The following is a 449,717-nucleotide window of genomic DNA, read 5'->3' as shown; positions in this document are numbered from 1 at the left end:
GCGCCACCGAGGGCGTGCGGGGCATGAAGTTCAAGGACGACGACGACTGCCTGCTCTCGGCATCCATCGTCTCCGACGCATCGTTCGTGTTCACCGTCACCGACGGCGGCTACGCGAAGCGCACCACCGTCGACGAGTACAAGGTGCAGAAGCGCGGCGGAACGGGCATCAAGGTCGCCAAGCTGAGCGACGAGAGAGGCGTTCTCGCGGGTGGTCTCATCGTCTCGGAGGACGACGAGGTCTTGGTGGTTCTGTCCAGCGGCAAGGTGGTACGCTCTGCCGTGGCCGAGGTGCCGGCGAAGGGCCGAGACACGATGGGAGTCGTGTTCGCCCGCATGTCCGGAGATGACCGCATCCTCGCCGTCGCACGCAACAGCGAGCGCGGCATCGACGAAGAGGACGACGCGGAGACCGAGACCCCGGCATCCGAGACCCCCACCCCCGCGCAGACCCCCGCGGCGGATTCCCCCGAAGCCTGAGAACGAGAGAGCACTGACACATGAGCACAGTGGCTGACAAGCTGGCGAAGAAGTCCACGCGCAAGACCGGCGGCAAGCAGGTGCGCCTGCGCCTGGTCTACGTCGACTTCTGGTCGGCTGTGAAGCTGTCGTTCCTCGGAGCGGTGGCACTGGCGATCGTGACCATGGTGTCGTTCTTCCTCGTGTTCATGGTTCTGCAGGCGACGAACGTCATCGGCCAGACCGGTGACTTCCTCGACACGCTCACCGACGGAGCCGTCGACCTCGAGAGCCTCATCGGCCTTCCGCAGGTCATGGCGTTCGGTGCGGTCGTCTCGATCCTGAACCTCATCGTGTTCACGGTGCTCGGCGCCGTCATCGCGGGCATCTACAACCTGGCGGTGAAGGTGACCGGCGGACTGCTCGTCGGGTTCATGTCGAACTGATCTCGTCAGCGAGAAGCCCCTTCCGTCTCACGGGAGGGGCTTCTCTTCTGCTCCTGGCGGAGTCGACCGATCAGACGACTCCCGTCGTGCCCAGCAGAGTGCCGATCAGCCAGGTGACGAGCAGGGCCGCCGCACCGCCGACCACGAGCCGAGCTGATGCGCGGAGCGCAGGTGCGCCCCCGACTCTCGCCGAGATGGCGCCCGTCGCCGCGAGAGCCACCAGTACCGCCGCGAACGTCACGGGCACACGCCAATCCGGCGGCGGAAGCAGGATGGCCAGCAGCGGCAGCAGCGCACCGATGGTGAACGACACGGCCGACGAGATGGCGGCATGCCACGGGTTCACGAGGTCGTGCTGGTCGATGCCGAGTTCGACTTCGAGGTGCGCTGCGAGCGCGTCGTGCTCGGTGAGCTCGCGGGCGACCTGCTGGGCGGTCTGCTCGCTCAGGCCCCGTGCACGATAGAGCTGGGTGAGCTCGGCGAGCTCGTCTTCGGGCATCGTCCGCAGCTCGTGCCGCTCTTTGTCTATCAGCGCGCGCTCACTGTCTCGCTGGCTGCTCACTGACACGTACTCGCCGAGCGCCATCGAGATCGCGCCGCCGACCAGGCCGGCGAGGCCCGCGACGAGCAGTGCCGCGTTGTCGGTCGTCGCTCCGGCGACACCGACGACGAGCGAGGCGACCGACACGATCCCGTCGTTCGCGCCGAGCACGCCCGCGCGCAGCCAGTTCAATCGCTGGCCGAGACCGGCTCCATGAGGTTCGCCTGCGTGAGCGGCTTCAGGGGCTGTCATGCAGCCAGTGAACCATGTTGAGGCACAGGACGGGGAGGTCCCCAGTAGGGAAAACCCGAATGCGGCTGTCGGGCTGGCTCCGTGTCGTGATGCTCTGCTGAACCGTAGCTTTGAGTCATGACCACGAATCCGACCCCGCCGGCGCCGGTTCCGACCCCGCCGGCCCCGCCCGCGCCGGTTCCGCCCGCGCCGGTTCCACCCGCGCCGGTTCCGCCCGCGCCTGCACCGCTTCGCACGAAGACGGATGCCGAGCAGCCGCCGCTGCGCATCGCCCTGACCGTTCTCGAGCTCGCGGCCCTCGGTGCCGTCGGATCGGGCGCCCTCGCCGTGCTGAGCACGGTTCTCGGCGTGGGCGTCGCTCTGCTCTTCGTCTTCGGCATCGGGCTGCTGTTCCTCGTCGGCGTCGTCTACGCGCTCTTCGGCGTCGCATGGTTCGAGGTGCGCCGCATCGGCGCCCTCTACTGCGCTGATGTTCCCGACCTGCAGTGGCGGGAGCGCACGCGCCCCGGATTCGGCGGGTGGCTGCGCAACCTCGGCAGGCAGTCGATCGACGGCCGCATGTGGCGCGTCATGCTGAACTTCGTGCTGGCGTGCATCGCCGGAACCCTGGTGCTGCGGCTGTTCTGGGGCGTCGTCTGGTCTGCGATCTTCTCGTTCGCTCCGCTGTCGTCCGACGACAGCATCGAGGGCCCGTTCGGCAGCTACCTCGCCGTCGAGTGGGCGCCGCTGGTCGGCATCCTGGGCGTGATCGCCGGCATCGCGGCGATCATCGGACTCGCGCTGCTGCACCGCGTGCTCAGCCGCGCCCTCGTCATCCCCAGCCGCGAGGCGGAGCTCACCGCCCAGGTGCGCACCTCGACGGCGCAGCGTGCCGGCGCCGTGCGCGCCGCCGAGCTCGAGCGCACCCGCATCGAGCGAGACCTGCACGACGGCGTCCAGCCGAGGCTCGTCTCGGTCGGCATGACGCTCGGACTCGCCAAGCAGAAGATCGACGCCGACCCGACTGCGGCCAAGGCGCTCATCGACGAGGCGCACACCTCGACCAAGGCGGCGATCACGGAGCTGCGACAGCTCGCCCGCGGCATCCACACCTCCGTGCTCGACGACCGTGGCCTCGATGCGGCGCTCTCGGCGCTCGCGGGACGCTCGCACATCCCCGTGCAGCTCGACGTGCGCATCGACCCGTCGATGACCGGCGCCGGCGCATCGTGCCGCGACGCCGAGGCCGCCGTCTACTTCGCGATCGCGGAGTCGCTCACGAACGCGGCGAAGCACTCCCGCGCCAGCGAATGCCGCGTCGTGGTGCGCAGCCGCGACGGCGGGCTGTGGGCCCGGGTCGAAGACAACGGAATGGGCGGCGCACAGGTGCAGCCCGGCGGTGGCCTCGACGGCATCACCAACCGCGTGCTCGCCGCCGGCGGCACCTTCCGCCTCGACAGCCCCGCAGGCGGGCCGACCAGCCTGGAGGTGACGGTGCCATGCGCATCCTGATCTGCGAGGACTCGGTGCTGCTGCGCGAGGGTCTCGTCCGTCTGCTGCACGACGCCGGCCATGAGGTCGTCGCCGCGCTGCCCGACACGACGGGCCTGATGGATGCCGTCACCGTATCCGCCCCCGACCTGGCGATCCTCGACGTGAGGCTGCCGCCGACGTTCACCGACGAGGGCATCCGCGCGGCACTCGCGATACGTGCCAGCCGGCCCACGCTGCCGATCCTCGTGCTCTCGCAGTACGTCGAGGAGCGCTACGCCAGCGATCTGATCGCCGCTCAGGGCGGACCGCTCGGCTACCTGCTGAAGGATCGCGTGGCCGACGTCACCGAGTTCGTCGAGTCGGTCGAGCGGATCGCCTCCGGCGCCACCGTGCTCGACCCCGAGGTGGTCGCCCAGCTGCTCACCCGCCGCAATCGCGACGAGCGGATGCTGCGTCTCACCGAGCGAGAGAGGACTGTGCTGGCTCTGATCGCCGAGGGCAAGTCGAACAACGCGATCGCCGGGATGCTGTTCCTCAGCGAGGCCAGCGTCGAGAAGCACATCACCGCGATCTTCCAGAAGCTCGGGCTCGAGCCCGAAGACGGCAACAGGCGAGTGCTGGCCGCACTCGCCCACATCGAGAACTCCGGTTCGGCAGACGCCGGCCGCAACGAACAGGGAGGGCTGCGATGAGCGGCACGAAGAAGAGCATCGGCGCGATCACCGTGGTGATCGCCGCGTTCGGCGGAGTGGTGATGCTGGGATCTGCGGCCTCCGCCGCGGTCACCGGGCTGCAGCAGATCGGCCCCCAGTCGGGTCAGCTGAAGGCGGATGCCCGAGGCGTGACCGCCGTCGACCTCGAGGTGGGCGGAGCCGACATGCGGGTCATGTTCGATGACGTCGACGAGGCCGAGCTGCGCATCGACGGCGCCTCGACGAGCGGATGGACGCTGCGTGCCGACGGCGGGCAGCTCGAGGTGCGGGGCCCCGACCGCGGGTTCGACTGGTGGAGCCCGGACTGGCTGCGCGGTGACGAGCGGGCGACGCTCGTGCTTCCGCTCGAGCTGGAGGGCCTGGATGCCCGCCTCACCCTGCATGCCGGTTCGCTCGACGTCGTCGGCGAGTTCGACGAGCTCGGCGTCGACGTGAACGCCGGAGCGCTGTCGCTGAACGGCGATGCGCGCGACCTCGATCTCGACGTGAACGCGGGGCGGGCCGACATCGAGCTGGCGGGCGTCGAGCAGTCGCAGTTCTCGATCAGCGCCGGGCGAGTCGTGTCGACCCTCACCACGGTTCCCGACAGCGTCGCGTTCACGGTCTCGGCCGGTTCGCTCGACCTCACGCTGCCCGATCGCGAGTACGACCTCCGGCGCGACGTGAGTGCCGGATCACTCGACAGCAGCCTGGATCAGAGCAGCAGCAGCTCGCACCGGATCACCGGCAACGTCTCGGCAGGATCGGCGACCCTGCGCCCGGGCGGCGCCGGGGAGTGATCCGAAACGCCCGGCCCGCAGCGCGGGCCGCGCTCGATTCGCTTTTCCCCTCGATCATCCGGTAAAGTCTTGGAGGTTGACGGGGCTATAGCTCAGGCGGTTAGAGCGCTTCACTGATAATGAAGAGGTCCCAGGTTCAAGTCCTGGTAGCCCCACTCCGACAACGAAGAAGGCCCCGCTCCGGCGGGGCCTTCTTCGCGTCTCAGGAGCGGGCTACAGCTCGGGTCCGCGCACGATGCGCACGGGCCCGCGGGCATCCCGCAGCTGCACCGGCTCACCCTTCTGGGTGACGATCACCTGACCCTGATCGGCGAGGTGAGCCGTGACGCGTCGCACATCGTCCATGATCGCCCGCCATGACTCCCCGCCCACCGTGCGGGCGACGTCGCTCGGACAGATCGACGACTCCCCTCGCTTGCGCACCAGGGCCCGCACCGCGGAGGCGATCCGCTCATCGAACCCCGTACCCGAACGCTCCTCCCACCACGGCGCACCGCGCTCACCCAGGGCGGTCTTCGCGTCGCCGACCCGCCGTCTGGCATCGCCCTCCCCCGCCTTCACCGCACGGCGCGCCGACATCAGCTCGTCGACCAGCTCATGCCGGAACGTCTCGGGAATGGCCGGGTCGGTGGCACGCCACCGTCGTCCGTCGACGATGATGTGGTGACCGTCGCCCGTCTTCTCCGGTTCTGCCTTCTCCGCACCCATGTCATCAGCATCCGATCCTCGGTCGCGGCTCGAAAGGGACTTGACCACGGCCGGCGGGGCCGGCCGGCGCGTCGCGACACGCGCGGGTACGAGGTGCCCGGCGCCCGATTGCAGTCCGCAACCTGACGGCATGTATCATTGAAGCCGCGGTGTTCGCGCCGCTCGGGGGCCTTAGCTCAGTTGGTAGAGCGCCTGCTTTGCAAGCAGGATGTCAGGAGTTCGAATCTCCTAGGCTCCACAGATGAAAGCCCCGACTCGGTCGGGGCTTTTCTGTTCCCCTTCGCACGGCGAAAGGTCTGTCGCTCGCACAGGTGCGGATGCCAGGGTGGAGACATGACTCTGCCGCACGCTGACATCGATCCCGACGGACTGCTCGAGTACTCGGTCGTGTTCACCGACCGATCGCTGAACCACATGTCGAAGAGGTTCATCGGCATCATGCAGCAGACCATCGACATCCTCTGCGAGGCGTACAACGCCGACAGCGCCGCACTCGTCAACGGCGGCGGCAGCTTCGCGATGGAATCCGTCGCCCGCCATCTCGCCACAGGCAAGCGCACGCTGATCGTGCGCAACGGGCTGTTCTCGTACCGCTGGTCGCAGATCCTCGAGATGGGCGACGTCGCGTCCGACGTGACCGTCTGCCTCGCCCGTCCCGACAGCGACGACGTGCAGGCGGCGTGGAGCCCTGCACCCATCGACGAGGTCGTCGCCGCGATCCGTGCGAAGCGCCCCGAGGTCGTGTTCGCGCCGCACGTCGAGACCGCGGCGGGCATCATCCTCACCGACGACTACGTCCGCGCGCTCGCCGACGCCGTGCACGAGGTCGGCGGCGTGCTCGTGCTCGACTGCATCGCCTCCGGTGCGATGTGGGTCGACATGGGTGCCCTCGGCGTCGACGTGCTGCTCTCGGCCCCGCAGAAGGGCTGGAGCGGATCGCCCGGTGTCGGCTACGTGATGCTCAGCGGAAAGGGACGGGATGCCGTGGCATCCGGCACTGCGACGAGCTTCGCGCTCGACCTGAACCGCTGGCTCACGATCTCGGACGGCTACCGCGACGGCTCGGCCGGCTACCACTCGACGATGCCCACCGACACCATCGCCCGCAACCTGCAGCAGATGATCGAGACCCGCGAGCGCGGGTTCGATGCGCTGCGCACAGCACAGATCGAGCTCGGCACCCGTGTGCGCGCCCTGCTCGCCGAGCACGGGCTCCCCTCTGTCGCGGCATCCGGTTTCGCCTCGCCCACGGTCGTCGTCGTGCACACCACCGATCCCGATCTGCGCAGCGGCGCGGCCCTCAAAGCCCACGGCCTGCAGGTCGCCGCCGGCGTGCCCCTGCACTGCGACGAGCCCGACGACTTCTCGAGCTTCCGCGTCGGACTGTTCGGCCTCGACAAGCTGGGAGACGTGGATGCTGCCGTCGGGCGCCTCGAGAAGGCGCTCGCCGAGCTGAAGGGCTGATCCCCGCGTCAGGATGCCGCGAGCCGCACCCGCTCGGCGAGGAAGGCGATCTCGTCGTCGCCGAGAGCGGTCACCGCATACGCGGTGGGCCAGACGGCGCCGTCGTCGAGGTTGGCGGCCTGGTCGAACTCGAACGTCGAGTAGCGCACCTTGAACTTCGAGCGGGGCTTGTAGAAGCACACGACCTTGCCCGCTTCGTTCGCGTACGCCGGCATGCCGTAGTAGGTCTTGGGCACGAGGTGCGGGGCGACCTCCGCCACCATGGCGTGCAGGCGCTCGCCGAGCTCGCGGTCGTCATCGGGCATGTCAGCGAGCTTCGCCCGCACCTCGGCCTCGCCCTCGGCCCGCGCCTGCGCGGGGTCCTTCTTCGCCCGTGAGCGCGCCGCTCTGCCCTCGTTCGCGCGCGCCTTCATCGCTTCGCGTTCGGCATCGGTGAAGTTGGCCGTCTCGGTCTTCGACATGGTGTCCTCCTCGTGGTGTGCCTCAACGATAGATCCGGCGTGCAACCGGGTGCTTCTCGATTCCTGACCACTGGTCGCAGTGGCCCGAATGCCCCCTCGACGGATATTCTGGTGGGTGCGTCATACCTGATTACCCGTGTGCACAGGAGGCTCTGTGGCGGATATTGTGCGGATGGACTCCGACGATGTCTCGGATGTCGAGGAGATCTGGAAGACGTTCGTGCCCTCGGCGTCGCTGCTGCGCATCGACCCTGACGACTTCGCGTTCCGCTGGCGGTCGGCCACCCTGTGCGACATGTCGATCGTGCGGTACTCGCTGACCGCAGAGGTGCACTCGCGCGTGCAGCCCGAGGATCAGCTGTTCGCGTGCCGGCTGGTCACCGCCGACGGCGTGCTGCGCAGCCGGCGATCGGTCATCGAACCCGGCATGCCCTGGGCCACCGACAGTACGCAGGTCGAGGCCGAGTGGAACGGCACCGCTGAGGTCTCAGCGCTCATCTTCGACCGCGGGCGGGCTCAGGAGCTGGCGCGCCGGATCACCGGTGACGATCTGCTCTCGCTGCGACTGACCTCGGTGCACCCCCGCTCCGATGCCGCCGCGCGCCAATGGGCGCGGGCATTCGACTACCTGCTCAACTCGGCGATGTCGGTCGACGGCGATGAGCTGATCGAGGCGGGTCTCGCCCGGCACGCGCTGACCGTCGTGCTCAGCTGCTTCCCGTCGACCTTCGGATCGGCGATCGTCCGTGACGGCGCAGGCGAGGGCGGAGCCACCGTGAGCAGGGCGCTGGCCTACATCGACGACAACGCGCATCTGCCGATCACGGTCGACGACGTGGCCGAGGCGGTGCACATCTCGACCCGAGGTCTTCAGTACGCCTTCCGGCGGAGCATCGACACCACCCCCACCGAGTACCTGCGTCGCGTGCGCCTCGACGGCGCGCACCGCGATCTGCGCAACGCCGCCAACGACGAGTCGGTGGCCCAGATCGCCCGGCGCTGGGGATTCGGCAACTCCTCGCGCTTCAACAACCTGTACCGGCAGACCTACGGTCGCAGCGCGAAGGAGACGCTCGAAGGCGGCTGAGCCTCAGCTTCCATCCCGGGAGCGAACACGCCTTGCGCCCCTCGTCCATTCGCCGCAACAAAGATGCGGCGGGCACTGCTCCCTCGTACGGTGAAGACAAATGGGATTCATCTACTACGGCAATTCCCCCGACCCGATCGAGGTCGACGATCGCACGCTCGCGCACCTGAAAGTCGTGATCGCCCTCAAGCTGCGTCGGAACGAGAGCTTCACCCTGTCGTGGCGGCATCCCGATGACTCGGGCCGATCGACCCTCTGGCTGCACCCCTCCATCCCCCTGCGCTTCATCTTCGACGAGCCGATCGCTCCCGAGCTGAGTCAGCAGTGGCTGAACGAGCTGTCGAACTCCGCCAACACGAGCGGCGGGATCCTGCTGACGGGCGAGCACATCGAGCCGCTCGAATCGGCCTGACGCTCGCCGCCGCGCGAGTGCCGCGGCTACTGTGAACCCATGGACCTGCGCGTCGCCGCCTACGGCATCGTCACCGACGACGACGGACGACTGCTGCTGGCCCGGTGGGTCGAGGGGCGACGAGTGGCCTGGACACTGCCGGGGGGCGGGCTCGAACAGGGCGAGGATCCTGAGCTCGCTGTGCGCCGGGAGCTTCGAGAGGAGACCGGGTTCCAGATCGAGACGACGGCGCTGCTGGGCATCCACTCCCGGGTGATCCCCGCGTCGCGGCGGGTGCGACGCGACGAGAACAGCACGCCGCTGCACACTCTGCGGATCGTCTACCGCGCCGAGATCACCGGCGGAGAGCTGCGTTTCGAGAAGAACGGCTCGACCGACATGGCGGCGTGGTTCACGCTCGACGAGGTGGCCGCGCTGCAGCGGGTGAAGCTCGTCGACATCGGCCTGCGGATGGCCGGGCTGCTGTCGCGCTGAGGAATCCGGATGCCGGGAACCGCGCGCTCGTCAGTCGCGGGGCTCCTCGGGCTGCGAGATGTCGGCGACCGTGGCGCCGTACGCGCGGATGAGGTCATCGGCGTGGGTGAACAGGCTGAAGCCGTGCGCGCCTGCACCCATGGCGATGCGCCGCCCCACGATCGTCTCGTCGGCGTAGACCGGCCAGTCGGTCGTGCTGCCGACGGGCACGATGGTTCCTCGTTCGTAGCCCGTCGCGGCGAGGGCGAGCTCGGGCTCAGGGAGGCGCAGCTTGTTCACGCCGACGACGGCGCGCAGCTTCGGCCACGAGATCGACCTGCCGCCGGGCACGAGGGCGAAGAGGTAGGTGTCGTCGGACCGCTTCACGACGAGCGTCTTCACGATGTCGGACGGCTGGAGGCCGAGCAGGGCCGCCGCCTCGGGGAGACTGCGTGCCTGCGGCCGCTCGCGGATCTCGATCTCGAGTCCTCGGGCGGCCGCAGCGGCGCGAACCCGCTGATGCGGGTCGGCCTCGGTCATGCGTTGGGGGGAGACAGCGGGTCGTCTGCGACCCAGAGCTCGTCGTCGGCGCGCAGCGCCTGCCACGCGGCAGCGACCACGCCGATCGCCGCGGCGGCGCCGAGGACGATCGCGACGATCGAGCCGATGCCCATGCTCTTCTTGGGGGGTGCGACGTGACGCGGTCCGAAGCCGAGGTCGTGACGCTTCTTGTTCGCGACATCCCACGCCGTCAGCGCGGTGCCGACGACTCCGCCGACGATCGGCACGACGCGCTCGTCGACCACGTGCTTGCCGAACTTCACGCCGCGGTCGACAGTCGGGGCCACGTGGCGCTCGTACGAGTCGTGCACGGTGGGCAGTACCTGCTCGCGGTTGAAGTTGCCGAGCTGCCGGCCGGCCTCACGGGCGATGTCGGCAGCGTTCCCGACGAGCACCTGCTGCGACTCCCAGAGTCGTCCGGCGTCCTGCTGAAGCTGACGCAGTTCCTTCTTGCGCTTGCGGCTGAGATTCACGTTGCTCTCCCGTCGGTCGGTTCACTGTCCGTTCCGCCACTCATCCAACCACAACAGACTGAATACGAGCAGAGTCTGGCGGCGCGACGGTGGAAAGGAGACAATACGCCGCGTCCGCACAGGACCCCTCTGCGAGAATGGTGACATGCCTCACGCATCTCACGTCGCAACCCTGCACACCAACCACGGTGACATCGTCATCAACCTGTTCGGCGACCACGCCCCGAACACGGTCGCCAACTTCGTCGGCCTCGCCGACGGCTCGAAGGAGTGGACGCACCCCGCCACCGGCAAGCCGGGCGAGGGTCCCCTGTACAAGGACGTCATCTTCCACCGCATCATCCCGAACTTCATGATCCAGGGCGGAGACCCGCTCGGTCAGGGCATCGGCGGCCCCGGGTACAACTTCAACGACGAGATCCACCCCGAGCTGAACTTCAACGACCCCTACGTGCTCGCCATGGCGAACGCGGGTCTGCGTCGCAACGCCATCACCGGCCAGGCCGAGGGCACCAACGGCTCGCAGTTCTTCATCACCACCGACCCGACTCCGTGGCTGATGGGCAAGCACACCATCTTCGGCGTGGTCGCCGATGACGCTTCGAAGGCCGTCGTCGACGAGATCGCCGCGGTGCGCACCGGTGCCCAGGACCGTCCCATCGAGGACGTCGTGCTGCACTCGGTCGACGTCGTCCCCGCCTGATCGCGACAGCTCGAGCCGATCCGGATGACCTCTCCTGATTTCACGCGCAACCGCGAGAACTTCTGCTACCGGCATCCGGATCGGCAGAGCTTCGTGCTCTGCCAGCGCTGCACGCGCACCATCTGCGCCGACTGCCAGACGCAGGCGCCCGTCGGCGTCATCTGCCCCGAGTGCATGAAGGCCGACCGCAAGGCTCAGACGCCGGCGCAGCGCCGCGCGAACCGCGTCTGGCGTGCGTCCTCCGGGTCGTCGCAGCCGATCGCCACCTACGCGATCATCGGCATCACGGCCGTGGTGGGCGTGCTGCAGGTGCTGCTCGGCCCGATCGTCGATCGCACCCTGCTGTTCGCGACGCCCTACCTCTTCCCCGACATGTTCGCGGGCGGGTTCACCTTCCAGCCGTGGCGGCTGCTCACTGCCATGCTCGTGCACTCGGGCATCATGCACTTCGCGCTGAACATGCTCGCCCTCTGGATGATCGGCCGCAGCCTCGAACCGCTTCTGGGCCGCTGGCGCTTCGTCGCCCTCTATCTGATCGGCGGACTCGGCGGCTCGGTGGCCATGGCGGTGCTCGACCCGGGCGCGGCCACGGTCGGCGCATCCGGCGGGGTGTTCGCCCTTATGGGCGCTCTGCTCGTGATCGGCCGGCACATCGGGGCCAACATCCGTGGCATCCTCGTGATCCTCGCGATCAACCTCGCGATCGGCTTCATCCAGACGCTCAACATCGCTTGGCAGGCGCACATCGGCGGTGCTGCGGTGGGCGCGCTGATCGAGCTGATCTTCGCCCGCACCCGCAAGCACTCGCAGCGCGTGGTGCAGATCCTGCTTCTCGTGGCCCTCGTGGTCGCGCTCCTGGCGCTGGCCTTCCTGGTCTCTCCCATGGTCATCCGCGGCACTCTCTGACCCGCGGACGCGAGTTGTGCACAACTCGTGCACAGGTCATGCACAGGGATCTGCACAGCATTTCCCCAAAGTTATCCACAGGCCTCTCCACATGTGGGGAGAATTACACGAGTGTTATTCACAGGTGGAGGGGGTTGTTAACAACCTCCTGGGGAAAGACGAACGCCCTCCCACCGAAGTGGAAGGGCGCGTATCCCGCGGTGCGTGTCAGCGCCAGCGAGTGGTCATGAGGAAGCCGATCAGCGCGATGCCCAGACCGATGCCGAGGTTCCACGAGTCGAGGCCGGGGATCGGCAGGCGCGATCCGGAGATGTAGTACACGAGGATCCACGCGAGACCCAGCAGCATGAAGCCCACCATGACGGGCTTGAACCACACGGCGTTCGGGGCGGATTCGCCCTCGGGACGCTCGACGGTGGGCTCTTCGGGATTGCGGTCACGTGCCATGCGCATCATTCTAGCCGGGCGAATAGACTTCCCCACATGCATGCGGTCGCGACTCCCCCGGCGTCGCGACCGCGGCCCGACGGGCCCCGCCGCGCGCGCGCGACCATCGGCAGCGTGCTCGGCGAGCTGCTGCTCACGGCGGGCGTGCTCGTGCTGCTGTTCGTCGCCTGGCAGATGTGGATAGGCGACCTCATCATCGGCGCAGAGAACAACGCCAAGGGCGCCTCGCTGTCGCAGCAGTGGGCCGAGCAACCAGCGCCGCAGCCGCCGCCGGCCGTGCAGCAGGGCGACGAGACCGTGTACGAGCCGCCGCTGCTGCCGCGCCCCGCGGATGCCGAGATCTTCGCGAACATGCGCATCCCCCGATTCGGCGACGACTACAACGTGCACATCGCGGGCGGCACCACCCGAGAGCGCACCCTCGACCGCATCGGCATCGGCATGTACACCCAGTCGAAGATGCCCGGTCAGGTCGGCAACTTCTCGCTCGCCGGTCACCGCACCACCTGGGGCAAGCCGTTCAACCGCATCGACAAGCTGCGCCTGAACGACGCGATCGTCGTCGAGACCGAGCTCGGCTGGTACACCTATCGCTTCCGCAATCTGCAGTACGTGAAGCCGTCGGCCGGCGATGTGCTGCTCGACGTGCCCCAGATGCCCGACGCGCCCGCTCGCGATCGCTTCATCACGCTCACCGCGTGCTCGCCGCTCTACTCGCTCGCCGAGCGGATCGTCGCCTACGGCGTCTTCGAGAGCTTCCAGCCCCGCGCCGAAGGACCGCCGGACTCGCTGGCGCCGGTCGACGAGGCGTCACCCTCAGCCGAAGGAGCCCGCTGATGTACGCCGCTCTCTGGCGCCTGCTGCCCGGACCCTGGTGGGTGCGACTGCTGATCGTGCTCGCCCTGGTGAGCGCTGTGCTGTACGCGCTGTTCTTCTACGTCTTCCCGTGGATCAGCCCGCTGATCACCCCCGGAGAGGTGGATCTGCAGTGAGCGTGCGCGTTCTGGTGGTCGACAACCACGACAGCTTCGTGCACACGCTGATCGGCTACCTGCGCGAACTCGGCGCCGAGGTGGTGATGGTCGAGGCGGACGCCGCAGGAGATGCTCCGGATGCTGCCGTGCGCCGTCACTGGCTCGCGCTGCTGCACGAGTTCGACGCCGTGATGATCTCGCCGGGACCCGGTGCGCCGGCCGACGCGGGCGCATCGATCGCCGTCGTGCACCTGGCGGCCGAGACCGGCAGGCCCCTTCTCGGCGTGTGCCTCGGTCACCAGGCGATCGGCGAGGCCTTCGGCGGCGTGGTCAGCGGAGCGCCCGAGCTGATGCACGGCATGGTCTCGCAGGTGACGCACGACTCGTCGACGCTGTTCGAGGGCATCCCGTCGCCGTTCGCCGCCGGGCGCTACCACTCGCTCGCGCTCGACGACGCCGCCCTGCCCGCGGGCCTGCGGGTGACCGCGCGTGCCGAGCACGGCACGATCATGGCGGTCGAGCACGAGAGCCTGCCGATCGCCGGAGTGCAGTTCCACCCCGAGAGCGTGCTCACCGAGAGCGGCCACCGGATGCTCGCCAACTGGCTCGCGTCAGTGCCGAGACGTCACTCGGCAGGCTTCACGCAATAGCGCAGCTCGACGGTCGAGTGGATCGCCACCTCGCCGGGCGACAGCGACATCGAGGCCACGACGTCGGGGATCTGCCCCTCGGCGCACGGACCGAGCTCGACTGGCTTGGCCTCGAGCCCGAGCTTCTCGAGCTGACCGGTGGCTGCCTGCATCGAGAAGCCGGTCATGTCTTCGAGGGTGACCAGGCCGTTCGCGACCACGAGATCGACCACCGTGCCCGGAGCCACCTGGGTGCCGGCCGGCTCGCTGGCGCTGAGCACCGTTCCGGCCTGGGCGTCCTTGTCGTTCTGCGGCCTGACCGTGCCGAGCTTGAGGTTCGCGTCGGCGAGCACCTGCTTGGCGGCGTCCTGCGAGAGGCCCTCGACCACGGGCATCTCGATGGTGTCGGCGCCGGTCGAGACGTACACGATCACCGAGGTGCCCTCGGTGAGCTTCGCGCCCGTCGTCGGCGAGGAGCGGATCACATGGTCCTCTTCGAACTCCATGCTCGCCTCTTCGCGCATGTCGGGGACGAGTCCCTTCGCCTCCAGCACCTCCTCGGCCTCGTCGGAGGTGAGGTTCACGAGGTTCGGCACCGCGACCGAGGTCGTCGGCACATCGTTCGGCCGCATCGTGAGCGTGATGACCCAGATGAGCACCGAGATCAGCAGCACCGCGAGCAGCGCCACCCCGGCCCAGATCCAGGCCACGGGCGGGCCCGACTGGGTGCGGGTCATGGTGGTGTCGGTGCTCAGCTGCCGCAGCGACCGAGCGGTCTCCTGCGCCTGCCGCGGGTTGGGGCCGTACAGCTCGCTCGTGAGCGCACCGATGTCCTTCTTGCTGGGGGTCTGGCCCTGCGAGACGCCCTTCAGTGCGAGGCGGAACGAACCGGCGTCGGGGAAGCGCTGATAGGGGTCCTTCGCCATGGCACGCAGCACGATGGCATCCAGCGACCGGGGCAGCTGATCGTCGACCTCGGTCAACGGCATCGGCGTCTCGCTGACGTGCTGATACGCGACCGCAACGGGGGAGTCGCCGCGGAACGGCTGGCGACCCGAGAGCATCTCGTACAGCACGACACCCGCCGAGTACAGGTCGGTGCGGGCGTCGACCGCCTCGCCCTTGGCCTGCTCGGGTGAGAAGTAGGCGGCGGTGCCGATGATCTGCGTGGTCTCGGCGACCGTCGACGACGAGTCCGACACCGCGCGGGCGATGCCGAAGTCCATGACCTTCACGGCGCCCTTGTCGGTGATCATCACGTTGCCCGGCTTGATGTCGCGATGCACGACGCCGGCGCGATGCGAGTACTCGAGGGCCTCGAGAATGCCGTCCGCATAGCGGATCGCGTCGGCGACGGGCAGCGGGCCCTTCGCGATGATGTCTTTCAGCAGGGTGCCCTGCACGAGCTCCATCACGATGTACGGCTCCGAGTGCTCCGACCCCTCGGGGCCCGTCGAGCCGGGCCGGCCCGCGCCCGTCGAGGGGTCGCCGGCGTCGAAGACGCGCACGATCGACGGATGGGCCATGCGCGATGCCGCCTGCGCCTCGAGACGGAAGCGCGTGCGGAACGCGGTGTCGCGAGCGAGCTCGGGATCGAGGATCTTGATGGCGACCTCGCGCCCCAGCGTCAGGTCGTAGCCTCGGTGGACCTTGGCCATGCCGCCCTGCCCGATGACCTCATCGACGCGGTAGCGCCCGGCGATGATGCGCGGTTCCGGCGACACAGACGACCCCCCTCGGATCTCTTCGACAACGCCTTCCAGATTACTCGGTGGGGGCTGAGCCCTCGGTGCCCGTGCCATCGCCCTCGGGCACGGCGGGCGTCTCGAGGGCCTGGATCTGCTCCTCCATCTGCGGCGACCGCGGCGAACCGAGGTCGTTGCCGCAGAAGGCGACGTAGCTGGCCGTGACCGTGGCGCCGGGGGCGCCGGTGATCGTGATCGGGGCGCTCAGCGTGCCGCGCTCGAAGGAGCGCTCGGTGCTGCCGTCATCGAACGTGGCGTTCGTGATCTTCACGTCGTACGAGCTCAGCGCGGGGACCCCGGACGGGCACTCGAAGTTCGTCCAGTTCAGGGTGACCGTCGCACCGGTGGTCGGCGTGCCGCTGATCGTCGGCGCCGACTTCGGCTGCGCGATGCTCACCGGGGCCTTGTAGGTCGTCAGCGTGATGGTCGTGCCCTCTTCGACGTTGCCCGACGGGCTGACGCTCTGCACCCAGCCCTCGCGGTCGGCGGACGAGGCCTCGGTGTTGCCCTGCTCGCACACGCCCGTGAGGTTGTTGTCTTCGAGGATCTTCTGAGCGTCGGCGCACGGGCGCTCGGTCAGCTGCAGCGCGTCGACGTCGACCATGACCACCTCGGGCTCGGTCGGCTGCGCGCTGGTCTTCTCGGGCTTGGGCGTCTGCGGGGTCGAGCTCGACGCTGCGGGCTTCGGCTCGTCCTGGTTGAGCATGGCGATCAGCGTGCCGCCGAGAACGAGCACGAGCAGCGCGATGAGCGCGATCAGAGGCCACGTCCACGGGCTGCGCTTGCGCTTCGGCTGCTCTTCGGGCTCGGTCGTCGTCGCCGCGGCGACGGCAGCACCCGCGGGCAGCTGCGCAGTGGTCGGCAGGATGCGAGTGGCATCCTCACCGCCCATCCCGGTCAGGATGCGCGTCGCGTCATCAGCATCCGCCACACCCGCGCCGGCGATCGCCGGAACAGCGATCGCGGCCGAGTTCAGGTCTCCGCGACGCAGCGCCTGCGCCGCCCGTGAGACGGTCGCGGCCGACGACGGCCGATCGGCCGGCTTCTTCGCGATCATGGCCATGACCAGGTTGCGCACGGGCACGGGCACCGAGTCGGGCAGCGGCGGCGGCTGCTCGTTGATCTGCGCCATCGCGATCGCGACCTGCGACTCGCCGGTGAACGGGCGCTTGCCCGCCAGGCACTCGTACGCGACGATGCCGAGCGAGTACACGTCGGTCGCGGGCGACGCCGCGTGACCCGACGCCTGCTCCGGCGACAGGTACTGCACGGTGCCCATGACCTGGCCGGTCGCGGTGAGCGGCACCTGGTCGGCGATGCGCGCGATGCCGAAGTCGGTGATCTTCACGCGGCCGTCTGGCGTGATGAGCAGGTTGCCCGGCTTGATGTCGCGGTGCACGAGTCCGGCGGCGTGCGCGGCCTGCAGCGCCGACGCGGTCTGCGCGACGATGTCGAGCGTCTTGTCGGCGCTCAGCGCGCCGTCGCGCTCGAGGATCGTCGACAGCGCCTCGCCGGGCACGAGCTCCATGACGAGGAAGGCCGAGCCGTTCTCCTCGCCGTAGTCGAACACGCTGGCGATGCCCTCGTGGTTGACGAGTGCGGCGTGACGGGCCTCGGCGCGGAAGCGCTCGAGGAACCCGGGGTCGCCCATGTACTCGTCCTTGAGGATCTTGATGGCGACGGTGCGGCCGATGACGTGATCGGTCGCCTCCCACACCTCGCCCATGCCGCCGATCGCAATCCGCGACAACAGCTCGTAGCGTCCTCCGAACGACACACCCTGCGTCGGCCTCATCTGCCCAGCACCGCCTCTATGACCTTCTTGGCAATCGGAGCGGCGATCGTGTTGCCGCTGCCCGATGTGCCTCTTCCACCGCCGTCTTCGACGACGACTGCCACCGCGATCTGCGGATCCTCCGCAGGCGCGAAACCTGTGAACCACAGCGAGTAGGGCTTTCCGCCGTTCTCGGCCGTGCCTGTCTTTCCGGCGACATCGACGCCGTCTATTCTTGCACCCGTCGCCGCTCCGGACGCTACGCCCTCGACCAGCACCTTGGTCAGCGCCTGAGCGGCCTCGGGGTCGAGAGCCTGCTGGAACACCTCGTCGTCGAACTGCGTGTGCACGGCGAAGTCGTCGCCGATCACGCGGTCGACCATCCGCGGCTTCATCACGGTTCCCTCGTTGGCGACGCCGGCCGCGACCATCGCGATGGTGAGCGGCGTGGAGGTGACCTTGCCCTGTCCGAAACCGGACAGCGCGGTCTCGTCGTCGCTGAGGCCCGCGTCATCGTCGCCCTTCGGGTACACCGAGGGGGTGACGGCGAGCGGGATCTCGAGGTCGGTGTTGAAGCCGAACTTCTCAGCCATCTCGCGGATGCTCTTGTCGCCGAGCTGCACCGCGAGCTCGGCCATGGGGATGTTGCAGCTGAGCTTGAGCGCCTGGGCGAGCGTCGCCGTCTCGCCGTCGCCGCACGTGCCGCCCCAGGCGTTCGACACCTGCTGACTCGTTCCCGGCAGCGTGTAGCGGGCGGGGTTGGGGAAGGTGGAATCGAGGGTGAACTTGCCGGATGCCAGCGCCGCGGCCGCCACGACGACCTTGAACGTCGACCCCGGCGGGTTGAGGTTGCCGCCGATGGCGCGGTTGTACAGCGGCTTGCTCGGGTCGGCCGCGAGCCGGTCGTGCTCGGCGTTGACCGCCGCGGGGTCGTGGGCGGCGAGCGTGTTCGTGTCGAAACCGGGCGTCGACACCATCGCCAGCACGCGGCCTGTCGCCGGTTCGATCGCGACGACGGCGCCCTGCAGGCCCTGCAGCGCGTCGTACGCCGCGCGCTGCGCCTTCGGGTCCATCGTGAGCTCGACGCTGAGGCCCTGCTGGGGCTGGCCGGAGAGGATCCGCTCGACCTCGCCAAAGAACGCGTTCGATCCCGTGCCGGAGAGGTCGGAGTTGAGGGCCTTCTCGATGCCCGTGCGGGAGTCGAGCGCCGGGTTGTAGTAGCCGGTGATCGGCGCCCACAGTCCGGGGTCGGTGTAGACACGCTGGTACTGGTACCGGTCGGAGGCCGGCTCCGACGTCGCGATCGCCGTGTTGTCGACGATGATCGATCCGCGCTGGATCTGGTAGCTGTCGAGGCGCGTCCGCGTGTTGGCCGGGTTCTGGGCCAGATTGTCGGCGTCGACCACCTGGATCCAGCTGGTCGCGGCGAAGAGCGAGATGAACATCGCGAGGATCACGAAGCTCAGTCGGCGCAGTTCCTTGGTCATGGTCTGATCACCATCCTCATCCGATGACCACCCTCGGCTGACGGCGAACCGCGTCGCTGATGCGCAGCAGCAGCGCCACGATGAGCCAGTTGGCGACCAGCGACGATCCGCCGGCTGCCAGGAAGGGGGTCGTGAGTCCGGTGAGCGGGATCACGCGCGTGACGCCGCCGACCATGATGAACACCTGCAGCGCGATGGTGAACGACAGTCCGGTGGCCAGCAGCTTGCCGAAGTCGTCCTGCCCCGCCATGCCGATGCGCAGACCTCGGCTGACGAACACCATGTACAGGCAGAGGATGGCGAAGAGCCCGACGATGCCGAGCTCTTCGCCCAGGCTCGGGATGATGTAGTCGCTGTGCGCCAGAGGGGTGATCTGCGGGCGTCCCTGACCCCATCCGGTGCCGATCAGGCCGCCGTGCGCGAGGCCGAAGATGCCCTCGACGAGCTGATAGCTGCCGCCGTCGCGCGAGATGATGTCGGGGTTGAACGCGTCGATCCAGTTCGTGAAGCGGCGCTGCACGTAGGCGAGGATGCGGGTCGCGAGGAAGGCGCCCGTGGCGACGCCGGCGAGTCCGATGAGCACCCAGCTGGTCTTTCCCGTCGCGACGTAGAGCATCGCGATGAACATGCCGAAGATCAGCACGCCGGTGCCGAGGTCGCGCTGCGTCACGATGATCAGCAGCGAGATCAGCCAGACCACGAGCACCGGGCCGAGCTCGCGCATGCGGGGCCAGGTGATGCCGAGGAACTTCTTGCCGACCGAGCTGAGGCTCTCGCGGGTGCGCACCAGGTAGCCGGCGAAGAAGATCGCCAGGCAGATCTTCGCCAGCTCACCGGGCTGGAACGAGAAGATGCCGCCGAGCGACACCCAGACGTCGGCGTTCGCGCCGCGGGCGCGCAACCCGGGGATGAAGGGCAGGATCAGCAGCACGATGCCCGTGAGGCCGAAGATGTAGGTGAACCGGTAGAGCACGCGGTAGTTGCGCAGGGCGATGACGATCGCGATCGCGCCTGCCAGCGAGATGGCCGTCCAGGCCAGCTGCTTGTTCGAGTACGCGGCCCACCCGCTGTTCTCCTGGGCGATGTCGATGCGGTAGATCATCGCGATGCCGAGCCCCGAGAGCACGGTCGCGATCGGCAGCACGAAGGGGTCGGAGTCGGATGCCACGACTCTCAGCACCACGTGCAGCGCGAAGACCAGCACCGCGAGCCCGCCGCCGATCACGAGGATCATCGGGTCGATGCGGCCGAGCGCGCCCAGCTGCACGAGGGTCAGCGATGCGCCCGAGATGAGCAGCGCGAACAGCAGCAGCCAGAACTCCCGGTTGCGCTGCTTCTGCGGCATCCGGATCTTCTTCAGCGCCTTGATCACGCTGGTGTCGGCAGAGACGGCGGTCATGGCGTCGGCACCTCCGTCGTCGCGGATGCGGTGGGTGTGGGCAGCGGCAGCAGGGGCTCGATGGGCAGCACCGTCTTCGCGAGGCGATCGGTGATCGCCTCGGCGTCGGCGAGCGAGCGGGCGTTGATCGTGCGCTCGACGGATGAGCGCTGATACGACTGCAGGTCGGCGAGCAGGATGCCCGTGTCCTTCACCTCTGTCGAGAGCGAGAACGGCCCGATGCTCTGCTGCACGCCACGGTAGATGACGACGCTGTCGTCGTCGGCGCCCACGAAGTACCGCGTCTGCGTCCAGTTGTAGGCGAAGAGGCCGGCTCCGACGAGGGCGAGCACCGCGACGAACAGGGCGAAGAGCCAGGCGAACCGGCGGCGCCGTGCCCGACGGCGGTCTTCTTCGATGATCTCCTCGAAGAAGTCGTCGGAGTCGGGCTCGAAGTGGCTCGGTTCGTTGGCTGCCTGCAGCACGGGGTGCAGCCAGCCGGTGAGAGACGGTCGCGGCGCGGGCACGGGCAGGTCGGCCGGGTTCGACGCGGCGCCGACGATGGTCGGCGTGCCGGAGGAGAGCGGATGCGCGCCGCCGACGTCGACGAGCACGATCGTGACGTTGTCGGGCGCGCCGCCGTCGAGGGCCTGTTTGAGCAGGTTGTCGGCCGTGCGGCCGGGCGCGAGACCCAGACGCATCGCCTTCGCGATGTGCTCGTCGTCGACCACGCCCGAGAGACCGTCGGAGCACAGCAGCCAGCGATCGCCCGGCTGCGTCGGCATGACGAACATGTCGAGGTCGGGGGCGATGTCCATGTCGCTCAGCACGCGCATGAGCACAGAGCGACGCGGGTGGTACCTGGCCTCTTCGACCGTGATGCGGCCCGAGTCGACGAGACGCTGCACGAACGTGTGGTCGGTCGTGATCTGCGTGAGCACGTCGTCGCGGTAGAGATAGATGCGCGAGTCGCCGATGTGGCCGATGACCGCATGGTCGTCGACCATGACGATGGCGCACAGGGTGGTGCCGAGGCCGGCGAGCTCGGGGCGCTCTTTCGAGGCGCGCACCAGGTCGGATGCCGCGGTGGTGGCCGCAGCCTGCAGCTCGGCCTGCGCGTCGTCGGTCGACGAGTAGATGTGGTCGAGCGCCTCCATGCGCGAGACGGCCATCGTCGAGGCGACGTCTCCGCCCGCGTGCCCGCCCATGCCGTCGGCGACGACGAAGAGGTTGGCGCCGGAGTAGCCGGAGTCCTGGTTGTTGGAGCGGACCTTCCCGGTGTGGGAGATCGCGGCGCTCGAGCCCTCGAAGACCATCTCGGTGCGGGGCCTCAGGAACGCAGCTCGAAGGTCGTGGCGCCCACCTTGATGGGGGTGCCGATCTCGACCTGCGTGGGCTTGTCGCCCAGGCGCCGGCCTGCCAGGTACGTGCCGTTGGTGGAGTCGAGGTCCTGAATGGTCCAGGTGTCGCCGCGCTTCGACAGGCGCGCGTGGTGGCTCGAGGTGTAGTCGTCGCGGATCACGAGGCCGGACTCGCTCGAGCGGCCGATCGAGAGCGAGTCGGCCGTGCCGAGGGGAACCTCGAGGCCCGTCTTCGGCCCGGAGGTGATGATGAGGTGCGTGGGGATGCGGCTGCTCGATCCGCTTTTCGCCGGCTGCGGAGCGGGGGATGCCGTCGGCACGGCAGCGGCCTCGCTCGCGGGCATCTTGCGCACGCGGACGCCGAACAGGTCTGCGCGCAGGGAGTAGACGACGCCGAACACGAAGAACCACAGCAGCACCAGGAAGCCGATGCGCAGCAGCAGGAGGACCAGTTCGCTCATCGGGTGGCTCCTTGTGGCTCGAGGGCTGCGACCATGGCCGGTTCCTGAGCGAGCGAAGCGAGGCGAAGGACGCTCATCGGGTGGCTCTCCTGTGGTCGGGGCTCACGGGCACGACGCGGAAGGTCAGCTCGGTGCGGCCGATCGTGAATGACGTGTCGGGGGCGAGGGCGATCTCTCGGATCTTCTGCCCGTCGACCTTGGTGCCGTTCGTCGAGCCGAGGTCGCGCAGCATCCCGCGCTCGCCGTCCCAGAGGATCTCGGCATGACGACGGCTGGAGCCGGCGTCGGAGATGGTGATGTCGGCGTCGCTGCCGCGTCCGATCACGGTGCGTGCGCTCGTGAGCGGGTGACGGCGGCCGTCGATCTCGACGACCCCCTGCCAGTCGACGCTGCTCTCGACCGACGACGAGGTGACCCGCACGACGCCGGTCGCGACGCGCTCGTCGGCCTCGATCGAGATGTGCAGCGGTCCCGCGAAGCTGTAGCCCTGCGTGCGGGCGTGGGCGGTCATCAGGGCGAAGAGCTCATCGTTCAATGCGCGGCCGAGCGCACGCATCCGCTCATTGTCGTCGGGGCTGAGCCGCACGAGGTAGTCGCTGGGCGTGATGATGCGGTCGCGACTGACCACAGCCGCGTTGGTGTCGGCCTCGCGCCGAAGCGCCGAGGCGATCTCGACGGGCTGGATGCCGCTGCGGAAGGTCTTGGCGAACGCGCTGTTCACAGCGCGCTCGAGACCTTTCTCAAAGCTGTCAAGTAGTCCCACGAGGTTCCTCTGGCATGCCGACCGGTAGGCCCATCGTAGTCAGGCGCGCTGGATAACCGCTTGTTGAGGTCCCGCCGGTTCGAAGCACCCCCTGCATCGTGATAGCCTTTCCGGGTTGAGTTCTTCGGAACGAGACGATGCGCGAGTGGCGGAATAGGTAGACGCGCTGGCTTCAGGTGCCAGTGCTCGCAAGGGCGTGGGGGTTCAAGTCCCCCCTCGCGCACAGATGGTCCCGGATCACAGATCCGGGACCTTTTTGTTTCCTCGGCGGCGTCAGATGGCCTTGGCGGGAACGGCCAGGTACTCGTCGAGCACGAGCTCGCCGCTCGCGTTGAGCGCGGTCATGATCGCCGAGATGCGCTCCGGCTCGATCGGCGGCAGCACAGCCACGTCGAAGCCGAACTGCAGCGGGATCGCCGGATGCACCCAGATGGTGGTGCGCGCGTCGACCGCGTCGTCGGTGCGCAGCCAGGTCATGAGGAAGCTCTCGTTGCGGCGGAGCTTCGTCCCGATGATGATCTTCAGGTGCGCCAGCGTCGCATCATCGATCGCGATCGGCTCCGCAGTGCCGTCGTACCTCAGTCGTCCCATACTGGATGATAAGCCGCCAGGGCCCCCGCCGGGAGACCAGCGTCACCAGTCGCGGTACAGATCGCCCAGCGCCTGCGCTCCGCCGGACTCGTACGCCCGCAGCTGACGCTCCGATCCGGTGCCCTCACTGCGGATGCGACCGAGATGCTCGTCGACGAATGCGGCGTCTCCGAGCTGGTCCAGAGCGTCCCGGATGCCCTCGAGCATCCTCTCCGTCGCAGTCCAGGCGTCTTCGATCTCCCCGTCCGGGGTGAACAGCCGTGCATCCATGCCGTGGCGGGCGGCCAGCCAGAGCGCCGCATCGAGTTCGGCAGCAGGCGGGGCGGCATCCGGAAGGTCGACCGAGACGACGATCGCCCGCATGAGCGAGGTGAGCAGCAGCGCGTCGTCGACCCTCAGCTGCGCATCGGCCACCCGCACCTCGACGGTGTCGAACCTCTCAGACAGACGCACCGCCCACGACGTCGATCCGCGAGAGGGCAGCAGTCCGACCGTCACCAGCTGCTCGACCGTGCGGTGATACTCGTCGGCGTCGCAGAACGCCGGCGGAGCCCACGAGACGGGCAGCCGGCGGATCAGCACGCTGCGCCAGCTGGCCAGCCCCGAGGCCACCCCGTAGGTGAAGGGGGAGTTGGCGCTCAGTGCGAGCAGCACGGGCAGCCAGGCGCGCACGCGCCGCAGCGCCCGCACGCGCTCCTCATCGCCGAAGACCTCGACGTGCACGTGCAGGCCGTTCACGGCGTGCTGCCTGGTGAGCTGCCCGAGCAGCGACTGCACGTCGTCGTAGTGCTTCGACGCAGAGATGAGGGGCGCGCCCCACTGCGCGAGCGGGGCGCCCGTCGCCGCGACGATCGCGTTCTCGGGAGCGAGGCTCGCCAGCATCCGGCGCATGCCGCCGAGCTGCTCCCCCGCCTCGGCGAGCGTGCGGACCGGGTCGGTGGCGCACTCGAACTGGCAGGTGAGGTACTCCGATGTGATCATGCCCCCACCGGGAGCCGGCCCCTTCACCCTCTCGACGATGCCGCTGCCGGACAGCGGCACCAGCGCCGACGCGTCGAGCAGCAGGAACTCCTCTTCGATACCGAACCGCGTGGCATCCACCGGCGCCTCCTCTCGTCTCCAGGCCGCGTCGGGCCGCTGATACGACAAGCGCCGCCGACCCGTGGGTCGACGGCGCGCTGTCGGGCACGATGGCCGCGAAGATTACTTGTCGAAGGCGTCCTTGACGTCGTCGCCGATCTTCTTGGCGTCGGCCTTCACCTGGTCGCGCTTGCCTTCGGCTTCGAGGCGCTCGTTGTCGGTGGCATCTCCGATGCCCTCCTTGGCCTTGCCGACAGCCTTCTCGGTGTTGTGCTTGGCGTCGTCCATGATTCCCATGTCGTTTCCCTCCGTTAGGGGCGGCAGCACCGCCCTGTCTGACGTGGAGATGCCAGCGTGTCATCCGTGCGCCGGTTCGTGCCAAGGGATTGACAGGCGCCCCGGCTCGCGTTAGCCGCCGATTCCCCGGGATGGACGAGCGGTCCCGGATGCTATTGCCGAGCCATCCAGTCCTTCCAGGCCTGCTCGCTGAAGCGCGGGTCGTCGACGATCTGCACGAGGTTCTCATCGACGGCCCGTGCGCCGGCAAGCGCCAGCTGCCACGGATCGCCGCCGTTCTCGGCCAGGAACAGGTAGTACGACCCGGCCGCGACATACGAGAGCCAGGCGTCTTCCTCAGAGAAGGTCTCGTCGTCGAGGGCGGCCGCGCCCTGCTCGGCGACGAGGTCCTGGACCTCCCCGTACCCCAGCCAATCGCGCTCGGTGAGCCCTGTGCGCAGTTCGATGTAGGTGGCGAAGCCCTCGTACACGGCGATGGGCGGCTCATCCGACGACGTGAGCGGGGCGGCCGCGTAGTGCAGCCCGTGCGCGAACTCATGGGTGAACGTCGCCAGCCGGGTGTCGGCGCTGAGCGGGCCCATCACGACCTGCACGCCCGACGACGATCCGCCGACGGCGATGTCGGGCTCGAACAGATCCGACCTGACGGCGGGCCGCTCGGTGGCCTGCGCGTAGGCGGCGACCTCGAGATCGTCGGCGTTCTCCTCTCCCCCGTACCAGCGGTTCATCCGGTCGGCCGACGCCGTTATCGCCGACACGAAGCCCGTCATCGGCACCGCGCCGCCCAGGTCGGCGACGGCGTCGATCGCCTTGACCGCCGCCTTCTCGGCCGTGTCGGCCGAGGCGTCGACGAGAGCCTTCTCGTCCTGCATCCCGTACAGCACGACATGGTCGCGCCTGACGACGTGGATCGGACCCTCGTCCCACGGCATCGGCGTCCACGGCTCGAACGACGATATGCGCAGCTTCTCGCCCGAGCCGGTCGTGGTGATGTCGTAGCCGAAGCCCTGGGTGAGCCGGTAGCCGGCGTCGGCATCGCCGCTGCCGCGCAGCGGCCTCGCTGAGAACGCGAGCTCGGCGCCGACGAACGCGCCCTCTCCCCCGCTGCTGCCGAGCGCGGGCACGATGTACGCGGTCGTCCAGCCGATCGTGGTCGTGTTGTCCCACCACAGCGCGAGATCGTCTCGCGCGTCGTCGGTCGCATACGAGAGGAAGCGCTCGCGGTCGTTCTCGCGCAGCGCCTCGTTCATCGACACCCAGGCGTGCGGCAGGCGAACCGAGTCGGGTACGTGGTCGGGCAGCCACGGCGACTGCGGATCGGGCTCGGCGAAATCGGCTGCGGGTCCGGATGCCGGTGCCTCGGGCCACCGGGTGGCGGCCCACCCCGCGCTCGCCGCCACCACGATCGCCGTGGCGACGGCGATCGTCAGCCGCGCGCGACGACGGGCGCGCGCCGGGTCGGGGGCGGGTACCGCGAGCCCTTCGGTTGCCGTCGCAGGTTCGGGCGTCGGCGGTGGTTCGGACGCGTGCACGGGTTCGGGCGAGTGCTGATCGGTCATCGCTCACCCCGATCCTCGATGCGCACCAGGCGCGTCGCCGTCTCGTCGTCATCGGTGGCCACCGCCGCGAAGGTCACGACGTAGCGGTCGGCGACCAGATACTGCGCGAACGGAGGGCGCATGCCCCGCATCGCGTCTCCCTCGACCCTCGTGAGCTCCGCCGGCATGGACGAGGGGTCTGCGGCGTCGACGGCAGGGAACTGGGCGACCAGGGCATCCGGATCCACGCCGTCGGCCAGCACCTCGGCCCCGTCGTCGGGGCCGAAGAAGCAGCTCGACGTCAGGGTCGCGTCGATGCGGGCCGCGTCGGCGAGCTGGGCGAGAGCGCTCGCCGGCGTCTCGCACGCGAAGTCGTCGGCGGAGCCGCGCGGGTCGGAGGCCAGGGACGACGCGGCGCGCGCGGTGCGGTCGCCGGCGGCCGGAAGGGTGATCCCCGTGACCCGCCACGGCCCCACAGCCGTGGGTGTTTTCTCGTCGTCGGCCCGCTGCGGCACCGTCGAGCCGTAATAGAAGGGCCTGGTGAGCCATACCCGCTGCGCGATCGAGGCCGTGCCGCGCTCGCCGCCGATCCGGTGGCGATAGCGGACGGTCACGATTGCGCTCGCCGTGTCGCTGCGCTCCAGAGTGGCGCCGTCGAACGTCAGGTCGCCTGCGGTGTACGAGGCGGTCAGGTGCAGGGCATCCGCCGTCTGCTCATCGCCGATGACCGGCGCACCGACCGGCACCGCCTCCGCCAGCATCGGGCTCGCAGCGTCGCGCCAATCGGAATCGCCCTGCGTCGCGGCGTCGAGGAAGGTGTGCAGCGTCGCCTCGGCCTCGCGCCTCGCGCCGTCGCGCAGATAGCCCGGCAGCAGAGCGGCCGCGGTGACCGCGAGGCCGGCCACGACGAGGCAGACGACCAGCAGCGCCGTCGTTCCCCGCGCGCGGACGCGTGGGCGCGGGTGATCGGTGGGCATCGCACTCCTCGGCCGAACGGGTGAAGTCAGCGTACTTCGCCCGCGTGACTGAAGAGGACACACGCCGACATGATGCGGCTCGGAGAGGGTGTCGGCCTCGCTGTGCTGACGAACCTCTCCGAGCCTGCTATCCCCATGAGGTCCTTCAGGACGTATCCTGAAGGAGCGTGCGGTGGGATCTGATCGCTTCTCCGAAATCCCCCTTCGGTGACGGCTACTCCCCAGTTTCCGACGATCTCCGCATGCAGCTGGCCTCTTGCCTGTACCTCCCCAGAGGGTAAGGCGAGGGTGCCGGTATCATCATGACACTGTTTTGAGGATTTGTCCCCCATATGGGGGACAAATTTTTAAAAAAGTGTGTATGCTGATCCTGACGCACCCTCCGGTCGTCTTCGGCCCTCACCGCTCCCCCCGCGGTGGGGGCCTTCCACATTTCATGCAACATTTGCATCACCTTCCGTCATGACCTGTTGACGGATGGGTCGCCTGGGATAGCGTTAGCGCAGTCGGGGCGTCCTGCGTCGGCATAGCAATCAGCAGAACGGCAGTAAATGAGCACCCAGGGCACGGTCAAGTGGTTCAACTCGGAGAAGGGCTTCGGCTTCATCTCCCCCGATGACGGAGGCGCCGACGTGTTCGCGCACTACTCCGCGATCCAGTCCAACGGTTACCGCTCGCTCGAGGAGAACCAGCGCGTCGAGTTCGATGTGGCGCAGGGTCCCAAGGGCCTGCAGGCCGAGAACATCCGCCCTCTCTGAGGCGGGTTCCGAACTCCCCGGTGCTGAACGGCACCGGGGAGTTCTGCGTTTCAGGTGGATTCAGCCCAGCAGCAGAGCGTGCAGCTCGGCCGCATCGGCCGCGCGGGCCTTCGCGCCCTCGGCCTCGGCGGGCCGGCCGAAACCCCACTCCGAGAAGATCACCGGGATGCCGTGCTCGGCTGCGCCGTCGACGTCGTGATGCCGGTCGCCGATGAGCACCGGGTTCGAGACATCGACGCCCGCCGTCTTCAGGCGATCGAGAGCCTGGCCGACGACGAAGGCCTTGCCGTCATGGTTGCCGATCGTGCCGACGCGAGCACCCGAGACCGCGGTGAACAGCGGCGTGAGCTCGTAATGGTCGAGGATCGCCCGCACCTGGTTCTCGGGCTTGGTGCTGGCGGTCGCCTGCGGGATGCCGGCGGCGTGCACGGCGCGAAGCACGTCGGCCACGCCGGGGTAGAGGTCGACCGATGCCGCATATCCGTCTGCGGCGGCCAGTGCGCGATACCGCTGCACGGCCTCTTCGGCCTGCACGGCATCCATCCCCGCACGCAGCTGGAACGACTCGAGCATGGGCGGCCCGATCCAGAGCGACAGGGCGTCGGCATCCGGCTCGGGCAGGCCGTACGAGGCGAACACCTGCTGCAGCCGGGGGAGGATACCGGCGGACGCGTCGGCAATGGTGCCGTCGACGTCCCAGAGGATGCAGGTGTAGGTCGAGTCGGGCATGCATCCAGCCTATGGGCGGGCTGCCGGTGCTCGTAACTCAGGAGACATGCCATGGACCGGCTGCTGGGCCGGGGCGCGGGCGTGCTGCTCGGCTGTTCTTCCTGAGTTGTGAACCGCGCGGCGGCTCAGCTGCGAGGGGACTCGGCGGCCTCATCGGGGGAGTTCGGCGTCCAGCCGAGCCAGCCGTCATCGGTGCGAGCGACTGTCCACGACCCGCAGGCGAAGACGGTGTCGATCTTGTACACGTCCGGTGCACCCGAGACCACGTAGTTCGGCGCCGATCGGCGCGACGTCTCGGCGCACACGGCCGGATCGAGCTCCTGCGCGCTGCGCAGCAGAAGCACGGTGTCGGATGCCGTGGTCGAGGCGGTGCCCTCGATCTTCTCGGCGTCCGCGGGGATCCAGTTCTGCTCGCCGTCCCAGCCCTCTTCGAGGGCGGCGCGATCCGCGAAGGAGAGGGACTTCTGGTGATGCGCCACGGCGTCGAAGGCCGAGCATCCGGTGGCGAGCAGAGCGACGGGCAGCAGGAGGGCACCGGCAGCAGCGGCGCGCAGAGCGGGACGGTTGGTCATGCTTCCAGCCTCGCGGCGCCCGCGACCCGGGTCATCGGCCCGCAGAGTGACCTGCGTACACCGCGGGGATGATCCCGGCTCGGCCGGTGCGGGTCAGAACAGGCGGGGGATGCCCGATTCGATGCCCTTCATGCCCTCGTAGTCGAGCACGACGCAGCGGATGCCCCGATCTTCTGCGAGCACGCGGGCCTGCGGCTTGATCTCCTGCGCCGCGAACACTCCCGTGACGGGAGCGAGATGCGGGTCGCGCCCGAGCAGCTCGAGGTAGCGGGTGAGCTGCTCGACGCCGTCGATGTCTCCCCGGCGCTTCACCTCGACCGCGATCGCGGCGCCACGGGCATCCCTGACCATCAGGTCGACGGGACCGATCGCCGTCGGATACTCGCGGCGCACGAGGGTCGCGCCCTCGCTGATGAGATCGACCTGCTCGGCGAGCAGGCGCTGCAGGTCGGCCTCGACGCCGTCTTTCTGCAGTCCTGGGTCGACGCCCAGCTCGTGGTTCGAGTCGTGGATGATCTCGTAGATCTGCACGCGCAGGGCGTCGCCGGTCTTCTTGTGGGTGACGCGCCAGACCTCGATCACGCCGGCACTGGCCTCTTCCTCGCCCGGGATCTCAGGGGCGAGCGAGCACGGCGGGCTCATCCAGTTCAGCGGCTTGTAGCTGCCGCCGTCGGAGTGCACGAGCAGACTGCCGTCGCCCTTGTGCACCAGCAGGCGCGTGGCGAGGGGCAGATGGGCGTTGAGCCGACCGGTGTAGTCGACCGAGCAGCGGGCGATGACGAGACGCACCCGAAGAGCCTACTTCGTCGTGGCCGGCTCGACGGTCTTCAGCGGCTTCGCGGCCGACGAGAACAGGCCCGACATGATCACCAGCGCGACGAGGATGAAGAGGGTGTTCAGCAGGCCGAAGTGCTCGCTGATCAGCCCCAGAACCGGGGGACCACCGAGGAATGCGACATAGCCGATGGTGGCCGCGGCGCTCACGCGCGCGGCGGCCTTCGCGGGGTCGTCGGCGGCGGCCGACATGCCGAGCGGGAAGCCGAGCGACGCGCCGATGCCCCAGAGCGCGGCCCCCAGCAGCACCAGCGGAAGGCTCGGAGCGAGGATGAAGAGCAGGATGCCGGATGCCGCGGTCACCGCCAGCACGCGCAGCACGGCGACCCGGCCGAAGCGGTCGACGAGCGGTCCGCCGAACAGCCGCACGACCGTCATGCCGACGGAGAAGACGGTGAGCGCGAGGGCGCCCATGCCGACCTCCTGCTCGTGACCCTCGACGACTCCGAGCGCGATCCAGTCGTTGGCGCCGCCCTCGGCGAAAGACATGCCGAGCATGACGACGCCCAGCGCGTAGGTCCGTGGTTCGCGCCACGCCTCGAGCGCGATGTGCATGCGCTGACGGAAGGGCGGATTCTCTTCTGGCGCCGGGTCGAGCGCGGCCTCGCGCACGGGCACCTGGAAGAAGCAGGCGACGGCGGCGGTGATGATCACCGCGCCGACGATGCCGGCGTGAGTCGCGACGTTCATCGACAGCAGGGCCGCGCCCGCGCCGACTCCCGCGCCGATGACGGTGCCGAAGCTGAAGAAGGCATGGAACACCGGCAGGATCGTCTTGCCCATCTGCTGCTCGATGGCCGTGGCCTCGACGTTCATCATCACGTCGACCGAGCCGTTGCCGAGGCCGAAGAGCACGAGCCCGGCGATGACGACGGGCACCGATCCGAAGACGTCGGTTCCGAGGCCGATCAGGATCACTCCGGAGCCGAACAGCGTCATGCCGATCAGCATCCCGAGTCGAGCGCCGGTTCGTGCCATGACGATCGGTCCGGTCGAGATGCCGATGATCGACGAGATGCCCATGCCCAGCAGCAGCAGGCCGATCTGCGCCTTGTCGATCTGCAGTGCGGCGGCGATGCTCGGCACCCGAGACGCCCAGGTCGCGATCGACAGCCCGCTGGCGAGGAAGACCGCGAAGATCGCGATGCGCCAGCGGACGAACTGCGAGCGGGTGAGGGCTGTGTCCATCCGCCCATCGTAATCGAAACGATTCGATTCGCGAGAATCCGGCCGTGTCTGCGGGGGTTATCCTCGGATCATGAGCACCGGAACGCGGCGAGCGACCATCGCCGATGTCGCCCGAGAAGCCGGAGTGTCGACCTCTACGGCCTCGGTCGTGTTCAGCGGCAAGGTGAACGTCGCGGATGCGACCCGCGAGAAGGTGCTCGCCGCGGCAGCGGCCCTGGGGTACGCCGGGCCCGACCCCCGCGCCGCATCGCTTCGCACCGGACGCAGCGGGATCGTCGGCGTCGTGCTGGGGGGAGAGCTGCGCCACGCGTTCCTCGACCCGGTGACGACCGTGATGATGGACGGCCTGACCGATGCGCTGGCCTCGATCAGCGCCGGCATCCTGCTGCTGCGCGACGACCCTCGCGACGACGAGCCGCCGCCCATCGCCGACGCTCCCGTCGACGCCGTCGTGCTGATCGGCTGCTCGACGCGCACGCGGGACGCGCTCGACGTCGTTCGGCAGCGCGGCCTGCCCGTCGTGGTGATCGAGGGCGATGCCGGAGACGACGTGCCTCAGGTCTCGCTCGACAACCGAGAGGCGAGTGCACGCATCGCGCAGCATGTATTCCAGTTGGGGCATAGGCGGGTGGCGACGATCACGCTGCCGCTGGATCCGTCCCGCGAACGCGCGCCGATCACTCCGCGACGGGTGATCGAGGCGACCGTTCCGGTGACGCTCGACAGACTGAGCGGGTTCCGTGAGGCGTACCCCGACGCCCCGGGAGTCTCGGCCGGCGGAAGCCTGGTCGATGAGGGCTACATCGCCGCGCGCATGCTGCTCGCCGATGACGAGGGCGTGCTTCTCGATGAGCGGCCGACGGCGATCGTCGCGCAGAGCGACCTGCTCGCGGTCGGCGCCATCCGCGCCGCCGAGGAGCTGGGCCTGCGAGTGCCGGACGACCTCAGCGTGGTCGGATTCGACGGCATCGCCGCCGATGGTCTCGGCTCTCTCGTGCTCACGACCATGTCGCAGCCCGCGCTCGCGAAGGGCCGCGCTGCCGGCGAGCAGATCGCCCGGATGCTCGAGGGCGAGCGGGGCGAGTCGGTGCACTTCACGTGCGAGTTCCGCGAGGGCGGCACGGCCGCGCCTCCCGCAGCCTGACCGTCACCGCGCCCGCCGCAGGGCTCAGAGCATCTCGAGCGGAACCGGGTGCTGCGGTGCGGGGAAGAGCCGGTCGATCTCGGCCCGCACGTCGGCGGGCAGGGTGACGCCGAGCACGGCGGCGTTCTCTCGAGCGTGAGCCGCCGATCCGGCCTTCGGAATCGCAAGGACGTCGCCGTCACGGACGACCCACGCCAGAACCAGCTGGGCGGGGGAGAGGCCGACGGATGCGGCGAGCTCTGCAAGCCGGGGGTCGTCGAGCATGCGTGCCTGCTCGAGCGGGGAGTATGCCATCACCGGCATGCTCTGCGCCCGCAGCAGAGGGAAGAGGTCGACCTCGGGTCCGCGCCGCAGCGGGTTGTAGAGCACTTGATCGGTGGCGCAGCCGGGCGGCAGCTCGGACAGGTCGTCAGGATCGAGGTTGCTCACACCCCACGCCACGATGTCGCCGTCGTCGATCAGGCGCTCGAAGGCGGTCACCGTCTCTTCCAGCGGCACCGCGCCCCGCCAGTGCAGCAGATACAGGTCGAGACGGTCGGTGCCGAGACGCCCAAGGCTGGCGTGGACGGCCCGGCGCACCCCGTCGGCCGACGCGTTGTACGGCAGCACCTTGCTGACCAGGAACACGTCGTCGCGTCGTCCGCGGATCGCCTCGCCCACGAGATCCTCCGAGCGCCCGTCGCCGTACATCTCAGCGGTGTCGATGACGCGGAGGCCGGCATCCAGCCCTGCCCGGATCGCGGCGATCTCGTCGCCTCGGCGAGACGGCTCGTCGCCGACGAACCACGTGCCGATGCCGATCTCGGGCACGGTCGGACCATGGGGGAAACGGATGCTCATGGGCTCACATTACGAGCCGGCGACGCCGCGGGTGCAGATCCACCCGTAGAATAGAGTCACATCGCCCGCCTGTGCCGGAAGGCCTCGACGAGCTTGAGGAGCCGCTTATGCTGTTGCTCCTCGCCGTGTTCCTGGCAGGGTCTCTCGTTCTCCCCCTCCTGGTGCGCTGGCTCGGAGCACAGGCATTCGTGCTCGGTGCGCTCGTGCCCGCTGCGGCGTTCGTGCACGCGCTCACCCAGACGCCGCGGGTGCTGGATGCCGCAGATGCGCCCTTCGAGAACTACGCATGGATCCCGCAGCTCGGGCTCAACCTCTCGATGCGCATGGACGTGCTCGGCTGGGTGCTGACGCTCATCGTCACGGGTGTCGGCGCGCTCGTGCTGCTGTACTGCCGCTGGTACTTCCACGACGACGGGCGCGAGGTCGCGCAGTTCGCCGGTGTGCTGCTGGGCTTCGCTGGCGCGATGTACGGGCTTGTGCTCACCGACGACCTCGTCATGCTGGTCATGTTCTGGGAGCTCACCAGCATCCTGTCGTACCTGCTCATCGGCCACTACCGCCGCCGTGCAGCCAGTCGTCGTGCCGCCCTTCAGGCGCTGCTGGTGACGACCCTCGGTGGACTGGTGATGTTCGTCGGCGTGGTCTTGCTCGTCGTCGACGCCGGCACCTCCAGCATCCGGGAGCTGCTGGCCCTCGCCCCGACCGGACCCCTGGTCGACGCCGCGATCGTCATGCTGCTCATCGGCGCCATCTCGAAGTCGGCGCTCTTCCCCTTCCACTTCTGGCTGCCCGGCGCGATGGCCGCGCCGACGCCGGTCAGCGCCTACCTGCACGCCGCTGCGATGGTGAAGGCCGGCATCTACCTCATCGCGCGCTTCGCGCCGATCTTCGCGCTGTCGGCGCCCTGGCGCCCCATCGTCATCACGCTGGGCGTCTTCACCCTGCTGCTCGGCGGCATCCAGGCGCTGCGCGAGACCGACCTCAAGCGCATCCTCGCCTTCGGCACCGTCAGCCAGCTCGGCTTCTTCGCTGTCGTGGTCGGGTACGGAACGCCGGCAGCGGCGCTGGCCGGCCTCGCCCTCGTGATCGGGCACGCCCTGTTCAAGTCGGCCCTGTTCCTCATCGTGGGCGTGATCGACCGTCAGCTCTCCACGCGCGACATCGACGAGCTCTCAGGCGTCGGGCGTCAGGCCCCCGTGATGGCGACCGCGGCGTTCATCTCGGTCGCCTCGATGATGGGCGTCGCACCGACGATCGGCTACGTCGCCAAGGAGTCGACACTCACCGCGCTGCTCGAAGACGCCCAGCACGGTTCGGTCTGGGGATGGGTAGCGCTGGCCGGCGTGACACTGGGCGCGATCCTCACCGCGGCCTACGGATGCCGGTTCCTCTGGGGTGCGTTCTGGCGCAAGAAGGATGCCGCGGGTGCCCCCATGCCCGAGACGGCATGGCCCGATCCGCCCGTCGGCTTCCTCTCGGCCCCGATCGTCCTGGCCGGGCTGACCCTCGCCGCCGGCATCGGCGCACCGGCTGTCGACGTCGCCCTGCAGGGGTACGCGACCACCCTCGGCGACGAGGAGCCGGGTCACCTCGCCCTGTGGCACGGACTCGAACCAGCCCTTCTGCTGTCGATCGGCGCGATCATCGCGGGTATCGGGGTGTTCGTGCTCAGCATCCGCACCCGCTGGGACCGCCGGGCCCGCATGCTGCGGTTCACCGCGGCCGACGCGTACTACCTCGTCATGCGCGGCGTCGACCGCCTCTCGGTGCTGACCACCAGCCTCACCCAGCGCGGTTCGCTGCCGCTGTACGTCGGCACGATCTTCGTCGTGCTGCTCGCCGCCGAGGCCACCGCGCTCGTCGCCGCTATGCCCGACCGGGTGGCGCTCTCGGCCTGGCACACGCCCGTGCAGATCGTCGTGGCGCCGGTGATGGCCGTCGCCGGCATCATCGCGGTGCGTGCACGCAAACGATACACGGGTGTCGTGCTCGTCTCGGTCACGGGCCTCGGAATGGTCGTGCTGTTCGCGACGAGCGGTGCTCCCGACCTCGCCCTCACGCAGATCCTCGTCGAGACGGTCACGATGGTGACCTTCGCCCTCGTGCTGCGCCGTCTGCCGTCGCGCATGGGAGAGCACAACGCCTCGGTCGGCCGCATCCCTCGCGCCGTGCTCGCCGTCGGAGTCGGCGTCGTCATGGCGTTCGTCGCGATCGTCGCCACCCAGGCGCGCATGTTCGACCCGATCTCACTCGACTTCCCGCAGCTCGCCTACGATCTCGGCCACGGCAAGAACGTCGTCAACGTCGCCCTCGTCGACCTGCGCGGATGGGACACGATGGGCGAGCTGAGTGTGCTCGTGCTGGCGGCCACCGGTGTGGCATCCCTGGTCTTCGTCACGCATCGCGCCGACCTGCTCTCGGCCACCCGCGACCTGCCCGAGACCAAGCGCCGCTCCACGGCGCGGCGGCCGATGGTCGAGACCGACGAGGGCTTGCGCTTCCAGACCGCCGAGAACAGCGATGCCCCCCGTGCCTGGCTGGTGGGCGGACAGCAGGTGAAGGCCGAGAACCGCTCGATCCTGCTCGAGGTCATCGTGCGCGTGCTCTTCCACACGATCATCCTCGTGTCGATCTACCTGCTGTTCGCGGGCCACAACGGACCGGGCGGCGGCTTCGCCGGCGGTCTCGTCGCCGGCATGGCTCTCGTGATGCGCTACATCGCCGGCGGGCGCTGGGAGCTCGGAGCCGCGGCCCCGACCGACGCCGGCCGCCTGCTGGGCGCCGGTCTCACCCTGGCCGTCGGCGCTGCCCTGCTGCCCCTCTTCTTCGGGATGGCTCCACTGCAGAGCACCGTGTGGGAGGCCGATGTGCCGCTGCTCGGCCACCTCGAGTTCGTGAGCTCGACCGTCTTCGACATCGGCGTCTACCTCGTCGTGATCGGTCTTGTGCTCGACGTGCTGCGCAGCCTCGGCGCCGAGGTCGACCGGCAGACCCTCGAGATGCGCAGCAGGGGGGTGGTGATCTGATGGACGTCTCGCTCACCCTCATCGTGATCATGGCCGTGCTGTTCGCCTCAGGCGTCTACGCCATGATGGAGCGCAGCCTCACCCGGGTGCTCATCGGCTTCCTGCTGCTCGGCAATGCGACCAACCTGCTGCTGCTCATCGTGATGGGCGTGCCGGGTGCGGCCCCGTTCTACGGCGAGAAGGGCGCGGTCAGCGACCCGCTGCCCCAGGCGCTCACGCTCACGGCGATCGTGATCACCTTCGCCGTCTCGGCCTTCCTGCTCGCCCTCATCTATCGCTCGTGGCAGCTCGGCCAGGCCGACACCGTCGAGGACGACCTCGGCGACATCGCGGTGCGCGAGCGCACCGACGCCGAGGAAGACCTCATCGACGACGAGTCCTCGCTCGAAGACGAGGAGGCGACCACCGACTTCGTCGGCGTCAGCACCGCCCCGATCACCGTGCTCAACATGCGCGATCATCCGTCGATCGTCGACGACGCGCCGGTGGATGTTCCGGATGCCCGTGACGCGGCTCCCCGGCATCCGGATGCCCGTGCCGCAGAGCCTGACGGCGCATCCGGCGAAGACGAGTCCGACGAGAAGGGGGAGCAGCCATGAACGCACTCGTTCCCCTGATCGTGATGCTGCCGCTGCTGGGGGCCGCGGTCACCCTGATCTTCGGCCGCAACCCGCGCCTGCAGGTCGTGGTCACGACGGGCACCCTCGTCGCCGTGTCGGTCATCGCGGCCGTGCTGCTCGCGGCGGTGGATGCCGCGAACGAGCCCTTCGCGGTGTCGGTGGGCGGCTGGCCTGTTCCCTTCGGGATCATCCTCTACGTCGACCGCCTCGCGGCGCTGCTCGTGCTCATCTCGAGCATCGTGCTGCTCGCGGTGCTGCTGTTCTCGATCGGTCAGGGCGCCGCCGACGGCGCCGAAGAGACTCCGATCTCGATCTTCAACCCGACGTACCTCATCCTCGCGGCCGGCATCTTCGACGCGTTCATCGCGGGCGACCTGTTCAACCTCTATGTCGGGTTCGAGATCCTGCTGGTCGCGTCGTACGTGCTCATCACCCTCGGCAGCACCGAGTCGCGCATCCGCACAGGCGCGGTGTACATCGTCGTGTCGCTGGTCTCGTCGATCCTGTTCCTCGCGGCGATCGCGATGATCTACGGCGCGGTCGGCACGGTGAACATGGCCCAGGTCGCCGAGCGCGTGGCGCAGCTGCCCCAAGAGACGCAGCTCGTGCTGCACCTCATGCTGCTGATCGCGTTCGGCATCAAGGCAGCCATCTTCCCCGTGTCGTTCTGGCTGCCCGACTCGTACCCGACCGCCCCCGCGCCCGTCACGGCGGTGTTCGCGGGCCTGCTGACCAAGGTCGGCGTGTATGCGCTGATCCGCACCGAGACGCAGCTGTTCGCGAGCAACGACATCAACACGCTGCTGCAGATCGTGGCGCTGGCGACCATGGTGATCGGGGTGCTCGGTGCGGTGGCGCAGGCCGAGCTGAAGAGGATCCTGTCGTTCACCCTGGTCAGTCACGTGGGCTACATGATCTTCGGTCTGGCGATCGCGACCGAGGATGCCATCGGCGCCACTGTGTACTACATCGTGCACCACATCGTCGTGCAGACCACCCTGTTCCTCGCCGTCGGACTCATCGAGCGCAAGGCGGGCAGCACGTCGATCCTGCGGGTGAGCGGACTGATGAAGGCCGCACCGGTGCTGGCCGTGCTGTACTTCGTGCCCGCCATCAACCTCGGCGGGCTGCCGCCCTTCTCGGGGTTCATCGGCAAGGTGGCGCTGTTCGAGGCCGCCGCGGGCGTGGGCACGCCCATGATGATCGTGCTGATCTTCGGCGGCATCCTGACCTCGTTGCTCACGCTGTACGCGCTGATGCGCGCCTGGAACCTCGCCTTCTGGCGTGAAGACGACGGCGCCGCCGAGAACGACGGCCGCATCGAGTACCTCGGCAACGCGCCCGCCGCGGACGAGCAGGGTGAGACGCGTGAGATCCCCGCGATCATGACGTATGCCACAGCGGGCATGGTCGCGGTGACGGTCGCGCTGACCGTCTTCGCGGGCCCGCTCTACGCGCTCTGCGACCGCATCGGCGCCGGGCTGCTGACACCGGTGACCCTCGAGCAGATCGACGAGGGGGCCGGCTGATGCGCGAGACCCGGCGTCGCATCGTCCGCGACATCCTGCTGCAGCTGCCGTTCATGATCTGGCTGGTTCTGCTGTGGCTGCTGCTGTGGCACCAGTTCACTCCGCTCGCGGTGGTCACGGGCATCCTGGTGGCGATCTTCGTCACCCGCGTCTTCCGCCTGCCGACGGTCGAGCTCGTCGGGCGTGTGAACCTCTGGCATTCGCTGGTCTTCATCGTGCGCTTCCTCGCCGCGGTGGTGATGGGTGCCGTCAGCGTGACGATCCAGGTGTTCGACCTCCGCCGCCAGCCGGGTGCCGCGATCGTCGAGGTGCCGCTGCGCTACGCCGACGACATCGTCACCACTCACGTCGCGGTCACGGCATCCCTCATCCCGGGCTCGCTGGTGGTCGAGAGCGACCGCGACCGGCGCATCCTGTACCTGCACGTCATCGGCGTGCACAACCGCGACGAGGTCGACGCGTTCCGTGCCGAGGTGCTGTGCTGGGAGCGACGCATCGTGCGCGCGGTCGGCACGCCCGAGCAGTACGCGGCGCTGAAGCGCGACCTCGCCTCCGAGCGGTCGACGTCGAACCCGTCGACGTCGAACTCGTCGAAGGGGGGCGTGCGATGAATCCGCTGCTCGTCGCGATCCTGGTCGTCTTCGGCATCGCCGCGATCCTCTGCGTGATCCGCATCGTGCGAGGGCCGTCGATCCTCGACCGCACCGTCGCGTCCGACGTGCTGCTCACCGAGGTGATGTGCGTGCTGGGGGCCGACATGGCGATCAACGGGCACACCAGGAACATCCCCGTGATGCTGATCATCGCGGCGGTCGGCGTCTTCGCGTCGATCTCGGTCGCCCGCTACGTCGCACGAAGGGACAACACGACACCATGAGCGTGACATCCTTCCTCGAGATCGCCGTTCCCGCGCCCGTCGCCGAGACCATCGCGCTCGTGCTCGTGCTGCTCGGCGCGATCCTGTGCCTGTCGGCGGCCGTCGGACTGCTGCACTTCCGCGACGTGCCCAGCCGGCTGCACGCGGGAACCAAGCCGCAGGTGCTCGGCCTCGTGCTGATCTGCCTGGCGGTCGCCGTCGCGCAGCGCACCATCGGCGGCATGCTGCTCGGACTCGTGATCGTCATCCCCGTGATCCTGCTGCAGTTCGCGACCGCGCCGCTGTCGGCGCACATGGTCGGGCGCCAGGCGTACCGCAACGGCACGATCCAGGCCCACAGCCTCGTGGTCGACGAGTACGCCGATTCGAAGCAGACCCCGCCGGCCGCCGGCTGACGGTCTGGGTCGGGGCGGTCTGTGTCGGGGCGGTCTGGGTCGGTCCGCCGCTCGTCGGCCGTCAGAGGTCTCGGACGAAGTCCCTGATCGTGGCGGCAGCGCCGCTGGAGTCGCTGATCAGTGTGCCGTGGCCGTGGTCGGGGATCTCGGCGAAACGGGCGTCGGGAACCATGTCGAGGATCTCGCGGCACCACTTCATCGGCGCCAGCGGGTCGCGCTGCCCTCGTACCACCAGAACAGGAACCCTCACGCGCGGGTAGGCGTTCTCAGGCCGGTGCACGATCGTCGCCTTCATCTTGCGCACCAGGTTCGGTCCGCCGCGCAGGTACTCGCGCGCCCCTCGCCACAGCACGACGGGCCGCTCGTGCAGCAGATCCCAGAGCAGGTAGCCGGCCTGGGCCCGGATGCTGCGCGACGCGCTGTTCACCGTCGGGCCGGCGAGCACGAGCGCTGAGACGACATCCGGATGCCGCACCGCCAGCTCCGCGGCGATCTGACTGCCCATGGAGTGCCCGAGGATCACGGCGTCGTCGATGCCGCGACTGCGCAGGAACGCCGCGACGAGGTCGGCGAGCCGCTCCATCGTGGGCGTCTTCGGAGGCTCGGGCGCTTCGCCGAACCCTGGCAGATCGAGCCCGATGATCCGGCCGTCGAGGTGGGTCGTGAGGTCGAGGTAGACGCTGCGGCCCATCCCGATCCCGTGCAGCAGCACGATCGGGCGAGGCCCGGCGCCGAAGTCCTCGTAGACGAGCGTGGCCCCGGCGTGCGGGAATTCGCCTATGTCGGCGGGCGTGCCCTCGGGTGCGAGCAGTCGTTCCGGCATCCCTCTACGCTACCTGGCCGGATGCGCCGCGCAGTTCTCAGGAGAACCAGCCGCAACAGGGCCCGAATCCGAGGTATGTGCGGATCCGGCGGCCAGCTCTCCTGAGTCATGCGCGCCGCAGAGTTGTGCACAGCTCCTGGCGTTGTGCCGACAATCCACATCTGCTGTGATTGCGCACGCCGACGACAGGGCGGTGCGAGCAGGGTGCTGGCATGGCCGATCACTCCACCATCCACGACCGGGTCCGCGAGGTGTACGCCGCCGTGGTCCTCCAACGGGATGACCTTCTGCACGACGGCTGGCGACCACGACAGATCGCGCGGGCGGTGCTCGATGGAAGACTGCTCCGTCTGCGTCGCGACCGCTACGCCCGGGCCGACCTCGACCCGCAGATCGCCAAGGCGGTGCGAGCCGGGGGACGTCTGTGCTGCGTGTCGCTGCTCCGGATCATCGGCGTGTTCGTGCTCGACGAAGACGCCTTTCACGTGCATGTCGCACCCAATGCGGGGCGCCTACCGAAGCGGATAGAGGGCCTTCGCCTGCACTGGGGCGCTCTTACGTCGAGTGCGGGTCGTCTGCACGCGGTGTCGATTCCGGATGCCGTGCTGCAGGCCGTGCGCTGCCAGGGCGAACGTGCGGCGCTCGCGACCCTCGACAGCGTGGTGCATCACCGCTTGATGACCGTGCGCGAGCTCGAGCGGCTGTTCGACCAGCTTCCTGCGCGGTTCGCCGTGCTCGTGAAGCTCGTGGACGGGTCGGCCGAGTCGGGCCCGGAGACGTTCCTGCGGCTGATCCTGCGGGCGCTCGGCCTCGACTTCGAGACACAGGTCGAGATCCCCGGTGTCGGCCGGGTCGACTTCGTCGTGGAGGGGTGGCTCATCATCGAGTGCGATAGCAGGGCGCATCACGGGGGCTGGGAGCAGCAGAAGCGCGATCGCGAGCGCGACATGGTCGCGGCCATGTCGGGGTACGTCACTGTTCGCCCCGTCGCGGCCGACATCTTCAGCTCACCCGACCGGGTACGCTAGCAGATCGCCGCGGTCGTCGCCGCTCTGCGGCCCTCACGCGTTCGCAACTCAGGAAGCATGCGGTCGATCGGGGCCGGGACCCGCGCGTACACCGCCCGTTCCGGTGGTTCTCCTGAGTTGTGAACGCGCGCGCCGGGCGGAACGTCGCGGGCGGGCGTTCGCAACTCAGGACAGAAGCGCCGCAGACCCGGCTTCCGTCGCCGAAGCGGGCCCAAGCCGGCAGACTCTCCTGAGCACTGTCCGCCTCACTCCCCGCCGGACTACCCGGCGGGGGCGAGCACCAGCCGGTCGACCGTGGCCTTCGCGACGGCCTTCTTCGAGAACGCCCACGGCTTCTGCGCGCCCTTCGCCCAGTCGTCGGTCTGGTCGGTGTAGTGGGCGTTGAACGCGTGCCCGCTCGCCCCTGTGAGGTGGTTCCAGGTCGAGGCATCGAAGTCGTCGAGGTCGATCACCATGCGCATCGACGGCACCGTGACGGTCGCATACGACTCGCCGAGGCGCCATCCGGTCGCGTTGACCACCGATGCGCCGCCGCCCACGGGGTAGGGCCCGCGGTTGAACAGCATCTCGATCGGCGCGATGCCCGAGGTGCCGAGCGTGCCGTGGGTCAGGGTGAGCGCGTGCAGGTCGCCCCAGCGCCAGGCGGTGACGTCCTCGCCCTGCAGCTCGGCCAGCTCGTCGTAGGCCTGCTCGGCCGACAGGGCCAGCATCGACCTCATGTCATCGACGCCGAGCTTCTCGTTCGTCCACAGGGGGTCGTTCTCGTCTTCGAGCATCGCGCCGACGACGGTGAAGAGACGGCCCTGGTCGCTCACGGGCATCGGAACCTCGCGGTCGACGAACACGTTGTGCGCGAGGTTCGACCAGAGCACGTTCGCGTACGCGGCGGCTGCGGAGCCCGGCGAGTTCTGCGCATCCCAGGTGCGCAGCAGATCGACGGCCGCCCGGGGGCCCTTGCGGTCGACGGGCACGTCGGACATCGCCGCGGCCAGCTGCTTGCCGATCCACATCTCGTCGTCCATCTGGATCTCGCGCATGTCCTGCGCGGTCAGCGGCGCGGCAGCGGCGCGGCGCTCGATGAGGTGGGCGATGCGCGCGGCGCGGTAGCCGTAGTCCCAGTCCTTCGAGAGGAAGTACTTGTAGTCGTCGCTCACGATCGCGTTGTTCGCGGTGACGATGTAGCCCTCGGGCGGGTTGTACGACACGGGCAGCTCGTCGAAGGGGATGTAGCCCTTCCAGTCGTAGGTGCTGTCCCAGCCTGGCTGGGGCAGGGTGCCGTCGCCTGCTCCGCGGATCGGCAGGCGACCGGGCGCCTGGTAGCCGATGTTGCCTTCGAGGTCGGCGTAGATCAGGTTCTGCGCCGGCACATCGAAGAGGGATGCTGCGCGGCGGAAGCCGTCGAAGTCCTCCGCGAGGTTCATGGCGAACAGGGCGCTCGAGGTCGTGCCGGCATCGAGCGCCGTCCACCGCAGGCTCAGGGCGGTGTCTCCCGCGGGGATCTCGGGGGCTCCCTCGAGCACGAGCGGCTGGTCGCCTGCGCTGACGACCGGGTCGTCGGCGATGGCGGTGAAGTCGTCGGTGAGACCGGAGATGATCGGACCGTGCGCCGTGCGGCGGATCGTCAGCGGCACGTCCTTGCCGCCGGCGACCTTGATGACGTCCTCCTCGATCTCGAGCGGCTGCTTCTTGCCGTCGCGCCAGTACGAGTCGCCGTCGATCTTCTCGACGTAGAGATCGGCCACGTCGGTGGTCAGGTTCGTGAAGCCCCAGGCCATCTTCGCGTTGTGCCCGATCACGACACCGGGCATTCCCGAGAAGGTGAAGCCGCCGACATCGAACGGGCAGGCCTCGGTCACCTCGCGGCATGTCAGCTGCATCTGGTACCAGACCGAGGGCAGTGCTGCTCCGAGGTGGGGGTCGTTGGCGAGCAGGGGCTTCCCGCTCTCGGTGAGGTCACCCGAGACGACCCACGAGTTCGATCCGATGCCCTCGCCGGCGCCCCCGAGAAGCAGGCTCGCGGCTTCGATGACGCTGTCGGCCTCCTGCCATTCGACGGTGCGCAGCGCATCGGTCACCTCGGCGTCGCCCCCGGTGAAGGATGCGGGCGTCGTGTCGGTCGTGACGGGCTCGACCGCCGTGATCTTCGGCACGATCACGGGATTCTCGTCGAACGGGTAGTCGGGGTAGATCTTCTTCACGAGCGCGCCGGTCTGCTCGCTCGTCTCTCCGGCGGCGGCGAGGCGCCCGGCGAGCAAGGCTCGATCGGTCTCATCTTCGATGTTGGTGCGGAGGTCCCAGGCCATCGCCTTCAGCCAGGCCACCGAGTCGGCCGGCTGCCATGGTTCCGGCTCGTAGCCGGGATTCTGCATGCCGAGAACGGCATACTCGAGCGAGAGCTCGGCCCCCGACCGCGACGACAGATAGGCGTTCACCCCGTCGGCGTACGCCTGGTAGTAGCCGAGGGTGGTCTCGTCGAGCGCCTCGACCTCCTTCTCGGCGGTCTTGCGCCAGCCGAGGGTGCGCAGGAACTTGTCGGTGTCGACCTGCGAGGCGCCGAACATCTCCGAGACCCGGCCCGAGGTGACGTGGCGGCGGAAGTCCATCTCGAAGAACCGGTCCTGGGCGTGCACGAAGCCCTGTGCGAAGAGCAGGTCCGACGCCGTGGAGGCGGTGATGGTCGGGATGCCGCGATCGTCGCGCTGCACGGTCACCGACTTCTCGAGGCCCTTCAGCGTCACCTCGCCCGAGGTCTGCGGGAAGGAGCGCTGGATGGTCCACGTCACGAAGAACGCGGCGGCGACGGCGACGACGACGAGGGCGGCCACGACGAGGAATGCGATCCTGCCGATCCGGGCTGAGAGGCTGCGAGCGGGTACGGCGGTCGGAATATCGGTCGTCATCGGCGGAAAGTCCTCAAGGGTAGGTGGGACTGCGTGTCACGGAGTCCGGGTGCGCGTCTCGGGAAGGCGCGTGCCCTGGCATCCTACCCACTCGCCGAGCGACTTCACATGAGCTTCGTTGACTTCAGTGCGGCCAGCATCTTCTGGTTGCTGTGTATGAACGGCCGGCGCAGCACCAGTCCGAGCAGGAGTGCAGGGATCGCGAACGATGCCAGCCAGCCGAGCGACACCCAGTAGTCGTTCTGATAGATGCCGGCGATGGCCGACCTCATCGCCGCCACAGCGTGGGTCGCGGGCAGGAACGGGCTGATGTTCTGGAACCACTGCGGCAGCACCTGAAGGGGGTAGGCGCCGCCCGACCCCGAGATCTGGATCACCAGCAGCAGCACCGCGAGCGCCTTGCCGGCGTTGCCGAAGGTGACCACGAGCGTGTAGATGATCAGGGTGAACACCAGGCCCGCGACCCATCCGGCGAGGATGAGCAGGAACGGATGCTGCGGCTGCACCTGCGTGAAGAAGACGCTGCCGAGGCAGACGAGAGAGCTCTGCAGGAACGAGACGAGCGCGAAGATGCCGAACCGTCCCAGATACGTCTCGGTGGGGGAGAGGTCGGGAAGGCCGGTGGAGCCGTCGCGCGGGGGATCGACGCGGATCGCGACCGAGGTGAGCAGCGCGCCGACCCAGAGCGCGAGCACGGTGTAGAGCGGCGTCATGGCGGCGCCGAAGCTGACGACCGAGTACACCGGCACGCGGGTCAGCTCGACCGGCTCGGCGAGATGCATCGCGAGGGCTCGCGGGTCGGCGCCGATCACTTTCGTCAGCTCGCTGAGGTCGCCGGTGTCGATCGCGGTCGACAGCGCTGCGCTCAGCTGGCTGAAGCGGGCTGCGGTGTCGGTGAGCGAATCGGAGATGCCGGTCGTCAGCCTCTGGGCATCCGCCAGTGCCGAACCGGTCGACGACGAGCCGGTGAGCGATCCGGCGGCCGACGACAGGTCGCCCGCGATCGAGTCGACGCCGGCGCTGATGCTCGACAGGGTCGAGGCGAGCGAGTCGAGCTTGGGCTGCAGGCTGTCGGTGTACGAGCGCCGGGCGTCGTCGACGGCGGCCTTCGCCTGGGCGGTGAGCTTCTTGATCTCATCGCGGGTCGCCTGACTCGACGCGTTCGAGTCGGTCACCTGCGACGCTGCCTCGTCCAGGCGGTCCTGCAGCGCCTGCTGGCGCGCGATGGCGGCGTCGATGCGCGAGAGCGTGGCGTCGAACGCGTCGACGAGGTTCTCGGGCAGCACGGGGCGCACGTCGTTCACGAGTCCGTCGCGCAGGTTCTGCTGCTGGTCGATCTGCACCTGCACCCGGTCGGCGAGGGCGCTGATCGTGCCGGCGGCGCTCGCCGACTGCGAGCCCATCGCGGCATACACGTCGTCGATGCTGTCGGAGACGCTCTGGTAGCTCGCGGAGGTCTGCGTCAGGGCGTCGCCGAGCGCGGCCGTCGACGACGACAGCACCTTCTTCAGCGACGCCGCGGCGTCCTTTCCGCCGCCGAACGCTCCTCGGGCGTCGCGCAGTGCGTCGCCTGATCCGGCGATGAGCCCCGAGGCGCTGTCGACCAGCGGCCGGCTCGACGCGATCAGCGAGGTGAACATGTCGGCGGTCGATGCACCCGCGCGCAGCTGCGCGCCGACCGAGTCGACGCGGGCCTGCAGCTTCGAGAGCGCGGCCTGGGTGTCGGCATCGTCGAGGTAGTCCGAGAGCGAGGTGATGATGTTCATCCCCGCTTCGCCGAGCGTCTTGGTGAAGACCTCGTTGATGCTCGTCGACACCTCGCTCGCGCCCTGGCCGGTGATCTTCGGCGCAAGCGCGTTCTTCTTCTCGTTGAGGTAGTAGTCGATGCGGGTGCGGTCGGCTCCGCTCGTGTAGAAGGTCATCATGTCGGCGCTGAAGGTGGGCGGCAGCACGATCGCGGCGTAGTACTCGCCCGAGCGTGTGCCGTCGACGGCGTCGTCTTCAGAGGTGATGACCCAGTTGAGGTCGTCGTTGGCGCGCAGCGCCGATACGACCTGCTCACCGACGTTGAGGCGGATGGGCACGAGGTCGCTCTGATAGCCGTCGTCCGTGTTCGCGACGGCGACAGTGAGGTTGCGGGTGTTGTCGAACGGGTTCCAGCTGGCGATGACGTTGAACCAGGTGAACAGCGAGGGGATGACGACGAGCCCGAACAGCACGATGACGGCCATGACGCTGCTGGTCGCGCGGCGGATGTCGTGCCGCATGACGGCGAGGATGCTGCTCACTTGTCGCCCTCCTTCTCGTGCGTCGTGGCGGTGTCGGTATCGGTATCGGTCCCTGGGGCTGGATCGGGTGCAGGGCCGGGTTCCGGATGCCCGGATTCGGCGTCGATGCCGTCGGCGGCGGTCTCGACGGGGGCATCCGCGTCCGGCGCCTGCGGGCCGTCGGCGGCGAACAGCTCGTCGAAGACCGCGGTGTCGTCATCGGGCTCGGCCTTCGTCCCGGCGACGTGGGTCGCATCCGCAGACCTGCCGTCCACGGCATCCGGATGATCCAGCACTGCGGTGCGGGCCGTGACCGGACCCGACGGGTCGGCCGCCGAGACGCCGGCCGCGGCGGCGGAGGCGGAGGTCGCGGCGCCGACCGGCGCGGCCTCACCGCGGTCGGCGAGCAGCTCGCCCCTCCCGGAGTTCTCGACAGACAGCGCGCGGCGCAGCTCGGCATCCGGCATCTCGCCGACCTCGGCGGCCTGCTCGATGCTCTGCTTGATGTACTCCAGCGTGACGACGAAGCCGATGAGCAGCAGGCACCACAGCGCAGCCAGGCCCAGCACGACCGCCTTCGCGTCGGGGATCAGCCACCCGCACAGCGCCAGCACCACGAGACCCGCGGCGCCGACGAGCAGAGTGAGCCGAAGGCGCGTCGTGTAGCGCTCGCCGAAGCGCTGGGCACGCTGAGCGACATCGGCGCGGAACCCGTCTCCGTCGGTGAGCGCGCGGATGATCTCGGGGGTGCGCCTGCGACCGGTGATCTGCACCTCCTCGCTGACCATGAGCTGCGTGTCGGCGAGACGGCGGTTGAACAGCAGGGCGAAGTTGCCGAGCCGGCCGCGCAGGAAGAGCCCGAGCAGCCAGGCGAGGGCGACGAAGATCGCCAGCGTGCCCATGAAGCGCCACCAGTGCAGGCCGTAGAAGCCGCTGATGGTCTCGCGCATCGCATCGATGCCGTACGTGAACGGCAGGAACGGATACAGCCCGCGGAAGAAGTCGGGCATCATCTCGATCGGGTACAGCCCAGAGGCGCCGGGGATCTGGAAGATCACCAGCAGGATGCACAGGCCCTTGCCCACGATGCCGAAGCACACCGACAGGGCGTAGATGATGCTGAGATAGGCGAGGCCGATGAGTATGCCGGTGCCGACATACGCGAACGCATTCGCCGTCTGCACGCCGATCACGAGGTTGCCGATGGTCACGAGCGCCGCCTGGAACACCACGATCGTCGCGAACAGCATCCAGCGGCCGACGTACGCCTGGCGCACGGTGATGCCCTCGACGCCTTCCGTGTCGACCTCGACGCGCATGATCACCATGAGCACGAACGCGCCGATCCACAGTGAGAGGTTGGTGAAGAGGGCAGCCATCGCCGAGCCGTAGGCGGCCGTCGAGAACATCGCGTTCGTGCTCACCTCGACGGGCGACGCCATGAACCGGGCGATCTCATCCGGCTCGAGGCCCGTGATGGTGCTGAGCTTGTTCCAGATCTCGGCCGAGCCGAGGGCGAGCACGTCGGTGCGCACCGTGCCGAGTCCGGTCTCTGCCGAGGCGAGGTTGCCGTCGAGCGCGGTGAGCGCGTCGGAGGTGCCGGCGAGCTGAGTCTTGAGGCCGGCGAGCAGGCTCTGTGCCTGGGCGACCTGGGTGCGCTGCGCGCCGAGGGCCGACGAGAAGGCATCGGCGCTCGACGAGAGCTGCGACATCGCCCGGTTCAGCTGCGGCACGCTCTGGGTGAGCGCATCGCGGATGGCCGTCGCCGAGGTGGCCGCCTGACCGACGGCGCCGTTCACGCTGTCTGCCGCCTTCGTGACCGAGGTGATGGTGCTCGACACGTCTTTGTTCAGCTGCTCGAGCTGGCTGAGCACCTGCCGGTCGGCCGCATTGCGCTCTTTGAGTGCGTCGATCGCGGCGCTCAGCCGCTCTGCTGCCGGCGAGCCCGGCTCGGTGCCGTCGAGCACGGCCTGCAGCTCGTCGAGAGCCGTGGCGTTGCTGTCGATCACGGCGGTCAGGTCGTCGACCGTCGTGCCGACGGCGACGTTCGCCTGCTGCAGACCCGCAGCGAGAGTGGCGATCGACCCGTTCATCTTCGCGGCCGCGTCGGCGATCAGAGTCGAGCCCGAGACATAGGCCGAGGTGACGCTGTCGGTGACCGCCAGCAGCTCCTGCTGCGCCTCGGCGGCGATCGCCTTCGCCTGACCGACGGCGGTCTGCACCTCGCCGAGAGTGCGATCGACCCTGCCGAGGGTTCCGGATGCCCGGTCTATGCCGCGCGCGGCATCATCGAGACCGCTCTGCAGCGTGGCGAGCCGATCACGCGCCGACGACACCTTGCCGGTCGCATCGTCGAGAGCGCTGACCGTCGAGTCGCGGGCGTCGCTGAGGCGGTCTTCTGCACTGAGGCCGGCGTCTTTGAGCTGCTCGCTGATGGCCTCGGCGACCGTCGAGACGAACGTGCTGTTGATCTGGCTGTCGAGCGTCGAGGCCCCGACGTCGGTGATCTTCGGCGCGATCGCGTTCGCCTTCTCATTGACGAAGTACTTCAGCTCGGGGCGCGTGAACTCGCCTGTGGTGACGCTGAGGAAATCGTGGCTGAAGTCGGGCGGGATGATGATCGCCGCGTAGCTGCGTCCGCTCCGCACGGCATCCATCGCGTCGTCTTCATCGACGAACTCCCAGCCGAGCTTGTCGTTCTTCTTCAGCTGGTCGACGAGCTCGCCGCCGACGTCGATGTGACCCGTGAGATCTGACGACGCCCCGGCGTCCTGGTTGACGATCGCGACGCTGACCTGCTGGGTGTTCGAGTACGGATCCCAGAAGGCGACGATGTTGAACCACGCGTACAGCGAGGGCGTGACGATGACGCCGATGATGATGATCCACGCCTTGCTGACGCGGGCCAGCCGGCCGAGGTCACGACGGTAGACGTTCCAGGCGTTGGGGCGGCCGGTGGTCTGGGTGTCGCTCACGCGGGGATCTCCGTGATGTCGGGGTGGGCGGCCAGCAGCTCGTCGGTCTCGCGCCACGAGAGTCCGGCGATGCTGAGCACGGTGCGCACGGCGAGATCGGCGGCGCCGCTGCTCGACGCGTCGGTTCTGGAGACGACGGTGCGTGCGACCTCTTCGATCAGGCGGGCGAGGGTGGGAGCGGCGACGTCGGTGCGGAAGCCGCCGTCTTCCTGACCTCGCTGCACGAGGCTCGCAACGGCACGGCGCAGGGGCGCGAGGGCTGCGGCTGTGTGCTCGACATGCGCCTCGTCGAGTGCGAGCGCGGCGGCGAACTGCACGTGCGCGGCCTCCTGCCACAGCCGCGCGGCGAGCCGGGCGAGAGCGATGCGCGAGTCGGCGTCGGTGATCGACTCGGCGATCGCGTTGAAGCGCTGGGCCCCTGTGACGATGATCTCGCGGATCAGAGCGTCGCGGTCGTCGAAGTGACCGTACAGCGTGCGGCGGCTGAGACCCGCGCTGCGCGCGATGACGTCGACACTCGCATGCGGATCGTGCGCGAGCGTGCTGCGCGCGGCGTCGAGGATGCCGGCGCGGTTGGCGCGCGCGTCGGAGCGGGCAGGACGGGTGGGCATGCCTCAAGGATAACTATGTTGCACATGCGTGTGCAACATAGTTCGGTGAACTCTCAGGTCGCTCGGCCGGGGCGTTCACAATTCAGGAACTTTGCCCCGCATGGGGCCCGATCCTGCCGTTCTCGGGGCGGCACAGCGGGCTGCTCCTGAGTTGTGAACGCTGAAGCGGGCTGACGGCACACAGAAAGAGGGCGGATGCCGAAGCACCCGCCCTCCTCGAGACGTGGGTATCAGTCGGTGCCGGAGTCGAACGCCGCGCCCTCGGACGCGAGGTCGACGGCCTCGGCGAGCTGCTCGTCTGCCGTCTCGGATGCCGAGATCTCGGCCGCACCACCCGCGGTGACCTTGCCGACGAGCTCGCCCGTGGCGCCGCCGACGAGGCCGAGGCCCGCGTACTGCTCGAGGCGCGAGCGCGAATCGGCGATGTCGAGGTTGCGCATCGTGAGCTGGCCGATGCGGTCGACCGGGCCGAAGGCCGCATCTCCCACGCGCTCCATCGAGAGCTTCTCGGGGCCGTAGGAGAGGTTGGGCGACACGGTGTCGAGGATCGTCCAGTCGTCGCCGCGACGCAGACGCAGGGTGACGGTGCCCGAGATCGTCATGCCCACCCAGCGCTGGATCGACTCGCGCAGCATGAGCGACTGCGGCTCGAGCCAGCGGCCCTCGTACATCAGCCGGCCGAGGCGACGGCCCTGCTCGTGGTACGTCGCGAGGGTGTCTTCGTTCAGGATGCCGTTGACCAGGCGCTCGTACGCGATGAACAGCAGCGCCATGCCCGGGGCCTCGTAGATGCCGCGCGACTTCGCTTCGATGATGCGGTTCTCGATCTGGTCGCTCATGCCCAGCCCGTGGCGACCGCCGATGGTGTTCGCCTCCATGACCAGGGCCACGGGGTCGCTGTACTCGGTGCCGTTGATCGCGACCGGGCGGCCGCCCTCGAAGGTGATCGTGACGTCTTCGGTCTCGATCTCGACCGACGGGTCCCAGAACTTCACGCCCATGATCGGGTCGACGGTCTCGAGCGAGACGTTCAGGTGCTCGAGCGTCTTGGCCTCGTGCGTGGCGCCCCAGATGTTGGCGTCTGTCGAGTAGGCCTTCTCAGCCGAATCGCGGTACGGGAATCCGCGCTCGACCAGCCACTCGCTCATCTCCTGGCGTCCGCCGAGCTCGGTGACGAAGTCGGCGTCGAGCCACGGCTTGTAGATGCGCAGGCGCGGGTTGGCGAGCAGGCCGTAGCGGTAGAACCGCTCGATGTCGTTGCCCTTGTAGGTCGAGCCGTCACCCCAGATGTCGACGCCGTCGTCGCGCATCGCGCGCACGAGCAGCGTGCCGGTCACGGCACGGCCGAGGGGAGTGGTGTTGAAGTACGTCTTGCCGCCGGAGCGGATGTGGAAGGCGCCGCACGACAGGGCCACGAAGCCCTCTTCGACGAGTGCGGTCTTGGCATCCACCAGTCGCGACGCCTCGGCGCCGTACTCGAGTGCGCGGCCGGGGATCGAGGCGATGTCGCTCTCGTCGTACTGGCCGAGGTCGCCGGTGTAGGTGAAGGGCACGGCGCCCTTCTCGCGCATCCACGCGACGGCGACGGAGGTGTCGAGACCACCGGAGAAAGCGATGCCGACCTTTTCGCCGACGGGGAGGGACTGGAGCACCTTGGACATGCCGCCAAGTCTATCGGCGCTCGGCGTGTCGCCCCGGCTCGCGTTTCGCCGCTCGAATCGCCTGAATGGCGGGAATCCGGGCCGCCGGACCGCCATTCACGCGATTCGAACGCGGGGAGGAGGCGGCGTAGCCTGGGCCGCATGGCTGAAGCGGTGCTGTGGGGTGCGGTGGCGGCGTCGCCGCTGCTGGTCGGGGCGCTGCTGGCGCTCGTGCGCAGGTGGCCCGCTCGGCTGCTCGGCATCATCCTCGGCTTCGGCGCGGGTGCACTGATGGCATCGATCGCGTTCGAGCTGTGGGAGCAGGGCGTCGAGCTCGCCGGTCACGGGCCTCTCATCGCGGGCGTCGCCGCGGGCGCGCTCTGCTACTACATCGCCGCGCGCATCCTCGATGCGCGTCAGGCGAAGAGGAAGCAGGATGCCGGTGGGGGATCGCTCGCGGTAGGGGCGCTGCTCGACGGCATCCCGGAGCAGCTCGTGCTCGGCATCGGACTCGCCTCGGGCGAGGGCGTGGGAGTCGCTCTGGTCGTCGCGATCATCGTGTCGAACCTGCCCGAGTCGATCGGGTCGGCCTCCGACCTGCTCGAAGGGGGCATGCGCAAGGGACGCGTCGTGCTGCTGTGGGCGGGGGTCGCGGTGCTCTGCGCCCTCGCGACGGTGGCGGGGTTCGCCCTGGCATCCGTGGTCGGCGACGGCTTCCGCGCCGTGGCGAATGGCTTCGCGGCAGGAGCACTGCTGGTGATGCTCGTCGACTCGATGATTCCCGAGGCTCAGCAGAAGGCGAAGGAGTCGACGGGACTCGCGACGGTCATCGGCTTCGCGTTCGCCGCCTGGCTCGCGCTCGCCGCCTGAGGCGGGTCGCCCTCCCCGTTTCGAATCGCCTGAATGGCGCCTTGCCGGCCCGGAAAGCCGCCAGTTGAGCGATTCGAAGGCAGGAGGAGGGGCCCTCAGCCGAGGCGGGCCGCCATCCAGGCCGCCTGGCGCTGCCAGTGGATGCCCAGACCGCCCTCGTGCTGGTTGAACGGGTACTCCACGACCTCCGCGCCGCCGCGGTGGTGGTTGGCCGCGGCGTAGACGGTCGACGGCGGGCAGACCGGGTCCATGAGGGCGACCGAGTAGAACGCGGGCGCCTCGGCGCGGGCTGCGAAGTTCGCCCCGTCGAAGTACGACAGGGTCGTGAAGGTCTGCTCGACGGCATCCCGGTGCACCGAGAGGTACCGCACGATCTCCTGATACGGATCGGAGTCGGTCAGTCCGACAGCCCGCTCGAAATGGCACAGGAAGGGCACGTCGGGCATCACGCCGACCAGCCCGGGGGTGAGGCCGGCCGCGGCGATCGCGAGTCCGCCGCCCTGGCTGGTGCCGGTCACGGCGATGCGATCGGAGTCGACCTCGGGAAACGAGCGCACGGCATCGATCAGCAGCGCCGCGTCGGTGAAGACGCGCCGGTAGTAGTACTGCTCGGGGTCGTGGATGCCGCGGGTCATGAACCCGGCGACCGACGGGCCGGTGCCGTGCGGGTCGGGTGTCGCCCCGCCGGTGCCCCAGCCGCTGCCCTGCGCGCGGGTGTCCATGAACGCCCAGGCGTAGCCGGATGCCGCCCACGCGAGCCTCTCGTGCGGCAGGCCGCGCCCGCCGTTGTAGCCGTTGTACTCGACGATCGTGGGCAGCGGCCCGGTGGCTCCGGCCGGCACGACGAACCACGCGCGCACCCGGTCGCCGCCGAATCCGCTGAAGGAGAGGTCGTAGACGTCGACCAGGCTCAGCGGCGTCTCGATGCGCGTGCGCTCGGCGGGCTGCGCGACGGCGCGCGACTCGGCGAGCGTGCGCTGCCAGAACTCGTCGAAGTCGGCCGGTTCGGCGATCGTGGGGCGGTAGTCGTGCAGCTCGGCGGGGGAGAGGTCGAAGCGGGGCATGAGGTTCCAGTTCTGTGGGTCAGCGGGTGCGCTCGGCGAAGCGCTCGTGCAGCGGATGCCCTGAGCCGAGCCCCGCGAGGGCCACAGCTCCGTCGAGCCCTGATCCTGCGGGCGGCACGAAACGGGCATCCGGTCGCTCTGCCCGCACGGCGCTCTCGAAGGCCGAGCGGATGACGTCCGACCCGAACACCCCGCCGATGGCGCCGACGGCGGCGTCGGCAGGCGCGTCGGTGACCCGCAGCGCGGCGAGGATCGCGGTCGCGAGCTCTGCCGCGGCGCCGTGGCAGATGCGGATCGCGACGGCGTCTCCGGATGCCGCGTGCGCGGCCGTCGGCGCGGCGAAGGATGCCACGGTGCGCACGCGATCCTCGGATGACTGCAATGCGACGTACGCGGTCTCGAGATCGGCCCAGCGGCCCTGCACGTCGGCGGTCAGGGCGGTGGCGGGGCCGCGGCCGTCGTGCGCGCGCATCACGGCATCCAGCGCCGCACGGCCGATCCAGTAGCCGCTTCCGGCGTCGCCCATGATGTAGCCCCAGCCGTCGACGCGGGTCGAGTGCTCGGGGCCGACGCCGAGCGTCACGACGCCGGTGCCGGCGGCGACGACGGCACCCTGCTGATCGCCGAGCACTCCGAGGAACGACGTCACCGAGTCGTGCGTCACCACGATGCGGTGCACGTCGGCGAGGTCGGGGTGCTGCATCAGGGCATCCGCCTCATCGTCGGCAGACGTGAGACCGGAGACGCCGAACGTGACCGTGTGCGGCGCCTGCCCCGTCACCCGGGTGACCTCGGCGACGACTGCCGCGAGCTGCGGCAGCAGCGGGCGATCGGTGAGCACTCCGGGGAACAGCCACTCCTGGGCCGATCCGTCGGCCTCGACGAGGCGGGTCTTGATGCCCGTCTGGCCGGCATCGATGGCGATAAGCGTGTGCTCGGGCAAGTCGGGAGTCCCCTCGATATCGCGGGCCGCCGCGCGCGGCCAGATGCCAGCGTAGGACACCAGCGCCCGCCCGGGTGGCGAAGATGTCAAGCCCCCTTCGCCGCCCGCACGATCACGATGTACTGGTGAGCCACTCCGCCCCCGCGGCACCCGCCTCCAGCGAAGGAGAACATCGTGACCTCCCTGTGGCTCGACGACCAGCGTGAGCGCATCACGTCAGACACCTTCGATTCCGGCGCGCATTACGACGTGGTCATCGCCGGAGCCGGCATCACCGGCCTCACGACCGCTGTGCTGCTGGCCCGCGCCGGGCTCTCGGTCGCGGTGCTCGAGGCCAGGTTCGTCGGTGCCGTGTCGACGGGGCACACGACCGCGAAGCTGAGCCTGCTGCAGGGCAGCGTGCTCTCGGGCATCCTGTCGCGCGGATCGAGCCACGTTCTCAAGGCCTACGTCGAGGGCAATCGCGAGGGCCAGGCATGGCTGCTGCGGTACCTCGAAGAGCACGGCGTCGCGGTTCAGCACCGCGACGCCTTCACCTACGCCTCTACGCCGGACGGCGTGAAGAAGCTGGATGCCGAGTACGAGGCGTGCCGCAAGGCCGGCCTCGAGGTCGAGCGACTGCACGCCCTCGACCTGCCGTTCGAGACGCACGGAGGCCTTCGCCTGCGCGACCAGGCGCAGTTCGACCCGATGGACGTGCTGCGTGCGCTCGCCGCGGATCTGCGCGAGCGCGGCGGCGTGATCATCGAGGGTGCCAGGGTGAAAGACGTCGAGACGGGCGAGCCGAGCAAGGTCACGACCTCGCTCGGCGAGGTGTGGGCGGGCACGGTGGTGCTGGCCACGGGCATCCCCATCCTCGATCGCGGTCTGTACTTCGCCAAGGTGAAGCCGATGCGCTCGTACGCACAGGCGTACCGGGTGCCGGGCGAGCTGCCGCAGGGCATGTACCTCTCGATCGACTCGCCAGGGCGGTCGCTGCGCACGGCACCGGTGGGCGGAGAGAACCGCCTGCTGGTGGGCGGCAACGGCCACGTCGTCGGACGGGAAGACGACACGCAGCGGCTCGTTGACGACCTCGAGCAGTGGACTCAGCAGCACTTCCCCGGCGCGGTGCGCACCCACGCCTGGTCGGCGCAGGACTACCAGTCGATGAACCTGGTTCCCTTCGTCGGCTGGATGCCGCGCACCGGCAAGCACGTCGCGCTCGCCACCGGCTACAACAAGTGGGGCATGACCAACGGGGTCGCCGCGGCGCTGAGCATGACCGCCGACATCCTCGACGGCAACATCTCGTGGGCGCAGACCCTGCACCACCGGATCACCCTGCCGAAGGACGTCGCGAACAGCGTCGTCGCGAATGTGCAGGTGGCGGGTGAGCTGGCATCCGGATGGGCGGGAAGCCTTCACCCGCTGCCCGACGAGCCGCCCGCCGAGGGCGAGGGCGTCGTCGGCGCGGAGGACAAGGAGCCGGCCGCCGTCTCGACCGTCGACGGCGTGACGTGCAGGATGTCGGCCGTCTGCACGCACCTGGGTGGCATCGTCTCGTGGAACAGTGCCGAGCGTTCGTGGGACTGCCCGCTGCACGGCTCTCGCTTCGCCGCCGACGGCACGCTTCTCGAAGGCCCGGCGGTCGAAGACCTCAAGCCGATCGACGAGCCGGAGCTGCCCGGTGACGAGCACGTTCCGGTGGAGGACCTGCCGTAGGAGCCGGGTCAGGCAGTCAGAAGTCTGGCGCGCGACAGCCGCACCTCATGACCCCCAGCGGATGTCCGCAGAGGCGCATATGGATTGACGCCTCACGTACTTCACACTAATTTGACGGCCAGTTGTCAGCCGCGCCACGGTGGGTGGGACCTGGGGGGAGTCGTTATGGGCATGCATCAACGTCGACGACGGAAGCTGGGGATGGCGGCCGCGGTTCTCGCGATCGGCATGGGCGTCCTGAGTGCCGCCCCGGCACATGCTGTGGGGTCGTTCAAGGTGAAGGTGACGCCGTACCAGTGCACGCAGACCGACTACTCGGGGTACACCGCCGGTGTTCTGGGTGAAACCAGAAACGGTCCATCGACGTGCCTTGGGTCGAACAAGCTCACGGTGAAGATCAAGCTGGTCCGAGGAACCTCGTCCACCATCACGAAGACGTCCACCTACGGCGTCGTCTCGACGTCCCTGGGCGGCTCTGGTTCTCTCCTCGGCACGCACAACCTGTGCTGGCCGTATGTGCTCGCGACGACCTGCATGACCAAGTACACATGAGCCGCAGACCGATCGCGCTCGCTGCCCTGCTTCTCGTGGTCGTTCCGCTGTCGAGCGCGTGCGCTGGTGGCAACGGGGCGGACGCTGAAGAGGCGGGCGCCACGTCTGCGCAGGTGAAGGCGGTGGCTGAGGAAGCCGGATCCAACGGGTATTCCGAGCTCGAGGCCATGCTGGAGGACGGGAAAGTAACGAAGGGCGAGTACTGGCAAGGCATCCAGAATCTGAAGGGGTGCGTTGAGGGCCGCGGGCTGGGGTTCAGTGAACCTCAGCTCAGTCCTGTCACCGGGATCACCTACGAATTCACCATCAACGGCAACGGTCGAAGCGAAGAGCAGGTTTCTGCTGAGCTGACCGAATGCGAAGACCGATACTTCGGGTCCGGATTCTTGGAGCAGGCATACCGCGAGACTCACGCTCAGGTCATGGACCCGGCTTTGCGGTCGGCTGTCGTCGCTTGCATGGCGAAGGCTGGGGAAGCCGGCAATGCAGATGCTGCGAACCTCGCGGAGATCGCCCCTCTGGATGACGGTGATCGCACGCGGCGTGATGTCGCTGTCAAATGCGCAATGGAAGAGGGCCTCCGTCTCTTTCCGGAGTTGCAGACGATCTCCATCGCGGGCTGAGAGCGTCAGTAGCGAAGGATGCGTCCTATGAAGCAGGACCGACGCGGATCACGAAGTAGGCGTCTTGGACTGGCGCTGGGGCTCGCGCTGTGGGTCCTCACACCCCTCGCGCTGGCCGCCCACCTGTACATGAGATCGAACGATGTGCAGATTGTGGATCGGGAGTAAGTATGGACAGTGCCGGAGCCCTCTCAACAGGAGATCAAGGCAAGAGTCGGATTGGCACTCACCTGGGCGACTCCACCCGTAGCAGTGGCACCGGCGTGGGATGGCATCGTCCAGGGTGTGCGGGCATCGGCCGGAACGCGATTGGTCTCGGGCGACGTCTTCGTCAAGGTCCAGGGCGTCGATCGGATCCTCGCGACGACACCCGAGCCGTTCATCAGATCGCTGAGCCTTGGCATGCGGGGAGCCGATGTGGAGTCCCTCAATCAGCTTCTGAGAACCCGGAATCTGAGTCATGGCACGGGGGATGTCTTCTCACGCTCGACGCAGAACGGCGTGCGGGGGCTCGCGGAGTCGCTGGGGGCAGGCAGCGATGTCAGGATCTTCGACCCCAGCTGGGTGATCTTTCTTCCGCGCGACCAGACGGTCAAGGAGCTGTCTATCAACGTGGGGGCGCCTGCGCCCGGTGCAGGGACTCCGCTGCTCGTGCCGGCCGAGGAGCTCGCGTCGGCCAAGATCATCGACGCTGGAATCGCAGAGTCGTTAGCGCAGGGAGACGACCTCCCTCTGCCACCCGCAGACTCTCTTCCGGAAGGCACTGACGTCCTCGTGTCAGGCGAACCCCTGCGCCTGAATGATGAGCGCAATGCTGTGGATGCCGGATCCTTGGCGGCTTTGAACAGCGTTCTAGCCCCTGGCGGGAAGGCGGCGGTCATCGAGAGCAGATCCTCGCACGGGGCCACAGGATGGTCTGTGCCATCGGTCGCTCTGTACATCGACCGGGCTGGGCTCTCGTGCATCCTGGTGAAGCGCGACGGAGAGATCGTCGGGCTGGGTGCGGCCGTTGCATCAGTTCAGGGGTCACGCAGCGTCGTTCAGGCACCGTTGCGCAGCACAGACAAGATCGGAATGGACCCCACGATAGATCCGATGCCATGTTCGTGAGGCTCTCGGCAGTGGGGAAGTCCTTCGGTGACCGTGAGATCCTTCAGTCCGCATCACACGAGTTTCGCGGTCCGGGAAGCACGGCGATCATGGGACCGTCAGGTGCGGGTAAGAGCACTCTGCTGAGTCTCATCGCCGGTCTCGACGTCCCCGACAGCGGAAGCATCGAGCACAGCACGGAGAACGACGTCGCCTGGATCGTGCAGTCGTCGCCGCTTCTCACGCGTCGCACGGTATGGGAGAACGTCGCGCTCGGCGCGGAGTGCCGCGGGGTGGAAGTGCACCGCGAAAGCCCTACGGTGCGTGATGTGCTTGAGCGCCTGGCTATCGGGCCGCTGGCAGACGAACCAGTGGGAAGGCTGTCGGGCGGAGAGAGGCAGCGCGTCGCCGTAGCAAGAGGAATCGTCTCCGGAGCAGAGATTCTCCTCGCGGATGAACCGACAGCATCGCTCGATGCGCGCTCACGCAGCCTCGTGTGCGATGCGTTGCAAGCGGTCGTCGACGCGGGTCGGCTCATTCTGGTCGCCACTCATGACGAGTATGTCGCGCGGCGATGCGATGAGATCCTGAGCGTGGAGGGCGGGCGGATTCGTGTCCGTGCGTGAGACTCGGCATCGGCTGAGCATCCGTCGTTCTCTGCGAGAGACGACTGCGAATCTGCGCGCTCGTCGGCTACTTTCAGGTTTCGTCATGCTCGGGGCAGCGGCGTCGGGCGCTCTCGCGCTCGGTCTCACCAGCGCTGAGGTCACCCGGATTCTCGACCTCCGGGATGATCTCGTTTCGGCGGGCTCCACGAGCCTGATGGTGTCTGCTTCCCGTCCAGGAGGAGTCGATGCCGTGCGCTGCGAGCAGCTCAACACGGTGGAAGGCGTCCGAGCGGCGGGCGCCCGAGGATCCCTGCTGAGCTCTGAGGCGGATGGAGCGAAGGTACGAGCGGTCACGCGGGGCTATGCTCAAGCAGTTCTTCCGGGCATGGATCCTGCCTCCGAAGTGATCGCGGGCGCAACGGCGGCGGAGTCGCGGCATCTGATCTCGGGCTCGGGCATCACCTCTCCGGAGCAATCCATCGCACTCGAGGTGGACGCCGTCGCGTCACCATCATTGCGTGATCCCCGGGTCAACGCAGAGGTCCTCGTCATCCATCCGCCGACCTTCTCTGCGAACAGCTGTCTCGTCGTCGCGGAGCCGGACCGACATGCGGGCGTGGATGCTCTGCTGACAACGTGGTTCGGTGCTGACGATGTGCTCATCGCCCCGCTGATTGCGCGAGGGGATGTCACAGACTCCCCGCAATCGCTCCTCGAGTCGCGCCCAGGGCGCATGATCTCGGTCGTCGCAGGAGCAGGGTCCCTGATGATGCTTCTTGCCGCGTGGATGGTGCGCAGATCCGACTTCGCCCTCTATCGACTCTTGGGTGCAGAGGTCGGGGCGCTGACCGCCGGGCTCTGCCTCGAGGCGACTGTGCTCGTGGTTGCGCCTCAGCTGGCGACGTCAGCGTTCACCTTCTGCGCTTTTCCTCAGATGCACAGCGGTGCAGGGTTGGAGTCGGCGCTCCTCGCCGTCGGGCAACTGCTTGCATCGGATCTGGTGGCGGTGCCGCTCGGGATCGCCTTGCTCTTCATCAAGAACCCCTTCTCCCTGGTTCGCGAAGGGACGTAGGGTGCCAGCCGCGCTCGCTCCACGACCGGGCTGCGCGTCAGAACCCCGGATACTCCTGCAGTCGCTTCTCGAACTCGGCACGGTCGGCCTCGGGCAGCACGCGACGGGCGAAGACGACGAGCTGGATGCCTTCGAGCGGCTCGCCGGTCTGCTTCGCGATCGCCTCGCGCTGAGTGCGGAAGTCGCCGGTCGGATCGTTCGACAGATCGTACGCGTACGCGTAGAAGTACAGCGGGTCGGGGAAGGTGTCGCTGTAGTACTCCCAGGTGTGCTGCCGTGCGGGTTCGGTCGAGCCGTACAGCTTCGCCACCATGTCGGGTGAGATGCCGGTGTCGATCTCGTTCAGGGGGTACAGGTCGCTCATGCCTCGCTCGACCAGCACTTCGCCGATCGTGCGCATGATCTCCCGCTTGCGAGTGTCGTCTTGCACGGGCTGCTCGGTCGTCCACACCGTCGACGTGTACCTGCGCAGCATCGACTCGCCGCCGTAGCCGTTGCGTTCGGGGCTGACGTCGTCTTTGCCGTTCTGCACCCACGTGTAGCCGAAGCGATCCGAGACCCGTTCGCGGATCGCGGCCATCAGGGCATCGCCCTCGGCCTGCACCTCTTCCAGCGACGGGCCGCTCAGGGCATCCTGCGGCGAATGGTCCTTGACGCCGGGGTACGCCTCTTCATGCCGCTGCCGCTCGGACTTGGTGCCGTCGTACGCCTGATTCGCCGCCGACTGCAGGGCACCCATCGCGCCCACCGTCGCCACGTTGAAGACGAGCGAGACGGCGAGGGCGATCGCGCCCAGCATCCGGCCCCTCACGGTCAGCATGGCCGCCACGATCACCCCGACGATCGCCAGCTGCAGCACGAGCAGCGTCACTCCGTAGAGGGCGTCGGTGCCTCCGGCGAGCATGAGCAGCAGCAGGATCACCACGAAGATGGCTGTCGCCGAGATGGCGACGAGTCCGAGCGCGTTGACCCCCGCCTTGCGGCCGGCGGTCGCGGGGTCGGTGTAGCTGATTCCGGATGCCTGGGGCAGGCCGGCCGCGGCATCCAGCCCTCCCCGTGCACGGGCGGCACCCGCGTACCCTCCGGGCGGGGGAAGGGGCGGCGCCCCCTCGGCCCCGCCGACGTATTTGCTGCGCTGACGATCTACCACGGCTTGTCCGTTCCGCCGCCGCCTTCGCCGTCGCCGCCCTGGCCGCCGCCGAGCTGATCCTCGCGCTCCTGCGCGCCCTGGTTGAGACGGTCTTCGATGTCGTCGAGCTTGTCCTGCGGGGTCTCGGACTGCTCGCCCTCACCCTGCTCGGGCTGGTCCGGCTGCTCGGGAGGGGGCTGCTGGCTCTGCCGCTGCTTCTCCTGCTGACGCTGCTGGTTCTCGTCGAGCGTTTCGCTCATGTCGCGATCGGGCTGCGGCGACTGCCGCTGCGCCTCGTCACTGCTGCACTCCTCGGGCGTCTCGACGGTGATCTCGAGCGCCTCGCCGTACAGCTCGGCTGCCTTCGCAGCGTCACCGTCGGCCTGCGCGGCGTCGCCCTGCCGCTCGACGACGAGCGAGAGGTTGATCAGCACGGGGCAGACCTCGAGGCCCTGCGCGAGCGGAAGCGCCCGCTCGAGCTCAGAACGCGCGGCGTCGAGCTTCTCGGCCCCGGCGAGAGCGGTGCCGATGTTGTACGGCGCCCTGACCGGCTCGAACCAGTTGAGCACGTCCTGTCCGCGTGCGGCCGACTCCGACTCGGCGTACGCCCCCGAGACGAACGAGCTGATCGATGTATGCGCGAACGCGTACATGCTGAGCAGCTTGATCACGAGCAGCAGCGCGGCGAGCGTGAGGGGCAGCGTCGCGATCGCGACCCCGCGCCGGATGCTGCGGCGCCGGCGATTCACGGCGAGCAGAGCCGCAGCGGCGTCGGCGTACGTGGGGGAGGTCACGTCGGTCATGAGGTCGCCCCCTTCTCGCGTCGCGCGGAGGTCGAGAGCCCGCGCAGCCTCACGATCGACATCGTCGCGATGGCCACCTCGACGGCCAGCAGGGCGATCAGAGCGAGAGCGGCGATCCAGTACAGCTCGATGACGTTGCCGACCTCTCCCGAGGCCGCGTAATCGGTGGTGCTCGTCGGCGCCTGCGGCAGCTCGATCTCGGCATCCGCAGCCCGCAGCTGATACTCGACGCCGAGCTGCTCCGACACCTGGCGCAGAGCGTCTTCATCGATCACCGACATCGCCGGCGCGCCCTGGTACTCGATGTACTCGCCGGCCGCGGCACCGGCACCGGTCGTCTTCTTCATCGGGCCGCCGTCGGTCGTGCCGTAGCCGAGCACGGCACCGCCGTCGACGTACTTCGCACTCGACGCGAACGACTCCGGCTCGCGTGAGGCGGTCTGCTCGCCGTCGCCGAGGTAGAACACCATGCGCGCCCGCTCGGGTGATGCCTTGGCCGCCGCCGAGAGGGTGTCGGCCAGCATCCGGTTCGCGATGCCGATCGACGATCCGCGCGACTGGTCGGTGACCTCGGGGCGCATCACGTCGAGCGACGACATGAGCGCCGTGGCATCGGTCGTCAGCGGCAGGCGCAGCTGCGCCGCCGCGTCGAAGCTGATCAGCGCGAAACGAGCGCCGGGGTACTCGTCGACGATCGCCTGCACGTCGGCGCGCACGCCGTCGATGCGCGGCCGGTCGCCGGCCCAGTCCTCGGCGACGATGCTCGCGGTCGTGTCGACGACGATCACGACATCGGTGTCGGTCGCGAGCGTCTGAGAGGTGCCTCCGGGAATTCCAGGGCGCAGCAGCATCGCGAAGACGACGACGATCATGCCGAGGCGAAGCGCCCAGAGACCGCGCGATGAACCCTTCACGAGAGCGCGGATCACGAAGAACGCCGGCACTGCGCAGAGCAGCGCGAGCAGGATCGGATGCAGAACGGGCTGGAAGATCATGCGCGCCCCCTTCCGGCATCCGGGACGCTTCGGGTGTCGCGCACCCGTCCGGCGTCTCGCACGAAGACCAGCACGACGATGAACCCGAGCACGGTGACGAGCATCAGAGCGATCCACAGGTTAGGGCTGTCGACGAGCACCACCTGCGCCTGCCCCTTGAGAGCAGTCGCCTCCTGCTTCTGGATCTCGGAGATGATGTCGCCGACGGTCGTCGTATCGCGCAGCGCGTACGACTGCCCGCCGGTGATCGCGGCCGCATCCGAGAGCTGAGCGCTGACCTGCGCATCCTTGCCCTGCACGGGGTTGAGCGCGAAGACGCGCACGCTCTTCGACTTCGCGTACTGGGCGGCCTCTTCGATCGTGAGGATCGAGGCGCCGGCGAGCTCGTTGTCGGTCGCGAGGATCACCGACCGGCTGCGCTCGTCGTCCTGATGGTCGAAGCGCATGGTGCACGCGGCGAGGCCGTCGCCGATCAGCGAGGCACCAGGTCCGTTGAGCGTGCCGACCCAGTGCTCCGGCGTCTCGTCGCCGTAGTCGAAGCTGCCGCGCACGTTCTGCAGCTGCTCGCGCACGAAGGTGTAGTCGTCGGTGAGTGGGAAGACCTGCACGGGCGAGCTGTTGAAGATCGTGAGCCCGATCCGCTCGCCCTCGAAGCCCTTCAGCAGCTCTTCGAAGACGCTCAGCACCTCGACGTCGACCTCCGACATCGATCCGGACACGTCGAGGCAGAGCATGATGTCGCGGCTGGTGTTGACGGGCTGCACGGTCTTCGGCGCCATCGGGCGCGCGGCCACCACGCCGCCGAGCAGCACTGCGACGGCGCCGAGGGCGACGATGGCCGACAGCAGCGTCATCCGTCGCCGCACCGCAGTGCGGAACGACGGCAGCGCCCGCAGCCGCTCGGCCCGTGAGACGAGGGCTGCCGGGCGGTCGTCTCGCCGGTCGCGGGAGCGGATGCCGAGCAGCACCCCGACCACGATCGCCGCGACGAGCGCGCCGAGGGCGACCAGCAGCATCCACCACATGCTCAGTGCCATGTCGTGACCACCTTTCGGGCGGCCTCGGCACCGTAGATCGGATCGATCGCGGGGCCGCGCTGGAAGATGCTCGGGTAGTAGTGCCGGCGGATCGCGTCGATGAGTGCCGGGTCGACACCGCGGGCGACGAGATCGTCGAGGGAGAGCACCGGCGCCTCGAGCCCGGAGTACTCGTTGACGAACGCGCGCACCACGCGGCTGAGGTCGAGGTTGGCCTGTCGAGGAGGAATATTCCCAGAACGGTATGCATCTTCGATGCGCTGCACATCGGCGAGATACTCGCCACGCAGCTGTTCGAGCACCGCCGCGGTCGGCGGGGTGAAGGTCGTCTCACCCGCGAGATGGATGCTGCGTTTCGGCCGCGTGAGGAAGATCAGCAGCCAGGCCGCGGCGGCGAGCAGCAGCAGGATGCCAATGGCCAGCACCAGCCATCCCCAGCCGTACTGCGCGGGCGGATAGAGCTCGTCAGGAGCGGGCATGCGACCTCCTGTTGAGCATCGCGAGCAGCGCCGGAACCGCCGACGCCTGACCGCCGAACTCGGCGTGCGTGATCTCGAGCCGGCGCAGCGCGGCGTCGCGCCGGGCGGTGTGCGCCGCTTCGTCGGCGGCGAGCTCGGCCATCACGTCGACGTCGCCGTGCACGAAGTCGGGGATCAGCCAGTCGCTGTCGACGTCGCGGCGGTGCGTTCCACCCGAGCCGCGGCGGATCACGGGGTCGGCGTCGCGGACGGTCAGCCACAGCACGTCGTGCTGCACCTTGAGCCGTCGCAGCAGCCCCTCGGTCTCGCCGGTCATCGGAGCCTCGTCGGTGATGAGCACCACGATCATGCGGCGCGAGATGTTGCGCGCGGCGTAGCGCAGCAGGGCATCACGGTTGCCCATCGCGGTGGCCTCGTCGATCGCCGAGCTGATCGTGCGCAGCGCGTGCTCGAGCGCGCCCTCGCTGCTGCCGGTCGCCAGCCGGCGCACGCGGGCCGTGTCGCCGTAGACGACAGAGAAGTCGTCGCCGTGCCGCACGGTGAGGAAGCCGAGGGCGCCGGTCAGCAGCACCACGAGATCGCGCTTGCTCTGCTCGTCTTCGGCAAGGGCCTTCATGCCGCGACCGGAATCGACGAGGAAGAGCACCGTGTGCTTGCGTGTCGCCTTGGTCCGCTTGATGAGCGGTTCGCCCTGCCGGGCGGTCGCCCGCCAGTCGATGTCGCGCACCTGATCGCCGAACTCGTAGGGGCGCAGATCCTCGAAGTCGAGGCTGCGCCCGCGCAGCAGCGATGCGTACGCGCCGTCCAGCGCGTGCATCGACTTCTGCGACGAGCGGATGAAGAGCTTGCTCTTCACCTGGGTGATCAGGCTGGCCATGGCGCAGGTTACGGCGTGGGGACCGACGCGAAGATCTCGTCGATGATGTCTTCGCTGCGCACGCCCTCGGCATCGGCCTCGAACGTCAGCAGCACACGGTGACGCAGCACGAGGTGGCGGAGCGACCGCACGTCTTCCGGCAGCACGTGCGTGCGCCCGTTGAGCAGAGCAAGTGCCCGCGACGCCTGCAGGAAGGCGATGCTCGCGCGCGGGCTCGCTCCGTACTTGATGAACCGGGCGCGCTCCTCGCCGATGTACGGCGCAGGGTTGCGGGTCACATAGGCCAGCTGAACGATGTAGTTGCGGATCGCCGGGTCGATGTACACACGCGACGCGATGTCCTGCAGGTCGTGCACGTCATCGAGGCTGATCGCGCCGGGCACGTGCCGGTCGGGGTCGAGCGCGCCGGAGTCGATGCGATTGAGGATCTCGAACTCCTCGGCGGGGCTCGGATACTCGACGATCGCCTTCAGAAGGAAGCGGTCCATCTGCGCCTCGGGCAGCTCGTAGGTGCCCTCCTGCTCGATCGGGTTCTGCGTCGCGATGACGAGGAACGGCCGGGGAAGCGGATGCACCTCGCCGCCGATCGTCGTCTGGCGCTCCTGCATCGCCTCGAGCATCGCCGACTGGGTCTTCGCGCTCGAGCGGTTGATCTCGTCGAGCAGCACGAAGTTCGCATGCACAGGCCCGAGCACGGTGCGGAAGCTGCCCGTCGCGGCGTCGTAGATCTGGCTGCCGGTGATGTCGCTCGGCAGCAGATCGGGAGTGCACTGGATGCGCTTGAAGCTCGCCTTCACCGTGTCGGCGAGCGTGCTCGCGGCCGTCGTCTTCGCGAGCCCGGGCACCGATTCGAGCAGGATGTGCCCGCCCGCGATCAGCGCGACCAGCAGGCTCATCCGCAGGCGATCCTGCCCGACCATCTTCGTCGCGTACGAGTCGGAGATGACGGTGAGGATGCGCTGTGCGCGGGCGAGGTCGTCGTTCGAAAGCGGCGCTGCTCCGGCGGGCGCAGCGGGCAGGGGCGGCGGGGGCGGCGCCGATGAGGTCGACTCGGAAATCGGGAACTCAGACATCTCTCACTCCTCGTGCGCCTCAGGGATGCGTCGACGACCGAAGACCCCCGGTCAAGGGTAACCGCCCAGCTCATCCGCGAGAGGATGGAGGGATGCCCCGCCTCATCCCTGCTCTCGCCCTCACCGCCCTTCTGACTCTCGGACTCGTCGGCTGCGCGGCACCGGCCGCCGACGAGACGGCGCCGGACGCTTCGCTTTCGACATCCGCTCCCGCCACTCCGGATGCCGCAGACGAGCCCTCCGCGGCGGACGCCGCCGATGAGCTGTGCGAGACGGCATCCGGATCGGAGGGTGACGTGTGCATGCTCGAGAACGCGACGGCCGCCGGCGATCTGTCGTTCTCGTCGTTCCGGATCGTCAAGATCATCGGCGGCGACTTCGACGGAGCGATCGAGGTGACCGGAGCCGAGCAGCTGACCATCGTCGAGGCGAACGTCGGCGGCGACCTCACGGTCGATGCGCACGGCGGCGCTGTCGTCAAGCTCTCCACGATCGGCGGCACCCTGAACATCGTGGGCGTCCGCAGCGCGACGCTGGTGAAGAACTCCGTGGGCGGCGACCTGCTCTGCGCCGACGGCGTGCAGGCGAACGGCGACGGCAACTCGGTCGCCGGTGACGTGACGGGCACCTGCTCCCGGGTGGCCTAGCGTCTCGCAGGCCTGCTCCGCCGGGGTCGCGCGACCGAGAGGTCGAAAAGGCACCGCTACGGCGCGCTTCCGGTGCTTTTGTGACCTCTCGGGCGGGCGGGCGGGCGGGCGGGCCGGCGTCAGCGGGAGGCGCGGGCCTCGGCCCGGCGGCGAGACCACCAGATCGCGCCGGCGCCGACCGCGATGATCGCCACGGCGATGCCGACGATGTAGCCGGCGACCCCGAGATAGCCCCCGGGAGTGAGGTGTGGGTCGAGGAACGGGTACGGATACCAGTACGGGTCGCCCGTGCCCGGCGAGGTCACGAGGTTCGCGCGCACCAGGGTGTAGATCGCCCAGGCGATGGGGAACGCCGCGATGACCCCGAGGGCGGGCCAGCTCAGCATCCGGCGCTTCGGCGCGAGCAGCACATCAGCCAGCAGGAACAGCGGGATGACGACGTGCAGCACCTCGTTCGACCACGGCACCGTCGAACCCTGCGGCAGCTCGATGCCCCGCAGCAGCACGTTGTACACGATGCCGGTCGTGATCATGTAGGTCGCGACGCAGGCGAGCACGACGGCGAGCCAGCGGGGCTCGCGAGTGACCTCTCGGCCCGAGGTCCACGCCCAGACGGCGGCGACGAGCAGCGTGATCGCGGCCGCGAGATTCGAGAGCACCGTGAAGAAGCTGAAGAAGTTCACCGCGACGGTGGGCAGGTGCGACCCCCATTCCGTCGTCGACTGCGCGGCGTTGGTCAGGGTGCGAGTCAGCTGGGCGATGATCGCGGCGAATCCGAGGAGGGATGCTGTGAGCCGAGCCCACGGCCACCAGGTCGTCATGCACGAACTCTAGCGACCGGCAGTCGCGAGCGGTCAGGTGCGCCGGCGCCAGCGGGTGCGCGTCACGAGAACTCCCAGCAGGCACAGCGCACCGCCGAGCAGCATCAGCGGGGTAGGCACCTCGCCGAGGATCATCCACGACAGCAGGATCGCGATCGCCGGCACGACGTAGGTCGTCGCCGAGGTCTGGCCGGCAGAGCTGCGCTGCAGCACATACGCCCACGTGGTGAAGGCGATGGCGGTGGGGAAGATGCCGAGGTAGACCACCCACAGCGTCGCGTCGACCGGTGCGGTGTGCAGCGCCACGACGAGGCGCCCCGTCCACGGCAGCAGTGCGACCGTTCCGGCGGCGGCGCCGAGCCAGGTGAGCGTGGTCGAGTCGGCGCCCGAGGTCAGCAGGTGCTTCTGCAGCAGCGTGCACCCCGCGTACATGACGGCCGCGAGCAGCGCCAGCAGCAGCCCGGTGACGTCGACCCCGGCATCCGTCCGCGAGTTCATCCCGATCAGCACGACGCCGAGGAAGGCGATCGGCGCACCGATGATCAGCGGCCGGGGGAAGCCCTCGCGAAGGAACAGGCCGCTGAACACGACCACCATGAGAGGCGCGAGGTTGACGACCATCGCCGCTGTTCCGGCATCGAGCGTGAGCTCGGCGGCGTTGAGCGCGAGGTTGTAGACGCAGAACCAGCCGACCCCCCAGACCGCCACCAGCCACCAGTGCCGCCGCTCGGGAAGCCGGATGCCGTGGCGCAGCGCGATGAGAGTGAGCACCGCCGTTCCGACCGCCATTCTCAGCAGTGCCAGCGCACCCGGCTCGTAGTGCGGACCGGCGCCGCGGATGCCGATGAACGCGGATGCCCAGAGCACGACCGTCACGAGCGCGGCGAGCAGCACGAGCGGTCCGCTCGACCGCGGCGCCTCGGAGGGCGCGACGCGGGTGACGGGGTCGGTGGATGCGGGCATCTTCTGATCGTCGCAGGTGCCGCCGACATCGGGCGAGCAGGCTCAGCGACAGCATCCGTCGCATTCCTGCCACCCGGCCGCGGCCGGCGCGGAGGCGCGTCACGCGAAGACCCCTCAGAATGCCCTGAAAGGGCTCTCCGATAGGATGGTGTCGCCCGATCAGGGCCAGCTCATCTGCCGGTGCAAACCCGGCGAACGCGTGCAGCACCAGGGGGTACACGCATGCCAGGAATCGTGATCGTCGGCGTCCAGTGGGGCGACGAGGGCAAGGGCAAGGCCACCGACCTTCTCGGTGAGCGCACCGACTGGGTGGTCAAATTCAACGGCGGCAACAACGCCGGCCACACCGTCGTCATCGGCGACGAGAAGTACGCCCTGCACCTGCTGCCGTCCGGCATCCTGAGCCCCGGCGTCAACGCCGTGATCGGCAACGGCGTCGTCGTCGACCTGGCCGTGCTCTTCCAGGAGCTCGACGCGCTCGACGCCCGCGGCGTCGACACGTCGCGTCTGAAGATCAGCGCCAACGCGCACATCATCACCGCGTACCACCGCACGCTCGACAAGGTCACCGAGCGCTTCCTCGGCAACCGCCGCATCGGCACCACCGGCCGCGGCATCGGCCCGGCCTACGCCGACAAGATCAACCGCGTCGGCATCCGGGTGCAGGACCTGTTCGACGAGAACATCCTGCGCCAGAAGGTCGAAGGTGCCCTCGACCAGAAGAACCACCTGCTGGTGAAGGTCTTCAACCGTCGCTCGATCACCGTCGACGAGATCGTCGACGACCTGCTCGGGTACACCGAGCGGCTGCGCCCGATGGTCGCCGACACCGGTCACCTGGTCGACGAGGCGCTCAACCGCGGCGAGGTCGTCGTGTTCGAGGCCGGTCAGGCGACCATGCTCGACGTCGACCACGGCACCTACCCCTTCGTGACCTCGTCGACCGCGACGGCCGCGGGCGCGGCATCCGGATCCGGCGTCGGACCCAACCGCCTCGACCGCATCGTCGGCATCGTGAAGGCCTACACGACCCGCGTCGGATCGGGCCCCTTCCCGACCGAGCTCGACGACGAGGTCGGCGAGTGGCTGCGCAAGACCGGCGGCGAGTACGGCACCACCACCGGGCGCGAGCGTCGCACGGGCTGGTACGACGCCCCCATCACCCGCTACGCGACCCGCGTCAACGGCATCACCGACATCGTGCTCACCAAGCTCGACGTGCTGACGGGCCTCGAGCAGATCCCGGTGTGCGTGGCGTACGACGTCGACGGCACCCGCTTCGACGAGGTGCCCGTCAACCAGACCGACTTCCACCACGCCAAGCCGATCTACGAATCGTTCCCCGGCTGGAGCGAAGACATCTCGAAGGCGCGCACGTTCGACGAGCTGCCGCAGAACGCGCGCGACTACGTGCTGACGCTGGAGAAGATGAGCAACACCCGCATCTCGGTGATCGGCGTGGGTCCGGCCCGCGACCAGGTCATCGTGCGCCACGACCTGATCGACTGAGCGGGCTCGGCTCGCGGAATGCACCACTTGCCCTCGAGCGCACCACCTGCCGACGTCGGGAAGTGGTGCGTCCGACGCGAAGTGGTGAGCTCGGCGAGCGGAGAGGACCATGCATGACGCGCTTCTGGGTCGGCGGCTACGGCGCCGACATGGACGGGGATGCCGAGGGCATCGGCCTCCTGTCGGTCGATGACGGCCGCGGACCGTCGACGCTCAGGTACCGCGGGGTCGCCGCAGGCGTGGCATCCGCCTCGTGGCTCGCGGCGCACCCCACGCTCGACGTCGTCTACGCCGCGCTCGAGGGCGAGGGCACCGTGCAGGCGTTCGCGCGCTCGGGCGAAGGGGAGCTGCGCCCACTCGGCCGGCCCCTGCGTGCCGGCGACGGGGTCTGTCACCTCGCGGTCTCGCCCGGCGGACGGATGCTCGTCGCCAGCTGCTACGGAGACGGACAGGTCGTGCGCTTCGGCATCGCCGACGTCGGCGCGCTGGTGCCCGCCGGCGTCGACAAGGCGGCGGCTCTGCGCGCCGCGCTCTTCGGAGAGACGGATGCAGCGGACGGTGCGGATGCCGATCCGCAGCGTGCCCGTGACCCGCACCCCACGCCTGCCGGCGAAGAACCGCGGCAGTCGCACGCGCACGCCGCGGTGTTCCTGCCCGGCGGGCGCATCGCGACCACCGACCTCGGGTTCGACCTGGTGCGCATCTGGCGCGCGTCGGGGCAGGCGCTCGCACTCGACCACGAGGTCGTGCTGCCACGGGGAACCGGCCCGAGGCACATGGTGCTGCACCCCAGCGGCCACCTGCACGTGGTGACCGAGTACTCGTGCGAGGTGTTCACCCTGGCATCCGCCCGAGACGGCAGCTGGGGCCTCGTCTCGGCGACCTCCGCCTCGCCGATCGCGCAGGTCGGCGTCGACTTCCCGGCCGAGCTCGCGGTCTCGCGCGACGGCGACACGCTGTACACCGCGCTGCGCGGCAGCAACACGCTCGCAGCTCTGCGCGTGCGCGGCGGAGGCGAGGTGCTCGAGCCGCTCGCGCTCGCCGATGCGGGCGTCGACTGGCCGCGCCATCACCTCGTCTATGACGGCACCCTGCTGGTGTCGGGGCAGCGCTCGGGCACGGTCAGCGTGGTCGATCTCGATGAGCGCACCGGCGCTCCGCGCGATGTGCGCCATGTCACCCAGGCGCCCACGCCGACCGTGGTCATCCCGGCGCGCTGAGCCGGGCACGCTGCCTGGCCGGCGCGGCCCGCTTGAGTCGCGGTGGGCTGTCCGTCACAACTCCGGAGACTTGCGGCCCGAGGGCCCGATTCCGGCCCGAAACGGCGCCGACCGGTGCGTTTCTCCGGAGTTGTGAATGCGGGAACGGCGGTCAAGCGCCCGGGGCCGGGCCGGCCGAGGTGAGGCCGGCCCGGCTGCGGTGCGCGCGGCCTGCCGGTCACAACTCAGGAGAACTGGGGCCCGAAGGGCTGATTCCGCCCGAAACCGGCCCCGTCGGCCCCACATCTCCTGAGATGTGAACCCGCGAACCGCGTGTCAAGCCCCGGCGAAGATCCGCTCGGTCGGCGAGACTGGCGGAATGAGCGACGAATACGACCTCATCGTCCTGGGCGCGGGCCCCGTCGGCGAGAACGTGGCAGATCGAGCGGTGCAGGGCGGGCTGACCGTCGTGATCGTCGAGAGCGAGCTCGTCGGCGGCGAATGCTCGTACTGGGCGTGCACCCCGTCGAAGGCGCTGCTGCGGCCGATGCAGGCGCTGCGCGCCGCGCAGCACGTGCGCGGCGTCGACGGCGGCTCCATCACGCCCGCCGAGGTGCTGGCACGGCGCGATGGCTTCGTCTCGAACTGGTCGGACGACGGCCAGGTGACGTGGCTGCGAGACGCGGGCATCGACCTCGTGCGGGGCCACGGGCGGCTCACCGCAGAACGCGAGGTCACCGTGACGACGGCCGACGGCGAGCGGGTGCTGCGCGCCAGGCACGCGGTGGCGGTCGCGACGGGGTCGGATGCCGTGATCCCGGGCATCCCTGGTCTGGCCGAGGCGCAGCCGTGGACGAGCCGCGAGGCGACAGGGGCGGATCACGTGCCCGAATCGGTCGCGGTCATCGGCGGCGGGGTGGTCGGCGTGGAGATGGCGACGGTGTACGCGGGACTCGGTTCGACGGTCACGCTGATCGCCAGGCACGGACTGCTCGAGCGCATGGAGCCGTTCGCCGGAGAGCGGGTCGTCGAGGGGCTGCGCGGCCTGGGCGTCGACGTGCGGCTGAACAGCAGCACCTCCGCCGTGCGGCGCGAAGGCGACCGGGTCACCCTGACCCTCGACGGCGGCGACGAGATCACGGCGGCCGAGGTGCTGGTGGCGACGGGGCGCCGTCCGCGCAGCGCCGACATCGGGCTCGAGGTCGTGGGGCTCGAGCCTGGCCGGTCGATCGAGGTCGACGACACGATGCGCGTGCCGGGCAGCGACTGGCTGTACGCGGTCGGCGACGTCAACGGCCGCGCGCTGCTCACGCATCAGGGCAAGTACCAGGCGCGTGCCGCCGGCGACGTGATCGCGGCCCGCTCGCGCGGCGAGGTCGTCGCCGACGACGCATGGGGCCGTCACGTCGCGACGGCCGATCACGCCGCGGTGCCGCAGGTCGTGTTCAGCGAGCCCGAGGTCGCCTCGGTCGGGCTGACGGCGGATGCCGCGCGCGAGTCCGGCCGTGAGGTCGAGGTGGTCGACTACGACCTCGGCTGGGTCTCGGGCGCCGGCCTGCACGCCGACGGCTACCAGGGGCAGGCGCGGATGGTGGTCGATACCGAGCGCGAGGTGATCGTCGGCGCGACCTTCGTCGGTGCCGACGTCGCCGAGATGCTGCAGGCGGCGACGATCGCCGTGGCCGGCGAGGTGCCGATCAGCCGGCTCTGGCACGCCGTGCCGGCGTATCCGACGATGAGCGAGATCTGGCTGCGGCTGCTCGAGGAGTACGGCAGGCAGTCCGCGTGATCCCCAGCCGGGCTGTGCGTCGCGCGGCCAATCCGCTGCGCGGGCGGCTCCGAACGGGAGTCGTGGACCGGGAATCTCTGTGCGATCCGGCCGGAATGTCCGACCCGTCGCCTACGCTCGAATGGATGCCAGGAGGTACGTGCATGAGAGCTGTCCCCGTAGGAGTCGCGAGCTGATGATCGAGTTCCGATCGGTCACCAAGACGTTCCCCGATGGCACGCGCGCCGTCGACGACTTCAGTCTTGTCATCCCGGCGCACAAGACCACCGTGTTCGTCGGGTCGTCCGGATGCGGCAAGACGACGCTGCTGCGCATGATCAACCGCATGGTCGAGCCGACCTCGGGCGAGGTCGAGATCGACGGCGAGAGCGTGCTCGGCGGCGATCCGGTCGCGCTGCGCCGGCGCATCGGCTACGTCATGCAGAACTCCGGCCTCATGCCGCACTTCACCGTGCTCGACAACGTCGCCACGGTGCTGCGGCTCACGGGCGTCTCGCGGCGCGACGCCCACGCGCGTGCGCGCGAGATGCTCGACACGGTCGGACTCGACCGGTCGCTCGCCGATCGCTATCCGAGCCAGCTCTCGGGCGGTCAGCAGCAGCGCGTCGGAGTCGCGCGAGGACTCGCCGCCGATCCGAACATCCTGCTGATGGACGAGCCGTTCGGCGCGGTCGACCCCATCGTGCGGGCCGATCTGCAGCAGGAGCTGATCCGCCTGCAGGTCGAGCTCGACAAGACCGTCGTCTTCGTCACCCACGACATCGACGAGGCCTTCCTGCTCGGCGATCAGGTCGTGATCCTCGATCGCGGGGCGCGGATCGTGCAGGTGGGCAGCCCCAGCGAGATCATCGAGAACCCGGCGGATGCCTTCGTCGAGGCGTTCATCGGCGCTGAGCGAGGCCGCCGTGCGCTGACGGTCAAGCAGACGCCGAACGGCGCGGTCGTCGTCGACTCCGAGGGGCGCACGCAGGGGCGCCTGGTGGAGGACCCGGAATGAACTGGGTGGTGGACAACCTGGGGCTCATCGTCGAGCTCACGGTGATCCACTTGCGCCAGAGCCTGATCCCCATCCTGCTCGGCCTGCTGCTGTCGGTGCCGCTCGGCTGGGTCGCATGGCGCTACCGTCTGGTGCGTGGTCCGGTCATCGTGCTCACCGGACTGCTGTACACGATCCCCTCGCTCGCCCTGCTGATCCTCATGCCCGCGGCGCTCGGGTACTCGGTGATCAGCGAGAAGAACCTCATCGCCGCACTGACCATCTACGCCGTGGCGATCCTCGTGCGCGCGGTCGCCGACGGCCTCGACTCGGTCGATGCCGACGTGCTGCAGGCGTCGACGGCGATGGGCTACGCCGCGCCCCGGCGCTTCTTCGCGGTCGAGCTTCCGCTCGCGGGCCCCGTGATCCTCGCCGGGCTGCGGGTGACGGCCGTGTCGACCATCTCGCTCGCGACCGTCGGCATCCTCATCGGCGTCACGAACCTCGGCTACCTGTTCACCAACGGGCAGCAGCGAAGGCTCATCCCCGAGGTGCTCGCCGGTGTCGTCGCCGTGGTCGTCATCGCCCTGGCCGTCGATCTCGTCCTCGTGCTCGCCGGGCGCATGCTCATGCCGTGGACGCGCGCGGCGACCATCCGTGCCCGCGGCACCCGCCTGAAGGCGGTGGGCGCATGAACCTCTTCGCCGACGCGTTCGCCTGGCTGTTCTCGCCCGACCGGCTCGAGGGCACATACGCGCTGCCGATCCTGCTCGGCCAGCACCTGCTGTACACGATCGTCTCGGTGGCCGTCGCCGCTGCGATCGCCCTGCCCGCCGGATGGCTCATCGGGCACACGGGCCGTGGCCGCGAGATCGCCGTCGCCATCTCGGGTGCCGCGCGTGCGATCCCGTCGTTCGGGCTGCTGGTGCTGCTGGTGCTCGTGCTCGGCATCCTGCAGACGCCTCTCGCCGCCGTCATCACCTTCGTGCTGCTCGCCATCCCGTCTCTGCTCGCCGGCGCGTACACCGGACTCGAGGCGATCGACCGCCGCGTGATCGATGCCGCGCGTGCCATGGGCATGACCGAGTGGCAGATCTTCACCAAGGTCGAGCTGCGCCTCGGCCTCCCGCTGCTGATCGGAGGCCTGCGCTCTGCGCTGCTGCAGGTGATCGCCACCGTCACCATCGCCGCGTACGTCAACCTCGGCGGACTCGGATGGCCCATCATCCAGGGCATCCCCCTCAGCCGATTCGACCAGGTGCTCGGCGGGGCGATCCTCGTCGCCGCTCTCGCCCTCATCGTCGACCTCCTCATGGCGCTCGCGCAGCGAGCCGCCGTGCCCAGGGGCCTGCGCGCCCCGGTATCCCGAACCCCTTCCTCCACGTCGCGCGCTCACCGCGTGGCATCCGCACCAGCCTGATCCCACCGAAAGGCACGTCATGTCCACCCACAGCAAGACCCGCACCGCTCTCACCGCCGGTGTCGCCGTCATCGCCGCTCTCGCGCTCGCCGGGTGCGGATCGAACGCCAACCCGCTCGACAAGCCGACCGGCGACACGGGCGGCGACAAGGGCGGCGACACGATCGTCGTCGGCTCGCAGGCGTACTACTCGAACGAGATCATCGCCGAGATCTACGCCCAGGGGCTCGAAGACGCCGGCTTCACGGTCGAGCGCAAGTTCAACATCGGTCAGCGCGACGCGTACATGCCCGAGGTCGAGTCGGGCAACATCGACGTCTTCCCCGAGTACACCGGAAACCTGCTCGAGTTCCTCGACAAGGAGGCGACGGCCACCAGCCCCGACGACGTCTTCGACGCCCTCAAGGACGCACTGCCCGACGAGCTCACGGCGCTGCAGTTCGCCGACGCCAGCGATCAGGACACCTACACGGTGCTGAAGTCGTTCGCCGACGAGAACGAGCTCACCACGATCGCCGACCTGTCGAAGCTCAAGGAGCCGGCCACGATCGGCGCCGCGCCCGAGTTCGAGCAGCGGCCCTACGGCCCGGCGGGCGCGAAGGAGGCCTACGGCATCGACCTGAAGTTCTCGGCGACCGGTCAGGGCACGCTCGACGCACTGCTCGCCGGCACGGTGCAGGTGGCCGACATTTACACCGCCGACCCGGCCTTCAAGACCCAGGACATCGTCGCCCTCGAAGACCCCGAGAACATGATCCTCGCGTCGAACGTCGTGCCGATCGTCTCGAGCGACATCGCCGACAAGGTGGGCGATGTGCTCGACGGCATCAGCGCCGAGCTGAGCGCCGAAGACCTCGTCGACATGAACGTGCAGAGCACGGTCGACGAGAAGTCGGCGCCGGAGATCGCCAAGGCGTGGCTGAAGGACAAGGGCCTGATCTGATCCTCGACTGAGACCGCAAGAGGCCGGGTGGGTTCGCCCACCCGGCCTCTTGCGTGCTCTCAGACCCGCTCGTCCTGCCGGGGGATGAAGATCTGGTTCAGGACGATGAGGATGGATGCCGTGGCCGGCACCGCGACGAGGGCTCCGAGCAGGCCCAGCAGGGTGCCGCCGACCAGCGCGCCGATCACGACGAGCAGACCCGGCACCGAGACCGTGCGGTTCATGACCTTCGGGGTCAGCACGTACGCCTCGATCTGGATGTAGATCAGATACACGACGCCGAAGATCAGCGCGTTGACGGGGTTGGCGAGCACTGCGACGACCGTGCCGATGGCGAGGAACAGCAGCGGGCCGACCAGGGGGATGAGCGTCACGAGGAACGCGACGACCGCCATCAGCGGCGGGAAGGGAAGCCCCAGGATCAGGTACAGCGCCAGGGCCATCATCGAGTTCGCGAACGCCAGGATCACCATGCCCTGCACGTACCCGCCCACCGATTCGGTGATCTGATCGACGATGTCGCGAGCCTGCTGGCGCTTGCGCGCCGGAGCCAGGCGCAGCGTCGCGGTGATGATGCCGGGCAGGCCGACGACGAAGTACAGCGTCAGCACGAAGACGATCACGAAGGCCGAGACGCCTTCCGCGATCGACGTGCCGACCTTCAGGGCGCCGCCACCCAGAGCCGTCAGCGTCTTGCCATCGGTGAGCAGCTTCTCGCCGTCGGAGAGCAGCTTGCCGATCTGGTCGCCGAACTGCTTCTCGAGCAGCAGGTACAGGTCGGTGTGCATGAACTGGTCGACGACCTCTGGCACCGACTTCACGAACGACGCGACCTGTTCGACGACGATCGGCACGATCATGACGAGCACGAGGCCCACGGCCACGACCAGCGCGACGATCACGGTCGCGACGCTGAGGCCGCGTGAGAGGCCGCGCCGCTCGAGCAGGCGCACGGCCGGATTCAGGCCGAGAGCGGCGAACAGGGCGAACGCGACGTACACGAGCACCGTCGAGAGGTTGGTGAGCGCGATCGCCAGCAGGAACGCCGACAGCCCGCCGAGCGTCAGCAGGAAGCCGAGGCGGAACGGCCGGTCCATGCGGGTCCAGGTCGAACGGCGAGGGGTGGGCGCATCGGCAGGGGAAGGATGCGCAGCGGCTTCCGCCGCCTCCGCCGCCTTGATGGCGCCGGTCGTCGCCCCGGTCTCGGCCGCCGCCGCCGCGTCGGCCGAGGTCGCCGCGGCGTCGGCCTCGGCGGCCGCCCCGACCTCGGCGGCCTGAGCGGCGTCGGCCGCCCGAGCTGCCCGGGAGGAGGCGCGCGACTCGGGGCTGTCGCCGCGGTTCGTGGGCGACGACGGATCTTCGATGCTCATGGCGAATACTCTAGGGCGGCCGCCCATCGCGCCCTGTCATACCCACGCGGGGTTGACTATCGTGAGAAGTGCGACCGAGTATCTGGAGGATCTCATGTCCGACGAACACGCACACGACGCATCCGAACCCGCTGAGGGCTCGTACACCGACGCCGATCACGCTGACGGAGCGGCGGTCGCGCATCACGCCGACGCGCATCCCGGTCAGGTCGACGGCGAGTACACCGACGGCGTCTACTCGGCCGATGGCCGCGAGGTGCACCACCCCCATCACGGTGAGGGGCAGTACACCGACGCCGACCTGACCGACAGCGGTCGCCCGGATGCCGCGGCGGAGCGCCGCGCCGGTGGCCTGGTCGAAGAGGACGAAGGCGAGTACACCGACGGCACGTATCCCGGTGATGACACTCACACCGGTCGCACCGACGCCGGACACAGCTGACACTGTGGGAACGGACGACGCGCAGGCGGCGCGCGCAGAACTGCTGCGCCTGCGAGCCAGCATCGACAACATCGACGCCGCACTGATCTTCATGCTCGCCGAGCGGTTCCGCTGCACGCAGCAGGTCGGCAGGCTCAAGGCCGAGCACGAGATGCCCGCCTCGGATCCCGGCCGCGAAGAGCAGCAGACCGCTCGACTGCGCGCGCTCGCGGAAGAGGCGCACCTCGACCCGGAGTTCGCCGAGAAGTGGTTCAACTTCGTGGTGGCCGAGGTCATCCGTCACCACACCGAGGCGGCCGAGAACCGCTGACGGGCGACGCAACTCCGGAGATCCGGGCCGTACGGACCTGAAGCCGGCTGTCGCGCGCGATTCCGGCGGGATTTTCCGGAGTTGTGACGCACGCGAAGGGGCGGTCGGCCGCGATGCGCAGCCGACCGCCCCTCCTGTTCGACGCGATCAGCCGTCGGTGGCGTCCACCACCGTCAGGGTCGGCAGTGTGACGATCTCGTCACCGACCGCAGCAGTGATCGTGACCTCCCCGGCGCTCTGTGACGACACCGCCGGTGCCATGACGATTCCCGCCCCGTTGGTCCTGGCGACTACCGTGGTGCGGCCGCCGAGGAACTCACCGCCGGTGACCGTGAAGGTCACCTCCGCCCCTCGCACCGAGTGGCCGTAGCCATCGCGTACCTGAGCTCCGAACCCGGCGGTGCGCTCACCGACCAGAACCGTCTTGGCGGACCCGCGCGGTGTGATCACCCGGATGTCGGCCGGATCGGTTGCCGGCACGGTCACCGACCCCGTGGGGCCGGTGACCCCGCGGGTGTCGACTGCGCGGTACGAGACGACGACGGCGTCGTGGCCCTCGAGCGTGATCGGGGCGGTGTACGTCTGCCATGCGCCGTCACCGATCGCGTACTCGATGCGAGCGATGTCGGAGCTGTCGGCCTCGGCCGTCAGCGTGACGGTGCGACCCTCGACCGCTGCCGATGCCGCCGGCGCGGCGACCTCGCGAACACTCCACTGCGAGAAGCCGGCGAGGACGCGGTCGGAGGCCCCGGTATTGACGGCGGAGGAGAAGATTCCGGCATCCACGGCATCCGCGCCGATGCCGGCCGGGACGGCCGTGCCGATCGTCGTCCAGGTCTTACCGTCGTCGCTGCAGGAGCCGACGAAGCTGCTGCCCGTGCGGACCATCCTCAGCCACGCCGATCCGGCGAACGCGCTGTTGTTCCGATGGGTGTCGAGCGATCCGCCGGATCCGCTGTTCCAGGTCAGGGCGCAGCCGTTGCCCGGTGTCAGCGCGAGCACGGCCATCGGCGAATTCGCGGTGGCCACGCCGCTGCTCAGGATCAGTCCGGTCCGCGCCCAGGGACGTGAGCCCTCGGTCTCCTGCAGATCGACGTGCACCGTGACCACGTCGCCGTCGGCGACGACGTCCTCGCGGTAGGCCGAGCTGAAGTAGCGGTTGGTTCGCGAGAAGTCGCGACCTGTGGTGCGCAGGCCGATCTGCGCGCCGGCGAAGGCGAACTCCGCACCCGGCTCCGTCGAATGCAGCTTCCACTCCGCTGACGAGGCTGCGCCGACGAGGATCGATGCCTGACTGGTCGACTCCGTCACCTCGTCGTCGACCGCGACTCTCGCATCGACACTGACCTCCGCGATCGCGCCGCTGAAGCCTTCCGGTGCGATCGACGCGGCCCATGTCATGGTGCGCTTCTCACCCGGCGAGAGGCCATTCAGGCGAACGGTCGGGTTCTCCACAGTCAGCCCCTCAGGCACCTTCAGCGTGAGTTCCGCGGAGTCGACGACACCCAGCGGCGAGGTGTTCTGCACGGTCGCCGTGATCGTGGTCGACATCCCCGGGCGGACGGCGGGCGCGTCCAGGGTGATCGACGTCGCGCCCTCACCGAGGAAGTCGACGACCTCCTCCGCCTCAGCGATCACGTCGCCGGACCCGGTGCTCGGGTAGCTGTGATCGGCCTTGGCCCACTTCTCGTCGAAGGCGAACCAGTCGACCGAGGGTGCGGCCGTGCCCGTCGTCAGCGCGGTGCGCAGGTTGCTGAAGTACAGCTTCCAGCGCGAGGCGTAGAAGTCGCCCATCAGTCCCTGCCACTCCCGGTTGGCGTAGTCGTGCAGCCCGAAGCTCCCCTCGGTGCCCCATGCGGCGAGCAGGTTCTGCAGATCGTAGGTGCCGATCGCCCCGTTCTGCGCCTTGGCTCGCTCGACGTACGCGCCCAGGAGGAAGTCGTCCTCGGTGGCCAGCACTTCGTCAAGCTGCTGGATGAGGTCCATCCAGGTGGCGGTGAGCTCGTCGAACTTCGCAACGTCGCGAGCGTCGTGTGCGGCCTTGATCTGCGGCAGCAGGTCGCGCGCCACGTTCACGGCGACCTGACGCGTCACATCGGTCACGTCGTACTCGTACGCGTCGCGCTGCACCACAGACGCGTCGGCTTCGAGCAGCTGCGGCAGCGCGGCGGCGAAGGCCGCCATGTCGTAGCGCACGACGCCGCGGGCGCAGCATGCGCGCGCCTTTGTAGTGGTGAGGCTGGGCTGCGCCGAGAACAGGCCGTCGTGCGACTCGCTGTGCGTGCCGATGGGCTCCATCGAGTACGCCGTCTCGGCGATGGTCTCCCACGCCTCAGCGGCCGCATCGGTGCCATATCGCCCCTTCGCGTAGTCGCGGAACCACTGCGTGTGATCGGGCGCGCTGTCCATCCAGGGCAGCTCCGACATCAGCTCGTATGCGGCGGGGTTGTTGTAGAAGCCCTCGGGCAGGATGGCGACGCCGTTCATCGACGAACCCGACTTGGCGCGGGCCGCGAAGTAACGGTCGAGCCAGACGGTGCTGATGGCTCCGATCGAGGTGTTGCCGCCGAAATTGTAGATCGAGCCGAATGCCCACGGGATGCCCGGCCAGCGCGATTCGCGGTCGAGGGTCGTCACCGTGTCGGAGAGACCGTCGACGATCAGCAGGCGGGACTTGTCCTTCACCCCGGAGAGCAGGGTCGTCGTCGGGTTGCTCTGCCAGCCGAGCAGTGACCACAGGGCCGTGGGGTGCGCCGCCCGCAGCGCCGCCTCGATGCCGGTGGCGGCGTCAGGGACCGACACGTCACCGGCTCGCCCGCCTTCGTGCAGCGGATCCATCTTGTACACGCCGGCCGCGCCGATCAGCTCGCTCGAGATGCGGTAGAAGTCGGCCGCGACCTCGGCGAACAGCGGGGTCGTCGGGTCGAGCCAGCCGGGGCGCTGGTAGTTGCTCCAGGTGCCCTGGGGCACGACGTTGGCGCCGGGGTTGCGCTCGGCGAAGTCGGTGGGAACGGTGCCGAAGTACCCGGGGAGCACGGGCAGGATGCCGAGCTCGTCAGCGCGATCGACGATCTTCGACGCCAGTTCGGCCCGCGCGGCCAGAAGCTCGGAGGTCATCGGCTCCTGACCCTCGTTGCTGATGTTCTGCAGCACCCACCACGGCTGGTGCGCGGGCTGCGGGATCCAGGCGCGTGCCTCGGCGTCGGTGTAGCCGTACTCGGTGAGCAGCTGGGCGAACACCGAGTCGGTCCCCACGCTGAGGAAGACCTGGTTGATGCCGTGCAGCGCGAGGTTGTCGAGGAGCCGCTCCCAGCCCTCCCAGTCGAGGTAGGGATCGGTGTATCCCTCGTTCGTGTCGTTGAGCGCGAAGCGATACGCCTCGTGTCCGGTCTTGGTGATCGGGGCATCGGGAGCGGGGAGCACGTCGGGTAGGGTCGGCGCGGCGGCGCCGAGGTTCACGGCGGCGTTGGCCACGTACTTGAGATACCAGCCGGCGCCCGCGGTGAGTGCTGAGGGAGTGCTCGCGACGATGGAGATGTTCCCGGGGGTCCCGTCGATCGTGAACTTCTCGTCGTGCGTCTCGGAGCGCACCATGTCGAAGCTGACCTGATCGGCGACGTCGCCCGCGGTGCGCGCGAACACCGCGGCTGCGGCTGCCTCGTATTGCTCGTCGGTCAGCGGATAGTCGGGGTCCGGGATGGTGACAGGAGGCTCCGGCTCGACCGGAGGCTCGCCCTCGGACTCGGCGACGGTGAGAGTCGCGCCGGCGATGCTGCCTGCGTAGAAGAACTCTCCTCCCGCGTTTCCGCCGTTTCCGAAGCGCAGCGGCGTGCCGTCGGCGACGGGGCTGTAGGTGCCGCCGAGTGTGCCGGTGCCCGAGCCGGTGGCAGCGCCCTTCACAGCGATGCTGATCTTCGCCCCGGTGCGCTCGAGGACGATGTCGTAGGACTTGCCTGCTTCGGCCACGACGTTCGACGACGCGATCGCGTACTTCGTCGTCCCCGTGGTCTGCGCCATCCAGAACTCGAACCTGCGAGTGGGGGTGATGTAGAGGGCCCAGCCGTTGTCGGCGTTGCGCGAGCCCATCACCGTCCGGTGGATGCTGCCGACGGTCGAGGGCACGATGCCGCTGACGGCGATCCGCCAGGTGCCGTCGGTCCCCGCGGCGGTCGGCTGCAGCGCGGCGGTGTGCTGCACGGTGATCTCGCTGGCGTTGGAGCCGTTGAACACGGCTCCCGCGCCTTCCGCCTGGAAGGTGACTGCATCGGTGGCGGTGCCGTCGTGGCCGTGCCACGAGACGTCGGATGCCGTGCCGGTCGTGAAGTCCCAGCGGGCGACGTCGGTGGTCTCATCGGCCATCGACGCGCTCGGCGCCATCAGGGATCCGATGAGCGCGAGGGTGGTGACCATGACGACGGCGAGACTCGAGCGTGGTCGGGAAGGTGACTGCTGTCTGATGCGCATGCGCGTACTCCGTTCGATCGCATCCTTGCGAGGTGCCCTCGGCGGTGAGAGCGGGGAGATCGGGATTAGTTTAAAGAGTGAACTAAGGCGATGGTGACGACCATAAGTGGCCGTCGGCGGTGTGTCAACAGGTAGCTGGGAGCCGCGGATCGGGGATATTGACAGAGCCCGATGGCGACGCCTACCTTGAGGGATCGGTTTAGTTCATCTCGAGAACTAAACCGCGTCGCCGCGCTCGGCGAGCGTGGACGGCAAGTAGAGACGGTGGAACCCGAATGACCCTTGAGGAGACGCGGTCGGATGCGCTCCGGCTGCAGCGGCAACTGCCAGGCAGCAGCCACGGCCGTGTGCTGCAGCTGCTCGTCGCCGAGCCGGATCAGTCGCGCGCTGACCTGGCGCGCGCCGCCGGTTTCACGAAGGCGACCGTGTCGGCTCTCGTGATGGACATGATCGAAGACGGCCTCGTCGTCGAGACGCGTCGTCGAGCCGTCGACCGTCCGGGGCGACCCGCGGTCGAGCTCAACTTCGATTGGAGCGCGTGGCGGATCCTCGCGATGGACCTGTCTCCGGCGGAGGGCTTCACAGGCGCGGTGCTCGACCTGGCAGGCGGTGTTCATCACCGCGTTGCCGGGTTCGGCGGGCCGGTCAAGGGAGACGATGCGGTGCAGGCCGCGATCGACCTTGCGCACGAGCTGAGCGACACGGTCGATGTCGGGATCCTCGGCGTCGGCGTGAGCGCCCCCGGCACCGTCGATGCAGACGGTGTGATCCTCGAATCCCATAATCTGCGCTGGTCGCAGGTGCCGTTGCGAGACATCATGCTCCGCGAGCTGCAGCTCCCGGTGTGCGTCGAGAACGACGCCAACCTCGTCGCCCTCGCCGAGTACGCCCTCTCGCCGGAGCCGACCGATCTGATGGCGGTGAAGCTCGGGTACGGCGTCGGCGGCGGCATCGTCGCGAACGGGCAGCTCATCCACGGCTCCCGATTCACTGCCGGGGAGATCGGTCATATCGCCAGCGGTGATGACGCTGATGCTCCGTGCGTCTGCGGCCGCGTCGGATGCCTCGAGGCGACGCTGTCGCTTCCGCGGCTGCACCTGCGGCTCTCCGGAGCGCGTGATGCCGAGGAGCGAGCCGGGATTCTGGACGCCGCGGGTCGGATGCTGGGCAACGCCCTCGCTCCGGTTGTCGGCGCGCTGGGCATCGAAGCCCTCATCCTCACCGGGGTGAACGACGCGATCGCCGGACCGCTCCTGGCCGCGGCGCGCGAGGCCATGCGGCCCCGTCTGACCGATGACGCGTGGTCGTCGCTCGACATGCGGGTCGATGCGATGGGGGGCGACATCGTGTTGCGCGGGGCGCTGAGCCTGGTCACTGCGGGTGTGCTGGGCTTGCGAGTGCCCAATGATCGCATTTGATTGGTGTTGCGACAAAAAATCCATAAACTGTCACTAACCCGCTTGGCAGAAGGAGCACAGAAGTATGGTCGTAGACAGCAACCGCGGCGCGCACATGCGCGCGGAGCTCACCTCGCAGCCTGAGACCTGGGCGCGCGCCGCCGCGATGCGCGACGAGCAGGCTCTGCTTCCGGCATCCGGTGCCCGCATCGCCGTGGTCGGCTGCGGCACCTCGTGGTTCATGGCCCAGTCGTACGCCGCGCTGCGCGAGGCCGCCGGTCACGGCGAGACCGACGCGTTCACGGCATCCGAGTTCCCGTTCGGGCGCAGCTACGACGCGATCGTCGCGCTCACCCGCTCTGGAACGACCACCGAGGTGCTCGAGCTGACCGAGCGCGTCACGGGCGCGACTCCCGTCGTCGCCGTGGTCGGCGACACGACCTCGCCCCTGGTCGACCTGGCCGACACCGTGATCGGGCTGCCCTTCGCCGACGAGCAGTCGGTCGTGCAGACCCGCTTCGCCACCACCGCGCTCGCGCTCTTCCGCGCCTCGCTGGGTGAGAACCTCGACGGCGCGATCGCCGATGCGCAGGCCGTGCTCGACGGCAGCGACGATGCGGCGCTCGCCGAGGCCGACCAGTACAGCTTCCTCGGCATGGGCTGGGCCATGGGGCTCGCACACGAGGCCGCCCTCAAGATGCGCGAGTCGTCGCAGTCGTGGACCGAGTCGTACAGCTCGATGGAGTACCGCCACGGCCCGATCGCGATCGCCGCCCCCGGCCGCATCACCTGGCAGCTGGGTGCCGCGCCCGACGGCCTGCAGGCGCAGGTCGAGGCGACCGGCGCACGCTTCGTGCAGCACGCGATCGACCCGATGGCCGACCTCGTCCGGCTGCACCGCGTGGCCCTCGACCGTGCCGTCGCGAAGGGCCTCGACCCCGATCAGCCGCGCAACCTCACCCGCTCGGTGATCCTCGACGACTGACCCCTGCCCGAACCGACCACGGAGCACGCGCATGTCAGATGAGAGCGGCATCCCCGAGGTGATCAGCGACGAATCGGGCGAGCGACTCGCCCGCGCCGTGACGATCGGCGCCGGCGTGCCCGTGCTCGCCTTCGACGTCGGCGGAACCGACATCAAGTCGGCGCTGTTCGACGCCGACGGCACGGCGCTCGGACTGCGCCGCACGCCCACTCCGGCCGGCGGCGACGACAGCCCCGCGCGCCTGATCGACAGGCTCGCCGAGCTGTCGGATGAGCTGCGTGCACAGCATCCGGACGTCGTGCCGGAGGCCATCGGCCTCGTCGTGCCTGGCATCGTCGACCCCGAGCGCGGGATCGGCGTGTTCAGCAGCAACCTCGGCTGGCGCGACGCGCCGATGCGCGAGCTGATGTCCGCCCGATTCGGCATGCCCGTGGCCTTCGACCACGATGTGCGGATGGCCAGCTGGGCCGAGCACGTGCTGGGCGGCGCTCGCGACTACGCGAACGCGGTCGTGCTGATCATCGGCACCGGCATCGCGGGAGCCCTGCTCGTCGACGGACGCCCGTACACCGCCGGCGGCTACGCGGGCGAGATCGGTCACTCGCCGATCGGGGAATGGCCCTGCCCGTGCGGGGCACGCGGATGCCTCGAAGCCGTCGCCTCGGCCGGGGCGATCTCGCGCCGCTACACGGATGCCACCGGCGAGGTCGTCGACGGGGCGCGCGAGGTCATCGCCCGTGCCGCCGCCGGCGACGAGACGGCGGCGCGCATCTGGAACGACGCACTCGACGCGCTCACCATGTCGATCGCGCAGCTGACCGCGGTGATCGCGCCGCAGGCGGTGGTGATCGGCGGCGGGCTGTCGCGCGCCGGCGGCGCGCTCTTCGACGAGCTGCGCACCCGCCTCGCCGATCGCCTGAGCTTCCACCGCATCCCCGAACTCGTTCCCGCCGAGCTGTCGGGCAACGCGGGGATCCTCGGATCGGCGCTGCGCGCCAGGCAGGCGGCGAGCGCATGATCGTCACCGTCACGCCGAACCCGGCGCTCGACCTCACCTGGCACGTCGCGTCGCTCGCCGTCGGCGGCACGCACCGGGCGGATGCCGGGCAGGTGCGCGCCGGAGGCAAGGGCCTCAACGTCGCTCGTGTCGCGCACGCGCAGGGTGCGCCGGTGGTCGCGGTGACGACCACGGGCGGCGCGACCGGCGCGGAGTTCGCGTCTGAGCTCGCGTCGTCGGGCGTGCCTCACGTGCTGGTTCCGGTCGCCGGGGCGACGCGCCGCAGCGTCGCGCTGGTCGATGAGTCTCTCGGTGACACGACGGTGGTCAACGAGCGCGGCATCGCGCCGTCGGACCCGGAGTGGCAGGCGCTTCGGGATGCCGTCGCCGCTGCGCTCGCCGGACCGCATCCCGCCGGCCCCGCGCGGGTGCTGGTGATCTCGGGGAGCCTGCCTCCCGGCATCCCGGACGACGCGCTGCCCGGCCTGATCCGTCTGGGCCGCGACGCCGGCGTGACGGTGATCGCCGACACCTCGGGCCCGGCGCTGCTCGCGGCGGCGGATGCCGGGGCATCCGTTCTCAAGCCCAACGAGCACGAGCTGCGCGACGCGACCGGTCTCGACGACCCGATCGACGGCGCGCGCGAGCTGATCCGCCGCGGCGCCCGACTCGTGCTGCTCTCGCTCGGAGCCGACGGGATGCTGGCCGTCTCGGCCACGGCATCCGGCGGTCTCTCGGTGCTGCATGCCCGCCTCGGCGAGCCGCTGGCCGGAAACCCGACGGGGGCGGGGGATGCCGGTGTCGCGGCGTGCGCCGTGCTGATGGACGCCGGCGTTCACGACCCCGCGCAGATCCTGCGCCGCGCCACGGCCTGGTCGGCCGCAGCGGTGCTCATGCCGCTCGCCGGTTCGATCCATCCGTCCTGGACCGACCTCGAGGCCGCCCTCACGCTCACCGACCGCAACAACCCGAAGGAGATCCGATGACCCTCGCATCCGCACGCGAACTGATGCGCTCGGCCGCATCGGCCGGCACCGGCATCGGCGCGTTCAACGTGATCCACCTCGAGACGGCAGAGGCGCTCGTCTCGGCATCCGAGCGCGCCGGCCTGCCGGTCATCCTGCAGATCTCGCAGAACTGCGCCGACTACCACGGCGGCCTCGAGCCGATCGGCTGGGCCACGCTCGCCATCGCCCGTCGCGCCAAGACACCCGTCGCCGTGCACCTCGATCACGCCGAGCGCCCCGAGCTCGTCGACGAGGCCATCGAGCTCGGCTTCGGGTCTGTCATGTTCGACGGCGGCAAGCTCGAGTACGAGCAGAACGTCGAGATCACCGCAGACGTGGCATCGCGCGCCCGCGCCGCCGGCGTCTACATCGAGGCAGAGCTGGGCGAGGTCGGCGGCAAGGACGGCGCTCACGCCCCTGGGGTGCGCACCGACCCCGACGAGGCCCGCGCGTTCGTCGAGGCCACCGGCGTCGACTCGCTCGCAGTCGCTGTGGGGTCGTCGCACGCCATGCTCGACCGCTCGGCATCGCTCGACATCGACCTCATCGCCCGCCTCAAGAACGCCCTGCACGGCATCGGGCGCACCGGGGGTGACATCCCGCTCGTGCTGCACGGCTCGTCGGGCGTCTCAGACGACGTGATCGTGCAGGCCGTGCGCGCCGGCATGACGAAGATCAACGTCTCCACCCACCTGAACGGCTTCTTCACCCGGGCGATTCGCGAGACGCTGGCCGCCGACGAGAAGCTGGTCGACTCGCGCAAGTACCTGACGCCGGCGCGTGAGGCGGTCGCCGCGGAGGCGGCCCGCATGCTGCGCCTGTTCGCCCTCGTGGCGGACTGAGTGTCAGACTGAGCCCGACATGAAGCGCGCCGCCCGACTCACCGCCATCCTCGATCTGCTCGCCGCCCAGGGCGAGGTGAGCGTCGACGAGCTCGTCGAGCGCTTCGGAGCGTCGGCGGCCACCACCCGCCGCGACCTCGACAGCCTCGCCGAGCGCCGGCTGCTGACGCGAACGCACGGCGGAGCCGTCGCCCAGTCGGTCGCCTACGAGCTGCCCATCCGGTACCGCAGCCACCACGGCACGGGGGCGAAGGAGCAGATCGCGGCGGTCGCCGCTGCGCTCGTCGAGCCCGGGCAGGTCGTGGGGCTCTCGGGCGGCACCACCACCAACGCCATCGCCACCGCGCTCGCCGCTCGCGACGACCTCGCAGACCGCGGCCTCACGGTCGTCACCAACGCGGTCAACATCGCCGCGCAGCTGGCGATGCGCCCCGAGTTCAAGGTCGTCGTCACCGGCGGCGTGATCCACCGCCGGAGCTTCGAGCTCGTCGGCCCCTTCGTCGAGCAGCTGCTCGGCGGCATCCGGCTCGACATCGCCTTCATCGGCGTCAACGGCCTGTCTGGTGAGGCCGGCGGCAGCACGCACGACGAGGCCGAGGCCGCCGTCAACCGCATGATGGCCGAGCGCGCCGCGCGCGCTGTGATCGTCGCGGATGCTTCGAAGATCGGGCGCACGGCCTTCGCGCACGTCGGCGGCGCCGATCTCTTCCCGCTCGTGATCACCGACCCCGCCGCCACCGGCGACCAGCGCGCGTCGCTCGAGGGGGCAGGCTTCGAGGTGCGTACAGGCTGACCCGGTTGGTCGCGCCTCGCCTGTCAGGGCCGGCGCCCGGTTCGCGCGTTCACAACTCAGGAGAACCTGGCCGGATCCTGCCCTGCAGCGGCCGATGACGGGCAGATCCGGGTGTGCTTCCTGAATTGTGAACGGGCCGAGGCGCGTCGTCCGGCGCCTCAGGCAGCCCAGGTGGAACGGGCAGCGCGTGCAGGTCGCGCCGAAGCACCCGCACGCTGCCGACCGCGCCCTGCAGCACTCGGTGAGTCGACACGGGCCCGCCTTCACGGTGAGAAGATCGACGCCCTCCGGCGGTCGTCGCGCGGTAATCCTGCCTGACCAGCCCAGAGAAGAAGTCCAGCGGGCGCCATTCCGCTAATGATGCACGTCTGTGAGCCGCCTGGCAAGGGCCGTCCTGAAAGCTCGGCGCGACAGTAGCGTTCGGGCATGCACGCGTGCCAGTGGTCTCCCGTCGCGCTCTGTCGTGCGCGCGCCGGTGCAGCGGATGCCCTCGTCGTGGCGCGTCGGTGCGAACACGGCGGGAGCGGCAGATGAGCATCACGACGACGCCGGAGGCCCTCGCTCCGGCAGAGCAGCAGGCCCAGAAGAAGCGGCGCTGGTTCCGTCGCGGTCCGAAACCGGCGCGCGACCGCTACAACAAACGCGAGGCGATCGCCGGGTACCTCTTCATCACGCCGTGGATCATCGGGTTCCTGGTGTTCACCGCAGGCGCGATGATCTACAGCCTGTATATCTCGTTCAGCAACTACAACCTCGCCACGAACACCGCCCGACCGGTCGGCATCGACAACTACGCCGAGCTGTTCGACGACCCGCGCGTGATGGTGTCGCTCGGCAACACCCTGTTCTACGTCGTGATGGCCGTGCCGCTCGAGATCATCTTCGCGCTCGTGCTCGCGATGCTGCTCAACCGGGTGGGCCGCGGCGCCGGTGTCTTCCGCACCCTGTACTACCTGCCCAAGATGACCCCCGCGGTCGCGACGGCCGCCGTCTTCTTCCTGCTGCTGAACGGCAACACCGGCGTGATCAACGAGTTCCTGCGCCTCTTCGGCGTCGAGGGGCCGCAGTGGCTCGTCGACCCGGCGTGGGTCAAGCCCAGCATCGTGATCATGACACTGTGGACGGTCGCCGGAACCATGGTGATCTTCCTCGCGGCGCTGAAGAACGTGCCGACCGAGCTGTACGAGGTGGCATCGCTCGACGGCGCCGGCAGCGTGCGCAAGTTCTTCTCGATCACCCTGCCGATGATCTCGGGCGCCATGTTCTTCAACGTCATCGTGCTGTCGATCGCGGCGTTCCAGATCTTCGACCAGGCGTACCTGCTGTTCTGGCGGGATCAGAGCAACTCGTCACCAGAGGCGTCGCTGTTCTACGCGATCTACCTGTTCCAGCAGGCCTTCCGGCAGTTCAACTTCGGGTTCGCCGCGGCCATGGCCTGGCTGCTGTTCGTGATCATCATGGTCATCACCGTCATCCAGGTGAAGTTCGGCAACCGCTTCGTCTACTACGAGGGAGACCGCTGATGGCGACGTCGCTGCAGAATCTGCCCCGCCGAAGCGACGGCGAGCGGCCAGACCCGTCGACGGTCGTCAACACCGTGCCGAAGCGCTCGAAGTGGCGCCGCAGCATGAGCCAGCCGCGCAGCTTCGCCGCCCGGATCGTGCTGACGATCATCCTCGTCGGGTTCGGGCTGCTCTTCCTGTACCCGTTCGCGTGGCTGCTCGCGGCGAGCTTCAAGCCGCGCGGCGAGGTCTTCGACAACTCGCTCATCCCCAAGACGTTCGTCCCCGAGAACTACATCGAGGTGTGGAACCAGCTGCCGCTGATGAGCTGGCTCTGGAACAGCGTCGCGATCGCCCTGCTCGCGGCCACCGCGGTGGCCGTGTCGAGCTCGATCGTCGCCTTCGGCTTCGCGTACTTCAAGTTCCCCGGACGGGGGCTGCTGTTCGGCCTGGTGCTCGCGACCATGATGCTGCCCGGTGCCGTGACCATGATCCCGATCTACCTGATCTGGAAGGAGACCGGGCTGCTGGGCACCTGGGTGCCGCTGTGGGGCATGAACCTGTTCGGCTCGGCCTTCTACATCTTCCTGCAGCGCCAGTTCTATCTCGGACTGCCGCGCGAGCTGTTCGAGGCTGCGCGCCTCGACGGCGCGAGCTACTGGGGCCTGTTCTGGCGCATCGCGATGCCGCTGTCGGTGCCGTCGTTCGTGATCGTGTTCCTGTTCGAGTTCCAGGCCAGCTGGAACAACCTGTACTCCGCGCTCATCTACCTGAACGCCGGATCGGTCGACGAGTTCACCGCGCCGCTCGGCATCGCGTACGCCATGACCAAGTACAGCCCGACGGCCGGCGGCCACGGCGACTACCAGTACGTCATGGTCGCCTCGCTCATCGTCACGGTGCCGATGCTCATCCTGTTCGCGTTCGGGCAGCGGTACTTCATCGAAGGCGTCGCCACGCAGGGCCGGAAGGGCTGAACAGGGCCGGCGGATCACAGCATCCGGATGGGGAATCCGGGACGGGGAGAGAACCGCGGCGGAGCACAGCGACCGCCGCCAGACCGAGAGGGAAGAAGATGCACAAGCGCATTCTGGGAATCGCGGCGATCGTCGCGGCATCCGCTGTCGTGCTCACCGGCTGCGGAGGGGGTGGGGATGCCTCTGACATGGCCGACGAGGTCGACTGGGGCGCCAAGGCCACCGGCGACCTGAAGGCCTGGGGATTCGAGAACGCCGACGACGTCGGACAGTCGCGCATCGACTACGCCGCAGAGCAGCTGAAGGACGTCAAGGTCGACCTCGACGCGACGGCCTTCGACGCGCAGAAGTTCACCACCCGCCTCGCCGGCGGCAACGTGCCCGACGTCGTGCAGATGGACCGGCGGTACGTCACCACCTACGCGGCGCAGGGACTCATCATGCCCCTCGACGAATGCCTCGACGAGCAGGACGTGAAGCCGCGCGAGCACTGGTACCCGTTCGTCGTCGACGACGTCACCTACGACGACGAGATCTGGGCGGTGCCGCAGTTCTACCAGCCGCCGGCGATCATGCTGAACAAGAAGGTGCTCGACGAGGCGGGCGTGAAGGCCGAGGACTTCGACACCTCCAAGCCCGACGTGCTGCTCGAGGCGATCGGCAAGATCTATCAGGAAGAGGGCGGGGTGCCCAAGCGCCTCGGCTTCGACCCGCAGGCCACCGGCCAGAGCGGACTGTGGATCCTCGGGATGGGCGGGCAGCTCAACGACGAGAAGGGCGCACCGACCCTCGACGACGAGAGCAACATCGCCGGCATCGAGATGCTGAAGAAGATCACGGATGCCCAGGGCGGCTTCGCCGCGGTGAAGAGCTTCACCGACTCCTTCGACACGTTCGGCGACAACAACCAGTTCGTGGCCGAGCAGGTCGGCGGCCAGGTGAACGCGCAGTGGTACCCGAACGTGCTCTCGCCGTACATGGACAAGCTGCAGCTCGAGGCGGTGCCGTTCCGCGGAGCGGACGGTGAGCCGTTCTCGGTGGCATCCGGAACCGCGTTCGTCGTGCCGGCCGGGGCGAAGAACCCCGCCGCCGCGTGCGCATGGATGGTGAACCTCACGTCGGACGACGCGTGGGCGGCAGCGGGCGAGGCGCGTGGCGAGACCCGCAAGAAGGACGGCGGAGTGAACACCGGCCTCTTCACCGGCTCTCCCGCGGCCGACAAGGCGATCCGCGACAAGTGGGTGGTCGAGAGCGGCAACGCCGGATTCGACCAGGTGATCTCGACGTACTACGACGTGGTCGACTACGGCCAGTCGTTCGGGTCGTCGCCCGCTGGTCAGGAGATCCAGAACGAGCTCAACAACGCCATCACGGCGGCGCTGCTCGGCGACAAGTCGCCGGAGGACGCCCTGAAGGATGCCCAGAAGGCGGCGATGCGGGCGTACGAGAACATCGAGAAGTGACGTCGCGGTCCGCGACCTGAGGTCGCGGCGGACGCACCGGGATCCGGATGCCTGTGCTTCAGGCATCCGGATCCTGCGTCGTTCCAGGGGTGTCTGCGGCAGCGCGGGCCGAAGGACGAAGATTCAGCGGTCGCACGGGGCTTTCAGCAGCCCGTACCGAGGATCTCGGGCATCGACGGCTCTGCTCATGCAGAATCTGCGTGATTGCATCCGGGACGGCTCGGAATCTGCATAATCACAAGTGTGGGCGCTTTCTCGCGCCCACGAACAGCTGTCTCAGGAGGACGCAATGTCGCGGACGATCGTCGTCGGTGCCGGAATGGTCGGGCTCGCCACCGCCTGGCACCTGCAGGAGCGCGGGGTCGAGGTCACGGTCATCGATCGGGTCGGCGTGGGCGCCGGCTCATCGTGGGGCAACGCCGGGTGGCTGACGCCCGGCAAGACCATCCCGCTCGCCGACACGGGGCTGTGGACCTACGGGCCGAAGGCTCTGCTCGACCCGGATGCGGCTCTGCACGTGCCCTTCCGGGTGGATCCAGGTCTCTGGATGTTCCTCGGCCAGTTCGCGGCGCACGGCACGAACCGTGCGTGGGACAGGACGATGGCCGACCTCACGCCGATCGACAAGATCGCGCTGGAGTGCTTCGACGAGCTCCTCGACGGCGGCGTGAAGTCGTGGACCCGCGAGGGCCCGTTCGTGATCGGCTTCAAGCAGGAGGCCGATTCGAAGGGCTTCCTGCACGAGATCGAAGGCGTCGTGCGCCACGGTCAGGACGTGCCCTTCGAGCGGCTCGAGAACCCGCGCGAGCTCGCGCCGGTGCTGTCGGATGCCGTGACGCACGCCTACCGCCTCGACGGCCAGCGCTTCTTCGAGCCGGCGCCGTTCCTCGAGGCGCTCGGCGCCGCTGTGGTCGAGCGCGGTGCCGAGCTCATCACCGGCTACGAGGCCACCGATGTCTCATCGACCCGTCGCCCCGTGGTGACCATGTCGAACGGTCAGCGGCTCGAGGCTGACTCGGTCGTCATCGCCACCGGCGCCTGGATGCCCGCACTGGCGCGCAAGCTCGGTGTGCGCACGCGCGTGCAGGCCGGGCGCGGGTACTCGTTCACCGTCTCGACCGAGGTTCCGCAGGAGCATCCGGTGTACTTCCCGTCTCAGCGCATCGCGTGCACCCCGTACCAGGGCCGCTTCCGCATCGCCGGCACCATGGAGTTCCGCCGGCCGGACGAGCCGTTCCAGCCGAGACGCGTGCAGGCGATCATCGCGCAGGCGCGCGAGATGTTCACCGGGCTCGACCTCGACGACCGCCAGGACGAGTGGGTCGGCTCGCGCCCCGTCACGCCCGACGGACTGCCGCTGGTCGGCGCGACCCAGGCACCGAACGTGTACGTCGCCGGCGGCCACGGCATGTGGGGCATCGTGCTCGGGCCCGCGACGGGCAAGCTGCTCGCCGAGCAGATCACGACGGGCCGCATCGCCGAGGAGATCCGCCCCTTCAACCCGCTGCGCTAGCCCCGTCGGGTGCGGGGGCCGAGAGGTCGAAAAGGCACCGGTACGGGGGCTTGCGGTGCTTTTGTGACCTCTCGACCCGCGGCTCGACGGCGGCGCGGCGAGCGACTAGCCGAGCACGATCCGGTTCGAGTGGCCGTGCCCGTCGAGGTCGAACTCCAGCGTGAGCGGCGAGGTCGAGACGACGCGCGCCCCGGAGTCCGCCTCGATCACCGAGGTTCCGGCCGACGAGGGCAGCGTCACCCGTGCGACGGTCTGCGTGCGGCTCGGGTCCGAGAGCGCCACCGTCGTGCGACCGTCGGCCGTGCGCACGGCCAGCGAGCACGGCCCGGTCACCGAGAACCCGCCTGCCGAACCCGCCGCGAAGAAGTTCGCGAGGGTCAGCCCTGCACCTGCGACCGCGATCATCTGAGCGGTCGCGTTGTTCGCGACCACCGACACCGTCGGCGTCTCGGACTCGTCGAACGTCGCCGAGTGGTGCACGTTCGGCAGCACGACGTACGCGTATCCGCCACCAGAGGGGTCGGTGCCGTGGTGGTGCGTGATCGTGACGTAGTCGCGGGTCTTGACCTCGTCGGATCCCCCGGTGTCGGAGCCCGAGTTGATCGTCATCCAGTCGCCGCTGCGCCGCACGACCTGCACATCGATGTCGCCGCTGACGCCCTCGCCCTTCAGGAAGACGTATCCGCCGTGGCCGTCGATGTGCACGTTGCGGCGCACCTTCACCGCGGCGGCATCCGCGGCCAGCGACCGGTAGCGGTTGTCGGGCCGCAGCATCGGCACAGATCCTGCGGGGAACGACCGGTTCTCGATCGTGGTGAAGACGTCGAATCCGGATGCCGAGGTCACCCCGGCCCCGAGGCAGACCATCTTGTCGTCGAGGAAGAACCACGACTTGCGAGCGCTGAGCGTCTTGTTGTGGTTGAGGTGATCCATGCCCTGGATGCCCCAGCGGTCATCGAGCGCGAGTCCGCCGGCGAAGCGCTGGAATGCGCGGGGGATGCCGGTGCCGTCGGCTGCTCCGTTCTTGCGCGGCTCGGCGGTGACGGTCGTCCCCGGCAGGCGGTACGGGTCGACCGTCGGCCAGAAGTCAGCGCTGAACTGGGCCTGGTCTGCCGTGCTGTAGACGTAGGTGAGGCCGTCGCCCTGGTACCAGCCGAGGTTGTTCTCGCGGTTGCCCCATTCGTAGCGCCCGATGCGGTTCGACGAGATGTTGACGACGGCGCTGAAGTTCGGGCGGTGGTGCACCAGGCGGTCCTGGTCGCCGAAGGCCTTGGTGTACACCGGTGCCGGCGCCGCCTGCACGGCGTCGTCGCCCAGGATCGAGGTGACCGGCAGCGACTTCGCGACGGTCTGCGAGGGCAGGCCGTACTGCTTCTCGCTGCTGCGCTGCAGCCAGCCCTTCACGAGCGACAGGTAGCGCCCGCGGTAGGGATCGCCCGCACTCTGCGCGAGCAGCAGGATCGCCGTCATCGCGCCGGCTCCGTCGATGTAGTCCGGCGCCTTCTGGCGCGACACGGCGCGTCCGCGCACGGCATCCATCATCCGGCCGTTCCAGATGAACGGCGCGAAGGCGCCCTCGACGGCATCCAGGATCACCGACTTGTTCGGGTCGACGACGTCCCACTCGCTGCCGCCGAGCAGGCCGAGGATCTCGGCCAGGCCGCCCAGCGTCACGACGCCGTAGGTTCCGACGTAGGGCAGGTAGCTGTGCTGCACGAACGAGCCGTCGCGGTAGAAGCCGTCGCCGCTCGTGACGTAGCCGAACACGCTGTTGCGTCCGCCGCGCACGGTGTCGCTGAGGGCGTCGCGCGCGAGCGCGATCTCGTCGGGGCGGTTGTCGAGGATGCCGCGCAGCGCGCACGACAGCGACTTGTCGGTGCGGTTCGCGCCGGTCTCGGCGAAGCTCGTGCCGCGCCCGCGCCAGTTGGGGTTCGGGGTGAAGTAGCGGGCGGCCGCCATCAGCGCGGTGCGCACCTCGGCGGGGACGACGGCGTGCAGCAGGATGAGCGTGTCGGCGGCCTTGCGGGGAACGCCGATCTCCCAGAACCACCAGTTGCCGACGGCCGCGCGGCCGGCGATGTAGACGTCGGTGCTGAGGTAGGTGAGGGCAGCGACGAGGTCGGATGCCAGAGCCGGATCCTGATGCTGGCGGGTGCCGGCCGTGGAGTAGGCGAGGGCCAGGCTGAACAGGCGGTCGAAGGTGACGCCCATGTTGCCCGACAGCGTGGTTCCGGTGACCCCGGCGACGGGCAGGTCGGCCCAGACGCCCGGTGCGCCGATCGGGCGGACCATGGCGTTCCAGCTCGCGTCGGCGGCGTCGCTCATGCCGCTGAGCACGCTCGCGAGCTCTGGCACGGATGCGGCGCTGCCGTCGCCCGCGAGCATGACGCGGCGCTTCTCGATGAGAGCGGCGAGGGGATCTGAGGTCGCCCCGAACGCGCCGGTCGCGGAGCCTGCGGTCATCGTGACGAGGGCTCCGGCACCGAGCAACGCGAGGAAGGAACGGCGGTCTACTTCGAGGGGGGACATCATCGGCCTCCTGAGGGGTGGGAAGTGCTCCCAAGGTAAACGCTTGCCCGCACTATGTAAAGAGGGTGAACGAATTAACGTCAGCCTTCGGGGGTCACGCCGCTGCGGTTCAGAAGCCGGTCATCAGGTCATCGAGAAGTCGTAGCGTGCGGGCACGGGGCGATCGGGGAACGCCTGTCGCCACAGCTCCGACATGCTCAGCTCGCCCTCGCGGATGTCGGGCACGTCGATCTCGTCTTCCAGCATCCGTCCCGCCTCGGCCCTGTCTCCGGATGCCAGCGCCGCGCGCACCGCGAGCACCCGGAACCGGCCTCGTTCGCGCAGCTCGTCGGGCAGCGAGACGACGAGACGCGATGCCTCATCGGCCCGCCCCGCGGCCAGCAGCGCGTCACCGAGTTCGAGCGCGAGAGGGGCGAGGCCCTCAGCCAGCGCGAGGGCGTCGGAGAGGTGGGCGACACCGGCATCCGGATCCCCGCTCGCCATCTCGACCAGACCCAGCCCGCGCAGCGCCCATGCCGAGCGATGCGACCGCAGCGATGCCTCGTAGTGGGCCGTCGCTCCCGCCAGGTCGCCGCGAGCGTGCGCCATCACCGCGCGGTGATAGTGCGTCAGCCAGCTCGCCGGCGCCTCGGCGAGCAGCCGCTCCCACAGTGCCCCGGCGACGTAGCTCGCGGGCGGGACGGTCACGTCGGCATCCGCGTCGGCATCCGGTGCCTCACCGTGCAGCAGAGCTCGCCAGTACCCGGCGTCCTCGCCCGCTGACGGATCGAAGCGCACCCCCGGCAGGCTCTCGAACGCCGCGTCGTACCGCTCGGCGAGCATCGCCTCGAGCGCGCCCCACGGCGACCCGACGTTCAGCAGCTCGCCGGGTTCGAAGTCGGCAACGGCCTCCAGGCGCGAGGCATCCGCGGCATCCGCCGCCCGCCCGATCTCGGCGCCGACCGCCTCGACGGCCGACGGCCAGTCGGCAGACGAGACGCCGTCGACCTGCACCGGCAGGAACGTCTCGGTCCACTCCCACGTCGCACCTGCGGGCATCCGCAGATGCTCGTACTGCGTCGTCGCGAGGCCGCCCTGGACCTCGAAGTACGAGCCGGTCTCGCCGCCCAGCCAGTGCTGCCAGTGCCTGCCGCCCGTCGTGTCGCCCCACACGAACAGCTTGCGGCCGGCCAGACGCGGCGACGAGACGTGACCGAGCCCCGAGCCGTCGGGCTCGAGCGCCGCGATCCACGGCGTCTGCGAGCCGTCGAGCGCGTAGAACCAGTCGGCAGCCGCCTGCGCCTCGGCCGGGCGACTCACGTCGGGCGACGCGACGTCGACCTGCGCGAGCGTGCCGTCGTACTGCGTCTGATACGCGTGCGTCGCCGGAGCGAAGACGCGCGAGCCCTCGGTCTGCGCGACTGCGATGTTGGTCCACCAGTACATGCCCGTCTCGGCGGCGTGAGGATTGCGCACCGTCACGCGCACGTGCAGCGCCGCCACGGTCGAGTCGAGCGTCGCGTCGATCTGCACGATCAGTCCTCGTACGCGCTCGTACTCCCACATGCGCAGCACCGGCTCGCCGTCGGGCGCGGTGATCGATGCGGCGTACAGCGGCGCGCAGGTCAGCGGCCAGTGCCCTCGCATGCCGATGTTCCACTCGACTCCGCCCGAGAACCACGCGTTGCGCAGCCCGAGGTTGGCCGGCTGGAAGATCTCGTTGCGGTAGACGAGGTCCCGGCCGCTCGCCTTGTCGAGCAGACGAACGAGCCGGCCGCCGAGGTCGAGCGCGAACTCGGCCCTCATCAGGTCGTTCTCGAGCACGGCGAGACGCATCGGTGCGGCCGTCCGCTCGCGGGTGTACTGATCCTGCAGCAGATAGGGATGGATGCTGGCGACCTGGCCGTACCGGATGTTCTCGGCGATGGCATCCGGAAGCCCGACGGTCGACGCCTCGTACGGCGCCTGCGGCATCGCCGCGACGGCCGGCAGCGGGTTCGGGGCGCCGACCGGCGCCGAAGGGAGGGTGACCGAGGTGAGCGTCAGCGTGGCAGTCATGATGTCGCTCACGCTAGGGCATGCGGGGTCGGTCGTGCACGGTCTCGCGGCCCGACCGACCCCGCGTGCTCACCGCGGCGCTGCGTCAGAGCGTGTGCGTGTCGATGACGAAGCGGTAGCGGACGTCGGCCGAGAGCACACGCTCCCACGCCTCGTTGATGCCCTCGGCCGCGACCGTCTCGGTCTCGGGCATGATGCCGTGCTCGGCGCAGAACGCGAGCATCTCCTCGATCTCCGAGATGCTGCCCGTGGTCGACCCGGCCAGCGATCGGCGACGCGGGATCAGCGAGAACGCCGGCACGCGGAACGGCTCGGTCGGCGCGCCGACGTTCACCAGGGTTCCGTCTACGTCGAGAAGCCGCAGATAGGCGGCGATGTCGAGCTCGGCCGAGACCGTGTTGAGGATCAGATCGAAGCTGTCGCGCAGTTCGCGCATCGCCGCCGAGTCGGTCGTGTCGACGTACCGTGCCGCACCGAAGCCGAGCGCGTCATCGCGCTTCTTGGTTCCGCGCGAGAGCACGGTGACCTCGGCGCCCAGAGCCACCGCGATCTTCACGCCCATGTGCCCGAGGCCGCCCATGCCGACGACCGCGACACGTGTGCCGGGGCCCGCCTTCCAGTGCTGCAGCGGCGAGTAGAGCGTGATGCCCGCGCACAGCAGCGGCGCAGTGCGCTCGGGGTCGAGCCCCTCGGGGATCGCGACGACGTAGTTCTCATCGGTGACGACAGCCTGCGAGTAGCCGCCCTGGGTGATGGTGCCATCGGCCGGATCGACCGAGGCGTACGTCTGGGTGTTGCCGTTCAGGCAGTACTGGTCGTTGCCCTGCTCGCACTGCGCGCACGTGCGGCACGAGTTCGACTGGCATCCGACGCCGACGAGGTCTCCGACCCTGTGGCGCGTGACGGATGCGCCCACCTCGGCGACGCGCCCGACGATCTCGTGGCCGACCACCTGCGGGTACTGGATCGGACCCCAGTCGCCGCGGATGGTGTGGATGTCGGAGTGGCAGATGCCGGCGTAGTCGATGTCGATGCGCACGTCGTGCGGGCCGACGTCGCGACGCTCGATGGTCAGTGGCTCCAGGGGTGCGGTGGCGCTGGTGGCGCCGTACGCCTTCACGGTGGTGGTCATTCGCTCTCCTCGTTCATGTCGCCGAGACCGGCGCTTCTCGCCGAGACCTGCAGTAGCAACTGTAGGTCTCGGCGAGAGGTGCGGGCCTCGTCGCGGGAGACGAGATGCCGGGCGGGTCAGCCGCGCAGGTCGCGGCGCGACAGGGCGAGGGCGGATGCCAGTGCCAGCACGATCGCGATGCCCCACACCAGCAGCAGGCCGCCCGCGTCGACGCCGTCCTTCAACGGCGGCTGGTGGTAGACCCACGCATACGGCGAGAGGGCGTTCAGCCACTCGAGGTCGGCGGACTGCTTCGCCACCGCCTGGAACGCGTAGCCGAGCACGGCGACCGCCGCCGCGACGCCGGTGGCCCAGGCCCTGCGGCCGGTCAGGGCGCCCGCGAGGAGTCCTGCCGTCGCGCTGAGGAAAGCGAGTCCGGTGAGGGCCAGCGAGGTTCCGACGATGTGCGGAGGATGGATGCCCAGCTCCGCAGGGCCGTTCAACGCGAGCACGATCGCTCCCGAGAAGGCGCCGAGCCACAGCATCCGCACGAGCACCGCGAGCGCCGATTCGATCGCGTACTGCGCGCGGCCGATGCCGTGGGCCAGGTCGAGCTCGAGGCGGCCCGACTCCTCGGCCCCCGCGATCGCGGCCGAGCCCCACAGCACCGCGGCGATGGTCAGCAGCAGAAAGCCCATCAGGCCGAAGAACGTGCTCTGCGCGTAGCCGGCCCCGGTCGCGATCTGGTCGTAGCCGATCGTGTCGACGAGCTGTTTCGGCAGCGCCTCGATGACGCTGTCGAGCTGCCCGTTCGCCCCGAAGCTCGGGTACAGCGGCAGATACAGGAACAGCACGGCGGCGATGCCGAGGCTCCAGCCGACCAGGCTGCGCCACGACTCGCGGATGCTGCGCCGGAACACCGGCAGCACGGCGCTCATCGCGCACCTCCCTCGGTGCGAGCGGCCGGGCCGTAGAGGCGCAGCACGCTCTCCTCCAGGTCGGGCTCCTCGATCGTCAGGTCGCGCACCGTCTCCTGCGCGAGCGCCTTCACGAACGGGTCGATACCGCCCTCGACGGTGGCGGTCAGGTGCAGCGCCTCACCGTGCGCGGCCACCTCGAGCTCTGTCACGCCCGGGATGCCCGTGAAGCGGCGGTGCAGGGCATCCGGATCCTGCGCATCGAGCGCGACCCGCACCCGCCGCACCGACCCGAGGCGCAGCGACGCGACGTCGCCCTGGGCGACGATGCGCCCGGCGGCCAGAACGGCCACCTCGTCGGCGGTCTGCTGGATCTCGCTGAGCACGTGCGAGCTGAGCAGCACCGTCTGCCCCGCCTCGCGCGCCTCTCGCACCATGGTGAGGAACTCGCGCTGCACGAGCGGGTCGAGTCCGCTGGTCGGCTCGTCGAGGATCAGCAGCTCGGGGCGGTGCATGAACGCCTGGATCAGCCCGATCTTCTGCTTGTTGCCCTTCGACAGGCTGCGCACGGGGCGCGAGAGGTCGACGCCGAGGCGCTCGGCCAGCTCGGCCGTGTACGCCCTGGAGACCGGGCCGGAGGTCTCGGAGTAGAACGACAGCATCCGGTGCCCCGTCACCCGTCCTTCCAGACGCAGCTCGCCAGGGACGAAGCCGATGCGCCGGCGCAGGCGGGCGCCGCCGTGCCGCGGGTCCTCCCCGAGCACGCGCACCTGGCCCGAGGTGGGCCGGATGATGTCGACGAGGGTGCGGAGCGTGGTGGTCTTTCCGGCGCCGTTCGGCCCGATCAGGCCGTAGATCGTGCCCGGACGCACGTGCAGGTCGAGGTCGTGCACGGCGGTGCGATGGCCGTAGCGCTTGTGCAGCCCGGTGATGTCGATGGCGGAACTCATGATGCCCCTCCTTCGGTGGGGTGGTCGGTTCGCGGCGCGGCCTCCGGCGCCGTCTCGGATGCCACGGCCTGGCGCGCCCCGTCGAGGAATGCGGTGCTCGAGTAGATGCCGTGGGTGAGCAGCTCGAGGGTGGGGAGGGTGGTGCGCAGCATGCCTGCGGGGCTGAGCTGGTCGTGCCCGAGCACGCGTCCGACCTGTGCGCGCATCATCAGGGGCGCGAGGCCCATCATCGCGACCAGCAGGGTGGTCATCTCGGGATCGCTCATCTCGACGAGCAGCCCCGCCGCGCGCTGCTCGTCGAGCACGTCGCGGGTGACGCGGATGATCTCGTCGAACAGCCGGTCGGCGGCGGGTGTGCTGTCGCCGAGCATGCGGCCGAGGTAGTCGACGTAGGGCCCGTAGCGTTCGACGTCGTTCAGCGCCGCGCGGATGCGGTCGGCTGTCGGCGCCTCGATAAGCTCGTGCTTGTCGTCGATGAACGCCGCCACGACGTAGTCGTCGCATGCTGTGCGCAGCGCGTTCTTGTCGCCGAAGTGGTGCACGATCAGGGCGGCGCTGACGCCCGCGTCCTTCGCGATCGCGCGCATGCTTACGGCGTCGAATCCGTCGCGGGCGAAGGCGCGGATAGCGGCCTCGCGGATGCGGGCTCGGGCCGTGAGGTCATCAGAGGCTGAACGCATGTACAGCAGACTAAACAGATGTTCAGTCGCGGTCAAGCGGTGGCGGTGCGGGCCGAAGCTCAGGGCGCGAGGGGGCCCCTCGCCGCGACGGATAGTGTGAGCAGATGGCCTTCGATTTCAGCGCTCTGCGGCGGTTTCCCGATGTCGAAGCGCCGAACCTGCAGGCCTGGGATGCCACCGACGAGCTGCTCGTGCAGCGGGCGCTCGACATGGGCATCGCCGGCGACGCGATCGCCGTCATCGGCGACGAGTACGGTGCGATCTCGCTCGCGCTGACGGATGCCGGACTGCAGGGCATCCGCGTGCATCAGGACCTCGTCACCGGCCGGCGCGCGCTCGCCGCCAACGCCCGCGCGCTCGGTCTCGCCCTGCCCGCGGCCCACGAGCTCGACAGCTCGCTGCTCACGGGTGCGCGCCTCGTGCTTCTGCAGCTTCCGAAGGGCCTCGCCGAGCTCGAAGAGGTCGCCGATGTCGTCGCCCGCTGGGCGGCACCTGACGTCACGCTCGTCGCCGGCGGGCGGGTGAAGCACATGGCCCTCACGCAGAACGAGGTGCTCGCGCGGTACTTCGCCCACGTGCAGCCGCAGCGCGCGGAGCGCAAGTCGCGGCTGATCGTGGCATCCGGTGCCCTGCCCGTGCCCGACCGGCCGCCGTTCCCCGTCACCCGGCAGCACGACGGACTGACCCTGAGCGCCTATGGCGGGGCCTTCGCGGGCGCCCGTCTCGACATCGGCACGCGGGTTCTGATCGATGTCATGTCGACTCTCGCGCCGCCGGCACCGGCCGAACTCCGGAGATCCGAGCCGTTTCAGCCGACGGATGCCCCGATCGGCGGCATTCCCGCAGAATTCTCCGGAGTTGTGACGCCGCCCCCGCTGAGAGTCGTCGACCTCGGCTGCGGAACGGGCGCGCTCGCGGTGGCTTTCGCGCAGCGGCATCCGGATGCCGTGATCACCGCCACCGATCGATCGGCGTCTGCGGCGCGCTCGGCGCAGGCGACCGTCGTCGCGAACGGACTGGCGGGGCGCATCACGGTCACCCTCGACGACGCCGGGTCGGAGCTGCCGGACGGCTCGGCCGACCTCGTGCTGCTGAACCCGCCGTTCCACCTCGGTGCGACCGTGCACGAGGGGGCGGGCCAGCGGCTGATCCAGGCCGCGGCGCGGCTGCTGCGACCCGGCGGCGAGGTGTGGACGGTGTTCAACTCGCACCTCGATCATCGGGGTGTGCTGACCCGCGACGTCGGGCCGACCGAGCAGGTCGCTCGCACTCCGAAGTTCACCGTCACGCGCAGCGTCAGGCGGGGCTGACCGGCCGCGTTCGAATCGCTCGATCTGCAGGTTCTCGTACCTGAGAACCGCAAGTTGAGCGATTCGAACTGAGGGGAAGAACCCCCGGTGGGGCGGCGAATCCACGACCCAGATTTGCCACCGGATCAGCCATTCGTTAGCGTGGACAGGTGGCCGAGAGGTCACCATGACCAGTCCGCGGTCGCGTCCTTCTTTCGACTTGAGCTGTACACGAAGAGGCGTGAGCGTACGGTCGATGTTCTATCGCGGGGATCCGAAATCCCCGTCTGTGCCGCCAGTGCAGCAGTGTCGAAACGGCCTTGAGAACGTCACCCGGGCGTAACCGAAGCGGCCCGCCGAGACCCGAAGAAATCGGTGGGCAACGGGGGAAACGTGTCCGAAACCGCTCTTGAAGCGCGCAATATCTATAAGGTCTTCGGTCGGAATCCGCAGCAGGCCGTGAAGCGTCTGAAGGCCGGTGAGACCCGCACCGAGGTGCAGGATGTCGGCACCGCCGCCGTGATCGACGCGAGCTTCACCGTGAACCGCGGTGAGATCTTCGTCATCATGGGCCTGTCGGGTTCCGGCAAGTCGACCATCATCCGCATGCTCAACGGCCTGCACGACGCGACGGCGGGCAGCATCACGATCGGCGGTGACGCGATCACCGGCATCCCGGCCTCGCGTCTGCGCGACATCCGTCGTGACCGCGTCTCGATGGTGTTCCAGCACTTCGCGCTGCTGCCGCACCGCACGGTCGCCGCGAACGTCGCCTACCCGCTCGAGCTGAAGGGCGTGAGCAAGACGGAGCGCCTGCGCAAGGCCGACGAGATCCTCGCCCTGGTGGGCCTCGAAGGCTGGGGCGACAAGCTGCCCAGCGAGCTGTCGGGCGGAATGCAGCAGCGCGTCGGCATCGCCCGCGCGCTCGCCGCCGACACCGACATCCTGCTGATGGACGAGGCGTTCAGTGCTCTCGACCCGCTGATCCGCCGCGAGATGCAGGAGCAGCTGGTCGAGCTGCAGGCGAAGCTGCAGAAGACCATCGTGTTCATCACGCACGACCTCAACGAGGCGATGTTCCTCGGCGACCGCATCGCGGTGATGCGCGACGGCCGCATCGTGCAGATCGGCACGCCGGAAGACATCCTGACCGACCCGGCGAACGACTACGTCGAGCAGTTCGTGCAGGACGTCGACCGCGCCCGCGTGCTCACCGCGTCGAACGTCATGGAGCGTCCGCGCCCGGTCGTGGCCGAGTCGGCTGGTCCCCGCACGGCGCTGCGCCAGATGCGGGATGCCTACATGTCGGCGACCTATGTGGTCGGCCGCGACCGCAAGCTGGTCGGCATCGTCACCGACCGCGACGCCGTGAAGCTCGTGCGCAGGGGCGAGTCGTCTCTGGCATCCATCCTCAAGCCGGCGCCGCAGGTCGTCGACGAGAACGAGGTGCTGATGAACCTGTTCATCCCGTCGGTCGAGTCGCCGCTTCCGCTCGCGGTGACGGATGCCGAGGGCCGCCTCACCGGTGTGATCCCGCGCGTGACGCTGCTCGCCGCGCTCGGACCGGGGCCGGGCGCGACCGGCGAGCTGACCCTGCCGCTCAACCCGATGCCGCAGGCCGTGATCGACGAGGTGCTCGCCGAGGCGAGCTCGTTCACCGAGGCGGCCGCCGATGACGCGGCCGGTGCCGCCGACGCCGAGGAGGTGCGCTGATGGATTTCCGCATTCCTATCGGAAGCTGGGTCGCCGCCTTCGTCGACTGGGTCAAGGACAATCTCGACGGTCTGCTCGACGGCATCGCCTTCGTCTTCGGCTGGCTGGTCAACGGGCTCACGATGGGCCTGCTGTCGGTGCACTTCGTCGCGATCATCGCGATCGCGGCGCTCATCGCGTGGCTGGTGCGCTCGTGGCAGCTCGCGATCGGCACGGCCGTGTCGCTGCTGCTGATCGTCGGCATGGACCTGTGGGTTCCCGCGATGCAGACCATGTCGCTCGTGCTCGTCGCGACCGTCGTCGCCGTGCTGATCGCGGTGCCGCTGGGCATCTGGTCGGCGCGCAACAGCACCGTGCGCGCGCTGCTGAAGCCCGTGCTCGACTTCATGCAGACGATGCCCGCGTTCGTCTACCTGATCCCCGCGATCGTGTTCTTCGGCATCGGCGTTGTGCCGGGCATGGTCGCGACGATCATCTTCGCGCTGCCTCCTGGGGTGCGGCTCACCGAGCTGGGCATCCGCGGCGTCGACAGCGAGACCGTCGAGGCCGGCCAGGCGTTCGGCGCGAAGCCGGGGCAGATCCTGCGCGGCATCCAGCTGCCGCTCGCGATGCCGACCATCATGGCCGGCATCAACCAGGTCATCATGCTCGCCCTGTCGATGGCGGTCATCGCCGGCATGGCAGGCGCCGACGGCCTCGGCAAGATGGTGGTCGAGGCGATCTCGACGATCAACATCGCCAAGGGCGTCGAGGCCGGACTCGGCGTGGTGCTGATCGCGGTCTTCCTCGACCGCGTCACCGCAGCCCTCGGCACGCCGGCCGAGAACCACGCCTCACTGCTCGGCATCATGGCGCGTCGTCGCGACGCGCAGCGCCGCGCCGCGGCATCCGCCTCGGCTCCGGATGCTGCACTGCAGCCCGCGTGACCCGCACCCTGCACGACCCGCAATCACACATACGCAACAGGAAGAGAACATCGTGAAGAAGAAGATCACAGCACTCCTGGCCATCGGGGCCATCGGCTCGCTCGCACTCACCGGCTGCGCCCCCGGCGGCAACGGCGGAACGGGCGGAACCGGCGGCGACGCCGGCAGCGGCTCCACGGGCGACAAGGGCACCATCACGCTCGGCTTCCTGCCGTCGTGGACCGACGGTCTCAGCACCGCGTACCTGCTCGAGAACAAGCTCGAAGAGCTCGGCTACGAGGTCGAGATGAAGACCCTCACCGACGCAGGCCCGCTCTACACCGGCCTCGCGCAGGGCGACGTCGACATCTACCCGTCGGCCTGGCCCGAGCTCACCCACAAGAAGTACATGGATGAGTACGGCGACGACATCGAAGACCTCGGCACCTATTACGACAACGCGAAGCTGACCATCGCGGTGCCCGAGTACTCCGAGCTGACGTCGATCGACGACCTCAAGGGCAAGGGCGCGGACTACGACGGCAAGATCATCGGCATCGAGCCGGGCGCCGGCCTGACCGAGCAGACCACCAAGATGCTCGACGAGACCGGCCTGAACAGCGAGTACGAGCTCGTCACCTCGTCGACCGCCGCCATGCTCACCGAGTTGAAGAAGGCGACGGATGCCAAGGAGGACGTCGTCGTGACGCTGTGGCGTCCGTTCTGGGCCAACGACGCCTTCCCCGTGAAGGATCTCGAAGACCCGAAGGGCCTGATGGGCGAGGCAGAGGGTCTGCACTTCCTCGGCACGAAGGGCTTCGCCGACGAGTTCCCCGAGGCCGCAGAGCTCATCGAGAGCATCAAGCTCGACGACGAGCAGTACGGCGCGCTCGAGGACCTGGTCGTCAACGAGTACGGCGAGGGCAAGGAGCGCGAGGCCGTCGAGGCGTGGCTGAAGGAGCACCCCGACGTGATCAAGTGATCTGATCGCCTGGCTGAGGCCCCTGCTTCCGGATGCCCGGGCAGGGGCCTCGGCGCATCCGCGGTCAGTGGATCTCGGCGGTGACCAGCGGGTCGGGGGCCTGACGCGAGGTCACGCCGTCCTTCTCGACCGGGAAGCCCTTGCGCACCCAGTACTCGTAGCCGCCGAACAGCTCGCGGGTGTCGAGCCCGGCGGCGAGCAGCTCGCGGGCGGTGGCGGCGGCCCCGTTGCAGCCGGGCCCCCATCCGTAGACGATGAGCGTGCGGTCGCGCGGCAGCTCGGCGATCCGGGCATCCATCGTCGCCTTCGGCAGGTGCAGGGCGCCGGCGATGTGGCCGTGGTCCCACGATTCCTGCCGGCGGGTGTCTACCAGCACCGCCTCGCCGGCGTCGACGGCCGCGGCTGCCGCCAAGATGTCGATCTCGAACGCCAGGCGCGCGTCGACGTGCGCCAGGCGGGCGGCGATGGACGCAGAGCCGGCGCTCTCAGCCACGGCTGCGGGTCTCGTCGAGGTACGAGTAGGCCGTGACGCGCGAGATGTTCAGCCGCTTCGCGATCGTCTGGATCGACTTGCGCATCTGGGTGACCCCGCGCTGGTCGAGCTTCTCGAGCACGGCGATCTTGTCGTCTCGCGTCATCTGCGCGACGGGGCGGCCGATCTCGCCGATCGCCTCGGCGATCATCTGATCCATGACCGAGCCCATGTCGGTGCCGAAGTGCTCCTGGGGTGCGTCGGGAGCGGTGTTCGCCACCGGCAGCAGCGCCTCGAGCATGTTGCGCGCCTGCTGCAGCGGGCTGAGGTCGACGTTGATGCAGAACGAGGCGATGATGTCGCCGGCCGCGTTGTGGAAGTACACCGACGAGCAGCGCAGCTCGCGCCCGTCGCTGGTGACCGCGCGGTAGCCGAACGCGTCGTGGTTCTTCTGGCGGTCCTTCATGACGTCGATGCCCAGCGAGGTCGACGGCCCGCCCACGGCGCGACCCGTGACGTGGCCGTTCTCGATCGCCATGATGGTGTGCCCGAGGTCGACGTCGGCACCGTCGAGGTTGTGCAGCACGACCTCGACCGAGGGGCCGGCGGCGGTCGCGAGGGCCCGCATCACGGGGCGGTACAGCCGCAGCACCTCTTCGGCGCTCTCGTACGTCTGGCGCGCGGCGTCTTCTGCCAGAGCCGTCGCTGCTTCACTCATCGCCGTCTGTGTCGTCATCGTCCACCTACAAACTGTTCAGCTTTACAAAAAATATTCAATCTAGACATTCTGTCTCTACTTCGGTTATCTTAGCGTCCAGAGCACTTCCCGTCGAGGGTGACGAACCCGGGCGGATCTCCAACCCCCCACTGAGCAAGGAGGCTCCCATGGCCACAGTCGCATCGAGCGGCTTGACGCCGAGACAGCGAAAGACCGTCGCCGGTGGCGCGATCGGCACGCTGATCGAGTACTACGACTACTACCTGTACGGTCTGGCCTCGGCCGCCGTCTTCCCGGCCGTCTTCTTCTCGACCGAAGACCCCGTGATCGCGCAGCTGTCGTCGTTCGCGACGTTCGCCGTCGGGTTCTTCCTGCGCCCGGTCGGAGGCATCGTCTGGGGCGTCATCGGCGACCGCGTCGGCCGCAAGGTCGTGCTGATGAGCACGGTGGTCGGCATGGGGCTCGCCACGACGGGCATCGGCCTCATCCCCTCCGATCAGGCCATCGGCGTCGCCGCCCCGCTGCTGCTGCTCTTCTTCCGTCTCTGCCAGGGCTTCTTCGTCGGCGGCGAGATGGGCGGTGCCGCGACGATGGTCGTCGAGGCCGCCCCGATCGGCAAGAAGGGCCTGTACGGCGCCTTCCTGATCAGCGGTGCCGGTGTCGCCAACGTGGTCTCGGGCGGTCTGATGGCAGGCCTCGGTCTGACGCCGGGCTCGTGGTTCATCGAGTGGGGATGGCGCATCCCGTTCGTGTTCTCGATGGTGCTCGCGATCGCCGCGGTGATCCTACGTCGCCACCTCGAGGAGTCCGAGGAGTTCACCACGACGACCACGCTGCTCGTCTCGGCGACCGGCAAGAAGCACAACCCCCTCGTCGAGGCTTTCCGCCACCCGAAGAACACGATCCTCGGCATCCTGATCGGCCTCCCCCAGTCGATCGCCGGCTATGTGATCCTCACCTACGGCCTCAGCTTCATGGTCTCGAACAAGAACCTGCCGGCCTGGATGGGCTTCGCAGGAACGATGATCGTCGGCCTGCTGCAGATCGTCGTCGCCCCGCTGTGGGGCCACATCTCCGACCGGATCGGCCGCCGTACCGTCTACATCATCGGATGCCTCGGCTTCGCCGCCATGGTCTACCCGGCCTTCGCCCTGTTCACCACCGGGAACATGTGGCTGATCTGGCTCGGTCAGATCATCGGCTTCGTGGTCTTCGGCGTCGCGATGCAGGCGACCCTGGCGACCATGCTCGCCGAGATGTTCGACCCCGAGGCGCGCACCACGGGCGTCAACATCGGGTACCAGATCTCGAACACCCTCGGCGGCGGCCTCGCGCCGATCATCTGCGTCGCCCTCGTGGCGGCAGCGGGCGGAGCGTTCTGGCCCGTCGTGGTCTACGCCGCGGTGATCGCGATCGTCGGCGTGATCGCCACGATGATGGCCTCCATCCGCCCCGACGTCGAGGGCGCCGGCCGTCTGCACGAGCTCGTCGTGACGCCCCGGGTGTCGGCCGACGTCTGACCTGCTGGTGCGTCGAGAGCACATGAGAACGCCGAGTGCACCGCCTGTTCACGCGAACAGGCGGTGCACTCGGCGACGTGTGGTGCTCTCGGCGCCGCGTCCGTCTGACGCGGCGCCTCGCGGGCGTCAGGCGAGCAGCTGGGCGAGCGCGGGCAGCTGGCTCTCGTCTTCGAGTGCCGAGCCGACGGCCACCACGCGCACGCCGGCGTCGAGGTACGACCGGGCGTTGCCCGAGTCCATGCCACCCGTGGCGACGAAGCGCGCCTGCGGGAACGGCCCGCGCATGGCGGGGAACCATCCGGTGCCCAGCAGCGACGCGGGGAACGCCTTCAGCCAGGTCAGCCCCTCGCCGAGCGCGTGCTGCACCTCGGTCGCGGTCGAGACGCCGGGCAGCGGGGGAAGCCCGGCGTCGTGCGAGGCCCGCACCACGTCGATGTCGAACCCGGGGCTGACGGTGAACGCCGCGCCCGCGTCAGCGGCCTGTCGCACGTGCTCGAGCGAGACGACGGTGCCCGCACCCACGGTCAGCCCTCGTTCGCGCGCGGCCTCGGCGAGCACGCGCAGCGCCTCGACATCGGTCGGCGTCTGCACGGGCACCTCGACGGCGGTGATGCCGAGATCCCAGGCGCGGGTCGCGGTGGCGAGCGTGCGCTCGACCCCCATTCCACGCAGGATCGCCATCAGGGGCACGTCGCGGAAGATGTCTTCGAAGACGGAGTTATCGGTCATGTTCGATCGCCTTTCAGGCTCGGTCGGGGGTGTCGTCACGGGGAGGGTCGGGCAGCAGGTCGCCGGTGGACTGCAGCACGAGGTGCGCGCGCCGGTGGCCGGCCTGAAGGCGGTCGTCGGCCTCGGCGCCGTTCAGGTGCGCCGCGAGGTAGCCGGCCGCGAAGGCGTCGCCGGCTCCGACCGCCTCGACGACCTCGGTCTTGATCGCGGCGACGAAGGTGCGCACGTCGGTGTCGCCTCGTCGCTCGTACTCGGTGGCTCCCACGTCGCCGTCCTTGACGATGAGCAGCGCGGGCTCGGGCAGCAGCGCACGCACCGCGTCGGCGTCTGGGGTGCCCCACAGTCCGTCGGCCTCGTCGAGGCCCACGAAGACCAGATCGGCCCGGCGGGCGAGGTCGAGCAGAGCGGGCGCGGCGGCACCCGGCTGCCACAGCGCCGCGCGGTGGTTGACGTCGAAGCTCAGGATGCCGTCGCCGGCGGCCACGCGGTCGATGACCGAGTCGATGAGCGCGGCGCAGCTGCGCGAGAGCGCCGGCGTGATGCCCGAGATGTGCACGAGCTCGGCGCCCTCGAGCGGAACGTCGGCGATCGACTCCGGGGTCATCGCCGAGGCCGCGGAGCCGCGGCGGTAGTACAGCACGCCCTTGCCGGGGTCTTTGAAGTAAACGCCGGTGGGGGCCTGCGCATCGGTCGTCACCCAGCCGACGTCGACGCCGTGCGAGGCGACTTCGTCGCGCACGCGCACGCCCAGCGCATCGTCGCCGACGGCGCTGACCCACGCGGTCGGGATGCCCAGCTGCGCCGCGTGGATCGCGACGTTCGACTCCGCGCCGCCGATGAGCAGTCGCACCTCCTGCGTGGTGGCGAGGGGCTCGGGGCGAGCGGGCGCGATGAGGGCCATCGTCTCGCCTATCGCGATCAGGCGTGGTGCGGAGGTGTCGGGCATGGTTACCATGATGAGGCGGCGTGTGCACACACTGCAATGCACGTTGCAACATACGCACAGCGAGGAGAAGACGCATATGAGCGATGAGCTGCTGACGGCGCGCGACAAGGGCATCCCGGATCGGGCGATCGGCATGACGGCATCCGCCTTCCTCGCCACCGAACCCCGGCTCGACGAGTTCTGGACCCCGCTGATCGTGCTCGACGACGCCGCGATGCGCGCCAACGTCGCCACGATGGCCGACTGGTGCGCCGCGAACGGACTCGAGATCATGCCGCACGGCAAGACCACCATGGCGCCCGAGCTGTGGCAGCGTCAGCTCGACGCCGGCGCACTCGGCATCACCCTCGCGACCATGGGCCAGGTGCGCACCGGCCGCGACCTCGGACTCGACTCGATCATGCTCGCGAACGCGGCCGTCGACGCCCGCTCGCTCGCGTGGCTCGCCGGCGAGCTCGCCGACCCCGGCTTCCGCTTCGTGTGCTGGGCCGACTCGATCGACACCGTCGACGCGATGGAGCGGGGCCTGCGAGCGGTGGGCGTACCCAGGCCCGTCGACGTGTGCGTCGAGCTCGGCGCCGCGGGCGGACGCACCGGCGCCCGCTCGATCGCCGAGGCCGTGCAGATCGCCGAACGCCTCGCCGCGTCCGACGTGCTGCGGCTGGCCGGCGTCTCGGGATACGAGGGCAGCCTCGCGCACGACCGCTCCGCCGCCGGACTCGACGCAGTCCGCGCCTACCTCGAGGCGCAGCTCGAGCTGCACCGAGCGATCGCCCCGCTGTACGACGACGGCGAGCTCTATGTGACCGCAGGCGGCAGCGCCTACTTCGAGATCGTCGCCGACGTGTGGTCGGGCGCCGAGCGCGACGGCCGCACCCGCTTCACCCTGCGCTCGGGCGCGTACATCGTGCACGACGACGGCTTCTACCGCAGCATCTCGCCGTTCGACGAGGGCGGCACCGGAGCCGGCCCGCACTTCGTCAACGCGATGCACGGCATCGCCAGGGTCGTCTCCCGGCCCGAGGCCGGTCTGGCGCTGGTGGATGCCGGAAAGCGCGACCTGCCGTATGACGAGGGGCTGCCGATCCCGCGCGCCGCGGCCCCCGAGCTGGCCGGCCCCTGGCATCCGATCGACGCGACCGTGTCGGCGATGAACGACCAGCACAGCTACGTTCGGCCGGCCGAGCCGCTCGCGGTGGGCGAGGTCGTGCGCTTCGGTCTGTCGCACCCGTGCACCGCCTTCGACAAGTGGCGCGTCATGCCCGTGGTCGACTCGATCGAGTCGGGCGTGGTCATCGACCTGATCCGCACCTGGTTCTGAGGGGGAGCAGCATGTCCGGTCGCACAGTTCTGCGGGGTGGCTCCGTCGTGGCATCCGGCGGCGTCGTCGCAGCTGATGTCGCCATCGACGGCGACCTCATCGTCGCCGTCGGCGAGGTCGGCAGCCGGCCCGGCGACCGCGTGATCGACGCGACCGGCCGCCTCGTTCTGCCGGGGTTCATCGACGCGCACTCGCACGCCGACGGCATGCTGCGCGACCCCGACGTCACCAGGGCGCTGCTGCGGCAGGGCGTCACGACGATCATCGGCGGGCAGGACGGCGTCTCGTACGCACCCGGCGACGGGGCCTATGCGAGCGGGTACTTCGCGGCGATCAACGGGCCCCACCCGACCTACGCGGGCGGCGGCATCGCCGAGCTGCTGGATGCCGTCGACGGCGCCTCGGCGCTGAACGCGGGCTACCTGGTGCCCGCAGGTACCGTGCGCTTCGAGGTGTGCGGGCGCAGCAGCGCCGTCGCGACCGACGCAGAACGGCAGCGCATGGTGGCCCTCGTCGAGCAGGGCATGGCCGAGGGCGCGCTGGGCCTGTCGACCGGGCTCGACTACGTGCCCGGCATCTTCCAGGACGCCGAGGAGATCGCCGCGCTCTGCACCCCGGTCGCGCGCGCCGGCGGCGTGTACGTCAGCCACATGCGCGGCGGATACGAGGCGAACACCGCGGCCGGCATCTCGGAGATGGTCGACATCTCGCGGCGCGCGGCGGCGGATGCCGGTGCCGCCCTGCCCGTGCACGTCTCGCACCTGCACGCCGACGCCGACATCGTGCTCGAGCAGCTCGACGCCTTCGCGGCAGCAGGGGTCGAGGCCACCTTCGACGCGTACCCGTACATCCGTGGCTGCACGCTGCTGGGCATGCCGCTGCTGCCGCCCGAGATCTCGGCGCTGCCGGTCGACGACGTCGTCGCCCTGCTCGGCGATCCGCTCGGGCGCGAGGCCCTGCGCGACACGTGCGTGCAGCGCGCCTCGAACAGCCCGAGTCTCGGCCCCGACTGGCCCGACATGATCACGCTCGCCCACATCGCGGCACCCGACTTCGCCTGGGCGCACGGCCTCACCCTGCGCGAGGCCGCCGCGCGCGCGGGTGCCGACCCGATGCACCTCGCGCTCGATCTGCTCGCGGCCTCGCGCATGGAGAGCAGTGCCGTCATGGCCGTGCGGAGCCCGCGCCCCGCCACCGAGCTCGCCCGCATCTTCGCGCACCCGGGTCACATCGGCGGCTCCGACGGCATCTGGGTCGGCGCGCACCCGCATCCGCGGGCGGCCGGCTCGTTCGCGCGGTACCTGCGCGAGTTCGTGCGCGAGCTGGGCGCGTGGACGTGGGCGGATGCCGTGCATCACCTCTCCGCACAGCCGGCGCGTCGCTTCGGCCTGGGTCGCAGAGGAGTGATCGAGGAGGGCGCGATCGCCGACCTGCTGCTCGTCGACCCCGAGACCGTCGCCGACGGCGCCACCTACGAGCAGCCCCGCACCCTCGCCACCGGTATCGACGACGTCTTCGTCGCCGGAGTGCAGGTGCTCGCCGACGGAGAGCTGACCGGGGCCCTTCCCGGTCGCGGCCTGCGTCACGAGCCAAATCGCGACGTGAGTGGAGGGGGTGCCTGATGTCGCAGAGCGTCACCCGGGCCGCCGGCATCCTCAGTGCGCTCGCCGCAGAGACCGCGACCGTGAACGAGCTGGCCGAGAAGTTCGGCATCCACCGCTCGACCATGTTCCGCGAGCTGCAGAGCCTCGAGCAGGTCGGGTTCGTGCGCCGGCAGGGCGACGGGCGCTACGCGGTCGGCATGCAGCTCGCCGTGCTGGGCGGAGCGGCCCTCGAGCAGCTCGACCTGCGCGGTGCCGCGTTCGCGCACGTGCGCCGGCTGCACCGGATCGTCGGCAACACCCTGCACGTCGGCGCGCTGATCGGCGATGAGATCGTCTACGTCGACAAGGTCGAAGACGCCGCAGGCGTGCGCATGTACTCCCGCGTCGGCGCCTCGGTGCTGCCCTATTGCAGCGGTATCGGCAAGGCGATCCTGGCCGAGCTGCCCGCCGACCGCCGCGATGCCGTGCTGGCCGGCAGCGACTGGCATCCGCACACCGCGCACACGCTGACCACCCGCGCCGCCCTCGACGCCGATCTCGCTCTCACCGCCCGCCGCGGATGGGCGTTCGACGACGCCGAGTTCGAGGACTTCGTCGGCTGCGTCGCCGTGCCGATCGTCACGTCGGCCGGCGTCGTGGGCGCCCTGTCGCTCACGGCGCTGCGCGTCGCCCAGAACCGCGCGCAGCTCGAGCAGCGCGTGCCCATGCTGCGCGAGACCGCAGCCGAGATCTCCCACCAGCTGGGATGAACAGAACCGAGAAAGAAGGAGAAGAGAAGATGCCCAAGATCGGTTTCTACGCCGAAGGCGCCCCCACCCCCGCAGGCCCGTACAGCCACGGGGTCGTCGCGAACGGCTTCCTGTACACCGCCGGCTTCGGCCCGCAGGACGCGGCGAACGACCACGCGATCGCCGACAACGTGGGCGATCAGACCCGCCAGGTGCTGCGCAACATCCAGATGGTGCTCGCCGAGCACGGCCTGACCATGGACGACGTGGTCAAGTCGACCGTGCACCTGCAGGACCTCGCCGACTTCGCCGAGTTCAACACCGCGTACGAGGAGTTCTTCACGGCTCCGTTCCCCGTGCGCACCACGGTGGGCTCGCAGCTCGCGAACATCCTCGTCGAGATCGACGTGGTCGCCGCTCTGCCGCAGGGCTGACCCCCCCGGCGTTCGAATCGCTCATCTGGCAGCTCTGCGCGCAGGAATGCGGCCAGATGAGCGATTCGAACGCTGTCAATACCCCTCCGGCGCGTGCACGCACCGTCGTAGCCTGTCGGCATGGACGGATTCGCCGCCGTCGAGTTCGGATTCGCCCGCGAGGTCCTGCAGAGGGGCATCGCGGCGCTCTACCTGGTCGCGTTCCTGTCGACGCTGAACCAGTTCCGTCCGCTGCTGGGCGAACGAGGGCTGCTGCCCGCGCCCGAGCTGCTCAACTGGGTCGCCGGATCGACGAGCAGGCGACGGATGCTGCGCCCCACCCTCTTCGCGAGGATCCGCTACACGGATCGCCGACTCGTCGCCCTCTGCGGGGCGGGCATGGTCATCGCGGGGCTGCTGGTGATCGGCATCCCGCAGCTGGCGCCGCCCTGGGTGCCGATGATCTGCTTCCTGCTGCTGTGGGGCGGCTACATGTCGATCACGAGCATCGGGCAGACGTTCTACTCGTTCGGCTGGGAGATGCTGCTGCTCGAGGCGGGGTTTCTCGCGGCGTTCCTCGGCTCGGCCGATCAGCCCCCGCCCACCGTCGTCATCGTGCTGTTCTGGTGGCTGGTGTTCCGGCTCGAGTTCGGTGCGGGCATGATCAAGATCCGCGGCGGGCGTGAATGGCGCGACCTCACCGCGCTCATGTACCACCACGAGACGCAGCCGATGCCGGGGCCGCTCAGCCGGCAGGCGCATCTGCTGCCGAAGTGGTTCCATCGCGGCGAGGTGATCGGCAGCCACTTCGCGCAGCTGGTCGTGCCGTTCTTCCTGTTCGCGCCGCTCGGTGCGCTCTGGCTGCCCGACGGGCCGTGGCTGCTGATCGGTGCGATCGCTGCCGCGATCATCATCCTCACCCAGCTGTGGCTGGTCGTCACCGGCAACTTCGCATGGCTGAACTGGGCGACGATCGTCATCGCGTTCTCGGCGATCGGGTTCCCCGCGGGCGCCGAGGGCACGCGCGAGCCCGGCATCCCGCTCTACTGGATCGTCGTCACCTCGGCCATCGGCATCCTGTATCTCGTGCTCAGCTGGCCCGCTCTGCGCAACCTCTTCGCGAGCCGGCAGCTGATGAACGCCAGCTTCAACCGCTGGCAGCTCGCGAACGCGTACGGCGCGTTCGGCACCGTGACGAAGCAGCGCATCGAGTACGTCGTCGAGGGCACGACCGACGCCGATCCGGATGCCGCGGACTGGCGCGAGTACGAGTTCAAGGGCAAGCCCACAGATGTGCGGCGGATCCCGCGGCAGTTCGCGCCGTACCACCTGCGCCTCGACTGGCTCATGTGGTTCCTGCCGCTGGGACGTTCGCTCGACGACTGGTTCACGATGCTCCTCGTGCGTCTTCTCGAGGCAGACGCCCCGACGCTCCGGATGCTGCACCGCGACCCCTTCGAGGGCGAGCGGCCCGCGTGGGTGCGCGTCATTTCGTACCGCTATCGATTCGCGACCCGCGCCGAGCACCGCGAGTCGGGCGCCGTCTGGGTGCGTGACCGCCGGCATGTGCTCGTGCGCCCGCTGGGCCTCTCCGGTTCCTGATCGCGCCGCCGGCCCGCGTGGTGGTGCGCCTGTTCGGATGTTCCCGCCCCTGCTGAGCCTCCTCGCCCCTGCTGAGCGACGTGACTGAGCAGGGGCGGCGGCGATGAGCAGGGGCGGCGAGCGGTCAGAACGTGACGGGGCGCCTTCCCGCGAGGGATGCATACGCGGCATCCACCAGGGCGACCGCGGCGAGCCCGTCTTCGGCGGTGACCCTCGCCTCGCCGCCGGTGCGGATCGCGTCGACGAAGTCGGCGAGCTGAGCACGGTACGGCTCGGCCCCGAGGGGATCGACGTCGGTGTCGTAGCGGAGAGTGCCTTCGGCGCCGGCGACCTCGACGGTCGAGCGGAACGGCGTGCCCGGCTCGAGCCAGTCGGCGCGCAGGTGGCTGATCGCGCCGTTCGCGTGGGTGAGCGTCACGTGCGCCGACACCGGCGGCGCCACCCGGCCCCCGACCGCGGGCGGATCCTGCGTGGCCGACACCTCGACGACCGAGCCAGCCAGCCACAGCGCCTGGTCGATGTCGTGGATCATCAGGTCGCGGATGACTCCGCCGCCGGCGTCTTCGGCATAGAACCAGGCGGAGTCGGGGGCGGCGACCGTGCGCCGGAAGGTCAGCTCGGTGAGCGTGCCGACCGTGTCGATGCTCTCTTTCAGCGTGCGGTAGCCCTCGAAGTACCGCACGACGTGCGCGGGGAAGAGCCTGACCCCCGCCTCGTCGGCGGCGTCGATGAGCGCCCGCGCGTCGGCGGTGCTGACCGCGAGCGGCTTCTCGCATACGACGTGCCGCCCGCGTGCGAAGGCCGCCCGGGCGATGTCGAGGTGCGTCGAGGTGGGGCTGATGATGTCGACGACGTCGACCGCGTCGATCAGCTCGTCGAGTTCGCCGATGATCCGGATGCCGAAGCGGTCGGCCAGCACATCGGCATCCGTCCTGCGCAGGATCGCGACCTCGGCGCCCAGCGCCAGCCAGCCCTCGATGTGCGGCGGCGCGATGCCTCCCGCTCCGACGATCCCGACGCGCAGCGTCTGCGAGTTCTCCATGTGCCCGAGCCTACGACTCCCTCCCACCGCCGAGACCCCCACCTACCGCCGAGACCACCACTCAGCACCGTCCGCAGCGGGGGATCTCGGCGACAAGCGGTGATGTCGGCGAAGAGACGCCCGGCGTCAGCCCGCGAAGGGCAGGGTGGGCAGACCGCGCACGCCGAGGTCGACGGCGAAGAGCGAGCCGGCCTCGGTGCCGTGGTCGGGGTCGAGGCCCTGCGCCGACGTGGTGATGAAGAGGGTGCCGAGGCCCGTGCCGCCGAACGTGCAGGCGCTCACCTGGGCGACGGGCAGCTCGATCCGCTCGATCAGCGCCCCCGAGTCGTCGTACGCCTGCACGGCCGACCCGCCCCACAGCGCCACCCAGACGTTGCCGTCGTGGTCGATGCAGAGCCCGTCGGGCGCGCCCAGCTCAGAGGGGATCGTGACGAGCGGGCGCCGGTCGACGAGCTCGCCGTCAGACACGTCGAACACGTCGACCCGGCCCGTGGCGGTGTCGGCGTAGTAGGCCTGCGAGCCCTCGGACGTGAAGCCGATGCCGTTCGAGACGGTCACCTCTGGCAGCACGGTGCTGATCGACAGGTCGGCGTCGATCCGTCGCAGCGACCCGCGGCCGGCAGCGGAGTCGTATGCCATCGAGCCCGCGAGCAGCCGGCCGTCGGGGTCGCAGCATCCGTCGTTCATCCGCACGCCGGGGTCGTCGCCCAGCCGTGCCACGGCGCGGGTCTCGCCGTCTGCTTCGTCGGCGAGGTAGAGCGTGCGGGCGCCGGCGGCGACGAACCCGCCCGTGCGGCGCGGGCGCACGAAGGCGACGAACTCGTCGTCGACGTGCTGTCTGACGACACCGTCGTCGCGCAGCGTGAGCAGGTCGCCGGCAGCGGCATCCACCCACCGCAGCCCGCCCCACGCCGCCGCCCAGACCGGGCCCTCGGCGTGACCGGCGATCGGGCCGGTGACGTTGTGCACTCTCACTGCTCTTCCCGGGGAAGGCGCATCGGCTCTGGTTCGGGGGTGATTCCGGGTGCCGGTGCCGGTGCCGATCCGATCTGACCGGCCACCTTCTTCTCGAGCACCTCGACGGCCTCGTCGGAGATGAGGATGAGCCCGTCGAGCTCTTCGCGCACGCGCTTGTAGGCGAGGTTGCGCTCGGCCTGGGTGGCGGCGTCGTCGAGAGCGACGGTGAGCAGGTGACGCGCGCGGTCGAGACGCTTGCGCTCGACCTCGCTGAAGTTCGCGTCGCGCAGCCGACGGGCATCGCGCTCGGCGACGTCGAACGCGACCGAGTAGTTGCCGACCGCGTCGAGGTACTCGGCGATCTCGGCTTCGGTCAGCTGCGCATCCGCCGAGGCGGGGCGCAGCGTGTCTGCGGTCTTCTTGGCGCGCAGAAAGGCGGCGGTCAGCGGCTGGCGCCCATCGCTCATGGCGGGGAAGGCGATGAGCTTGGCCACATCGAGCTCGTACTCGAGCCAGCGGGCGGTGATCTCGTCGTGCTCGGCGAACAGCTTCTCAAGCAGCTGCCGGGTCGAGGCGCGCTCGTCGGCCGCGACCTGTCGCGCGGTCTGTCTTGCGGGCAGAGGGGCGCCGCCGCGGGCGGCGAGCTGAGCGGCCTTGATCTCGCCCTTCAGGCGCAGCGTCTCGAGACGGCGCTCGTGGCGGCGCTTCGATGCGCGCTCCCACGACTTGCCGATGCCGCCGGCAACGCCCATGAGCGGGAAGACCAGCCACCAGTAGTTGCCCGCGAAGACCCAGAAGCCGTGCATGAACTGTTCCATGATGCCCTCAGCCTACTTCTGCGCCTCGTCCGCCACAGTGCGGATCCAGGCCGTTCACAGATACCCCCGGGGGTATCGGTTTAGGCTGAGCGGGTACCGAAGACGAGGAGAACATCATGTGCCGAGCAGTGACCTGCAACCAGTGCGGGAAGACGACATGGAGCGGCTGCGGTCAGCACGTCGACAGCGTGATGGCCGGCGTGCCGTCGAGCGACCGGTGCCGCGGACACGAGAGCACGCCCGGCTTCTTCGCCCGGCTGTTCGGCAGGGGCTGACCCGTGCGCGTCATCATCATCGGGGGCGTGGCCGGAGGCATGTCGGCGGCGACCAGGCTGCGGCGTCTCGATGAGCACGCCGAGATCATCGTCGTCGAGCAGGGCGACCACGTCAGCTTCGCGAACTGCGGACTGCCGTACTACGTGGGCGGCGTGATCACCGAGCGGGACTCGCTGCTGCTGCAGACGCCCGCCTCGCTGAGGGCGCGGTTCGCCCTCGACGTGCGCACGGGCGCGCAGGCGGTGGCGATCGATCGGGATGCCCGGATCGTCAGCATCCGCGACGTGACGACCGGCGCGATCGTCGACGAGCCGTACGATCACGTCGTGCTCGCGACGGGCGCGGCGCCCCGCGACGCGTTCGAGCAGACCGCAGGGGCGCCCGTCGTCTCGACCCTGCGCACGATCGACGACGTCGACCGCATCACCCTCGCGCTCGCCGACCTGCCGTCCGCCGGTCGCGCGGTCGTCGTGGGCGGCGGGTTCATCGGCCTCGAGGCAGTCGAGAATCTCGTGCGCCGAGGTCTCGAGGTCACCCTCGTGCAGCACGGCATGCACCCGCTCAGCCCCCTCGACGTCGAGATGGCCGCGCTCGTCGTCGACGAGCTGCGCGAGCACGGCGTCGATCTGCGGCTGCGCACCTCGGTCGAGTCGATGGATGCCGATGGCGTGCACCTCGATGACGGCAGCACCGTGGGCGCCGACATCGTCATCGATGCGCGGGGCGTTCGTCCTGCGGCATCCGTCGCCGTCGCGGCAAGCCTCGCCACCGGCCCGACCGGCGGCATCGTCGTCGACGCCTTGCAGCGCACGAGCGACGCGCGCATCTTCGCCGTGGGCGACGGGGTCGAGAAGATCGACGCCGTGTCTGCCGAGCCCACGCTGGTCACCATGGCCGGCCTCGCGAACCGTCACGGCCGCACGGCCGCCGACGCGATCGCCGCCGACGCCGGCCTGCTCGACCGCCATCCGGCCGGTGCGGTGCCCGCACTCGGCACGGCGATCGTCGGGGTCTTCGATCTCGCCGTCGCGATGACGGGATGGAGCGAGAAGCGGCTTCGGGATGCCGGTCGCGCCCACCGCGTGATCCATGCCCACCCCGCAGATCACGCGGGCTACTACCCGGGTGCCGAGCGGCTGACGATGAAGCTGCTCGTCGACCCTGAGACCGACCTCATCCTCGGCGCGCAGGTGATCGGGCGCCGCGGGGTCGACAAGCGCATCGACGTGATCGCCACCGCGATGCAGGCGGAGCTCACCGCGTCGCAGCTGAGCCGGCTCGAGCTCGCCTATGCGCCGCAGTTCGGGTCGGCGAAAGACCCGGTGAACATGCTCGGCTACATCGCCGACAACGCGGCGACCGGGCTGACCGACGGCATCCAGTGGCACGAGCTCGCTGCTGCAGTGGCCGACGGCGCGACCGTCGTCGACGTGCGCAGCGCGGGCGAGCACGAGGCGGGGGCCATCCCCGGCAGCGTGAACATCTCGGTCGACGAGCTGCGCGACAGCCTCGACCGCCTGCCGGCGGGCGAGCTGATCGTGCACTGCCAGGTCGGGCAACGAGGGCACACCGCCGTGCGTCTGCTGCGCCAGCACGGACGCGAGGCCAGAAACCTCGACGGTGGTTACCTCACCTGGGCTGCAGGCATCCGGATGCTGGCCGCCGACCGCTCACTCGAGAAGGAGTCCGCATGAGCGCCGCACCCGACGACGAGATCCGCAAGGTCGTGAACCGGCTCAAGCGCGCCCGCGGTCAGCTGAGCGCGGTGATCGACGCGATGGAGACGGATGCCGACTGCCGCGACGTGGTCATCCAGCTCGCTGCGGTAGGCAAGGCGATCGATCGCGCGGGCTTCGCCGTGATCAGCACGGCGCTGAAGCACTGCGTGGCCGACGACGCCGACGAGGGTGCGCCGAGCATGGACGAGCTCGAGAAGCTGTTCCTCACGCTCGCGTGAGCCCGGCCCCTGGCGTGAACGCGAAACCCGCTCGGGAGGAGTTCGCACGTTCGGACGGACCGCTCTGCTGAGCGAGTCCTCCCGACAGTGCGTTCCCCTCCCGAGCAGGCGGCCTGGGGAGCGAGCGGCCTGGGGAGCGGGCGGCCTGGGGAGCGGGCGGCCTGGGGAGAGGCAGGTCACGCGAGCAGCGTGAACCCCGACTCGTAGCGCGTCTTTCCGAGCGCCGCCATGAGGATCTGCAGGAAGCCCATGGCCTCGAGCTCGCGCGCGCGGGTCAGCGGTCCGGCATCCACCGCCCGCATCCCGGCCCCCTCGATCAGCTGCGCGACAGCGATCTTCGCCTCGGCGTAGTCGCCGGCGTACAGCACGGTCGTGGTGGTCGTGCCGTTCGTGCCGGTGGTGAGCGTCTCGCCGAGGTTGACGTTGAACGCCTTCACCACGGCCGACCCCTCGGGCAGCATCTTCGCGAGCTCGGCCGCCGTCGACGAGTCGGCCGGCGACGTCAGGCGGTCATAGGTCGAGAAGTCGATCGGGTTGCTGATGTCGATCACGACCTTGCGGCTGAGCTGGTCGCGGTAGTGGTGCAGGATGCCCGGGTACGCGCCGTACGGAACAGCCAGCACGACGAGCTCGCCGGTGAGCTCGTCGCCCATCACCCCGTAATCGAACCCATCGCGTGCCGCCGACGGGCTCGTCGTGCTGCGCTTGATGATCTGAACCGCGGCTCCTGCGCGCGTGGCGACCTCGGCGATCGCCGCGCCCATCTTGCCGCTGCCGATGATGCTGATCGAGGTCATGCGACCTGGTCCTTCCTGAATCGGGTGAGCGCCTCTTCGGCGACCTTCTGCGCGTCGTAGTCGAACACCGCGCTGCGGCGGAAGTCGCGGCCGACGCGGATGTCGGCATCGCGCTTCTCGAGGTTCTCGAACTCGTACTGCGCGTCGAACATCGCGCCCGCGCGGCGCGACCCGTGCTGCAGGATCGCGGTGCGCTGCATGCGCACCGACGTGTAGCGGCGGAACGCCTCGGGGATGTCGGCGACCGTCTGCGCCGCGGCGAGGAACGTGGCCAGCGCCATGCTGTCTTCGATGGCCTGGTTCACGCCCTGGCCCTGGTGCGGCAGCATGGTGTGCGCGGCGTCTCCGAGCAGGGCGATGGGGCCGCGCGACCAGTTGGTGAGCGGCTCGTGGTCGAACAGCCCCCACCAGAACGTCTTCTCGATCGCGCCGATGAACCGCTGCAGTCGCGGATCCCACCCGTCGCCGGCGAACTCGGCGGCGAGCTCGGCGACCTCGGCGGAGCCCGACCACGGTCCGTTCAGCGGGCGGTCGCTGGGTACGCCGGCGACGAAGTTGAACAGCCTGCGCTGCTGCAGCGGGTAGCACATGAAGTGCCGGCTGTCGCCCATCCAGACCTGGCTGATCATCGGCCAGTCCTCGGGAAGGCGGGTCGCCTCGACCACGCCGCGGTAGACGATGTAGCCCGAGTAGACCGGCTCGGGGTGCTGCCCGATGGCCCGGCGCACGACCGAGTGGATGCCGTCGGCGCCGATGACCGCGTCGAACATCTCGCTCACGCCGTTCTCGAACTCGACGCGCACGGCATCCGGTCCCTCCGCCGACGGCACCGTCTCGGCCGCCGTCAGACGGTGGCCGAGACGGATGCTGCCGGGGTCGACCTCGCGCGCGAGGATGTCGATGAGGTCGGGGCGGTACATGCCGATGTTTCGGTACTGCTTCGCGGAGTCCTCCCATGCGGCATCCGTCACCATCTCGCCCATCGCGTCGAGGTAGACGCCGTGCCCGTCGGGCACGGCACCCGCGTCGCGAACGCTCTCGTAGACGCCGAGGCGGTCGAGCACGCGGGCGGCGTTGGGAGCGACCGTGACTCCCGCGCCGACCTCGCCGAGGCGGCTCGCCTGCTCGAACACCGTGACCTGCACGCCGGCGATGCGCGTGAGGGCGATCGCGGCCGTGAGGCCGCCCATCCCTCCGCCGATGATCGCGATCCTGGTGTTCTGGGGTGCCATGCTGGTCTCTCCTCGTGCTGTGTCGGTCTGGGGGCGGGCGCCGTCAGCGCGCTCCGGTCAGCTGTGCGGTGCTCTGCGGCTCGAAGACCGTCGCGCCGGCCGCCTGCTCGGCCTCGTTGCCTGGTCCGAGGTCGATGCCGCTGCGGTCGCGCAGGCACAGCGTCGCGCCGGCGCCGAGCAGGCTGGCGAAGAGCAGGTACGACGAGACGGCGATCGTGGTGCCGGTGGCGTCGAGCAGCAGCTGCGCGATCATCGGGGCGAACGCACCGCCCAGCACCGCGCCGAGGGCGTAGGTGATCGAGACGCCCGAGAAGCGGATGGATGCCGGGAAGATCTCGGCGTACCAGGCCGCCAGCGGGCCGTAGGTGAGGCCGAGGCCGGTCGAGATCAGCAGCAGTGCGGTGTAGAGACCCAGCAGGCCGCCCGCGTCGACGAGCCAGAAGACGGGGAACACCACGGCGGCCTGCAGCGCGAAGCCGATGAGGAAGGTGTTGCGGCGGCCGATCACGTCGGACAGCCAGCCGGCGAGCAGCGTCGAGAAGAACCAGACGGCGGCGGCGAAGACGGCGGCGACGAGCACGTCGGTGCGGGCGAGGTCCTGCACGCTGATCGCGTAGTTGTTGAGGAATCCGCCGGTGGTCATGTAGCCGAGGGTGCCGTTGCCGACGAAGACGAAGGCGGCGAGCAGCACCAGCTGCCAGTGACGGCGGAACAGCGTGATGATCGGCAGGCTCGCCTGCTTTCCCCGCTCGGCGATCTCGGCGAAGACGGGGCTCTCGTCGACCGAGCGGCGGATCACGAAGCCGACGACGATGAGCACGATGCTGAGCAGGAAGGGCACGCGCCAGCCCCACTCGAGGTAGGCGGCGCCGGGTGAGACGACACCGGTCATCAGCGCGGTCATGCCCGAGGCGAGCATGAATCCGAGGGGGACGCCCAGCTGCGGCCACGAGCCTGCGCGACCGCGGCGGTTCGCCGGCGCGTGCTCGACGGCCATCAGCACGGCGCCGCCCCACTCGCCGCCGGCCGAGAGGCCCTGCAGAATGCGCAGGAGGAGCAGCATGATCGGGGCGGCGATGCCGACCTGCGCGTAGGTGGGCAGCACGCCGATCAGCGTGGTGGCACCGCCCATGAGCACGAGGGTCGCGACGAGCATCGCGCGGCGCCCGATGATGTCGCCGTAGTGGCCGGCGAGGAAGGCGCCGAGCGGCCGGAAGAGGAACGAGATGCCGACCGTGGCGAACGAGAACAGCAGCCCGAGCCCCTTGCCTGCGGGTTCGAAGAACAGCTGGGCGAAGACGAGCGCGGCGCTGGTCGCGTAGATGAAGAAGTCGTACCACTCGATCGTGGTGCCGACGATGGTGGCGAAGGCGATCCGGCGCTGGGATGCCGGCGTGCCCGTGGCGTGAGAGGAGGAGGTCATCGAAATTCCTGACGTCGTTGTCTGCCCTCGATGACGAGGGTCGGGGGAAGGGTGTTCCCCATGTTCGCGCGGGTTGCAGTGCGTGTAAATCACAGTTATTCGAGGAAGTAGTTCGGCTAGCCTGAAGATATGGTCGACGTCAGCCTGCGGCAGCTCGAGCTCTTCGCGGCCCTTCCCAACTTCCCGACTCTGAGCGCTGCGGCAGCCGACCTGCACATCTCCGAGTCGGCGCTGTCTCAGGCGATCACCGGCCTCGAGAGGGCCGTCGGCGAGCAGCTCTGCGTGCGGCGCAAGGCCCGGGGGCTGACGCTCACCCCGGCCGGGGTGCAGTTCGCGAGGCGCGCCAGGCAGATCGTGGCCGACACGCACGAGCTCGTGCTGGCGGCAGGCGACGACGACGAGCTGCGGGGGCCGGTGAAGCTCGGATGCTACGACAGCTTCGCGACGAGCGTCGTGCCCGAACTGCTCGAGGGGTTCCCCAAGAGGCATCCTGGGGTGCACATCGAGATCATGGTCGGCACCAACGAGGAGCTGCTGTCGGCGCTCGAGGCGGGGCGGCTCGACGTCGCGCTGGTCTACAACGTCTCGCTGCCGCTCGGCTACAGCCGCCGGAAGATCTATGCGACCGAGCTCGAGGCGCACCTGCATCCCGATCACCCGCTGGCCGCGGCCGAGACGGTCGACCTCGCCGATCTCGCCGACGAGCCGTTCATCCAGTACGACGCGACACCAGGCATCCGCAATGTCACAGACGCCTTCACGGCCCGCGGGCTGTCACCGCGGATCGAGGCGCGCGTGGCGCAGATCGGCCTCGTCGAGGCCCTCGTCGGCCGCGGGCTCGGCTACGGGCTGCTCATGTCGCGGCCGAACACGCTGCCGGTGAGCGTCGAGGGCCTGCCCGTCGTGATCCGGCCGTTCGACCCGCCGGTCACCGTCTCGCACGTGGTGGGGATCTGGCCGGAGGACATGCAGCTCACGCCTCGCGCCTCAGCCCTGCTCGACTACGCCATCGAGAGGCTCGGCGGGTACGGCCGGGCCGACGTGACCGCGGGCTGACGCGGGCGCTCGATACGCTGCGGGGGCCGACACACCAGATGCCGGACGTTCTCGCGGCATCGGCCCGGCAGGTGGAGTGTCGGCCCCCGATTCGTGACGGCGGCGCGGCGGCCGGACGCGGCCTACGCCTTCTCGGCGCAGGGCACGCACAGCCGCGCGAACGGGCGCACCTCCAGGCGGCCCTCCGGGATCGGCTTCCCGCAGCTCGTGCAGATGCCGTAGTCACCGGCATCCCATCTCGCCAGCGCATCGTCGTACTGCCGCACCTCGTCGGCCGCCGCCTCCGACAGAGCCGACAGGCGCGACCACTCCGACGACAGCGTGACACCCTCGGGGTCGTGCTCGTCGTCGTCGTTCGACCCCTGCCGGTCGTGCACGAGATCGGCCAGGGCGGATGCCGCGTGCTCGGCGCGCGCGACAGCATCCGCCCTCTGCTCGGCGAGCGACTCACGACTGATCATCCCGACACCCTAATGCGCCACGGCCGAGGCGGCACGGGGGTTGCCAGGCCGTCCGGCGGTGCGTGACGATGGAGACGCCGAATTGACGGGAGACATGATGCAGCTGGGAATGATCGGACTCGGACGAATGGGCGCGAACATCGTGCGCCGTCTGATGCGCGACGGGCACGAATGCGTCGGCTACGACGTCAACCAGGAGGCGGTCGAGGCGCTCGCCGCCGACGGGGCGGTCGGGGCGACCGACCTGCAGGACTTCGTCTCGAAGCTGCAGACTCCCCGCGTGATCTGGCTGATGGTGCCCGCCGGCCTCACCGGCAGGATCGTCGACCAGGTCGCTGATCTCCTCGACGAGGGCGACATCATCATCGACGGCGGCAACTCGAACTACCGCGACGACGTTCGTCGCGCGGTCGCGATGCGCGAGCGCGGCATCGAGTACGTCGACGCCGGCACCAGCGGCGGCGTGTTCGGCCTCGAGCGCGGCTACTGCCTCATGGTCGGCGGATCGGATGCCGCCGTGCAGCACATCGAGCCGCTGCTGAAGACCATCGCCCCCGGCGTTGGCGAGATCGAGCGCACACCCGGTCGCACCGGCGACCTGGCTCCGGAGGAGCAGGGCTACCTGCACTGCGGTCCGGCCGGTGCCGGCCACTTCGTGAAGATGGTGCACAACGGCATCGAGTACGGCATCATGGCCGCGATCGCCGAGGGCCTGAACCTGCTCGAGAACGCCGACGCCGGCGTGCGCGAGGCCGAGCACTCGGCAGAGGTCGCGCCTCTCGAAGAGCCGGAGTTCTACCAGTTCCCGATCGACACCTCGAAGGTCACCGAGCTGTGGCGCCGCGGGTCGGTGATCTCGTCGTGGCTGCTCGATCTGACCGCGACGGCGCTGAACGAGAACCCGACGCTCGACGGTCTTGCAGGCCGCGTCTCGGACTCGGGCGAGGGCCGCTGGACGGTCAAGGCCGCGGTCGATGTGGGCGTGCCGGTGCCCGTGCTCGCCGCGTCGCTGTTCGAGCGCTTCGCCTCGCGCGATGAGGACAAGTTCGCCAACCAGGTGCTCTCGGCTATGCGGCTGCAGTTCGGCGGGCACAAGGAGCTTCCTGCCGGTGACGTGCTCGAGGCCGGTGGCCGCAAGTCGGAGTCGAGCGACCGCGGGCAGTCCGACACCGCGTGACTGCTCTTACTCGCAGGGGAGGATCGTCGGTCCTCACCTGCGAGTGAGGTCTTCGGCGAGCATGACGATGATGCCGCTGGGGCCGCGCAGGTAAGTCATGCGGTAGAGGTCACGGTAGTTCGCGACGCCGCGCAGCGGATGGCATCCGTGCTGCGCGGCGATCGCGAGCGCCTGATCCAGGTCGTCGACCTGGAACGCGAGGCGGTGCATGCCGATCTCGTTCGGCAGCGTCGGGTCGGTCTCGATCGCATCCGGATGCACGTATTCGAACAGCTCGATCCGGCCGTCGCCGCCAGGGGTCTGCAGCATGGCGATCCTGGCGTGATTGCCGTCGAGCCCGACGGTCGTGTCGGCCCACTCGCCGCTGACCTCGTCGCGCCCCACGACTGTGAGCCCGAGCGCGGTGAAGAACGAGATGGCCTCATCGAGGTCGCGCACGGCGATGCCGACGTTCTCGAAGCGGATGCTCATGTCTCGGGATGCTACTCCCCGGCGTCGCGCTCGTCAGTGTCGTTCGCGTGCTCGCGCACGGCGGCGTCGTCGACCTGCGCGGGCGGGGTGTCCTGCAGGTAGGCGCGGTCGTCGTTGGGGTCGCCGGTGCCGTCGTCCATGCCGTTCTCGAGCAGCTCGTCGTCGGTGGGCTCGTGTGCGGGTGTGCTGTCGCTCATGCTGACTCCTTCGGTCGGTGGAGTCCACGATCGTCGCGCGTCGGGGGGTGAGTCGAGAGGGTTGACAGGTCAGCGTCCCGCGACCGAAGGATGCCGCAGGCCGACCTGCTCGAGGCGACCACGTCTACGCAGGCGCCGTCCGCTGGCGTGAGCACCCGACGCCTGACCGCGCCTCTCACGCGGTAGTTGCGCGGGCACGAGGAACCTGTCGAAGGTGACCTGTTTGAGGTCGGCAGTCGCAGGTTGGAGTCGCACGATAGCCAGCACTTAGCGGGCGAACACTGCCCCGCCCTCCTGCTCTGGCGAGATCCCGTCACAAGTCAAGCTCGGTGCGAAGCAGCATCCAGAGAACCAATCGCACGTCCGGTTCGTTGAGGTCCACCTTCAGCCGCTCCTCGAATCGCCGGAGTCGATAACGGACCGTATTCGTGTGCACGCCGAGACGTGCTGCTGCCGCGCTCGGATTGCCCCAATCGTCGAGCAGGACGGCGAGCACCCGTCGCTGCTCCTGGGCGCGCGATGTCTTGGCGAAGAGCTGCCGGACTGCTTCTGGCAGAGCCGCCCGCGGAACCTGTTCGGGCAGCACTTCTGAGAGCGTCAACGGTGCCCAGAGATCGGCGAGTGTCGCAAGGCCCGTACGACCGAGTCGAGCCATTCTTCTCACCATTCGGTCGGCGTCGTTCGCCGACTGCTCGATCCCGGAAGTGTCCGACCAGTGCCTCCCGACCGCGACCGCAATGGTCGCGCCCATGCCGGAGAAGCTATCAGAGAGCGACTCGGCGAGCGTTGCCGAGCCTTCGGACGAGCATTCCGCAGCGGGGGAGTCGCAACCCAGATGCAGCATAAACGCGACCCCGTCTGCAGTGGTCGAGAGCGTGGCTGCGCGACGGGACCTCGCTGTGACATCCGCGAGGACACGGATGGCATCAGCATCCATTGCCTGCCGGCTTCGCGGTAGGCTGACATCTTTCAGCGCGATCGCGTGACCCGGGCGCGTGAAGTCCGGGGCGCCGTAGCCGAGCGCGGTACGGGGGTCCGCAGGCTCTTTACCGGAGAGCAGGCCGGCGACCGCTTCATCGCGGCGTACTCTTTCGTCTTCCCGCCTACGCATCAGCGCAGACAGCAGAGGGCTCATCTCTGCCGCTGCAGCGCGCAGCACTTCGGCGTCGCGTTCGCCAAAGACCGGGGCGTCACGTGCGAGCCAGATGCTGCCGAGTAGACGGCCGCGATGCCGAATTGCGGCGATCAATCGCTGCCCCAGGCCAGCCGCGTCGACGCTCTCCGTCTGTATTATCGGGGTGCCAGCGATCAGGCGCGCGAGCACGCCCTGGCCATTGAAGATTTGTTGGTACGGGCCGGGCAGTTGCCGCTGGAGAACTGCCTCGCGGCGAGCGGGATCGACGCCGGGGGTCATTCGGGAGTACGCGAGCAGTTGAAAGGTGTCATCTTCGACGATGATGTGCCCGCCGACGTCTGCCGCAGCCCTGTCGGCGATCGCAACGATGCTCATCCTGCCCATCTCGTCTGCGGAGCGGCGTTCTTCCGCGTCTTCTCCGATCTGCGCGAGACGAGCGCGCACCCATTCCGGGTCGGTCCCCGGCTGCAGCACGAGCACAGAGATGTCACGGGCGGGTGGCCAGATGATCGCCATCGAGGTGTTCGTGAGGATCAGTAGGTCGCACCCGTGCGCGCGTGCTGCTACGACCACATCGTCGAGCGCTGCGCGATCGGAGAGATTGCGGGATTCGATGCGCACGATGCCCACGTCGGTAGGCACGGCTTCATCGCCCGTCCCGAGAATGACGTCGACGTAGCGACGCAGAGCGTCACTGATGCGCCCGATCGATACGCGAAGGTCGAGGCGAACATCTGACATGTCGTCTCCTTGTTGCATGCCACAAGTTGGCGATGACTATTCGTTGAATGTAACAGGAATCCGTCGGCTTGGCTCTCATAAGGTGATCCGTATCGCAGAGCAGCGAGTAAGGATGAGGAGACGCGAATGTCGAAGCGGACGTTCGGCCTGGCAGTGGCTCAGGTCGGTGGAATCCAACCCGGGGAGACGCGCCCCGAGGTCGTCGCAAGACTGATTTCGATGATGCGTGTGGCCCACCAGCGTGGCGCCGAGTTCGTGGTGTTTCCCGAGCTGACGCTTACGACCTTCTTCCCGCGATACTGGACCGAGTCTTTGGAAGCGTCCGACCACTACTTCGAACGCGCGATGCCCAGCGACGAAACGGCTCCGCTCTTCGATGCCGCTCGTGAGCTGGGCGTCGGATTCTACCTCGGTTACGCCGAACTCACGTCGGAAGGGCGACGCTTCAATACGTCGATCCTCGTGGATGGTCAAGGCCGCATCACCGGTAAGTACCGAAAGATTCACTTGCCGGGTCACGCTGATAACCGGTCGAACTTGACGCATCAGCACCTCGAGAAGCGGTACTTCGAAGTCGGTGACCTGGGCTTCGGTGTCTTCGAATCTCAGGGCATCAAGATCGGGATGGCACTCTGCAACGACCGACGCTGGCCTGAGGTTTACCGCGCGCTCAGCCTACAGGGCGCCGACCTGGTCGTGCTCGGGTACAACACGCCACTGGACGTGCCGGGTTGGTCGGAGGAGCCGCACGCGAAGATGTCGACTCATCTGCTGTCATTGCAGGCGGGTGCGTACCAGAACTCGGTGTGGGTGGCTGCTGCGGGCAAGAGCGGCAGGGAAGACGGCGTGTACATGATCGGCGGTTCCGCGATCGCTGCGCCTTCAGGAGAGATCGTGGCGAAGACCATCGGCGACGAGGATGAGGTCGTCGTGACGCATATCGACCTAGGAATGGCAGACATGTACCGAGAGAGCGTCTTCGATTTCGCGGCGCACCGGCGACCGGAGAACTATTCGATCATTGTCGACCGGGTCGGCCGGGGCGAACCTGTGCCCGTGCCCGGCTTCACGGGTGAGGCTTGAGGAGATCATAATGAACCGCACGCTGCTTCGAGCAGGAACCCTAGTCGACGGCGGGGGCCGCACGCGAGCGGACCTGCTGATGTCCGATGGGAAGATCGCCGCTGTCGGTGACTTCAGCCAGATGTCAACCGAGAACGTCGAGGTCATCGACTGTACAGGTCTCATGGTGCTGCCCGGTGGGGTCGACGTGCACACACACCTGGATGCGCCTCTCATGGGCACCACGACGGCCGATGACTTTGCCACGGGCACGGTCGCTGCCGCAGTGGGCGGCACCACGACCATCGTCGACTTCGCAATGCAGATCCCCGGTAGCACTCTCACTGACTCGCTCCAGCTGCACAGAGAGAAGGCGAAGGGAAAGGCAGCCATCGACTACGGGATGCACATGTGCATCACCGACCTGTACGACGGCGCGATCGACGAACTCACCGAAGTCAGGGCCGAGGGTGTTAGCAGCCTGAAAGTGTTCATGGCCTACCGCGGCACTCTGATGCTCCACGACGGACAGCTCTACGATGTGCTGCGCGGCGCCAGCCGGGTCGGCAGCCAGGTATGCGTGCATGCGGAGAATGGCGACGTCATCGATCGGATTGCCGCGGACCTCGTCGCGCAGGGCAAGACCGGCCCCGGGTATCATGAGATCGCCCGGCCGCCCGCGACCGAGATCGAAGCGGTCGAACGCGCCATCCGTATCTCGAGAATGGCTGATGCACCGCTGTACTTCGTACATCTGTCAACGGAGGGGGCGGTGGATGCGGTGGGCGAGGCTCGCATGGCAGGGTGGCCGGTCTCGGCGGAAACCTGCACACACTATCTCACGCTGGATCGCGACATCTACGATCAGCCGGGTTTCGAGCCCGCGAAGGCAGTGCTGACACCGCCGCTGCGCACTTTCGAACATCGCGAGGCGCTGTGGCGTGGACTGAACTCCGGCGTGCTCAGCGTCGTCAGCTCCGATCACTGCCCGTTCTGCTTCGAGGACAAGAAGCGACTCTCGGGCGATGACTTCCGTGCGATTCCCAATGGCGGGCCAGGTGTCGAGCACCGCATGTCGGTCGTGTACGGAAAGGGAGTCGCCACTGGCAAGCTCACGATCGAGCGGTTCGTCGAGCTGACCTCGACGATTCCCGCGAAGCAGTTCGGCCTCTTCCCGCGCAAGGGCCACCTTGGCATCGGTGCCGACGCGGACGTGGTGCTGCTCGATCCCGACGGCACCACCCTGATCACGGCGGACACGCAGCACCAGAACATGGACTACACGCTCTACGAAGGCTGGTCGCTCCCCGGAAGAATCACGAAGGTGTTCGCGCGCGGGCGGCTGGTCGCCGACAACGGGCGGTTCGTGGGGACTGCCGGCCGCGGCGAGTACCTGCATCGCAGCGGTCTATGAGCCGGCCACGCATCTGACGGCTCCCGAGCCGTTCGCTTTCCCTACCGATACTGAAGGAGACAATGATGTCCCGCACCACCACAGATTCGACGTCGACGCTCTACAACGTCGACCTCGCACCGGAGTCGGCCTCGGGCACGTGGAAGACCTGGAACCTGTTCGCCTGGTGGATGTCCGGCTGGCACAGCCTCGCCGGATACTCCGTGGCCATCGGCCTCTTCGCCACAGGTCTCGTCGGCTGGCAGGTGATGATCGCGTTCCTCATCGGTGTGACCATCATCTATTTCGCCAACAATCTCAGTGGCGTGGCAGGACAACGTGAACGAGTCCCCTTTCCGGTGTTCGCCCGCGCGAGCTTCGGCGTACGCGGCGCAAACATCCCGGCCGTCCTTCGCGGCGTGGTTGGCGTGTTCTGGTACGGAGTACAGACATACCTCGCCTCTCAGGCCGTGATGATTTTGTTGGTCAAGGTGTTCCCGGCGACCCTTTCGCTGACAGAGACGTCCTTTCTCGGGTTGTCCGCCCTCGGATGGATCTGCTTCCTCGCGCTGTCGCTCGCGCAGGCGCTCGCTCTTGCGAACGGCATGGAGACCGTGCGCAAGTTGTCGGACTTCGCGGGACCGGTGATCTGGATCGCCATGATCGCGCTCGCCGTATGGATGCTGGCAAGAGCGGAATGGTCGATCGACTTCAATTTCCGCACGGTCGAGACCGGCGGCGGCTTCGTCGGGTTGGTGGCTGCCGCGTTCATCCTCGTGGCGTATTTCGGCGGCCCCACCCTCAACTTCGCCGACTTCTCACGCAACGCGCCGACAGCTGCGATGGTACGTCGTGGCAACATGCTGGGCCTGCTCATCAACGCGACAGCTTTCGGGATTGTCTCGATCGTCATCGCTCTCGCTGCCGTCAAGGTGCACGGCTCGGCTGTGAGCGATCCGCTGGAGCTCCTCTACGACCTCGACAACGTCGCCGCCCTTCTCATCGCGCTGGTCGCGATAGCCATCGCCACCGCGGGAATCAACGTCATCTACAATTTCGTGGCGCCGGTGTACGACATCCTTCAGGTCTGGCCACGTCGGTTCACGTTCCGCTCGGCCGGCGTCGTCATCGCCGTTGTCTCGATTCTGATCACGCCATGGAATCTGTTCGCCAACCCGATCATCGTCAACCAGATGGTCGGTGGTGTCGGCGCTCTTATGGGCCCGCTATACGGGATCCTCATGGTCGACTACTACCTGCTACGCGGCAAGTCCTTGAACACGCAGGCGCTTTTCGACGATTCGTCGACCGGGGCTTACTGGTATTTGAAGGGATACAACCCTCGGGCGGTAGTCGCGCTTGTGGTCGCCGGAGTCGTGACAATCTGCATGACGCTTCTTCCGCCGCTGGCTGCAACAACCGCCTTCACCTGGCCGGTCGGGGTGCTGCTTGCGGGAGGGGTGTACTTCGTCATCGGCCGCACAAAGAGCGCCGAGGCGGATCGGACGGCGTCACGAGAGGTGACGATCGAGGCGTGACAATGGAGTGATTCCCCTACGTCTCTAGCGACGGGCCCGGGGCATCTGAGAGATCACTCCACTGACGCCAGCCAGTCGCTCGGCGAGTTGCGCGGCGTCCTCGAAATAGAGGGCGCCGCCTTCGTCGCGCACGAGCGCGAGGGGATAGCGGAACCCGGCTTCGTGAGACCTTCGTGGATCCCACAGTCCATCCGACGAAACCCGAAGGGGTCAGCCGAACAGCAGGGTGAGCGCAGTCACCCCGCCGCCGCCGATGATCAGTGCGCCGATCGTGATCCACGCGACGATCCGGATGCGGCGGCTGCGGCGCTCGCCGAGATCGCCGTAGTCCTCGTCGGTCGGCACGTTCGTCACGCGACCGGCTCGGTGACGGTCGGGCCGAACACCGCGGGCAGCGTGCCCCGCGAGGTCTCGCGCAGCTCGTCCACCGAGATGGTGAAGACGTCCTGCACCTCGAGGGCGGGCTCGGTGTCGGTGACGCCGATGCGCAGCACCGGGTAGTCGCGACCCTCGCACAGTCCGCGGAACTTCACGTCCTCTTCGCGCGGCACGGTCACGATCACGCGGCCGGTCGACTCCGAGAAGAGCGCGGTCGCCGCATCCACTCCATCCCGCTCCATGAGCTCGGTCAGCCAGACGCGAGCGCCGACGCCGAAGCGCATGACGGCCTCGGCGAGGGCCTGGCCGAGGCCGCCCTCAGAGATGTCGTGCGCCGACGAGATCAGCCACTCCTCGCGGGCGGCACCGAGCAGGCCGGCGAGTCGACGCTCGGCGGCGAGGTCGACCTTCGGCGGCAGGCCTCCGAGGTGGTCGTGCACGACGTCGGCCCAGGCCGAGCCGGACAGCTCGGTCGAGGTGACGCCGAGCAGGTAGATGTTGTCGCCGGCGTCCTGCCAGCCGGACGGGATGCGACGCGAGACGTCGTCGATGATGCCGAGCACGCCGACCAGCGGGGTCGGGTGGATCGGCACGTCACCGGTCTGGTTGTAGAACGAGACGTTGCCGCCGGTCACGGGGGTGCCCAGCTCGTAGCATCCGTCGGCCAGACCGTCGACGGTCTGCCCGAACTGCCACATGACCTCGGGGTTCTCGGGGGAGCCGAAGTTGAGGCAGTCGGTGATCGCGGTGGGGGTGGCGCCCGTCACGGCGACGTTGCGGTACGCCTCGGCGAGGGCCAGCTGCGCACCCGCGTACGGGTCGAGCTGGCAGTAGCGGCCGTTGGCGTCGGTCGAGACGGCGAAGCCGAGGCCCGACTCCTCGTCGACGCGCACCATGCCGGCGTCGTCGGGGAAGGCGAGGGCCGTGTTGCCGCCGACGTAGTAGTCGTACTGGTTGGTGATCCAGCTGGTGTCGGCGAGGTTCGGCGAGCCGAGCAGCTGCAGGAACTGCGTGCGCAGCGCATCGGCGTCGTTCGCACGGGGAAGGTCTTCTGCGGCATCCGCCTGCAGTGCATCGATCCACGCCGGGTACGCGACGGGGCGGTCGTAGACCGGACCGTCGACGGCGACGGTCGACGGGTCGACGTCGACGATGCGCTCGCCCTGCCAGTCGATGACGAGGCGTCCGTCGCCGGTGACCTCGCCGAGCACGCTGGTCTCGACCTCCCACTTGCCGACGATCTCGAGGAAGGCGTCGAGCTTCTCGGGCGAGACGATCGCCATCATGCGCTCCTGCGACTCGCTCATCAGGATCTCTTCTGCCGTGAGCGACGGGTCGCGCAGCAGCACGTTGTCGAGCGAGACGTGCATGCCGCTGTTGCCGTTCGCGGCGAGCTCGCTGGTCGCGCACGAGATGCCGGCGGCACCGAGGTCCTGGATGGCCTCGACGAGCTCGAGCTTGTACAGCTCGAGGCAGCACTCGATGAGCACCTTCTCGGCGAACGGGTCGCCGACCTGCACGGCGGGACGCTTGGTCGGGCCGGTGGAGTCGAAGGAGTCGGATGCCAGGATGCTGGCGCCTCCGATGCCGTCGCCGCCCGTGCGGGCGCCGAACAGCACGACCTTGTTGCCGACGCCGGTGGCGTTGGCGAGCTTGAGGTCTTCGTGGCGCAGCACGCCGACCGCGAGGGCGTTGACCAGCGGGTTGGCCTGGTAGACCGCGTCGAAGACCGTCTCGCCGCCGATGTTCGGAAGGCCGAGGCAGTTGCCGTAGAAGCTGATGCCGCTGGTGACGCCGTGCACGACGCGCGGGGTGTCGGGGTGGTCGATGGCGCCGAAGCGCAGAGCATCCATCACCGCGACCGGGCGCGCGCCCATCGAGATGATGTCGCGGACGATGCCGCCGACGCCGGTCGCGGCGCCCTGGAACGGCTCGATGAAGCTGGGGTGGTTGTGCGACTCGGCCTTGAAGGTGACGGCCCAGCCCTCGCCCACGTCGACGACGCCGGCGTTCTGGCCCATGCCGACCATGAGCCGTTCCTTCATCTCGTCCGAGACCTTCTGGCCGAAGCGGCGCAGGTAGTTCTTCGACGACTTGTACGAGCAGTGCTCAGACCACATCACCGAGTACATGGCGAGCTCGCCGGAGGTGGGCCGGCGGCCCAGGATCTCCTTGATGCGGGCGTACTCGTCGTCTTTGAGTCCGAGGGCGCCGTACGGCTGCTCCTTCTCAGGAGTCGCGATGGCGTTCTCGACCGAGTCGGGAACGTGGGTGGTGGGGGTGTTCGGGGTGGTCACGCGCACTCCAAGAGAAAGGGGCCGGCGGGCAACGCCAGTCTACCGGCGAGACGCGGGGTCTTCGTGCTCGGCGGCGGCGGCCGATGCGCGCTGCGCGGCTGAGCGGGTCGCGTGGCGGCCGCACGGTCATAACTCCGGAGAACTGCGCCCGAAACCGCCCGAAACCCCCGCAAGCCGGCCGGACAGGGCTGGATCTCCTGAGTTATGACCGGCAGCACCCGGCCACGACGAGAGTCCTACAGCTCCACGGTCGCGTTGTCGCCGCCGTCGTAGCGCTCGCCGGTGATCTTCGACTTCACGAAGCTGAAGGCCGTGGCGATCTTGCCGCCGGGGCTGTCCCAGTACTCGGCCGATTCGGCGTCGAACTTCAGCACGCCGACCGCCGGGTCGTCCGGCCCGTCGGGGAACCACGCCTCGACCATCGGGTTCCACAGCTCGCGGATCTTCTGCCGGTCTTCGATGAGCCGAGCGGTGCCCGACAGCGACACCCACGACGAGTCGCCGCTGAACGAGACGTTGACCGGGGCATCCGGCACGAGGTCGGCGATGGGGCCGGCCACCTTCGACACGAGGAACCACAGGTCGCCGTCGAATTCGGCCTCCTGCACGGTGAGCGGGTGCGCGACCAGCTTGCCGTTGTCGGGATCCTGCGTGACGAACATCGCGAACCGGAAGTCCTTGATCAGCTCTGCGACCTTCTTGTACTCATCGGTATGAGTCATGGCATCGCACCCTTCGCGTCGAATCTGCATCGAAGCGTCCACCATGCCGCGGATGCGGGCATCGGCACAGGGGGTTGAGAGCCGAGCCCGACTCGCCTAGACGCGGTTGTACGCGGCGCCGTCGAACTGGGCGTCGGCGATCGCGACGGCGGCCGACGCCGTCGTCACGACGCCCGGCTGCAGCGAGTCGAACGGGATGCCGCGGCCGCGAAGCCCGCCCTCGCAGATCTCGATCGAGGCGAAGCCGGGCACCTCGAGCGGATCGGCGTCGCGGGTCGCCCCGCGCACGGCCGGTCCGTTGACGATGATCCGGATGCTGTACTCCGGCCGTGCGTCATGCAGGGTGTGCGCGATGCCGATCGCGCGTGAGATGTCGTCCGGGCGGTCGGAGACGTGCAGGAGGACGGTGCGCTGATCGGTCATGGCTCGGAGCCTAGACGACCGCACGCGCGCCCCGCCGGGTCATTCCGGCTCGGGCGCCTCGCTGGGGATGAAGTACCGCACGGGAGACAGCCCGGTGCGCACGATGGCGTCTCCGCCGGCATCGAGGAACTGGTCGAACGTGGCGACGCTGAGTGTGCCCGATCTGTCGGCGATGATGACGTTGTCGACGACGGGGAGCAGCGACGCGACCCCCTTCGGCCAGGCCGCGAACGTGGTGGTGACGCCGGTCTCGAGCACGCGGGTCTTCGGGATGAGGAAGCGCACGTCGGGACGCTGCAGCGCCTCGCCCTGCCGTTCGTACGCGCGCACGCTGAAGAAGCGCAGCACGCGCGCGATGCGCATCTCGAGCGCGGGATACCGCTGGATCCAGTCGAAGCGCTCCCACCCCGCCGGGGTCAGGGCCACAGGATGGGCGCTGACCAGCGCACCGCCCTGGTCGTAGAGCCGCTCGGCGAGGTCGAGCACCCGCGCCACCGCGGCCTCGTCGTCGGCGCCCACGATCGCGACCTGGTCGCGGGCGAGAGCGAACAGCACGGGTGCGCCCGCCAGGGCATCCGCCGGGATGCGGTCGGGCGAGACCAGCACGGATGCCGAGACCACCTCGTCTTCGATGAGGATCAGCCCGTCGTCGCCGGCGGGGACGGGTCCGGCGGATGCCACGGCATCCGCCACCACGTCGGCGAACGAGCGGGTCCAGGTCTCGACCTGCCCCTGTGTGACCGCCGATCCGGCCGGATCGTCGAGGCCGACGAACAGCTCGCCGCCGATGTACTCGACGCGCGGGTGGGCATCGCCGGGTGCGGTGACGGCGAGCACGCCCAGTTCACTGGCTGCGTAGATGCGCGCCACAGCATTCATTCCGGTCTCTCCCCACGCATTCGTCACGACGCCTCGTCCTGCCCTGCAACACTATCGGCCGGGTTCGACGCCCCCGGCGCGAGCGGTGCCGTCGACCGACTCGGGCTGCCGCGTCGCGGCGGCGAAATCGACGAGGTCGGACCAGCTCCATGCCAGGTCCAGGCGCGGCATCTTCTTCGGCTTCGTAGGACGCCGCTCCGACACCCAGCCGATGGGCACGACCTGCAACGACATCCGCTGCGTCGGCGCGCCATCGTGAGCGCGGTGATAGACGAGCACGATCGCGTGATCGCCGACCGCCCACCACGCGCCCGTCGCCGCGCCTGTTCGGGCCAGCTCAGCCGCGTACAGTGCGGGGCCCCCGCTGCCGGCGAAATCGACGCTCAGCGGCTCGCCGTACGCATACCGGCACGCGCTGATGATGCTCTGCCCGAGCTCACTGGCACGGGTGCGCAGCGCCTCCCGGTCGCTCTCTGCGAGGTCGTCGCCCTCGGGCATCCAGAACAGCGGAACGATCCACGCATGACCGCGCGCCAGGACGGGCACTGCGGCGGTGAGCCAGTGATCGCGGTGGGCGGCCGGTTGTGCTGTCAGGCGTGCGGCCGCCTCGACGATGCCGGCCCCGGAAGCCACCATCTGCTCGCCGTCGAAGCTGATCACCGCACCGGTGCGCAGCGACTCCATCGAAAGCGCGCTCATGAGAGAGTCAGCCCTTGGCCTGTGCCAGGCCAGTGACCGAAGTTGTAGTCACCATCGCCCTTGAATACGTCCCCGACGCCCGTCGCTGTCTCAGGGATGTCGATGATCGCCTCGGGGATGCCCGTCGGCAGATAGCCGCCGGGAATCCAGTTCTCGTTGGTGCCCGCCTCGTTGCCTGAGGGGATGCGCAGGTTGGTGAGCTCCTCGGGAGCGAAATTGCGCACCTCGACGTCGACGAGGGGGTTGTTCATGTCACCACCGACGTGGAACCACTTCCGGTCGATACCAAGGCGGTCGGCGATGGCGTGCGCGTCGCCGCCGGTCTCATCGAGGATCTTCTGCAGCTCGGAGGTCGGGAACACGAAAGTGGTGTGATCGGCCTGACCGGGGCCGTAGGTGTGCAGCGAATCTGAGAAGTAGATCTTGCTCGCGCCGTCAGAGAACCTGTCGAGGTGCTGCTGCACGTAGTCGTCGTCGAGATACTCCGAGGGGTCAGGCCGATTGCCCTTGCCCCATTTCTCGACCTCGCTCGGGTCCCACTTGCCGTCGCCCTTCCACCCGTTCTGCAGCCCGTCGGGCACGACGTCCTTGTCGTCGAGGTCGGTGATCTCGACGCCGTTGCGCTTGGAGTTCGCGCCGTGCTTGCGGAACATCTCGGCGAGCTGCCTGACGTGGATGGGGGTGTCGTCGAGTGCCCTCAGCAGAGGCTCGACGGCGTTCTTCAGCGGGTGTCCCATGGTCAGCCTCCCGTGATGTTCAGGCTCGACAGGTCGGCCATGAGCTGCGCGGTCAGTGTCTCGACATCGGACGCGTGCTGCTCCATCTCGCCCTCGGCCTGCTCGAGGGCCTGCAGGTCGGCGTAGAACTCGTCGGGGTCGCCGGCGACGGCTTCGACGATGGGCGACTCGAGGGCGGCGGCGATGACCTGAGGCAGCTGCTCGGCGAGCGGTTCGATCGCCATGGGCAGCAGCTGGTTCATCAGCTGCTCGACGGCGATGTCGACCGCCGCGTTGAGCAGCTTCTTCTTGATCAGCAGCATCGGACCCGCGCCCAGAGCCGTGACGGGGTTGGTGAGCATGCCGACGAGGGTGATCATCGTGGTGGTCACGTCGGCGATCACCTTGATCTTGAGGCCGAAGACCACGTCGGCGGCGATGTCGATGCCGCCGGGCACCGGGTGCAGCAGGTCGAGCAGCTTCTCGAGGTTCTGCGAGCGGTTGGTGTTCCAGGCGCTCACGTAGGCGGGGCCGGCCTGCCCCCGCATGGCCGCGACCATGTCGCCGTTGACCTTGCGATCCATCTGCTGGATCTTGCTCTCGAGGTCGCCCCGGAAGTTCGAGATCATCACTCCCGCACGACGAAGCTCGTCTTCATCGATGTCGGGCCAGTCGAAGCCCAGTTTCTCCATCACCCAGATCAGTTCATCCGGCAGCATCATCCCCACGGCACAACCTCCACGCTCCAGGCTATTGGGTCGGGCGACATCCTCTCGATGGGGAGAACAACCCATGCCGTCGAGGCGGCCCGATCGCCGCTCACTGGGGCCCGAGCACGCGGCGAGAGGTCGAAAAGGCACCTCCCGGGCATGCGGCAGGTGCCTTTCTGACTTCTCGGCGCGCTTACTGCACCGACCACCCGCCGTCGGAGGCGAGGATGGCGCCGTTGATGTTGACGGCGTCGTCGCTGAGCAGGAAGGTGATCGACGCGGCGAGGTGCTCTGCCGTTGCGACGGTGGGGATCGCCTGCTGGAAGGGCGCGAGGCGACCCGAGCCGTACTCCGACATGTTCGGCGGCATCGGGATGCCGGTGGCGACGCCGCCCGGTGCGACCGAATTGACCCGGATGCCCTTGGGGCCGTACATGAACGCGGCCGACTTCGTGACGCCGATGATGCCGTGCTTGCTGGCGGTGTAGGCGTTGCCGGAGGCGTTGCCGCGCAGCCCCGCCTCGCTCGAGACGTTGAGGATCGCGCCGCGCCCCGCGGCCTCCATGATCGGCAGCACCGCTCGCATGAGCCTGAACGGCGCCGTGAGGTTGATGGCGATCACGCGGTCCCAGACAGCGTCGGTGGTCTCGCCCGCGGGCGAGAAGTCGTCGTTGATGCCGGCGACGTTGGCGAGGGCGTCGATGCGGTCGCCGGCGGCGGCGACGACGGCGTCGATGGATGCCTGCTGGGTCAGGTCTCCGGCGACGATGATGACGTCGTGGCCGGCGAGCTCGGTCGTCAGGGCGTCGAGCTTGTCGGCCGAGATGTCGGCGGCGACGACGCGGCCGCCCTCGCGGGCGATGCGGGATGCCGTGGCGCGACCGATTCCGGATGCTGCGCCCGTGACGATCACGGTCTTGCCTGCGAAGCGGCCGGGGGTGATGGTCTCTGTCCAGCCGGCGCTCTCGCCGTCGGCGGGGATCTCGCCGCCGTTCGCTGCGCGCACGAGGTCGTCGACGACGGACTGCGGCATGGCGCCCTGGCTCATGACGACGAGCTGCTGCAGCGGCAGGCCGAGCACGGGGGTGAGCTGCGACGGATCGGCGCCCGACTGGGCGAGCAGGTCCTTGATGAGGTCGCCGCCGATCGGATCGTTCAGCCAGTCGCCAATGGTGGAGTGTGCGGTCAGGGCCATGGTCTCTCCTTGCTCGTGCGTGCTGTCGAGTTTCGCAACGCTGCGTCTACTAATGGTATCCCTTCGGTACGCTTCTCGGGTGGCCAGACCCCGAAGTGAACATGCCCGCCAGGCGGTGCTGGCGTCTATGCGCGCTGCTCTGTCGGGTTCGGGGTATGCCGCGGTGACGATCGAGGGGCTCGCTCTCGAGGCGGGCGTCGCCAAGCAGACGATCTACCGGTGGTGGCCGTCGAAGGCGGCGATCCTCGGCGAGGCGCTGCTCGACGGATCGCTGCCCGCCGTCGAGCTTCCCGTGACCGACGACCTGCGTGCCGACCTGCGCTCGGTGCTCTCATCGCACGGAGACGAGGCCGTCGCGCTGGCGCGTGCCCTCATCGCCGTCACCGCGACCGACCCCGAGCTGGGCCAGAAGCTGAACGCGCGCCTGGCGGCCCCGTTGCGGGAGTGGACTGCGGCACGGTTGGCCGCGGCTGTGCAGGCGGGCGAGGTGCGAGTCGACGTCGACGCCGCCGTCGTGGCGGATCAGCTGATCGCCCTCGGGTCGTACGCGGCTCTCGTCGGCGGACCGATGGAGGACCAGCGAGTGGATGCCGTGGTCGACGTCATCGTCCGAGGGATCGGACGCGGCGACTCGACGCTCTGAGCATTCAGACCGAGCGGCTGAGCACGACCTCGGCGGGCGTCTGCAGCATCCGCCACCCCTCGTCGCGCGCGGCAGGAGTCGAGAGCACGTCCGCGTCGGACAGGATGCAGAGGTCGACGCCGGTCATCGCCGCGATGTCGGCCACCGGCACCTGGAACGTGCGGAACGCGCCGAGCGGCGGCGCGGCGAGCAGCCCGTCGCGGGTGTCGACGAGCTCACGCTGGTCGAGCACGAAGCCGGCCGTGGCCAGACCGTTCGGGCCGACCCAGGCGGCGACCTTCCAGAACCGCAGCGGGATCCGGATGCCGCGGTACGGAGGATCATCGTCACCGAGCACCGGCGCAGTGAAGACCGAGATCCGCTGATCGGTCGTCTCGGCGTACCCGAGCACATGGTCTTCCAGCCCGAGCCACAGCTCCTTCGACTGGTTGAACCCGGCCGCCTGCGGCGCGGCATTCGGGTAGAAGAAGGTGGCCGTCATCGCATCCGCCGCGTTCTCGCCCCAGCCGGGATCGCGCCGCCGCACGAGGTGCCCCCGGTCGAGGTCGTTGCGGGCGTACACCTCAGGACCGGTCTGGTCGCTCTGCGGAACCCGCGGATCCAGCCGCCAGTCACCCGACCGCGGCAGGTCGCGCAGCAGCGCGCCATCGATGTTCACGGCCGTCACGGCGGCGAGCCGACGGCGCACGTCGAGCAGCACCGAGAAGTGCGGGTAGGTCAGTTCGTGCGCGTCGAGGGCGGATGCCGGAAGCGGCACCTGCACCGTGAGGAAGTCGGGATCGTATCCGTCGGCCATGGCCTCATGATCGCGCATGGGTCAGACACGGCGCCCGCGGACGTGGTCGTGGTCTCGCCGACCGGTACGCGGCGGCGGAGCTGCATCCGGGTCTCGGTGCAGAGAGCCGCACCGGCGCGGAACGAGACGTGTCTGACGGGTCTCAGGGGCCAGAAGCGCCGGGAGGCAGTTCGGTCATAGAGCCGACGCGAGCGCTGGTCCGCTCCCGGCGGCTCCGAATGCGGTAGTCGAGCGCCACCGGTGAGACGGGGCGGTCGACGGCGAAGGCGCCGGTGCGCACGATGTCGGCTCCCAGTTCGGTCAGCGCTTCGGCGATGCGGTCGACCCGCTCGGGCGAGGACTGCTCTGGTCGTGCCGTGTGGGCTCGCCGCAGCATCGTACCGATCGTGTTGACGTCGGCGATCAGCGTGCGGGCGTTGCCCTGCACGTCGACGCCGGGGGTGACGACGGTCGCGTCGGGATGCGAGTAGAACACGCACGTGTCGATGAAGGGCAGCTCGCCGACCCGCGGGTTCAGATACGCGTGCAGGCGCGATGCTCCGACGCGCACCTGGCGGGCAGGCGAAGAGGTTCCCGCCTCGACCCGCAGGCCGATCGACGCATCGTCGCGCTGGCGCAGATGAACGGAGAACGGCGGGGTCAGCTGCTTCTCGTCGAACATCGCCGCGAAGGGAGCGGCGAGCTGCGAGGGCCGGGTGCCGTCGAAGACGAGCCCGTTCCAGTACTTGCTGTCGATGACGAGCACGGTGTTGTCGGTGACGACGACGTGGTCGATCTGGGCGCAGAACGACCGGTCGGGCGAGGCGATGGCGAACACGACATTGGTGGCGACGATCGCGTTCAGCGAGGCTGCCTCGCATGCCTTCACGAGCGTCTCGCGCGAGTTGAGCTCCCACCGCATGCCGCGCGCCGCGAGGTGCAGTGCGCGGTCGCGCAGCGCATCGCTCGCGGCCTGGCCTGCGTGCAGCGCCATGACCTGCTGCTGGTGATCGGCGGCGACCGCGGCGAGGTGCTGTTCGTGCCGTTGTGAATCTTCAGCCCGCTGCGCCTGCCATTTGCGGCGCTGCCGCCGGTACAGCACCAGCGCCACCAGCAGCAGCAGAACGAGGGCCAGCGCCACCGCGTACGTCGTCGTCGTGTCCACGCCCCGAGTAAAGCAGCATTCGCCGACGTTTCCGAGCCTCGAGTAGACACGCGTAGATCCGTGTCCTTCCTCGGACCGGTGGATGGTTGACTGCCCTCATGCATTCCGACACTGAAGTCGATACCGCTGCGGCACGAAGACCGGCCTGGATCTCTCTGGTCGTCGGCATCGTGGCATCCGTCGTTCTGCTCTTCCCGTCGTGGGTGGGAGGCGGCCGGCTGCCGCTGCAGAACCTGTGGCACGAGCAGACGATGCCGGAAGACATGCCGTTCTCGCTGCTGCCGCTGAGTCAGTACTACGCGCTGAGCATCTTCGTCATGCTGCTGCTCGGCGGTGTGGTCGCCGGGCTTGTGGTGCGGATGCTGAGGGCGCGCGCCTGGCCGGCGGCGCTCGGCGTGCTGCTCGTGCACCTGATCGTGACGGCGCAGAGCTTCGCGGTGCTGGCGAACGGCCTCGGTATCGCCGACGGCTCGGCCCGACCGCGCGAGATGCTCTATTTCGGAGGGATGCTCGGCGGCGTGCTGGTCGGGCTGCTGCTGGCGCAGGTCGGATGCTGGATGGCATCGCGCCCCGCGGTGCCGCTGCCCGCGCTCGCCGTCGCGCTCGCTGCGGTGCCGGTGCGCAGCTGGATCAGCTTCATGATCGCGTCGTTCAACCCGATCACCGGCTATCCGCAGGAGGTCGGGATGGTGCTGCGCTGGGTGCCCGCGGTGATTGTCGCGGCGGCGCTGATCTGGTGCGGTGTGCGTCCGCTCTCGCGGCTGGTGGTGTGGGTGGTCGGCCTGCTCGCGCTGTGGGTGCTGCCCGCGGTGTTCACGGCTCTCAGCTACGCGCTCGGGATGCGGGTGCTCGACGGTGACGTGGGGGAGATGGCGCAGGCTGCGGCACAGGTGTTCCCGATGGCGCTCGGGGTGGAGGTGTGGCCGGTGGGGGTGGCGGTGGTGCTTGCGGTGGTTGGGACAGTGGTGCGGATGCTCGCGGAACGGCCTCGAGGCGCGGGTGCCCCGAACGGCGAATCGTAGGCTGAAGCGGTGCCGCAGACATCATTCCGCTTCGCGATGCCGAACGCAGTTCGGATCACCGGGCGATCTTCGTCGATTACGAACTCGTTTGTGAACGGCATAGTCCCGATCATCCGGCCAAGCGACACCGAGATCGACGAGGCACTTGAAGTCCTGGGCATGTCGGCCGAAGTGGTCTGCGCATACTGCGGCGACCGAGCCACGGAGTGGGACCACCTCCGGCCGCTTGTGCAGAACCAGCGCCCGACCGGCTACATACACGAGATCCATAATCTCGTGCCCGCTTGCGGGAAGTGCAATCAGAGTAAGGGCAACAAACCTTGGCGTGACTGGATGTTTGGCCCGGCACGGCTATCGCCGAAAGCAAGAGGGGTTCCCGACATCGAAGCTCGCGCGGAAGCGCTCGAACGCTACGAGTCATGGACACGACCGACGCAGGTGGACTTCGCCGGAATCGTCGGAGAGGAACTGTGGGAGCAGCACTGGGCCAATCATCGTGCCCTGCTGCGTCAGATGCGCGCTGCGGAAGAGGTCGTTGAGCAAATCAGAGCCCGGATCTCGGCCAGGATTGAAGAGGCCGTTGAGCCACGCCTGACAGCCGACCCCGACGAATCCACTCAACTCGAGTAGCGCCGAAGCTGCGCTCGCAACTCCTCGTCACACACGTACACATACGTCCCCAACATGCCCCGCGTCAGCAGCACCCCGTAGATGTTCCGGATGAACACGAGCAGGTCGTCATCGCCGAACGCGTCTTTGAGGTGCCCGGTGTTCTCCTTGCCCTTCTTGTCGCGGTATGCCTCGCGATCAGCGACGATCGCCCCATCTGCACCAACACGCAGATCGGGCCCGATGATCACGCCGGCGTAGTTCAGGTCGTATCCCTGCACGGTGTGGATCGAGCCGACCTCCTCCAGTGATCCGGGAGCGTTGATCCAGTCTTTGTCGGTGCTGTTCCAGCGCATCCGCTCGCCGTCGATCTCGATGTCGAACGCCGAGGGATCGCGGCGCGACACCCAGTCCCAGGCATACCCTGCGACGAGGCGTGACAGCCCGACCTCGCGGTCGCGACCTCGTATCGCGCGACGCATCTCGCCGAGGTCGTCGAAGAAGCGCAGGTCGTAATCCCCGAGGTCCGGTCTTTTCGCATGCTCGTCGCGAAGAATCGCACGGATGTACTCGACATAATCCGCACCGGCGCGCACCCGCATCTGCGTGGTCAGCCGGAAGTGGCGGTGCGAGTCCTTGGCATACCGAAGCTCCTGTTCGAGAGTCGCCGGCGCGAGGTCGTGCGGCCGAACACTCTGCGCCCCATCGACGAGCAGCAACTGGTGGCGGCTGCGCTCCTTGATCCAGTCGAGCTGGGTGCGCGTCGGGTCGTCCCAGCCGTACAGCTCCTCGTTGATCTCGCGGAACTTTTTGTTCTGCGCGCCCGACGCCTGATTCGCGCGCTGATTCAGACGGTGCGTCTCGTCGACCAGGATCAGGTCGAACATGGCATCCGATTGGCCGACCTGGAAAGGCGTGAGGACCATCGCCGGGTCGAGTTTCGGCGTCTTCTTGAACACCTGCCGCACCGACTGCCGCAGCGACTGCTGGGGGATCACGAGGGCCATCTTCAGTTCGCGCAGCAGCTCGCGGTTCTCGGTGGTGAAGAACTCGGCGAACATCGAGTCGGGTTCGATGTCGTCGTGATTCTGGTAGTCGCGGATGTCGGCGAGCAGCTTCATCAGGAAGATCGCGATGATCGTCTTGCCCGTGCCAGGGTCGCCCTGCACGACGAGTGTCGAGCGGGCATCGGGATGCTGCAGATCGGCCAGCAGACCCTCGACGATGTCTTCGATCGCGATGGCCTGGTCGTCGGTGAGAGCTTTGAACGGCGAGAGCTTGAAGAGGTCGCTGTTCTCGATCTGAGGGATGTTGCGGCTGAACAGGCCCTCAGCGCGCAGCGCCTCGAAGACGTCGCGGAACGACTCGCGGTAGATGTCGCGGTCGTAGTAGCGCGCGTCGCTGAGGCCGTCGTTGCCGTTCAGGATGCTGTACTGACCGTCACCGTGGAACCAGCGGATCAGGTGCGATTCGAGGTCGAGGCAGACGGATTTGTTGAAGCGCTCGCCGATGACGACGCGGATCGACTCGAGACCTTCGTGTTTCTTCGAGCCAGCGAGGTGCTGCCGCATTCGGGAAGCCGCATTCACCGTCTCGCCGACATACAGCTTCTTGCTCCGGCTCGAACTGTCGAGCACGTACACGACCGGCCAGTCGGTGTGCTGCGCATCGCTGCGTCCCCACGCGTCGACGTGCTGTCGCTCGAACGGGAGTCGCTCGATGCTGAACTCGGTCATGGGTGCAGATCCGTGTACTTCGTGATGCGGCCCTTGGACAGATCGACTGGGTACTTCGCGCGCGTCTTCTCAAGCTTGCTCAGCACGATCTCGTCGATGTCGACCCCGAGCCGCGTCGCCATCTGGAAGCAGTAGGTGAGCACATCGGCGAGCTCCTCTTGTACCCGCGTCTGGTCGGGCGTCTGCCCCCACTGGAACAGTTCGAGCAGCTCTGCCGACTCGATCGAGATGGACTTCGCGAGGTTCTCAGGCGTGTGGAACTGATCCCACTCGCGCTCGACAGCGAAGTCGCGGAGGGCCTGCAGCGTTGCGGCGGACGGCATGGGGAGAACGTAGCAGGGGCAGCCTACCCGCGCGCGTCGAGTATGAGACGTACTTGGGCCAGCGCATCTGCAACGGGCACGTGCTCCCAGATGCGCACCACCTTCCAACCGGCGCTTTCGAGGAGGCTGTCGTTCCTGCGATCACGTTCGACGTTCTTCAGCAGTTTCGGTGACCAGTAGCCTTCGTTGACCTTCGGGTGGCTGCCGTGAAGCGGGCAGCAGTGCCAGAAGCACCCGTCAACAAAAATCGCCACGCGTCGGCGGGTGAAGACAACATCCGGTCGTACGCGTCCGCCGTCGAGGTCGAGTCGGAGATCACAGCGGTACCGGTACCCAGCCCGGTGCAGCGCAGAGCGGAGAATCAGCTCCGGCTTGGTGTCACGCCGCCGATTCGCTTGCATATTCCGACGGCGGCCGTCCGAGGGCGCCGTCTGAGCTTGCGCCGCTCGATCTCGGGTAGCGGGCGGAATCATGTGTCGATGGTAGAGCGGTCGCTCGTCGGTTGGCTGAGTGTCCGGCGCTCCATCGGACCAGTGTCTGTAGCCCGGCTTACGATGGCGGGGTGAGTGATGTGGACTTTGGCGTCGTTGAGGTGTGCGCGGGCGCCGGTGGGCAGTCTCTTGGCCTGCATAAGGCGGGCTTCACCCATCGACTAGCGGTCGAAATTGATGAGACGGCGGCCGACACCCTACGCAACAACCTCGACGTCCCGGTCGTTATTGGCGATGTTGCCGATCCGGACTTGTGGGACCCTCTCGACTACGAGGGCGTTGATCTGTTCGCCGGCGGAGTACCGTGCCCGCCGTTCTCCGCCGCGGGGAAACAGCTCGGCACATCTGATGAGCGGGATCTCTTCGCGTGGGCCATCGAGCAGGTCTCTGTGCTTCGTCCTCGCGCAGTGATGCTCGAAAACGTCCGAGGCCTTTCCGCGCCGCGCTTTGCGGCATACCGGCAGCGCGTGCTTGATCGCCTTCTCGAGCTTGGCTACGTAGGCGAGTGGCAGTTGCTTCACGCGGCTGACTTCGGCGTTCCGCAGTTGCGACCGCGCTTCGTGCTCGTCGCAATGCCCGCAGACGATATGCGCTACTTCCATTGGCCGGAACCTAATGCGGGCCCACGAGTGACCGTCGGTGACGCCTTGCATGATCTCATGGCGGCGGATGGCTGGAAGTACGCAGATGCTTGGCGCGACGCCGCAAACGATGTGGGGCCGACTCTTGTCGGAGGTAGCAAGAAGCATGGTGGAGCAGACCTAGGGCCGACCCGGGCGAAGGCCGGTTGGGCGAAACTCCATGTTGACGGCCGCGGGATCGCGGACATGGCTCCAAACCGGAAGTCGCTGTCTTTCCGTACGACGCCCCCGCGTCTGACGATCGAGATGGCAGCCCGAGTTCAGGGCTGGAAGGCTGAGGACAATTACCGATTCTCCGGACGGAAGACGTCACAATATCGGCAGATCGGCAACGCCTTCCCGCCTCCCGTTGCTGAGGCAGTGGGACGGAGCATCCGCGCCGCCATCACGCGGGAGAGTTTCCCCAGGACGGTTGAGCCAGGGGTTCTGGAGGTGCACGACCCCGTCTACCGCGCGCTTGCTACCAGCGAGCGACCACTGAGTCTCGCTGAGCTAATTGACGCGTACAACGAGGGGAGCGAGGCCGCTGTCCAGCAAAGGCTCGCTGCCATCGGCCGTGACTTCGAGTTGCGTCGAATCGACGATAACGGCGTGGAGCGCTATCTCCTCGGGCAGTTCAAGGGGTTCACAGGGCAGGCAGATCACTGGCGACACGAGATCGTGACCCGCTTCCGGAACCGCGTGAGCTGAAGTGCCTTCATTGCTCGACGCGTGGCGACCCGACCCGCTGGATGGCGAGACCGACGTAGAAGTGGTTCGCGTTTTCAACGCATTCAGAACCGCGGATCCGAACGGAACGCGACTGGGCAAGCTTATGCGCCGTACTCTCGATCAGCTCTACGACGGCCAGCGCACGGGGCGGTATTCCTGGGAGCAACTACACAAAACGGAGCGCACACACTATGGCACGCTCTTCGAGATCAACATGCGTCGCGAATTTGACGATGTAATCGACGAGCCCGAAGAACGCCAGAAACTCGACTATCGAGTGGCGGGGATCGATGTTGACTGCAAGTTCTCTCAGCGGATGAACGGTTGGATGATCCCCCCGGAAGCAATCGGGCACGTTCTTGTCGTGGGCTATGTGAGCGATCGCGACAGTGAGTTTGCGTTTGGCGTCGTTCGAGCGGCTCCGGGTCACTGCAATGTAGGAAACAACCGCGACGCGAAGGTGACTTTGAATCGCGCTGGGCGTGATGCCGTTCGCTGGATCGAGCGGCCCGGAGACCTACCGCCCAACGTACTGCTCCAGTGCGATGAGCAGACGCTCCGCGACATCTTTCAGCCTCGTTCAGGGCAAAGGCGAGTCAACGAGCTGCTGCGTCGCGTGACTGGACAGCGGATCGGGAGGAACACGATCGCGACGGTCGCCCAGCAGGACGACTTCATGAAGCGAGTGCGAGCCAACGGCGGTGCACGCACGGCGCTGCGAGACCAGGGGTACGTCATCCTCGGTGGGGACTATGCAAGGCACCGTGAGGTAGCTGCCAGTCTTGGCGGGCCGATTCCGCAGCCAGGGGAAGTTGTCAGCCTGCGCGTTGTGCCGGCGGAGGCGGGCGCTACCTTCGCAGTCAGCATAGACGGCGTGTACTGGCGTACCGCGCGCGACTCGGAAGTGTGCGTGGATCCAGCACCCGAGGTGGGTTTTAAGTAACTGCACACCGGGCTCATGGCCGCTCATCCGCATAACCCATGCGGATGAGTGGCCATGAGCGAACGATTGGGTGTCGCAAGAGTGCGCCAAAGTCGGGCCACGCGTCCTCGCCGAGATTGAGACAGACATCAGGCGCAAGGTCGTCCCCGGACACCGCATCTGGCAAGGAAAGCAAGGCGATCCGCGTGATCGACGAGTCTGCTCTGCGTACCCTCCAGTCAGTCCAGGTGGATCGCCCATTCAGGCCGCACACGGACAGGTAAAGGTCGCGCGGGAGTTGGCAGCCCCCCATTCGCTTAGCCTCTGATACCAGTCGGTGGCGCCGAGATGAACGCAGGCTATCGCTACGAGGACACCCGTCCAGAGGTTCTCAGCAGTCACGCCTGTGACGCCCGCCAGCTGCAGCACTTTGGCCAGAGCGCGGAAATAGTCGTGGTCACCCACAAGCCTCACATGATCCGTCCCGAGGTGCGTAGCTTCAGCGATGATGTCCGCCTCGACGTCAGCCTGCGTGCGCGTGTTCCCAGACCGCATAACGACCAGCCTTGCAAGATCAGCGGGGCCGGGTTGCGCATTCGGAAGTTGACCGAACGGAAACTTGCTCAACTTCAATCCGTACTGGTGGCGATCGTTCGCGACACGAAGCGGCGCGACGGAAGCGGCTAGCACATACGCATCCTCGCGCGCCTTGGAGGTATCGAGCCACGCCCCGCTTCGCAGCGATGAACGGGCGTAGGCTTCCATAACCCACTCGATGAGGTCACCAGCGATGATGAGGACATCCATTATCGCGTCGTGGTTCTTTGACTCGATCACGTTGGCGGGATATCTAAGAGTTGGGCTCGTGAATGGATCATAGTCAATATCGATCATGAACCGTACGCCGCGCAGGTTGCGTCGCTCAGCTATTCTTGCGGCATCAAGCACAACAGGTTTGCCGCCCACTCCCGCGATAAGCAAGACATCCTCGTCGTTGACGTGTCGTTTCACAAGGAGGTGATCATCGTCGCCCTCAACGACGAGAATTAGCGTGCGAACGTTTTGGCGGGCCAAGGCGACTGTGTTGTAGAAGGTGTTCGCGTTGAGCGCTGACCTCATACGAAAGGTTCCTCTGCTGGCCCGAGCGGGTAAGCCTGATCCCACGCGTCGTTGATGATCTGAGGAGAATGGGTTGCGACGAGGAAGCGGAAGTCCGCGAGCGCTGCTATCTTCTGCACGTCTGGGATGAATGCTAGTTGCCACACGACGTGCAGGGATATCTCGGGTTCATCGATCAGAACGAGTGCGCCTTCTCGGACGTTGAAGAGCAGGTCGAACATCAGGATGATCTCGTGTTGTTCTCCAGACGAAAGCGAGTTGAGGTCGATGAGGCGGTCGTCGTCCAGATGCTTGACGGACAAACCATCCTTCGCCGTGACTTCCAGCCTTTTTCGGAGCAAGCGGGAGTTGATGACCTCCTCCAAAAGCTCAATCTTCTCGAGCAGGGTCCGGAACGGCGCAAGCTTCGCCTCAGCATCGTCCAGGTACAGGTCGAGCAGGCGCAGCTCGAAAGGATCGAGATCCTTGTCGGGCAACGACAGCGCATCGGCAAGGTCTACCGAGGCGACTCGTCCGAGACGGCTACGGAACTTGTTCTGAGACTCGTAACGTTCGCGTACTGACTCGGCGTCCACCGCTTCACTCGAAGCCGCAAGCACCCTGTTGGGAAAGTCCCGATCTCGCTGCTGCGTGATTGTCGAGTGCTCCGTCTGAGCTTCGTTCACAAGGCTCCGCATCTTGGCAGCGTGCTCAGCGATCTTGGAAGTGTGTTCCGGCCTGCGCCCGTGCCGGTTAGGGAAGCCTCGAGACTCCATAGCTTGCTCGATTCGAAGACGCTGTGTTTCGATGAGGTAACTAGAGTTATGCGCGGCGAATGTTCGGAATGCCGTTGGTATCTTCAAACTTCCTCGCCGACCATTGGCCGGATGACGGCGCTGCAATTCATCGAGGGTGACGAGCTCGCCATCTCGCTGGTCCTCCCATAACTCGCCATCACCGTAGGGGCGCCATGGTGTGTTCTCGATGAACCATTCTTCAAAGGAGTCACCGTTGTAGTCCCATTTCTCCGCGTGCTTTCCGTTAAGCGAAAGTTGAAAGCGCAGTCGACGTCGGCGGGAGCGCTTGTCGCTCAATACGGGGAGGTCCTTGCCTTCGACGCGGAGCACGGTGCCGTCGGAATACGTGAGAGTAGCCGATTCGAAAGGCATACGAGAGAGTCTCGTCGCGTCCAAGCGCGACATATAGTGAATAATCTCTAGAAACTTCGTCTTCCCGACGCCGTTTGGTCCGTATACGATCAGAAAATCTTGCGCAGCCGGGAAGGTCACCTGGTGGTAGTACTCGCCGAGGACATTTGTCGCTTCGGCATGGATGAGGTTCAGGTTCGTATCGAGCACGGGTCCACTATGTCAGGATTTGCGATTCGGCGGACGACAAGCGGCGCGGTTTTACAGATCTCACCCCAAGTTCTCGCCGGATCGCCCACGGGATCGCATGCTTCCGGCGTCGGCGCGTCGAAGCTATCCCCGTTGGGAGCGGAAGCGCACGGGACGAGGGCGTCAGTGAAGATCGCCTCGGATCTGAGAGTCGGCACGCAGAGTGTGACCATTGCCGCGCCAAGCTCGAGTTGAGGTCTGTGCCGAAAGGCCGCGGCGACTATGTAGTTTCGGAATCTTGAGAGCGTGATCGTCTCGGTGAACACGCGGTCGCGACCCGCGTGCGAGGCGCATGGGCGAAATCGTTGGTCGCTCGTCTCACCTAGAACCCACCGCTCAACCGCCCGTGGAACGCCCCGCTCGTGGCATCCATCCCGACGATCTCGACCGTCTTCCCGTACGCCGCGTACTTCGTCTCGATCGCATCCAGCGCGGCGACGGTCGACGCGTCCCATACGTGCGACTTCGACAGGTCGATCACGACCCGAGCGGGGTCCACCGAGTAAGAGAACAGCGTCGTGAGGTCGTTGCTCGACGCGAAGAACAGCCCGCCTTCCACGACGTACCGGGCGACACCGTCCGACTCAGACCGCGTCACGTCGACCACGTGCGCGACCCGGCGCACGAACAGCACCGACGCGACCAGCACTCCTCCGACGACGCCGACGGCGAGGTTGTGGGTGAGCAGCACGAGCACCACGGTCGAGACCATTACGAACGTCTCGCTCTTCGGCATCCGCTTGAGGGTCGACGGGCGCACGCTGTGCCAGTCGAACGCTCCGATCGCGACCATGATCATCACCGCGACCAGCGCCGCCATCGGGATCGTCGCGACGAAGTCGCCGAACACGACGACGAGAAGAAACAGGAAGACGCCGGCGCAGAACGTCGAGATGCGGGTGCGCGCCCCTGACTCCTTCACGTTGATCATCGTCTGGCCGATGACCGCGCATCCGCCCATGCCGCCGAACGCACCAGACAGGATGTTCGCAACACCCTGCGCCCAGGCCTCGCGGGTCTTGCGCGAGTGCGTGTCGGTGATCTCATCGACCAGCTTGGCGGTGAGCAGCGATTCGAGCAGACCCACTACCGCCACGGCGAGCGCGAACGGCGCGATGATCGTGAACGTCTCCCACGTCAGCGGCACGTCGGGCACGAACAGCGACGGCAGGCTGCGCGGCAGCTCACCCTGATCGCCCACGGTCGGCACGCCGATCGTGAACGCCAGCACGACACCGGTCACGATCACGACCGACACGAGCGGCGCAGGCACGACCCGCGTCAGCCGCGGCATCACGATCATGACGGCGATTCCCAGCGCGACCAGCGGGTAGACCATCCACGGCACGCCGATCAGCTGAGGGAACTGCGAGCTGAACACGAAGATCGCCAGCGCGTTCACGAACCCGACCATCACGCTGCGGGGGATGAAGCGCATCAGCTTCGCGACCCCCAGCACTCCGAGGATCACCTGGAACACCCCGGCGAGGATCACCGTCGCGATGAAGTAGTCGATGCCGTACGTCGGCGCGACGGGCGCGATCACCAGCGCCACCGCACCGGTCGCCGCGGTGACCATCGCCGGCCGACCGCCGAGGAAGGCGATCGACACCGCCATGATGAAAGACGAGAACAGCCCCACCTTCGGGTCGACTCCGGCGATCACCGAGAACGCGATCGCCTCGGGGATCAGCGCGAGCCCGACCACGAGTCCGGCGAGCACCTCGCGGGTCAGCATCCGGGGGTTCTTCAGCGCCGTCAGCACAGAGGGGTTGGCCCGATAGCGGGCACGGTCGTCGCCGGTCATGACAGACATGGATGCTCCAAGGGCAAGGTTCCTCAGAAAAGAGGCAGACGTTCCAGGGTAGAGCGGTGAAGCGGATGCCGCACCCCGCGGCGACGTTCAGGCCAGGCTCATTACAGATCCCGACGAACTAGGCTTGTCCCAAGGTCGAAGCTGACCCAGAACGACCGCCGAAGGGGACGATCAGTCATGGCGCACAACGTCGAATCCGCTGAACTCCGGGACATCATCGAGACGCTCGACGCCGAGGTGAGGCCGGCCGTCGAGAGCCTGATCGGCCGGCTCGATGCGGTGGATCTCGCTGAGCGCGAGCCACGCGATGTGGTCGGCGCCGCCGTCTCGATGCACGCCCTCGCGGCGCGGAGGCAGCGGGGCGAGACCCACGTCTCGGTCTTCACTCCGACGCTGAGCGAGCACGGCTGGACCTCGCGCCGCACGATCGTCGACATCTGCACCGACGACGCGCCCTTCCTCGTCGACTCGATCACCGCCGCGATCGCAGGTCAAGGCCTCGCGGTGCACCTTCTTCTCCACCCGCTGGTCTCGGTGCGTCGCGGCGACGACGGAGAGCTTCTCGAGACGGATGCCCACGGCGGCGAGCTCGAATCGTGGATGCACCTCGAGGTCGATCGCGTTCCCACCGACGAGGGCCGCGACGCGCTGAGGCAGAAGCTCGAGGGCGTGCTCGGCGACGTGCACGCCGCGGTCAACGACTGGACCGCCATGCGCCGCGCCTGCCTCGACCTCGTCACCGACCTGCGCACCGAGCCGCCCGCCACGGCCGACCCCGCCCACATCGGCCCCGCGATCGACTTCTTCAGCTGGCTCGCCGACGACAACTTCACCTTCCTCGGCTACCGCGAATACCTGCTCGAGACCCAGAACTGCGAAGACGTGCTGGTGCCCGTGGCAGGGTCGGGCCTGGGCATCCTGCGCAAACCCACCACGGCTGTCGCCCACCTGCGCCCCGAGGCGCAGCGCACCGCCCGCGAGCCGCGCCTGCTCACGATCACCAAGGCCAACTCGCGCGCCACCGTGCACCGCGACGTCTACCTCGACTACGTCGGCGCGCGCATGTTCGACGACGCCGGCAACGTGATCGGCGAGCGCCGCTTCCTCGGCCTGTTCACCTCCGGCGCCTACGCCGCCTCGGTCACGACCCTGCCGATCGCCGCCGACAAGGTGCGCGCCGTGCTCAAGGCATCCGGATTCTCGCCGATGTCGCACTCGGGCAAAGACCTGCTGCAGATCCTCGAGCAGTACCCTCGCGACGAGCTGTTCCAGGACTCGGTCGAGCACCTGCTGAAGATCGTCACCGAGGTCACCCGCCTGAACGAGCGCCGCCGCGCCCGCACCTTCCTGCGGCGCGACGAGTTCGGCCGCTTCGTCTCTGCCCTCGTCTACCTGCCGAAAGACCGGTACAACACCCCCGTTCGCCTGCGGATCGAGGCCGTGCTGCGCGAGGTGTTCGGCGCCGAGCACGTCGATCACGCCACGCGCGTCGTCGACTCCCCGCTCGCCCAGCTGCACTTCATCGTGCGCGTGCCCCGCGGCACATCGCTGCCCGACGTCGACGAAGACGAGGTGCAGGCGAAGCTCGCCGACGCGGTGCGAGGGTGGGACGAAGGGCTGGTGGATGCCCTGCACCACGCCCACGGCGATGACGAAGCCGCACGCCTGCTGGCCGACTACGGCCAGTCATTCCCCGCCGTCTACAAAGAGACGGTCACGCCCGAAGAGGCTGTCGACGACGTCGAGCTGCTCGAGAAGCTGCGCGACCAGGAGTTCGCGGTGCGCCTCAACGTGCCCGAGAAGGACATCCCCGGCAAGCGCGTGCTCACCCTCGTCTCGCACCGCGAGTACCCGCTGACCCGCGTGCTGCCTGTGCTCACCGACCTCGGCGTCGACGTCGTCGACGAGCGCCCGTACAGCGTCACGATGCCCGACGGCACCACCTGCCACGTCAGCGACTTCGGCCTCACCGCCGAGGGCATCGACCGCTGGACCGACCCCGCCTGGGGTGCCGTGTTCGAAGACGCCTTCACCGCCGCATGGACGGGCGCCGCCGAGAGCGACCGGCTCAACACCCTCGTGCTGCAGGGAGACCTCGACTGGCGCCGCATCGTCATCCTGCGCGCCATCGCCATGTACCTGCGCCAGAGCGGGTCGGCGTTCTCGGTCGAGTACATCGAGAACGCGCTCGTCGCGAACCCGGCGATCGCCACCACCCTCGTGCGCCTGTTCGAGCTGCGCTTCGACCCCGCTGTCGAGGGCGACCGCGACGCGCAGGCCGAGGCGGTCGAGGCTGAGCTGCTCGAGGCGCTCGATCAGGTCGCGAGCCTCGACGATGACCGCATCCTGCGCTCGATCGCCGGCGTCATCACCGCGACGTGGCGCACGAACTTCTATCAGACGGCATCCGACGGCTCTCCCAAGCCGTGGGTGTCGATGAAGCTCGACTGCGCGCGCGTTCCGGGCCTTCCCAAGCCCCTGCCGATGGCCGAGATCTGGGTGTACTCGCCCGAGGTCGAGGGCGTGCACCTGCGCTTCGGCAAGGTCGCCCGCGGCGGCCTGCGCTGGAGCGACCGCCGCGAGGACTTCCGCACCGAGGTGCTGGGTCTGGTCAAGGCGCAGATGGTGAAGAACGCCGTGATCGTGCCGACCGGATCGAAGGGCGGGTTCTACGCCAAGCGCCTGCCGTCGCCGTCCGACCGCGGCGCGTGGCTCGAGGCCGGCAAGGCGGCGTACCGCACCTTCATCCGCGGCCTGCTCGACATCACCGACAACCGCGTCGGCGCCGACATCGTGCCTCCGGCCGACGTCGTTCGGCACGACGGCGACGACCCCTACCTCGTCGTCGCCGCAGACAAGGGCACCGCCTCGTTCTCCGACATCGCCAACGGCATCTCGGAGGAGTACGGGTTCTGGCTGGCGGATGCCTTCGCCTCGGGCGGCTCGGCAGGTTACGACCACAAGGGCATGGGCATCACCGCCCGCGGCGCGTGGGAGTCGGTCAAGCGGCACTTCCGCGAGATGGGCGTCGACACCCAGACCGAGGACTTCACGGTCGTCGGCATCGGCGACATGTCTGGCGACGTGTTCGGCAACGGGATGCTGCGGTCGCGGCACATCCGTCTCGTCGCGGCGTTCGATCACCGCCACGTCTTCATCGACCCGAATCCGGATGCCGAGGCGACCTTCGTCGAGCGCGAGCGCCTCTTCGCCCTGCCAGGGTCGTCGTGGGACGACTTCGACCGCAGCATCATGTCACCAGGCGGCGGGGTGTTCCCGCTGTCGATGAAGTCGATCCCGATCACTCCCGAGATCGCCGAGGCGTTCGGCCTCGACCCCTCGGTGCAGAAGCTCACCCCTCTCGAGCTGAAGAAGGCGATGCTGCTCGCGCCCGTCGACCTGCTCTGGAACGGCGCCATCGGCACCTACATCAAGGCGAGCGATGAGACGGATGCCGAGGTCGGCGACCGCGGCAACGACGCGGTGCGCGTGAACGGCCGCGACCTGCGCCTGAAGGTCGTCGGCGAGGGGGGCAACCTCGGCGTGACCCAGCGCGGACGCATCGAGGCGGCGCAGTCGGGCATCCGGATCAACACCGACGCGATCGACAACTCCGCCGGCGTCGGCACCAGCGACCGCGAGGTCAACATCAAGATCCTGCTCGGCATCCTCGAGCGCGACGGCCGGCTCGACCGTGAGGCGCGCAACGAGCTGCTGCAGTCGATGACCGACGAGGTCGCGGTGCAGGTGCTGCGCGACAACTACGAGCAGAACGTGCTGCTCGGCAACTCGCGGGCCAACGCCGTGGTCATGCTGCCCGTGCACGAGCGGCTGATGGAGTGGCTCGAAGAGCGCGATGAGCTCGACCGCGAACTCGAGTTCCTGCCCAGCCGTGCCGAGGTGGCCGACCGCATCGCCGAGCAGCAGGGCCTCACCCGCCCCGAGTTCTCGGTGCTGGTCGCCTACGCGAAGCTGGCGCTGAAGACCGACCTCGCGGCAACAGGCCTGGCCGGCGACCCGTGGTTCGAGCGCACCCTTGCCGAGTACTTCCCTGAGCCGATCCGCCGCGCCTACGCCGACGATCTGGATGCCCACCCGCTGCGCACCGAGATCATCGTCAACTCGGTCGTGAACTCGATGGTCAACCGCGGCGGCATCACGTTCGCCTATCGGGCGGCCGACGAGACCGGGGCGTCGAGCGAAGACATCGCGCGCGCCTACGTCGCGGTGCGCGAGATCTTCGACCTTCGCGGCTTCGTCGTCGCCGTCGAGGCGACCGACAACGTCGTCTCGACCGAGGTGCAGACCAGCCTGTATCTGACGTTCCGCCGGCTGCTCGACCGCGCCACCCGCTGGTTCGTGCAGCACCGGCCCGACGGTGTCGACATCGGCGCCGAGATCGAGCTGTTCACCGAGCCCGTCACGCACCTGTCGGCCAACATCGACCGGTGGATGCAGGGCGTCGACCTCGAGCGCTTCGAGTCGCGCACCCGCGAGCTGCAGGAGGCCGGCGTCTCGCTCGAGCTCGCCCGCCGCGGTGCCGGCCTGCTCGACGTGCTCTCGCTGCTCGACATCGCCGAGTGCGCCCGCACCCACGGCTGGACTCTCGAAGGAGTCGCCGGGCTCTACTTCGCCCTCTCCGCCCGCCTGTCGTTCGAGCAGACGCTGACGAAGATCACCGCGCTGCCGCAGACCGACCGGTGGGGATCGATGGCGCGGGCGAGCATGCGCGACGACCTCTACGCCGTGATGATCGAGCTGACCGCGACGGTCGCCGCGTCGACCGATGACGGCACGGCCGAGGAGCGGATCGACGCCTGGCTCAAACAGGGCGGAGCCTCGACCCGGCGCACCGTCGACGAGGCGATCGCCGCGGCGACCGCACAGGACGGCGAGGGCCTCGCGACCCTCTCGGTCGCGGTGCGGAGGCTGCGCTCACTCGTGCGCTGAAGCATGGTTCGCGCGTCAGGTGAGACGTGCACCATCCTCTCGTCGAATGGCACGCGCGCTCAGCCCGTATACGGTCATGAGTGTTCGGTCCATCGTCGAAAGCGATCGAAAGCCGCTTGCCGTGGCCACGTCCTCAAGCGGCATGGTGTGGTGATCGCGGATGAGCAGGAGCGCACGCTGCGCGCGCGACCGGCGGATCTCTCGCGCTGGACTCAGCCCGTGTCGCTCGTACAGGCGCCCTAGCGTCCGACGCGAGACGCTGCTTCGGGCGGCGAGTTCATCGACGTCGAAATCGGGGTCCCTCGAACACTGTTCCACGACTTGCTGTGCAGACCACACCGCCGTGCCGGAACGCTTGTCGGCGACGGACGCTCTGGTCAGCGCTCGCGCGACAGCTTGCGTGAGATCTCTCAGCACGTCCGTCTGCTCATCGGACACGGGGGAACGGGAGACGAGCCCGTAGAGGCACGCATAGCCGGCGCGGAAGACGCCTGCATCCGGATCGATATCGCCGATGTTCGACGGCGTGAGGGCGTAGGGAGCGATCTCCCGGCGGTCGAAGGTGAAGAGGATGCCTTCGCAATCTGCACTGCTTCGGATGATCACCGATCCCCGGCCGGGGGACACGATGCAGATCCCGCGTCCTGGAGAGACCCGCTGACCCGCCGCGCCTTCGACGACGACCGAGCCGTGGTTGACGAAGACGAGCATGTATCGCGTCTGAGCTGATGCCCGTTGTCTCAGCCATTCGACACTGAGCGCCTGCGAACGCACGTGAGCAACGAAGAAGGCGTCGAAACGGATCGCGTTCATCTCGAGGAGACGCGGGTCGCCGCCACGCACGCGCAGGCCCGCGCCGGCGAGGAAGGCGCTGATCCACTCCGCGCGAAGCGCCGAACCCGAGTGGCGATAGCGCCGGTGCTCGGCAAGCCCCTGCCACCCTTCAGGGCCTGGAGGGGAATCGAGCTCGCTGAACGTCTTCATGACGCAACTCGGCGCTCACTGCCGGCGGGCCACGGTGAGGCGTTCCGGCCAAGGGCGACGGTGGGGAATCCGTGTCGTTCGTGCATCATGTCGGCGCTCCCTTGTTCAGCGAGGTGCCGGTCGCGAGGTGCGGCCTCGGTGACCCAAAAGTAGGACGTCAGAGGGGATGGCGAGCCGGATTGGCGCAAATCGTGCGATCAGGGCGGCGGGTCGCGGGGATCGCGTGCATCACGCCCGCAGGAGATGAGACGAACGCACGTCGCGCGATACGCGGTTGGGGTGCGCTATGACGGCACGCACCCCAACCGATCGAGAAGGCAGTTCGCCGGGACGAGGGGCAGCTCCTATCGGTCAGCAGACGTTGCTGAAGGTCATGTCCGAGAAGAACAGCTGCTGAGTGACGCTTCCGAGAGTGGGGCGCGGATATGCATTGCGGTAGTGGATGGTGAAGGAAGTCAGGGGACCACCGAAGGTGAAGGTCACTCCCTGGGTCGCGATGTTCGGGCCGGCCACGGTGCCAGGCGACTGACTGCGGAACGGCGCAGAGCTCGTGCCGTCGCCCTGCATTCCGAATGGCTGACTGGCCGTGTATGTGAAGGAGTAGGCTGCCCCGGACACCTGGACCGCGTCCCAGTAATTCACCGCGGACGTGTTGCCGTCGAAGTCCCCGAGAGTGAATTGAAGGCCGGTGATGGGCTGGCTGAACGTGAACGTCACGTCCATCCCGCTGTTGTAGCTGGCGAGCATGTTCAGCTGCGGATAGAAGGGGCTGAGATTGTTCGGATCGATGGCAGCCGTGCCGACAGGCACGGCGACGGCAGACACGGTGATCGTGCTGCCGTCGGATGCGACAGCCTCGCCGCTGCCCGATGTTCCACCGCCACTCCAGGCTCCTGACGTCCAGTTCAGCCTGTAGCTTCTGCTGCTGCACGGACCTGACGCGGTCGCCAGCGGAGCGGTCACCGCGGCGGAGATGATGGGCAGCGACCAGGCCACGCCCTTGACCACCGTGCGACGGGTCGGCTGTCCCTCCCCGGTCGGGCGATCGTCGCCGCTCAGCGAGGCGTGGCCGGTCTGTGCAATCTTCTTCTTCATGGTTCTGTCTCCCCCAGATGAGTTCTCCGCAGCCGGTACACTTGTCGGCTGCGCGAGCGAGAGAAAACTATCGGTCTTTGCAGTCAGCTACCGGCTGGGATACCGCACATGGCGGCGAAGACGGCCAGAACCCTTCAGAAGTTGACCCAGAATGCGAAATGGAATGAGAGGGCCGGGTGCTGCCTCCTCCGAGATTTTGCTGCGGATGCCCGGCGGGCGGATACTCATCCCGTAATGAGCTCCTCTGCCGAAGCACGTGCAACCGCCCCCACGACCATCGCCGTCATCGGCGCCGGTCGTCTTGGCGGCATGCTCGCGCGGGCGCTCGCCGCGGCCGGATTCACGGTGCACGGCCCGCTTCGGCGCGGTGACGCGATTCCGGCATCCGATGTCGCCCTGCTGGCCGCGCCGGATGCGGCGATCGCCACCGCAGCATCCGCCGCCCGATCCCACGCCCGCCTCGTCGGCCATCTCTCGGGCGCGACGGGCCTCGATGACGTCGACCTCAGCATCCACCCGCTGCAGACCTTCACCGGGGCGGAGGCGCCCGACGTGTTCCACGGCATCGGCGCCGCGGTCGCCGGACGCACTCCCGAGGCTCTCGCCCTCGCACAGCAGATCGCCCGAGCCCTCGGCGCCCGCCCGTTCGAGGTCGACGACGCACACCGTGCGGGGTACCACGCCGCGGCATCCATCGCCTCGAACCTGCTGCTCACGGTGCTCGACGCCGCCGAGCGGGTCGCCGCGGCACAGGGCATCCCCGGTGCCCGCCGCCTGCTCGAGCCGCTCGTCGCCCGCTCGGTGCAGAACTGGGTCGAGCAGGGCGCAGCCGCCGCGCTCACCGGACCGATCGCCCGCGGCGACGACGACACCGTCCGCCGCCAGCGCGACGCGATCGCCACCGCGACTCCCGAGCTTCTTCCCCTGTTCGATCAGCTGTGCGACAGCGCCCGAGACCTCGCCGGAAAGTGACCCGATGAAGATCCTCCGCACCATCACCGAGATGCGCGCCGCCGTGCGCGAGGCGCGCGCCGAGGGCCGCACGGTCGGACTCGTGCCGACCATGGGAGCCTTCCACGAGGGACACCTCTCGCTCATGCGCGCGGCCCGTGCGCAGAACGACCTCGTCGTCGTCTCGCTGTTCGTGAACCCCACGCAGTTCGGCCCGAACGAAGACCTCGCGGCCTACCCGCGCGACGAGGCCCGCGACGCAGCGCTCGCCGAGGCCGAGGGCGTCGACATCCTCTTCGCCCCCACGGCAGACGAGGTCTACCCCGACGGCTTCGCCACGAGCATCCACGTCTCGGGCATCACCGAGGTTCTCGACGGCGCCGCCCGCGGAGCCTTCCACTTCGACGGCGTCGCGACCGTCGTCACCAAGCTGTTCGGCATCGTCCGCCCCGACGACGCCTACTTCGGGCAGAAGGACGCCCAGCAGATCATGGTCGTGCGCCGCGTCGTGCGCGACCTCGACCTCGATGTGCGCATCGTCGCCTGCCCCATCGTGCGCGAACCCGACGGGCTCGCGATGAGCTCGCGCAACGTGTACCTCGACGAGCGCGCGCGCCGACGCGCGGTAGCGCTGAGCAGGGGACTCGACCAGGCATCCGCCCTGGCCGCCGACGGCTTCCGCGACGCCCTCACCCTCACCGGCGCCGTGCGCCGGATGCTCGCGCACGCCGACATCGAACCCGAATACGTCGAGCTGCGCTCGCTCGACGACCTCAGCCCCGTCAGCGAACTCGACGGCGAAGCGCTGCTGGCCGTCGCCGCACGGGTCGGCGGCGCCCGCCTGATCGACAACCACATCGTCCGATTCGAGGGCGAATCGCCCGCAGGGGAGCAGTCATGACCGAACGCCCGCTGACCATCGGCGACCTCGCCGCGAAGAAGCAGGCCGGCGACGCGATCGTCATGGTCACCGCCTACGACCATCCGGGTGCGCAGATCGTCGAAGAGGCGGGTGTCGACATGGTGCTCGTCGGCGACTCCGCCGCGATGACCGTGCTCGGCTACCCGTCGACCGTGCCCGTGACGGTCGACGAGATGCTCATGCTCACCCGGGCTGTGCGGCGAGGACTCATCCGGCCGCTGCTCGTCGGCGATCTGCCGTTCGGCTCGTACGAGGCATCCGACGCGCTCGCCGTCGAGACCGCGCAGCGCTTCGTGAAAGAGGCCGGCTGCGACCTGGTGAAGATCGAACGCGGCGGCACCACGGTCGACCGGGCGCGTGCGATCGTCGCCGCGGGCATCCCCGTCATCGGGCACATCGGCCTCACCCCGCAGACCGCCACCGCCCTCGGCGGCTACCGCGCGCAGGGGCGAAGCGCCGAAGCGGCACTCGCTCTGATCGACGACGCGCTCGCCCTGCAGGATGCCGGATGCTCGCTGCTCGTCATCGAGGCCGTGCCCGCAGAGGTGACCGAACTGCTCATGCCGCTGATGCGCATTCCCGTCATCGGCATCGGCGCAGGGGCGGATGCCGACGGCCAGGTGCTCGTGCTGCACGACCTGCTCGGCATCTACGACGGCCCCGCCGCGAGATTCGTCAAGCGCTACGCGGACCTGCGCTCGGTCGCCGTCGCCGGCGTGGGCGAGTACGCCCGCGAGGTGCGGTCGGGCGCGTATCCCGCCGCCGAGCACGGCTACCGGATGCCCGAGGGCGAGGCCGCGCGGCTGCAGGAGCTTCTCGCGAAGGGGCGCTGAGCCTCAGGCCGACCCGCTCCATGGTGCAGGCACGATCACCCAGGCGACGCTCGCCGCAGAGCCGCCGGTGACCTCCCACGTGTGGGGCTGGCGGCCGGGGAAGGTGAGCGCGTCGCCGGCGCCGAGCACCACGGATCGGTCGGCGAAGCGCATCGTCACCTCTCCTGAGATGACGTGCAGCACCTCGACGTCGCAGTTGATCGTGTAGAGCTCGGCTCCGCCGTGCGCGTGCGGCTCGAGCTCGGAGCGCAGCAGCTGCACGCGCTCCTCGCTGCGCGGCGACAGCAGACGCTCGTCGACGTGCACGCCGCCGAGATTGATGCGGGGTGCCTCGGCGAACGTGGTGTGGTGGATCTCGGGCTCGGTGAACAGGGCTCCGACGGGCAGGGAGAGCACCTGACACAGCTGGACGAGGGTCGACACGCTCGGCGAGGTCTCATCGCGCTCGACTCGGCTCAGGAAGCCCTTCGACAGGCCGGTCGTGGTGGCCAGCTGGCTGAGTGACATGCCCTGACTGGTGCGCGCTGCGCGCAGCTTCGCTCCGATCGGCGCCGTGACGGCATCGGCGTGAGGGTGGATGGCGCGCATGGGTCTCCCGATCGGGGTCGCTCTTGACGCGAGGGCCAGGCGAGGATACATTCACTGAAAGGTTGCCTACAGAGTATCAAAGGTTGTCAATTATGCAACACCCCAGCGATTCCCCCTCCGCAGAAGCCGCATCGACCACGAGCCGTCCGGCCACGCCTCGCGGACCTGTCGACGCCAGCATCGTGCCGCGCTTCGCCGGGATCGCCACCTTCGCACGCCTGCCGCGCCTCGACGAGGTCGGCCATGCCGAGGTCGCGATCGTGGGAGTGCCCTTCGACAGCGGAGTCAGCTACCGGCCAGGAGCCCGCTTCGGCCCCTCGCACGTGCGCGAGGCATCGCGCCTGCTGCGCCCCTACAACCCCGCGCAGGACGTGTCGCCGTTCGCCTCGCAGCAGGTCGCCGATGCGGGCGACATCGCCGCGAACCCGTTCGACATCACCGCAGCCGTCGATGAGATCGAGGCGGGAGCGCGGGCGCTGCGCGCGCACGCCGACCGGCTCGTGACGATCGGCGGTGACCACACCATCGCGCTGCCGCTGCTGCGCGAGGTGGCCGCGGTGCACGGCCCGGTCGCCGTGCTGCACTTCGACGCGCACCTCGACACCTGGGACACGTACTTCGGTGCGCCCACCACGCACGGCACGCCGTTCCGCCGCGCCTCGGAAGAGGGGCTCATCGACATGACGGCCAGCATGCACGTCGGCACCCGCGGCCCGCTCTACGACAAGAGCGACCTCGAAGACGACGAGCGCCTCGGGTTCGCGATCATCACCAGCGAGTATCTCGAGACGCACGGCGTCGCCGCTGCGATCGAGCGCATGCACGCCCGCATCGGCGACAAGCCGCTCTACATCTCCATCGACATCGACGTGCTCGACCCAGCCCATGCACCGGGCACCGGCACTCCCGAGGCGGGCGGCATGACCAGCCGCGAGCTGCTGCGGATGCTGCGGGCGCTCGCCGGCTTCCGGATCGTCGGCGCCGATGTGGTCGAGGTCGCCCCTGCCTACGACCACGCCCAGGTCACCGCCGTCGCCGCGAGCCACGTCGTCTACGAGCTGCTGAGCGCCATGGCTCCGCGCCCGACGGCGACACCGAACCCTGAAGGAGACCGGGCATGACAACCCCCGAACCGAGTGCTGTGGCGCAAGCCGCCGCCGCCATCGTCGACGCGTTCGCCGCGACCGACACCGAACGCTACTTCGCCGGCTTCTCGCCAGACGCCACTTTCGTCTTCCACACCGAGCCCCAGCGCCTCGACGACCGCGCCGCATACGAGCGGATCTGGCAGGAGTGGCTCTCTGCCGGGTGGCGTGTGGTGTCGTGTTCGTCGTCGGACAGCCTCATCCAGGTGTTCGACGGCGGAGCCGTGTTCAGCCACACCGTCGACACCACCGTGCACACCGGCGACGGCGAGGAGTCGTACCGCGAGCGCGAGACGATCGTCTTCGCGCTCGACGGCGACCGGCTCGTCGCCGTGCACGAGCATCTCTCCCCCTTCACCGAGGCGTCCTAGCCCCCACCCCGCGCGAGAGCGCACGATCGCGAAGCGAAGGAGCTTTCCGATGTCCCTCTACTCCCGTCTCGAACAGCGACTGCAGACGCAGTCCGATGACGCGGGCCCGATCCGCGGCACCTACACGACCGGCCGCCTGCTGATGATCTGGCTGGCTGCGAACCTCGTCGTCACCACCCTGCTGACCGGAACCCTCTTCGTGCCCGACGTGCCGTTCGGACTCGTGATGCTGCTCATCATCGGCGGCACGGTGGCCGGTGCAGCCGTGCTCGTCGCGGTCGGTACCATCGGGCGCCGCACCGGACTGCCCACGATGGCGCTCACCCGTGGCCCGTTCGGCATCCGCGGCAGCCTGCTGCCCGTCGCCGCGAACGTCATCATCCTCATGGGCTGGAGCTGGGTGCAGGCGATGCTCGCCGGCATCGCGCTCGACTACGTCGTGATGACGTTCACCGGCTTCTCGAACCCGGTGGTCTTCGCCGTGCTCTGCCAGACGATCGTCGTGATCCTCGCCATCTTCGGCCACGCCGGCGTCGCCCGCGTCGAGCCCTGGTTCGCCGTGGTCATCCTCGGCATCGCGGCCTACATCTTCGTGACCGCCTTCACGACCTTCACCCCGGCCGAGTTCACGTCGATCGCCGCGCCGGGCGAGCCCTTCTACACACCGGGCCTCGTCTTCGACGTCGTGCTCGCGACCGCCATCTCGTGGACGGTGCTGTCGGCCGACATCAACCGTCTGGGCCTCAGCACCCGGGCCAGCGTGATCGGCGCCGGAGTCGGCTACACGCTGTCGACGATCATCTCGATGTCGCTCGGAGCCACCGCGATGGCATACGTCATCCTGAACGGCGGAGAGGCGGTGCCGTTCGACCCGGTGACCATCATCGAGCCCTTCGGGTGGATCTTCGGCATCGCCATCTTCCTCTCGGTGATGGCCACCAACACGATGGTCGTGTACGGCATGGTGACCACCGTGGTGAACGCGGTGCCCGGAATCCGCATGCGCTTCCTGCCCACCGCTCTCGTGCTCGGCGTGATCTCGATCATCGGAGCGACCTTCTTCGGCCTGCTCGACCAGTTCACGACCTTCCTCGTGACGATCGGCGCTCTGTTCGCCCCGATCTTCGCGATCATGATCGTCGACTACTACGTCATCAAGCGCGCGTCGTACGACCGCGACATCCTCGCCGCGCGCGGCGGCCGCTACTGGTACCTGGGCGGGGTCAACTGGCTCGCCGTCGGGTCGTGGATCGTCGGGGCCGTGCTCGCCTACGTGTGGGCGTACGTGCTTCCGCTGCCGTTCGGCTCGACAGCGCCGGCGTTCGCGATCACATTCGTGCTCTACCTGGCGGTCTCATGGCCGACGAGGACGACGCGGCGCCAGCATCCCGTCGGCAATCTCGCCGACGCCGACTCGACCGCCGACGACTCGGCCGCCGTGGCGAGGGCGTGAGCGCATGCTGCGCGATCTGAGCCATCCCGTGACAGACGGGATGATGGTCTATCCCGGCGATCCGGATGTGTCCATCGCCGCGGCCCTGACCGTCGCGAACGACGGAGTGCTGGTCGAGCGCATCGAGATGGGCTCGCACACCGGCACGCACATGGACGCACCCGCGCACACGGCGCACGGCGGGCGCACCATGTCGGATGTGCGGCTCGACGAGCTGGTGGGCGACGCGCTGGTGCTGCACGTGCCCGACCTGCGCGACGGCCAGCGCTACGGATGGGACGCGCTCACGGCGACGGGGGACATCCCCGCCGCCGTGCCCGCCATCGTCATCATCGACACCGGGTGGGCGCAGTGGTTCGGCGATGAGAGGGCCACCCGGCATCCGCATCTCGACCCGGCTGCGGCTGCCGAGCTGTGGCGACGGGGGATGCGCCTGCTCGCCGTCGACACGTTGAGCCCGGATGCCACGGGTGACCCGTCGAGTGACTTCCCGGTGCACGAGATCGTGCTCGGCGGCGACGGCCTGATCGTCGAGAACCTGTGCGGGCTCGCCGATCTTCCCCGTGACCTTCAGGTCGGCTTCTTCCCCGTGAAGCTGCAAGGCGACGGCGCGCCCGTTCGCGCCGTCGCCTTCCTTGATGAGGACAGCGGGCTGCTCACCGCCTGACGGTGCGGCAGCCCGAGCTGACCCGTCGGCTCAGGGGATGTGCGGGTGCTTCTCGTCGCGCACCGCCTGCTCCTCGGCGGCCAGGCGGTCGTGCTGCTGCTCTTCGAACGTCGGCTTACGGTCGTCGGGAGCGTCTTCGTCGGAGTCCGGGGTCTGCGCGTCGGTGCTGAGGTCGGGGTCGGTGCCTTCGGCCTTGGTCGGGTCGGTCGGGAAGGGCGTGGGGTCAGACATGGTGGCTCCGATCGTCGGTGGACGTTCAGACTCGCATCCGGATTCCGGCGGGGGATGCCCGTTGACAAACCCGGTCCCGGGCATCCGTCCCGCCCGCTCGAAGGCAGGAGAGCACCCGAGAACAGGACGGATGCCGGGAAATCGTCCTGTTCTCGTGCATTCTCCTGTGCTGGGTGCTCAGTGAGCCGGCTCGTCCGGCTCCCAGCGCAGCAGGTCGCCCGGCTGGCACTCGAGGGCCTCGCACAGGGCATCCAGCGTCGTGAATCGCACCGCCTTCGCTCGGCCGTTCTTGAGTACCGCGAGGTTCGTCGGCGTGATGCCGATGCGCTCGGCGAGCTCGCCGACGCCCATCTTCCGCCGCGCGAGCATGACGTCGATGTCGACGATGACGGGCATTCAGATCACCTCGCCCAGCTCGTCGCGCAGCGTGCGGGCCTCGTCTTCGCGCTCGATCGCCTGCCGCAGCAGCGCCTTCATCACGACGACGAGCAGCGCGAAGCCGGCCAGCACGAGCCCGGCACCCGCGATCAGGGCGACCGCGCCCGGCGCCATCTCGCCCGGAGCGAGCAGCCCCGCGAGCACGAATGCGAGCACGGCCGCTGCCACGATCGTGCCGATGATGACGTTCACGAAGCGGAACGACGAGACCTGGAAGATCGATCCGTGCCGCACGCGGGTGAGCAGCATCCACACGCAGACGGCGAAGACCTGCATGCTCAGCACGCCGAGTGCGGCGATGCTCACGAGAGCGATGCGACCCCAGAGCACCTCGCCCTCGAGGTCGCGCCAGACCGCGGGCAGGATCATGACCTGCACGACCACCGAGCCCGCCAGCGCGAGCGCGATGACGCCCTTCAGAAGGACGATGGTTCCCGTTCTCATGGTGCGCCTCTCATTGAACAACGATAAGAATCTATCGTTAATCGTTCGATAGCGCCAGGGGTGGTGAGAGCGGTTCGCGTGGTCGGCCCCCGAGGACAGGCCGGTTCGCGAGTGCAGGACGGATGCCGGCGAACCGGCCTGTTCTCAAGAACCGGCCTGTTCTTGCGAACTCGGTCACCTGGGCGCGCGGGCTCCACCCGGGTGAAACCGCTCACCGGGGCGCGCGGGCTCAGCCCAGGACTGAGTCGCCCTGCCCGGCCTCGGCCTCGGCCGTGATGCGAGCCGCCATGCCGGCGAAGATGAACCCGTGGAAGGGCAGCACGGCCAGCCAGTACAGCCGGCCCGTCAGGCCCCGGGGGAAGAAGACGGCGCGCTGCTCGTAGCGGGTGCCCGTGGCATCCGGAATCGCGCGCAGCTCGAGCCAGGCCGACCCGGGAACGATCATCTCGGCCCGCAGCCGCAGCAGCCCGCCGCGCGAACCCTCACCCGACTCGAGCACCAGCGGCTCTTCGACCGCTTCGACGCGCCAGAAGTCCACGGCATCGCCGGGGCGCACCTTCGAGCGGCTGCGCCGGCCGCGGCGCAGTCCGACCCCGCCGATCACGCGATCCATCACGCCGCGCACGGCCCACAGGAAACGAGACGAGTACCAGCCGTTCTCGCCGCCGATGCCTGTGATCACGCGCCACACGTCCCACACCGTCGCGTGCGTGTGCACCGATCGCTCGTCGGTGAACGCGGTGCGTCCGGCCCAGTCGGGGTCGCTCGGCAGCGGCGCACTCGGAGCGCCCGAGACCTCGGCATCCTGCCAGCTGGTCTCGACGCCGTCGGCATCCACCCGCCCGAGCGCGAGCGCGACCGCCCGCCGATACGGCGTCAGGCCGCCCTCGGGCGGCGGGATGAGGTCATCGATCGCATGATTCTTCATCACGCACTCGTTCTGCAGCGACTCGACCAGCGGCCGGGCGATCGAGCGCGGAACCGGCGTCACGAGGTTCACCCAGTGCGACGCGAGCCGCGGTGTCAGCACCGGCAGTGCGGCGATCGCCCGCTGCGGAAGACCCGCTTCGACCGCGTAGCCGTTCATCATCTGTCCGTAGCGCAGCACGTCGGGCCCGCCGACATCGACCGCGGTGTTGACCGACTCGTCGACTCGCGCAGAGCCCAGCAGGTAGTGCAGCACGTCGCGGATCGCGATCGGCTGGATGCGATTGCGCACCCACTTCGGCGCCGGCATGTACGGCAGCACGTCGGTCAGGTGCCGGATCATCTCGAACGACGCCGACCCCGACCCGATGACGACGCCCGCCTGCAGCACGAGCGTCGGCACGCCCGATTCGAGGAAGATCTCGCCCACGCGCACCCGCGACCGCAGGTGCGGCGACAGGTCGGCATCATCCGGATGCAGCCCGCCGAGGTACACGATCCGGCTCACGCCGGCCGCGGCCGCAGCATCCGCCACGGCCTCTGCTGCCGCGGTGTCCTGCTCTTCGAAGTCCTTGCCGCCGGTCATCGAGTGCACCAGGTAGTACACGACGTCGACATCGCGCATGGCCTCGGCCACGGCATCCCGGTTCTGCGCCTCGCCCTCGACGATGTCGACCTCGCGGCCCCAGCCGAACGACTCCGCGCGGGCGGCATCGCGCGCGAGCACCCGCACCCGGTATCCGGCGTTCAGCAGCCGCGGAGTGAGCCGGCCGCCGATGTATCCGGTCGCGCCGAACACCAGCGCGCGAGGCGCCGTGCCGTCGTGGCGGGGGATGGCGCGCAGCGCCGGTTCGCGCCCGGTCGGGGCGGTCAGCTCGCTCATGCGTCGAGAGTACGGGCGGATGCCCTGACGCGCCGAACGGGTTGACGCGCGGGCCGGCGTCTGTCAGCCGGCGCCGGCGCGGCATCCCGAGAACAGGACGGATGCCGGGAACAGGACGGATGCCGGGAAACCAGCCTGTTCTCGCGAACCGGCCTGTTCTCGGGCGGAAGGGAGCCGAGCGGAAGCCCGGCGGGACGACGAAGGGGGCGGGTGCCGCAGCATCCGCCCCCTCGAAACCGCACTCAGGCCGAAGCCTGCTCGGCCTTCTTCTCGCGGCGCAGGCCGTGCAGCAGCGGCTCGGTGTAACCGCTGGGCTGGGCGGCGCCCTCGACGATCAGGCGACGGGCCGCGGTGAATGCGATGCCCGGCTTCTCGCCCTCGCCGAACGCGAGCTTCTCGTAGTTCGGGTCACCGGCGTTCTGCTGGTCGACAACCGGCGCGTAGCGGCGCAGGCTGTCATCGATCTGCTCTTCGGTGATCACGCCGTGCTGCAGCCAGTTGGCGAGCAGCTGGCTCGAGATGCGCAGGGTGGCGCGGTCTTCCATCAGGCCCACGTCGTGGATGTCGGGCACCTTCGAGACGCCGATGCCCTGGTCGATCCAGCGCACGACATAGCCGAGGATCGACTGCACGTTATTGTCGATCTCCTGCGCGACGATCTCGGGCGTCAGGTCTCCCTCGCCGGCGAGCGGCGGAACCAGCAGCGCGTCGAGGGCCTCGTCGCCGGTCGGGGTGAGGGTCGCGCGCACGGCCATCGGGTCGACCTGGTGGTAGTGCAGGGCGTGCAGGGTTCCGGCGGTCGGCGAGGGCACCCACGCGGTCGACGCACCCGACTGCGGGTGCGCGATCTTCTTCTCGAGCATGTCGTGCATGAGGTCGGGCTCGGCCCACATGCCCTTGCCGATCTGCGCGTGACCGTCGAGACCGCACTCCAGGCCGATCGAGACGTTGCGGTCTTCGTACGCCTTCATGAAGGGCTGCTGCTTGATGAGCGCCTTCGGCAGGAAGGGACCGGCGTGCATCGAGGTGTGGATCTCGTCGCCCGTGCGGTCGAGGAATCCGGTGTTGATGAAGACGACGCGGTCGGATGCCGCGGCGATGGCCGCCTTGAGGTTCGCCGAGGTGCGGCGCTCCTCGTCCATGATGCCGACCTTCATCGTGCGGGCAGGCAGGCCGATCAGCTGCTCGGCGCGGCTGAACAGCTCGGCGGCGAACGCGACCTCTTCGGGGCCGTGCATCTTCGGCTTCACGATGTACATCGATCCGGTGCGCGAGTTGCCGCCCCGGTTCGGGCCCTCGAGCTCGGGCAGCGAGCCGAGCGAGGTCATGATGGCGTCGAGGATGCCCTCGAACACCTCTTCGCCGTTGCGGTCGAGAACCGCGGGGGTGCGCATCAGGTGGCCGACGTTGCGGATGAACAGCACCGCGCGACCGGGCAGGGTGACCTCGCCGCCGTCGGCCGTCGTGTACGTGCGGTCCTCGGCGAGCGTGCGGGTGAAGGTGCGCCCGTTCTTGGTCACCGACTCGCTGATCGAGCCGTCCATGAACCCGCGCCAGTTGCGGTAGCCGAGCGCCTTGTCGTCGCCGTCGACGGCGGCGACCGAGTCCTCGAGGTCGAGGATCGTGGTGATCGCCGACTCGAGGATGATGTCCTGCACGCCCGCGGCATCCGTCGCGCCGATGCGGCCGGAGCGGTCGATGACGATCTCGGCGTGCAGGCCGTGGTGCACGAGCAGCACGGCGGTGGGGGCATCCGCCTCGCCGGTGTAGCCGACGAACCCGGCGGGGTTGGCCAGGCGGTGGTCGCCGGTCTCGGTGCGCACGATCAGGCCGTCGGCGTCGACGGCGTAGCCGGTGGCGTCGCGGTGCGAGCCCTCGGTGAGGGGAGCGATCTGGTCGAGCAGCTCGCGTCCGCGCTCGACGACGGCGGCGGCGCGCGTGAAGTTGAACTCCTTGCCCGGCGCGAGCTCGCCGGTCTGGTCGATCGCGTCGGTGCCGTAGAGCGCGTCGTACAGCGAACCCCAGCGGGCGTTGGCGGCGTTGATCGCGAAGCGGGCGTTGAGCAGCGGCACGACCAGCTGAGGGCCGGCCATCGTGGCGATCTCGGGGTCGACGTTCTCGGTGGTGACGGCGACGTTCTCGGGAGCCTCGACCAGGTAGCCGATGTCGGTCAGCAGCGCGCGGTAGGCGTTCTTCTCGGGCACGCCTGGGTTCTGGCGGTGGAACTCGTCGATCTTCTGCTGCAGCTCATCGCGCTTCGCAAGCAGCTCTGCATTGCGGGGCCCGAGTTCGTGGATGATCGCACTGGCGCCGGCCCAGAACTCGTCGATGTCACGCCCGCTCTCGGCGAGCGCCGCCTCGGCGAACTCGACGATGGGGGCGGCGACCGAGAGATCGGCGCGACTGAGGTGCGAGGTCATAGTTCCATTCCTTCTGTTCGAGCGCCGATCCGGCGCAGGGTCTCCATGGCGATCTCCGCGTCTTGAGCGGGTGTGCCGCCGGCGACACCGAGTCCGCCGGCATGCTGATCGCCGAAGTAGATGGGGAAGCCGCCGTCGATCGTCGTGAGCAGGCCGCCCGTGCCGAGCGGCAGCGCGACGGCCACCGCTTCGGGGATGAGTGCGGTGCGGCGGCGGGTGGATGCCGCGGTCGCGGCCTTGCGACGACTGGTCTCGACGCTGTGGGGCGTTGCGCCGTCGGCCATGCCGAAGGCGATCACGGTCATCGAGGGGTCTGCCACCGAGACCACGGGGCGCACGCCGCGCTCGGCGCCGATCTGCATGGCGAGGTCGACTGCCTGGGCCGCCGTGGCGTAGGTGACGGCGACGATCTGACGTGTGCTCGACATGTCTCTCCCCTCTAAAAGTCCAGTTCCAGATTAGGCAGGCGTGCACCTTTTGGAGCGGCGATTTCATATGATGGAACTCATGGAGGGAACAGCCGCAAACTCAGGTTCAGTCGCCGCAGCGACCGGTTCGACACCGGCCGGGACGGTGCAGTCCGTGACGCGTGCCTTCTCACTGCTGGAGGCGCTCGCGGCATCCGGAGGAGAGGCGTCACTGGCATCCATCGCCGGGCGCACCGGCCTCGCCGTGCCGACCGCGCACCGCCTGCTCGGCACGCTCAACCACCTCGGCTACGTGCGACAGCTCGAAGACCGGCGCTACGCCCTCGGCGCGAGCCTGATCTCGCTCGGCCGGCACGCGGTGCCGCCCCTCGCCGACGCCGCCCTCCCCCTGCTGCGCCGGCTCGAAGACCAGTTCCACGAGACGGCGAACTTCGCCGTGCTCGACGGCGATCTCGTGCTGTACGCCGGACAGGTCGCGTCGCGTCAGCGCATGCGCATGTTCACCGAGATCGGGCGCCGCGTTCTGCCGCACTCGACCGGCGTGGGCAAGGCGATGCTGTCGACCATGCCCGAGCGGCAGGTGCGCGCGCTGATCACCCGCACCGGCCTGCCGCGGTTCACTCCGCAGACCATCACCGACGAAGAGGCGTTCATCGCCGATCTGCGCCGTGCGCGCGGGCGCGGCTTCGCCGCCGACGACAGCGAGCAGGAGGTCGGCGTGCGCTGCATCGCCGTCTCGGTGAAGGGCATCGGACAGCCGGCCGCCGTGTCGGTCTCGGGGCCTGCTGCGCGCATCACCGATGCGACCGTCGTCGAGGTCGTGCGGGCGCTGCGCGAGGCGGCCGAAGAGCTCGCCGTGCTCGCTGCCGAGCGCGGCGTGGGCGATCCGGGCCTCTGAGAACCAGCCCTGAACCGGGCGAGACCCCTTGTCTAGCGACCTATAGCGACATATCGTTGAGCATCGTTCAGCAACAGGAGGTCATCATGAACGGATCGTTCCCCTCCAGTGGGTTCACCTTCGGCTCGAGCAACGGCGCGGGCAATCCGCTCGCCGGCGTGTGGGAGGCGGTCGAGCAGCTGCGCAACGGCTTCGAGCAGCGCACCGGCGGCTCGCGCATGGCGCGCGGCGACGTGCGCGCGGCGGTCATCTCGCTGCTCGCCGAGCGTCCGATGCACGGCTATCAGATCATCAGCGAGATCAGTGAGCGCTCGGGCGGCGCATGGAAGCCCAGCGCCGGCTCGGTCTACCCGACCCTGCAGCTGCTCGCCGACGAGGGCATGATCACCGCCACCGAGCAGGGCGGCCGCAAGACGTACTCGCTGACCGAAGCGGGCATCGCCGAGTCCGAGGATCTCGCGGCGAAGCCCGCGCCGTGGGAGGGCGCCGGTCAGCGCAGCAGCACCGGATCGGGGCACCTCGGCGGCCTGCCGAAGGCCGGGATGGAGCTCGCCAGCGCCGCCGCGCAGCTCGGCCGCACCGGAACTCCCGAGCAGGTGAAGGAGGGCGTCGAGATCCTCGAAGACGCCCGGCGTAGGCTGTACGCGATCCTCGCCGAGGGGTGATCCCGCACTCAGGGGGTTCTGTGCACCAGGCTCGCTATCGCCGCATCCTGCGCTTCGCCGCGCGCGCCTTCGTGCAGATCTGGTGGTTCGAGCTGGTGCTGCCGCGCGTCGGCCTCGGCCGGGTCGCGGATCGCACCAGGGATGCCCGGATGCTGCGCCTCGCGCGCCGCTTCCGCGGCCTCGCCGTCGAGCTCGGCGGCCTCATGATCAAGGTCGGGCAGTTCATGTCGTCGCGTCTCGACGTGCTCCCGCCCGAGATCACCGCCGAGCTCGCGGGGCTGCAGGATGAGGTGCCCGCGGAGCGGTTCGACGACATCCGAGCGGCCGCAGAGGCCGAATTGGGGATGCCGCTCTCGCACGCGTTCGCCTCTTTCGATCCCGTGCCTGTGGCTGCGGCATCCCTCGGTCAGGCGCACCGCGCCACCCTGTCGCCTGGCGACGCCGCCGACACCGGACTCGACCGGGTGATCGTGAAGGTGCAGCGGCCGGGGATCGACGGGATCGTGGCCGTCGACCTCGCCGCCCTGCGGCGGGTGTCGCGGTGGGCGCAGCGCGTGCGCGCCGTCTCGTCGCGGGTCGACGCTCCCGCGCTGGTCGAGGAGTTCGCCGAGACGTGTCACGAAGAGATCGACTACCTGCACGAGGCCGCGAGCGCCGAGCGCTTCGCCTCGGACTTCGCCGACGACCCCCGGGTCTCTGCCCCCGCCGTGGTCTGGGAGCGCTCGACGCGCCGGGTGCTCACACTCGAAGACGTCAGTGCGATCAAGATCAGCGACACCGTGGCGCTGCGCGCCGCCGGCATCGACCCCGCCGAGGTGGCGCAGGTGTTCGCACAGGTCATGCTCGACCAGGTGTTCACGCACTCGTTCGTGCACGCCGACCCGCATCCGGGCAACATCTTCGTGACCCCCTCCGCAGATGGCGGGTGGCGGCTGACCTTCATCGACTTCGGGATGATGGCCGAGGTGCCCGACACGATCCGCGCGGGTCTGCGCACTCTGGTGATCGCCGTCGCGTCGCGCGACAGCCACGGCCTGATCGTGGCGGCGCAGCAGATCGGCGTGCTGCTGCCGTCGGCGCAGACGGCAGAGCTCGAACGCGCGCTGACCATGCTGTTCGCGCGGTTCGGGGGCATGGGGTTCAACGAGCTGCGCGACGTCGATCCGCGGGAGTTCCAGGACTTCGCGCGGGAGTTCGGCGACACGGTGCGGGCGCTGCCCGTGCAGTTCCCCGAGCGGATGCTGCTGCTCATGCGCGCGGTGTCTCTCACCTCGGGCATGTGCAGCGCCCTCGACCCGGCGTTCAACATCTGGGAGCCTGTCGAGCCATACGCGACCAAGCTGCTGCGCGACGAGAGCGGCGGGATGCTGCGCGACCTCGGCGCGCAGAGCATGACGAACATGTCGACGCTCTGGCGCCTGCCGGCCCGCGTCGATGCGGCCCTCAACCGCCTCGATTCGGGGTCGCTGACCTTCGACATCTCGAGCCTCGAGCTGCGGCTCGACCGCATCATCCGCGTCGCGTACCGGGCGGTGTCGGCCGTGCTCTTCGGCGGGCTGCTGATCGGCGGCGTGCTGCTGCTCGAGCCTGCACCGGGGTGGGGCGTCGGCCTGATGTGCGCCTCGGTCGTGCCGCTGCTGCACGCCGTGTTCGGGCGGCGCTGAGGCCCGACGCACGTCAGGCCGGAAGCACCTCCCGCAGCAGATCGTCGAGGGTGACGACGCCGACCAGGCGCTCGCCGTCGACCACGGTCGCGAGCTGCGCTCTCTTCCGGCGCATCCGCGTCAGCGCGTCGTACGCCGAGGTCGAGGGGGCGAGCGCCAGCGGGTCGCGCGCGATGGCGTCGGCGGGAGTGTCTGCGGGCACGCCGAGCGTGTCGCGAACATGTGCGACGCGAGACGCGGGCCCCTCGCCCACGAGGATCCGCAGATGGCCCGATGCCGCAGCGGCGGACTGCACGTCGGCGACCGTCGCGGTCGCCGCGACCGCAGACGGCGCGCGGTCGGTTCGCACGACAGGCCCGACGGTGAGTGCGCTGAGGTCGATGACCTTCGCGATCGGCTCCGAGTACAGCTCCTCGAGAGTCCCGGATGCACGGGAGTGGGCCACGAGCTCGCGGATCGTGTCGGCGTCCTGGCCACCGGCGGCCGCCTTCTCGACGGGCTCGACGCCCGACGCCTTCACGAGCCGATTCGCGATGTGGTTGATCCACAGGAGGAACGGCCGCAGCGGCCAGGTCAGCGCGCGGGCGGCGATGCCGGTCGCCTTGGCCGCGGTCTCGGGATGCGCGATGGCCCATGACTTGGGTGCCATCTCGCCGATGACGAGATGCAGGAACGTGACCACGATGAGCGCGAGCATGAACGCCACGACGTCGGCGAGCACGGCCGACAGGCCCCATTGCTCGAGCACCGGCGCGAGGGCGTAGTCGATCGCGGGTTTCGTGATGGCGCCGAGCGCGAAGGTGCACGCGGTGATGCCGAGCTGCGCGAAGGCGAGCATGACCGTCAGCTCGTTGACGCCGCGAAGCGCTGCGCGTGCTGAGGCGCTGTGCTCGGCATCCGCCTCCAGCCGGTGTCGACGGGCCGCGAGCAGAGCGAACTCCACGATCACGAAGAACGCGCTGGCGATGATCAGCGCCGCTGTGATGAGGGTCACCATCCACCAGCTCACGAGGCCACCCCCTCATCCGGAAGGTCGTCCGTGGTGGCGCGGCGTCCGCTCTCTCCGACGGTCTCCGCATCCGCGTCGAACTCGTGCAGGCGCACCGCGAGCCGGGACGGCACCAGGCGGGCCACCTCCGTCACCTCGACGTCGAGCCAGCGCTCGATCCGGATGCCCTGGATCGTCTCGCCCGCCCTCTCGGGGATGTCGATGCGCAGCACCGTGCCCTCGATCGGCAGGTCGCCGTGCTCACGGATCACCAGTCCTGCGATCGTCTCGTCATCGTCGCGCGTGAGGTCGTGCCCGATCAGGCGCTCCAGCTCATCGAGGTGGACATCACCCGGCAGCGACCAGCTGCGGTCGCCGTCGCGGACGACACCGGGCGTGAGGGGATCGTGCTCGTCGGAGATCTCGCCGATCACCTCTTCGGTGAGGTCCTCGAGGGTCAGGATCCCGTCGAAGTTGCCGTACTCGTCGACGACGCAGGCGAGCTCGTTCCTCGTCTGCCTCATGCGATGGACCGCCGCCGGAAGAAGCATGGTGGCCGGAAGCACCGCCGCATCCCTCATCAGGGATGAGACCGGGGCGTCGTCGTCGTGCCCGCTCCGCAGGACGTCGATGAGCTGCACCACGCCGATCGGGGCGTCCTCGTCGTCGATCACGGGGTAGCGCGTGTGCCCGGTCGCCATGAGGGCGCGAACGGCGCCCACGGTGGTGTCGGGCGGAATCGAGTCGATCTGCGACCGGGGGACCATGGCGTGCTCGACGTCGCGCTGCGGGAAGTCGAGGATGCGGTCGATGATCATCGACAGGTCGTCTGGCAGGTCGCCGCTCGTGCGCGACTCCTCGATGATCGCCTCGAGGTCGCGGGCGGTGGCGCTCTCGTCGACGTCTTCGAGCGGCTCGATGCGCACCAGGCGCAGCAGGGCGTTCGCGGCGACGTCGAAGACGGTGATGAGCCACCCGAACAGCAGCAGATAGATGCGCGTGGGCACGGCGAGTGCGCGCGCCAGCGGTTCGGGGCTCGCGATCGCCAGGTTCTTGGGATACAGCTCGCCGAAGATCATGGTGACGACCGTCGCGAGCAGCAGAGCGCCGATCGTGCCGATCATGATCGACGCCGCGGGGTCGATGCCCGCGCCGCCGAGCAGCGTGCCGATCGACTCGCCGATGAGCGGCTCGGCGACGTATCCGATGAGCAGACCGGTGACGGTGATCCCGAGCTGAGCGCCGGAGAGCATGAACGAGGTCCGCCTGGTGATCGCCAGGACCCGCTTGGCCTGTGCGTCGCCCTTCTCGGCCTTCGCCGCCATGCGAGAGCGGTCGACCGACATGTACGCGAACTCCTGTGCGACGAAGAAGCCGCAGGCGGCGATGATCGCCAGAGTCAGAAGAACTCCGACCAGCAGTGTCAGTGCTGCGGCGAGCATCCGGAATCACCCCCTCTCTCAGCGAGGGGGTCGGGAGATCGACCCTCCTGGTCGGCGGAGGCGCGCGGAATGCTCACGGGTGTTCTTTCTGTAGGGCACGGGTGGGCGAGACGAGCGTATCCAGGCAGGCTATCTCCGGCCTGAGAATCGAGGCGGTGCGTTCGCCGCGCGCATCACGCCATCGGCGCTGATCGCCATCCGCGCTCGTGGAGCCGCTCGAATCCGTCGAGAAGGATGTCGAGTGCGAAGAGGAACTCTGCGTCCTCGTCGCAGGCTGCGCCGGCATGAGAGGCGGTCGCCGCCATGCGGACGATGGCCGGATACGCCTCGGCGTAGGCGGAGAGAGCCGCGTCGCGTGCCTCCGGGTCGGCAGGCAAGGTGGGGGTGGGCATGACGTCGCGCGTGAACCCCCACATGCGCGTGCTGAGTGCATGCATGGCGTGATGAACGAGGTCGGGGGAGAAGCCGCCGCGGAACATCGCCTCCATCAGCGCGTTCATGTGCGACAGCACGGCCGGTCCTGCCATCGTCCTCGTCTCGACCGCCGTGCGCCACCACGTGTGGCGTGTCGTCACCGCGCGCGCGGCGAGGATGCGCGCCCGCACCTCACGCTTCCAATCGGTGTCCCCGTCCGCGACGCGAAACGCCGAGACGATCCGCTCGACCATCGTGTCGATCAGGTCTTCGCGGCTCGACACGTGCTTGTAGAGCGCCATCGGCGTGACGCCGACCGTCTCCGCCAGGCGCCGCATCGACAGACCCTCGAGGCCGACCCGGTCTGCCAGCGTGATGGCGGCGTCGAGGACTCTGTCGCGGTCGAGGGGGGCCTTGCGGCTTGACATATCTACAGCGTATACCTAGCGTGAGGGACAGCGGTATACGCCGTATACCTGAAGGGGCTCTCATGACTCGCCAGAACCGGACCTACTCACGAAGCGCAGGCATCGCATACCTCCTGACGCACGTCACCTCTGTGACCGCGGTCGCCGCGTACGCGGCTTCCGCCTTGCCGCTGGGCGTGGCGCTCGAGTTCACGCTCGCGCTCGGCTGCCTGCTCACCGGGCTGCTGCTCTTGCCTCTTCTGCGCTGCGCCGGCGAGGTGCGGGCGCTCACCTTCGCGTTCCTGCGAGGGCTGGAAGCCGCCGTGATCGCGGCCGGGACCCTGCCGATGCTCGCGCTCGCCTGGACTGGTGGCTCGAGGGACGTCCTCGAGGCCCTGCACAGCGCCGCGTTCCTCGTCGGACAGGGCCTGGTGATCAGCGTCAACACCGTCGTGCTGGCATGGCTGCTTCTGGACTCGGGTCTGGTGCCCAAGGCGCTGGCAGTGCTCGGGCTCTTCGGGGGCGTCGTGGTGCTGGGCAGCAACACGGCGCAGCTGTTCGGGCTGATCCCCCTCAACGGTCCGGTCGCAGGCGTGTGCGCCCTGCCCATCTTCGCGTTCGAGATCTGGTTCGCGTTCTACCTGATCATCGCTGGGCTTCGGCCCCGCGCCGACGTGAACGCAGGAGCGGGCGAGCACGCCGTCCCGGCTGCGTGAGGTGCGGCTCGCCGCGTCACTGTCGCACGGGATAGCCGGCGGGCGGCGAACTCGCTCAGGAGACGAGCGCGACCGTATCGGATTCCTGCTGCCGACTCTGGGCGCCGGTCGCCGAGCCCTTCTCGGCGTACATCGCTCTGTCTGCACGATCGAGAGCGCCCTCGATCGTGTCGCCGGGGTGCACCTGCGTGACGCCCCACGACCACGAGTGGCTCGCGTACTCACGCAGCCGGGCCATCACGACCCGCGCCTCGTCCTCATCGGTCTCGGGCATCAGCATGGCGAACTCGTCACCGCCGAGACGGCCGACGATGTCGGTCTGGCGCGACAGCGACATCCACTGCGCGGTGAGCGACCGCAGCACGTAGTCGCCGGCGGCGTGACCTCCGCCGTCGTTGATCGACTTGAACTTGTCGAGGTCGAGCACGGCGATGGCGAGCGGCCGCTGATGGCGGGTCGCGCGGCGCATCTCGAGCTCGGCCTTGGCGATGAACCCTCGACGGTTCAGCGCACCGGTCAGAGGGTCGGAGTGCGATTCCAGCCGGATGCGGTGCCGCACGAAGAGCCCCGCTTCGAGGCACAGCCAGGTGAACAGAGCCGCGCCGATGATGTTCGCGGGGCCGAGCACGCTGCCCGCCCCCGGCGCGAACGGGCCGAAAGCCATCGCGGCGCCGAGGGCGACGAGGATGGCGAACTCGCCCGCGCGAGCGACCCTCGCGCCGTAGAACCAGGAGAAGAACATGGCGATGAGCGGCAGCTCCTGCAGCACCGCGATGGCGTTCTGCCGCTCGTCGGAGAAACCGAGGTAGTACACCGAGACGAGGGCGTGCGCGACGACGAGCGCCATGCCGACCCAGCGTGGCAGTTCGATGCCGACGAGCGCGACGAGCGCGAAGACCCCCAGGCCGACCAGCGCCGTCCCGCCCGAGAGCACCTGCTCCCACAGGGTGATGTCGGTCTCGAAGAGCTCGATGATGCCGAGCACGCCGAACAGCAGGAAGATGCTCGCGGTGACGACAGAGTATGTCGACGTGCGCTCGCGGACGTGCTTCAGCCAGCCGGCACGCAGCCAGCGCAGCTCTTCCGCATCCTCGACATGGATCGCTTGAGTGACCATGGTTCCCTCCCGTTCGTCCCGCCGTCGGTCCCGGGCGCGTTCGACGCTCCGGGTTCCGATGAAGGTGGCTGTGCTTGACTGCGCCGCCGGGGCGGCGCTTCATTTCCGTTCACAACGACCGCCCCCAGGGACGCGGTTTCCCCAAGCCGCATCCCCGAGGCGGTGACATCACTGGGGGGAGTGATGTCCTGTCCTCAGCTCGTCGCGGTCCCCCATGTCCCGTCGAGCTGAGTTCCCCAGGTACCTAAGCAATATATCAGGATTCCGTCCGATTTGTCCCCCTTTTGGGGGACAAGATTTTGAGCCCCGAGTTTCGGGCCTTGCGCACGCGGATCCGCGGTCGACAAGAAGCTCTTGACACCGGCATCCGCCTCGCATAACGTACAACCAAATGGTTGTACAAACAGAACTCAGCGAAGCGGAGATCGATCGTGTGTTCCATGCACTCGCGATCTCGACCCGGCGCGACATCCTGCGCCGGACGATCGAGCGCGAGCAATCCGTCTCCACCCTCGCGAGCGACTACGAGATGTCGTTCGCGGCGGTGCAGAAGCATGTCGCCGTCCTCGAAGAGGCCGGCCTCATCGTCAAGCGCGCCGAGGGACGCGAGCGGCTCGTCCGCGCGAACCCCGAGATGATCGCCCGTGCGCGGGCGCTTCTCGCCCGATACGAAGAGCTCTGGCGGGCACGCATCGCCCGGCTCGACGACCTGCTGGCCGAATCAGCATCCGACACCTCCAACGAAGGAATGTGAAATGCCTGTCACCGACATCATCACCGACCACGAGAACCTGACGATGACCGTCGTCGCCGATCTCGCCGCTCCGATCGAGCGCGTCTGGGGCGTCTACAGCGACCCCGAGCAGCTCGGCCGGTTCTGGGGCCCTCCCGGCTGGCCGGCGACCTTCACCTCGTGGAACCACGAGGTCGGCGGCCGCGCCACCTACACGATGCACGGCCCGCGCGGCGAGACCTCCTCGGGCTACTGGGAGTTCCTCGCCATCGAGAAGCCGCACCGCTTCGAGGTGCTCGACGGCTTCAGCGACGAGCAGGGCAACCCCAACGAGGACTTCCCCGCGATGCGCATGGAGTTCACCTTCGAGTCGACCGCGACCGGCACCCGGATGCTGAACACCAGCCACTTCGTCTCGCTCGAGGCGCTCGAGCAGATCGTCGCCATGGGCGCGGTCGAGGGCACCCGCATGGCGATGGCGCAGCTCGACGCCGTGCTGCAGGACCTGCGCGACTACGCCCAGGGCAAGGGCACCGAGGTCGAGATGCTCGACGACACCCATGTGCGCATCACGCGCCTGGTCGAGGGCTCGCGCGACCTGGTCTGGCGCGCGTACACCGAGCCCGAGCTGATCAAGCGGTGGATGCTCGGACCCGACGGCTGGGAGATGACGGAGTGCGAGGTCGGCCTGAACGCGGGCGACCGCTACCGCAACTCCTGGGCTCCGGTGGGCGATACCGAGGGTGAGCCGTTCGGCTTCGAGGGCGAGATGCTGCTGGTCGATGCGCCGCGTCGGGCCGTGCAGCTCGAGCGGATGCAGGGCACCGATGGCCCCGACATCCTCAACGACGTCAGCTTCTACGAAGAGGACGGCGCGACGCTCATCACCGTGCTGATGGAGTTCCCCGACAAGGAGACCCGCGACATGATCCTCGCCACCGGCATGGCCGACGGCATGGAGGCCTCGTACCAGCGGCTCGAGTCGGCGGTGCTCACGGTCTGATCGCGTCCGCCTGGTTCACAACTCCGGAGAAACCGGCCGATCCGTGTGCGGATCGGCCGGTTTCTGCCGTTCTGCCGCCGGATCTCCGGAGTTGTGACCGCGGGATGGCTGGGTTCAGCCGCGGCGGGTGCTCCAGAGCGCCAGCAGCACGAGCACGGGCTGGAAGAACAGCCGGCCGAAGCGCTTCATGTCGGTGTCGAGCCCGAACCCGTCGCGGCGGTGGGTCCACTGCGACACGTTGCCGGGGAAGATCGCGATGAAGAACAGAGCGGTCAGCACGCCGACGAGACGCCGCTGCCGCCATGCGAACAGCAGCGCCGTGCCGAGGCCGACCTCGACCGCTCCCGAGGCGACCACGGTCGTGTCGGGGTCGAGCGGAACCCAGTCGGGAACCTGCGCCTGGAACTCACGGCGTGCGACCGTGAGGTGGCTGACGCCCGCGAAGGCGAGGAAGCCGCCGAGGGCGATGCGGGTGAGCGTGCGAGCGGTGCTGGTCATGCCCCGATGGTACGGGCCTCTCGATGGCCGCGGGTCGACCACAGGGCCAGCATGATCAGCACGGGCTGCAGGAACAGTCGCCCGAACCGCTTCATCTCGGTGTCGAGGCCCGGGGCGCTGCGGTGGTGCGTCCACTGCGACACGTTGCCGGGGAACACGGCCGCGAGAAAGAGCGCGACGAGCCGGCCGACTCCGCGCCGACGCCGACGGGCGACGAGCATCGCGGCGCCGAGCGCGATCTCGACCACACCGGATGCCACCACGGTCGTGTCGGGGTCGCCGGGCACCCAGTCGGGCACGGCGACCTGGAAGCCGCGCCGGGCGAACGTGAGATGCGCGACACCGGTGAACACCAGAGCCCCGCCGAGAACGGCACGCGTGATGGACCGAGGGAGGGTAGTCATTCGGCGAGTGTACGCAGGCGGGCGTTCACAATTCAGGACCGAGCCGGCCGGTCTTGCGCAGCGGAGCCGATTCTCGCGCGTGCGCGCGACTTCTCCTGAGTTGTGACCGGGCGCCGGCGCAGCCCGTCAGGAATCGAGAAGCGCTCGCCGGGTGGCGCTGGATATCGTGACGGTGACCGAACGGACGAAGGGCATCACCATGTCAGACAGCAGCGGGTCGGGATTCTCGGCACAGGAGCGGGCGGCCATGAGGGCCCGCAACGCCGAGCTCAAGGCAGAGGCGAAGCGGGCGAAGACGGCCGAGAAGGCGGCGGCGGAGGCTGCTGATGTCGTCGCGAAGATCGGGACCATGCCCGACGGCGATCGCGAGATGGCCGAGCGCCTTCACGCGCTGGTCGCCGAGGTCGCCACCGATCTGTCGCCCAAGCTGTACTACGGCCAGCCCGGCTACGCCCGCGGCGGCAAGGTCGTCGTCTTCTTCCGCAGCGGGCAGCAGGACAAGCTGCGCTACTCGACGTTCGGGCTAAGCCCCGAGGCTGCGCTCGACGTCTCCGACGGCCTCTGGCCCACCTCGTACGCGCTGATCGACCCGACTGAGGCGGCCTGGACGCAGATCGAGGACATCGTGCGGCGCGCCGCCGCAGACTGAACCGGGATGGCCGACCCCGGGGCTACCAGGCCAGCTTGACCTGGTTCGCGTAGGCCACGTACCCGCTCGCGTTCGGGTGGAACCCGGCCGAGACGTTGAGCCAGCTCCAGTCGTTGATCCACGGGCTCGAGCTGCCGATGCCGTGCCCGGCGAAGGCGGTCTCGACGTCGACGAACCTCGCTCCGGCAGCCACCGCACCGTCGCGGATCGCAGCGTTCAGCGCCGTCGTGCCGGCGTTGACGTCCTGTGCATGAGCCCGCGTCACGGTCGGCTCGAACAGCCGCGGATACCCGGTGACGATGACCACCGCCTGCGGTGCGCGCGCCTTGATCGCGGCGACGGTCGCCGTGATGCGGGCGGCCAGCTCGCCGCTGGCGACCAGTGCGTTGCCGGCGTCGATCGCCGCCTGGCAGTCGGTCTGGCTGACGAGCACGAAGCAGTCCTCGACGACCGCGCCGAATCCGACGTCGTTGCCACCGGCGGTCAGGGTGACCCGGGTGGTGGTCGTCGCGATCTGCCCGACCTGCGACCCGATGACCTCGGAGGTCGACGCGCCCGAGCATGCCGGCCGGGCCGTCAGCGTGATCTTGCGATCCGCGTCGATGAGAGCGGGATACCCCTTCGAGCTCACGTAGCAGGTGGTGTTCAGATAGCTGCCGGCACCCTGCCCCGCGGCGTAGGAGTCGCCCAGTGCGGCATACGAGGTGGAGGCGCTCGGCTTGCCGCCGCCCCCACCTCCCTTGCCGTTTCCGGCGGCGGATGCGGGCGACGCGACGCCCATGGCCAGGATGACCGCCGCGAGCATCGCGGACAGGAGCAGGAGCACCCGACGAGCGGGTGAGAGGGCGGGGTCGGTCGCGTGGCGCAGCGCGCGGTCGTTTCGGGTGAAGATGGCGCTCATGGCCAGACGCTAGACCCGACGCGGCCGGCCCACAATACGGGAGAACACCGAGATTCCTCGCGGAAACGGCCCGTCGATCAGATCAGTCGGCGCAGCGCGTCTTCGAGCGAGATGCCCTGCGCGTCGGCGCGGTCGCGCAGTCGGGCGTGCTCGGCCGCGCTGAGTGAGACGGTGAGCTCGATCGCGGTGGATGCCGTCGAGCCGTCGAGCCCGTCGAGAAGATCGGCGGGCTCTGCCCAGAGCAGGGCGGCGTCGTGCCGGCGCTCCGCCGCCGAATCCTCCGCCGCCGTAGGCGCGGACGCCGAGGACGGCGCGGACGCCGCGGACGCGGTGACGGCCATGGCGCCCGCGAGAGTGGCGCCGGCATCCGCCGCCGAGACGAAACCGGGTCCGCGACGAGGCTCCTGCTTCTGCTGGTACGCCTTCGCAGCCGCATTCGCCCGCTCGTCGGCAGCTTCGTTGAGCGGATGCCCGGCATGCCCCTTCACCCACGTGAACTCGACATCGCGTCCGCGGATCGCCTCGTCGATGCCCTCGAGCAGCTCGCGGTTGAGCACCGGGCCGCCGTCGGACTTGCGCCAGCCGCGACGCTTCCAGCCGGGCATCCACTTGGTCACGGAGTCGATCACGTACCGCGAGTCGCACTCGATCACGAGCTTCTCATCGACACCTGCGGTGGCGCGCAGCAGCTCGAGCACCGCCTGCAGCTCTCCCTGGTTGTTCGTGCCGTGCGGCGAGCCGCCGGCCGCCCAGCGGTCGTCGTCGATGTACCAGGCCCAGCCGTTCGGACCCGGATTGCCGAGGGCGGAGCCGTCGGCTGCGGCGGTGATCGTCATGCTTCAACCGTAGGGCGTCGGTACGACACCGCCCGCAGTCGGTACGCTCGACGAGTGACCGGACTGGCCCTGAAGACCGTGATCATCGTGATCGTCATCGCGCTGGTCGTGATCGTCATCGCGCGCATGTTCCACCGGCCGGCCCCTGGCAAGAGCCCATCGCAGAGCGGCCCGGCTCAGCGCATCCCGCTGCTCGCCTGGCTGGGAGCCGCTGTGCTGCTCGCCGCCGGCTTCTTCCTCGCCCTGGTCTCGTTCACCTCGCGCTACACCGAAGACCTGCTGCCCATGCGCATCGCCGCCGTCGCGGCTCTGCTCGCCGGTGGCGCGGTGCTGTTCATCGCATCGCGGCGGGCTCGCAAGCGCTGACCGGCCCGACGGCTATTCGCCCGAGTCCTCGACGTCGGCCGCCTCGGGTGTCGGTGCTGTCACCGGGAAGACGATCGTCGAGTACTGCGCGCTGATCCCGACGTCCATCAGGTCGAGCGACGGCGCCTCGTCGAGTCGCTCGGTCGGGTTCGTCTCGTCGAGCGGCTCACCCGGCAGCGCGGCCCATGCGCTGGGCTCCTGCGGCTTCTGCGTGAAAAGTCCCATGATCTCGTTCCTCGAATCCCGTCGATTCAGAAGTCGGCGATGACCAGCTTCTTCATCCCCAGCATCCGCTGATACGCCCCCGGCTTCGCCAGCAGCTCGGCCATGTTCTCGGGAACGACCTGCCAGCTCACGCCGTAGCGGTCGACCAGCCAGCCGCACTGCTCGGCCTCGGGAACCGCCGACAGCGCATCCCAGAAGTGATCGACCTCGGCCTGGCCCGTGCAGCGGATCTCGAGCGAGACGCCGGGGGTGAAGCCGAACTCGTGCGTCACGTTCGAGTCCATGAACGAGAACCACTGGTCGCCCACGCGGAACTCGCCGAACATGACGCTGCCCGCCGCCGCGGTTCCCGATGCCTCGGGATACCTCATCACCGTGCCGAAGGCGGCGTCGTCGAAGAGCGAGGTGTAGAACTCCGTCGCCTCGCCCGCCTTGTCCTGGGCGTCGCCCGAGAAGAGCAGCTGCGTGATCACGAACGGACGCGGTTCGCCGGCCGGATCGGTGAGCATCAATTGCCAGCTCACGCCGTACCTGTCCTGCACCCAGCCGTAGTAGGGGCTGAACGGGTACTCGCCGAGCGGCATGAGCACCTCGCCACCGTCGGTCAGCGCCGACCAGCCGGCGTCGAGCGCGGCGCGAGCGGCGTCCGCATCGCCGTCGAACAGCAGCGGATCGAAGTTGAGCATGAACGAGATCGCCGGTGTAGGCCGATAGGTGTCATCGGAGTTGATCATCGTGATGCGGAACCCCGCGACGTCGAGGTCGACGACGACCGGCTCGCCCTCGAGGCCCTTCTGGAAGTCGGGCAGCTCGTCGGGGTACCGCATGGCGACGTGCGCGCTCGTGAACGGCAGCGCGGCACTGTAGAACCCGCCTGCCTCGCCGGCGTTGCGGTTGAACCAGAGGTTGGGGACGATCTTCTGCGTCATGCTCTCTCCTGCTGTCGCTCAGGCGCCGGAATCGGCGTCGGCGTCGGACCGTGCGTCGGCGTCGCGCACCGCGTCGACGAGCTCTCGCCAGGCGCCCTCCAGGCGCGTGTCGGGAACGACCTGCTCGAGCTGCTCATCGCGCACACGCACGTGGATGCTCCACACATAGCGGTCTGCACCCCGGGCATCCGGATCCAGCCGCTCGTCCCAGGGGCACCGCTCGACCAGCTCGAGCCAGGTGGGCGCCTGCTCGGGCGCAGGTTCCGCCCGCCAGCGGCGGCGGAGTCCGGCGATGCCGCCGGTGCGCACGACGGCGATGACGATGCGATCCTGCGCATCGCCCGATCCCGCGTTCTCAGCGGGGCTCTCGATCTCGTGCACCATCGATGACTCCGACCGCGATCCACGCGTCGCGGACCGCTGACTCAACGGTAGCCCCGATCCCGGCCGCAGCGGAGATGGTCTTCTGAGCGAACTCCGTGAAATCGGTCGTCGACGAGAGATCGCCGGTCAGAGCGCGATACCAGGCGAGCCCCGCGCCCTGCCATGCAGGGCCGCCGATCGTCTTCGCCGCCAGCGCGAATGCGCGATTCGGGATGCCCGAGTTGATGTGCACGCCGCCGTTGTCTTCCACCGTCTGCACGTAGTCGCGCATGTGGGCGGGCTGCGGATCCTTGCCCAGCTCGTCGTCGTCGTACGCGGTTCCCGGCTCGATCATCGAGCGCAGGGCGCGCCCCTGCACAGCCTCGGTGAAGATGCCCTCGCCCACCAGCCACGACGCGTCTTCTGCCGACTGGCCGAGCAGATGCTGCTCGGTGAGCGCGCCGAGCACGTCGGCGATCGACTCGTTGAGGGCACCGGACTGATCGCGGTAGACCAGGCCCGCCGTGCTCTGGATCACCCCGTGGCCGAGTTCGTGCCCGATCACCGACACCGAGCGGGTGAAGCCGACGAAGACCTCTCCGTCGCCGTCGCCGAACACCATGCGAGAGCCGTCCCAGAAGGCGTTGTCGTAATATTCGCCGTAGTGCACCGTGGCGTTCAGCGGCGCCCCCGCACCGTCGAGCGAATCGCGCTCGAACGCCTCGAGCAGCATGCGGAACGTGGCACCGAGCCCGTCGAAGGCCTCGTTGACGGTCGCGTCGGCGACCGGCTCATCGTCTTCGGTGCGCACGACCAGGCCGGGCAGGGTCTCGGTGTTCTGCGCGTCGAAGATCGTGCGGGTGGGGGCCGAGGTGACCTCGGCGACCAGCGCCCCGCTCTCATCGATAGACAGCTCGAGCGCGGAATGGAACGCCGGACGGCCGGCGATCAGCGTCTGCCGCGCGGCCTCAGCGGCCTTCGGATAGCGCTCGGATCTCGCCAGGCGCGCGAGCAGATAGCCGGGCACGATGCCCTGGTGGATGGACGTGTACGCAGCTTCTCCGGTGCTCATGTGCCGACCCTACGCCGGGGCGCCGACAACGCCCAGGGGGTCACAGGTGGGCCGCGTAGAATCGGCCCAATGACCGATGCCCCCTCGCTGCCCGCCTCCGGCATCGACCCCGAAGATCTCGCGACCACCCTGCGCGTGCTCGCCTCGCTCGATGAGGTCGATCAGCAGCATCCGGACTATCTCGCCGTCCGCCGTGCCACCGCCAACATGTTCAAGGCGGTCAAGCGCGCGCGTCGCAAGGAGATCCGCGATGCCATCGCCGAGGCCGACAAGGCCGTCGTCGCACGGACGGCCACCGGCGCTCCTGACCGCATCGACGACGAGACCCGCGGGCTCGACCTCGCATCCAGCGTCGTCGACGCGCCCATCGCCGGCGAGCTGCTCAAGCCGCGCAACTGCTACATCTGCAAGCAGCCCTACACTCTCGTCGACGCCTTCTACCATCAGCTGTGCCCCGAGTGCGCGCGGTTCAGCCACGGCAAGCGCAACGCGCGCACCGACCTGACCGGCAAGCGCGCCCTGCTCACCGGCGGCCGCGCGAAGATCGGCATGCACATCGCGCTGCGCCTGCTGCGCGACGGTGCGCATCTGACCATCACGACCCGCTTCCCGCGCGACGCCGTCCGCCGGTTCTCGTCGCTGCCCGACGCCTCTGACTGGCTGCACAGGCTGCGCGTCGTCGGCATCGACCTGCGCGACCCCGCGCAGGTGATCGGCCTCGCCGACTCTGTCGCGGCCCAGGGGCCGCTCGACATCCTCATCAACAACGCGGCGCAGACCGTGCGGCGCTCGCCCGGTGCGTACTCGCTGCTGGCGGATGCCGAGCTGCAGCCCCTTCCCGACGGCCCGCTGCCCGAGATGGAGACCTTCGGGCACACGGCCGACCCGCACCCGCAGGCGCTGCAGGCCTCGGTCGACGCGCACCCGCTGCTGTCGGTCGCGGCGCTCGGCGGAACCGTCGCCGAGCAGGGCGGCCAGGCGCTCACGGCAGAGGACCTCGCTCGTCTCGCCATGGCGCCCGGGTCGTCGTCGCTCGTCAAGCACGCCGACGGCACGGCGATCGACGCGGGCGGTCTCGTGCCCGACGTGAACCGCGTGAACAGCTGGGTGCAGTCGGTCGATCAGGTCGACCCGCTCGAGATGCTCGAGGTGCAGCTGTGCAACACCACGGCCCCCTTCCTGCTGATCAGCCGGCTGCGGGCGTCGATGGCGGCGTCGACCGCCCGTCGCAAGTACATCGTCAACGTGTCGGCGATGGAGGGTCAGTTCTCACGTCGGTACAAGGGCCCAGGTCACCCGCACACCAACATGGCCAAGGCCGCCCTCAACATGCTCACCCGCACCAGCGCCGGCGAGATGCTCGAGACCGACGGCATCCTCATGACGGCGGTCGACACGGGCTGGATCACTGACGAGCGCCCGCACTTCACGAAGGTGCGCCTGGCTGAAGAGGGCTTCCACGCCCCGCTCGACCTCGTCGACGGAGCCGCCCGCGTGTACGACCCGATCGTGCAGGGCGAGGCCGGCGTCGACCTGCAGGGCGTGTTCCTGAAGGACTACCAGCCCAGCCCCTGGTGAGCTGAGGCGCGGCTGCGGCGGCGCCCCGACGCGTCAGGCTGGAGGCCGCGGCAGCCACACGGTCACGTTCAGCCCGCCGGCGTCGCGAGGCGTCAGCACGAGCGTGCCGCCGTGCGCCTGCGCGATGCGCTGGGCGATCGCGAGACCCAGCCCCACGCCCACGTGATCCGGGTCGCGCTCCCGCTCGGCGCCGCGCTGGAACGGCTCGGCGAGCGTCGGCACGAGCTCGGGGGCGAGCACCTCGCCGGTGTTCTCGACCACGAGCGCGACTCCCTGCGGCCGCACGTGCGTGCGCACTCCGACGACGCCGCCGGATGCCAGGTTGTGCACGATCGCGTTGTGCACGAGGTTCATGATCAGCTGCTGCAGCAGCGCGGCCGATCCGAGGGCGTGCGCGGCCTGCCCGCCGACCTCCAGCGAGACCCCGCGGCGATCGGCGAGCGGCGCCAGCGTCTCGACCGCCTCCTCCGCCAGCAGCGACAGGTCGACCGGTTCGCTGGTGAACGCGCGCCGGTCGGCCCGGCTGAGCAGGAGCAGCGCCTCGGTGAGCTCGATCGCTCTCGCGTTCACCTCGGTGAGGCGGTCGATCAGGGCATCCGGATCCCGATGCGGATCGGCGCGGGCGACCTCGAGCAGCGCCTGCGAGATCGCGAGCGGCGTGCGCAGCTCGTGCGAGGCGTTCGCCGCGAACCGCTTCTGCTCGGCCATGTTGGCCTCGAGTCTCTCGAGCATCCCGTCGAACACGTCCGCCAGATCGCGGAACTCGTCACCGCGACCCTCCATCGCGATGCGGTGCGACAGCGACCCGTCGGCGGCGAGGCGCGCGGCTCTGCCGATGCGGTCGAGCGGTGCGAGCATCCGCCCCGCGAGCAGCCAGCCGCCACCCACCCCGATAAGCAGCAGCACGACCAGCGCGACGACGACCGCGGGGGTGAAGGCGCGCACCAGATCCGAGCGGTTCGGAACGAACCGGTCGGCGATGATCGCGCCGTCCGGCACGTACCGCAGCAGCCACGCCGCCACCACCGTCAGCAGCACCGCGCCGGACACCACGACGATCGCGGCGTAGCTCAGCGTCAGCTTCCACCGGGCGCTCAGGCCCCTCGGCCTAGGCATCCGCGTCGATCCGGTAGCCGACGCCAGGCACGGTCAGGATCAGCCACGGCTCGCCGAGCCGCTTGCGCAGCGACGAGACCGTGATGCGCACCGCGTTCGTGAACGGGTCGGCGTTCTCGTCCCACGCCCGTTCGAGCAGCTCCTCGGCGCTGACCACGCCGCCGCCCGCATCGACGAGCACCTCGAGCACCGCGAACTGCTTGCGGGTGAGCGCGACGTAGCGGTCGTCGCGGAACACCTCGCGCCGGAACGGATCGAGCCGCAGCCCCGCCAGCTCGCGCACCGGCGGTCGCGCGTGCTGCCGCCGCCTGTCGAGCGCGCGCAGGCGCAGCACCAGCTCACGCAGCTCGAACGGCTTGGTGAGATAGTCGTCGGCTCCGATCTCGAAGCCCGACGCCTTGTCGTCAAGCCGGTCGGCCGCGGTGAGCATGATGATCGGGATGCCGCTTCCCGACGCCACGATCGAGCGGGCGACGTCATCGCCGGACGGGCCGGGGATGTCGCGATCGAGGACGGCGATGTCGTAGGCGTTGATGCCGAGCAGCTCGAGCGCGGTGTCTCCGTCGCCGGCGATGTCGGAGGCGATCGCCTCGAGCCGCAGGGCGTCTCGGACGGCTTCGGCGAGGTAGGGCTCGTCCTCGACGATCAGCACGCGCATGAGAAGGATCCTACGCACGCGGGCATATCGGGAACGTATCGAGAACCGCATACGCGGTGGCAACGCGCGCACGAGTCGACTGGATGCCATGACCACAGCTCAGTCATCCGGATCCGGCCGCAGCGCGGCACTCATCGCGACCCTCGTCGTCGGCGCCGCGGCGCTGGTGTTCGTCCTGCTGCAGGCGCCGAACGCCATCTCGGCGAGCACGTTCACGGCCCCGGCCGGGCCCGTCTCGACGGTGCAGGAGTGGGGCGAGGCCGCGGCGGACGGCCGGATCACCGCCGCCGACGGCCAGATCGAGGCGGGGTCGGCGCTGAGTCTCTACGACGGATCGCCGGCGGTGGCGGGCCTCGACGGGGCGCTGCTCGACGCGGTGCGCACCGCCGCCGCCGCAGGCGTGGACGACGGGGTCGACCTGCGGGTGAACAGCGGCTGGCGATCGCCCGAGCTGCAGCAGCTTCTGCTCGACGAGGCGGTGGGCACGTACGGCTCGGCGCAGGAGGCGGCTCGGTGGGTGGCGACGCCCGAGACCTCGGAGCACGTGTCGGGCGATGCCGTCGACATCGGTCCGTGGCAGAGCGCCGAGTGGCTGGGGCGCAACGGCGCGGCGTTCGGGCTGTGCAAGGTGTACGAGAACGAGCCCTGGCACTTCGAGCTGCGGCCGGAGGCTCCCGTCGACGGGTGCCCGAAGATGTACCGCGACCCGACCGAGCGCGTGAGGTGACGGGTCAGGACGACTGGGCGAGAACGCGCTGCAACGGGGCGTAGTGCTCGATGACCGCGCGCCGGTAGGCCTCGACGTCGCCGGCGCGCACCGCCTCGAGCATGTCGCCGTGCGCCTGGGCGGTCTGCTGGATGTCGGCCGGGGGAGCGATCTGCAGCTGCGGCAGCACCGCCGTGTGCACGTCCCAGAATGCGCCGACGAGCTGCCCGACCAGGTGGTTGTCGGTGCATGCGAACAGCTGCGTGTGGAAGGCGCGGTCGGCTTCGAGGAAGTTCTCACCCCGTGACGCCTTGTCGACCATCTCGTCGACGAGCTCGGACAGCGCGGGGTGCTCGGCCTGAGCCGCACCCGCCCCGACGACACGCTCGGCCATCGAGAGGTCGAGGGCGAGGCGCACCTCGACGACCTCCCGCAGCGCCTGCAGCGACCCCTCGGGCGACAGCACCCCGCGGAACACGAGCGCCTCCACCATCGGGTCGAGCGACATCTCGCCGACGAACGTGCCGTGCCCGTGGCGCACATCGACGATGTCGAGCGTCGACAGGGTGCGGATCGCCTCGCGGACGGAGGAGCGTGACACGTCGAGGGTCTCGCACAGCTCGGCCTCGGTCGGCAGCGGGTCGCCTGGTCGCAGGCTGCGGGCGAGTATGAGCTGCTTGATCTGATCTGCCGTGGTGGAGCGGCGCATCCGAGACGCGCGCGATCGGGTCGGGTTCACTCGCTCTCCTCTCACATTCCGTTGATCATCTCACTGTTGTGATCACGGGCCATCTGTGTTTATAGTACATCAGACATCTGATGTCCCCGACGATGTCGTCCCCTCCCGAACTGGAGCATCACATGAACCGACACCTCCCTCGCAGGCGCGGGACTCGATTCGCAGCGGCGCTGGCCGGCTCGATCGCGGTCGCCGTCGCCCTCTCCGGCTGCGGCGCCGCAGCGACGGGCCAGAAGGATGCCGGGGCCGAGCCCGGCAACGTCGACCCCGACGCGATCATCGAAGCCGGCATCTCGTACTCCCTGAACGGCAGCTTCGACCCGATGGTCGCCTCGGGTGCCGTCACGGTCTCGGCCAACTGGCACATCTTCGAGGGGCTCGTCGACCTCGACCCGGCCACGCAGAAGCCCGCGCCTGCGCTCGCCGCGGACATGCCGAAAAAGGTCGACGAGACCACCTACGAGATCGACATCCGCGAGGGAGCGACCTTCCAGAACGGCGACCCGGTCACGTCAGACGACGTCGTGTTCAGCTACGAGCGCGTGCTCGACCCGGCGAACAACTCGCTCTTCCTGTCGTTCATCGACTTCATCGACACGGTCACCGCGGTCGACGAGGACACCGTCCGCATCACCACCGACTACCCGTTCTCGCTGATCGACGATCGCCTCGGCGTCGTCAAGATCGTGCCGAAGAGCGTCGTCGAGGCCGACCCCGAGGCGTTCGGCTCGAAGCCGGTCGGCTCGGGTCCGTACAAGCTCGTCTCGGCCGTGCCCGAGGACAAGATGGTCTTCGAGCGCTTCGAGGACTACAACGGCCCGCACCCGGCACTCGCCGCGGGCATGAACTGGAACCTGCTGGCCGACCCGTCCGCTCGCGTGACGGCCATGTCGACCGGCACGATCCAGGCCATGGAGGACGTCCCCTACATCGACGTCGACGGCCTCGCCTCGGCAGCCGAGGTCGAGAGCGTGCAGTCGTTCGGTCTGCTGTTCATGATGTTCAACACCAAGGCGAAGCCGTTCGACGACCCGCGTGTGCGCCAGGCGCTGCACTACGCGCTCGACATGGACAAGATCATCGAGACCGGCATGCTCGGCAACGCGACCCCCGCCACCTCGTTCCTCCCCGAGAACTACCCGAACTACAACGAGGCCTCCACGGTCTACACGTATGACCCCGAGAAGGCGAAGGAGCTGCTGGCCGAGGCCGGAGCATCCGACCTGTCGATCACGCTGCTGACCACCGACACCGGCTGGGTCAAGGAGGTCGCTCCGCTGATCAAGGAGTCGCTCGACGCCGTCGGCGTGAAGACCCAGCTCGAGATCGGCCAGTCGGCCGCCATGTACGAGAAGGTCGACTCGGGCGACTACACCGTCGCCGTCGCCCCCGGCGACCCGTCGGTGTTCGGCGTCGACCCCGACCTGCTGATGAACTGGTGGTACGGCGACAACGTGTGGTCGAACACCCGCACCGCCTGGGCGGACTCACCCGAGTACGCCGAGCTCACCGAGCTGCTCGATCAGGCCGTGCAGCAGGAAGGCGACGAGCAGCAGAAGTCCTGGAACAAGGCCTTCGACCTGCTCTCCGAGCAGGCCGTGCTCTACCCGCTGTTCCACCGCAAGCTGCCCACGGCGTGGAGCAGCCAGCAGCTGGTCGGGTTCGAGCCCGTTCCGACCACGGGCCTGTCGTTCCTCGACGTCGGCGTCGCGGCGAAGTAGCCCGCACACAGCCGGGCGGCGCGTGACCCCCCGCGCCGCCCGGCACCCTCCCCCTCGAACAAGAAGGTTCACCGTGTCCAACACGCTCAGCCTCATCGGCCGCAGGCTTCTGCAGCTGCCGGTGATGATCCTGGGCATCACGTTCCTCGTGTTCTTCGTGATGTCCTTCTCGCCCATCGACCAGGCCCGCGTCGCGCTCGGCGAGACGGCGTCTCCGGAGGCGCTCGAGGCCTACCGCGAGTCCCACGGCCTGAACCTGCCGCTCTTCGCGCGCTACCTCGGCTTCCTCGCCGGGCTCTTCCGCGGCGACCTCGGCACCTACTCCGCCCGCAGCCTTCCCGTCGTCGACGAAGTGGCCCGCGCGTTCCCCGTCACGATCTCGCTCACCTTCTTCGGCCTGATCATCGCCGTCATGATCGCCTTCGCCATCGGCGTCCTCGCCGCGGTCCACCGCGACCGCTGGCCCGACCAGGTCATCCGCTTCTTCGGCGTCGCCGCGCTCTCGACCCCGTCGTTCTGGCTCGCGATCCTGCTCATCCAGGTGTTCACCCTGGCGCTCGGCGCGCTGCCCGCCTCTGGCCCTCTTCCCGACTTCTGGGCGGACCCGGCCGGCTGGCTGGCCAGGATGACCCTGCCCGCCATCGCCCTCGCCGTCCCCGTCATCGGCCAGCTCTCGCGCGTCGTGCGCACCTCGATGGTCGAAGAGCTCGACAAGGACTACGTGCGCACGGCGCTCGGCGCAGGCATCCCCCGCGTCGTCGTGGTCGGTCGCAACGTGCTGCGCAACGCGCTGATCACCCCCGTCACCGTGCTCGGCCTGCGCATCGGATACCTGCTCGGCGGTGCCGTCGTGATCGAGATCATCTTCGCGATCCCCGGCATGGGAACCCTGATCCTCAACGGCGTGACCAACAACGAGCCCAACCTCGTGCAGGGCGTGACGCTCGCCGTCGCGCTCGCCTTCGTGGTGATCAACATCATCGTCGACCTCCTGTACGTGCTCATCAATCCCCGAATCCGGGCGGTGTGACCCATGCGACGCAAACTCACTGAACGACTCTCCGCTCCCGGCCTGCGCTTCGGAGGCCTCTCGATCGGATCGATGATCTGTCTCGGCATCCTCGCCGTCATCGCGCTCGCCGCGGTGCTCGCGCCGGTCGTCGCCGCCTTCGACCCGCTCGCCTCCGGCGCCCCCGTGCAGGCACCCAGCGGCGAGCACTGGTTCGGCACCGACCGACAGGGCCGCGACATCTTCTCCCGCCTGGTCTACGGCGCCCGCTACTCGCTGGTGATCGGCATCGGAGCCACTCTGGTGGCCCTCGCGGTCGCCTGCGTGCTCGGCACCATCGCCGCGACGGCGCCGAAGTGGGTCTCCGAGACGCTCATGCGCGTCATGGACGTCATCATGTCGTTCCCCGGCATCGCGCTCGCCGCCGTGTTCGTCGCCGTCTTCGGCAAGTCGCTGCCCGTGCTCGTGCTGACGATCGCCTTCCTCTACGTGCCGCAGCTGACCCGCATCGTGCGGGCCAACGTGCTCGACCAGTACGGCGAGGACTACGTCTCGTCGGTGCGCGTGATGGGCGCCCGCACGCCCCGGATCATCGTCAAGCACGTCGCCCGCAACGCGATCGCCCCCGTGCTCGTGTTCGCCACCGTGCTCGTCGCCGACGCGATCGTCTTCGAGGCGTCGCTGTCGTTCCTGCAGGCCGGTGTGCCCGACCCCGAGCCCAGCTGGGGCAACGTGATCGCCGCCGGCCGCAACCTGCTGATGTCGGGCGCCTGGTGGGCGACGTTCTTCCCCGGCATCCTGATCATGATCACGGTGCTGTGCCTGAACATCCTCTCCGAGGGCATGACCGACGCGATGGTCTCGCCGAAGGCGCGCAAGATCACCGCCGATGCCGCGAACACCGAGGAGTCCACCAGCGACCTCGAGAGCGCGGCGCTCGACAGCACGCACGTCATCCCCACGGTGGACACCTCGGTGAACCTCTCGGTGCCGAGCGGCGTGCCCGACGCACTCGGGCCGCAGACCCCGGCGGTGCCGCTGGCCGACCGTCTCGCCGAGCTGCGCAGGCGCGAGCTCGCCCGAGACGACCGCCTGGTGTACCAGGGCGACGCGGCTCCGCTGCTCGAGGTGCAGGACCTGTGCATCTCGTTCCCCCGGCACGGCGACGTCGACGTCGTCGACCACGTCAGCTTCACGGTGCGTCCCGGCGAGACCATGTCGCTGGTCGGAGAGTCGGGCTGCGGCAAGTCGATCACGTCGCTCGCGATCATGGGCCTGCTCGACCCGAAGGCGAGCGTGCGCGGACGCATCCTCTTCGACGGCAGGGATCTGCTGACGATGGCGCCGGCCGAGCGCAACGCCCTGCGCGGACACGACATCGCGATGATCTACCAGGACGCCCTGAGCTCGCTCAACCCGGCCATGCTGATCCGCTCGCAGATGAAGCAGCTCACCCGCCGTGGCGGAACCCGCACGGCGGAAGAGCTGCTCGAGCTGGTCGGCCTCGACCCGCAGCGCACGCTCTCGTCGTACCCGCACGAGCTCTCGGGCGGCCAGCGCCAGCGCGTGCTCATCGCGATGGCCCTCACCCGCAACCCGCGCCTGGTGATCGCCGACGAGCCGACCACGGCCCTCGACGTGACCGTGCAGGCGCAGGTGGTCGAGCTGCTCATGCGCCTGCAGAAGGAGCTCGGCTTCGCGATGGTCTTCGTCTCGCACGACCTCGCGCTCGTCGCCCAGCTCACGCACCGCATCACGGTCATGTACGCGGGCCAGGTGGTCGAGCAGGGCACCACGCGCGAGGTGCTCTCGCAGCCGGTGCACGAGTACACCCAGGGTCTGCTCGGCGCCGTGCTGTCGATCGAGGCCGGCTCCGACCGCCTGCACCAGGTCTCGGGCGTCGTCCCGTCGCCGCGGGACTTCCCCGCGGGCGACCGTTTCGCCCCGCGCTCGTCGGACCCTGCCCGCTATGCGGGTGTGACCCCGGTGCGCAGGCGGATCGCGGGCACCGAGCACTTCTACTCCGCGCATCCCGAGGATGCGCCCGTCGAGCCGATCGGAGCAGGGCGATGAGCGAACCCGTCATCGAGCTGAAGGACGTGCACGTCCGCTACCGCACCCGCGCCTCGACGCTGTTCCGTCCGAAGCACGTGGACGCCCTCGCCGGGGTCTCGCTCACCGTCAAGCGCGGTCAGACCCTCGGCATCGTCGGCGAGTCCGGATCGGGTAAGTCGACCTCGGCCAAGGTGCTCATCGGGCTCGAGACGCCCACCAGCGGTCAGGTGATCTTCGCGGGCGAGCCCGTGCGCTCGTTCACCCCCGCGGTGCGCAGACGCCTCGGCCGCATCCTCTCGGTGGTCTTCCAGGACCCGGCGACCGCGCTGAACGCCCGCATGACGGTGCGCGACGCGCTGCTCGACCCGCTGCAGGTGCACGGGCTCGGCGATCCGGCCTCGCGCCGCCGCAAGGTGCGCGACCTGATCGGCCTGGTCGGGCTGCCGGCATCCGCCCTCGACGCCCTGCCCAGCCAGCTCTCCGGCGGTCAGCGCCAGCGCGTGGCGATCGCCCGCGCCCTGGTGCTCGACCCGCAGGTCATCGTCGCCGACGAGCCCACCTCGGCCCTCGACGTGTCGGTGCGCGCGCAGATCCTCAACCTGCTCACCGACCTCAAAGACCAGCTGGGCCTGGGCATGGTGTTCATCTCGCACGACATCCAGACCGTGCGCTACCTGTCTGACGAGATCGTCGTGATGAACAAGGGCCGCATCGTCGAGTACGGCGACGCCGCGCAGGTCTTCGACAACCCCTCCGACGAGTACACCCGCACGTTGCTGGGCGCCGCTCCCTCCCTCCTCGAAACCACTCGCTGATCGCGACCCTCCACCCTGACCGGAGACCTCATGACCACTGCATCCCTCACCTTCGCCGGTGTCGTCCCCCCTGTCGCCACCCCGCTGCTGCCCGACCACTCGGTCGACCACACCTCGCTCGCCCGCCTCGTCGAGTACCTCGTCGACGCCGGCGTCGCCGGCCTGTTCGCCCTCGGATCCACAGGTGAGACCGCGTACTTCACCGACGACGAGCGCGTGGCGATCCTCACGACGATCGCCGACGCGAACGCCGGCCGCGTGCCGATCATCGCGGGAGCCATCGAGCTCACCGCGCCGCGCATCATCGAGACCGCTCGCCGGCTGACCGACGCCGGCGCCGACGCGATCGTCACCACGGCGCCGCTGTACACGCTGAACGACCAGGCCGAGATCGCGGATCACTTCCGGGCGATCGCCGCCGCCATCGACGTGCCCCTGTGGGCGTACGACGTGCCGGTGCGCGTGCACAAGAAGCTCAGCCTGGAGCTGCTCATCCAGCTCGGCACCGAGGGCGTCATCCAAGGCGTGAAGGACTCGTCGGGCGATGACGTCGGCTTCCGCCGCCTGATCGCCGCGAACGACGCCGCCGGCCGGCCGCTGCAGCTGCTCACCGGTCACGAGATGGTCGTCGACGCGATGCTGCTGGCCGGCGCCGACGGCGTGGTTCCCGGTGTCGCGAACGTCGAGGCCGAGGGGTACGTGCGACTCTTCGAGGCCGCCGCCCGTGGCGACTGGGATGCCGCCCGCAGCGAGCAGGAGCGGATCAACCGCATGTTCGACATCGTCTTCCAGCCCGCAGGGCTCTCGGGCGACGCGACCGGCGTCGGCGCGTTCAAGGCGGCGATGAAGGCTCGTGGCCTGATCGATCACGCGACCATGGCCGGCACGGTCACGCCGCTCGACGACGCTGTCGTCGATAAGGTGAGCGGTGTGCTCGCCGCGGTGGGGCTGCTGCCCGTCGCGACGGTCTGATGACCGCCGTCGCGCCGTCGGCCGGGTTCGTGCTCGCCATCGACATCGGCGGCACGAAGACGGCCGCGGCGCTCGCCGGCCGCGACGACGTGCCGCAGCACACCCTCGTCGCCCCCAGCCGCGCAGGTGAGGGCCCGGATGCCGTCGTCGAGACCGTCCGGCTTCTCGCCGAGCGGCTGCTGGCCGCCGCCGACGAGCGGTACGGGGCGATGATCACGCTCGCGGGCGTCGGCATCGGCACCGCAGGAGTGGTGGATGCCGGCACCGGAACCATCGTGTCGTCGACCGACACCTTCGCCGACTGGCCTGGCACCCGCCTGGCCGATCGCGTGCGCGCGGCTCTGGCCGAGCGGCTCGCCGACGGCGCCCCGATCGCCGTGCAGAACGACGTCGACGCGCATGCGTCGGGCGAGTTCCTGCACGGCGCAGCCGCCGGCGCGTCCAGCGCACTGGTCGTCGCGGTCGGCACGGGCGTGGGGGCCGGGGTGATCGTCGACGGGCGTCCTGTGCGCGGCGCCCACCACGTGGGCGGCGAGCTCGCGCACCTGCCGATCCGCGGCGCCGAGCACCTGCGCTGCCCGTGCGGACGCACCGGTCACCTCGAGGCGATCGGGGCGGGCCTCGGCCTGCACCGGCACTATCTCTCGCTCGGCGGCGACCCCGCCGTGACCGACGCCCGCGGCGTCGCCGCCGCAGCAGCCGGGGGAGACGGTCGGGCTGTGCAGGCGATCGCCGATTCCGCCGCGGCGGTGGGCCGTGCGCTCGCCGGTGCGGCCGCGCTCATCGATCCCGAGCGCATCGTCATCACCGGCGGCGTGCCGCAGATCGGCGACGCCTGGTGGCAGGCGATGCTGGCCGCGTACCGCGACGACGCCATCGACGCGCTGCAGAACACACCCATCCTGCCGGGCGCGCTCGGCGACGACGCCCCGCTGCGCGGGGCCGCGGCATCCGCCTGGAGGAACCGATGAGATTCACCGACGTCACCGAGCGGCTCGAGGGACGCCTCATCGTGTCGTGCCAGGCCTATCCAGGCGAGGCGATGCGAGACCCGCGCACCATGGCGCAGGTCGCCCAGGCGGCGCTGGTCGGCGGCGCCGCAGGCATCCGGGTGCAGGGCATCGCCGACATCAGGGCAGTCGCCGAGCTGCCCGTGCCGATCGTCGGCCTCTGGAAGGACGGCGACGACGAGGTGTTCATCACCCCGACGCTCGCGCACGCCAGGGCCGTGGCCGACGCCGGGGCGGACATCGTGGCGATCGACGGCACCCGTCGCCCCAGACCGGACGGTCTCACCCTCGCCGAGACGATCGCGGGCCTGCGCGCCCATCTCGCCGAGACGCGGCGGGATGCCCTGATCATGGCCGACTGCGGATCGCTCGGCGACGCGATCGCCGCCGAAGCCGCTGGAGCCGACTACCTGGGCACCACGCTGTCGGGCTACACCGGGGAGCGCCCCCAGACCGACGGCCCGGATCTGGAGCTCATCGCGCAGATCGCCGGCCACTGCTCACGGCCGGTCATCGCCGAGGGCCGTCTGCACACCCCTGAGCAGGCAGCGGCCGCCATCGCCGCCGGTGCGTTCTCGGTGTGCGTCGGCACGGCGATCACGCATCCGTCGACCATCACCTCGTGGTTCGCCGCCGCCGTGGCCGACGCGGCGAAGCCCGACGCCGCGACGACCGACGCCGCACAGGGCGCCGAGCGATGAGCAGACGCGTCGTCGTCAGCGCCTACCCGCTGTCGCCCGCCTTCGCGAACTGGGACCCCTCCGTCGAAGACGCCGTGCTGCGCGGACTGGCCCAGCTCGACGGCGTCGACGCCCTGGAGGTGCCGTGGATCGACGGCATCCACCCGCACGACACCGACTGGTTCCTCGCCAACGTGCCCGAGATCGCCCTCGCCATCACGCCCCTGCCGTTCGTCATGCGCCGTATCGCGACTCCCGGCTACGGCATCGCGTCGCCCGACGAGGCCGGCCGCGCCGCAGCCCTCGCCGATCTGCGGCGCGTCGCCGCCGACGTCGCGACGATCGCCGAGCGCAGCGCCGCTCGCACCGCGGTCGTCGAGCTGCACACCTCACCGCGAGCGGTGGCCGATGCCGACGCGCTCGCGCGCTCGCTCGAAGAGATCTCGGCTCTCGACTGGTCGGGGGCGCGACTGGTGATCGAGCACTGCGACGCGCACGTGCCGGGGCAGACCCCCGAGAAGGGATTCCTCTCGCTCGACGGCGAGATCCGGGCGATCCGCTCCTCGGGCGCCGACGTCGGCCTGTGGCTCAACTGGGGCCGTTCGGCGATCGAGCTGCGAGGCGCCGACGCGGTCGCCGACCAGATCGCCGTCGCCGCGGGCAGCGGCCTGCTCGACGGACTCGTGCTCTCGGGAGCATCCGATCGCGAGAGCCCCTACAGCGGCCCCTGGATCGACGCCCACCACCCCTTCGCATCGATCGACCCGCGTGCCGCGTCGCTGCTCACAGACGAGCGCGTGCACGCCGCCGTGCTCGCGGCGGGCGCGACGCCGTGGCTCGGGCTCAAGGTGAGCAGGCACCCCGACGCCGTCGCCGCCGACGAGGTGCTGCGGTCGGCCGAGCGCCACATCGAGGCGCTCGCCGCGGCGGTGTCGACCTCATCCGGCACGCAGAGGTCGCGCTGACCCTGCCTCCCGTCGATCGGGCTACAGGCGGGTGACGCCGGTCACGGTGACGACGGCCTCGCCCGCCTCGTCGGATGCCGCGAGGTCGATGACCGCGGAGATGCCCCAGTCGTGATCGCCTGCGGGGTCGGCGATGATCTGACGGACCTTCCACTCGCTCGCGCCCTGATCGATGAGCAGCAGTTGCGGGCTGCGTGCGTCGGCGCCGGTGAGGATCTCGTCGTGCTCGGCGAAGTACGCGTCGAGGGCGGCATCCCAGCCGCCGGCGCCGAAGTCGGGGTCGAGGGATGCCAGCGACTCGACGTCTTCGCGAGCGGCGAGCTGCACGCGGCGGAACATCTCGTTTCGCACCAGCACGCGGAAAGCGCGGGTGTTGGAGCTGAGGCGCTTGGGCGCGGGCGGGACGACCGGCTCGTCCGGACGGTCGAACCGGCCGTTGTCGACACCGGCGATGAGCTCGGACCACTCATCGAGCAGGCTCGAGTCGACCTGACGCACGAGCTCGCCGAGCCATTCGATCAGATCGTGCAGGTCCTCGGTCTTGAGGTGCTCGGGGATGGTCTGCGAGGCCGCGCGATAGGCATCCGACAGGTAGCGCAGCACCACCCCCTCAGAGCGCGCGACCTTGTAGTAGGCGACGTACTCCCCGAACGACATGGCTCGCTCGTACATATCGCGCACGACCGACTTCGGGCGCAGCTCGAAGTCGCGGATCCACGGCTGTGACGAGCTGAAGGTCTCGAACGCCGCGCCGAGAAGCTCGTCGAGCGGCTTCGGATAGGTGATCTGCTCGAGCAGCTCCATGCGCTCGTCGTACTCGATGCCCTCGGCCTTCATCGCGCCGACCGCCTCGCCGCGCGCCTGGAACTCCTGCTGACTCAGGATCGCGCGCGGGTCATCGAGGGTCGACTCGACGATCGAGATCATGTCGAGCGCGAAGCTCGGCGCCTCGGGGTCGAGAAGCTCGAAGGCCGCGAGGGCGAAGGGGGAGAGCGGCTGGTTGAGGGCGAAGTTCGGCTGCAGGTCGACCGTCAGGCGCACGGTCCCGTCGACGCGCTCCACGACGCCCGACTGCAGCAGCGTGCGGTAGATGCCGAGCGCGCGCAGCGCCAGCAGTCGCTGGTTCGCCCTCGGCTCGTGGTTGTCATATACCAGCGCGCGCATATTGCCGAACACGTCGCCGCCCCTGGCGATCACGTTCAGCATCATCGCGCTCGTGATCTGCATGTGCGACGTGAGGGTCTCGGGCTGCGAGGCGATCAGCTTCTGGAACGACGGCTCTCCCCACGACACGAAGCCGTCCGGAGCCTTCTTGCGGATGATCTTGCGCTTTTTCTTCGGATCGTCGCCGGCCTTCTTCACCGCCGCGATGTTCTCGCTCTCGTGCTCGGGCGCCTGCGCGACGACGGTTCCCGCCGTGTCGTACCCGGCGCGGCCGGCGCGACCCGCGACCTGATGGAACTCACGGGCGTTCAGCTGCCGCATCCGCTTGCCGTCGAACTTCGTCAGCGCCGTCAGCAGCACCGTGCGGATCGGCACGTTGATGCCCACGCCGAGGGTGTCGGTGCCGCACATCACCCGCAGCATGCCGCGCTGCGCGAGCTGCTCGACCAGGCGGCGGTACTTCGGCAGCATGCCGGCATGGTGCACGCCGATGCCGAGCCGCAGCAGCCGTGACAGCGTCTTGCCGAACGCGGTCGTGAACCGGAAGTCGCCGATCAGCTCGGCGATCTCATCACGCTGCTCGCGGCTGGCGACCTTGGCGCTCGCCAGCGCCTGCGCCCGCTCCATCGCGGCGGCCTGCGAGAAGTGCACGATGTAGACGGGAGCCTGGCCGGTCGAGAGGAGCTCGTCGATCGTCTCGTGGATCGGTGTCGTCTCGTAGTAGAAGTGCAGTGGCACCGGACGCTCGACGCCCGTGACGACCGCGGTCTCGCGGCCCGTGCGGCGAGTGAGGTCGGCGGCGAGGTCGGTGACGTCGCCCAGGGTCGCTGACATGAGCACGAACTGCGTCTGGGGCAGCTCGAGCAGCGGCACCTGCCATGCCCAGCCGCGGTCGGGGTCGCCGTAGAAGTGGAACTCGTCCATCACGACCTGCCCGACGTCGGCGTCGGATCCCTCGCGCAGGGCGAGATTCGCGAGGATCTCGGCCGTGCAGCACACGATCGGAGCATCGGCGTTCACCGACGAGTCGCCCGTGACCATGCCGACGCTCTCGGCTCCGAACACCTCGACCAAAGCGAAGAACTTCTCGCTGACCAGGGCCTTGATGGGGGCGGTGTAGTACGTGCGCCGACCGCCGGCGAGAGCGGCGAAGTGGGCTGCGGTCGCGACCAGCGACTTCCCGGTGCCGGTGGGCGTCGAGAGGATGAGGTTCTTCCCCGAGACGATCTCGATCACCGCCTCGTCCTGAGCGGGGTAGAGGCTGATGCCGGTCGACTCCGCCCATTCCACGAAGGCGAGGTAGACGGCATCCGGATCGGCGCCGCGGAGGAGGGAGGGATCGAGAGGCATGATGCTTCGATCCTTTCACCTCTGCGGTGCTGAGGACTCCGTAAGGACGGCGGCCAGCCATGTTCCGGAGATCCGCGCGAGTTGCGTCCGTTTCGGGGCGCTCTGCGCCGGATCGGCAGCGGATCTCCGGAGTTGTGAGGCCGTGCCGCGCCCGTCAGCTCTCGTCGCGCAGCTCGCCGTGGATCCGGCGCAGGTCTTCCATCAGCGAGCCCACGAGGATCCAGTGGTCGGATGCCGGCGGCCGCACCACCAGGGGAGTCGTGAGCGCCGGGACGGCCGAGGTCAGGGCATCCGGCTCGGCGCCGTCTGACGACTGCACCGCCAGCCGCACGTCGTGACCGGCGCGGTGCAGCTGCTCGGCGATCGCCCGCACGGTGGGATCGGTCGCGAGCGCGTCGTCGTAGTGGTCGATGTATGCCCGCGTCATGCCGATCACCTGGGTCACCACGGGCGACAGCCGGTCGAAGACCTGCCGCAGCTCGTCGACGTCTTCGCGGTGCCGGCCCCGGCGCGGGTTGAGCGACAGCGACTCCTCGGCGGTGGTGAGGGATGCCTCGGCCGCGTCCTTCATGGGCCGGAGCAGACGCGCCTCGAGCATCAGCTCCTGCAGCTGCGCCGCCGAGCGGGTGGTGGGAAGCGCTGAGGCCAGGCGGTCGAGTGACGCGGCGAGCTCGCGGCCCAGCATCCCGATGTCGCGCCTGGCCGGGGCCGACAGCACCGGCGGGACGACCGCGACGTTCACGACGAATCCGATCGCCGCGCCGATCAGCGTCTCGAGGATGCGGTCGAGCGCGTAGTCGGGGTTCGACGAGCCGAGGGCGAGCACCAGCACGGCCGAGATCGCCACCTGGTTGCCGGTGCCGGTCGAGGCCCGCAGCGACCAGGCGATGAGCATCGCCACCACGACGGCCGCCAGCACGACCCAGCTCTGCGCGCCCAGCAGCAGGCTGAGCAGCACGGCGATCACCACGCCGAGGATCACGCCGGCGCTGCGCTCGAGCGCCTTCGACAGCGACTGGTTGACGCTCGGCTGCACGACCAGCAGCGCGGCGATCGCGGCGAACACCGGCAGCGGTCCGGGGATCAGCCACCCGGCGATCAGCCAGGCCGCGATCGTGGCCGCGGCCGACTTGAGCACCTGCAGCAGGGGTGCCCGGCGGGCGGAGCGGATCGCGGCGGGGAAGCGCATGGGTCAACGGTAGCCGGGGCGCGCAGCTTGCAGGAGTTCGCGTGAATCGCAGGACCGATCCCGTATCCGGCTCCTGCGTTTCGTGCGATCTCCTGCGTTCCGGGAGAAGCAGGAGACCCCGGATGCCCGGATCAGGCGGTCGCCGCGCGCAGGGCGATCTCGATCATGTCGCCGAAGCTCTGCTCGCGCTCGGTCGCGGAGGTCGCCTCGTGGGTGATCAGGTGGTCGGAGACCGTGCAGATGCTCAGCGCGCGCCGCTGGTGGTAGGCCGCGAGCGTGTAAAGACCTGCGGTCTCCATCTCGACCGCCAGTGCGCCGTGCGCGACGAACGGCTCGGTCAGCTCGGGACGGGTCGAGTAGAACTGGTCGCTCGAGAAGAGCAGGCCGACGTGCACGGCGGCCTCCATGGTCATGCCCTCCGCGGCCTCGACAGCCGCCCGCAGCAGCGAGAAGTCGGCCACGGGCGCGTAGTCGAGCCCGTGGAAGCGCACCCGGTTGATGCCCGAGTCTGTGCACGCGCCGTTCGCGATGATGACGTCGCGCATGCCGACCCGCTCGGTGAGCCCGCCGCACGAGCCGACGCGCACGACGGTCTGCACGTCGTACTCGGCGAACAGCTCGGTGGCGTAGATCGCCATCGAGGGCTGGCCCATGCCCGAGCCCTGCACCGACACGCGCTCGCCGTTCCAGGTGCCGGTGAATCCGAGCATCCCGCGCACGTCGCTGTAGAGCCGGGCCCCGTCGAGGAAGTTCTCGGCGATCCACTTCGCTCGCAGCGGGTCGCCGGGGAACAGGACGATCGGTGCGATGTCGCCGGGCGCGGCGGCGATGTGGGTGCTCATGTCGTCCAGCGTATGTCGGCTGCGGATGGTTCGATGAGTGCATGAAGGCCGGAGGGGCGCTGCGCGAGCAGGAGCGGATGCTGTGGGCCACGGCCCTGTGCTTCGCTGCCGGCGCCGTGGTGGGCACCGCGGTGCTGTGGGGTGCTGCGCGCCCGTTCAGCGGCGACGGGTCGGTGATCATCCCGATCGCGCTCGTGGCGGCGCTGATCGCCGCCGTCGCGTTCATCGTCAGCACCCGGATGCACAGGGCGGGCGAGACCGCGCCCATGCCCCCGTGGCAGACGTGGGTGTCGCACATCAGCGCCGCGGCGGTGACGGTCGCGATCGCGGGGGTCGCGGCGCTCGGCGTGCTGCTGGCGGGTGAGGTGCTCGCCACGGGCCTCGAGGGTCTGACCCTTCCGGCGCCGGCCGGCGGGGTGTTCACCGGCGTCGCCTCGGCTCTCGGCGGGAGGCTCGCGTTCCGCATGGGCGTGCGGCTGAGAACGCAGGACCTCGCGGGGCTGCTGTCGTCGTTCCTCGTGATCGGCACGCTGTTCGCGATGCTCACCGCAGCCGACCCCGCGTGGTGGGAGCGCAGCTTCTCAGACCTCGGGATCGGAGCCGGCGGCTGGGCGTTCAACGGCACGGCGGTGATCGCGGGGCTGCTCGTCGCGACGACGGGCTCGTACCTCGGCCGGGACCTGCACCGGATGCTGGGCGACGGCGCCCTCGCGCGGATCGCCCCGATCGTGCTGACCTGGGCCGGCGCGGGCCTCGCGCTCGCCGCGGTCGGCCTGCTGCCGCTCGACCGGGTGCGCGTCGCGCATGCGATCGCCGCGTTCTCGACGCTGGGGCTGCTGCTCGCCGCGGCCGTGCTCACGACGCTGCTGCTGCGGCAGGTGGGCATGCTGCGGGTGCTCACGATCGTGCTGGTCGGCCTGGTCGTGCTCTGCGGGGTGGTCGCGTTCGGCTTCCGGATGCTGTCGGTCGCAGCCCTCGAGGGCATCGTCGTCGGACTCGTGCTGCTGTGGCTGACGACCCTCGTGCAGCTGCTGTGCGTGCTCGCGCCCGACGCGTCGCGCCCGTCGGCGCGCCGGTCGCCGCTGCGCGGCTGACAGCCGGTTCGGCTCACGCGAGAATGGATGCGTGCAGTCGGATCTCGTGGCGATCCTCCGTGACATCGGAGACGGCGCCGGTGTCGACCCCGAGCGCATCCGCTCCGCCGCGGGCGACGACGCCGCCACTGCCGATGCGCTCGTCGAGCTCGCACGCCGCATGGACGCTCTCCGCCAGCGCAGCGCCGAGCTGCGGGTGATGATGTCGTCGACCCGGGAGCTGCTCGAGCAGCCCGACGCCGACCTGATGCTGCAGCGCATCGTCGATCGGGCTCACGAGCTGATCGACGGCGACGTCGCGTACCTCTCGGTGTACGACCCCGAGCACGACCAGCTGCGGGTGCGAGCCGCGAGCGGCACGATCTCGTCGCGGTTCCTCGACATGGTCGTTCCGGCGGGGATCGGCCTGGCGAGCAGGGCCGTGCGCACCCGGCATCCGCAGTGGGTGGAGGACTACGCGTCGTTCACCTCGGTGCCCCACGATCCGATCATCGACGCCATCGTGCACGAGGAGCAGCTGCGCTCGATGCTCGGCGCTCCCCTCGTGGTGAAGGGCGAGGTGCTCGGCGTGCTGTTCACCGCCAGTCGCGATGCGCGGGGGTTCCGCCCCGACGAGATCTCGCTGCTCTCGGCGTTCGCGGGGCACGCCGCGCTCGTGCTGCACCTCGCGCGCCTTCTCGCGCAGGCGGCGGATGCGACGGCGGAGGCCGCGTTCCGGCAGCGGCAGGCGGAGTGGGCGGCGGGGCTGCATGCCGAGCTCACCCAGCTCGCGGTGACCGGGCACGATGCCGATGCCATCGCCGCCGTGCTCTCCGGCGCGCTGGGCAGACGGGTGACGTTCGTCGAGGGGCAGGACGCAGCGGATGCTGCGGGAGCGGCGTTCCCCGATACCGGCACTCCGGATGCCGAGCGCGGCCGCAGCATCGTGATCGAGAGCGGACCCGTCGAGCTCGTCGCGCCGGTCATCGACGCGACCGAGAGGCCCGGCGCACTGCTCGTCGAGCGGGGCGCGACCGCTCTCACCGAGGTCGAGAGGCGCACGGTCGAGCGCTCGGCTCTCACTGCGGCTCTCGTGCTGCTGCGCAGGGACGCGCTGAGAGACGCCGAGGAGCAGGTGCGCGGCGAGCTGGCCCTCGAGCTGCTGGCCGACGCGGCCAGGCGGGAGCCGGCGCTGCTGCGCGCGGCGGCACGGGGACTTTCGACCGAGAGCCCGTGGACCACCCTCGCGGTCGGCTGCGCCCCCGAGCTGCGTCCTCGTCTGCTGTCACGGCTGCGGATGCAGCGCGACTGGCTCGTCGCGGCCGACGGCGACGGCCTCGCCGTGCTCGCGCCGGCCCCGGCGCGGGAGACGCTGCAGAGGCTGCGCGAGGCGGCGTCGGGAGAGCTGGGTCTCATCGTCGTCGCGGGCGGGTCGACGCTGGCCGACGCGGCTGATGCCGCCTCCGGCGCGTGGCAGGCGTCTCGGCTCGCGCGCGGCCTCGGCGTCGTCGAGGGCGAGATGGATGCCGCGGTGCTGGCTCCCTATGCGCTGCTGTTCGGTGACGACGGCGCGAGGCTCGCGCGGTTCGCCGAGAGCATGCTCGAGCCCGTCGTCCGCTGGGATGCCGGCAAGGGCACCGCGCTGTTCGACACCCTCGTGGCGCTGTGCGATGCGCACTGGTCGTCGGCCTCGGCGGCTCGTGCACTGCATGTGCATGTGAACACGCTCAAGCAGCGCACGGCCCGGCTGCACGCTCTTCTCGGATCGGCTCTCGCCCCCGGCGAGGCGAGGTTCCGGCTCGAGATGGCCGTGCGCATCGAGAAAGCGCGCCGAGAACTCGACCAGACATAGTCGATGCGAGAACAGTGTGCGGATCGGACCTGTGCGGTTCGCTCGGCACCTGGTTGGCTGTCGATCTGGCGGAGGCTGACCCGATGGCCGCCGCCAGACCCGGCAGCGGCGCCCACCGGCGGCTGCGCCGGCCACAACGGAAGGACGACGACGTGGCCACGACATCCCGCCTCAGCGGACTGCGCAATCTCAGCATCGCCGAACGGCGCTCGGCTGTCGCCGACGCTCTCGGAGCACACGCGGACGCGCTGGCCGCGCTCGACCCGGCCTCCGGTGCCGGCCTGACGATGGATCAGGCCGACCGCATGGTCGAGAACGTGATCGGCCAGATCGGCATCCCGGTCGGGGTCGCCACCAACCTCATCGTCAACGGACGCGAGGTGCTCGTGCCGATGGCCACCGAGGAGCCGTCCGTCGTCGCCGCGGCGTCGAACATCGCCCGCATGGCGCGCGAGCTCGGCGGCATCCGCACCACGTCGTCCGAGCCGATCATGCAGGCCCAGGTGCAGCTGCTCGAGGTCGCCGACCCGCACGGCGCCCGCGCCCGCATCCTCGAGCGCAAGGCAGAGGTGCTCGCGCTCGCCGACGCCCAGGACCCGAAGCTCGTCGAGATCGGCGGAGGGGCGCGCGACCTCATCGTGCGCACCGTGCACGGCCTGCTCGACGACCACCTCGTCGTGCACCTCGTGGTCGATGTGGGCGACGCGATGGGCGCGAACGCGGTCAACACCATGGCGGAGGCCGTGGCGCCCCTGCTCGCCGAGATCGCCGGCGGCCGCCCGCTGCTGCGCATCCTCACCAACCTCGCCGACCTGCGACTGACCCGCGCTCGTCTCGTCATCCGTCCCGAAGAGCTCGGGGGCGCCGAGATCGTCGCCAACATGATCGCCGGAGCCGCACTGGCGTACGACGACCCGTACCGCGCTGCCACGCACAACAAGGGCATCATGAACGGCATCTCCGCCGTCGTGCTCGCCACCGGCAACGACACCCGCGCCGTCGAGGCGGGGGCGCACTCCTACGCGGCCCGCGACGGACAGTACCGGGCGCTCTCGCGCTTCGAGCAGGACGCCGACGGCAACCTCGTCGCCACGCTCGAGCTCCCCATGGCCGTCGGCCTCGTCGGCGGGGCGACGAAGTCGCACCCCACCGCGCGTGCCGCCGTGGCCATGACCGAGGTCAGCACTGCCGCCGAACTCGGCGAGATCGTGTGCGCCGTCGGCCTCGCGCAGAACGTCGCGGCCGTGCGCGCGCTCGCCGCCGAGGGCATCCAGCGGGGCCACATGGGCCTGCACGCCCGCAACGTCGCGGTCGCGGCGGGAGCGAGCGCCGACGAGATCGACGCGGTCGCGGCCGCGCTCGTGCAGCGGGGCGCCGTTCGCGCCGACGTGGCCGAGACGGTGCTCGCCGAACTGCGAGCATCACGATGACCAGCACGCGCGAGCTCGGGCTGCCCACCGCGGTGCCGACCGCCTCGATCGCCGCCGACAGCGTCGAGATCTGGGAGGTCGGTCCTCGTGACGGCCTGCAGGCCGAGCAGACGCTGCTCGACGTCGACACCAAGGTCGAGCTGATCCGGCGCCTCGCGAAGGCAGGGGCCCGCGTCATCGAGACCGGCAGCTTCGTGCGCGCCGACCGGGTGCCGCAGATGGCGGACTCGGCAGAGGTGCTCGCGCGGGTCGGCGACCTCGCGGCATCCGGCATCCGCACCCCCGTGCTCGTTCCCAACGTGCGCGGCTACGAACTCGCCCGTGCGGCCGGCGCCGACGACGTCGCGGTGTTCCTCAGCGTGACCGAGTCGTTCTCGCAGCAGAACCTGGGCGCCTCGCGCGAGCGCATGGAGCAGGCGGTCACCGAGGTCGTCGCCCGCGCGCAGGCCGACGGCGTGCGCGTGCGCGGGTACCTGTCGATGGTCTTCGGCGACCCGTGGGAGGGCGCGGTCGACACGGCCGACGTCGTGCGACTGGCGACCGCGATGCGCGAGTGGGGCATCGAGCAGCTCTCGCTGGGCGACACGATCGGCGTCGCCACTCCCGGTCAGGTCCGAGGCGTCGTGCGCGCGCTGACCGCAGAGGGCATCCCCATCGAGGCCATCGCCCTGCACATGCACGACACGTACGGCATGGCCGTCGCCAACGTCTACGCGGGGCTGGAAGAGGGCGTGCGCGTCTTCGACGCCGCCGCCGGCGGAGTCGGCGGATGCCCGTTCGCCCGCTCGGCGACAGGCAACCTGGCCACCGACGATCTCGTCTGGATGCTCGAAGGCCTCGGCATCCGCACCGGCATCGATCTCGATGCACTCACCGACACGAGCATCTGGCTCACCAGCGCGCTGGGAAAGACCCCGGCATCCCGAGTCGCAACGGCGCTGACCCGATAGAGAGGAACCTTCCGTGCAAGAGCAGAAGCTGCTGGAGGTGTGGGGCGATACGGTCGACGGCCGTCATCTGCTCGGCGCCATCGGCCTGGGCGTCGGCATCGCCGTGCCCGTGTACCTGATCGCCGAATGGGGCTTCGGCCAGCTGACCGGAGGCGACGCGCTCGGCCGCTCGTACGCCCTGGTCACCGGCCTCGCCGCCTGCGTGATCGCCGCCGTCGTCGCGGCCAACATCTTCACGCCGAAGCGCATCGTCACGATCGGCGAGGCGCCCAGCGGTTCGCGCGAAGAGGCGATGGATGCCATCGAGGCCGAGCTCGGCCCGCTCGGCGACCCCGACGAGCTGCCCGCCGCGGCGCTCGCCGAGGTCAAGGAGCTGGGTCTCTACGACGACCTCGTGGCCCAGCACCGCAAGAACGAGCGCATCGCGGCGCAAGGCGGTGAGCGCTGATGGAGGCATTCCTCGAACCCACGATGTGGGCGCTCGGCATGGCGCTGATCGGCACCGTCGTCTTCGCCCTCATCGGCCTCGTCTCGGGCACCGATGAGACGGCGACGATCGCACCGCTGACGCTGCTCGTCATCCTGCTCGGCGTTCCGCCCGCAGGCGTGTTCGCGTTCTTCATGGCGGCCATCGCGGCCAAGCACATCACGCATGCGATCCCGACGACGCTGCTCGGCATCCCCGGCGACACCATGGCGGCGCCGCTGCTGCGCGACGCGCAGATGCTGCGAGAGCTGGGCGTGCCGCACATCGCGCTGCGCAAGGCCATCTCGGGCGGCGCCGTCGCCGCCCTGATCGCCGTGCCGATGGCGGTGTTCTTCGCCTGGCTGCTCACGCCGTTCTCCGCCGCCATCAGCGCCGTCGCCCCCTGGCTGTTCCTCGCCGCCGCACTGCTCATCGCGGTGCTGTCGAAGGGCCGCTGGGCCGCGCTGTTCGCGCTGGTGCCGTTCGTGCTCATCGTCGTCGGACTGCAGAACTTCGCCGTGGGTGCGCTGGGCAAGGGCCTGTCGATCAGCTTCTTCCTCGGCATCGCGATCGGGCCGCTCATCGCCGACCTGTTCCTCGCGGCGAGCCCGGCGGGCAGGGCGACGCTGGTGCGAGATGCGCCGCGGTCGTTCGAGCTCGCCGCCGATGTGCGCACCTGGAAGGGACGCATGCCCAACCCGGTCGGCGTTCTGGATCGCACCCAGCTCGCGGGCACCGCCGGCGCGGCGGTGGTCTCGAGCGCGACGTTCGTGTTCTCGCCCGTGGCGATGACCGTGCTCATGGGCGAGCTGTTCGGCGGCCGCATCAAGAACGGCTACCGCCGGCTCACGACGATGATGGCGGTCAAGAACGGCACCACCGAGTCGACCTACATCGCCGAGACGCTGATCCCGCTCATCGCGATCGGCCTGCCGCTGTCGCCGATGGCAGCGGGCCCCGCGAACCCGCTGTTCAACGCCCCACCGGTCTACACGATCGACGCCGAGGCGGGCACGAGCAACAACCTGCACGACCTGCTCGACCCGTGGCAGTTCCTCGTGTTCGGCCTGGCGGCTGTGGTCATCGCGCTGCTCATCACGTACCCGTTCGCGATGACGCAGGCGCACCGCGCGGCGTCGTGGATCATGAAGAAGGTGTCGCACGAGGCCATCATCGGCGCCTTCGCCGGCCTGATCGCCGTCATCTGCCTGTACGAAGGCGGCATCGTGGCGCTGCTCGTCGCGATCACGATCGGTCTCGTCGGTGGACTGCTGAACAAGCTGTTCCACATGCACACGGGCGTGCAGTTCATGGGCTACTACGTGGCAGCCCTGACCGTGCCCGCGCTCACCGCGCTCTTCGCCTGAGCGAACGCCACCGGGCCCCGCGTCGTCTCCGACGGCGCGGGGCCCGGTGCATGCACGGGCCGCGCCATCGGCCGCGGTCAGCCCTGGCGGCGCACCATCTCGGCGATCCACGCCGGGGCGAACGGCGAGGTGCAGTTCGGCGGCACCGGGTAGTCGGCGAGCACGTGCAGCCGCTCGCCGATCTCGACCGCGCGGTCGCGCAGCGCCGGATGGTGGATGCCGATGTGCGCCAGCGTCTCGTTCATCGCCCACTGCTCGCGTGACGGCGCATCGCGCAGCTCGCGCTCGATGCGGTCGAGCAGGGCATCCAGATCCAGGCCCTCGGGCTTCTTCTGCACCCGCATCGAGGTCAGCGACCATCCGGCGGCGCGGGCATCGGCATCCGCATCCGCCATCCAGCGCGATCGCAGCTCTTCAGCGAGGGGCGACTTCTTCGCGATGTAGTTCACCAGCCAGTCGTGCGCCTTCGCGCTTCTCGTCGAGCGCAGCATCGCGTCGATCTCGTCGGCCGGCAGCTCGCGGGGCTTCGCGACGAGCAGCGCGACCAGCTGAGCGGCCACCTCGTCCGTCGCCCAGAGCGAGCGGGCCAGATCCGTCGACATCCCCGCGCTCTTGGCCACGGCGCGCAGCTTCGACAGGTTCACGCCATGAGGGTCTCCGTGCCGTTCGTTCACGGCCCTGGCCTTCGGGTCCTCCAGTGCCTCCAGCGCGGAGCGGATCTCGTCGACGGTCGAGTTCGGCATCCCCAGATCGTACTGGGCCGCCCGCGAGCCCGAATGGAGTCTGGGAAAACCCTGTGACATCCTCGGAAGGCACCGATGCGGCGAGATCCGCCGCGGAAAGGACGAGTGATGACCGATCAGATCTTCACCTACGTCGCACTCGGGCTGTACTTCGCGGGCATGCTGCTCATCGGCTACCTCGCGTTCCGCCGCACCGACGACCACGAGGACTACATGCTCGGCGGGCGGAACCTGCCGCCGTGGGTCGCAGCCATCAGCGCAGGAGCGGCAGACATGTCGGGCTGGCTCGTGATGGGTCTGCCAGGAGCCATCTACCTGAGCGGACTCATCGAGGCCTGGATCGCGATCGGTCTGACCATCGGCGCCTACCTCAACTGGCTGCTCGTCGCGCCGCGGCTGCGCGCCTACACCGAGGTGTCGCGCAACTCGATCACCATCCCCAGCTTCTTCGAGAACCGCCTTCGCGACACCAGCCGCATGCTGCGGATCGTCTCGGGTCTGATCATCCTGATCTTCTTCACCCTCTACATCTCGTCGGGAATGGTCGCCGCCGGCGTCTTCTTCGAGAGCGCGTTCAACGGCGACTATCTCGTCGGCATGCTTCTCGTCGGCGGCATCACGCTGCTGTACACGCTCTTCGGCGGGTTCCTCGGCGCATCGCTCACCGACGTCGTGCAGGGGCTCATGATGGTCGTCGCACTGATCGTCGTGCCGGTCGCCGCGGTGATCGCCATCGGCGGCTTCGGCGAGACCGGCACCCTGATCGCCGAGAACGCCGGCGAGGGGCACCTCTCGCTGCTGGGCGGCGGCGCGGTCACCGGCGGCACGTTCCTCGCGATCGTCTCGGCGCTGGCGTGGGGTCTCGGCTACTTCGGTCAGCCGCACATCATCGTGCGCTTCATGGCCCTGCGCTCGCCGCAGGAGGCGAAGAGCGCCCGCCGCATCGGCATCTCGTGGATGGTGCTGTCGATGTTCGGAGCCGTGATCTCGGGCCTCGTCGGCATCGCGTACATGGCCAAGCAGGGCATCGAGCTCGACAACCCCGAGACCGTGGTGCTGCTGATGTCGCAGACGCTGATGCATCCGTTCGTCGCCGGTCTGATCCTCGCGGCCGTGCTCGCCGCGATCATGAGCACGGTCTCGAGCCAGCTCGTCGTGTGCTCGTCGGCGCTGGTCGAAGACCTGTACAAGGTCGCGCAGCGCACCCCGCCGTCGCAGAAGCGCCTCGTGCTGATGGGCCGTATGGCGGTGCTCGTCGTCGCGATCATCGCGATCGTGCTGGCGATCACGCCGAACGACTCGATCCTCGGACTCGTCTCGTTCGCGTGGGCCGGTTTCGGCGCCGCGTTCGGGCCGATCATCATCCTCAGCCTGTTCTGGCGCAAGCTCACCAACTGGGGCGCGCTGGCCGGCATGTTCGTGGGTGCCGCCACCGTGTTCATCTGGAAGGCCCTCGACACCGGGCTCTACGAGCTGCTGCCCGCGTTCGTGCTGGCAGGCATCGCGGCGATCGTCGTGAGCCTGCTCACCTACCGTCACAACGAGGAGATCCAGCAGGAGTTCACCGAGACCGGGACGATGCTGACGCTGCCGCGTCCGCACGCCGTCGGCGACACTCCCTGACGCGCGGCGTCGCTGACACGAAGAGGGCACCGGTCGATGACCGGGGCCCTCTTCGTCTGCATGCACGACGCTACTGGATGCTGTTTGCGTTCTCACCCGGATCAACGTGCCACCGCGGAATGTTCCGAAATGCAGTTGTTTTCGCAAACATCATCTGGAATCATCGTGACCGTCGCCAGCCGATTCAAAGGAGAACGAGCGAATGAGAAACCAACGACGGTGGACGGGGGTGGGCCTCACCTGCGCAGTCGTGGCGGCCGGCCTCTCGGCCTTCACCGCAGCCCCCGCCATGGGCGCCGATTCCGACATCGTGCTGCGCACCGGCGCGCTCGAGGTGCGGGCGTCGAGCGCCTTCCCCCAGGTCGTGCAGTACGTCGATCGCGCCAGCGGTGCGGTCATGCGCGGCAACGACACCGCCCTCACGAGCATCGAGATCAACGGTGCCGCGCAGCCCGTGACCGTCGCGCACACGCAGATCGACAAGAGCACCGTCGAGTACGTCATCACGCCCACCGCGCTCGAGGGCGTCACGCTCACCGCCCGCCTCAGCGTCGCCAAGAACGTCGTCACGCTGAAGTTCACCGAGATCGACGACCCGGACGAGAAGATCACGACCCTGCGCATCCCGGGTCAGAACCTCGTCACCGTCTCATCGGCAGACGCAGGATCCGCGGTCGCCGCGGCCAACCTGTCGGTCGACCGCGCCGTGTCGGGCGACACCTTCATCCCCGTCACCGCAGCCACCCCGCTCGACGCCAAGCCGGTCTCGTCGAACACGATCATCGCGAACACCGGCCAGCTCGCCGCGGCATTCACCACCAACGCGCTCTACGACTCGTCGAGCGGCCCCGCGAACAAGGACGGCGGCAACTTCTGGCGTCAGGCCGTCAACGACGGCGAGAACGTCGAGGTCGGCATCTCGAGCGGCCAGTGGCTGTACCGCCCGGCGGCGTCGCCGAAGACCGACCGCACGCAGACCGAGGATCTGCCCTGGGTGAAGGTCGCCATCACCCCGGATGCCAATGCCGACGGCTACGTCGACTGGCAGGACGGCGCGATCGCGCTGCGTGACCTGCGGGTGGGCCCCTACAAGGGCGAGCAGACGCCCGACAACGTCATCACGCACATCCCGTTCAACTTCGCCTCGCAGGCCACCCACCCCTTCCTCCGCACGCTCGACGACGTCAAGCGCATCTCGCTCAACACCGACGGCCTCGGGCAGGTCGCCATGCTCAAGGGCTACACGAGCGAGGGCCACGACTCGGCGAACACCGACTACGGCGACAACTTCAACGACCGCGCCGGCGGGCTCGACGAGCTCAACGCGGCCCTCGAGGCGGGCGAGAAGTGGAACGCCTCGTTCGGCGTGCACATCAACGCCACCGAGATCTACCCCGAGGCCAACTCGTTCAGCGACGAGATCATGGACCCGAAGGCGCCGGGTTGGAACTGGCTCGACCAGTCGTACTACATGGACCAGCGCTACGACATCCTCTCCGGCCAGCTCGATGAGCGCATCGGAGAGCTCGCCGACGCGACCCACGACAACCTCGACTTCGTCTACGTCGACGTCTACTACCAGTACGGCTGGCTGGCGAAGTCGATCCAGGACTCCCTCATCGATCACGGCTTCCGGGTCGGCTCGGAGTGGGCCGACAAGCTCCCGGCCAACAACACCTGGTCGCACTGGGCGAACGACGAGAAGTACGGCGGTTCGACCAACAAGGGCATCAACTCCCAGATCCTGAGGTTCGTGAACAACACCGAGGCGGACGTCTGGAACCCCGACGCGCGTCTCGGCACCAGCCACATCATCGAGTTCGAGGGCTGGACCGGACAGAACGACTTCAACGGCTTCCTGAAGAACGTGTGGACGGCCAACGTGCCGGCCAAGTTCCTGCAGCATCACGAGATCACCCGCTGGACCGACGAGGCGATCGACCTCGAGGGCGATGTACGGGTCACGGGCACGACAGCCGCGAACCGCTCGATCACCGTGGGCGGCGACGAGGTGCTGCGCGGCGGCACCTACCTGCTGCCGTGGTCGTCGAAGGACGGCGGCAAGATCGACAAGCTGTACCACTACAACCCGGCGGGCGGCTCGACCACCTGGAACCTCACCGATCAGTTCGCAGGCAGCGCGTCGCTGCAGCTGTTCTCGCTCGGAGACGGCGGTCGCACGAAGGTCGCCGACGTCCCCGTCGTGAACGGCGCCGTCACGATCGACGCGAAGGCCGGACAGCCGTACGTGCTGGTCGCGGGCAAGAAGGCGGATGCCGGAAGCCGACTGCCCGGCAAGACCCGCTTCGGTCAGGGAACCCCGGTCGTCGACCCCGGCTTCAACGAGACGACGCTCGGCGCCTGGAGCCCGAAGGGCGCCGTGACGATCGAGCGGGACTCGCTCGGACGCCGGTCGGCCCTGTTCGGCGCCGGCCAGGCATCCGTTCAGCAGCGCCTCGGCGAGCTCGCTGCGGGCGAGTACACCGCGAGCGCGTGGGTCGGCGTCGACAAGGGCAAGACCCGCCCGACCACCCTGAGCGTCTCGGTGCCCGGTGGCAAGAGCGCGAGCGTCGGCATCGACTCGTCGAACGCGGTGAACTACATGGCGTCCGACGAGTGGAACGGCAGCACCCTGCAGCGCCTCAAGGTGCACTTCTCGGTGGCGGCCGACGGCATCCGCCCGACCCTCTCGATCGCGACCGGCGACGGCGACGCCGCGGTGCGCATCGACGACGTGCGCATCATCGAGTCCGCGGCTCCGAAGCTCGGCGGCGATGTGATCGCCCGCGAGGACTTCGAAGACGTGGATGCCGGCTGGGGGCCCTTCTACAAGGGCAACGCGGGCGGCACCACCGACCCGCGCACCCACATCGCCAAGCGCAACGGCTTCACCCAGAAGGGCTGGAACGGTCGCAAGATCGACAACATCCTGAACGGCGACTGGTCGCTGATGGCGCACGACGAGAACTCCGGTCTCGTCTACCGCACCACCGAGTACTCGGTGCCGTTCGAGGCCGGGCACCGCTACCGCGTGTCGTTCGACCACCAGTCGACCAAGGCCGGCGAGTACGCCTGGGTGACGGGCTACGACTCGACGACCGGGCCGCGGGTGACGCAGCGCACGGGCCTCGGCGAGGTGCACGAGACGACCCGATTCGAGCAGATCATCGATGCGAGCCCGTGCGGCGACACGTTCGTCGGACTCGAGCGCACCGGTGACGGGGCGTCCGACCTCATCGTCGACGACTTCCTCGTCGAGGATCTCGGGGCGTCCGAGGCGATCCCCGCCTGCGCGCAGATCGCCGGTGAACTCGACGTCGACGTGATCGAGCAGGGCAAGGCCGTGCCGTTCACCACGACGTTCACCTCCGATGAGAGCGCGCCGATCTCGGACGTGACCGTCTCGCTCGACCTGCCCGACGGCTGGACCGCCGAGGCGGTCACGCCGGCGACGGCTGAGAGCATCGCAGCCAAGGGCAAGCTCGTCACCGAGTGGCGCATCACGGCACCCGGCGACGCCGACGGCTCGTACGACATCGGCGTGACGGCGACCTACACCACGACGGTCGACCCGATCGGCCCGCGCACCGTCAGCGGCACGACCACGGTCAAGACGCTGCCGGCGCCGCCGACCACCACGGTGTTCGCGAGCGATCACGACTGGGTCAGCGCCACCAACGGCTGGGGCCCCGTCGAGCGCGACATGTCGAACGGCGAGCAGGGGCTCGGCGACGGCAAGCCGCTGACTCTGAACGGAGTGACGTACGCGAAGGGCCTCGGTGCTCACGCGCCGAGCAGCATCAGGTACTTCCTCGGCGGCTACTGCACGGCGTTCACCGCGAAGGTCGGCATCGACGACGCGCAGCCCACCCGCGGTTCGGTCGTGTTCTCGGTGAAGGTCGACGGCCGCACGGTGGTCACCTCGCCGGCGATGAAGGCGACCTCCGCGACGTTCGACCTGTCGGCCGACATCACCGGCGGGCAGTACGTCGAGCTGGTGGCGGGCGACGCGGGCGACGGCAACGGCAACGACCACGCCGACTGGGCCGACGCCACCTTCGAGTGCGGCGACGCGTCGAACCCCGGCGGGGGAACCGGCGGCGGCACGGGCACGGCCCCCAAGGGAACCGTGTACGTCAGCGACCTGCCCTTCGTCAGCGAGGCGAACGGCTGGGGTCCGGTCGAGCGCGACATGTCGAACGGCGAGGACGCCTCGGGCGACGGCTCGCCGCTCACCATCGGCGGGGTGACGTTCGCGAAGGGCCTCGGCACGCACGCCGACTCGTCGGTGAAGGTCTACCTCGGCGGCCAGTGCAGCACGTTCACCGCCAGCGTCGGGCTCGACGACTCGAAGGACGAGAAGGGCGAGGGAGACGTGATCTTCCGCGTGCTGGGTGACGGCGACGTGCTGAAGGACACCGGCTCGATCACCTGGGCCGACCCCGCGAAGGCGATCTCGGTCGACGTCACCGGCGTCGAGGTGCTCGAGCTGGCGGTCGACACCAACGGCCCGAACTACCGCGACCACGCGGACTGGGCCGACGCGAAGCTGGTCTGCGCGTCGTAGGCGCCTGAGGGGGCGGATGCCCGGCATCCGCCCCCTCGCCCCCTCGTCCCCTCGTCCCCGTCCCCTCGTCCCCCGGTGAGAAACCACTCTCTGCGTGGGAAACCACGTGAGGCGTGGTTTCTCACGCGAGATGTGGTTTCTCAGCGGCGGGCGGGGCGGGCGCGGGGCGGCGGCGGGGGAGGGGGTCAGCCGCGCGGTGGAGCCGTGGATGCCCGGACCACCAGCTCGGGGTGCAGGTCGGAGACCTCGTCGGCGTCGGTGCCCTCGATGTGCGCGATGAGCCGCAGGGCCGCTGCCCGTCCCATCTCCTCGAAGGGCTGCCGCACGGTGGTGAGTGCGGGGGAGGCGTACGCGGCGAGGGCGATGTCGTCGACGCTGACGACCGACACGTCCTCGGGAACGCGGCGACCGGCCTCGTGCAGGGCGCGGATCAGCCCGAAGGCCATCTCGTCGCTCGCGACGAACACCGCGGTGGCGTCGGGGATCGCGGCGATCGTGCGGCCGGCGCGATAGCCCGACTCGGGCGTCCATTCACCGGGGATCACGGGCGGGGGCACGATGTCGCGCTCTCGCAGCGCCTGCTCCCACGCCTCGCGGCGGTGCCGCCCCTCGATCCAGTACTCGTCGCCGCCGACATGCCAGACCGTGCGGTGGCCGAGGTCGAGCAGGTGCTCGACCGCGAGGCGTCCGATCGCGTGCTGGTCGACGAGCAGCGGAGCGTCTGGTTGCAGCGAGGCGACCTCGCTGCGCGTCGACGGGGTGCGCTCGGTGCGCGCGCGCATCGCGGGGCTGTCGAGCTCGACGGGCACGCCGAGCACGATGCCCTCTGCGCCCTGGCGCTCGAGGCGATCGAACGCCTCGATGAATGCCGAGCTCGACGAGTGGTCTGCCACCGATGCGGTGGTCACGGTGTAGCCGTTCGCCGCCGCCGCCTTCTCGACGCCGGCTCCGAGCGCTGCAGAGGAGTAGCGATCGGTCGAGACGACGATCATGCCGAGGATGCGGGTGCGCCCGGATGCCAGCGACGCGGCCGCCGCATGGATGCGGTAGCCGAGGGTCTCGATCGCCGCGTGCACCCGCTGGGCCGTGTCCGGGCGCACGTTCGGGTGGCCCGAGAGCACGCGTGAGACGGTCTGCGCGCTGACCCCGGCGACCCGCGCGACATCGATCTGATTCGGGGCGCGATCGGGGCCCTGACGACGCGGTGACATGCGGCAATGGTAACGGTATCCCCGCGGAATCCCGGCAATCTCAGCCCGGGCATGTGCGGTAATGTGATCGCAAACATCCCTGGTTGTCGGCAGTGATCGGAACACGCATGTCCTCAGCATCCCCCTCTCTCACCTGGCGCGACGGCGAGATCCTCCGCGACGGCGAGCCGCATCGCATCCTGTCGGGAGCGGTGCACTACTTCCGCATCCACCCCGACCAGTGGGAAGACCGGCTGCGGCGCCTCGCGGCGATGGGCGCGAACACCGTCGACACCTACATCCCGTGGAACTTCCACGAGCGCGTCGAGGGCGACATCGACTTCACCGGATGGCGCGACGTCGCGCGCTTCATCCGCCTCGCGGGCGAGGTGGGGCTCGACGTGTACGTGCGCCCCAGCCCGTACATCTGCGCCGAGTGGTCGAACGGCGGCATCCCGTTCTGGCTCTCCGCCCGCACCTCGGCCCTGCGCACCGGCGATCCCGTGTTCACCGACGCCGTGGATCGCTGGTTCGACGCGCTGATCCCGCAGCTGGTGCCGCTGCAGGCGGCGCACGGCGGCCCCATCCGTCTCATCCAGGTCGAGAACGAGTACGGCTCGTTCGGGTCGGACGCCGCCTATCTCGCGCATCAGCGGGATGCTCTGCTCTCGCGCGGCATGGTCGAGCTGCTCACCACCGCCGACGGCACCATGGCCGACATGGTGCTGAACGGCAGCATCCCGGGCGTGATGGGCACCTTCACGTTCGGAACCGGCGTGCAGGAGGCCGTCGCGCTGCGCCGCGACGACCACCACCTGATGTGCAGCGAGCTCTGGGGCGGCTGGTTCGACCACTGGGGCGAGAAGCACCACGTGCGATCGGCCGACAGCATGATCTCGACCGTGCGCGAGCTGCTCGACGCCGGCGGATCCGTCAGCATCTACATGGCGCACGGCGGCACGAACTTCGGGCTCTGGGCCGGCGCCAACCATGACGGCACGCACATCCAGCCGACCATCACCTCGTACGACTCCGACGCCCCGATCGGCGAAGACGGCTCCGTGAACGACAAGTTCGCCGCCCTCCGCGATGCGTTCGCTCCGTTCCATCCGGCAGAGCTGCCGCCGGTTCCTGATTCCCCTGAGCACCAGCCCGCGGCATCCGCCCCTCTCGTGCCGACCGCCTCGCTGCTCGACGTCGTGCGCGCGCAGCCGGTCGCCGCGACCGCGGCGCAGCCGCTCACCTTCGAGCGGCTCGGCGCCGAGGACGGCCTCGTCGCCTACGAGGCGGAGCTGTCGTTCCCGCCTGCGTCGACGCTGTCGATCCTGGGGCTGCGCGACCGCGCGGTGCTGTACGTCGACGACGAGCGCGTGGGGGTCATGGAGCACGATGGCGAGCACACCGTCTCGCTGCCCGCCGAGGGCGGCGTCGGCCGGCTGACGATCGTGGTCGAGAGCCTGGGTCGCATCAACTACGGCCCGCTGACCGGCGAGCACAAGGGCATCCTGCGAGGCGTCGTGCTCAACGGCCGCCGCTACGTGCACGGCTGGCAGCACCGCGTGCTGCCGCTCGACGCCCCGCTGACCGCGGCCGGCGCGGCCGGGCAGGATGGGCTCGCCGTGGCATCCCTCGCCGTCTCGCGCCCGGCCGACGCCTGGCTCGCGCTGCCGGGTTCTGCGAAGAGCCTGGTCTGGCTCAACGGCTTCCTGCTCGGACGCCTGTGGGAGAGAGGACCGCAGGTCACGCTCTACGCGCCCGGTCCGCTGTGGCGCGAGGGAGAGAACGAGATCGTCGTGCTCGACACCGACCGTCTCGGCGCGACGGTCGAGATCCGCGAGGCAGCCGAGTACGGCCAGATCGAGGAGTTCATCGGGTCGTGATCTGAGGTGCCCGACCGCCGCATATAGGGATTTGTCCCGATGCAGCTCCACCCCCTCAGCGAGGAGTGTAGGGCTGCACGGAAAGAGGAGATCCCATGTACGAGCACCCCTATCTCACCTACCAGGCCAGCGCCGTCGAGACCGAGCGTCTCGCGCAGGCGGCGGAGCGCCGCCGCATCATCGCCGAGAACCCCTCGCGCGTCGTCGCCCGCGACGGCTTCGTGACGCGGATGCTGCGCCGGGCGCTGTCCGCGCGGATGCGCCGCGCCGAGGCCTCGTGCCCCGCGGGCGCCCGCTGCGTCGCCGCTGAAGCGTGACGCCCATCGCCGCAGCCCCTCCTGTCGGCGGCCGGTGGCACGATGAGAGCATGTCCCTCATCGTGCCGACCGCCGACATGGTGGGCCGTGACGCCGAACTGGCCGCGCTGGGCGCTGCCCTTCAGCGGGCCGTGGGCGGCGAGGCGGCAGCCGTGCTCGTCGCGGGCGAGGCCGGCATCGGCAAATCGCGCCTGCTGCGCGAGTTCCGCGAGCAGACGGCCGATGCCGCGCTCGTGCTGACCGGGTGGTGCCTCGACTACGGATCGACCCCGGCGCCCTACGCCCCGCTGCCCGCCATCCTCCGGGGGGCGCTCGCCGCGCTCGGCGACTCCGCGGCCGAGGCCGCCGGTCCCGCGCGCGCCGCACTCCGCATCCTCCTGCCCGAGCTGGGCGACGTCGCACTCGATCGCGCCGCCGGACCGGAGGTGCTGCGCGAGGCGCTGGCAAACGTGCTCGAGGCGGCTGCGACCAGGCATCCGCTCGTCGTCGTCGTCGAAGACCTGCACTGGGCCGACGACGCGACGCTGTCGACTCTGTCGTTCCTGCTGCGCGCCCTTGCCGGCAGCCGCATCCTGTTCGTGCTCACCTGCCGGGTCGACGAGGTCCGCCGCGGCGGCGCCGTGCGCACCTTCCTGGTCGAGGCCGATCGCGCCCGGCTGCTCGAGCGCATCACGCTCGCCCGGCTCGATGCGGTGCACGTGCGGGCGATGCTCGAAGGGCTGAAGGGCCCCGCCGACGACGCCGCGTTCGCCAGGCTGATGGAGAGATCCGAGGGCGTGCCGTTCTTCGTCGAAGAGCTCTCGTGCAGCGCGGCGGGTCCGCTGCCCGAGTCGCTGCGCGACGTGCTGCTCGTGCGCTTCGACGCGCTCGGCGACGACGCGCGCCGCGTCGTGCGCACCGTCTCGGCCGCCGACGACACCGTCGACCACGAGCTTCTCAGCACTCTCGTCGGGCTCGGCGACGAGAGCCTCGACGCCGCCATCCGCGAGGCCGTCAGCGCCGCGGTGCTCTCTGTGGGCGACGAGGGCTACGGCTTCCGGCATGCGCTGCTCCGCGAGGCCGTGCACGACGATCTGCTGCCGGGTGAGCGCGCTCGCCTGCACCGTGCGTACGCCGAGGCCCTCGACGCGCGGGGCGAACGCTGCAACGAGGCGGCGCTCGCGTTCCACTGGCATCAGGCGCACGATGCGCGGCGCGCGCTGGTGGCCGCCATCGCCGCGATGGATCGCGCCAAGCGCAGCTACGCCTTCTCGACCGCCGCGCAGTACGGCGAGCTGGCGTCGGAGCTGTGGGAGCAGGTGCCAGACGCCGCCGACGCGACCGGCATGACCCGGCTCACGCTGCTGTCGCGGCTCGCATCGATCCTGCGCAACGCCGGGTTCGACGAGCGGGCGCTCACCGTCGTCGACCTCGCGATGGCTGAGGTCGACGACGACACGCCGACCGAGGTGCGCGTGCGGCTGCTGCGCGATCGCGCGCTCTACCTGCAGAACCTCGCCCGGCCGGGCGCCGTCGCCCTGCTGCGTGAGGCGCTGGCGCTGATGGACGGCGTCGACGACGCCCCGCTGCGGGCGACGCTGCTGAACGTGCTGGCCGGCCGGCTGATGGTCGAGGGGGCGCTGAGCGAGGCGATCGACGCCGCCGATGAGGCGCTGCGTCTCGGAAGAGAGGCCGGGCTCGATGCCGTGGTCTCGGTCGCCGCGAACGTCCTCGGCGCGTCTCACCTGCACCTCAGCGGCGCGGAGGAGTCGATGCGGTTCTACGCGATCTCGCGCGAGCACGCGCGCGAGCACAACGCGGTGCTGCGCTATTCGGTGAACTACTCCGACTCGCTGGCGACGCTCGGCCGGTTCCACGACGCGGTCGACGCGTCCGAGGCCGGCATCGAGCAGGCACGGCAGGTGGGCGTGCAGCGCACGACCGGGTCGATCCTGACTCAGAACCTCGTCGAGCCGCTGCTCGAGCTCGGCCGCATCGAGCGCGTCGAAGAGCTGCTCGCGAAGGACTCGGTGGTGCGCACCTATCGCATCTTCCGCGTGTACACGACGGCATCGCGCATACGGGCGCTGGTCTGGCGCGGCCGCATCGACGAGGCGGCGTCGCTGCTCGAGGAGTGGCGGCCGGTCATGCAGACCGCCGCGACCACCGAGCGCCAGGTCTGGTACGCGCTCGTCGACATCGAGATGACGCTCGCGATCGGGTCGGGGCGGATGCCCGACGCCGCCACCACGCTGCTGCGCATGATCGACGATGACGGGCCGCATCTCGCGCACGAGGCCCGCCGGCTGCTCGATGGAGGGCTGATCGTCGCCGGGCTGCGCGTCGCCGGTGCGCGAGAGCGGGCGGCCGAGGTCTGCGCACGTGTGCAGGAGGCGTGGCAGCCGCATCGTGCTCTCCGGCCCGAGTGGTCGGCGATGCTCGACGCGCTGCTCGACGGCTCGTCGGATGCGCTGCGCTCGGCCCTCGCGTCCGCAGACCTCCCCGATGGGCCTGCGGTCTTCGCGGCCGCACTGCGCCTGGAGCTCGCGAGGGCGCTGGTCGCCGAGCGTGGGGATCGGGCGGAGGCGGCTGCGTCTCTCGCCGATGCCGCCGCGATCGCCGATCGCATCGGCCACGCACGCCTGCAGGGCGAGACCGCCGCATTCGCCGAGGCGAGCAGGCTGGGCGCGGCACCGGCGCGCGGCGACGGCACCGAGCTCACCGACCGCGAGCGCCAGGTGCTCGATCTGCTGGCCGAGGGGCTGAGCAACCGGCAGATCGCCGACCGGCTGTTCATCAGCATCAAGACGGTGAGCGTGCATGTGTCGGCGGTGCTGCGCAAGCTCGGCGTCTCGTCGCGCACCGAGGCCGCTGCACAGCATCGCGTCGGCCCTGCCGATATATTGCATGGGTAGAGTAGGGGCACGCTGGGGAGCGGAAGGGATGCTGTGAACCGCTTTTTTCAGCGGACGGTCGGACTCGTCGTCATCGTCGTGGTGCTCGCCGCGGCTGCGCTGCTCTGGTGGGGCATCGCGGTCACCGATCCGCCTCAGCTCTGGCATCCGGTAGAGGTCTCGCTCGCCGGAATCTGGCGGCTGTTCTACAGCGCCGACCTGCCCAACGTCGGCGTCATGGCTGTCGCGCTGGCGCTCGCTCTGCTGTTCGTCGCGTTCGTCGTGATCAGCGAGCGCGTGGTCGCATCCCGGTACCGGCGAGCGGGCGCAGAGGTCACCGAGCTGCCGCTCGCCCCGAGGGTCGTCATGGCGCGCACGCGGGGCGTCTTCGCGGGCGAGGTCACCGTCACCGTGCTCATCCCCGCACACAACGAAGAGGCGTCGCTGCCCCACACGCTCACCTCGCTGCAGCAGCAGACCAGACCCCCGCAGCGCGTGATCGTCGTCGCCGACAACTGCACCGACGGCACGGTCGAGGTCGCCAGGCAGCACGGGGCCGATGTGTTCGAGACCGTGGGCAACACGCACAAGAAGGGCGGTGCTCTCAACCAGGCGCTCGCCGACCTGCTGCCCACCCTGGGTGACAACGACACCGTCATGGTGATGGACGCCGACAGTCAGATCGGCGACGGCTTCCTCGCCGCGGCCGCTCGCCGCTTCGCCGATGACCGCGCGCTCATGGCCGTCGGCGGGCTCTTCGAGGGCGAAGAGGGCCACGGGCTGATCGGCCAGTTCCAGCGCAACGAGTACATCCGCTATCAGCGAGAGATCCGCCGCCGTCGCGGCCGGGTGTTCGTGCTCACCGGCACGGCGTCGGTGTTCCGCGCGGTGGCACTGCGCGAGGTCGCCGCGGCCCGCGGAGAGCATCTGCCCGGCATCCCCGGCGAGGTGTACGACACTCTCGCCCTCACCGAGGACAACGAGCTGACGATCGCGATCAAGTCGCTGGGCGGTCTCACGATCTCCCCGTCGGAGTGCAGCGTGATCACCGAGCTGATGCCCAGCTGGCGGATGCTGTGGGCGCAGCGTCTGCGCTGGCAGCGCGGTGCCCTCGAGAATCTGGGCGCCTACGGCGTCACCCCGCAGACCATGCGCTACTGGGCGCAGCAGATCGGCATCGGCTACGGCGTGCTCGCCCTGTTCGCCTACTTCGGCCTGCTGCTGATCATGATCCTCGCGATGGACACCTGGGTGTGGTTCCCGTTCTGGATCATCATCGGACTGCTGTTCGCCGTCGAACGGGTGGTGACCGCGTGGAAGGGCGGCTGGCGGGCTCGGATCGTCGCGGCGCTCGTCTTCCCCGAGCTCGTCTACGACTGCTTCCTCAACCTCGCCTTCCTGCGCGGGGTGTTCGAGATCGCCTTCGGGCGCAGCGCGACGTGGAAGCACGTCGACCACACGACCAAGACGGGGGCGCGTTCGTGATCCGCACCGGCATCCTGCTGCCTGAATCGATCCTCTACGGCGACTGGTTCGGCGTGCTCGCCACCTTCGTGGCGATCAACACGCTCATCTACGTCGTGCTCGGCCTCATCAAGGTGCTGCCCCAGTGGCAGCGTCGCGGCCACACGGGTGCGAGCCGGCGGTCAGAGACCCGAAGCATCTACCCCGACGCGCCGCTGTAGATCGTCGAGCATCTCGGCGACCCGGTCGACGGCGGTCGGTCTGCCCAGGTGGTACCCCTGCGCCAGGTCGGCGCCGAGCTCGCGCACGGCGTCGAGCTGAGCGGCATCCTCCACGCCCTCCACAAGCGTGCGGGCTTCCACATCGCGGGCCGCCTGGAGGATGCGGGCGAGCTGATCCCTGCCGTCGGCCTCGGTCAGAGACCGCCAGAACAGCGCACGGTCGATCTTCACGATGTCGGGGTGAAGATCGCGGATGCGCTTCTCGTCGGCGAAGCCGGCTCCGGCGTCATCGATGAGCAGGAACCCGCCGAGCTGGTCGACCTGGTCGCGCACGGCCAGGCATTCGCTGGGCTCAGCGCCCTCGAACAGCTCCAGGCCCCACGAGCGGTCGACGCGGCGCAGCACCTCGGCGAGCTCGGGGAACGACATGGTGCGGCCCGAGGCGTTGAGGGTCACGAAGCCTTCGGCCGGGAGAGAGGCCGCGGCATCGACCGCCGCCTCGATCAGCTGCAGCTCGAGGTGCTCGCGGCGCCCTTCCTCCTCGGCCACGCGCAGGTGCTCGAGCGGCGAGACGCCGTCGTCGAATCGCGCGAGAGCCTCGAAGCCGACCACGTGCATCCGCTGCACATCGATGATCGGCTGGAAGTGGGCTTGCGCATTGGCAGTGGAAGACATCAGACTCCGGTCTAAGCGGTATACCAGTGTATTGGTCAGGGTAGCCTGACGACGAGGGGGACTTGGCGCTGGCGGCGAAAGGGGATGGACAGTCGTGGTCGATCAGGGAATTCGCGCGGAAGCCGAAGAGCTCCGCTGGCTCAACGCGTCGTGGCTTCGGCGCGCGAGGTCACGCACCTCCGTCTATTCCATCATCACGGCGATCCTCTGCGTGTTCTTCGGGGTGCTGCTGCTGGTAGAGCTCTTCGAGGACGATATCTCGCTCTTCGAGATCCTGCTCAACGCAGGCCTCCTGCTGATCGCGCTGCTCGGGGCGGCTGCGGTGCTGATCCTCGGCATGCGCGTTCCCCGCTGGGCCGGTTTCGTGCTCGTGCTCGTGCACGCCGCCGTGTCGGTGTACTACATCGGATTCTCGAACGAGCGGCAGAACGCGGTGGCGAACATCCAGGAGCTGCCGGTGATGGCGATCTACCTGGCCTGGTTCTACGGGGGTCGCATCGGGCGGGTCACCGAGCTCGGCATCCTGATCACGGTCGGAGCCGCGATGGTGCTGGGCCCGTTCGGCGGCGAGTCGGTGCCCGGAGACCCGCTGGCCGGCCTGTTCGGCGCTGCGAACGTGTTCGGGCTGCTGGTGATGAGCTGGATCTGCCTCGAGATGGGATTCTTCGTTCGCAATCGCATGCGGGTCGAGTCCACCACCGATCCGCTCACCGGTGCGCTCAACCGGCGGGGCCTCACGCACCACCTGAATGAGGAGATGCGTCGTTCGGCACGCTCCCGGCGCCCGCTGTCGGTCGCTCTGCTCGACCTCGACGGCTTCAAGGCGGTCAATGACATCGAGGGTCATCATGCGGGCGATGCCGTGCTGATGACACTGGTCTCGCAGTGGAGGGCCATGTCGCGGGCGGGAGATCTGGTGGCGCGCATCGGCGGCGACGAGTTCGTGATGCTGCTTCCCGACACTCCGCAGGCGGGTGCCGCCGACATGATGCGGCGGATGCGGGGGCTGGCGGCGCATCCGTGGTCGTGGGGTGTCGTCGAGGTGCGACGCGACGAGACGCTCGAGTCCGTTCTGCGGCGGGCGGATGCGGAGATGTACCGGGACAAGCGGGGACGCTGAGCGCGGATCTTCCGCAAGACGGGAATACCCCTGGGGGGTATCTGGTAGTACTCTGGTGAGAGTACCCCGAGGGGGTACCCGAACGAGAGGAGAAACCATGAGCACCACCGAGTTCCAGGTGACGGGGATGACCTGCGGCCACTGCGAGATGTCCGTGCGCGAAGAGGTCGAGAAGGTCGCCGGCGTCGAGGGCATCGACGTCAGCGCGCAGACCGGGCGCCTCGTCGTCACCTCGGCTGCCCCGATCGACGCCGACGCCGTCATCTCGGCCGTCGACGAGGCCGGGTACCGGGCGGTGTCGGCCTGATCGGCTGACCGCCCCGCGGCATCCCTCTCATTCCCGACCTCAGAAGGAGCACACCGTGAGCACCGACACGGCGCCGGCCGGCGCCGAGCAGAACCGCATCGATCTCGAGATCGGTGGCATGACGTGCGCATCCTGCGCGATGCGCATCGAGAAGAAGCTCAACAGGCTCGACGGCGTGACCGCCACGGTCAACTACGCGACCGAGAAGGCGCAGGTCGTCGTCGACGGCCCTGTCGACACCGCGGCGCTCATCGCCGAGGTCGAGAACGCGGGGTACTCGGCCGCCCTTCCCGCCCCACCCGTCGAGGCGGGCGTCCCGCAGCCGGATGCCGAGACCGCGGCCGACCACGAGCTGCGAACGCTGCGGCAGCGGCTGATCGGCTCGGTCGTGCTCTCGGTCCCCGTGATCCTGATGGCCATGATCCCGGCGCTGCAGTTCACGTACTGGCAGTGGGCATCGCTGGCGCTCGCCGCCCCCGTGATCGTCTGGGCGGCCTGGCCGTTCCACCGTGCGGCATGGGTCAATCTGCGCCACGGCGCCGCCACCATGGACACGCTGATCAGCCTCGGCACCTCGGCCGCGTTCCTGTGGTCGCTGTACGCGCTGTTCCTCGGCACGGCGGGGCACCCCGGCATGACGCACGGATTCTCGTTCGCGATCACCCGCAGCGACGGCGCAGGCAACATCTACCTCGAGGTCGCCGCCGGCGTGACGATGTTCGTGCTCGCCGGGCGCTACTTCGAGAAGCGCGCGAAGCGCCAGGCCGGCGCGGCGCTGCGCGCCCTGATGCAGCTCGGTGCGAAAGACGTCGCTGTGCTGCGCGACGGTGCCGAGACCCGCATCCCGATCGGCGAGCTGCGGGTCGGCGACGAGTTCGTGCTGCGCCCCGGCGAGAAGATCGCCACCGACGGCGTGGTCGTGTCGGGAACCTCGGCCGTCGACCAGTCGATGATCACCGGAGAATCGGTGCCCGTCGAGGTCGGGCCGGGGGATGCCGTGACCGGAGCGACGGTGAACGCCGGCGGCCGGCTGATCGTCCGCGCCACGCGCGTCGGCGCCGACACGCAGCTCGCGCAGATGGCGCGCATGGTCGAAGACGCGCAGACCGGCAAGGCCGAGGTGCAGCGGCTCGCCGACCGCATCTCGGGCGTCTTCGTGCCGATCGTCATCGGCATCGCCCTCGTGACGCTCGCGACCTGGCTGGTGCTCGGCTTCCCGGCATCCGTCGCCTTCACCGCGGCTGTCGCCGTGCTGATCATCGCCTGCCCGTGCGCCCTCGGACTGGCCACGCCCACGGCACTGCTGGTGGGAACGGGGCGCGGTGCGCAGCGGGGCATCCTGATCAAGGGACCTGAGGTGCTCGAATCGACCCGCCGCGTCGACACCGTCGTGCTCGACAAGACGGGAACCGTGACCGAGGGGCGCATGTCGGTCGTCGCGGTCGTGCCCGAGGCGGGTGTCGACGCCGATGAGCTGCTGCTGCTCGCGGGAGCCATCGAGCACGCGAGCGAGCATCCGATCGCCCGGGCCATCGCATCCGCCGCGTCGGAAGCCTCAGACGGTTCGTCCGCGGGGCGGGGTGTCGCGGCGCGACGCGCCGACGGCGGTGCGGATGATCCGAGACATCCGGCAGGGCGCACCGAGCTGCAGCTGGCGGGCGGGACGGATGCCGTGTCGCGCCCGCCACGGCAGAGCGCGCTGCCCGTCGTCGAGGGGTTCCAGAACCACGACGGACGCGGCGTCACCGGCATCGTCGAGGGGCACGCAATGGTGGTCGGGCGGCTCTCGCTGCTCGAGGACTGGGCCATCCACCCCTCGGCCGCGCTGCTGGCCGCGAAGGCGGATGCCGAGAACGCGGGGCAGACGGCGATCCTCGTCGCCTGGGACGGCGCCGCCACGGGCCTGATCGTGGTCTCCGACGAGGTCAAGGCCACGAGCGCAGAGGCCGTCGCGTCGCTCAGGGCCCTCGGCCTGCGGCCCGTGCTGCTCACGGGAGACAACGAGGCCGCCGCCCGGCACATCGCCGCGGAGGTCGGCATCGACGAGGTCATCGCCGAGGTGCTGCCCGCCGACAAGGTCGCCGTGGTCTCACGGCTGCAGGCCGAAGGGCGGGTCGTGGCGATGGTCGGCGACGGCGTCAACGACTCGCCGGCGCTGGCTCAGGCCGACCTCGGCATGGCCATGGGCACGGGAACGGACGCCGCGATCGAGGCATCCGACATCACCCTCGTGCGCGGCGACCTGCGCGCGGCGGCCGACGCCATCCGCCTCTCACGGCGCACCCTCGGCACCATCAAGGGCAACCTGTTCTGGGCCTTCGCGTACAACGTGGCGGCCATCCCGCTCGCGGCCCTCGGGCTGCTGAACCCCATGCTGGCGGGTGCCGCGATGGCGTTCTCGAGCGTGTTCGTGGTGGGCAACAGCCTGCGCCTGCGCACCTTCCGCTGAGCTGCTCGTCGGAACGGTCAGGTCATCCGGATCGTCGCCGGCGTGTCCATGCACGACACGCCGCAGGGTGGCCGTCTCGTCTGAGACTTCCGACACAGCACAGCAGGGCGGATGCAGAAACGGGGCGGGTCGCGACGTGCGACCCGCCCCGTCTCGTGCGTCAGAGCGCGTCGAGCATCGAGCGCATCTCGGCGATCTCGGCCGTCTGGTCGTCGATCACCCGCTGAGCGAGGTCGCGGGCGCGGGCATCCTTTCCGTCCGCCAGCTCCTGCTCTGCCATCTCGATCGCGCCCTCGTGGTGCACGATCATCTGCTCGAGGAACAGCCGCGACGCGGTGGGGCCGTCGGCGTCTTCCAGCGCGGCCATGTCGTCGGGCGACATCATGCCGTCGCCGTGGTGCATGCCGCCCATCGCCGGATCCTCGCCCCACGCGGTCAGCCACTGCGTCATGGTGTCGATCTCGGGCTGCTGAGCTGCCTTTATGCGTTCGGCCAGCTCTGCGACCTCGGGGTCGGCACCCTGCGTGCCGAGCAGCACGTCTGACATCTCGATCGCCTGCTGGTGGTGGGCGATCATGTTCATCGCGAAGTCGATGTCGGCCTGGGCCGCGGCGTCGGCGCTGTGCGGGGCGCTCGACGATCCGTGGTCCATGCCCTGCATGTCGGAGCCGGGATTCGAGCATCCGGTCAGGGTGAGGGCGGTCGCGAGGGCGAGGGTGCCGATGGTGAGTGTGCGGATTCGCATCAGGATTCTCCTTGTTGATCAGTCGTTGAGGGTCGATGAGCGCCGTCGGCCTGTGCTTCGGCGCAGGGCCGCTCAGGTCCGGCTGATGCAGAGAACGATGTGCGAGGGCGGGCAGGGCGGTGCGGCGCGCGACGGGGATGCCCTGCCTCCCGGCATCCGCTGGAGGCGCGGCCGCAGGCCGAGGGATGCCGAGGGCGGAAAGATCAGCGTGAGCGGCCAGCAGGGCGAGCACGCAGGCGGTGAGCATGGCCGGATGCGGGGGCGATTCGTCGGCATCAGCCGCGGAGGCGCCGGTGGAGGCAGGGGGAGAACCATGCGGGGCGGCGTCGGAATGGGCGGCGCTCACCGGCATGCCGTGGCCCATCGCGTCGCCGCTGAGAGTGTGCATGCCGAGGATTCCGAGCACGATCCCGAGCACGACGGCGAGCATCCAGGAGTGACTGCGGTGCGGCATCCGGTTCCTCCGTCCTCGCTCGGGCCATGTCGCGGGAATACCCCCTAGGGGTATGGTAGTTGATGTCTGCAGAAGCCGGCCAGTCCGGCCCGATGCTGAGGAGACCTGATGGACCGGCACTCGAACCACAACGCCATGCACGCCGGTGGCGCGCACGGAATGCAGGAGATCGCCCGAAACGCAGGGGCCGCTGGTGCAGAAGCCCCTGCGATCCGTGAGAACTCCTCCGATCCGGGTGAGCACGCGCACGACGCGCATGACGCCCACGAAGGCCACGGAGCCCACGGCGATCACGTCGGCCAGTTCCGCCGGCTGTTCTGGATCAACCTGCTCATCGCGGTTCCCGTGGTCGCGACCAGCGGCATGTTCGCCATGATCCTCGGCTACCAGGTGCCTGACTGGGCGCGCTGGGTCGCCCCGCTGCTCGGCACCGTCATGTACGTCTGGGGCGGGCGCCCGTTCCTCACCGGCGCAGTCGCAGAGCTGAGGGCACGCAGGCCCGGAATGATGCTGCTGATCGGGCTCGCCATCACGGTCGCGTTCCTCGCGTCGTGGGGTGCGAGCCTGGGCATCCTGCACCACGAGCTCGAGTTCTGGTGGGAGCTCGCGCTGCTCATCGTGATCATGCTGCTCGGTCACTGGCTCGAGATGCGATCGCTCGCTCAGACCACCTCCGCGCTCGACTCCCTCGCCGCGCTGCTGCCCGACGAGGCCGAGCGCGTCGACGGCGATGCGATCACAAAGATCAGCCCGGCCGATCTGCACGAGGGCGACGTCGTCATCGTGCGGCCGGGGGGCAGCATCCCGGCCGACGGGATCGTCGTCGACGGTCGCGCCGATCTCGACGAGTCGATGCTCACCGGCGAATCCCGCACGGTCAGCCGCGGCCCCGGCGACCCGGTCACGGCAGGCACCGTCGCGACCGACTCGGGCCTGCGCGTCGAGGTCACCGCGACCGGCGACGACACCGCGCTCGCGGGCATCCGCAGGCTGGTCGCCGACGCGCAGGCGTCGAGCTCGCGCGCGCAGCGGCTCGCCGACCGCGCGGCCGCATGGCTGTTCTGGTTCGCCCTCGGCGCCGCAGTGATCACCGCGCTGGTCTGGACGATGTTCGGGATGCCCGATGAGGCCGTCGTCCGCACCATCACGGTGCTCGTGATCGCCTGCCCGCACGCGCTGGGTCTTGCGATCCCGCTCGTCGTCTCGATCGCCACCGAGCGTGCGGCACGAGCCGGAGTGCTCGTGAAGGACCGCCTGGCCCTCGAGAGCATGCGCGACGTCGACGCCGTGCTCTTCGACAAGACCGGCACCCTCACCAAGGGCGAGCCGACCGTCACCGCTGTCGCACCCGTAGAGGGGTGGAGCGACGACGACCTTCTGGCGCTCGCCGCATCGGCCGAGGCCGACAGCGAGCACCCGCTCGCCAAGGCGATCGTGCGAGCGGCCTCGCACCTGCCGATCGCGAAGGCGACGGGGTTCGCCTCGTCTCCGGCGGTCGGCGTCACGGCCACCGTCGACGGCCACGAGATCCGCGTCGGCGGACCGCGGCTGCTCGACGAGGTGGGTGCGACGGAGATCCCGGATGCCGCAGGCTGGCGCTCGGAGGGAGCCATCATCCTGCATGTGGTGCGCGACGGCCAGGTGATCGGCGGGCTGGCGCTCGCCGACGAGATCCGCGCGGAATCGCGCACGGCTGTCGCCGCGCTGCAGGGCAGGGGCATCGAGGTCGTGATGATCACGGGCGACGCCGAGGCCGTGGCGCATGCGGTGGCCGCCGAGCTCGGCATCGGCCGCGTCTTCGCCGGAGTGCGCCCGGAAGACAAGTCGGCCAAGGTCGCCGAGCTGCAGAGCGAGGGCAAGAAGGTCGCGATGGTCGGCGACGGAGTGAACGACGCCCCCGCGCTCGCGCAGGCCGATGTGGGCATCGCGATCGGCGCCGGCACCGACGTCGCGATCGCCTCGGCAGGGGTGATCCTGGCATCCGACGATCCTCGCTCGGTCGTCTCGGTGATCGAGCTGTCGCAGGCGAGCTACCGCAAGATGACGCAGAACCTGTGGTGGGCCGCCGGCTACAACCTGATGTCGGTTCCGCTCGCGGCCGGCGTGCTCGCGCCGTTCGGATTCGTGCTGCCGATGTCGGTCGGCGCGGTGCTGATGAGCCTCTCGACGATCGTCGTCGCGCTCAACGCCCAGTCGCTGCGCCGGCTCGACCTGCGCCCCGAGCGCGTGGCCTGACCCTGCGTGCGGCGCCGACTGCACCACGTCGCGCCGAGTGCACCACGTATTCGCGCGGCTACGTGGTGCACTCGGCGAGATCCGGTGCGCTCGCGACGGACGCGCACCGGCACCGGCACCCGGCGTCAGGAGTCGCGGTCGCCCATGTGGCCGGGAAGCGTGCTCGAGAGCACGCGCTCGACGAACGCCGCGTACTCCTCCATGTAGTGCCGCAGGAATGTCGCGGTGCCCTCGTCTTTCACCTCGCCGTCGGGTCCGTACACCTCGGGCTTGAACGTGATGTACGCCTCGGGGGCGTTCAGCTGCGGGGCGTTGAGAAAGCTCAGCACACCGCGCATCGACGACTGCATGACGGCCGTGCCGATCGCGCCGGTCGACGCGCCGATGATGCCGGTGGGCTTGCGGGCGAACGAGTTGTGACCCCAGGGGCGCGAGCCCCAGTCGATCGCGTTCTTCAGCGCACCGGGGATCGAGCGGTTGTACTCGGGCGATACGATCAGCAGTCCGTCTGACCCCTCGATCGCCTGCTTGAACTCGGTGACGGCGGCCACCGGCGAGTTCTCGTCGTCGCGGTTGTACAGCGGCAGGTCGCGGATGGGGATCTCGGTGAGCTCGAGGCTGTCAGGTGCCAGGTGCACGAGGGCGCCCGCCAGCACGCGGTTGATCGAGTCGCCGGCGAGACTGCCGATGATGTAGCCGATGCGGTAAACCATGTCGTTCTCCGATCTCGTGGGACAGGGTGCCTCAGGTCTACCCGGTCGAGCGCGAAGCGACAACGGGGATTGCGCTATCGGATGCCCGTGCTGCCGCGGCGCTCAGCGACGACCGGGCCACTCCTCGGCCAGCAGACCGTAGTTCATCCCGTCCATCCACTCGCCGGATCGATGCAGCGCGGTCTTGCGGCTGAACTCCTCGCGACGCATGCCCAAGCGCTCCATGAGGCGCCAGGACGGCTCGTTCGCGGCGAAGCATCCGGCGTGCACACGGCGCAGGCCGAGCGATCCGAAGCACACGTCGATCACGGCGCTGACCGCTTCGGTGGCGAGGCCCTGCCCGGCTGCCGACGGCGCGAGCACCCATCCCAGCTCGGCCTCGGTGCCCGCGGCCTGCTCGGCGGCCTCGGCCTGCGCCCAGCCGTCGCCGGTCTTCACCATCAGGTCTCCGATGATCACCGATGGCGCATCCTCGGCATCCCGCCGCACGACGACCAGGGTCACCGCGAGCCGAACCGGATCGGAGTACGTGTCGCGGAAGGCCTCGATCGTTGCCGGCGCTCTCCCCAGCCACCGGTTCACCTCGGGCAGCCGACGGAACTCCCACACGTCGTCGAGATCGTCGACGGTGCAGGGGCGGATCTCGAGCCGCTCGGTGCGAATCGGCCAGGCCACGTCTTCGAGGGAGGGCATCCTGTCAGCGTAGCGGCGACCGCCGGCCAGGGCTGCCCCCTCGTAGGGGCTCTCCACGAGGTCAAGTCGGCCCGCTGAAGGGGGCCATGCCGCGCCCCGCAATAGACTCGCTGACCATGGGGGAACAGGTGCTGCTCGGTGCGCTCGCGATCGGCATCGGAGTGCTCGCGGGGATCGCGCTCTTCGTGCCGTTCGTATGGATCAGCTACCGGCGTCAGGGCCGGCTGAGCGTGCCGCGGACGCTGATGTGGTTCGCCGCTCTGGTGTACTTCTGCGCGTACCGCTTCTTCGATGTCGGCGACCTGATCACGAACACGAGCGGGGCGCTGCTCGGCGCCGTGTTCGGGCTCGTCGTGCCGCGGGGGCGGCGCGGCCTGTCGAAGGCGGGGGATGCCCTGCAGTCGCGGCCCGTCACGCGCGGACGCCGCGCGTTGGCCATGCTGTGCGACGGCCTCGGATTCTTCTTCGCGTCGGCGACGGTGTCGATCGCCGTGCAGCTCTTCATCGGCGTGGTGCTGCACGACCGGGCGACCATGCGGGAGGGCTCGGTCGCAGAACTCGCCGGCACGGGGGGAGCCGCGGTGGTGTGGCTCGCCGTCACTCTGATCACCGGCCAGTCGGTCGGCGACGCTGCGGTGCAGCTGCGCTACACCGCATCGCGGATGCCGTCTCTCGCCGCTCGCGCGCTGCGCTGGCTGGGCGGCGTCGCCGGGCTCTCGGCGCTGGGGCTGCTCGGCGGCGTCTTCGACACCCTCTCGGGTCTGCTGCTCTTTGTCGCCTGCGTGCTGTTCTTCTTCACCCGTCTCGGGCGGGGGCTTCCCGGCATCCTCTCGGGTCAGCAGCTCGTCGACGCGCGCGCGCCGCAGCCGGTTCAGGATGCCTCGGCGCGGCCCTCTCGCCAGTAGCCCATGAACGCGACCGAGCGGCGGTCGATGCCGAGGTCGCGCACGAGGTGACGGCGCAGCGCCGTGATGGTGCCGGCCTCGCCAGCCAGCCAGGCGTACTCGCCGCCGTCGACGGCCTCGGGAACCTCCCAGAGCACCTCGTCGGCGTCCGGCTCGCTGAGCGTCTCCTTCGCCGTGTCGGCGCCGCGAGCGCCGCGTCGCACGCCCCACTCGTGCACGGCCGCGCTGAGCCGCACGCCGTGCGCGCCGCTGCCGCGTGCGAGCCACCGCACGTTCACGCCTTCGGGTGCCGTCAGCTCGAGCGCATCGGCCTCGGTCGGCACCTCGATGCAGACCTCGCCGACGGCGTGGGCGGGCAGCGCCTCGACGATCGAGCAGATCGCCGGGGTCGCGGTCTCGTCGCCGGCGATGAGCACAGAGGTCGCCGCCCCCGGTCGCCATTCGATGCCGCCGCCCTGCTGGTCGGAGCGGGAGTCGGGCCCGACCACGGCGAGCGCATCGCCGACGCGGGCGCCCGTCGCCCAGGCGGATGCAGGGCCCTCTGTGCCGTGCAGCACGAAGTCGATGTCGATCTCACGCGCCTCGGGGCGCGGTGAGCGGATCGTGTAGGTGCGGATCGGATTGCGCTTGTCGTCGGGCAGCTCGCGCCAGCGGCGGTACCACTCGGTCATGCTCTGCGTCTCGTCGAACTGACCGACGTCGGTGACCGAGCCGTCGGCGAACGGGATGATCAGCTTGATGCGCTGGTCGAGGCCGTCGGTGCCGAAGTGCGCGAGGTCGTCGCCCTGCAGCGTGATGCGCGTGAAATGCGGCGAGAGGGCGGTGATGCGCGCGACGGTCGTGCGAAATGTCCGGTACGGGTGGTGGCTCACGATTCCAGCATAGGTTAGGCTCTCCTAACGTGACCAATCCGATCGAGGAAACCGGCCTTCCGACGGTCTCGCCTGCGGCGCACGCCGACGGCAGAAGCACCGGCGGCAGAAGCGCCGACGAGCTGCACGGCGATGCGCTGGCGCTGAGCTACGGGCGCACCCGTGTGGTGCACGAGGTCTCGCTGCACCTGCGCCCCGGCGTGGTCACCGCGCTGATCGGGCCCAACGGCAGCGGCAAGTCGACGGCGCTGCGCGCCCTGGCTCGTCTGCACAAGGTCGACGCGGGTGCCGTGCGCGTCAGCGGCGCCCACGGCGAGCGCGATGCGTCATCGCTCTCTGCGAAGGAGTTCGCGCGCACCGTCGCCATGCTCTCGCAGTCGCGCCCGCACCCGTCCGGTCTCGAAGTGCGCGACGTCGTCGCCTACGGCCGGCACCCGCACCGCGGACGCTTCGCCGGCATGTCCGATGCCGATCGTGCGGCCATCGCGCACGCGCTCGAGCTGACCGGACTCGACGGCATGGCGCACCGGCCGGTCGACGAGCTCTCGGGCGGAGAGCTGCAGCGCGTGTGGCTCGCCACCGCGCTCGCCCAGGACACGGGCATCCTGCTGCTCGACGAGCCCACCAACCACCTCGACCTGCGCTACCAGGTCGAGACCCTCGACCTCGTCTGCGACCTCGCCGACCGAGGCACCGCCGTCGGCGTGGTGCTGCACGACCTCGGCCACGCGGCCTCGGTGGCCGACGAGGTCGTGCTGATGCACCGCGGCCGTGTGCATGCGGCCGGAAGCCCGGCATCGGTCCTCACCTCCGACAACCTCACCGCGGTCTACGGCCTGCCGATCGACGCCCACGTCGATGCGCGCACGGGCCGCGTGCTGGTCACCCCGCGCGGTCGCCACCACGACCGCGCACGCCGCGCGCTCACGGCGCTGTCCGCCTGAACCCCCCTCTCGCACCCTCACCCCGGAGTCCCCTGATGAACAAGCCCCTCGCCGCCCTCGCGACCCTCGGCGCCCTCACGCTCGCCCTCACCGCCTGCGGCACCACGCAGACCGCTGAGAAGCCCGCCGCCGACAAGAGCACCACCTCCGCGAGCGGCGCCGGGTGCGCCGACGACAGCACCAGCACCTCGACCGGCCCGGTCGAGCTGACCGACGCCTTCGGCCGCACGGTGAAGCTCGACAAGCCGGCAGCCAAGGTCGCGGTGCTCGAATGGCAGCAGATCGAAGACGTGCTCTCGCTCTGCCTCACCCCCGTGGCCGTCGCCGACGCCGAGGGCTACAGCACCTGGGACACCGCCGAGAAGCTGCCCGAGGGCGTGAAGGACGTCGGCACCCGCCAGGAGCCCAACCTCGACGCCCTGTTCGCCGCCGAGCCCGACCTCGTGATCGTCGAGGCGTACACGCGCGACGATGCCATCATCGGCCAGCTCGAGAAGTACGGCGTGCCCGTGCTCGCCACCCTCGGCGCGAACGCCGAGGACCCCATCGCGCAGATGCTCTCGACCTTCGACCTCATCGCCGAGGCGACCGGCCGCACCGAGCGCGCCGACGTCGTGAAGGACGAGTTCGACGCCCACCTCGCCGACGCCAAGAAGCAGGTCTCCGACGCCTCGCTCGAGGGGGCGCCGTTCGTGTTCTTCGACGGCTGGGTCGACGGCGGCAACGTGTCGCTGCGTCCCTTCGGCCAGGGCTCGCTCATCGGCGAGATCGGCGAGGAGCTGGGCCTGAAGAACGCGTGGACCGGCGAGGTCGATGCGGCCTACGGCCTGGGCCAGACCGACATCGAGGGCATGACCACGATCGGCGACGCGATGCTGCTGCACACCGGCACCGCCGACCCCGACTCCGAGAGCTTCGTCGACGCCGCCGAGAAGAACCCGGCCTGGGCATCCATCCCCGCGGTGAAGAACGGCGACGTGCACGCGTTCCCGGCCGGCATCTGGACCTTCGGCGGACCGCGCTCGGCCGAGCAGATCATCGACGCATACGTCGACGTCATCACCAAGTGACCGTGGGGGCGCCCCGCGCCGGCAGCCGGAACGAAGGACGAATGCAGGAAGCAAGGACGGATGCGCCCCGCGGATCCTTGAGTGCAGATGTCCTGGATCCGGATGCCGCCCGCGGCCGCCTCTCGGCCACGGCGGCGCTGCTCGCCCTCGTGGCGGTGCTGGTGGCATCCGCCCTCTGGCACCTGACGCAGGGCACCAGCGGGCAGATCCTCGCCGACCCCGAGATCCTGTTCGGGTCACGCCTGCCGCGGCTCGCGGCGGGCGTGACCGTCGGGCTCGCGCTGGGCGTCGCGGGCCTGCTCATGCAGTCGCTCTCCCGCAACCCGCTCGCCTCGCCCGACACCCTCGGCGTGACGGGCGGCGCGTACTTCGCGGTCACCGCGGTCACGGCGTTCGGGCTCAGCATCCCGTTCTGGGCGTCGGGACTCGTCGCCTTCGCCGGCGGTCTGGCGGCGGCGACCCTCGTGCTGGGCCTCGCCGGCGGAGCCGCCCCATCCACCACGCGGCTCGTGCTCGCAGGATCGGCGCTGGCGCTCGCCTTGCAGGCCGGCACATCGACCCTGCTCGTGCTGTTCGACGAAGAGACCAAGGGGCTGTTCGCGTGGGGCAGCGGCAGCCTCTCGCAGCTCGGTCTCGAGTCGTTCCTGCGCGCGGCGCCCGTGGTCGTGGTGGGCATCGCTCTCGCGCTCGCCCTCACCAGGCGGCTCGACGTGCTCGCGCTGGGAGACGACACCGCGTCGTCGCTGGGCGTTCCGATCCGCTCGACGCGCGTCATCGGCATCCTGCTCGCGGTGGTGCTGACCGCCGCCGCCGTCACCCTCGCAGGGCCCATCGGCTTCGTCGGCCTGTGCGCGCCCGTGCTGGCGCGGCTGCTCTCACGGCTGGTTCCGGCGCTCGGCCGCCATCTGCTGCTCATCCCCACCTCTGCGCTCATCGGCTCGATCGTCGTGGTGCTCGCCGATGCCGTGCTGCGCGCGATCATCGGCGCAGAGGGCGCCATCGCCGTGCCCACCGGCGTCGCCACCACGCTGCTCGGCGCGGTCGTGCTCGTCACGATGGCGCGTCGCCTGCGCGACGCGGGCCCCACCCGTCGCCCGCCGAGCATCCGCTTCGGCGTCCGCAGCACCCGCCGCTTCGCGGTGGTGCTGTCGGTCGGCATCGCCGCGCTGATCGCGGTCGTCGTGGTCGGGATGCTGGTCGGCGCGACCCCGCTGCTCACCGGCGACATCGTGCTCTGGATGCAGAGGCAGGCCCCGCCGCTCGTGTCCTTCGCGCTCGACGAGCGCGTGCCCCGTGTGATCGCGGCGGTCGTGGCGGGCGCCGCCCTGGCCCTCGCCGGAACCGTGACCCAGGCGGTCAGCCGCAACCCGCTCGCCGAGCCCGGTCTGCTCGGCATCACGGGCGGTGCCGGACTCGGCGCCGTGCTGATCGTCACGAGCGCCGCCGCCTCGACGTTCGGGATGCTCGTCGCCGCCGTCGTCGGCGCGCTGCTCGCCTTCGGGCTCGTCTACTCGCTCGCATGGCGCGGGGGCCTCAGCGCCGACCGGCTCGTGCTCATCGGCATCGGCGTCTGGTACGGCACGACCGCGCTGACGACCTTCGTGCTGCTGCGCTCGAACCCGTGGGACACCCCGAAGATCTACACCTGGCTCTCCGGCACGACCTACGGCCGCATCTGGGAGCAGGTGGTGCCGCTCGCGATCGTGCTCGTGGTCGCGCTGCCGTTCGTGATCTCGCAGCGCCGCGACCTCGACATCCTCGCGATGGACGAGGACACGCCTCGCCTGGTCGGCATCCGGCTCGAGCGCACGCGTCTCGCGCTGCTGCTGGCGGCGGCCCTGCTCGCGGCCTTCAGCGTCTCGGCGGTCGGAGTGGTCGGGTTCGTGGGCCTGGTCGCGCCGCACGCGGCGCGCGCCCTGGTCGGCGCGCGGCATTCGCGGGTGATCCCCGTCGCGGTCGTGCTGGGAGCGGTGCTCGTCGGGGTGGCGGATGCCATCGGCCGCACGGTGCTCGCCCCGGCGCAGCTGCCCGCGGGCCTGGTCGTCGCGATGCTCGGCGCGCCGTACTTCGTCTGGCTGCTCTGGCGCTCGCGCGACGCGTGAGCTGCCCAGGCGATTCCGAACGGGCGCGCGTAGGGTCGGGGGCATGACCATCCCCGTCGACGACGCTGCGATCGTCCAGGCGAAGCAGCTGCGAGATGCGTTCCAGCGGTTCCTCCGCGAGTACGAGTTCGGCATGCGGGAGGTCGAGACGAAGATCTCGATCCTGCGCGACGAGTTCACGCACATGCACGCGTACAACCCCATCGAGCACGTCAAGAGCCGCGTGAAGACGCCGGACAGCATCGTCGAGAAGGTGGCGCGCAAGGGCATCGAGGCCGACTTCGAGGTGATCCGCGGTGAGATCACCGACATCGCCGGGGTGCGCGTGACGTGCAGCTTCGTGAGCGACGTGTACCGGCTGTTCGACCTGCTCACGCAGCAGGACGACGTGACCGTGCGCATCGTGAAGGACTACATCGCCGATCCCAAGCCGAACGGCTACCGCAGCCTGCACGCGATCGTCGAGGTGCCGGTGTTCCTGTCGACCGGGCCGGTGTCGATCCCCGTCGAGGTGCAGTTCCGCACCATCGCGATGGACTTCTGGGCGAGCCTCGAGCACAAGATCCACTACAAGTTCGCGGGCCGCGTGCCGGCTCACCTCGTGCAGAGCCTCACCGACGCGGCGGATGCCGCCTGCGAGCTCGATCAGCGCATGGAGCGCCTGCACCGCGAGGCCCACGAGAGCAACCAGCGCGTCATCGAGGCCTGAGGCCGGCACGACGACGCCCCTCCCGGTCTACCGGAAGGGGCGTTCGCGTGGTCGGTCCTACTTGGCGAGGAACGACGTCAGCGCGGCGTTGACCTCGTCGGCATGGGTCCAGAGCAGCCCGTGCGGAGCGCCCTCGATCTCGACGTACTCCGCGGCCGGCACGGCCTGGTGGAACCGGCGGGCCGTGGCGTCGATCGGAAGGATGTTGTCCTTCGTGCCGTGCAGGATCAGCGTCGGCTTGGCGGCCTCGCGCACGGCGTCGACATCGCCGCGGAAGTCCTCGATCCAGGCGGGAACCACCGCGTACGCGGCGACCGGGGCGCTGGTGACCGACAGGTTCCAGTTCGCGTCGACGACCTGCTGGCTGATCCGGGTGCCGAGGTTCTCGTCGAGGTTGTAGAAGTCCTTGTAGAAGTCGGTGAACCAGGCGTAGCGGTCGCCCTTCGCGGCTGCGGCGATGCCGTCGAAGACCTCCTGCGGCACGCCCTCGGGGTTGTCGTCGCGCTGCACGAGGAACGGCTCGAGCGAGGCGAGGAAGGCGAGCTTCGCCACACGGTCGTGGCCGTAGCGGGCGACGTAGCGGGCCAGCTCGCCGGTGCCCATCGAGAAGCCGACGAGCACGACGTCGCGCAGGTCGAGGGTCTCGAGCACGGTGTTCAGGTCTGCGGCGAACGTGTCGTAGTCGTAGCCGGTGCCGACCTTCGACGACTGGCCGAACCCGCGGCGGTCGTAGGTGATGACGCGATAGCCCTGGTCGAGCAGCTCGCGCGTCTGCCGCTCCCAGCTGTGACCGTTGAGCGGGTAGCCGTGGATGAGCACGACGGGCTGCCCCTGCCCCTGGTCTTCGTAGTAGAGCTCGATGGGGGTGCTGTTCTCAGTTCCGACGGTGATGCTGCCCATGATCCGGTTCCTTCCGATGGGGTGAGAACGATCGTTCTCGCTGATGAGTCCCACCGTAGAGAACGATCGTTCTCATGTCAAGTACACTGGGGGCATGATCGAAGACGAAGCCCGCGAGCGCATCCTCTCCGCCGCCGAGGAGCTCTACTACCGCAAGGGGTTCGCGGCGGTCGGGATGGATGAGCTCCGGGCGGCGTCCGGCGTGTCGCTGCGCCGCCTGTACGCCCTGTTCCCTTCGAAGCCCGACATCATCACGGCCGTGCTGCAGCGCCGGCACGAGGAGTGGGAATCGACACTCGCCGCCGCCGTCGAGGCGGCCGGCGACAGCTCGCGAGAGCGGCTCCTCGCCGTCTACCGCTACCTCGAGAACTGGTTCTGCTCAGACGGATTCCGCGGATGCGCGTTCATCAACGCCTTCGGCGAGCTCGGCGGAACGAGTCCGGAGGTCGCGCGGATCGTGCGAGAGCACAAGGCCTCGTTCCAGCAGCACATGGCCGCCCTGGCGGAGGAGTCGGGGGGCACGCCGGCGCTCGCCGCGCAGCTGTCGATCCTCGCGGAGGGTGCCCAGAGCACGGCCGCGATCTCGGCCGACCCTCAGGTCGCCGCGCAGGCGAGAGCCGCGGCAGAGGTGCTCATCGACGCTGCCCTCGGCCGCTCCTAGACGCTGCGTCTCAGGCGAGGAACTGCCGAGCGGCCGTCGCCATCGCCGTCACGCCCGTCTCGATGGTGGGGTGGATCACCGGGGCGTAGAACGGGGAGTGATTCGTGGGGACGTCCTTGTCGACGGTGTCGTTCGCCACGGCATCCGCGTACACCTTCGGGTCGACGCCGCCCCAGAACCAGAACACGAGCGGCACACCCGCATCGCGCGCGAACCACGACACGTCCTCGCTGCCGGTGAACAGGCCGGGGTCGATCACCGACTGCTCGCCGAAGACGCCCCGGAACGCCGAGATCACGCGCGCGGTCGCATCGGCATCGTTGATCGTCGCGGGGAGCTTGTGCAGGGTCGAGATCTCGGGCTCGCGCTCGGCTCCGGATGCCATGGCCTCGGCGCGGATGACGCGCTCGACCTTCTCGATCACCTTCTCGCGCAGCTGCTCGTCGGGGTAGCGCAGGCTGAGCTGCAGCGTGGCCTCGGCCGGGATGATGTTGTTCTTGGTTCCGGCGTGGATCGCGCCGACGGTGACCACAGCGAGGTCGTGCGGGTCGACCTCGCGCGAGACGACGGTCTGCAGCCGCATGATGGTCGACGCAGCCATGACGATCGGGTCGATCGTCGAATGCGGCCGCGAGCCGTGCCCGCCGCGGCCGTGCAGCACGACCTGGATGCCGTCGGATGCCGACATCTGCGGCCCCGGGCGCACGCCGATCGTGCCGGCGGGCAGCGGCGTGACGTGCTGGCCGAGCACCACGTCGGGGCGGGGGAAGCGATCGAGTGCACCGTCGTCGAGCATCGCGCGGGCGCCCGCGCCGTACTCCTCGGCGGGCTGGATCACGACGACGACCGTGCCGCTCCACTGCGCGCGCTCGGCGACGAGCCGCTCGACGGCGCCGATCATCGCGGTCACGTGCATGTCGTGTCCGCAGGCGTGCATCACGCCGACCGTGTTGCCGTCCGGGTCGACCCCTGACGCGGTGGAGGCGTAGGCGAGCCCGGTCTCTTCGACCACGGGCAGTGCGTCCATGTCGGCGCGCAGCCAGACCACGGGGCCCTCGCCGTTCGTCAGCACCCCGACGACACCGGTGATGCCGACCCCTTCGGTGACCTCGAGCCCCAGATCGCGCAGGTGCGTGGCGGCGATGCCCGCGGTGCGCGTCTCCTGGAACGACAGCTCGGGATGCTTGTGCAGATCGATGTAGAGCGCTTCGAGGTCGACGGTCATGGCACCGAGCCTAGCCACTGGGTGCCCGTCCGACAGGCAGCCAGGGCGGACACCCGGCCGCGGCGTGATACCGTTACGTGTCCCTCCGCCGGAGGGCCCACTCTCAAAAGGCTCGCGAATCTCGCTGCAGCCCATCACCCCGATCCCGTCCCGCGTGTGAGTTCCGCGGACCCGGATCCCCGATCCCGTCGGATCGCGCAACGCGCCAGCCGATCGGCATCATCATGACGTGCCCGCCGGACAGTTCAGCGGGGCATAACGATCGCGTCAGCGATCAGATCAACAGAAAGCAGAAGCACATGGCCACTGGCACTGTGAAATGGTTCAACTCGGAGAAGGGCTTCGGCTTCATCGCTCCCGACGACGGCTCGGACGACCTGTTCGCGCACTTCTCGGCGATCCAGAGCAACGGCTACAAGGAGCTCACCGAGAACCAGAAGGTCGAATTCGACGCTGAGCGTGGCCCCAAGGGCATGCAGGCGGCGAACATCCGCCCGCTCTGATCTGAGCATCATGAACCGGCCGGGGCCTTCGGGCTCCGGCCGGTTCTGCGTTCCGGGGGCGCGGATGCAGGGCATCCGGCCCCGCGGTCCTCAGAGAACCAGCCGGTACCCCATGCCCGACTCGGTGAGCAGGTGCTCTGGCCGTCCCGGCTCGCGTTCGAGCTTCTTGCGCAGCTGCGACATGTACAGCCGCAGGTACCCGGAATCGGTCACCTGGTCGCTGCCCCAGATCTCGCGCAGCAGTTCGAGGCGGGTGACGAGGGCACCGGGATGCCGGCAGAGGTGCTCGAGCATGCGCCATTCGGTGGGGGTGAGATGCACGGGTGCTCCCGCGCGCGTCACGAGGGTCGCGGCGAGATCGACGACGACATCGCCGAACAGCACCACCGACTCCGTCGCCTCGCCCGCTGGTGCGGCACGGCGGGCGAGGGCTCGCAGCCGGGCGAGCAGTTCGTCGACCTGGAACGGCTTGGTCACGAAGTCGTCGGCGCCGGCATCGAGCGCATCGATCTTGTCTGCCGACCCGGTGCGGCCCGACACGACGATGATCGGGGCGCGGGTCCAGCCGCGCAGGGCGTGGATCACCTCCATGCCGTCGAGTCGGGGCATGCCGAGGTCGAGCAGGATGATGTCGGGATGCGACTGCGCGGCGAGCGTGACCGCCTCGGCGCCGTCGGATGCTGCGATCACGTCGTACCCGTGCGCGCCCAGGGTGATGCGCAGGGCCCGCACCAGCTGCGGGTCGTCGTCGGCGATGAGCAGCTTCACTCCGCATCCTCCCTGCGAGAGGCCTGGCGCGGAACGGGATGCGATCCGGATGCCGTGGCGAGCGGCAGCGAGATGACCATGGTCAGTCCTCCTCCGGGGGTGTCCTCGGGGATGAGGGTTCCGCCCATGCCCTCGGTGAACCCCTTCGACAGGGCGAGGCCGAGCCCGAGGCCGGTGGTGTTGTCGGTGTCGCCCAGGCGCTGGAAGGGGGCGAACATGCCCTCCTGCCGTGCGGCGGGAACCCCGGTGCCGCGGTCGATGACCCGGATCTCGCCGGAGCGACCGCGGCGGGCCGTCGAGACCACGACGGGCTCGCCGTCTGGTGCGTGGCGGTGCGCGTTCGCGAGCAGGTTGACGAGCACCCGCTGCAGCAGCACCGGATCGGCCTGCAGCGGGGCGAGCGCGGGGTCGAGCTGCAGCTCGACCTCGGACGGCGGCAGTCCGAGCTCGTCGAGGGCCGCGAGCACGGTGTTCTCAGCATCGGTCTCGGTCAGCGACACGGCGAGGACGCCGGCCTCGACCCGGCTCACGTCGAGCAGGTCCGTGATGAGCGTCGACAGGGTCGTGAGGCTCTCGTCGGCCGTGGCGAGCAGCTCGTCGCGGTCGGCGGGTGAGAGCTCGTGCGCTCCGCGCAGTCCTCCGACCGCGGCCATGGCCGACGCGAGGGGGCGTCGGAGGTCGTGGCTGAGCGCCGAGAGAAGGGCGCTGCGCACCTGATCGGTCTCGGCCAGCGCCTCTGCCCGCTGGGCGGTGGCGCTGAGGTCGGTGTGCTCGATCGCCGCCCCGAGCTGCGCGACGATCACCTCGAGCAGGCGTCGTGCGGGGGCATCCAGCGGGCCGCCGTGCAGTTCGAGCACGGCCCCGGGGGCTCCGTCGCCGTCGCGGCCCACGTCGACGGTCGTGAAGCGGCCGTCCCGCACCGGTTCGCCGTCGACGGCGAGCACCTCGCCGCTGCTCGCCACGAGCCGCACGCCACTGAGCCCGAACGCCTCCCGGGCACGCGAGATCAGCGCCTGCACGGCATGCTCGCCGCGCAGCACGTTTCCCGCCACCGACACGAGCAGCTCGGCCTCGGCCGTCGCACGCACCGCTGCGCGCCCCCGGCGGGCGGCGACGCTCACGATCAGCCCGACCAGCACCGCGATCAGCACGTAGAGGGCGAGCGCCACCGCGTGCAGCGGATGCGCGACCGTGATCGAGAACTGCGGGGCGACGAACAGCAGGTCGAGCGTGAGCCCCGAGAGCACGGCCGCGAAGACCGCGGGGAACAGGCCCCCGATCAGAGCGACCACGACGACGAGCAGCTGGTACCAGAGCACCTCTGCGGTGATCGACTCGGGGCTGCGCAGCAGGAACAGCATCCACGTCAGCAGCGGCCCGCAGACCAGCGCGACCGCGAAGCCGGCGACCTGACGTCGCCAGCCAAGAGCGACGCCGGTGACGCGAGGCAGGATGCCCCGCGCGCCGACCGTGCTCCCGCTGCTCATGAGTGCCCTCCCGTTCGCATCCTAGACGCGGCCTCCTCGCCGACGGGTCCGGCAGCGTCACGAGCATCCGGATGCCAGGCATCCCGGCCCTGACCCGCATCCGCATCGGCATCGGGGGCACCGGCGGGGCGCTGGGCGCGGCGGCCCGCCGCCACCATCGGGCGGCCTGCCCGCTCCTGCCCGGGTACCGGGCGGGAGCGCCTGCCGTAGATCAGCTCCGACGAGTCGAGCAGCCAGGGCACGAGCGTGATCGAGACCCCGTGCACGAGCATCAGTTGATTCGCGATGCGCCGGGCGCGGCGGTTATGCAGCAGCGCCTCCCACCAGTGGCCGACGATGTACTGCGGCAGGTACACCGTCACGACGCTCGAGCCGTGCTTCTCGCGGTACCGCTCGATGAACTCGGCCACCGGCTGCGCGTACGAGCGGTACGGCGAATCGAGGATGACCAGCGGAACCGGCATGCGCCGCGTGCTCCACTCGCGCTGCAGCTGCCTGCCGTCTTCGGCGCTGAGGGCGACGTGCACCGCCAGCGTCTTCGAGTGCTCGGCCGCGATCGCGTAGTCGATGGCCTTCAGCACCGGCTTCTGCAGCCGGTTGACCAGGATCAACGCGACGTCGCCGCTCGAGCCGAAATGGTCGGAGTCGTCGATCGCGATCTCGTGCTCGACGTCGCGGTAGTACCGCTTCACGCCCATCATCAGCAGAGCCAGCAGCGGGATGGCGAAGAACACGAGATACGCGCCGTGGGTGAACTTGGTGATCGTCACGATCACGAGCACGAGCACCGTGAGCGTCGCCCCCGCCGAGTTGATCACCAGGCCCGTGCGCGCCGAGCGCCTCGCCGAAGCGGCATCCGCTCCCGCGGCCTGCCCTGTCTCGCGCAGCATCCTCCGCCAGTGGCGCACCATGCCGATCTGCCCCAGCGAGAACGACACGAACACGCCGATGATGTACAGCTGGATGAGCGTGGTCAGCTGCGCACGGAACACGATCAGCACCGCCATCGCGCCTATGCCCAGCAGGATCATGCCGTTCGAGAAGACCAGGCGGTCGCCACGGGTGTTCAGGGCCTTCGGCGCGTAGCCGTCGCGGGCGAGCACCGCCCCGAGCAGCGGGAATCCGTTGAACGCGGTGTTCGCGGCCAGCAGCAGCACGCAGGCGGTCGCCGCCTGGATCAGGTAGAACGCGATGCTGCCCCCGCCGAACGTGGCCGACGCGACCTGCGCCATGAGGCTCGGCTGGGGAGAGGTGCAGTCGAAGCCGATCAGCTCGCACGGGTTCTCGGCGTAGTGCACGCCCGAGATCAGCGCGAGGGCCGTGAGCCCCGCGAACAGGCAGATCGCGATCGTGCCCATGAGCGTGAGCGTCATCTGGGCGTTGCGCACCTTCGGCGCGCGGAACGCCGGCACGCCGTTCGACACGGCCTCGACCCCGGTGAGGGCCGAGCAGCCGCTCGAGAACGCCCGCAGCACGAGCAGGATCACCGCGGCCTGACTGAGATCCTCGGCGTGCACGCCGAAGCCGGCGCTCGAGGCGACGGGCGGGTCACCGAGGAAGGTCCGGATCAGGCCGGTGACGATCATGACGCCGACCGAGCCGATGAAGACGTAGGTGGGGATCGCGAAGACGAGGGATGCCTCTCGCACGCCGCGCAGGTTGATCACGATGATCAGCACGACGAACCCGACCGCCAGTTCGACGCGCGCAGGGTCGAGCTCGGGGATCGCGGAGATGATGTTGTCGACCCCGGATGCCACCGACACCGCCACCGTGAGCACGTAGTCGACGAGCAGTGCGGCGGCGACGGTCACGCCCGGGATCTCACCGAGGTTCTTCGACGCCACCTCGTAGTCGCCGCCGCCAGACGGATACGCCTTGATGAGCTGGCGGTAGCTGAGCACCACGACGGTCAGCAGCACCACGACGGCACCCGCCACCCAGGGAGTGAAGCTGAGGAACGCCAGGCCGCCGAGCGCCAGGATCATGAGCAGCTCCTGCGGGGCGTACGCCACTGAGCTCAGCGCGTCGGACGCGAAGATCGGCAGGGCCATGCGCTTGGGCAGAAGCTGCTCGTCGACCTGCTCGCTGGTGAGCGGGTCGCCGATGATCAGGCGCTTCGCGATCTGCGGCGCCTCAGAGAGGTCTTTTCCATCCACGGCACGAGACGCTACGCGCGCCGCGACGGCCGCATCCGGATCCTCACGCTTTCCCTACGGGCGCGACCGCCGTCCTCACATGATCCATACGGCCGGGCCGGCCCGGCGAGGGCCGCCCCGGCGGGCTCAGCGCTTGCGGCTGCCCTGCAGCGGCACCGGTCCGGTGACGCTCAGCTCGTCCTCCCAGCACTGGATGCCCGTGACCTCGGGCATCCGCTCCCGGGTGAAGACGGGGTCGAGCCCCGCCCGGCGCTGGTCGAGGTAGTCGCGCAGCAGCTTGAACGCGACTCCGGACAGCAGGGCGATCGCGATCAGGTTCACGATCGCCATGATGCCCATGATGCTGTCGGCCGTGTTCCAGATCAGGTCGGCCGAGGCGATCGACCCGAGGAACACGACGAGCACGACCAGGGCGCGGTAGCCCTGCAGCACACCGCGGTGCGCGCGGATGAACTCGATGTTCGACTCGCCGTAGTAGTAGTTGCCCAGGATCGAGCTGAACGCCAGCAGGAAGATGATGACGCTCAGGGCGATGTTCGACCACGACCCGAGCGAGCTGACCAGCGCGTTCTGGGTGAGCACGATGCCCTGCTCGGCGTTCTGGAGATCGGGGGTGGCGACGAGCACGATGAACGCGGTGATCGAGCACACCAGGAACGTATCGAAGTAGACGCCGAGCGTCTGCACGAGGCCCTGCTTGACCGGGTGCGTGACGGCCGCGGTCGCGCCGGCGTTCGGGGCCGAGCCGAGACCGGCCTCGTTCGAGAACATGCCGCGCTTCGCGCCGATCATGATGATGGTCCCCAGCGCGCCGCCGGCGACCTCCTTGGTGCCCCACGCCTGTGTGTAGATCGACGCGAACACCTCGGGCAGGCGCTCGATGTGGATCGCGACGATCACGAGACCGAGGATCAGGTACAGCAGCGCCATGAGAGGCACGACCGCCTGCGACACAGAGGCGATGCGGCGCACGCCGCCGAAGATCACGAGTGCGGTGAGGCCGGCGAGCACGGCGCCGACGACCCACGGGATCCAGGTGACGTCGCCGCCGAAGCTGCCGGAGACCGTGGCGCTGATCGTGTTGGCCTGCAGCGAGTTGAACGAGAACGGGAAGCACAGGATGAGGATCACGGCGAAGACGATGCCCATCCACCGGGCCTTCAGTCCGTGCTGCATGTAGTACGCGGGTCCGCCGCGGAAGCCGTCGCTGTCGCGCACCTTGTAGGTCTGGCCGAGGGTCGACTCGATGAAGCTCGAGGCCCCGCCGATGAACGCCATCGTCCACATCCAGAACACCGCTCCGGGGCCCCCGATCGCGATGGCGGTGCCGACGCCGGCGATGTTGCCGACGCCGACCCGGGATGCCGCCGAGATCGTGAACGCCTGGAACGCCGAGACCGACTGCGGGCGCCCGTCGGCATCGGTCGGCGTGCGGTCGGTCAGCGTGCGGAACATCTCGGGGATGAGCCGGAACTGCACGACGCCCGAGCGGAACGTGAAGTAGAGGCCGAGCAGCACCAGGATGGGCAGCACCGCCCAGGTCCAGAGCTTGTCGCCGAAGAAGAGCACGAAGTCGTTGAGTGCGTCCATGCCGACCAGTATTCAGGGCGCCGTCGTCGGAGGGGAGCAGCGCCAGGCGGAATCGGGCGACCGGGATTCTGGTTGGATGTGTTTGTGAAGACGACTGACGAATCGCGCCCCGCCGGCTTCGGAGCGCTGCTGTGGCTCGCCCTCGCGACGTTCTCGATGGGAATCGACGGCTATGTGCTGGCGGGCCTGCTGCCGCAGATCGCCGATGATCTCGCCGTCAGCGAGGCCGCCGCGGGTCAGCTCGTCGCCGTGTTCGCGCTCACCGCCGCTCTCGCCGGTCCCGTGCTGTCGTCGTTCACCGGGCGCTGGGAGCGCAAGCTCGTGATCTCGCTGTCGCTCGGCGTCTTCGTGCTCGGCAACCTGCTCATCGCGGTGTCGGCGAACTACGCCATGGCGATGGCCGGTCGCGTCGTGTCCGCGCTCGGCGGCTCGCTGCTCAGCGCCGTCGTCAGCGCCTACGTGCTGGCGAAGACCGCGCCAGAGCGTCGGGGCCGCGCGCTGTCGTTCGTGCTCGGCGGCTTTCTCGCGGCGACCGCGCTGGGCGTGCCCGTCGGTCTCGTGATCGGTCAGGACGACTGGCGCCTGCCGCTGTTCCTCGTCACCGGCGTCGGCGCAGTCGCGCTCATCGGCATCCTGATCAACGTGCCGCGGCTGCACCTGCCCTCGCTCACCCTCCGCCAGACGCTGAGCCCGCTCGCGCGCCCCGCGGTGATCGGGTCGATCTTCGTCGCGACCGGCATCATGTGCGCGAGCTACCTGTGCTTCACTTACGCGACGCTGATCTTCGAGCCGCGGGTGGGAGCCGGCGGCCCCATCATCGCCGCGATGTTCGGCTACGGCATCGTGAGCCTCGGCGGCAACATCCTCTCGGGCCGCATCACCGATCGCATCGACCCCAAGCACGTGATCGCGCTCATCATCGGCATCCTGATCGTCGTCGCCCTGCTCGGCACCGCCGGACTGCTGCTGCCCGGCGCCGCCGGCGGGGTCGCCGCCTTCGCGTGGTTCTTCGGATGCGCCTTCTTCAACGGCGGATCCGGCGTCGCCCTGCAGTCGCGCCTCGGCGACATCGCCCCCGACTCGATGTCGCTCGTGCTCGCGCTGAACGGCAGCGGCATGCAGCTCGGCTCCGCCCTGGGCGGGATGCTGGGCGGCGCGCTGCTGGCATCCGGTGTTCCGGCCGACGGCCTGCTGCCCGCCTCGGCCGTCGTGCTCGCGGTGACGATGGGCCTGCACCTGCTCGTCTCACGCGCCGCCCCCCGCGCCACCGCCCTCCGTCGTTGAGAAACCACATCGCGCATGAGAAACCACAGCGCGCATGAGAAACCACGCGTGCGCGTGCTGCTCACGCAGAAAGTGGTTTCTCGCGCAGAAGGTGGTTGCAGGCGGATGCTAGGCGCGGGCGGTGGTGCCGCGCACGATGAGCTCGTAGGGCAGGTCGGTCGAGGCCGCGGCATCCGGTTCGCCCTCGAGCTGCGCGAGGATCGCGCCCGCCGCCCGCTCGCCCTGCGCGAGGGGGAACTGGTCGACGGTCGTCAGCTGGAAGAACTCCCCGAGCTCGTGCCCGTCGATGCCGACGATCGAGAGGTCCTGCGGAACACGGAAGCCGAGATCGCGGGCGGCGAGCAGGGCTCCGACGGCCATCTCGTCTGAGGCGGCGAAGATCGCCGTCGGGCGGGGGCCCGGCCGGCCGAGCAGCTGCTTGGCCGCGCGGAAGCCGCCGTCGACGGTGAAGTCCGCCGGCTCGAGGAACGTGTGCTTCGCCGTGATCCCCGCGTCGGCCAGCGCCTGCTCGAAGCCGAGCCGACGGCGCGTGGGCACATGGAAGTCGATGTCGAACTCGGGGTTCGCACCGATGTGCGCGATGTCGCGGTGACCGAGCCCGATCAGGTGCTCGGTCGCCAGGCGCGCGACCGCGGTGTCGTCGACCGTCAGCGTGCGAAGACCAGGGTTCGGGCCGCCGATGCCGATCACGGGCAGACCCAGGTCGAGCAGCTGTGCCGTCTCGTCGTCGTCGAGCTCGATGGAGACCGCGATCACGGCATCCACCCGCTGCCGGCGCAGGAACGTCGAGAAGACCTCCCGCCGCACGGCGGCGTCGGCCGTGATGTTGTACAGCGTGACGTCGTAGCCGGCGCGCATCAGCGCGCTGGTCGCCCCAGACAGCACGGTGCTGAAGAACCAGCGGTCGAGGAAGGGCACGATCACGCCGATGTTCTGCGTGCGGCCGGATGCCAGGCTCGACGCGCGCGACGAGACCACGTATCCGAGTGATTCGGCCGCCGAGCGCACGCGCTCGCGCGCGCCCTCGGAGACATGCCCGCGGCCGCTGAGCGCGCGCGACACGGTCGCGGTCGAGACGCCCGCGAGCTTCGCCACCTCGTCGATGCTCACCATGTCGTCAGCCTTTCGCGCCCGCTGCCGTGAGAAACCACTTTCCGCATGAGACACCACGCGAGGCGCGGTGTCTCACTCAGAATATGGTTTCTCACGCTCAGGGACGGCACGCTCAGGGCCGGTGCGCTCAGGCGCGGGTGAACCAGGCGGCGGTGTTCGGGGGCAGCGCGGTGCCGGCGAACGGCTCGCTCTGCACGACGAAGGTCACGTCGTCGCCGAGCTCGATGGGCTGCTCGCCCAGGTTCGCGACCACGTGCAGCTCGCCGCGGTGGAACGCCACGGCCGAGGCATCCACGTCATCCCACACCAGCGAGCCCGAGCCGAGCCCGCGCTCGCGGCGCTCGGCGAGCAGGCGCTTGTAGAGGTTGAGCGTCGACTCGGCGTCGCCCTCCTCGACGTCGCGCGCGAACGTCGCCCACTCCGCAGGCTGCGGCAGCCACGAGGCGCCGGTGTCGTTGAAGCCGAAGGCGGGCCCCGACGCCGTCCACGGCAGCGGCACGCGGCAGCCGTCGCGGCCGTAGCGCTCGCCGTTGGTGCGGAACCAGGTCGGGTCCTGACGGAACTCGTCGGGGATCTCCATGGCCTCGGGAAGGCCGAGCTCCTCGCCCTGGTAGACGTAGGCCGAGCCGGGCAGCGAGAGCATGACGGTGGTCGCGGCGCGGCCGCGCGAGAGGCCGATGGCCGGGTCGGGCTTGCCCTTCGAGTTCGGGCCGATGCCGTCGCCCTGCGGGCTGTCGGCGGTGAGCGCGAGGCGCGAGGCGTGACGGATCACGTCGTGGTTCGAGAGCACCCAGGTGCTGGGAGCGCCGACGCTGCCGAACTCCTCGAGCGATTCGCGGATGACGAGGCGCAGCTCCTGGGCATCCCACGGCGTCATCAGGTACGGGAAGTTGAAGGTCTGGTGCATCTCGTCGGGGCGCACCCAGAGCGCGGTCTTCTTCAGCGTCGGCAGCCAGGCCTCACCGCACAGGGCGCGGTCGCCGTCGTACTCGGCCAGCACCTTGTGCCAGTCGCGGTAGATGTCGTGCACCTCGTTCTGGCCCCAGTACGGCACGTTCTCCTCGCCGCCGCCCATGGAGTCGGCGTCGGCGACGGGGGCGTAGTCGGGCAGGCCCGCCTCTTTCATCATCCCGTGCGCGACATCGACGCGGAATCCGTCGACGCCTCGGTCGAGCCAGAAGCGCAGGATGCTGCGGAACTCCTCTCGCACCTCTTCGTTGGTCCAGTCGAAGTCGGGCTGAGTGGCGTCGAAGATGTGCAGGTACCACTGGCCCGGGGTGCCGTCGGCCTCGGTCACGCGCTCCCACATGCCGCCGCCGAAGACGCTCTGCCAGTTGTTCGGGGGCAGCTCGCCGTTCTCGCCGCGGCCGTCGCGGAAGACGTAGCGGGCGCGCTCGGGGCTGCCGGGGGCGGCCTTCAGAGCCTCCTGGAACCAGGCGTGCTGGTCGGACGAGTGGTTGGGCACGAGATCGACGATGACCCGGATGCCGCGGGCGTGCGCCTCGTTCAGCATGACGTCGAAGTCGGCGAGCGTGCCGAACAGCGGGTCGACGTCGCGGTAGTCGGCGACGTCGTAGCCGGCGTCGCGCTGCGGGCTGGTCATGAACGGGCTCAGCCAGATGGCGTCGATGCCGAGGCTCTTCAGGTCGTCGAGACGGCTGGTGATGCCGGGGAGGTCGCCGATGCCGTCGCCCGAGGCGTCGGCGAACGACCGGGGGTAGATCTGGTAGATGACGGCGGTGCGCCACCACTCGGAACCGGGGGCTGCCATCTGCTCACGCTGCTGTTCACGCTGTGCCATGTGCTCAGGCTAGTGCAAGCGCTTACAGTTCTGCACGCGTCCGTGCGTCATGACCCCGGGAACACGATGTTCACGGGAGGCTCGCCCGCCAGCATCCGGTCGATCTGACGGCGGATGAGGCGAGCGATCCGGGGGTTCATCGCGGTTGATGCGCCCCCGCCGTGCGGCGTGATCAGCAGGTTCGGTGCGGTCCACAGCGGGTGACCGGAAGGCAGGGGCTCTTCCTCGAACACGTCGGATGCTGCGCGGATCGCGTTCGAGTGCAGGGCGGCGACCAGGGCATCCGTCTCGATCAGCGACCCGCGTCCGACGTTCACCAGCAGTGCGCCCGGTGCCATGCGGGCGATCCGCTCCGCGTCGAAGAGGTGGTGGGTGTCGTCGTTCGCAGGGAGGCTCAGCACGACGATCTCGGCGTGGGGCAGCAGTGCGTCGAGCTCGTCTATGCCGTGCACCGCCATCTCGCCGACGCCGTCGACGTGCTCGGTGCGCGCCGTGCTCGCCACCGCCGTCAGCTCGACCTCGAACGGCGCGAGCCGCCGGGCGATCGCCGTGCCCACGCCACCGAAGCCGACCAGCAGCACGCGTCGGTCGGCGAGGCTCTCGGCGAAGACGGGAGCCCACTCGCCGCGCTCCTGGGCGAGGGCGAAGCGCGGCAGCTGGCGCTGCGCGGCGATCATCATGCCGACCGCGAGCTCGGCGGTCGATGTCTCGTGCACGGTGGCGGCATTCGCGAACGGGATGCCGGAGGGCAGCGCCTCGGCGACGCCGTCGTAGCCGATCGACTGGCCCTGCACGAGCCCGATGTCGAGCCCGTCGAGCGAGGCCAGCATGCCGGGTCCGCCCATATAGGGAGGCACGACGATGTCGATCCGGTCGGCCGGGGCCGGTGAGCGCAGATCCCAGAGGCGCAGCTCGACGCCGTCGGGCAGGTCGCCGAGGCCCTCGGCGAGGCGGTCGGTGGGCACGGTGACGAGAAGGCTCACGGCTCGACCCTAACCCGTGGGTGCCGGCGGTCTCGGTATGGTCACGGAGATTGACAGACGGTGTGTTCTGTATACAAAATACTTAGGTTCGACTCGTGGCCGGAACACCGGCTCTTCCAATGATGAAAGAGGTGGCGGAATGTCCCGCTCCAAGTATCGGAAGTACCTCGCCGGCATCGCCGTCGGCGCGCTCGCCCTCGGCTTGGCCGCCTGCAGCGGAGGCGGCGGAAACGGCGGCGGCGTCGACGCAGACGGCAAGGCGACCGTCGTGTGGTCGACCTGGGGCACCGCAGACGAGCTCACCCGCTACAAGGAGTTCAACGAGGACTTCATGGACCGTCACCCCGACATCGAAGTGAAGTTCCAGCCGGTCGCCGGCTACGGCGACTACCACTCGAAGCTGCTCGCCCAGCTGACCAGCAACACCGCCCCCGACGTCTTCTACGTCGGCGACGACATGATCGGCCAGTTCGTCGACTCGAACCGCCTGATGCCCCTCAAGGAGCTGATGGACTCGAAGGACAGCAAGACCAAGCACGACGACTTCTACCCCGGTCTCTTCGGCGCCGCCGAGAAGGACGACGAGGTCTACGCCGCGCCCAACGACTCCAACCCCGACGTGCTCTGGTACGACAAGGAGGCGCTGAAGGCCGCAGGCATCACCGAGGACCCCGCCACGCTCGCCGAGAACGGCGAGTGGACGACCGACAAGTACCTCGAGATGAACGAGAAGCTGCACGACGCGAAGCTGACCGGCTCGATGTTCTGGAACTACTGGGCGACCCACTGGAGCTGGCTGTCGTCGCAGGGCGTCGACGCTCCGTACGACGACAGCGGCGCGTTCGTCGGCAACGAGGACAAGGCCACGGTCGACGCGATGCAGCAGCTCGGCGACCTCTTCCAGGACGGCACCTTCGTCGTGGCCGACACCCTTCCCGACGGTGCGGGCGCCGACAGTGTCTTCGTCACCCACAAGGCCGGCTTCTTCGTGCAGGGCCGCTACACGATCGGCACCGTCACGTCGGCCGGCGTGGAAGACTCGTACGACATCGTGCGCTGGCCCACGCCCGACGGCGAGCCGGCACCCACGGGCGTCGCCACCAGCTTCCTGGCGATCAACGGCAAGACCAAGGTCAAGGACGCCGCCTTCACCTTCTGGACCGAGTTCCTGAGCGCCGAGGGCCAGATCTTCCGCCTGAAGGGCGGCGGAAACGCCGTGCCGTCGATCAAGGGCGCCGACGAGGTCGTGCTCGAAGACGACTACCCCGCGCACGCCCAGACCTTCCTCGACATGCGCGACATCGGCTTCGAGGACTACCCCGCAGAGGCGCGCGTCCCCGGCCTGCCCGTCGCGATCGCCGAGGAGTTCCAGAAGCTCTACGAGGGCAAGACCGACGCTCAGCAGAGCCTCGACACCGTCGCGAAGCTGGTCGAGGAACGGTCGAAGAAGTAACCATGGCTCAGCTCACCGAGGCAGAGCGGATGCCGCAGGTCACCCCTGCGGCATCCGCCCAGCCCATGCGCAAGGAGGCGGCGTGGCGCCGCCGCGACCGACTCTGGGGGTACGTCTTCGTCGGCCCCCAGCTGATCGGTATGGGACTGTTCGTCGTCCTGCCGTTCGCGGCCAGCCTCGTGCTCGCCTTCGCGGACTGGGACGGCCTCGGTGAGCTGACATGGGTCGGCCTCGACAACTTCGCCGATCAGCTGCAGGACCCGCTGCTCGGCCGCTCGATCCTCAACACCCTGCTCATCGCGATCATCACCGTGCCCATCGGGCTCGGGCTCGCGGTGGTCGTCGCGGTGGCGCTCGAGAAGCTGAAGACCCGCGCGCTCTACCTGGTGCTCTTCTTCTCGCCCGTGGTCACGGCCACCGTCGCGATCGCGATGATCTGGCAGCAGATGTTCCGGGTCGACGGAGTGCTCTCGACCACCATCGCCCGCGTGTTCGGCATCGACCCGCCGAACTGGCTGCAGGATCCCCGTCTGGCGCTGCTGGCGGTGTGCATCGTGACGATCTGGTCGTCGCTCGGCCTCAACGTCGTGATCTTCCTCGCAGGCCTGCAGAACATCTCGCCGTCGGTCATCGAGGCCGCTCGCATCGACGGCGCAGGCGCCGTGCGGCTGCTGCTCAGCATCCGCCTGCCGCTGCTCTCGCCGATCGTGTTCTTCTCGTCGGTGATCGCCTTCATCTCGTCGCTGCAGACCTTCGACATCGTCTACGTGCTCGTCTCGGGCGGCGGACCCGACAACGCGACCAGGACGATCGTGTACCACATCTACGATCTCGGCTTCGGGCGCTTCGAGTTCGGCCTGTCGAGCGCGGCGAGCATCATCCTGCTGCTGCTCACGCTCATCATCACGGCCGTGCAGTTCGGCGCCCAGAAGAAGTTCGTGCACTACGAGGACGACCCGGAATGAGCGGCACCATGACCTCTCCGCTGACCGAGGGCCGCCAGGGCCCGCCCACCGACTCGACGATCGCGATCGTCGCCCCCGGCTCGACCCGCCGGCGCCCCGGTGGCGCGGCGAAGCGCCGCCGCGGGCCCGTGCTGCTGCACATCATCCTGATCGTCGCCGGCATCTCGATGGTCTTCCCGTTCATCTGGATGGTGCTGACCTCGTTCAAGACGCTGCCGCAGCTGCTGCAGAACCCGCTCGAGTTCCTGCCGAATCCGTGGACGGTCGACAACTACAGCGAGGCCTGGAACGCCGTGCCGTTCGGGCAGGCGTACCTCAACAGCGCCTACATCACCGTGCTGGTCGTCGTCGGCACTCTCATCACCGCGTCGATGGCGGGGTACGCATTCGCGCGCATCCGGTTCAAGGGCAGCAAGGTGCTCTTCATCGTCTTCCTCGCGACGCAGATGATCCCCGCGCAGGTGACGCTGATTCCCTTCTACCTGCTGATGTCGAACCTCGGCTGGGTCGACTCGCACCTCGCGCTTATCGTGCCGGGCATGATCGCCAACCCGTTCGCCGTGTTCCTCATGCGCCAGTTCGTGCTCTCGCTGCCGAAGGAGCTCGAGGAGGCGGCTCTCGTCGACGGCGCAGGGCGCCTGCGCACCTTCTTCAGCATCGTGCTGCCGAACCTGCGTCCCGGCCTCGCCGCGCTCGCGATCATCACGGCGCTTGGCGTGTGGAACGCCTTCCTGTTCCCCCTCGTGCTGCTGAACTCCCCTGACCTGTTCACGGTGCCGCTGCTGCTCACCTCGTTCCAGGGCCAGCACGGCTCGATCAACTACGGCCTCGTGATGGCGGCCTCGGCGATCGCCACCGTGCCGATGCTCATCGTGTTCGTGATCGGTCAGCGCAAGATCCTCAACAGCATGGCCGCGTCGGGGCTGGGTGGCCGATGATGACGGATGCCCTGACGACGGATGCCATGACGCTCGCCGCACTCGCCGGCCGGCACCTCGACCTCGTCACCGCCCCGTTCACGCTGCCTCGCTCGCGGGTGCTCGTGTTCCGCGCCGAGGACGGCGATGGCGTGCGCGTGCACACCTCGGAGTACGAGAAGCGGCTGAGCGCCTGCCGGGTGCTGGATGCCGTGCGCGTGACCGACGCCGAGGGCCGTGCGCTCCCGGTGACAGATGTGCAGCCGCACCGGATCGCCTTCGGCGACGGGTCTGCCGAGTCCGCCACCCTCACCTTCGACGGTGCGGGCGCGCTGAGCATCGGCGGCGTCGACAGTGCCCACGTCGTGCTCGTCCACCCGGACGGCCGCGAGGAGCGGCATGCGCTCTCGGATGCCGGCATCCGGATCCGCGTCGGCGCCGATCGCTCGGTCGCCGTCGAGCCGGGCCACCACCCTGCCGCGCTCGCCGCGTGCGAGCGGCAGTGGCTCGAGTGGTTCGCGAAGTGCCCCCTCGTGCGCGACGACCTGCAGCAGATGGCCGCGTTCTGCTGGTGGGTGCTCGGCGCGAACATCGTCGAGCTGCCCTCGCTGGGCGATGCCCGCGCGGTCGTGCCGTCGAAGATCGGCTACGTGGGGCTGTGGCAGTGGGACGCCTACTTCATCGCCGTCGGCCTTCGCCACGGAGACCCGGAGCTCGCCCGCGAGCAGCTCGAGATCGCGTTCCGCTTCCCGAGCGACGACGGGCAGCTTCCCGACGTGGTGCATGAAGAGGGCATCCTGGCGACCAGCGATGACCTTCCCGAGAGCGACCGGGCCACCCTGCGCCGTGCGGGTTCGCAGATCGCCGACCCGTCGAAGCCCGTGCCGCTCACCAAGCCGCCTCTGGCCGCCTGGGCGCTGGGCAAGGTGCTCGAGGTCGAGGATGCGCCCGAGTGGGCGCGCGAGCAGCTCGGGCAGGTGATCCGATCGCAGGACTGGTGGTTCGCCGGCTCCGATCTGGACGGCGACGGGATGCCCGAGTACGGCCACCCCTATTCGTCGGGTCTCGATGACAGCCCCATCTTCGACGGGCCGATCCCGACCGCGGCGCCCGACCTCGGCGCGTATCTGGTGTGTCAGGACCGCGAGATCGCGGCTCTGCTCGGCCGGTACGCGCCGGATGCCGATACGGCCCGCTTCCTCTCCCGCGCCGAGCGCACGCAGTCGCTGCTCGACGAGATGTGGGATGCCGATGCCGGTCGCTTCCTCGCCCGCGGGGCGGGGGAGGAGATCCGCTCGGACACCGTCGTGGGGCTCATGCCGCTGCGCACGGGCACGCTGCCCGACGGCATCCGGGACTCGCTGCGCGCAGCCGTCGACGACCCCGCCCGCTTCGCGCTCGAGTGGGGTCTGCCGACCGTCGCCGCCTCCGATCCCGACTTCTCGCCCGAGCGCATGTGGCGCGGGCCGATCTGGGTCAACACCAGTGCACTGATCGCCGAGGGGCTCGAGACCTCCGGCTTCCCGCAGCGTGCTCGCGAGCTGCGCGAGCAGACCGTGCGCCTCGTGGTGCACGGCGGCGGCCCGCACGAGTACTACAACCCGCGCACGGGGTTCAAGGCCGAGCGTGCCACGACGGCCTTCGGCTGGTCGGCGGCGCTGTTCATCGACCTCGCCGTCGCGCTCAGCTGACCCCTTTCGTGCGCGCTCCGCTTCCGCGGATGCGCGTCAGGCCCGCGCTCCAGATGCCGGGCGGATCCCCCTGATCCGCCCGGCATCTGCCATGTCGGCGTCCTTTCGCGGTGGGTAGGCCGGTGTTGCGCAATGGACCCCGGCCACTGGTGTTATCGTCACCACGCGTGTACTGTATGCAATATCCAATTACGTGACGAGGAGGTCATGATGAAGCGACGCGGGATGCTGGCAGCCGCACTCACTGCGACGGCGGCGGTCGCCCTGACGGGATGCGCGTTCGGAGGCGGGACTCCCGCATCCGTTGGTGCCGACCTCGAGAAGGACGCCGCGGCCTCCGGAGAGATCACCATCTGGTCGTGGGACGTCGCCGCGACCGCGCTCGAGCGGCTCGGCGCAGAGTACGAGAAGCAGCACGACGGTGTCACGATCACCGTCGTCGACATCGGCTATGACAACGCGTACGACAAGATCTCGGTCGGCCTGCAGGCCGGCACGGGCCTGCCCGACATCATCACGCTCGAGACCGACAAGAACCAGAGCTACCTGAGCCAGTTCCCGAAGGCGTTCACCGACCTGTCCCCGGTGTTCGGAGATGCGAAGGGCGACTTCGACCCGTTCAAGTGGGACACGGGAACGGATGCCGACGGCAAGCTGCGCATGGCGCCGTGGGACTCCGGCACCGTCGGCCTCTTCTACCGCACCGACTACTTCGAGGCGGCCGGCATCGACCCGGCATCGGTCACCACGTGGGACGACCTGGTCGCGGCAGGCGAGAAGATCAAGGCCGAGACCGGCAAGACGCTGCTCACCGCCGACCTCTCGGCAGGCGGCCCGTTCTCGATGATGCTGCAGCAGCAGGGCCAGGGCCTGTTCGACGAGAACGGCGACATCGCCGTCAACAGCCCCGAAGCGGTGCAGACGCTGACTCTGCTGCAGAGCATGCAGCAGAAGGGCCTGATCAAGAACGCCAAGGGCTGGGATGCGAGCGTCACGAGCGCCAAGGACGGCGACTCGGCCGTCACCCCCGAGGCGGTCTGGTGGATCGGCACGCTCGAGGGCGAGGCGCCCGAGCTCTCGGGCACGTACGCCGTGCGTGAGCTGCCCGTCTTCGCCGAGGGCGACGCCGCGACGTCGAACAACGGCGGATCCGGCCTCGCCATCCCCACGCAGGCGAAGAACCCGCAGCTGGCCGCGGACTTCATGGAGTTCGTGCTGGCGGATGCCGAGAACCAGGCCGGCATGATGAAGGCCGAGGGTCTGTTCCCGTCGTACCTGCCGGCCTTCGACTCCGACTACTTCCAGCAGCCGAGCGAGTACTTCAGCGGCCAGCAGGTCTTCCAGACGTTCGGCGAGCTGACGAAGCAGATCCCGACGATCACCTTCACCTCCGACCAGTCGGTGGCGGCCGACGCCGTCTCGAACGCGGTCGCCGCGGCCGTGCTCAACGGCGAGGACCCCAAGAAGGCGCTCGACGACGCGGCCGCGCAGATCGCGAACTCGACAGGTCGGAAGATCGCGGACTGATGGCCGTCGTCAGTCCCACCCGGGGTGACGCCGCCACGCGGCGCGCCCCGGGGCCCGCCCGCAGGGCAGGGTCAGGGCGCCGGTTCGGTGCGCGCATGCAGCGACCGGGCATGTGGTTCGTGCTGCCCGCCGCCGCTCTGCTCGTCATCTTCTTCGCCTATCCGCTCGCGGTCTCGCTCATGCAGAGCTTCTTCCGCACCGAGGGCGGCGTCTCGACCTTCGTCGGTCTCGACCAGTACGCCCGGATGCTGCGCGACCCGCTCGTGGCGAAGAGCCTCGGCAACGCGCTGCTGATCCTCGTCGTGCAGGTGCCCCTGATGATCGCGCTCGCCGTCGGGCTGGCCTACCTGCTGAACCAGTCGTGGCTGAGGTTCCGCTCGGGCTTCCGGCTCATCACCTTCCTGCCCGCCATCACGACTCTCGTCGCGTACTCGGTGGTGTTCCGCGTGATCATGACGACCGACGGCGGCCTGCTGAACCAGGCGCTCGGGCTGTTCGGCGCTGGTCCGATCGACTGGCTCAACAACGACTTCTGGGCGCGGGTCGCCGTGATCGCCTCGATCACCTGGCGCTGGACCGGCTACAACATGGTGATCATCCTCGCCGGTCTGCAGGCCATCCCGCCCGAGCTGTACGAGGCGGCTCGCATCGACGGCGCGGGGCGCTGGCAGACGTTCTGGCACGTCGTCGTTCCGCAGCTGCGCCCGGTGCTGATCTTCACCAGCGTCACCTCGACCATCGGGGCCCTGCAGCTGTTCGACGAGAACTTCATCCTCACGGGCGGCGGGCCCAACAGCGCCACGCTCACGCCGGTGCTGTACCTGTACAAGATCGGCTTCCAGCAGTTCGACTTCGGCTACGCGAGCGCCATCGCATGGATGCTCGTCGTGCTCACCGCGATCATCGCGCTCGTGCAGTTCCGCATCATGAGGGAGAAGCCGTGACCACTCAGCTGATCACGACCGGAAGAGCGCGCCGCACGGGCGTCCCCGAGCGCCGCGGCGAACCGCTCGCACGCCGGATCCTGCTGCGCGCGCCCGTCTACGCGCTGCTCGTCTTCGCCGGCATCCTGGCCCTCGTGCCGTTCCTGTGGATGGTCATCGCCTCGACGCACAAGACCTCGGATCTGTTCGTCACCCCGCTGCCCCTGCTGCCGGGCGGGGAGTTCTGGCAGAACCTCGGCCGTCTGCAGGAGAGCATCGGGTTCGGGCAGGTGATGCTCAACAGCGTGCTCGTCGCGGTCATCTACACCGCGTTCAGCGCGATCGTCAGCGTCATGTGCGGCTACGGCCTCGCGACCTACCGCTTCCGCGGGCGCGGGGTCCTGCTCGGGGTCATCCTCGTGACCATGATGATCCCCATGCAGGTGCTGCTCGTCCCGCTGTTCCAGATGATGGCGAGCATCGGCTGGATCGACAGCTATCAGGCGCTCATCGTGCCGTTCCTGGCGAACGCCTTCGGCATCTTCCTCATGCGCCAGGGCTTCCTCGACTTCCCGGTCTCGCTCATCGAGGCGGCGCGCATCGACGGGGCGTCCGAGCTGCGCACGTTCTACCGGATCGTGCTCCCGGTGGCGCGGCCGCAGATCGCGGCGCTGATCATCTACACGTTCATCAGCCAGTGGAACTCGTTCATCTGGCCGCTGCTCATGCTGAACACCGAGTCGAACTACACGATCCCGGTGGCGCTGAACACGATGATCGGCCTCAGCCGGGTCGACTACTCGGGGCTCATGCTGGGCTCGCTGCTGGCGACCCTGCCGCTGTTCATCCTGTTCCTGGTGTTCCAGAAGCAGTTCGTCGCCGGCCTGCTCGGCGGCGCGGTGAAGGGCTGAGGGCAGCCGCCGGACGCGGGTCAGGCGGTGAAGTACGCCGAGGACGCGTTGTCGAGGATGCGGCGCATGCCCTGCATCCAGTTGACCTTCAGCGCCTCTACCGCGGCCGGCACGTCGCCCTCGGCGAGGGCGCGGGCGATCGCCGCGTGCTCTGCCGCGACCCGCTCGACCTTGACGTCTTCGGCGACGAGCAGCGACTCGTAGCGGTGGAACGAGCCGCGCACGCTCTCGATCACGTCGAGCAGGCGCCTGTTGGGGCACACCGAGAGCATGACCGCATGCCACTCGTCGTCGCGGCTGATCACGAGGCTGTGCTCGACGAGCTCGTCCTTGAAGGCATCCGCCAGGGCGACCAGGCGCTCGCCGACCTTCTTCAGCTCGTCGATCGGCGACAGCTCGAGGGCCAGGCTCTCGAGAGCGGCCATGACCGGGGCGAGGTCCTCGAACTCACCGGCGCTGAGCGGAACGAACCGGAATCCCTTGCCGTTCTCGCTCGTGATCTGGCCTTCTGACTCGAGGGCGATCAGCGCCTCACGCAGGGGAGTGCGGCTCACACCGAGCTCCGCAGCGAGCTGAACCTCGTTGATGCTCTCGCCGGGCTTGGCGAGCCCCGTGCGCATGCGCGCGAGCAGCTCGTCGCGCACCTGAGACCTGAGGTTCTTCCGTTCGATCGCCATGTCGTTCCCTCCCGAGCGTCAGCCTACGGCTTGACCGGTCCCCGGATTCGCCTTAGTGTTGTGTATACAGAATACATTGGACAATGCATCTCGTCCACACATCTCAGTGAGGAGCCCCCGTGACCCAGCACCGCGACGACGAGCGCATCCGGGAGGTCCGGATCGACGCCCTCGCCTACGGCGGCGACTACAACCCCGACCAGTGGTCGGAGGAGACCTGGCACGAGGACATCCGCCTCATGAAAGAGGCCGGCGTCACGATGGTGAGCCTGCCGATCTTCAGCTGGCCGCAGCTCGAGCCCGAGCCCGGTGTCTATGACTGGGGCTGGCTCGACCGCATCATCGACCTGCTGCACGAAGCCGGGATCCGCATCGACCTCGCCACCGCGACGGCCACCCCGCCGTCGTGGCTGCTGCGCGAGCACCCCGAGATGGGTCCGTGGGATTCCGAGGGCCACCGGCTCGAATTCGGCTCCCGCCAGACCTACTGCCCGTCTTCGCCGATCTGGCGCGAGAACGTCGCCCGCATGACCCGCGCGATGGCCGAGCGCTACGGCGAGCACCCCGGCCTCGCGATGTGGCACATCTCGAACGAGTACGGCGACCACGTCTCGCGCTGCTGGTGCCCCGAGTCGGCCCGGCACTTCCGCCGCTGGCTGCAGAACCGCTACGGCGACCTCGACGGACTCAACGAGGCCTGGGGCGTCAACGTGTGGGGTCAGCGCTACACCTCGTGGGACCACATCGAGACCCCGAAGAAGGCACCAGGGCCCATCAACCCCACGAAGCTGCTCGACTTCGAGCGGTTCTCGTCGGATGCCATGCTCGAGCTCTTCCAGATCGAGATCGACGTGCTGCGCGAGGTCACGCCCGACATCGCGGTCACCACGAACTTCATGAGCATGTTCCGCGACCTCGACTACTGGGACTTCGCCGCAGTCGAAGACATCGTCACCGACGACGCGTACCCCGAGCCGGCAGACCCGACCTCGCACGTCGGCGCCGCGCTGAACTACGGGCTCATGCGGTCGCTGAAGGGCGGGCGTCCGTGGCTGCTGCTCGAGTCGTCTGCGAGCGCGACCAGCTGGCGCGACATCAACGTGCCCAAGGCGCCGGGAAAGATCCGTGTCGAGAGCCTGCAGGCCGTGGCACACGGCTCGGACGCGGTCATGTTCTTCCAGTGGCGCCAGGCCAAGTACGGGCAGGAGAAGTTCCACTCGTCGATGCTCGGTCATCGCGGCGAGCGCTCGCGCAGCTACCAGGAGACGAAGGCGCTCGGTCTCGAGCTGCGCAAGCTCGAACCGGTGCGCGGCACACGGGTGCGCTCTCGCGTGGCCCTCGTCGTCGACTGGGACTCGTGGTGGGGCTCGAGCGCGATCGAGTCGCTTCCCTCGCAGCGTCTGCAGTGGGCCCAGCAGGCCCGCGCCTGGCACCGTGCGCTGCACACGCTCGGCCACCCGGTCGACACCGTGCGCGCCACGGGCCCCTTCGAGAAGTACGACGTCGTCGTGGTGCCCAACCTCTACATCGCCGAGGAGCCGCAGGCCGAGGCGTTGCGGGGCTTCGTCGAGCGCGGCGGTCACCTGATCGTCGGCCCGTTCTCGGGAGTGGTGGATGCCACCGAGAAGGTGCACGACGGCGGCGCGCCCGGCCCGCTGCGCGACCTGCTCGGCATCGAGGTCGATGAGCAGTGGCCGATCGCCGACGGTCTCGTCGAGCGCATCGCGTACGGCTCGGCCGATGCGGCGCCCGGCACGCTCGACGTGCCCAGCTGGGCGGAGTGGATCGAGGCGGATGCCGATGTCGACGTGCGCGGTCGCTACGCGTCCGGAGTGCTCGACGGGCTGCCCGCCGTCACCCGGCGCAGCAGCGGCACGGGCTCGGCGAGCTACGTGAGCGCCATGCTCACACCCGACGGCATGATCACCGTGTTCGCCGATCTGCTGCGCGCTGCGGGGCTTCCCGTCCGCGATCAGATCGACGCGAACGCCGAGGCCGTCACCCGCTCCGACGACGAGACCGACTACACGTTCCTGCTCAACCACGGCGCACAGCCCGTGGCGTTCCGGGTTCCGGCATCAGGCATCGACCTCCTCACCGGGGCCGAGGCCGCCGAGGTCGTCGAGCTCGACGGCTACGGCGCCGCGGTCGTCGCCTCTCCCCGCGCGGCCGAGATCCCCTTCATCACCCTGACCACACCCACTGCGAAGGAGCAGGCATGACGCAGCCGTTCGTGCATCCGTACATCCCCAACACCGCGCCCGAGTCGCGCGCGGCGATGCTCGCCGCCGTCGGCGCCGCGTCGGTCGACGAGTTCTACGCCGACGTGCCCGAGTCGCTGCGCCTCGGTCGTCCGCTCGACCTGCCGGCGCCGTTCGTCGCCGAGCAGGACCTCGCCCGCCACGTGCGCGGCCTGCTCGCGAAGAACCGCTCGACGCAGGAGCGACTCAGCTTCCTCGGCGCGGGCACCTACAACCACTACGTGCCCGCCGTCGTCGACGAGGTCATCGGACGCAGCGAGTTCCTCACCGCATACGCCGGCGAGCCCTACGAAGACCACGGTCGCTTCCAGGCGCTGTTCCAGTACCAGTCGCTGATGGCCGAGCTGCTCGAGATGGACGTCGTGAACGTCCCGACCTACGACGGCTACCAGGCCACCGCCACGGGGCTCACGATGTCTGGCCGCATCACCGGCCGCAGCCGCGTGCTCGTCGCGAGCGACGTGCTGCCGGCCAAGCTCGCCAAGGTGCACGACTACGTGCGCGCCCACCTGACCCTCGAGCACGTCCCGACGGCCGGCGGCACCGCCGACGTCACCGCGATCACCGCGGCGCTCGGCGACGACGTCGCCGCCGTGTGGATCGAGACCCCCAGCGCGACGGGAGCCGTCGAGGCCGCCCTGCAGCAGATCGCGGATGCCGCGCACGCGGCCGGCGCGGTCGTCGTGGTCGGCACCGACCCCATCGGCTACGGCGTGCTCACCCCGCCGGCGCTGCACGGCGCCGACATCGTCACCGGCGACATCCAGTCGCTCGGCCTGCACCAGTGGTTCGGCGGTGCCCACGGCGGCTTCATCGCGGTGCACGACGACACGCGCTTCGTCATGGAGATGCCCTCGCGCCTGTTCGGACTCGAGTCGACCGACGTGCCAGGCGAGTACGGCTTCGGCGACGTCGCCTACGACCGCACCTCGTTCGCACACCGCGAAGAGGGCAAGGAGTGGGTCGGAACGGCCGCGGCCCTCTGGGGCATCGCCGCCGGCGTCTACCTCGCGCTCATGGGACCCGAGGGCATGGCCGAGCTCGGCGAGACGCTGCTCGCCCGCACCCGCTACGCCCAGCAGGCACTCACCGCGATCCCAGGCGTGACCCTCGACGACGACGCCGTGCACCTGCGCGAGTTCACCGTGACGCTGCCCGTCCCGGCATCCGAGGTCATCCGCAGCCTGCGCGAGAAGGGCATCGAGCCCGGCGTCGCCGTCGGCGAGCACCGCCTGCTCGTGTGCGTCACCGAGATGACCACGCAGCCAGACATCGACACCCTGGCCTCGGCGCTCGCCGCGGTCACCGCCCCCGCCTTCGCAGAGGAGCAGAACTGATGGCCCTCCCCGTCGCACCCAAGCCCGCCCTGCGCCGCTTCCAGCAGGCCCGCTGGGACGAGCCGATCATCTTCGAGCTGTCGACGCCCGGCGAGCGCGGCGTGCTCGTCTCGCAGGTCGAGCCCGGCATCCGGGATGCCGTCGGCGACGTCGTTGCCGACCTGCCCGTCTCGCTGCGCCGCCCCTCGAAGGCGAAGCTGCCCGAGATGGGCCAGATGCGCGTGCTCAAGCACTACCTGCGCCTGTCGCAGGAGAACCTGGGCGCCGACTTCAACGTCGACATCGGCCAGGGCACCTGCACCATGAAGTACGCGCCGAAGATCAACGACCAGCTCGCCGGCGCACCGCAGGTCACCGCCATGCACCCGCACCAGGATCCCGCCGACGCGCAGGGCGTGCTCGAGATCCTGTGGCAGCTCGAGCGCATGCTCGCCGAGATCTCGGGCATGGACGAAGTGTCGCTGCACACGCAGGGCGGCTCGGCCGCGATCTGGTCGAACATCGCGATGATCCGCAAGTACCACGAGGCCAACGGCGAGGGCGAGCAGCGCCGCGAGGTCATCACCACGATCTTCAGCCACCCCTCGAACGCCGCCGCCGCGAAGGCCGCCGGCTACGAGGTCATCACCGTGTATCCGGATGCCGAGGGCTACCCCTCGCTCGACGCGCTGAAGGCCGCGCTCTCGCCCCGCACCGCGGCGATCATGGTCACCAACCCCGAGGACACCGGCATCTACAACCCGGCGATCAAGGAGTGGGTCGACGCGGCGCACGCCGTCGGCGCGCTCGCCTCGTACGACCAGGCGAACGCCAACGGCATCCTGGGCATCACCCGCGCCCGCGACGCCGGCTTCGACGTGTGCCACTTCAACCTGCACAAGACCTTCGGCACCCCGCACGGCTGCGGCGGCCCCGGCTCGGGCGCCAACGCGGTGAGCTCGGCGCTCGCGCCGTTCCTGCCCGGTCCGCGCGTGGTGCGCGAAGACGACGGCACGTTCGCCGTCGCCGAGGCCGGCGCGCAGTCGATCGGCGCGGTCGGCCCGTTCTTCGGAGTGATCCCCGCGCTCGTCAAGGCCTACTCGTGGATCATGGCGCTCGGCGCCGATGGCCTGCTCGCCGCAGCCGAGACCGCCGTGCTCAACAACAACTACCTCATGGCGAAGGTGCTCGAGATCCCCGGAGCATCGGCGCCGTACGCGACCGGACGCCGCCGCATCGAGCAGGTGCGCTACTCGTGGGAGGAGCTGTATCAGGAGACCGGCATCTCGTCGGAGGAGATCGGCATCCGCATGTCGGACTTCGGCATGCACTACTGGACCAGCCACCACCCGTACGTCGTTCCGCAGCCGTTCACGCTCGAGCCCACCGAGTCGTACTCGATGGCCGAGCTCGACGAGTACGCCGCGACGCTGGCCGAGGTGGCGCGCGAGGCCCGTGAGACCCCGGAGGTCGTGCGCACCGCCCCGCACAACCAGACCGTGCACCACACCCACCACGAGGATCTCGACGACCCGGAGCGCTGGGCCGTCACGTGGCGCGCCTATCAGCGCAAGCACTTCGCCGAGGCGTGATCGCGTGATCGGACTGGTCGTCAACCCTGTCGCCGGAGTCGGCGGGCCCGCGGGCCTCGCCGGCTCCGACGGCGCCGAGGTGCAGCGTCTCGCGGTCTCGCGCGGCGCGCACTCCCGCGCGCAGGAGCGGGCGACCGTCGCACTGCAGACGCTGGCGGCCAGGCATCCGTCGCTCGTCATCGCCACCGCGGCGGGGGCGATGGGCGCCGATGCCGTGCGCGCCGCTGGCCTGGAGGCCCGTGTCGTGTACGACCCCCGCGGCGGGGCGACCCCGGCTGCGTTACCGAGCACAGGAGAATCCGCGAGCACAGGAGAATCCGCCGTGGATGGTCCTGTACCGGCGAGTCCTCCTGTTCTCGTGCGGCCCGCGACCTCGGCATCCGACACCTCGGCGGCCGTCGCCGCGCTCGCCGAGGCCGGGGCGACGCTGATCCTCGTGGCTGGAGGCGACGGCACGCTGCGTGACGCCGCCGCCGGGCTCGCCGGGTTGACGTACGCAACTCAGGAGAGTCCTGGTCGATCGGTCGCAGTGGACGCCCCGCAGGCCGGTTCCCCCGCGGAGCTCCTGAGTTGTGAACGGCAGCCGGCCGTGCTCGGCATCCCGTCCGGCGTGAAGATGTACTCGCCGGTGTTCGCCGTCAGCCCGCGGGCAGCCGGCTCGCTCGCGGCCGACTGGGTCGACGGCGGGCTGCCCGTCACCGAGCGCGAGGTGCTCGACATCGACGAGGCGGCGATGCGCCGCGCGCGCGTCGAGCCGCAGCTGTTCGGAATGTTGCGCGTGCCGTTCCGCATCGGTCGCACGCAGGCGCGCAAGGCCGCCACCCCTGCCTCCGAAGCCGCCGCCGTCGCCGCGGCCGCTCGTGGCGCGGTCGCCCGCATGCAGCCGGGCATCCGGTATCTGCTCGGACCGGGCGGCACGACCGCCGAGATCGCCAGGCAGCTCGGCATCGAGAAGTCGCCGCTGGGCGTCGACGTGATCCTCGACGGTCGGCGGCTGCTGTCGTCGGCGAGCGAAGAGCAGCTGCTCGCCGAGATCGCTCTGGGTCCTGCCCAGGCGGTCATCACGGTGATCGGCGGCCAGGGGTTCCTGCTCGGCCGCGGCAACCAGCAGCTCTCTGCAGCCGTCATCCGTGCGCTCGGCGACGACCCTCTCCTGGTCGTGGCACCGGAGCAGAAGATCATCGACCTGCACGGCCGCCCGCTCATCGTCGAGACCGGCGATCCCGCTGTCGATGCACGACTGACGGGCCACATCCGCATCATCACCGGGGCGTCGACCACCAGCCTGTACGCTGTCGCCGCGCCCGAGCTCGTTCCCTGATCACTCGACACCGACCCGCAACGAAGTAAAGGAATCCTCATGCGTCTCGAGAACAAGAAGGCCATCGTCACCGGTGGCGCCGGAGGCATCGGCCGCGCGACCTCGCTCGCCTTCGCGGCCGAGGGCGCATCGGTCGCCGTCGTCGACCTCAACGCCGAAGCCGCCGAAGCCGTCGCCGAAGAGATCCGCGCCGCGGGCGGCACCGCCGTCGCCATCGCCGCCGACGTCTCGAGCGAAGACGACATCGTCCGCGTCGTCGAGACGGCGAACGAGGAGCTCGGCGGCATCGACGTCGTGTTCAACAACGCCGGCATCATCCGCCGCACCACCGCCGTCGAGACGACGGTCGAGGAGTGGGATCGCGTGTTCGGCGTGAACGTGCGCGCGATCTTCCTCATGTGCAAGCACGTCGTGCCGATCATGAAGGCGAACGGCGGCGGCTCGATCGTCAACACCGGCTCGGGCTGGGGCCTCAAGGGCGGCGGCCAGGCGATCTCGTACTGCGCGTCGAAGGGCGCGGTGGTGAACATGACGCGCGCGCTGGCCATCGACCACGGCCCCGACGGCATCCGCGTCAACTCCGTCAACCCCGGCGACGTCGACACCGGGATGCTGCGCGAAGAGGCCCGCCAGCTGGGGCAGGACCAGACCGGGTTCCTGGCCGAGGCGGCCGAGCGCCCGCTGAACCGGATGGGCCAGCCGAGCGAGATCGCGGCCGCGGTCGTGTGGCTGGCCAGCGACGAGGCGTCGTACGTCACCGGGTCGGCGCTCGTCGTCGACGGCGGCGGCATCGCCTGACGCCCGCGGCGACATCTGCGACCCGGGCGGCGGATGCCAGGGCGCGCGCTGCCCGCCGGGAGTATCCTGACCGCAACCGAGCGAGGAGGCGTCATGGTTCCCGAGATCAACTACTGGGCCGTGCTGGTCGCGACCGCGTCGAGCATGGTGGTCGGCGCGATCTGGTACGCGAGGGGAGTGATGGGCGAGCGCTGGGCGCGCCTCGCGGGCGTCGATCTCGAGCATCCGACCCGCGGGCCGCTGTGGCCGATGATCACCACGGTGCTCGTCAGCTTCGTGACCGCCTGGGTGCTCGCGGGAGCCGCGACCATCGCCTGGCACTTCTACGAGGGCTCGTACTTCTGGGCATCCGTCGTCACGTCGGTCACGCTGTGGGCCGGTTTCACGGCTGCCCGCTTCATCACCCACGATGCCTTCGAGGGGCGCTCGACCCGGCTGACCACGCTGAACATCGCGCACGAGCTCGTCACGGTCGTCGTGATGGCGCTCATCATCGGCGCGTGGCCGCCGGCAGGTCTCTGACACCCGCGGGTCTCCGACCCCGGCATCCGGATGCAGTTCGGGCCCGCCCCCCAAGAATGGGGACGGGCCCGAACCGCGGCAGCGGAGCCTGCCCGGCGTCTGCGATCGCTACGCGGCCACGCGGGCGACGGCGGCGATCGCGCTCTCGAAGAAGCCCAGTCCGTCGACTCCCGAGCGCATCGCGGCGCTCGTGTCGGGGCCGAATCCGGCCTCGGTGGCGTGCTCGGGGTGCGGCATCAGGCCGACCACGTTGCCGCTCTCGTTCGTGAGGCCAGCGATGTCGCGCAGCGAGCCGTTCGGGTTGACGCCCGCGTAGCGGAACGCGACCAGGCCCTCGCCCTCGAGCCGGTCGAGGGTCTCGTCAGCTGCGATGTAGCCGCCCTCGCCGTTCTTCAGGGGGATGACGATCTCCTGTGCCTTCGAGAACGTGTTCGTCCACGCGGTGTCGTTGTTCTCGACGGTCAGCCGCTGATCGCGACGCACGAAGTGCTGGTGGTCGTTGCGGATCAGGCCGCCGGGCAGAAGGTGCGCCTCGACGAGCATCTGGAATCCGTTGCAGATGCCGAGCACGGGCATGCCCTTGGCGGCGGCGTCCTTGACCTCGGCCATGATCGGCGAGAGCGCCGCGATCGCGCCGGAGCGCAGGTAGTCGCCGTAGCTGAAGCCGCCGGGCAGCACCAGAGCGTCGACGCCCTCGAGGTCGTGCGAGCCGTGCCAGAGGGCGACGGGCTCAGCGCCGGCGATGCGCACCGCGCGCTGCGCGTCACGGTCGTCGAGCGAACCGGGGAAGGTGATGACGCCGATGCGCACGCTCACTGCGCGACCTCGACTCCCACGACATCCTCGATGACGGAGTTCGACAGCACGTCCTCGGCGAGGCGGCGGGCCTCGGCCAGCACCTCGTCGGTGACCTCGCCGTCGACGGTGAGCTCGAAGCGCTTACCGATGCGGACCTGACTGAAGTTCTCGACACCCATGCGGGCGAAGGCGCCGGAGACGGCCTTCCCCTGCGGGTCGAGCAGTTCGGCCTTGGGCATGACGTCGACGACGATGGTGGGCATACCCCCGATTCTAGGCGATGACAGGGGATCCGCATGCCGTCGAGACGACCGACGGTGGCCGACCCCGGCGGCCGTTGTCAAGGGGTGCTCTCGGGCGTGCGGCGGTGCGCGGCGCGTGGCTATGGTCGCCTCATGAAGACGTCTCGCCTCGCCCTCTCTGCGCTGGTCTGCGTGGCCGTCGTCGGGCTCTCCGGCTGCGGCATGCGGATTCCGGCCGACCCGCACGGCACCATCGAGCGCGTCGAGGGCGGCACCCTTCGGGTCGGCGCCACCGAGCTCTCGCCCTGGGTGGAGCTGGATGCCGGTGGCGAGCCGTCCGGACTCGAGCCCGAGCTGGTGACGGAGTTCGCCGAGACGCTCGACGCCGAGGTGCAGTGGGCGACCGGCAGCGAGGCGCTCCTGCTCGACGCCCTGGAACGCGGCGAGATCGACATGGTGATCGGCGGATTCCGCGACGACACCCCGTGGACCGAAGGCGGGGCCGTCACGCGGCCCTACACCGAACGGCGCACCGAGCACGGCGTCGAGAAGCACGTGATGATCGTGCGGATGGGCGAGAACGCGCTGCTCAGCGAGCTCGAGACGTTCCTGCACGAGGAGGGCGCATCATGACGACGCGATTCGGTCACACCGAGCTTCCGGAGGAGCAGGAGAAGGCGCTGCGCGCGGCCGTCCGGATCGAATGGGGCTCTCTGGCCTTTCTCGCGGTGGCGATCACGGGCGTCTATCTGGTGATGGGCAGCTCACAGGCGATGAAGGCCGCCTGGGTCGAGGATCTGCTCTCTCTCGCGCCGCCGATCGCGTTCCTCGTGGCCGTGCGCATCGTCAACAGGGCGCCGAACGCCCGCTACCCCTACGGGTACCACCGCGCGGTCGGCGTCGCGCATCTGGTGGCCGGCGTCGCGCTGTTCGCGATGGGGGCCTTTCTCATCATCGACTCGGCGATCGGGCTGATCAGCGGCGAGCATCCGCCCATCGGCACGGTCGTGCTGTTCGGTCATCCGATCTGGCTGGGCTGGCTGATGATCGGCGCGCTCGCGCTGACGATCCCGCTGCCCATCTGGTTCGGCCGGGTCAAGATGCGGCTGGCCAAGCAGCTGCACGACAAGGTGCTCTACGCCGACGCCGACATGAACAAGGCCGACTGGATGACCGCGGCCGGGTCGATCGTCGGCGTTCTGGGAATCGGCATCGGATGGTGGTGGACGGATGCCGCTGCCGCGATCTTCATCGCCGGCAGCATCCTCTGGGATGGCGTGAAGAATCTGCGGGCGGCGATCACCGACCTCATCGACACCGCGGCGACGACCTTCGACGACGGGAAGAGGCATCCGCTCACCGGCCGGATCGACGAGCTGCTGCGGGGGCTTCCGTGGGTGGCGGAGGCGGGGTCGCGCGTGCGCGACCAGGGTCACGTGCTGCACGTCGAGTCGTTCGTCGTGCCCCGCGACGGCCGGATGCCGTCGCTCGAGCAGATGACGGATGCCAGGGATGCGTGCATCGACCTGGACTGGAAGGTGCAGGACATCGTGCTCGTGCCGATCGACCGCCTGCCGGAGGAGGTCGGCGGCGCCCGCACCAGGCAGTCGGAGCGGAACATCTGAGCAGACACCCCGCTCGGGCAGTGCGACCCGGGCGGAACCAGGACAGCCCGGCCGAAGCGACGCACCCCCCGGCGGTGCTTCGACCGGGCCAGCCGATGAGTCCCCACTCGTCGGCGCCTGCGCGCAGAGCCCTCAGGCGCAGATGAGTCCGGCGGCTATCAGGCTAGAGTCGTCGCAGCAGATGCGCATCGTGGAGAGCGTCGACGTCGATTGCTCTCCAATGCGCCGGTCGACCGCAGCGACCTCGGGGGAGAAGAGAGCATGAAGCTCAGCGCGCTCGCAGCGCAGAGCGGCGTCAGCACGACGACGCTGAAGCACTGGATCAGGGTGGGCATGATGCCCGTCGGATCGTTGAAGAACCGCACCACGGCGGTGTACGAGCAGCGGCACGTCGAGCGCGCGAGGCTCATCCTCGTGCTGCGCGACATGTACGGTGCATCGACCGCCGCGATCCTGTCGCTGACCGGGTTGATCGACACGCCCGGCGTCACCACGCTCGAGGTCATGAACGCGTGCCAGGAGTTCGCGCTCGGCGTTCCGGACGACATCGCTGCCGACCCTGCGGTCGCCGAGTTCCGTGAACGGACGCACGAGCTCATGCGCCGGCGCGACTGGCGCGGATACCCGGGTGCGGCGGAGCGCGGGCTCACCTACGCCCTCGCGCAGGCGTCGGAGGTCGGTCTCGACTACGACGTCGAGACTCTCATGCAGTACGCCGACGCCCTCGAGCCGCTGGCCGGCGGCAACGTCGCAGCCCTCCGGCCAGACGGGTCGCCCGACGAGGTGGCGAGGCGGATGCTGCTCGCGGTGAACGCCCGTGCCCGTCAGCTCGTCGCGATCAGCAGCCTCGCCCACGCTGCGGCATCCGTCCGCTCCGCGATCGAGCGAGGCGTCGCTCCTGCCGACATCGCCCGGCCCCCGGCCCGCTGACGGCCGTCGCCGGTTGTCGGATCCCTCGGACGATTCGAGCGCCGGTCGGAGTGTCGGCGTGTGCCACGCCGGTGCCGAACCGGATGCTCTGGTGCTTCCGACCTGGGTCAGGCCGAGTGGAAGACGGTGTGCAGGTCGCCGATGACGTCGCGTCCGCCGAGGCCGTCGATCTCGAACAGCACGCTGATGCCGGCGACCGCGTACCCGAGGTTCTCGACGATCTCGCGTCCGGCCGCGAGGGTGCCGCCCGTGGCGAGCACGTCGTCGATCAGCAGGATGCGGGTTCCTGAGGGCAGGTCGTCGTGCATCTCGACCGTCGCCGAGCCGTACTCGAGCGCGTAGTCGACCGATGCCGCGGGGCGGGGCAGCTTGCCGGCCTTGCGGATAGGCACGAAGCCGACGCCGGCGGTGATCGCGGCTGCTCCGGCGAGGATGAACCCGCGCGCCTCGATGCCCGCGACGACGTCGAACGATCCGGCGAAGGGCTCGATGAGCGCCTCGGTGGTCACGCGCAGCGCCTCGGCATCGGCCAGCAGCGGAGTGATGTCGCGGAACAGGATGCCCGGCTGCGGGTAGTCGGGGATCGAGGCGATCAGGGACTCGGCGCGTGCCAGTTCGGAGTTCACCGATCAAGGGTACCGAACGGGACTCCGGTGAAATCTGTGGGAGCGCTCCCAAGGCAGTCGTGGCATCATGTTGTCATGACGCGAACCTTTCCCGAGGGCTTCCTCTTCGGCGCCGCCACCGCCGCCTACCAGATCGAGGGTGCGGCCTTCGAGGACGGCCGCACGGCATCCATCTGGGACGCCTTCGCGCGCGTTCCCGGTGCCGTCGTGGGCGGCGAGAACGGTGACGTCGCGTGCGACCACTACCACCGCTACGCCGACGACGTCGCGCTGATGAAGCGGCTGGGCCTGCAGACCTACCGCTTCTCGACCTCGTGGTCGCGCGTGCGCCCCGACGGCGGCCCCGTCAACGCCGCCGGGCTCGACTTCTACAGCCGGCTCGTCGACGAGCTGCTCGCGGCCGAGATCGTGCCGTGGCTCACACTGCACCACTGGGACATGCCGCAGGCGCTCGAAGAGCAGGGCGGCTGGACGAACCGCGACATCGTCGCCCGCTTCACCGACTACGCGCTCAGCGTGCACGACGTGCTCGGCGACCGTGTGCAGCACTGGACCACCATGAACGAGCCGTGGTGCTCGTCGTTCCTCTCGTACACCGCCGGGGTGCACGCGCCGGGACGCACCAGCATCCGCGACGGACTGCTCGCCTCGCACCACCTGCTGCTCGCCCACGGCAGCGCCGTGCAGGCGCTGCGCGAACGCGATGCCTCCCTCGACATCGGCATCACGCTCAACCTCACGGTGGCCGACCCCGCCGACGTCGACGACCCGCTCGACATCGACGCCGCCCGCCGCATCGACGGGCAGTTCAACGGCTGGTTCCTCAGCCCCCTCTTCCACGGCGAGTACCCGGCCGACATCGTCCGCGACTTCCGCGAGGTCGACCCGGCGGCTGTCGCCGAATGGCAGGATGCCGTGAAGCCGGGCGACCTCGACATCATCTCGGCCCCGCTCGACGCACTGGGCGTGAACTACTACCACGGCGAGCTGCTGTCGGGGCATCCGCAGCCGGGCGGAGGAGACCCGCATCAGACCGAGGGTCAGCAGCGCGAGACGCGCTCGCCGTTCCCCTCGAACGAGGGCATCCACTGGGTCGAACGCGGCCTGCCGCGCACCGGCATGGACTGGGAGGTGCAGCCCGAGGGGCTCACCCGGCTGCTCGTGCGCGTCGCGAACGACTACTCGGGCGACGTGCCGCTCTACGTCACCGAGAACGGCGCCGCCTACGACGACGAGGTGGGGCCGGAGGGCGAAGTGGCCGACGTCGAGCGCACCGACTTCCTGCGCGCGCATGTCGAGGCGACGCTCGACGCGATCGAGCAGGGCGTCGACGTGCGAGGCTACTTCTACTGGTCGCTCATGGACAACTACGAGTGGGCATGGGGATACGCCAAGCGCTTCGGCATCGTGCGCGTCGATTACCAGACGCAGCAGCGGACGATCAAGCAGAGCGGCCAGGAGTACGCTCGGATCATCGCCGCACACACCGGTCGCTGAGCGACGGCGCTCAGCCCGGCGGCGACACGCACGGCCCGAAAGCAGATCCATGCCCCGACCCACGATCGAAGAGGTCGCCGCACTCGCCGGCGTCTCGCGCTCGACCGTCTCCCGCGTCGTCAACGGCTCGAGCTCGGTCAGCTCCGACGCGCTCGCGGCCGTGCATGACGCCATCGCGCGCCTGGGCTATGCACCCAACCGCGCCGCCCGCTCGCTCGCGAGCCGCCAGACGCACGCGATCGGACTGGTCGTGCCGGAAGACACCACACGGTTCTTCGGCGACCCGTTCCTGGCATCCGTCGTCGCGGGGATCAGCTCCCGCCTGGCCGACTCGGAGTACATCCTCAACCTGCTCATCGCGAGTGACGACCCCGACGGCAAGATGACGCGGTTCGTGCGCAACGGCGGGGTGGATGCGGCGATCATCGTCTCGCATCATGCGAGTGACTCGTTCGTCGAGCGCATCGCCGAGGCGATCCCTGTGGTCTTCGGCGGCAGGCCGGCGACCGTGCGCACGAGCGACATCATCGTCGACGTCGACAACCTGACCGCCGCGCGCGACGCCGTCGCGCACCTGATCGCGCTGGGTCGCACGCGCATCGCGACGATCACGGGCACCATGACGATGTCGGTGAGCGTGGATCGCCGCGACGGGTACCGGGCAGCGCTGGCGGATGCCGGACTGCAGCCGGCCGGCGAGATCGACGGCGACTTCAGTGAGCAGGGCGGTGCCGAGGCCGCCCGTCGGCTGCTGGCGCAGGACGAGCACCCTGACGCGATCTTCGTGGCCAGCGACCTCATGGCCCGCGGCGCCATCGGCGTGCTGCGCTCGGCCGGACTGCGGGTGCCGCACGACGTGGCGGTCATCGGATTCGACGACTCGCCCCTCGCCGAGGCATCCGACCTCACGAGCGTGCGCCAGCCGATGTTCACGCAGGGAGAGATGCTCGCCGGCATGGTGATCGATCTGCTCGCGGGAAGGCGGCCCGAACCGCTCACGATCCTGCCGACCGAGCTCGTCGTGCGCGGGTCCGCTCCCGCGGTCTGAGCCGCACCCGCTGTTGGGCGTGATGCCGGCGCGCTGCGTCGGAACCCTCGGACGGTTCGCTCCGCAGACGGCGTGTCGGTGACTGACACGCCGCGCTCCGGGCATCCGGTCCGTGATGTCCGACACGACCACCCGGATGGACAGCCGCCGATCCGTTGGGTAGACAGGCGGCATGGCATCCATCGATCTGAACTCCGACCTCGGCGAGAACTCCGCCGAGCGGGTCGTCAGCGATGACGCCGCGATGCTCGAGATCGTGACGAGCGCCAATGTGCCGTGCGGATTCCATGCGGGCAGCGCCGAGGGCATCCGCGACACCCTCGCCGCCGCCGCGGCGAACGGTGTCGTGATCGGGGCCCACCCGTCGTACCCCGATCGTGAGAACTTCGGTCGCACGCCCCAGAACCCGGATGCCGGTGCCCTGCAGGCCCAGATCGAGTATCAGCTCGGTGCGCTCATCGCCCTCGCCGGGGCTGTCGGCGCGCGAGTCGCCTATGTGAAGCCGCATGGTGCGCTCTACAACACGATCGCGCGCGATGAGCGGCAGGCGCGCGCGGTGGCCGCGGGCATCCGCTCGGTCGATCCCGGCCTGGCGATGCTGGGTCTCGCTGGCGGCGTGGCACTCGAGGTCGCGACTCGAGCGGGTCTGCAGGTCGCGGCCGAGGCGTTCGCCGACCGCGGCTACCTCGCAGACGGGACGCTCGTGCCGCGTTCGCAGCCCGGCGCCGTGCTGCACGACGCCGCGGCGGTGGCGCGACGGATGGTGCGGTTCGCCGAGACCGGACTGATCGACGCCGTCGACGGCACCCGGGTGCGCGTCGACGCCCAGTCGATCTGCGTGCACGGCGACAGTCCTGGTGCGGTGGCGATGGCGGCGGAGACGAGGCGGATGCTGATGGAAGCCGGCGTCGAGATCGCCCCGTTCATCGCGTTCTGAGCGGGGTGACCGCGTGCGAGTGCTGATCGCCTCCGACCGCGCCGTGCTCGTCGAGTGCGTCGACCTCGACGAGGCCATGCGGATGCACCGCGCGTGGGCCGGCGTGCCGGGTGTGGTCGAGCGCGTGCCGGGCGCACGCACGGTTCTCGTGCGCTTCGATCCGCTCGTGACGACGGCTGACGAGCTGGCGCAGCGGCTTCTCGCGACCCGAGCGGATGGGGCCGAGCCGGCAGCGGGAGCCGAGGTGATCGTGCCCGTGCGGTACGACGGCGAGGACCTCGCGGAGGTCGCGGAACTGCTCGGAGTGCCGACCGCGGAGCTCGTGCGGCGGCACGGCGCCGCCCGCTGGACGGTCGCCTTCTCGGGCTTCGCACCCGGGTTCGGGTACCTCGTCGGCGACGATCCGCTGTTCGACGTGCCTCGTCGAGCCTCGCCGCGCACGCGAGTGCCCGCCGGTGCGGTGGCGCTCGCCGGGCGGTTCAGCGGCGTGTATCCCCGCGAGAGTCCGGGCGGATGGCAGCTGGTCGGCACGACGGATGCCGTGATGTGGGACGTGCAGCGCGACCCTCCTGCCCTGCTGATGCCCGGGGCGGTCGTGCGGTTCGTGGATGCGGGTGCCTGGGCTGGGGTGGCGGGGGTGTCTGCGGTGTCGGGGGTGTCTGCGGTGTCGGAGGTTTCGGATGCTTCGGCCGCGCAGCGGCGTGTCGAGCCGCGACGCGCGGGTGGGGGGCCGGATGGTCCGGTGGTTCCGACGGCGGCCGTCGAGGTGATCGACCCAGGACTGCAGCTGCTCGTGCAGGATTTCGGCCGTCCCGGCCTCGCCGAGCTCGCGGTTCCGGCATCCGGAACAGCCGACCGCGTCGCCCTCCGCGACGCGAATCGTGCCGTGGGCAACGACTCCGCCGCGGCCGCACTCGAGGGCATCGGCGCGATCGCGCTGCGATTCCGCGACCCGGGCGTCGTGGCCGTCGCCGGCGCGGATGCCGAACTCGCCGTGATCTCTGCGGACGGCCGGCTCCGCAGCATTCCGCACGGCGCGCCGTTCGCCGTCGCTCGCGGCGACCGGCTCGAGATCGGCCCGCCGACCAGAGGGCTGCGGGTCGTGATCGCCGTGCGCGGCGGCATCCGGATGCCCGATCAGCTGGGCAGCCGATCGACCGACACCCTCTCCGGGATCGGCCCTCCGCCCCTGCGCGCAGGTGACGTCATCGCGATCGGAATGGCTGCGAAACAGGCCGTCGAGCCGGTGCCGCTGACTCGTGAGGTGCCCGCGCCGGGTGAGCTCGCGACGCTCGACATCACGCTCGGACCGCGCGGCGACTGGTTCACACCCGACTCCGTGCGGCTGCTGAGCGCACAGGAATGGCTGGTCACACCCCGTTCCGACAGGGTCGGCATCCGCCTGCACGGCGAGCGCCCTCTGCAACGCGCGATCCGTGACGAACTGCCCAGCGAGGGTGCGGCCGACGGTGCCATCCAGGTGCCGGCCGACGGGCAGCCCGTGCTGTTCGGGCCCGACCATCCGACCACCGGCGGCTACCCGATTATCGGTGCGCTGACCGACGCGGCGCGCGATCTGGCGGGGCAGCTGCCCCCTGGCGCGCGCATCCGGTTCCGTGTCGTGACGGAGATCTCAGACCATCCGGAACGTGGGCGGCGTGTCGGCCGCCGCCACGCCGACGCGCAGACGTCCGGTCAGTGATTCCCCGCGCCGTCGACCCGGCGGGCGTGGAAGGTCAGCAGCTGCACGGCCGCCTCGATCGTCGCGTCGAGCACGTCCTCCGGCTCGCCGTCGAGCTCCAGACGCCGATGGCCGACCTCGTCGCGAGTCGCCCATCCGAGGAACACCTCGCCGGCGGGGTGCCCGTCTTCGGCATCCGGGCCTCCGACACCCGTCGTCGAGACGCACAGGTCCGCGTCGAGCAGCTCTCGCGCCCCTCGGGCCAACTGCTCGGCGCACTCCGCCGACGTCGGATCCTGATCGGCGGGAAAGCCGAGAACGCGCTCCTTCACCTCGGGCAGGTAGGCGACCACCCCACCGCCGAACCATGCGCTCGCTCCCTCCCCGGCACCGACCGCGCTGGCCAGCGCGCCCGAGGTGAGCGATTCGGCCACCGCGACGCGCAGGTGACGGCTTCGGGCGAGATCGGACAGAGCGGTGACGTCGGCCATGCGGCGACGGTACCGCCCCAGCGGATGCCGCGGCGGGGCCTTGACAGCTGCTCCGGCTCCGGTCGTGTCGGGAGTCTCGGACTATTCGGTGCGTGGGCGGCGGGTCGCCCGACGACACGCCGCGCTGCGGACGTCTGGTCCGGGATTCCCGGCATCCGGACTCCCGCCCCGCCCCCGGATGCCCGTGCCGCCGCGCCGCAGAAGCCCGCCACCCCGGCCCCCGGCCCCCATACACACGTGGGGCCCGGTCTTCCGACCGGGCCCCACGCGAGCGAGAGGTGATCAGTTGCCGTACAGCGCGACGACGCCGGCGCGGTCGGAGCTGGTCATCGACAGGTCGTCGGAGCTGCCGTTGCACTGCGGGTAGTGCATGATCGACGACGAGTCGTACGGGGTCAGCGGACGCCAGTTGTTGTCTTCGAAGCAGGTGCCGGACTCGGGGCGGGTGTGCTCGTGGCGGAAGCCCAGGGTGTGGCCGAGTTCGTGGCCGATGATGTTCGTGGGAGTCCACGAACCCGACGACCAGATCGAGTCGTCGATCAGCACGTTCATCTGACGGTCGGGGGTGCTCGGGAAGAACGCCCGCGCGATGTACTGCGAGGTCTGCACCGGCTCGACCGAGAACAGCACCGCGTTGTTGCGGGTGGTGCAGTTGCTGTCGGCGCTGCTGACGTACACGAAGTTCACCTTCGACGATGCGGCCTCCCAGAGGGCGGCGCCGCTCGCCATCGCCGCGACGACGTCGTCGTGGCGCGTGCCGAACTTGGTGCTGACGCAGTAGGTGAGGTTGCCGACCTTCGATGCCGACCACTTGTCGTCGACGCCGTTGACGGTGTTGACGATCAGGCCGTCCGTCATCGAGTCGGGTCCGATCAGGTTGTCGTAGAAGCTCTTGAGGTCGCCCTTGGTCGAGACGAGCTCGTCGCCGTTGACCACGTACCCGCCGTCGATGTCGCGGTAGGTCGACGCGGCGAACTCCTGGTACGTCGGGGTGTCTCCGCTGCCCGCCGAGGGGGCGGCGCTGGCAGCCGGCGCGATGGCGCCGAAGCCGAGCGCGACGACCGCGGTCGCTGCGAGGGCGAAGGTTCTGGTGATGCGCATTCAGTGCTCCTTTTGAACTGAACGATGGCCGCCCACCTGGTCGGCGGGCGCACCTCGAAGTGGAGTGCCGGGCATCTTCGCACCGTCTCTCACGCCGAAGCCCGCTCACCGTAACCAGCCGATTTCAGCCCTGTCAATACTTGCGATCCGACCGATATTCTGCTGTCGGCCGGTGGGATCGCTCCCAGAATTCCCGCCGATCGGATGATTCCCGAGACCTGCTCGGCTCCGTAGGCTGTGCCCATGACAACCGCGCCCGACGCCGCCGAGACCGGCGTTCGGGGCATCCTCGCGCCGGTGCGCTTCGCCCGGATGCTGCAGGTCGTCCTGCTGGTTCTGCTGGCCGTCTGCGCGGCTCGCTATGTGATCAGACACGAGTGGGATGCGACGGCCGCGATGATCCTCAGCGGAGCGGTCGTGCTCGCCGTGATCGCCCTCATGCAGGGTCTGGTTCCGCGGCACGGGGCATGGCCGGCGATGTGGACGCTCATCGTGTGCGTGCTGTGGGTCGCGCTCACGCTGACCGCCCCGTCGTTCGCGTGGTGCGCGGTGCCGCTCGCCTTCCAGGTGCTGCAGATCCTGCCCTTCTGGCCGGCGTCTGCGGTGGTGGCGGTCATGACCGCGGTCGTCGTCGCCGCCGAGCTGCGCCTGAACCCCGAGCTCGACCCGACGATCTTCGCGGGGCCCATCGGCATCGCCGTGGCCACGGTCGTCGCCTACCGCGCGCTCGACCGCGAGGCCACCGCTCGGCAGCGTCTGGTCGACGAGCTGACCGAGGCGCAGGCCGAGCTCGCCGCCGCCGAGCATCGTGCAGGCGGACTCGCGGAGCGGGCCAGGCTGTCGCGCGAGATCCATGACTCGGTCGGGCAGAACCTCACGAGCATCAACCTGCTGCTGCAGGCGGCCGAGCAGGGCTGGGACCGCCGGCCTGATGCAGCCCGTGAGCAGGTTCGCACCGCGGCCGACTCCGCGCGCGCCGGGCTCGACGAGGTGCGGCGGGTCGTCCGCGACCTGGCGCCGGCCGAACTCGACGGCGCTGCCGCCTCGCTCGCCGCCGCCGTGCAGCGCGCGGTGACGGATGCCGTGCCGTCGGGCCTCACGGTCGACTTCCGCGTGCACGGCGAGGTCGACCGAGTGCCGCTGCCGGTGGCATCCGCCGTCATCCGCACCGTGCGAGGCGCGCTCGCGAACGTCGCCGAGCACGCACGCGCGACCAGAGCCGTGGTGAGCCTGACCGCCCAGCCCGACGAGCTGCGGCTCGACATCCGCGACGACGGGATCGGGTTCGACGCCCGACCCGCGGGGCGGCGGCAGGCCGCTGTGCAGCGCCGTGAGCAGGGCCGTGGCTACGGACTCGACGGCATCGCCGAGCGCATCGCGGTCGTGGGCGGGCATCTCGACATCGAGAGCGCGCCAGGCGAGGGCACGACGCTGTCGGCCGTGTTCCCGCTGATCGAGAGGACGCCCTGATGACCCTGCGACTCGTGCTGGTCGACGACCACCCGGTGGTGCGCGCGGGCGTGCGCGCCCTGATCGAGTCGAGCGACGACCTGATCGTGGTCGGCGAGGCGGCGAACGCGGCCGAGGCCGTCGCGGTCGTCGAGCGCGAGCGCCCCGAGGTCGTGCTGATGGACCTCAGCCTCGGCGACGGTGTCGGCGGCATCGAGGCGACCGCGCGACTGCGCGGCCTCGAGCGCCCGCCGGCGGTGCTGGTGCTGACGACCTACGACAGCGAGTCCGACATCCTGCGGGCGCTGGATGCCGGTGCCGGCGGCTACCTGCTGAAGGATGCTCCGCCCGAGCAGCTCTTCGCAGGCATCCGGTCGGTGGCCGATGGAGCGCCGGCGCTCGCTCCGTCGGTCGCGGCGATGCTGATGCGGCGCGCGTCGTCGCCCGAGCCGCGCGTGACCGAGCGCGAGGTCGAGGTGCTCGAGCTGCTCGCCGACGGTCTCGGCAATCGCGAGCTCGCCCGCGCGCTCTTCGTGTCGGAGGCGACCGTGAAGTCGCACCTCTCGCACATCTACGCCAAGCTCGGCGTCGATACGAGGGCGGGCGCTGTCGCGGCGGCGATCGAGCAGCGGATCATCCGGCGCTGACGCCGCGGACCCGCATCCGGATGCCCGAGAACAGGCGAACACGCGAGACCAGGACGGATTCCGGGGAATCGACCTGCGCTCGCGTGTTCTCCTGTGCCGAGTGACGCGGCTGCGCCCGCGTCAGGCGGGGTCGCCGCCGGGCGCGCCCACGCCGGCGAGCGGCTTGGGGTCGTCGGCGCCGGAGCCGCGCAGCCGCGCGACGAGATTGCCGAGGTGGTAGATGAGGATGGCGCCGACGGTGGCGAGCACGATGCCGCCGAGCTCGAAGCCCGACTCCGGATCCTTGATCATGAAGTCGCCGACCGCGACGATCAGGCCCACCGCGGCGGTGTACTGGTTGACCGGACGCGAGAAGTCGACGCGGTTGTCGACCCAGATCTTGATGCCGATCACGCCGATCAGACCGTACAGGGCGGTCGTGACGCCGCCGAGCACGCCGGCGGGGACGGAGTTGATCACGGCACCGAACTTCGGCGACATGCTCAGCAGGATGGCGGTGATGCCGGCCACCCAGTACGCCGCCGTCGAGTACACGCGGGTGGATGCCATGACGCCGATGTTCTCGCCGTAGGTCGTGGTTCCCGAACCGCCGAAGAAGCCGGCGAGCGAGGTCGAGATGCCGTCGGCGATGAGCGCCTTGCCGGTCTGCTGGTTGATCGCGGGGTCTTCGACCATCGTCGCGACGCCGCGCACGTGGCCGACGTTCTCGGCGATCAGCACGAGCACGACCGGCAGGAACATCGCCATCGCCGACCAGGTGCCGGGTGAGGCGAAGTCGGGCGTGTGGAAGGTCGGGAAGCCGAGCCAGTCGGCCGCCTCGACCGTGCTGAAGTCGAGCTCGCCCCGGATGCCCGCGAAGATGTACCCGGCGATGACACCGAGGAAGATCGAGATGCGGCCGAGGAATCCGCGGAACACGACCGCGAACAGGATGGTCACGGCGAGGGTGAACGTGGCCGTGATGGGCGCCTGCTCGTAGTTGCCGCGCGCGGCCCCCGCGAGGTTGAACCCGATGAGCGCGACGATCGTGCCGGCGAGCACGGGCGGCAGGAAGCGGTCGACCCAGTGCACGCCGACGGTGTGCACGACGACGCCGATCACCGCGAGCAGCACGCCGACCGCGACGATGCCGGCCAGCGCCGAGCCGATCTCGTTCGTGGCGGTGGCGGCGGTGACCGGGGCGATGAACGCGAACGACGAGCCCAGGTAGCTGGGCAGCTTGTTGCGCGTGATCAGAAGGAACAGGATCGTGCCGACACCGCTGAACAGCAGCGTCGTCGGCACGGGGAAGCCCGTGAGGATCGGCACGAGGAACGTCGCGCCGAACATGGCGATGACGTGCTGCACGCCGATCGCGATGGTCGCAGGCCAGTTCAGGCGCTCTTCGGGGCGGACGACGGCGCCGGGCGCGACAGTGCGACCGTTGCCGTGGATCTTCCACAGCGGCATGGGGGCTCCTCGAGGGATCAGGGGTTCAGGGCCGAGGAAACCCTATCGCCCCCGGCATCCGCGTCTCGTCGTGCGGACGCCCCCGCGAGGCGCCTCGCGGCGTCAGCCCTTCAGCCGGCCGATCAGCTCGCGGTAGCGGTCGGCGGTCTGCTCGACGATCTCGTCCGGCAGTGCGGGCGGCTCGCCCTGCTTGTCCCAGTGCGCGGCCAGCCAGTCGCGCACGATCTGCTTGTCGAAGCTCGCCATGCGGGCCTCGGGGGTCGTGCCGGTCTTCCAGGCCTCGGCATCCCAGTAGCGCGACGAATCGCTGGTGAGCACCTCGTCTGCCAGGCGAAGGGTGCCCTCGGCGTCCACGCCGAACTCGAACTTGGTGTCGGCGAGGATCAGGCCCTTCTCCTCGGCGATCGCCGAGGCGCGGCGGTAGAGCGACAGTGATGCGTCGCGCAGCTGCGCGGCGCGCTCGGCGCCGACCAGCTCGACGACCCGCTCGTAGGTGATGTTCTCGTCGTGCTCGCCGAGCGGCGCCTTGTAGGCGGGGGTGAAGAGCGGTTCGGGCAGACGGTCGCCGTTCGAGAGCCCGGCGGGCAGCGGGATGCCGCAGACCGTGCCGTGCTCGACGTACTCCGCCCAGCCGGTGCCGGTGATGTAGCCGCGCACGACGCACTCGATCGGAAGGATCTCGAGGGCCATGGCCAGCATGGCGCGGCCGGCCACCGCATCCGGGATCTCGCCCTCGGCCAGGTGGTTCGGCACATCGGAGAGCTGATCGAACCACCAGTCGCTGAGCTGGGTGAGCAGCTCGCCCTTCTGCGGGATGCCGGGCGAGAGCACGAAGTCGAAGGCGCTCACCCTGTCGCTCGCGACGACGAGGATGCGCGTGTCGGCCGGATCTTCAGAGGCGTAGAGGTCGCGGACCTTGCCCGAGTACAGGTGCCGCCAGCCGGGGATGCTCTGTGCTTCGCTCACGCACCCATCTTCCCATCCGGCGCGACCCGATGTCGGCGGTGCGTCGTACGCTCGCCGCGATGCATGAAGAGACCCTCACCGACCGCCTCAGCCTGCGTCGGCCGACGGATGCCGATCTCGCCGCGGTGCACGCGATCCACGCCGACCCCAGGGTGTGGCTGCACTACCCGACTCTGCGGCACACCGACACCGCCCCGACCGAGCGCATGTTCGCGCGGTGGAAGGCCGCGTGGGCGGAGATCGGGCTCGGATCGTGGATCGTCCGCCTCCGTGAGAGCGACGAGATCATCGGCGCGGGCGGCTGCACGCTGCTGCCCGCTGAACCGGGCGCGCGGGTGTGGAACCTCGGCTACCGCATCTCGGCCGATCACCACGGCCACGGCTACGCGACCGAGCTGGCGCTCGCCGCGGTCGCCGCCGCGCGCCTTCTCTCACCCCAGTCGCCGGTCATCGCCTACCTCGTCGAGCACAATCGCGCGTCGGCGGCGGTGGCCGAGAAAGCAGGGCTGCGGCTGGTGCACCGTGCTCCGGATGCCGGAAACCCCGATCCCGAGGTGATGCGGCTCGTCTACGCCGACCGCGAGCTGACCGGCGCCCAGCTCGCGACGACGCTGCGCTGACCGGCATCCGCCGCCGATGTCGGTGGGGAGGAGTAGCGTTGCCAGGTGACTTCGACTGAGACGACTCGTACCGAGACCCGCAGCCCCTGGCCCGCGCTGTGGGCGCTGGTCATCGGCTTCTTCATGCTGCTGGTCGACACGACGATCGTCTCGGTCGCCAATCCCGCCATCAAGGCCGCCCTCGACCCCGACACCAACAATCTCGACAACGTGGTCTGGGTCACGAGCGCGTACCTGCTGGCCTACGCGGTGCCGCTGCTGATCACCGGGCGCCTGGGTGACAGGTTCGGGCCCAAGAACATCTATCTGATCGGCCTGGCGATCTTCACCCTGGCATCGCTGTGGTGCGGCCTGTCGACGACGCTCGAGGGGCTGATCGCGGCGCGGGCCGCGCAGGGCCTGGGCGCCGCATTCATGACGCCGCAGACCATGGCCGTGATCACCCGCACCTTCCCGCCGCAGCGGCGAGGCGCGGCGATGGGGCTGTGGGGTGCGACCGCTGGTGTCGCCACCCTGGTCGGCCCGCTGCTCGGCGGCGTGCTGGTCGACGCCTTCGGGTGGGAGGCGATCTTCTTCGTCAACATCCCGGTCGGCATCGCGGGCTTCGTGCTCGCCTGGATGCTGGTGCCCAAGCTCGACACGCACCCGCACCGCTTCGACTTCGCCGGCGTCGTGCTCAGCGCTGTCGCCCTGTTCCTCATCGTCTTCGGTCTGCAGGAGGGCGAGGCGTACGACTGGGGCACGATCGTCGGGCCCATCACGGTGTGGGGCCTGATCATCGCCGGCATCATCGTGCTGGCGCTGTTCATCGTGCAGCAGGCGATGACCAAGAGCGAGCCGCTGGTGCCGCTGGCGCTGTTCCGCGATCGCAACTTCTCGGGAGCGAACGCCGCGATCGCGGTGGTCGGGTTCGCGGTGACCGGAATGTCGCTGCCGTTCATGTTCTTCCTGCAGCTCGCCCGCGGGCTGACGCCCACCGAGGCCGCGCTGCTGATGATCCCGATGGCCGTGCTCTCGGGTGTTCTCGCCCCGGCCGCCGGAAAGCTGCTCGACCGGATCGACCCGCGGTGGATCCTCATCCCCGGCCTGCTGTGCGTGGCGGGCGGGCAGCTGTGGAACGCCGCGCTGATGAACATGGACACCCCGACCTGGATGTTCCTGCTGCCGTCGGCCGTGCTCGGCATCGGCAACGCGGGAATGTGGGGCCCGCTGGCCACCACGGCGACCCGCAACCTGCCGCCGCGCCAGGCCGGTGCCGGTGCGGGCATCTACAACACCACGCGCACGATCGGCTCGGTCGTCGGGTCTGCCGCGATCGCCGCCTTCATGCAGTCGCGTCTCGAGGCGAACCTGCCCGGGCTGTCCGAGGCTCCTGCAGGGCTCTCGGGCGGAGGCGAGATGCCTCGGCAGATCGCCGAGGGGTTCTCGGCCGGCATGGCGCAGGCCATGCTGCTTCCGGCCTGCGTGCTGGGCATCGCGCTGATCGCGGCGCTGTTCCTCGGCCGGCACCGTGTCGACGAGGCGCCGGCGCGCTGATCAAGACGAGGCGCCGTCGCGCTGATCGCGACGGCGCCTCCGAGCCCGCTCAGCGGAAGAGCGCAATGCCGGCCTGACCGATGAGGGCGAAGATGATCGCCCAGATGATGATCGAGATGACCTGCCAGAAGATCACGGCGTTGCGGCTGGCGCCGAACGACACCATCATCCCCGAGGTGATCTGGCTGGGCAGCACGGTCTGACCGAGCAGGCTCACACCGGGAACGCCGAAGCGGTCGAACATGCGCTTCACCTTCTCGCGACGCGGTGAGGGCGCATCCGGGGCGGCATCCGCACCCCGCCGGGCCATCACCTTCTGCCGGGCGGCGGAAGCGATGAAGACGAAGACGAGCATCGAGATGACGTTGCCGACCACGGCCGCGAGCACGGCGATCGGCAGCGGGACGCCGGCGATCGCGCCGATGAGCGTGCCGAAGTACGACTCGATGAACGGGATCGCGGCGGCGAGCATGACCCCGGCCCACTGCAGCCACAGGGGAAGGGACTGGGTGAAGTCGACGAGTGCGTCCTGCATGATGGCCTCCGAATGTGTAAAGCGTCTTTGACATGACAAGCATGCTTGACACGTCTGCGTTGTGTCAAGTTGGCTTTACACGAGCTCGCCGGTCGCCTACGTTTGAAGCGTGCAGAGCAGGGTCAAAGAGCTGAGAACCGAACGCGGTCTCTCGCAGCAGGCGCTCGCGACAGCCGTCGGCGTCTCGCGCCAGACCATCAATGCGATCGAGACCGGCCGCTACGACCCCTCCCTCGCGCTCGCCGTGCACCTGGCACGGCACTTCGGCTCGACCGTTGAGGAGGTCTTCGATGTCGACGCATGACGATGCGGCCGCCGAACCCACGTCTCGCCGCTGGCCCATGTCGCGCACCAACACGGTGCTCGTCGGCGTGTGCGCCGCGGGAGCGCTGGCCTGCTTCGTGCTCGGGCAGACCGTCGCGGCCGTCGCTCTGCTCGTCGGCGCGATCGGCGGCGGACTCGGCGCGATCCTCGCCCGCAGAGGAAGCTCGGGCGACCTCGAACGGGTCAACGCCCTGGAGTACGCCGACGAGCGCGACCGCGTCGCGGCGACCAAGGGCCTCGCCGCCGTGGGGGTCGTCGCGCTGGTGCTCGGCACCGTGCAGCTGGTCGTGCACGCGATCATCGACACCGATCCGATCTCGCGGTGGACGGCCATCGCGCTGTACTTCGCGCTCGTGATCAGCTGGCTCGTCGCGAACTGGTACTTCGTGCGCCGAGGCTGATTCCGGATGCCGCCTCCCGGCGTGATCTGATGGAGCGATGACCATCGCATTGGCCCGCCCGTCCCTGTCCCTGTTCGACTCGTGGTCCGAGACCGTGGCCGAGTTCGGCGATGCGCACATCGACGGGGCGGGTCTCGAGCGCGGACAGGCGCACGACCGGGGCGCCTGCGCCGCCTTGATCGAGAAGGCCGAGCTGTACGCCGACGGGGACGCGACGCTGCCCGAGGGCCACGTCGCCTGCGACTACTTCTGGATCACCGACGACGGCGAGGTCGTGGGGTTCATCGCCTTCCGCCGCGAGCTGAACGACTGGCTCCGCAGCTACGGCGGGCACATCGGGTACTCGGTGCGACCGTCACGGCGCAGGCAGGGCATCGCCGGCGCGGCTCTGCGGCTCGTGCTCGACCGGGCCCGCGAGCAGGGCTACGACCGCGTCATGCTCACCTGCGACGACGCAAACGTCGGCTCGTTCCGCACGATCGAGGGCGCCGGAGGCGAGCTCGAAGCCGTGATCGACGGGTCGGCCGCGGACATCCCGCAGCTGCGCCAGTACTGGATCAGCCTCTGACTCTCAGGAGGCGCGGGTCAGGGCATCCGGCGTCCGCTTCCGGATGCTGATGCTGACCACGGCGGCCACCGCGCACAGTCCCGCTGCGGCGAACCACGCCACGGTGTAGTGACCGGTCTGGTCGCGCACGACGCCCGCGAGCACGGCGGCGATCGCCGCGCCGACCTGGTGAGCGGCGAACACCCACCCGAACACGAGTGGCCCACGATCGCCGAACGCCTCGCGGCAGAGCGCGATCGTCGGCGGCACCGTGGCGACCCAGTCGAGGCCGTAGATCACGACGAACACCACGATGCTCGGCTGCACCTCGGCTGAGAGCAGCGCAGGCAGAAAGGCCAGGCCGACGCCGCGCAGGCTGTAGTAGACCGCCAGCAGGATGCGCGGATTCACCCGGTCGGTGAGCCAGCCGGAGAAGACCGTGCCGACGATGTCGAAGATGCCGACCACTGCGAGCAGTCCCGCAGCGGTCGTCTGGGGCATGCCGTGATCGTGAGCGCTGGGGATGAAGTGGGTGCCGACCAGGCCGTTCGTCGTGGCGCCGCAGATCGCGAAGCCCGCCGCCAGCGCCCAGAAGGTGCGGGTGTGCGCGGCATGCCGCAGGGCGGAGAGCGCGAGCGCGGCCGCGCCCATGCTCGAGCGGGGAGCAGGGGCGGTGTTCTCGGCCTCGCCGAATCGGGCGACCCCGAGGTCGCTCGGGCGGTCGCGCAGGAAGATCAGCACCAGCGGCACCACGGCGAAGGCCCCGGCGGCGATGATCAGCGACGCCACTCGCCAGCCGTGCTCGTCGGCCGCGACGGCCATCACGGGCAGGAAAACGAGCTGACCGGTGGCGCTTCCGGCGGTGAGCACACCGGAGACGAGCCCGCGGCGGCGGACGAACCAGGTGTCGACGATCGTCGCCGCGAACACCAGCGCCATCGAACCCGTGCCGGCGCCGATCAGCAGTCCCCAGGTGAGCAGCAGCTGCCACGGCGAGCTGACGAACACGGTCAGAGCCGAACCCGCGCTGATCACCATGAGGGCGATGACCGTCACGAGACGGATGCCGAAGCGCTGCATCAGGGCCGCCGCGAACGGTGCGACCAGCCCGTAGAGCAGCAGATTCACCGTGACGGCGAACGAGATCTCGGCCATGGTCCAGCGGAATTCCTCGTGCAGAGGCATCATCAGCACCCCGGGCGCGGCGCGGAAGCCGGCGGCGCCGATCAGGGCGATCAGCGCCACGAGGGCGACGATCCAGGCCGGATGGATGCGGCGGGCGCCGCGTGCCTCGGAGCGCCGGGCCTGGGTCTCGGTCACGATGCGGCTCCCGCCAGGGCGAAGGGTGCTCCGCCCATGCTGCGCCGTGACCAGCGGGTGCTGTCGGCGTCGAGCGGGGCGTCGCACGTCGTGCACCAGTCGCTCGCTCGCGCCTCCCCGCCGCATCTGCCGCAGGTGATCGTCAGCCCCCACTGTCCGTCGGGATCGGTCGCTGCGGTGAACCGTGCGTAGGCGTGCAGCAGCGGGAGGGTCGCACGCCCGGTCGCGGTGAGCGAATACCCTCCGTCGCGCGTGATAAGACCGGCGGATGCCATGGTCTTGAGCCTTCGCGCCAGCACCGACTCCGACGCGCCGGTCGCCGCCCGCAGCTCGTCGAATCCGTGCCGGCCCGAGAACAGCTCGCGCAGGATCAGCAGCACCCAGGGGTCGGCGAGCACGTCGGCTGCATGGGCGATGGGGCAGGTCGCGGACGACCAGTCTGAGCGGAGCGGCATGCATTAACTTTCTTGAAGAAAGTCGCGACTGTCAAGAGACGGGTGCGCACGCGTCGAGCACCGGCGAGCCGTGGTCGCCGGGGCTCATGCCGGTCGCGCTATTCAGCGATGCGCCGGTCGCGCTACTCTGCGACGCGCGCCGCGATGTCGTGACGGTAGTGGGCGCCGTCGAGCGAGATGCGGCCGATGGCCTCGTACGCCCTGGCACGGGCATCCGCGAAGTCGGACCCGGTGGCGACGACGTTCAGCACCCGACCGCCGGTCGCGATGAGCGACCCGCCGGGGGCGTCGGGAGCGCCGGTCGCGGCATGCACGATCGAGACGCCGTCGACGGATGCCGCATCGGCCAGTCCTTCGATCATGCGGCCGGTCTGCGGGGCCTCGGGGTATCCCTCGCTGGCGAGCACGACGGTGATCGCGACATCCGACGAGAACTCGGGCTGCGGCTCGTCTTCGAGCGTTCCGGATGCTGCGGCCAGCAGCAGCCGCGACAGGGGAGTGCGCAGTCGCGGAAGCACGACCTGGGTCTCGGGGTCGCCGAAGCGCGCGTTGAACTCGATCACCCGCACGCCGGCGGGAGTCAGGATGAGCCCGGCGTACAGCAGGCCGATGAAGGGGGTGCCCTCGGCGTCGAGCTGACGCACCACGGGCACGGCGACGGTCTCGGTGACCTCGGCGACGAACGCCTCGACGCTGCCGAAGTCGTCGGCGAGCCACGGCAGCGGCGAGTACGCGCCCATGCCGCCGGTGTTCGGTCCGCCGTCGCCGTCGAGCGCGCGCTTGAAGTCCTGCGCGGGGCTCAGCGCGCGCACGGTGTCGCCGTCGCTGAGGAAGAAGAGCGACACCTCGGGCCCGGTGAGGAACTCCTCGACGAGCACGGGGCCGGAGGGCAGGTAGTGCTCGGCGTGGGCCAGCGCCTCGGCGCGGTCGGCGGTGACGATGACGCCCTTGCCCGCGGCCAGGCCGTCGGCCTTCACCACGTGCGGAGCGCCGAGCTCATCGAATGCGGCCTCGACCTCGGCGGTCGTCGCCGCGCGCACCGCGCGCCCGGTGGGCACGCCCGCAGCATCCATGATCCGCTTCGCGAACGCCTTCGATCCCTCGAGCTGAGCGGCGGCCCTGCCAGGTCCGAACACCGGGATGCCGCGTTCGCGCAGCACGTCGGCGACACCCGCGACCAGAGGCGCTTCGGGGCCGACGACGACGAGGTCGATGGCGTGCTCGTTCGCGAATCCCGCGACCGCGGCGCCGTCGAGCTGATCGAGGTCGACGAGGGTGGCATCCTGCGCGATGCCGGCATTGCCGGGTGCGGCGAAGATCTCGTGATCGGCCCCTTCGGACCGCAGGGAGAGGATGATCGCGTGCTCGCGCGCGCCCGAGCCGAGGACGAGGATCTTCATGCCGCCCAGCCTACCGGCGCGCCACGGCACAGCTCAGACGATGACGGGCCGCTCGACCGCCGGGTCCCACGGCTGCGCCCAGCCTGTCGCGTCGAAGAGCGCGTCGAGTATTCCGGCGGTGAAGCCCCACACGATCGTGCCGTCGACGTCGAACGCCGGGCCCTTGTAGGTGTAGCCGTCGCGGCGCAGCACCGAGGTGAACCGGTTGGCGGGGTCGACCAGCTGCGCGACCGGCACACGGAACACCTCGACCGTCTCGGCATGGTCGACGGCCGCGACCCGCGAGGGCTCGCGCCACCAGCCCAGCACAGGCGTGACCAGGAAGTTGCTCACCGCGAGCGGGATCTCGGGCAGCGCCGCGATCACCTCCACGCCCTGCGGATCGAGGCCGGTCTCCTCCTGCGCTTCGCGCAGCGCGGTCGCGACGGTGTCGGCATCCTGCTCTTCGTAACCGCCGCCGGGGAACGACACCTGACCCGGGTGCGACGACAGCGTCGCCGCCCGCCGCTGCAGCAGCACGTCGAGGTCGGCCGACACGGTCTCGTCGTCGGTTCGCGCCGGGATGCTGTCGAGCCGGCCGAACAGGATGAGCACAGATGCGGGCCACGGATCGTCGACCGACATAGGAAAGCGCGGCGTCCATTCGCCCGCGCGCTCTGCGGCCGCGAGCAGCTCGGCGCGCGCGCCGCGCATCTCTTCAGCAGAACCAGTCATCGAGTCCGAGCCTAAGCGCGTCCGCAATTCAGGAGAAGCGCACCGAATCCTGCGGTTGGGGTCGGTTCAGCGAGGATTCGGCCCGGGTGCTCCTGAGTTGTGAACGCGTAGCCTGGACACATGCCCGCACGGAAGATCGACGTCGCCGCGGGGCGCGAGGCGCTCGCCGCGGTCGCTGCCGGCGACGCCGCGCGTCCGGTGCTCGCCACCGCGGTGCGCTACCTGCTGCAGCTGCTCGACGAGAAGGCGCCGGGCAACAGCGTCGAGGTGCGCGTGCCCCCGTTCGGCGCCGTGCAGGTCGTGCAGGGCCCCCGGCACACCCGCGGCACCCCGCCCAACGTCGTCGAGATGGACGCCGCGACCTGGGTCGCGCTGGCCACCGGGGCGGAGCAGTGGGCGGATGCCCTGGCCGCGGGCCGCGTGATGGCGTCGGGCACCCGCGCCGACCTCGGCGCCCTGCTGCCCCTGCGGCCGTGACTGTGCCCCTAGGGTGTGGAGCATGAAGAAGACCTCGGTGGCGGCCGCCGTGGCGCTCGCCGCGCTCGCGCTGACCGGATGCAGTGCGTCGCAGTCGACAGATGACGGTGCGGTGCAGCGCTGGCTCGAGGAGCGTGCGGACTCGACGGACGGGGTCGCTCAGCTGTCGGGCCTGGCCGTGAAGCCGGACGACGAGCGCACCCTCGACGGGGCGATCGCGGCGGGCGAAGCCGTGCGCATCGACTTCGAGTCGCCGCGGCAGATCGCATCCGTGGAGTTCGAGTGCTTCGGCGCCGAGACGATGGACGCCAGCATCTACTACGAGAGCGGATCGGGCCAGGTCGGCACCGGCGGCACCGACGTGCGATGCGCCGACGGTCCGATCGCGATCGACGTCGGTGCGGCGCCGCTGAGCGCCATCGCAGCCAGCGGCATCAACGACGACGGCTTCGGCGCCTGGTCGGTGACCGTCCGCTGATCGCCCGGCTGCAGAGAGCCCCGCGACCGCATAGGCAGAGCGTGGGACAATAGGAGCATGTCCCGCACACCCCGCCACTCCACGGTCGAAGCGACGATCCGCCCCGTGCCGCGCTACGGCGTGTTCATGGTCACAGGGGCCGTGCTGGGGATCATCGTCGCCGGCATCGTGACGCTGCTCGGGTCGTACGAGCCGTCTCGCGTGCTGGGCGTCGTCTACCCTCCTGGCCAGGTCTTCGGGTTCGCGCTGCTGTGGACCGTGCCCATCGGCATCGCCCTCGGCGGCATGATCGCCGTGATGCTCGATCGTGCGGCGCGCAAGCACGCCCGCGTCGTGCGGGTCGAGCGCGAGCACGTCGAGAACGGCGAAGAGCAGGCCTAGGCGAGCTCGGCGATCACCGGTCGCATCGCCGCGTCGAACGCGACGACGTCACGTCGCAGTCCGTCTGTGACGGCGACGCTCAGCGAGCCGATCCACCAGATGCCCCGCTGGGCGAACGGCAGCACCTGCACGTTCAGCTCGAACGAATGCGCTCGGCGCCCGATCTCGCGCTCGAACTCGGCGATGGCGCTCGCGTAGGCGCGATAGGCGCCGCCCGATGAGCTGACCGAGTCGACGTAGCGGTTGTGCGCGCGCTGCGCGAAGTGCAGCACGGTCTGCGCGTGCGGGATGATCGCGTCGCGCAGCTCTTCGGCGCCGGTGGTCGGCAGTGCGACGAGCGTGTCGTAGCCGTCGACGAGGTCGAGGGGCACGCCCGAGCGGTGCGCGCGCGGCTCGACGGTCATGTCCCAGTACTCGCGCCACTGCTTCTCGAGTGCGTCGTCGACGTCTTCGGCGTCGGGCCGGCGCACGTCGAGGCCGCGCAGTGCCGGCAGATCCTCCGGCGCCCGGATGCCCAGCAGCTGCCTGAGCGCGAGCGCGACCAGCACCGAGGTGCCGGCGTCTTCGCGGATCAGCCACTGCGGCTTGTCGACCATGGCCCCATCGTATGGTCAATCTGCGGTGACGGCGCAGGTCTCAGCGCACTCTCGTCCGGTCGGCGAGAGGGCGGCGGCTCAGGTCTCAGCGGCGACGGGACAGGATGCGGCGGCGCAGCCGCTCTCGGCTGCGTGACGGCGGACGCGTGGCGTCGACCAGCGCCTGCCGGGCTGCGGCGAGGCTCGGGTAGCTGCCGATGCGGCGGCTGTGGCTGTCGTGCACCACATGGGCGGCGTCGTCGACGGTCACGAAGCCGGCGAACTCGCCCCGGCTCGTCGCGACGAAGACGTCGTGGCCGGCCTGGCGCCAGGCCAGCTCTGCGGGTGCGGCAGCGGGCGAGGGGGCGGGTGCGGTCGTGGTGGGGTCGGTCGGGTCGTGGTCGTGGATGGGCGCGCCGGAGCGCGCGGAACTGGCGGTACTGCTCATGATCTCTTGGTCTGTCTGCGGACGGCATGCTACCGCCTGTGAGTCGGCCGGGGCGCCATGAACCGCATCGGTGCGGATCGGCCACTCATGCCCGGCCTGGATGTGTGCGCTGCGCCGGTGAGATACGGCGGAACTTCGCGCAACTATCCATAGTAGCAGATCGGGCGGAAGCGAGCGCGGATGGTCAGGAAACGGCGGGGTCGGCGGCTCCTGCGGGCCGGTAGGCTGTAGGCGTGGCAGACACCCCCACCAATCCCTATGCTCAGGCCGGCGTCGACACCGCTGCAGGCGATCTCGCTGTCGAACTCATGAAGGCATCGGTGCGCGCGACGCACGGGCCCGAGGTTCTCGGGGGTGTCGGCGGATTCGCGGGCATGTTCGACGCCAGCGTCCTGCTCGGCTACACGCGCCCGCTGCTCGCCAGCAGCACCGACGGAGTCGGCACGAAGGTGGCGATCGCCCAGGCCATCGACAAGCACGACACGATCGGTCAGGATCTGGTCGGCATGGTCGTCGACGACATCGTGGTGGTCGGCGCGAAGCCGCTGTTCATGACCGACTACATCGCCTGCGGAAAGGTCGTGCCCGAGCGCATCGCCGACATCGTGCGCGGCATCGCCGAGGCCTGCGCGGCCACGGGCACAGCGCTGGTCGGCGGCGAGACGGCCGAGCACCCTGGTCTGCTCGGCCCGCGCGACTACGACGTCGCGGGTGCCGCGACGGGAGTCGTCGAGGCGGATGCCCTGCTCGGGGCGCACCTGGTGCAGGACGGCGACGTCGTGATCGCGCTCGGATCGAGTGGCCTGCACTCCAACGGCTACTCGCTCGTGCGCCACATCGTCGCGAACGCGGGCATCGGCTACGGCGACAACGCGGCCGACTTCGGCGCGACGTGGGGCGAGGCGCTGCTCGAGCCGACTCTCCTGTACACGACGCCGCTGCTGAAGCTGCTCGAGGCCGTGCCGAACGGCATCCACTCCCTGAGCCACGTGACCGGCGGCGGCATCGCCGCCAACCTCGCCCGGGTGCTGCCGCAGGGCAGCTGGGCCGAGGTCGACCGCTCGACCTGGACGCCCAGCCCGGTCTTCCGGGTGCTGGCCGACATCGCCGGCACCCCGATCGTCGACACCGAGGGCACGTGGAACCTCGGCATCGGATTCCTCGCGGTGGTCGCCGCAGAGCAGAAGGATGCCGCGATCGCCGCCATCGGCGCGCAGGGCATCGCCGCCTGGCAGGTCGCGACCGTGCACACCGGAGCGCGACCCGACGGAGAGTTCGAAGAGGGCGCCAAGGGCGTCGACGGCGGAGCAGTGCGCCTGGTCGGCGCATACGCGGACGGAGCGAAGTAGACACCCATGTGCGGCATCGTCGGAATGGTCGGCAACGGACCGGTCAACCAGGACATCTACGACGCGCTCCTGCTGCTGCAGCATCGCGGGCAGGACGCCACGGGCATCGCCACCGCTGAGCCGAACGGCGTCATGCACATGGCCAAGGCCGAGGGCATGGTGCGCGAGGCGTTCCGCACGCGCGACATGCGCGCGCTTCTCGGCAAGATCGGCCTCGGTCACGTGCGCTACGCGACCAAGGGCACGGCATCGAGCGAAGAGGAGATGCAGCCCTTCTACGTGAACGCCCCGTACGGCATCGTGCTGATCCACAACGGCAACCTCACGAACACGCGCGAGCTCACGGCCGACATGGCCGAGCGCTATCGTCGGCACCTGAACTCGTCGAGCGACACCGAGCTGCTGCTCAACGTGCTCGCAGGCGAGCTGCAGGCGACGACATCCGCGGTCGACCTCGATCCCGACCGCATCTTCGACGCCGTCGCACGCACCCACAACCGCATCGAGGGCGCCTACGCCGTGATCTCGATCATCGCCGGGCACGGTCTTCTCGCCTTCCGCGACCCGTTCGGCATCCGCCCCCTCATCCTCGGTCGCCGTGCGGCCGCCTCGGAGGGCGGCCACGACGAGTGGGTCGTGACCAGCGAATCGCTCGTGCTCGAGAACGCCGACTACGAGATCGTCCGCGAGGTCGAACCGGGCGAGGCCGTGTTCATCTCGAACGAGGGCGAGCTGTTCACGCGTCAGTGCGCTGAGCATCCGCAGCTCGTGCCGTGCGCGTTCGAGTACGTGTACCTGGCCCGCCCCGACTCGATCATGAACGGCGTCTCGGTGTACGAATCGCGCCTGCGCATGGGCGACCGCCTCGCCGACACGATCGCGAAGCACGTGCCGCTCGATGAGATCGACGTCGTCATGCCGATCCCCGACTCGTCGCGCCCCTCGGCCATGCAGGTGGCCCGCAAGCTCGGCAAGGAGTATCGCGAGGGCTTCTACAAGAACCGCTACGTCGGCCGCACCTTCATCATGCCCGGCCAGGCGGTGCGCAAGAAGAGCGTGCGCCAGAAGCTCAACGCGATGTCGGCCGAGTTCCGCGGCAAGAACGTGCTGCTCATCGACGACTCGATCGTGCGCGGCACGACGAGCAAGCAGATCATCCAGATGGCTCGCGACGCCGGCGCCACGTCGGTCATCTTCGCGTCGGCCGCACCTCCTGTGCGCCACCCGCACGTGTACGGCATCAACATGCCGTCGCGGCAGGAGCTCATCGCCCACGACCGCACGATCCCCGAGATCTCGGAGGTGCTGGGTGCCGACCGCATCGTCTACCAGGAGGTCGAAGACCTCAAAGCGGCGATCATCGAGGGCTCGGAGCTGACCGACCTCGACATGAGCTGCTTCGACGGGCGATACGTCACCGGCACGGTGACCGACGAGTACCTCACCTGGGTCGAGCAGTCCCAGTCGTCGTGACCGCGCCGCTGCCGCTGTGGCGCGGCCGGGTGCTGGCGGTCCTCGGCATCCTGCTGTGCGCGTTCTCCCTGCGCTCGGCGGTCGCCTCGCTCTCGCCCGTGGTCGATCTGATGCGCGACGACTTCGAGGTGTCGTCGGCCGTGCTCGGCGTGATCGGCACGCTTCCGCCCGCGTGCTTCGCGGTGTTCGGCATCCTCACCCCGATGCTCGAGCGGATGCTGGGCATCGAGCGGCTCACGGTGATCGCCCTCACGGCGATCACCGCCGGTCTCATCGGGCGCGGCTTCGCGGGCGATTCGATCGGGCTGCTGATCGGCACCGCCGTGATCTTCGCCGGCGTGGGCATGGCGAACATCCTGCTGCCGCCGCTGGTGAAGAAGTACTTCGCCGACCGCATCGGCGTGATGATGACCGTCTACACCGCGACGATGGCGTTCTCGACCTTCGTTCCGCCCCTGGTGGCGGTGCCGGTGGCGGATGCCCTCGGCTGGCGCTTCTCGCTGGGGATGTGGGCCGCGTTCGCGCTCGCCGGCGTGCTTCCCTGGCTGGTGATGCTGTTCCGCCCGGCGGTGCCGTCGCATGCCGATGCGCCGCAGTCCTCGAGCCGGGTGCGAGAGACGGCATCCGACGCCCCCGTCTTCACCGCGACCGGCCCGATCGCCACCGCGCCGACGAACCGCCGTCTCTTCGCCCGTCTCGCGCGCATCCCGCTGGTCTGGGCGCTCGCCCTCACCTTCGCCACGTCGTCGACGATGGCCTACGTCTCGTTCGCCTGGCTTCCGTCGATCATGATCGACACGGCGGGGGTGGATGCGGCGACGGCGGGCTTCATGCTCTCGCTCTGGGCGTTCATCGGCTTCCCGGCCGGCCTCATCGTGCCGGTGCTGGTCGTGCGGTTCCAGGCCACGCGCCCGCTGTTCATCGTCGGGGTCGTGGGTGCGCTCGTGGGCCTGCTGGGGCTGCTGTTCTTCCCCAGGCCCGAGCTGCTCTGGCTGTGGATGACGCTGTTCGGGCTGATCGGTCTGGCGTTCCCACTCGCCCTGGTGCTCATCAGCATCCGCACCCGCACCCCCGAGAGCGCAGTGCTGCTGTCGAGCTTCGTGCAGAGCGCGGGGTATGTGCTCGCGGCGATCTTCCCGCTGCTCGTCGGTGTGCTGCACGATGCGACCGGTGGCTGGACGATCCCGATCATCGCGGTGGCCGCGGTGCTCGTGCTCACCTTCCCCGCGGGCATCGTGGCCGGGCGCCGCGTCACCGTCGAAGACGAGTGGGAGCGCAGGCACGGTCGCTGGTGAGCGTCACCGCGGCATGCGGGGGAGTCGCAGCCGCGCCGCTCTGCTCAGGCGCACGGGATCACCTGCAGACAACGACGAAACCCTGGCCGACGCGGCGGATGCCGGTCGCCAGGGTTCGTGCGGAAGCGCAGATCAGGCTCGCTCGAGCTCGTCTTCGTCTTCGTCCTCGTACATGTCAGCCCACTTGTCGACGTACTGGTCTTCCGACGTCGGGTGACCGAGCTCACTCTCCAGTGCGGAGAAGTTCACGTCGGGACTGTACGACTTGAGTTCGCGGGCGATCTTGGTGTGCTTCGCCTTCTGACGGCCACGGCCCATGCGCGAGACCCCCTTTTACGAGTTCAGCAGCGGGCTTGTGCAGGGCCCGATGATATTCACGGCACCGGCCTGAAGCCGGTAAGAGTAGCATTCAGGATAGCACGCACGCCAGAGCATCCGGCCGTCCTGCGGCCGCCCCGCGGAAGGATCGACATGACGGATTCCACGTCCCGAGCAGCTGAAGAAGCGGCGCAGAACGCGGCCCTGCAGAAAGCGGTCATCGTCGGCCTGCAGCCGGGCCAGCCGCCGCACGTTCTCGATGAGGCCCTGCGCTACGCACGCCTGCTGAAAGCACCACTCGTCGTCGTGCACGTCGACGTCACCCGCTTCGTCACCTACGAAGACCCTGACGGCTATGTGCACTCCGCGCCGATCGATCTCAACCTCGACGCGGGCGCCGCGGAGTTCGAGGACGTGCAGCGCGCGGCCGAGCAGGCTCTCGCCGATGTCGACGTGCCGTGGACGGCCCGGCAGCTGGTCGGCGACCCCGCCCTCGCGATCAAGCAGCTGGCCGAGAAGCTCGATGCGCAGCTGATCGTCGTCGGCACCCGCAAGCGCGGGCTCGGCGAGTCGATCCGCGAGTTCTTCACCGGATCCGTGGCCGCCCGCCTCGCTCACCGCCAGCACCGCTCGGTGCTCGTCGTGCCGCAGGGCGAATCGGTGCCCGACGATCAGAAGGACATCTGGACCGAGTAGTCGCCGCCTCGCTCCGGTGACTGAAACGGATTCGCGGGGGCAGGCCTGAGCGACTTCAATGGATGGGTGACACTGCCCTCTCGTCGCGCCTTCGCGCTCATGCTGGCCGCGCTGCTGCTGCTCGCCGTCAATCTGCGCCTCGCCGTGACGACCGCATCGGTGCTGCTGCCGCTGCTGATCGACGAGGGGGCGCTGACACCGCAGGCGGCGATCGTCATCCCCGCACTGCCGACGGCCATGTTCGCCGTCGGCGGGGTGTTCACGCCGTGGCTGAGCCGCCGCATCGGAGCCGTCGCCGCGGTCACCTGGGCGATGGGCGCCGTCGCGGTCGGGATGCTGGTGCGCTTCGTGCCCGATTCGATCGCGATCGTCGGGGGCACGGTGCTCGCCACGGCGGGCATCGCGGTCGTCAACGTCATGCTCCCCGCCCTGGTGCGCGCGACGAGCGGCAGCCGCATGCGATCGGTGACCACCGCGTACACGACGATGCTCTCGGGCTCGGCCGCGATCGGCGCCGCCGCCGGCGTGCCGGTCGCGCACCTGCTCGGGTCGGCGGCGCTCGGTCTCGGTGCGTGGTCGCTGTTCGCCGTGCTCGCTCTCGTGATGTGGGTGATCGCAGCGCGCGGTCACGACGTCGACGGAGCGCTCGCACCGCCGGTCTCGCAGGCGCGCACGCCGCTGCCTCGAGGCACCTGGGCGCTCACCGGGTTCTTCGCCCTGCAGGCGCTGCTGGCGTTCGTCATCATGGGCTGGCTGCCGACCATCGCCGTCGAGACGGGCATCAGCCCGGCTCGTGCCGGCGTGCTGCTGGGCATCGTCATCATGGTCAGCATTCCGGCCGGCATCGCCGCGGTGAGCATCGCGCACACGCTGCGCGGCGTGCGCATCGGCGTCGTCGCCGTGTCGCTCGGCACCGCGGTCGGCGTGATCGGGCTGTGGCTGGCGCCGACCCTCGCCCCCGAGCTGTGGAGCGTGCTGATGGGGGTCGGCATGGCGGCGTTCCCGCTGACCCTGGCGCTCATCGCGCGCGCGGGCAGCGGCGCGGCCGAGGCGACCAGGGTGTCCGGCGTCGCGCAGGGCGTCGGCTACGCGATCTCGACCGTCGGGCCGCTCGGTGCCGGGGCCTGGTACAGCTCAGGTGGCGAGTGGGGGCCGGTGCTGGTGGCCATGATCGTCGGCGCGGTGCTGCAGGGCGTGGTCGGCCTGGTGCTGGCATCCGCTCCCGCGGAGCCGGCAGCGGACCGCTGATGCGAAGATGCCCCTCCCGCCGTCGGCGGAAGGGGCATCGGCGGCAGGCCTACTGCTCGGTCGAGAGCGTGCTCAGCGCGCGCGTGACGGCGCGGGCCGCGTCGTCCATCGCGTTCTCGAGCTCGGTGACGACCGAGGCGGGCAGCGATCCGCCCCGCGCGACATGGGTGCGCAGGTCGGTGCGCACCTGCGCACGGAAGGCGTTGATCGAGGCATCCGCCCGCTGAAGGTGCTCGCGGCTCGTGACCCGGTCATCGCTCATCCCGTCGAAGCGAGGGCGCGACTTCGACGCGCGCTTCTCTTCGGCGGCGGCGGTGGCGAGGTCGGCGCGCAGGCTGCGCATCGCATCCTGAACGCTCTGACGCACCTCGTTCGCGATCAGCCGCACCGAGTCGGCGAGACCCTGCTCGATGCCGGCCAGGTCGCCCTCGCGAGAGGCGAGCTCGGCGCGTCCGGCGTCGGTGATGGCGTAGATGGTGGTGCGGCCGTCGACGGTCTTGGTGACCAGGCCCTCCTCCTCGAGCTTCGCCAGCCGCGGGTAGATGGTGCCTGCGCTGGGCGTGTAGGTGCCGCCCGTGCGGTCGGTGAGCGCCTGGATGATGCCGTAGCCGTGCTGCGGCGCCTCGGCGAGCAGCGACAGCAGGTACAGGCGCAGGTCGCCGTGCGAGAAGACCGCGGGGCTCATGATTCCCACTCCGCGTCATCGGCGACCGACACCTGCGGACGACGCAGCACGGTCACGCCGCCGGAGACGGAGTTCGCGCGCACGTCGACGAAGCTGCCGGCGAGCTCGCCCACCTGACCGGTGTAGCTGCTCGGGCCGCCGCTCGAGCGCTCGACGCCGTCGACCGTCAGCCTGCCGCTCATGCTGCGCAGCACGTAGTTGGCGGGAAGCGTCTCGTCGAGGCGAACCGTCATGCCGCCCGAGACGGTGTTGAGGTTCACGGTGTTGATGTCGCCGACGGCGTCGACGAGGATCGACCCCGAGACGGTGTCGACGGTCGCCTTGCGCATGCTGCCGGTCACGGCAACATCGCCCGAGACGCTGTTGGCGTTGAGCGAGCCGGTCAGGCCGCGCACCTGCACGTCGCCCGAGACGGAGTTCGTCGTCAGGTCGCCGGTGATGCCGTCGGCGATCAGGTCGCCCGAGACGGTGTTGAGCTTGGCGTCGTTGCGGATGCCGGAGACGAGCGCGCCGGCGCTGACCACGCCCAGTGTGAGGGCGATGTCGCGGGGGACGGCGATGCTGATCTCGGCCTTCGGGCCGCCGGCGCCGAAGTTGCGGAACACGTCGAGGAAGTTGTCCCACCCGATCTGCGGGTGATCGATCTCGACCTGGGTTCCGTCGGATTCGATGCGCAGGTCCTTGACGGTGACGCCGTGCACTTCGATGCGGATGCCGGGTTCGTCGTGCGCGATCACATCGACCTGCCCGCCCACGAGCCCGACCTTGAGGCGGGCGGCGGATGCGATGTCGATGACGCGTTCCTCGCCCGGGGCGATGAGCCACTTCTCGGTCATGTCGTTCTCTCCTTGTCCGCGATATCAAGATATATCGCGTTGTAGTGACGATAACACGATATATCTCGATAGGGAACCCCTCCCCGGCCTTCGAATCGCTCAACTGGGGGTTTCCGGGGGGTGAATGCTGCCAGTTGAGCGATTCGAACGCAGTAGTTGACCTTGACGCAACGTCAACTTCTACCGTGGACACATCGACACAGATCCACTGAGAGAGGGATGCCATGGACTGGTCCATCCAGGAGATCGCCCGGCTCGCCGGAACGACGAGCCGCACCCTGCGCCACTACGACGACATCGGGCTGCTCGCCCCGTCGCGCATCGCGCACAACGGCTACCGGCACTACGACCAGGCCGCACTCGTGCGCCTGCAGCGCATCCTGCTGCTGCGCGAGCTCGGGCTCGGCCTGCCGCAGATCGCGGAGGTGCTCGAGCACACCCGATCAGAGGCATCCGCTCTCGAGACGCATCTCGCCTGGCTGCGGCAGGAGCAGCAGCGGATGCTGCGGCAGATCGCGTCGGTCGAGAGCACCATCACCGCATTGAGAGAAGGAGAAGAGATGATGGCCGAGAACATGTTCGACGGCTTCGACCACACCCGCTACAAGGACGAGGTCGAGCAGCGCTGGGGCAAGAAGGCCTATGCCGACAGCGACCGCTGGTGGCGCGGCATGAGCGACGACGCTCGCGCCGCCTGGCAGCAGCGCGTGGCCGACCTCGGCGCCGACTGGGTCGCCGCCGCCGAGCGGGGCATCGACCCCGCATCAGACGAGGCGCAGGACATCGCCCGCCGTCACGTCGAATGGCTCACGGGCATCCCGGGCACCCCGGCGTCCGCACCCGGCGGCGATGTGAAGGCGTACGTGATCGGGCTCGGCGAGATGTACGTCGCCGACCCGCGCTTCGGCGCCAACTACGCCACCGCCGAGGGCGGCACGGCGGGCGCCGAGTTCGTGCGTGACGCTCTGCGCGTCTACGCCGAGGCGCACCTGTAAGACGCACAGCGGGGGCGGGGAATCACCCCGCCCCCGCCGGCTCGCGTCAGGACGCCTCGTCGAACACCCGTCGGCCGACCTCGGTGTCGCTGAGCCGCCAGTCGGTCTCCTTCACGGTGTGGAAGAAGTTCACGAACGACGCTCCCGAGTCCCTGGCGCGGCGGATCAGCATCCGCGACCAGCCCTCCTGCGTGATCCAGTCATCGGCGGTCGCCTCGTACGGCGGGTTCTCGGGCCACTCGAAGACCCACGAGCCCCACGCCGCGTACTGCGAGCCGCCCGCACGGAACGATGCCGGGTCGTCGGGTGCGGATGCTGCCTCGGCGATGCCCCACGGCTTGCCTGCCGCCAGCTTCTTCAGGCGCACGACCGGGCCGTCAGCCCTGGTGAAGCCGAACACGTCCTCGGTGCTCTGCCATCCGGGCGACTGCGGGCGGGCGGTGCCCCAGTTGAAGCCGTCCAGCGCCAATGCGTCGACATAGGCCGCGCCCGGGTAGTACGACTCGAACGGGTACGGGCCCGCGCCGTAGTTGAGCGGGTTCCACAGGAACACGAGCTTCGGGGCGATGGCCTGCTTGAGCGCGTACACGTGCCGCCACATGTTGATGTAGTCGGTCGGCGTGGTCGTCGCCTTCTTGCCCGCCTTGCTCGACCACGGCCGGGTCGAGTCGTCCATCTCGGGCGCGAAGCGCACGATGATCTCGGCATCCGCCGAGCGCGTCGCCGCATCGCGCAGCCATGCCTTCAGGTGCGCGTCATATGCGCCGGCGGCGATGCGCCGCGGCGCGAACTCGGGCTGCTGGTCGGCAGGACGGTTCCAATCCCACGGCTCCCACGCGATGAGCAGAGCGGATCCCCGGGCCGCTGCTGCATCCGCGTACGAGTGAGGGAAGGCGGGCGACTGGACGAAGTCGACATAGGTCGACAGCATCCCGTTCGAGCGGCCGAACGCCGCCTCCTCCGCCGCCATGGTGGTGAGATCGTGCGATGCCCAGCCGAGCAGCATCTGCTGGTCGGCATCGCGGATGCTGGCTGGTGATGTCGCCTGCGCTGTCGCGGCGCTCGCCGTCGACAGCGCCAGCGCGGCCGCGGTGATGAGCACCGCCGCCATTCGGGTACGACTGTATAGGCCTGTTCTGGCCATGATTTCCTCCGGTGTCCTCCACTCGCGCACTGCGAGCGGAACCTTCCCATTCTCCGGTACGAGGGGTCGTGGGGGAATAGTCGCGTCGGGGCAGATGCGGCGGGCTCAGACGCCGAGCCGGATGACCAGGATGCCGGCCGCCGCGACCGCCGTCGCCGCCAGCCCGATCGCACCAGGGCGCTCGCCGAAGAGCAGCATCCCGATCAGGCCGGCGGCGACCACCCCCGTCTCTCGCAGCGCCGCGACCAGGGCGAGGGGAGCGGATGCCTGTGCCCACAGGACGATGCCGTACGCGGCCAGCGACAGCACGCCGCCGAGGGCGCCGACCGGCGCCCACGCCGCCGAGGGCGCCGACCGGCGCATGGGAGCGCACTGCCCTGAGCAGTCCTGGTCGGTCGCGGCTGAGCGCGAGGCAGCGCGGGCAGGTCGAGCCGGCTGTCGTGACCGGGCAGCAGGCTGCATCCGCCGGTTGACCGCGCCCGCACGGAAAGCAGGAGATCACACGAATCACAGGATGCGATCCAGCATCCGATCCTGTGTCTCGCGAGAACTCCTGCGTCTCGCGCACCCGCCTCGCGGTCACGACGGCTCCAGCCGCGGGTAGTCTGGCAAGCACGATGAGCATCACGCGCCGAACCCTGCTCGTCGGCGCCGGAGCGGGCGCCGTCGGTCTGCTGCTCGCCGCCTGCACCCCCGAGCCCCAGCCTGCGCCCACCCGCACGAAGACGCCGATGCCGCGGCCGACCGCGCCCGAGTCCGTGCCGGCTCCGGCCGGCTGGCTCCGCAGCACCTGGGCCACCGATCCGTACTCGCTCGGATCGGTCAGCTACCTGCCGGCCGGGGCCGATCCCAGCGAGCGAGAACGTCTCGCCGAGCCCGTGCTCGACCGGGTGTTCTTCGCGGGAGAGGCCACCGACTCGGCCAATCCCGGCACGGTCGTCGGCGCTGTCGACGCCGCACGTCGCGCCGCCCTCGCGCTCATCGCCGCCGCAGGCGACACCGAGCGGATCGCCGTGGTCGGCGCGGGTGCCGCCGGCGTGATCGCCGCCCGGATGCTGACGGATGCCGGACACGACGTCACCGTGTTCGAAGCGCGGGAGCGCCTCGGCGGGCGCATCCGCAGCGAGGTCGACGACGAGCAGTGGCCCGTGCCCCCGCAGCTCGGAGCCTGGCTGCTCAGCGACGACGAGCTCGCCGCACTCTCGGACCGGCTCGTCGACATCAGCGACGAGACCATGACGTTCGACACCGCGACAGGCTGGACGGCCGATGGTGAGGCGGCGACCGTCGACGGCGCCGCGATCGCCGCTGCGCTCCAGAAGGCCGAGTCCGCGGCATCCGACCCGTCGATCGCCGACGCGCTCGCCGCGAGCGGCGTGAGCACCGACGACCCCGCGCTCGCCGCATCGCTCGCCTGGCTCGCGGCCATGACCGGGGCCGACCCGGCGCGCGCTTCGAGCTGGTACCCGCCCGACTTCCCCGCCGACACCGTGCACGGCGTGACCGGCGACCTCATCACGTTCCTGAAGGAGCACCTCGACGGACTCGACGTCACCACGGCATCGCCCGTGGTGCGCATCGCGTACGACGACCGCGGAGTCAGCCTTCGGCTCGGCACCGGCGAGGCGCTCTCGTACGACCGCGTGGTCGTCACCGCGCCGCTCGGGGTGCTGCAGAAGCAGGGGATCGAGTTCGCCCCCGCGCTGCCGTTCGCGCACCGCGGGGCGATCTCGGCGCTGGCATCCGGATTCGTCGAGACCGTCTGGATGCGATTCGATGAGCCGTTCTGGACGACCGAGGCCGCGATCTGGCACGTCATCGGCGGCGACGGTCTCATCCGCACCTGGCTGAACCTGCAGCCGGCCACGGGAGAGCCGGTGCTCGTCGGGCTCGTCGGCGGCGCCGACGCCGAGCAGTTCGCCGAGCTCAGCGAGCGCGACGCGGCGGTCGCGGCTCGCGCCTCGCTCGCGTTCTTCGCAGAGCCGGCAGCGGACGAGGGCTGATCTCGCCCCACGGCGGCACCGTCGGGCGCACCCGGCTGAGCAGCACCAGGCACGACGCCACCACGGCGAAGATCGACAGCGCGAGAGCGCAGCTGAGCACCATCTCGCCGATGCCGGACACCTGCCGCAGATCGAGGAAGTAGTACGGGTACCAGCCGATCAGGCTGCCCCGCCAGATCGTGAAGACGCCCCACAGCAGCGGATAGACCAGCACGAACGGCACGACCCGCCACGATGCGGCACGGCGTCCTGGCCCGACCACCCAGGCGACGATCGTCCACGCCGGCAGCACGAAGTGCAGCAGGACGTCGGACCAGGGGACCGTGATCGGGATGCCCCTCTCGCCCGCCTGCCAGACGATGAGCCCGAACGCGAGACCGGCAGTGATCGTCCAGCTCAGCACCAGCGCGCGTGCGGTGGTGAGCCAGGCCGGGTCCTCGTCGTGACGCAGCGCGATGACGCCCGCGATGATCGCGAGCACGGCGAACGCGGTGTTCGACTGGATCGTCAGGTAGGCGAAGAAGTTGGCGCCGGCGAGGGTCTGCGAGCCCATGCCCCACAGCATCCGGTGCACGAGCGCCGCGATGCACACGGCCGCGGTCAGCAGACGCGACCAGCCGAAGATCCTTCGCGTGAGCACTCGAGTGTCGTCCTCCCGGTGGTCCGGCGGCATCGGGAGGGCCGCACCACCGCTTCGAGTCTATGCATGCCCGTCAGGCGTCTCTCCAGCGCGCGACTAGAGTTGCGCCGTGACATCCCCGCCCACCGCGCGCACCGTTCTGCGCCGCGCCGCGCTCGCCGCGGCGGGCGGCACCGTCGGCACGGCCGCCCGGCTCGGGCTCGGGATGCTGATCGCCGACGCCCCTGCCGCCGTGCTCGTCGCGAACATCGTCGGCGCGCTGCTGCTGGGCATTCTCACCGCGCGGCTGCCGGCCTCCGACCTGCGGATTCTGCTGGGAACGGGCGTGCTGGGCGGCTTCACCACCTACAGTGCCTTTGCGGTCGACAGCATAGAGCTGTGGTCGGCGTCGCCCGCGCTCGCCGCCGGATACGTCGCCGCGAGCCTCGTCGGCGGGCTGATCGCCGCCGTGCTCGGCCTGCGCATCGGCGGATCGCTCGGCCGGAGGACCGTGTCGTGAGCCCCCTGGTGTTCCTGCTCGCCGCAGCCTGCGGCGGCCTGGGCGCGGCGACCCGCTACCTGGTCGACATCGGGGTCGCGCGTCTGACGGGCGCGCGGTTCCCGTGGGGCGTGATGGTGATCAACGTCACGGGATCGCTGCTGCTGGGGCTGGTGGTCGGGATGCTGCCCGGCGCCGCCTTCGTGCTGGGCGCCGGATTCCTCGGCGGCTACACGACCTTCAGCACGGCGATGGTCGATGCGATCTCGCTCTGGCGGGACGGCGAGCAGAGAGCCGCCGTCTTCGACGTGCTGGGGATGCTCGTGCTCTCGCTCGCCGGGGCCGGCCTCGGGCTCGCACTGGGCGGCGCTCTCAACTGACCGCTCAGCGCTGACCGCTCCGGCCGACCCCTCTGCCAGTCGGAGCACAGCTTCGCCGCCGCATAATGTACAGACGTACATTTCGACCCCGGGGGAGGGATCTTGAGCGAGCCGCAGCGCCGTCGCCGTGATCCCGAGGCGCGCAGGCACGAGATCGTCGTCGCCGCCGCCGAGCTCATCGTCGAGGTGGGTGTGAGCGCCGTGACGCATCGCATGATCGCGGCGCGAGCGGGGGTGCCCCTCGGCGCGACGACCCAGCACTTCGCCACCCTCGACGACCTGCGCTCCGAGGCGCTGCACCACCTGGTCACCGAGGTCGACGCCGGCATCGACGACATCCGCGCCGCTCTTCAGCAGCGCGGTGCGACCCCCGCCGTGCTCGCCGACCTGCTCGTGAAGGGCCTGGCCGACGCGCGCGCTCTCGAAGCCGACCGCGCCGTCGTCACCGCGGCCATCGACGATCCGCAGCTGCGCGCACTCGCACGCCGCTGGTCCGACCGCATGATCGGCTTCCTCGTGCCCGACTACGGCGTCGAGCGCGCCACCGCGGCATCCGTCTTCATCGACGGCGTGCTCTGGCACGCCCGCATCCACGACGAACCCCTGAACATCGCCCTCATCGAGAACGCCCTCACCGGCATCCTCGGCACCGAAACCACGACCACGAGCGACTGAAAGAGCACCCGTGTCGAACCTCTCTGTTCTCAGCCTGCGCAACCGCGCACTCATCGCGCTGATCACCATCGTGTCCGCCGTCTTCGGCGGCCTGGCCCTCACGAACCTCAAGCAGGAGCTGATCCCCTCGCTCGAGCTGCCCGCACTGGTGGTCATGACCACCTACCCCGGCGCCTCGCCCGAGGTGGTCGAGAACGATGTGTCGACGCCCATCGAGAACGCCATCCAGGGCGTGCCGGGCCTCGAATCGAGCAGCGCGACGAGCACGACCGACGCCTCGATCGTGCAGGCGATGTTCGCCTACGGCACCGACCTCGCCACCGCAGAGCAGAAGATGCAGCAGGCGATCAACCGCATCTCGCGTCAGCTGCCCGACGACGTCAGCCCGCAGGTGCTCAGCGTCTCGATCGACGACTTCCCGGTCATCCAGATCGCGGTCACCGGATTCGGCGACTCCGAGACCGCGCAGCAGGATCTCGAGACCACCGTGGTGCCCGAACTCGAAGACGTCGACGGCGTCAACGCCGCGCAGATCGTCGGCGGCGTCGGTCAGCGCATCACGATCACCCCCGACGAGCAGAAGCTGCTCGCCGCCGGACAGAGCACGCAGGCGATCCGCCAGGCGCTGCAGCAGAACGGGGCACTGCTGCCCGGCGGCGACATCACCGAGGGCGACGAGACGCTCACGGTGCAGTCCGGAGCGAAGCTCGCCTCGGCCGACGACGTGGCGGCTCTGCCGCTCGCAGGAAGCGACCTCACGATCGGCGAGGTCGCGACGGTCGCGCAGGTCAGCGACCCGGTGACCTCGATCTCGCGGGTCGACGGCGAAGACGCCCTGTCGATCGCGGTGACCAAGCTGCCCGCCGCGAACACCGTCGAGGTCTCGCAGGGCGTGCTCGCCGCCCTCGATGAGCTCGGCGGCACCTTCCCCGACGCCGAGTTCACCGTCATCTTCGACCAGGCGCCCTATATCCAGCAGTCGATCGAGACGCTCGCGACCGAGGGCATGCTGGGTCTCGCGTTCGCGGTGATCGTGATCCTCGTCTTCCTGCTCTCGATCCGCTCGACGCTCGTCACCGCGATCTCCATCCCCACCAGCGTGCTGATCACGTTCATCGGGCTACAGGCGTTCGGGTACTCGCTGAACGTGCTGACCCTCGGCGCGCTCACGATCGCGATCGGCCGCGTCGTCGACGACTCGATCGTCGTGATCGAGAACATCAAGAGGCACTACGTCGAGGGAGCCGACAAGGGCGACGCCATCCGCCTGGCCGTGCGCGAGGTGGCATCCGCCATCACCGCGTCGACCATCACCACGGTCGCCGTCTTCCTGCCCATCGTGTTCGTCGGCGACATGGTCGGCGAGCTGTTCCGGCCCTTCGCGATGACCGTCACGATCGCCATGGTCGCCTCGCTGCTCGTCTCGCTGACGATCGTGCCCGTGCTCGCGTACTGGTTCCTGCGGCCGGGCAAGCCGCTGCTCGCCGAGGATGGCTCGCGGATCGACCCCGAGCATCCGGATGCCCCTCCCACGCCCCTCCAGCGTCTCTACCGGCCGATCCTCGGGTGGACGCTCAAGCACTCCGCGATCACGGTCGTGCTGGCGGTCGTCGTGCTCGCCGGAACGCTGGCCGCGGCCCCGCTGATGAAGATCAACTTCCTCAGCGACTCTGGTCAGAACACGATGACCGTCACGCAGGACATCGGCGAGACCGCGAGTCTCGAAGCGAAGTCCGAGGCCGCGAAGAAGGTCGAGGAGGCGCTCGACGGCGTCGACGGCATCACCCACGTGCAGGCGTCGATCGGATCGAGCGGCTCGGCGCTGCGCGACGCCTTCTCCGGCGGAGCCGGCATCACCTACTCGATCCAGACCAGCGACGACGCAGACCAGGAGACGCTGCGCGCCGACGTGCAGAAGAAACTCGACGCGATCGACGACGTCGGCGAGGTCTCGGTCGGCGCCTCGTCCGGCGGCTTCGGCTCGAGCGACATCGAGATCACCGTCACCGCGCCGAACGCCGACGACCTGCAGGCGGGCACCGACGCGCTCATGAAGGAGCTCGACGGACGCGACGGCATCGGCCAGGTCACGAACAACCTGGCGGCCTCGCTGCCGTACATCGCCGTGGTCGTCGACCGCGAGGCCGCCGCCGCGCGCGGCCTGTCCGAGGTCGCCGTCGGGTCGATCGTGTCGAACACGATGCGTCCGGAGCAGATCGGCTCGGTCGAGGTCGATGACTCGGCGCTCACCGTCTACCTCGTCGACCCCGAGCCCCCGGCATCCGTCGACGCGTTGAAGAAGCTCACCATCCCGACGGCGACAGGACCGGCGCAGCTGCAGGACCTCGCGACGGTCGAGCAGCGGAACGGACCGACGTCGATCTCGACGGAGCAGGGTCGCCGCACCGCCACGATCACCGTGCCGCCGGCATCCGACGACCTGGCGGTCGCGACGGCATCGGTCGCCGCGGCCCTCGACAAGGTCGATCTGCCCGACGGCGCGCGGGCCGAGGTCGGGGGCGTCGCCGAGCAGCAGAGCGAGTCGTTCTCGCAGCTCGGGCTCGCGATGCTCGCGGCGATCCTCATCGTGTACGTGGTGATGGTCGCGACGTTCAAATCGCTGCGTCAGCCCCTGCTGCTGCTCGTGTCGGTGCCGTTCGCCGCGACGGGGGCGATCCTGCTGCAGATCGTCACCGGGGTGCCGCTGGGCGTCGCGTCGCTGATCGGCGTGCTGATGCTGATCGGCATCGTGGTGACGAACGCGATCGTGCTCGTCGACCTCGTCAACCAGTACCGCGAGAAGGGGCTGTCGACGCCGGAGGCCGTGATGGCGGGTGGCGAGAAGCGCCTGCGTCCGATCCTCATGACGGCGCTCGCGACGATCTTCGCGCTCACGCCCATGGCCCTCGGCATCACCGGGCACGGCGGGTTCATCTCGCAGCCGCTCGCGATCGTCGTGATCGGCGGTCTCGTGTCGTCGACCGTGCTGACGCTCATCGTGCTGCCGACGCTCTACAACCTCGTCGAGGGTGCCAAGGAGCGGCGTCGGGCGAAGCGCGGCGAGCTGCCCTCCGCGGACGACCACGCCGACCAGGCCGACCAGGCCGACGGCGCCCTCACCCGTCGGCAGCTGCGCGCGGGCGGCGCCCACGACTGAGAGGTCTCGAGAGGTCGGAAAGGCACCGGAACGGGCATCCGGGGGTGCGTTTTCGACCTCTCACCCGACGGGGCGGGTGCGCGAGCAGGTCAGGAGAAGCGGATGCCCCACTGCAGCGTCCACGACTCGCCGTCGGCGAGCCGGCGCAGCCCGCGACCGGAGTTGAACGCATCGGCCGGGGCGGTCATGGGCTCGATGGCGACGGCGAGAGGCTGACCGGGGTACTTCGCGCTCGTGAAGGCCTGCACGAAGTCGAAGCCGTCGCCCTGCTGCAGCGTGATCGCACGCCCGTCGGGTGCGGTGAGGGTGGTGCGAGCGAACCCGTCGGCGTCGCGGTGCAGGTTCGCGTATCCGGTGTCGAGCTGCACGTCGCCGAGGCGGCGCCCCTCGCGCAGATCGGTGCCGGCCGACACGGGGCTCTCCCCGACCGGCAGCATCCGGTCGTCGGTCTCGAAGTAGGTCTCGGCCCGCAGGCGCAGCACGAGATCGCGCGCGTCGACGCCGCCGATCACGAAGAACGGATGCGTGCCGAGCGCCACAGGCGCTGGCTCGGCGGAGTGGTTGGTGAGGGTGTGGGTGACGTCGATCCCGGCATCCGTCAGCGCGTACGTGACCGATGTCGCGACGACATACGGATATCCGGTCTGCGGCACGACGGTGGCTGCGAGGGTCACCGACTCGTCGGTGTGCTCGGCGATCTCGTAGGCGCTGAAGCGCAGCAGTCCGTGGCTCGCGTTGCGGAACTTGGGCTCGCTGATCGAGAGGGCGAGCTCGGTGTCGCCGTCCTGCCAGACGCCGTCGCGGATGCGATTCGGCCACGGCACGAGCACCACGCCGGAGCACGACGGCGTCGGCTGGTCGGCCGGATAGGGCGGCACGATCTCGACGCCGTCGACGGTCAGATGCCGGAGCGAGGCGCCGACCTGCGCGATCTGGGCGGTGACATCACCGCGGCGAAGGTGGATCTGGATGCCGGTGGGGGAGCCGATCACGTCGTCAAGAGGCATGCCGCCATCGTACGGCGGGCACTCTCCCAGCAAACCCCGGTATCCTGGAACGAGTCGGCTTCGGGCACCCGCTTCCAGGCGGTTTCTTCCGAGCAGCGCAAGCGCTCATTGTGAGCCCAGGGGCCGATGGTTCATAACCATCACATGAATGGCCCCGGCCGACGGATGCCCGGGTATGTCCCACGCGCGCTGATCTCTGTGCCCGCGAAGGGACGCTGTTCTCGTGTCAGAGACAGTCAGGAAACACCATGCCCAAGAATGGCAAGCCCAAGGGCGGACGCCCCTCGCGCAATTTCGAGCCGCGGTACGCGAAGAGCGGACCCTCGTTCCACGAGCGTCACGCCGGCGGACGACCGTCGCGCGACAGTGACCGTCGGGATGCCGGCGACCGCCGCTCGTTCTCGTCGGATGCCCGTGCCGACCGCCGCCCCGGCAGCGTGAGCCCCAAGCACCGCGGCTACCGCGCCGCAGACGCCGAAGGCTCGGCACCCAAGGCCCGCTGGTCGGATGCGCAGCGCGCAGGCCGCGATGAGGCCCGCTCGATCCGCAACCGCGCCGAGTCGGGTCGCCGCGAGGCGCCGCACCACCGCAACGACCGCGACGACCGTCAGGGCGGCCGCGGCTTCGACCGGAACGACCGGTTCGGTCGTGACGCACGTCCGGCACGTGACGACCGGTTCGGCCGTGACGCACGTCCGGCACGTGACGACCGGTTCGGCCGTGACGCACGTCCGGCACGTGACGACCGGTTCGGCCGCGACTCGCGCCCCGCGCGGGACGACCGCGGCTACGGTCGCAACGACCGTTTCGATCGCGATGCCCGTCCGGCCCGCAACGACCGGTTCGCTCGCAACGAGCGCCCCGCCCGTGACGACCGTGGTGGCTTCGACCGCCGTGGCGGCTTCGACCGTGACGCCCGTCCGGCTCGTGACGATCGCGATGGTTTCGACCGTCGTGGTGGCTTCGACCGCAACGAGCGTCCGGCTCGTGACGATCGCGGTGGTTTCGACCGTCGTGGTGGCTTCGACCGTGACGCCCGTCCGGCTCGTGACGACCGTGGCGGCTACGGACGCAACGACCGCTTCGACCGTGACGCCCGCCCGGCCCGCAGCGACCGGTTCGATCGCAACGAGCGTCCCGGTCGAGACGACCGCCGCGGCAGCACCGAGCGCCCGCGCTTCGACCGCACGGAGCGTCCGCGCTTCGACCGTGATGCGCGTCCTGCGCGTCAGAACCGCGACGACCGTCCGAACCGCAGCGACTGGAATGCCACGTCGACCGCCAAGGCGCGCGACGAGCAGGCCGACGTCGTGCACGAACGGCTCGAGGCAGAGGCCGTGCAGGCCACCGAGGTCGCGGATGTGACCTTCGGCGACCTCGGCATCGGATCGAACATCGTCGAGATCCTGAAGAACATGGGCGCTGAGACGCCCTTCCCGATCCAGGCCGCGACGATCCCCAGCATCCTGCAGGGTCGCGACGTTCTCGGCCGGGGCCGCACGGGCTCGGGCAAGACGATCGCCTTCGGCGCCCCGCTCGTCGAGAGCGTCCTGCTGTCGCAGAAGGGCAAGCGCCGCGAGATCGGCCGCAAGCCCCGCGCGATCATCCTCGCCCCCACCCGCGAGCTGGCCCTGCAGATCGACCGCACCGTCCAGCCCATCGCGCGCAGCGTGGGGCTGTTCACCACGCAGATCTACGGCGGCGTGCCCCAGGCGCGCCAGGTGGGCGCGCTGAACAAGGGCGTCGACATCATCATCGGCACGCCCGGTCGCATCGAAGACCTCATCGAGCAGCGCAAGCTCGACCTCTCCGAGGTGCGCATCGCCGTGCTCGACGAGGCCGACCACATGGCAGAGCTCGGCTTCGCCGAGCCGGTGCAGCGCATCCTGCGCAAGACCGGCACGGCCCTCGAAGACGGAGCGACCAGCCAGAAGCTGCTGTTCTCGGCGACCCTCGACCGCGAGGTCGCCGCGATCGTCGACGAGTTCCTGATCGACCCGGCCGTCTACGAGGTCGCCGGCGAAGACCAGGACTCGAGCACGATCGACCACCGCGTGCTCGTGATCGAGCACCGCGACAAGGCCGATGTGCTCACCTCGCTCGTCGACCGCGACGGTCAGACGCTGGTCTTCGCGCGCACCCGCGCCTACGCCGAGATGCTCGCCGAGCAGTTCGAAGACGCCGGCATCGCCGCCGTCTCGCTGCACGGCGACCTCAACCAGGCCAAGCGCACGCGCAACCTGCAGAAGCTGACCGCGGGCAAGGTGCAGGTGCTCGTCGCCACCGACGTCGCCGCGCGCGGCATCCACGTCGACGACATCGACCTGGTCGTGCAGGCCGACGCTCCCGACGAGTACAAGACGTACCTGCACCGCGCCGGCCGCACCGGCCGTGCCGGCCGCTCGGGACGAGTGGTCACGCTGATCACCCGTCAGCGTCGCCGCCGCATGGAGGACCTGCTGGGGCGCGCCGAGATCGACGCGCCGTTCGAGCAGGCCGCTCCCGGCGACGACGTGATCGAAGAGATCACGGGCCGCATGCCGAGCGAGGCCGAGCTCACCGCCTGAGCCGGTTCACAACTCAGGAAAGACCGTCGGGATCCGTGCCCTCAGGGCCGGGCCCCGGCGGTCTCTGCGCATTCGTCCTGAGTTGTGAGCGCCGCATAGTGTGGACGCATGGGTTGGAACGAGTGGGCGACAGCCGGGGGCACGGTATGGTTCAGCATCGCTCTGGTGATCAGCGCGCTCGCCGGCATCCAGGGACGCACGAAACTCGGGTGGTTCGCGCTCGGGATGATCTTCGGCCCTCTTGCGCTGCTCCTGCTGGTGTTCCTCATTCAGCCGTCGGCGGCGCGTGACGAGCTTCCCGCCGGCAGCGCCGGACGCGCTCAGAAGAGCATGTCGGACTGAGTCGTCGTGCGGACGGATGCCGGAGCCGGGCGCTGCCGCATCCGCCGGCCGCGCATGCTGTCGTTCTCTTCCTCGGATCGGGCATCGAGCCCGTGCACGCGCATGAGCGGACGGATGCGTCGCGCGAGCCACTGACGATAGGCCTTGGGCGCCTCGACGGAGACGCCCGGGTACAGGCCGCGATACGAAGACAGCAGTTCCGGATGCTCGCGCTCGAGCCACTGGAAGAACCACGGCTTCACCCCGGGGCGCAGGTGCAGCGACCCGTAGACGACGTGGTCGGCTCCCGACTGCTTGATGCGGCGCAGCCCCTCGTCGATGGCGGCGAGAGAGTCGGTCAGGTGCGGCAGCACCGGCATGAGGAACACGCCGACGCGGAAGCCCGCGTCGCTGAGCGCCCGGACCGTGTCGAGCCGCGCCTGCGTGCTCGGCGTGCCCGGTTCGATGGCGTGCTGCAGCGCGTCGTCGTACATCGCGATCGACATCTGGATGTCGATCGGCACCCGCTTGGCCGCCTCGACGAGCAGGGGGATGTCGCGGCGGATCAGTGTTCCCTTGGTGAGGATCGACATGGGCGTGCCTGAGTCGGCGAGGGCCTGCACGATGCCCGGCATGAGCCTGTACCGTCCCTCTGCGCGCTGGTACGGGTCGGTGTTCGTGCCGAGGGCCACCGTCTCGTGCTTCCAGGATCCCCGCCGCAGCTCACGCTGCAGGATCTCGACCACGTTCGTCTTCACGACGATCTGGGAGTCGAAGTCGGCGCCGCCGTCGAGGTCGAGGTACTCGTGCGTTCCCCGGGCGAAGCAGTACACGCAGGCATGACTGCATCCGCGGTAGGGATTCACCGTCCAGGCGAACGGCATGCGCGAGGCGCCGGGCACGGCGTTCAGCGCCGATTTCGCGAGCACTTCGTGGAAGGTCATCCCGGCGAACTCTGGTGTGGTCACAGAGCGCACGATGCCGGTGCGGCTCTCGAGGCCGGGCAGCGCGTCAGCGTCTCGATCGTCGACCGCCTGCCCCTGCCACCTCATGTCTCCATTCGAACAAAGAAACCAATGTGTGTCAACCGGAAGTCCGAAGTTCTGTTCGAGCGCGGATCCTCGGGCTGGTGTGGGGGACAATGGGTCGGTGAGCGCAGCGCAGACCCGGCATGCCGCGCGTGAATCGCTCGCCGTGCGGGTGGCGACACCCATCGGTGTGCTGTTCACGGCGATGGCCGCGCTGTCGACCCTGTGCGGCGTGCTCGCCGCCGAAGCGCCTGCGCTTCCGCAGCTGCCTGAGCCGGCCGCGGCGATGGCGCTGCCCGACGTCGAGGTCGACTCGCGCGTCGCCGCCAACCCGTGCGCCGACGGCGACGTCCGCGCTCACCTCGAGGCGGGTGACGACGATGCCGCTGTGGCGTCTTTCGGCGGAGGGGTCGAGTTCCGCGAGGCCGTCATCAGCGGAAACGCGCCGTGCATCTCGCTCTCCGATCCCGCTCGTTCATGGGTCGTGGTCAACAAGCAGCGCCCGCTGCGGCCCGAGAGCTTCGCCCCGGCATCCCTCTCGGGCATCGGTCTGCGCACCACGACCCCCTCGAACGAGCTGCGTCCTGAACCCAACCGCGCGCTCGAGAAGATGGCGGCCGACGCCCGTGCCGCGGGCGCCGGTGTCATCGGCGTCAACAACGGCTACCGCTCGTACGGTCTGCAGCAGCGCACCTACGGTGAGCACGTCCGAGACCGCGGGCAGAGTGGAGCGGATGCCGTATCGGCCCGCCCCGGCTTCAGCGAGCACCAGAGCGGGCTGGCGTTCGACCTCGTCGCGTGCAGCTCCGGCTGCGGCAGCATCGAGGCGTTCGGCCCGACGCGTCAGGGTCGCTGGGTGGCTGAGAACGGCTGGCGGTACGGGTTCATCGTGCGCTACGAGCATGGGCACACGGGCACCACCGGCTACGCGCCCGAGCCGTGGCACATCAGGTACATCGGACCTGAGCTCGCGAAGGCGTATCACGAGGGCGGCTTCCACACCCTCGAGGAGTTCTTCGGCCTTCCTGCGGCGCCCGACTACCAGCACTGAACGTGCGATGGGGGCTTCCCACAAACGCGAAACGCAGTGTCATCATGTGTGAGACTTGTTCCCACAAATCACTGTTCGGCGCTGTCTTTCCGACCTAGACTCGCCGTGCGAGGGCGCACACGACTTTCAGGAGGACGCCATGGAACGCGACATCTACGAAGAAGACCACGAGGCCTTCCGTGACCTGGTCAAGGACTTCGTCAAGCGGCACGTGTCGAATGAGTCGATCGAGCGGTGGGATGCTGCGGGCGAGATCGACCGCGAGACCATGCGCGCCGCGGGCGAGGCCGGCATCATCGGACTCTCGGTGCCCGAGGAGTTCGGCGGCGCGGGCATGCTGCAGGACTACCGCTTCCGCGCGATCGTGAACGAAGAGGTCATCGGCGCCGGCGCCGGCTCGCTGGCAGGCGCTCTCGGCATCCAGGACGACCTGGCCGTGCCGTATCTCGTGCACATGGGCACGCAGGAGCAGAAGGAGAAGTGGCTGCCGCGCATGGCCACCGGCGAGATCCTCGGTGCTCTCGCGATGACCGATCCGGGCGCGGGCAGCGATCTGCGCGGCATCAAGACCAACGCGAAGAAGGTCGACGGCGGCTACATCCTCAACGGCGCCAAGACGTTCATCTCGTCTGGCACCACCGCCGACATCGTCGTCACCTTCGTCAAGACCGGCGAGGGAAACCGCCCCGACGCGTTCAGCCTGCTGATCGTCGAGAAGGGCATGGAGGGCTTCGACCAGGGCAAGAAGCTCAGCAAGATGGGCTTCCACGGGTGGGACACCGCCGAGCTCAGCTTCACCGATGTCTTCGTGCCCGACGAGAACCTCATCAGCGGCAAGGAGGGCCAGGGCTTCATCCAGCTGATGATGAACCTGCCGCTCGAGCGCCTCTCGATCGCCGTGTCGGCGGCGGCCGTGATCCAGGCCGCGGTGAAGTGGACCGTCGACTACACGAAGGATCGCGACGCGTTCGGCGAGCGGGTCATCGACTTCCAGAACACCCGGTTCCGCGTCGCCGACATGGCCACAACGGCCGACGCCGTGTGGGCGTACGTCGACCGCGGGCTCAAGGCCTACGCCGCCTCGAAGCTCACCGCAGAAGAGGCTGCGCAGCTGAAGTTCTGGGTGACCGAGCGCGAGTGGGAGGTGCTCGACACGGGCGTGCAGCTGCACGGCGGCTACGGCTACATCATGGAGTACCCGATCGCCCGCGCCTTCACCGACGCCCGCGTGCACCGCATCTACGGCGGCACCAACGAGATCATGCGCGAGATCGTCGGCCGTCAGATCGCCGGCAAGCGCTGACCTCTACGGCGGTCGGCGCGTCGACCGCACCGGATGCCGTCGAGTGCACCGCTTGCCGACGCAGGAAACCCGCGTGTTCGGCGGCAGGTGGTGCACTCGGCGTCAGCCGAGGGGGCGAGCGGTCAGGAAGAAGATGACGGCGGATGCCAGCAGCACCGCCGCCGTGAACACCGTGTCGCGTGCGCGCCACGGCACGAGGTGCCGCTCGGTGCGGGTGGGGTGCGCGCCGAAGGCGCGGGCATCCATCGACAGGGCGACCCGCTCGGCATGCCGGATGCCCGATGCGAGCAGCGGCACGATGTATCCCCAGCCGCGCACGAGACGAGCGAGCGGTCCGCGGCCCGTGCCGTGCCCGCGCACCCGGTGAGCCGCGCGGATGACCGACAGCTCGTAGCCGAACCGCGGCACGAAGCGGTACGCGGCGAGGGCCGTGTACCCGATGCGGTACGGCACATGCAGCTGCTGCACGGTGGCGCGCACGAGGTCGGGGCCGCGGGTCGTGAGCCCGCCGACGAGAGCCAGGGCGAGTATCGCGCCGAGGCGCAGGGCGGTCGCCAGCCCGATGAGCAGGGCGCCCGAGTGCAGCGTCCAGTCGCCGATCGTGAGCACTCCCGCGCTGCCGGAGACCTGATCGGGGTCGACCCACACGCCGAATCCGAGCGTCAGCACGGCCATGCCGACCGGCACGCCGAGCAGCATCACCGCGCCGGCGCGACGGGTCAGCCGCGCACCGCTGAGCACGATCGCGTACGCGAGCGCGAGGAAGATCGCCGGGGTGAGCAGGTCGCGCGTGAACGCCAGCAGCGCCATCGCGGGGATCACGGCGCCGAGCTTCGCGAGCGGGTTGATCCCGTGCAGCCAGAACCGCGGAGGCGCCGGCGCGTCGTCGTACGGGTCGGTCGGGGTGGGCTCGGTCGCGGGCGAGGCCGCGGATGCCGTGGCGGTGGATGCCCTGGCATCCGCAGCATCCTGCGCGAGCACCGTCGCGGAGGCACCCGAGGCGACCACCTCGCCGTCGCGGAGCAGCACGACGTGATTCGCATACTCCGCGACCAGCCGCCGGTCGTGCGTGACGATGACCACCGTCGTGCCCTCGCGCTGCAGACCCTGCAGCAGATCGAGCAGCTCGGCGGCGCGGGCCCGGTCCTGACCGAACGTCGGCTCGTCGAGAGCCACGACGGAGGGCCGGGTGATCAGCGCCGTGCCGACCGACAGGCGCCGCTTCTCGCCACCGGAGAGCAGGAACGGGTGCACGTCCGCCTTGGCCGTCAGCCCGAACCGGTCGAGCATCTCGTCGACCCGCGCATCGATCTCGGCCGGATCCGTGCGCTGCAGCCGCAGGCCGTGGGCGAGCTCCTCTCGCACCGAGCCGGCGATGAACTGATGCTCGGGGTTCTGGAAGACGAATCCGACATGGGCGGCGATCGTGCGAGCGGGCGCGCGCACGGCATCCAGTCCGTCGATCAGCACGGTTCCGGCAGTCGGCGGAACGACCCCGCCGAGCGTCTGCAGCAGGGTCGACTTGCCGGCTCCGTTCGGCCCGATGATCGCGGTGAACGATCCGCGGGGGATGTCGAGGGTCGCGACGTCTAGCGTGCGGGTGCCGTTCTTCTCGACGACGAGGTCGCGGGCGGTGATCGCCGGGGTGCCCTCGATCGCGATGGGCGGCGGACTCGCCGGCACCGCGGTGTCGGCGGGTGACCACACGCCGAGCTCGCGCAGGGTGCCGGCGTGGTCGAGCATGACCTGCTGCGGCGGGCCGTCGAGTGCGAGGCGCCCCTCGCGGTCGAGCGCGATCACGCGGGTCGCGAGATCGATCGCCGCGTCGACGTCGTGCTCGACCAGCACGATCGCGCGCTGCGCGGCATCCTGAACCAGCTCGCCGAGGGCGGAGTACACGTCGTCGACGCCCTGCGGGTCGAGGTTGGCTGTCGGCTCGTCGAGCACGATCACGCGCGGGCGCATCGCCAGGGCGCACGCGATCGCGAGACGCTGACGGCCGCCACCCGAGAGCAGGTCGGGATTCCAGCGGCGGCGGCCCCACAGCCCGACCCGGCGGAGTGCCTGCTCGGTGCGGGACAGGACCTCCGAAGCAGGCAGCCGCAGGTTCTCGAGGGCGAAGGCGACCTCGTCGAGCACCGTCCCGGTCACCAGCTGGGAATCGGGGTCCTGGAAGACCATCGACACCTCGGTGCTCAGCTCGGCGACGGGCGTGGTGCGGGTGTCGCGACCCGAGACGAGCACGGTGCCGTCGAGGTCGGCCTCGACCGCCTGGGGGATCAGTCCGTTCAGCGCGAGCGTCAGAGTCGACTTGCCCGATCCGCTGGGGCCGAGCAGCAGCACGACCTCGCCGGCGTGCACGTCGAACGAGATGCCCTGCGGTGAGGGGTGCGCGGCGCCCGCGTGCGTGACGCTGAGGTCGCGCACGCTGAGCAGGGGCGCGGAAGAGCGCACGGGCGGGTCCTCTGTGAGCGGTCGGTTCCCTACAAACTTAGCTCGACCTAACCTGTGGTGTCGCGGGGCGGTCGCGGGGGCTCAGCGCGGCGCGACGCCCGCTCTTCGCAGCGCGTTGCCGATCGCGATGCCCACGGCCGTCCATGCGACGGGCCCGAGCACCGAGATGATCAGGTAGCTCAGCTGCACCCACAGCTCGAACTGCGTCAGGTCGACGACGACGCCGACCACGACCGCCACGATCACGCCGATGATCGCGGCCGAGACGAAGAAGCGCCAGCGCCCCCAGGCCCGATAGCGGGTCAGCGCGGCGACGCCCTCTTGGATCGCGCCGAAGAGCAGCGCGGTGCCGATGAAGCGCATCGCCCACATCGGGGTGAAGGCACTCGAGATCAGCGCGGCGATCACATGCGTGATCAGCGCGACCATCGGCTTGCGGAGCACCTCCTGCGCGATGATGCCCGGCAGCACGTGAACACCGAGCACCAGGCCGTAGAGGTAGGGGGCGACCGCGATGACGCCGACGGTGGCGAGCCCGGCGATGCCGCCCAGGATGCCCGTGGCGACGCCGATCGCCGCGCAGACGAGAAGGGTGCGCGTGCTCAGCGCGGGTCGGGATGCCACTCCGCAAGGCTATCGGGCACCGCCGACCTTCCCGTCGGCCCCGCATGCGGACACGCCTCGGCCGGCGGGGGTCAGGGCGCCAGGGGCAGTAGCTGGGCGATCGCGTTGTCGCCGATCACGGCAGGGCCGCCGAGAAGGATGACCCGCTTCGGCTTTAGCCGCCGGATCTCGTCGAGCACGGCCGTGCTCAGCCCGCCCTGCCGGGCCAGCAGCACCGGGCCGCCTCTGTGGCCGGCGGCGGCCGCGCCCGCGAGCGCATCGGGGAAGGACACCCCGCTGGCGATGTACACCGCGGGCACGCCCGCCGTGGGGAAGGTGGCCTTCGAGACGGCGACCGCCGTCGAGTAGCGGTCGATGCCCGCCAGGCGCTGCACCGATGTGGCCACACCGGTGGCAGCGGCGGCCTGTGCGGCGACGTCGTCGCTGACCACGGCCGAACCGCCGAGCACGACGATCCGCGACGGACGCAGGCGCGCCAGCGCGCTCGCCGTCTCGTCGGGGAGCGTGCTGCCCCGCGCGAGCAGAACGGGGGAGTCCTTGGCCCCGGCCGCGGCGGCCCCGGCCAGAGCATCCGGGAAGTCGCGCCCGCTCGCCAGGTACACGGTGGCCGCAGAGGGCCACAGAGTCGACACGGCCGCGGCGGTGGCGTACCGGTCGGCGCCGGCCAGGCGCGTCACTGCTGCTGTCGTGATCGTGGCGATCTGCCGCTGCACGTCGCTGCTGATCGCACCCGGCCCACCCGAGATGTATGCGCGGTCGGCGCCGAGTCGCGTCAGCTCTTTCCGTGGCGAGTCGCGCAGCACCGTCGGAGGGGTGAGCAGCACCGGGGCGCCCGCGCGGCCGGCGGCCGCCGCAGCCGAGAGAGCGTCGGGAAAGGCGGTGCCGTCGGCGATGAACGCCGATGCGGAGCCCTGCGCCTGGTACGCGCGAAGCGAGACGCGGGCCGCGGTCGCGTAGCGGTCGGCGCCGAACTGCCGCTCGACGAAGTCGAACGGGGTCGTGAAGCGCACGGGCGTCGAGTACGCGCCGGTTCCCGAGGAGTTCACCGCGGCGATGCTGAACTCGTATGCGGTCTCAGGCGTCAGTCCGTCGATGAAGATATTGGTCCCCGACCATGCCTGGTCGAGCAGAACGCGCCCGCCGGTCGCGAGGCGGATGCGGTAGCCCGTCGCCCCCGCGACGACCGGCCAGGTGAACTGCACCTCGGTGTCGCCGAGCGAGATGCGTCGCGGCGGTGCCGGCTGGGTGGGAACGGATGCGACGGAGCGGATGCCGGTGCCTCGGACATCCGCAGCCGCTGCCGGCGCTGCCGGCGCTGCAGCGGTGAGCGGTGCGATCGCGAGAAGCGAGGCGAGCACGAGGACGCCGGCGCCGGAGCGGGCGCGGACTCTGGCCTTCACGGGCATCGGTACTCCTTCGTCGCCCCAGACCTGGTCCCCGGACCTCAGGATACCCGCGGCGCGCCGTGGGGGCGACTGCGGACGGCGGATCCGTTGTCGGTGCCGGTGGCTACGCTGGAGGGATGCCGCAGCCTCCCCGTGATCCGTACGAGGATGTGCCGTACCCCGAAGACCCGTACGACGACCTCCCACCCGAGGAGCTCGACTGGGTTCCGCCGGAATACGGCTGGGAGCCGCCGCTCGACTGGGGATCGGGCCCGATGACGCCCGCTCCGGATGCCGGCGGCGGGGCGGCATCCGGAACCGCACCTTCGCGCTACCCCACGGCCATCGAGGCGCTGCGCACCGTGTTCGGGTACGACGCGTTCCGCGGCGATCAGGCCGCGATCGTCGAGCACGTGATCGGCGGGGGAGACGCGGTCGTGCTCATGCCGACCGGCGGTGGCAAGTCGGTCACGTACCAGGTGCCTGCCCTGGTGCGCGAGGGCACCGGGCTCGTGATCAGCCCGCTGATCGCGCTGATGCACGACCAGGTCGACGCACTGCGGGCGAACGGCGTGCGGGCCGCGTACCTGAACTCCACCCAGGCGCCCGATGAGCGGCGCGAGGTCGAGCGGGCGTACGTCGCCGGCGAGCTCGATCTCATCTACGTCGCGCCCGAGCGGCTGTCTTCCGCGCAGACCACGCAGCTGCTGCAGCGCGGCACGCTCAGCGTGATCGCGATCGACGAGGCGCACTGCGTGTCTCAGTGGGGCCATGACTTCCGGCCCGACTACCTCGCGCTCGGCGATCTGGCGGAGCGATTCCCGGGGGTGCCGCGCATGGCGCTCACCGCCACGGCGACCAGGGCAACGCATCAAGAGCTCACCGAGCGCCTGCACCTGCCCGCGGCGAAGCACTTCGTCGCGAGCTTCGACCGGCCGAACATCCAGTACCGCATCGTGCCGAAGGTCGAGGTGCGCAGGCAGCTCGTCGAGTTCATCTCGTCTCAGCCGGCCCGCGCCGCAGGCATCGTGTACGCCCTCAGTCGCAAGTCGGTCGAGCAGACGGCGGAGTACCTGGCGTCCAAGGGCTTCGACGCTCTGCCGTACCACGCGGGGCTTCCGGCAGAGGTGCGAGCGCAGAACCAGTCGCGCTTCCTGCGAGACGACGGCGTGGTCATGGTCGCGACGATCGCCTTCGGCATGGGCATCGACAAGCCCGACGTGCGCTTCGTCGCCCATATCGACCTGCCCAAGTCGGTCGAGGGGTACTACCAGGAGACCGGCCGCGCCGGACGAGACGGCGAGCCCTCGGTCGCATGGATGGCGTACGGGCTCGGCGACGTCGTTCAGCAGCGCCGGCTCATCGACCAGAGCCCCGGCGACCGCACCTTCAAGATGCGCATGGGCCAGCACCTCGACGCCATGCTCGCCCTGTGCGAGACGGTCGCCTGCCGACGGCAGAACCTGCTGCGCTACTTCGGGCAGGACAGCGATGCGTGCGGCAACTGCGACACCTGCCTCGAGAAGCCCGACACCTTCGACGGGCTCGTTCCCGCGCAGAAGCTGCTGTCGACGATCGTTCGCCTGAAGCGCGAGCGCAACCAGGCGTTCGGTGCGGGCCACCTGATCGACATCCTGCGCGGAGCGTCGAACGACCGCATCCGGAAGATGCGCCACGAGCAGATCGCCACCTACGGCATCGGCGCCGACCTGTCGGACCAGGACTGGCGCAGCGTCGTGCGGCAGCTGCTGGCTCGCGGCATCCTCGTCGCCCAGGGCGAGTACGGCACCCTCGCCCCCGGCGACGCCGCCGCAGGCGTGCTGCGCGGCGAGACCGGCGTGCCGCTGCGAAAAGACACGATGGGGCGGTCGGGCGCAGCGTCTCGCGCCCGCAAGACGAGTGCCGCGGATGCTCTTGATGCCGCAGACCGCGATCTCTTCGAGGCGCTGCGCACCTGGCGTGCGGCGACAGCCCGTGATCAGGGCGTGCCGGCGTACATCGTGTTCGGCGATGCGACGCTGCGCGCGCTCGCCGAGCACCGGCCGACGACGGTCGCTGGGCTGGGCGGCATCAGCGGCATCGGCGAGAAGAAGCGGGATGCCTACGGCGCCGCCGTGCTCGAGGTGATCGCGGCGCACTGATCCGCAGCCCGCGAAACACAGGAGTTCTCACGAATTGCAGGACCGGATCGCAGGCATCCTCCTGCGTTTCGCGTGATCTCCTGCGTTCCGCGACACAGGATGCGGGAAAGCCGCGTCAGCCCGCGTACTCCTCCGCGTGCACCCGCACAGTGGTCGCGCCGCGCAGCAGCTTCGACACAGGGCAGCGTGCGTGCGCACCCTGCAGCAGATCCTCGGTCTCCTCCATCGAGAGCCCCTCGGCCGAGAGATACGTGTCGACGTGGAACTCGTATCCGGGGCCGTCCGCCGCGTCGTGCAGTTCGACCTCGATGCGCACCGCCGTGCGGCGTTCGCGCTTGACAAGCGCCTGCGCGGTCGCGTTGAGGCAGGTCGACCAGGCCAGAGCCAGCAGCTGCTCCGGGTTCGAGGCATCCGGGTCGGGATTCGGCGCCAGGGGCGATGCGACCGGCACCTCCATGCCATCCGTCACACGGGCCGTGCCCGTTCCGCCGTCGCCGTTGATCGCTTCCGTCCGGTACCTCAGGGTCATGGCTCAACTATAATTTGGATCACGTCCAGAAAGGCGCCTCAGCCGGCCCGACAGCCGGCCCACCCTCCCCACCGAAAGACGCGATGGCCACCGACCTGCCCGCGATCGTGGAGTTCCGCCATGTCACGAAGCGGTTCCGCCCCGACGCCGATGAGAGCCCCGCACTCGATGACGTCAGCCTCAGCATCCCCCCGGGTGAGATCTTCGGCATCATCGGCGAGAGCGGCGCCGGCAAGTCGACCCTGCTCGAGCTGATCAACGGCCTCACGCGCCCGACTGCGGGCGACGTCATCGTGCGCGGTGCCGCCGTCGCCGACCTCGATCGAGCGGAGCTGCGCGAGCTCCGCCGCGACGTCGGCGTCGTCTTCCAGGGCGTGCACCTGCTCAGCAACAGCACCGTGCGCGACAACGTGCGCCTGCCGTTACGTCTCGCCCGCGGCGGGACGGCGACGAAGAGCAGGCAGCAGCGGGATGCCGTCGACGAGATCCTCTCGTTCGTCGGCCTCTCGCACCGCGCCGGCCACTTCCCCGCCCAGCTCTCCGGCGGCGAGCGTCAGCGCGTGGGTCTCGCCCGAGCCCTCGTATCGCGTCCGCCGCTGCTGCTCTGCGACGAGCCGACCTCGTCACTCGACGCGTCGACCACCGCCGACGTGCTGCGCGTGCTCTCCGACGCCCGCGAGAAGCTCGGCACGACCGTGATCGTCATCACGCACGACCTCGATGTCGTCAAAGCCATCTGCGACCGCGCCGCGCTGCTCGAGAAGGGGCGCCTGCGCGAGGTCTTCGAGATCGACGCCGCCGGCCCCCGATCGCTGCCCAGCTACTACGAGCAGGTCAAGCGGGAGCTGAGCGCATGACCTGGCTCACCGACCTGCTCGCCGAGTACGGCGAAGACATCGCGCAGTCGATGGCCGAGACCGGGTACATGATGCTCGTGTCGCTTCTCGCCGCGGTGCTGGTCGGCCTGCCGCTCGGCACCGTCGTCTACCTCACCGAGCGCGGGGGCATCGCCGAGAACCGCGCGATCAACACGGTCGCGAACCTCTACATCAACGTGGTGCGGTCGTTCCCGTTCCTGCTGCTGGTCGTCTTCCTCATCCCGTTCACGCGCGCCGTGATCGGCACGAGCTTCGGCACGCAGGCGGCCACTCTGCCGCTCTGCTTCGTCGCGGTCGCGATCTACGCCCGCCTGACCGAGCAGATCCTGCGCGAGATCCCCGCCGGGATCTCGAAGGTGGCCGTCGCGTCTGGTGCGACGGTGCCGCAGGCGGTGTTCCGGATGCTTCTTCCCGAGGCGCGCTCCGGACTCGTCTACGCGCTCACCTCGGCGGCGATCAGCCTGCTGTCGTACTCGACCGTGCTGGGTGTGATCGGCGGCGGAGGCATCGGCGACTTCGCGATGCGCTACGGCTACCAGGTCTACAACGACGACCTCATGTACCTCACGATCGTGATCATCATCGTGTGCGTCCTCGCCATCCAGGCCGTCGGGCACCGCACCTCGGTGCGGCTCGACCACCGCTGACGCCGCACCCCGAACCACCGAACCCGCATCGAAACGGAAGAGACATATGAAGAAGACCCGCGTCGCCCTCGCCGCCATCGCCCTCGGCACCGCGCTGCTCGCCACCGCCTGCGCCCCTGCGGCCGACGAGACGAAGCCGGATGCCCAGTCCGCCGAGCCCACCGTGCTGAAGGTCGCCGCTGTGCAGGCGCCCATGACCGATGTCGTGAAGGCCGCGGGCGACGCGATCGAAGACGGCTACGAGGTCGAGCTCGTCGAGGTCGCCGACTACATCACGTCGAACACGATCCTCAACAGCGGCGACGTGTACGCGAACTTCTCGCAGCACGTGCCGTACATGCAGACGTTCAACGAGGGCAACGACGGCACGCTGGTCGGCGTGCAGCCGGTCTACAACTTCGTCATCGCCTTCTACTCGAAGACTCTCGACGACATCGCCGATCTGTCCGACGGCGCGAAGGTCGCCATTCCCGACGACCCGTCGAACACCGGACGCGCGCTGAAGCTGCTCGCCGCGAACGAGATCATCGTGCTCGACCCCGATGTCGACCCGTATGAGGCGACGGTCGACGACATCACCGGCAACCCGAAGGACCTGGAGTTCGTGCAGGTGCCGATCGCCTCGCTGAACGCGGCGTACGAAGAGGCCGACCTGGTGTTCCAGTGGCCGTCGCACATCGCCGCGCTGGGTCTCAGCCCCGAGAAGGACGGCCTGATCACCGAGCTCGACGACCGGTTCGCGCTGAACCTCGTCGTGCAGCAGAAGGATGCCGACTCCGAGGCGACTGAGGCGCTGAAGAAGGCGTTCACGAGCGACGAGGTGCGCGAGGTGATCGAGGGCAACGGCACCATCGAGACCGCCTGGTGACGACAGCCGCCATGCGCTGACTGTCGCGAGGTGACAACGGGAGGCGGGGACGACGCAGGATGCCATTGTGCATCCTGCACAGTCGGCTTCGCCTCCCGTTGTCGGACTCCTACGGTTGAGGCTATCCCTGCTCCGTTCTGAGAGGAACCGCCATGGTCGACGCAGCCATCCGCCCCACCACCGCCGACGCACCGGCCGGCGCCGAGCTCGAGGCCACGTCGATCGACGTCGAGCGTGTGAACGACCTGCTCATGGGCACCTGGGCGCAGACCCGCCGCGAGGCTCGCGAGATGATCAAGGATCCCGCGTTCTGGCGCGACGACAGCCTCGCGAAGGACGAGCACCGCGAGCGCGTGCTCTCGCAGCTGCACCTGCTGGTCGAGAACGGCGCCGTGCACCGCGCGTTCCCGAAGAGGTTCGGCGGCGAGGAGAACAACGGCGCCAACATCGCCGGCTTCGAAGAGCTCGTCGCCGCAGACCCGAGCCTGCAGATCAAGTCGGGTGTGCAGTGGGGCCTGTTCGGGTCGGCGATCCTGCAGCTCGGCACCGAGCAGCACCACGAGAAGTGGCTGCCCGGTGTCATGGACCTGTCGATCCCCGGTGCGTTCGCGATGACCGAGATCGGACACGGCTCCGACGTCGCCGCCGTCGGCACGACCGCCACGTACGATCCCGCGACCGAGGAGTTCGTGATCAACACGCCGTTCCGCGCGGCGACGAAGGAGTACCTCGGCAACGCCGCCCTGCACGGCATCGCCGCGACGGTCTTCGCCCAGCTGATCACCAACGGGGTCAACCACGGCGTGCACTGCTTCTACGTTCCGCTGCGCGACGAGAACGGCGCCGACCTGCCCGGAATCGGCCGTGAGGATGACGGCCTCAAGGGCGGCCTGAACGGCATCGACAACGGCCGACTCAGCTTCGACCACGTGCGCGTGCCCCGCACCAACCTGCTCAACCGCTACGGCGACGTCGCAGCCGACGGCACCTACACGAGCGAGATCGAGAGCCCCGGCCGCCGCTTCTTCACCATGCTCGGCACGCTCGTGCAGGGGCGCGTCTCGCTCGACGGAGCGGCTTCCTGGGCATCCGCCCTCGGTCTGCACATCGCGATCACCTACGCGACGCAGCGACGCCAGTTCGACGGCGCGAACGGCGAGGAGACCGTGCTGCTCGACTACGGCAAGCACCAGCGCCGCCTGCTGCCTCGTCTGGCGACCACCTACGCCCAGATCTTCGCGCACGACGAGTTCCTGCAGAAGTTCGACGGCGTCTTCTCTGGCCGCACCGACACGGCAGAAGACCGCGAAGACCTCGAGACTCTGGCCGCAGCGCTCAAGCCGCTGTCGACGTGGCACGCGCTCGACACCCTGCAGGAGGCGCGGGAGGCGTGCGGCGGAGCCGGCTTCATGTACGAGAACCGCCTCGTGGGGCTGCGCGCCGACCTCGACATCTACGTCACGTTCGAGGGCGACAACAACATTCTTCTGCAGCTGGTCGGCAAGCGCCTGCTCACCGACTTCGCCGGACAGTTCAAGGGTGCCGACGCCAGGACGCTCGCCAGGTACGCGGTCGGCCAGACGGCGGGCAAGGTGTTCCACGGCGCAGGGCTCCGCGCTCTCGGGCAGGCGGTCGCCGACTTCGGCTCGACCGCGCGCTCGGTCGAGCTCGGCCTGCGCGAAGAGCAGCAGCATGAGCTGCTCACCGAGCGGGTGCAGCAGATGATCGCCGACATCGCCGGTCGCCTCCGCGCCGCAGGCAAGGACAAGGTGCTCGGCGAGAAGCTGTTCAACGAGAACCAGGCCGAGCTGATCGAAGCGGCCCGCGCGCACGGCGAGCTGCTGCAGTGGGAGGCGTTCACCGACGCGATCCGCCGCATCGACGATCCCGGCACGCTGCAGGTGCTCACGTGGCTGCGCGACCTGTTCGGCCTCTCGCTGATCGAGAAGCACCTCGCCTGGCACATGATCAACGGCCGTCTCTCGATGCAGCGCGCCGCCGCCGTGTCGAGCTACATCGACCGGCTCTGCACGCGCCTGCGCCCGCACGCCCTCGAGCTCGTGCAGGCCTTCGGCTACGAACCCGAGCACGTGCGCGCCCCCATCGCGAGCGGCATCGAGCAGCAGCGCCAGGACGAGGCGCGCGCGTACTACGCGGCCCTCGAGGCCTCGGGCGAGGCGCCGATCTCGGAGAAGGTGCTGAAGCAGAAGAAGCGCTGAGCGCCTCGCGCGGAATCGGACGCCTGCCGCGGAGGGGATCTCGCATCCCGTCCGCGGCAGGCGTCTTTCTCCGCTCCGGGCGCACGGGCGTCGGAGCCCGCCGGTAGCGTGGCGCCATGGCATCCCTCATCACCGCCGCCGACGGGCGCGCCCGCTGCGCCTGGGTGGGCGACGACCCCGAATACCGCCGCTACCACGATGAGGAGTGGGGCCACCCGCTGCACGGCGACCGCGCCCTGTTCGAGAAGATGGCGCTCGAGGGGTTCCAGGCGGGGCTGAGCTGGATCACCATCCTGCGCAAGCGCCCCCGTTTCCGCGAGGTGTTCGCCGGCTTCGACCCGGCGCTGGTCGCCGCCTTCGGCCCCGACGACGTCGAGCGGCTGATGGCGGATGCAGGGATCATCCGCAACCGCGCGAAGATCGCCGCCACGATCTCGAACGCCGCACTCGTGCGCGACATGGCGGAGGGCGAGCTGGATGCCCTGATGTGGTCTTTCGCGCCGCAGGCGTCACGCCCCCGCCCTCGCGATTTCGGCGACGTTCCGGCGGTGACGGCCGAGTCGACGGCTCTGAGCAAGGCGCTGCGGAAGCGCGGATTCCGGTTCGTCGGGCCGACGACCATGTATGCGCTGATGCAGTCCGCGGGCATGGTCGACGACCATGTCGAGGGGTGCTGGCGGGCCTGACCGCCGATGCATCCGCGGTGCCGGCCGGGCGCGCGAAGCCGCCTGGCGCCCGTCTCGGACTGGATCGCGCCGACGGGCGGACACGGCTGACGGTGCCTACCCGGCGTGCGCGAGGGTCTCTGACAGGATCGGGTGAGCGGTGCGAGAACCGCCCGCAGATGACACGAAGGAGTGCATATGATCACCCGCATGAGAGCGCGAACAGCGCGGATCGCAGTGGCCGCCGCCATTCTCGGAGTCGGCGTCGTCGGCGTCCAGCCGGCATTCGCCGCCCCGGCCGTCGAGGCCGCATCGACCCCGGTGCCCATCTCCACGCCCGACGGTCAGGTGTCGAGCTACGTCGTCAACACCAAGATCGTGAACCCCGGTCAGGTGCGCAAGGCCGAGGCTGCGGTGGTCGCCGCGGGCGGTGTCGTCGTGCAGTCGTGGCCGCAGATCGGCGTGATCGTCGCGCACTCGACGAAGGCCGACTTCCGCACCGCCGTCGTCGCCGCGGGCGGCAATTCCATCGCATCCGCCGGTCCCACCCGCTCGGTGGCGGTCAGCGAGGGAACCCCCGATGGCGTCGCGACCCCGTGGGGCCCAGGCAAGGGTCAGCTGAAGAAGGCTGAGACCAAGAAGACCGACATCTCCGACGGCACCGCCGCCACCTCGACCGACCCGCGCGAGGGCGAGCAGTGGGACATGAAGATGATCAACGTGCCGCAGGCGCACGAGATCACCACCGGCTCCCCGGACGTGCTCATCGGCGTGCTCGACTCGGGCATCGACCCCGATCACCCCGACCTGGCCAGCCAGATCGATCGGCTCAACTCGGTCGGCTGCACGGATGCCGGTCGTCCGGCGACCGGTGAGGCGGCGTGGGCACCCACCACGAGCGACCACGGCACCCACGTCGCAGGCACGATCGGCGCCGCGCGCAACGGCGTCGGCATCGTCGGCATCGCACCCGGATCGAAGATGGCCTCGGTCAAGGTCGTCAACGACGACGGATTCATCTACCCCGAGTACGCGGTGTGCGGCTTCATGGAGGCCGGCCTCAAGGGCATGGACGTCACCAACAACAGCTACTACGTCGACCCGTTCGAGTTCTGGTGCGGCGATCAGCCCGAGCAGGCCCCGGCGATGGAAGCCGTGCGCCGCGCGGTCGACTGGTCGACCTCGAAGGGCGCCGTGCACGTCGCCGCCGCGGGCAACAGCTCGTACGACCTGTCGGCGAAGACGACCGACGCCAGCAGCCCGAACGACGCTGCGGAGCCGACCGTGCGCGAGATCAACAGCTCGTGCAAGGACATCCCGACCGAGCTCGACGGCGTCGTGACGGTCTCGTCGGTCGACAGCCGTGGCATCCTGTCGTCGTTCTCGAACCGGGGACTCGGCGTGATCGATGTCGCGGCTCCCGGCAGCCGGGTGCTCTCGACCATCGTGCGCGACAACGGCTACGGCCTGAAGAGCGGCACCTCGATGGCGTCGCCGCACGTCGCCGGCGTCGCGGCGCTGATGAAGTCGGCCCACCCGACGTGGGGACCCGACCGCATCGCCGACGAGCTGCGCGCGCAGGCCATCGACACCGCGTGCACCGTGACGACGGTCGCGGCGCCGTGCGTGGGCACCGACGACGAGAACTCCTTCTACGGTGAAGGTCTCGTCGACGCGTACGCCGCCGTCCGCTGATACGACCACGCAGCGCTGAGCGGGTGCACGGCCTCGGGGCCGTGCACCCGTTCTGTACGCTGCAGCGCCGAGCGCATGGGCAGAGGTACCCATGCGCTCGGCGCGACGGCATTCGTGACCCCCGGTTAGGATGTTGACGGCGTTTCGCGGCGCCCTAGGGGGGTTGACTGAGTATGAAGGCACTGTCGTGGGTCCGATCACGACCGAAGACGGCGGCATCGATCGCGGGGGTTGCGATCGGAGCGGTGGCACTCACCACGATGGCCGTGGCGTACGACGGCCTGCCCACCACGAAGGTCGACCTGAACGACGCCGGTGTCTGGCTGACGAAGTCGTCGAGCTTCCTCGTGGGGCACTTCAACCACGAGTCGACGGTGCTCGACGGCGGCATGCGCGCGGCGAGCGAGAACTACGACGTGCTGCAGGACGGCGAGACGGTGCTGGTGGCCGACAGCGGCGAGAGCACCCTGACGGCGGTCGATCCCGCCCGCATGGTGCTCGGTGACAGCGCGTCTGTGCCGGGCAGCGCCAAGGTCGCGCTCGGGGCGAAGACCGTCGCGATCCTCGACGACAGGTCCGGCGATCTGTGGATCACATCGTCGAAGGGCCTCTCCGGTTTCGACATCAAGGCCGCCGACCCGACGATCGAGCTCGGCAAGGGCGCCGACGTGACGGTCGGGCGTGACGGCACGGTGTACGCGCTCTCGGGCGAGAAGGGCGAGGTCGTCACGGTTCCGTCCGATCCCGAGGGCATGCCGCTCGAGCCGGCGACCGCGTCGGTCGGAGAGCTCGATCTGAGCGAGCAGCCGAGCATCACGGCGGTCGGCTCGACGCCTGTGGTGCTCGACGCCGCGGCGGGCATCGTGACGACTCCCGGCGGGTTCCGCACCGAGATCGATCAGGCGGCGGATGCCGTGCTGCAGCAGGCATCCGCTGATTCGGCCGCCGTGGCGATCGCGACGCCGACCGCTCTGCTGCAGGTGCCCCTCGACGGCGGCGAACCGGTCGACGAGAAGGCCGACGGCACGGGCACCCCGGCCGCTCCGGTGCAGCTGCGCGGCTGCACGTACGGCGCGTGGGCCGTGTCGGCGACGTTCATCCGCGACTGCACGGGCGACTCGCTCGACGTGAAGGAGAGCATCCCCGGCGCCGAGAACTCCGCGTCGCTGACGTTCCGCGTGAACCGCGACGTGATCGTGCTGAACGACATCATCGGCGGTGCCGCCTGGCTGGCGAACGAGAGCCTGCAGCGCGTGGACGACTGGAGCGTGCTCGTTCCGCCGGAGGGCGAGAGCGAAGACGACGAGAACACCACCCAGGAGACCGTCGAGACCTCTCTGCCCGAGCGCAAGGAGAAGAACACCGTCCCCACGGCTGAGGACGACCCCGATCTCGGCGTCCGCCCGGGCGGCACGACGCTGCTGTCGGTTCTCGACAACGACAACGATCCCGACGGTGACGTGCTCGTCGCCTCGCTGAAGGGGAAGCAGCCGTCGGTGGGCGAGGTTCGCCCGATCCTCAACGGCGCCGCCCTGCAGATCGCCGTGCCGGAAGACGCGACGGGGACGTCGACCTTCACCTATGAGATCGACGACGGACGAGGCGGGCGCGACACCGCCCAGGTCACCGTCTCGGTTCATGACGACAAGACGAACGGCGCTCCGCGCCCCAAGCGCACGAGCAAGGTGGCGGTCGAGGCCGGCGGCACGGTCTCGTACAACGTGCTGCCCGACTGGCGCGACCCCGACGGCGACGACCTGTACCTGCGCGGTGTCGAGCCGGCACCCGGTGACGAGGTCGAGTTCACCACCGACGGCAAGATCACCTACCGCGCCGTCGCGAGCCTGCAGGGCCGCAAAGAGATCGAGATCAGCGTCTCGGACGCCATGGGCAAGGTCGCGACGGGCAAGATCGTGCTCGACGTCAAGCCCGAGGGATCGACCAACCCGCTCACCAACGCCGATCACGTCGTGACGCGCGCAGGCGAGTCGGTCACCGTCTCGCCGCTCGCGAACGACACGAGCTCGGGCCGGGAGCAGCTGCGCCTGGCGCGCGTGGAAGACACCCCGGGGGTCGAGATCGACCGCGACTACCCGAACCGCAAGTTCTCACTCAAGGCGAACACGCCGGGCACCTACTACGTGCAGTACCTCGCGACGGCGGGGCCGAAGCCCGCGAAGGGCATCGTGCGCGTCGACGTGCTCGACAAGCAGCAGAGCGACCTCGCACCGGTCGCGGTGCGCGACGTCGCCATGCTCACCTCGGGCAGCGAAGCGCTCGTCGGCGTGCTGGGCAACGACAGCGACCCCGCCGGCGGCGTGCTCGTCGTGCAGTCGGTCTCGGTGCCGCCGAGCAGCGGCGTGAACGTGTCGGTGCTCAACCACGAGACGCTGCGCGTGAGCGACCAGGGCTCGCTCTCCGAGCCCGTGCGCATCACCTACCGCATCTCGAACGGCAAGCAATCGGCCGAGGGTGACGTCGTGGTCATCCCGATTCCGGCGCCGACCAAGCTGCTCGCGCCGGTCACGAACGACGACGAGGCGGTCGTGCGCGTCGGCGACGTGGTGACCATCCCCGTGCTCGACAACGACGTGCATCCCAACGGCGACAAGCTGACCGTCGCTCCCGACCTGGTCGAGCCCCTGGTCGATCCGGAGGACGGCGAGGCGTTCGTCTCGCAGGACACCGTGCGCTTCCGTGCCGGGAAGAACCCCGGCACCGTGTACATCACCTACGAGGCCGTCGACACCCGCGGCCAGAAGGCCGGCGGTCACATCTCGGTGCAGGTGCTGCCCATCGACGACGACGGCACGAACGCCGCACCGCGTCCGCGTGACCTGACCGCCCGCGCGCTCGCCGGATCGCGGATCAACATCCCCGTTCCGCTCGACGGCCTCGACGCCGACGGCGACTCCGTCGAGCTGATCGGCGTCGACAGCGCGCCGGCCAAGGGGCGCATCGTCGAGCAGGGCAACAACTACCTCACCTACGAGGCCTACGAGGATGCGGCAGGCGTCGACGCCTTCGCCTACCGGGTGCGAGACCGGCTCGGCGCCGAGTCGAGGGCATCCATTCGCGTCGGCGTCGCGCCTCCCGAGGCCGTGAACCAGGCACCCTACGCCGTGAACGACTCAGTCGTCGTCCGTCCAGGTCGATCGGTGGCGGTGCCTGCTCTCGCGAACGACTCCGACCCCGAGGGCGACCGCATCGGCTATCTGAAGTCGGGGCTGGTCCTTCCGCCGGATGTGAAGGGCATGAAGGCCAGGATCTCGGGCGACCGGATCGTGATCGATGTGCCCGACGAGGAGCTCGAGACCTCGCTGCAGTACACGATCAGCGACGCCAAGGGCGCGCGGGGCACGGCGGCGATCTTCGTGAAGGTCGACAAGGACGTCCCGCTGATGAACCCCATCGCCCGCGACGACCGCGTGCAGGTGGAGGACGTGAAGGACGACCTGTCGGTCGACCTCGACATCCTGCGCAACGATGAGGACCCCGACGGAACGATCGAGGGCGTCGACGTCACGATCGAAGACGGCGCGCGTCTGCTCGGCGACGGCAAGGTGCGGGTCAAGGTCGGCGAGGAGCGTCAGCTGATCCGCTACGTGATCACCGACCAGGACGAGCTCGCATCGTCGGCGTTCATCTTCGTGCCCGCGATCGACGAGCTGCGGCCGCGCCTCAAGTCGACCAAGCCGCTCGAGGTCAAGAGCGGCGAGACCAAGGAGATCCCGCTCGAGAAGTACGTCGTCGTGGCCGGTGGCGGCGACGTGCGCCTCACGGAGGCGGCGAAGGTCAGCGCGTCGTACGCGAACGGCGACGACCTGATCAAGGACACGACGACCCTCGTGTACACGTCGAAGGACCGCTACTTCGGCGAGGACGCGCTGACGTTCGAGGTCACTGACGGCGACGGCCCCGACGACCCCGAGGGTCGCAAGTCGACGCTGACGATCCCGATCACGGTGCTGCCGCCTGACAACCAGCCGCCGACGCTCACGAGCGCGCAGATGCAGATCGCGCCGGGCGAGAAGGCGACCGCGCTCGATCTGTCGGGCCTCGCGACCGACCCCGACCCGAAGGACCAGGGCAAGCTCCGCTTCTCGATCACCTCGCAGCCGGGTGAGGGCATCGATGCGCGCATCGACGGCACGACGCTGTACGCCGAGACGGGCGCCGACACCCCGAAGGGCACCGCGGTCACGATCCCGATCACGGTGACGGACGGAACCACCGAGCCCGTCGAGGGCACCGTGCAGGTGACGGTGACGGCATCCACCCGCTCACTGGCCGTCGCCAGCCCCGACTCGGTCGACGAGGCCGACCAGGGCGAGACCATCACGGTTCCCGCGCTCGCGAACGACATCAACCCGTTCGTCGCCGACGGCGTGCCGCTGAAGCTGCTGACCGCCGAGGTCGAGAGCGGCCAGGGGTCGGCGAAGGTCGCCGGCGATGCCGTGAACATCACGCCGGACAAGACGTTCGTCGGTGTCATGGTGGTGCGCTACCGCGTGCAGGACGCGACGAAGGACCCCGACCGCGAGGTCGAGGGCCGGATCACCGTGACGGTGCAGGGCATTCCGGATGCTCCGGGCCGGCCGACCGTGACCGCGGTCGAGGACCGCACCGTGGTGCTCAACTGGTCGGCGCCGTCGAACAACGGCGCGGAGATCACCGAGTACACGGTCACGTCGGTGTCGGGCAACCCGTACACGAAGGCCTGTACCTCGACCACGTGCACGCTCGACGGGCTGACGAACAACGTCGAGTACACCTTCGCGGTCACGGCCACCAACCGCGTGGGCGAGGGTCCGGCCTCTGCCGCGTCGGAGGTCGCACGCCCCGATACCCGCCCCGACACCCCGCTGCCGCCGAAGCTCGCCTTCGGCGACAAGGCACTCGACGTGTCGTGGACGACCCCGACCTCGAGCGGTTCGCCGGTCGAGTCGTACACGCTCGAGATCTCGCCCACCCCGCCCTCGGGCATCGGGCAGAAGACGGGCGTCACGGGCAACTCGCTGCGCTGGGAGGGCCTCGAGAACGGCACGAGCTACAGCGTGCGGATCCAGGCGCACAACCGCGCGCCCGACCCGTCGAGCTGGAGCATGTACTCGGCGGCCGAGATCCCGGCCGGGCCACCGGCCGCCGTCGCGGCACCCACGGTCAGCAGCGCGCCGTCGGTCGGCAGCGAGGCGCAGATGACCGTCAGCTGGTCGCAGCCGGACACCAATGGCGCGCCCATCGAGCAGTACGAGCTGGTGACCTACCGCGGTGGCGGCGAGGTCTCGCGCTCGCAGGTGGGAACGGCGACCTCGCAGACCGTCAGGGTGCCGACGAGCACGGCCGACTACACCTACGCGGTGCGGGCGAAGAACAAGGCGCCCAACTGGGGCGCCCTCGGCCCGCAGTCGGCTCCGCAGCGCGCGTTCGGCCAGCCCGGTGCTCCATCGAGCGTGACGGCGAAGCCGCGGGACGGAGCGATCGAGGTCACGTTCACGATGACCGAGGCCGCGCGCAACGGCGCGTCCGAGAGCGAGATGCGCTACCAGTTCCAGCGCAACGCCGAGCAGTGGCAGGCGTGGGACGGCCGCTCGCTCATCCCGGCGAACAACGGCACGCCGTACACCGTGCGAGTGCGGGCGTATTCGGTGGTCGGCGGGCAGCAGTCGCAGACCGGTCCGTCGACGGCGTCGAACTCCGTCACGCCGTTCGGCCCACCGCACGCACCGTCGGGTAGCGCGACGAAGAGCGGTGATCGAGCGATCAGGCTGACGTGGGACTCGAGAGGCTCGGAGAACGGCCGGCCGATCACGACCTACATCAGCATCGACAACGGCGGCTGGCAGCGGGTCGACTCGAAGACCGGTGAGCGCATCGTGGGCAACGGGTACGACCAGACGCACAACATCAAGGTGCGCGTCGAGGCCGAGGGAGGTGCGGCGGAGTCGCCGAGGTACTCCGCGAAGACCGACTCGCCCCCGAAGCCGACCGCGAAGACGGTCAAGGGGACATCCGGCCGCTGGCCGGTCGGATGGGGAGGCTCCGGGTCGTGCACCCACTCGTCGTGCGCGTACATGGCGGTGGACGTCGCCAACTTCCCCGCCGGCAACTACCGCCTGTACTGCAACGACGGCGGCGAGTTCGGCGGCGGTACGGACATCTACGTGCCTGCCAACGGCAAGGTGAACGCGACGTGCTTCTACGGAACGCCCGGGGCGAAGGTGCACGTCCGCATCGGCGGCTGGGGCGCCGCGGACCCCATGATCTGGTACTGACGACAGACGAATTCGAAGAACGGAACCCACAGCAATGACCATGACCCCCGAACAGGCCGCCTGGTTCCAGGGCACCTTCCACCGTCTCGTCGAGAACGTCGACAAGGCGCTGCAGGGCAAGAGCGAGATCGTCAGCCTCGTCGTCGCCGCCATGCTGGCCGAAGGCCACGTGCTGCTCGAAGACGCACCGGGCACGGGCAAGACCAGCCTCGCGAAGGCGCTCGCGGCTACTGTGCAGGGCACCAGCTCGCGCATCCAGTTCACTCCCGACCTGCTGCCCTCCGACGTGACCGGCGTCACGATCTACGACCAGCAGGCGCACCGCTTCGAGTTCCACAAGGGCCCGATCTTCGCGTCGATCGTGCTGGCGGATGAGATCAACCGCGCCTCGCCGAAGACGCAGTCGGCGCTGCTCGAGGTCATGGAGGAGTCGCGGGTCACCGTCGACGGCGTGACGCACGAGGCCGGTCGCCCGTTCCTCGTCATCGCCACGCAGAACCCCGTCGAGCAGGCCGGCACGTACAAGCTGCCCGAGGCGCAGCTCGACCGCTTCCTGATCAAGACGTCGATCGGCTATCCCGACCTCGACGTCGCCGAGCGCATCCTCGCCGGCGCCTCGGACCGCAACCCGTCGGCCGGCCTCACCGCGGTCATCACTACGGGCGCTGTGGCCGACATGGCCGACCTGGCCGCCACCGTGCACGTCGAGCCCGCCGTGCTGCGCTACACCGCCGAGCTGTCCGAGGCGACGCGCGGCGACTCGGCCATCCGCCTGGGTGTCTCGGTGCGCGGCGCGATCGCGATGATCCGCATCGCGAAGGTGTGGGCAGCCGCACACGGCCGCCACTACGTGCTGCCGGACGACATCAAGGCTCTCGCCCGCCCGGTGTGGCAGCACCGTCTGCTGCTCGACGCCGAGGCGGAGTTCGCCGGCACCACGGCAGAGAGCGTGATCGGGCGCGTGCTCGAGAACGTGGCTGCGCCGCAGGCGCGCGCGGCGGTCTGATGTCGCAGGCGACCGTGGTCGAGAGGGACGCGCCCGGGCAGGAGGCCGGCTGGCGCGACGTCGTCGCCGTGCTCGGCGGGCGTGCGCTCGAGCGTCTGCGCCTCGTCGCCGGGGTGGTGCGTCCGCTCGGGTGGATGCTGATAGCGCTGACCGTGCTGTTCTGGATCGTCGGCGCCGTGCAGGGCTGGCGCGAGCTCGTGATCGCCGCGTGGGTGCTGGGCTTCGTGCTCGTGATCTGCGCGCTGTTCCTGATCGGACGCACGCAGTACGACGTGTCGCTCGACCTGGCCAGGACTCGCGTCGTGGTGGGGGAGCGGGCGATCGGAGCGCTGAAGCTCGAGAACCGCAGCAGCAGGGCGATCCTGCCGTCGCGCGTCGTGCTGCCCGTCGGCGCGGGGCGCGGCGAGTTCTCGATCCAGCGTCTCGCAGCAGGCCAGAGCGCCGAGGAGCTGTTCGCGATCCCCACGCAGCGCCGCGGCGTCGTCGAGGTGGGCCCGGTCAGCGTCGTGCGCGGCGACCCCCTCGGCGTCTTCGAGCGCGCTCACCGTCGTGACGACCCGGTCGACCTGTTCGTGCATCCGAAGACCGTGCTGTTCGGCGGTCAGTCGCTCGGATTCCTGCGCGACCTCGAGGGCCTGCCGGCGGCGGACCTGTCGCGTGATGACGTGTCGTTCCACGCCCTGCTCGAGTACCAGCCGGGCGACGACCTGCGTCACGTGCACTGGCGCTCGACCGCCCGCACGGGAACCATGATGGTGCGGCAGTTCGAGGAGACCCGTCGTTCGCACTTCGTGATCGGCCTCTCGCGCGCGCGCGCCGACTACCGCTCCGACGACGAGTTCGAGCTCGGCGTCTCGATCGCCGGGTCCATCGGGCTTCGCGCGCTGCAGGACTCCCAGCGCGTCGATGTGCGCGTGCAGGGCCGCGAACTGGCATCCGGAACCGGAAAGCAGCTGCTGGACTCGCTCTCGGCGGTCGAGCAGTCGAAGCCGAGAGAGGGCGGCATCGCCGAGCTCGCCGGCGTCGTGTCGGCGGCCATGCCCACCGCCAGCGTCGTGGCGCTGGTCTGCGGGGCCAGCGTCGACGTCGAAGACCTGCGTCGCGCCTGCGCGCGGCTGCCGTTCGGGGCGCGCGCGCTCGCCGTCGTCGCCCAGCACGGACTCGACAGCCCCGAGCTGCGTCGCATCGCCGACGCCGACGTCGTGACCGTCGGCGCGCTCGACCAGCTTCCCGCCGCACTGCAGAGGGTGCTCGCATGACCGCTCCGAAGACCGTCACCCCGTCGCGTCTGCGGCCCGGCTGGGTCGTCGACATCGTCGCCGTCGGGATGCTGCTGCTCACCGCGCTCGTCGGATTCTGGACCACGTTCGGCGGGCCCAGCTTCCTGCTCGCGGCCGTGGGCGGTGTCGTGCTCGGGCTCGGGGTCGCGACCCTGTGCGCGTGGCGCGGGTGGGGCATCCTCATCGTCACCGGCGCGACGATCGCCGTGTACTTCCTGCTGGGCGGTGCGCTCGCGCTGCCGCACACGACCATGCTCGGCGTCATCCCCACGATCGACACGCTGGGCGCGCTGGCCACAGGGGTTGTCACGTCGTGGAAGCAGCTGCTGACCACGGTCGCTCCGGTGTCGGCCGCCGACGGGCACCTGCTCGTGCCTTTCCTGATCGGACTGGTCGCCGCCGTCGTCTCGGCCTCGCTCGCCCTGCGCCTGCGCCGTCTGGCGTGGTCGCTGCTGCCCGTGGTCGCGGCGCTGTTCCTGTCGATCGCGCTCGGAGTGCCGACCGCCGCCTTCCCGCTCGCCCAGGGCATCATCATCGCCGGCGTGGCCGCCGTGTGGATGTCTCTGCGCGCATGGTGGGCGCCGCAGTCGTCGGCCGTGAACGTGTCGGAGGCCGACCCCGCCCGCGCTCGCTACATGCGCATGCGCCGGCTCGTGGGCGGAGCGCTGGTCATCGCGCTCGCCGCGGGTGCGGGAGCGGCCGTGAACGCGGTGACCGCGCAGGCGGGCCCGCGCAGCGTGTTCCGCGATGCGATCATCCCGCCGTTCAACATCCGCGACTACGCGAGCCCCATGCAGGGATTCCGCAAGACCGTGCGCGACCAGAAGACGAAGACCCTGTTCACGGTGACCGGCCTGCCCGAGGGCGCTCGGGTGCGCCTGGCCGCCATGGACGGCTGGGACGGCATGGTCTACAACGTCACCGACGGCGGGCCGGGCTCGTCGAGCGCCTTCCTGCCGCTGCGCAGCGACATGGCGACAGGCGCCGAGGGCGTGCCGGCTTCTCTGCGCTTCGAGATCGACGACTACTCGGGCGTCTGGCTGCCCGGTGCCTCGGTGGTCGACGACGTGCGCTTCGGCGGCGACCGCGCCGATGAGCTGCGCCGCACGGCGTACAGCAACCCGGCGACCGACACCACCGTGGTCACCGCAGGCCTGAAGAAGGGCGACGCGTACACGGTCGACGCCGTCTTCGCGCCGAAGATCAGCGACGATGTGCTCAAAGAGGCCGACTTCGCGAACATCAGGCAGAAGGTGTCTCCGTACTCGCCCGACGATCTCTCGGCGATGGCCGCCGACATCGTGACCGATGCTGAGACGCCGATCGAGCAGGCCAGGGCGCTCGAGACGTTCTTCGCCGAGGGCGGGTTCTTCAGCCACGGCCTCGAGGGCGAGGTGCTCTCGCGTGCCGGTCACACCGCCGAGCGCATCAGCACCCTGCTCGGCGGCGACCAGATGATCGGCGACGACGAGCAGTACGCCGTCGCGATGGCCCTCGCCGCGCAGGAGGTCGGGATGCCCGTGCGCGTCGTCATGGGCTACTACCCCGACGGCGATCGCAAGGGCGACCCCGTGTTCACCGCGACCGGCGACGACGTGCACGCCTGGGTCGAGATCGCCTTCGAGGGGTTCGGCTGGCTGCCGTTCGACCCGACCCCGCCCGAGGACAAGGTGCCTCAGGACCAGAACACCAAGCCGCGCGTCGACCCCAAGCCGCAGGTGCTGCAGCCGCCGCCCCCTCCGCAGGAGCCGGTCGACCTGCCGCCGACCGTGCCGGACGACCGCAAGGCCGAGGATGACAGCCTGAACGTGCTCGGCATCATCGGCATGATCCTCGCGATCGTCGGAGTCTCGCTCGGGGTGCTGCTGCTGCTCGCATCGCCGTTCATCGTGATCGGCGCGTGGAAGGCGGCGAAGCGGCGGTCGCGCCGCAACGCCGAGCGTCACTCCGACCGCATCAGCGGCGGATGGGACGAGCTGACGGACCGCGCGATCGACCACGGCGCGCGCATCGTCCCCGGGGGCACCCGTGTCGAAGAGGCCGGCGTCATGGCATCCACCCTGACGCTGCCCGCCGCCACCGCGCTCGCCGTGCGCGCCGACGGCCAGGTCTTCGGGCCGGGCGAGCCGACGGCCGAGGAGGTCGACGCGTTCTGGCGCGAGGTCGACGCGGCGGTCGGAGACCTGCGCGGCGCCACCACGTTCTGGGGCCGCACGAAGGCCCGGCTGAGCCTGCGCTCTCTGACCGGCAACGGCAGGATGGCAGAGCGCATGCAGGAGCTGAAGGATGCCGCGACCGCCCGCGTGCGGCGCGAACCTGGCAACATCGACAAGAAGAACACGACGTCCGAGAGCGAGACCCCATGACGACGATTCCCCCCGGAGACATCGCGCCGATCCAGCGACGGGTGATCGCCTACGTCATCGACGCTCTCATCGCCGGCGTGCTGCCCGTCGTCTCGACCGTGGTCATCGCGAGCCTGATGGTCGGCGCCCTGCAGAGCCCGGAGGCGGCGGCGGGTGCGCTCGCCTCGGTGGCCGTGGCGGCGGGCGTCTTCGGTCTGCTGATCCTCGGCTGGTTCGTGGTCTACACGATCATGCAGACCGGCAAGGGGTCGATCGGCATGCGCGCCCAGCGCATCCGCCTCGTCGGTGCGACCGACCTGGCTCCGCTGGCGTTCTGGCGTGCACTGCTGCGCAACGTCGTCTTCGCGATCACCGGCTCGTTCGTGGTGGGTCTGTTCTCGCCGCTGTTCGACGGCAGCGGCCGCTACCAGGGCTGGCATGACAAGGTCGCCGGGGCGATCATGCTGGATGCAGCGGCCGTGCCCGCCGCATCACCCGCATCCGCCCCGGCGATGCCTCCGGCGCCTCCCGCGCTGCCGAACCCGCTCGCGACGGGCGGCTACACCGGGCAGCCGACGCCGCCGGCCCCGCCGGCGCCGTTCGCCTTCCCGCAGCCGACGCGCGACGCGCCGCCGCTGCCGGACGGCTTCCCCGACGAGACGATCGTCGCGCCGCGGCACGCGTCGCCTGCCGCTCCCGTGCTCCCCCCGGCTCCGGCGGCACCTGCGGCTCCGGCGTATCCCGCCGCGCCGGTTCCGGATGCCTCTGCCGCCGCCCCCGATGAGACGATCGCCGCGCCGCCGGCGCGCCAGGGGCTTCCCGGCGATCCGCTCATCTCGTTCGTCCCCGGCGTGACGCAGCCGGGGGCGGCCTCCGCTCCCGCGGCGCCCGCTCCGGCTGCCGCTCCCGCTCCGGCAGCGCCCGCACCCGCAGCTGCCGCGTCGCCCTCCGAGCAGGCACCGATCGCGCAGCAGGGCAGCCAGCAGGCATCCGCTCACGACGACGACGATGACCTCGAATCGACGCGCATCAGCGTGCCCGGCCACCGTCTCGTCTTCACGTGGGACGACGGTCAGCGCGTGTCGGTCTCGACCCGCACGGTGTTCGGACGCAACCCCGAGCAGGAGCCGGGAACCGTCGTCGTCTCGGTGCGCGACGAGACGCTCTCGCTCTCGAAGACGCACTTCGAGGCGGGTTCCGAGCCGACCGGCGGCTGGGTCATGGACCGCCACTCGACCAACGGCCTGACGATCGTGCGCGACGGCACGCGCATCGCGTGCCCTCCCGGTCAGCGCGTGCCGGTGCGTCTCGGCGACGCCCTCGAGATCGGCGACCGCATCGTGACGATCGGCGGCTTCGCATGACGGCTCCGGTGATGGTGCGGGTGGGCTCCTCGACCCACACGGGCACCCGCCGTGCGCTCAACGAAGACGCCCAGCTCTCGACGGCGCCGGTGTTCATCGTCGCCGACGGCATGGGCGGCCACGAAGCAGGCGAGGTCGCCAGCGGCGCCGTGGTGGCCGAGTTCTCGCAGCTCGTCGGCCGCGAAGCGCTCGAGCTCGACGATGTGCGGCAGGCCGTCGCCCGCGCCCGGGCGTCGGTGGATCAGCTCGCGACGACGGGCGCCCGCGCGGGAACGACGCTCAGCGGCGTCGTCATCTCCTCCGTCGACGGGCTCGGCTACTGGCTGGCCGTGAACATCGGCGACTCGCGCACCTATCGCTTCGCCTCCGGTGAGCTGGAGCAGATCAGCGAGGACCACTCGGTCATCCAGGAGCTGCTGGATGCCGGCGAGCTGACGCCCGAACAGGCGCTGACCGACTCGCGTCGCAACATCATCACGCGCGCGATCGGCGCGGGCAGCACCGGCGACGCCGACTTCTGGCTCTTCCCCGCGGAGCGCGGCGACCGCATGCTCGTGTGCTCCGACGGGCTCACCTCGGAGGTCTCCGAGGCGCGCATCACCGAGGTGCTCTCGAGCGAGGCCGATCCGCAGCGCGCGGCCGACCTGCTGACGGCCGATGCGGTGAACGCGGGCGGGCGCGACAACATCACAGTCGTGGTGGTCGACGCGGTAGCCGTCACCACCCGACCCGGAACGATCGTGCTCTCGGACGAGATGGACGATGTGGACGCCGACACGCGTCCGCGGGAGACACTGACTGGAGGGGTTCGATGAACCAGTTCTCTTACCGGCCCGGAACCTGGCAGCTCGTCGTCGAGTCCGGCGGCATCGTCGCCGTGCCGGCCGACGTCGAGGCCGCTCGTCTCGAGACGCTGCACGGCATGCTGCGCGACGGCACCCCCGCGCTCACCGATGTGATCGATGTGCTCGCGGCCGGTTCCATCGCCGCTCTCGGGTCGTTCGCCGTGGCACTCACCTCGGGCGACTCGATCCGCTTCGCGGTTCGCGGCCCCGTGCAGGCTCGCATCGTCGCATCCGGCGATGACGAGGTCGTCTCGGGTGCCGAGGTCACCACGTGGACCGAGCGCTTCATCGCCGACGCGCGGGGCTTCGAGCTCACCGTCGACGACGAGCAGACCGACGCCTGGTACCCGATCGTGTCGGGTGTCGTGCTCGCGGCGACTCTGCGTCAGGGAGCGACGGCAGCGACCCCGGCGCAGGCCGCGGATCCGGATGCCGATGGCGCGTCGGCCGCGGCGGGCGCCTCTGCGCCGGTCGCGCTCGAGCCCGCCGGGGAGGCCGTTCCCGCAGCTGTCGCGGATGCTGAAGACGACGAGCCGGCCGTCTCCGAGCCGCTGGTCTCCGAGCCCGAGCCCGAGCCCGAGGTCGAGGCTGAACCGGAGCCCGAGGCGGAGTCCGCGCCCGAGGCGGAGCCGGAGTCTGAGGCGGAGTCCGCGCCCGAGCCGGAGCTCGAGGCCGCATCCTTCCCCGGCGACGACCCGGCGATCGCGCAGACCCTCATCCCGGCCGATCTGACCCTGGCGCCGATGAGCGAGGGCGAGGGCATCCCCTCCTCCGACATCCCCGGTCTCGGAGACCACGACGGAGCGACGATCTCGGCCGCCGAGCTGCGCCGCCTTCGGTCGCAGCAGGGACTCACCACCGAGCCGCCGACAGCCGGGCCCGACGCGCCCACGGCGGTGCTCCCCGTGGTCGACTCCTCGGTCGCCTCCGGCGGGCACGGCGTCGCACGTCTGTCGACCGGGCAGGTCATCGAGCTCGACCGCACGGTGATCATCGGACGCCGGCCGCGCTCGACCCGCGTCAGCGGCGACAGCATGCCGCACCTCGTCGCCGTCGACAGCCCGCAGCAGGACATCTCGCGCAGCCACCTCGAGATCCGCCCCGAGGGCGACTCCGTGGTCGTGATCGATCTGCGCACCACCAACGGATCGACCCTGCTGCGCCCGGGCGCCGACCCCGTGCGCCTGCACCCCGGCGAGCACACCCTCGTGCTCAGCGGAGACGTCGTCGACCTCGGCGACGGCGTGACGGTCGCGTTCGAAGGACTCGTGTGAGCAGGCCCCCCTCCGAGCCGCCCGTCCTGCCCGGGTTCTCGTACCTGCAGCCGCTCGGCGCAGGCGGCTTCGCCGATGTCTTCCTCTACGAGCAGCAGATGCCGCGACGCAAGGTCGCGGTCAAGGTGCTGCTCGCCGACCGTCTGAGCACGGGCGCGGCACAGGAGTTCACCGACGAGGCGAACGTGATGGCGATGCTGTCCACACACCCCGCCATCGTCACGATCTACCAGGCAGGCGTCGCCGGCGACGGCCGGCCGTACCTGGTGATGGAGTACTGCTCGCGGCCCAACCTGCAGGTGCGCTCGCGCCGCGAGCCGTTCTCGGTGGCAGAGGCGCTGCGCGTCGGCATCCAGGTGGCCGGCGCCGTCGAGACCGCCCACCGCGCGGGTGTGCTGCACCGCGACATCAAGCCGGCGAACATCCTCGTCACCGAGTACAACAGGCCGGCGCTCACCGACTTCGGCATCGCCACGACCGCGGGCGCGGTCAACGAGGCCGCCGGCATGTCGATCCCGTGGTCGCCGCCCGAATCGTTCGCCGAGCCGCCGGTGAGCGGACCGCGCACCGATGTCTACGCGCTCGGCGCCACGATCTTCACCCTGCTCGCGTCGCGGTCGCCGTTCGAGCGGCCGGGCGAGCGCAACACCAGCGCCGACCTCATCGAGCGGATCGAGCGCATGGCGGTGCCCAAGCTCGACCGCGCCGATTCGCCGTCGAGCCTGCAGGCCGTGCTCGAGCGCGCCATGGCGAAGAATCCCGACGACCGGTACCCGAGCGCCGTGGCCTTCGCCAGGGCTCTGCAGAAGGTGCAGATCGAGCTCGCGCACTCGGTGACCCCGATCGACATCGTCGACGAGCATCCGTCGGCCGACGAGCTCGAAGACGACGATGACGGCCTGACGCGCGTACGAGAGGTGCGCTCGATCAGCCCGCAGGGCGAGGCCGAGAACGCGACCCGCCCGTCGGCGCGCACCGAGCGCAAGGCCGCGCCGGTCGTCGGCGACATCCCGCGCTTCGACCCCGCGAGCGCTCCCGCCGCAGCGGTCGAGCAGACGCAGCTGCGCGCCCCGTCGAGCGCGTCGCAGACGCCGCCGCCCGCCGCCGACCACGACGAGCAGACGCTTCTGCGGCCCCCGCGGGTCGTCGCACCCGTGGCATCCGCTCCCGCCGCCGCGCTGCCTGCCGCTGCACCCGCCTCGCCGCACGAGGCCGCGACCGCCGCAGCCGACGCTCCCCGCGCTCGCAAGGGCGTGCCGTGGTGGGGCTGGGTGCTCATGCTGGTCGGTGCACTGCTCGTCGTCGGCGGCGTGATCTGGGCCAGCAGCCTGGCCGCAGACGGCATCGCCAGCCAGACGACGAAGACGCCCCCGCCGTCCGAACCGGAGGCGAAGGACCCCATGGCCGGTCTCGTGCCGCCCGTCGAAGACCTGGTCGGCACCCGTTCGGGCGATGTCGTCACCTTCACCTGGAAGAACGCCGACCCGCAGGAGGGCGACACGTTCCTCTGGAACCAGGTGACGCTCGACGGCCCGTCGAAGTCGGCGCAGGTGACCGAGCCGAAGGTCGTGCTGCCGGGGCCGAACCCCGACCGCACCTGCATCGAGGTCATCGTCAAGCGCGACAACGGCACCTCTTCGCCCGAGGTCAGGGAGTGCGTCGACTGATGATCTGGGAGATCGACGACAAGAGCGAGACGATCGAAGGACTCGATGAGTCCGGCCGTCCTGACCCCGCGTACGCGGCCGCACTCGGTCTGCTTCCGGCGCCGCTCGGCCGCCGCGCGCTCGCCGCGGTGTACGACGGCGCGGCGTGGATGCTGGTGCAGCTGCCGTTCCTGATCGGGTCGGTGCCCCTGCTGATGAAGCTGGCGAACGGATCCATCTCGGCCTACGGTCTCGTCAACCACCCCGGCTTCACCCTCGCTGTCGTGATGGCGTCGATCACGGCGCTGCTGAGCCTGGCGCTCGCCATCGTGCAGTGGTCGCTGCACGCCGTGAAGGGCATGACGATCGGCAAGGCGCTCACCCGCATCCGCACGGTCAACGTGCGCACCCTCGGCAAGGCCGGGTTCCTGCGACTGCTGCTGCGCTACCTCATCGTCGGCGCCGCCGGTCTGCTGCCGGCCATCGGCTCGGTGCTCTTCCTGCTCTCGCCGGTGTTCGACCCCCAGCGCCGCGGCCGGGGCTGGCACGACAAGGCGAGCGGGGTCTGGCTCGTCGACGTGCGCGCCGGCCTCAACCCGTTCGACGAGAAGCGCATGCGCGTCGCCCGCAAGATGGTCAAGGCCGAGCCGACCCGCGAACGCGTCGTGCTGCCCTCGCTCGCGACCCCCGTCGACCCGTCTCAGCAGCCCGCCTATCGACCCGGCAGCCGCGTGAGCGCCGGCGTGCTCGGAGTCGCCCGCCCGCACGATGCGAACGAGCGCCCCGTCATCGGGCTCCCGGTGGTCGCAGAGTCCGAACCCGAGCCGCAGGGCGAGGCGGGCAAGCCGGTGCTCGGCGGCTACCGCGCACCGGCGAAGCCCGACGAGCAGGCGTCCGGACCCGCGTCGCCCCCGCCCTCGGCTCCGACGCCCGCAGCCGGTGCGGCCGCACCGGTCGTCGACGCCGTGCCGAGGCAGCCTCGGGAGGCGCGCACCGTGGCCGTTCAGCGGCAGCCCGAGGCCCCCGCCGCGCCCGCGCCCGCCCCTGCCGCGCCTGCGCCCGCCGCGGCTGAGGCTGCGACTCCCGTGCGCTTCGGTCTGCGCTTCGACACGGGCGAGGGCATCGGGGTCACCGCGCCCGTGCTCCTGGGCCGCAACCCCGACGCGAGCGGGCACCCTGGTGCCACGCCGATGCCGCTCGCAGACAGCACGCGATCGCTGTCGAAGACCCACCTTCTCGCCCGCCCCGTCGACGGCGGCATCGAGGTCGTCGACCTCGGATCGACCAATGGGTCGGGCCTGATCCGCGGGGGAGCCGAGTACGCGCTCAGCGCAGGAGCGGCGACCCTCGTGACCGAGGGCGACACCATCCGGCTCGGCGACCGCATCGCGGCCGTGGTCAGGGTATGACTCCCCGCTCGACGCGCGCCGCCACCGGCGAGACACATCGAAACTGAGGACGACGCATGAGGCTCAAGCTCACCCTGCACCGACAGACCGGCGATCCCGTCGACATCGTCGTCACGACCGACTCCACCGCGACCGCGGGCGACGTCGCCAGGCACATCGCCGAGGCCGACCCCGCGCGGTCGACTCCGGTCGGCGAGGGCGACGTGCTCACGCTCGCGGTCGCGCCGCCGACCGGTGAGCGGCTCGTCGCCCTGCAGCCCGACGTGCCGATCGGCGAGGCGGCGATCGGCTCGGGCTTCGCTGCGTCGATCCTCAACTACGGCTCGGGCCACATCACCACCGCCCAGCGCGCCGTCGTGGGTGTGCTGCGCGCGACCGGCGGCACGCTGGCAGGGCAGGAGTTCCCGATCACCGCGGGGCAGGTCTCGATCGGCCGCGATGCGGGCAACGATGTCGTGCTTCCGGATGCCATGGTCTCGAAGCGCCATGCCCGTCTCGAGGTCGGCACGCAGATCGAGGTCATCGACCTGAACTCCGCCAACGGCGTGCTCGTCGACGGGGTCGCCGCGCAGCGCGTGCGCATCGAAGAGGGCCAGCCGTTCGTGATCGGCGGCACGACCCTCGAAGCGCGGCTCGCGCACAGCTTCGACGGCAGCTCGTCCGAGGAGCCGGTCATCGAGCGCGGCGGCGGTCTGCTGTTCAACCGCAGCCCGCGTATCGAGGTGCGCTACCCCGGCACGAAGTTCAAGATGCCGCGGCTGCCCACCGAGAAGATCGGCAAGATGTTCCCGTGGGCGATCATGGTCGCCCCGATCCTCATGGGCGCCGCGCTCTACGCGATGAACGGCAACCCCCGCTCGCTGCTGATGATCGTGCTCACGCCGCTCATGGCGCTGATGAACGTGGTCAACCAGTCGGCGCAGTCGAAGAAGAGCACCAACCACGAGTTCGCGCTGTTCGAGCGCCAGTTCGAGCAGCTCGAAGAGGATTTCTTCCACGGCAAGCCGGAAGAGGAGGCCGCGCGCAACGCCGAGGCGCCGCCGGTCGCCGAGGTGTTCGACCACGCTATGCGGCTGGGGCCCATGCTCTGGACCCGACGGCCCGAGCACTGGAACTTCCTCGCCCTGCGCCTGGGCAGCTGCCGGCTGCCCGCACGCAACTCGATCGACGACGCCGAGACGCCCGATGGGCTGCCGGAGTTCATCGACCGCATCGACCGGCTGCGCGAGCGCTACGAGTACGTCGACGACGTGCCGGTGTTCGACATGCTTGCCGACTCCGGATCGGTCGGCATCGCAGGGCCGCAGGCCCCCGTCGCCGACGCGATGCGCGGCCTGGCTGTGCAGCTGTTCGGCCTGCACGCGCCCAACGACGTGGTCGCCGTCGCGTTCTCGGACTCGACCTGGACGGCCGAGCTCGACTGGCTCAAGTGGCTGCCGCACACCTCGAGCGAGAAGAGCCCGTTCCGCGACCTGGCGCTGGCCGACTCGGCGCCGACCGGAGCCGCCCTGCTCAACATGCTCGAGGACTACGTGCAGCGCTCGGCCGATGCCGCAGGAGAGCCGCGCGGTCCGTTCAAGGAGGACTGGAACCCGCTGCTGTACGGCACCGACGTCGCGCGTGCCGCCACCGACCACCAGAAGACGCCCGCGCTGTCGGTGATCGTCTTCGTCACCAGCGATGCGCCGGTCGATCGCGGCCGGCTCACCGACGTGCTCGAGCGAGGCGCCGATCACGGCGTGCACGCGGTGTTCGTCGCTCCGACGGTCGAATCGCTGCCGGCCGTGTGCCGCAGCTTCATCGACGTGACGACCGGACTCACCGACGCGCACGTCGGCCTCGTCCGCAACGGCGAGAACTTCGAGCACGTGCAGGTCGAGGGCGTCTCGAACGCCTACATGCACATGCTCGCGCGTCGCCTGGCGCCCGTCGTCGACGCCAGCACGGTGACGCACGACTCGTCCGACATCCCCGGCTCGGTGATGTTCCTGCAGCTCGTCGACCCGGCGATCGCCGAGGATCCGAACGTCGTGATCGAGCGCTGGCGGCAGAACAACACCATCGTCGATCGCTCGCCCGCACCCCGGCCCCGGCTCAAGAAGTCGGGCACGCTGCGCGCCATCATCGGCCAGGGGGCCAGCTCGGCGATGGCGCTCGATCTGCGCACCCAGGGGCCGCACGCTCTCGTCGGCGGCACGACCGGTGCCGGAAAGTCGGAGTTCCTGCAGGCGTGGGTGCTCGGCATGGCCGCAGCCCACAGCCCCGACCGGGTGACCTTCCTGTTCGTCGACTACAAGGGCGGATCGGCGTTCGCCGACTGCGTCGAGCTGCCGCACTGCGTGGGCCTCGTCACCGACCTCAGCCCGCACCTGGTGCGGCGTGCGCTCACGAGCCTCCGCGCCGAGCTGCACCACCGCGAGCATCTGCTCAACCGCAAGAAGGCGAAGGATCTGCTCGAGCTCGAGAAGCGGCAGGATCCGGAGTGCCCACCCGCGCTCGTGCTCGTGATCGACGAGTTCGCGGCCCTGGCATCCGAGATGCCCGAGTTCGTCGACGGGGTGGTCGACATCGCCCAGCGCGGCCGCTCGCTCGGCATCCACCTGATCATGGCCACGCAGCGCCCCGCCGGTGTCATCAAAGACAACCTGCGAGCCAACACGAACCTGCGCATCGCGCTGCGGATGGCCGATGAGGCCGACTCGCGCGACGTCGTCGACGACGCGATCGCCGCATCGTTCCCGCCGTCGATCCCCGGTCGCGCGATCGCGAAGACCGGCCCCGGTCGCCTCGTGCCCTTCCAGTCGGCGTACGCGGGCGGCTGGACCACCGATGACGAGTCGGGTGTCGCCGAGGTGCGGGTGTCGGAGCTGCGCTTCGGCGCCACCGCAGAGTGGGAGCCCGACCGTCCGCCGGAGTCCGACTCGCACGAAGAGGACCTCGGACCGAACGATCAGAAGCGTATCGTGTCGACGCTGATCCGCGCCGCCGACGCTGCTCGCCTGCACCGTCCCCGTCGGCCGTGGCTCGACGACCTCGCGCCGCTGGTCGACCTCAAGCACCTGCCGAACGACGGCGACACGCGCATCCCGATGGCGCTGCTCGACGTGCCCGAGAAGCAGCTGCAGGAAGCGGCGGTGTTCGTGCCCGACCGTGACGGATCGCTGGTCATCTACGGCACCTCCGGGTCGGGCAAGTCGACTCTGCTGAAGACCATCGCGACGGCGGCAGGCATGCGGCCCGAGCGCGGTCGCGTGCAGGTGTACTGCCTCGACTTCGCCTCGGGCGCGCTCAGCGCGCTGAACGCCCTGCCGCACGTCGGCTCGGTCGTCGACAGCGCCGACGCCGAGCGCATCCAGCGGCTGCTGCGCACCCTCGATCGCGAGATGGACCGCCGTGCGGCCGCATTCTCGGCGGCCAGCGCCGCCTCGGTGCAGGAGTACCGCGAGCTGGCAGACCCGAACATGCCGCGCATCCTGCTGCTCATCGACAACTATCCCGAGTTCAAGAAGGACTGGGAGATGGCGCCGGGTCGCGGCCCGTTCTATCGGATCTTCATGCGCATCCTCGGCGAGGGCCGAACGCTCGGCGTGCACACGGTGCTCACCGCCGACCGCGGCAACGCGGTGCCCAGCGCCGTCGCCTCGAACATCCCCCGCAAGGTGCTGCTGCGCATGGGCGACCCCAGCCAGTACATGCTGCTGAACGTGCCCCGCGACATCCTCGACGAGCAGTCCGCGCCGGGCCGCGGGATCATCGACGGGCATGAGGCGCAGATCGCCGTGCTCGGCGGCACAGCCAACGTGGTCGAGCAGACGAAGGCGCTGCGCGCCCTCGGAGACAGGCTGCGCGAGAAGGGCGTGCGCGATCTCCCCGAGATCGGCGCGCTGCCGACGATGGTGCCGATCGCCGAGATGCCGGCGACGGTCGACGGGATGCCCGTGTTCGGCGTCGCCGACGATTCGCTCGCTCCGCACGGGTTCGAGCCGATCGGGTCGTTCGTCATCTCGGGTCCGCCTCAGTCGGGGAAGACGAACGCGCTCAGGTCGCTCATCACCGCGGTCGAGCGGTTCGATCCGAACGTGCAGATGTACCACTTCGGCAGCCGGCGGGCCGAGCTCAAGGACTTCCGTCCGTGGGTGCGCTCCGCCACGAAGGCGGAGGACGAGAAGGAGCTCGCGACCGAGCTCGCCGAGCTCGTCGTCAGCGACGCGCAGAAGCAGCGCATCCTGATCGTGATCGAAGACATCCCGCATCTCGCCGACGGTGCCGCAGACCGTCCGATGCGCGCTCTGCTGCAGGCGATGAACAACAGCGACCACATGCTCATCGGCGAGGCCGAGATCACGCGCGCCAGCGGCAGCATCGGCGTGCTGGGCGAGTGGAAGTCGGGCCGTCAGGGCATCGTGCTCAAGCCCGAGACCTACGACGGCGAGTCGCTGTTCAAGGTGCCGTTCAGCCGGATGAAGCGCTCGGACTTCCCCGTCGGCCGCGGAATCATGGTGCAGGCGGGTCGCGCGATCACGATGCAGATGCCGTACGTGCCCGAGCAGTCCTGACGATACGCGAATGGGGACTTCTCCCCATTCGCGTATCGGGCCGATTCGATTAGCGTCGTGTGTGGGCGGTCCGGTGGGGCTGTCGTAGATGAGAGCTGGAGGGTTGTTATGGCCGGACATGACTTTGGGGCGACGTACTCCGAGATGGAGAGCGCGGCATCGCGTCTGCGTGATGGTCGCAGCGCCGTGACCGACACGCTGAAGGAGCTGCAGGGCGTCATCGACGACCTGGTGCAGGACGGTTTCAAGACCGAGAATGCGTCTGAGGCGTATTCGACGGCGTACTCCGAGCTGACGACGTCGCTGGATGACGCTGCGGAGGCTGTGAACGACATGGCGCAGGCGCTGGACCGCATGGCGGACTCGATCCGCGACAAGGACTCCGAGCTCGCCGGCGGCTGAGCCGCATGAGGGGTCGCGCCATCGCCCGGGGGGATGGTGGCGCGACCCGGCTCGAATGATCTGAATCGAACGGAGGAGGGTGCGCGATGGGCATGATGCTGCCGGATGAGCTCATCTGGGTGATGGAGAAGCTCGGCTTCGAATGGCCCGACATCGATGAGGACGAGCTTCGGCGGGGCGCGGAGATCGTCCGCACCTTCAGCGGCGATCTGGAGCAGGCGCTGACCGCCATGGATCGCAAGGTCAACGGCGACATGGCAGCCGCGATGCGAGGCCAGGCGGGGCCGGCCTACGTGGCGGCCTGGAACACCAACCGCTCGCAGAACCTCGACAAGCTGCTGGGCCTGCTCGGGCCGGTGCCCACGGGCATGGACATCGCGGCCGACGTCGTCTTCGGACTGAAGATCAAGGTCATCGCCGACGTGACGACGACGATGATCACGCTGGTCGGCATGCTGACCAACCCCATCACCGCGCTCGGCGCCGGCCCGATGCTGCTGCTTAAGAAGAAGCTTCTGAACGCCGCCGTCGACATCGCGATCGAGCAGGCGCTCGAGCAGATCCTGCCCACGGTGGTCGCGCCGCTCACCGAAGAGCTGCCCGGCGTCATCATGGCGGCGCTCGACGCGCCGATCGTCGAGGCCACGGTCGGCGACACCGACGAGTTCTATGCGGATCTGCAGGCGCTCGAGCAGGCCCAGGGCGACATGGAGACCTACGCCGGTGACGTAGAGAGCATGACCGAGCGGCTGATGGCCGATCTCGCCGGCCTGAATCTGACGGGAGACTGACGATGGCGAAGATCATGGACTCGCTGGGTCGTCCGATCATGCACTCGCTGGACGGCTTGCCGATCCACGTGCGTCAGCTCGCCGACATGTTCCGCGGGCACGGGCAGCGCCAGGTGCGCAACAAGAACGGCGTGAACGACGTCGACCGGTTCGACGACGGCGTCATCACCACCCGCGGCGGCAACACGAAGGCCACGCACTTCGACTCCGAGACGGGGCGGCCCATCACCGAGCGCGGCACGATCACCGAGGACTTCGGAAGCAGCACGCGCGGCGACAACGCGACGGACGTCGGCAACCTCGGCGAGTCGACCGACGACGGCGGTCACCTCGGCGGTCATCGCTTCTACGGCGACACTCCCGATGAGGGCATCGCGCCTCAGGCCGCGAATCTGAACCGCGGTGCCTGGAAGAAGATGGAGAACGAGTGGGCCGACTGGGTCGGCAAGGGCTACCAGGTCGACTACACGGTCGAGGTCATGCCTCCCGGCGCGGTGCGCCCTGATAGCTTTGTGGTCAACTACACGGTCACCGATCCCGCCACGGGGAACGCCGCGTACCGAAACTTCCCGATGTTCGACAACGTCGCCGGTGAGGCCTTCGACAGGGTCTCCCGCGCCGACATGCCGGACCTGTGAGCAGCCCAAGGAGTGCTATGACCGACGACGTCACCACCGGCCTCATCCGTGCGCTGGTCGACAACCTGACCGGTGCCGACAAGGAGTGGCAGGCGCTGTCGATGGTGCTCGACTTCGCGGGGGGCAAGTTCAGCGGAACGCACGGCTACGCCTACTCCGACGACGGATCGATCGCCGCGGTGGCCTCGCACCCGTACTACGCCAAGGCGGCGGTCAACGCCTACCTCGAGAGCTACTACAAGCCCGGTGATCCGCTCCCGGCCGCGATCCTCGTGCAGTTCGATCGCACGAGCGGGCAGTACGAGGTGACGTTCGAAGACACCGATGCGACGCGCTGGCAGGTCACACCGGCCAACATCGGCTCGATGGGCGAGCAGCTGCGCCCGTCGTTCGAGTGAGCGCAGCCGGGCCTTCACTCCTACCCTTGAGATCGAGCCAGCTGACCGGAGCGGGGAACTGATGCGCGAATCACAGACCTATTGGTACAACCTCTCGACCCAGAGCGTGCTGCGCGCCGACGAACGGCCGTCTGAGGACACGATCGGGCCTTTCGCGACCTACGAAGAGGCCGAGGAGTCGCCGGCGACGCTGCTCGAGTACGCCAAGGCCTGGCTCGAGAGCGAAGAGAGCGAGCCGTTCCGCGCGATGGCCGCGGAAGACGACGACACCGATCTCGCGTGATCCGTCGGTGAGGGGCTCGCGTCACCTCGCGGCTGCCACGGTGGTCGCGCTCGCCCTGGGGCTGGCAGCGTGCGCGCCGGCGCTGCCCGACACCGTCGTGCCTGGCACCGAGGTCACGGTCGCGTGGAGCGGCGAGCTCACCTCGCTGAACGCGGCCGCCGCGCCGACCGCCGCGAACCGCGACGTCGCCGAGCTCATCCGCGCCGACTTCGGCGATCTCGTCGACGGCGAGTTCGTTCCCGACGAGGGCTTCGGCACGGTGAAGATCGTCTCGAAGAAGCCCTTCACCGTGAGGTACGACCTCGCCGAACCGGTCTGGTCAGACGGCATCCCGCTCGACGCGGCCGACCTTCTGCTCGGCTGGGCCTGGCAGGCCGGCCTGCTGGCCGATGATGAGAGCGGGACGGCATCGGGCGAGAGCGCCCTCGATGCGAAGCCGCCGAAGGTCGACGAGTTCGCGCGGGCGATCGACGTGACCTTCACCCGGCCCGACATCGGCTGGCAGCGCGCCGTCTCGGCGCCCGCGCCGGCCCACGTCGTCGCGCAGCGGGCTCTCGGCCTCGACGACCCGATGGAGGCGAAGCAGGCCGTCATCACCGCGATCCGCTCGGGTGATGACGAGACCCTGTCGAAGCTCAGCGCCGAATGGCGCGACGGCGCGTCGATCGAGCCGGGCAAGGCCCCGGCGTCCGAGATGCTTGTGTCGAGCGGACCGTACCTCGTGAAGAAGATCGACGAGTCCTCGACCGGCATCTCGTTCGCCCCGAACCCGGACTATCGCGGCATCGTGGGGGCCAAGGTCGAGAAGATCACGCTGGTGCCCCGTGGCGACGACGTGCTCGAGCGCATCGGCGACACGGTGGATGTCGCGCAGGTCTCGCCGAACAGCGGCAATCGCGAACCGATCCGCATGCTGCAGCGCAAGGACTTCACCGTGCAGTCCACCCACGACGGCACGATGTGGTCGCTTCAGCTGCAGCCCTATGGTGTCTTCTCGCGGCCGCAGGCGCGCATCGCGTTCCTCAGAGCGGTGCCGGCGTCGACCCTCGCTCAGCGGGGTGGCGGGGAATGGGCGTCCGACTTCGCCGGCACGACGTCGATGATCACCGCTCCCGGTTCGCGCGCGTACGACATCGTCGCTGAGGACTCCGGGTTCACGCAGAAGCTCGGCGAGCCCGCCGACGACGCGGCCCTCGAGCGCCAGAACGCCGGTCTTCCCGACCGCGTCGGCGTCTGCGTGCTGTACGACCGGCGCAGCGAGTTCGCGCGCGGCGCCTTCGCGGCGCTGCGCGAGGTCACGGCCGAAGCCGGCTGGGGCGTGCGCGACTGCGGCAGCGACGACTACGCGAAAGCCGTGGAGGGCGGCGGGTGGGATGCCGTGATCGCCCGCACTCCGATCCCCGAGACGCCGGCGCAGATCGCGGATCAGTGGGGCAGCAGCGCCTCGGCATCCCTCGTTCCGGCGCCGGACGGCAACCGCGACACCCTCATCGAGAAGCTGTCGCAGACCACCGACGTGTACGAGGCCCGCGAGGTGCTCGCGCAGATCGAGGCGACGATCGTGCAGTCGGCCGTCGCCCTGCCGATCGCCGTCAACCCCCGGCTGACGATCGTCGACCCGCGCGTCGAGGGCGTGTCCCCCCGCAGCGGAGGCGTGGCATCGCTCACCTCGGGCGTCAGCCAGTGGGCCGTGAAGAAGAAGTGATGGGGAGTTCTCCCCATTCGCGTCTCACGCGAGTTTCGGTAACGTCGTGTGTGGGCGGTCCGGTGGGGCTGTCGTAGATGAGAGCTGGAGGGTTGTTATGGCCGGACATGACTTTGGGGCGACGTACTCCGAGATGGAGAGCGCGGCATCGCGTCTGCGTGATGGTCGCAGCGCCGTGACCGACACGCTGAAGGAGCTGCAGGGCGTCATCGACGACCTGGTGCAGGACGGTTTCAAGACCGAGAATGCGTCTGAGGCGTATTCGACGGCGTACTCCGAGCTGACGACGTCGCTGGATGACGCTGCGGAGGCTGTGAACGACATGGCGCAGGCGCTGGACCGCATGGCGGACTCGATCCGCGACAAGGACTCCGAGCTCGCCGGCGGCTGACCGGAAGCTCCACGAGAGGGCCGTGGCACAGATCAGAGGATCTGCGCCACGGCCCTTTCTGATGCCGGAGCGGCTCGGCAGCCGCACGGCGCATGGGTAGTGATGCCCATCGACCTCGCCGCAGGGCATCCCTAACCTGGCGGTGAGCCGGATCGTCCGGCGCCGGAGGGATGCTCATCGTGAGCGACGTCGAGATCTTCTACGCCGAGCTGCAGCTCGCCTCGAGCACCGTCGACACCGCGATCACGGGCGTCCTGCTCGAGTCGGCCGATCTCGGCGCAGAAGACACGGGTATCGGCAACCCCGCCTCGCGGCCCGCCCTGCGCCTCGCGCTGCACCGCCACCTCACGGGCCTCGGCGACGCCGTGCGGGCGCGAGTCGACGGCGGCTCGCAGGTCTCGGCATCCGCCCGCCGCATCGCCGACCGGTACACCGAGCTCGATGCCGAGCTGACGGGGGAGCGGTCATGACGCTCGTCTCGCCGAATCGCGGCTATCTGCTCGAGCGCATCGAGGGCGACACCGGCACGATGTCGTGGTGGTCGGGCCAGCTCACGCGCGTGCACGACGGACTCGACGACCTGCATGACGCGGCCGCCGCCGCGACCGGCCTGCCGGGCGTGGGCAGGGCAGTCACCTCGGTGCGTGCAGATGCGGCCGACCTGATGGCCGCTCTCGCCCCCGACATGGCCGAGGCCGAGCACCTCTCGCGAGTGATCGCCACCTACGCCGATGCGTACGACCGCTGCGCGGCGCCGGCGAACGCCATGATCGAGGAGATCGAGCTGGCGCACGCGAACTGGGCCCAGGCCGAGGCCGCGGCTGACGACGCGGGCCGGCCCGCCCTCGCCGCGGCCTACGGCACCAGCACCCTCGCGATCGAGGCGACGCAGGCTCTCGCGACCGAGGCCATCGAGGCGCGTGACACCGCGGCGCAGGCGCTCGAGGCGCTGTGGGCCGAGTACGAGCGGCACCACTCGGGGTGGGACGCCGCGTACGGTGCGGCGCTGGCCGCCCTCGCCGCCGGTGCGAACTCGACGCTGACGCCGCAGGAGCGCACCTTCCTCGAGAGTCTGCTGGCGAGCGGCGACCCGGCCGAGGTGCTGCGGGTCTGGCGCGCTCACCCCGAGCTGCACGACGAGCTGATCGAGGCGCATCCCGAGGTGATCGGCAATCTCGACGGCATCCCGTACGACGTGCGCGGCGATGCGAACCGTTCGCATCTCGAGGCTCTTCTCGCCGGTGACCTGCCGGCCGATCGGCGAGACGACCTCGAGGCCATCATGCGCGCGCTCAACGCCGAAGGACTGCCCCGGCCGAGCCTGATCAGCTTCGACCCCGACGGCTCGGAGCAGGTCACCGCCGCGATCGCCCACGGCGATCTGGCCACGGCATCCGAGATCAACTCGCTCGTGCCCGGCATGAACAGCACCGTGCACGACCTCGCCGGCTGGGGGGAGTCGGCGCGCGAGCTCAACGCCTCGGTCGGACCGGGATCCGCCACGGTGGTGTGGTTCGGGTACGACTCACCCGACCTCCTCGAAGAGCCGCAGATGGGGCGGGCCGTCGACGGCGCAGCCGCGTTCGGCTCGTACCTCGACGGCGTGCGCGCCCTCTCGCCCGACGCCGACATCACCGTCATCGCGCATTCGTACGGCAGCACGACAGCCGCACTCGCGATCGGATCGCAGCCGGACGGGCACGGCGTCACCGCCTTCATCGCCGTGGGATCGGCGGGTTTCCCCGACGACGAGACCGTGATGCACAACCTCTCGGACAGCCGGGCGACGCAGGTGTACGCGACCATCTCGGAAGACGACGCGACAGCCCGGATCGGACGGGCGACCGCGCCCGGGCATCCGGTGCCGCCCGAGCACCTGCCCGGCGTCACCGTCTTCGACAGCGACGGGGGAGTCTCGCACACGGGCGAGGAGCTGCCGGCCGCGACGGGCCACGGCGCCCTCGGCCCCGGGGCATACCTCGAGCCGGGATCGGAATCGTTCTACAACGTCTCCGAGATCATCCGCACCGGCGAGCCCGGTACTGAGCGTCAGGGTGAGGGCAGCACGAAGGGGTTCTGGGACGCCACGAACTGGTGGATCAGCGATGAGTTCGAGCTGATCGACTTCTGAGGGCAGGATGGATGCGATGCGACGCGAGACTCGACGAGGACTGAAGACGGCGATGGTCGTCGGAATGGTGGCGATGATGACTGGTTGCAGCCCCGCAGACCCTGCCCTCACGGGCGACTCGCTGTATCGCGACGGCGAGAAGCGCTACATCGCCTACTCGACCGTGATGCACGACGTGATCATGGCGGTGCACGAAGGAGACTGGAGCGTCGACACCTGGGGCGCCGCGCCGATCTCCTGCAAGCTCGACGACGGGCAGCGCGGCTACACGTTCTCGTGGGTGCGGGAGCACAAGGCCGACGACATCGACGTGGATGCCGTGGTGCAGGCGGCCCGCTCGGCGTTCACCGCTTCGGGCGTCGACGTGAACGTCGCGGAGTACGGCGAGGGCGACAGCGCCGAGATCAACGTGATCGGCACCGGCGACCGGCTGGGCCGCGGCGTGGTGACCATCCGCCCGGGGCGAGGCGTGATCCGCGCGACCGCGAATCCCGGATGCTTCCCGGGGGATGCCGGTGACCTGTCCGACATGGTCTTCGACGGTCTCGTCTACGACAGCGCATGGCAGCGGTTCCCCGCTTTCGAAGGGCCCGACTGGCAGCCGCGCTTCTACTTCCCCGAAGACGGGAGCCCCGTCTACCGCGAGGCCGACGGCTCGCCCGTGCAGCCGCAGCCGTCGCCGGACGACCTTCCGGTCGCACCCTACGGGGAGGGCGACGCGGACTGAGCCTCGAAGACGCGCCATCGCGTGACAAGATATTGCCCAGAGGGGGAACTTCCTGTGACCGATGTGAAAGCAGATGCTCAGACCGCGCCCGCCGCAGAGCGGGCCACACCGCCGTTGCGTCTGGAGTTCGCCGGCGAGTGGCGTGACGTTCCCGCAGACCGTGCGTTCGTGATCGGACGGGAGGGCGACCTCGCGATCGACGACAACCCGTACCTGCACCGCCAGTTCCTTGATGTGCAGTTCCGCGACGGCCTGTGGTGGCTCGCCAACGTCGGGGTGCGGCTCGCTGCGACCGTGTCGAGCGCCGGTGGCGCCGTGCAGTCGTGGCTGTCGCCCGGCGCGCGCATGCCCCTGGTCTTCGAGCGCAACGTCATCGTGTTCACCGCCGGACCCGTCACCTACGAGCTCAGCCTGCACACCGAAGAGGCACCGTACGAGATCTCGCGTCAGGTCGAGGAATCCATGAGCGGGGAGACGACCGTCATGCCCGCGCGCTTCACCGCCATGCAGAAGCAGCTGATCGTCGCGCTCGCCGAGCCGATGCTGCGCCGCGAGGGCGTCAGCATGAACGAACTGCCCTCATCGACCGCCGCGGCTAAGCGCCTGGGGTGGAGCATGACGAAGTTCAACCGCAAGCTCGACAACGTCTGCGACAAGCTCGACCGCATGGGCGTGCAGGGACTGCGCGGCGGACCGGGGAAGGTCGCCACCAATCGCCGAGCGCGACTGGTCGAGTACGCCGTGACGTCGCAGATCGTCACCCGCGCCGATCTGCCGCTGCTCGACGACGAGTCGCTGCGCGAGGCGGCAGCAGAAGAGGACTGAGCCGGGGCGCTGCTGCGCGTCGGTCAGACCCCCTGGCGCGGTCAGACCGTCGCGTCGGTCAGGTGGCGGGCGTGATGCCCGAGGACCTTCACCATGATCCCGCGGCGACGAAGCTCTGCGATCGTGCGCGATTCCTCGTCGCGGTTCCTGCCCAGCGCGTGCGCGTTCGCGACGACGAGCACGTCTCCGCTGCGCAGCGTCTCGATGAGGCGCGCCAGACGATCGCCCCAGCTCTCGAGGATCTCGGGCGCAGGGTGGCGGAAGCCCTCGATCGGCACACCGAAGCGGGTGAGATCCTCACGCTGCTGGGTCACCGACGGCATCCCCTCGCGGGCCACCACCAGCCCCACCAGCCGGGTTCCCTCGGGGCGGGCCGACCACCAGCCGTGATCCGTGTTCGCCAGGCACTTCTCGCAGGTCGCCGCAGCGTGCGGCAGGTGCAGGGGGCTCGTGAGGGCCGCATCCATCCCGGCATCCGTCGGGTTCATCGCGTCGCTCATCGTCGTACCTCCGTCACCCATTCTGCCCGAGTGCGAAGCCCGGTCAGAGCAGACCGAGGGTTCGCACCGTGTCGCGCTCCGAGACCAGCTCGGCCACCGACGCATCGACGCGGGCCCGAGCCCAGGCATCCAATTCGAGCCCCTCGACGATCCGCCACTCGTCGCCGGCCGCCTGCACGGGGAACGACGAGATCAGCCCCTCCGGCACGCCGTACTCACCGTGCGAGACGACACCGGCGCTCGTCCAGTCATCAGTGCCGTGCACCCAGTCGCGCACGTGGTCGATGGCCGCGCTCGCCGCGGACGCCACCGACGACGAGCCGCGCACCTCGATGATCTCCGCGCCCCGCTTCGCGACACGGGGGATGAAGGTCTGCTCCTGCCAGGTGCGGACATCTCCCACGGCGGATGCGAGACGCTCGGCGACCGGTTCGCCGTCGACCGTTGCGTGGGTGAGGTCGGGGAACTGGGTGGCCGAGTGGTTGCCCCAGATCGGCACGCGTCGCACGCTCGCCACGGGCGCCCCGAGGGTCTGTGCCAGCTGCGCCCGCGCTCGGTTCTCGTCGAGCCGCGTGAGCGCGCTGAACCGCTCGGCGGGCACCCCGTCGGCGGCCGATGCCGCGATCAGCGCGTTCGTGTTGGCCGGGTTGCCGACCACCGTGACGCGGATGTCGGATGCCGCGGATGCGGCGATCGCGCGGCCCTGCGGGCCGAAGATGCCTCCGTTCGCGGCGATCAGGTCGCCGCGCTCCATGCCTGGCCCGCGCGGGCGCGCCCCGACGAGCAGGGCATGGTTCGCGCCGTCGAAGCCGGCCGTCGCGTCATCGGTCACCTCGACGCCGTCGAGCAGCGGGAACGCGCCGTCCTGCAGCTCGAGCGCGGCGCCCTCCGCCGCGCGCAGGCCCTGCGGGATCTCGAGCAGCCGAAGCCGCACACGCTCGTCGGGGCCGAGCATGTCGCCCGCCGCGATGCGGAACAGCAGCGCGTAGCCGATCTGTCCGCCGGCACCTGTGATCGTGATCGTCGTCGCCATGACCCGAGCCTATTCCTCGCCGTGCCGGCGTGCGCGGCGTTCGCGCATCCGTCAAGCCCTCGTCGCCGGATGCCGCACCGGGGTACCTTTTCTGCATGACGTTCAATCCAGATGCCGACATCTCGGGAAACACCACGCGCCGACGTGGACGAGGCGCCGTGGTCGCAGGTGGCGGCGTGGGCGTGCTCGGTCTCGTCGCCCTGGTGGTGGCCATGCTCGGCGGACCCGATCTGACTGGCCTCGTCGGCGGGGCTCCCGGGGGCCAGAATCCGCCCGCCTCGAGCGGTGAGAACACCCTCGCCGAGTGCGACACCGGGCAGGATGCGAACACGAATGACGACTGTCGCATGGCCGGCGCGCAGGTGCTGCTCGACAAGTACTGGAGCGACCACGTCGACGGCTACACCGCCCCCACGATGACGGTGGTCGACGGCTCGACCTCGACCCAGTGCGGCACGGCGTCGAACGCGGTCGGCCCGTTCTACTGCCCGCCCGAGCAGGGCGTGTACATCGACCCCGACTTCTTCCAGCTCATGCGCCAGCAGTTCGGCGCCTCGGCCGGCGAACTCGCTCAGCTCTACATCGTGGGCCACGAGTGGGGTCACCACATCCAGAACATCACCGGCACGATGGAGAAGTACCCGAACAACGGCACCGGGCCCGACAGCAACGGCGTGCGCACCGAGCTGCAGGCCGACTGCTACGCCGGCGCCTGGCTCGGAGACGTCACCGAGCTGGAAGACGAGAATGGGGTGGCGTACCTGAAGAAGCCGACCGAGGAGCAGATCACGGATGCCCTGAACGCGGCGTTCACGGTCGGCGACGATAACATCCAGGAGCAGCAGGCCGGCCGGGTGAACCCGGAGAGCTTCACGCACGGCACCAGCGAGCAGCGCCAGGCATGGTTCGCGAACGGCTACAAGAACGGCCTCGGCGTCTGCGACACCTTCGCCGTCTCCGGCGACGAGCTCTGACGCCCGCTGTCCTGCGCACGCGCTCCGGCAGTCGTCGGGTCGGTGCGCGAGACGGGGTCAGGCGCGCAGCGCCTGAAGCAGGGTGCGCACGAGGGTCACGATGCCCCCGCGCGCCCGGAAACGCGTGAGGCCCTCGCTCACCGCGGCGGCGGTCCGTGCCGAGACGAACCACGGCGGCTTCGGCAGGATCGTCAGGCGACCGCCGCCGTTCAGCACGGGCAGCGACCGCGGGAACGGACGGAAGGGGCCGCGCACCACAGAGCGCTCGACCCCGTCGAGCAGCAGGGCGTTGTGCACCACGCCGATCCCGCTGCCCACGTCGTCGAGCGTGTTGCCGGGGAAGGCGCCCCAGGTCAGCGTGGGGGTGATGAACCCGAAGGCGGTCCAGGAGTTGATCGCGATAGTTCCGTAGCGCAGGTCGGCGATGGCGCGCTCGAACCCGGTGCCGAGTGACTTCTCGGTAGCGGGGTCGATGATCAGGTTCGCGCCCAGGGTGCCCTGCAGCTCGTCGTTCGCGTGCGCGACCGCGGCATCGAGGAACTCCTGTCCGGTGCCGGAAAGCTCGACGACGCCGAGCACGGGGGCGAAGTACTCGGTCGTCTGCAGAGCCGCGGCATCCTCGCCCTCGTCGATCTCGATCAGCAGGCGATCGGCCAGCACCAGGGCATCCGGATAGTGCTCCGCCGCCTGCTGCATGCGCGACGGCGACCCCGGGTACCAGATGGGCCGCTCGGGGGCTGACGCGTAGGCGCGCCGCAGCGCGGCGCGGAACTGCTCTGCCTGCGCCCACTCCGACGAGATGATGACGACCTGGCCGGCGATGCAGTTGTGGCCGCAGTTCTGCAGGCGCATGGTCGCGATGTGCTCGGCCTGGAAGGCGAGGTCTGCGGCGCTCCACTCGCCCGGCACGACGATGATCGGGGAGACGCCGCCCAGCTCGGCCGTGATGGGCTTCTTCAGCAGCGGACGGTTCTCGCGTCGGCGGCGGGTCGTCGCGCCGGCCTTGGGCCCGGACGACGGACCCCAGACGATCGCGTCGAACGTCGCGGCCGAGCCCGTGATGTGGACGTGCACGAGGTCGCGGTGAGCGGTGAGGTATGCGCCGACGGCCGGGCCGCCGCGCACGATCCGCAGGAATCCGGGAGCGATCAGCGGAGCCAGCGCCCGCTCGTAGACGGGCACCAGGGCGTCCTGCGTCGGGTTGACCTTCAGCAGTGCGACGCGATTGTGCGCGAGCAGCTCGTACAGCACGTCGAGCACCGGGATCGAGGTGATGTTCCCCGCGCCGAGCACGAGGCCGACACCGCCCTCGCCGCCCCGCGTTCGCTGCGCGAGGCCCGCATCCGCGCGCGCGGCGTTGGGGGTGATGCCCGGTTGCAGCCACACCTCTCCCGAGAAGCCGGACAGCAGGAAGCGGTCGAGCCCGGTCAGCGGGAACGCGCTGACCCGCGTGCGCCCGCCCGGGGCGCGCCCGATCGTCACGCCGTCGAGCGGACTGCGCCCCTCTGCCAGCTTCGCGAGGGTGTCGATGTACGCGTCGAGGGCGCCGAGAACCGAATAGGGACCGCTCAGCCACTCCTCGCCGCGAAGCGGATGCCGTGCATCCAGCCCCTTCGAGTCGGCGGCCGTGCCGGCCCAGTCGGCCGCGGTGACGGCGACGCTCGCGCGCACCGCGCGCAGCAGCGTCGCGCGCTGGCCGACGGTCAGGTGCGACCAGGTGCGCGCACCCTGCTGCAGCGCCTCGATGTCGGCATCGAGCGCGGTGCGCTGCGCCTCGTCGAGGTCGGTGTCGACAGCCGTCTGCTGAGTCATCGTCGTCTCCTGTGGCGGTGGCGGTGGCAGAGGGAGCGGGTCGAGCGGGTCAGATCAGCGAGAGCTCGCGCAGCTTCGCCTCGACGTCGGCGTTGCTCGGCTCGACGTGGTGGCTCGCGTCGGGGTAGACGACCACAGGGATGTTCATGCGGCCCGAGATCTCCTTGGCGACGTCGGCCGCGGCCGGGTCTGCGACCAGGTCGACGTACGTGTACTCGATGCCGAGCTCGTCGAGCTGCTTCTTGGTGCGGCGGCAGTCGCCGCACCACTCGGCGCCGAACATGGTGATGGTGTCGGATGCAGGGGTGCTCATGATTCCACCCTACGGCCGCCTGGCTGCACGGGCGCCGGGTGCAGCCCGCGCAGACACCGCGACGCTGCGTGTCATGCGGGCGATCGACGCCGAGGCGATGCGGCCGGGCGAGCTCTGAGGCTCAGACCTCTTCGAGCACCTCGTCGCTCGGCAGCTCGTCGTGACCCATGCTGCGAGCCTCGAGGTACGAGCACAGCTCGGCGGCTACGGCGAGCTCGCTGGCGAGGGCGTGCAGCTGGTGGCTGTCGAGCACCGTGTTCTCGTCGTTGGGTTCGAGCGTGACGCTCCACCGCTCGTCGCCGATGCGGATCGGCTCCATGAAGATGCTCACCGACGAGTTCTTCACGGGCACGATCACGAGCCCGGTGTCAGAGCCGTCAGAGCCGTCCTGGATGATCACACGGACGAGATCGCCCGCCTCGCGGGCGGCGCGAAAGTCCTCGACCCACTTCTCGAGAGTTGCCTTGCTTCGAAAATTCACCTGTGTCCTCCGTCACTGCGATTCTGCGACTCCATCGGCCGCGCGAATCCCCTTCCCCTCTCCTATCATGACTGATGCGGGCCTGTGAGGCACCGCTGAAGGAGTGAGTGTGGCGAAGGTTCTGGTGGACGGGTACTGGTACGAGCGCAGCGAGGGGGAGCGGGCGCGCGAAGTGCTCGAGGCTCTGCGCGTCTACCGTGCCGCAGAGCGGGCGATGCGGCGACGCACCCAAGACGAGATGTCGATGGGAGAGAACGAGCTGCTCGCCCTGCGCTTCCTCTTCCGTCAGCCGCAGCACAGCGCCCGGCCCGCCGCTCTGACGGCCTATCTCGGCATCTCCGCGGCAGCGACCTCGGTGCTGGTGGATCGGCTCGAGCGCTCGGGGCATGTTCACCGCGACACCGAGGCGGGTGCGTCGGTCGTACGCGCCACCGAGCACGCAGACGATGACGTCCGCCATACCCTCGGCCGCATGCACGAGCTGATGTACGCCGTCGCAACGGGCATGGATGCCCAGGCACAGGCGAACGTCACGGAGTTCCTCCGAGCGATGGCGGATGCGGTCGACGGCGTCGAGCCCGCTGACGGCCCCGCTCACTGACCACGCGGGCGCTGTCACAGGCTGCGGGGTCGCGCGTCGAGTGCCGCCGTGCATGCCGAGGCGGTCGTGCTCTACCCTGAGCCGGTGAACGTCAACGCTACGGGGGCGCGTTTCGCGCTCGAACGCATGGTGCCCCGAGATCCTCGTGAGCCGCACCGGGTCGCCAGCTCTCTCGAGCTGTTCTTCGACCTCGTGTTCGTCATCTCGGTGAGCACGGCCTCGAGCGAGCTGCACCACGCCGTCTCGGCAGGGCACGCGGGATCGGGCATCGTCTCGTATCTGATGGTGTTCTTCGCCATCTGGTGGGCGTGGATGAACTTCACCTGGTTCGCGTCGTCGTTCGACGTCGACGACTGGTTCTACCGCGTCACGACCATCGTGCAGATGGCCGGCGTGCTCGTGCTGGCGGCGGGAATCGGGCCCGTGTTCGACGATGAGCACCGCGACTTCACCGTCGTCGTCATCGCGTACGTGGTGATGCGGCTGGCGATGATCGTGCAGTGGCTGCGCGCCGCGCGTCAGGACCCGTCACTGCGTCGCACGGCCATCGCCTATGCGATCGGGATCGCGGTCGTGCAGGTGCTATGGGTCGGGTTCCTGCTGCTGCCCTCCGCAGCCACGCTGCCTGTGTTCGTTGTGCTGATGCTCGCTGAGATCGCCGTGCCGGTCATCGCGGAGCGTCGAGGGGCGACGCCCTGGCATCCGCATCACATCACCGAGAGATACAGCCTGTTCACGCTGATCGTGCTCGGCGAGAGTCTGCTCGCCTCGGCGACGGCGATCATCGGAGCCCGGGAGAAGGTCGACGCGGTGGGGCCACTGATCTGGGTCGCGGCGGTGACCCTGGTCTCGGCCGCCGCGATGTGGTGGATCTACTTCTGGCCGCCGCACCACAGGGCGATCTCCGAGCGCTCGTCATTCGCGTACGGGTACGTGCACTACTTCGTGTTCGCCGCCGCTGGTGCCTTCTCTGCGGGCATCGAGGTGTGGATCGACGACCTCACGGGCGACACGGCGCTGCCCGCTGTCGCGGTCTCGTTCACGACGAGCGTGCCCATCGCCGTGTTCCTGATGGGCGTATGGCTGATAGCGATCCGTTCGAACGCCGACCGGGTGGTGAACATCGCGGTTCCCGCGGGAGCGCTGCTCGTGCTGCTCGACCCGGTGCTGCCCGTACCGGTCACGCTCACCGCCGTGATCCTCGTCGCGATCGTCACGGTGCTCGTGCTGCGGCCGCCGCTGCGCGGCCAGGAGGACTGACCCGGGCCGAGGGTGACTTGTCAACCCCATTCTCCGCCCTCGCCAGGATGGGGATTCTGGAGGTCAGGCGGGCCGCACGGCCACGCCGCCAACCCGAAGGGAGCCAGAGATGACCATCGGCACCGGAGTCGTTCTGTTCGTCATCGGAGCGATCCTCACATTCGCACTCAACATCGACGTCGGCTGGGCCGACCTCGACATGGTCGGCTACATCCTGATGGGCGCGGGTGTCGTCGCGTTCATCGTCGGCCTCGTGCTCCTGGCTCGTCGCCGTCGCACCGATGTGGTCACTCGCACCGAACCTGCTGTGGGGGGATACGAGACCCGTCGCTCCACACGCACCGCCGGAGACGAAGAAGTCTTCTGACCGGAGGAACGTTCGCGCCCGGGTCCCGAGTGAGGCCCGGGCGCGAACTCTGTCTCAGGGGACGATGACGAGCTTGCCGCGCGTGTGACCGCCCTGGCTGGCGCGGAACGCGTCGGCGACGCCGTCGAGCGGGAACGTCTCCGCGATCTCGATCTGCAGCTCACCCGCGTCGACGAGATCGGCGAGGCGCGCGGTCTGCGACCCGTCGGGCCTCACCCAGATGTGCCGCCCGCCGTGCGCGGTGACAGAGCCGTCGGCGATCGAGACGTGCATGCCGCCCTCGGCGAGCACATCGAGGGTCGTGTCGAGCATCCCTCCGACGAAGTCGGCGACGGCGTCGACCGGTCCGCCGGCGATCTCGCGGACGCGCTCGGCGAGCCCGTCGCCGTAGGTCGTCGGCTCGCCGCCCAGCGTGCGGACGTAGTCGTGATTGCGCTCGGATGCTGTGGCGATGACCTTCGCGCCTCGGCGCGCGGCGATCTGCACGGCGAAGCTGCCGACGCCGCCCGACCCGCCATGGATCAGCACGGTTCGGCCCTTCACGTCGCCGAGCGCGTCGATCGCCCGCAGTGCCGTGCCGCCGGCGAGGGGGAGGGCGCCCGCCTGCTCCCACGAGAGCGATGCGGGCTTGCGTGCGACCGCCGAGACGGGGACGGCGACGCGCTCGGCGAACGTGCCGGCGCTCACGGTGTCTTTCCGGGCGTAGGCCATGACCTCATCGCCGACCTCGAACTCGGGGGTGTCCATGCCGACGGCGACCACCACGCCGGCGACGTCCCAGCCGGGGATGACGGGGAACTGCGTGGGCATGATCGGGTCGAGGCCGCCGGCCATCACCTTCCAGTCGACGGGGTTCACTCCCGCCGCCCGCACCTCGATCAGCACCGACGCCGGGGCAAGCTTCGGCTCGGGCAGATCGCGCACCTCGAGGGCGTCGAGATCCTGGGTGAACTGGTCGTAGACGACGGCGCGCATGGGGCCTCCTGAGAGTGTGACGGGGATGCCATATCCACTCTTCCACTCTCTGCGAGGTCGAGGGCCGCTGTCGCGGCCGATGCGTGCGTCGGGTGGGTTCAGAGGCCCTGGCCGGCGTCCCAGAGGCGTTCGGTGCGACCCGCGAGCAGGGCGTCGAGAGAGATGGCCTGGGCGTCGGTGAGAGACGCGACGTAGTCGATGATGCCGCGGCCGCGGCCGAGGGTCTCGACGACGGCGGCCGGGGTGCTCAACCGGCGGTGGTCGTCGGTGGCGAGCTCGACGAGGTCGATGAGGCGGCGCGGCGCCCGTCGCGCGTCGCGCGGATCGTCGAGCCAGGCGGTGAAGCCGTCGACGAGGCGCTCGAGCACACTGGCCTGGCCTCGCTGGTAGACGGCGAGGTCGGGCCGCTCGAGGATGAACCGCTCATGCAGGAACTTCAGCACCGCCACCTCGTGCCAGGCCTGGCGGTTGAGGCTCACGTGGCCGGCGCGGATGTCAGGATGCCTGTGCACCTCGATCGACGACTGCAGCCGGGCGATCCAAGCCGTGGTGAACCTCGCCAGGGCACGCTCGCTGGCCAGCGAGCCGTCGAACGGCTCGGCGACGAGGCCGTCGATCACCTCTGACGACACCTTCGCGACGGCTTCGCTGAAGGCGTCGGGGTCGGCGATCCAGCTGTCCTTGCTCTGCATGCGGCGCCAGAGCAGCTCGAGCGAGTGGCCAGGAGTGCGGGTGTCGGCGGCGAGGGCGGCTGCGTCGGCGGCGCGCAGCTGCGCGAGATCACGACGCCACGACCGGAACTCCGCCGAGAGGGTCGCTGGGTTCAGAAGCCCTGCGCGGTAGAAGTCATCGAGGTCGTGCAGCGAGTACGCGATGTCGTCGGAGATGTCCATGATCGAGCACTCGACCGTCTGCTGGCCGTCGGCGATGCGGGGATACGCGGAGAGCGCGCTGCGGGCATCCGGTTCGTCTATCGCGTAGAAGCTGAACTTGCTCGCGCCGCCGCGCCGGGGCCCGCCCTCGCCTCTGCGCCAGGGGTACTTCAGCACCGCCGCCCGCACCGCGGCGGTGAGGTTGAGTCCGACGCCGGGCCGGTCGTGCTCGTCGAGTCGGGTGAGGATGCGGTACGTCTGCGCGTTGCCCTCGAAGCCTTCGGCGAGGCCGAAGCGGGTGCGAGCGAGTCGGTCGAGCGTCTGCTCGCCCAGGTGGCCGAACGGCGGATGCCCGAGATCGTGCGCCGCGGCGGCCGCCTGCACCACGACAGGATGCGCCCCGCCGAGCTCGACCGCGACACGGCCGGCGTCATCGTCGCGGGTCTGCAGGTGGGTGGCGATCGCCCGCGCGACGGCCGCGACCTTGATCGAGTGCGTGAGGCGGTTGTGCACGGCGAGACCTGCACCGGCCTGCGAGATCACCTGCGTCACCGCAGACAGGCGGGAGTAATAGGGAGAGAACCGGATGCGCTCGACGTCGACCCGGAACTGCGGGTGCCCCTCGGCCTGCTGGAACTCGTCGAGCGCCTCGGGCAGTCGTCGCATCTGGCGGGGATCTTCCGGCTGCTGGGGCATGGAGTCAGTGTGGCACGGCGGGCGAACGACGTCAGTCGAGGTCAGCGGAGATCCGCTGGATCAGCTGCATGACCTCCTCGCGCGCCTCATCGAGACGCCTCACGTCGGTCTCGAGGCTCTCCAGCGTCGTGGCCGCAGCGCCGTGCGTGCGTGCGATCTGCAGGTTCGCCCGCAGGCTCAGCGCGGCGCCCGCGAGTCCGGCGGCGAGCGACTCCATCGCGACGGCGAGGTCGACCGCGATGTGCGGGTTGCCGTTCGAGGCGAGGACGCGGGCGTCGGAGACGAGCAGGATGCCGATCGCCCCGAGGCTCGCGACGGATCCCGCTGCGTCGACGGCGGCAGCGCTCACGCGCTGGTCGCGTTCCGGATGCCCTGGTGCCAGCGCCAGTGCCGACCCGAACTGCACAGACAGCACGCCGTCGGCCTCGACCGCCCGAAGCACGTCGGCGCGATGCCGCACCAGCCGCTCGGCGCTCGCCGTCGCGGCCGGACTGTCGGGTGTGTACGCCGCGACCATGCCCATCAGTGCGGAGGCGACGCCGAGCAGAACGCCCGTGGCCGCCCCTCCGCCGGGAGACCCGTTGGGCTCGCTGAGGGCGTCGAGCCAGGCATCCATCGGGCGCGATGTGGGGACGTGTGCGGGGTCGGCCATGCCCGCCAGGGTATCCGGGGCGGGAGTCGTTGCGCCGCGCGCACGGCGGGAGGACCATGAAGCATGGGCGTCATCGAGTTCGACCTGGTGCGGGTGGTCGCCGGCCCGATCGAGGAGGTCTTCGACCGGCTGGCCCGCATCGGCGGCTACGCGGAGTGGATGCCGAGGCGCGGCAGCCTTCTGCGGCGCACGCGCCAGACCTCACCGGGGGCTGTCGGCCTCGGGACGACCTATCTCGACGAGACCTCTGCGGGGAACGTGCCCGGCGAGGTCGTCGAGTTCGACCGCCCGACGGCGATCACGTTCCACTGGTGGGACGAGAGCTCGCGCGGAGCTCTGAAGGTCGAGGGGTGGCCCGGATACCGCTTGCAGGCGCTCGGTCCTCAGTCGACCCGCGTGCACCATCACGCACGGCTGCAGGTGTACGGCCTGTCACGCCTCGCGACGCCGGTCTACCGGCTGATGGCCCGTCGCGAGCGCACCCTCGTCGTCGAGGCCCTGCAGGTCTCGTTCAATCGGCGCGCGGCGGGGCTGTGAGCCGGCGCATCCGGTCTGCGACCCGACGTCAGAAGAGGATCACCTGACGGATCGCATCGCCGGTGTCGAGCACGTCGAGCGCCCTGTTGAGGTCGTCGAGCGCGATCGTGGAGGTGATGAGCTTCTCGGCGGTCAGGGTGCCGTCGCGCCAGAGCGCCTCATACGCCGGGATGTCCTGTGCGGGTATCGACGAGCCCAGGTACGAGCCGACGACCGTGCGCGCCTCTGCGGTGAGAGTGAGCGGCTCGATCTGCGACAGGGCACCGGGCGCGGGCAGTCCCGCGGTGACGGTCGTGCCGCCCGGAGCGGTGACGCGGAATGCGGTCTCGAAGGCTCGAGGATGCCCGGCGGCCTCCACCACGACAGGCGCGGTGATCCCGGCATCCACCGCCGCTTCGGGCGTGTAGACCGCGTCGGCACCCATCTCGAGGGCGGCTGCGTGCTTGTCGCTGTTGGCGTCGATGCCGATGACCCGGCCGCCCGCCGCCTGTGTGATCGCCCGACCTACGAGGATCGCCGACATGCCGACGCCGCCCAGGCCGACGACGATGAGGTCCTGCCCGGCACGCAGGCCGCCGGCGTTGCGCACGGCGCCGCCCCCGGTCAGCACCGCGCAGCCGAGCACCGCGGCGATGGCCGGCGGGACGTCATGGCCGACCCGCACGACCGAGCGTCGGTCGACGACCGCATGCGTCGCGAAACCCGAGACTCCCAGATGATGGTTGATCGCTAAGCCGTCCTCATCGTGCAGCCGCACCTCGCCGGAAGGCAGAGTGCCCGCGCCGTTCGTCGCGCTGCCCGCCGAGCACGGGAGCTTGCCTCCGGTGCGGCAGTTGTCGCAGTTCTCGCAGCGCGGCAGGAACACCGTGACGACGCGATCGCCGACCTCCAGGTCATCGATGCCGCTGCCCAGGGCATCCACGATCCCCGCCGCCTCGTGCCCGAGCAGCATCGGAACCGGCCGAGGGCGCGTGCCGTTCACCACAGACAGATCGGAGTGGCAGAGTCCGGCGGCCTCGATGCGGATGCGCAGCTCTCCGGGCCCCGGCTCGTCGAGCTCGAGCGTGCGGATGCCGAGGGGGCGGCTGGTGGCGTACGGGCGCTCGGCTCCGATGCTCGTCAGGACTGCTCCGGTGATCTTCATGCATCGATTCTCACTGGAGACCGGCCGGCGGGGCGCACCAGGGCAAAGCAAAACCCCCGCCATGTAGAAGCTAGGCGAGGGTTTCTGGGACCGTTGTAATGACGGTCCTTGTGGCTCCGACCGGCATCGATCCGGTGACCTTTCGAGTAAGAGTTTCGCGCTATCTGGGGTTTCTGCGGACTTCCCGCCGCTTCGGTTAGACCTGATCAAGTCCACTTTCGTTTGCAAGCGCCTACCATGCCTTGTCCGTGAATGTGCGGTATAGATGCGGGGTTTTCGGCATTCGGGGCCGGTGACACCGCGTCGATGGCTGTTCGGCCTCTGGCGCCATCTCATCAAGCCGTCCACCTCAGAGACCGGCGCTTGCATACCGCGGGAGGAGGCTCGACAGTCGGACTGGGGGAACTCGTGCGGGTCGCTTCCTGTAAATCACCTTAGGTTGGGAGGCTGCCGTGGCAGACAGGGGGCGTCTTCCAAGGGTTGTCTTTCAAGGGCGTGAACTGTCGACGCCCCTCACCGCGGATCTACTGACGGCCGACGGAGAACAATTCTTGGTGAAGAAGCCCACCGCATCGCGCAAAGTGAGGACGGGCGCCGCCAACACAATGACGGTTGATCCGACATCGACGGGTACAACTTGACCTCGTTGTTTGCTCACCGTCACCGCAAGATCGACTCGCAGCGGGAGGTCTAAGCAAATATGCGCACAGAACCTACCGATGCCTCGGTAGCCTGGGACGGCACTAGGAGCAAGGAGAGCCCGTGGCACTTGAGGTCATTCGCGGAGAGAGCAAGAACCGCGGTCCGTCCGAGGCGCTAGCCGATCGACTCGCCCTCCTAGGTCTCAACGGCGATCTCTACCTCGGCTACCCAGTCCTCTCCACGTCCGACGATCGTGTGCGCGTCGACGCTCTCCTCGTCTCGCCCGAACACGGCCTCATCGCATTCCAGATCGCTCCACACAGTCCGGGCACCGAAGATGATTGGGCGCAACTGGTCGAGGCCCAGGACCAACTGTTTGCGGCGTTGGAGAGCCAACTCAGCAGGTACGATTCGCTGCGTCGAGGTCGACGTCTCGGGTTCGACATCAATACGGTGACTGTTTTCGGTACCGCACCCGGTGAACCGCTTGTCGATACTAGCGGCAGCGGGATCTATTGTGCTCTGGACGACCTCGCCCAAGAGATGCGTTCGCTCCAGGGCATTGAGAGCACTTACCGGTCGGCGCTGCAATCGGCGCTGCAACGAGTGTCCACGATCCGGCCCGCGAACAAACGGTCATCGGTTACCCGCCCCTCGTCGAGGGGCGCGAAACTCAAGGAGATCGAGCGGGAGATCGCAAACCTCGATCACTGGCAGAACCGGGCGGCCATCGAGATGCCTGAGGGGCCCCAGCGAATTCGTGGCCTCGCTGGGTCGGGCAAGACGATTGTGCTTGCCCTCAAGGCGGCGTATCTCCACGCACAACACCCAGACTGGCGAATTGCGGTTACCTTCCAATCGAGGGCGCTCTATCAACAGTTCGAGAGCCTGATTGTTCGCTTTACGGCCGAGCATCTCCAAGACTCTCCGGACTTCTCCCGCCTGACGATTCTGCATGCGTGGGGCGCATCGAACCGCGCCGGTGTGTACAACACCATCGCAACGCACTTGGGTATGCCGCCGCGCGACTACACATACGCATCCGCCAAGTTCGGTCGCGATGACGCATTCGGAGGAGTATGCGGGGAGCTTCTCGCAGTTGCCGAGGCCGCTCCGAGCGTAGAGCCAATCTTCGACGTCGTCCTGATCGACGAGGCGCAAGACCTGCCGCCTGAGTTCTTCCGTCTTGTGTACCAGTTCACGAAAGATCCGAAACGGATCGTCTGGGGCTACGACGAACTGCAGAAGCTGTCCGAGGCATCGATGCCGACAATGGCGGAAATGTTCGGAACTGACGAGAGCGGGGAGCCGCTCGTGTCGCTCGATCAACAGCCCAACGAGGCACTCCGCGACATCGTCCTTCCCACGTGTTACCGCAACACACATTGGTCGCTCGCGACTGCGCACGCGCTGGGGTACGGGATCTACCGTGAGGGCGGGCTCGTTCAGCACTTCGACGATCCCAAGTTGTGGCTTGACGTTGGATACACCAAGACGGAGGGGCGCCTCGAACTCGGCCGGCCAGTGACCCTCGAACGCTCCCAGGCAAGCACACCAGAGTTCTTTCCCCGCCTCCTCACCGACACTGACGCCGTGCTCGTGAAGAAGTTCGACTCGGAGCTCGCGCAAGACGAATGGGTGGCCGAACAGATTCAACAGAATCTCGGACCGGACGAGCTAGAGCCGACCGACATCCTCGTCGTCTTTCCACTTCCGTGGACAGCGAAGAGCCGCGCGCTCTCCCTCCGAAAGGCTCTCGCTCGCCGTAAGATCCCGTCTCATCTAGTAGGTGTGAATTCCAGCGTCGACGAGATTCGCGTGATCGGGTCGGTCGCGATGGCGCATATCCACCGCGCCAAGGGAAACGAAGCAGCCATGGTTTATGTCATGGACGCGCACTCCGCGGGTATGGGCAACGATGTCGTCACAAGGCGCAACACGATATTCACGGCCATCACACGCAACAAAGCGTGGGTTCGGGTCGTCGGCCACGGCCGCTACATGGATCCGATCGCGTCCGAGATCGCGCAAGTACGCGAAGAACAGTACCGACTTAGGTTCAAACTGCCCACCCGTACCCAGCTTGACGCCATGAGACGAGACCTCCGAGGCAAGACCAAGGAGGAGATCGAGCGACTCCAACGGACAGAGGAGAACCTGCGGGATCTTGTTCATGCACTCGACGCAGGAACTCTTTCCCTCGAAGATGTCCCTCTCGCACTTCGCGCTGAGGTCGTGAGTAGGCTTCAGCCGCAGTTGGACCTCGGGCCCATCGATGACGACGCCTAGAGCCGTTGCGACCGAGCTCAACCAACTGTTCGACTACCTCGAGTCCAAGGGGATCGTCTATTACTGGAATCCCATCGACGAGGCGCCGCAGCACGTGAGCTGGCACTCCACGACCAACGAACCGTTCCTCAGCAACCACGACGACATTTCGGTCGCGAGCTACATTTATTGGCTGCGGAACGGGATGTACTCGGCCGTGCTTGCCGACGGATCTCTCCTTCAGATCACATACTTCTTCGACGGCAACAGAATCATGGGTCACCGCCTTGCGTTTGTACCGTGCCCGGTCACAATTGACCAGAGCATGGTCGCGGATGGCCTACCGCTTGCGGACGTTGTTGAACTCCACCTCGCTACAGCAGACCAGGTTCTCATGAAGTCGATGATCCGTTTCGACTTCGATCCTCTGAACGCGCGACCACGCCACCCCGAAGCCCACCTGACCCTGAACAGCATCGAATGCCGAATCGCGTGCGTGAGCCCGCTCCGGATCGGACGGTTCATCGACTTCGTGTTCCGGAACTTCTACCCAACCTTTCACGAGCAGGATCCGTACCTTCAGCAGATGCCTCAAAGCGGGTGGTTCGACAACACGATCGTGGAAGATGACCGAAGGTCGCTGCACGTCGCCTGGGCGGGGTAACACTAGATCCCACCAGAACCAGGATGACGTAACCGAGCGATCTTCCTCGGCGTCGAGTCGCTGGCCTACGTCTTGCCCCGCTACCTTGCAGCAGGGGCGAAAGGTTCGCCCTGGATGCGGATCCAAGTTCGCGGTTTTCGGCATCGCCTTTCGTGGGCGCGCTGCCGACTGCGCCTGCCCCTTCTCGAGTCCCTCGAACCTGCGCTTCCCACCCGGGTGGTCGTCCCCAGAGCATTTGGAGGCACGGAAGGCGCAGCTTCCTACTAAGCATCGTCACGTGGTGTCGCACCCGCCGATACGGTAGGACGTGCGCGCGCTGACGGTGTCGATGCCCGCGGCGCTGATGGCTTGGAGACCTAAATGACACTTGCGCCCGCGAACCCCGATCACCTCACCCAACGTGAGCTCGAACAAACGCTATGGGGTGCTGCGAACGCACTGCGAGGTCCGGTGGACCCGGGCGACTTCAAGGCGTACGTGTTCCCGGTGCTCTTCTACAAGTGGATCAGCGACGTCTACGACTTCCACCACGAGCAGGCGCTCGACGACCTGGGCGACGAGTGGTCGCAGGAGTTCGAGGATGAGGACTACCAGACCTTCGTCATCCCCGACGGCGCGCACTGGGACGACACGTTCGAGGTCACGAAGAACAGCGGCAAGGCGCTGAACAAGGCCCTCGTCGCCATCCAGGAGGCGAATCCGGGCAAGCTCGCCGGGGTCTTCGGGGACGTGAACTGGTCCAACCAGGAGCGCATCCCGCAGTCCGCGCTCCGTGCGCTCATGCAGGTCTTCGACAAGCTGACGCTCGACCCCAACCACATCTCCGGCGACATGCTGGGCTCGGCGTACGAGTATCTGCTGCGGGAGTTCGCTGAGGCATCCGGCAAGAAGGCCGGCGAGTTCTTCACCCCGCGGCACGTCGTGCACCTGCTGGTGAAGATCCTCGATCCCCAGGCCGGCGACTCCGTCTGTGACCCTGCGTGTGGCTCCGCGGGCATGCTCGTCGAGACCACTGAAGCCGTGAAGCTCGCAGGTGGCAACCCCAGGTCGCTGTTCCTTTACGGACAGGAGCAGAACCTCACCACCGCTGGCATCGCGCGGATGAACCTCTACCTGCACGGTGTGGAGGACTTCGAGATCAAGCGCGGCGACACGTTCCGTGAGCCCAAGCTCCTGGACGACGCCGGGCGCCTGCGGAAGTTCGACGTCGTGATCGCCAACCCGCCGTTCTCACTCGACAACTGGCCGGCATCCACGTGGGCAAAGGACCGTTACAAGCGAGCCCTGGGCGGCATCGTCCCGCCGGCGAAGAACGGCGACTGGGCGTGGATCCAGCACATGATCTCCACCATGAAGGAGGACACCGGCCGCGTGGGCGTCGTCATGCCGCACGGCGTGCTCTTCCGCGGCGGCCGAGAGGCCGAGATGCGTCAGTGGGTGATTGAGCAGGACAAGCTCGAGGCGGTCATCGGACTGCCGAACAACTTGTTCTACTCGACCACGATCCCGGTCTGCCTGCTGATCTTCCGGGCGCAGAAGAGCGTCGAGCGGGAGAAGCACGTGCTGTTCATCGACGCACGGACGAAGTACAGCCCTGGCAAGAACCAGAACACCCTCAGCGACGACGACGTCAACGCGATCGACGCGGCCTACAAGCGCGGCGAGGACATCGACGGCGACGGCGGCCTCGCGCTGCAGCTCGTACACCGCGAGAAGATCCGTGAGTTCGACTACGACCTCAACATCGGCCGCTACATCCAGACCGAGACCCGTGCTGAGGCGGACGTGGACGCGGCGCTTGCGGCGCTGCGCGATGCTCAGGCGGCGATGGACGCTGCGCGCGAGGCGCTGGACCTGCGGCTGAGGGAGGCGGGTTTCGATGCGTGAGGAGTGGAGGGAGGTTCGGCTGGGGGATGTGGCTTTCCGCCGAACCGACTTCACGCCTGTCTTCGCCGACCAGCTCTATCGGGTAGTCGGTGTCCAGCGGAGTGGTTGGGGCCTCGTCGATCGCGATCCCATGCGCGGGGACTCGATGAAGTTTGACAAGCTCATGGAGCTGCACGCTGATGATCTGGTTTACCGGACGATCACGGCATTCGAGGCGCCCAGCACGGTAGTCACCTCGGAGTTCGAGGGCGCCTTTGTCACTCCTCAGACGTTCCCTGTGTACTCACTCGACCGGTCCACGCTGCTGCCCGGCTACATGGCACTGCTCACGACCTCGCCGGCGTTCCACGAGGACATGTCATCCCGCTGTGTAGGTACGGTTCTGAGGCGCAAGACGCTGAGCAAGGGCGCGTTCGAGTCGATCCCGATCTCGCTGCCTCCGCTCATCGAGCAGCGCCGGATCGTGGACCTGATCGCGGCGGTCGACGATGCGATTGAGGCGGCGGACGGCGAGGCGGAGATCACAGCTGAGGCGCGTCGCGCACTATGGCACGGCCTCGCATCAAAGACTGTTCGCGTCGACCGCGTCGGCGCTGTGACTCAGGGAAAGAGCCTCCCCAAGACGATTCAAGGCACAGTGTCCGGCGACATCTCCTGGTTCAAGATCGCTGACATGACGTCGCCTCAAAACCTCTTCGGCTACTCCGAGGCTGACACTCGAGTTTCGCATGCAGTACTCGAAAGCAACGGGGGCAAAATCACTCCGGAAGGATCAGTCACCTTCCCGCGCGTTGGGGCGGCAGTCGCCACGGAGAAGAAGCGGCTCCTGCTGAGCGACGCTGCTCTGGACGAGAATCACATCGCCGTGACCCCGCTCGAGCAAGGCATTGAGGAAGTGACGCTCGCTGCGTTCGAGAGCGTTCGGCTCGGCGGGCTCGTTCGATCTGGGGCTGTGCCCTCGTTGAACATGGGGCTGATTCGAGAGCTGGAGATCCCTTGGCCTGCGGACGGCGTTGATCTGCATGAGGTGGACGCACTGCTAGGCGCCAGCCGCTCAGCAGAGCGAACCGCCCTGGCCAACGCCGGGGCACTCCGCACCCTCCGTAGCAACTTGCTCACCGTCCTGCTCTCCGGTGAGCACGAGATCCCCGCGAGCTACGACCAGTTCCTGAACCTCGACGAGGAGGCTGCAGCATGACCGGGTTCACCGAGAAGGGCACAGTGCAGGCCGCGCTCATCGATCTGCTAGTGGATGCGGGCTGGACGCACGTGGAGGGCAAGAACCTCCCTCGCACGACGCAGCAGGTTTTCATCGAGAGCGACCTGCGGGACGCGATCGAGCGGCTGAACCCGGAGCTCGCTGGCAGGACGGACGCCGTGCTCGCGAAGGTGCGCCAGGCGGCGCTGTCGGCCGAGTCCGAGGGGCTCATGGTCATGAACGAGGAGTTCACGCACCTGCTGCGCGGCGGCGGGACCGTGCTCATGCCGGACACCAACCATGACGAGCCGTTCCAGCTGCTGGACTTCGAGCACCCGGAGAAGAACACGCTGCTGGTCTCGGATGAGGTGACCTATCGTGGCGCCCGGTTCGACCTGGTGCTGTGGATCAACGGCATCCCCGTGGTGGTCGGTGAGACCAAGACACCCGTGTCGGTGGTGAAGAGCTGGAAGGACGGCGCGAAGGACATCTACACCTCCTACGAGGAGCACCAGCCGGAGTTCTTCGTCCCCAACGTGCTCTCCTTCGCCACTGAGGGCAAGGACTTCCGGTACGCAGGTGTCCGCACACCGCTCGATCACTGGCAGCGCTGGGGATCCAGCTCCGTGCCAGCGACCATCGAAGGCTGGGACCGCGTAGTGATGAGCGTGGCGAGGCTTCTCAGCCCGCAGGTGGTCCTCAACCTCATCGAGCACTATGCGATGTACGACCGTCAGGACGGCGGCTCGGGCCAGACGATCAAGCTGTTGCCGCGCTACTTCCAGTACGAGTCCGTCGAGAAGATCGTCGCCCGCGCGACCGGCGAGTCAGGCTCTCGGGGCCTGATCTATCACACGCAGGGATCGGGGAAGACGCTCACGATGTCGTGGGTGGCGACCAGGCTCTACTTCGACCCGCGGATGCACAACCCGACCATCGTCGCCGTGGCAGACAGGACGCAGCTGGTCACCCAGACCTTCGCGCAGTTTGCCTCCGCGGGCGTGCCTGAGCCGGTGAAGGCTCAGAGCACCGCGGCGCTGCAGCAGGCTCTCCGAGATGGAGCGCGGGGCATCATCGCCACGACCGTCCACAAGTTCAAGGGGGCCGGCGTCCTCACCGCGCGGGAGAACGTGATCCTGCTCGTCGACGAGGCCCACCGCACGCAGGAGGGGTCGCTGGGCTCGGACATGCGGGCTGCGCTGCCGAACGCGCATCGGTTCGGCTTTACCGGCACCCCGATCGCGGACCTGGACCGGAACACCTACCAGCTGTTCGGTGACGAGCGAGACCCGGGGTGGGCGCTGGACACGTACGACTCGGACCGCTCGATCGCCGACGGCACGACCGTACCGATGAGGGTGATCCCCAGGCCCGTCCGGTTCGACGTCGCCAAGGAGGAACTGGACGCCGCGTTCGACGCCCTGGCGGATGAGGAGGAGCTCAGCGACACGCAGAAGGAGTCCTTCGCGCGCCGGGTCGCCAACGCCCGAGCGATCTTCCACAACCCGGAGCGCATCCGCCGGGTGGCAGCCGACATCGTCGCGCACTTCTACGCCTCGATCGATCCGCACGGGATGAAGGCGCAGGTCGTCGTCGCCGACCAGGAGTTATGCATCCTGTACGAGCAAGCGCTTCGGGAGCAACTGCAGACAGCCGGCAGAGCCGCCCAGGTGGCGGTCGTGATCTCCGCCACTGGCAAGACCGAGTTCGAGTCGTACAAGCTCTCCGAGGGCGAGGAGGACGCGCTCCTGGATCGGTTCCGGGACGTCGACGACGACCTGAAGTTCCTGGTCGTGACCGCCAAGCTCGGCACCGGCTTCAACGCGCCCATCGAGGGTGTGCTGTACCTGGACAAGCCGATGAAGCTGCACACGCTGTTCCAGACCATCACCCGCACGAACAGGCCCTGGCGGCACCCCGGGACGGGGTTCATTAAGCGCTACGGCACGATCGTCGACTACGTCGGACTCGGCGGAGCGTTCGCGCGCGCGATCGCACCCACCGATCCGGAGCACGCGCAGCGGCAGATCGAGACGGACGCGCTGCTGCAGAGCCTGGATGCGGCGCTGAAGGAGATGCGGCGACGCTTCGTGGGCATCACCCGCGACGGGTCGATGGACTCGCTGCAGCGAGCTCTCGAGCGCCTCCCGCAGGAGAGCGAAGACCGCGCCGAGTACCGCGCCGAGTACCTGTACGCCCAGGGTCTGTGGGAGACCATCGCCCCCGACGAGCAGCTCTCGGACTGGGAGAGCGACTACCGCTGGTACGCACAGGTGTACGCCGCGATCCCGAGCGAGGGTGACGAGGACGACATCCTCTGGGAGCGGCTGGGCCCGAAGACACGCGAGCTCGTGCACGCGCACATGCGCAACGTCCAGGTCGATGACCACAACATCGCCGTGGTCATCGCCGATGCCGAGACCATCAAGAAGATGACTGACTCCGGTCAGCTGCCGTCCGTGCCGACCGAGTACGAGGGCAAGTCCGCCCAGGAGATCGTCGACTCCCTCACCGCGCGGATCCGCAAGAAGCTCGAAGGCGGCGGCGCGAACATCGGCGCCTACAGCTCGATCGCCGAGCGACTGGACCAGCTACGCCAGAGAGTGATCTCCGACGCGGACGACTCAGTTGCATGGCTCGTGAAGCTGTTCAACGTCGCCACCGACCTCAAGACCGTCGAGGACGCCGACGATGAGGGCGTGCTCGCCGACCTGCCGGACCCGAACGTGGGCATGCTCACCCGCATCTTTGAGGAGCACAAGCCGGCCGGGATGACCGTGATGGTCAGCCAGATCGCCAAGGAGGTCGACCAGCTGGTCAGCCACGCGGTGCACCCGCAGTGGGCCTCGCAGGAAGGCTCGAAGAAGGCCGTCAAGCGCGAGCTGAACGCCCTGTTCAAGAAGTACGCGCTGCCGCGCACGGGCGAGCCGATGGAGTCGGCCTGGAAGTACATCCTCAAGCACTACTGATTCCGCGACCCGCAAGTATTGCGATGCAATCCGTCTGGAGCCGATTTCGGCAGTTCGGCATTTGCCCTGACGGCGCACGGTGACGTGCGGTAACGCAAGTAGCGGTGTTACTCGTTACTTGCGTTACCCGATTGGTCTCGCATGGCGTAGCTCGCGGCCTCTTCAATTGCGATCAGCAGAGCTGCGTTACCGATCTGCTGCGCGAAGCTCGCTCCACAGCTTGCTCCATTGCAGGAACAGCTGAGATAAGAGCTGCCGTGTCCATCGAACAGCTGTGGCTCCAGCAGCTCGCCGCCAACCCAGATCATGACTTCGAAGCCGCGGCGGATGACGGGGACTGGAGGTCAGTATGAAGACGCAGAAGCACCGCGCAGCACTGGCCGGCTGGCACCCAGCGAGCGAGAGCGAGAGATCGCCGCACGGATCCGCGTCAGCGCCGATCGAGCTCGCAGAGTGGACACGCCTAAGTGGATCAGGAAGCTCGCAGAGACCTCCTGATCGACATCACCACCTTTGAGTGGCGAGCTTGGATGGGCGCCCGTAGATCGAGAACCTCTAGCAGCAGCTGGAGGGTTCTCCGTTTCAATCGTGAAGCGCATCAGATTGGAAGTCCGCAAAAGAGCCGCCCCATGACCACGTTGTTGGGGGGATCGGTCATGCGTTTCCTCTCGTCTTCCGGGCGCAGGGGTATGCAGCTCACCGGGGCGGTGAGACGGGTGTGGGGCCATGGGTGAGCGGCTCTGCTCACGGAGCCCCTGTGACTATCGGCACGAAGAGATGAGGACGTAGGTCGACGCCGCGAACAGCGACGAGATGTCTGTGTCGCCGCGTAGGCATCCGAGGATGCGAATGACTTTCGACGCCGAGGCGGATGCCGCCTACATCACGCTGGTCCCTGCGATCGAGTCCGGGCGCTCCGCGCGTGACGAGGTCGTCGAGACCGCCGGCGGGACGGTCGTGCTCGACTTCGACCAGGCAGGCATGCTGCTGGGCGTAGAGGTACTCGGCGCGATGAAGCTCCTCCATCGGGAGCTCGTCGCCGGCGCCGAGCGCATCGATCTGCAGGCAGACACGCAATAGCGGTCTCCCTCAAATAGGCTTCGCTCCATGGAGAAACCAGGACTCTCAGCGACCGACATCGGTGAGCGCTTCGGCATGAACGGCCGAGTCACGAACCGGGCGCTTGAAGCCATCGGCGTGCTCGAAGGTGGGCCAGGAGATTGGCGTCCCACGGCGAAGGGCGCTGACATCAGCACCACCGTCTACCACGACAACGGGTACGGCGGCTACGCCCACCGCGACTGGGAACCGCTGTACTTCGATCCGAAGATCGCCGATGAGATCACCCCGGAGATCGTAGAGCGGGCACGCGCGGCTGACATCGGTTATCGCCTGCAGAAGAAACTCGAACGGGCAGCCGACAAGGAAGAAGCGGAGCTCGCGTTCCAGGATTTCCAGGCCAAACAGGCCGCCGCCAATGCACCGGCCGAGATCGACTGGGGACGGGTGGCAATTATGGCAGCGGGAGCAATCGCGATCTTCGGCGGCGTGTACGTCGTGACGAAGTACGGGCCCGCTATCAAGCAGAAGTGGAACACGGTCTCGGCAGCTCGTGCCGAGACCAAGAACCGTCGAAAGATGAGGGCCGCAGAAACCCTCGGTGAGGAACTCGGCTCGGCCACGGATGACCGGAGTGACCGCAGCGACGACTAACTCAGCCACTCTGGCTGAGCATCACTCAGCTCACGGCCGGAAGTCGTCGTGCAGAACGACTCGGGACAGGTCGATCCGTCCGCCCGGAGTCTGCCAGTAGTGAAGTCGCCGAGCCGATGCCACGTTCACTTCGATGGACGCTCGCCAGCACACCGCGCCGTCCTCGCGCACGACGTAGGGATCGCTGCCGCCCTGCCCTTCACGGAGGCGGTGGAGCTGCCGGGCGGTGATCTGCGCCGCTCGTCCGGTCACGACATCCACGATCGTGCGCAGCGCCTTATCGAGTTGCCCGTCATCGAGCGCTAGGAGAGAGGGAACCAGACCTGCTCCGACTGAGTAGTCACCCAGAGGGTGATGCTTCTTCTCAGTGGCGATGGTCCGTGATGCCCAGGTGGTGAGCACCTCGAACCGCAACCAGGCCTCGTCGTCGGGCCACGCTGCGCGGTCCGTGTGCGGGTCCTGTCTCACGGTGCCGCGCTGTGCGCGCGCCTCACGAAGCTCCACACGGAGCCCAGCGATGGTCGTGTCACGTTCACGCCGCAAGCTACGTTCACGCTGCAGCTCGGCTGCAAGGCCTAGGGATTCGTCCCGCAGCCTGTCCATAGCGCCGAGATCAGTTCCCGAGCGCATCTCTCTGCTCAGACGCGAGAACGCCTCGCGGAGCGCTTCGAGCTCGTCGCGGATCTGGATGAGAGCTTCCGGGTTGGTGCTTGCTGTCGGCGGTGGCGAAGCAGGAGCGACCGGGGAGTGAGGCTCCGTCGCGGGTGCGGGTGTGCGTATGGCTGCCGCAGGAGCCGTCCGCGCCGGCGCATCGTCCTCGGCGTCGATGCCCTCCTGCAACCATGGCGCCCCGCCCTTCAGGAGCGAGAGCGGTGGCACCAGCGGTGCGTCTTCGCTCACATCAACCAGAGAGAGAGCCAGCGTCTCCCCGGTGCGCGTGACACGCGCACGAACCGTCTGCCCCACCCGGACGACGTCGGAGACGTTCATCCCGGTGTTCTCGCCGTCGTCGACGCCGGGGATCACGTCACGCTTGCGCAGGTCGTACCCGTCCGGGAGGGCAGGGTGCAGAACGAGCTTCGCGCGTGCAGGGGTGACTTTCGCCACACGGGCGAGTGTGATCGACCCATCCTCGAAGCGCGAGAAGTCGATGTTCTCGCTCTCCGGGGCGAGATCGCGGTCGATCAGCCACCCCTCGACGGGATCTCCGACGCTCAGCGCATCGGACAACGCGACAGAGGGCGGAAGGTGACCGCCGACCACGCGGACCAGGGCGCCGTTGTCGAGCTTCGCGACGTTGCCGGTGCCGCCGGACACCCGTTCGACAGTCGCTCGTACCCACTCACGCCGCACGGTCGGTGCGGGAAGCGGCACGAACGGCACCTGCGCGAGGGCATCCTCGATCAGCTCTTCCTCCGTGTGCCTATCGGGGAACCGAAGGATGGAGCGGCGCCAGTCGGGATCAGAGCCGAAGTCCACAGGGAAGGAGCGAGCCGCACCTGAGTGCACGTTGGCCTTGTCAGGCAGAGCATCGGCGAGGGCATACGTCACGGCGCCGTGCGCGATCGTAACGACGTCGGCATCCGACCCCAGCTCACGTTCGATCCGCTCCGGGTCGAAGAGGAACTGCCCCTCGTTGTCGGAGCTGATCAGCACCAGAGGCTTCGTCCTTGCGTCGAGGATCTCGGCGGCAAGGAACTGCACGCCGTCGCTGGTGTTTACGTGTCGCATGGTCCTTATTCTGACGTGAGGGGTCGACATCGAGACATCAGCGAAGCCGGTCGAGAGGACGGGCAAGCGCCCCCTCGAGCGCCATAGGCTCAGAGGTGGTCGCAACTACGAAAGGACCGGCACCTGTGGAGCAGTTCAACCCACTCAGCACGCGACTGGACGAGCAGGAGACTGAGCTTGCTGCGCTCCGGGCCTCGGTGTCAGAGCTGTCCGAGGAGCTGGCGTGGCACGAACATTTCGATGCCGACACCGCGATCGCGACAGTCAAGGGAGCACCGGGGGCGATCGCTGAGCTCGATCGGCAGATTGCGGAGGTCCGAGCGGCCATGGATACGCAGGAGGCCCGAGTGAAGTTGGCCCTCCCGATCTCGGCGATGGGCAAGAACCCACTCCACTGGTTCTCGGAGGCGCGGAGCAAAGCGAAGGCCGAGGTGGCCGGCGGAAGTGCGGAGTTCCTGAAACTCAAGACGCAGAAGGCCACCCTCGCCGAGGAGCGGGAGGCCCTGCGGCAGAGTGCTGATGATGCCGGCAGTTCGATCGAGCGTCACTCCATGTTCGATTCCAGCGCAGTCGAGGCGACGATGGCCGAGTTGCAGGCAGCGATCGACGGGCTCAGCGCTGAGATCGAACGGTTGCGACCTCGAGTGGAAGCCGTCGATGCTGCGTTGGAACCAGTTCTGAGGGAGTACAAGAAGGCGCACCGCCGAGTGAGCGAGCTCGAGTCCGACATGGAGACGGTGAACAGGTACCAGGATCGTCTCGCCCGCGCGAGCGACAGCAAGGAGAGATGGGAGATCCACCACGAGTGCGAGAGCCGCTTCGGCGATGGCAAGCCGGGGAAGGTCGCGGACAAGATCCGCAAGGAGTTACCCGCTCGGAGAAGCGAGAGGACGAAGCTCGAACGCCGCCTCCGAGACATTGCTCGTCGCTCGTCTCTCGACGTCGATTCTCTCGTCATCGACGGGAGCAATCTGGTTTACGAGGGTGTCGATTTCATCGGTCTTTTCGCACTCCGGGCACTCTGCGCACAGTTGACGCCCAATTACCCGGTCCAGGTGATCTTCGACACATCGATTCGCCGAAAGCTCGGCCATCGCGGCGACGCGACGATCTACGAACAGCTGAGCGGTCTCGATATCCACGTCATGGGATCGAAGGAGGCGGCGGACGAGCTAATCCTCGACACAGCGCAGGCCCGGACGGCGTACGTCATCAGCAACGACCGCTTCGCCGACTTCCCTGACAAGTCAGCCGTGCAGGAAGGTCGCGTCATCGGACACGAGATCTTCAACGGTCACGTGATCGTGCGGGGCCTCGGAATCGACGTCGAGTACAGCCGCGAGAAGAACTAGGGCCGTGCCTGCGGTTGCCCGGTGGCTAGGCGAGCGGGTATGCGACCACGTCAGCCAGGCGATACCGCGCCCAGCCGTCGCCGTCGGGCGCATCCCACTGGAGACTCCGGCCGGCGCGGTTCAGCCGGTGGTGCTCGTCCTTCGTGACCCAGCACTTCACGAGGAGTCGGTTAAAGAGCGACAGGAGGTGCTCCGGCGACGTGGCCGGGCCGCCGGCGATCGGCTCCTGGTGCGTGTTCGAACGCGGGTCCGCTTGGCTCGGGTCGACGATTTCGACGATGATCCGCTTGAACGGGATCACGTGCTCGACGACCCGTTCGGCCGGTGCCAACTGCATCGCGTCCCGAGTCGCGAACGTCACCGCATGGCCCTTGTCGAGCACACCAAGCATCTGCCGAAGGCGGCGCGGGTACCCTCCTGATCCCTTGGTCCAGAGGGTGCCACCGGCGGCCAGGTGGGGTCGGACTTCCGTCTCGATGAGATCGAACGCAGCGATCGCGGCACGGGCACGACGCTCATCGGTGGGGAGGGTGTTCATGTGGCGATCCTCCCACCGACCGGAGACATGAGCGCGCCGCGCGTGGACGGCGTTCGTAGAGTGAGACGTGGGAGCGTCCGATCGCTCGTCGCCAGCACTGATGGGAGCAGCTCTTGATCGCCTTCACCGACTTCTTGCCGGTCCCGGAGCCGGAGCTCACGAAGGTGAAGTTCAACATACGCTCTGGCGACGGCAGCGGTGAGGCTTTGGACTTCCTCATGGACGACCACGACCACTGGCTCCGGCTGAACCAGTGGCGCACGAAGCAGACGAACAACAATATGGGTGGCGCGCGCTTCCTGCTCGCCTTCGCGCAGTACTACCCCTACGGTCCGCAGTACTTCATGTTTGGCGGCGCCTTCGAGGTGCGGGAGATCAAGCCCGATCGTTTCGACGACCTGGGGTACGAGCTCATCCCGAGCCCGCTGCACGAGGACTACGTCAAGCGCCTGATCGTCAAGCTCGACACGAACATCGGTCGGGCCCCGTATCTCCGCCACTACGTGGGGCTGCAGGAGAGCCGGCTCGCCCCGGAGGTCTACGAGCTCGCGCCAGACGTCAAGCTCGGCACCTTCCCTGGCTACCAGAACGTCCGGCTGAGGCATCACGAGCTGCAGCGCATCATCGCCGGCGACGAGCCCAGCTGGAAGGACGCGCTCTCCAGCGTCAAGGGCGTCTACGTCATCGCCGACCTCAGCAGTGGGCGGCTGTACGTCGGGTCAGCATCCGGGGAGGCCAACGGGCTGTGGCAGCGCTGGTCCAGCTACGCGCACCTGAAGAACCATACCGGCGGCAACCGGGAACTCGAGCAGCTCCGCCAGGACCTCGGCGACGGGCACATCGTGGAGAACTTCCAGTACTCGATCCTGGAGATCTTCGACCCCAAGACCCGAGCGGACACGATCCTGGCTCGCGAGTCGTTCTGGAAGAACGCGCTGGACAGCCGTGCGCACGGGATGAACTGGAACTGAGGATCCCGATCAGCTGGGCTGGTCGTCCGGCGCGGGGAACTTGCGGCGCTTGATCACCTTGTCGACGCCGACGATGGCGGCGAGCTTCACCGCATCGCGACCGCCCATGATGCGGTTGAGGCGGAACTTCGCGGGGATGCTCTCGAGGAGCTCGGCCTCTAGCTCGAAGGGTGATGCGGTCTTCAGGGCGAAGATGCGGGTGGTGTCCAGGGCCCGGAAGCTGTCGATCGCGAGGATCGAGCTCTCCACGTCCGGCCATATCAGCCGGTCCAGCGGCTGAGTCCTGGTCCAGTGCTGCTTCACCCGCTTCATGATGCCGCCGGCGCCAGCGGCACCGCCGACATAGACCTGGCGGTACTCGTCGAGCACCATGATGTACAGCCCGGGCACACCGTCCCACTTGCTGAGGTCGGTGATCTCGGCCATGCCGTACTTCTTCGCTGCGCGCTGCAGCGCGTTCTCGAACTCAGCGGGATCGAGAGAGGCGAAGTGAGCCATGTTGAGGTCGAAGTTCGCCAGAGCCCGTTCGCGTTCTTCTTCGCACCAGGCGTCGGTGTAGAAGCGGTGCTCGGGGTCGTCGTAGTTGTCGTCCAGCTGCTCCCAGAGCCCATCAGGGTAGTCCTCACGACGCACGTAGAACGATGAGCGCTTGTTGATCCGGGCATAGGTCTCGCGGGTCATGCGCAGGTTCAGACCTCGGGTCGCACGCACGGGGATGCCGAAGTGCACGGCGGACTCGGACGTGGATGCGCTGCCGGCGCTGCTGCGCTGGACAGAGACCGTGGCGCCCCAGACCTTCCGCGGCGGCCGCGGCTGCCAGCGGTGCCAGACGAGTCGGTGACCGGAGTCGATGAGGGCTTGCAGCGACGCGTTGGCCTCGGCGCCGATCTCGACGTTGAAGATGCGCGCGGGGTCGAACTTGCTGTGCTCGCCCTCGGGAATCCGACCGAAGGCGTTCAGCTCCCACGGGTCGGCGTCCATCACGATGAAGCCAGCATCCGTCAGCTCGCGGCGCAACTGCTCAGCGTCCTGGGCCGTCGGCGCCCACACGAGCGTCTCGCGCGGGGTGGTCGTGATCTCGAGCTCCATCAGGTGGGTCAGCTCTCGGGTCGCCATGTAGCAGCCTCGGCGGCCATCTCTGATCGAGCAGCAGAGAGCCGGGCGAGCTTGCCGGGGTTCTTGTCGAGGTTGATCGGCGGCGTGAAGCGCACGATGACCGCCGTCTCGACGTCGCCCAGCGGCACCGCCATCCCCGCCAGCGCCGGCCAGACAGCGAGCGTGAGCCGGGCGTGCATCCACTCGTTGAGGCACGCATCGCCGCCGTCGGCCAGACCGTAGTTGGCGAAGCGCTCCGGCTTCGCCAGGTTGCGCGGTACCGCATGCAGATCAAGCGACTCACGCAGGAGCGCTGCGAACGACCGTCGCACGGTGGAGCCGCCGGTGCGCGGCGTGGAGTTGGGGTTCGTGGCGAAGTGGCCGTTCAGGTCGCGAGAGATCAGGCTCTCCTCGGCTTTGCCCACGTAGAGCGCTGAATCCAGCGCCGACTCGAGCTGGAGGTCTCGCCAGGCCTGCGCGTCGCCGTAGATCGCGTACAGGCCGGGTCGCTTGGGGACGTGCTGCGCTGCATCCGTGATTGCCCAGCGCTCACCGGTGAGCGCGTCGACGGCGGCCGAGGCGAGGTCATGCAGCGACCGATCGACGGCGCTCACGAGGATTGCCCGCGAAAGTGTGCGCGTACGTCGTCTGCTTCCTCCTGAGTCAGCTCCCACCGCTGGCTCTTCGGGTGGTCTGGGTAGCGCTCGCGCAGGTACCGGCGCACCGTGATGCCCGGGCGTTCGCCGTCGTTGTGACCAAGTTCGCGGCCGAGTTCTGCCGGCGTGATGATGTTGTGAGTGCGCATGAGGTCATCATGCACGATGCCCTCGTTGACCGCATTCCCCCACGTTGTCCGCGAGACTCCGCGATGTTATGGACGTCCCGCATGCCCCGATCGACCCTACTTGCCCCGCGGTGTCCCGTATGTTTTGGCCATCGCGGGGAGACCGTAGTGTTTCAACAGGTATTAGAAGATCTCAGGCTGAAGTCCCGCCTGCTTCGCCGGGGGCGTCACGCGCCGCCATGTCACCGATGACGTCTGTACGGCTTCGGCAACCTCGCTGTGACGATCCTCGCGGATCGCTCATCAAGGTTCGAGTGTGTCAAACCGTATGCTCGCCGGATGGTTCGACGAAACGCTCCGGTCTGTGCGTGTGAGACGCAAGACGTGGGCGGCGGCTCGTGGACTACCTTGGGGTCATGCTGGAACGCGCTTCAGGCAGGGGTGTTCATTGCGAGCAGGCAGCAGCCCGTTCTCTGATGCGGCAACAGGAAACTTGATCAAGACACGGGATGACCGGGGTGTCCTTCATGTCGTGACGCGCGACCGACCTCAAGGTCATGCGTCGACCGGGAGCGGCGGCGCCTGCGGATCGAAGAGAGCGCAGTCAAGGTCACCGGGCACGCGGAGGTCGGTACCCCCAAGCCCCATGGGAGACGCACAGTGCCCTACCCCGTGTTCCTAGGGGCGCCCTCGCCAACGCCTGCAGTGTCCACGCGGCCGAAGATCTGCTGTGGCCTGCGAGCTCGGTGGTTACTTGTCGCCCGGCGATGCAGTCTCCGGCTGGTTCGTCCAAGCAGTCAAGCGCGTGCGCGCCGCCGACCGCGAAGCAGCGGACACGGCGCAATGCCGGCGATGGACGATCGCCGGTCACGCCGCGCGTGACGCCTCACGACCTGCGGCACATGCGACATCGCTCGCGATCATTGCCGGTGCGAACGTGAGGGCCGTCCAGCGGATGCTCGGGCACGCCTCGGCGAGCATGACGCTCGACGTCTACGCCGAGTTGTTCGAAGACGACCTCAACGAGGTCGCTGAAGCGCTCGATCTGGAACGAGCGGGAGCCTTGAAGGAGCAGTGAGAAGCTCCCGGCATCAGCATGGAGCATGCGGATCCGGGACACAGAACAGGTTCGACGGGGCGGACTGATCCGACTGGTATCAGTTCACCCGTAGCAGTCTTCCATTCGGTTCGGCGGCCCCTTGCCGACCCTTCGGTCCAGGTCGCGTGTCCGGGAATGTGGACAAGCTCCGTTGAAGTATCGGGCTGCGGGACTTTCGGCGAGCTCGCGAGTGCTCTGGGGAGCCCCGTCTCAGACCGATTGCACGTCCGTCCGTGATGGTTCAAGCTCGTCGTCCTGAAGGATGACGTCGTACACCCCATCACCCACTCCGAGGGTGACCTCGAATGCTGCATAACCGCCGATTATGCAGTCAGGTCCTCCGGCGTCGATTAGCTTGCTACCGTCGTCCGATTGGAGCGAGACCGGAGCCGTCACGTCACCCTCAATAGAAACGCTGGCTCTGCAAACGCAGGTTTCGGAATCAATGGTCGCGGATTCCCAGGTCACGACGAACGTGGCTGTGGACCAGTCCGTGGTGCCAGAGTTTGCGCCTCGAAGGTCCGGGAAGGTTGATTCTGCAAACTCGCGATGTCGCTCAGCGACAGCGTCGACCGCTGCGGGGAGCAAGTGCTCGGTGATGGTAGTGAGCGGAACACCACTCACCATCTGTACAGCACCCATTAGCCGAGCGGCATCCGGAGACATGCTCGTGCGCACGATCACAGCAGTATCACCCGCCATGACACGGTATTCCGCGCCGTGGGCTGGATCGACGGCCTCGGCCGCCATGTGAAGCGTGCCCATCAGGGCCTGATTGAGATCTTGCTCCCACAGCAAGCGGAAGTCCTCATCGCCTGATGCGCTCGTGACCTTCACTGCGGACTCGCCAACCGCCCTGTCGCGTCGCATCTTCGCCTGTTCGGCGAATGCACGCTTCGAGTGGTCAGGAGACTTCGCGAGCTGGGCCGACAGATATCCGTCCGCGAGCAGCGCAGCACCCTTGACACGGGATGAATTACAGTCCGAGCAGATCGCTCGGAGATTCGAGATGTGGTGCGGGCCCAAATTTGGAAGGTCTCCAGCAAGCCGGTTCCAAATGTCATCAAACTCGGTGGGCTTAAGATGCTTCGGGATGAGGTGGTCCACCTGCACGAACACGAATCGCGTGGTCTTGCTGCACAGGTAGCAACGACCACCATTAGCCATATAGAGCGACCAACGAAGCAGCGCTGCATCCCGCGAGGCCGGGTCGTACTGTGTGATCGGCGGCTCATCTGCGGAAGCCGTGCGCGTACCGATAGAGGCAGACGTCATGCCCTCAGACTACGAGCAACACTGTCGTTGCCGAAAGAGCGCCGTCGCAGTGGGCATTAGTTGCCGAGCATATGGACGGAATGCTTACCCACGTATAGGCGACCGGTAGTGCGTGACCGGCGGTACTCACCGAGGAACCCTAGGCGACGATTGAACACCCCAACGCGCCAGTTCCGCGGCGAGACGTCAGGAAGCTCACCCCAGCGCCGAATGAGTCCTTCGTAGAAGCCTTCTTCGCCCGTGACGTAGATCGCGTGACGCCGCTCGCGATCAGTTACCGTCAACACCGAGTCGTAGCCCGGGTCGTTGATCGGGCCCGTCTCGTCCTCGACTTCTCCCAGATGCGGGGGATTGCTTCCGCCTTGGAGAAGACTCAACGCGGGTTCCTCGCGCACCCGTCGTGACCGCTCCAGCCATTGACCGGACGGAACGTCACCTCCGAGGTTCTGATAGTGGATCGCGGCCCAAGCGATGTACGCATCGAGCGTTTGGTCGCGGCCCCAGGTCGCACTGATGAACTCGAGAGTAGGGTCGATCGAAGGCCTTCCCAGGTCACACCACGCCCGCAGCCCCTTTCCGGGGTCGCTCCACCCGAGACGCGCGACTGTGAGGAAGTGCAGCCCATGCCAATACGCAAGGTACTGCGTGTGGTCGATCGCCGTGCCTGCCGGGGTCGGGACTATCGGCACGCGGCTGCCGGCGAGAGCGCGCACGACCAACTCGATACCCCACGAGTCTGTCGAGGTCCCCGCCAACTCGGATTCAACCAGCCGGAACCGGTTCATATTGCGTGAATCGTAAGAAACAAAGTGCATTGGAATAGCTCGTCTACTGGCGGGACGACCTCGTTTAGAGATTGGTCTCGAGCACCATTTCTAGGTTGGCGTCTGACATCGAATCTGAGCCAAGATAGCGAGCATGATCCGCGCGCACTAGCTCTCGTAGTTGGTTATCTGTGAGCAACGCGACCTGTTCAGCTGGCTTTCGCGCCGACTGCACGCAGAGATGACGGAAGCGCGGCGACATCGGCGAAGGATGCTCGGGGTGTTCCTGCCAATCAGTTGCTCGCCGTTCGGCCCGGAAAGCGACTGGAAGTTGAACGGCCAGAAGCCATCGATCTGTTTCTCGCTCGTACACAGGACAAGGTTCTGGTCAGCGCTCATGGCAAACGCCGTCGCCATCGCCGTCGATGCATCGGTCCCAGCCCGGGTTATCTCGCTTCCATTTCTCGTACTCGAGTTCCAACCTGGCGCTCGTTTCTTGGTAACGCGCGCGACCCTCGTTGTCTTCTGCGACCATCTGCTCGATCTGGGCGACGCACACATCCTGGCCGCCCGTTCGTTTCATCCGTGCACCGTTCGCAGCGTCGAGGATCAGCTGCGCGTACGGCGCCTGTACCGGCGTGAGCAAAGAAGGCTTCGATGACGCGAAGATTGTGTCTCCCCTGCTGGCGTCGGCGCCAGTCACCCAGTTCGTGCCAGGTCGGAAATTCCCGACTTGCTGAGAATTGGACCAGTAGTAGTCGGGCACCCAGTAACCGGTCGCTACGAGTGCCTCGTTGATCGACGTCTTCACTGGCGCATTGGTCGCGTCGAGGCGGTGGATGAAGCCCGACATGTTGTAGGCGTTGTCACCCGGTTCCCGATCCCGGATCACTTTCACGCGGGTACCTATTGGGAGCGCTTCTTCCTTCGCGGAAATCGCAAGCTGCTCGTCGACCCCTTCGTCGCTGTAGCAGGAGATGCCCCACGTATCGATGAGCGCGAGGCTGACGCCTGCGCCGTCCACAGCCACGCAACTCTCCTCGTCAACGCAGAAGCTATATACGCCCTCCGGCGCCTCGTAGCCTGTGACGGTCCCCACGAACTCAGCCTCGCCCTCGTGGGCGCGTGCGAGCTCCTCCGCCGTCGGTGCCTTCGGGGATTCGGGGCTTGAACCATCAGCCCCCTGCGTTGCGATCGATTCCTGGTCCCGGTAGGTGTCGACGAGTTCGCCAGACCTCGCGCAACCCGCCAGGGTCAACGCGAGAAGTCCAGCCAGCGCGGTGGCAAGCGCCCGTCGATGCGTCCCCATGAGTCGTGCCTTACTCACACGCCACCCCGTCGCCGTCGCGGTCGAGCTTGCGGGAGTATCCCGGGTCTCCGGTGCGAATGGGTGCTGCTCCAGCGGCTCGCACCGCTGTGCAGTTCTCGTAGTAGACGGACACGGGTGCCTTCTCCACAGGAGCGGGAGCAGGGGCCGGTGCTGCAGGCACCGGAGCCGCGGGCTTGGGCGCGGGAGCGGGCTCTTCCTTCACAGGCGCCGGCATAGGAGCGGGTGAAGGAGCCGGCTCCTGCTTCACGGGCACGACCTTCGCGAAGCTTGAGGTGAGCACCGGCTTGTCGGAGCATGCGCTCAGCACGCGAGCGATCGCATCGTGCTCGGCCTGCGTGACCCACAGCTCGTAGGTCGCTTTCACCGCGACTTGGCGGGCGACGTATTCACAACGGAAGCCCGTGTTCTTGGGCAGCCAGGTGGCTGCATCGCCGTCGCCCTTCTGCGCGTTGGCAGACCCGTCGACGGCGAGGAGGTTCAGGGGGTCGTTCGCGAAGGTTGCGCGCTGGTCCGCGGTGAGCTGCTGCGCGCCCTTCTGCCACGCATCGGAGAGGGCAACGACGTGGTCGATCTGCACGAGCTCGCTGGTGCCCTGGCCGCGGACGAAGCTGATCGCCTGACCGGTAAAGGGGTCGTTCAGCGTGCCCGTCAGCACCCGGCACGAACCCGACCGCGAAATAGCGGTGAGGTCGCGAGCGAGGATGTCGTTGCGGGTGTCGCAGCCGTTGCGGTCGACGTCCAGCCAGCGTTGGCCGAACAGGTCGCGGTCGTAGCCAGTCTTCGCCGCTCTGCCCTTCACCGGCAGAGTCTCCAGCACCTGAAGCGCCGTCATGCCCTCGGTGCTTGAGGTATCGGCGACCGTCGACGAGTCACCCGCGAACGGCACAGGCTCTGCCTCCTCCTCGGCGGCCGGTGTCTCGGTCTCGGTGGGCTCGGCGGTCGGAGAGGGCAGAGCAGGGCTCTCCAGAGCTGTCGTTGCCGGAGAAGCATCAGTCGGTCGGTCAGCGTTACCGCCGATGACGGCGTTGGCGACGCTGCCGGTGAGCAGGAAGCACACGGCGGAGATCGCCGTGACGATCATCGCCGTCTTCCGGCTCGGGAACCGCAGCCAGGTCGGAGTGTTTTTCGCCAGCGCGACGATGCCCGTGATCAGCACTACGAGCCACAGCACAGTGAAGATGGGGGAGAGGAGTATCCCCACCGCTAGCGTCAGGATGCCGATCACGGCCCACGCCCACAGGGGAAGCTTCTTCCGGGCCTTCTTGCCGGACTCTCCGCCAGCTCCAGCGGAGAACGCCGTGCCGCTGGCCGGCGGTGGGAGTGTCTGCAGGCCGGACGGTGCAGCGGGCTGAGGGATCGACTGCGTCTGCGCAGTCCACGCGGCGCCGTCCCACCAGCGCATCTGCGAGGAGTCCGCTGGGTCTGGATACCAGCCCGCCACTGGAGTGCTCGTCATCTCTCCACCGTCCCGCCGGCGAAGCCTCGTGCGCTGCAGCGTCCCGAGTAGGCCGGCGATCATGTGCGCCGAGCGCACGATCGAATACTGACCCCTTGACCCGGGTCCTCTTACACCGCTCGTCGAGTGGTGCTGTGCTCATCCTATGAGCAGCCAGGACATCACCTGGCATGTAGCCGACACAACGCCCACCCACTGCAGCACAGTGCCGGCGTCCGCGAGGTGGATCGGCTGGGTATGTCGATCGATGCCGAGATGTACCGGCGATGCTGGTACGCAGCGCCTCGCCATGACTGATCTCTAAACGCCCGGTCAAAGGCCGATTTTGCGACCGCGCACGCTGGACTCTCCTCACGTGTACCCGTTTGCGTACCGTGGCGCTGATGCTCAGAAATGTGCGCTGGCCAGGCCTAAGTGGGATATGTACCGAATGTACCGGCGGATCTGAAGGATTACATGCGTGTGCGCGTGCGTGCGCGCGCATGTGTGGAGTTTTCGAGATATCGCGGTACATCGGTTACATCCCTCCCTCCATCTCTTGAGAACCTTGAGATCTCAAGGGAACACCGCCGCCGCGGCGTACCGTATCCCGATTTCATCGCCGGTACACCTGACTGCCTGAACGGCCCCAGATATACACGCTGACCGGGGAATATCTGCGTACCGTTTTTCGGATCCAAATACGGTACTTCGGCCGCCTTCGGGACATTTTGTCCCGTCCGTTTCGAGGGGCGAGCACGCGCGAACGACCGGATGGGCATCGACGCAGTGGCGGCACATATCCGCGCATGCGTCATCCGTTGCCGCCCGTGCTCAGTGCGCAGCGTCGTACGCCTCGAGGACGGTGCCGGGCACGCGGCCGCGGTCCGAGACCTCGTGGCCGTTCTCGCGCGCCCACGTGCGCACTACGGTGAGGTCGCGCTTCGCACCACCTGCACTGCTCTGGCTCCTACGGCCACCGCGGCCGTTGCTGCCACGTGCTGCCGCAGAGCTCGAGACACGGCGCGCCTTCGAGATCCACGGCTCCAGTGCCTCGCGCATTCCTGCAGCGTTCTTCTCCGAAAGGTCGATCTCGTACGCCGTGCCGTCGATCGAGAACGTGACCGTCTCGCCTTCGCCGTCGTCGAGAACTTCACCGTCGATGTCGTCGACGAGCTGGTGGATGATCTTGCGAGCCATAGGGCTGAACGTATCAGCGCTCGGCCCGTGAGCCCGAATGAAGGTGACTCCTGCCGCTGTCGTGGCGCGCCGATAGGCTCGCGCTGAGGTGGACTTGTGGTGTTCTCTGAGCACGTCCACCTCTCGAGCAGATGCAGACCCTTCCACAGAACAGCAGGTGAGTATGGCCAGCCTCAAGGATGCCGCTGGGCCAGCTGACCCGCTCGAACGTCTCGAACCACCTGACCTGCCTGCGCGACTGCGGCATCGTGGTCGCCGAGCCGGAAGGGCGGCAGACGCGCTACGAGATCGCGGACCCGCACCTCGCGGCGGCGCTGACCGCGCTGGTGGACGTGACGCTCGCGGTGGACGAGCACGCGCCCTGCATGGACGCTTCGTGCACGGTGCCGGGCTGCTGCGGGACGGGAGCGGGCGCGTGAGCGCGGCGTGCGGCTGCGAGCACGACGAGCCTGAGACCGCAGTCGGCGAAGAGGCCGAGGAGGCGGAGCGCCCCTGGTGGCGGGACCGCGGGATCATGGTCCCGGTCTTCTCCGGTGTGGCGTTCCTCACCGGTCTGGCGCTGGAGTGGTCCGGGATGGAGATCCCTGCGCTGGTGCTGTTCTGGATCGGCCTGCTGCTGGGCGCGTCGACGTTCACGCCGGGCGCGATCCGGAACCTCTTCAAGGGCAAGCTCGGCATCGGGCTGCTGATGACCATCAGCGCGGTCGGCGCGGTGATCCTCGGCTACGTCGAGGAGGCCGCAGCGCTGGCATTCCTGTACTCGATCGCCGAGGCGCTGGAGGACAAGGCGATGGACCGTGCCCGCGGCGGGCTGCGGGCACTGCTCAAGCTCGTCCCGGAGACCGCCACCATCCGCCGCGACGGCGTCTCGGTCGAGGTCGCCGCGAAGGATCTGGCTGTCGGGCAGCTGATGTTGGTGCGGCCGGGTGAGCGGATCGCGACCGACGGCGTCGTCCGCACGGGACGTTCCAGCCTGGACACGTCCGCGATCACCGGGGAGTCGATCCCGGTCGAGGTCGAACCCGGCGATGCCGTCTCCGCCGGCGCAATCAACACCGCCGGGGCACTGGAGGTCGAAACAACCGCGGCAGGCACCGACAACTCACTGACCACGATCGTCGACCTCGTGGAGAAGGCTCAGGCGGAGAAGGGCGACCGCGCCCGCCTCGCCGACCGCATCGCCCGCCCTCTCGTCCCGGGCGTGCTGATCCTCGCCGCCCTGGTCGCGATCATCGGCTCGCTGCTCGGCGACCCGGAGCTGTGGATCACCCGCGCCCTGGTCGTGCTGGTCACGGCATCGCCCTGCGCACTGGCGATCTCCGTGCCGCTGACCGTGGTCGCGGCGATCGGCTCGGCGAGCAAGTTCGGCGTGATCATCAAGTCCGGTGCCGCGTTCGAGCGGTTCGGCGTGATCCGCCACGTCGCCGTCGACAAGACCGGCACCCTCACCCGCAACGAGCCCGCCGTCACCGCCGTCCTCACCGTGGACGGTGTGAGCGAGGCGGAGGCGCTGGCGTGGGCGGCCGCTCTGGAGCAGCACAGCACCCACCCCCTCGCCGCCGCGATCACCGCCGCAGCGCCGGATGCCCCTGCGGCGGAGGGCGTGACCGAGCAGGCCGGGCACGGCATCGAGGGCGAGCTCGCCGGCGCGCGGATCACCGTCGGCAGCCCGCGCTGGCTCGACGCCGGGACCCTCGGCGACCGGGTCGCGGGGCTGGAGGAGCAGGGCATGACAGTCGTGATCGTCCACCGCGGCGGCGTCCCGGTCGCCGCGATCGGCGTCCGCGACGAGCTGCGCCCCGAGGTCCCTGAAGTGGTCCGCACCCTCGCGACCCAGGGCATCGGGGTGACCATGCTCACCGGCGACAACGCCCGCACCGCCCGCGCCCTCGCTGCGCATGCAGGGATCGATGACGTCCGCGCCGAGCTGCGCCCCGAAGACAAGGCCGCCGCGATCGCAGAGCTCGGTGCGAAGGGGCCGGTCGCGATGATCGGCGACGGCATCAACGACGCCCCTGCGCTGGCCGCCGCGGACATCGGGATCGCGATGGGCGCGACGGGCTCCGACGCCGCGATCGAGTCGGCCGACGTGGCCTTCACCGGTCACGATCTGCGGCTTCTCCCGCGCGCGTTCGCCCATGCCCGTCGGGGGCGGCACATCATCAACCAGAACATCATCCTGTCGGTGCTGATCATCACCGCCCTGCTCCCGCTCGCCCTCTTTGGCGTCCTGGGGCTTGCGGCGGTGGTGCTGGTGCACGAGATCGCCGAGGTGATCGTGATCCTCAACGGCCTGCGCGCCGCGTCGACGCGGAAGGCAAGCACGTGACCGCGCAGGACGTCGCCGCCGCGTGACGGCTTGATCCGGGACCATGCGGATGACCTTTAGATTTCACATCAGAGTTCGCGCGCGTTGATCGGCGACTTGCCTGCTGGCTAGGGGCCTATCGGGCGGGCCGTATGCCGGGGTCTAATGGCCATGATCATTTGGTTCCGGTTTCCCTTCGCCTCGGGTCTGTCTTCGTTATGGTCGGGCGAAGGGGCGGGCAGCAGTCGGGGTCGTTTTCGCGGCGGTGTCGCCTGGCACGCGCTGTCATCACGATGCTTGCAACCACCGCGAGGATCAGGAGTGCGGCACCGCCCGTGATCACCCACGGGTTGCGGAGGAGGGTGCCGATCCCTGTGATCGTGCCTCCGACGACGAGAAGTGGAAGGAGGGCGCAGCAGCCGACCACGAGCAGTGCGGCGACGGCCCCAAGGAGCAGGCCACGGCCGCCTCGCTGGTCGTCCTGGTTGGGAGGCACTGGTGTTCTGTCCTCTCGTGGTGCCGTCTCAGCAGCAGGTCTCGGGACCGCAGCAGCTTCCAGACAGTTCGTCGGCACCGGTCCGGGGGCGCTCGAGCATCTCGGTGATCAGGGTGCTGCCAACCTCGAAGGCATCGGCGACCGTGAGGATTTGGGCCATCGGGTGTTCCGTGAGCCATCCGGCGGCGTCCTCGCGGGAAGCGAAGTAGTGGACCTGGTTGCAGAACGAGGAGCGAATCGAGTGCATGGCCTCGGGGCTGACCAAGGACACCACCGCGGTCGCCGGTTCCACGCTAGTGACACCGGCGGTCGAGTCGACGGTGACGCGGATCGTGTCGCCGCTGGCCGGGGAGATCGATTCGACCCGGGCGGGCCGATCGAGGAGCGTGGGGAAGATCAGGGTATCGAAGGCGCACCAGGTGTAGAGCTCCTCACCGGCGACGGTGAACCGGTGGGTGGTGGGGCGCAGGGTCAGGCCCTGACCGATAATCCGCCCCTGGTCGTCGTACTCGGTGTCCGGTGACGCGGCGAGGCGGGTGCGGACCTCGTCGGCGGTGAGAGCGGTGGCGGTCGCGAGCTGCTCGATGGTGACCGGGTCACCGGCGACAAGCAGCCGCAGGAGCGGAACCAGCAGGGCTGTCTCCTCGGACCGGGCGAGCCGATCGGTCAGGTCGGTAGTGAGGGGCGTCATGGCGAGGCTCCAGTTTCTGATGGGGTGGATCCGCTGTCTGGCGCGCGGTCAGGCGCAGCAGGACAGCATCGACACATCGGTGGTGAAGGCCTTGGCGACGATCCGGATGCCTTCGGCCGTGGTCAGGTACGGGGCCCACGCGTCGGCGACCTCGGTGATGGTCTTGCCGAGGATGTGGACACCTGCGGCGGCGAGTTCGCCGGCGTCCTTGGCGACCGCGGTCAGGCCGAGGATCTCGCCGGTGTCCGCGTTGGCGACCATCTTGATGAACCCGCGGGTGTCCCGGTTCACCAGCGCGCGGGGCACGTACTCCAGTGGCAGGACACGGCAGTCGCAGCGGATCCCGGCCGCGATGACCTCCTTCTCGGTCATCCCGACCGCGCCGACGGCAGGGCTCGTGAATGTGACCCGCGGCATCCGCGTGTAGTCGACCGACGTGCTGGCGTCAGTGAAGGCGTTCTCGGCGACCAACGTGCCGTGCCGGGCTGCGACGTAGACGAACTCGGGGTGCCCGGTGACATCCCCAGCCGCCCAGACGCGAGGGTTGGAGGACTGCAACTGGTCGGTGACCACGACCTCTCCGGCCTCGCCGGTCTTCACTTGCACGGTCTCGAGGTTGAGCCCGTCGGTGACCGGGGCGCGGCCGAGCGCGACGAGGATCTCGTCGGCACGGAACTCCTGCACGCCGCCCGAGACCTCGGCCGCGGCGACGATCTGGCCGGTGCCCGGGTCGCGGGTGACGCGGGTGGGGATGGCTCGGCGGACCACTCGGATGCCCTCGTCGGCGAAGATTTCCTGCAACGCCTTGGAGACTTCCGGCTCCTCCTTCGACGCCAGCCGGGACCTCACCAGCAGAGTCACCTTCGAGCCGAGCCGGGCGAACAACTGTGCCATCTCCAGCGCCACATAGCCCCCGCCGAGCACCAGCAGCGAGTCAGGCACCTCGGACAGCTCCATCGCCGACGTCGAGGTGAGAAAGTCGACGCCGTCCAGCCCCTCGATGGCAGGAGCCCACGGGCGGGAGCCTGTGGCGATGAGGTAGTGGGCGGCCTCGATGGTTTCGACGGTGCCGTCCGCGGCGGTGACCTCGAGGACCGACGCATCCGGCGTGCCGGCGAACGCCGCCTCGCCCTGGCGGACCGGCCAGCCGTAGGCTTCTGCCACGTCGATGTACTTCTCACTCCGCATCGCCTCGACCAGGTCCTGCTTGCCACCCACCAGCCCGTGCATGTCTACCGGGCCAGCGGTGGCGGCGATCCCCGGGAACCGGGAGCCCGCATCCGCGGCCACGTGGCGGGCCTCGGCGGCCGCGAGCAGCGCCTTGGACGGAACGCACCCCGTGTTCACGCACGTGCCGCCCAACGTGCCGCGCTCGATCATCACCACCGACTTTCCCAGTGTGGTGGCGCGGATCGCCGCGGCGAATGCCGCGCCACCCGACCCAATCACGGCCAGATCAAACCTCGATGGCATCCTTATTCCTCCCTGGACATCTTGGAACATCCCGCTGATACACTCATCATGAACCTTCCACCACAGGGGAAGGTCAAGCACGAAATTTGCGACCAGCGAAAAGGGGGGGGAATGCGGATCGGAGAGCTCGCCGACGCGGCCGGCACCACGGCGAAGACGTTGCGGTTCTACGAGGACCAGGGGCTCCTGCCGCCGGCCGGGCGCACGCCCAGCGGCTACCGCAACTACACCGCCGAGACCATCGCCCGAATCGACTTCATCCACCGCGGCCAAGCCGCTGGACTCACCCTCGCCCAGATCCAGCAGATCCTCCACATCCGCGACCACGGCCAAGCGCCCTGCAGCCACGTCCGCGACCTCCTCGACGCACGCCTCACCGATATTGACCAGCAGCTCAGGCAGCTCCACGACCTGCGCGACACCCTCGCCGGGCTCCGCGACCAGGCCGAGCACGTCGAGCCCGACACGTGCAGCTCGGATCAGGTCTGCCGCTATCTGTAGCCAAGCCCGGGGGTCTGTCCGATAATTCAGGCAGTCCCACTGGAGGCGCAAGCGTAGCGGGAGGCCATTGGTGCTCAGGTCGAGGTTGAGCGCAGCGCGGGATAGTCGGACCATTCGCCCCCGGAGAGGCGTGCCCAGGCGGCAGCTGATGACGCCGTGATGCCGAGCAGGTCGGACACGATTCGAGGATGCAGTTGTCGGGTGAGGTCCATCAGCGCGGTGACACGAGCGCTGCCGGCGAGGAGTCCTTCTTGACGGAGTCGACGGCTGAGCGGCCCGGGGGTGATCGGTCGGCCCGGGTTCCTGCCCGGGAAGAGCCAAGTGTCGGAGCGGTTGCCGTCGAGCAGCTGGACCATTGCTTCGGCGAGGACTTCGGGCAGCTCGATCGGTTCAGTTCCGACCGTCAGCGTCATGGGGCGCGCGGTCGTATCGACTTGTGCGCGGGTGATCGCTGCGATGCGGGTCAGGTGGAGCCCGTAGAACAGGACGAGCAATCCGCTGACTCGCGTCACGGGATCCATGTCGTCTCGCGTGATGAACGCGCGTGCCATCGTCCACCGATGGTCGGCGGCGTAGTCGCGCCCTTCGAGGCGATGGCTGCGGAACTCGACCCGGAGGCGGCTCAGGCGGTGCCGTCGCAGCCACCGGGTGAACGGCGCGAGGGCATCCCGTTGTGAGGGCGAACCGGTGAGGAAGCCGTCGAGAGATCGCTGCGGGTATGTCGTCGGCGTTTCGCCGCTCGCGCGGTTGATGCTCGACCAGTGCTGCTGGATTCGTTTCCTCGCTCATGCGCAGAATCTACCGAAGGCGGATTCGACTCCAGCCGAAAACGATCGTTTTCGGCGCGGTCCAGAACTAAGGCTCGGAAGGCCTGCCACAAACGTTCGTCATAACCACCAAACGGCAAGGGTTTCCGGCTGATCTCGCGGAGACACACGCAGTCCGTTCGCGAACGGCGACGGCAGGTGTCGCGCAACCCATCGTTTCTGACTGATTCGGTTAGAGTCTCACGGCGAGCTGCCGCAATGACTCTCCGAAACTCATTCGGTGGGGACTTTCAGCGGACCTTGGTGACTATCTCGTCGCAGACATCTGGGCCGCGCCCGGGCGTCGCTACTCGTCGTCGGTGCATTCACGGTCGGCAGCCCGGTCGAAGTCGGGAACGGGCCGGTTCTGCGCGTCCTCGGGTGTCGTGGCGAGTCCGTTGCGTTCAATATCGTCGATCAGCCAGTCCATTTCTAGGATCTCTCGCCGCTGAGCTTCGCTGATTCCGACGGCGAGCTCGCAGACCCGGATGTCCTGAATCTGCGCTCGTTCAGATCTGGTGATCGCAAGGGAGTGGTGGGGAATCATGGCCCGCATGTATGCGGTGTCGTCGACGGTGATCTGGCTACGGTCGAGCGCGACGCCGCCTCCGAGCAGGAGGACGCTGACGATGACGACGGCGATGTTCGCTTTGGTGTTCTTGTACATGTTCAGCATCCAGGCGAGCATGACGAGGCCCATGGCGCCGCCCATGGTGAGGGCCATGAATATGCGGCTCTCGCTGAAGCGGATGTGTCCCCATTCCCACACTCCGGCGAACATCGTCCAGTACATCACGACCATGCCGGTGAGGATCATCGCCGCGAAACGCAGGTACATCTTCAGCGAGCCGTGCTTCTTGTCCTTTGCTTGTCGTTCGCTTCCTTCATGGGCATCCTGTGACATGTGATTCACCTGTTCGTCTGGATTGGTTGCGCGTCGCGCGGTTGACGAGCGTCCGGTTCAGAGGGTTGCGAGGAGCGTGGCGCACGCGTCTTCGCATCGCCGGCAGGCCGCGGCACACACGGTGCAGTGTTCGTGCATGGTGTGCTTCTCGCACTCGTCGGCGCAGCTCGCGCACGCGGTGCGGCACGCTTCCAGGGCTGCCCGGGTGAGGTTGGTGTCGTAGCCGGTGTGTCGGGACAGGATGCGCGCGGTGGTGTCGCAGAGGTCGGCGCAGTCCAGGTTCGTGCGGATGCACTTCGTGAGCTCTGAGACCATCTCCTCGCTCAGGCACGCATCCGCGCATGCGGTGCACGATTGGGCGCAGTCCATGCAGGCCTCGATACAGTCCACGAGCGCCTTCTGGTCGACCTGTCCGAGGTCCTTCGGATAGGAGCGGAGCATTTCTGCCACGACAGTCATGTTCGAATCCTCTCGTCGTCCTGGAACTCTCAAACTACGATCACGGTGTCGCCTGCGGCACCCCGTTGAATACCCCGGGAGGGCATGGTAACCCCAGCCGTGATGCGGCCTCAACGCTCAGGGCGCAGTGTCTCGCTGATCCGTTCCCCCAGGCGGGGGATCCCGCAGGATCAATGCCACGGCGGCCATGACGATGATCAGCGCGATGTCGTAGCTGGCGACTGTGTAGGTCCACCAGGCGGCATCGGTCGATTGCGTGTCGCTCAGCAAGTGCGCGAGTGCGAGGACCGGGCCCGTGGCCAGGAGCACGTACCCGAGGCGAACGAGGCGTCGATGCGTTCGCACAGGATCGAGCGGGTGGGTTCCGGCGCGGGTCATTGGAAGATCGCTCCGATCGTGAGGAAACTGGCGATGGCGAGGAGGGCGACGGCGATCGTCGCGGCTGTGATGAAGAACGTGAGATTCCGCAATGGGTTCTTGGGCTTGTTCATGAGAAGTCTTGGAGCGCGGGGCTTTGTCGGTATCCGCCCCCCTATTGGGCGGGGCTGAGGACGGTCGTGCCGTTTGTGGAGATCTCGACGATGCCACGGTCGTCAACGAGGATGATGCGCTCGTCGATGACGGAGAGGGCTTGCACGGCGCCGCGCAGCGATTCCAGCTGCTGCCAGGCACCGCTTTCGTCCTGTGACCACAGGACGCCGTCCGTACCAGCACCAAGAAGGGTGCCGTCCGTGCGCGCCTCCAGGGCGTACAGGACAGGGGCCGCATCGACGGGCGTGAAGGTGTTGCCGCCGTCGGTGCTGAGGAGGAGGCCTTCTTCGGCGGCGGCGTACACGCCGGATTCGGTGGCGGCGAGATCAGCGGCGCCGAGGGGTGCACGCTCTGTCCAGGTGCTTCCCTCGTCGGTGCTGGTGAGTAGGTTCACCTGACTGGAAGGGATGCCGTACAGGACGCCGTCGGGTCCTGCGGTCAGGACGTGGAAGTCGGTGGTCCCGTTGAGGGCGATCGGGGACCAGGAGTTCCCGTAGTCGTCGCTGCGGATGATGCCGAGGTTCGGGGCTCCCAGTTCAGGCGGGGTGTCTTCCCCGGGGTGTCCGGACGCGAACAGCGTGTCTTTCCAGGCGGTGAATCCCATGGCGTCGAAATCGTGTCCGCCGATCGGGCCGGAGATCTTCCCGCCGGGGTCGAGGGTGAAGATGCCGTTGTGCGTGGCGATGAGCAGGTCATCGCCACGTGGGTCTTCGGCGATGCCGTGGATGTGGTCGATGCGGGGTGCCGAGTCGGGGTTTCCGAGCGGTGTTGCGGTGCAGCCGGTGGCGATGACGGCGAGGGCGGTCACCGTGGCAGTGGCGAGAAGGAGTGAGCGTTTCATGATGGCTTCCGGTGGCGGCCGCGGGACGGCCTGGCTTCGCGGCGCGCGGCAGGAGCGCACCGACATGTAATGGATGTCGAGGGCGTGGCAAAGAGGTGGCCGGTGAGGGCGGGCCGAACGTTTCTGGGCCCGCCCGAGTCGGGTCCTAGAGCTGTTCCAGGAGTTCCTGCATTGTGGCGATCTCTGCGGTCTGATCGTCGATCACTTGCTGGGCGAGGTCGAGGACGTCCGGGCTCTGCGCGTCGTCAAGGGCAGTTTGCGCCATGTCGACGGCACCTTCGTGGTGCACGATCATCTGTTCGAGGAACAGACGGCTGGCCTCGGCGGCGTCTGCGTTCTCCAGCAGGGTCATGTCTTCTTCGGACATCATGCTGTCGTCACCGCCCATTGACCCATGGTCCATGCCGCCCATGGAGTCAGGGTCGTAGTCCACGCCCCAGTCTTCGAGCCATCCGAGCATCTTGTCGATTTCGGGACCCTGCGCTGCTTTGATCTGTTCGGCGAGCTCGACCACGCGTGGGTCTGCCCCGTCCTTGGCGAGCAGGATGTCGGCCATCTCGATGGCCTGCTGGTGATGCGGGATCATCATCGTGACGAACATCTCATCCGCCTCAGTCGCCTGTGAGGTCGACGACGACTGCGACGGGGAGTTGGTCTCGCTGGACGGCGCGGTGCCGCTGTCCGCGCAGCCGCTGAGCGCCAGCGCGAGTGTCAGAATGCCGGTGCTGACAGCGAGGGCGATCTTCTTGTTCATGATTGTTCCTTCGATAAGTCGTATGAGGGTTCGCAAATAACGGCGCCAGGCGGCGCCACGAAACCGACCGCTCGGGTCGGCGGCGACTACTCAGGTGCGACTTATCGAAAGGAACGTGAGCGAGGGAGCCCGCGGAAAAACACCGGTCGCACCCCATCTCACCAGGCTCATCGCTCGGTGAAGGGGCAGGCCGCGACCGTGGATCAGCGTCGGAGGAAGCAGCAGCAGGAGGCCGGCGAGTAGCGCGAGCACGCAGGCCGTCAGCATGTCGTTGTGGCCCTGGTCGGGCCCGGTGCTTACGTGACAGGGCCCATCGCAGGCGGTGCCCATCACGTCAGGGGCGTGCTCATCGCCGGCTGCGGATGTTGAGTGGGTGAGCCCGGGCGATCCGTGCCCGGCTGGTTCGGCGGTGAAGGTGTGCATGGCCAGCAGCCCGACGATGACCATGAGCGTGGCCGCGCCGAGCATCAACAGCGCGCGCAGCGACAGCTGCGGGCGTGCGCTGCGAAACGCGACATGCATGCGGGGACCCTCCACTCTGCTCAGGATGCTAACACCGCAGACTATGCGCCTCTGATTCCCGGCTACGTGCCCGTCACCGCGTCCGGGCGCAGATCCAGTCGGCGCAGCAGCTGTGCATTGAGGGCGACCACGATGGTCGACAGAGACATCAGCAGCGCACCCACTGACATGGGCAACACGAACCCGATCGGGGCGAGCACGCCGGCCGCGAGGGGGACGGAGAGCAGGTTGTAGCCGGCGGCCCACCAGAGGTTCTGTTTCATCTTCCGGTAGCTGGCCCGCGACAGCTCGATCACCGACAGCACCGAACGGGGGTCGTCGCTGGCGAGGATGACGCCCGCGGACGCGATCGCGACATCCGTTCCCGCGCCGATGGCGATACCGACGTCGGCCTGCGCGAGCGCGGGGGCATCGTTGACACCGTCTCCAACCATCGCGACCTTGCGGCCTTCGCCCTGAAGCTCTTTCACCTTCGAGGCCTTGTCCTCCGGTCGGACCCCGGCGAAGTAGCGGTCGATGCTGAGTTCGCTCGCGACCGAGGCGGCAACCGCGTCGGCGTCACCGGTGATCATGACCACCTGCACGCCGCGCTCATGGAGGGCGTCGACGGCGTGACGCGACTCCGAGCGGATCTCATCCGCCAAACGCAGCGCTCCGGCGACCTGGCCGTCGACGAGCACGTGGAGGATGATCGCCCCCTCATCGCGCCATTCGTCGGCGACCGGCAGCTCGGAGGCGTGCTCCTGCTCGAGCATGTACGGGCCACCGACCTGCACGATGCGTCGATCGACACGTGCACGCACCCCAACCGCCGGGGAAGATTCGAAGTCGGAGGAGGAATAGACCGTGAGAGTCTTCTCCTTCGCCGCGTTCACGATCGCGCGAGCGAGCGGGTGCTCGGAGTCTGCTTCCGCGGCCGCCGCCCACGCCAGCAACTGATCAGGGTCGGTTCCGGAGACGGGGTCGATCGCGGTCACAGCGGGAGTGCCCTTGGTGAGCGTGCCGGTCTTGTCGAACAGGACGGTATCGACGGTGCGCATGCTCTCCAGCGCGAGACGATCCTTGATCAGAACGCCTCCACGCGCGGCCCTCTCGGTCGCGATCGACACGACGAGCGGAATCGCCAGGCCCAGAGCGTGCGGGCAGGCGATCACCAGCACGGTGATCGTGCGGATCACTGCGGCGTCGGGCAGGCCGACGACCGTCCAGACGATCGCGGTGATGGCGGCAGCGCCGAGTGCGAACCAGAACAGCCACCCTGCCGCCTTGTCTGCGAGTCGCTGCGCTCGTGAGGATGAGTTCTGCGCCTCGGTCACCAGTTTCTGGATCCCGGCGAGAGCAGTGTCTTCACCGATTGCGGTGATCTCGACCCGGACCCCGGAATCGGTGGCGACGGTGCCGGCGATGACTTGGTCGCCGTCGCTGCGACGTACCGGGCGCGATTCGCCGGTGATCATCGACTCGTCCATGCTGGCCGAGCCCTGCACGATCCTCCCGTCCGCGGGCACCCGCCCACCCGGGCGCACCACCACGATGTCACCCACCTGCAGATCAGACGGGGCGACCGTCACGGTCGTATCTCCCTCGATCTTCTCCGCCTCGTCGGGCAGCAACGCAGCCAGGGAATCCAACGCTGAGGTCGTCTGTGCGAGCGAACGCATTTCTATCCAGTGACCGAGCAGCATGATCACGATTAGCAGCGCCAGCTCCCACCAGAAGTCCAGCTCGTGATGCAGCAGCCCGAGGCTCGCACCCCAGGATGCGAGGAACGCCACAGTGATCGCCAGGGCGATCAGCAGCATCATGCCGGGCTTACGGGCACGCAGCTCACTCACCGCGCCGGTGAGGAACGGGGCACCACCCCACACGTACATGACCGTCCCGAGAACCGGGGATACCCACCCGATCCACGCGGCCTCCGGCAGCGGGTACCCGAGCAGCATCGAGAACATCATCGAGAACCCGACAACAGGGACCGCGAGGATCAGCATGATCCAGAACAATCGCCGGAACTGGCCCACGTGATCGCCGTGGCCGGCGTGGCGGGCGTGGCCCTCGTGACCGCTGTGACCGGCGTGTTCTTGAGGAGCGCCGTGATCGTGGCTCATCGCCGCGTGGTCATGCTGCGCTGTCGGCGCACCGCCGTGATTCTCGTGTCCAGTGTGATGGGTGTGTTCGTCGTGCTGGCTCATCGGAAACCCTTGCTCGGATGCGCCCGGGGATGACCCGGGCGCGGACGGATAGTGGGTCAGGCGTGACCGGTCGCGAGGCTGTAGCCGGCCTCTTCGACCGCAGCCCTCACGGCAGCGGGATCGACAGGGGATGCGCTGTGGATCGTCACTCGGGACGGGCCGCCAGTGTTCAGGTCGACGGTGACGGACGCGACACCGTCCAGGGCGCTCAGTTCCTCACTGACGCTCGACACACAGTGTGAGCACGTCATCCCGGTGACCAGGACATCCTCCGAGACCGGGGTCGTGACAGGAGTGGATGCTTCGGTGTTCGATGGAGCGGCGCAGCACGCGCAACCAGCGTTCGCGTCCTTCAGTCCAAGTTCGATGCGGTCAGTCATGGTGAGTTCCTCCCAAGTAGTTTGACGAGTGGTTATGAACGGACCAGGCGAGCGATGGCATCGTTTGCTTCGCGGACCTTCTCCGCGGCAACCTCGCCACCCTCAGCGCTTGCCTGGGCGACGCAATGACTCAGATGGTCGCTGAGAAGCGACAACGCCACAGTTTCAAGCGCCTTCGTGGCCGCAGCGACCTGCGTCAGGATGTCGATGCAGTACTTGTCCTCATCGACCATCCGAGAGATACCCCGCACCTGACCCTCAACCCGACTCAATCGCTTACGCAGATCCGCCTTGTTGTCGGTGTAACCGTTCATGCACACAAGATACCCCCTAGGGGTATCCAACTCAACGGGTGCCGGTCTATTCCCGAAAGGCAGCCTTGATACCCGGGTCGTCTTTGGCGCCGCCGGCCAGGCGTCTACGATGCCGGAAGTGATGCCCGCCCAGGCGAGCGTCTCGAACCGGTGGAAGCCGTTTGAGGATGCATGAAGACGGCGGTAAACTGTACATCGCACGATGTATAGTCATCGTATGCTGACTATTTCAGATCGACTTGACGTGATGAACCGGCTCGGGCGGGCGATGGCTGACCCTACTCGTTCGCGCATCCTGCTGACCCTTCTTGACGGACCGAGCTACCCGGCGGTGTTGTCTCGGGAGCTGGGGCTGTCTCGTTCCAACGTCTCGAATCACCTGACGTGTTTGCGCGGGTGCGGGATCGTGGTGGCTGAGCCCGAGGGGCGGCAGACTCGCTACGAGGTCGCAGACCCACACCTTGCCCGCGCCTTGACGGCGCTGGTTGACGTGACGCTCGCGGTCGATGAGAGTGTGCCGTGCATGGACCCGGACTGTGGGGTCGAAGGATGCGTGGCGGGGGAGTTGCGGGCGTGAGCTCGGTCACGGGTTCGCACGTCGAGCATGTCGACCTCGACGACGATGATGACGATGACCGGCCGTGGTACCGGAGCCCGGGCGTTCTGATCCCGATTTTCTCCGGCGTGGTGTTCGGCGCCGGCCTGGTGTGCGAGTGGACCGGCGCAGAGGCCGCGGGCCTGGTGCTGTTCTGGGTGGCTCTGTTGTTGGGTGCGTCGACTTTCGTTCCGGGTGCGCTGCGCAAGCTGTTCGCGAAGCGAAAGCTCGGGATCGGACTGTTGATGACGATCAGCGCTACCGGTGCAGTCATCCTCGGCTACGTCGAGGAAGCCGCGGCGTTGGCGTTCCTGTACTCCATCGCGGAAGCGCTGGAGGACAGGGCCATGGACCGTGCACGCGCGGGCTTGCGGGCGTTGTTGAAGCTCGTACCCGAAACCGCACTCGTCAAGAGAGGCGACGCGACGTCCGAAGTGGAGGCGAAGGATCTGCGCGTGGGAGACGTGCTCGTGGTGCGCCCGGGTGAACGGGTAGCCACAGACGGCATTGTGCGGACTGGGCGGAGCAGCCTGGATACCTCAGCGATCACGGGCGAGTCGATCCCGGTCGACGTCGATCCCGGCAACGAAGTCTCTGCCGGGTCGATCAACACCACAGGCGTTCTCGAAATCGAGGCGACCGCTGCTGGCACCGACAACTCGCTGACGACGATCGTCGAGCTGGTCGAGCAGGCGCAAGCTGAGAAGGGCGACCGGGCGCGACTGGCTGACCGGATCGCCCGTCCTCTCGTTCCCGGAGTGATGATCCTCGCGGTTCTGGTCGGTGTGCTCGGTTCGCTCCTGACTGGCGATCCTGAGCTGTGGATCACCCGCGCCTTGGTCGTGCTGGTCGCCGCGTCCCCGTGCGCCCTGGCGATCGCTGTTCCGCTCACCGTCGTAGCCGCGATCGGTGCAGCATCGAAGTTTGGTGTGGCGGTGAAGTCCGGGGCCGCGTTCGAGAGGTTTGGTGGGATCCGCCATCTCGCTGTCGACAAGACCGGCACCCTGACCCGCAATGAGCCCACCGTGGCCCGCGTCGTCACCGTCGCGGGGACGACCGAGGACGATGTGCTCGCGTGGGCGGCGAGCTTGGAGGGTCACAGTACGCACCCCCTGGCTGCTGCGATCACCACCGCCGTTTCCGAGGCCCGAACCGCGGAGGCCATCAGTGAGACTGCCGGACACGGCATCTCTGGCACGCTCGACGGTGCCCGTATCGCGGTGGGTAGCCCGCGCTGGCTGGACGCCGGTTCGCTGGACGGCGAGGTGCAGGCAATGGAATCCGAGGGGATGACTGTGGTTATCGTGCACCGCAACGACCAGCCTGTTGGCGCGGTAGGAGTGCGTGATGAGCTGCGCCCTGAAGTTCCCGATGTCATCGCAACCCTCACCCGACGTGGAATCGCGGTGACAATGCTCACCGGCGACAACGCTCGCACCGCCGCAGCTCTGGCCGCACAGGCCGGGATCAGCGATGTGCGCGCCGAGCTACGCCCCGAGGATAAAGCTGCCGCTGTCGCAGCACTGTCGAAGTCGCAACCCACGGCCATGATCGGGGACGGCATAAACGACGCCCCCGCGCTGGCTTCCGCGGACTTGGGAATCGCGATGGGAGCGAAGGGCGCGGATGCCGCGATCGAGTCGGCCGATGTTGCGTTCACTGGACATGACCTGCGCCTTATCCCGCAGGCACTGGAACACGCACGCCGTGGCCGCAACATCATCAATCAGAACGTTGTGCTGTCCATCGCGATCATCGCGGTGCTGTTGCCCTTGGCGATTACCGGATACCTAGGTCTGGCAGCCGTCGTCCTTGTTCACGAGGTCGCAGAGGTTGTCGTTATCCTCAACGGGCTCCGAGCGGCGCGACGGAGAAAGGCATGACCCGGCCCGATGACGGAATCACTCTCGGCAGAGCCACTCGTGGGGACGCGACGAGTTCGCCCGACCGAGCGTCCGCGCGAAGCCGATTGCTGCGGTTCCTACTCGCAGTAGGTGTCGCAGCGGTCGCCGTCTGGGTCGACCAAGGCACGAAGGCACTCGCCCTTGCACGGCTCAGCGAGGCCGACCGAGTCCCCATCCTCGGAGACTGGCTCGGGCTGCAGCTCGCGTTCAACCCTGGCACCGTGATGTCTCTCGGCGCCGACGCGACCTGGCTCCTGACCGTCTTGGCCGCTGCCGCATCCATCGCGCTGCTCATCGCCGCGACGCGCGCCCGAACGGCTGGGTGGGCGATCGCGATCGGACTCCTGTGGGGAGGCGCGGTTGGCAACCTGCTGGACCGCTTGCTCGCTCCGCCCGGATTCGGTCGCGGTCACGTCACCGACTTCCTGGCCTACGGCAACCTCTTCATCGGCAACCTTGCCGACGTCATCCTCGGCGTCGGCGTGGGACTTGGCTTGTTGCTCTATCTCCGGAAAGCGAACACATGATTCTCTCTGTCCTCCAAGCGATCGGTCTGTTCCTAGCCACGAACATCGACGACATCATCGTGTTGTCCCTATTCTTCGCCCGCGGCGCGGGGCAACGCGGCACGACAACTCGAATCCTGGCGGGTCAGTACCTGGGATTCGTCGGCATTCTCGGCGCTGCCGTACTCGTTTCCCTCGGCGCCGGAGCCTTCCTTCCGCCCGAGGTCATTCCATACTTCGGCCTCATCCCGCTGGCGTTAGGACTATGGGCAGCTTGGCAAGCATGGCGCCGCCGGCACGACGATGACGACGATGAGGCGAAGATCGAAGGCAAGAAGGTTGCTGTCTGGGCCGTAGCTGGGGTCACCTTCGCTAACGGCGGTGACAACATCGGCGTCTACGTCCCCGTTTTCCTCAACGTCGGACCCGCGGCGGTGGTCGCATACTGCGTCGTGTTCCTCGCGCTCGTTGCTGTGCTCGTCATCGTGGCCAAGTTCATCGCCACGCGACGTCCGATCGCCGAGATCTTGGAACGTTGGGAACACGTCCTGTTCCCCCTCGTCCTCATCGGGCTCGGTGTATTCATCCTGATCAGCGGAGGAGCATTCGGGCTCTGAGACCGGCGCAACAACGTCAAACAGGCTGACTGCCCCCTGCCGTAAACGATCGTTTTCGGCAGCCTCGTCGACGTCGACGACCAGGTGCACGACACGCCGAGGAATGATCCGCCGAAACCCCCTGCCGAAACCGAATCGCGCCGGAACATCGGCAGTACCGTTTTCGGCATGGCACACGAAGTCGGCTACGCGCGAGTCTCCAAGCGCGAGCAGAATCCGGACGCGCAGGCGGCTGAGCTGCGCGCCGCCGGCTGCGATCGCGTGTTCGTCGACCACGGCGAATCCAGCCGCGTCGCGGACCGTCCGCAGTGGCTTGCCTGCCTCGACTACCTCCGGCCGGGGGACACCCTCAAAGTGCGCAGGCTCGACCGTCTCGCCGGCAGTGAGCGCATCCTGATCGAGACGTTGCAGGACCTCGACGCTCGGCAGGTGAACATCGTCAGTCTCACAGAGCCGATGATCGACACCACGACACCGATGGGCCGCGCCCTCTACGGCATAGTGGCTGTGTTCGCGCAGCTCCGCGTCGACACGATCCGGGAGAACACGACCCGCGGGCTCGACTATGCCCGCAGCCAGGGCCGCGTCGGCGGCCGGCCGAGCGTGATGACCCCCGAGCGGATCGCGACCGCCGAGAGAATGCGGGCCGAGCATCAGAGCTGGGAGAGCATCGCCCGCGTGCTCGGTGTCGGAGCCACCAGCGTGCGCCGAGCGCTCAGCCGATAGCCCTATCTATCACAACCACCATCAACAACCTCGGCTGCAAGCAATGAGTGGCGTCGTCGTGAAGTCAGCTCAGCGCTTCCTGCAGCCTCCGCTGCAGGTCAGTCGTCGCAGTTCTTCCAGCACACTTTGGCCGGCCCCCACCCCACGCAGATGGTGATGCATCCCTTGCCATCGCCAGGGCGCTTCTTCATCGTGCCGATCTCGTCGACATCGGTGACGAACTCGATGGTGACGGCATCCGCGCCTGTGAGGTCGACTCCGGCCTCGGCGAGCATCGCATTGAAGTCGACCCGATCCAGGATGAGCTTGGCGGCTCGCTCCACGGCGGGCGCCTGGTCGTTTGCGAACGTGTTGATCTGATCGGTTGAAGCGGTCATGACAGTTCCTTCCCCAGTGGATACTTCCGATGCGCGAATTGTCGTCCCGCCGGGGTTGTGCGTCAATAGCGACTTCTGCGCGTCATGATTCCAGGCGAGACCCTCGAGATGCTCGAGCAGACCTCATCGGACGTCGCGAGCACCATCCGGGAACACATCGTCGATCGCAAGGTCAGCACTCCCGCACCGTCGACCCCGCGGGTCCGACCCTCCTGCAGCCGGTCGCCTGAGCGTGCCCTGCGGCGCTGGACGGCGTCGATGATCGCGCGCGTCGCGATGCTCGAGAGCCCCCACGCTGTCAGGACGACGGCCATAGCCACAGCAACGGCGATCCCCAGCGCAACGAGGACCACCACGGGCGCGAGCAGCACCGCTGCGAAAGCCCCTGTGTCCATGCGCCCACCGTACTCTCACGCTCACCGCCGACGTAACGCTCATGGCCGGCAGGCCTGTCGCCCCTCACTGATAGGTTCCCGCCATGACGACCGAGCACACTGCCGCGCCCGATGAGAAGCGGATGCGGCTTCGTTTCGCCGGCATCTGTCATCTCTGCGGCGCAGCACTGCCCGCCGGTGAGGCTGCCGTGTACGAGCGTGCTGCGCGGCGCGTGCGCTGTATCGCCTGCCCGACCCGCACTGAGCCTTCTCGTGACTTCACCCCTCCGCGCACCGCCGCCCGAGAGCTAGTCGAAGAGGCACCCGAGACTCCCGAGACCCCCATCGCCACGGCCGGAACTGCCGGTGCTTCAGCGCGCCGTGAGTACGAGCGCCGCCGCGATAGCCGCGAGCAGCGCATCCGCGAGAAGCACCCGAAGCTCGGCGGGCTCATCCTGACTCTGTCGGACGAGCCGCAGAGCACGCGGGCATGGGAGGGCGGTGCGATCGGCGAGGAGAAGCTCGCAGCGAGGCTCGAGCAGCTTCCCGCCCCTGCCCGCGCTCTTCACGACCGGCGCATCCCCGGCACTCGCGCGAACATCGACCACATCGTCGTCGCGCCGTCCGGCGTCTGGATCATCGACGCGAAGCGGTACAAGGACAAGCGGCCTGCACTCCACGTCGAGGGCGGGATCCTCCGACCCCGCGTGGAGAGCCTGCGCATCGGCGGGCGCGACGGCACGAAGCTCGTCGACGGAGTCCGCAAGCAGGTCGCCCTCGTCACGACTGCGCTCGACGACCCATCCATCCCCGTTCACGGAGCACTCTGCTTCCTGGACGCTGACTGGCCGATGATCGGCGGCAGCTTCACCGTCGACGGCGTCCATGTCCTCTGGCCGCGTCTGCTGATCAAGCGCATCGCCGACGCACCACCGCAGAGCATCGACATCGATGCCGTGCATGCCCGCATCGCCGGAAGCTTCCCAGTGGCCTAGCCACTCGGTCCGCGCGGCGCACAACAGGAAGGCCCGACCGTGACCCTCAGCACCGCTATCACCGCCACCACCGCCAGCACGAGTACCGCCACGCACTGCCCCGCATGCGGCACCTGGGTCTGCGACGACTGCGGCGCCCGCCGGCACTACGCCAACCGCTTCTCGTCTCTGCCGCAGCGCTGCCCGCGCTGTGCGAGCGAGAAGGGCCACATGCAGCCCGCCTGTCACCGCGATGGGCGCATGGCAGATCACGTCGAGAGCGCCGCCAGCCTGATCGCCGCGGGATCGACGCCTCGATATCCCGCAGCCGTGTGATCCTGGCGACCAGAGGCGGTTCGCAGAGCGCAGATACTCTGGCGGCGTTCAGCTCCGCGTGCTAGCGTTTCTCACATTCAGACTCGACCGTTAGGAGCGTCAGATGTCCTCGCTCGCTTCATACCCTGAAGAAGAGATCCGCCACGCGATCGAAGTCCTTGCGGCCACCGATGACGAACTCATCGAAGAACAGATTCTGGCCCATGCCGATCTCGGAATCGGCTTCCTGGTCAAGGTGCGCGGTGTCGACGACAGTGTCGCGACGCATGAGCTCACGAAGGCCCTCTCCGGTCTGCGCTCGGTCGTCGATCCGGCAACCGCTCGCGCCGCCCAGGCGACAGAGAACGTCTGGCGTGAGATCGCCGATGAGTTCGGCCTCCTGAAGTCCAGCGAGGTCGGCGAACTGCTGGGCGCCAGCAAGAGCAATCGCGAGTTCGCCTCCATCCGCCGCAACCGCGGAGAGCTTCTGGGCGTTGTCCGCAACAACGGCTACCTGTACCCAGGCTTCCAGTTCGATCGATCGACCGGGGCCATCCGGTCGTGGGTGAAGCCGCTACTGGAACTGGCCGGGGAGCACAGCATGGGCGCAGCCGATGTGCTCTTCTGGATGATGTCGCCGACCACCTACTTCGGCGGCGATCGGCCTGCAGATCACACGAACGATGGCGACCAGCTGCTTGATGTCGCTCGTCGTTCATGGAGCGTCGAGTGGTGAGCGCGGGCACTCCCGCTGCACCGACCACCTTTGTCCCGCCTCCGCCCGTTCCCTTCGACGCGCTCGAGCATGTGCTCACCGCGGGGAGCGTCCTGCATCGCGTGCATGGATCGTTCCCCGCGGGTGCGTTCAATCCCGGAATGGGAGGCCCAACCCGATTCGCGCACTTCACCGACGCCGGTGATCCTTCCGCAGGGATCGTCCCGGTGCTCTACGCAGCCTCTACGGCCGAAGCAGCCGTGTGCGAGACGCTTCTGCATGATGTCCCGCTCCAGGGAGGGCGGCTCAGCCGCGTGAAGTATCACGGCCGGCGGGAAACGACGCTCGTGCTTCAGCGAGACGTGCGCCTCGCGAAGCTCATGGGGGCCGGTCTCAGACGACTGAGCGTGGCGCCGCAGGATCTCACCGCCACCAGCGGTGACGTCTACGCGCAGACCGTGCTGTGGGCGCAGGCTGCTCACGCCGCCGGCTTCGAAGGTCTGGCGTGGATGAGCGCGCGCGAGAACACCGCTGAGGCGTACGTGTTGTTCGGCGACCGTGTGGCCGAGTCGGAGCTGCAGGAGACCTCCGACGGTCTCGGCCCCTTCGATCGCCCAGGGCCCGGCTTCCGCTGGCTTTCAGCGTATTGCGCGCTCGTGAAGGTCGAGCTGCTGCTCAGCTGACTTCACCGCTCCTGCGCGAACATCGCTGAGCTGACCCCTTCCAGCAGAACCCCCGCCTCAACCTCGAGCGCCTCGGCGATCCGCACGAGCGACTGCACGTTCATCAGAGCGCGGCCCGCCTCGTAGCCGCGGATGTTCGACGAGTCGATCTTGCTGGCGACGGCGAGCTCGTCGACACTCATGGAGCGGTTCTTCCGAGCGGTGCTGATCCGCGCGCCGATGTGCGCTGCTGCTGCCGATGACATGCGTGCCATGTCGCCAGGGTACTCGTACCGGTCCAGCGCGTGCTCGAGCAGCACTCCGGGACGCTCATCGTGCATGATGCTCTCATGCTCATGAACCAGCCCCCGGTGCCCGTCGAGGCTCTCATTGCGGACGCCCTTGAAGCGCTCACGACGGAGCGGTGGGCGGTCGCAGAAGCTTCTGTTCATGTGCCTCCTGCCGCTGGTCTGTACGCCATCTTTGGTGACGAGCAGGCGTGGCGCGATCTCCAGCTCGAGCCGAGGCTCAACGAGCCGCTGTACGTCGGCAAGGCGGAAAGAAGCCTGGCCTCTCGCGACCTCAACGGTCACTTCGCCACGAACCCGAAGTCGACGCCGCGCACGGGCGGCTCGACCGTGCGCCGCTCTTTCGCCGCTCTCCTTCGCGATGAGCTGAACCTGCACGCCATACCTCGCAACCCTGCGAAACCCGAGCGCTTCGCCAATTACGCTCTCGCTGACGGCGGCGATACGCGCCTGAACGAATGGATGCATCAGCGCCTAACACTCGCTGTCTGGCCGGCTCCTCAGGGCATGACGATGCCGCTTGGTCAGGTAGAGACCGCGGTGATCGAGCACTTCGCGCCACCCATCAACCTCGACAAGAATCCGCGCAGACTTACCCGGCTCAGCCGAGCTCGGTCCGAGATGGCCGCGGAGGCTGCTGCCTGGCAGCCCTCGGTCTGAGGAGAGACCCCGCCCCGAATACATACGGTTCCGCCAAATACATAGAAGTAAATACGAAACGGAAGGCGCACGACACCGCGGAGATCACCGAGCTTCGCCAGAAGATCAACGACATCGACACCGAGTTCTCGGCGCTCGAGCGCGCCCATCGGCTCGAACAGCGCGAGCGGCTGAACCGCTACGACGCCCTGCTCGCTGCCGGCCGACCGTCGTACCCGACACCCGCCCACCTCGAGGCGCTCGACCAGGTCGTCGAGCTCGTGCGCGCCGGCATCAGCTACGGCGATCACCTCGGCTATCCGACGGATGCTGATAAGGCTGCAGGCCGAGCCCTGCCGAGGTGCGTGCACTTCGCGAGCGGCGCCTGCCGGTTGAACGTGTACGCCGGCGCACCGTACAAGGGGCGCGGTGGCGCCCGCGCCTGGGAGTTCAACGCCGCTGACATCTCAGCTCTTCGCGACGAGCTCGATCAGCGACCGCTGAAGGTCCTCACCGAGTGGCAGCACGAGGACGGCGTCGCTTTCGTCGTCGTCGATGGGCGCGTGTGAGTCATTCGGGGTTGCGCCCCTCGAGTAGCCAGTCCCCGGACGCTGGCTCTTCGACAAGCTGGATTCCGCCGGTGCTGTTCGCTGACTGCATGAGGCGCTGCAGCCATTCAAGGTTCAGGTGCTCCGGCTCGCCGTCGTCGAATACGAAGCGGAGGGGGATGGCGGGATGAACCCAAATGGTGGATCGGCCAGGTGCACTTTGACTGTCATGCCGCCACGATACGGTGAAGCACTCGTGGCGGCGCAGCTTCGCTACGACGACTGCTTGCAGGTGAGCGAGTGTCCGATCGTCGATCTTGATCGGAGCGTCAGAGTCGCCGTATCTCAGTTCCCCCACGATGCCCAAAGTATCCGCTCCCAAGGCGCGCGCAAAGCTCGGCCTTAACAGATCGATCTTGAGGACCGTCCGTTGGTCAAGACCCCATCCGCTTACCCGGCCTCTTGCCGAAACGGCGGGCGTAGACGTCTTGGAGCTGCTTGAGCTGTTCACGCTCGCGGGGGCTGATCGGATCAGCCGTGCCCTCGGCTGTGCGGCGTTGCAGATCACTGACCGCGTGACTACCGCCCCTACGTCGGTTCTGATCAGAGGTTTCAGCAAGATCCCTGATCCACTGCGGTGTGTCAACGCCGAGCGCGCGGTCGGTGCGCACTCGAATGCGCGCGGCAATCCGCCGTTCAGCTTCGCTGGGCACCCTTCGCGATGGCGCTGCGATCGCTTCGGGGCGGACGCGGCAGCGGCTGCTCAGGGCCGCCGCGCCCAACCCCAGGCTGACTGCGCCCGCAGTAAGCCATGCTGCAAGGCCGAGTGTGCTCCATGGGCTCATACGCCTGAACGTACTCCTCCTGGGTCTATCCATTCGCGAGTAGTATTAGTAGTATTACCAGTAATACTATTCCTACCGTTGGGAGTCGCTGTGTCCGAGACGAGCGTTGAAGCACGCGTACACGCCGCGGCCGAGGAGATCGAACGCGAAGGCGGCAAGCCCACCGTCGTCACGGTCCGCGCTCGCGCCGGCGTGAACAACGGGGATGCGACTCGCTTCCTGCGGACCTGGCGAGAAGGGAAGCTCGCTGCTAGTGAGAGCATCGCCTCGCTGCCACCGAGCCTCTTCGAGCAGACTCAGCGTGTCGCAGGTCTTATGTGGGCGGAGGCCTCTCAGCTCGCAAGCGCCTCCCATGCGGCTATAGAGCGCGAATGGCACGAGCAAAAAGCGCTGCAGGAGCGGGAAATCGCCGAGCTCGTCGAGAGCCTCGACGCCACCGAGCGCGCTGCGACGATGGCTGCCGAGGCACACGCCGCCGCGAAGGCGGCGCTCGAAGCCGAGATCGAGGCCACACGGGCCGAGAGGGCGCAGGCAGTGGCAGAGCTCGAAGAGAAGAACCGGGTCATCGCTGAGCTCGAGAAGCAGATCATCGAAGAGCGAGCGGCCGCCGAAGCGAACCGCAACACCATCGAGGCCCTGGTGAGCAGGATCCCGTCCGCCGACGAGACCGAGTAGTCCCGCTTCGCCTCTGCCTTCGGCCACGCACCCCTGTGACGTGATCATGATGCTCGTCGCTCTTGTCTTCGGCGTGGCTGCGAACCTGTTGCTGATCACGCTGTTTCGCCCTCTGCGCCAGCTCGGCGAGGGGACGAGTCGACGGACGCCCGTTCGACTTCCGAACACGTTCCGAATAGAATGAACTCATGACTCTGATCAACGACCATCGCACTACGACTCGGCGCTCGTCAGAGTTGAGCAAGCGCTCGGCTGACGTGTTCGCTGAGGCTGAGGATCACGTCGTCCAGATCACCCGCCGCGACGGTGAACCCCTCGTGCTGATGTCTCAGCGAGAGGCGGACGCTCGTGCCTCTCTGCTGCAATTCGCCGCCGACCTCATCACCGTCACCCTCGATGATCATGGAACGCTGGCCTCCCGGATGGCGGATCGCTTTCCCTGGATGCTTGCTCTATCCGAAGCTGATCGGGTGATGTGCGCTCAGGATCTCGTGGACGCGGCTCGGGCCTCGTTCTCGACAGGTCAGCCGCATCTCGCGATTGCGGAGCTCACGTCTTGGCGCGAGACGGCGACCGCGATCGCCGCAGGCCTTGGCTCAGCCTCTGTCGAGTGGCTCGATGACGATGAACCGGTAGCGCGCCCCTGATGGCGGCTAAGGACGACCTGGTTCCCCGGCCGACGAAGAGGAGTGAGTACACGATTCGCTTTACTTCAGCCGGCGCTCGGAAAGGCTGGCGCGATCTATGCGCCACCATCCGAAACCCGATGGCGGATTCCTGGGACTTCCTCACGCGCTCGCCTACGGAACGCACGCCGGCGAACTATCCTCTGAAGGGCGAGCTGCGGTTCATTCAGCGCGAGAGCGCAACGTACGAGCGCTGGCAGCACAAGCCAACCCAGCAGGGTGATGCTCGGATCTGGTTCTACGTCGTCGGACGCGACGTGTTCGTCGAACAGGTGCACACGCACCACCCGAACGCGACGAAGTAGTTCTTCTCCCAGCGCCGGTGCAAGCCAGAGTCGCCCCCTGCCGCACAGGGGGCGACTCATTCGCATGCTCGCGGCCATCCGGCAGCAGTCGTGATCCGGCTCGGCCCCGTTCCCGCGCGCATCCCAGCGGTTTCGCGCCTCCGAGTGTTAATCTCAACTCAGCCCCATCTCACTTCAAGGGGTGGGTTCATAGTCGCCGGTAATCGCACATTGTCCGGACTATCGGCGCGTAGCCCTGTTTTTCCGCGGATGAGAGCGAATCGGCGTCTGGTGACGGGCATACGCTTGTCGGGTGGACGATTTCGCCGTGCAGCCGCACTGTCCGGAGTGCGACATTGTGATGCGTGCGGAGCCGCACGCGTTCGTGTGTCCTCACTGCGGCCACCTGCAGTTGCTCGATGACGTCGAGATGCCGCCCGACTTCGGGGGACCCAGTGTCCACGGTGGTTAGAACGCGCGTCCTACAGCTTGATTGCGGTGCCTATACTCGCGGCATGCGTCGGACGATCCTGCTTCTGCTCTCCGTGTGCGTGCTGACCGGATGCTCTGCACCCGCGCCTGCACCTACGACGCCTGCTGCGACTACGTCACAGACACTGCCGACGCCTATCGCGAGCCCGATGACTGAGCCGACGACTTCGCAGTCGTATGTCGATGTCGAGACGATGAAGCAACTATGGACCGGCGCATCGGAGCAGGAGCGAGCGGACGTGCTGGCCGAGGTCGGTCTCACGACGATCACCGATGAAATCACCGACGAGATGGTTGACGAAGCTCTAAGTCGTGCAGCCGAGCACGGAATCGATGTCACCCCCGACGACATGCGCGAATTCCTCGACTGGGTGGCTACTCCCTAGTAGCCACGCGGCGTCGGACGTAGGATCTAAGCTCTCGGCCGGAGGAAGGACAGACCGGCCATGGGACGACCATCAGCGTTTCGTGAGGCGGCGACCGAGAAGCGAATGCACGATCAGGCGATCGTCGACGCCGCGAAGCACGGGCCGCTGCAGACGCTCACAGAACGCGAACGCGAGGCGAATGCCCAGCCGATGACGATCTACCCGTGGGATGCACAACGCCGCGTGCGGGCATGGGTGAGATTCGGCCCCGAGTCGGTCCGCGTCGACGCGCGGATCATCCGCTCCACCGCTCTCGCCGCCGGCATCGAGTTCAAAGCCGCCGGGCAGACGTACCGATGCTGGGTGTGGGGCAACGCCGTGCAACTCGACGAGTGAACCTGCTCACCTTCCGCCCGTCGCGCCCGACCAAGCGCCGCGGTCCTTACCGGCCGCGATGGTCTCCTCGAAGCGGCTCGAAGGTCAACGTCACCAGATCGAGAACGCCAGCGTTGCCTACACGCGTGTCGCGATCGAGGCTGACCACGCGTCGCCCGTCCCCGAGCTCAGCGGTGCCGTACGTGTGCATGTGGCCATGGAAATGGAGGACGGGTCTGACCGCGTTGCTCACCCGCTGCACACGCTGGCGCTGGGCGGCCGAGATCGCCAGCGCATCCGGGGGATATCCGTCAGGGTTGCTGGCGATGATTGCACGCACCTCGGGGGCTGCATTGACCGGTGCCTCGTGTGTGAGCAGGAGATCGGCACGTCCGCCGAGGATCGCTCGTGTCTCCATTGCCTGAGTGATTAGCTCCTCTTCGAACCAGTCTTTACCAGGGGTGCGGATGGCTTTGTCCACACTGGATGCGCCGCCGAGGGAGAGGACCTTGCGGTCTGCGATTGTCATTCTGAACGGTCTGGGAAGAAGCCACACGACTTCGCTCACCCGGATTGCGCGACCAGGAGCCCTCGCTTGCGCGGGCGCGATGCGATCCCAGGCTTCGTGGTTGCCGAGCGTCACCAGCACTCGCTCGATGCCGGCTTTCCTTGCCCAGAAGTCCACGGCGTGTGTGCCGCGACCGTCGTGATCGAAGCCGTAGTCGCCTACCTGGAGGACGGTGCGGATCGTCGGGTCAAATCGGCGCATAGCGGGGAAGAGCGTTTGAATCCACCGTGCGTTGCCATGCAGGTCTCCGACGACCCACACACGCTCGTCGGCGAGGTCGAACGACTGCGTTTCACTTTCCAAGATCGCCCCCTCCCCGAATCGGCGCTCCGCAGGCATCGCATCGACGTTGCTTGTGCTGAGCGGCAAGCGCGAGTTCAAGCATCACGAGGACATAGGCGCCGTAGTTCAGCTCAGCGTTCCGTGCACGCTCTTTAATGAGATGGCCGAACTCGACCGGTAGCCGCACGAGGATTGAATCTCTGCCGTTGGTGACATTGGGTCGAGTGCAGTACCGATCAGGATTCCGTAGCGATGGCTCTGGCCTGAAATGCGGTAGCTCGAAATGCTCTGCGAGGAGCGTGACGACCCGCTCGCCCGCTGTCATGCGGTTGCGACGCCCCTCATGTCGAAGGAGGGCGCCGAGCTCGCGGCTGGGTCGAATCAAGATGGCATCCCGAGGGCCTTTGCTCGGCCGTCCTGGCCGAGTCGATGATCCTTCCACGAGGCTGACAGCTTTCGCGCTCCGGGCCGTTCCCTCACTCATATGCGCGCCAGTCTTGATCGTTCCCGCTGTCTGACGCGATCTCTTCGAACGCTCGAGCCTGAGCGACGAAGACGGCGGCGACCGTGTCGCTGAAGTTGCTCTGATGCTCCGGCGTTATGTCGTTCCAGCCGGGCAGCTCGCCGCGACTGGCACGGGCTTGCCCATCGACGAGATGGCGAGCGGTGATGTCGATGAGTCGAACTCGGTAAGTGGGCCATTCTTGCCGCCATGCGCTGCTAGTCATTCGAGAGTCCTCTCCGTCCCGCGGGAACCCTCCGCGCCAACTCGCGGAGTCGATTGCGTGCTTGAGCTCGTTGAGGTTGCCCCCGTCGTAAGGCCGGACACTCGGCGCGTGCTCGGCAAGGTAACGAGCCGGACAAGCGCAGGAGCGGTCGGGGCCATAGGAAAGAGTGGCTCGTCGTGCGCGAAGGACGACTCGTACGGCTTGAGGAGGGCGGTGCGTCTCAACCGCGCACGTAGCTCGATGCCGACGAGATGGGACGGGATCATGCCCCCAAAGTACGCGCGCGGCCGGCGATATCACGGGAGCGGAGAACCAGCGCGCGCAAGCACTGAACGAGAGTGCTCATAGATGACTAGAAATTGCGCGACACGCGGAAGACGAGGAAGGGCGCTCGAACCGCTGCCTTCTGAACGCTCGCTCGTTCGATCCGCGCATCGAGCGCCGATACGCATCCGGGCGATGACCTGGGCTGTGGTTGGCAGGAGATCGCGCCTGGAACACTGGTCACCCCATACCCGCTCGTCGGACACGGCGGTCCTATTGGTGGGCACGACGGGGACGACACTGCCCGGCCTCGAGCCGGGGCGTGTCCACCGCCCGGCCACTCGCGGGACCGCGGCCCGAATAGATCCTAGGGGGCGGGGAGTGGGCAACCGTAGGTCAGAGGGGGGCCCCCAGGGGGCCGGCCGGCGGTCCTCTGCGACGAGTGGCGGGCGGGCAACCTGCCTTCAGCTCGAGCGTGTCCCGTGCGTGGGCAGCGGGCGGTCACGGAGCACCCGCTTGGCGGGCACCCATTTCCGCAGTTCGAGGGAATGTGCGGCGGTGCAGGAGGATCCCGAAGGTCACGTCAACTGCTTCTGCGCACCAGCTCTTGTGACCGGGGCCGGATCCGTGGTGCAGCCGAAACTCGATCTGAGGGGAGAGGGGGCGACGACAGCGCCTCCGTCCCGGATGATGCGAACGAACGGCCGCTCGGGGCACGCAATGAACTCGGCAACTGGCGGCACTACGGATACACGAAAGCGCGACCAAGAGAGGCGACGCCTCGCTCCCGGAGACCGTTGTCCCCCCGGTGCCACTACCTCGAAAACTAGGGGGACAAGCATTCCGCGTAATTACGCGCGAGAACCGCCCCGATGTCCCCATGGAACGCCATGGGGACAAGCGATTTCGCCATGGGGACACGGACGATGTCCCCATGGTTGATGGGCAACGAGAGGTCTCCGCCTTCGCTTCGACCTGCGCTCCAGCAGAAGCGAAAGCGGGTGCGTGCCCGCCCCCGCGTCGGGGAAGAACAAGCAGAGTGTGAAAGCTGTGAACAGGCGCTTCGTCGCTTCGCTCGATCGCTGTCATCACGGGCCAATAGGAGCTAGACCCGTGTTGACAGCTCGACCCCGACTACCCGCAGGAAACGGACGTGCGACAACACCTGCCCGGCTGAAGCCGAGCTGAGTGAGGGTGTTGACGATGGTGCTGGGCTCGTCCTTTTCCTGCGATGCAGAAGCAGAAGTGAACCCGTTTCGTCGCTGAAGCTCCTCAGCGGGGGAGAAAGAGCAAAAGAGCATAAGAGAGGCTGGCACCGGGCTGCGTTTCCCTCCGCTTCGCTACGGTGAATCTTGCCCGCTGGTCGGCGAAGCCGACGGCCTTTCGCTCGGCGCGGTCGCTAGACGCTGCGCTAATCATCCGTCTTTGCTCACCGCTCGTCGCGTTGCTCCTCGGGCTCCTACTTTGGAGCTTCGCTCCTCGCCGATCGCCGTCCTCACGGACTGCGATCGGTGCTCTTCCAAGACCACGTGTGCCGGCCCATGTGCTCCGCCTGAGGACGCCGCTGAAGGCACTGGTGCTAGCTGCACATCGCGGTCACAATCAGCGAGGGAATCGTTTCTGGAATCATTCCAGGAATGATTCCAGAAACAATTCCGGTAACTGTCCGACGCGAAGGTGCTCGGCACGCTCGCTGTTGATGCACCCGTCGGGGCACGCGTATGCATCGTCATGACGCCTCGGAGCGATCGAGATACGGGGTACCGCCTCTCCGCACGTCGCGAGCGTACGGAAGACGGGAGTGAGGGGTGAAGCGGATAGGTCTAGCGCTCGGCCAGCGGGATGCGGCCTCGCCCTTCCACTGCCGTGCGCTTGGTAGAGGGTGTACCTGCACGTACCTGCACCCCTCCAGGTACGCCTCTGCGTCACCGTGATGGCTGATCATCATGGAGAAAGGGTTGAACGGAAGGCCATGGTCAGCGAAAGAGTGAATTCGAGTTTGACCTGAGCTTTGCTTCCCTGTACCTGCGCTTTGTGCAACCCCTGTAAGGGCTGGTCGCTTCGGGTGTTGCATTGGGTCGCGGCGGGCGTGTACGGCTGTCGCACTGCGGTGGCGCCGGACGTTGTACAGGTGTCGCACTGCTGTAGCGCCGGATGTTGCATGGAGGTCGGACGGTGGTCGCATCCGACGGACTTACGCCGACCGCGACCGTCCAGCACGCCGATGGGTGGTTGCCCACCGACGCGCGCCACCGAACACGCGGTGCCCCAATTCGCCAATGGTCCGTTGTCGGCTCGAGTGGGCCGGGCACACGCCCTGCGCGGATGTTGGTGCACGAACGTCAATCGCGTTGGATGCTCTGCGGCTCTTATGTGGCAAGCGCGGTGAGTTACGAATCTGTCCTTCGCCGAGTAACCGGAATTATGCGAGGTCAGATCGAGAAAACGCGCTTCGGATTAGCCGTTACCGCTGGATGGCTCATTTGGCCCGAGGTTCGCTCCCTAGCGGTGCGACAGCGCAACTCCAATATTCTGCTGCTCTTCCTGTAACTATGTAATCATGTAACTTGTGGCTCGAGTCGCCTGATTCTTGAACGGTTCCGCGGTTACCGCGAGCGACCTATCTGGTAACTCGACGCAAGCAGACGTAACTTGCTGGACCTGCTCTGCCCTTTGCTGCCGAGCATTGCGTTCGAGGAGGGGCAGGGTGCAGGACGCGTAGGCGTCCTGCACCCGGGCGCTCAGGCGACGAGCGGGGGCACAGCATGTGCCAGGGCGGCATCGATCCGCTGGGAGCGCCTCACGGCCGCAGTCAACCGAGGTTCGGGCTTGTACCACTGCTGCTGGCAGGGACAGGGTTGGCCAGCTCGCCGGTGGCTCGCATGATCTGCGACGTGGCTCTTATCCTCGACGCCGTCATCGTCGAACGCGCTGCGATGCCAATCGTCGATGTCCGCGTCCCGGAGTGCCGCCAGTTCGGTGGGGTCGTTCGGTAGTTTCTGGTCGCGGAGCCGGATGCCCTTGTACGTGGATGCGGTCATATTCCAGGCGTCGCTAGGCACGTCGTACTCCCTCAGTAGGGGCTCGTTTCCGTCCATCTTCCTGGCTGCGTTGATCACCTTCGTCCTGTCCTCGCAGATCCAAAGGTCATCATCGTGGACTGCCTCGAGGAGGCGGTCGATGAACGTCTGCTTGTTGAGGGGACGGCTGCCAGCGTTTTCCCGCTCTCGCCATGCCTCGAAGAGCTGATACAAGAAGGCGAACGGGAGGAGATCCCACACGAACAGCTTGCGAACCTCTTGCCAGAATTCGTGAACCAAGTCGTTTCGGGTTTTCGCGTCTTCGAGCAGTGCCCGGCAAGACGTGGGTTCCGAGAGGGTGTAGTGCGACATGTGAAGCGCGCGCCAGAGCACGAACTCGAGGACTTCGGGGTCGCGAAGAAACTCGTTCTTGATCTCCGGGACCTCGGCGCCCGTGAAGCTCTTCTGGAAGGGGACGAACAGCTGTCTACGTGAGAACGACCCTGACTTGTCCTTCGTGTTGGGTAGCGCGTTGACGCACTGGATGATGAGTCCGCGGAAACGAATCATGATCACCTTCTGGTTCTTGCGGTTGATCGACAGACGGTCGCCGGTCACTGCGGCTTTGAGCGCTGCCAAGAAGGGAAGATGCTCGCCGACGTTGTTTTCGTCGACCAAGACAACGATGGCGTTCAGTAGGGGCTCGAGCTTGAACTCGTTGCCGGGCCCGCCCCATTGGTCCAGCGGGATTGAGCAGCATGCAGGGGAGCCAACTCCAAAGAGGTTCTCGATCATCTCCAGCAGCGTTCCTTTGCCGGAGTTCCCACGGACGCTGTGGAAGAACGCTGCTTTGCCCCAGCGAACTCCCGGCCGCGCGGCCGCGCTGATGATCTCCCAGACGGTGTGCGCCACTTCCTCGGCGTCGGGGAGCCCTTCAAACAGACCCAGCAGCCAGCTAGAGAATGTCCACTCGCCGGAGCCGGCAATCGTGCGAGTGGGCTCCTGTGGTTCGCTCAAGGGGCAGTCGACCGCGAGCTTGGAGGTGAAGACGTCCCGCTCGGGGTCGTACTCACGCTGCGTCTTGGTGCGGAAATCAAACACGCGAGACTTGCACGGGATGGCGTCTGGATCGGAGTTCTTCTCCACGCGAAGTGCGCTGTCGTAGATGTGGCCGATGACCTCCCTCATCTTTGTGTCATTGATGTCCTGATCGAATGCCCGCACGAGCAATCGGAGCTGTGACTCGTCGGCGACGAAGAGGCCCTTGTCTGCGCCCGAGACCTGATACACGCGAAGCTCATCCCGCGACTTGTCGGCCAGGCCCGCATGGGCGATTCGTCGGATTCGATTCCACCGTGCGGTGAGCATCGCGATCTGCCAAGCGGTGAGGCTGGTAGGGCGGCCACCGGCGACATAGATCGGGCGAGCCTTATCGTCCTTCGTCACCGACACAACACACGCTTCGGTAGTTCTTGCGAGAAGTGCGGAGTTCGCATCGAGTGCCGGCGGCAACTCGCCGAGGGCGTAACCGCTGAGCTCGTCGAGATACTCCTCGGTGACATGCCGGATCCGCTGAGCCCGGCCCCACGTCTGCGGAATGGAGCCAACTGCGGTCCGCGGTGCGTCATCAGAGCTGTACGACCGGTCGTAATCGATGGTCGTGATCGAGTCGTCGCTCGTGAGGGGCGAATCATCAGCATCGGGCTGGGCGTCCTCAAACGCTACTGTCATAGGTAGTTCCTTCGGCTATCGGACGAGCTGCAACTCGTCGGCTGGAGTTTGTTCTCTGAGAAAGCGCCTCGGCATCGCCGGGGGCGCTTTCGTTGGATGTGGTGCCGCGGTCACACCGCTTGCTCAAGCTGGCCCTCAAGCCAGAGGTCGACCTCGGTCTGTCTCCACCTCACCGCGCTGCCGATTTTCAGGGCGCGTGGCAAGGGCTCACCAAGCGAACGCTTGCGGTAGATCGTCGAAACCGACATGCCGATCTGAGCGGAAAGGTCCTTTGCGTCGAGAAGGGTGTTCTTGGGGTGAGTCATGCTGATCCATTCTTCGAGTTACCAGAGTCTTGTTGCGTGTGAATGACCGTAGCACACGCTATAAGAGTCTGGTAACCTCTCGGTATGGAAGCAATATCGATCGCGGAAGCTGTAGGAAGATTCCTCCGCAGTTACCGTCGAACGCACGGTCTCACCATGGACTCCGTCGCCACCGCCGGGCGTGAGTTCGGCGCGACATGGAGTCTGTCAAGCGTGCAGGCCATCGAAGCGGGTAAGGCAGCACCCACGCTCCCGACCCTGCTGACCTTGGCGCTGGTCCTGGGGCGTCTTTCTGGCGAGCCTGTTCGGCTGGCGGATCTGGTGAGCGAGGCAGACCTCGTCGATCGACCATTTGTAGGACGCCCTGACCAACCCGTGCGGCGCACCTGGCTCGAAAGGGTTCTGTCCGGCGTGCCAGTCGAACTGCATGGCGTCGACTTTGTGCACGTAGCGGACCAGGGTGAGGGGAACGAGAGCGATGAGATAGAGGTCGCGGCGATGGCGCCCAAGGGCGCACTCAACTCTCGACAGCGGCGTGAGCAGGTCGACGCATTGTGGGATGCCATGAACCAGCCTCCTGACGCTGATCCCGTCCCGAGCTCGGTCCCAAAGCGGTACAGCCTCGCCGAGTCACGAGCGGCGAAGAAGCTCGGCGTGCAGCCGCTACTACTTCAGCAGCACGCAGCGAAACTCTGGGGTCATTCGCTCGAGGTGGAGGCCCTGCATCGTGCTGGTGAAGACAGCACGCCGCAGGGACGCGGGCGCGTTACCCGCATCCTGGTCGACGAGATCCGCGCATCCATCGAAGGCGACGACTGATGGGAAGGCCGCGGTTGCCAATCGGAACGTACGGCACCATCAATGTGGCTGAAGTGCAGCCGGGAAAATGGCGTGCCCGGGCTCGCTACCGGTTCGCCGACGGAAAGTCTCGGCAGATCGAGAAGCACGCGCCCAGTAGAGCTAAGGCGACAGCCGCGCTGAAGCACGCGCTGACCACGATCGAGGCCGCCCGTGGTGGCGAGCTAAAGCCGACGACGCACCTACGCGCCCTCGGCCACAGGTTTTTGGAGTCCAGGCGCGAGTTGGGCCGCTCGGAAGGGACGCTGGAGACGTACGGCTATGCAGTGACCGCGCACATCACGCCACGGATCGGCGATCTCTCGGTCGCGGAAGCCACGCCTGAGCGGCTGCAGAAGTTCCTCAACGCCGTGGAGAAGGAGGCTGGTCCTGGGGCGGCGAAGAACTGCCGATCGGCCCTGAGCGGCATGCTCGGCCTGGCGGTGCGTAACGGCGCTCTGTCGCACAACCCTGTGCGTGAGCTCGAACGCGTCACCCAGAGGAAGAAGAAGGGGAGCACGGCGATTCCGCTGGACGAGCTGCCTACATTCCTCGAGCGCGTTCGTGCTGACGAGAAGCTCGTCGAGTGGGACACGGTTGACCTGATCACGTTCATGCTCGCATCCGGGTGGCGCGTCGCCGAGGTATGCGCGCTCGAAGCAGACGCCGTCGATTTCGCCGCCGGCACCGCCTCCGTTGTCGCGCAGAACGTGCGTGTGAAGGGGAAGGGTATCGTCCGGCAGGAGTTTGGGAAGACCGATAAAGCTGCGCGTACGACGCACCTGCCGGAGGCGACGATGAGCCTGCTGCGCAAACGCCACGCGGTGCTGCGCGACGCCACTAGCCTCATCTTCCCGACCCCGCTGATGCGACCTAGGGACCCCTCGAACACGCAGCGGGAGCTTCGAGACCGACGCGAGAGCCTGGGATACCCGGGCTTGTCCACCCATGCTTTTCGGAAGACGGTAGCCACGATCCTCGACAAAGCTGGGCTATCCGCCACAGAGATCGCCGACTATCTCGGCCATGAGAACCCGAGCATGACTCAGGACGTGTACATGAACACACTCAGGGGCTCGAGTAAGGCAGCGGGAGTCTTGGACGCGTCGCTGAAAGGGCTCATCTAGAACGTCTGTATGCAAGAAGTCGCCACGCCTAGAGTGACTATCCGTCAGATGCGTAGGAGACTGCTGTCGAGCCTGGGCTGTAGCAGGGCTAGGGTTCTCCAGGACTCGTCGCCGGAGCTGGCGTACGGGAAGGGGCGGATGTGGGCGAGGTATCGGCGGGCACACCTCGTCTCGGCGTGATGGTCGACGGCAGTGGCTCTGACGAGGCACCGGTCGCGATGTTCTTGGATAACGGCTCGTCATTGGAGCTCACGCTCGTCGTCGATCCCGCAGTCCGGCTGAGCGAACGCTACGAACGCTGGTGGGGACGCAGCGTCATGCACATGGATGACCCGGACCGCACTCGACGCAGCTACGAGCCTCCTCGCTCGCTAGGATTCCGAGACAGCTACGGCACTCTCGTACTCGTCGGCTGTCGATCAACCGACTCTCGCACGACCGGCGGAGGCAGTGGGCACGGCAAGCTTGTTGCGAATTTCGCGGTCGTCGACGGCCAATGGCTCGACTACGAGCAGATCAATGGACTCCGCACTGACGCACCTGGAGTCGCCGCCTGGACCAGGCTGAGCGGGATCCGCGTTGACGTGCAACGAGACGATCGACGTCGTGCAAAATCGGTGCGGATGGACTTGGAGTCACCCGCAGACATCCGACTGGCCGGTGCGATGAACCTCGGAATGCACTTGCACTGGCGTACCGACAACCCTCGAGGGCGGTTCAGCGCGGAAGAAGTCGTGCAATTGCAGACACTCGTTCGAGACCGACGCGCCTGGGATGACCACCTCGACTTGCACGGAGCAGTGCTTGACCTCGCAGCGATCTCCGCCTGGGAGCCATTCGGCTTCAACAGCATCGAAGTGCAGATCGATAACGACCGAGTGCGTACCGGTGCGGATACTTACAGCGATCCCCAGTGGCGCAAGGTTGCCACTCACCGCCTCGTCAAGCACGAGGCCTGGAAAGAGGGGCCTCGGTTCCTCTTCCCGTTCGCCGATGTCGGACCGCGCGGGATCAAGCGGTGGTTGCGAATCAGGCGAGACTACAAGCAAGTGATCGACGCGATGGCGCGCGTCCTGTACTCGGACGAGCCGTGGGGCATCAGCAGTGTCGTCCACAGCGGCATCGCCTTAGAAGCTCTCGGCTACATGATCGATCTTCGGAAGAATGATGGGGCGCATCTCAACCGCCGGAAGCAGATGAACTTCAAGCCCGGCC

General features: G+C 68.8%; 419 protein-coding genes, 3 tRNA genes and 2 pseudogenes (2 of these 424 only partly in view). 237 read left to right on the top strand and 187 right to left on the bottom strand.

The features are described from left to right. On the top strand, positions 1-479 hold the 3' end of the coding sequence (gyrA, locus tag AB0N59_RS03995) for a DNA gyrase subunit A (RefSeq protein ID WP_363479049.1). 2,092 nt of this gene lie to the left of the window's left edge; only the last 479 of its 2,571 coding nucleotides appear in the window; its start codon lies beyond the left edge, outside the window; its stop codon occupies positions 477-479. A gap of 20 nt (positions 480-499) precedes the next feature. Beyond that, a complete protein-coding gene (locus tag AB0N59_RS03990; protein WP_363479046.1) occupies positions 500-904 on the top strand; it encodes a DUF3566 domain-containing protein in 405 nt (134 codons plus the stop codon). 70 nt (positions 905-974) lie between these two features. Here the strand turns inward: AB0N59_RS03990 and AB0N59_RS03985 are convergent, their stop codons facing one another. Continuing rightward, entirely contained in the window at positions 975-1,697 is a 723-nt protein-coding gene (locus AB0N59_RS03985; RefSeq protein ID WP_363479043.1) for a VIT family protein, read from the bottom strand. Positions 1,698-1,814: 117 nt separating this feature from the next. Here AB0N59_RS03985 and AB0N59_RS03980 point away from each other — a divergent pair, with 117 nt between their 5' ends. From AB0N59_RS03980 to AB0N59_RS03965, 4 genes are all read left to right on the top strand, one after another. Then, entirely contained in the window at positions 1,815-3,188 is a 1,374-nt protein-coding gene (locus tag AB0N59_RS03980; RefSeq protein WP_363479040.1) for a histidine kinase, read from the top strand. Beyond that, a complete protein-coding gene (locus tag AB0N59_RS03975) occupies positions 3,176-3,862 on the top strand; it encodes a response regulator transcription factor (RefSeq protein ID WP_363479037.1) in 687 nt (228 codons plus the stop codon). Before AB0N59_RS03980 ends, AB0N59_RS03975 begins: the two co-directional genes overlap by 13 nt. Beyond that, positions 3,859-4,662, top strand: coding sequence for a DUF4097 family beta strand repeat-containing protein (locus tag AB0N59_RS03970; protein ID WP_363479034.1), 804 nt, complete (start codon positions 3,859-3,861; stop codon positions 4,660-4,662). Before AB0N59_RS03975 ends, AB0N59_RS03970 begins: the two co-directional genes overlap by 4 nt. 81 nt (positions 4,663-4,743) lie before the next feature. Beyond that, positions 4,744-4,817: transfer RNA gene (locus AB0N59_RS03965), tRNA-Ile, on the top strand. Positions 4,818-4,875: 58 nt separating this feature from the next. Here AB0N59_RS03965 and AB0N59_RS03960 read toward each other — a convergent pair. Then, entirely contained in the window at positions 4,876-5,370 is a 495-nt protein-coding gene (locus tag AB0N59_RS03960) for a DUF3253 domain-containing protein (protein WP_363479031.1), read from the bottom strand. A 165-nt stretch (positions 5,371-5,535) separates the two neighbouring features. Here AB0N59_RS03960 and AB0N59_RS03955 point away from each other — a divergent pair. Both AB0N59_RS03955 and AB0N59_RS03950 read left to right on the top strand, forming a co-directional pair. Beyond that, a tRNA-Ala gene (locus AB0N59_RS03955) sits at positions 5,536-5,608 on the top strand. 95 nt (positions 5,609-5,703) lie between these two features. Next, positions 5,704-6,834 carry an alanine--glyoxylate aminotransferase family protein gene (locus AB0N59_RS03950; protein ID WP_363479028.1) on the top strand — a complete coding sequence of 377 codons (1,131 nt, stop codon included), beginning with the start codon at positions 5,704-5,706 and terminating at the stop codon, positions 6,832-6,834. Between the two features lie 8 nt (positions 6,835-6,842). On the opposite strand, the gene AB0N59_RS03945 is transcribed toward AB0N59_RS03950, so the two are convergent. Then, positions 6,843-7,295 (bottom strand): hypothetical protein, encoded by a 453-nt coding sequence (locus tag AB0N59_RS03945; RefSeq protein ID WP_363479025.1) that lies wholly within the window; start codon positions 7,293-7,295, stop codon positions 6,843-6,845. 172 nt (positions 7,296-7,467) lie between these two features. Between AB0N59_RS03945 and AB0N59_RS03940 the strand changes: the two genes are divergently transcribed. The 3 genes from AB0N59_RS03940 to AB0N59_RS03930 all read left to right on the top strand — a co-directional run bounded on the left by AB0N59_RS03940 (position 7,468) and on the right by AB0N59_RS03930 (position 9,268). Beyond that, a complete protein-coding gene (locus AB0N59_RS03940) occupies positions 7,468-8,382 on the top strand; it encodes an AraC family transcriptional regulator (RefSeq protein WP_363479022.1) in 915 nt (304 codons plus the stop codon). A 100-nt stretch (positions 8,383-8,482) separates the two neighbouring features. Beyond that, complete coding sequence (locus tag AB0N59_RS03935) at positions 8,483-8,794, top strand: hypothetical protein (protein ID WP_363479019.1); 312 nt, start codon at positions 8,483-8,485, stop codon at positions 8,792-8,794. 39 nt (positions 8,795-8,833) lie between these two features. Next, positions 8,834-9,268, top strand: a complete 435-nt coding sequence (locus AB0N59_RS03930) for an NUDIX domain-containing protein (RefSeq protein WP_363479017.1) — start codon at positions 8,834-8,836, stop codon at positions 9,266-9,268. 30 nt (positions 9,269-9,298) lie between these two features. Here the strand turns inward: AB0N59_RS03930 and AB0N59_RS03925 are convergent, their stop codons facing one another. Beyond that, a complete protein-coding gene (locus AB0N59_RS03925; protein ID WP_363479014.1) occupies positions 9,299-9,787 on the bottom strand; it encodes a YbaK/EbsC family protein in 489 nt (162 codons plus the stop codon). Beyond that, on the bottom strand, positions 9,784-10,281 hold the full coding sequence (locus tag AB0N59_RS03920) for a DNA helicase (RefSeq protein WP_363479011.1): 498 nt from the start codon (positions 10,279-10,281) through the stop codon (positions 9,784-9,786). The genes AB0N59_RS03925 and AB0N59_RS03920 overlap by 4 nt, the downstream gene beginning before the upstream one ends. A 145-nt stretch (positions 10,282-10,426) precedes the next feature. Here AB0N59_RS03920 and AB0N59_RS03915 point away from each other — a divergent pair, with 145 nt between their 5' ends. Together AB0N59_RS03915 and AB0N59_RS03910 are read left to right on the top strand one after the other, a co-directional pair. Next, on the top strand, positions 10,427-10,984 hold the full coding sequence (locus tag AB0N59_RS03915; protein WP_363479007.1) for a peptidylprolyl isomerase: 558 nt from the start codon (positions 10,427-10,429) through the stop codon (positions 10,982-10,984). Positions 10,985-11,008: 24 nt separating this feature from the next. Continuing rightward, on the top strand, positions 11,009-11,890 hold the full coding sequence (locus tag AB0N59_RS03910) for a rhomboid family intramembrane serine protease (protein WP_363479004.1): 882 nt from the start codon (positions 11,009-11,011) through the stop codon (positions 11,888-11,890). Positions 11,891-12,097: 207 nt separating this feature from the next. Here AB0N59_RS03910 and AB0N59_RS03905 read toward each other — a convergent pair whose 3' ends face one another. After that, positions 12,098-12,337: a cell division protein CrgA gene (locus AB0N59_RS03905; RefSeq protein ID WP_204975038.1), complete on the bottom strand. Its 240-nt coding sequence runs from the start codon at positions 12,335-12,337 to the stop codon at positions 12,098-12,100. Positions 12,338-12,373: 36 nt separating this feature from the next. On the opposite strand from AB0N59_RS03905, the gene AB0N59_RS03900 reads away from it, so the two are divergent. Genes AB0N59_RS03900 through AB0N59_RS03890 form a run of 3 tightly spaced genes read left to right on the top strand, consistent with a single transcriptional unit; the run spans position 12,374 to position 13,961 of the window. Continuing rightward, positions 12,374-13,174: a class E sortase gene (locus AB0N59_RS03900; protein ID WP_363479000.1), complete on the top strand. Its 801-nt coding sequence runs from the start codon at positions 12,374-12,376 to the stop codon at positions 13,172-13,174. Then, positions 13,174-13,329, top strand: coding sequence for a hypothetical protein (locus AB0N59_RS03895; protein ID WP_204975041.1), 156 nt, complete (start codon positions 13,174-13,176; stop codon positions 13,327-13,329). Before AB0N59_RS03900 ends, AB0N59_RS03895 begins: the two co-directional genes overlap by 1 nt. Beyond that, positions 13,326-13,961: an aminodeoxychorismate/anthranilate synthase component II gene (locus AB0N59_RS03890; RefSeq protein ID WP_363478997.1), complete on the top strand. Its 636-nt coding sequence runs from the start codon at positions 13,326-13,328 to the stop codon at positions 13,959-13,961. The genes AB0N59_RS03895 and AB0N59_RS03890 overlap by 4 nt, the downstream gene beginning before the upstream one ends. Here the strand turns inward: AB0N59_RS03890 and pknB are convergent. The 7 genes from pknB to AB0N59_RS03855 all read right to left on the bottom strand — a co-directional run bounded on the left by pknB (position 13,937) and on the right by AB0N59_RS03855 (position 22,909). Beyond that, entirely contained in the window at positions 13,937-15,664 is a 1,728-nt protein-coding gene (pknB, locus tag AB0N59_RS03885; RefSeq protein ID WP_363478994.1) for a Stk1 family PASTA domain-containing Ser/Thr kinase, read from the bottom strand. The genes AB0N59_RS03890 and pknB overlap by 25 nt on opposite strands. Before the next feature lie 40 nt (positions 15,665-15,704). Further along, positions 15,705-17,480, bottom strand: a complete 1,776-nt coding sequence (locus AB0N59_RS03880) for a protein kinase (RefSeq protein WP_363478991.1) — start codon at positions 17,478-17,480, stop codon at positions 15,705-15,707. Continuing rightward, positions 17,477-18,946 (bottom strand): penicillin-binding transpeptidase domain-containing protein, encoded by a 1,470-nt coding sequence (locus AB0N59_RS03875; protein ID WP_363478988.1) that lies wholly within the window; start codon positions 18,944-18,946, stop codon positions 17,477-17,479. Before AB0N59_RS03875 ends, AB0N59_RS03880 begins: the two co-directional genes overlap by 4 nt. Before the next feature lie 16 nt (positions 18,947-18,962). Next, on the bottom strand, positions 18,963-20,345 hold the full coding sequence (locus AB0N59_RS03870) for an FtsW/RodA/SpoVE family cell cycle protein (protein WP_363478985.1): 1,383 nt from the start codon (positions 20,343-20,345) through the stop codon (positions 18,963-18,965). Next, positions 20,342-21,640, bottom strand: coding sequence for a PP2C family serine/threonine-protein phosphatase (locus AB0N59_RS03865; RefSeq protein ID WP_363478982.1), 1,299 nt, complete (start codon positions 21,638-21,640; stop codon positions 20,342-20,344). Before AB0N59_RS03865 ends, AB0N59_RS03870 begins: the two co-directional genes overlap by 4 nt. 14 nt (positions 21,641-21,654) lie before the next feature. Continuing rightward, positions 21,655-22,146: an FHA domain-containing protein gene (locus tag AB0N59_RS03860; protein WP_363478980.1), complete on the bottom strand. Its 492-nt coding sequence runs from the start codon at positions 22,144-22,146 to the stop codon at positions 21,655-21,657. A gap of 73 nt (positions 22,147-22,219) precedes the next feature. Next, positions 22,220-22,909, bottom strand: a complete 690-nt coding sequence (locus AB0N59_RS03855; protein ID WP_363478977.1) for a DUF3662 and FHA domain-containing protein — start codon at positions 22,907-22,909, stop codon at positions 22,220-22,222. Between the two features lie 139 nt (positions 22,910-23,048). On the opposite strand from AB0N59_RS03855, the gene AB0N59_RS03850 reads away from it, so the two are divergent. Beyond that, a tRNA-Leu gene (locus tag AB0N59_RS03850) sits at positions 23,049-23,132 on the top strand. Between the two features lie 50 nt (positions 23,133-23,182). On the opposite strand, the gene AB0N59_RS03845 is transcribed toward AB0N59_RS03850, so the two are convergent. The 5 genes from AB0N59_RS03845 to AB0N59_RS03825 form a co-directional block, all read right to left on the bottom strand. Then, the gene (locus AB0N59_RS03845) at positions 23,183-23,500 is read right to left on the bottom strand and encodes a hypothetical protein (RefSeq protein WP_363478974.1); all 318 of its coding nucleotides are present in this window, start codon (positions 23,498-23,500) and stop codon (positions 23,183-23,185) included. Between the two features lie 42 nt (positions 23,501-23,542). Beyond that, positions 23,543-24,601, bottom strand: a complete 1,059-nt coding sequence (locus AB0N59_RS03840; RefSeq protein WP_363478971.1) for a YbdK family carboxylate-amine ligase — start codon at positions 24,599-24,601, stop codon at positions 23,543-23,545. A gap of 102 nt (positions 24,602-24,703) precedes the next feature. Beyond that, on the bottom strand, positions 24,704-24,877 hold the full coding sequence (locus tag AB0N59_RS03835) for a CsbD family protein (protein ID WP_204975129.1): 174 nt from the start codon (positions 24,875-24,877) through the stop codon (positions 24,704-24,706). Between the two features lie 152 nt (positions 24,878-25,029). Beyond that, a complete protein-coding gene (locus AB0N59_RS03830) occupies positions 25,030-26,436 on the bottom strand; it encodes a hypothetical protein (protein WP_363478968.1) in 1,407 nt (468 codons plus the stop codon). Then, complete coding sequence (locus tag AB0N59_RS03825) at positions 26,433-27,392, bottom strand: hypothetical protein (protein ID WP_363478965.1); 960 nt, start codon at positions 27,390-27,392, stop codon at positions 26,433-26,435. The genes AB0N59_RS03830 and AB0N59_RS03825 overlap by 4 nt, the downstream gene beginning before the upstream one ends. Positions 27,393-27,943: 551 nt before the next feature. Between AB0N59_RS03825 and AB0N59_RS03820 the strand changes: the two genes are divergently transcribed. Next, complete coding sequence (locus AB0N59_RS03820; protein ID WP_204975136.1) at positions 27,944-28,150, top strand: cold-shock protein; 207 nt, start codon at positions 27,944-27,946, stop codon at positions 28,148-28,150. 60 nt (positions 28,151-28,210) lie between these two features. On the opposite strand, the gene AB0N59_RS03815 is transcribed toward AB0N59_RS03820, so the two are convergent. From AB0N59_RS03815 to AB0N59_RS03800, 4 genes are all read right to left on the bottom strand, one after another. Further along, on the bottom strand, positions 28,211-28,879 hold the full coding sequence (locus AB0N59_RS03815; RefSeq protein WP_363478962.1) for an HAD hydrolase-like protein: 669 nt from the start codon (positions 28,877-28,879) through the stop codon (positions 28,211-28,213). 125 nt (positions 28,880-29,004) lie between these two features. After that, on the bottom strand, positions 29,005-29,451 hold the full coding sequence (locus AB0N59_RS03810) for a hypothetical protein (protein WP_363478959.1): 447 nt from the start codon (positions 29,449-29,451) through the stop codon (positions 29,005-29,007). A 93-nt stretch (positions 29,452-29,544) separates the two neighbouring features. Continuing rightward, positions 29,545-30,240, bottom strand: a complete 696-nt coding sequence (gene nucS, locus AB0N59_RS03805) for an endonuclease NucS (RefSeq protein WP_363478956.1) — start codon at positions 30,238-30,240, stop codon at positions 29,545-29,547. Between the two features lie 9 nt (positions 30,241-30,249). Further along, entirely contained in the window at positions 30,250-31,473 is a 1,224-nt protein-coding gene (locus AB0N59_RS03800; RefSeq protein ID WP_363478953.1) for an MFS transporter, read from the bottom strand. Positions 31,474-31,543: 70 nt separating this feature from the next. Between AB0N59_RS03800 and AB0N59_RS03795 the strand changes: the two genes are divergently transcribed. Next, positions 31,544-32,617 carry a LacI family DNA-binding transcriptional regulator gene (locus tag AB0N59_RS03795; RefSeq protein WP_363478950.1) on the top strand — a complete coding sequence of 358 codons (1,074 nt, stop codon included), beginning with the start codon at positions 31,544-31,546 and terminating at the stop codon, positions 32,615-32,617. Between the two features lie 24 nt (positions 32,618-32,641). On the opposite strand, the gene AB0N59_RS03790 is transcribed toward AB0N59_RS03795, so the two are convergent. Continuing rightward, positions 32,642-33,457, bottom strand: a complete 816-nt coding sequence (locus AB0N59_RS03790) for an aldo/keto reductase (RefSeq protein ID WP_363478947.1) — start codon at positions 33,455-33,457, stop codon at positions 32,642-32,644. Positions 33,458-33,564: 107 nt separating this feature from the next. Here AB0N59_RS03790 and AB0N59_RS03785 point away from each other — a divergent pair, with 107 nt between their 5' ends. Genes AB0N59_RS03785 through mnhG form a run of 6 tightly spaced genes read left to right on the top strand, consistent with a single transcriptional unit; the run spans position 33,565 to position 39,904 of the window. After that, on the top strand, positions 33,565-36,483 hold the full coding sequence (locus AB0N59_RS03785; RefSeq protein ID WP_363478944.1) for a Na+/H+ antiporter subunit A: 2,919 nt from the start codon (positions 33,565-33,567) through the stop codon (positions 36,481-36,483). Then, positions 36,483-37,082 carry a Na(+)/H(+) antiporter subunit C gene (locus AB0N59_RS03780; RefSeq protein ID WP_363478941.1) on the top strand — a complete coding sequence of 200 codons (600 nt, stop codon included), beginning with the start codon at positions 36,483-36,485 and terminating at the stop codon, positions 37,080-37,082. Before AB0N59_RS03785 ends, AB0N59_RS03780 begins: the two co-directional genes overlap by 1 nt. Further along, positions 37,079-38,632 carry a Na+/H+ antiporter subunit D gene (locus AB0N59_RS03775; RefSeq protein ID WP_363478938.1) on the top strand — a complete coding sequence of 518 codons (1,554 nt, stop codon included), beginning with the start codon at positions 37,079-37,081 and terminating at the stop codon, positions 38,630-38,632. The genes AB0N59_RS03780 and AB0N59_RS03775 overlap by 4 nt, the downstream gene beginning before the upstream one ends. Then, positions 38,632-39,243 carry a Na+/H+ antiporter subunit E gene (locus AB0N59_RS03770; RefSeq protein ID WP_363478935.1) on the top strand — a complete coding sequence of 204 codons (612 nt, stop codon included), beginning with the start codon at positions 38,632-38,634 and terminating at the stop codon, positions 39,241-39,243. Before AB0N59_RS03775 ends, AB0N59_RS03770 begins: the two co-directional genes overlap by 1 nt. After that, positions 39,240-39,509 carry a monovalent cation/H+ antiporter complex subunit F gene (locus AB0N59_RS03765; protein ID WP_363478932.1) on the top strand — a complete coding sequence of 90 codons (270 nt, stop codon included), beginning with the start codon at positions 39,240-39,242 and terminating at the stop codon, positions 39,507-39,509. Before AB0N59_RS03770 ends, AB0N59_RS03765 begins: the two co-directional genes overlap by 4 nt. Continuing rightward, positions 39,506-39,904, top strand: a complete 399-nt coding sequence (gene mnhG / locus AB0N59_RS03760) for a monovalent cation/H(+) antiporter subunit G (RefSeq protein WP_363478929.1) — start codon at positions 39,506-39,508, stop codon at positions 39,902-39,904. The genes AB0N59_RS03765 and mnhG overlap by 4 nt, the downstream gene beginning before the upstream one ends. A 61-nt stretch (positions 39,905-39,965) precedes the next feature. Here the strand turns inward: mnhG and AB0N59_RS03755 are convergent, their stop codons facing one another. Further along, the gene (locus tag AB0N59_RS03755) at positions 39,966-40,727 is read right to left on the bottom strand and encodes an alpha/beta hydrolase (protein ID WP_363478926.1); all 762 of its coding nucleotides are present in this window, start codon (positions 40,725-40,727) and stop codon (positions 39,966-39,968) included. Positions 40,728-40,939: 212 nt separating this feature from the next. Between AB0N59_RS03755 and AB0N59_RS03750 the strand changes: the two genes are divergently transcribed. Continuing rightward, entirely contained in the window at positions 40,940-41,755 is an 816-nt protein-coding gene (locus AB0N59_RS03750; protein ID WP_363478923.1) for a hypothetical protein, read from the top strand. A 260-nt stretch (positions 41,756-42,015) separates the two neighbouring features. Here the strand turns inward: AB0N59_RS03750 and AB0N59_RS03745 are convergent, their stop codons facing one another. The 5 genes from AB0N59_RS03745 to argG all read right to left on the bottom strand — a co-directional run bounded on the left by AB0N59_RS03745 (position 42,016) and on the right by argG (position 52,169). Beyond that, positions 42,016-44,655, bottom strand: coding sequence for a penicillin acylase family protein (locus AB0N59_RS03745; RefSeq protein ID WP_363478920.1), 2,640 nt, complete (start codon positions 44,653-44,655; stop codon positions 42,016-42,018). 104 nt (positions 44,656-44,759) lie between these two features. Further along, entirely contained in the window at positions 44,760-46,943 is a 2,184-nt protein-coding gene (locus AB0N59_RS03740) for a YhgE/Pip domain-containing protein (protein ID WP_363478917.1), read from the bottom strand. Further along, positions 46,940-49,897: a YhgE/Pip domain-containing protein gene (locus tag AB0N59_RS03735; RefSeq protein WP_363478914.1), complete on the bottom strand. Its 2,958-nt coding sequence runs from the start codon at positions 49,895-49,897 to the stop codon at positions 46,940-46,942. Before AB0N59_RS03735 ends, AB0N59_RS03740 begins: the two co-directional genes overlap by 4 nt. Then, positions 49,894-50,508, bottom strand: a complete 615-nt coding sequence (locus AB0N59_RS03730; protein WP_363478911.1) for a helix-turn-helix domain-containing protein — start codon at positions 50,506-50,508, stop codon at positions 49,894-49,896. Before AB0N59_RS03730 ends, AB0N59_RS03735 begins: the two co-directional genes overlap by 4 nt. A 230-nt stretch (positions 50,509-50,738) precedes the next feature. Continuing rightward, complete coding sequence (gene argG, locus AB0N59_RS03725) at positions 50,739-52,169, bottom strand: argininosuccinate synthase (protein ID WP_363478908.1); 1,431 nt, start codon at positions 52,167-52,169, stop codon at positions 50,739-50,741. Positions 52,170-52,310: 141 nt separating this feature from the next. On the opposite strand from argG, the gene AB0N59_RS03720 reads away from it, so the two are divergent. Then, a complete protein-coding gene (locus AB0N59_RS03720) occupies positions 52,311-53,018 on the top strand; it encodes a hypothetical protein (RefSeq protein WP_363478905.1) in 708 nt (235 codons plus the stop codon). Between the two features lie 95 nt (positions 53,019-53,113). Here AB0N59_RS03720 and AB0N59_RS03715 read toward each other — a convergent pair whose 3' ends face one another. Both AB0N59_RS03715 and AB0N59_RS03710 read right to left on the bottom strand, forming a co-directional pair. Continuing rightward, the gene (locus tag AB0N59_RS03715; RefSeq protein ID WP_363478902.1) at positions 53,114-54,082 is read right to left on the bottom strand and encodes an acetylxylan esterase; all 969 of its coding nucleotides are present in this window, start codon (positions 54,080-54,082) and stop codon (positions 53,114-53,116) included. 19 nt (positions 54,083-54,101) lie between these two features. Continuing rightward, positions 54,102-55,025 (bottom strand): BadF/BadG/BcrA/BcrD ATPase family protein, encoded by a 924-nt coding sequence (locus AB0N59_RS03710; protein ID WP_363478899.1) that lies wholly within the window; start codon positions 55,023-55,025, stop codon positions 54,102-54,104. A gap of 174 nt (positions 55,026-55,199) precedes the next feature. Here AB0N59_RS03710 and AB0N59_RS03705 point away from each other — a divergent pair, with 174 nt between their 5' ends. The 6 genes from AB0N59_RS03705 (at position 55,200) to AB0N59_RS03680 (ending at position 60,673) form a co-directional block, all read left to right on the top strand. Continuing rightward, a complete protein-coding gene (locus tag AB0N59_RS03705) occupies positions 55,200-56,729 on the top strand; it encodes an FAD-dependent oxidoreductase (RefSeq protein WP_363478896.1) in 1,530 nt (509 codons plus the stop codon). Between the two features lie 201 nt (positions 56,730-56,930). Continuing rightward, on the top strand, positions 56,931-57,281 hold the full coding sequence (locus AB0N59_RS03700; RefSeq protein ID WP_363478893.1) for a hypothetical protein: 351 nt from the start codon (positions 56,931-56,933) through the stop codon (positions 57,279-57,281). Continuing rightward, positions 57,278-57,904, top strand: a complete 627-nt coding sequence (locus AB0N59_RS03695) for a hypothetical protein (protein ID WP_363478890.1) — start codon at positions 57,278-57,280, stop codon at positions 57,902-57,904. The genes AB0N59_RS03700 and AB0N59_RS03695 overlap by 4 nt, the downstream gene beginning before the upstream one ends. A gap of 219 nt (positions 57,905-58,123) precedes the next feature. Next, positions 58,124-59,014 carry a hypothetical protein gene (locus AB0N59_RS03690; RefSeq protein WP_363478887.1) on the top strand — a complete coding sequence of 297 codons (891 nt, stop codon included), beginning with the start codon at positions 58,124-58,126 and terminating at the stop codon, positions 59,012-59,014. Between the two features lie 11 nt (positions 59,015-59,025). Beyond that, positions 59,026-59,619, top strand: coding sequence for an ATP-binding cassette domain-containing protein (locus AB0N59_RS03685; RefSeq protein ID WP_363478884.1), 594 nt, complete (start codon positions 59,026-59,028; stop codon positions 59,617-59,619). A gap of 367 nt (positions 59,620-59,986) precedes the next feature. After that, entirely contained in the window at positions 59,987-60,673 is a 687-nt protein-coding gene (locus AB0N59_RS03680; protein ID WP_363478882.1) for a hypothetical protein, read from the top strand. Positions 60,674-60,710: 37 nt separating this feature from the next. Here the strand turns inward: AB0N59_RS03680 and AB0N59_RS03675 are convergent, their stop codons facing one another. From AB0N59_RS03675 to AB0N59_RS03645, 7 genes are read right to left on the bottom strand one after another with little or no spacing between them, the layout of a single operon-like run. Beyond that, on the bottom strand, positions 60,711-61,823 hold the full coding sequence (locus AB0N59_RS03675) for a phage holin family protein (protein WP_363478879.1): 1,113 nt from the start codon (positions 61,821-61,823) through the stop codon (positions 60,711-60,713). After that, positions 61,817-62,605 carry a hypothetical protein gene (locus AB0N59_RS03670; RefSeq protein WP_363478876.1) on the bottom strand — a complete coding sequence of 263 codons (789 nt, stop codon included), beginning with the start codon at positions 62,603-62,605 and terminating at the stop codon, positions 61,817-61,819. The genes AB0N59_RS03675 and AB0N59_RS03670 overlap by 7 nt, the downstream gene beginning before the upstream one ends. Further along, positions 62,602-63,600: a VWA domain-containing protein gene (locus AB0N59_RS03665; RefSeq protein ID WP_363478873.1), complete on the bottom strand. Its 999-nt coding sequence runs from the start codon at positions 63,598-63,600 to the stop codon at positions 62,602-62,604. The genes AB0N59_RS03670 and AB0N59_RS03665 overlap by 4 nt, the downstream gene beginning before the upstream one ends. Further along, positions 63,597-64,637, bottom strand: a complete 1,041-nt coding sequence (locus tag AB0N59_RS03660; protein ID WP_363478870.1) for a VWA domain-containing protein — start codon at positions 64,635-64,637, stop codon at positions 63,597-63,599. The genes AB0N59_RS03665 and AB0N59_RS03660 overlap by 4 nt, the downstream gene beginning before the upstream one ends. Next, positions 64,628-65,116 (bottom strand): hypothetical protein, encoded by a 489-nt coding sequence (locus tag AB0N59_RS03655; protein WP_363478867.1) that lies wholly within the window; start codon positions 65,114-65,116, stop codon positions 64,628-64,630. Before AB0N59_RS03655 ends, AB0N59_RS03660 begins: the two co-directional genes overlap by 10 nt. Then, on the bottom strand, positions 65,103-65,993 hold the full coding sequence (locus AB0N59_RS03650) for a DUF58 domain-containing protein (protein WP_363478864.1): 891 nt from the start codon (positions 65,991-65,993) through the stop codon (positions 65,103-65,105). The genes AB0N59_RS03655 and AB0N59_RS03650 overlap by 14 nt, the downstream gene beginning before the upstream one ends. 8 nt (positions 65,994-66,001) lie before the next feature. Next, positions 66,002-67,066 (bottom strand): MoxR family ATPase, encoded by a 1,065-nt coding sequence (locus AB0N59_RS03645; protein WP_204975205.1) that lies wholly within the window; start codon positions 67,064-67,066, stop codon positions 66,002-66,004. Between the two features lie 92 nt (positions 67,067-67,158). Between AB0N59_RS03645 and AB0N59_RS03640 the strand changes: the two genes are divergently transcribed. Further along, positions 67,159-67,713, top strand: coding sequence for a hypothetical protein (locus AB0N59_RS03640; protein WP_363478861.1), 555 nt, complete (start codon positions 67,159-67,161; stop codon positions 67,711-67,713). Positions 67,714-67,832: 119 nt separating this feature from the next. Here AB0N59_RS03640 and AB0N59_RS03635 read toward each other — a convergent pair whose 3' ends face one another. Both AB0N59_RS03635 and AB0N59_RS03630 read right to left on the bottom strand, forming a co-directional pair. Continuing rightward, entirely contained in the window at positions 67,833-68,534 is a 702-nt protein-coding gene (locus AB0N59_RS03635; RefSeq protein WP_363478858.1) for a Pr6Pr family membrane protein, read from the bottom strand. Positions 68,535-68,567: 33 nt separating this feature from the next. Beyond that, a complete protein-coding gene (locus AB0N59_RS03630; protein WP_363478855.1) occupies positions 68,568-69,497 on the bottom strand; it encodes a DMT family transporter in 930 nt (309 codons plus the stop codon). Positions 69,498-69,719: 222 nt separating this feature from the next. On the opposite strand from AB0N59_RS03630, the gene AB0N59_RS03625 reads away from it, so the two are divergent. From AB0N59_RS03625 to AB0N59_RS03595, 7 genes are all read left to right on the top strand, one after another. Further along, positions 69,720-71,006, top strand: a complete 1,287-nt coding sequence (locus AB0N59_RS03625; RefSeq protein ID WP_204975211.1) for an adenylosuccinate synthase — start codon at positions 69,720-69,722, stop codon at positions 71,004-71,006. A gap of 113 nt (positions 71,007-71,119) precedes the next feature. Then, positions 71,120-72,226, top strand: coding sequence for a beta-propeller fold lactonase family protein (locus tag AB0N59_RS03620; RefSeq protein WP_363478851.1), 1,107 nt, complete (start codon positions 71,120-71,122; stop codon positions 72,224-72,226). A gap of 358 nt (positions 72,227-72,584) precedes the next feature. Beyond that, positions 72,585-73,994, top strand: a complete 1,410-nt coding sequence (locus AB0N59_RS03615; protein WP_363478848.1) for an NAD(P)/FAD-dependent oxidoreductase — start codon at positions 72,585-72,587, stop codon at positions 73,992-73,994. Between the two features lie 175 nt (positions 73,995-74,169). Continuing rightward, complete coding sequence (locus AB0N59_RS03610) at positions 74,170-74,991, top strand: ATP-binding cassette domain-containing protein (protein WP_363478845.1); 822 nt, start codon at positions 74,170-74,172, stop codon at positions 74,989-74,991. Further along, positions 74,988-75,665: an ABC transporter permease subunit gene (locus AB0N59_RS03605; RefSeq protein ID WP_363478842.1), complete on the top strand. Its 678-nt coding sequence runs from the start codon at positions 74,988-74,990 to the stop codon at positions 75,663-75,665. Before AB0N59_RS03610 ends, AB0N59_RS03605 begins: the two co-directional genes overlap by 4 nt. Beyond that, positions 75,662-76,390, top strand: coding sequence for an ABC transporter permease subunit (locus tag AB0N59_RS03600; protein WP_363478839.1), 729 nt, complete (start codon positions 75,662-75,664; stop codon positions 76,388-76,390). The genes AB0N59_RS03605 and AB0N59_RS03600 overlap by 4 nt, the downstream gene beginning before the upstream one ends. Positions 76,391-76,409: 19 nt before the next feature. Then, entirely contained in the window at positions 76,410-77,333 is a 924-nt protein-coding gene (locus AB0N59_RS03595) for an ABC transporter substrate-binding protein (protein WP_363478836.1), read from the top strand. 59 nt (positions 77,334-77,392) lie between these two features. Here AB0N59_RS03595 and AB0N59_RS03590 read toward each other — a convergent pair whose 3' ends face one another. After that, the gene (locus AB0N59_RS03590) at positions 77,393-78,703 is read right to left on the bottom strand and encodes an AI-2E family transporter (RefSeq protein ID WP_363478833.1); all 1,311 of its coding nucleotides are present in this window, start codon (positions 78,701-78,703) and stop codon (positions 77,393-77,395) included. Between the two features lie 94 nt (positions 78,704-78,797). On the opposite strand from AB0N59_RS03590, the gene AB0N59_RS03585 reads away from it, so the two are divergent. Then, the gene (locus AB0N59_RS03585) at positions 78,798-79,145 is read left to right on the top strand and encodes a hypothetical protein (RefSeq protein ID WP_363478830.1); all 348 of its coding nucleotides are present in this window, start codon (positions 78,798-78,800) and stop codon (positions 79,143-79,145) included. Positions 79,146-79,149: 4 nt separating this feature from the next. Beyond that, positions 79,150-79,455, top strand: a complete 306-nt coding sequence (locus tag AB0N59_RS03580; protein WP_204975230.1) for a chorismate mutase — start codon at positions 79,150-79,152, stop codon at positions 79,453-79,455. A gap of 147 nt (positions 79,456-79,602) precedes the next feature. Here AB0N59_RS03580 and AB0N59_RS03575 read toward each other — a convergent pair whose 3' ends face one another. Beyond that, positions 79,603-83,919, bottom strand: a complete 4,317-nt coding sequence (locus AB0N59_RS03575) for an alpha-N-acetylglucosaminidase TIM-barrel domain-containing protein (protein WP_363478827.1) — start codon at positions 83,917-83,919, stop codon at positions 79,603-79,605. A gap of 275 nt (positions 83,920-84,194) precedes the next feature. Between AB0N59_RS03575 and AB0N59_RS03570 the strand changes: the two genes are divergently transcribed. The 10 genes from AB0N59_RS03570 (at position 84,195) to AB0N59_RS03525 (ending at position 95,395) form a co-directional block, all read left to right on the top strand. Beyond that, on the top strand, positions 84,195-85,337 hold the full coding sequence (locus AB0N59_RS03570; protein WP_363478824.1) for an ROK family transcriptional regulator: 1,143 nt from the start codon (positions 84,195-84,197) through the stop codon (positions 85,335-85,337). Between the two features lie 64 nt (positions 85,338-85,401). Next, a complete protein-coding gene (locus AB0N59_RS03565) occupies positions 85,402-86,301 on the top strand; it encodes a sugar isomerase (protein WP_363478821.1) in 900 nt (299 codons plus the stop codon). Between the two features lie 31 nt (positions 86,302-86,332). Then, positions 86,333-87,319, top strand: coding sequence for an ROK family protein (locus AB0N59_RS03560; protein ID WP_363478818.1), 987 nt, complete (start codon positions 86,333-86,335; stop codon positions 87,317-87,319). Beyond that, positions 87,316-88,284, top strand: coding sequence for a 1-phosphofructokinase family hexose kinase (locus tag AB0N59_RS03555; RefSeq protein WP_363478815.1), 969 nt, complete (start codon positions 87,316-87,318; stop codon positions 88,282-88,284). The genes AB0N59_RS03560 and AB0N59_RS03555 overlap by 4 nt, the downstream gene beginning before the upstream one ends. After that, complete coding sequence (locus AB0N59_RS03550) at positions 88,281-89,147, top strand: class II fructose-bisphosphate aldolase (RefSeq protein ID WP_363478812.1); 867 nt, start codon at positions 88,281-88,283, stop codon at positions 89,145-89,147. Before AB0N59_RS03555 ends, AB0N59_RS03550 begins: the two co-directional genes overlap by 4 nt. A 19-nt stretch (positions 89,148-89,166) precedes the next feature. Beyond that, positions 89,167-89,940: a DeoR/GlpR family DNA-binding transcription regulator gene (locus AB0N59_RS03545; protein WP_363478810.1), complete on the top strand. Its 774-nt coding sequence runs from the start codon at positions 89,167-89,169 to the stop codon at positions 89,938-89,940. A 530-nt stretch (positions 89,941-90,470) separates the two neighbouring features. Next, positions 90,471-91,463, top strand: coding sequence for a sugar ABC transporter permease (locus tag AB0N59_RS03540; RefSeq protein WP_363478807.1), 993 nt, complete (start codon positions 90,471-90,473; stop codon positions 91,461-91,463). Next, a complete protein-coding gene (locus AB0N59_RS03535) occupies positions 91,463-92,419 on the top strand; it encodes a carbohydrate ABC transporter permease (RefSeq protein WP_363478804.1) in 957 nt (318 codons plus the stop codon). Before AB0N59_RS03540 ends, AB0N59_RS03535 begins: the two co-directional genes overlap by 1 nt. Before the next feature lie 98 nt (positions 92,420-92,517). Next, positions 92,518-93,882 carry an extracellular solute-binding protein gene (locus AB0N59_RS03530; RefSeq protein WP_363478801.1) on the top strand — a complete coding sequence of 455 codons (1,365 nt, stop codon included), beginning with the start codon at positions 92,518-92,520 and terminating at the stop codon, positions 93,880-93,882. A gap of 289 nt (positions 93,883-94,171) precedes the next feature. Continuing rightward, positions 94,172-95,395, top strand: a complete 1,224-nt coding sequence (locus tag AB0N59_RS03525) for an FAD-binding oxidoreductase (RefSeq protein ID WP_363478798.1) — start codon at positions 94,172-94,174, stop codon at positions 95,393-95,395. Between the two features lie 105 nt (positions 95,396-95,500). Here AB0N59_RS03525 and AB0N59_RS03520 read toward each other — a convergent pair whose 3' ends face one another. The 6 genes from AB0N59_RS03520 to AB0N59_RS03495 form a co-directional block, all read right to left on the bottom strand. Continuing rightward, entirely contained in the window at positions 95,501-97,924 is a 2,424-nt protein-coding gene (locus AB0N59_RS03520; RefSeq protein ID WP_363478795.1) for a polysaccharide lyase 8 family protein, read from the bottom strand. Between the two features lie 123 nt (positions 97,925-98,047). After that, positions 98,048-99,961 (bottom strand): DUF5107 domain-containing protein, encoded by a 1,914-nt coding sequence (locus AB0N59_RS03515; protein WP_363478792.1) that lies wholly within the window; start codon positions 99,959-99,961, stop codon positions 98,048-98,050. A gap of 85 nt (positions 99,962-100,046) precedes the next feature. Beyond that, a complete protein-coding gene (locus tag AB0N59_RS03510) occupies positions 100,047-101,093 on the bottom strand; it encodes an NAD(P)-dependent alcohol dehydrogenase (RefSeq protein WP_363478790.1) in 1,047 nt (348 codons plus the stop codon). Positions 101,094-101,209: 116 nt separating this feature from the next. Further along, positions 101,210-102,010 carry an ABC transporter permease subunit gene (locus AB0N59_RS03505; protein ID WP_363478787.1) on the bottom strand — a complete coding sequence of 267 codons (801 nt, stop codon included), beginning with the start codon at positions 102,008-102,010 and terminating at the stop codon, positions 101,210-101,212. Beyond that, the gene (locus tag AB0N59_RS03500) at positions 102,007-102,939 is read right to left on the bottom strand and encodes an ABC transporter ATP-binding protein (protein WP_363478785.1); all 933 of its coding nucleotides are present in this window, start codon (positions 102,937-102,939) and stop codon (positions 102,007-102,009) included. Before AB0N59_RS03500 ends, AB0N59_RS03505 begins: the two co-directional genes overlap by 4 nt. Beyond that, positions 102,936-103,619 carry a TetR family transcriptional regulator gene (locus tag AB0N59_RS03495; protein ID WP_363478782.1) on the bottom strand — a complete coding sequence of 228 codons (684 nt, stop codon included), beginning with the start codon at positions 103,617-103,619 and terminating at the stop codon, positions 102,936-102,938. Before AB0N59_RS03495 ends, AB0N59_RS03500 begins: the two co-directional genes overlap by 4 nt. A gap of 104 nt (positions 103,620-103,723) precedes the next feature. Here AB0N59_RS03495 and AB0N59_RS03490 point away from each other — a divergent pair, with 104 nt between their 5' ends. The 4 genes from AB0N59_RS03490 (at position 103,724) to AB0N59_RS03475 (ending at position 108,508) form a co-directional block, all read left to right on the top strand. Then, positions 103,724-104,929: a methyltransferase gene (locus tag AB0N59_RS03490; RefSeq protein WP_363478779.1), complete on the top strand. Its 1,206-nt coding sequence runs from the start codon at positions 103,724-103,726 to the stop codon at positions 104,927-104,929. Positions 104,930-105,301: 372 nt separating this feature from the next. Beyond that, entirely contained in the window at positions 105,302-106,621 is a 1,320-nt protein-coding gene (locus AB0N59_RS03485; protein WP_363478776.1) for a glycine betaine/L-proline ABC transporter ATP-binding protein, read from the top strand. Beyond that, positions 106,621-107,547, top strand: coding sequence for an ABC transporter permease subunit (locus AB0N59_RS03480; RefSeq protein WP_363478773.1), 927 nt, complete (start codon positions 106,621-106,623; stop codon positions 107,545-107,547). Before AB0N59_RS03485 ends, AB0N59_RS03480 begins: the two co-directional genes overlap by 1 nt. A gap of 49 nt (positions 107,548-107,596) precedes the next feature. Then, positions 107,597-108,508, top strand: coding sequence for a glycine betaine ABC transporter substrate-binding protein (locus AB0N59_RS03475; RefSeq protein WP_363481186.1), 912 nt, complete (start codon positions 107,597-107,599; stop codon positions 108,506-108,508). Positions 108,509-108,572: 64 nt separating this feature from the next. Here AB0N59_RS03475 and AB0N59_RS03470 read toward each other — a convergent pair whose 3' ends face one another. Continuing rightward, positions 108,573-109,001, bottom strand: a complete 429-nt coding sequence (locus AB0N59_RS03470) for a rhodanese-like domain-containing protein (RefSeq protein ID WP_363478770.1) — start codon at positions 108,999-109,001, stop codon at positions 108,573-108,575. Then, on the bottom strand, positions 108,994-109,698 hold the full coding sequence (locus AB0N59_RS03465; protein ID WP_363478767.1) for a helix-turn-helix transcriptional regulator: 705 nt from the start codon (positions 109,696-109,698) through the stop codon (positions 108,994-108,996). Before AB0N59_RS03465 ends, AB0N59_RS03470 begins: the two co-directional genes overlap by 8 nt. A 167-nt stretch (positions 109,699-109,865) precedes the next feature. Between AB0N59_RS03465 and AB0N59_RS03460 the strand changes: the two genes are divergently transcribed. Then, positions 109,866-111,218, top strand: coding sequence for an MFS transporter (locus AB0N59_RS03460; protein WP_363478764.1), 1,353 nt, complete (start codon positions 109,866-109,868; stop codon positions 111,216-111,218). Positions 111,219-111,344: 126 nt separating this feature from the next. On the opposite strand, the gene AB0N59_RS03455 is transcribed toward AB0N59_RS03460, so the two are convergent. Both AB0N59_RS03455 and AB0N59_RS03450 read right to left on the bottom strand, forming a co-directional pair. Beyond that, positions 111,345-111,947, bottom strand: coding sequence for a bifunctional 4-hydroxy-2-oxoglutarate aldolase/2-dehydro-3-deoxy-phosphogluconate aldolase (locus AB0N59_RS03455; RefSeq protein WP_363478761.1), 603 nt, complete (start codon positions 111,945-111,947; stop codon positions 111,345-111,347). 13 nt (positions 111,948-111,960) lie between these two features. Continuing rightward, on the bottom strand, positions 111,961-112,893 hold the full coding sequence (locus tag AB0N59_RS03450) for a sugar kinase (protein WP_363478758.1): 933 nt from the start codon (positions 112,891-112,893) through the stop codon (positions 111,961-111,963). A 76-nt stretch (positions 112,894-112,969) separates the two neighbouring features. Here AB0N59_RS03450 and AB0N59_RS03445 point away from each other — a divergent pair, with 76 nt between their 5' ends. The 5 genes from AB0N59_RS03445 (at position 112,970) to AB0N59_RS03425 (ending at position 118,561) form a co-directional block, all read left to right on the top strand. Further along, a complete protein-coding gene (locus tag AB0N59_RS03445) occupies positions 112,970-114,214 on the top strand; it encodes an amino acid aldolase (protein ID WP_363478755.1) in 1,245 nt (414 codons plus the stop codon). A gap of 11 nt (positions 114,215-114,225) precedes the next feature. After that, complete coding sequence (locus AB0N59_RS03440; RefSeq protein WP_363478752.1) at positions 114,226-115,836, top strand: amidohydrolase family protein; 1,611 nt, start codon at positions 114,226-114,228, stop codon at positions 115,834-115,836. Then, positions 115,836-116,567 (top strand): IclR family transcriptional regulator, encoded by a 732-nt coding sequence (locus AB0N59_RS03435; protein WP_363478750.1) that lies wholly within the window; start codon positions 115,836-115,838, stop codon positions 116,565-116,567. The genes AB0N59_RS03440 and AB0N59_RS03435 overlap by 1 nt, the downstream gene beginning before the upstream one ends. 29 nt (positions 116,568-116,596) lie before the next feature. Continuing rightward, positions 116,597-116,980, top strand: coding sequence for a RidA family protein (locus AB0N59_RS03430; protein WP_363478747.1), 384 nt, complete (start codon positions 116,597-116,599; stop codon positions 116,978-116,980). 120 nt (positions 116,981-117,100) lie between these two features. After that, a complete protein-coding gene (locus AB0N59_RS03425) occupies positions 117,101-118,561 on the top strand; it encodes a lipase maturation factor family protein (RefSeq protein ID WP_363478744.1) in 1,461 nt (486 codons plus the stop codon). Between the two features lie 124 nt (positions 118,562-118,685). On the opposite strand, the gene AB0N59_RS03420 is transcribed toward AB0N59_RS03425, so the two are convergent. The 3 genes from AB0N59_RS03420 to AB0N59_RS03410 form a co-directional block, all read right to left on the bottom strand. Next, positions 118,686-119,603, bottom strand: a complete 918-nt coding sequence (locus AB0N59_RS03420) for a Gfo/Idh/MocA family oxidoreductase (RefSeq protein ID WP_363478741.1) — start codon at positions 119,601-119,603, stop codon at positions 118,686-118,688. A gap of 126 nt (positions 119,604-119,729) precedes the next feature. Beyond that, on the bottom strand, positions 119,730-120,572 hold the full coding sequence (locus AB0N59_RS03415; protein ID WP_363478738.1) for an SMP-30/gluconolactonase/LRE family protein: 843 nt from the start codon (positions 120,570-120,572) through the stop codon (positions 119,730-119,732). Positions 120,573-120,574: 2 nt separating this feature from the next. Next, on the bottom strand, positions 120,575-121,378 hold the full coding sequence (locus AB0N59_RS03410) for a hypothetical protein (RefSeq protein WP_363478735.1): 804 nt from the start codon (positions 121,376-121,378) through the stop codon (positions 120,575-120,577). Between the two features lie 116 nt (positions 121,379-121,494). On the opposite strand from AB0N59_RS03410, the gene AB0N59_RS03405 reads away from it, so the two are divergent. Genes AB0N59_RS03405 through AB0N59_RS03395 form a run of 3 tightly spaced genes read left to right on the top strand, consistent with a single transcriptional unit; the run spans position 121,495 to position 123,611 of the window. Next, on the top strand, positions 121,495-121,653 hold the full coding sequence (locus tag AB0N59_RS03405; RefSeq protein WP_363478732.1) for a hypothetical protein: 159 nt from the start codon (positions 121,495-121,497) through the stop codon (positions 121,651-121,653). 3 nt (positions 121,654-121,656) lie between these two features. Further along, a complete protein-coding gene (locus tag AB0N59_RS03400; RefSeq protein WP_363478729.1) occupies positions 121,657-123,348 on the top strand; it encodes an FAD-dependent oxidoreductase in 1,692 nt (563 codons plus the stop codon). After that, positions 123,345-123,611, top strand: a complete 267-nt coding sequence (locus AB0N59_RS03395) for a metal-sensitive transcriptional regulator (RefSeq protein ID WP_363478726.1) — start codon at positions 123,345-123,347, stop codon at positions 123,609-123,611. Before AB0N59_RS03400 ends, AB0N59_RS03395 begins: the two co-directional genes overlap by 4 nt. 176 nt (positions 123,612-123,787) lie before the next feature. On the opposite strand, the gene AB0N59_RS03390 is transcribed toward AB0N59_RS03395, so the two are convergent. Genes AB0N59_RS03390 through AB0N59_RS03380 form a run of 3 tightly spaced genes read right to left on the bottom strand, consistent with a single transcriptional unit; the run spans position 123,788 to position 127,063 of the window. Next, positions 123,788-124,408, bottom strand: a complete 621-nt coding sequence (locus tag AB0N59_RS03390) for an NAD(P)-binding domain-containing protein (protein ID WP_363478723.1) — start codon at positions 124,406-124,408, stop codon at positions 123,788-123,790. After that, positions 124,405-125,640 (bottom strand): FAD-dependent monooxygenase, encoded by a 1,236-nt coding sequence (locus tag AB0N59_RS03385; protein ID WP_363478720.1) that lies wholly within the window; start codon positions 125,638-125,640, stop codon positions 124,405-124,407. The genes AB0N59_RS03390 and AB0N59_RS03385 overlap by 4 nt, the downstream gene beginning before the upstream one ends. A gap of 43 nt (positions 125,641-125,683) precedes the next feature. Beyond that, a complete protein-coding gene (locus AB0N59_RS03380; protein WP_363478717.1) occupies positions 125,684-127,063 on the bottom strand; it encodes an MFS transporter in 1,380 nt (459 codons plus the stop codon). A 129-nt stretch (positions 127,064-127,192) separates the two neighbouring features. On the opposite strand from AB0N59_RS03380, the gene AB0N59_RS03375 reads away from it, so the two are divergent. Beyond that, positions 127,193-128,119, top strand: a complete 927-nt coding sequence (locus AB0N59_RS03375; RefSeq protein ID WP_363478714.1) for a LysR family transcriptional regulator — start codon at positions 127,193-127,195, stop codon at positions 128,117-128,119. A 122-nt stretch (positions 128,120-128,241) separates the two neighbouring features. Here AB0N59_RS03375 and AB0N59_RS03370 read toward each other — a convergent pair whose 3' ends face one another. Beyond that, entirely contained in the window at positions 128,242-128,580 is a 339-nt protein-coding gene (locus AB0N59_RS03370; RefSeq protein WP_363478711.1) for a TraR/DksA family transcriptional regulator, read from the bottom strand. Between the two features lie 94 nt (positions 128,581-128,674). On the opposite strand from AB0N59_RS03370, the gene gnd reads away from it, so the two are divergent. Then, complete coding sequence (gene gnd / locus AB0N59_RS03365; RefSeq protein WP_363478708.1) at positions 128,675-129,757, top strand: phosphogluconate dehydrogenase (NAD(+)-dependent, decarboxylating); 1,083 nt, start codon at positions 128,675-128,677, stop codon at positions 129,755-129,757. A gap of 33 nt (positions 129,758-129,790) precedes the next feature. Here gnd and AB0N59_RS03360 read toward each other — a convergent pair whose 3' ends face one another. From AB0N59_RS03360 to AB0N59_RS03350, 3 genes are all read right to left on the bottom strand, one after another. Continuing rightward, complete coding sequence (locus AB0N59_RS03360) at positions 129,791-130,228, bottom strand: VOC family protein (protein ID WP_363478705.1); 438 nt, start codon at positions 130,226-130,228, stop codon at positions 129,791-129,793. A gap of 11 nt (positions 130,229-130,239) precedes the next feature. Continuing rightward, positions 130,240-130,425 (bottom strand): hypothetical protein, encoded by a 186-nt coding sequence (locus tag AB0N59_RS03355; protein ID WP_363478703.1) that lies wholly within the window; start codon positions 130,423-130,425, stop codon positions 130,240-130,242. Positions 130,426-130,738: 313 nt separating this feature from the next. Further along, a complete protein-coding gene (locus tag AB0N59_RS03350; protein ID WP_363478701.1) occupies positions 130,739-132,301 on the bottom strand; it encodes a helix-turn-helix domain-containing protein in 1,563 nt (520 codons plus the stop codon). A 126-nt stretch (positions 132,302-132,427) separates the two neighbouring features. Here AB0N59_RS03350 and AB0N59_RS03345 point away from each other — a divergent pair, with 126 nt between their 5' ends. The 3 genes from AB0N59_RS03345 (at position 132,428) to AB0N59_RS03335 (ending at position 136,294) form a co-directional block, all read left to right on the top strand. Next, a complete protein-coding gene (locus AB0N59_RS03345) occupies positions 132,428-133,384 on the top strand; it encodes an N-carbamoyl-D-amino-acid hydrolase (protein ID WP_363478698.1) in 957 nt (318 codons plus the stop codon). 10 nt (positions 133,385-133,394) lie between these two features. Beyond that, positions 133,395-134,777, top strand: a complete 1,383-nt coding sequence (hydA, locus tag AB0N59_RS03340) for a dihydropyrimidinase (protein ID WP_363478695.1) — start codon at positions 133,395-133,397, stop codon at positions 134,775-134,777. Between the two features lie 65 nt (positions 134,778-134,842). Further along, the gene (locus AB0N59_RS03335) at positions 134,843-136,294 is read left to right on the top strand and encodes an NCS1 family nucleobase:cation symporter-1 (RefSeq protein WP_363478692.1); all 1,452 of its coding nucleotides are present in this window, start codon (positions 134,843-134,845) and stop codon (positions 136,292-136,294) included. Positions 136,295-136,504: 210 nt separating this feature from the next. On the opposite strand, the gene AB0N59_RS03330 is transcribed toward AB0N59_RS03335, so the two are convergent. The 9 genes from AB0N59_RS03330 to AB0N59_RS03290 all read right to left on the bottom strand — a co-directional run bounded on the left by AB0N59_RS03330 (position 136,505) and on the right by AB0N59_RS03290 (position 144,313). Then, positions 136,505-136,648 (bottom strand): hypothetical protein, encoded by a 144-nt coding sequence (locus AB0N59_RS03330; protein ID WP_204977173.1) that lies wholly within the window; start codon positions 136,646-136,648, stop codon positions 136,505-136,507. Further along, positions 136,645-138,969: a phosphoribosylformylglycinamidine synthase subunit PurL gene (gene purL / locus AB0N59_RS03325; RefSeq protein WP_363478688.1), complete on the bottom strand. Its 2,325-nt coding sequence runs from the start codon at positions 138,967-138,969 to the stop codon at positions 136,645-136,647. The genes AB0N59_RS03330 and purL overlap by 4 nt, the downstream gene beginning before the upstream one ends. Before the next feature lie 236 nt (positions 138,970-139,205). Then, on the bottom strand, positions 139,206-139,691 hold the full coding sequence (locus AB0N59_RS03320; protein WP_363478685.1) for a pyridoxamine 5'-phosphate oxidase family protein: 486 nt from the start codon (positions 139,689-139,691) through the stop codon (positions 139,206-139,208). A 96-nt stretch (positions 139,692-139,787) separates the two neighbouring features. After that, on the bottom strand, positions 139,788-140,114 hold the full coding sequence (locus AB0N59_RS03315) for a hypothetical protein (protein WP_363478682.1): 327 nt from the start codon (positions 140,112-140,114) through the stop codon (positions 139,788-139,790). 39 nt (positions 140,115-140,153) lie between these two features. Then, complete coding sequence (locus AB0N59_RS03310) at positions 140,154-141,020, bottom strand: hypothetical protein (RefSeq protein ID WP_363478679.1); 867 nt, start codon at positions 141,018-141,020, stop codon at positions 140,154-140,156. Between the two features lie 24 nt (positions 141,021-141,044). Beyond that, positions 141,045-141,692 (bottom strand): hypothetical protein, encoded by a 648-nt coding sequence (locus tag AB0N59_RS03305; RefSeq protein WP_363478676.1) that lies wholly within the window; start codon positions 141,690-141,692, stop codon positions 141,045-141,047. Then, positions 141,689-142,429, bottom strand: a complete 741-nt coding sequence (locus AB0N59_RS03300) for a hypothetical protein (RefSeq protein ID WP_363478674.1) — start codon at positions 142,427-142,429, stop codon at positions 141,689-141,691. Before AB0N59_RS03300 ends, AB0N59_RS03305 begins: the two co-directional genes overlap by 4 nt. A 2-nt stretch (positions 142,430-142,431) precedes the next feature. Next, positions 142,432-143,130, bottom strand: a complete 699-nt coding sequence (locus AB0N59_RS03295; protein WP_204975306.1) for a hypothetical protein — start codon at positions 143,128-143,130, stop codon at positions 142,432-142,434. A 181-nt stretch (positions 143,131-143,311) separates the two neighbouring features. Beyond that, complete coding sequence (locus AB0N59_RS03290) at positions 143,312-144,313, bottom strand: SDR family NAD(P)-dependent oxidoreductase (RefSeq protein WP_363478671.1); 1,002 nt, start codon at positions 144,311-144,313, stop codon at positions 143,312-143,314. A gap of 79 nt (positions 144,314-144,392) precedes the next feature. Here AB0N59_RS03290 and AB0N59_RS03285 point away from each other — a divergent pair, with 79 nt between their 5' ends. Next, positions 144,393-144,956 carry a TetR/AcrR family transcriptional regulator gene (locus tag AB0N59_RS03285; protein WP_363478668.1) on the top strand — a complete coding sequence of 188 codons (564 nt, stop codon included), beginning with the start codon at positions 144,393-144,395 and terminating at the stop codon, positions 144,954-144,956. A gap of 4 nt (positions 144,957-144,960) precedes the next feature. On the opposite strand, the gene AB0N59_RS03280 is transcribed toward AB0N59_RS03285, so the two are convergent. Both AB0N59_RS03280 and AB0N59_RS03275 read right to left on the bottom strand, forming a co-directional pair. Next, on the bottom strand, positions 144,961-145,752 hold the full coding sequence (locus tag AB0N59_RS03280; RefSeq protein WP_363478665.1) for a DNA/RNA non-specific endonuclease: 792 nt from the start codon (positions 145,750-145,752) through the stop codon (positions 144,961-144,963). 142 nt (positions 145,753-145,894) lie between these two features. Beyond that, on the bottom strand, positions 145,895-146,896 hold the full coding sequence (locus tag AB0N59_RS03275; RefSeq protein WP_363478662.1) for a nuclease-related domain-containing protein: 1,002 nt from the start codon (positions 146,894-146,896) through the stop codon (positions 145,895-145,897). A 98-nt stretch (positions 146,897-146,994) separates the two neighbouring features. Between AB0N59_RS03275 and AB0N59_RS03270 the strand changes: the two genes are divergently transcribed. Further along, a complete protein-coding gene (locus tag AB0N59_RS03270) occupies positions 146,995-147,918 on the top strand; it encodes a hypothetical protein (protein ID WP_363478659.1) in 924 nt (307 codons plus the stop codon). Between the two features lie 9 nt (positions 147,919-147,927). Then, positions 147,928-148,548, top strand: coding sequence for an HNH endonuclease (locus AB0N59_RS03265; RefSeq protein ID WP_363478656.1), 621 nt, complete (start codon positions 147,928-147,930; stop codon positions 148,546-148,548). Here AB0N59_RS03265 and AB0N59_RS03260 read toward each other — a convergent pair. From AB0N59_RS03260 to AB0N59_RS03250, 3 genes are read right to left on the bottom strand one after another with little or no spacing between them, the layout of a single operon-like run. Next, positions 148,536-150,263, bottom strand: a complete 1,728-nt coding sequence (locus AB0N59_RS03260; RefSeq protein ID WP_363478653.1) for a DNA/RNA helicase domain-containing protein — start codon at positions 150,261-150,263, stop codon at positions 148,536-148,538. The genes AB0N59_RS03265 and AB0N59_RS03260 overlap by 13 nt on opposite strands. Beyond that, complete coding sequence (locus AB0N59_RS03255) at positions 150,260-150,586, bottom strand: nucleotide pyrophosphohydrolase (protein WP_363478650.1); 327 nt, start codon at positions 150,584-150,586, stop codon at positions 150,260-150,262. The genes AB0N59_RS03260 and AB0N59_RS03255 overlap by 4 nt, the downstream gene beginning before the upstream one ends. Before the next feature lie 23 nt (positions 150,587-150,609). Next, positions 150,610-151,059 (bottom strand): very short patch repair endonuclease, encoded by a 450-nt coding sequence (locus AB0N59_RS03250; RefSeq protein ID WP_363478647.1) that lies wholly within the window; start codon positions 151,057-151,059, stop codon positions 150,610-150,612. An 89-nt stretch (positions 151,060-151,148) separates the two neighbouring features. Here AB0N59_RS03250 and dcm point away from each other — a divergent pair, with 89 nt between their 5' ends. Both dcm and AB0N59_RS03240 read left to right on the top strand, forming a co-directional pair. After that, positions 151,149-152,408: a DNA (cytosine-5-)-methyltransferase gene (gene dcm / locus AB0N59_RS03245; protein ID WP_363478644.1), complete on the top strand. Its 1,260-nt coding sequence runs from the start codon at positions 151,149-151,151 to the stop codon at positions 152,406-152,408. Positions 152,409-152,418: 10 nt separating this feature from the next. Continuing rightward, positions 152,419-153,372 (top strand): NaeI family type II restriction endonuclease, encoded by a 954-nt coding sequence (locus AB0N59_RS03240; protein ID WP_363478641.1) that lies wholly within the window; start codon positions 152,419-152,421, stop codon positions 153,370-153,372. Positions 153,373-153,612: 240 nt separating this feature from the next. Here AB0N59_RS03240 and AB0N59_RS03235 read toward each other — a convergent pair whose 3' ends face one another. The 3 genes from AB0N59_RS03235 to AB0N59_RS03225 all read right to left on the bottom strand — a co-directional run bounded on the left by AB0N59_RS03235 (position 153,613) and on the right by AB0N59_RS03225 (position 157,662). Beyond that, a complete protein-coding gene (locus AB0N59_RS03235; RefSeq protein ID WP_363478638.1) occupies positions 153,613-154,470 on the bottom strand; it encodes a hypothetical protein in 858 nt (285 codons plus the stop codon). Next, the gene (locus AB0N59_RS03230; protein WP_363478635.1) at positions 154,467-155,807 is read right to left on the bottom strand and encodes an AAA family ATPase; all 1,341 of its coding nucleotides are present in this window, start codon (positions 155,805-155,807) and stop codon (positions 154,467-154,469) included. The genes AB0N59_RS03235 and AB0N59_RS03230 overlap by 4 nt, the downstream gene beginning before the upstream one ends. A gap of 361 nt (positions 155,808-156,168) precedes the next feature. Continuing rightward, a complete protein-coding gene (locus AB0N59_RS03225) occupies positions 156,169-157,662 on the bottom strand; it encodes a SulP family inorganic anion transporter (RefSeq protein WP_363478632.1) in 1,494 nt (497 codons plus the stop codon). 177 nt (positions 157,663-157,839) lie between these two features. Between AB0N59_RS03225 and AB0N59_RS03220 the strand changes: the two genes are divergently transcribed. Then, positions 157,840-162,612 (top strand): NAD-glutamate dehydrogenase, encoded by a 4,773-nt coding sequence (locus AB0N59_RS03220; RefSeq protein WP_363478629.1) that lies wholly within the window; start codon positions 157,840-157,842, stop codon positions 162,610-162,612. Positions 162,613-162,627: 15 nt separating this feature from the next. On the opposite strand, the gene AB0N59_RS03215 is transcribed toward AB0N59_RS03220, so the two are convergent. Continuing rightward, positions 162,628-163,596, bottom strand: coding sequence for a helix-turn-helix domain-containing protein (locus AB0N59_RS03215; protein WP_363478626.1), 969 nt, complete (start codon positions 163,594-163,596; stop codon positions 162,628-162,630). A 351-nt stretch (positions 163,597-163,947) separates the two neighbouring features. Beyond that, entirely contained in the window at positions 163,948-164,691 is a 744-nt protein-coding gene (locus AB0N59_RS03210; RefSeq protein WP_363478623.1) for a hypothetical protein, read from the bottom strand. A gap of 234 nt (positions 164,692-164,925) precedes the next feature. Between AB0N59_RS03210 and AB0N59_RS03205 the strand changes: the two genes are divergently transcribed. From AB0N59_RS03205 to panB, 3 genes are read left to right on the top strand one after another with little or no spacing between them, the layout of a single operon-like run. Next, positions 164,926-165,663 (top strand): DUF2520 domain-containing protein, encoded by a 738-nt coding sequence (locus AB0N59_RS03205; protein ID WP_363478620.1) that lies wholly within the window; start codon positions 164,926-164,928, stop codon positions 165,661-165,663. Between the two features lie 4 nt (positions 165,664-165,667). After that, positions 165,668-166,543, top strand: a complete 876-nt coding sequence (gene panC, locus AB0N59_RS03200) for a pantoate--beta-alanine ligase (protein ID WP_363478617.1) — start codon at positions 165,668-165,670, stop codon at positions 166,541-166,543. Next, complete coding sequence (gene panB / locus AB0N59_RS03195) at positions 166,540-167,397, top strand: 3-methyl-2-oxobutanoate hydroxymethyltransferase (protein WP_363478614.1); 858 nt, start codon at positions 166,540-166,542, stop codon at positions 167,395-167,397. The genes panC and panB overlap by 4 nt, the downstream gene beginning before the upstream one ends. Positions 167,398-167,400: 3 nt before the next feature. Here the strand turns inward: panB and AB0N59_RS03190 are convergent, their stop codons facing one another. Beyond that, a complete protein-coding gene (locus AB0N59_RS03190) occupies positions 167,401-167,985 on the bottom strand; it encodes an XRE family transcriptional regulator (protein WP_363478611.1) in 585 nt (194 codons plus the stop codon). A 92-nt stretch (positions 167,986-168,077) separates the two neighbouring features. Between AB0N59_RS03190 and speB the strand changes: the two genes are divergently transcribed. The 4 genes from speB to AB0N59_RS03170 are packed head-to-tail and all read left to right on the top strand — an operon-like array spanning position 168,078 to position 171,621. Beyond that, positions 168,078-169,106, top strand: coding sequence for an agmatinase (gene speB / locus AB0N59_RS03185; protein WP_363478608.1), 1,029 nt, complete (start codon positions 168,078-168,080; stop codon positions 169,104-169,106). Beyond that, complete coding sequence (locus tag AB0N59_RS03180; protein ID WP_363478605.1) at positions 169,103-169,501, top strand: nuclear transport factor 2 family protein; 399 nt, start codon at positions 169,103-169,105, stop codon at positions 169,499-169,501. Before speB ends, AB0N59_RS03180 begins: the two co-directional genes overlap by 4 nt. Before the next feature lie 49 nt (positions 169,502-169,550). Further along, positions 169,551-170,954, top strand: a complete 1,404-nt coding sequence (locus tag AB0N59_RS03175; RefSeq protein ID WP_363478602.1) for a cytosine permease — start codon at positions 169,551-169,553, stop codon at positions 170,952-170,954. Between the two features lie 4 nt (positions 170,955-170,958). Next, on the top strand, positions 170,959-171,621 hold the full coding sequence (locus AB0N59_RS03170) for a cyclase family protein (protein ID WP_363478599.1): 663 nt from the start codon (positions 170,959-170,961) through the stop codon (positions 171,619-171,621). A gap of 30 nt (positions 171,622-171,651) precedes the next feature. Here AB0N59_RS03170 and AB0N59_RS03165 read toward each other — a convergent pair whose 3' ends face one another. From AB0N59_RS03165 to AB0N59_RS03140, 6 genes are all read right to left on the bottom strand, one after another. Beyond that, positions 171,652-171,852 (bottom strand): hypothetical protein, encoded by a 201-nt coding sequence (locus AB0N59_RS03165; protein ID WP_363478596.1) that lies wholly within the window; start codon positions 171,850-171,852, stop codon positions 171,652-171,654. 177 nt (positions 171,853-172,029) lie between these two features. Next, positions 172,030-172,248: a helix-turn-helix transcriptional regulator gene (locus tag AB0N59_RS03160; protein ID WP_363478593.1), complete on the bottom strand. Its 219-nt coding sequence runs from the start codon at positions 172,246-172,248 to the stop codon at positions 172,030-172,032. Next, positions 172,249-172,734 carry a DUF2975 domain-containing protein gene (locus AB0N59_RS03155; RefSeq protein WP_363478590.1) on the bottom strand — a complete coding sequence of 162 codons (486 nt, stop codon included), beginning with the start codon at positions 172,732-172,734 and terminating at the stop codon, positions 172,249-172,251. 229 nt (positions 172,735-172,963) lie between these two features. Then, a complete protein-coding gene (locus tag AB0N59_RS03150) occupies positions 172,964-174,544 on the bottom strand; it encodes an SDR family oxidoreductase (protein ID WP_363478587.1) in 1,581 nt (526 codons plus the stop codon). Positions 174,545-174,786: 242 nt separating this feature from the next. Next, positions 174,787-176,964, bottom strand: coding sequence for a malate synthase G (locus AB0N59_RS03145; protein ID WP_363478584.1), 2,178 nt, complete (start codon positions 176,962-176,964; stop codon positions 174,787-174,789). Beyond that, on the bottom strand, positions 176,961-177,392 hold the full coding sequence (locus AB0N59_RS03140; RefSeq protein ID WP_363478581.1) for a heme-binding protein: 432 nt from the start codon (positions 177,390-177,392) through the stop codon (positions 176,961-176,963). Before AB0N59_RS03140 ends, AB0N59_RS03145 begins: the two co-directional genes overlap by 4 nt. Before the next feature lie 154 nt (positions 177,393-177,546). Between AB0N59_RS03140 and AB0N59_RS03135 the strand changes: the two genes are divergently transcribed. From AB0N59_RS03135 to AB0N59_RS03125, 3 genes are all read left to right on the top strand, one after another. Beyond that, a complete protein-coding gene (locus tag AB0N59_RS03135) occupies positions 177,547-178,290 on the top strand; it encodes an IclR family transcriptional regulator (RefSeq protein WP_363478578.1) in 744 nt (247 codons plus the stop codon). Between the two features lie 86 nt (positions 178,291-178,376). Then, positions 178,377-178,955 (top strand): PadR family transcriptional regulator, encoded by a 579-nt coding sequence (locus tag AB0N59_RS03130; protein ID WP_363478575.1) that lies wholly within the window; start codon positions 178,377-178,379, stop codon positions 178,953-178,955. A 20-nt stretch (positions 178,956-178,975) separates the two neighbouring features. Beyond that, positions 178,976-180,619, top strand: coding sequence for an AarF/UbiB family protein (locus AB0N59_RS03125; protein ID WP_363478572.1), 1,644 nt, complete (start codon positions 178,976-178,978; stop codon positions 180,617-180,619). 13 nt (positions 180,620-180,632) lie between these two features. Here the strand turns inward: AB0N59_RS03125 and AB0N59_RS03120 are convergent, their stop codons facing one another. From AB0N59_RS03120 to AB0N59_RS03110, 3 genes are all read right to left on the bottom strand, one after another. Further along, on the bottom strand, positions 180,633-181,628 hold the full coding sequence (locus AB0N59_RS03120) for a CNNM domain-containing protein (RefSeq protein WP_363478569.1): 996 nt from the start codon (positions 181,626-181,628) through the stop codon (positions 180,633-180,635). Next, positions 181,625-183,049, bottom strand: coding sequence for a hemolysin family protein (locus tag AB0N59_RS03115; protein ID WP_363478566.1), 1,425 nt, complete (start codon positions 183,047-183,049; stop codon positions 181,625-181,627). The genes AB0N59_RS03120 and AB0N59_RS03115 overlap by 4 nt, the downstream gene beginning before the upstream one ends. Before the next feature lie 173 nt (positions 183,050-183,222). Beyond that, entirely contained in the window at positions 183,223-183,891 is a 669-nt protein-coding gene (locus tag AB0N59_RS03110; RefSeq protein ID WP_363478563.1) for a TetR/AcrR family transcriptional regulator C-terminal domain-containing protein, read from the bottom strand. Positions 183,892-183,953: 62 nt separating this feature from the next. Between AB0N59_RS03110 and AB0N59_RS03105 the strand changes: the two genes are divergently transcribed. Beyond that, entirely contained in the window at positions 183,954-184,586 is a 633-nt protein-coding gene (locus AB0N59_RS03105; RefSeq protein WP_363478560.1) for a DUF4386 domain-containing protein, read from the top strand. A gap of 55 nt (positions 184,587-184,641) precedes the next feature. Here the strand turns inward: AB0N59_RS03105 and AB0N59_RS03100 are convergent, their stop codons facing one another. After that, complete coding sequence (locus AB0N59_RS03100) at positions 184,642-185,703, bottom strand: GGDEF domain-containing protein (RefSeq protein WP_363478557.1); 1,062 nt, start codon at positions 185,701-185,703, stop codon at positions 184,642-184,644. A 391-nt stretch (positions 185,704-186,094) separates the two neighbouring features. On the opposite strand from AB0N59_RS03100, the gene AB0N59_RS03095 reads away from it, so the two are divergent. Continuing rightward, complete coding sequence (locus tag AB0N59_RS03095) at positions 186,095-186,457, top strand: helix-turn-helix domain-containing protein (protein ID WP_204975352.1); 363 nt, start codon at positions 186,095-186,097, stop codon at positions 186,455-186,457. 1 nt (position 186,458) lies between these two features. Next, positions 186,459-187,439 (top strand): SRPBCC family protein, encoded by a 981-nt coding sequence (locus AB0N59_RS03090; RefSeq protein ID WP_363478554.1) that lies wholly within the window; start codon positions 186,459-186,461, stop codon positions 187,437-187,439. 114 nt (positions 187,440-187,553) lie between these two features. On the opposite strand, the gene AB0N59_RS03085 is transcribed toward AB0N59_RS03090, so the two are convergent. Together AB0N59_RS03085 and AB0N59_RS03080 are read right to left on the bottom strand one after the other, a co-directional pair. Continuing rightward, the gene (locus tag AB0N59_RS03085; RefSeq protein ID WP_363478551.1) at positions 187,554-187,937 is read right to left on the bottom strand and encodes a DoxX family membrane protein; all 384 of its coding nucleotides are present in this window, start codon (positions 187,935-187,937) and stop codon (positions 187,554-187,556) included. Beyond that, positions 187,934-188,341, bottom strand: a complete 408-nt coding sequence (locus tag AB0N59_RS03080; protein WP_363478548.1) for a hypothetical protein — start codon at positions 188,339-188,341, stop codon at positions 187,934-187,936. The genes AB0N59_RS03085 and AB0N59_RS03080 overlap by 4 nt, the downstream gene beginning before the upstream one ends. Positions 188,342-188,513: 172 nt before the next feature. Here AB0N59_RS03080 and AB0N59_RS03075 point away from each other — a divergent pair, with 172 nt between their 5' ends. Further along, positions 188,514-188,990 carry a DUF1801 domain-containing protein gene (locus AB0N59_RS03075; protein WP_363478545.1) on the top strand — a complete coding sequence of 159 codons (477 nt, stop codon included), beginning with the start codon at positions 188,514-188,516 and terminating at the stop codon, positions 188,988-188,990. A gap of 22 nt (positions 188,991-189,012) precedes the next feature. Here AB0N59_RS03075 and AB0N59_RS03070 read toward each other — a convergent pair whose 3' ends face one another. Further along, positions 189,013-189,891: an SGNH/GDSL hydrolase family protein gene (locus AB0N59_RS03070; RefSeq protein ID WP_363478542.1), complete on the bottom strand. Its 879-nt coding sequence runs from the start codon at positions 189,889-189,891 to the stop codon at positions 189,013-189,015. 77 nt (positions 189,892-189,968) lie between these two features. Further along, positions 189,969-190,727, bottom strand: a complete 759-nt coding sequence (locus AB0N59_RS03065; protein ID WP_363478539.1) for a ribonuclease H — start codon at positions 190,725-190,727, stop codon at positions 189,969-189,971. Positions 190,728-190,781: 54 nt separating this feature from the next. Between AB0N59_RS03065 and AB0N59_RS03060 the strand changes: the two genes are divergently transcribed. Then, entirely contained in the window at positions 190,782-191,093 is a 312-nt protein-coding gene (locus AB0N59_RS03060; protein WP_363478536.1) for a hypothetical protein, read from the top strand. 12 nt (positions 191,094-191,105) lie between these two features. Here AB0N59_RS03060 and AB0N59_RS03055 read toward each other — a convergent pair whose 3' ends face one another. Genes AB0N59_RS03055 through AB0N59_RS03040 form a run of 4 tightly spaced genes read right to left on the bottom strand, consistent with a single transcriptional unit; the run spans position 191,106 to position 193,682 of the window. Next, positions 191,106-191,318 carry a hypothetical protein gene (locus tag AB0N59_RS03055; RefSeq protein ID WP_363478533.1) on the bottom strand — a complete coding sequence of 71 codons (213 nt, stop codon included), beginning with the start codon at positions 191,316-191,318 and terminating at the stop codon, positions 191,106-191,108. 26 nt (positions 191,319-191,344) lie between these two features. Further along, positions 191,345-192,247 carry a VOC family protein gene (locus AB0N59_RS03050; protein ID WP_363478530.1) on the bottom strand — a complete coding sequence of 301 codons (903 nt, stop codon included), beginning with the start codon at positions 192,245-192,247 and terminating at the stop codon, positions 191,345-191,347. Between the two features lie 18 nt (positions 192,248-192,265). After that, complete coding sequence (locus AB0N59_RS03045) at positions 192,266-192,631, bottom strand: protealysin inhibitor emfourin (RefSeq protein WP_363478527.1); 366 nt, start codon at positions 192,629-192,631, stop codon at positions 192,266-192,268. Beyond that, complete coding sequence (locus tag AB0N59_RS03040; protein ID WP_363478524.1) at positions 192,603-193,682, bottom strand: M4 family metallopeptidase; 1,080 nt, start codon at positions 193,680-193,682, stop codon at positions 192,603-192,605. Before AB0N59_RS03040 ends, AB0N59_RS03045 begins: the two co-directional genes overlap by 29 nt. Before the next feature lie 69 nt (positions 193,683-193,751). On the opposite strand from AB0N59_RS03040, the gene AB0N59_RS03035 reads away from it, so the two are divergent. Further along, positions 193,752-195,260: an SDR family NAD(P)-dependent oxidoreductase gene (locus tag AB0N59_RS03035; RefSeq protein WP_363478521.1), complete on the top strand. Its 1,509-nt coding sequence runs from the start codon at positions 193,752-193,754 to the stop codon at positions 195,258-195,260. 33 nt (positions 195,261-195,293) lie between these two features. On the opposite strand, the gene AB0N59_RS03030 is transcribed toward AB0N59_RS03035, so the two are convergent. Together AB0N59_RS03030 and AB0N59_RS03025 are read right to left on the bottom strand one after the other, a co-directional pair. Continuing rightward, complete coding sequence (locus AB0N59_RS03030) at positions 195,294-196,376, bottom strand: HAMP domain-containing sensor histidine kinase (RefSeq protein WP_363478518.1); 1,083 nt, start codon at positions 196,374-196,376, stop codon at positions 195,294-195,296. Then, positions 196,369-197,034 (bottom strand): response regulator transcription factor, encoded by a 666-nt coding sequence (locus tag AB0N59_RS03025; protein ID WP_363478516.1) that lies wholly within the window; start codon positions 197,032-197,034, stop codon positions 196,369-196,371. Before AB0N59_RS03025 ends, AB0N59_RS03030 begins: the two co-directional genes overlap by 8 nt. Positions 197,035-197,122: 88 nt before the next feature. Here AB0N59_RS03025 and AB0N59_RS03020 point away from each other — a divergent pair, with 88 nt between their 5' ends. Then, positions 197,123-197,761, top strand: coding sequence for a M15 family metallopeptidase (locus tag AB0N59_RS03020; protein ID WP_363478513.1), 639 nt, complete (start codon positions 197,123-197,125; stop codon positions 197,759-197,761). Between the two features lie 4 nt (positions 197,762-197,765). Here AB0N59_RS03020 and AB0N59_RS03015 read toward each other — a convergent pair whose 3' ends face one another. Continuing rightward, a complete protein-coding gene (locus AB0N59_RS03015) occupies positions 197,766-198,479 on the bottom strand; it encodes a FadR/GntR family transcriptional regulator (protein ID WP_363478510.1) in 714 nt (237 codons plus the stop codon). Positions 198,480-198,601: 122 nt separating this feature from the next. Between AB0N59_RS03015 and AB0N59_RS03010 the strand changes: the two genes are divergently transcribed. The 8 genes from AB0N59_RS03010 to AB0N59_RS02975 all read left to right on the top strand — a co-directional run bounded on the left by AB0N59_RS03010 (position 198,602) and on the right by AB0N59_RS02975 (position 207,706). After that, positions 198,602-200,200, top strand: a complete 1,599-nt coding sequence (locus AB0N59_RS03010; RefSeq protein ID WP_363478507.1) for an ABC transporter substrate-binding protein — start codon at positions 198,602-198,604, stop codon at positions 200,198-200,200. A gap of 73 nt (positions 200,201-200,273) precedes the next feature. Continuing rightward, positions 200,274-201,230: an ABC transporter permease gene (locus tag AB0N59_RS03005; RefSeq protein WP_363478504.1), complete on the top strand. Its 957-nt coding sequence runs from the start codon at positions 200,274-200,276 to the stop codon at positions 201,228-201,230. A 3-nt stretch (positions 201,231-201,233) separates the two neighbouring features. After that, positions 201,234-203,282, top strand: coding sequence for a dipeptide/oligopeptide/nickel ABC transporter permease/ATP-binding protein (locus AB0N59_RS03000; protein ID WP_363478501.1), 2,049 nt, complete (start codon positions 201,234-201,236; stop codon positions 203,280-203,282). Continuing rightward, the gene (locus tag AB0N59_RS02995; protein ID WP_363478498.1) at positions 203,279-204,079 is read left to right on the top strand and encodes an ATP-binding cassette domain-containing protein; all 801 of its coding nucleotides are present in this window, start codon (positions 203,279-203,281) and stop codon (positions 204,077-204,079) included. The genes AB0N59_RS03000 and AB0N59_RS02995 overlap by 4 nt, the downstream gene beginning before the upstream one ends. A gap of 30 nt (positions 204,080-204,109) precedes the next feature. Further along, positions 204,110-205,051, top strand: coding sequence for a dihydrodipicolinate synthase family protein (locus AB0N59_RS02990; RefSeq protein ID WP_363478495.1), 942 nt, complete (start codon positions 204,110-204,112; stop codon positions 205,049-205,051). Then, positions 205,051-206,022 carry an ROK family protein gene (locus tag AB0N59_RS02985; RefSeq protein ID WP_363478492.1) on the top strand — a complete coding sequence of 324 codons (972 nt, stop codon included), beginning with the start codon at positions 205,051-205,053 and terminating at the stop codon, positions 206,020-206,022. The genes AB0N59_RS02990 and AB0N59_RS02985 overlap by 1 nt, the downstream gene beginning before the upstream one ends. Further along, a complete protein-coding gene (locus AB0N59_RS02980; protein ID WP_363478489.1) occupies positions 206,019-206,762 on the top strand; it encodes an N-acetylmannosamine-6-phosphate 2-epimerase in 744 nt (247 codons plus the stop codon). Before AB0N59_RS02985 ends, AB0N59_RS02980 begins: the two co-directional genes overlap by 4 nt. Then, positions 206,759-207,706 carry a DUF4862 family protein gene (locus tag AB0N59_RS02975; protein ID WP_363478486.1) on the top strand — a complete coding sequence of 316 codons (948 nt, stop codon included), beginning with the start codon at positions 206,759-206,761 and terminating at the stop codon, positions 207,704-207,706. The genes AB0N59_RS02980 and AB0N59_RS02975 overlap by 4 nt, the downstream gene beginning before the upstream one ends. A 21-nt stretch (positions 207,707-207,727) precedes the next feature. Here the strand turns inward: AB0N59_RS02975 and AB0N59_RS02970 are convergent, their stop codons facing one another. From AB0N59_RS02970 to deoD, 3 genes are all read right to left on the bottom strand, one after another. Beyond that, positions 207,728-210,220: a DUF3516 domain-containing protein gene (locus AB0N59_RS02970; RefSeq protein ID WP_363478483.1), complete on the bottom strand. Its 2,493-nt coding sequence runs from the start codon at positions 210,218-210,220 to the stop codon at positions 207,728-207,730. A 154-nt stretch (positions 210,221-210,374) separates the two neighbouring features. Continuing rightward, positions 210,375-211,409 carry an FUSC family protein gene (locus tag AB0N59_RS02965; RefSeq protein ID WP_363478480.1) on the bottom strand — a complete coding sequence of 345 codons (1,035 nt, stop codon included), beginning with the start codon at positions 211,407-211,409 and terminating at the stop codon, positions 210,375-210,377. A 131-nt stretch (positions 211,410-211,540) separates the two neighbouring features. Further along, positions 211,541-212,251, bottom strand: a complete 711-nt coding sequence (gene deoD, locus AB0N59_RS02960; RefSeq protein WP_363478478.1) for a purine-nucleoside phosphorylase — start codon at positions 212,249-212,251, stop codon at positions 211,541-211,543. Positions 212,252-212,292: 41 nt separating this feature from the next. Between deoD and AB0N59_RS02955 the strand changes: the two genes are divergently transcribed. The 6 genes from AB0N59_RS02955 to AB0N59_RS02930 all read left to right on the top strand — a co-directional run bounded on the left by AB0N59_RS02955 (position 212,293) and on the right by AB0N59_RS02930 (position 219,389). Beyond that, the gene (locus AB0N59_RS02955; RefSeq protein WP_363478475.1) at positions 212,293-213,345 is read left to right on the top strand and encodes a DUF998 domain-containing protein; all 1,053 of its coding nucleotides are present in this window, start codon (positions 212,293-212,295) and stop codon (positions 213,343-213,345) included. Between the two features lie 31 nt (positions 213,346-213,376). Beyond that, on the top strand, positions 213,377-215,176 hold the full coding sequence (locus tag AB0N59_RS02950; protein ID WP_363478472.1) for a GAF domain-containing protein: 1,800 nt from the start codon (positions 213,377-213,379) through the stop codon (positions 215,174-215,176). 152 nt (positions 215,177-215,328) lie between these two features. Next, positions 215,329-216,606 (top strand): hydroxymethylglutaryl-CoA reductase, degradative, encoded by a 1,278-nt coding sequence (locus AB0N59_RS02945; protein WP_363478469.1) that lies wholly within the window; start codon positions 215,329-215,331, stop codon positions 216,604-216,606. Further along, on the top strand, positions 216,603-217,556 hold the full coding sequence (locus tag AB0N59_RS02940; protein ID WP_363478466.1) for a hydroxymethylglutaryl-CoA lyase: 954 nt from the start codon (positions 216,603-216,605) through the stop codon (positions 217,554-217,556). The genes AB0N59_RS02945 and AB0N59_RS02940 overlap by 4 nt, the downstream gene beginning before the upstream one ends. A gap of 13 nt (positions 217,557-217,569) precedes the next feature. Next, on the top strand, positions 217,570-218,004 hold the full coding sequence (locus tag AB0N59_RS02935; RefSeq protein ID WP_363478463.1) for a hypothetical protein: 435 nt from the start codon (positions 217,570-217,572) through the stop codon (positions 218,002-218,004). Further along, entirely contained in the window at positions 218,004-219,389 is a 1,386-nt protein-coding gene (locus AB0N59_RS02930) for a tripartite tricarboxylate transporter permease (protein ID WP_363478460.1), read from the top strand. Before AB0N59_RS02935 ends, AB0N59_RS02930 begins: the two co-directional genes overlap by 1 nt. Before the next feature lie 77 nt (positions 219,390-219,466). Here AB0N59_RS02930 and AB0N59_RS02925 read toward each other — a convergent pair whose 3' ends face one another. Then, positions 219,467-220,132, bottom strand: coding sequence for a DNA alkylation repair protein (locus tag AB0N59_RS02925; RefSeq protein WP_363478457.1), 666 nt, complete (start codon positions 220,130-220,132; stop codon positions 219,467-219,469). 108 nt (positions 220,133-220,240) lie between these two features. Between AB0N59_RS02925 and putP the strand changes: the two genes are divergently transcribed. Together putP and AB0N59_RS02915 are read left to right on the top strand one after the other, a co-directional pair. Continuing rightward, on the top strand, positions 220,241-221,755 hold the full coding sequence (gene putP, locus AB0N59_RS02920; protein ID WP_363478454.1) for a sodium/proline symporter PutP: 1,515 nt from the start codon (positions 220,241-220,243) through the stop codon (positions 221,753-221,755). A gap of 202 nt (positions 221,756-221,957) precedes the next feature. Continuing rightward, the gene (locus AB0N59_RS02915; RefSeq protein ID WP_363478451.1) at positions 221,958-226,322 is read left to right on the top strand and encodes an endo-alpha-N-acetylgalactosaminidase family protein; all 4,365 of its coding nucleotides are present in this window, start codon (positions 221,958-221,960) and stop codon (positions 226,320-226,322) included. Between the two features lie 185 nt (positions 226,323-226,507). Here the strand turns inward: AB0N59_RS02915 and AB0N59_RS02910 are convergent, their stop codons facing one another. Continuing rightward, positions 226,508-227,533: a LacI family DNA-binding transcriptional regulator gene (locus tag AB0N59_RS02910; RefSeq protein WP_363478448.1), complete on the bottom strand. Its 1,026-nt coding sequence runs from the start codon at positions 227,531-227,533 to the stop codon at positions 226,508-226,510. A 107-nt stretch (positions 227,534-227,640) separates the two neighbouring features. Between AB0N59_RS02910 and AB0N59_RS02905 the strand changes: the two genes are divergently transcribed. From AB0N59_RS02905 to AB0N59_RS02885, 5 genes are all read left to right on the top strand, one after another. Then, complete coding sequence (locus AB0N59_RS02905; RefSeq protein WP_363478445.1) at positions 227,641-229,392, top strand: beta-galactosidase family protein; 1,752 nt, start codon at positions 227,641-227,643, stop codon at positions 229,390-229,392. A 95-nt stretch (positions 229,393-229,487) separates the two neighbouring features. Next, the gene (locus AB0N59_RS02900) at positions 229,488-229,709 is read left to right on the top strand and encodes a hypothetical protein (protein WP_363478442.1); all 222 of its coding nucleotides are present in this window, start codon (positions 229,488-229,490) and stop codon (positions 229,707-229,709) included. Between the two features lie 50 nt (positions 229,710-229,759). Further along, the gene (locus AB0N59_RS02895) at positions 229,760-232,603 is read left to right on the top strand and encodes an AAA family ATPase (protein ID WP_363478439.1); all 2,844 of its coding nucleotides are present in this window, start codon (positions 229,760-229,762) and stop codon (positions 232,601-232,603) included. A 33-nt stretch (positions 232,604-232,636) separates the two neighbouring features. Continuing rightward, positions 232,637-234,067, top strand: a complete 1,431-nt coding sequence (locus AB0N59_RS02890; RefSeq protein ID WP_363478436.1) for a glycosyltransferase family 2 protein — start codon at positions 232,637-232,639, stop codon at positions 234,065-234,067. Beyond that, on the top strand, positions 234,064-234,267 hold the full coding sequence (locus AB0N59_RS02885; RefSeq protein ID WP_338041562.1) for a hypothetical protein: 204 nt from the start codon (positions 234,064-234,066) through the stop codon (positions 234,265-234,267). The genes AB0N59_RS02890 and AB0N59_RS02885 overlap by 4 nt, the downstream gene beginning before the upstream one ends. On the opposite strand, the gene AB0N59_RS02880 is transcribed toward AB0N59_RS02885, so the two are convergent. Then, positions 234,229-234,942, bottom strand: a complete 714-nt coding sequence (locus AB0N59_RS02880) for an EAL domain-containing protein (protein ID WP_363478432.1) — start codon at positions 234,940-234,942, stop codon at positions 234,229-234,231. The two genes, AB0N59_RS02885 and AB0N59_RS02880, sit on opposite strands and share 39 nt — an antisense overlap. 94 nt (positions 234,943-235,036) lie before the next feature. Here AB0N59_RS02880 and AB0N59_RS02875 point away from each other — a divergent pair, with 94 nt between their 5' ends. The 3 genes from AB0N59_RS02875 (at position 235,037) to AB0N59_RS02865 (ending at position 238,818) form a co-directional block, all read left to right on the top strand. After that, positions 235,037-236,062 (top strand): GGDEF domain-containing protein, encoded by a 1,026-nt coding sequence (locus AB0N59_RS02875; RefSeq protein WP_363478429.1) that lies wholly within the window; start codon positions 235,037-235,039, stop codon positions 236,060-236,062. 97 nt (positions 236,063-236,159) lie between these two features. After that, a complete protein-coding gene (locus AB0N59_RS02870; protein WP_363478426.1) occupies positions 236,160-236,369 on the top strand; it encodes a heavy-metal-associated domain-containing protein in 210 nt (69 codons plus the stop codon). 118 nt (positions 236,370-236,487) lie between these two features. Then, the gene (locus tag AB0N59_RS02865) at positions 236,488-238,818 is read left to right on the top strand and encodes a heavy metal translocating P-type ATPase (protein WP_363481183.1); all 2,331 of its coding nucleotides are present in this window, start codon (positions 236,488-236,490) and stop codon (positions 238,816-238,818) included. 160 nt (positions 238,819-238,978) lie between these two features. On the opposite strand, the gene AB0N59_RS02860 is transcribed toward AB0N59_RS02865, so the two are convergent. Then, entirely contained in the window at positions 238,979-239,563 is a 585-nt protein-coding gene (locus AB0N59_RS02860; protein WP_363478423.1) for a DUF305 domain-containing protein, read from the bottom strand. Positions 239,564-240,125: 562 nt separating this feature from the next. On the opposite strand from AB0N59_RS02860, the gene AB0N59_RS02855 reads away from it, so the two are divergent. Then, complete coding sequence (locus AB0N59_RS02855) at positions 240,126-242,252, top strand: heavy metal translocating P-type ATPase (protein ID WP_363478421.1); 2,127 nt, start codon at positions 240,126-240,128, stop codon at positions 242,250-242,252. Positions 242,253-242,377: 125 nt separating this feature from the next. Here the strand turns inward: AB0N59_RS02855 and AB0N59_RS02850 are convergent, their stop codons facing one another. Continuing rightward, a complete protein-coding gene (locus tag AB0N59_RS02850; RefSeq protein ID WP_363478418.1) occupies positions 242,378-242,965 on the bottom strand; it encodes an NADPH-dependent FMN reductase in 588 nt (195 codons plus the stop codon). 102 nt (positions 242,966-243,067) lie between these two features. Then, positions 243,068-243,658, bottom strand: coding sequence for a GNAT family protein (locus AB0N59_RS02845; RefSeq protein WP_363478415.1), 591 nt, complete (start codon positions 243,656-243,658; stop codon positions 243,068-243,070). A 116-nt stretch (positions 243,659-243,774) separates the two neighbouring features. Between AB0N59_RS02845 and AB0N59_RS02840 the strand changes: the two genes are divergently transcribed. Then, positions 243,775-244,563 (top strand): hypothetical protein, encoded by a 789-nt coding sequence (locus tag AB0N59_RS02840; RefSeq protein WP_363478412.1) that lies wholly within the window; start codon positions 243,775-243,777, stop codon positions 244,561-244,563. On the opposite strand, the gene AB0N59_RS02835 is transcribed toward AB0N59_RS02840, so the two are convergent. Continuing rightward, positions 244,530-245,435 carry a siderophore-interacting protein gene (locus tag AB0N59_RS02835; RefSeq protein WP_363478410.1) on the bottom strand — a complete coding sequence of 302 codons (906 nt, stop codon included), beginning with the start codon at positions 245,433-245,435 and terminating at the stop codon, positions 244,530-244,532. The two genes, AB0N59_RS02840 and AB0N59_RS02835, sit on opposite strands and share 34 nt — an antisense overlap. Positions 245,436-245,557: 122 nt before the next feature. Between AB0N59_RS02835 and AB0N59_RS02830 the strand changes: the two genes are divergently transcribed. Genes AB0N59_RS02830 through AB0N59_RS02815 form a run of 4 tightly spaced genes read left to right on the top strand, consistent with a single transcriptional unit; the run spans position 245,558 to position 250,260 of the window. After that, positions 245,558-246,379, top strand: coding sequence for an ABC transporter ATP-binding protein (locus AB0N59_RS02830; protein WP_363481180.1), 822 nt, complete (start codon positions 245,558-245,560; stop codon positions 246,377-246,379). A 35-nt stretch (positions 246,380-246,414) separates the two neighbouring features. Next, positions 246,415-247,449 carry an iron-siderophore ABC transporter substrate-binding protein gene (locus AB0N59_RS02825; protein WP_363478407.1) on the top strand — a complete coding sequence of 345 codons (1,035 nt, stop codon included), beginning with the start codon at positions 246,415-246,417 and terminating at the stop codon, positions 247,447-247,449. A gap of 41 nt (positions 247,450-247,490) precedes the next feature. Beyond that, a complete protein-coding gene (locus AB0N59_RS02820; RefSeq protein ID WP_363478404.1) occupies positions 247,491-249,551 on the top strand; it encodes an iron ABC transporter permease in 2,061 nt (686 codons plus the stop codon). Positions 249,552-249,594: 43 nt separating this feature from the next. Next, positions 249,595-250,260 carry a GTP pyrophosphokinase family protein gene (locus AB0N59_RS02815; RefSeq protein ID WP_363478401.1) on the top strand — a complete coding sequence of 222 codons (666 nt, stop codon included), beginning with the start codon at positions 249,595-249,597 and terminating at the stop codon, positions 250,258-250,260. A 57-nt stretch (positions 250,261-250,317) separates the two neighbouring features. Here AB0N59_RS02815 and AB0N59_RS02810 read toward each other — a convergent pair whose 3' ends face one another. Continuing rightward, positions 250,318-251,160 (bottom strand): alpha/beta hydrolase, encoded by an 843-nt coding sequence (locus AB0N59_RS02810; RefSeq protein WP_363478398.1) that lies wholly within the window; start codon positions 251,158-251,160, stop codon positions 250,318-250,320. 94 nt (positions 251,161-251,254) lie between these two features. Between AB0N59_RS02810 and AB0N59_RS02805 the strand changes: the two genes are divergently transcribed. Continuing rightward, a complete protein-coding gene (locus AB0N59_RS02805) occupies positions 251,255-251,821 on the top strand; it encodes a TetR/AcrR family transcriptional regulator (protein ID WP_363478395.1) in 567 nt (188 codons plus the stop codon). Between the two features lie 10 nt (positions 251,822-251,831). Here the strand turns inward: AB0N59_RS02805 and AB0N59_RS02800 are convergent, their stop codons facing one another. Continuing rightward, a complete protein-coding gene (locus AB0N59_RS02800; protein ID WP_363478392.1) occupies positions 251,832-253,046 on the bottom strand; it encodes an amidohydrolase in 1,215 nt (404 codons plus the stop codon). A 299-nt stretch (positions 253,047-253,345) separates the two neighbouring features. Here AB0N59_RS02800 and AB0N59_RS02795 point away from each other — a divergent pair, with 299 nt between their 5' ends. Next, positions 253,346-253,549, top strand: a complete 204-nt coding sequence (locus tag AB0N59_RS02795; protein WP_363478389.1) for a cold-shock protein — start codon at positions 253,346-253,348, stop codon at positions 253,547-253,549. 90 nt (positions 253,550-253,639) lie between these two features. Here AB0N59_RS02795 and AB0N59_RS02790 read toward each other — a convergent pair whose 3' ends face one another. From AB0N59_RS02790 to AB0N59_RS02775, 4 genes and pseudogenes are all read right to left on the bottom strand, one after another. Beyond that, positions 253,640-254,317: a response regulator gene (locus tag AB0N59_RS02790; RefSeq protein ID WP_363478386.1), complete on the bottom strand. Its 678-nt coding sequence runs from the start codon at positions 254,315-254,317 to the stop codon at positions 253,640-253,642. Continuing rightward, positions 254,314-255,768, bottom strand: a pseudogene (locus tag AB0N59_RS02785) (ATP-binding protein); the annotation flags it as partial. The pseudogene AB0N59_RS02785 and the gene AB0N59_RS02790, both read right to left, overlap by 4 nt. A gap of 32 nt (positions 255,769-255,800) precedes the next feature. Next, positions 255,801-257,858, bottom strand: a complete 2,058-nt coding sequence (locus AB0N59_RS02780; RefSeq protein ID WP_363481177.1) for an APC family permease — start codon at positions 257,856-257,858, stop codon at positions 255,801-255,803. Between the two features lie 231 nt (positions 257,859-258,089). Then, positions 258,090-259,553, bottom strand: coding sequence for an alanine/glycine:cation symporter family protein (locus AB0N59_RS02775; protein ID WP_363478384.1), 1,464 nt, complete (start codon positions 259,551-259,553; stop codon positions 258,090-258,092). A gap of 84 nt (positions 259,554-259,637) precedes the next feature. Here AB0N59_RS02775 and AB0N59_RS02770 point away from each other — a divergent pair, with 84 nt between their 5' ends. Further along, a complete protein-coding gene (locus tag AB0N59_RS02770; RefSeq protein WP_363478382.1) occupies positions 259,638-260,837 on the top strand; it encodes an MFS transporter in 1,200 nt (399 codons plus the stop codon). Positions 260,838-260,945: 108 nt separating this feature from the next. Here AB0N59_RS02770 and AB0N59_RS02765 read toward each other — a convergent pair whose 3' ends face one another. The 3 genes from AB0N59_RS02765 to AB0N59_RS02755 all read right to left on the bottom strand — a co-directional run bounded on the left by AB0N59_RS02765 (position 260,946) and on the right by AB0N59_RS02755 (position 264,734). After that, positions 260,946-261,950 (bottom strand): LacI family DNA-binding transcriptional regulator, encoded by a 1,005-nt coding sequence (locus AB0N59_RS02765; protein ID WP_204975412.1) that lies wholly within the window; start codon positions 261,948-261,950, stop codon positions 260,946-260,948. Positions 261,951-262,077: 127 nt separating this feature from the next. Then, entirely contained in the window at positions 262,078-263,751 is a 1,674-nt protein-coding gene (locus AB0N59_RS02760; RefSeq protein WP_363478378.1) for a glycoside hydrolase family 13 protein, read from the bottom strand. 47 nt (positions 263,752-263,798) lie between these two features. Beyond that, positions 263,799-264,734 carry a 2-hydroxyacid dehydrogenase gene (locus AB0N59_RS02755; protein WP_363478375.1) on the bottom strand — a complete coding sequence of 312 codons (936 nt, stop codon included), beginning with the start codon at positions 264,732-264,734 and terminating at the stop codon, positions 263,799-263,801. 139 nt (positions 264,735-264,873) lie between these two features. Here AB0N59_RS02755 and AB0N59_RS02750 point away from each other — a divergent pair, with 139 nt between their 5' ends. The 7 genes from AB0N59_RS02750 to AB0N59_RS02720 all read left to right on the top strand — a co-directional run bounded on the left by AB0N59_RS02750 (position 264,874) and on the right by AB0N59_RS02720 (position 273,121). Beyond that, the gene (locus AB0N59_RS02750) at positions 264,874-266,187 is read left to right on the top strand and encodes a sugar ABC transporter substrate-binding protein (protein ID WP_363478372.1); all 1,314 of its coding nucleotides are present in this window, start codon (positions 264,874-264,876) and stop codon (positions 266,185-266,187) included. Positions 266,188-266,189: 2 nt separating this feature from the next. Next, entirely contained in the window at positions 266,190-267,152 is a 963-nt protein-coding gene (locus tag AB0N59_RS02745) for a sugar ABC transporter permease (RefSeq protein ID WP_363478369.1), read from the top strand. Positions 267,153-267,160: 8 nt separating this feature from the next. Then, complete coding sequence (locus AB0N59_RS02740) at positions 267,161-268,090, top strand: carbohydrate ABC transporter permease (RefSeq protein ID WP_363478366.1); 930 nt, start codon at positions 267,161-267,163, stop codon at positions 268,088-268,090. Beyond that, the gene (locus AB0N59_RS02735; protein WP_363478363.1) at positions 268,087-269,760 is read left to right on the top strand and encodes a hypothetical protein; all 1,674 of its coding nucleotides are present in this window, start codon (positions 268,087-268,089) and stop codon (positions 269,758-269,760) included. The genes AB0N59_RS02740 and AB0N59_RS02735 overlap by 4 nt, the downstream gene beginning before the upstream one ends. A gap of 207 nt (positions 269,761-269,967) precedes the next feature. Then, positions 269,968-271,287, top strand: coding sequence for a sugar ABC transporter substrate-binding protein (locus tag AB0N59_RS02730; protein ID WP_363478360.1), 1,320 nt, complete (start codon positions 269,968-269,970; stop codon positions 271,285-271,287). Between the two features lie 95 nt (positions 271,288-271,382). After that, positions 271,383-272,231 (top strand): sugar ABC transporter permease, encoded by an 849-nt coding sequence (locus AB0N59_RS02725; protein ID WP_363478357.1) that lies wholly within the window; start codon positions 271,383-271,385, stop codon positions 272,229-272,231. Further along, positions 272,228-273,121, top strand: coding sequence for a carbohydrate ABC transporter permease (locus tag AB0N59_RS02720; RefSeq protein WP_363478354.1), 894 nt, complete (start codon positions 272,228-272,230; stop codon positions 273,119-273,121). The genes AB0N59_RS02725 and AB0N59_RS02720 overlap by 4 nt, the downstream gene beginning before the upstream one ends. 20 nt (positions 273,122-273,141) lie before the next feature. Here the strand turns inward: AB0N59_RS02720 and AB0N59_RS02715 are convergent, their stop codons facing one another. Continuing rightward, positions 273,142-273,798 (bottom strand): GntR family transcriptional regulator, encoded by a 657-nt coding sequence (locus tag AB0N59_RS02715; protein WP_363478351.1) that lies wholly within the window; start codon positions 273,796-273,798, stop codon positions 273,142-273,144. Positions 273,799-273,917: 119 nt separating this feature from the next. On the opposite strand from AB0N59_RS02715, the gene AB0N59_RS02710 reads away from it, so the two are divergent. The 6 genes from AB0N59_RS02710 (at position 273,918) to AB0N59_RS02685 (ending at position 281,608) form a co-directional block, all read left to right on the top strand. Next, a complete protein-coding gene (locus AB0N59_RS02710) occupies positions 273,918-276,020 on the top strand; it encodes a beta-galactosidase (RefSeq protein WP_363478348.1) in 2,103 nt (700 codons plus the stop codon). Next, positions 276,017-277,396, top strand: coding sequence for an aminomethyl-transferring glycine dehydrogenase subunit GcvPA (gcvPA, locus tag AB0N59_RS02705; RefSeq protein WP_363478345.1), 1,380 nt, complete (start codon positions 276,017-276,019; stop codon positions 277,394-277,396). The genes AB0N59_RS02710 and gcvPA overlap by 4 nt, the downstream gene beginning before the upstream one ends. Next, positions 277,396-278,967 carry an aminomethyl-transferring glycine dehydrogenase subunit GcvPB gene (gene gcvPB, locus AB0N59_RS02700; RefSeq protein WP_363478342.1) on the top strand — a complete coding sequence of 524 codons (1,572 nt, stop codon included), beginning with the start codon at positions 277,396-277,398 and terminating at the stop codon, positions 278,965-278,967. Before gcvPA ends, gcvPB begins: the two co-directional genes overlap by 1 nt. A 4-nt stretch (positions 278,968-278,971) precedes the next feature. Further along, positions 278,972-280,288, top strand: a complete 1,317-nt coding sequence (locus tag AB0N59_RS02695) for an NAD(+)/NADH kinase (protein ID WP_363478340.1) — start codon at positions 278,972-278,974, stop codon at positions 280,286-280,288. A gap of 39 nt (positions 280,289-280,327) precedes the next feature. Further along, positions 280,328-281,086: an SDR family oxidoreductase gene (locus AB0N59_RS02690; protein WP_363478337.1), complete on the top strand. Its 759-nt coding sequence runs from the start codon at positions 280,328-280,330 to the stop codon at positions 281,084-281,086. Between the two features lie 93 nt (positions 281,087-281,179). After that, complete coding sequence (locus AB0N59_RS02685) at positions 281,180-281,608, top strand: DUF1761 domain-containing protein (protein WP_363478334.1); 429 nt, start codon at positions 281,180-281,182, stop codon at positions 281,606-281,608. A gap of 108 nt (positions 281,609-281,716) precedes the next feature. Here the strand turns inward: AB0N59_RS02685 and purQ are convergent, their stop codons facing one another. Next, a complete protein-coding gene (gene purQ / locus AB0N59_RS02680; RefSeq protein ID WP_363478331.1) occupies positions 281,717-282,424 on the bottom strand; it encodes a phosphoribosylformylglycinamidine synthase subunit PurQ in 708 nt (235 codons plus the stop codon). Beyond that, positions 282,421-282,669: a phosphoribosylformylglycinamidine synthase subunit PurS gene (purS, locus tag AB0N59_RS02675; RefSeq protein ID WP_363478328.1), complete on the bottom strand. Its 249-nt coding sequence runs from the start codon at positions 282,667-282,669 to the stop codon at positions 282,421-282,423. Before purS ends, purQ begins: the two co-directional genes overlap by 4 nt. 132 nt (positions 282,670-282,801) lie before the next feature. Between purS and AB0N59_RS02670 the strand changes: the two genes are divergently transcribed. From AB0N59_RS02670 to AB0N59_RS02660, 3 genes are all read left to right on the top strand, one after another. Then, complete coding sequence (locus AB0N59_RS02670; RefSeq protein ID WP_363478325.1) at positions 282,802-283,281, top strand: transporter substrate-binding domain-containing protein; 480 nt, start codon at positions 282,802-282,804, stop codon at positions 283,279-283,281. Then, positions 283,278-284,273: a cation diffusion facilitator family transporter gene (locus tag AB0N59_RS02665; protein WP_363478322.1), complete on the top strand. Its 996-nt coding sequence runs from the start codon at positions 283,278-283,280 to the stop codon at positions 284,271-284,273. Before AB0N59_RS02670 ends, AB0N59_RS02665 begins: the two co-directional genes overlap by 4 nt. A 261-nt stretch (positions 284,274-284,534) precedes the next feature. Beyond that, the gene (locus tag AB0N59_RS02660) at positions 284,535-285,203 is read left to right on the top strand and encodes a MerR family transcriptional regulator (RefSeq protein WP_363478319.1); all 669 of its coding nucleotides are present in this window, start codon (positions 284,535-284,537) and stop codon (positions 285,201-285,203) included. Between the two features lie 107 nt (positions 285,204-285,310). On the opposite strand, the gene AB0N59_RS02655 is transcribed toward AB0N59_RS02660, so the two are convergent. Then, positions 285,311-285,829 (bottom strand): adenine phosphoribosyltransferase, encoded by a 519-nt coding sequence (locus tag AB0N59_RS02655; RefSeq protein ID WP_363478316.1) that lies wholly within the window; start codon positions 285,827-285,829, stop codon positions 285,311-285,313. 75 nt (positions 285,830-285,904) lie between these two features. On the opposite strand from AB0N59_RS02655, the gene AB0N59_RS02650 reads away from it, so the two are divergent. From AB0N59_RS02650 to AB0N59_RS02635, 4 genes are all read left to right on the top strand, one after another. Next, positions 285,905-287,326, top strand: coding sequence for a GH1 family beta-glucosidase (locus tag AB0N59_RS02650; protein ID WP_363478313.1), 1,422 nt, complete (start codon positions 285,905-285,907; stop codon positions 287,324-287,326). 49 nt (positions 287,327-287,375) lie between these two features. After that, a complete protein-coding gene (locus AB0N59_RS02645) occupies positions 287,376-288,374 on the top strand; it encodes a LacI family DNA-binding transcriptional regulator (protein ID WP_363478310.1) in 999 nt (332 codons plus the stop codon). 172 nt (positions 288,375-288,546) lie between these two features. Next, entirely contained in the window at positions 288,547-289,311 is a 765-nt protein-coding gene (locus AB0N59_RS02640; protein WP_363478307.1) for a 5-oxoprolinase subunit PxpA, read from the top strand. A gap of 13 nt (positions 289,312-289,324) precedes the next feature. Then, positions 289,325-291,013 (top strand): urea amidolyase family protein, encoded by a 1,689-nt coding sequence (locus AB0N59_RS02635; protein ID WP_363478304.1) that lies wholly within the window; start codon positions 289,325-289,327, stop codon positions 291,011-291,013. On the opposite strand, the gene AB0N59_RS02630 is transcribed toward AB0N59_RS02635, so the two are convergent. Then, on the bottom strand, positions 291,007-291,483 hold the full coding sequence (locus AB0N59_RS02630; protein WP_363478301.1) for a CinA family protein: 477 nt from the start codon (positions 291,481-291,483) through the stop codon (positions 291,007-291,009). The two genes, AB0N59_RS02635 and AB0N59_RS02630, sit on opposite strands and share 7 nt — an antisense overlap. 282 nt (positions 291,484-291,765) lie before the next feature. Beyond that, positions 291,766-292,584 carry a M57 family metalloprotease gene (locus tag AB0N59_RS02625; protein ID WP_363478298.1) on the bottom strand — a complete coding sequence of 273 codons (819 nt, stop codon included), beginning with the start codon at positions 292,582-292,584 and terminating at the stop codon, positions 291,766-291,768. 243 nt (positions 292,585-292,827) lie between these two features. On the opposite strand from AB0N59_RS02625, the gene AB0N59_RS02620 reads away from it, so the two are divergent. Together AB0N59_RS02620 and AB0N59_RS02615 are read left to right on the top strand one after the other, a co-directional pair. Beyond that, a complete protein-coding gene (locus tag AB0N59_RS02620; protein WP_363478295.1) occupies positions 292,828-294,054 on the top strand; it encodes a sensor histidine kinase in 1,227 nt (408 codons plus the stop codon). Next, complete coding sequence (locus AB0N59_RS02615) at positions 294,054-294,680, top strand: response regulator transcription factor (protein ID WP_363478292.1); 627 nt, start codon at positions 294,054-294,056, stop codon at positions 294,678-294,680. The genes AB0N59_RS02620 and AB0N59_RS02615 overlap by 1 nt, the downstream gene beginning before the upstream one ends. Positions 294,681-294,800: 120 nt before the next feature. On the opposite strand, the gene AB0N59_RS02610 is transcribed toward AB0N59_RS02615, so the two are convergent. Further along, positions 294,801-296,129 (bottom strand): solute carrier family 23 protein, encoded by a 1,329-nt coding sequence (locus AB0N59_RS02610; protein WP_363478289.1) that lies wholly within the window; start codon positions 296,127-296,129, stop codon positions 294,801-294,803. Between the two features lie 102 nt (positions 296,130-296,231). After that, positions 296,232-297,095 carry a phosphoribosylaminoimidazolesuccinocarboxamide synthase gene (locus AB0N59_RS02605; RefSeq protein WP_363478286.1) on the bottom strand — a complete coding sequence of 288 codons (864 nt, stop codon included), beginning with the start codon at positions 297,093-297,095 and terminating at the stop codon, positions 296,232-296,234. A gap of 59 nt (positions 297,096-297,154) precedes the next feature. Between AB0N59_RS02605 and AB0N59_RS02600 the strand changes: the two genes are divergently transcribed. Both AB0N59_RS02600 and AB0N59_RS02595 read left to right on the top strand, forming a co-directional pair. Then, the gene (locus AB0N59_RS02600; protein WP_363478283.1) at positions 297,155-297,715 is read left to right on the top strand and encodes a GNAT family N-acetyltransferase; all 561 of its coding nucleotides are present in this window, start codon (positions 297,155-297,157) and stop codon (positions 297,713-297,715) included. A 45-nt stretch (positions 297,716-297,760) separates the two neighbouring features. Continuing rightward, positions 297,761-299,251, top strand: a complete 1,491-nt coding sequence (locus AB0N59_RS02595; RefSeq protein ID WP_363478280.1) for a DHA2 family efflux MFS transporter permease subunit — start codon at positions 297,761-297,763, stop codon at positions 299,249-299,251. A 49-nt stretch (positions 299,252-299,300) separates the two neighbouring features. Here the strand turns inward: AB0N59_RS02595 and AB0N59_RS02590 are convergent, their stop codons facing one another. After that, complete coding sequence (locus tag AB0N59_RS02590) at positions 299,301-299,786, bottom strand: hypothetical protein (RefSeq protein ID WP_363478277.1); 486 nt, start codon at positions 299,784-299,786, stop codon at positions 299,301-299,303. A 109-nt stretch (positions 299,787-299,895) separates the two neighbouring features. On the opposite strand from AB0N59_RS02590, the gene AB0N59_RS02585 reads away from it, so the two are divergent. The 3 genes from AB0N59_RS02585 to AB0N59_RS02575 are packed head-to-tail and all read left to right on the top strand — an operon-like array spanning position 299,896 to position 301,079. Then, positions 299,896-300,090: a helix-turn-helix transcriptional regulator gene (locus AB0N59_RS02585; protein WP_101187959.1), complete on the top strand. Its 195-nt coding sequence runs from the start codon at positions 299,896-299,898 to the stop codon at positions 300,088-300,090. Continuing rightward, the gene (locus AB0N59_RS02580; protein WP_363478273.1) at positions 300,077-300,511 is read left to right on the top strand and encodes a hypothetical protein; all 435 of its coding nucleotides are present in this window, start codon (positions 300,077-300,079) and stop codon (positions 300,509-300,511) included. Before AB0N59_RS02585 ends, AB0N59_RS02580 begins: the two co-directional genes overlap by 14 nt. 37 nt (positions 300,512-300,548) lie before the next feature. Continuing rightward, the gene (locus AB0N59_RS02575) at positions 300,549-301,079 is read left to right on the top strand and encodes a GNAT family N-acetyltransferase (RefSeq protein ID WP_363478270.1); all 531 of its coding nucleotides are present in this window, start codon (positions 300,549-300,551) and stop codon (positions 301,077-301,079) included. A 3-nt stretch (positions 301,080-301,082) separates the two neighbouring features. Here AB0N59_RS02575 and AB0N59_RS02570 read toward each other — a convergent pair whose 3' ends face one another. The 4 genes from AB0N59_RS02570 to AB0N59_RS02555 form a co-directional block, all read right to left on the bottom strand. Beyond that, a complete protein-coding gene (locus tag AB0N59_RS02570) occupies positions 301,083-302,378 on the bottom strand; it encodes an MFS transporter (RefSeq protein ID WP_363478267.1) in 1,296 nt (431 codons plus the stop codon). Continuing rightward, positions 302,375-302,833, bottom strand: coding sequence for a helix-turn-helix domain-containing protein (locus tag AB0N59_RS02565; protein ID WP_363478264.1), 459 nt, complete (start codon positions 302,831-302,833; stop codon positions 302,375-302,377). Before AB0N59_RS02565 ends, AB0N59_RS02570 begins: the two co-directional genes overlap by 4 nt. A 122-nt stretch (positions 302,834-302,955) precedes the next feature. Then, positions 302,956-304,233: a phosphoribosylamine--glycine ligase gene (gene purD / locus AB0N59_RS02560; protein WP_363478261.1), complete on the bottom strand. Its 1,278-nt coding sequence runs from the start codon at positions 304,231-304,233 to the stop codon at positions 302,956-302,958. Positions 304,234-304,266: 33 nt separating this feature from the next. Beyond that, entirely contained in the window at positions 304,267-304,947 is a 681-nt protein-coding gene (locus tag AB0N59_RS02555; RefSeq protein WP_363478258.1) for a CoA pyrophosphatase, read from the bottom strand. Positions 304,948-305,067: 120 nt separating this feature from the next. On the opposite strand from AB0N59_RS02555, the gene AB0N59_RS02550 reads away from it, so the two are divergent. From AB0N59_RS02550 to AB0N59_RS02540, 3 genes are read left to right on the top strand one after another with little or no spacing between them, the layout of a single operon-like run. Then, the gene (locus AB0N59_RS02550; protein ID WP_363478255.1) at positions 305,068-305,424 is read left to right on the top strand and encodes a sterol carrier family protein; all 357 of its coding nucleotides are present in this window, start codon (positions 305,068-305,070) and stop codon (positions 305,422-305,424) included. 22 nt (positions 305,425-305,446) lie between these two features. Then, positions 305,447-305,902, top strand: coding sequence for a hypothetical protein (locus tag AB0N59_RS02545; protein ID WP_363478252.1), 456 nt, complete (start codon positions 305,447-305,449; stop codon positions 305,900-305,902). Between the two features lie 57 nt (positions 305,903-305,959). After that, positions 305,960-306,283 carry a potassium transporter Trk gene (locus tag AB0N59_RS02540; RefSeq protein ID WP_363478249.1) on the top strand — a complete coding sequence of 108 codons (324 nt, stop codon included), beginning with the start codon at positions 305,960-305,962 and terminating at the stop codon, positions 306,281-306,283. Here the strand turns inward: AB0N59_RS02540 and AB0N59_RS02535 are convergent. Continuing rightward, the gene (locus AB0N59_RS02535) at positions 306,280-306,879 is read right to left on the bottom strand and encodes a zinc-binding alcohol dehydrogenase (RefSeq protein ID WP_363478246.1); all 600 of its coding nucleotides are present in this window, start codon (positions 306,877-306,879) and stop codon (positions 306,280-306,282) included. The genes AB0N59_RS02540 and AB0N59_RS02535 overlap by 4 nt on opposite strands. An 85-nt stretch (positions 306,880-306,964) precedes the next feature. Beyond that, the gene (locus AB0N59_RS02530; RefSeq protein ID WP_363478243.1) at positions 306,965-307,306 is read right to left on the bottom strand and encodes a hypothetical protein; all 342 of its coding nucleotides are present in this window, start codon (positions 307,304-307,306) and stop codon (positions 306,965-306,967) included. A gap of 233 nt (positions 307,307-307,539) precedes the next feature. Between AB0N59_RS02530 and purM the strand changes: the two genes are divergently transcribed. The 3 genes from purM to AB0N59_RS02515 are packed head-to-tail and all read left to right on the top strand — an operon-like array spanning position 307,540 to position 311,423. Continuing rightward, positions 307,540-308,655 (top strand): phosphoribosylformylglycinamidine cyclo-ligase, encoded by a 1,116-nt coding sequence (gene purM, locus AB0N59_RS02525; RefSeq protein WP_363478240.1) that lies wholly within the window; start codon positions 307,540-307,542, stop codon positions 308,653-308,655. A gap of 6 nt (positions 308,656-308,661) precedes the next feature. Then, complete coding sequence (gene purF, locus AB0N59_RS02520; RefSeq protein ID WP_363478237.1) at positions 308,662-310,128, top strand: amidophosphoribosyltransferase; 1,467 nt, start codon at positions 308,662-308,664, stop codon at positions 310,126-310,128. Further along, positions 310,125-311,423 carry an MFS transporter gene (locus AB0N59_RS02515; RefSeq protein ID WP_363478234.1) on the top strand — a complete coding sequence of 433 codons (1,299 nt, stop codon included), beginning with the start codon at positions 310,125-310,127 and terminating at the stop codon, positions 311,421-311,423. The genes purF and AB0N59_RS02515 overlap by 4 nt, the downstream gene beginning before the upstream one ends. 132 nt (positions 311,424-311,555) lie before the next feature. Here the strand turns inward: AB0N59_RS02515 and AB0N59_RS02510 are convergent, their stop codons facing one another. Next, positions 311,556-311,741 carry a DUF3073 domain-containing protein gene (locus AB0N59_RS02510; protein WP_204975461.1) on the bottom strand — a complete coding sequence of 62 codons (186 nt, stop codon included), beginning with the start codon at positions 311,739-311,741 and terminating at the stop codon, positions 311,556-311,558. A 153-nt stretch (positions 311,742-311,894) separates the two neighbouring features. Between AB0N59_RS02510 and AB0N59_RS02505 the strand changes: the two genes are divergently transcribed. Together AB0N59_RS02505 and AB0N59_RS02500 are read left to right on the top strand one after the other, a co-directional pair. Then, complete coding sequence (locus tag AB0N59_RS02505; RefSeq protein WP_363478231.1) at positions 311,895-312,437, top strand: universal stress protein; 543 nt, start codon at positions 311,895-311,897, stop codon at positions 312,435-312,437. Between the two features lie 66 nt (positions 312,438-312,503). Next, on the top strand, positions 312,504-313,685 hold the full coding sequence (locus AB0N59_RS02500) for an MFS transporter (protein ID WP_363478228.1): 1,182 nt from the start codon (positions 312,504-312,506) through the stop codon (positions 313,683-313,685). Positions 313,686-313,734: 49 nt separating this feature from the next. Here AB0N59_RS02500 and AB0N59_RS02495 read toward each other — a convergent pair whose 3' ends face one another. Next, a complete protein-coding gene (locus AB0N59_RS02495; RefSeq protein WP_363478225.1) occupies positions 313,735-314,370 on the bottom strand; it encodes a PadR family transcriptional regulator in 636 nt (211 codons plus the stop codon). Beyond that, complete coding sequence (locus tag AB0N59_RS02490) at positions 314,367-315,206, bottom strand: DUF4097 family beta strand repeat-containing protein (RefSeq protein ID WP_363478222.1); 840 nt, start codon at positions 315,204-315,206, stop codon at positions 314,367-314,369. The genes AB0N59_RS02495 and AB0N59_RS02490 overlap by 4 nt, the downstream gene beginning before the upstream one ends. A gap of 224 nt (positions 315,207-315,430) precedes the next feature. Between AB0N59_RS02490 and AB0N59_RS02485 the strand changes: the two genes are divergently transcribed. Then, complete coding sequence (locus AB0N59_RS02485; RefSeq protein ID WP_363478219.1) at positions 315,431-316,201, top strand: MerR family transcriptional regulator; 771 nt, start codon at positions 315,431-315,433, stop codon at positions 316,199-316,201. 46 nt (positions 316,202-316,247) lie between these two features. Here AB0N59_RS02485 and AB0N59_RS02480 read toward each other — a convergent pair whose 3' ends face one another. Then, positions 316,248-317,312, bottom strand: coding sequence for a hypothetical protein (locus tag AB0N59_RS02480; protein ID WP_363478216.1), 1,065 nt, complete (start codon positions 317,310-317,312; stop codon positions 316,248-316,250). Between the two features lie 138 nt (positions 317,313-317,450). Next, the gene (locus AB0N59_RS02475; protein ID WP_363478213.1) at positions 317,451-317,708 is read right to left on the bottom strand and encodes an EamA family transporter; all 258 of its coding nucleotides are present in this window, start codon (positions 317,706-317,708) and stop codon (positions 317,451-317,453) included. A 254-nt stretch (positions 317,709-317,962) separates the two neighbouring features. Here AB0N59_RS02475 and AB0N59_RS02470 point away from each other — a divergent pair, with 254 nt between their 5' ends. Further along, a complete protein-coding gene (locus tag AB0N59_RS02470; RefSeq protein WP_363478210.1) occupies positions 317,963-319,348 on the top strand; it encodes an FAD-dependent oxidoreductase in 1,386 nt (461 codons plus the stop codon). Here the strand turns inward: AB0N59_RS02470 and AB0N59_RS02465 are convergent. Further along, a complete protein-coding gene (locus tag AB0N59_RS02465) occupies positions 319,272-319,988 on the bottom strand; it encodes a Pr6Pr family membrane protein (protein WP_363478207.1) in 717 nt (238 codons plus the stop codon). The genes AB0N59_RS02470 and AB0N59_RS02465 overlap by 77 nt on opposite strands. Before the next feature lie 109 nt (positions 319,989-320,097). Between AB0N59_RS02465 and AB0N59_RS02460 the strand changes: the two genes are divergently transcribed. The 4 genes from AB0N59_RS02460 to AB0N59_RS02445 all read left to right on the top strand — a co-directional run bounded on the left by AB0N59_RS02460 (position 320,098) and on the right by AB0N59_RS02445 (position 324,678). Beyond that, positions 320,098-320,487 carry a CrcB family protein gene (locus AB0N59_RS02460; protein ID WP_363478204.1) on the top strand — a complete coding sequence of 130 codons (390 nt, stop codon included), beginning with the start codon at positions 320,098-320,100 and terminating at the stop codon, positions 320,485-320,487. Next, the gene (locus tag AB0N59_RS02455; protein ID WP_363478201.1) at positions 320,484-320,846 is read left to right on the top strand and encodes a CrcB family protein; all 363 of its coding nucleotides are present in this window, start codon (positions 320,484-320,486) and stop codon (positions 320,844-320,846) included. Before AB0N59_RS02460 ends, AB0N59_RS02455 begins: the two co-directional genes overlap by 4 nt. 102 nt (positions 320,847-320,948) lie before the next feature. Further along, on the top strand, positions 320,949-321,521 hold the full coding sequence (locus AB0N59_RS02450) for a TetR family transcriptional regulator (protein ID WP_363478198.1): 573 nt from the start codon (positions 320,949-320,951) through the stop codon (positions 321,519-321,521). Positions 321,522-321,531: 10 nt separating this feature from the next. After that, positions 321,532-324,678: an efflux RND transporter permease subunit gene (locus AB0N59_RS02445; protein ID WP_363478195.1), complete on the top strand. Its 3,147-nt coding sequence runs from the start codon at positions 321,532-321,534 to the stop codon at positions 324,676-324,678. 89 nt (positions 324,679-324,767) lie between these two features. Here the strand turns inward: AB0N59_RS02445 and AB0N59_RS02440 are convergent, their stop codons facing one another. Next, positions 324,768-325,685, bottom strand: coding sequence for an aldose 1-epimerase family protein (locus tag AB0N59_RS02440; protein WP_363478192.1), 918 nt, complete (start codon positions 325,683-325,685; stop codon positions 324,768-324,770). Between the two features lie 248 nt (positions 325,686-325,933). Here AB0N59_RS02440 and AB0N59_RS02435 point away from each other — a divergent pair, with 248 nt between their 5' ends. After that, the gene (locus AB0N59_RS02435; protein ID WP_363478189.1) at positions 325,934-328,252 is read left to right on the top strand and encodes a DEAD/DEAH box helicase; all 2,319 of its coding nucleotides are present in this window, start codon (positions 325,934-325,936) and stop codon (positions 328,250-328,252) included. 108 nt (positions 328,253-328,360) lie between these two features. Beyond that, positions 328,361-328,594: a hypothetical protein gene (locus tag AB0N59_RS02430; protein WP_363478186.1), complete on the top strand. Its 234-nt coding sequence runs from the start codon at positions 328,361-328,363 to the stop codon at positions 328,592-328,594. On the opposite strand, the gene AB0N59_RS02425 is transcribed toward AB0N59_RS02430, so the two are convergent. Next, positions 328,573-329,625 carry an Rv2578c family radical SAM protein gene (locus AB0N59_RS02425; RefSeq protein ID WP_363478183.1) on the bottom strand — a complete coding sequence of 351 codons (1,053 nt, stop codon included), beginning with the start codon at positions 329,623-329,625 and terminating at the stop codon, positions 328,573-328,575. The genes AB0N59_RS02430 and AB0N59_RS02425 overlap by 22 nt on opposite strands. A gap of 97 nt (positions 329,626-329,722) precedes the next feature. Here AB0N59_RS02425 and AB0N59_RS02420 point away from each other — a divergent pair, with 97 nt between their 5' ends. Further along, the gene (locus AB0N59_RS02420) at positions 329,723-330,652 is read left to right on the top strand and encodes a M15 family metallopeptidase (protein ID WP_363478180.1); all 930 of its coding nucleotides are present in this window, start codon (positions 329,723-329,725) and stop codon (positions 330,650-330,652) included. Between the two features lie 139 nt (positions 330,653-330,791). Then, positions 330,792-331,955 carry an acyl-CoA dehydrogenase family protein gene (locus tag AB0N59_RS02415; RefSeq protein ID WP_204975491.1) on the top strand — a complete coding sequence of 388 codons (1,164 nt, stop codon included), beginning with the start codon at positions 330,792-330,794 and terminating at the stop codon, positions 331,953-331,955. A 102-nt stretch (positions 331,956-332,057) separates the two neighbouring features. Here AB0N59_RS02415 and AB0N59_RS02410 read toward each other — a convergent pair whose 3' ends face one another. The 3 genes from AB0N59_RS02410 to AB0N59_RS02400 form a co-directional block, all read right to left on the bottom strand. Next, entirely contained in the window at positions 332,058-334,409 is a 2,352-nt protein-coding gene (locus AB0N59_RS02410) for an energy-coupling factor transporter ATPase (protein ID WP_363478175.1), read from the bottom strand. 81 nt (positions 334,410-334,490) lie between these two features. Then, positions 334,491-335,033 (bottom strand): ECF transporter S component, encoded by a 543-nt coding sequence (locus AB0N59_RS02405; RefSeq protein WP_363478172.1) that lies wholly within the window; start codon positions 335,031-335,033, stop codon positions 334,491-334,493. A 71-nt stretch (positions 335,034-335,104) separates the two neighbouring features. Then, positions 335,105-336,439, bottom strand: a complete 1,335-nt coding sequence (locus tag AB0N59_RS02400) for a cell wall-binding repeat-containing protein (RefSeq protein ID WP_363478169.1) — start codon at positions 336,437-336,439, stop codon at positions 335,105-335,107. Between the two features lie 116 nt (positions 336,440-336,555). Here AB0N59_RS02400 and recQ point away from each other — a divergent pair, with 116 nt between their 5' ends. Then, positions 336,556-338,559 (top strand): DNA helicase RecQ, encoded by a 2,004-nt coding sequence (gene recQ / locus AB0N59_RS02395; RefSeq protein ID WP_363478166.1) that lies wholly within the window; start codon positions 336,556-336,558, stop codon positions 338,557-338,559. Between the two features lie 115 nt (positions 338,560-338,674). On the opposite strand, the gene AB0N59_RS02390 is transcribed toward recQ, so the two are convergent. Next, entirely contained in the window at positions 338,675-339,088 is a 414-nt protein-coding gene (locus AB0N59_RS02390; protein WP_363478163.1) for an OsmC family protein, read from the bottom strand. A gap of 83 nt (positions 339,089-339,171) precedes the next feature. On the opposite strand from AB0N59_RS02390, the gene AB0N59_RS02385 reads away from it, so the two are divergent. The 27 genes from AB0N59_RS02385 (at position 339,172) to AB0N59_RS02255 (ending at position 376,351) form a co-directional block, all read left to right on the top strand. Next, the gene (locus AB0N59_RS02385) at positions 339,172-339,945 is read left to right on the top strand and encodes an ATP-binding cassette domain-containing protein (RefSeq protein ID WP_363478160.1); all 774 of its coding nucleotides are present in this window, start codon (positions 339,172-339,174) and stop codon (positions 339,943-339,945) included. Then, positions 339,942-340,613: a methionine ABC transporter permease gene (locus AB0N59_RS02380; RefSeq protein WP_363478157.1), complete on the top strand. Its 672-nt coding sequence runs from the start codon at positions 339,942-339,944 to the stop codon at positions 340,611-340,613. Before AB0N59_RS02385 ends, AB0N59_RS02380 begins: the two co-directional genes overlap by 4 nt. Before the next feature lie 46 nt (positions 340,614-340,659). Then, entirely contained in the window at positions 340,660-341,481 is an 822-nt protein-coding gene (locus tag AB0N59_RS02375; RefSeq protein WP_363478154.1) for a MetQ/NlpA family ABC transporter substrate-binding protein, read from the top strand. A gap of 152 nt (positions 341,482-341,633) precedes the next feature. After that, the gene (locus tag AB0N59_RS02370; RefSeq protein WP_363478152.1) at positions 341,634-343,700 is read left to right on the top strand and encodes an acyl-CoA dehydrogenase; all 2,067 of its coding nucleotides are present in this window, start codon (positions 341,634-341,636) and stop codon (positions 343,698-343,700) included. A gap of 116 nt (positions 343,701-343,816) precedes the next feature. Continuing rightward, complete coding sequence (locus AB0N59_RS02365; RefSeq protein ID WP_363478149.1) at positions 343,817-344,386, top strand: DNA-3-methyladenine glycosylase I; 570 nt, start codon at positions 343,817-343,819, stop codon at positions 344,384-344,386. 189 nt (positions 344,387-344,575) lie between these two features. Next, on the top strand, positions 344,576-346,060 hold the full coding sequence (locus tag AB0N59_RS02360) for a S8 family serine peptidase (RefSeq protein ID WP_363478146.1): 1,485 nt from the start codon (positions 344,576-344,578) through the stop codon (positions 346,058-346,060). Between the two features lie 245 nt (positions 346,061-346,305). Beyond that, the gene (locus AB0N59_RS02355; protein ID WP_363478143.1) at positions 346,306-352,335 is read left to right on the top strand and encodes an Ig-like domain-containing protein; all 6,030 of its coding nucleotides are present in this window, start codon (positions 346,306-346,308) and stop codon (positions 352,333-352,335) included. A 34-nt stretch (positions 352,336-352,369) separates the two neighbouring features. Then, positions 352,370-353,341, top strand: coding sequence for a MoxR family ATPase (locus AB0N59_RS02350; protein WP_363478140.1), 972 nt, complete (start codon positions 352,370-352,372; stop codon positions 353,339-353,341). Next, a complete protein-coding gene (locus tag AB0N59_RS02345) occupies positions 353,341-354,600 on the top strand; it encodes a DUF58 domain-containing protein (protein ID WP_363478137.1) in 1,260 nt (419 codons plus the stop codon). Before AB0N59_RS02350 ends, AB0N59_RS02345 begins: the two co-directional genes overlap by 1 nt. Beyond that, positions 354,597-356,987, top strand: coding sequence for a transglutaminase-like domain-containing protein (locus AB0N59_RS02340; RefSeq protein ID WP_363478134.1), 2,391 nt, complete (start codon positions 354,597-354,599; stop codon positions 356,985-356,987). Before AB0N59_RS02345 ends, AB0N59_RS02340 begins: the two co-directional genes overlap by 4 nt. Continuing rightward, positions 356,984-358,330, top strand: a complete 1,347-nt coding sequence (locus AB0N59_RS02335; RefSeq protein WP_363478131.1) for an RDD family protein — start codon at positions 356,984-356,986, stop codon at positions 358,328-358,330. The genes AB0N59_RS02340 and AB0N59_RS02335 overlap by 4 nt, the downstream gene beginning before the upstream one ends. Beyond that, positions 358,327-359,145, top strand: a complete 819-nt coding sequence (locus AB0N59_RS02330; protein ID WP_363478128.1) for a protein phosphatase 2C domain-containing protein — start codon at positions 358,327-358,329, stop codon at positions 359,143-359,145. The genes AB0N59_RS02335 and AB0N59_RS02330 overlap by 4 nt, the downstream gene beginning before the upstream one ends. After that, positions 359,142-360,449 carry an FHA domain-containing protein gene (locus tag AB0N59_RS02325; protein WP_363478125.1) on the top strand — a complete coding sequence of 436 codons (1,308 nt, stop codon included), beginning with the start codon at positions 359,142-359,144 and terminating at the stop codon, positions 360,447-360,449. Before AB0N59_RS02330 ends, AB0N59_RS02325 begins: the two co-directional genes overlap by 4 nt. Beyond that, on the top strand, positions 360,446-362,116 hold the full coding sequence (locus AB0N59_RS02320) for a serine/threonine-protein kinase (protein WP_363478122.1): 1,671 nt from the start codon (positions 360,446-360,448) through the stop codon (positions 362,114-362,116). The genes AB0N59_RS02325 and AB0N59_RS02320 overlap by 4 nt, the downstream gene beginning before the upstream one ends. After that, positions 362,116-363,504, top strand: a complete 1,389-nt coding sequence (locus AB0N59_RS02315; protein WP_363478119.1) for an RDD family protein — start codon at positions 362,116-362,118, stop codon at positions 363,502-363,504. Before AB0N59_RS02320 ends, AB0N59_RS02315 begins: the two co-directional genes overlap by 1 nt. 56 nt (positions 363,505-363,560) lie before the next feature. Next, positions 363,561-368,060, top strand: coding sequence for an FtsK/SpoIIIE domain-containing protein (locus tag AB0N59_RS02310; RefSeq protein WP_363478116.1), 4,500 nt, complete (start codon positions 363,561-363,563; stop codon positions 368,058-368,060). Between the two features lie 108 nt (positions 368,061-368,168). Beyond that, on the top strand, positions 368,169-368,462 hold the full coding sequence (locus AB0N59_RS02305) for a WXG100 family type VII secretion target (RefSeq protein WP_239528083.1): 294 nt from the start codon (positions 368,169-368,171) through the stop codon (positions 368,460-368,462). A gap of 86 nt (positions 368,463-368,548) precedes the next feature. After that, positions 368,549-369,253 (top strand): hypothetical protein, encoded by a 705-nt coding sequence (locus AB0N59_RS02300; RefSeq protein WP_363478113.1) that lies wholly within the window; start codon positions 368,549-368,551, stop codon positions 369,251-369,253. A 2-nt stretch (positions 369,254-369,255) separates the two neighbouring features. Beyond that, positions 369,256-369,891, top strand: a complete 636-nt coding sequence (locus tag AB0N59_RS02295; protein WP_363478110.1) for a DNA/RNA non-specific endonuclease — start codon at positions 369,256-369,258, stop codon at positions 369,889-369,891. A 17-nt stretch (positions 369,892-369,908) separates the two neighbouring features. Then, entirely contained in the window at positions 369,909-370,289 is a 381-nt protein-coding gene (locus AB0N59_RS02290; RefSeq protein WP_363478107.1) for a hypothetical protein, read from the top strand. Between the two features lie 61 nt (positions 370,290-370,350). Then, a complete protein-coding gene (locus AB0N59_RS02285) occupies positions 370,351-370,572 on the top strand; it encodes a hypothetical protein (protein ID WP_099196903.1) in 222 nt (73 codons plus the stop codon). 7 nt (positions 370,573-370,579) lie between these two features. After that, positions 370,580-372,277: a hypothetical protein gene (locus tag AB0N59_RS02280; RefSeq protein WP_363478104.1), complete on the top strand. Its 1,698-nt coding sequence runs from the start codon at positions 370,580-370,582 to the stop codon at positions 372,275-372,277. 97 nt (positions 372,278-372,374) lie between these two features. After that, positions 372,375-372,668, top strand: a complete 294-nt coding sequence (locus tag AB0N59_RS02275) for a WXG100 family type VII secretion target (RefSeq protein ID WP_239528083.1) — start codon at positions 372,375-372,377, stop codon at positions 372,666-372,668. Between the two features lie 179 nt (positions 372,669-372,847). Further along, complete coding sequence (locus AB0N59_RS02270) at positions 372,848-373,138, top strand: hypothetical protein (RefSeq protein ID WP_363478100.1); 291 nt, start codon at positions 372,848-372,850, stop codon at positions 373,136-373,138. Next, positions 373,135-374,799 (top strand): alpha/beta hydrolase, encoded by a 1,665-nt coding sequence (locus tag AB0N59_RS02265; RefSeq protein WP_363478098.1) that lies wholly within the window; start codon positions 373,135-373,137, stop codon positions 374,797-374,799. The genes AB0N59_RS02270 and AB0N59_RS02265 overlap by 4 nt, the downstream gene beginning before the upstream one ends. A 16-nt stretch (positions 374,800-374,815) precedes the next feature. After that, positions 374,816-375,526, top strand: coding sequence for a hypothetical protein (locus AB0N59_RS02260; protein WP_363478095.1), 711 nt, complete (start codon positions 374,816-374,818; stop codon positions 375,524-375,526). Positions 375,527-375,580: 54 nt separating this feature from the next. Continuing rightward, entirely contained in the window at positions 375,581-376,351 is a 771-nt protein-coding gene (locus AB0N59_RS02255) for a hypothetical protein (protein WP_363478092.1), read from the top strand. 41 nt (positions 376,352-376,392) lie between these two features. Here the strand turns inward: AB0N59_RS02255 and AB0N59_RS02250 are convergent, their stop codons facing one another. After that, positions 376,393-376,851, bottom strand: a complete 459-nt coding sequence (locus AB0N59_RS02250) for a recombinase family protein (RefSeq protein WP_363478089.1) — start codon at positions 376,849-376,851, stop codon at positions 376,393-376,395. A gap of 43 nt (positions 376,852-376,894) precedes the next feature. Further along, positions 376,895-377,884, bottom strand: coding sequence for a malate dehydrogenase (locus AB0N59_RS02245; RefSeq protein WP_363478086.1), 990 nt, complete (start codon positions 377,882-377,884; stop codon positions 376,895-376,897). A gap of 95 nt (positions 377,885-377,979) precedes the next feature. Between AB0N59_RS02245 and AB0N59_RS02240 the strand changes: the two genes are divergently transcribed. Continuing rightward, positions 377,980-378,858, top strand: coding sequence for a neutral zinc metallopeptidase (locus AB0N59_RS02240; protein WP_363478083.1), 879 nt, complete (start codon positions 377,980-377,982; stop codon positions 378,856-378,858). Positions 378,859-378,915: 57 nt separating this feature from the next. Here AB0N59_RS02240 and AB0N59_RS02235 read toward each other — a convergent pair whose 3' ends face one another. The 3 genes from AB0N59_RS02235 to AB0N59_RS02225 all read right to left on the bottom strand — a co-directional run bounded on the left by AB0N59_RS02235 (position 378,916) and on the right by AB0N59_RS02225 (position 381,464). After that, a complete protein-coding gene (locus tag AB0N59_RS02235) occupies positions 378,916-380,670 on the bottom strand; it encodes an aldehyde dehydrogenase family protein (RefSeq protein WP_363478080.1) in 1,755 nt (584 codons plus the stop codon). 49 nt (positions 380,671-380,719) lie between these two features. Then, positions 380,720-380,983 carry a glutaredoxin domain-containing protein gene (locus AB0N59_RS02230; RefSeq protein ID WP_204975523.1) on the bottom strand — a complete coding sequence of 88 codons (264 nt, stop codon included), beginning with the start codon at positions 380,981-380,983 and terminating at the stop codon, positions 380,720-380,722. Between the two features lie 121 nt (positions 380,984-381,104). Further along, positions 381,105-381,464 (bottom strand): hypothetical protein, encoded by a 360-nt coding sequence (locus AB0N59_RS02225; protein ID WP_363478077.1) that lies wholly within the window; start codon positions 381,462-381,464, stop codon positions 381,105-381,107. Positions 381,465-381,573: 109 nt separating this feature from the next. On the opposite strand from AB0N59_RS02225, the gene AB0N59_RS02220 reads away from it, so the two are divergent. The 3 genes from AB0N59_RS02220 to AB0N59_RS02210 all read left to right on the top strand — a co-directional run bounded on the left by AB0N59_RS02220 (position 381,574) and on the right by AB0N59_RS02210 (position 383,692). Continuing rightward, positions 381,574-382,065 (top strand): helix-turn-helix domain-containing protein, encoded by a 492-nt coding sequence (locus tag AB0N59_RS02220; RefSeq protein WP_363478074.1) that lies wholly within the window; start codon positions 381,574-381,576, stop codon positions 382,063-382,065. Between the two features lie 126 nt (positions 382,066-382,191). After that, positions 382,192-383,325, top strand: a complete 1,134-nt coding sequence (locus tag AB0N59_RS02215) for a low temperature requirement protein A (RefSeq protein ID WP_363481174.1) — start codon at positions 382,192-382,194, stop codon at positions 383,323-383,325. Between the two features lie 109 nt (positions 383,326-383,434). Beyond that, entirely contained in the window at positions 383,435-383,692 is a 258-nt protein-coding gene (locus AB0N59_RS02210; RefSeq protein WP_363478071.1) for a DUF6458 family protein, read from the top strand. Positions 383,693-383,746: 54 nt separating this feature from the next. Here the strand turns inward: AB0N59_RS02210 and AB0N59_RS02205 are convergent, their stop codons facing one another. From AB0N59_RS02205 to AB0N59_RS02195, 3 genes are all read right to left on the bottom strand, one after another. Beyond that, positions 383,747-384,667 (bottom strand): NADP-dependent oxidoreductase, encoded by a 921-nt coding sequence (locus tag AB0N59_RS02205; protein ID WP_363478068.1) that lies wholly within the window; start codon positions 384,665-384,667, stop codon positions 383,747-383,749. Between the two features lie 98 nt (positions 384,668-384,765). After that, positions 384,766-386,235, bottom strand: a complete 1,470-nt coding sequence (gene dgt, locus AB0N59_RS02200; RefSeq protein ID WP_363478065.1) for a dGTP triphosphohydrolase — start codon at positions 386,233-386,235, stop codon at positions 384,766-384,768. Between the two features lie 31 nt (positions 386,236-386,266). Then, positions 386,267-386,887 carry a cyclodeaminase/cyclohydrolase family protein gene (locus AB0N59_RS02195; RefSeq protein WP_363478062.1) on the bottom strand — a complete coding sequence of 207 codons (621 nt, stop codon included), beginning with the start codon at positions 386,885-386,887 and terminating at the stop codon, positions 386,267-386,269. Between the two features lie 63 nt (positions 386,888-386,950). Here AB0N59_RS02195 and AB0N59_RS02190 point away from each other — a divergent pair, with 63 nt between their 5' ends. After that, on the top strand, positions 386,951-387,424 hold the full coding sequence (locus AB0N59_RS02190; protein WP_363478059.1) for a hypothetical protein: 474 nt from the start codon (positions 386,951-386,953) through the stop codon (positions 387,422-387,424). A gap of 28 nt (positions 387,425-387,452) precedes the next feature. Here the strand turns inward: AB0N59_RS02190 and AB0N59_RS02185 are convergent, their stop codons facing one another. Continuing rightward, positions 387,453-388,568: an alcohol dehydrogenase catalytic domain-containing protein gene (locus tag AB0N59_RS02185; protein WP_363478056.1), complete on the bottom strand. Its 1,116-nt coding sequence runs from the start codon at positions 388,566-388,568 to the stop codon at positions 387,453-387,455. Positions 388,569-389,330: 762 nt separating this feature from the next. On the opposite strand from AB0N59_RS02185, the gene AB0N59_RS02180 reads away from it, so the two are divergent. From AB0N59_RS02180 to AB0N59_RS02150, 7 genes are all read left to right on the top strand, one after another. After that, entirely contained in the window at positions 389,331-391,499 is a 2,169-nt protein-coding gene (locus AB0N59_RS02180) for an ATP-binding domain-containing protein (protein WP_363478053.1), read from the top strand. Continuing rightward, the gene (locus tag AB0N59_RS02175) at positions 391,486-392,142 is read left to right on the top strand and encodes a DUF2290 domain-containing protein (RefSeq protein ID WP_363478050.1); all 657 of its coding nucleotides are present in this window, start codon (positions 391,486-391,488) and stop codon (positions 392,140-392,142) included. Before AB0N59_RS02180 ends, AB0N59_RS02175 begins: the two co-directional genes overlap by 14 nt. A 360-nt stretch (positions 392,143-392,502) precedes the next feature. Next, complete coding sequence (locus AB0N59_RS02170; protein WP_363478047.1) at positions 392,503-394,029, top strand: class I SAM-dependent DNA methyltransferase; 1,527 nt, start codon at positions 392,503-392,505, stop codon at positions 394,027-394,029. Continuing rightward, entirely contained in the window at positions 394,022-395,227 is a 1,206-nt protein-coding gene (locus tag AB0N59_RS02165) for a restriction endonuclease subunit S (RefSeq protein ID WP_363478044.1), read from the top strand. Before AB0N59_RS02170 ends, AB0N59_RS02165 begins: the two co-directional genes overlap by 8 nt. Further along, a complete protein-coding gene (locus AB0N59_RS02160) occupies positions 395,224-398,196 on the top strand; it encodes an HsdR family type I site-specific deoxyribonuclease (protein ID WP_363478041.1) in 2,973 nt (990 codons plus the stop codon). The genes AB0N59_RS02165 and AB0N59_RS02160 overlap by 4 nt, the downstream gene beginning before the upstream one ends. A gap of 849 nt (positions 398,197-399,045) precedes the next feature. Next, on the top strand, positions 399,046-399,276 hold the full coding sequence (locus AB0N59_RS02155; protein ID WP_363478038.1) for a DUF2283 domain-containing protein: 231 nt from the start codon (positions 399,046-399,048) through the stop codon (positions 399,274-399,276). A gap of 27 nt (positions 399,277-399,303) precedes the next feature. Beyond that, positions 399,304-399,909, top strand: coding sequence for a hypothetical protein (locus AB0N59_RS02150; protein ID WP_363478035.1), 606 nt, complete (start codon positions 399,304-399,306; stop codon positions 399,907-399,909). A gap of 30 nt (positions 399,910-399,939) precedes the next feature. On the opposite strand, the gene AB0N59_RS02145 is transcribed toward AB0N59_RS02150, so the two are convergent. Next, the gene (locus tag AB0N59_RS02145) at positions 399,940-401,640 is read right to left on the bottom strand and encodes a hypothetical protein (RefSeq protein ID WP_363478032.1); all 1,701 of its coding nucleotides are present in this window, start codon (positions 401,638-401,640) and stop codon (positions 399,940-399,942) included. A gap of 125 nt (positions 401,641-401,765) precedes the next feature. Between AB0N59_RS02145 and AB0N59_RS02140 the strand changes: the two genes are divergently transcribed. Continuing rightward, complete coding sequence (locus AB0N59_RS02140) at positions 401,766-402,992, top strand: hypothetical protein (RefSeq protein ID WP_363478029.1); 1,227 nt, start codon at positions 401,766-401,768, stop codon at positions 402,990-402,992. Positions 402,993-403,017: 25 nt separating this feature from the next. On the opposite strand, the gene AB0N59_RS02135 is transcribed toward AB0N59_RS02140, so the two are convergent. Then, a complete protein-coding gene (locus tag AB0N59_RS02135) occupies positions 403,018-403,530 on the bottom strand; it encodes a hypothetical protein (protein ID WP_363478026.1) in 513 nt (170 codons plus the stop codon). Positions 403,531-403,748: 218 nt separating this feature from the next. Here AB0N59_RS02135 and AB0N59_RS02130 point away from each other — a divergent pair, with 218 nt between their 5' ends. Then, positions 403,749-404,501 carry a GIY-YIG nuclease family protein gene (locus tag AB0N59_RS02130; protein WP_363478023.1) on the top strand — a complete coding sequence of 251 codons (753 nt, stop codon included), beginning with the start codon at positions 403,749-403,751 and terminating at the stop codon, positions 404,499-404,501. 9 nt (positions 404,502-404,510) lie between these two features. Here the strand turns inward: AB0N59_RS02130 and AB0N59_RS02125 are convergent, their stop codons facing one another. The 3 genes from AB0N59_RS02125 to AB0N59_RS02115 are packed head-to-tail and all read right to left on the bottom strand — an operon-like array spanning position 404,511 to position 406,416. Next, on the bottom strand, positions 404,511-405,617 hold the full coding sequence (locus AB0N59_RS02125) for a hypothetical protein (protein WP_363478020.1): 1,107 nt from the start codon (positions 405,615-405,617) through the stop codon (positions 404,511-404,513). After that, positions 405,599-406,210, bottom strand: coding sequence for a GIY-YIG nuclease family protein (locus AB0N59_RS02120; RefSeq protein ID WP_363478017.1), 612 nt, complete (start codon positions 406,208-406,210; stop codon positions 405,599-405,601). The genes AB0N59_RS02125 and AB0N59_RS02120 overlap by 19 nt, the downstream gene beginning before the upstream one ends. Beyond that, complete coding sequence (locus AB0N59_RS02115; protein ID WP_363478014.1) at positions 406,207-406,416, bottom strand: hypothetical protein; 210 nt, start codon at positions 406,414-406,416, stop codon at positions 406,207-406,209. Before AB0N59_RS02115 ends, AB0N59_RS02120 begins: the two co-directional genes overlap by 4 nt. 694 nt (positions 406,417-407,110) lie before the next feature. Here AB0N59_RS02115 and AB0N59_RS02110 point away from each other — a divergent pair. Next, positions 407,111-407,458 carry a hypothetical protein gene (locus AB0N59_RS02110; protein WP_363478011.1) on the top strand — a complete coding sequence of 116 codons (348 nt, stop codon included), beginning with the start codon at positions 407,111-407,113 and terminating at the stop codon, positions 407,456-407,458. A 231-nt stretch (positions 407,459-407,689) separates the two neighbouring features. Here the strand turns inward: AB0N59_RS02110 and AB0N59_RS02105 are convergent, their stop codons facing one another. From AB0N59_RS02105 to AB0N59_RS02085, 5 genes are all read right to left on the bottom strand, one after another. Next, positions 407,690-408,754, bottom strand: a complete 1,065-nt coding sequence (locus AB0N59_RS02105) for an HNH endonuclease signature motif containing protein (protein ID WP_363478008.1) — start codon at positions 408,752-408,754, stop codon at positions 407,690-407,692. 56 nt (positions 408,755-408,810) lie between these two features. Next, complete coding sequence (locus tag AB0N59_RS02100) at positions 408,811-409,539, bottom strand: hypothetical protein (protein ID WP_363478005.1); 729 nt, start codon at positions 409,537-409,539, stop codon at positions 408,811-408,813. 367 nt (positions 409,540-409,906) lie between these two features. Beyond that, on the bottom strand, positions 409,907-410,827 hold the full coding sequence (locus AB0N59_RS02095; protein ID WP_363478002.1) for a hypothetical protein: 921 nt from the start codon (positions 410,825-410,827) through the stop codon (positions 409,907-409,909). 10 nt (positions 410,828-410,837) lie between these two features. Then, positions 410,838-412,304, bottom strand: a complete 1,467-nt coding sequence (locus AB0N59_RS02090; protein ID WP_363477999.1) for a DUF1524 domain-containing protein — start codon at positions 412,302-412,304, stop codon at positions 410,838-410,840. Between the two features lie 813 nt (positions 412,305-413,117). Further along, positions 413,118-413,483, bottom strand: a complete 366-nt coding sequence (locus AB0N59_RS02085) for an Lsr2 family protein (RefSeq protein WP_363477996.1) — start codon at positions 413,481-413,483, stop codon at positions 413,118-413,120. A 191-nt stretch (positions 413,484-413,674) separates the two neighbouring features. Between AB0N59_RS02085 and AB0N59_RS02080 the strand changes: the two are divergent. Together AB0N59_RS02080 and AB0N59_RS02075 are read left to right on the top strand one after the other, a co-directional pair. Further along, positions 413,675-413,902: pseudogene (locus AB0N59_RS02080) on the top strand (ArsR family transcriptional regulator); the annotation flags it as partial. Then, positions 413,899-415,812, top strand: coding sequence for a cation-translocating P-type ATPase (locus AB0N59_RS02075; protein ID WP_363477993.1), 1,914 nt, complete (start codon positions 413,899-413,901; stop codon positions 415,810-415,812). The pseudogene AB0N59_RS02080 and the gene AB0N59_RS02075, both read left to right, overlap by 4 nt. 503 nt (positions 415,813-416,315) lie before the next feature. On the opposite strand, the gene merB is transcribed toward AB0N59_RS02075, so the two are convergent. Both merB and merA read right to left on the bottom strand, forming a co-directional pair. Continuing rightward, the gene (gene merB, locus AB0N59_RS02070) at positions 416,316-416,978 is read right to left on the bottom strand and encodes an organomercurial lyase MerB (protein WP_017828517.1); all 663 of its coding nucleotides are present in this window, start codon (positions 416,976-416,978) and stop codon (positions 416,316-416,318) included. Between the two features lie 48 nt (positions 416,979-417,026). After that, positions 417,027-418,451: a mercury(II) reductase gene (merA, locus tag AB0N59_RS02065; protein ID WP_031205421.1), complete on the bottom strand. Its 1,425-nt coding sequence runs from the start codon at positions 418,449-418,451 to the stop codon at positions 417,027-417,029. 111 nt (positions 418,452-418,562) lie between these two features. On the opposite strand from merA, the gene AB0N59_RS02060 reads away from it, so the two are divergent. Beyond that, entirely contained in the window at positions 418,563-418,952 is a 390-nt protein-coding gene (locus AB0N59_RS02060; protein WP_017828519.1) for a heavy metal-responsive transcriptional regulator, read from the top strand. Positions 418,953-419,026: 74 nt separating this feature from the next. Here AB0N59_RS02060 and AB0N59_RS02055 read toward each other — a convergent pair whose 3' ends face one another. The 10 genes from AB0N59_RS02055 to AB0N59_RS02010 all read right to left on the bottom strand — a co-directional run bounded on the left by AB0N59_RS02055 (position 419,027) and on the right by AB0N59_RS02010 (position 426,655). Then, entirely contained in the window at positions 419,027-419,503 is a 477-nt protein-coding gene (locus AB0N59_RS02055; RefSeq protein ID WP_233486704.1) for a hypothetical protein, read from the bottom strand. 562 nt (positions 419,504-420,065) lie between these two features. Further along, positions 420,066-420,662 (bottom strand): DUF305 domain-containing protein, encoded by a 597-nt coding sequence (locus AB0N59_RS02050; protein WP_188700523.1) that lies wholly within the window; start codon positions 420,660-420,662, stop codon positions 420,066-420,068. A gap of 57 nt (positions 420,663-420,719) precedes the next feature. Then, positions 420,720-421,121, bottom strand: a complete 402-nt coding sequence (locus AB0N59_RS02045; RefSeq protein WP_053548210.1) for a four-helix bundle copper-binding protein — start codon at positions 421,119-421,121, stop codon at positions 420,720-420,722. A 117-nt stretch (positions 421,122-421,238) separates the two neighbouring features. After that, complete coding sequence (locus tag AB0N59_RS02040; RefSeq protein ID WP_053548209.1) at positions 421,239-421,499, bottom strand: hypothetical protein; 261 nt, start codon at positions 421,497-421,499, stop codon at positions 421,239-421,241. Between the two features lie 154 nt (positions 421,500-421,653). After that, positions 421,654-422,460 carry a F510_1955 family glycosylhydrolase gene (locus AB0N59_RS02035; RefSeq protein WP_363477988.1) on the bottom strand — a complete coding sequence of 269 codons (807 nt, stop codon included), beginning with the start codon at positions 422,458-422,460 and terminating at the stop codon, positions 421,654-421,656. A 178-nt stretch (positions 422,461-422,638) separates the two neighbouring features. Beyond that, positions 422,639-423,247, bottom strand: a complete 609-nt coding sequence (locus tag AB0N59_RS02030; protein ID WP_363477985.1) for a DUF305 domain-containing protein — start codon at positions 423,245-423,247, stop codon at positions 422,639-422,641. A 90-nt stretch (positions 423,248-423,337) separates the two neighbouring features. Next, on the bottom strand, positions 423,338-423,769 hold the full coding sequence (locus AB0N59_RS02025) for a DUF6153 family protein (RefSeq protein WP_053548206.1): 432 nt from the start codon (positions 423,767-423,769) through the stop codon (positions 423,338-423,340). Between the two features lie 62 nt (positions 423,770-423,831). After that, positions 423,832-425,877: a heavy metal translocating P-type ATPase gene (locus AB0N59_RS02020; RefSeq protein ID WP_229661182.1), complete on the bottom strand. Its 2,046-nt coding sequence runs from the start codon at positions 425,875-425,877 to the stop codon at positions 423,832-423,834. Positions 425,878-426,017: 140 nt separating this feature from the next. Beyond that, positions 426,018-426,341, bottom strand: a complete 324-nt coding sequence (locus AB0N59_RS02015) for a cation transporter (protein ID WP_155048972.1) — start codon at positions 426,339-426,341, stop codon at positions 426,018-426,020. A gap of 32 nt (positions 426,342-426,373) precedes the next feature. Beyond that, positions 426,374-426,655, bottom strand: coding sequence for a metal-sensitive transcriptional regulator (locus tag AB0N59_RS02010; RefSeq protein WP_053548254.1), 282 nt, complete (start codon positions 426,653-426,655; stop codon positions 426,374-426,376). A gap of 217 nt (positions 426,656-426,872) precedes the next feature. On the opposite strand from AB0N59_RS02010, the gene AB0N59_RS02005 reads away from it, so the two are divergent. The 5 genes from AB0N59_RS02005 (at position 426,873) to AB0N59_RS01985 (ending at position 431,003) form a co-directional block, all read left to right on the top strand. Further along, complete coding sequence (locus AB0N59_RS02005; RefSeq protein ID WP_053548253.1) at positions 426,873-427,232, top strand: metalloregulator ArsR/SmtB family transcription factor; 360 nt, start codon at positions 426,873-426,875, stop codon at positions 427,230-427,232. Beyond that, entirely contained in the window at positions 427,229-429,133 is a 1,905-nt protein-coding gene (locus AB0N59_RS02000) for a cation-translocating P-type ATPase (RefSeq protein WP_363477982.1), read from the top strand. Before AB0N59_RS02005 ends, AB0N59_RS02000 begins: the two co-directional genes overlap by 4 nt. After that, positions 429,130-429,681, top strand: a complete 552-nt coding sequence (locus AB0N59_RS01995; RefSeq protein WP_082334722.1) for a signal peptidase II — start codon at positions 429,130-429,132, stop codon at positions 429,679-429,681. Before AB0N59_RS02000 ends, AB0N59_RS01995 begins: the two co-directional genes overlap by 4 nt. Next, entirely contained in the window at positions 429,678-430,277 is a 600-nt protein-coding gene (locus AB0N59_RS01990; RefSeq protein WP_053548203.1) for a cadmium resistance transporter, read from the top strand. The genes AB0N59_RS01995 and AB0N59_RS01990 overlap by 4 nt, the downstream gene beginning before the upstream one ends. Before the next feature lie 168 nt (positions 430,278-430,445). Then, positions 430,446-431,003 (top strand): recombinase family protein, encoded by a 558-nt coding sequence (locus tag AB0N59_RS01985; protein WP_363477979.1) that lies wholly within the window; start codon positions 430,446-430,448, stop codon positions 431,001-431,003. Positions 431,004-431,101: 98 nt separating this feature from the next. Here AB0N59_RS01985 and AB0N59_RS01980 read toward each other — a convergent pair whose 3' ends face one another. Next, entirely contained in the window at positions 431,102-431,380 is a 279-nt protein-coding gene (locus AB0N59_RS01980) for a hypothetical protein (protein ID WP_363477977.1), read from the bottom strand. A gap of 62 nt (positions 431,381-431,442) precedes the next feature. Next, entirely contained in the window at positions 431,443-431,775 is a 333-nt protein-coding gene (locus AB0N59_RS01975) for a hypothetical protein (protein WP_363477974.1), read from the bottom strand. A gap of 83 nt (positions 431,776-431,858) precedes the next feature. On the opposite strand from AB0N59_RS01975, the gene AB0N59_RS01970 reads away from it, so the two are divergent. From AB0N59_RS01970 to AB0N59_RS01955, 4 genes are all read left to right on the top strand, one after another. Continuing rightward, positions 431,859-432,749 (top strand): nuclease-related domain-containing protein, encoded by an 891-nt coding sequence (locus AB0N59_RS01970; RefSeq protein WP_363477971.1) that lies wholly within the window; start codon positions 431,859-431,861, stop codon positions 432,747-432,749. Positions 432,750-432,788: 39 nt separating this feature from the next. Then, complete coding sequence (locus AB0N59_RS01965; RefSeq protein ID WP_363477969.1) at positions 432,789-433,064, top strand: hypothetical protein; 276 nt, start codon at positions 432,789-432,791, stop codon at positions 433,062-433,064. 103 nt (positions 433,065-433,167) lie between these two features. Then, on the top strand, positions 433,168-433,779 hold the full coding sequence (locus AB0N59_RS01960) for a hypothetical protein (protein ID WP_363477966.1): 612 nt from the start codon (positions 433,168-433,170) through the stop codon (positions 433,777-433,779). After that, complete coding sequence (locus AB0N59_RS01955) at positions 433,761-434,441, top strand: RES family NAD+ phosphorylase (protein ID WP_363477963.1); 681 nt, start codon at positions 433,761-433,763, stop codon at positions 434,439-434,441. The genes AB0N59_RS01960 and AB0N59_RS01955 overlap by 19 nt, the downstream gene beginning before the upstream one ends. 2 nt (positions 434,442-434,443) lie before the next feature. Here AB0N59_RS01955 and AB0N59_RS01950 read toward each other — a convergent pair whose 3' ends face one another. After that, complete coding sequence (locus AB0N59_RS01950; RefSeq protein ID WP_363477960.1) at positions 434,444-434,761, bottom strand: helix-turn-helix transcriptional regulator; 318 nt, start codon at positions 434,759-434,761, stop codon at positions 434,444-434,446. A 9-nt stretch (positions 434,762-434,770) separates the two neighbouring features. On the opposite strand from AB0N59_RS01950, the gene AB0N59_RS01945 reads away from it, so the two are divergent. The 7 genes from AB0N59_RS01945 (at position 434,771) to AB0N59_RS01915 (ending at position 439,661) form a co-directional block, all read left to right on the top strand. After that, entirely contained in the window at positions 434,771-435,388 is a 618-nt protein-coding gene (locus AB0N59_RS01945) for a GIY-YIG nuclease family protein (protein WP_363477957.1), read from the top strand. A gap of 260 nt (positions 435,389-435,648) precedes the next feature. Then, positions 435,649-435,936: a hypothetical protein gene (locus tag AB0N59_RS01940; protein WP_363477954.1), complete on the top strand. Its 288-nt coding sequence runs from the start codon at positions 435,649-435,651 to the stop codon at positions 435,934-435,936. A gap of 914 nt (positions 435,937-436,850) precedes the next feature. Further along, a complete protein-coding gene (locus AB0N59_RS01935; RefSeq protein WP_363477951.1) occupies positions 436,851-437,435 on the top strand; it encodes a DNA-binding protein in 585 nt (194 codons plus the stop codon). Positions 437,436-437,623: 188 nt separating this feature from the next. After that, entirely contained in the window at positions 437,624-438,082 is a 459-nt protein-coding gene (locus tag AB0N59_RS01930; RefSeq protein WP_363477948.1) for a prevent-host-death protein, read from the top strand. Next, positions 438,082-438,426 (top strand): hypothetical protein, encoded by a 345-nt coding sequence (locus tag AB0N59_RS01925; RefSeq protein ID WP_363477945.1) that lies wholly within the window; start codon positions 438,082-438,084, stop codon positions 438,424-438,426. The genes AB0N59_RS01930 and AB0N59_RS01925 overlap by 1 nt, the downstream gene beginning before the upstream one ends. A gap of 620 nt (positions 438,427-439,046) precedes the next feature. Next, positions 439,047-439,283 carry a hypothetical protein gene (locus AB0N59_RS01920; protein WP_363477942.1) on the top strand — a complete coding sequence of 79 codons (237 nt, stop codon included), beginning with the start codon at positions 439,047-439,049 and terminating at the stop codon, positions 439,281-439,283. A gap of 60 nt (positions 439,284-439,343) precedes the next feature. Then, entirely contained in the window at positions 439,344-439,661 is a 318-nt protein-coding gene (locus tag AB0N59_RS01915) for a hypothetical protein (protein WP_363477939.1), read from the top strand. A gap of 46 nt (positions 439,662-439,707) precedes the next feature. Here the strand turns inward: AB0N59_RS01915 and AB0N59_RS01910 are convergent, their stop codons facing one another. The 4 genes from AB0N59_RS01910 to AB0N59_RS01895 form a co-directional block, all read right to left on the bottom strand. Beyond that, positions 439,708-440,547 (bottom strand): metallophosphoesterase, encoded by an 840-nt coding sequence (locus tag AB0N59_RS01910; protein ID WP_363477936.1) that lies wholly within the window; start codon positions 440,545-440,547, stop codon positions 439,708-439,710. Positions 440,548-440,966: 419 nt separating this feature from the next. Continuing rightward, the gene (locus tag AB0N59_RS01905; protein WP_363477933.1) at positions 440,967-441,218 is read right to left on the bottom strand and encodes a hypothetical protein; all 252 of its coding nucleotides are present in this window, start codon (positions 441,216-441,218) and stop codon (positions 440,967-440,969) included. Positions 441,219-444,223: 3,005 nt separating this feature from the next. Continuing rightward, positions 444,224-446,233 (bottom strand): phage/plasmid primase, P4 family, encoded by a 2,010-nt coding sequence (locus AB0N59_RS01900; RefSeq protein WP_363477930.1) that lies wholly within the window; start codon positions 446,231-446,233, stop codon positions 444,224-444,226. Positions 446,234-446,343: 110 nt separating this feature from the next. Next, positions 446,344-446,538, bottom strand: a complete 195-nt coding sequence (locus AB0N59_RS01895) for a helix-turn-helix domain-containing protein (protein ID WP_101847446.1) — start codon at positions 446,536-446,538, stop codon at positions 446,344-446,346. Positions 446,539-446,622: 84 nt separating this feature from the next. On the opposite strand from AB0N59_RS01895, the gene AB0N59_RS01890 reads away from it, so the two are divergent. From AB0N59_RS01890 to AB0N59_RS01880, 3 genes are all read left to right on the top strand, one after another. Beyond that, the gene (locus tag AB0N59_RS01890; RefSeq protein ID WP_101847445.1) at positions 446,623-447,357 is read left to right on the top strand and encodes a helix-turn-helix domain-containing protein; all 735 of its coding nucleotides are present in this window, start codon (positions 446,623-446,625) and stop codon (positions 447,355-447,357) included. Beyond that, positions 447,357-448,502 (top strand): site-specific integrase, encoded by a 1,146-nt coding sequence (locus tag AB0N59_RS01885; protein WP_101847444.1) that lies wholly within the window; start codon positions 447,357-447,359, stop codon positions 448,500-448,502. Before AB0N59_RS01890 ends, AB0N59_RS01885 begins: the two co-directional genes overlap by 1 nt. Positions 448,503-448,642: 140 nt before the next feature. Next, positions 448,643-449,717: the 5' portion of a hypothetical protein gene (locus AB0N59_RS01880; protein WP_363477925.1), read on the top strand. 260 nt of this gene lie beyond the right edge of the window; the window shows 1,075 of its 1,335 coding nt (coding positions 1-1,075); it begins with the start codon at positions 448,643-448,645; its stop codon lies off the right edge, out of view.

The organism is Microbacterium sp. NPDC089321 (assembly GCF_040684935.1).
Lineage (GTDB): Bacteria > Actinomycetota > Actinomycetes > Actinomycetales > Microbacteriaceae > Microbacterium.
The sequence above is the reverse complement of the archived record's forward strand: the minus strand, read 5'-3'. Positions and strand labels throughout refer to the sequence as shown.

Bases quoted from the DNA above. Each gene is read 5' to 3' on its own strand.
- AB0N59_RS03990 (WP_363479046.1), top strand. From the start codon at position 500: ATGAGCACAGTGGCTGACAAGCTGGCGAAGAAGTCCACGCGCAAGACC.
- AB0N59_RS03985 (WP_363479043.1), bottom strand. From the start codon at position 1,697: ATGACAGCCCCTGAAGCCGCTCACGCAGGCGAACCTCATGGAGCCGGT.
- AB0N59_RS03980 (WP_363479040.1), top strand. From the start codon at position 1,815: ATGACCACGAATCCGACCCCGCCGGCGCCGGTTCCGACCCCGCCGGCC.
- AB0N59_RS03975 (WP_363479037.1), top strand. From the start codon at position 3,176: ATGCGCATCCTGATCTGCGAGGACTCGGTGCTGCTGCGCGAGGGTCTC.
- AB0N59_RS03970 (WP_363479034.1), top strand. From the start codon at position 3,859: ATGAGCGGCACGAAGAAGAGCATCGGCGCGATCACCGTGGTGATCGCC.
- AB0N59_RS03960 (WP_363479031.1), bottom strand. From the start codon at position 5,370: ATGGGTGCGGAGAAGGCAGAACCGGAGAAGACGGGCGACGGTCACCAC.
- AB0N59_RS03950 (WP_363479028.1), top strand. From the start codon at position 5,704: ATGACTCTGCCGCACGCTGACATCGATCCCGACGGACTGCTCGAGTAC.
- AB0N59_RS03945 (WP_363479025.1), bottom strand. From the start codon at position 7,295: ATGTCGAAGACCGAGACGGCCAACTTCACCGATGCCGAACGCGAAGCG.
- AB0N59_RS03940 (WP_363479022.1), top strand. From the start codon at position 7,468: ATGGACTCCGACGATGTCTCGGATGTCGAGGAGATCTGGAAGACGTTC.
- AB0N59_RS03935 (WP_363479019.1), top strand. From the start codon at position 8,483: ATGGGATTCATCTACTACGGCAATTCCCCCGACCCGATCGAGGTCGAC.
- AB0N59_RS03930 (WP_363479017.1), top strand. From the start codon at position 8,834: ATGGACCTGCGCGTCGCCGCCTACGGCATCGTCACCGACGACGACGGA.
- AB0N59_RS03925 (WP_363479014.1), bottom strand. From the start codon at position 9,787: ATGACCGAGGCCGACCCGCATCAGCGGGTTCGCGCCGCTGCGGCCGCC.
- AB0N59_RS03915 (WP_363479007.1), top strand. From the start codon at position 10,427: ATGCCTCACGCATCTCACGTCGCAACCCTGCACACCAACCACGGTGAC.
- AB0N59_RS03910 (WP_363479004.1), top strand. From the start codon at position 11,009: ATGACCTCTCCTGATTTCACGCGCAACCGCGAGAACTTCTGCTACCGG.
- AB0N59_RS03905 (WP_204975038.1), bottom strand. From the start codon at position 12,337: ATGGCACGTGACCGCAATCCCGAAGAGCCCACCGTCGAGCGTCCCGAG.
- AB0N59_RS03900 (WP_363479000.1), top strand. From the start codon at position 12,374: ATGCATGCGGTCGCGACTCCCCCGGCGTCGCGACCGCGGCCCGACGGG.
- AB0N59_RS03895 (WP_204975041.1), top strand. From the start codon at position 13,174: ATGTACGCCGCTCTCTGGCGCCTGCTGCCCGGACCCTGGTGGGTGCGA.
- AB0N59_RS03880 (WP_363478991.1), bottom strand. From the start codon at position 17,480: ATGAGGCCGACGCAGGGTGTGTCGTTCGGAGGACGCTACGAGCTGTTG.
- AB0N59_RS03875 (WP_363478988.1), bottom strand. From the start codon at position 18,946: ATGACCAAGGAACTGCGCCGACTGAGCTTCGTGATCCTCGCGATGTTC.
- AB0N59_RS03870 (WP_363478985.1), bottom strand. From the start codon at position 20,345: ATGACCGCCGTCTCTGCCGACACCAGCGTGATCAAGGCGCTGAAGAAG.
- AB0N59_RS03865 (WP_363478982.1), bottom strand. From the start codon at position 21,640: ATGGTCTTCGAGGGCTCGAGCGCCGCGATCTCCCACACCGGGAAGGTC.
- AB0N59_RS03860 (WP_363478980.1), bottom strand. From the start codon at position 22,146: ATGAGCGAACTGGTCCTCCTGCTGCTGCGCATCGGCTTCCTGGTGCTG.
- AB0N59_RS03845 (WP_363478974.1), bottom strand. From the start codon at position 23,500: ATGGGACGACTGAGGTACGACGGCACTGCGGAGCCGATCGCGATCGAT.
- AB0N59_RS03835 (WP_204975129.1), bottom strand. From the start codon at position 24,877: ATGGGAATCATGGACGACGCCAAGCACAACACCGAGAAGGCTGTCGGC.
- AB0N59_RS03830 (WP_363478968.1), bottom strand. From the start codon at position 26,436: ATGACCGATCAGCACTCGCCCGAACCCGTGCACGCGTCCGAACCACCG.
- AB0N59_RS03825 (WP_363478965.1), bottom strand. From the start codon at position 27,392: ATGCCCACCGATCACCCGCGCCCACGCGTCCGCGCGCGGGGAACGACG.
- AB0N59_RS03820 (WP_204975136.1), top strand. From the start codon at position 27,944: ATGAGCACCCAGGGCACGGTCAAGTGGTTCAACTCGGAGAAGGGCTTC.
- AB0N59_RS03815 (WP_363478962.1), bottom strand. From the start codon at position 28,879: ATGCCCGACTCGACCTACACCTGCATCCTCTGGGACGTCGACGGCACC.
- AB0N59_RS03810 (WP_363478959.1), bottom strand. From the start codon at position 29,451: ATGACCAACCGTCCCGCTCTGCGCGCCGCTGCTGCCGGTGCCCTCCTG.
- AB0N59_RS03800 (WP_363478953.1), bottom strand. From the start codon at position 31,473: ATGGACACAGCCCTCACCCGCTCGCAGTTCGTCCGCTGGCGCATCGCG.
- AB0N59_RS03795 (WP_363478950.1), top strand. From the start codon at position 31,544: ATGAGCACCGGAACGCGGCGAGCGACCATCGCCGATGTCGCCCGAGAA.
- AB0N59_RS03790 (WP_363478947.1), bottom strand. From the start codon at position 33,457: ATGAGCATCCGTTTCCCCCATGGTCCGACCGTGCCCGAGATCGGCATC.
- AB0N59_RS03785 (WP_363478944.1), top strand. From the start codon at position 33,565: ATGCTGTTGCTCCTCGCCGTGTTCCTGGCAGGGTCTCTCGTTCTCCCC.
- AB0N59_RS03780 (WP_363478941.1), top strand. From the start codon at position 36,483: ATGGACGTCTCGCTCACCCTCATCGTGATCATGGCCGTGCTGTTCGCC.
- AB0N59_RS03775 (WP_363478938.1), top strand. From the start codon at position 37,079: ATGAACGCACTCGTTCCCCTGATCGTGATGCTGCCGCTGCTGGGGGCC.
- AB0N59_RS03770 (WP_363478935.1), top strand. From the start codon at position 38,632: ATGCGCGAGACCCGGCGTCGCATCGTCCGCGACATCCTGCTGCAGCTG.
- AB0N59_RS03765 (WP_363478932.1), top strand. From the start codon at position 39,240: ATGAATCCGCTGCTCGTCGCGATCCTGGTCGTCTTCGGCATCGCCGCG.
- mnhG (WP_363478929.1), top strand. From the start codon at position 39,506: ATGAGCGTGACATCCTTCCTCGAGATCGCCGTTCCCGCGCCCGTCGCC.
- AB0N59_RS03755 (WP_363478926.1), bottom strand. From the start codon at position 40,727: ATGCCGGAACGACTGCTCGCACCCGAGGGCACGCCCGCCGACATAGGC.
- AB0N59_RS03750 (WP_363478923.1), top strand. From the start codon at position 40,940: ATGGCCGATCACTCCACCATCCACGACCGGGTCCGCGAGGTGTACGCC.
- AB0N59_RS03745 (WP_363478920.1), bottom strand. From the start codon at position 44,655: ATGACGACCGATATTCCGACCGCCGTACCCGCTCGCAGCCTCTCAGCC.
- AB0N59_RS03730 (WP_363478911.1), bottom strand. From the start codon at position 50,508: ATGCCCACCCGTCCTGCCCGCTCCGACGCGCGCGCCAACCGCGCCGGC.
- argG (WP_363478908.1), bottom strand. From the start codon at position 52,169: ATGTCCAAGGTGCTCCAGTCCCTCCCCGTCGGCGAAAAGGTCGGCATC.
- AB0N59_RS03720 (WP_363478905.1), top strand. From the start codon at position 52,311: ATGGCTGAAGCGGTGCTGTGGGGTGCGGTGGCGGCGTCGCCGCTGCTG.
- AB0N59_RS03715 (WP_363478902.1), bottom strand. From the start codon at position 54,082: ATGCCCCGCTTCGACCTCTCCCCCGCCGAGCTGCACGACTACCGCCCC.
- AB0N59_RS03700 (WP_363478893.1), top strand. From the start codon at position 56,931: ATGGCGGCCGCGGTTCTCGCGATCGGCATGGGCGTCCTGAGTGCCGCC.
- AB0N59_RS03695 (WP_363478890.1), top strand. From the start codon at position 57,278: ATGAGCCGCAGACCGATCGCGCTCGCTGCCCTGCTTCTCGTGGTCGTT.
- AB0N59_RS03680 (WP_363478882.1), top strand. From the start codon at position 59,987: ATGGATCCTGCCTCCGAAGTGATCGCGGGCGCAACGGCGGCGGAGTCG.
- AB0N59_RS03670 (WP_363478876.1), bottom strand. From the start codon at position 62,605: ATGACCGACGTGACCTCCCCCACGTACGCCGACGCCGCTGCGGCTCTG.
- AB0N59_RS03665 (WP_363478873.1), bottom strand. From the start codon at position 63,600: ATGATCTTCCAGCCCGTTCTGCATCCGATCCTGCTCGCGCTGCTCTGC.
- AB0N59_RS03660 (WP_363478870.1), bottom strand. From the start codon at position 64,637: ATGGCACTGAGCATGTGGTGGATGCTGCTGGTCGCCCTCGGCGCGCTC.
- AB0N59_RS03655 (WP_363478867.1), bottom strand. From the start codon at position 65,116: ATGCCCGCTCCTGACGAGCTCTATCCGCCCGCGCAGTACGGCTGGGGA.
- AB0N59_RS03650 (WP_363478864.1), bottom strand. From the start codon at position 65,993: ATGGCCAGCCTGATCACCCAGGTGAAGAGCAAGCTCTTCATCCGCTCG.
- AB0N59_RS03645 (WP_204975205.1), bottom strand. From the start codon at position 67,066: ATGTCTGAGTTCCCGATTTCCGAGTCGACCTCATCGGCGCCGCCCCCG.
- AB0N59_RS03640 (WP_363478861.1), top strand. From the start codon at position 67,159: ATGCCCCGCCTCATCCCTGCTCTCGCCCTCACCGCCCTTCTGACTCTC.
- AB0N59_RS03635 (WP_363478858.1), bottom strand. From the start codon at position 68,534: ATGACGACCTGGTGGCCGTGGGCTCGGCTCACAGCATCCCTCCTCGGA.
- AB0N59_RS03630 (WP_363478855.1), bottom strand. From the start codon at position 69,497: ATGCCCGCATCCACCGACCCCGTCACCCGCGTCGCGCCCTCCGAGGCG.
- AB0N59_RS03625 (WP_204975211.1), top strand. From the start codon at position 69,720: ATGCCAGGAATCGTGATCGTCGGCGTCCAGTGGGGCGACGAGGGCAAG.
- AB0N59_RS03620 (WP_363478851.1), top strand. From the start codon at position 71,120: ATGACGCGCTTCTGGGTCGGCGGCTACGGCGCCGACATGGACGGGGAT.
- AB0N59_RS03615 (WP_363478848.1), top strand. From the start codon at position 72,585: ATGAGCGACGAATACGACCTCATCGTCCTGGGCGCGGGCCCCGTCGGC.
- AB0N59_RS03610 (WP_363478845.1), top strand. From the start codon at position 74,170: ATGATCGAGTTCCGATCGGTCACCAAGACGTTCCCCGATGGCACGCGC.
- AB0N59_RS03605 (WP_363478842.1), top strand. From the start codon at position 74,988: ATGAACTGGGTGGTGGACAACCTGGGGCTCATCGTCGAGCTCACGGTG.
- AB0N59_RS03600 (WP_363478839.1), top strand. From the start codon at position 75,662: ATGAACCTCTTCGCCGACGCGTTCGCCTGGCTGTTCTCGCCCGACCGG.
- AB0N59_RS03595 (WP_363478836.1), top strand. From the start codon at position 76,410: ATGTCCACCCACAGCAAGACCCGCACCGCTCTCACCGCCGGTGTCGCC.
- AB0N59_RS03590 (WP_363478833.1), bottom strand. From the start codon at position 78,703: ATGAGCATCGAAGATCCGTCGTCGCCCACGAACCGCGGCGACAGCCCC.
- AB0N59_RS03585 (WP_363478830.1), top strand. From the start codon at position 78,798: ATGTCCGACGAACACGCACACGACGCATCCGAACCCGCTGAGGGCTCG.
- AB0N59_RS03575 (WP_363478827.1), bottom strand. From the start codon at position 83,919: ATGCGCATCAGACAGCAGTCACCTTCCCGACCACGCTCGAGTCTCGCC.
- AB0N59_RS03570 (WP_363478824.1), top strand. From the start codon at position 84,195: ATGACCCTTGAGGAGACGCGGTCGGATGCGCTCCGGCTGCAGCGGCAA.
- AB0N59_RS03565 (WP_363478821.1), top strand. From the start codon at position 85,402: ATGGTCGTAGACAGCAACCGCGGCGCGCACATGCGCGCGGAGCTCACC.
- AB0N59_RS03560 (WP_363478818.1), top strand. From the start codon at position 86,333: ATGTCAGATGAGAGCGGCATCCCCGAGGTGATCAGCGACGAATCGGGC.
- AB0N59_RS03555 (WP_363478815.1), top strand. From the start codon at position 87,316: ATGATCGTCACCGTCACGCCGAACCCGGCGCTCGACCTCACCTGGCAC.
- AB0N59_RS03550 (WP_363478812.1), top strand. From the start codon at position 88,281: ATGACCCTCGCATCCGCACGCGAACTGATGCGCTCGGCCGCATCGGCC.
- AB0N59_RS03545 (WP_363478810.1), top strand. From the start codon at position 89,167: ATGAAGCGCGCCGCCCGACTCACCGCCATCCTCGATCTGCTCGCCGCC.
- AB0N59_RS03540 (WP_363478807.1), top strand. From the start codon at position 90,471: ATGAGCATCACGACGACGCCGGAGGCCCTCGCTCCGGCAGAGCAGCAG.
- AB0N59_RS03535 (WP_363478804.1), top strand. From the start codon at position 91,463: ATGGCGACGTCGCTGCAGAATCTGCCCCGCCGAAGCGACGGCGAGCGG.
- AB0N59_RS03530 (WP_363478801.1), top strand. From the start codon at position 92,518: ATGCACAAGCGCATTCTGGGAATCGCGGCGATCGTCGCGGCATCCGCT.
- AB0N59_RS03525 (WP_363478798.1), top strand. From the start codon at position 94,172: ATGTCGCGGACGATCGTCGTCGGTGCCGGAATGGTCGGGCTCGCCACC.
- AB0N59_RS03520 (WP_363478795.1), bottom strand. From the start codon at position 97,924: ATGTCCCCCCTCGAAGTAGACCGCCGTTCCTTCCTCGCGTTGCTCGGT.
- AB0N59_RS03515 (WP_363478792.1), bottom strand. From the start codon at position 99,961: ATGACTGCCACGCTGACGCTCACCTCGGTCACCCTCCCTTCGGCGCCG.
- AB0N59_RS03510 (WP_363478790.1), bottom strand. From the start codon at position 101,093: ATGACCACCACCGTGAAGGCGTACGGCGCCACCAGCGCCACCGCACCC.
- AB0N59_RS03505 (WP_363478787.1), bottom strand. From the start codon at position 102,010: ATGAGCGCCGTGCTGCCGGTGTTCCGGCGCAGCATCCGCGAGTCGTGG.
- AB0N59_RS03500 (WP_363478785.1), bottom strand. From the start codon at position 102,939: ATGAGTTCCGCCATCGACATCACCGGGCTGCACAAGCGCTACGGCCAT.
- AB0N59_RS03495 (WP_363478782.1), bottom strand. From the start codon at position 103,619: ATGCGTTCAGCCTCTGATGACCTCACGGCCCGAGCCCGCATCCGCGAG.
- AB0N59_RS03490 (WP_363478779.1), top strand. From the start codon at position 103,724: ATGGCCTTCGATTTCAGCGCTCTGCGGCGGTTTCCCGATGTCGAAGCG.
- AB0N59_RS03480 (WP_363478773.1), top strand. From the start codon at position 106,621: ATGGATTTCCGCATTCCTATCGGAAGCTGGGTCGCCGCCTTCGTCGAC.
- AB0N59_RS03465 (WP_363478767.1), bottom strand. From the start codon at position 109,698: ATGAGTGAAGCAGCGACGGCTCTGGCAGAAGACGCCGCGCGCCAGACG.
- AB0N59_RS03460 (WP_363478764.1), top strand. From the start codon at position 109,866: ATGGCCACAGTCGCATCGAGCGGCTTGACGCCGAGACAGCGAAAGACC.
- AB0N59_RS03455 (WP_363478761.1), bottom strand. From the start codon at position 111,947: ATGACCGATAACTCCGTCTTCGAAGACATCTTCCGCGACGTGCCCCTG.
- AB0N59_RS03450 (WP_363478758.1), bottom strand. From the start codon at position 112,893: ATGCCCGACACCTCCGCACCACGCCTGATCGCGATAGGCGAGACGATG.
- AB0N59_RS03445 (WP_363478755.1), top strand. From the start codon at position 112,970: ATGAGCGATGAGCTGCTGACGGCGCGCGACAAGGGCATCCCGGATCGG.
- AB0N59_RS03440 (WP_363478752.1), top strand. From the start codon at position 114,226: ATGTCCGGTCGCACAGTTCTGCGGGGTGGCTCCGTCGTGGCATCCGGC.
- AB0N59_RS03435 (WP_363478750.1), top strand. From the start codon at position 115,836: ATGTCGCAGAGCGTCACCCGGGCCGCCGGCATCCTCAGTGCGCTCGCC.
- AB0N59_RS03430 (WP_363478747.1), top strand. From the start codon at position 116,597: ATGCCCAAGATCGGTTTCTACGCCGAAGGCGCCCCCACCCCCGCAGGC.
- AB0N59_RS03425 (WP_363478744.1), top strand. From the start codon at position 117,101: ATGGACGGATTCGCCGCCGTCGAGTTCGGATTCGCCCGCGAGGTCCTG.
- AB0N59_RS03420 (WP_363478741.1), bottom strand. From the start codon at position 119,603: ATGGAGAACTCGCAGACGCTGCGCGTCGGGATCGTCGGAGCGGGAGGC.
- AB0N59_RS03410 (WP_363478735.1), bottom strand. From the start codon at position 121,378: ATGGAACAGTTCATGCACGGCTTCTGGGTCTTCGCGGGCAACTACTGG.
- AB0N59_RS03405 (WP_363478732.1), top strand. From the start codon at position 121,495: ATGTGCCGAGCAGTGACCTGCAACCAGTGCGGGAAGACGACATGGAGC.
- AB0N59_RS03395 (WP_363478726.1), top strand. From the start codon at position 123,345: ATGAGCGCCGCACCCGACGACGAGATCCGCAAGGTCGTGAACCGGCTC.
- AB0N59_RS03390 (WP_363478723.1), bottom strand. From the start codon at position 124,408: ATGACCTCGATCAGCATCATCGGCAGCGGCAAGATGGGCGCGGCGATC.
- AB0N59_RS03385 (WP_363478720.1), bottom strand. From the start codon at position 125,640: ATGGCACCCCAGAACACCAGGATCGCGATCATCGGCGGAGGGATGGGC.
- AB0N59_RS03380 (WP_363478717.1), bottom strand. From the start codon at position 127,063: ATGACCTCCTCCTCTCACGCCACGGGCACGCCGGCATCCCAGCGCCGG.
- AB0N59_RS03375 (WP_363478714.1), top strand. From the start codon at position 127,193: ATGGTCGACGTCAGCCTGCGGCAGCTCGAGCTCTTCGCGGCCCTTCCC.
- AB0N59_RS03370 (WP_363478711.1), bottom strand. From the start codon at position 128,580: ATGATCAGTCGTGAGTCGCTCGCCGAGCAGAGGGCGGATGCTGTCGCG.
- gnd (WP_363478708.1), top strand. From the start codon at position 128,675: ATGATGCAGCTGGGAATGATCGGACTCGGACGAATGGGCGCGAACATC.
- AB0N59_RS03360 (WP_363478705.1), bottom strand. From the start codon at position 130,228: ATGAGCATCCGCTTCGAGAACGTCGGCATCGCCGTGCGCGACCTCGAT.
- AB0N59_RS03355 (WP_363478703.1), bottom strand. From the start codon at position 130,425: ATGAGCGACAGCACACCCGCACACGAGCCCACCGACGACGAGCTGCTC.
- AB0N59_RS03350 (WP_363478701.1), bottom strand. From the start codon at position 132,301: ATGTCAGATGTTCGCCTCGACCTTCGCGTATCGATCGGGCGCATCAGT.
- AB0N59_RS03345 (WP_363478698.1), top strand. From the start codon at position 132,428: ATGTCGAAGCGGACGTTCGGCCTGGCAGTGGCTCAGGTCGGTGGAATC.
- hydA (WP_363478695.1), top strand. From the start codon at position 133,395: ATGAACCGCACGCTGCTTCGAGCAGGAACCCTAGTCGACGGCGGGGGC.
- AB0N59_RS03335 (WP_363478692.1), top strand. From the start codon at position 134,843: ATGTCCCGCACCACCACAGATTCGACGTCGACGCTCTACAACGTCGAC.
- AB0N59_RS03320 (WP_363478685.1), bottom strand. From the start codon at position 139,691: ATGACTCATACCGATGAGTACAAGAAGGTCGCAGAGCTGATCAAGGAC.
- AB0N59_RS03315 (WP_363478682.1), bottom strand. From the start codon at position 140,114: ATGACCGATCAGCGCACCGTCCTCCTGCACGTCTCCGACCGCCCGGAC.
- AB0N59_RS03305 (WP_363478676.1), bottom strand. From the start codon at position 141,692: ATGAGCGCGCTTTCGATGGAGTCGCTGCGCACCGGTGCGGTGATCAGC.
- AB0N59_RS03300 (WP_363478674.1), bottom strand. From the start codon at position 142,429: ATGGGACACCCGCTGAAGAACGCCGTCGAGCCTCTGCTGAGGGCACTC.
- AB0N59_RS03295 (WP_204975306.1), bottom strand. From the start codon at position 143,130: ATGATGCTGCCGGATGAACTGATCTGGGTGATGGAGAAACTGGGCTTC.
- AB0N59_RS03290 (WP_363478671.1), bottom strand. From the start codon at position 144,313: ATGGCCCTGACCGCACACTCCACCATTGGCGACTGGCTGAACGATCCG.
- AB0N59_RS03280 (WP_363478665.1), bottom strand. From the start codon at position 145,752: ATGGCCGACGGATACGATCCCGACTTCCTCACGGTGCAGGTGCCGCTT.
- AB0N59_RS03270 (WP_363478659.1), top strand. From the start codon at position 146,995: ATGCATTCCGACACTGAAGTCGATACCGCTGCGGCACGAAGACCGGCC.
- AB0N59_RS03260 (WP_363478653.1), bottom strand. From the start codon at position 150,263: ATGACCGAGTTCAGCATCGAGCGACTCCCGTTCGAGCGACAGCACGTC.
- AB0N59_RS03255 (WP_363478650.1), bottom strand. From the start codon at position 150,586: ATGCCGTCCGCCGCAACGCTGCAGGCCCTCCGCGACTTCGCTGTCGAG.
- AB0N59_RS03250 (WP_363478647.1), bottom strand. From the start codon at position 151,059: ATGATTCCGCCCGCTACCCGAGATCGAGCGGCGCAAGCTCAGACGGCG.
- AB0N59_RS03235 (WP_363478638.1), bottom strand. From the start codon at position 154,470: ATGAGGTCAGCGCTCAACGCGAACACCTTCTACAACACAGTCGCCTTG.
- AB0N59_RS03225 (WP_363478632.1), bottom strand. From the start codon at position 157,662: ATGTCTGTCATGACCGGCGACGACCGTGCCCGCTATCGGGCCAACCCC.
- AB0N59_RS03220 (WP_363478629.1), top strand. From the start codon at position 157,840: ATGGCGCACAACGTCGAATCCGCTGAACTCCGGGACATCATCGAGACG.
- AB0N59_RS03215 (WP_363478626.1), bottom strand. From the start codon at position 163,596: ATGAAGACGTTCAGCGAGCTCGATTCCCCTCCAGGCCCTGAAGGGTGG.
- AB0N59_RS03210 (WP_363478623.1), bottom strand. From the start codon at position 164,691: ATGAAGAAGAAGATTGCACAGACCGGCCACGCCTCGCTGAGCGGCGAC.
- AB0N59_RS03205 (WP_363478620.1), top strand. From the start codon at position 164,926: ATGAGCTCCTCTGCCGAAGCACGTGCAACCGCCCCCACGACCATCGCC.
- panC (WP_363478617.1), top strand. From the start codon at position 165,668: ATGAAGATCCTCCGCACCATCACCGAGATGCGCGCCGCCGTGCGCGAG.
- panB (WP_363478614.1), top strand. From the start codon at position 166,540: ATGACCGAACGCCCGCTGACCATCGGCGACCTCGCCGCGAAGAAGCAG.
- AB0N59_RS03190 (WP_363478611.1), bottom strand. From the start codon at position 167,985: ATGCGCGCCATCCACCCTCACGCCGATGCCGTCACGGCGCCGATCGGA.
- speB (WP_363478608.1), top strand. From the start codon at position 168,078: ATGCAACACCCCAGCGATTCCCCCTCCGCAGAAGCCGCATCGACCACG.
- AB0N59_RS03180 (WP_363478605.1), top strand. From the start codon at position 169,103: ATGACAACCCCCGAACCGAGTGCTGTGGCGCAAGCCGCCGCCGCCATC.
- AB0N59_RS03175 (WP_363478602.1), top strand. From the start codon at position 169,551: ATGTCCCTCTACTCCCGTCTCGAACAGCGACTGCAGACGCAGTCCGAT.
- AB0N59_RS03170 (WP_363478599.1), top strand. From the start codon at position 170,959: ATGCTGCGCGATCTGAGCCATCCCGTGACAGACGGGATGATGGTCTAT.
- AB0N59_RS03165 (WP_363478596.1), bottom strand. From the start codon at position 171,852: ATGTCTGACCCCACGCCCTTCCCGACCGACCCGACCAAGGCCGAAGGC.
- AB0N59_RS03160 (WP_363478593.1), bottom strand. From the start codon at position 172,248: ATGCCCGTCATCGTCGACATCGACGTCATGCTCGCGCGGCGGAAGATG.
- AB0N59_RS03155 (WP_363478590.1), bottom strand. From the start codon at position 172,734: ATGAGAACGGGAACCATCGTCCTTCTGAAGGGCGTCATCGCGCTCGCG.
- AB0N59_RS03150 (WP_363478587.1), bottom strand. From the start codon at position 174,544: ATGAGCGAGCTGACCGCCCCGACCGGGCGCGAACCGGCGCTGCGCGCC.
- AB0N59_RS03145 (WP_363478584.1), bottom strand. From the start codon at position 176,964: ATGACCTCGCACCTCAGTCGCGCCGATCTCTCGGTCGCCGCCCCCATC.
- AB0N59_RS03140 (WP_363478581.1), bottom strand. From the start codon at position 177,392: ATGTCGAGCACACGTCAGATCGTCGCCGTCACCTACGCCACGGCGGCC.
- AB0N59_RS03130 (WP_363478575.1), top strand. From the start codon at position 178,377: ATGAACGGATCGTTCCCCTCCAGTGGGTTCACCTTCGGCTCGAGCAAC.
- AB0N59_RS03115 (WP_363478566.1), bottom strand. From the start codon at position 183,049: ATGCTCGCCGCAGCACTGACACTGCTGGTCGGAGTTCTTCTGACTCTG.
- AB0N59_RS03110 (WP_363478563.1), bottom strand. From the start codon at position 183,891: ATGTCAAGCCGCAAGGCCCCCCTCGACCGCGACAGAGTCCTCGACGCC.
- AB0N59_RS03105 (WP_363478560.1), top strand. From the start codon at position 183,954: ATGACTCGCCAGAACCGGACCTACTCACGAAGCGCAGGCATCGCATAC.
- AB0N59_RS03100 (WP_363478557.1), bottom strand. From the start codon at position 185,703: ATGGTCACTCAAGCGATCCATGTCGAGGATGCGGAAGAGCTGCGCTGG.
- AB0N59_RS03095 (WP_204975352.1), top strand. From the start codon at position 186,095: ATGGTTGTACAAACAGAACTCAGCGAAGCGGAGATCGATCGTGTGTTC.
- AB0N59_RS03090 (WP_363478554.1), top strand. From the start codon at position 186,459: ATGCCTGTCACCGACATCATCACCGACCACGAGAACCTGACGATGACC.
- AB0N59_RS03085 (WP_363478551.1), bottom strand. From the start codon at position 187,937: ATGACCAGCACCGCTCGCACGCTCACCCGCATCGCCCTCGGCGGCTTC.
- AB0N59_RS03080 (WP_363478548.1), bottom strand. From the start codon at position 188,341: ATGACTACCCTCCCTCGGTCCATCACGCGTGCCGTTCTCGGCGGGGCT.
- AB0N59_RS03070 (WP_363478542.1), bottom strand. From the start codon at position 189,891: ATGAGCGCCATCTTCACCCGAAACGACCGCGCGCTGCGCCACGCGACC.
- AB0N59_RS03065 (WP_363478539.1), bottom strand. From the start codon at position 190,727: ATGACGATCACCGCCGCAGCCGACGGCTCCGCCCTCGGCAATCCGGGT.
- AB0N59_RS03055 (WP_363478533.1), bottom strand. From the start codon at position 191,318: ATGGGACTTTTCACGCAGAAGCCGCAGGAGCCCAGCGCATGGGCCGCG.
- AB0N59_RS03050 (WP_363478530.1), bottom strand. From the start codon at position 192,247: ATGACGCAGAAGATCGTCCCCAACCTCTGGTTCAACCGCAACGCCGGC.
- AB0N59_RS03045 (WP_363478527.1), bottom strand. From the start codon at position 192,631: ATGGTGCACGAGATCGAGAGCCCCGCTGAGAACGCGGGATCGGGCGAT.
- AB0N59_RS03040 (WP_363478524.1), bottom strand. From the start codon at position 193,682: ATGAGCACCGGAGAAGCTGCGTACACGTCCATCCACCAGGGCATCGTG.
- AB0N59_RS03035 (WP_363478521.1), top strand. From the start codon at position 193,752: ATGACCGATGCCCCCTCGCTGCCCGCCTCCGGCATCGACCCCGAAGAT.
- AB0N59_RS03030 (WP_363478518.1), bottom strand. From the start codon at position 196,376: ATGCCTAGGCCGAGGGGCCTGAGCGCCCGGTGGAAGCTGACGCTGAGC.
- AB0N59_RS03025 (WP_363478516.1), bottom strand. From the start codon at position 197,034: ATGCGCGTGCTGATCGTCGAGGACGAGCCCTACCTCGCCGAAGCCGTC.
- AB0N59_RS03020 (WP_363478513.1), top strand. From the start codon at position 197,123: ATGACCACAGCTCAGTCATCCGGATCCGGCCGCAGCGCGGCACTCATC.
- AB0N59_RS03010 (WP_363478507.1), top strand. From the start codon at position 198,602: ATGAACCGACACCTCCCTCGCAGGCGCGGGACTCGATTCGCAGCGGCG.
- AB0N59_RS03000 (WP_363478501.1), top strand. From the start codon at position 201,234: ATGCGACGCAAACTCACTGAACGACTCTCCGCTCCCGGCCTGCGCTTC.
- AB0N59_RS02995 (WP_363478498.1), top strand. From the start codon at position 203,279: ATGAGCGAACCCGTCATCGAGCTGAAGGACGTGCACGTCCGCTACCGC.
- AB0N59_RS02990 (WP_363478495.1), top strand. From the start codon at position 204,110: ATGACCACTGCATCCCTCACCTTCGCCGGTGTCGTCCCCCCTGTCGCC.
- AB0N59_RS02985 (WP_363478492.1), top strand. From the start codon at position 205,051: ATGACCGCCGTCGCGCCGTCGGCCGGGTTCGTGCTCGCCATCGACATC.
- AB0N59_RS02980 (WP_363478489.1), top strand. From the start codon at position 206,019: ATGAGATTCACCGACGTCACCGAGCGGCTCGAGGGACGCCTCATCGTG.
- AB0N59_RS02975 (WP_363478486.1), top strand. From the start codon at position 206,759: ATGAGCAGACGCGTCGTCGTCAGCGCCTACCCGCTGTCGCCCGCCTTC.
- AB0N59_RS02970 (WP_363478483.1), bottom strand. From the start codon at position 210,220: ATGCCTCTCGATCCCTCCCTCCTCCGCGGCGCCGATCCGGATGCCGTC.
- AB0N59_RS02965 (WP_363478480.1), bottom strand. From the start codon at position 211,409: ATGCGCTTCCCCGCCGCGATCCGCTCCGCCCGCCGGGCACCCCTGCTG.
- deoD (WP_363478478.1), bottom strand. From the start codon at position 212,251: ATGAGCACCCACATCGCCGCCGCGCCCGGCGACATCGCACCGATCGTC.
- AB0N59_RS02955 (WP_363478475.1), top strand. From the start codon at position 212,293: ATGAAGGCCGGAGGGGCGCTGCGCGAGCAGGAGCGGATGCTGTGGGCC.
- AB0N59_RS02940 (WP_363478466.1), top strand. From the start codon at position 216,603: ATGACCAGCACGCGCGAGCTCGGGCTGCCCACCGCGGTGCCGACCGCC.
- AB0N59_RS02930 (WP_363478460.1), top strand. From the start codon at position 218,004: ATGGAGGCATTCCTCGAACCCACGATGTGGGCGCTCGGCATGGCGCTG.
- AB0N59_RS02925 (WP_363478457.1), bottom strand. From the start codon at position 220,132: ATGCCGAACTCGACCGTCGACGAGATCCGCTCCGCGCTGGAGGCACTG.
- putP (WP_363478454.1), top strand. From the start codon at position 220,241: ATGACCGATCAGATCTTCACCTACGTCGCACTCGGGCTGTACTTCGCG.
- AB0N59_RS02915 (WP_363478451.1), top strand. From the start codon at position 221,958: ATGAGAAACCAACGACGGTGGACGGGGGTGGGCCTCACCTGCGCAGTC.
- AB0N59_RS02910 (WP_363478448.1), bottom strand. From the start codon at position 227,533: ATGTCACCGCGTCGTCAGGGCCCCGATCGCGCCCCGAATCAGATCGAT.
- AB0N59_RS02905 (WP_363478445.1), top strand. From the start codon at position 227,641: ATGTCCTCAGCATCCCCCTCTCTCACCTGGCGCGACGGCGAGATCCTC.
- AB0N59_RS02900 (WP_363478442.1), top strand. From the start codon at position 229,488: ATGTACGAGCACCCCTATCTCACCTACCAGGCCAGCGCCGTCGAGACC.
- AB0N59_RS02895 (WP_363478439.1), top strand. From the start codon at position 229,760: ATGTCCCTCATCGTGCCGACCGCCGACATGGTGGGCCGTGACGCCGAA.
- AB0N59_RS02880 (WP_363478432.1), bottom strand. From the start codon at position 234,942: ATGTCTTCCACTGCCAATGCGCAAGCCCACTTCCAGCCGATCATCGAT.
- AB0N59_RS02870 (WP_363478426.1), top strand. From the start codon at position 236,160: ATGAGCACCACCGAGTTCCAGGTGACGGGGATGACCTGCGGCCACTGC.
- AB0N59_RS02865 (WP_363481183.1), top strand. From the start codon at position 236,488: ATGACGTGCGCATCCTGCGCGATGCGCATCGAGAAGAAGCTCAACAGG.
- AB0N59_RS02860 (WP_363478423.1), bottom strand. From the start codon at position 239,563: ATGCGAATCCGCACACTCACCATCGGCACCCTCGCCCTCGCGACCGCC.
- AB0N59_RS02855 (WP_363478421.1), top strand. From the start codon at position 240,126: ATGGACCGGCACTCGAACCACAACGCCATGCACGCCGGTGGCGCGCAC.
- AB0N59_RS02850 (WP_363478418.1), bottom strand. From the start codon at position 242,965: ATGGTTTACCGCATCGGCTACATCATCGGCAGTCTCGCCGGCGACTCG.
- AB0N59_RS02845 (WP_363478415.1), bottom strand. From the start codon at position 243,658: ATGCCCTCCCTCGAAGACGTGGCCTGGCCGATTCGCACCGAGCGGCTC.
- AB0N59_RS02840 (WP_363478412.1), top strand. From the start codon at position 243,775: ATGGGGGAACAGGTGCTGCTCGGTGCGCTCGCGATCGGCATCGGAGTG.
- AB0N59_RS02825 (WP_363478407.1), top strand. From the start codon at position 246,415: ATGAACAAGCCCCTCGCCGCCCTCGCGACCCTCGGCGCCCTCACGCTC.
- AB0N59_RS02820 (WP_363478404.1), top strand. From the start codon at position 247,491: ATGCAGGAAGCAAGGACGGATGCGCCCCGCGGATCCTTGAGTGCAGAT.
- AB0N59_RS02815 (WP_363478401.1), top strand. From the start codon at position 249,595: ATGACCATCCCCGTCGACGACGCTGCGATCGTCCAGGCGAAGCAGCTG.
- AB0N59_RS02810 (WP_363478398.1), bottom strand. From the start codon at position 251,160: ATGGGCAGCATCACCGTCGGAACTGAGAACAGCACCCCCATCGAGCTC.
- AB0N59_RS02805 (WP_363478395.1), top strand. From the start codon at position 251,255: ATGATCGAAGACGAAGCCCGCGAGCGCATCCTCTCCGCCGCCGAGGAG.
- AB0N59_RS02800 (WP_363478392.1), bottom strand. From the start codon at position 253,046: ATGACCGTCGACCTCGAAGCGCTCTACATCGATCTGCACAAGCATCCC.
- AB0N59_RS02795 (WP_363478389.1), top strand. From the start codon at position 253,346: ATGGCCACTGGCACTGTGAAATGGTTCAACTCGGAGAAGGGCTTCGGC.
- AB0N59_RS02780 (WP_363481177.1), bottom strand. From the start codon at position 257,858: ATGGCCCTGCCGATCTTCGCGTCCGACGCGCTGAGCTCAGTGGCGTAC.
- AB0N59_RS02775 (WP_363478384.1), bottom strand. From the start codon at position 259,553: ATGGACGCACTCAACGACTTCGTGCTCTTCTTCGGCGACAAGCTCTGG.
- AB0N59_RS02765 (WP_204975412.1), bottom strand. From the start codon at position 261,950: ATGGTGAGCATCGACGAGGTGGCGAAGCTCGCGGGCGTCTCGACCGCG.
- AB0N59_RS02760 (WP_363478378.1), bottom strand. From the start codon at position 263,751: ATGGCACAGCGTGAACAGCAGCGTGAGCAGATGGCAGCCCCCGGTTCC.
- AB0N59_RS02750 (WP_363478372.1), top strand. From the start codon at position 264,874: ATGTCCCGCTCCAAGTATCGGAAGTACCTCGCCGGCATCGCCGTCGGC.
- AB0N59_RS02745 (WP_363478369.1), top strand. From the start codon at position 266,190: ATGGCTCAGCTCACCGAGGCAGAGCGGATGCCGCAGGTCACCCCTGCG.
- AB0N59_RS02740 (WP_363478366.1), top strand. From the start codon at position 267,161: ATGACCTCTCCGCTGACCGAGGGCCGCCAGGGCCCGCCCACCGACTCG.
- AB0N59_RS02735 (WP_363478363.1), top strand. From the start codon at position 268,087: ATGATGACGGATGCCCTGACGACGGATGCCATGACGCTCGCCGCACTC.
- AB0N59_RS02730 (WP_363478360.1), top strand. From the start codon at position 269,968: ATGATGAAGCGACGCGGGATGCTGGCAGCCGCACTCACTGCGACGGCG.
- AB0N59_RS02725 (WP_363478357.1), top strand. From the start codon at position 271,383: ATGCAGCGACCGGGCATGTGGTTCGTGCTGCCCGCCGCCGCTCTGCTC.
- AB0N59_RS02715 (WP_363478351.1), bottom strand. From the start codon at position 273,798: ATGGCGATCGAACGGAAGAACCTCAGGTCTCAGGTGCGCGACGAGCTG.
- gcvPA (WP_363478345.1), top strand. From the start codon at position 276,017: ATGACGCAGCCGTTCGTGCATCCGTACATCCCCAACACCGCGCCCGAG.
- gcvPB (WP_363478342.1), top strand. From the start codon at position 277,396: ATGGCCCTCCCCGTCGCACCCAAGCCCGCCCTGCGCCGCTTCCAGCAG.
- AB0N59_RS02690 (WP_363478337.1), top strand. From the start codon at position 280,328: ATGCGTCTCGAGAACAAGAAGGCCATCGTCACCGGTGGCGCCGGAGGC.
- AB0N59_RS02685 (WP_363478334.1), top strand. From the start codon at position 281,180: ATGGTTCCCGAGATCAACTACTGGGCCGTGCTGGTCGCGACCGCGTCG.
- purS (WP_363478328.1), bottom strand. From the start codon at position 282,669: ATGCCCACCATCGTCGTCGACGTCATGCCCAAGGCCGAACTGCTCGAC.
- AB0N59_RS02670 (WP_363478325.1), top strand. From the start codon at position 282,802: ATGAAGACGTCTCGCCTCGCCCTCTCTGCGCTGGTCTGCGTGGCCGTC.
- AB0N59_RS02665 (WP_363478322.1), top strand. From the start codon at position 283,278: ATGACGACGCGATTCGGTCACACCGAGCTTCCGGAGGAGCAGGAGAAG.
- AB0N59_RS02660 (WP_363478319.1), top strand. From the start codon at position 284,535: ATGAAGCTCAGCGCGCTCGCAGCGCAGAGCGGCGTCAGCACGACGACG.
- AB0N59_RS02650 (WP_363478313.1), top strand. From the start codon at position 285,905: ATGACGCGAACCTTTCCCGAGGGCTTCCTCTTCGGCGCCGCCACCGCC.
- AB0N59_RS02645 (WP_363478310.1), top strand. From the start codon at position 287,376: ATGCCCCGACCCACGATCGAAGAGGTCGCCGCACTCGCCGGCGTCTCG.
- AB0N59_RS02640 (WP_363478307.1), top strand. From the start codon at position 288,547: ATGGCATCCATCGATCTGAACTCCGACCTCGGCGAGAACTCCGCCGAG.
- AB0N59_RS02630 (WP_363478301.1), bottom strand. From the start codon at position 291,483: ATGGCCGACGTCACCGCTCTGTCCGATCTCGCCCGAAGCCGTCACCTG.
- AB0N59_RS02625 (WP_363478298.1), bottom strand. From the start codon at position 292,584: ATGCGCATCACCAGAACCTTCGCCCTCGCAGCGACCGCGGTCGTCGCG.
- AB0N59_RS02620 (WP_363478295.1), top strand. From the start codon at position 292,828: ATGACAACCGCGCCCGACGCCGCCGAGACCGGCGTTCGGGGCATCCTC.
- AB0N59_RS02615 (WP_363478292.1), top strand. From the start codon at position 294,054: ATGACCCTGCGACTCGTGCTGGTCGACGACCACCCGGTGGTGCGCGCG.
- AB0N59_RS02610 (WP_363478289.1), bottom strand. From the start codon at position 296,129: ATGCCGCTGTGGAAGATCCACGGCAACGGTCGCACTGTCGCGCCCGGC.
- AB0N59_RS02600 (WP_363478283.1), top strand. From the start codon at position 297,155: ATGCATGAAGAGACCCTCACCGACCGCCTCAGCCTGCGTCGGCCGACG.
- AB0N59_RS02590 (WP_363478277.1), bottom strand. From the start codon at position 299,786: ATGCAGGACGCACTCGTCGACTTCACCCAGTCCCTTCCCCTGTGGCTG.
- AB0N59_RS02580 (WP_363478273.1), top strand. From the start codon at position 300,077: ATGTCGACGCATGACGATGCGGCCGCCGAACCCACGTCTCGCCGCTGG.
- AB0N59_RS02575 (WP_363478270.1), top strand. From the start codon at position 300,549: ATGACCATCGCATTGGCCCGCCCGTCCCTGTCCCTGTTCGACTCGTGG.
- AB0N59_RS02565 (WP_363478264.1), bottom strand. From the start codon at position 302,833: ATGCCGCTCCGCTCAGACTGGTCGTCCGCGACCTGCCCCATCGCCCAT.
- purD (WP_363478261.1), bottom strand. From the start codon at position 304,233: ATGAAGATCCTCGTCCTCGGCTCGGGCGCGCGCGAGCACGCGATCATC.
- AB0N59_RS02555 (WP_363478258.1), bottom strand. From the start codon at position 304,947: ATGACTGGTTCTGCTGAAGAGATGCGCGGCGCGCGCGCCGAGCTGCTC.
- AB0N59_RS02550 (WP_363478255.1), top strand. From the start codon at position 305,068: ATGCCCGCACGGAAGATCGACGTCGCCGCGGGGCGCGAGGCGCTCGCC.
- AB0N59_RS02545 (WP_363478252.1), top strand. From the start codon at position 305,447: ATGAAGAAGACCTCGGTGGCGGCCGCCGTGGCGCTCGCCGCGCTCGCG.
- AB0N59_RS02540 (WP_363478249.1), top strand. From the start codon at position 305,960: ATGTCCCGCACACCCCGCCACTCCACGGTCGAAGCGACGATCCGCCCC.
- AB0N59_RS02535 (WP_363478246.1), bottom strand. From the start codon at position 306,879: ATGGTCGACAAGCCGCAGTGGCTGATCCGCGAAGACGCCGGCACCTCG.
- AB0N59_RS02530 (WP_363478243.1), bottom strand. From the start codon at position 307,306: ATGAGCAGTACCGCCAGTTCCGCGCGCTCCGGCGCGCCCATCCACGAC.
- purF (WP_363478237.1), top strand. From the start codon at position 308,662: ATGTGCGGCATCGTCGGAATGGTCGGCAACGGACCGGTCAACCAGGAC.
- AB0N59_RS02510 (WP_204975461.1), bottom strand. From the start codon at position 311,741: ATGGGCCGTGGCCGTCAGAAGGCGAAGCACACCAAGATCGCCCGCGAA.
- AB0N59_RS02505 (WP_363478231.1), top strand. From the start codon at position 311,895: ATGACGGATTCCACGTCCCGAGCAGCTGAAGAAGCGGCGCAGAACGCG.
- AB0N59_RS02495 (WP_363478225.1), bottom strand. From the start codon at position 314,370: ATGAGCCCCGCGGTCTTCTCGCACGGCGACCTGCGCCTGTACCTGCTG.
- AB0N59_RS02490 (WP_363478222.1), bottom strand. From the start codon at position 315,206: ATGACCGAGAAGTGGCTCATCGCCCCGGGCGAGGAACGCGTCATCGAC.
- AB0N59_RS02485 (WP_363478219.1), top strand. From the start codon at position 315,431: ATGGACTGGTCCATCCAGGAGATCGCCCGGCTCGCCGGAACGACGAGC.
- AB0N59_RS02480 (WP_363478216.1), bottom strand. From the start codon at position 317,312: ATGGCGGCGGTGCTCATCACCGCGGCCGCGCTGGCGCTGTCGACGGCG.
- AB0N59_RS02475 (WP_363478213.1), bottom strand. From the start codon at position 317,708: ATGCGCCGGTCGGCGCCCTCGGCGGCGTGGGCGCCGGTCGGCGCCCTC.
- AB0N59_RS02470 (WP_363478210.1), top strand. From the start codon at position 317,963: ATGAGCATCACGCGCCGAACCCTGCTCGTCGGCGCCGGAGCGGGCGCC.
- AB0N59_RS02440 (WP_363478192.1), bottom strand. From the start codon at position 325,685: ATGCCTCTTGACGACGTGATCGGCTCCCCCACCGGCATCCAGATCCAC.
- AB0N59_RS02435 (WP_363478189.1), top strand. From the start codon at position 325,934: ATGCCCAAGAATGGCAAGCCCAAGGGCGGACGCCCCTCGCGCAATTTC.
- AB0N59_RS02430 (WP_363478186.1), top strand. From the start codon at position 328,361: ATGGGTTGGAACGAGTGGGCGACAGCCGGGGGCACGGTATGGTTCAGC.
- AB0N59_RS02425 (WP_363478183.1), bottom strand. From the start codon at position 329,625: ATGAGGTGGCAGGGGCAGGCGGTCGACGATCGAGACGCTGACGCGCTG.
- AB0N59_RS02415 (WP_204975491.1), top strand. From the start codon at position 330,792: ATGGAACGCGACATCTACGAAGAAGACCACGAGGCCTTCCGTGACCTG.
- AB0N59_RS02400 (WP_363478169.1), bottom strand. From the start codon at position 336,439: ATGCCCGTGAAGGCCAGAGTCCGCGCCCGCTCCGGCGCCGGCGTCCTC.
- recQ (WP_363478166.1), top strand. From the start codon at position 336,556: ATGCCGCAGCCTCCCCGTGATCCGTACGAGGATGTGCCGTACCCCGAA.
- AB0N59_RS02390 (WP_363478163.1), bottom strand. From the start codon at position 339,088: ATGACCCTGAGGTACCGGACGGAAGCGATCAACGGCGACGGCGGAACG.
- AB0N59_RS02385 (WP_363478160.1), top strand. From the start codon at position 339,172: ATGGCCACCGACCTGCCCGCGATCGTGGAGTTCCGCCATGTCACGAAG.
- AB0N59_RS02380 (WP_363478157.1), top strand. From the start codon at position 339,942: ATGACCTGGCTCACCGACCTGCTCGCCGAGTACGGCGAAGACATCGCG.
- AB0N59_RS02375 (WP_363478154.1), top strand. From the start codon at position 340,660: ATGAAGAAGACCCGCGTCGCCCTCGCCGCCATCGCCCTCGGCACCGCG.
- AB0N59_RS02370 (WP_363478152.1), top strand. From the start codon at position 341,634: ATGGTCGACGCAGCCATCCGCCCCACCACCGCCGACGCACCGGCCGGC.
- AB0N59_RS02365 (WP_363478149.1), top strand. From the start codon at position 343,817: ATGGCATCCCTCATCACCGCCGCCGACGGGCGCGCCCGCTGCGCCTGG.
- AB0N59_RS02360 (WP_363478146.1), top strand. From the start codon at position 344,576: ATGAGAGCGCGAACAGCGCGGATCGCAGTGGCCGCCGCCATTCTCGGA.
- AB0N59_RS02350 (WP_363478140.1), top strand. From the start codon at position 352,370: ATGACCATGACCCCCGAACAGGCCGCCTGGTTCCAGGGCACCTTCCAC.
- AB0N59_RS02345 (WP_363478137.1), top strand. From the start codon at position 353,341: ATGTCGCAGGCGACCGTGGTCGAGAGGGACGCGCCCGGGCAGGAGGCC.
- AB0N59_RS02340 (WP_363478134.1), top strand. From the start codon at position 354,597: ATGACCGCTCCGAAGACCGTCACCCCGTCGCGTCTGCGGCCCGGCTGG.
- AB0N59_RS02335 (WP_363478131.1), top strand. From the start codon at position 356,984: ATGACGACGATTCCCCCCGGAGACATCGCGCCGATCCAGCGACGGGTG.
- AB0N59_RS02330 (WP_363478128.1), top strand. From the start codon at position 358,327: ATGACGGCTCCGGTGATGGTGCGGGTGGGCTCCTCGACCCACACGGGC.
- AB0N59_RS02325 (WP_363478125.1), top strand. From the start codon at position 359,142: ATGAACCAGTTCTCTTACCGGCCCGGAACCTGGCAGCTCGTCGTCGAG.
- AB0N59_RS02315 (WP_363478119.1), top strand. From the start codon at position 362,116: ATGATCTGGGAGATCGACGACAAGAGCGAGACGATCGAAGGACTCGAT.
- AB0N59_RS02310 (WP_363478116.1), top strand. From the start codon at position 363,561: ATGAGGCTCAAGCTCACCCTGCACCGACAGACCGGCGATCCCGTCGAC.
- AB0N59_RS02305 (WP_239528083.1), top strand. From the start codon at position 368,169: ATGGCCGGACATGACTTTGGGGCGACGTACTCCGAGATGGAGAGCGCG.
- AB0N59_RS02300 (WP_363478113.1), top strand. From the start codon at position 368,549: ATGGGCATGATGCTGCCGGATGAGCTCATCTGGGTGATGGAGAAGCTC.
- AB0N59_RS02295 (WP_363478110.1), top strand. From the start codon at position 369,256: ATGGCGAAGATCATGGACTCGCTGGGTCGTCCGATCATGCACTCGCTG.
- AB0N59_RS02290 (WP_363478107.1), top strand. From the start codon at position 369,909: ATGACCGACGACGTCACCACCGGCCTCATCCGTGCGCTGGTCGACAAC.
- AB0N59_RS02285 (WP_099196903.1), top strand. From the start codon at position 370,351: ATGCGCGAATCACAGACCTATTGGTACAACCTCTCGACCCAGAGCGTG.
- AB0N59_RS02275 (WP_239528083.1), top strand. From the start codon at position 372,375: ATGGCCGGACATGACTTTGGGGCGACGTACTCCGAGATGGAGAGCGCG.
- AB0N59_RS02265 (WP_363478098.1), top strand. From the start codon at position 373,135: ATGACGCTCGTCTCGCCGAATCGCGGCTATCTGCTCGAGCGCATCGAG.
- AB0N59_RS02260 (WP_363478095.1), top strand. From the start codon at position 374,816: ATGCGACGCGAGACTCGACGAGGACTGAAGACGGCGATGGTCGTCGGA.
- AB0N59_RS02250 (WP_363478089.1), bottom strand. From the start codon at position 376,851: ATGAGCGACGCGATGAACCCGACGGATGCCGGGATGGATGCGGCCCTC.
- AB0N59_RS02245 (WP_363478086.1), bottom strand. From the start codon at position 377,884: ATGGCGACGACGATCACGATCACAGGTGCCGGCGGACAGATCGGCTAC.
- AB0N59_RS02240 (WP_363478083.1), top strand. From the start codon at position 377,980: ATGACGTTCAATCCAGATGCCGACATCTCGGGAAACACCACGCGCCGA.
- AB0N59_RS02235 (WP_363478080.1), bottom strand. From the start codon at position 380,670: ATGACTCAGCAGACGGCTGTCGACACCGACCTCGACGAGGCGCAGCGC.
- AB0N59_RS02230 (WP_204975523.1), bottom strand. From the start codon at position 380,983: ATGAGCACCCCTGCATCCGACACCATCACCATGTTCGGCGCCGAGTGG.
- AB0N59_RS02215 (WP_363481174.1), top strand. From the start codon at position 382,192: ATGGTGCCCCGAGATCCTCGTGAGCCGCACCGGGTCGCCAGCTCTCTC.
- AB0N59_RS02210 (WP_363478071.1), top strand. From the start codon at position 383,435: ATGACCATCGGCACCGGAGTCGTTCTGTTCGTCATCGGAGCGATCCTC.
- AB0N59_RS02205 (WP_363478068.1), bottom strand. From the start codon at position 384,667: ATGCGCGCCGTCGTCTACGACCAGTTCACCCAGGATCTCGACGCCCTC.
- dgt (WP_363478065.1), bottom strand. From the start codon at position 386,235: ATGCCCCAGCAGCCGGAAGATCCCCGCCAGATGCGACGACTGCCCGAG.
- AB0N59_RS02195 (WP_363478062.1), bottom strand. From the start codon at position 386,887: ATGGCCGACCCCGCACACGTCCCCACATCGCGCCCGATGGATGCCTGG.
- AB0N59_RS02190 (WP_363478059.1), top strand. From the start codon at position 386,951: ATGGGCGTCATCGAGTTCGACCTGGTGCGGGTGGTCGCCGGCCCGATC.
- AB0N59_RS02185 (WP_363478056.1), bottom strand. From the start codon at position 388,568: ATGAAGATCACCGGAGCAGTCCTGACGAGCATCGGAGCCGAGCGCCCG.
- AB0N59_RS02175 (WP_363478050.1), top strand. From the start codon at position 391,486: ATGACGACGCCTAGAGCCGTTGCGACCGAGCTCAACCAACTGTTCGAC.
- AB0N59_RS02170 (WP_363478047.1), top strand. From the start codon at position 392,503: ATGACACTTGCGCCCGCGAACCCCGATCACCTCACCCAACGTGAGCTC.
- AB0N59_RS02165 (WP_363478044.1), top strand. From the start codon at position 394,022: ATGCGTGAGGAGTGGAGGGAGGTTCGGCTGGGGGATGTGGCTTTCCGC.
- AB0N59_RS02160 (WP_363478041.1), top strand. From the start codon at position 395,224: ATGACCGGGTTCACCGAGAAGGGCACAGTGCAGGCCGCGCTCATCGAT.
- AB0N59_RS02155 (WP_363478038.1), top strand. From the start codon at position 399,046: ATGACTTTCGACGCCGAGGCGGATGCCGCCTACATCACGCTGGTCCCT.
- AB0N59_RS02150 (WP_363478035.1), top strand. From the start codon at position 399,304: ATGGAGAAACCAGGACTCTCAGCGACCGACATCGGTGAGCGCTTCGGC.
- AB0N59_RS02145 (WP_363478032.1), bottom strand. From the start codon at position 401,640: ATGCGACACGTAAACACCAGCGACGGCGTGCAGTTCCTTGCCGCCGAG.
- AB0N59_RS02135 (WP_363478026.1), bottom strand. From the start codon at position 403,530: ATGAACACCCTCCCCACCGATGAGCGTCGTGCCCGTGCCGCGATCGCT.
- AB0N59_RS02130 (WP_363478023.1), top strand. From the start codon at position 403,749: ATGGACGACCACGACCACTGGCTCCGGCTGAACCAGTGGCGCACGAAG.
- AB0N59_RS02125 (WP_363478020.1), bottom strand. From the start codon at position 405,617: ATGGCGACCCGAGAGCTGACCCACCTGATGGAGCTCGAGATCACGACC.
- AB0N59_RS02105 (WP_363478008.1), bottom strand. From the start codon at position 408,754: ATGACGTCTGCCTCTATCGGTACGCGCACGGCTTCCGCAGATGAGCCG.
- AB0N59_RS02100 (WP_363478005.1), bottom strand. From the start codon at position 409,539: ATGAACCGGTTCCGGCTGGTTGAATCCGAGTTGGCGGGGACCTCGACA.
- AB0N59_RS02095 (WP_363478002.1), bottom strand. From the start codon at position 410,827: ATGGGGACGCATCGACGGGCGCTTGCCACCGCGCTGGCTGGACTTCTC.
- AB0N59_RS02090 (WP_363477999.1), bottom strand. From the start codon at position 412,304: ATGACGAGCACTCCAGTGGCGGGCTGGTATCCAGACCCAGCGGACTCC.
- AB0N59_RS02085 (WP_363477996.1), bottom strand. From the start codon at position 413,483: ATGGCTCGCAAGATCATCCACCAGCTCGTCGACGACATCGACGGTGAA.
- merB (WP_017828517.1), bottom strand. From the start codon at position 416,978: ATGACGCCCCTCACTACCGACCTGACCGATCGGCTCGCCCGGTCCGAG.
- merA (WP_031205421.1), bottom strand. From the start codon at position 418,451: ATGCCATCGAGGTTTGATCTGGCCGTGATTGGGTCGGGTGGCGCGGCA.
- AB0N59_RS02060 (WP_017828519.1), top strand. From the start codon at position 418,563: ATGCGGATCGGAGAGCTCGCCGACGCGGCCGGCACCACGGCGAAGACG.
- AB0N59_RS02055 (WP_233486704.1), bottom strand. From the start codon at position 419,503: ATGGCACGCGCGTTCATCACGCGAGACGACATGGATCCCGTGACGCGA.
- AB0N59_RS02050 (WP_188700523.1), bottom strand. From the start codon at position 420,662: ATGTCACAGGATGCCCATGAAGGAAGCGAACGACAAGCAAAGGACAAG.
- AB0N59_RS02045 (WP_053548210.1), bottom strand. From the start codon at position 421,121: ATGACTGTCGTGGCAGAAATGCTCCGCTCCTATCCGAAGGACCTCGGA.
- AB0N59_RS02040 (WP_053548209.1), bottom strand. From the start codon at position 421,499: ATGACCCGCGCCGGAACCCACCCGCTCGATCCTGTGCGAACGCATCGA.
- AB0N59_RS02030 (WP_363477985.1), bottom strand. From the start codon at position 423,247: ATGAACAAGAAGATCGCCCTCGCTGTCAGCACCGGCATTCTGACACTC.
- AB0N59_RS02025 (WP_053548206.1), bottom strand. From the start codon at position 423,769: ATGCATGTCGCGTTTCGCAGCGCACGCCCGCAGCTGTCGCTGCGCGCG.
- AB0N59_RS02020 (WP_229661182.1), bottom strand. From the start codon at position 425,877: ATGAGCCACGATCACGGCGCTCCTCAAGAACACGCCGGTCACAGCGGT.
- AB0N59_RS02015 (WP_155048972.1), bottom strand. From the start codon at position 426,341: ATGACTGACCGCATCGAACTTGGACTGAAGGACGCGAACGCTGGTTGC.
- AB0N59_RS02010 (WP_053548254.1), bottom strand. From the start codon at position 426,655: ATGAACGGTTACACCGACAACAAGGCGGATCTGCGTAAGCGATTGAGT.
- AB0N59_RS02005 (WP_053548253.1), top strand. From the start codon at position 426,873: ATGCTGACTATTTCAGATCGACTTGACGTGATGAACCGGCTCGGGCGG.
- AB0N59_RS01995 (WP_082334722.1), top strand. From the start codon at position 429,130: ATGACCCGGCCCGATGACGGAATCACTCTCGGCAGAGCCACTCGTGGG.
- AB0N59_RS01990 (WP_053548203.1), top strand. From the start codon at position 429,678: ATGATTCTCTCTGTCCTCCAAGCGATCGGTCTGTTCCTAGCCACGAAC.
- AB0N59_RS01985 (WP_363477979.1), top strand. From the start codon at position 430,446: ATGGCACACGAAGTCGGCTACGCGCGAGTCTCCAAGCGCGAGCAGAAT.
- AB0N59_RS01980 (WP_363477977.1), bottom strand. From the start codon at position 431,380: ATGACCGCTTCAACCGATCAGATCAACACGTTCGCAAACGACCAGGCG.
- AB0N59_RS01975 (WP_363477974.1), bottom strand. From the start codon at position 431,775: ATGGACACAGGGGCTTTCGCAGCGGTGCTGCTCGCGCCCGTGGTGGTC.
- AB0N59_RS01970 (WP_363477971.1), top strand. From the start codon at position 431,859: ATGACGACCGAGCACACTGCCGCGCCCGATGAGAAGCGGATGCGGCTT.
- AB0N59_RS01960 (WP_363477966.1), top strand. From the start codon at position 433,168: ATGTCCTCGCTCGCTTCATACCCTGAAGAAGAGATCCGCCACGCGATC.
- AB0N59_RS01955 (WP_363477963.1), top strand. From the start codon at position 433,761: ATGGAGCGTCGAGTGGTGAGCGCGGGCACTCCCGCTGCACCGACCACC.
- AB0N59_RS01950 (WP_363477960.1), bottom strand. From the start codon at position 434,761: ATGCACGATGAGCGTCCCGGAGTGCTGCTCGAGCACGCGCTGGACCGG.
- AB0N59_RS01945 (WP_363477957.1), top strand. From the start codon at position 434,771: ATGCTCATGAACCAGCCCCCGGTGCCCGTCGAGGCTCTCATTGCGGAC.
- AB0N59_RS01930 (WP_363477948.1), top strand. From the start codon at position 437,624: ATGACTCTGATCAACGACCATCGCACTACGACTCGGCGCTCGTCAGAG.
- AB0N59_RS01925 (WP_363477945.1), top strand. From the start codon at position 438,082: ATGGCGGCTAAGGACGACCTGGTTCCCCGGCCGACGAAGAGGAGTGAG.
- AB0N59_RS01920 (WP_363477942.1), top strand. From the start codon at position 439,047: ATGACTGAGCCGACGACTTCGCAGTCGTATGTCGATGTCGAGACGATG.
- AB0N59_RS01915 (WP_363477939.1), top strand. From the start codon at position 439,344: ATGGGACGACCATCAGCGTTTCGTGAGGCGGCGACCGAGAAGCGAATG.
- AB0N59_RS01910 (WP_363477936.1), bottom strand. From the start codon at position 440,547: ATGCCTGCGGAGCGCCGATTCGGGGAGGGGGCGATCTTGGAAAGTGAA.
- AB0N59_RS01905 (WP_363477933.1), bottom strand. From the start codon at position 441,218: ATGACTAGCAGCGCATGGCGGCAAGAATGGCCCACTTACCGAGTTCGA.
- AB0N59_RS01900 (WP_363477930.1), bottom strand. From the start codon at position 446,233: ATGACAGTAGCGTTTGAGGACGCCCAGCCCGATGCTGATGATTCGCCC.
- AB0N59_RS01895 (WP_101847446.1), bottom strand. From the start codon at position 446,538: ATGACTCACCCCAAGAACACCCTTCTCGACGCAAAGGACCTTTCCGCT.
- AB0N59_RS01890 (WP_101847445.1), top strand. From the start codon at position 446,623: ATGGAAGCAATATCGATCGCGGAAGCTGTAGGAAGATTCCTCCGCAGT.
- AB0N59_RS01885 (WP_101847444.1), top strand. From the start codon at position 447,357: ATGGGAAGGCCGCGGTTGCCAATCGGAACGTACGGCACCATCAATGTG.